Origin of the sequence: Chachezhania sediminis, from assembly GCF_009765275.1 — a bacterium.
Lineage (GTDB): Bacteria > Pseudomonadota > Alphaproteobacteria > Rhodobacterales > Rhodobacteraceae > Chachezhania > Chachezhania sediminis.
Genome location: NZ_VOPH01000003.1, coordinates 332,194 through 742,200, shown reverse-complemented (window position 1 = coordinate 742,200; position 410,007 = coordinate 332,194). Strand labels below are relative to the sequence as shown.

The following is a 410,007-nucleotide window of genomic DNA, read 5'->3' as shown; positions in this document are numbered from 1 at the left end:
CGGGCATGAAATCGGCCAAGATGCCGCCCAGCCCGACGCCCGACACGCCCTTCGAGGGGCTTTTCGCCCCCTCGGTGGTCGAAATGTACGGCATGGTCGCGGCGCGGCACATGTACGAATTCGGCACCACCTCCGAACAGTTGGCCTGGATCAAGGTCGCCGCCTCGCAGCACGCGCAACACAACGAGCGCGCCATGCTGCGCAAGGTGGTGACGGTCGATGACGTGGTGAACTCCCCCCTCGTTTCAGCACCGCTGCACCGACTCGATTGCTGCGTTGTCAGCGACGGCGGCGGCGCGCTGGTCGTGACCAGCGAGGCAGTCGCCAAGTCACTGAACCGGCCGCTGGTCAAGGTCCGGGGCAACGGCGAGGCGGTGAAGCATCCTTCGGCCGGGCGCGTGGATCTGACCACCTCGGCGGGCGCGATCTCGGGCCCACGGGCCTTTGCCGAGGCGGGCGTCACGCCTGCAGACATCAAATACGCCTCGATCTACGACAGCTTCACGATCACCGTGCTGGTCGCGCTCGAAGACCTCGGGTTCTGCGAAAAGGGCAAGGGCGGCGCCTTTGTCGCCGATGGCAATCTGATCTCGGGACAGGGAAAGCTGCCCTTCAACACCGATGGCGGCGGGCTGTGCAACAACCACCCCTCGAACCGGGGGGGCATGACCAAGGTCATCGAAGCCGTCCGCCAGCTGCGCGGCGAGGCGCATCCGGCGGTTCAGGTCCCCGGCTGCGACCTGGCGCTGGCCCATGGCACCGGCGGCTCGCTGGCCACGCGCCACGGAAGCGCGACGCTCATTCTCGAAAGGCTCTGACATGACCCTCGCTGACCTTGCCGCCGTGAATTTCGACGCCCTGCCCTTCTGGCAGGGCACCGAGGCTGGCGATTTCCTGATTGCGCGCTGTGAGAGCTGCGGCGAAGCGCATCACTACCCGCGCGCGATCTGCCCCTTCTGCCGGTCAGAGGCGATCCGCTTCGTCCCGGCCTCAGGCAAGGGCGTGATCTACAGCCTCGCCGTCACCCGGATCCCCGAGACCCCCCTGCGCGTCGTGGCCTATGTCACGCTCGAGGAGGGACCGACGATCATGACGCAGATCGTCGACGCCGACGATGCGGTCGCCATCGGCGACCCGGTCCGGGTGGATTTCCAGAAACATCCCGAGGGGTTGACCGCTGCGGTTTTCCGCCTCGCGCGCGACACAAACTGAGGAAACAACAGTGCAGAATCTCGGAACACTCGAAGGCAAGGTCATCGTCGTCACCGGTGCGGGACAGGGCATCGGGCGCGCGCTCGCCGGTATGATCGCCGATCTTGGCGGCACGCCCATCGGCATTGACCTGAACGGCGAGGCGCTCGAGGCGCTGAAGGCCGATATCCCGCAGGCCTTGGTCTATACCGGCGACGTCTCCGACGCCGATTTCGCCGCCGCCACGGTCGCGGATATCGGCAAAAAGGGTCTCACCATCACCGGCCTCGTCAACAATGCCGGGATCACCCGTCCCGCGATGATCAAGAAGATGACCCACAGCCAGTGGGACGACGTTATCCGGGTGCATCTGACCGGTGCCTATATCTGGACACAGGCCGTGGGCCGCGCGATCCTCGAACGCGCCGTGGACGGGGAAAGCCGCAACATCGGCGCGATGGTGCATGTGTCGTCCATCGCGGGTCGGGGCGGTTCCATCGGGCAGATCAACTATGCCGCCGCCAAGGCCGGCATCTTCGGCATCTCGATGACCGCGGCCAAGGAATGGGCGCGCTACGGCATCCGCTCCAATTCGGTCAGCTTCGGCGTGGTCGAGACCCCGATGACGGAAACCGTCCGGGGCGAGAAGTTCCGCGACAGCATCCTGTCCCGCATCCCCATGGGCTACTGGGCCGAAACAAGCGAAGTGGTGCGCCCGGTGGCCTTCCTGCTGTCCGACAGCGCGTCCTACATCACGGGCCAGAACCTCGGCATCGATGGCGGCATGAACATCAACCTCTGATCGACGACCGCCACCGGTTCGGCGCTGCTGCGCCGTACCGGTGGCGCACAAGGACCGGAAAACCATGGATATACTGCTGAGAGAAGACCGCGATGGCGTCGCCATCCTGACGTTGAACCGGCCCGAGGGGCTGAACGCGCTGTCGGGCAGCTTGGCCCGAGCTCTGCAGGCCGCCGTCGAGGATTGCATTGCCGGCGGAACGGTGCGCTGTATCCTGCTAACCGGTGCCGGGCGCGGCTTCTGCTCGGGCGCGGATCTTGGCGAGAAGCTGGAGCCCGAGGCGGGCAAGACCCTGCTTGAGACCTGGTATCACCCGATGGTTCTGGCGCTGCGCCATTGCCCGATTCCGATCGTAGCCGCCGTCAACGGCGTGGCCGCCGGTGCCGGGATGAGTCTGGCGCTGCTGGCTGACATCATCCTGTGTTCGGAAAACGCAAGTTTCCTGCAGGCCTTCGCGCGTATCGGGCTGGTGCCGGATTGCGGGTCGAGCTGGCTTATTGCCCGTCGCATCGGCGAAGCGCGCGCGCGGGAACTGACTTTGCTCGCCGAAAAGCTGGACGCCGAGAAAGCCCTCGACTGGGGCCTCGTGAATCGTCTGTGCCCGGCGGAAAAACTGATGGACGAAGCGCTCGTTGTCGCCCGTCGCCTGGCGAACGGGCCGGTCAATGCACTGAGCAGGATCCGCGCATTGCACGAAAGCGCCGCCGCGCTGAATTTTGAGGACCAACTGGCTGAGGAGGACCGTCTTCAACGCGAATGCAGCGGTGGCGCAGAAGTCCGCGAGGGGCGGGCCGCCTTTCTCGAAAAGCGCGCAGCCAAGTTCACAGGCATCCCGCGAACGACTTAGGCGAGTGAATACACTCGCCCCAAACGCTCCGATTGCGCACACCTGGAAGCTGCCCTTCGCCAGGTCGATCGCCAGCATACCGATCTTCGTCGTCATCGATGCGCCCTCCGTTTGGTTCCGATGGAACCATCAGGGCATATGAGATGCCGTTGGGTGGGGGCGTCCACCACATCGGTTCAGGTCGGCAACCCTTCGTATTCCCAACGTAAATCCTGGCAATGCTGTGTCGCGCAACATCGCCCCGTTCATTCAGGCTTTCCGCCTTCGCTCTGCATCGCCTCAAGGAGCCAGTCCAGAAAGACCTGCACCACGCCGAGTTGAACCGGTGAGCTGGCGCAGATGTAATAGCGGAATTCGTCGAGCATGGGGTGCGGGCCAGCTTTCACCAGTTGTCCGGCCGACAGGTAGCGCGACACGACCAGCCGACGCCCCAGCGCCAGGCCGGACCCGCCCAAGGCCGCGCGATAGGCCAACTGCGCCATGTTGAAGAACTGGTCCTGCCGCTGATCTCCGGAGGGCCACTTGCGACGGTCCAGCCAGATATCCCATTCCGATGTGTAGGACGGCGCGCCCTCCCACGGGGTCGCATCGTGCAGCAGCACCGTTGCCCCCTGTCCCGTACTCTCGATCCGGTGGGCAAGACGGGGCGAAGCAACGGGGAAGACCATTTCCGGGATCTCGGCAACCACCAGTGCGTCCTTCGGCGGTTCGGTCCCGTAGCGGATCGCGATGTCGATGTTGTCCGTGGTCATCCGGCGCTGGTCGACATTGTTCATCTCGCCGAAGATCGCGATCGGGATGTCGGGATGCAGCGCGTTGAAATCGTTCAGTGCCGGTGCCAGCCATTCCACTGCCAGCGAAGGGGCGCAGCTGACCTTGACGGCCGTGGACCTGTCCGTATCGGTCAAACCGGCGATGGCCCCCTGCATCTTGTCGAAACCGGAGGTGCAGGTTTCAGCCAGGCGCTGCCCTTCCGGTGTCAGCCGCAAGTTCCGCCCCTGTCGGGCGAACAATTTCAGGCCCAGACGCTGTTCCAGCCGATGGATGCGCTGGGTCACTGCGCTCTGCGTGACCGCAAGCCTGCTTGCAGCCGCATCGAGGTTTTCGCTGTTTGCGGCGTTGACGAAGAACCACAGGTCCGCCGCCAGACGAGCGTCAAATCGAGCCATGGAGAACCTTTCGCCAACTAAGCGCGGATAATTTAGCACAGCTAATATTTCAGTGCAGCATTGATCATTTGTCGTTCGCAAGGCTGCGCCATACGCTCGTGGAAATTCAGAAATTCGCAGAAAGCGGTTCCCGGTTGTGCAGTGCGCTGCGCGGCAGGATGCCCCTTGGCATGTCGGAGAGGTTCATGGGCCATACCCCTGGAAAATCGCAGGATGCAGCAACGGACCGGGGCGACACCATCCCTTCTGCCGTGCGTCGGGGCGAGCCCACTCTTTGGCTCAACCCTTCGGTTGCTCCTGCTGCGCAGGCGCTTGCCGACTTGTCGATCGGACAGGACGATCTCGGGTCCGCCATCACCGACTGGAAGAACTTCGCTCCGCTGCTGGCCGAACTGTTTCCCGAACTGGAACAGAGCGGCGGGCGGATCGCATCCAACCTGCTGGCCCTGTCACCCGAACAGTCCGCAGAGGTCACAGGGCCCGACGGGCAGGACGTACCTGTCGTGATCAAGTGCGATCACCTTCTTCCGGTGGCGGGCAGCATCAAGGCACGGGGCGGTTTCTACGAAGTGCTGGTGCTGGCCCGGGCCCTGGCCCGGAAGGCCGGGATGGATACCTCCGACAGCCGTGTCCTGGCTTCGCCCGAGGCGCGTGCGCTGTTTGCAAACCACAAGGTGATGACGGGCAGCACCGGCAATCTGGGCTACGCCGTAGGGCTGATCGGCCGCGCCATGGGGTTTGCAGCCGAGGTGCACATGTCGGTCGACGCCCGGCAGTGGAAGAAGGAACGGCTGGCCGCCATCGGCGCGACCGTCGTGGCCCACCCGGGGGATTATGCCCGTGCCGTGGACAATGCGCGGCGGATCGCGGCGGCGGACCCGCAATGCTACTTCGTCGATGACGAGGATTCGAAGGTCCTGTTTCTGGGCTATGCGGCAGCGGCTGCGGAATTCGCCGAACAATTGGCGGCCCTTCCCATTCACCCCACCCCCGAGGCCCCGCTGGTTGTCCACCTGCCCTGCGGGGTGGGCGGCGCGCCGGGCGGGATCGCGTTCGGTCTGAAGCATTTCCTGGGCGATGCAGTCCTGCCGGTTTTCGTCGAACCCGTCGCCGCGCCCTGCGTGCTGGTGCAACTGGCCAGCGGCCGGGACCAAAGCACCAGTGTCTACGACATAGGCCTGACCAACCGGACAGAGGCCGACGGGCTGGCTGTGCCGGCCGCCTCGCTTCTGGTCTGCGAACAGGTCGGCCAGCTGGTTCACGGCGTGGCGACGGTTCGCGACGCACAGATGTTCCATTGGGTCGCGCGCATGGCCGCGCAGCCTGGCCTGCGGCTCGAGGTATCGGCGGCGGCGGGGTTCGCGTCGGTTCGTCCCGTGGCTTCGTCCCTGACCGTCCGGCCCTGCGCACATGTCGTCTGGACCACCGGCGGCGGAATGATGGACGACGCCCAGTTCGAAGACGTGCTGGCCCGTGCCCGCGCTGCGGCCGGGTCGGAATGAAGACCCGCACGCAATTGACGATTGAAGGAGTACCGGCATGACCGAACAGTCCCCCCGACGCATCGCCCTTGGCGGCTTCATCCACGAAACAAATACCTTCTGCCCGACCGCGACGCGGATGGAGGATTTCACCGTTCCGGGCGAATTCCCCGGCCTGTTGCGGGGACCGGAGATCCTGACCGGTATTGCCGGCGGAAACTACCCGGCGACCGGATTTTTCGATGCCATGCACGAAATCGAACCGGGCTGGGACCTGATCCCCACTGTTTGGACGGCCGCGGCGCCGTCGGCGACGGTGCCGGCGGACGTGTTCGAGTCGATCTGTGCCGAATTGATTGCCGGGGTCGAAGCGGCGCTGCCGCTGGACGGTGTCTATCTGGACCTGCACGGCGCGATGGTCAGCCAAGACTACCCGGACGCAGAAGGCGAGATCCTGCGACGGGTGCGCGAGGTCGCGGGCCCCAAGGCGGCGATTGTCGTCGGGCTTGATCCGCATGGCAACACCTCGCCCCTCATGGTCGAGATGGCGGATGCGCTGGTGGCGTACCGGACCTATCCGCATGTCGACATGGCCGATACGGGCCGCCGCGGCTTCGATCTGATGCGGCGGATGGTCGATCAGGGCTGGCGTCCGGCCAAGGCCTTCCGGCAGCTCGATTTCCTGATCCCGACCGTCTTTCAGCCCTCCGTCATCGAACCCGGCGCCACGATCCTGTCCCGCATGAAGGACCTGGAACGGCCCATCGCCTCGATGAGCTTTTTCCCCTGTTTCCCCGCGGCGGATTTCGTGGATTGCAGGCCGTCAGTTCTGGCCTATGCCGATACCGCGGCCGATGCGGATGCCGCAGCGGATGCGCTGGCCGATATCGTCAACGGGTTCGAGGCAGATTTCGACGGCAAGCTCTATAGTCCGGCCGAAGCCGTGCGCGAAGCCCAGGCCATCGCAGGACAGACCGGCCGGCCCGTCGCCATATCCGACAGCCAGGACAATCCCGGCGGTGGCGGCAATTCCGACACGACCGGAATGCTGCGCGCGCTGGTCGATGCGGATGCGCAGGATGCGGCCATCGGGCTGATCTACGATCCCGAAGCCGCCCGTCTGGCCCATGACGCGGGCGTCGGTGCAACGGTGCGGCTCCGGCTTGGCGGCCGCTCGGGCATCGCCGGGGACGCACCGCTGGAAGCCGATTTCGTGGTCGAAACCGTCTCTGACGGCCGGGTCTTGGCAACCGGACCGGTCGCGGGCGGAGCCTGGGTCAATCTGGGCCCTTCGGCCTGCCTGCGCCTGGGCGGGGTACGGATCGCGGTGGCATCGCAGCGGGTGCAGATGCTGGATCTCAGCTTCTTCCGCGTCGTGGGCATCGAACCGAAAGACCAAGCGATCCTTGTCGTGAAAAGCACGGCCCATTTCCGGGCGGACTTCGAACCGATCTGCTCGGCGGTCCTCATGGCCATCGCTCCCGGCGCGATGCTGGCCGATCCCTCGGCGCTGGACTGGAAACACCTTGCCCCGGGGCTGCGGCTGAAACCGCGCGGCCCCCGTTTCGCCCCTGCCGTTCCGGCGTAACCCCGGCGCGGCGGACAAGACCAAAAATCATCTGACCAACAGGAAAGTGACCCATGAAACACCGCAAGACCAGACTTCTTGGCAGCACGATGTTTGCCTTGACGCTTTCGGTTCCCCTCGCGTTGCCGGCCCAGGCCGACGATACGCTTCGCATCGTGCTTGAAGCCGATCTGCCATCGCTTGATCCCAGCCAGTCGACCGCGACCGTGGTCACCGATTTCGGCCACATGGTTTTCGAAACGCTCTTTGCCATGGACAGCGAAGGCCGACCGCAGCCACAGCTTGTCGGGGACTACAGCCTGAGCGACGACGGGCTGACCTACAGCTTCACCCTGCGTGACGGCGTCACCTTCCATGACGGCGCCCCCGTCACCACCGCGGATGTCCTGGCCTCGCTGGACCGCTTCTTTGCCAAGGATGCGATCGGGAAGATCCTGCAGGACCGTATCGTCGCGCTGGAAGCGGTGGACGACACGACCTTCACAATGACCCTGGATCAGCCCTTTGGTCTGACATTGGACATCCTGGGCAAATACGCCCCGATCGTTCCCTATATCTACCCTGCCCGGATCATCGCGGACGGCCCGGCCTCGGTCATCACCGAACCCGTCGGCTCGGGGCCTTTTGTCTATGATGCCAAGGAAACCCGTCCGGGTTCCGTCGTGGTGCTGAAACGCTATGAGGACTACGTTCCGCGCAATGAACCGCAGGACGTCCTGGCAGGCTCGCACGAAGGCGCCGTGGACCGGGTCGAATTGCTGTCCATCCCCGACAGCCAGACATCGGTCAACGCGCTTCTGGCCGGTGAGGTCGATTTCATCAGCTTTATCAACCCCGATACGCTGGACCAGTTGGAAGGCGGCGACAACATCGAGGTGAAGACCCGGTATCCCAGCGGCGAAACGGTACTTCTGCGTTTCAACAGCCTAACGCCGCCCTTCGACGACGTGCGGGCACGCAAGGCCTTCGCCATGGTTGTCGACCAGGAGCAGTATCTGGCCGTGTCCGCGGCCCGGCCCGAATTCGGCAAGGTCTGCAAATCGATCTTCACCTGCGACAGCCCCTTCAGCACCGACGTCGGAAGCGAAGGCGTCGGCACCCTTGACGTCGAAGCGGCCAGGGCGCTGGTCGAGGAAAGCGGTTACGATGGAACGCCCATCGTCGTCCTGCAGCCGACCGACATTCCCAGCCTGCAGGCCTTCGCCCTGATCGCCGCGCAAGAACTGCGGTCGATCGGGTTCAATGTCGAAGTGGCGGCCTCGGACTGGGCGACGCTGGTGCAGCGCCGCGCCCTGAAGGTGCCGCAGACGGAAGGCGGCTGGAACCTGTTCGTCACCACGACCACGGCGGAAAACCTGGACAGCCCGTTTTCCAACCTGCCCGGCAATACCAATTGCGAAACCTCGTGGGCGGGCTGGCCCTGTGACGATGAAGCAGATGCCATCAAGACCGCCTTCATGAATGCCACCGACTTCGAAGAACGCAAGAAGCTGGCCGCCGACTTCCAGGAAAGGATCTACGAAGTCATGCCCTTCGTGCCCGCGGGCCAGTACGTCAGCCTTTCGGCCTGGAACAAGGACGTGGGCAATGTCGTGGTCGGTCTGGCATCGCCCTTCTACGGACTGACCAAGTCCAGCGCTGACTGACGGAAGAGGGTCAAGAGATGAAAGGTTTCGTGTTCAAGCGATTGATGTCGGCCCTGCCCGTCATTCCGATCGTCTCTGTCCTGATCTTCCTTCTGATCCATGCGGGCGGGAGCGATCCTGCCCGCATACTTGCCGGGGACACGGCAACCGATGCCGCGGTCGAGTCGCTGCGCCAGCACCTGGCGCTGGACCGGCCGCTTTCGGAACAGTTTCTCGCATGGGTCGGCGGATTGGTGCAGGGAGATTTCGGCACTTCTATCTTCTACCAGCGCCCGGTGTCGGACATCGTGATGGACCGGGCGGGGGCCACGATATCCCTGGCGCTTTCGGTGATCACCCTGTCGGTGCTGATCGGCGTGCCCGCCGGGGCCATCGCCGCGATGCGTCTGGGCGAACGCACGGACAAGGCCGTGACCTTCCTTGCCGCCATGGGCTTTTCCCTGCCGATCTTTCTTGTCGCGTATTCGCTGGTCTACGTGGTGTCGCTGAAGCTGGGCTGGTTGCCCGCACAGGGCTATTCCCCGCCGGGGAACGGCCTGTGGAGCTTTGCCCGCTCGCTGATGCTCCCGACGCTGACCCTGTCGATCTTCTATATCGCGCTGTTTGCCCGGGTCAGCCGGGCCACTGTTTCGGACATGCTGAAACAGGATTTCGTCCGCACGGCCGCGGCCAAGGGTGCATCGCCCCGACGGATCCTGTTCGTCCATGCGATGCGGACGTCTGCAGTTCCTGTCGTCACGCTGATCGGCACAACCTTTGCCGCGCTACTGGGCGGTGTCGTCGTGACCGAGAGCCTGTTCAACATACCCGGCCTTGGGCGACTGGTGACCGAAGCAATCCTGAAACGCGACTTTCCCATCATCCAGGGGCTCGTTCTGATGACATCCATTCTCTACGTTCTGATCAACCTCTGCATCGACCTGATCTGTGCGGCGCTTGACCCCAGGTTGTCGCGATGAGCGCCGCGTCCGGACAATGGTATCGTTCGATGCTCCGTGACCCTCTGACGGCGGCAGCGATCTCGGTCCTGACCTGCCTGGTGCTGCTGGCCATTTTCGCGCCCTGGCTCGCGCCGGTGGATCCCACCTTCGTCGATGCGACCGTGCGTCTGAAACCGCCTTCAGCCGAACACTGGCTGGGCACCGACCGCGTGGGGCGCGATATCTTCTCGCGTGCGCTCCACGGCGCGCGGGTGTCCCTGTCGATCGGGGCACTGGTCGCGATCGCCGCGCTGTCCATCGGAACCGCGCTGGGGCTTGTGGCCGGATACGTGCGGTTCCTCGACGGGGTGATCATGCGCGTGATGGACGGCCTGATGGCCATACCGGCCGTGCTTCTGGGCGTGGCGGCCTTGATGGCCTTCGGCAGCACGCCGCAGGCGCTGGTCTTTGCCATTGCGTTGCCGATGCTGCCGGAAATCGCGCGGCTCAGCCGCAGCCTGACCATGTCGATCCGCGGTGAGCCCTTTGTCGAGGCGTCGGTCATGGCCGGGACCCGCACGCCGGTGCTGCTGTTGCGGCATATCCTGCCCAACGCTGCCGCGTCGCTTATCGTGCTGGCCAGCTATGTCTGCGCGTCGGCCATCATTGCCGAAGCCGTGCTCAGCTTCCTTGGCATCGGCACGCCGCCGGAACTTGCAAGCTGGGGCAACATGATCGCGGAAGGCCGCAGTTCGTTCCAACGCGCGCCGTGGGTCGTTTTCGTACCAAGCGTGCTTCTGGGCCTGACCGTCCTGTCGATAAACCTGATCGGCGATCGCCTGCGCGACGTGACCGATCCCCTGAGCCTGGGAGGCCGGTGATGACCGCAGCTGACACACCCGTGCTGAGCGTGCGCGGGCTGACAATCGATCTGCCTTCGGGCGGCGACCGCAGGTCCGCGGTCGAAAGCGTCAGTTTCGATCTCGCCGCGGGAGAGATCCTGTGCGTTGTCGGCGAAAGCGGTTCGGGCAAGTCTGCCACCGCCTTTGCGGTGATGAACCTCCTGGCGCGCGAGCTGGATGTCAGCGCCGGCCAGATCCTGTTCAAGGGACAGGATCTTCTGACCCTGCCCGCAGAGGCCCGTCGCACCTTTTCCGGCCAGTCGATGTCGATGATCTTTCAGGAACCCATGACAGCCCTGAATCCGGTCTACAGCATCGGACATCAGGTCGAGGAAGTCCTTGTCATTCATCAGCCGGACATGTCCCGCGCTACGCGCCACGCCCGCATGCTGGAAACACTGAGGGCTGTGAACCTTCCCGATCCCGTGGCCATCGCGAAGGCCTATCCACACCAGATTTCGGGAGGGCAGCGTCAAAGGGTTATGATCGCCATGGCGCTGATCCTGAACCCTTCCGTCCTGATCGCGGATGAACCGACCACGGCGCTCGACGTGACGACGCAGGCGCAGATCCTGAAGCTGATCGACACGCTCCGGCACAAGCGGGGAGCAGGGGTTCTGTTCATCACACATGACATAGGCGTGGTTCGCGAGATCGCCGACAGGGTGATCGTGATGCGCGGTGGCCGCGTGATCGAAGCCGGACCCGCCGCGAAGGTGCTGGATTCACCGACGCAGGACTATACCCGCCAACTGATCGATGCGGTTCCCCCCCTTCAGGCGCCGCCCCCGCGCGCGCCGGTCCAGGGGCGACCCCTTCTGAACATCGCCGGGCTGGACAAGACCTATGGCAAGGGTCTGCTTGCCGGCCGCCGGATTGCGGCGGTCGCCGATGTCGACCTGACCGTGGCGCAGGGCGAAGTGCTCAGCATCGTTGGCGAAAGCGGTTCGGGCAAGAGCACGCTGGCCCGGATCGTCGCCGGCCTGGTCCCACCAAGTTCGGGCACAATCGATCTCCCGAAGGGCGGTGCGGCGGACGCACGCGGGACACGGGTGAACAAGGTTCAGATGGTGTTCCAGGATCCGAACCGGTCGCTCAATCCGCGGCTGCGGATCGGGGCGTCGTTGATCGAAGGGCCGATGAATGCAGGCCTGTCGCGCGCGGAAGCGATGGCGCGCGGCGCGGCACTGATCGCTCGGGTCGGGCTGGAACCTTCGGCCCTGCAACGCTATCCGCACCAGTTCAGCGGCGGTCAGCGCCAGCGCATCTGCATTGCGCGCGCACTGGCGATGGAACCCGACCTGCTGATCGCGGACGAGGCGGTCTCGGCCTTGGACATGACAGTGCAGAACCAGGTCCTGGATCTTCTGGAAGAGCTTCAGCGAGAGCTGGGCCTGGGCATGATTTTCATCACCCATGACCTGCGTGTCGCCGCCCGGATCAGCGATCGGATCTGCGTGATGCAGAAAGGCCGGATCGTCGAACAGGGCACGGCGGCCAAGGTCCTGGCCAACCCGAAGTCCGCCTATACACAACAACTTCTTGACGCGATGCCGGGCAGAGCGGCCGTGGCGAAGATCGCGGCGGGCATCTGACGGGTCAGGTGCCCGCCGCGTCGGTGGCCGGCGCCGCAAGGCGAAGGACACCGTACATCGCGGTGACCCAAGTGGTATTGCCGCAGTGGAAGGGCGCGAAGCGTCGGCGATGACAAGATCGCGCCCCCCACATCCCGTGCGACAGGCCGGCACTCCTTCGGCGGCCCGCCGAAACAGAGACATAATGCTGAACTTGTCGCCCTGAAACCGATCCCAACTGTTTGCCCGCATCAATGTGGATCCGCGCCCAGACTGAGGCCTGATGGCTAGAAGACGATGGGTAAGGCGAGAGCGATGGCAGACAGGAACGCCTTCGGGCATCGGTCCTGGCAAAAGTGGCAACCGTCATCTTGCGGCTTTAGGCCAGAACGGATCTCGAACCTGACGGCCAGAAGAGGAATGCCTTGCAGGGACAGGGGCTCCGGCCGTTCTAATTTGCCACAGACTTTCCGCCCTTCAATATCGGGCCGACCGCGCTCTGCGGTTTTTTCTGTTGGCCGCGGAGCGCTTTCGGTGACTGGCCGGTCCATCGCCGGACGGCCCGCGTGAATGCCGCCGGATGGGAAAAGCCCAGCTGGGATGCCAGCGACGCGATATCGCCCCCATCCGAACCGAGCGCCTCGATGGCGATCCTGTGGCGAACGTCGTCAAGCAGACCGGCGAAGCTGGTGCCCTCCTCGCCCAGACGGCGTTGCAGGGTCCGCACGCTCGTGCCCGCGGAAAAAGCCAGATGGTCGACCGTGGGCAAGCCGCCCCGCAGCATGACGGTCAGGGCGATACGGGCCGAAGTCGCCAACGTTCCGTCCTGGCGCAGCCGAAGCCAGTCTTCCCGCGTGGGCAATGCGTCGGGCAGGTCGGAATGGCAGGCCAGAAAGGGCGTGTCGGCGATTCTGCCGGGGATACTGACCTGCAGGCGTCTGTCCGGCGCCGGAAGTACCGGACACCCGAAATGCCGCACGGCGTGATCCAGACCCGCAACAGGGTGCGGCACCATCCTGATCTCTTTGAAAAGGGTCCCGTCCAGGCCCGTCATCTGACAGACGCAGCGGATGATCGATGCCACGTTCAACTGCACGGCATGCAGCGTTTCCGCGTCGAAATCCCACTGCCAGCCATCGCAGACCACGATACCGGTGCCGCTTTCGCTGACGGTCACAATTTCATGGGTGCAATGGCGCGGCAAGGCCGCGGCCGTGCGCAGAAAGGCCCCCCGGGGCGTTCCGCCATGCCGCATGACAAGGCCCAGATTGGCCAGTTGTTCGATCGTGGCGTTCGTGGCGACCCTGCAACCGATGTCCACGCCTTCCACCTGGGCCATCCTGCGGGCGAAGGCGAACGTGTTCAGCAACGGAACGGGACAGTTCGGATCGTCCACGGGAAGATAGGCAAGATCGACTTCGGCCAGCCGGTCGAGCGGCGCCTTTCCATGGTCCTCCATCCATCGGATCCAGGGAATGACCACAGCCGCACGGATCAATGGAATTATCGACGTCATCGGATCCCCCCAGACCGGACCGAAACCGTATTCATTCGGATTTTGGCGGTCAAAGTTAAGTCTGCATCAGTCAATTGATTCAGATCAACTCTGATCGCGTTAATCTGCCCAAGGTTTCCGCGCAATAGCGCCACCAAGGATTGTCATACGACTCCTTGGCACAATGACTTTTTTACGCTGGAAACGGGAATAAGGGGATGGGGAAAGAATTATGAAACAACGGAAGACCTTTCTGTCCGTGGCCGCGGGTCTTGCCTGCGCGACCGGGATGGCGGATGTCGCGGTCGCACAGAATGTGACCGGGGCGCCGAATGCCACGACGACGATCGACGGTCTGCAACTGCCGCCGCCTCAAATGCCCTTCGGGGGCGAGATCGGGCTGACCGCGGGCGATTCCACCCAGTGGTGGCCGCCGCGCGTCGTGCCCCCGGCCGAGGCGCCGAATGTCCTTCTGATCATCACCGACGATTCCGGCTGGGGCATTCCCAGCACCTTCGGCGGCATCATCCCGCATCCGACAATGGATGCGCTCGCCGCCGACGGCCTGCGCTTCACGCAGATCCATTCCACGTCGCTCTGTTCGCCGACACGGGCCGCGCTGATCACCGGCAGGAACCACCACAACGCGGGTTTCGGCGTGATCTCGGAACAGGCGACGGGTTTTCCGGGCTACAACTCGATCATCGGGCCAGAGAAGGCGACGGTGGGCCGGATCCTGCTGGACAACGGCTATAACACGTCCTGGTTCGGCAAGGACCACAACACCCCGGCATTCGAGGCCAGCCAGAGCGGACCCTTCGACCAGTGGCCCACGGGCATGGGGTTCGAATATTTCTACGGCTTCGTGGGGGGCGACGCCAACCAGTGGCAGCCGAACCTCTTCCGGAACACCACGCAGATCTATCCCTTCGAAGGCAAGCCGGGCTGGAACCTGATGACCGCGATGGCCGACGACGCCATCGACTGGATCACCAACATGCACCAGATCGACCCGTCGAAGCCCTTCTTCGTCAAGTTCGCCCCGGGCGCCACCCATGCGCCGCACCATCCCACCAAGGAATGGGTCGACAAGATCAGCGCGATGCACCTGTTCGACGACGGCTGGAACAAGCTGCAGGAACGGATCTTCGAAAAACAGAAGGAAATGGGCTATTTCCCTGATTACGCAGACCTGACGCCCTGGCCCACCGACTATATCAAGAACTGGGACAGCCTGACGGACGAAGAACGGAAACTGTTCATCCGTCAGGTCGACGTTTTTGCCGCCTATTCCGCCTATATGGACGATGAAATCGGACGCGTGGTCCAGACGCTGAAAGATATCGGCGAATACGACAACACGCTTATCATCTATATCAACGGCGACAACGGCACCTCGGCCGAGGGCGGAGAGCTGGGCACCCCGAACGAGGTCGCCTTCTTCAACGGCCTGAACCGGATCCCCGTCGAGACGCAGATGAAGTGGTACGATGTCTGGGGGACCGAGGCGACTTACAACCACATGGCCGTCGGCTGGACCTGGGCCTTCGACACCCCCTATCCCTGGATGAAGCAGATCGCGTCGCAGCTGGGTGGCATCCGGCAGAACATGACCGTCACCTGGCCCGCCAGGATCACCGACAAAGGTGGCCGGCGCGACCAGTTCCTGCACGTGATCGACGTGGTGCCCACAATCCTGGACGTGGCCGGCATCGCCGCCCCGCAGGAGGTCGACGGCATCTCGCAGGTGCCGATGGACGGCAAGAGCTTTGCCTATCTGTTCGACCCGGCCCAAAAGGATGCCCCACCGCCGCGCGACACTCAGTATTTCGAGATGTTCGGTCAGTGGGGCCTGTGGCACAACGACTGGTTCCTGGCCACCAAGGTCAACCGCGCGCCCTGGGACGCCTTCGGCCCCGGCAACCCGGATCCGCTGAACAATCAGGTCTTCGAACTCTACGATCTGAAGACCGATCCGACCCAGAGCCACAACGTGGCCGCGGAACACACCGACATGGTCGAGACCCTGAAGGAAACCTTCATCCGCGAAGCCACGAAGTACAACGTCTTCCCACTCGATGCCTCGGTCGGTCCGCGGGTCGCGGCACCCCGGCCCAACATCACCGCCGGGCGCACGGAATTCGTCTATACCAGGCCCATGACCGGACTGCCGCAGGGGGATTCCCCGAGCATCCTGAACGCCTCCTATACGATCACGGCCGAACTGGACGTGCCGGAAGGCGGGGCGGAGGGCATGATCCTGACCTCGGGCGGGCGGTTCGGCGGCTATGGCTTCTACCTGCTGAAGGGCAAGCCCGTGTTCCTGTGGAACATGGTCGACCTGGACCGGATCAAGTGGGAAGGCCCCGAGGCGCTGTCGCCCGGCAAGCACGTGGTCGAATTCGACTTCGTCTATGACGGGATCGGTGCCGGCACCCTGGCCTTCAACGACATGAGCGGCGTGGGCCAGCCCGGAACCGGGACGCTGAAGGTCGACGGCAAGGTGGTCGATACGAAGAAGATGGCCCACACGATCCCGATCATCCTGCAATGGGACGAAGCCTTCGACATCGGCTCGGACACGCTGACCGGCGTGAACGATGCCGATTACCTGCCGCCCTTCAAGTTGACGGCAGGGCTGGGCAAGCTGACGATCAAGGTCGACCGCCCGGAACTGTCCCAGGCCGACAAGACCCGGCTTGAAGCCGCCATGAAGCGCGCGGCGGACTGACAGAACTCCGCAGGGCCGCCGGATCCCCCATCCGGCCCTGCGCCCCCGGTCGGTCCGGCGATCCCCCCGGACGCCATGGATCGACCGGACCAACCATCCAGGAGTTGAACCCCATGTCAGGTGACATGAACCACCGATCCCCCGGACAACCGGGAATGTTCGACCGCCGCCGCATGCTGGCCATCGGCGCAGCCTGCGCAGGTGCTGTACAGACCGGCACGCCTCTTCTGGCCCAAACGCAGGACGGGGCGACAGCCGATTTCCTGTTCGTCCAGACGGCCAGCAGTGTCGCCTATGACGCCGCCGGCCGGCAGCTGACCCTGCGCGGCGTCAGCCCGGTCACGCTGTTCTTTTCCGACCGCCCCGACCGGATCGCCGGCAACATGACGACGGCAGACTTCGTGCCCTTCTGGGGCCAGGGCAGCGACAGTTTCCTGGTCGATCCGCCCAATGCCGACCTGTCCGTGCTGGAAGACGGCAGGCTGGTCCAGACTGTGGTCACGCTCAGCGCACCACGGCTCGACGGGCAGGATCTTCACTACACTGCCGACATCCTGTCCGGCCCCCCGCCCGATATGGGACAGAACGTATCGTTGTTCATCGACGTGATCGGCATGCCGCGGACCCCGCTGTCGGTGGCCGGGGTGGATCGGCGTTCGTTCAGGCGCGCGGTTCTTTATTGAAGCCCGCCCCGCCGGCGATCCACCAGGAAAGGAGAATGGACATGCGTGTCATGCATGCTGCAAAGGTCATCGTCCTCGGGGCCTGCATCGCGGTGCCGGTTCCGTCCCCTGCCCGCGCACAATCATCCGGCTGGACCTACGAGGGGACGCTGTATCTCTTCATGCCCCGCACCGAAACGACCCTGGCCACCCCGTCCCGGACATTCGACAGTTCCCTCAGCTTCAGCGACGCCCTGGCCAACCTGGACTTCGCGTTCATGGGGGCCTTTGCCGCCGAAAACGGGAAGTTCAGCATCCTTGCGGATTACCTCTACAACGACCTGTCCTTCGGGAACACGACCCCGGGCCCGGCCTTTTCGGGCCTCGATACCTCGGTCAAGACCCAGATCCTGAACGGGTACGTGGCCTACCGGGTACATGACAGCGCGAAAGTGGCAATCGATGTCGCAGGCGGGTTCCGCTGGTTCGATGCCCGGGCCTCGATGACCTTGCAACCGGGCGCGGCGCCGGGCCGGGCCGCCTCTGTCAGTTCCAGCTGGACAGATCCGGTCGTCGGAGCCCGCGCACGGTTCAAGCTGTCCGATACGTGGTCCAGCACCGCCTTTGCGGACTATGGCGGTTTCAGTTCCGACAGCGAGACATGGCAGGCTTTGCTGACCTTCGACTATGCCCTGACCGACAAATGGCTGCTTCGGGGAGGATATCGTCATATCTCGGTGGACCATACCGACAATGGAACCCGGTTCGAGTTCAGCCAGTCCGGCCCGGTCCTCGGAGCCGTCTACCGGTTCTGAGGTCCCAGGCGGCATATGGGAGGGGCCGAAAGAAACCTCTCCCGTACATAGAATGCTCGACCATTGAGCATTTTTCATGTGACTTCCAGTTTTCGCAGCCTGCCCCGAAAAGGCCCGCTTCGCTGAAATCCGGCAGCGCCCGGGTGTCACGTGCCCGGCGAACGACACGTTTGGGAAAGCCCCACAGCCGTGGGTGTCGACCCGGACCGAAACCCGGTCAGCTCCCGGCGCGGCCCGCATGGGTCGGCCTTGCTGCCAAACCTGCGCCGCTTCGGCGCGATGCTGCAGTTTCGCAGGCGAGAGGCGAGGTGGGCCGGGGCGGGCGTCGCGTGCGCCCCGGGACACCCCAAGACAGGGACGGGCGGACCGCGCAGGCCCCGGCCCCGCCTACCCCGACATCGGACGCGGCATTCTGCGCCGCCTGCAGGACTTTTATCGTTTGACAACGATCCCGCCTGAACGAAGGCTTTGGCAAGGGACAGCGTGGGCCGCCTGGCCACGTCCGCCGGTTCTGCAGGTCCCGGCCTGCGGATGCCGCCCTCATAACCAGAAAAAAGATTTCGACAGCGAGGATAATATGAAGAACCGCCTTTACCTTCCACGTCGCACATTCCTGAAAGGCACCGCAGCAGCAGCCGGCACGACGCTTTTCGCGCCCTCGGTCCTGCGCGCCCAGACCAAGCTGACGGTGGCGGGTCTGCATTCGTCGCCGGTGGAAAACGCGTGGAACTCGCGCCTGCATCAGGCCATGGTCGACGCGGCCGAGGCCGGCGCCATCGACTATGTCTTTTCCGAAGGCGTGTCGGCCACCGACTATGGCCGGGCCGCGCGGGAATATTGCGAACAGGGCGTTGACCTGATCGTGGGCGAAGCCTACGCGGTCGAGCAGGAAATCCGCGAGATTGCCGCCGATTACCCCGACGTGGCCTTCCTGATGGGATCCTCGGGCCAGCCGTCGGGCGACAATTTCGGCGTGTTCGGCACGTGGAACCACGAAGGCGCCTACCTGGCGGGGATGCTGGCGGCACCCATGTCGGAAAGCGGCGTCTTCGGGTCCGTAGGCGCGATCCCGATCCCCGAGGTCAACATGCTGATCAACGGCTTCCGCGAAGGCGTGAATTCGGTCCGGCCCGACAGCGAACACCTGATCGGCTTCATCGGCACCTTCTTCGATCCGCCCAAGGCACGCGAGGCGGGGCTGGCACAGATCGACGCGGGGGCCGACATCCTCTTCGGCGAACGGATCGGCACCGCCGACGCTGCCAAGGAACGCGGGATCAAGGCCATCGGGTCGCTGATCGATTATACTCCGCGCTATCCGGAAACGGTCTTTGCCAACGCGATGTGGTATTTCGATCCGCTGCTGGCCGCGGCGGTCGAGGACAAGCTGGCGGGCAACCCGACGGGCAAGAACTACACGCCGTTCTGCCTGATGATCCATGGCGGCAACGACATCCTGTTTTCGGCCGACATGGTCCCCGCGGATGCCATCGGCCCGATGGAGGAGGTTCGCGCCGCGATCAAGGCCGGCACCTTCGAAGTGCCGATCGACTTCAGCGAACCGACCTGACGGTGACAGGGGCGGTTCCAGCCGCCCCGGTTTCCCATGTCAGCACAATGACGGCGCCCCTTGCCCTTGAACTGACCGGCATCACCCGCCGCTTTGGCCCGGTGCTGGCAAATGACGACATCTCCATCTCTCTGGCGGTCGGAGAGGTGCTGGCCCTGCTTGGCGAAAACGGCGCCGGCAAGACCACGCTGATGAACATCCTGTTCGGGCATTACATGCCGGATCGGGGATCCGTCCGGATCCACGGGCAGGACATGGTGCTGGGACGTCCGCGCCATGCCATCGCAATGGGCGTGGGCATGGTGCATCAGCATTTCTCGCTGGCGCCGAACCTGACGGTTCTGGAAAATGTCATGACCGGGACAGAAGGGCTCTGGTCTCTGATCAGCCGCACCGCGAAGGCCCGGGCCAAGCTGGCGGACCTGGCGGAGCGGTTTTCCCTGAAGGTCGATCCGGACGCCTTTGTCGGCGACCTATCGGTCGGCGAACAACAGCGGGTCGAGATCCTGAAGGCCCTTTATAACGACTGCCGGATCCTGATCCTGGACGAACCGACAGCAGTCCTGACGCCGCAGGAGGCCCAGCACCTGTTCCGCGTGCTGCGCACCATGGCGGCAGAGGGGCTGTCGATCATCTTCATTTCGCACAAGCTGCACGAGGTCATGGCGGGGGCCGACCGGGTGGTCGTGCTGAAATCCGGCCGGGTGGTGGCGGAACGGTCGACCGCGGCCACAACCAAGGCCGAGCTGGCCGAACTGATGGTGGGCCGGCAGGTCCAGCGCCCGGCCCGCGTTGCAGCGACGCCCGGGGCGGTGGTGCTGAAGACCCACGGGCTGTCCCTGACCCGCGGCGGTCACACCCGGTTGAAGGAGGTCGACCTGTTCCTGCGCGAGGCCGAGGTGCTGGGCATCATCGGCGTTTCCGGCAACGGTCAACGGGAACTGGCACAGGTTCTGTCGGGGCTGGCCGTGCCCACGTCCGGCGCCATCGACCTGTTCGATGCACCCGCGGGCACGCTGACGCCCGCGCGGCTGCACTCGCTGGGCGTCGCGCGCATCCCCGAGGATCGGAACAGCGAAGGGGCCATCGGATCGATGACCCTGTGGCAGAACGCGGTGCTGGAACGGATCGGGGACGACCGCTTTTCGACCGGCGGCGTGGTCAGGGCCGGTGCCGCGAAACGCTATTGCCAGCAGATCATCGACGATTTCGATGTCCGCGGCGGAACACCGGCGACCGAGGCGCGGCTGTTGTCGGGCGGCAACCTGCAAAAGTTGATCCTGGGCCGGAACCTGGCCGAAAATCCGCGGATCCTGATCGCGGCGCAACCCACCCGGGGCCTGGACGAAGGCGCCATTGCCGAGGTTCACCGCCGTATCCTGGAAGCCCGCGCTGCGGGAACTGCGGTGCTACTGATTTCCGAGGAGCTGGAAGAGACGATGGCCCTGGCCGACCGGGTGCAGGCCATCGTCGGCGGCCGCCTGTCACGCCCGGTGTCGACCGAAGGGCTGGATGCGCAGGCCTTGGGGCTGATGATGGCGGGCGAATGGAAGGGGTTGGAAGATGCGCTTTGAACGGCGGGAACACCCCGTGGCCGCGATCACGCTGGGCGCACCGCTGGTGGCGGTGGCCCTGTCGCTGGCCATTGCCGGCATCCTGATCGCACTCGCCGGGGCGCCGGTCTTTGCCTCCTACGCCGCCATCGCGAAAAGCGCCTTCGGCAGCCGGCTGGCGATCACCGAAACCCTGACCCGCGCGATCCCGCTGATGCTCACGGGGCTGGCCGCCGCCGTGGCCTTTCGCGCCAAGGTCTGGAACATCGGGGCCGAAGGTCAGCTGTATGCCGGCGCGCTGGCCGTGGCGGCCGCCGGGCTGGCGCTGAACGCTCCGCCCGGCATCACCATCCCCATCCTGATCGCCGTGGGTGCCGTGGCAGGCATGGTGCTGCTGCTGATCCCCGTGGCGCTGCGCCTGCGCTTCGGCGTGGACGAGGTGGTGACGACGCTGCTTCTGAACTTCATCGTCCTTCTGTTCGTGTCGATGATGGTCGAAGGCGTGCTGAAGGACCCGATGGCCTTTGGCTGGCCGCAATCGGTACCCGTCCCGGGCGAGGCGCGGCTACCCCGGCTGGTCTCGCGGTCCAAGCTGCACCTGGGCCTGATCATCGCCGTTGCCGTCGCAATCGGCGTCTGGGCGCTGAACCGCTTCACCGTCTTCGGCCTGCGATCCAGGGCCGCCGGCGAAAATGCCGAAGGCGCGCAGTTCGCCGGTGTCTCGCTGCCGCGGACGCTGCTGATCGTGGCCTGCCTGTCCGGCGGGCTGGCCGGCATGGCCGGCGCGGTCGAGGTCATGGGGGTCAAGGGCTTCGTGTCGACCGCGCTGTCGCCCGGTTTCGGCTATTCCGGCATCGTCGTCGCCATGCTGGCGAACCTGCACCCCATCGGCGTGATCTTCGCCGCGCTTTTCGTCGCCGCGATCTTCGTCGGTGCCGACGGGATGAGCCGCACGATGGGCGTGCCGACCTTCATCGCCGACGTCACCGTCTCGCTGGCGCTGTTGACCATGCTGATCGCGCTCTTCTTCGCGGCCTACCGGGTGACGAAATGAGCGAATATCTGGATATCCTGCTGACCGTCGGCCTGTGGTCGTCCGCCCTGCGGATCGCGACGCCGCTGGTCTTCGGGACGCTGGGCGCTCTGATCTGCGAACGGGCCGGGGTGCTGAACCTCGGCATCGAGGGGATCATGACCTTCGGCGCCATGATCGGCTGGCTGACGGTCTTCTTCGGCGCCGACCTGTGGACCGGCGTCATGGTGGCGGCCCTTTGCGGCATGGCCTTCGGGCTCCTGCATTCCGGGCTGGCGGTGGTGCTGGGGCTCAGCCAGCACGTGGCGGGGCTGGGGATCACGCTATTTGCCTCGTCGATCAGCTATTACATTTTCCGGCTGGCCGTGCCGGTGCAGGGCACGCCGCCCACGGTCGAACCGTTCCAGCCCTGGCCCGTGCCGGGGCTGTCGGACATTCCGTTCCTTGGCCCGACGCTCTTCACTCAGACGCCGCTGACCTACCTGGCGATCGTCCTGGTGCTGGTCGTGGCCTGGACGATGAACCGCACGCCGCTGGGCCTGGCAATCCGGATGACGGGCGAAAACCCCCATGCAGCCGAGGCGCAGGGACTGGACCCGATCCTGATCCGGATCGGCGCCGTCTGTGCGGGCAGCGCGATGATGGCGGTGGGCGGCGCTTACCTGACGCTGGCCGCGTTCTCCAGCTTCTTTCCGACCATGGTGCAGGGTCGCGGCTGGGTCTGCATCGCACTGGTCGTCTTTTCCATGTGGCGGCCGATGCGGGCACTGCTGGGGGCAATGCTGTTCGCGCTGTTCGATGCCTACCAGCTGCGGCTTCAGACCGTGGCGGGCAAGGCCGTGCCCTATCAGCTGTTCCTGATGCTGCCCTACATCCTGTCCATCGTAGCGCTCGTGGCCATGTCCCGCCGCGCGCGCGTGCCGCGGGCGCTGATGAAGCCCTATCGGCGGGGCGAACGCTAGCGGGCCCCTGCCCACCCCGCCGAGTCCGGTCGCCCGGTCCCGTGATCACCGCGAATGACCGCCCCAATGATCGGATGAAACATCATTTTCACCATGTCCTTGCCCCGTCCCCTTCCTGTAGTGGAGGCGGGAAAGCCGCGTGTCGGCAGGGCGCCGGCCGGACCGGCCGCCGATGGCGCGCCAGACAGCGCCCATTTCGGGATCTGACACACCGGGAGATACGGGACATGGCGGACGGGATGCGGCTTCGCGGCCTGACCCACGTGGAGGGCGACTCCGACCTGCCGGAACGGACCTCTGTCGCAATCATCGGCGGCGGGATCGTCGGTGCGATGGCGGCGCTGGTCCTGGCGGAACAGGGCGTGCCGGTGTGCCTGTTCGAAAAGGGCAGGATCGCGGGCGAACAGTCGGGCCGGAACTGGGGCTGGGTCCGCAAGATGGGCCGGCAGGCCGCCGATATCCGGCTGGCGATCATGGCCGACGGGATCTGGCCCACGCTGGACGCCCGTACCGGGCACGCGATGGGCTATCGCGTCAACGGATCGATCTATCCCTGCGACACCCAGGCCGAGGTCGAACACCACCGCAAATGGCGGGACGAGATCGGCCGCCCCGCCGGCGTCGACAGCCGCATTCTGACGTCGGACGAGACGATGGCCTTGCTGCCCGGCTGCGTCCGCCCCTTTGCCGGCGCGCTTTATACGGCGTCGGACGGATGTGCCGAACCGTTCCACGCAGCGCCGGGCATTGCCCTGGGCGCGCGGACGCAGGGCGCGAAGATCTTCACCGGCTGCGCCGTGCGCGGGGTGGAACGGTCGGGCGGCAGGATTTCGGCCGTGGTGACGGAACGCGGCACGGTCGCCTGCGATGCGGTCATCCTGGCCACCGGCGCCTGGTCGTCCCTGTTCCTGCGCCACCTGGGCCTGCGCCTGCCGCAACTGCGTCTGCGGGCCTCGGTGGCCCAGGTCGAAGGCGTGGGCGATGCGCCCGACATCTGCTGCAGCGCCAGGGACGTGACCTTTCGCAAGCGGCTGGACGGGACATGGACCTATGCAAGGCGCAGCTTGAACACGACCGACATCTCGCCCGATCACATCCGCTATTTCTTCGATTTCCTGCCGATGCTGCGCCAGAACCGCGACATCATCCGCCTGCGCTGGTCGCTGGCGGGGTTCCGGGCCGCCTGGCGGGACGACCGGCGGTGGAAGGACACCGACCAGACCGTCTTTGAACGCATCCGCGTGCTGGATCCGCCGGGCGATCCCCAGATCCTGTCCATGGGGCGGCAGGGCCTTCTGGACGCCTTCCCGGCCTTCCGGGACATGACGGCGGTGCAGGACTGGTCGGGCTTTATCGAAGGCACGCCGGACGGAATGCCGGTGCTGGGTCCGGCAGCGAAGATCCCCGGGCTGGTGATCGCCACCGGTTTTTCCGGCCATGGCTTCGGCATCGGCCCCGCCGTGGGCCAGATCGCGGCGGAACTGGCAACCGGCGCCACCCCGTCCGAAGACATCCACCCCTTCCGTCCGGGCCGCTTCCGAAAAGCGTGAAATGAACACTACCCGCCCGGCTTGTTAGCAAAATGGGCCGAAAGGGGTGGTTCAGGCCCGCCACGGCAGATAAAAATGGCCCAACTTGCGTCGGAAATGGCCAGCAATCGGAACGAAGCGATTCTGGACGGTTCGGGCGGCAACCCTTAGCCTGGCCGCGCACAACGCTGCCCTGCACAACCGCGCGGAACCTCCGATGACCCTGCCCACCATTGCGTCCCTGTGGATCGGCGGCAATCTCAGCTACCTTGAACAGCTTTGCCTGCAATCCTTCGTGGATCACGGGCACCGGACGATCCTTTACACCTATGGGCGCGAGGTCGGGAATGCCCCGGCCGGGGTCGAGGTGATGGATGCCGAGGCGATCTTTCCCACCGACACGATCATCCGCCACCGCGCCACGGGATCGCCCGCATTCCATGCCGATGCCTTCCGCTACAAGATGCTGGAGCTGCAAAACGTGGTCTGGGTGGATGCGGACGTGCTGTGCATTAAGCCCTGGGATTTCGATGGCCAGTTCATCTTCGGCTGGGAAACGCCGGGCAAGCAGGTCTGCAACGCGGTGCTGGGCCTGCCCCGGTTCTCGCGCACGCTGAAGCGGCTGAACGATTTCTGCCGGAACGAATACCCGATCCCGCCCTGGGCCCAGAACCCTGAGCGCATCCGCCTGGAAGCGGCCCGCGCCGTCGGCGCACCCGTCCATGTCAGCGAGCTGAGATGGGGCGTCTGGGGGCCTTCTGCCCTGACCCACTTCCTGCGCGAAACGCTGGAAATCGAATACTGCAAGCCGCAGGAAACCTTCTATCCCGTGGACTTCAAGGACCGGCGCGACCTGCTGCGCCCCGACGACCGGATCGACCGGCGGCTGGGCGATGGCACCTATGGCGTCCACCTGTGGAACCGGCGTCTGCGGCAACGGTTGCTGGAATTCGAAAACGGTGTCCCGAAACCGGCCAGCTGGCTGGGGCGGATGCTGGACCGGCACGGCATCGACCCCCAGGACGCGCCGATCCCCGAAGAACCGCCCCATGCCGAGGAGGCAAAGCCCGTGGCACCCACCCCGCAAGTCGCCCCGAAACCCAAGGCAGCCCCCGCCGCCGAAGCCGCCCCGAAACCGCGTCCGCTGGATGCCGAGGGCGCCGCGCGCGGCCAGGTCTATGCCCAGGCCCTTCCCGGCGTGCTGGCCCGACAGGCGGCAAATCCGGTAGCGATCGACCCGACCCTGCCGACCGTCGCGTCGCTGTGGATCGGCGGGTCACTGTGTTTCCTGGAACAGCTCTGCCTGAAGAGCTTCCTCGATTTCGGCCACCGCACGGTGCTTTACACCTATGGCGAGGTGACCGGCGTGCCCGAGGGGATCGAGGTCCGCGACGCCAACGACGTCTTCCCGATCGAGAATTACATCAAGCACAAGGACAGCGGCTCTCCCGCGCTGCATTCGGACCTGTTCCGCTACAAGATGATCGAGCTCGAGGACGTGATCTGGATCGACGCGGACGTGCTGTGCATGAAGCCGTGGCGGTTCCCGTCCAAGCATGTCTATGGCTGGGAAAAGCCGGGCAAGCTGGTCTGCGGCGCCGTTCTGGGCTTTCCGAAGGGGTCCCGTGCGCTGGCCGAACTGTCCGATTTCTGCCGCGACGAATACCCGATCCCGCCCTGGCATTCGGCGGCAGAGATCGCCGAGCTGGAAGCGCTGAAGGCCGCCGGAAAGCCGGTGCATGTGACCGAGCTGAAATGGGGCGTCTGGGGCCCCTCGGCGATGACCTATTTCCTGGAAAAGACCGGCGAGATCGCGGAGGCGCTGCCGCAGATGGCCTTCTACCCGATCTCGTTCAAGAAGCGGCGGCAACTGCTGGAGCCGGGCGACATCATCGACCGGCAGCTGGATGACGGTTGCTATGCGGTGCACTTGTGGAACCGCCGCATCCGTCGCCGGATCATCACCGACGAACATGGCGTGCCGCATCCCGACAGCTTCCTGGGACGCGCCCTGCTGCGCCACGGGATCGACCCGGTGAAGGCGCTGATCCCAGACGTGCCGCCGCCTTCGATGCAGGCGGCGAAGGCCGAGGACACGCCCGAGCCGAAAGCGGACCCCAAGGCGGCCCCCAAGACTGCCGCCAAGGCTGTCCGGGCGGCCGGCACGGCGCAGGCCGAATTGCCGGCCGACCAGGCAGGCGGGACCGCGCATTCCACACAGATCGCCGGTGCCTCTGTCTCGGTGAACCTGCCGACGGCCGCGGGCGACATGCCGGTCATGCAGTTGCAGCAGACGGCTCCGTTCCAGCGGGCCATCGACAGCCTGGAAGGCCGCACCGGCACCCTGACCGACGGCCTGCCGCCGCTGGACCAGCCAATCAGCCACGACAACATCGTCGTCCTGACCTCGATGAAGAACGAAGGGCCGTTCATCCTGGAATGGATCGCCTATCACCGCGCCATCGGGGTGAAGCACTTCCTTGTCTACACCAACGACTGCACCGACAACACGAACGACATCCTGAACCGGCTGGACGAGATGGGCATCGTCACACGGGTGGACAATCCCTGGAACAAGGACAGCAAGAACAAGCCGCAGCACGTGGCGCTGAAGGACGCGATGACCCGGCCCGTGATCCAGAACGCCGACTGGGTGCTGACCATCGACGTGGACGAATTCGTGAACATCCACGTGGGTGACGGCACCTTTGCCGACCTGTTCCGCGCGACGAACGATCCCAACGTGATTTCCTTCACGTGGAAGTTTTTCGGCAACGGCGGCGTCCACGGCTACGAAGACCGCCCGGTGATCGAACAGTTCACCCGCTGCGCCCCGGAATTCATCCCGAAGCCGCGGCTGGGCTGGGGCTTCAAGTCGATGATCCACCGTTCGGCCCCCTATACCAGGATCGGCGTCCACCGCCCAATGCATATCGAGGACGAAGAGGCCGTCGACCGCGTGCGCTGGGTCAACGGATCGGGCCGCAAGATGCCCGAGATGCTGCTGACCAACAACGGCTGGCGGTCGACCAAGCGGTCGCTGGGATATCGGCTGGCGACGCTGAACCACTATGTCCTGCGGTCCGCCGAAAGCTTTCTGGTGAAGCGCGACCGCGGCCGGGTGAACCATACCGATCAGGACCAGGGCATCGATTACTGGGCGCGGCGGAACTATGCGACCGAGGCCGACGACCGGATGCATGCCCGCCTGCCGATGCTGAACGCCGCGCTGGATGCGCTGATGGCCGACCCGGCGCTGGCCGCCCTGCACCGGCAGGCAGTCGACTGGCACCGCGCCAAGATCGACAGCCTGCGCGCCGACGAAGGCTATGCCGAGCTCTACCGCCGGATCACCGATGTGCCCTACCCGGATGCAATCTATCTGACCAAGTCCGAAGGCGAGGACGACGAGGACCAGGCGCAGGACGACGGTCCCGGCGTCGCCATCCCCGAGCCCGAAGCCGAAGGCATGACAGAGGCGCAGCGCGAGGCACGCCTGGCTGACCTCGTCGCGATGATAGAGGCCGCGCAATCCGGCACACCCTATGTCCCGGTCATGCCGCCCGTGGCGGCCCCGACGCCGGTCGCGGCCCCGGTGGCAGATCCTGCGCCCGTGGCACTCGGGCAAACCGTGGTCGTCGCGGCGGATACGCCAATGGCGGTACCCGTCTCGCCGGCCGTTACCGGAGCCGGTTTCCAGCCCGGCATGCCGCAGCCCCCGATCTTCGGCGACGGCGCCGGCGCTCCTCGCTATTCCGAGGCGCGCCGCCACGTCGCCCAGAACGGCGGCTTCTTCTGGGAAGGGCCGGAGAATGCGCTGATGTTCATGCCCGGGTCGCGCAAGCTGGTGGTGACCTTCGACAACCTCCACGTTGTGCGCACCGAGGAACAGCGGTGGCCCTGGGGGCACGAGTTCCTGTCGGAGGGGCTTGGCGCTTCGGTGCTGGGGGTCATGGCCAGCCAGCGGAACTGGTTCCGGCACGGCTTTGTCCACGATGCCTTCGACGCCCTGCGCGACCAGCAGTTCTTTTCCCAGTTCGACGAAGTACTGTTCTATGGCGCCTCCATGGGCGGCTTCGCGGCGCTGACCTATTCCCGCTGCGCCCCGGGCGCACGGGTTCTGGCGATCGCACCGCAAAGCACGCTGGACCCGACCAGGATGCCCGACGACACCCGCTGGGGCTGGACCCAGAAGCTGGACTGGACCGACCGTTATGGCGACGCGGCGGATCCCGGGACGCTGGATCATGCGCGGGATGTGGTCGTGATCTCCGACCCCTATTTCGCACCGGACAGCGCCCAGACCGAACGGCTGGCCGGGCCGGCCCTGCGCCATCTGCGCATGCCGTTCTTCGGGCATCAGCTGCCCAATGCCTTCGTTCAGATGAACATCCTGAAACCGATCCTGAAGAACATGCTGGACGGCACGCTGGACGACGCCCACTTCTATCGCCTGATGCGGGCCCGGCGCGACCTGCCCCGCTATCAGCACGACCTGCTGATGGAAGCCGAACGCCGCGGCCACCTGCGGCTGGCGCTGAGGGTGTGCGACTACACCCTGGCCCGGCGCAACGCGCGCAACATCCGCGCCACACGCGAACGCATCCTGGCCGATCTTGGCATGACGGCAGAGGGCTGATCATGGCGCGGCGCATGATCGTCACCTGCATGAAGAACGAAGGGCCCTTCATCCTGGACTGGATTGCCCATCACCTGGGCACGGGTTTCGACCATTTCCTGGTCTTCACCAACGATTGCGACGACGGCACGGTGGAGCTTCTGGACCGCCTGGCCGATGCCGGCGTCGTCACCCGGATGGACAACCCCTATCTTCAGATGAAGAAGGCCCCCAACCCCCAGCTGGGCGCCCTGCGCTTTGCGGGCCAGCTGCCCCTGGTCCAGCAGGCGGAATGGCTGATGGTGGCCGATGTCGACGAATATGTCGATGTCCACGTCGGCGACGGCACGCTTGAGGCGCTGTTCGATGCGACCGGTCAGGCCGATGCCGTGTCGATGCAGTGGCGCCTGTTCGGCAACAATGACGTCGACATCTTCGCCGATGCGCCTCTGGCCGGACAATTCACCCGCTGCGCCCCGGAATTCTGTCCCGCGCCGATCCAGGCCTGGGCGATCAAGACCCTGTTCCGCGGCCTGACCGCCGGCGGTGGCCGTTTCGGCAAGATCGGGGTGCACCGCCCCTATGGGCCCGACATGGACCTGCCCCTGCGATGGGTCAACGGCTCGGGTACGCCCGTGCACGAGGAGTTCCTGGAAAGCGGCTGGCGCTTCGGCATCCGCGATCACGGCTATGCCATGGTGACGCTGAACCACTATGCCGTCCGGTCGGCCGAAAGCTTTCTGGTCAAGCGCGACCGGGGCCGGGTGAACCATGTCAGCCGCGACCAGGGTCTGGCCTACTGGCTGCGGATGAACTTCAACATGGAACGGTCGGACAGCATCCGCCGCCACGATGCACGGCGCGATGCGGCCCGCGCGGGTCTGGACGCGCTGCCCGGCGTCGCCGCCGCCCATGCCGAAGCGGTCGCGCGCCACCGGGCCAAGATCGCCGAGCTGCGATCGCGCGAGGACATGGCGGCCTTCTATGCCGACATCACGGATCCGGGCCGCAAGCTGCTGTCGCGGCACCTGAACATGCTGAGCCGCCAGGATTTCGACGAAGGGCTGAGCACGCTGCCCCGCGATCTGATCCAGCGGCTGTCCGCCGTGCCGGTGCTGGACTAGGCCGCCGTACAAGGCGGCGGCCCCGCAGCCCGTGGGCCCCGACCGATCCCGCTGTGACCGATCCGGCGGAGATCACGAACTGCGCCGGATTTCGGCACATCTCTTCTTCAGAGGCGCTCCATATAGACCGGGCGCAGCGGGGCGATGGCCGCGCGCGCCTCGGCCGAGGGGGCGCCGTAGACCGTCATCCTTTGCGGGCGGATCAAACCGAAGAGCCACCCCGCATAGCGGGCATTGAAACCCACCACATGGGTCAGCAGTGCAGCGTCGTCGGCATAGCTTTCCAGGATGTGGCAGGTCGTGCCGTCCGGGCTGATGAACCAGTCATATAGGACACAGCCCGGTTCGGTGGCACGGACATGGGCCACCATCTCCTGCATCAGGGCGGTCAGGTCGGCGCGGGTGCCCTCGGACACCGCGGCCTCCATCACCCAGGTGATCGTGTCGGACATGGGCAGACTCTTTCTAGCGTGGCAGGTGGAAGACGCCGACCAGGAACAGGGACAGCGCGGGGAAGGCGATCAGCAGGCCCAGCCGGATCAGGTCGGCGACGATGAAGGGCCCGACGCCGGCATAGATCGTCGACAGCTTCGTCTTGGGCAGCATCGCCTTCATGACGAAGACGTTCATGCCGATGGGCGGCGTGATCATCCCGATCTCGATCACCATGACGGTCAGCACACCCCACCAGATCGGGTCATAGCCATAGCCCAGCACCAGCGGGTAGACGAAGGGAATGGTGATCACCATCGAGGAGATCGTTTCGAAGATCGACCCCAACACCAGGTACATCAGCATCAGCAGCAGGATCACCGCATAGCCCGGCAGGCCGGTGTCGCGGATGCCGTTCACGATCAGCCCCGGCAGGCCCGAAATCGTGACCGCATAGGTGAAGATCGAGGCGCCGATGGTCATCAGGTAGATCATCGAGGTGGTGGCGGCGGTTTCCTGAAGTGCGCTCCAGAAGCCCGGCATGGTCAACCGGCCGCGCAGCAGCGCGATCAGGAAGGCCAGAAAGGCGCCGACGGCCGCGGATTCGTTGACCGAGAAGACGCCGGCATAAATTCCGCCGGTGACCGCGACCATCAGAAGGACCGCGGTCCAGCCGTCGCGCAGCGCATGCAGCGTTTCCGACCAGGGCTGCCGGTCGCCGGCCGAGGCCAGCTCGGGGTTGCGGCGGACCAGGATTAGGATCGTCAGCACATGCAGGCCTACGGCCAGCAGGCCGGGGATCAGGGCCGCCACGAACAGCGTCTTCACGAACTGTTCCGTCAGCACGCCGTAAAGGACCAGGATGATCGACGGCGGGATCAGCATGCCCAGCGTGCCGCCCGCGGCGATGGACCCGGTGGCCAGCCGTTCGGAATAGTTGCGCTTCATCATCTCCGGCAATGCGATCCGGGTCATGGTGGTGGCCGTGGCCACGGACGACCCGCAGATCGCCCCGAAGCCCGCGCAGCCGCCTATGGTGGCGACGGCCAGACCGCCGCGGATATGGCCCACCAGCGCATAGGCGATGCGGTAAAGGTCGGCGGACAGGCCCCCCGCCGTCGCGAAACTGCCCATCAGCAGAAACAGCGGGATCACCGCGAGTTCGGAACTGCCGACCTTGCTGACGGTTTCGGTCCCGAAAAGCGTCATGGCAGGTCCGAGGCTGCCACGGATCATGGCGAAAGTTGCCACGCCCGCCACGCCCATGGCGACGCCGATGGGCACGTGCAGCACGATCAGGACCAGCATCAGCCCCATGCCGATCAGTCCAAGCACATAGGGTTCCATCTCAGGCCTCGTGATCGCGGGATTGGTGGCCAAGCGCTTCGGCCACGATGACGAATAGCTGGGCGGGGACGCAGACCCAGAAACAGGCGCAGGCGACCCACCACCAGGGCGCGATGGGCAGGTTCAGCACCATCGAGTATTCCTGGCTGGCCGTCAGCCGCTGGGCATAGAGCGTGACGTAATACGCGATAGCCAGGAACATCAGCCCGGTCATCAGCGCGCCGAAGACCTCCAGCACGCGGCCTGACTGCCGGGGCATGATCGGGCCCAGGAAGGCCACCTTGATCTGACGGCGTTCCAGCAGGCCCGCCGGAAAGCACGAGGCGATGACGACCACGGTCAGAAGCCCCGCGATGTCGGTCGCGCCGCGGATCGGGCGACCGGTCAGTTCGCGGAAGACGATGTCGAGGACCGACAGCCCCGCGATCATCAGCAGGAACAGCACGCCCAGTATGGCGGCGGCGCGGGTCAACAGCAGCAATGGCCGTTCGATACGGTGCACGTTGGAAATCCTTGCTTTGGCATGTCGCGCGCCCGTCCTAAGGGGCGCGCGAGACGGCTGTCCCCGGGGTCAGCGGCTGCGGATATCTTCCAGCTTGGCGACATAGGCGTCGATCAACCCAGGCGAGGCCTTGGCCTTCACCATCTCGATAACCGGCTGGACGCGGTCGGCGATGACCGCCCGGTCGGCGTCCGACGGGATGACCAGCGTGTCGGTCTCGGATTCCTCCCACTGGGCCAGATTCTTCGCGATCGCCTCGCCATAGAACGTGGCCTGGCGATCGGCGATGTACTGGCCGCTTTCCGCCAGCACCTGCTTGGCATGGTCGTCCAGGCTGTCGTAGACACCGCGGTTCATGATGATCGTGAAGACCAGCACGCCCAGGTTGGCGTCATAGTGGTTGTGGGCCACGTCCGTCACCCGAAAGGTCCGCGCAACCGAGGCATCGGTCATCGCCCCGTCGATCAGACCGCGGTCGATGTTTTCCGCCATCTCGCCCGCGCCCATGCTTTGCGGCACACCGCCCAGGGCTTCGATCACCGCGGTCTGGATCTGGCCCGCGACGCGGATCCGCTTTCCGTCCAGGTCCGCCACCGTCGCCACCGGATCCTTGGTGTGGATCATGTAGGCGCCCGAGCTGTACATCGCGACGACGAAATAATCCTCGTATCCGCGCAGCAGGCCTTCCTGGTGCATCTCCAGCGCGGCCAGCGACCCTTCCCGGGTGTTCGACGCAAAGCCGGGCAGTTCGAAGATGTCGTAATCGGGGAAGACGCCCGGCGTATAGCTGGGCACCGTCAGCGCCAGGTCGGCGACGCCGTCCTTGACCATCTGTGCCTGCGCCATCGGGTTCCGCCCCAGCGTGCCGCCGGCATAAAGCGTGATCTGGACGTCGTCGTCCTTCGTCTGCTCGTTGAACCAGTCGACCCAGGGCTGATAGATCTTCTGCACCGTGGGCGAGGCCGCGGGCGGAAAGACCGCAAAGGCCAGGTCCCGCGCCTGCGCGGCGCTCGACAGGACGGCCAACGCCAGGCCGGCGGCCACTCCGGCTACACGGCCGGTGATCCTCATGTTCATTCTTCTCTCCTCCCTTATGGTTGCCTGCGTCGCCGGGCCCTCAGGCTCCCTGCCCGACGACGAAGGATGCGATGGTCGTGGTCGACCCGCCGATGTTCAGAAGGCCTACGCGCCGCGCGCCTTCGACCTGGCAGTCGCCCGCCTTACCCGTCACCTGCTTGAAACCGTCGAGCATCATCCGCACGCCGGTGGCCCCCACCGGGTGACCCAGCCCGATCAGCCCGCCCGACGGGTTGATCGGCAGCCTGCCGTCGGGGGCGATCACGCCCTCCTCGACCGCCTTCCAGCTTTCGCCGGGGGCCGTGATTTCAAAGCTGTCGATGGCCGCGTATTCGGTCATGGCAAAACAGTCGTGGGTTTCGATCGCGTCCAGCTGGAACGGGCTGTCGATGCCCGCACGGGCAAAGCTTTCGCGGATCGCCCTGTTCACATGGGGCAGCACGAAGCGGTCGTTGCGGCTTTCCTCCAGCTTGGCGGCCAGGGTCATCGGCGCCGTCCGGTGGCCCCAGCCGTCGATCCTGGCCAGATCCGACAGCTGCAACCCCCGGGCCTTCGCATATTCGGCGGCCCGTGCGGCCGAGGCTAAGAAGACAACCGCCGCGCCGTCCGTGACCTGCCCGCAATCGTTCCGGCGCACGCGGCCCTCGATCACCGGGTTGGCGTCGTCGTCCTCGGCGAAGCTGCGGTCGTTGAATTCCCAGGTTCGGGTCTGGGCATAGGGATTGCGGCGGCCGTTGGCATAGTTGATCCGCGCGATTTCCCCCAGGTGGTCATAGCTGACGGTGCCGTACTTCTCGGAATAGGCGTCAGTCAGATCGGCAAAGGCGGCGGGCCACAGATAGCGCGCATCGGTCCATTCCCGGCCCGCCCACGCGGCGGTGCCCAGATATTCCGTGGCACGCTGGCCCGGAACATTGCGCATGTATTCCACGCCCAGAACGGCGATCAGGTCATAGCGCCCTGCCTCGATCTCCGCCGCGGCCGACAGCACCGCCATGGAGCCCGAGGCGCAGGCGGCCTCGTGCCTTTGGGTGGGGATGCCGGACAGGTCGGGATGAATTTCCGCGATCAGACCGCCCAGTTGGCCCTGCCCGCAGAACAGTTCGGCCACGAAGTTGCCGACATGCAGCGCCTTCAGGTCGCGGGGTTCCAGCTGCGCGCTTTGCAGCCCCTCCAGCAGGACCTCGGCCATCATGGCGTCGATGCCCAGCCCCTCGCGGGCCCAGTTGCGTGCGAAATCGGTCTGGGCGCCGCCCAGGATATAGACGGGATCAGGCATGTATCACTCCTTCCTCGGCCAGCCAGCGGGCCAGCGCCTTGCGGTCCAGCTTTGCCAGCGGCGTGCGCGGCAAGGCGTCGATCAGTTCCAGCCGTTCGGGCCATTTGAAACGTGCCAGCCCGGCCCGGTCGCAAAAGCCCGTGACATCGGGCAGGGTCAGCGTCTTTCCGGGCGCCATGACAGCCACGACACAGACCTTCTCGCCCATCTGGGCGTCGGCATAGGCGGCCACTGCGACCTCTCGCACGCCGGGCAGGGCCGACAGCACATTGTCGAGCTCGACCGGGGAAATCTTCATGCCACCCCGCACGATCAGCTCGCGCGCGCGGGCATGAAAACGGATCAGCGCGCCGCAGTCCGAAATCTGGAACAGGTCGGCGCTGGGAAAGTACCCGTCCGGCGTGAACCTGGTCCGGTCGATCCGGCCGTTCAGGTAGTACCCGGGCATCAGGGCCGGCCCGCGCAGGTACATCTCGCCGATCTGGCCAGGTTCGGTGACCGGTTGCGCGGTGGCCGGGTCGACCAGCCGGAAACTGCCGCCATTGGCGGTGCGCCGTGCCGGGTCCCAGTTTTCGTCCCCGTCGCGGGGAAAGAAGCTGGCCCGTTTGCGGGGGTCGGCCACCGTCTGCGAAGACGAACACATCTGCGCCCCTTCGTTCGAGCCGAAGAAGTTCACCACCGGCACGTCGAACCGGTCCTGGAAGAAACCGAAGACCTCGGGATCCGGCGGGGCGGAGCCGGTGCCGATGGCCAGCAGCCGGTGCAGCGCCGGATGCAGGTCGGGATCGGCGGACCGGTCGCGCAGGTAGACCAGCAGCGTGGGCGCCACCATCGTATAGGCGATGTCCTCGGTCTTCAGTTGGTCCAGGAAGACGTCGACGTCGAAAGGGTGGTGCAGGAACATGGCGCCCGCGGTGCGCATCCAGCACATCATCAGCCCCCCCATCGCCGCCGCGTTCACGAAGGGGAACGGTGCAAGGATGCCCGCGCCATCGGGCAGATCCAGCAGCCGCCAGGCGCCCAGCGAACTGGCCATCATGTTGTTGTGGGTCTTGGGCACCGCCTTGGGCACACCTTCGGTGCCCGAGGTCCAGAAGATCGCCAGCAACGCGTCGGGATCCAGCGGCACCGGCTGTGCCGGTGCGCCCGCCGTGGCCGTCGACAGGTTCAGAACGCCCTCCGGCAGGTCGCTGCCGAACCCCATCCGCCGCACGGCCCCGGGCAGCGCGTCGATCCGTTCCGCATAGAAGGGCTTGCCCCGCAGCCGACCGACCGAGACATAGCCGTCGAACCGCGCCACCTGGCCCATGTCCCGCAGCTCGGCCGAGCGATAGGCGATCGACACCGGCGACAGGACCGCGCCAATCTTCCAGATGGCGAGATACAGAAGCACCAGTTCCGAAATGTTCGGCAGCTGCGTCGCGATGATCGACCCGGGGCCGAAGCCCTGGGCCTGCAGGACGGCGGCCAGCCGGTCGACCCCGGCCGCCATCTGCGCATAGGTCAACCTTTGCGGGGTGCCTTCGAAGATCTCGGCCCGGTTCGGCGGATCGACCAGCCCCAGCCGTTCCGGCGCGCGGGCGCAGGTTCCGGCGAAGAGGTCGGGCAGGGTCAGCTCTCCCCAGGCGCCCTCGGCACGGAAACGGGCGTGATCGGCGGGCGGGAACAGGGTCATGCGCACAGGCCCCGGGTGCGCAGGCGTGCGGCGTCGTATTCTGCCGCGAGCCTGTCGACGATTTCGGCCGCGGACTCGACCCGGTCGATCTTGCCCACGCCCTGCCCGGCCCCCCATATCCCGGACCAGGGCTTCACCGTTTCGTCCTGGCGGCCGGTGAAGTTCATGCGGGCGACCTTGAATTCCAGTTCCGCCGGATCCAGCCCCCTGGCCACCATCGACGGCTTCAGCATCGAGGCGCGCGCGCCGGTGAAGGCCCGCGTCACCATCAGGTCCCCGGCACTGCTGTCGACACACATCTGTTTATAGGCGTCGGAGGCCATGCTTTCCCGCGCGGGGATGAAGGCGGTGCCCAGATATCCGAAATCCGCCCCCAGCACCTGCGCGGCCAGGATCGCCTCGCCTGTCGTGATGGCGCCGGCCAGCGCGATGTAGCCGTCGAAGAACCGGCGCACCCGTTCGACGAAGACCAGCGGGCTGAGATCCCCGGTATGTCCGCCGGCACCGGTGCAGACCAGGACCAGCCCGTCGACACCTGCATCCGCGGCCTTCTTCGCCAGATCAACCGAAATCACGTCCGCAAAGACCAGCCCGCCATAGGCCTGCACCGTCGGCAGGACCGGTTTCGGGCTGCCAAGGGCGGTGATCACGATGGGGGGTTGATGTTCGGCCACCTGCTCCAGGTCTCTCGGCAGGCGGGGACTGGTCGAATGGGTGACAAGGTTCAGCGCCCACGGCGCGTCATCGGCTGTCAGCTGGCCCGCGATCCGGCCCATCCAGTCCCCCAATTCTGCGCTGGACCGCAGGTTCGGGGCGGGGAAGCTGCCGACGATTCCGGCCCGGCTGCAGGCCACGACCAGATCGGGACCGGATACCAGGAACATCGGGGCGGCAAAGGCCGGCAGGCGCAGCCGGGACAGGCGGTCTCGAACGGTCATGTGGCGGCGTTCTCCTTCACGCGGTTGGTCAGGAAATCGGCGATATGGGTGGCGACCACGTCGGGACATTCCAGCAGCGGCATGTGGCCAACGCCCGGGATCGGAACGAAGCGGCCGTCGGCCACGCCCTGGGCCACGGCCCGGCCGGCGGCGGGCGGGGTGACGGCGTCCTCGGTCCCTGTCAGGACCAGGACCGGGCAAGCGATCCGGCCCAGCCGGTCCGTCTGTTCGGGACGGCCCGCCAGCGCCACCTGGTGGGCGGCAAAGGTTTCAGCCCCGGTCGCCAGCGCCATGGAACGGAACGCATCCCGCAGGGCCGCGTCTGTCCGCCGGTCGGGCGCCAGCATCGCGTCGGCAATCCCGCCCAGCAGCCTGTCCAGCCCGTCGCGCCGCGCGATGGCAGCCATCTTGTGCCGCAGTCCCGCCGCGCGGTCGTCGTCGGCCGCGGCAGAGGTGCCGATCAGGATCAGTCCACGCACCTTGTCCGGCGCACGCAGCGCCAGGGCCAGCGCAAGGTAACTGCCCATGGACATGCCCGCCACAACGGTATCGTCTGTCAGAGAGGCCGCCATGGCATCGACCAGATCGTCGAACCGGTCCGCACGCGGCAGGTCCGGCACCTGCGCCGTGCGCCCCATGTGGTCCAGAGCAGGCGACCATACCGCGGGCGTGCACAGCAGCCCGGGCAGGCACAGCAGATCCTGCATGCGATGTCCTCCCTCTTTATGACTTTAGCTAGACCTAACCGAACCAACGGGTCAAGCAACAATCGATGAGTTTCAGAATAATGTTTTATTGATCGGAACCATAGGGGAATTTACGGGCCCATTCTCCGGCATCCTGTCCATTTCGCGCGGGATCCAGGGCGGATCGGCGCAAGTTTCGGTCTTATTGACGTAAGAGACTTGACTCGGCAGCCATCCTTCACTCTATCTGGTCTAGATAAATGTATGTTGGGAGGGTTCCATGCCCCTAGAAGTGCCCCACGACACGCCGCTGGTTGTCACCGCCGCGAATGTCCGCATGTTCGCCCCGGACGGCACGCCGCCCCCGGATGCGCCGGACTGGATCTGGCACTATGACCATCCCTACCTGCACGGCGCCTTTGCCCCGACGGACATCGAATACCAAGCCGACGACCTGGAGATCGAGGGCGAACTGCCGGCCGATCTCTGCGGTGCCTACGTGATGAACGGCCCGTCCCAGAGGTTCGAGCCGGTGAACGCGAAATACCACTATTATGACGGCGACGCGCTGTTGCGGGCGATCTTCTTCCGGGACGGCAAGGCCAGCTTCCGGCAGAAATACCTGCACAGCGGCGCCTTCATTGTGGAAGACAAGGCTGGCAAGGCGATCTGGCCGGGGCTGGCCGGACCATACGATTTCCGCCTGCCAGGATCACCCATCAAGGACGTTTCGAACACCGACGTGATCTTCTACAACGGCAAGATCCTGTCCTTGTGGTACATGGCCGGCGACCCCTATCAGGTGGATCCGCTGACGCTGGAAACGGTCGGCCGCGAGACGCTGGGCGGCGGCCTGCATCATTCCGTATCGGCCCATTCCAAGACCGATCCCTTCACCAAAGAACTGTTCTTCTTCAACTACCAGGACGAACCGCCCTACATGTCCTACGGCATGGCCAACCCGGACGGGACGCTAAAATTCGACATCGATATCGACCTGGCAGGGCCGCGGTCGCCGCACGACATGGGCCTGACGGAAAACTACGCCATCCTGCACGACCTGCCCTTCTATCACGACGTCGACCTGTTGCGAAAACACGGCCGCCGGGTCATGGGCTTTCACCGGGATCAGCCCGCGCGTTTCGGCCTGATCGACCGCTTCGGCCGGTCCGACAAGGTCCAGTGGTTCGAGGCGGAAGCCTGCTATATCCTTCACATCTCCAACAGCTGGGAAGAAGGCGACTGGGTCCACATGATCGGCTGCCGGCAGGACGACCCGATGCCGGTGAAGGACCAGGCGGACCGTCACCTGGCCTCGATGATGTCCTACCGGCGGCGGACCCATGTCCTGTACCGGTGGAGCTTCAACGTGAAGACCGGCGCAGTGTCGGAAGGACCGATCGACGACTACAATACCGAATTCCCGACGGTGAACACCAACTTCGTCGGCCGCAAGACACGCTATTCCTACAACCAGATCATCCCGGTGCCGCAGGAGGGATCCCTGGAAGGCCGATGCCAGACCTTCAACGGCATGATCCGCTATGATCTGGAAACCGGGGCGCAGCAAAGATACGACTACGGCGATGGCGTCTACGGGTCCGAGGCACCGGTCGCGGCTGCCATCGGGTCCTCACCCGGCAGCGCGGAAGGCAAGGCCTATCCGGTGACCTTCGTCACCGACAGCAACGACTGGTCGTCGGCCTGCCTGGTCTTCGACGCCGAGGATATCACCAGACCGATTGCCAGGGTAAAAATCCCGCGGCGGATTACCATCGGGTTTCATACGACGTGGATCGACGGTGCCGACATCTGGCCCGGGTAGGCCGCGATTGCCTTCACGGCGCGCCCGTGCTTGGGTGCGCCGCCATGGAACACGATGCGCCGGACCCCAAGCAGGACATGACCGACCTTTCGGGGCCGCCCGCAACCTCGCTTCGGCGGGCGCTGCAGATCCTTGGGGATCCGTGGACCATGCTGATCCTGAAGGAAAGCTTCAACGGCACCCGCCGCTTCAGCGGCTTCCAGCGGGCGCTGAACATCCCGAAACAGACGCTGTCCCTTCGGCTGGCCGCGCTTTGCCGGGACCAGATGATGTATCGCCGCTACACCGGCCCGGGCGCCAGCATGCTGGACTATGCCCCAACACCCAAGACGCTGGACCTGCAGGATGCGATGTACGCCATCTGGCTGTGGCACCGGGCCACGCCGGGAGGGGCCGAGGTGCTGCCCTTCGACATCGTCCACCGCAGCTGCGGCCAGGTGATCAGCGCCAGCTATCGCTGCACCGCCTGCGGCGCGCCCGCGACCAGCGACAGCGTCACCATCCAGCGCACCCAGCCCGAACAGGTCGATACCGCGCCCCGGCCTCGGCTTGCCCGGCGCAACGATGCCAGCTTTACCGCCGCCGTTCCGAACTTCCAGGCGATGATCGCGGCCTCGGTCGTAGGCGACCTGCCCTGCAACGAGATACTCTATCTGCTGTTCCAGGCACCCCTGCACCTTCTGGGCATCGCCCACGACCTGGGGCTGGGCGTATCCGTGGTGCGGGATCGGCTGGACAAGCTGATGGCGCTGGGGCTGGTCGCGGAAGAGGCGCAGGGCCGCAAGCTTCTCTATTCCGTGCTGCCCCGGGCCGAAGGCTTCTTTCCGCTGCTTCTGGCCATCGCCGACTGGGGCGACCGTTGGTGCAATGCGGGCGGTCCGCCCCCGGACCAGCGCATCCACAGCTGCGGCGCGCTGTTGCGGCCCCGCTATGCCTGCGACCATTGCGGCGACTGGCTGAGCCGCGACACGCTGACGATCCGGATGCACGGCGAAACCGGCGACTGATCCCTGCCCCGTTGCCTCGGTTTCTTCGGAACTCTATTCTGACTGACGGAACCACGGGCACAGAGCAGGAGAGACCGGCATGACCGACGATGACGAGGCCGTCGACGCCAGCGATCCGAAGTTCATCACCGCCCTGTCCCGGGGCCTGTCGATCCTGCGGGCCTTCCAGCCGGACGAGGTCTTCCTGTCGAACCAGGCGTTCGCCTCGCGCACGGGACTGCCCAAGGCGACCGTAACCCGGCTGACCTATACGCTGTGCAAACTGGGATACCTGACCCAGGCCGAACCGGGCGGCGCCTACCGGTTGGGGCCGGGGGTGATGACGCTGGGCTATGGCGTGCTGGCCAAGATGGGCCTGAAGAACCGCGCGGCGCTGGAACTGGCCGAGATCTGCCGGGGCGACAACCCGCATGTGGCCGCGGCGCTAGGGGAAAGGTTCGAGACGTCGGTCATCTACCTGATGACGCACCGGTCGCCGAAATCGGTATCGATGGTCTTTCACCTGGGCGCGCAGGTGCCGATGTTCCATTCCTCGATCGGACGCGCGATCCTGATGGCCCTGCCGGAAAACGAACAGGAGCGCCTGCTGGACGAGGCGCTGCGCGCCGCCGATCCGGACGATCACCCCCGCCTGAAACATGGCCTGAGCCGGGCAAGGGCCGATTTCGCACATTTCGGCTATTGCACGTCCTTTGGTGAATGGCGAAAGGAAATCAACGGGATAGCGGCCCCGGTGACATCCTTCGAAGGCGGATCGCCCTATGCGATAAATGTCGGCGGATTCGCCTTCCTGAACCCGGCCGACAGGCTGATCGAACACCACGCGCCGCGCCTGCTGCGCGCGGCACATGTACTGGGACTGGGACCAAGCGAGACATGACGAAAGCGGAACGCGATCCTGGCATAAGGCTCGGGACGGGGCTGATCAGCCTTCTGGGCATCACGCGGACGGGCTTTGCCGAAAACTACGCACGGTTCGAACTGGACCTGCAACCGCATCACCTGAACCACATGGGCATTCCCCATGGCGGCCTTTACGCCACCATCCTGGACACCGCGCTGGGAACCGCGGGCAACTGGGACGGCAGCCCGGACAGCATCCGGCCCTCGATCACGCTGAACCTGAATGTCAGCTATGTCGGCCAGCCCAAAGGCACGCATCTGGTGTGCGAGGCGCGCCGGGTCGATGGCGGCAAGTCGATCTATTTCGCCGAAGGCGAGGTCAGCGACGACACCGGCATCGTGCTGGCCCGCGCCACCGGCACCTTCAAGTCCGTCAAACCGCGCTGACCGGCGCCAGGTCGTCCCGGAACGCCTCGACCAGCGCGGGCTTGCGGATCTTCCCGGCCGAGGTCAGCGGCATCGCATCGACGATCCTGATGTGCTGCGGCCGCTTGTAGGGGGCCAGCCGCGCACGCAGGTGATCGGCGATATCCTCGATACCGACCGATCCGTCGGTCGTGACAAAGGCCAGCACTTCTTCGTTTCCCGGCACCTGGCGGCCGGCCACGGCGGCCTGCAGCACGCCGGGGCAGGACATCAGCGCCGCCTCGACCTCGGGCGGGTAGACGTTGAAACCGGACCGGATGATCAGTTCGCGCGCGCGGCCCGCCAGATGGATCGCACCGTCGGCGTCGATCCGGGCCAGATCGCCCGTGCGCAGGAAGCCGTCTTCGGTCATCGCCGCCGCCGTCGCATCGGCATCGCGGTAATATCCCAGCATCACGCCCGGCCCGCGGAACAACAACTCGCCCACGCCATCCGCGTCGGGGGCATCCACCTTCGCCGTGCAGCCCGGATAGACATAGCCCACCGATCCGTCCGGCCGGTACGGGCCGTAAGAGGTCGAGCCGACACCCGGCCCGGCCTCGGTCAGTCCGTAGCCGTTGGTCAGGGGCAGGCCAAAGCGGCGTTCGATCCGTTGTTTCAGGGCCGGGTCCAGCGGCGCGCCGCCACAGCCGATCTGGCGCAGGCGGGGGGCGTCCAGCGTTACCGCACCGTCATCCAGCGCGGTCAGGATCTGGGTATAGATCAGGGGCACCGCGGGCATGATCGTGGCGCCATCGGCCAACGCCCGAAGCTGCGTCGCGACCGAGAACCGCGGCAGCAACCGCACGGCGGCCCCGGCATGGAACGCCGCAAGCAGCGCCGTCGACAGGGCCATGATATGGGTGCAGGGCAGGACCAGCGCGATCAGGTCTTCCGGGGCCAGGTTCCGCGCCTCGGCCGCGCTGAGCGCGTTGAAATACAGGCTGGCATGGGACAGCATCACGCCCTTCGGCGCCCCCGTCGTGCCCGAGGTATAGACCATAGCCGCGACCTGCCGGTCGGGCTTGTCGTGCAGGGGTTCGGACAGCGCATCGGGATCCACAAGCCAAACCAGCGGACGGTTCAGAACCCGCGGCCCGCGGCCCGCGCCCAGCCGCAGCGCATGGTCCCCGGCATCGGACGAGACATCGGCGGTGAACAGCGTCACCTTCGGCCGGGCATGGGCGCGGATCGCGTCCAGTTCCGCCCCTGTCACGCGGGCATTCAGCGGCACGCACCAGGCCCGCAGCCGGACCGAGGCCAGGAAGGCAACCGCCATCAGCGCAGAGTTTTCCGCCACCACCAGCACCCGGTCCCCCGGCCCGACACCGGCCTGCCCCAGCGCCGCGGCGCAGGCGTCGATCTGTTGGTTCAGGTCGCCATAGCTGACCTGCGTGCCGTCCCCGTCGATCAGCGCAAGCCGCCCCTCCGGATGGCCGCGGGTCAAATCGTCAAGCCATTGCATCTGTGCTCCTCCCTCTGCCCTTCGGTGGTAGCGGAGGGCGACCCGCACATCAACATTTTCGAAACATCGTACTGATATACGAAACTCGGCCCTGTGGAATCGCCGTTACATGGGCCGGACCCGCGGGTCGGATGCCCGTCGGGTTCCGCGCCTTGATCGAATGGCAACCCCGGGCGGCGTGACCCATGTTCACCGTCGCCCACGCGCCCGGCAGGTCCAGGATCCGTTGCGTCAGGCCGGAAGCCACGGATCGTCCTTCAGCCACCGCAGGTTGGTCTTGAAGATCCGGTGACAGACGGCCTCGACACGGATCAGTGTGACGAAGGTCCGGATGTCCGTTTCCGTCAGCCGTTCGCCGAACAGGCAGTTACCGTTCAGACGCGTCAGCAGGGCGAAGACACCGCCACCGCCTCGTCATAGGCCGACTGGGTGCCGGCAAAGCCGGACCTGTAGGCGCCATTGTTCAGCCGGTCGAACATCCGGGCGTTCGGGACGTCGACCTCGGCCGCCAGATCGGCCTCGGGACGACGGACATGCTGTCGGTCAAGACCCGGCGGCTGGGCGCGTTCCGGCCCGTCACGGTGGCAAGCCCGGCCTGTCTTGCCGCCCCCTCCGGGACGGGCCGACCGCTACCCGACCTTGCGGCCGGGTGGGGCGCTTGATCAGCCGCGGTTCACGGTAACAGCCCGACCGCTGGTCAGCGCATCGACCTTCCGCACGATGCCCTGCGCGTCGACGCCAAAGTGACGATACAGATCGCCGATGGTCCCGGTCTGGCCAAAGTGTTCGACCCCCAGCGGCACCGTCCGGTGGCCCGCAACGCCGCCCAGCCAGGCCAGCGTCGCCGGATGGCCGTCGATCACCGTCACCAGCGTGCAGTCGCGAGGCAGCGCACCCAGCAGCGTCTCGACATGAGCCGTGGCGCCCCCATGCCCGCGTTCCCGCGCACGCTGCGCCGCGGTCCAGCCGGCATTCAGACGGTCGGCCGAGGTCACGGCCAGCACCCCCACGTCCCGGCGGTTCTGCCCGATCAGGCCGGCGGCGCGGATCGCCTCTGGCGCGACGGCGCCCTGATAGGCAATGACGACCTCGCAATTCGGCCCGGGCTTCCGCAGCCAGTAGCCGCCGTCGATGGCGCCCTGCCGGAAGGCGTCGTCCTGCCGCTTGCCCGGCTGTTCCACCGGGTTGGTCGACAGGCGCAGGTATACCGACCCGCCTGTCTGGTCCCGCAGCCATGTCCGTTCGTCCGGATCCCCGTCGCCGTCCCGCTGCAGGTAATCGAAGGCCCATTCCATGATCACCGCCAGTTCGTCGGCAAAGGCCGGTTCGAACGCGGCAAGACCGTCCTGGCTGAGGCCGACCAGCGGCGTGCCGATGGACTGGTGCGCGCCGCCTTCGGGCGCCAGCGTCACGCCCGATGGCGTGCCCGCGATGATGAACCGCGCATCCTGGTAGCAGGCATAGTTCAGCGCATCCAAGCCCCGGTTCACGAAGGGATCATAGACCGTTCCCACCGGGATCAGCCGCCTGCCGAACAGCGTATGGGACAGGCCCGCAGCCCCCAGGGCCAGGAACAGGTTCATCTCGGCGATGCCAAGCTCGATATGCTGGCCCTGCGGGGAAAACGCCCATTTCGCCGTCGACGGGATCTTGCGGTCGCGAAAGGTGTCCGCGACCTCGGTCCGGGCGAACAGGCCCCGGCGGTTCACGAAGGGGCCAAGGCCGGTGGTCCCGGTCACGTCTGGCGAGGTGGTGACGATCCTTTCGGCCAGGGCAGAAGTCCCCCGGGCCAGATCGTCCAAGATTTTGCCGAAGGCGGTCTGGGTCGACATCTCGCGATCCACCTTCAACGCGATCGTAGGCACATCCAGATAGTCGTCGGAATAGCGGCGCGGCCCGGCGGCAAAGAACGGGACCTGCCGCAGGAAGGCCTTCAGTCCCTCCGGATCTTCAACAGCCGCCAGCGGGTCCCATTCCCGGCCTTCGGGCACGCCCATGTGGCGCTGCCAGTCTGCCATCTGGGCCTTTGTCATCAACCCGCCGTGATTGTCCTTGTGCCCGGCAATCGGCGTGCCCCAGCCCTTGATGGTATAGGCCAGAAAACAGGTCGGGCGGTCGTGGTCCACGGCCGCGAAGGTGTCGGCCATCGTCTCGACACAATTGCCGCCCAAGTTTTCCATCAGCGCGGCCAATTCCGCATCGCTGCGGGCGTCCAGCAGGGCGGTGACGTCGCCCTGATCGCCCAGATCCTCCATCAGCCTGTCGCGCCAGACAGCGCCGCCTTCGAAGGTCAGCGCGGAATAAAGCTGGTTCGGGCAGGCATCGATCCAGTCGCGCAGTTTGTCACCGCCCGGTTCGTCAAAGGCCGCCCTTTGCAGGGCGCCGTATTTCACCCGCACGACATCCCAGCCGAAGGCGCCGAAGATCGCCTCGATCCGTTCCCACAGGCCCTCCTTCACCACGCCGTCCAGTGACTGGCGGTTGTAGTCGACGATCCACCAGGTGTTGCGCAGGTCGTGCTTCCAGCCTTCCTGCAGGCATTCATAGACGTTGCCCTCGTCCAGTTCCGCATCGCCCATCAGCGCGATCATCCGGCCCAGCGGCCGGTCCCCGCCCCAGTCCTTGGCCGCGACATAGTCCTGGATCAGCGAGGCGAAGGACGTGATCGCAACGCCCAGCCCGACGGACCCGGTGGAAAAGTCCACATCGTCGATATCCTTGGTCCGGCTGGGATAGGACTGGACCCCGCCGAAGCCGCGGAAGTTCTCCATCTTCTCGCGGGTCTGGTTGCCCATCAGGTATTGCATCGCGTGAAAGACAGGCGAGGCATGGGGTTTCACCGCCACCCGGTCTTCCGGTTTCAACGCCGAGAAATAGAGCGCGGTCATCATCGACACCATCGAGGCCGAGGACGCCTGGTGCCCGCCCACCTTGATCCCATCCGCTTTGGGCCGGATGTGGTTGGCATTGTGGATCATCCAGTGCGACAGCCACAGCAACCGCTGTTCGATGGTACGAAGATGGGTGTTGGTCATGGGGCCTCCGATCACGCGCTGAAAATACCATACCTTGCACACCGATTTCTTGCGAAGGATGGCCCGCTTCGGCTACTTGTTGGCGGAAACAACCAGGGCAGTCGGAAGTTTTGGCGAATACACTCGAACTGGACGGGATGGACAGGCAGATTCTCGACTTACTGGCAGCCGACGGACGGATGAGCGTGCAGGAGATCAGCGCCCGCGTGGGGTTAAGCCCCACGCCCGTCGCCCGGCGTATCCGCCAGCTGGAAGCCCGCGGCATCCTGCGCGGCTATGCTGCCCTGATCGACGAGGCGGCGCTGGGATACGGATTTTCCGTCTTCGTCTCGGTCCAGCTGGACCGGCAGGTCGATCAGGCGCTGGCGCAATTCGAAGCCGCGATCCGCGCCTTTCCCGAAGTGGCGGATTGCTGGCTGATGACCGGCAACCGCGATTACCTGCTGCGCGTCGTCACCCGCGGCCTGACGGATTTCGAAACCTTCCTGACCGGCCGCCTGACAAAGGTGCCGGGCGTGTCGAACATCGAAAGCTCCGTCTCTCTGCGCAGGGTCAAGGCCGCGCCGAGGCTGGGCAGCTAGTCGCCGTCGGGGATGTAGGCCTGCACATCCTTCAGCGTCCGCAGGACGAAACTGGACCGCGTATGCCGGATCCCCCGCACGCGATAGAGCTTTTCGCGCAAGAACGATTCGTAGCCCTTGGTCCCGTCCACGGCGACCTTGATCAGATAGTCGTATTCGCCGGTGGTCAGGTGGACCTCCAGCACTTCTGGCATCTGCTGCATTGTGCGCCCGAAGGCTTCCAGCACCTCGTCGTCGTGGCGGTCCAGCACCACCTCGATCATCACCGTCTCGGCCGCGCCCAGAAGGTCCTGGTCCAGGATCGATGCATAGCCACGGATAAAGCCGCCTTCCTCCAGCCGCCGCACGCGCTGCCAGCAGGGACTGGCCGACAGGCCCACCCGGTTGGCAAGGTCCGCATTCGACAGGCGGCCTTCGGTCAGAAGCGCCTTCAGGATACGGCGGTCGATTAGGTCAAGATCACTGACTCGATTTGGCAAAAGGATCTACCGCCGAATTGGAAAAGTGTGGAAGAATCGTCCAAAGATTATCGCGATGCCTTGGAATTCGAAAGAACTTTCCGACCTGTCCGGCATACCGTGAAGGGGAGAGGAGACCCCGGATGCGATATGTCTGTCAGGACCCGTTCAATGCCTTGGCCCGGGTCATCGACATCGCCCGCAGGCTGGACCTGTGCCTGGACCGACTGTCCTTCGACCGCCGCGACACGGGCGATTTCCTTTTATTCGTGCAGCTGGTCGATACGGCCAGCCCGGCCGCGCAGGTCTTCCGCCTGCGGGTCGAACAGTTGCTGGAACTGAGACCGGAGCCGGACCATGCCTGAAGAACGCCCGCCGCGACTACACGTCCCCGCCCCCGCGATCCGGCCCGGCGACGATCCCGACTTTTCCGATGTGCGCATCCCCCGCGCGGGCGAGGTCGACCGACCGGATCCCGGCACCGCGCCGGAAGACATGCGGGACATGGCCTTTTCCATCATCCGCGTCCTGAACCGGAAAGGCGAGGCCGTGGGCCCCTGGGCCACCGGCGCCGATCCGGAACTGCTGCTGCAGGGCCTGCGCGACATGCTGAAGCTGCGGATCTACGACGCGCGGATGCTGACGGCGCAGCGGCAGGGCAAGACGTCGTTCTACATGCAGCACCTGGGAGAGGAGGCGATTTCCTGCGCCTTCCAGCGCGCGCTGCGGCCGGGGGACATGAACTTTCCCACTTACCGGCAGGCCGGGCTTCTGATCGCCGCCGGTTACCCGCTGGTGAAGATGATGAACCAGGTCTATTCGAACGACGGCGACCCGGTCCGGGGCCGGCAGCTTCCGGTCTTCTACAGCTCCAAGGAACACGGGTTCTTTTCGATCTCGGGCAACCTTGCCACGCAGTATCCGCAGGCCGTGGGCTGGGCCATGGCGGCCGCGATCCGGGGCGACAAGCACCTGTCGGCGGCGTGGATCGGTGACGGGTCCACCGCGGAAAGCGATTTCCACGGCGCGCTGGTCTTTGCGTCCACCTACAAGCCGCCGGTGATCCTGAACATCGTCAACAACCAGTGGGCCATTTCCACCTTCCAGGGCATCGCCCGGGGTGGGGCCGGCACCTTCGCCGCGCGGGGCCACGGCTTTGGCCTGCCGGCGCTGCGGGTGGACGGGAACGACTATCTTGCCGTACTGGCTGCGGCCGAATGGGCGGTGGAGCGGGCACGCGCGGACCTTGGACCCACGGTCATCGAATTCGTGACCTACCGCGCGGGAGGACATTCGACGTCGGACGACCCGTCGGCCTATCGCCCGAAGGAGGAAGGCGCCGCCTGGCCCCTGGGCGATCCGATCCTGCGGCTGAAGGCGCACCTGATCCAGCTGGGCGTCTGGTCCGAGGACCGCCACATCCAGGCCGAGGCCGAGATCAAGGCAGAGGTCGTCGCCGCCCAGAAAGAGGCCGAGGCCATCGGCACGCTGCATTCCGGCCGGCGCCCCAGCCCGCGCGACATGTTCGAAGACGTCTTTGCCGAGATGCCGCCGCATCTTGTCCGCCAGCGCCACGAAGTGGGGTACTGACATGGCCCGCATGACCATGATCGAGGCCATCCGCGACGCCCATATGATCGCGATGGAGGAAGACGACACCGTCGTCGTGATGGGCGAGGACGTCGGCTATTTTGGCGGCGTCTTCCGCTGCACCGCCGGCCTGCAGAAGAAGTTCGGCGTCGAACGCTGCTTCGACACGCCGATCAGCGAACTGGGCATCGTCGGCACCGCAGTGGGCATGGCCGCCTATGGCCTGAAGCCGGTGGTCGAGATCCAGTTCGCCGACTACATGTATCCCGGTTATGACCAGATCGTCAGCGAAGCCGCGCGCCTGCGCTACCGGTCGGCCGGGGAATTCACCTGCCCGCTGGTGATCCGGATGCCCACCGGTGGGGGCATTTTCGGCGCCCAGACTCACAGCCAGAGCCCCGAGGCGCTCTTTACCCATGTCGCCGGTCTGAAGACGGTGGTTCCGTCGAACCCGGCCGACGCCAAGGGGCTGCTGCTGGCCGCCATCGCCGACCCGGACCCGGTGATCTTCCTGGAACCCAAGCGGCTTTATAACGGGCCTTACGACGGCTATCACGACCGCCCTTCGGTCCCCTGGTCCAAGCATCCGGATGGCGAGGTCGAGGCCGGCCGCTATGAAACCCCGCTGGGCAAGGCCCGCGTCGTGCGCGAAGGCGCGGACGCCACGCTGATCACCTATGGCACCATGGTCCACGTGGCGCTGGCGGCGGTCGAGGACAGCGGCGTCGATGTCGAGGTGATCGACCTACGCACCCTGCTGCCGCTGGACATGGACACCATCGCGGCCTCGGTCAACCGGACCGGCCGCTGCATCGTGCTGCACGAGGCGACTCTGACCTCGGGCTATGGCGCCGAGATCGCGGCGCTGGTGCAGCAGGACTGTTTCTACAGCCTGGAAGCGCCGGTACTGCGTGTGGCGGGCTGGGACACACCCTATCCGCACGCACAGGAATGGGATTACTTCCCCGGCCCCGCCCGCGTCCGCCGGGCCATCGACACCGTGATGAAGGAGTAGGGCCCATGGCGGAACAAACCTTCAAGCTGCCCGATATCGGCGAAGGCATCGCCGAGGCAGAGCTGGCCGACTGGCTGGTCAAGGTCGGCGACATCGTCCAGGAAGACGACCCGATCTGCGAGGTCACGACCGACAAGGCGACGGTGGAAATCCCGGCCTCTGTCAGCGGCCGGGTGACATGGCTGGGCGGCAAGCCCGGCGACGTCATGGCCGTGGGTGGCGACCTGATCAGGATCGAGACCGACAGCGCCGCCCCCGTGGCGGAAAAGCCCGCCGAAGACGCCCCGAAGGAAGACCCCAGGCCTGAATCGGAACCCGCCGCCAAGGCCGGCCCGAAGGCTGACCCGAAACCGGAACCGAAATCCGAGCCGTCCCGCCCCCGCCCTGCCCGGGCGGATGCGCCGGCGGCGATGGTCGCGAACGCGGCCGGGCGGCCGCTGGCGGCGCCCTCGGTCCGCGGCAAGGCGCGCGAGATGGGGATCGACCTCAGGCGTGTCCGTGGCACCGGCCCCGCCGGTCGGATCCTGCACGAGGATCTTGAGGATTTCCTGGCCCATGGCGCCATCCCCGCCGCCGGCCCCGGCCGCGTGCAGCGCACCGCGACCGAGGAGATTCCGGTCACCGGCGTCCGCCGCGCCATCAGCCAGAAGATGCAGGAGGCCAAGCGCCGCGTCCCCCATTTCTCGATCATCGAGGAAGTAGAGGTCGAGGCGCTGGAAGATCTGCGCGCCGCGCTGAACCGCCAGTACGGCGAGAAACGGGGCAAGCTGACGCTTCTGCCCTTCATCCTGCGCGCGCTTTCAGAAGCAGTGCAGGACCACCCCGAGGTCAACGCCCATTTCGACGACGACGCGGGCATCGTCACCCGCCATGCCGCGCTTCATGCCGGGATCGCGACCCAGACCGACCAAGGCCTTATGGTCCCCGTCGTCCGGCACGCCGAGGCGATGAGCCTGTGGGAGCAGGCGGCCGAGATCCGGCGCCTGTCGGAGGCCGCGCGCAGCCGGCGGGCTTCGCCCAAGGACCTGACGGGATCCACGATCACCATCACCTCGCTGGGGCCCCTTGGCGCCCTGGCCACCACGCCGATCATCAACCGGCCCGAGGTCGCGATCGTCGGCATCAACAAGATGGTCGTCCGCCCGGTCTGGAACGGCATGGCCTTCATGCCGAAACGGATGATGAACCTGTCCTGCAGCTTCGATCACCGGGTCGTCGACGGCTGGGTTGCCGCCGAATTCGTGGCCACGATGAAGCGCCTGATCGAGGTGCCCGCCATGCTGTTCCTGGAGGGACACGATGACTGAGCTTCGCACATCCCTTCTGGTCATCGGCGGCGGCCCCGGCGGCTATGTCTGCGCGTCCCGCGCCGCACGCCTGGGCGTCGATACGATGCTGGTCGAACTGGACCGGCTGGGCGGCACCTGCCTGAACGTGGGCTGCATCCCGTCGAAGGCCCTGATCCACGCGGCCGACCTATTCGCCACTGCGCAGGCACAGGCGGGGGATGGCGTCTGCGGCATCTCCGTCTCTGCTCCCGTGCTGGATTTCAACGCCACGCGGGCCTGGATGGACGGCGTCACCGCCAACCTGCGCGGCGGCGTCGCGAGCCTGCTGAAACGCAGCGGGGTCAAGACGCTGCAGGGCCGGGCGCGGTTCCTAGACGGCAAGACGGTCGAGATCGCGGCCGACACCGGCGATACCGTCGTGCGCGCCGACAACATCGTCATCGCAACCGGATCCCGCCCCGCCGACCTGCCCGGCCTGCCGACCGGCGGCAATATTCTAGACTCGACGGCGGCGCTGGCGCTGGAGGATGTACCGGAGCGGCTGGCCGTGATCGGCGCCGGCTATATCGGGCTGGAACTGGGCACGGCTTTTGCCAAGCTGGGCGCCAGGGTCACGCTGATCGAGGCCGCGGATGGCATCCTGCCCCAATACGACGACAAGCTGACACGGCCCGTCCGCCGCCGCTTGTCCGACCTTGGGCTGGATCTGAAGACCGGGACCAGGGTCACCGGATGGGACGATGCCACCGGCACCCTGTCCCTGACCGATGCCGAAGGCGACAGCACGCTGGCGGTCGACAAGGTGCTGGTCACCGTGGGCCGCGCGCCCAATACCTTCGGGCTGGGGCTGGAGGAACTGCAGCTGCGCATGGACGGCCCCTTCATCCAGGTCGACGACCGCTGCCAAAGCTCCATGCGCGGGGTCTTTGCCATCGGCGACGTGACGCCCGGGCCGATGCTGGCCCACCGCGCCATGGCCCAGGCCGAGATCGTGGCGGATATCGTGGCCGGCCATGCCGCCGCCTGGGACAAGACCGCGATCCCCGCCGTCTGCTTCACCGACCCGGAAATCGCAACCGTGGGCCTGTCCCCGCCCGAGGCCGAGGCGCAGGGCGCCGTCGAGACGCGCGAATTCTCGTTCAGGGCGAATGGCCGCGCGCTGACGCTGGACGACACCGAAGGTTTCGTGCGGATCGTTGCCCGCGCGTCGGACCATGTCGTACTTGGGATACAGGCGACGGGGCCGGGCGTGTCGGAACTGGTCGCGGGCTTCACCCAGGCCATCGAGGCCGGCCTGCGGGCCGAGGACATCGCTGCCACGATCCACCCCCACCCGACGCTGAGCGAGGCGGTGCAGGAGGCGGCACTGGGCCTGGCCTCGATGCCCAATCACGGCTGACAGGGGCCGGAAGACGTGTCGAGATGATGCAGCCGGTCTACACCGGCTGCTTTCGTCGCCTGACCGGATCTCAGGCCGGGGTGAACATCACCCAGGCCTCTCCGGCCTCGGTCTTCGGGAACACCGCGCGGACGGCCTGGCCGATGGCCAGGGCGTCGGGATCGCAATCCATGACATTGGTCAGAAGCGTCGGGCCGCCGGTCAGTTCGACATAGGCCGTGACGTAGGGCACGGGCGCGCGGCGCATGACGGAATAGGTCACGATGGTCCCGGTTCCGTCATGGTCGCGCCATTCCGTGTCAGGGCTGCCGCAGAACGGGCAGATCGTGCGCGGATACCAGTGCGGGCTGTCGCAGGACCGACAGGCACGCACCAGCAGCCGCCCGTCGCGTGTGGCGGCCCAGAAGTCGGCCAGTTCGGGGCTGATCTTGGGTTCGGGCAGGGTCCGGGTCATGCGATACGCTCCAGGATGGCGGTGGCGGCCGCATGGCGCACACCCAGAAGACCGCCGGTCCCGTGGACCAGCGCCAGGTCGCAGTTCGGCACCTGCACCTTGGGATGCGCCTCGCCGCGCAACTGGCGCACGGCTTCCAGCACCTTGGTCAGCCCGCCGCGATTGGTCGGGTGATTGTTGCACAGTCCGCCCCCGTCGGTGTTCCACGGCAGTTTGCCCACGCCCGAGATCAGGTTGCCATCCGCCACGAAGGCACCGCCCTTGCCCTTTTCGCAGAAGCCCAGGTCCTCCAGCTGCATCAGCACGGTGATGGTGAAGCTGTCGTAGATCGAGGCGTACTTGATATCGGCGACCGTCACCCCGGCCTCGGCAAAAGCCTTGGGCCCGGTGATCGCGGCGCCGGTATGGGTCAGGGGCACGTTCCGGCCATGATCCTGTCCCATGTTGGTTTCCGCCGCGCCCCGCAGCACGACCAGCGGCTTGCCCAGATCCCGCGCCATGTCGGCCGAGGTGACGACGAAGGCCCCGCCCCCTTCGGACACGACGCAACAGTCCATCCGGTGCAGGGGGTCGGCAATCATCGGGCTGTTCAGCACGTCGTCGACCGTCACCACATCCCGCAGCATCGCGTGTTCGTTCCACTGCGCGTGGTGGGACGCCGCGACCTTGATCCAGGCCAGCTGTTCCGACGTCGTGCCATAGTCGTGCATGTGCCGCATCGCGCACATGGCATAGGCGTTCTGGGTGGCGATGCCATAGGCGGCTTCGAATTCCGTCGCCGGGCCCGGGGGCGGCGGCTTCAGCGGATCGCTTTTCGGACGGCCCGCCAGTGTCACCAGCGCGACCTTGGCGCGGCCCGACAGGATCGCCTGCGCGGCATGCGCCAGGTGCAGGATATAGGAGGACCCGCCGACCTCGGTCCCGTCGATCTGGGACAGGTTCAGACCCATATGGTTCGCCATCATCGTGATGCCGCCCGGCGCATCGCCCGCACAATAATAGGCATCGACGTCGGCGAATGTCAGCCCGGCGTCCTGCAGCGCGCCCAGGGCGCATTCCGCGTGAAGTTGTGCCGTCGATATGTCCGGCGCCTTGCGCAGCGGGTGTTCGTAGATCCCCGCGATGCAGATCCTGCCCTGCGTCGTCACCTTGTATCCTCTCCCTTCGGCGGGGGTTCCGCCGGTCCCGGATCCTTCGTAGCACGGGTTTTGACCGTCGCTCCAGCCAAAACCTGACAAGCATCAGGATGGCCGGGCGCCGCTTGCGGTTCGTTCCGAGGCCCACACCTTCCAAGGAACCTGCCCGCGCCGGTCGAAAGGCCGATGGGCCGTCAGCATTATTGCCGATTACCGGTCCCGGTCCACCGCCCTAGACTGCCCGGCAACAGGTCCAATATGACAAGGAGCCGGTGCAGATGATCGTGACGCCCCTGACAGAACTGTTCGGCCTCGGTGCGCCGATCGTACAGGCCGGGATGGCCTTTGCCGGCATGACGCCCGACCTGGCCATTGCCGTGTCCGATGCCGGGGGGCTGGGATCGGTCGCCATCGGGCCGATGCCGGTTCCGGTCATGCAGATGCTGATGGGCGGCGTCCGGCAGGGCACGACGCGGCCCTTCCACGTCAATTTCATCACGATCTATACCGAGGAGGCCCATATCGACGCGCTCTGCGCCGATCCGGACCCCGTCGCCGCCGCCAGTTTTCACTGGGGCCATCCACCGAAGGGCTGGATCGACAGGCTGCATGCCGCGGGCATCAAGGTGATGGAGCAGCTGGGCTCGGTCGGCGCCGCGAAGATCGCCGCTGATGACGGCGTCGACGTGATCGTGGCCCAGGGGACCGAGGCGGGCGGACACAACTATGGCACCCTGCCGATCTTCGCGCTGGTGCCGGCCGTGGTCGACGCGGCTGGCGGCGTTCCGGTTCTGGCCTCGGGCGGGGTCAGCGACGGGCGCGGACTGGCCGCCGCGCTGTGTCTTGGCGCCGCGGGCGTCTGGGTCGGGTCGCGCTTCGTGGCCAGCGTGGAATCCAGCGCCCATGCCGACTACAAGGCGCGACTGTGCGCGGCCCAAGGGACCGATACGGTGCTAAGCCCCCTGTTCGGCCGGCACCACCCGCATTTCAACCCGATGCGCATCCTGAAGAACCGCGTCGTGGCCGAATTCGAAGGCCGCGAGGACGAGGTCCCCGCCGACAACAGCGGCGAACCCGTGGTCGGCCGCATGACCCTGGGCGGGATCGAGACCGAGCTGCGCCGCTTCGGCAACCTTGTCCCGATGACCGATGCCACTGGCGATTTCGAGGAGTTGCCGCTGCTCTGCGGTCAGGGCCTGGGCGGCATCGCCTCGGTCGAACCCGCGGCGAAGATCGTGGCCGAAATGGCCGCCGAGGCAGAGGCCATCCTGGGCCGGGACTGGACCGCCGCATGACACTGGACGACTTCCGCGCACTGGCCGCGACCGGCGGGCCCGCTGCCGTGGCACGCCACATTGCCGAAACGCTGGCCCGGATCGGCGGCTACAACACCACGACCCAGGCGGACGCGGCCCAGATCGCCGACCTGCTGGGGTCCGGGGGTCCCGGCCCGTTGTCGGGCCTGCCCATCGGCGTGAAGGACAATATCGACGCCCTGCCCTTTGCCACCACCGGCGGCAGCCCGGCCCTGCAGGGCCATGTACCCGCCGCCGACGCCCCGCCGGTCGCGCGCCTGCGCGACGCGGGCGCGGTCCCGGTGATGAAACTGAACCTGCACGAATTCGCCTTCGGCGTGACGTCGAACAACGCGCTTTACGGTCCCGTCCGGAACCCGGTCGATCCTGAACGCGTGGCCGGCGGATCCTCGGGCGGGAATGCCTCGGCCATTGCTCTTGGCCTGATCCCTGCGGCCCTGGGCACCGATACCGGCGGATCGGTCCGTATCCCCGCGGCCTTCTGCGGCATCTGCGGGTTCCGTCCATCGACCGGGCGCTATCCGGATGGTGGCGTGCTGACGATCTCGGCCACCCGTGACACGATCGGACCGATGGCCGCAACTGTCGCCGACTGCGCCACGCTGGACGGCATCGTCGCCGGTGACGAGACACTGCCCGCCCTGCCCGACCGGCCGCTGAGGCTGGGCATCGCCAGCGACATCCGGCCCGGCCTTTCCGCGCAGGTCGATGACGCGATGACAAAGGCGCTGGACCTGCTGGAGGCCGCGGACATCACGCTGATCCATGTCGACGCGGCCGACATCGACGCCGCCACGATCCTGCACGGCGACCCCGTTGCGTTCTGCGAGGGCCGTGCGTCGTTCAGCCGCCTGGCGCGGGATCTGGTGGGGCTGAGCTATGACGACGTCGCGGCCAAGGTCGCCAGCCCCGACGTGGCCGGGATCTTCGCCGCCCTGCCGATGCTGGCCGAACAGACCCGCAAGGCCTGGCAGACAGCCATCGCCACCGCCCTGCCCCGGCTGAAGGGCGACTGGTCCGCGTTACTGGACGCGGCGGGGGTCGATGCGATCCTGTCGGCCACCGTGCCGGTCCCCCCGCCCCTGATCGGCGAGGACGAGACCATGGCGGTCGAAGGTGCAGACCTGCCCACCTTCCCGACCATTGTCCGGAACACCACCCGCGCATCGATGCTGGGCACGCCGTCCTTGTCGCTGCCCGCAGGGCGCGATAGCCAGGGCCTGCCGGTTGGCCTTATGGTCGAAGGCCGGACGGGCGAGGATCGCCGCGTGCTGGCCATCGGGCTGGCGCTGGAAGCTGTGCTTGCCCCCTGTAACACAGTTCAGGAGACCCGGAAATGAAGGGCAAGATCGCCGCGCTGTATCACTATCCGGTCAAGGGCCTGTCGCCCCAGCAGCTGGATCGGGTCAGCCTGACCCCGGGCGAAGGGTTTCCCCACGACCGCGTCTTTGGCTTTGCCCGCCATAACAGCGGTCTGGACCCCGACAATTGGCGCCCGCTGCCCAAGAACCGGTTCCTGGTCCTGATGACCGACGCCGCGCTGGCGGGGCTGAAGACGCATTACGACCCCGCCACAGGCGCCTTCACCATCCGCGAAGGCGGCGTACTGAAGCTGGAAACCACGCTGGACACGGCCGAAGGCGCCGATGCGGCGGTCGACTACATGGCGACCTACCTGGACCTGCCGCCCGGAAACCGCCCGTCGCTGGCGCGGGGCGGGGACAACCGGTTCACCGATATCTCTGTCGTGTCGGCGCAGATGATGAACGCGGTGTCGCTGATCAACCTCGCCTCGGTCCGGGATTTCGAGAAGAAGACCGGCAACGCGGTCGATCCGCTGCGGTTCCGCGGCAACATCTATTTCGACGGCTGGCCGCCGTTGGCGGAACTGGGGCTGGTGGACAGGGAAATCTCTCTGGGCAACGTCCGCCTGCGGCTGTGCCTGCGCACCCGCCGCTGCCCCGCGACCGAGGTGAACCCGGTGACCGCCGAACGCGACATGGCCGTACCGAAACTGCTTCAGCAGAGCTACGACCATTCCGACATGGGCATCTATGGCGAGGTCATCCAGGGCGGCACCCTGACCGCCGGCACGGAAATCGCGTTCTAGTCGAACCGGGCCCCCTGTCCGCCGCCAGCCGCGCAATTTTCGCGCATTTCCCGCAAGCGAGGCTGCCGGGCGCACTGCAGGGGTACACAGACCGGCCCACCGGCGTAAGATTGTCCCGTTGATCCGGAAACAAAGGGCGGCGGCGGTGGACCAGGTGATCCGTGACATCACCCTTCAGGAAATGCAGCTGTTCGGCGACATCGTCACCCGGCTGAACCGGGCCGGCCCCTGGGACGATATCCGCGGACCGGTCCTTGGCGACCTGGCGCGGCTGCTGCGGGCCGATTACGGCGCCTCCTACATCTGGTCCGAGGCGTCGGGGCGGTTCGGCAATGCCACGATCCTGAACATGGATCCGGACAACATCGCCCGCTACGACGACTGGTTCCAGTACCGCGATCCGGTCACGCACCGTGTCCGCGCGCTGGCCCGCCCGGCGCTGGTGGACGAGGTGATGCCGCGCGAGGACCTGCGCCGGACGGAATTCTACACCGATTTCCTGGCCCGCGACGGACTTAGCCACGGGATCAACCTGTTCCTTAAGGACGGCGCCCGCGACCTGGGCGATTTCCGCCTGTGGCGCGCACACGGCACGCCGGATTTCGGCGACCGGGAGCTGGGCCTGCTGTCGGCCCTGGAACCCTTCCTGAAGGCGGCGCTCCGCAGCCAGCAGGACACCGCCCTGACCCCGCGCGAGGCGGAGGTGGTCCGCCTTGTCGCCCGCGGCTGCACCGACCGGGACATTTCCCGCATCCTTGGCATCCGTCACGGCACGGTCCGCACCCATCTGGGCCGGGCCATGGCCAAGGAAGGCTGTGCCAACCGTTCGGAACTGGCGGCACTCTATTCTTCCAGAAGCGGGCTGAACTAGGGTCAGGACCGGCGGGTCTGGCGTCCCGAGGTAGATGTGCGCAGGCGGCCTTAGCGGCGGCAGGGCTGCGCCTCGGGTTCCTGACCGGCCGCTAGTCCATCCGGAAAGGCCGGCCCGGCCAGTGCCGCCCTGCGCGGCGCAACCTTCGGCGCAATGACCCTCGTGCTGCAAGACCGGCGGTGGCCGCGATCCCGCGGAAAAGATGATGCGATCCGTGGGCGGAGGCCCGGGCCGGGACCGTTCCCGGACCGGACCAAATGCGGGCCGCCGGCGCGGATCCCCCCGTCCGACGCGGCGCTGACCGCCGTTGCGCGCGGGGGCCTTCCCCGCGCGCAACGCCCCTTAGCCGCGGCCCGAGAAGATGTCCTTTTTCACGATGGCATGGACGCCCCAGTTGCCGTCGACCACCTGGGTCACGCCGAAATCGACACCCACGGACATCAGCGAATGCGCCTCGTCCTCGGTCAGGCCCTTCGACGACATCAGGAAGGCCCGCATCTTGCGGAACGCATCCCGCATCGCATCGTCGATCGAAGACTTGCCATAGATATCCGCCTGCGCATTGGGGCCCAGGATTTCCAGGTAGTTCGGGACGGAAAAGCCGTGAACGACCCATTCCGACTGAGTTTCCAGCATCGGATAGTCCACGCTTTCCAGCGGCGTTCCGGCCAGGTCGGCCTTCTTGTGCACGATCAGCTGGAAGGTGCCGGTCAGCGAACATTCAATGGCCGTGCCGCACAGTTCGCTGTCGCCCTGGCTGGCATGGGGGTCGCCCACCGACAGCAGCGCACCGTCGACGGACACGGGATAGTACATCGTCGCCCCCTTGCCGATCCGCCAGTTGTCGACATTGCCGCCGGTATAGCTGGGCGGGACGGAATCGACGAAATCGGCCTCGGCCGGGGCCACGCCCAGGGTGCCGAAATGCGGCCGGATCGGGATCCGGATGCCCTTCAGCACGTCGAAGTTGCGGTTGGTCAGCGAATGGTCCACCGGCACGCCGGGATAGTCGATGGTCGGGTGGACCACGCCATAGGGGTCGGTTTGGGGCACCCACTTGAAGTTGTAGACCGCTTCGGCCCAGCTCTTGTCCCCGGTGGCGTCGACCTCGTAGATCGTGATGACCTCGCGTTTGTCGCCGTTCAGCATGTCGTTGTAGTGGTATCCCCACCACGCCGCCGCGTTCGACCCGAAGCTTTTCCCGGTGAACTGCGGATTGCCAGAAGGGCGCGGCGCACAGTCGAGGATACGTACCTCCAGCACGTCGCCCGGCCCGGCCCCGCGGACATAGACCGGGCCGGTCAGGATATGCACGCCCTGCCCGTCCCCGGACCCGATCTTGTAGACCGACGGATCGGTCGAACCCGCGCCGCGCCGATCGACGCCCTTCTTGTCCTTGGTCCAGAGGTACACGCTTTCCGCGCCCTCATCTCCCTGCACCATGCGCTCCATGTCGTCGGCCGCATGGTGGGTCAGCGTCTCGATCGTGACGATATCACCGCTGTCGACCTCGACCTGCGGTTTCAGGGTCTTGCTGAAATAGCCCCAGTGCACGGTATCCGAATTTGCGGGCAGGTAGTGATAGCTCGGCGTGCCGGGCCGTTTCTGCGCACTGGTCTGCGCCAGCGCCGGCGTCACCAGCGACAGGCCGCCCGCGGCCAGACCGCCAGCGCCCAGCAGACCCGCGCCCAGAAAGCCGCGGCGGCCGGGGTTGATCTCTTCCTTGAACTGGCTGAAATGAGCCTCGAAATCGGGGCAATTGACGTCGTCTCCACGACACATGGCGTCTCTCCTGTTGGGTGTTTCCGGTTGCTTGCCGTGCGACGTTGCGGGGCGCGAGGCCGCCCGGGCAAGCGTTCCGGCAGATGGGCCGACAAGCCCGCGGAACGGCCGAAAATCATTCCAGATCAGGATGTTGATGCACGCAGGGCGGTATCGCCCAAAAGGCGCTTTCACCTCTGGGCAACAGATTGTGCGGGTCCGGAATAGTGCAAGACGGTACAGGCGCGCAAAAAAGGTGCATACTCTGTGGAATTCCAGAATTCACACCCACCGCGCCGGGGATCCGCCCGGCCAAAAGCGGGGACTTGCCCGGATGTCCATGCACCAGGGACTGGACCACCTTGACCTGTCGACCCTGCCGGAAGCGGAACGCGCCGACGGCTGGCGCAGGCGGCTGGCCGTCCTTGGGCTGGCCCCGGCGGCCGAAGGCGAAAAGGTCCGCAGCGGCACGCTGGACCTGATGGAGGCGGCCAGCAGCCTGCGCATCGGCCGCTTCTGCGCTCCGGGCCAGGCGCTGCGCCCCGTGGCGGGCCAGCCGGCGACGGCGCCGCTGCTGCTGATCCTGACGCTCCGCAGCCGGGGCGTGCTGACCAGCGGCGCGCGGGTCCAGTACTTTGCCCAGAACGACCTGACGGTGGTGGACCAGGGCCAGGACTGGCAGATCGAATGGTCGGCCGATGCCAAGGCGGTGCTGCTGGAGCTGCCCCGCGCGCTGCTGTCCTCGCGCCTTGGCCGCTACAAGCCGCGGCTGCCGCTGGTCCTTGGCGCCTCGGTCGCGGCCGACATGGCTCGGTCAATGCTGGGGGTTCTGGGCGCGCAGCTGGATTCGCTGACGCAGGAGGATCTGACCACCGGCGAAGGCGCGCTGCTGGACCTGGTCTGCAGCGCCCTGATCCAGGAGGCGGACCTGGACGACGGATCTATGAGCACGGTGCAGGTCGCCCATTTCCGCCGTGTCGCCGCCGCCATCGACAGCCGCCTGACCGCCGCCGAACTGACCCTGGGAGAGATCGCCGAGGCCGCTGGCCTGTCGCAACGCTATGTCCAGCGGTTGTTCGAGCTGCACGGCAGCACCTTCCAGCGCCATGTCCGCCAGAAGCGGCTGGAACGCAGCCGTGCCGACCTGCTGGACATGAGCCAGAACGCCGTGTCGATCGCCCAGATCGCGCATCGCTGGGGCTTTGCCAGCGCGTCCCATTTCAGCCGGTCGTTCCGCGATGCCTTCGGGATCACGCCCCGCGACCTGCGCGACGGCAACAGCGCCGCGCCCCTGCCCTATGCCTTCCGCGGCCATCCCGGTGCGCCGATGACCGGCGCGGGCGGGGCCAGGCCCGCTTCCCCGGGCACGTCCGCTGCCCTGTCCGGCGGCGACCTGCCGACACCCGGCGCCGCCCCAGACAACACCGCCGACTTCGTGTTGCCCGCGCGGTCCGACACGGTGCACTGGGGCCATATCAGCCGCGCCATCCCGCCGGTCCTTTACGTCCCGTCGGGGGCCGTCATCCGCGTCGAAACCCTGACCCAGCATGGCGGCGACGACTATGCCCGTTTCATCGAAGGCGACCCGGGCGCGGAAAGCGTGTTTCGCTGGACCCGCGACGGCAAGACCATCGACCGCCGCGGGGCCGGGCCGCTGGATGCGTCGATCTTCGGGCGGGGGGCCGGCGAGGGCTTCGGCGTTCACATCTGCACTGGCCCGATCCACGTGAAGGGCGCCGGACCCGGCGACGTGCTGGAGGTCGAGATCCTGGAGATCGCGCCGCGCCCGTCGGCCAACCCGGCCTATCCTGGCAAGGCCTTTGGGTCGAACGCCTCGGCCTGGTGGGGATACCAGTACAGCGACCCCCTGCAGGGCACCCGCCGGCATGAAACCGTCACGATCTTCGAGGTCGACCTGGACCGGCCGGAAGAGGCCCGCGCGATCTACCAGTACGAATGGACACCCCAGACCGATCCGTTCGGCGTGGTCCATGACACGATGGACTACCCCGGCATCCCCGTCGATCACGACCGGGTGGACCACCGCCGCAGTCTGACCGGGATCACCGTGCCCGCCCGGCCGCATTTCGGGTTCGTAGGCGTCGCCCCGCGCGAGGCAGAGATCGTGGACAGCATCCCACCCGGATACTTCGGCGGGAACGTCGACAACTGGCGCATGGGGCCGGGCTCAAAGGTCTATCTGCCTGTCGCCGTGGACGGAGCGCTTCTGTCCATCGGCGACGGTCATTTCAGCCAGGGCGACGGAGAGATCAACGGCACCGGGCTGGAGATGTCGCTGACCGGCACCGTGCGCGTCCGCCTGCACAAGGTCGGGGCGGACACGGTGCCCCATGTCCGGGGCCTGGCCACGCCACTGATCGAAACCCCGGACGAATGGGTGATCCAAAGCTTCAGTTTCGAAAACCATCTGCGCGACCTGGGCCGCAGCGCGCAGACCGATGTCTATACGCGCTCATCCGTAGATCACGCGTTGCGCAACGCCTTCCGACAGGCGCGGCGGTTCCTGATGGACACCTATGGCCTGACCGAGGACGACAGCCACGCGCTGTTGTCCGTCGCCGCCGATTTCGCGGTGACACAGGTGGCCGACGGCAATTTCGGCGTCCATGCCAGCATCCGTAAATCCCTGTTCGACGGGCGCGGGCCCGCCTGAAACCGAACCTGAGACCTATTCCGTCAGGCGATAGATCCGCGCGGCATTGCCATGGGTGATCATGTCGATGATGCGGTCGGCCTCTTTCAGGGTGATGTCGCCGTCCGCCAGCCACTGGCCCATGACCTTGTCCATCATCCGTTCGAACTGGATCCGGCCCAGATAGTGCAGTTCCGCCAGCCCGAAGGCGTCGGAGCTGTAGAGCTGCTTGAAGAACGGCCCCATCTCCATCGCCTGCTCCATGGTCCGGATCGCCTGCGGCCCGGTGAAGTTCAGGGTAAAACCCACGTCGAAATAGACGTTCTGGAACACCTCGGCCAGCCAGGTGGCCTGCTGGACGAAGGGATAGCAGTGCAACAGCGTCAGCGGCACCTTCATCGCCTCGGCCTGCTTGATGAAGGGGACAAAGACCGTTGGATCGCATTTCGGCATGTCGATATCCAGGTCGCCCACGGCCGTATGCAGCTGCAGCGGAAAATCCCGTTCGACGCAGATGTCCAGTGCCATGAACAACGCGTGGCGGATCAGGACGGCATTGTCCAGCCGGCGGCTTTCGCCTGCCTCCAGCGCCGCCAGCCAGTCGCCGGCGGCTTTCACCACCGCGCCGGCGTCGGGCCGGGTCTGGTCGATGTCGAAAGTCACGCGATAGGCCACGATGGATTTCAGCGCGACGGCGTCCCTGGCGAAGGCCTCCATCATCTCGGCGAAGAGGCTGACCAGTTCCTCCGCGCTGCCCGCCTGTTTCGCGGCGGCTTCCATCACCGCCTCGATCCGGATGACCTCCTGCGTGGCGCAGCCGGTGATTTCGGCCATCTGCGGCACGTCCAGGATCGTGTCGGACCGGTGGCCGGTGTCGATCAGAAGTTCCGTCATGCCGGCGCCCTGCATCAGCCGCCGGCTGGCCTCGCGGCCGCCCAGTTCGGTGCGCCGCGCGACATAGTCCTCGGGCGAGGCAAAGGGATCCAGCCCCAGCACCGGCGCGCAATAGCGGCGGACCAGCAGGCCCAGCGGCTTGTCGAACTGGGTGCAGCCGTCGGGCGCGGGCAGGTGAGCCTCGGCCATCAGGGCCTCCAGCTGGGGGCGGGTCAGGTCGGCGTCGACGATGCCGTGGCAGTGATGGTCGATATAGCGGCGGGTCTGGGGCATGGGGTCAGGTCCGGTTCAATAGGCGGTGCGATAGGCGTGGAAGACCTGGTCGCCTTCCATCGCGGCGGCGGCTTCGATTTCCCAGCGCTTGATGCCCAGGTAGACGTCGCGCATGTCGTCGCTGAACATGGTGGCGGTCACGGGATCGTCCTGGAACGCCTGAAGTGCTGCCTCCAGCGAGGTCGGCAGTCGCGTCACCCCGGCCGCCTCGCGTTCCGCATCGGTCATGTCCAGCGGATCGCAGGTGATTTCGGTCAGCTTGCCGCCGCCCGACCGGATGCCCGCCAGCCCCGCCATGATCAGCGCGCCAAGGACAAGGTAGGGAGAGGCGGTGCCGTCGCAGGGGCGGAACTCCAGATTGTGGCCCTTGGCCTTCGCCGCGTCGTCGCCGATGCCCGGGGTCACGCGCAGCGCCGCCTCGCGGTTCTGCAGGCCGATGGCGCGATAGCCGCAGCTCCACGAATGGGGCGCCAGGCGATAGTAGCTGACGGGCGACGGCGCCGTGATCGCGACCAGACCGTCGACGCTGGCCAGGATGCCGTGGGCGAATTTCTGTGCCACCTCCGACAGTTCCATCGGGCCGGACGGATCCCAGGTGTGGTTCCGGCCGTCTTCGTCGACCAGCGACATGTGGACATGTGCACCGTTGCCCACCGCATCGGCCGCCGGTTTCGGCGTGAAGCTGGCGGTCAGGCCGTGGCGGCGGGCGACCTCGCGGATTGTTTCCCGCGCGATCAGGCAGGTATCGGCCGCGCGCAGGCCGATATCGGGCTTGCAGCTGACCTCGTACTGGCCATCGCCATATTCCGGCTCCAGCGTGGCGGGACGCACGCCCGCATGGGACAGCGCGGTGTTCAGGTCGTCCAGGAACTCCGACTTCTGCATCGCCGCGGCCAGGGTGAAGCCAGGTGACGGCACATAGCCTTCGCCGGTCAGCAAGAATTCGTGTTCGAAACTGGCCATCAGGGTCAGCCCGGTTTCGGCTTTCAGCGCGTCCAGCGCCTTGCGCAGGAAGCCCCGGCCGCAGCAGTCCCACAGCGCCCCGTCCGACGTGCTGGTGTCGCAGATCACGGCGCGAAAGGCGCCATGGCCCCGGGAAGGCGGCAGGGTGAACTGTGCCTCCATGTCCGGGACCTGACGCACTTCGTCCATCGGGCCCCAGGGATTGTCGACGATGCTGCCGAAGGCGGTCAGCGCCTGACCGGCACAGGCCCAGCCCAGCCCGGTGGCTGTCATCGAGGACAGGTTGGCCGTCGGCACGCCCCGCGTGCGGCTTGTCCCCGCCAGATCGTGCCAAACCAGGTAGGTGACGCCGTCGGTCATTCTGCTTGCTCCATCCATGTCGGTCCCGGCCTAGGGTACGAAGGGGGACGCGGTGTCGTTCAGTTTCTCGAATTCCGCCAGCCGTGCCTTGGCGGCGTCGGTCATGCTGCCATAGACGGCGGCGATCAGGGTTTCGGTCAGGGCGACCGCAGGCACCAGGCTGTCGAAGGGCGACGGCCCGTGGACGTCGCAGACCAGCACGGTTTCGGCCCAGTCGGCGATGGGCGACATCCACTGGTCGGTGACCAGCACGATCTTGGCCCGGCGCTTCTTGGCCTCGCGCGCCAACTGGACGCTGCCCAGTTCATAGCGGCGGAAGTCATAGATGATCAGGACATGGCTGCGGCCCACGTCCAGCATGTGGTTGACCCTCGCCCGCTGATCGAAACTGATCAGCCGGCAATTGCTGCGCAGCAGGTCCATGTGGGCGAACAGCATGTCGGCCAGCGTCTGGCTGAACCGCCCGCCCGCGAACATCAGGTGTCGCGTCGGATCGCACAGGACCTGGAGCGCGCGGTCGAATTCCCCTTCGCGCACCCGGTCGATGGTCGTGGCCACGGCGCGGGGCATCCAATCGGCCATGCCGGTGACCAGTGTTTCGGGATCGGCCTCTTCCGCCGCGGGCTGCATCTGTTCGAAGGCCGAAACCTCGCGTTCGCGGAAGTCGGCCAGCACCCGTTCCCGGAAGCTTTCGAAATTCGCAAATCCCAGCTTGGCCGCCGCGCGCAAGACCGTGGGTGCGCTGACCCCGGCCTGTTCGGCAAACTCGGCGACCGTTGTCAGGGGCGTCGTCGACTTCATCCCCAGAAGCGCCCGCAGCGTGCGCCGCTCCGACGGCGACAGGTCCGGCAACGCGTTGCGCATCAGCTCGAAGATCGATGTCTCGACGCGTCCGCTCATCCTGCCTGCCCGTGCCTCCGGTCCCGTGTTCCGTCGAATCTCCTGTTACAGCATTGCCGATTATGGTCTATCTTGTACACTTCTCTTTGTCCGTTCGACTCGGACCCAGACCCGTCCTGTTTCCCGACAAGGCAGACTCATGGCCCTGAAAACCGACCCGAAACGCCAGAACACAGGGAAAACCTGCGCATGATCTCGGATGCGAAGCGGCGCGCCCTGGCGGATTCGGCGATTCTGTCCGGTGTGCTTTTCGTTACATCTTTCGCGGCCTGGGCGTTTCTTGGTCGAAGCGATCAAGCCATGATCACCTATCTGCTGATCCTGATCGTGGCGAGCCTGGGGATGTCCAGCTTTTCGGCCATGACCGGGATCCTCAGCTTCGGTCACGCGGCCTTCATCGGGCTGGCTGCGCATCTGTCGGCGCTGCTGACGATCCCCGTGGCCGCGAAGGGAATGCTGCTGCCGGACCTGCCGGGCTGGCTGGCCGCGGTGCACATGCCGATCTGGGCGTCGCTGATCGTGACGGTGGCGGTCGTGACCCTGATCGGTGTCGTGCTGGGCCTGCCCATCGCAAGGCTGGGCGGGTCCGAGGCCGCGATTGCCACGCTGGGCCTGCTGCTGATCGTGCACGCGGTGGTCATCGCCTCGGCCGATTACACGCGGGGCAGCCAGGCGATCTATGGCGTGCCGCGGATCAAGTCGATCTGGGCCTATTTCGCCGCTGCCGCCGGGGCCATCTTCGTCACGCGCTATCTTGCCGCCGCGCGGCTGGGCTTGTTGGCCCAGTCGATCCGCGAAAACGAACCCGCCGCCATGTCGGTGGGCATCCGGCCCGTGCGGGTGAAATGGGCGGTCTTCGCCTTTTCCGCCGCCGTGTCCGCACTGGCCGGCGTCATGCTGGGGCATCACCTGACGGTGTTTTCGCCCAAGGAATTCCATTTCGACCTGACCTTCACCCTGCTGGTGATCCTGATCCTGGGCGGCTTTTCGTCGGTCAGCGGCACCGTCGTCGGCGCTGTGCTGGTCACCGCCCTGGTCGAGGGCCTGCGCCGGCTGGAACAGTCGGGCATCTTTGCCGACCTGATGGGGCAAAGCGTCTTCGGCCTGACCGATGTGGGCCTGTCCATCGCTGTCCTCTGGGTGCTCTACCGCCATAACGAAGGCCTGTTCGGCCACCGCGAGCTTTCCGACGTCATTGCCGGATGGCGCAACACGCCCCCGAAACTGCCCGAGGCCGCCGCGATCCCCGAGGAAACGCAGGCGCCGCGCGAATTGGTCGTGGAAGGCGTGTCCAAGGCCTATGGCGGCGTGGTCGCGGTGGACGATGTCAGCTTCACCCTGAAGACGGGAGAGATCGTGGGCCTGATCGGGCCGAACGGATCCGGCAAGACGACGCTGCTGGGCTGCATTGCCGGGACCCATACGGCCAGCACCGGGACCGTGAAACTGGGGGGCCATGACCTGACCCATGCCGCCCCCTACCAGATCGCCGAACAGGGGATCGGGCGCACCTTCCAGACCATCCGCCTGTTCGCCCGCAAATCAGCCATCGACAATGTCGTGGCCGCCGTCGCCGCCGCCCGGCCGCAGCTGTCGCAACAGGCCGCCTATGCCCAGGCGATGGGTTTCCTGGAGATGCTGTGGATCGGCGACCTGGCGAACCGGCAGGCGGGCACGCTGGCCTATGGCCAGCAGCGCCGGCTGGAAATCGCGCGGGCCATGGCGCTGCGCCCGGCCATCCTGCTGCTGGACGAACCGGCCGCCGGCATGAACGAACAGGAATCCGACGACCTGATGTCGATCCTGCTGTCGCTGCGCGAACGGTTCGGCGTCGGCATCCTGATCGTGGACCACGACCTGAAACTGATGATGCGCCTGTGCGAGCGTATCCTGGTGCTGAACAAGGGGCAGCTGATCGCCCATGGCAGCCCGGCCGAGATCCGCACGAACGAACATGTGCTGGAGGCCTACATGGGCCGAAAGGCCACGACGGAAACCAACAACAGGGAACTTTCGACATGACCAAGAACGGACTGTTCGGGGCGCTGGCCCTGACCACCGCGCTGACGTCGGCCGCCGGGATCGCCGCGGCCGAGGACACGCTGAAACTGGGCTATATCGGCGGGCTGACCGGCTATCTGGCGCCCTATGACCAGCCCAGCCTTGCGGGTGTCGAGGTCGCGGTGGACGAGATCAACAAGGCCGGCGGCATCGGGGGCACCATGCCGATCGAGCTGATCGTCCGCGACATGCGGTCGGAAACCGCGCAGGCCTTCGTGGTGGCGCAGGAACTGGTGGACGAAGGCATCGACGTGCTGATCACGCCCTGCGACGTCGACCCGTCCATCGCCGCGGGCCAGGTCGCGCAGGCCGCCGAAGTGCCGGCCGTGACCTCCTGCGCATCGACGCCGACGCTGCCGGGCGTGGTGGGGGACTACATGTTCTCGAACTACCCGGCAGATAACCTGCAGGCCGCTGTGCTGGCGCAATATGCCACCGAACAGGGCTACAAGACCGCCTATGTCCTGCTGTCGCCAGAAACGCCCTATACCGAACGCCTGCCCGAATATTTCATGGTCGCGTTCGAGGCGATGGGCGGCAAGATCCTGGGCGTCACCGAATACTCGATGGGGCAACAGGACTTTTCCGCCGAAGTGACGAAGATCAGCGGGCTGGACGCGCTGCCGGATGTCATCATGACCGCGGCCTATGAACCCGATTTCCCGGCCTTCCTGACCCAGCTGCGCAATGCCGGGATCGACACGCCAGTCCTGGGCAGCGACGGAATCGACAGTCCCACCACGCTGGGCCTGGGCCCGATTGCCGAAGGCGTTGTCTTCACCAATGCGGGCTATGCCGACGAAGGGTCGGACCTGGCTGCCTTCTATGACGCGTTCGAGACGTTTCACGGCAGCGCGGCCGAAAGCGCCTTTACCGCCACGGGCTATGACATCGTGAAGGTCATCGCGCAGGCGGTACAGGACGCCGGCAGCACCGACGGTCCCGCGATCCGTGATGCCTGGGACGCGGTCAAGGACGTGCCCGGCGCCACCGGAACGATCACCTTTGCCGGCGGCAACCGCGTGCCCCTGCGGGCCGTGGCCCTGAACAAGGTGACCGGCGGCGAACTGGACCATGTCGGCACCTTCGTGCCCGATGCGGCCTCTGTCCCCGGCCCGGACGAAGGCGACCACTGATGGCAAACGGCGCGCCCCTGCTGGAGGTCAGCGACCTGAACGTGGCTTACGGCGCCGTGCGCGCCGTACGCGGCGTCAGCCTGTCTGTCGCCGAGGGCGAGGTCGTCTCGCTTCTCGGCGCCAACGGCGCCGGCAAGAGCTCGCTTCTGAACGCCATCATGCGGCTGGCCCCCAAGACGGGCGGCCGCGTCACCTTTGACGGTCGGGACATCACCGACATGGATCCCGAACGGATCGCCGCCGCCGGCCTGACCATCGTGTTCGAAGGCCGGCGTGTGTTTCCGAAACTGTCAGTGTCTGAAAACCTGCTGCTGGGCGCGCTGGCCGGCCGGCGGCGCGGGGCCAATGGCCGCGACCAGGGCCGCATCTACGAGATGTTCCCGGCCCTGGCCGACCGCCAGTCGCAACTGGCGGGCACCCTTTCGGGCGGCGAACAGCAAATGCTGGCCATCGGCCGGGCGCTGATGTCCAAGCCCAAGATGGTGCTGATGGACGAACCTTCGCTGGGCCTTGCCCCCAAGATCGTGGACGAGGTCTTCGAACGGATCGAACGCCTGAAGGCCGAGGGCATGACGATGCTGATCGTCGAACAGAATGTGGCCATGGGCCTGTCGGTCGCCGACCGCGGGCTGGTCCTGTCCTCGGGCCAGGTGGTCCAGCAGGGAACGGCGGCGGAACTGGCCGCGTCCGACAGCCTGACGGACGCATATGTGGGTGGGAGCTGACCCGGAACCATGGACATCTTTCTGCAGCAGCTTGTGAACGGCCTATCCCTGGGCGGCACCTATGCGCTTCTGGCGATCGGGCTGGCGATCATCTATTCGATCATGGGCCTGATCAACTTCGCCCATGGCGACCTGATGACCCTGACCGGCTATGCGATGATCGGCGTCGTGGCACTGGGTCTGCCCTTCCCCGTTGCGATCCTGTGTGGGCTGGTCGCCGCGACCCTGGCCGCGATGGCGATGGAACGCATCGCCTTCCGCCCCCTGCGCGGGGCATCCGGTGCGTCGATGCTGCTGTCCTCGCTGGCCGTGTCGACGGTCTTGCACATCGCCTTCCAGGTCCTGATCTCTGCCCGGCCGCAGGCCCTGCCCTTTCCGCCCATGTTCAGCGGCGCGATGGATCTTGGTTTCGCCCGGATCGGCAATATCCAGGCGATTTCCATCGTCGTGGCCGTGCTGGCGCTGATCGTGGTGAACGCGATCCTCTACCGCCTGCCCCTTGGCATCGCGATCCGTGCCGCGGCACAGGATTTCGACGCGACGCGGGTCATGGGCGTGCAGGCCAATCGCCTGATCAGCCTAGCCTTCGGCCTGTCGGGCGTGCTGGCGGGCATTGCCGGGGTCCTCTGGATCGCGCAGCGCGGGTCTGTCGACCCGGCCCTTGGCTTCAACCCCGTGATCAAGGCCTTCATCGCTGTGACCCTGGGCGGCCTGGGCAGCCTTCAGGGCGCGGTTCTGGGCGGCCTTTTCCTGGGCCTGCTGGAGGTCTTCCTGCGCGCCTATCTGCCCGAAGACACCCTGCCCTATCGCGAGGCCGTGGCGCTGACCCTTGTCGTCTTCGTCCTGCTTTTCCGTCCGCAGGGCTTCATGGGCAAATCCGAGGCGGTGCGATGACCGCATCCCCCCTGCTGGCCCCGTCGCTTCTGGGGCCGACGGACCCGCCGGCCGTTCAGGTCCAGTCGCCCGGGGCGGACAGTCCGTTCCTGTTCGTCTGCGATCATGCAGGGCTGGCCGTGCCGCAGGCGCTGGGGACGCTGGGGCTGCCGCACAAGGATCTGGAACGGCATATCGGCTGGGACATCGGCGCGCGCACCATCGCGGAAGAGCTGGGCCAGATCTTCGGCGCCACCGTGATCGCCAGCACCTACAGCCGGCTGGTCTATGACCTGAACCGCTATCCCTGGGATCCCTTTGCCATGACCGCGCTGGCGGACGGCACCGCCATTCCCGGCAATGCCGCCCTGACGCAGGTTCATCGCGAACGCCGCTATCAGGAAATCGCGCGCCCCTATCACGACACCATCGCGGCCGAGATCGACGCGCGGCTGTCCCGCGGGCGCCCGCCGATCCTGATCTCGGTCCACACGATGACCGACCGGATGAAGGGCGGCGCATTCCGCGACCAGGCCTATGCCGTGCTGTCGACACAGGACCCGGTGTCGCAAAGCTTTCTGGCGGCCCTGCGGTCCCGGACGGATCTGTGCGTCGGCGACAACGTCCCCTACGCGCTGGATATCGACATCGACTATACCGTGCCGGAGCACGCCATCCGCCGCGGCCTACCCTCGATCATGTTCGAGGTGCGGCAGGATCTTGTCACCGATCTCGCCACCGCCGCCAAACATGCCGGGGTGATCGCCCGCGCCCTGCGCAAGACGGACTTTGCCGCCCGCGGCTGAGCCGTGCGATGACCCGGGGTTTGACCCAGGGTTTGATCCCGCCCGGCAGGATGTTTCAGGCCTGAGGTCGTCTGGCCGCCGGTCCGGCGGCGATCTTCACGCGTTCATCCAGGATGGCGGGCTGGCCAGCCTGAAAGGCGACGGTCGCCCCTTGTTCAAACGGCGTGGACGGATCGACCGCTGCCCGGCGCCCCCGGATGGGGCGCTGTTTCGGCGGTCAGGCTCTAACTGCATCCGATCCCGGTCAGTATTTCCGCCGTCCCCGGCATCAAGGCCAGCGATGCCGCAATCCTCTCCCTCCACCGCGGACCCTGCCCTTGCGCGTCCTCCCACGCCGCGACCAGATCGTCGGGCCGATCCTCTGCCAATACCCGGATCAGGAACGCCGCCTGTCCGCGATCCTTGCGGGCCTTGCCCCGGTCCGACCCGTCCCGGCGACGGTCCGCGACGATCAGCTTGTGCACCGCAAACCGTTCCGGCCGCGGGATCTGGACCAGCACGCCCGACCGGTACAGCGCCACGGCATGGATCGGTTCCGCGATCAGGTAGTTCAGGTAATTCAGCGCCTGCGCGCTGACCCCAAGCGCCGGCAAGGGCTTCACCGTCTCGTCCCCGAAGGCGGGGGTCAGGAATTCGACCAGCGCCGTGCCCCGGCTTTGCCGCCATTTCCAGACCTGCCGGTCATGCACCCCGGGTACAGCGTCGAATTTCAGCGCCTTCAGGATCTCGCCCGGGTCTTCCTCGACCCGATCCCCAAGCGCCACCGACAACCGTTCGAAACTGGCAAAGTCGATGTCGCCGGTCTGCGCCAGTTCGTCCATATCGAAGCGCACGCCCAGTTCGCCCTGATAAAGCGCATAGGCCCCCGTCCCCACAATGGTCCCGCCCAGCCGGAAGACCCCGGCGCGCGCAAAGGCCAGCAGCATCGACCCGGTATCGCGATCCGTGGCGATCAGCCCTTCGGCCCGCAGGACCCGCGCCAGCCGGCCCATCTCGGCCTGCCGCGCCTTCGCATCCGCCTTCAGCGCCACGGCCCGTGCCAGCCGGTCCCGCAGGGCTGGCGTATCCTCGCCCAGATAGCGGCTGCGCATCTCGGTCCCCAGCCGGAACTTGTCGTAAAGATAGGTGCGCCCGGCGCGGTGCCGTTCCTCGATGGACCCCAGAAGGCCCGAGGCCACTTCGTCCAGGTGCAGCCGCAGCAGGTCGTGATAGGCCACCTGCGCCGTGCGCGAGAGAGATTGGATGGTCATCGGCAGGGCCCCTCCGTGTGCATCAAGAATAAGTTTGATGCAGACAGATGGCAATTGTTATGTGCAGCAGTAAATATTTTGCTGCACACAAGGGTATCAGCCATCCACGTCAGCCGCCCGGATCAGCCTTTCCGCGCCGCGATCGCCTGTCCGGCCGCCACGGCGGACGACCACGCCCACTGGAAATTGTAGCCGCCCAGCCAGCCGGTCACGTCCACCGCCTCGCCAATGGTATAAAGGCCGGGGACCGATGTCGCCTCCATCGTGCGGGAGGACAGGCCCCGGGTGGAAATCCCGCCTGCCGTCACCTCGGCCTTGGCATAGCCCTCGGTGCCGGTGGGGTGGAAGATCAGGCTGGAGAGTTCACCCGCCGCGCGGTCCAGTTCGGCATCGGGGATGTTGCCCAGTTCGCGGTCGAAGGCGATACGGGTCGCCATCACCTCGGCCAGGCGGGCGGGCAGCAGTTCCGTCAGCGCGGCCTTCAGTTGCGACCGCGGCATCCGGCGGCGGGCGTCGCGCAGCCTGGCCCCCGCATCGGGCAGCAGGTTAAGCCGCACCGGATCGCCGGGGGACCAGTAGGACGACACCTGCAGGATCGCGGGACCGGACAGGCCCTTGTGGGTGAAAAGCGCCGCCTCCTGAAAGGACGCGGTGCCCACGGTCGCCGTGACGGGAAGCGACACGCCAGAGATGTCGCGGAAGGCCTGATCCCCCGCCCCCAGCGTGAAGGGCACCAGCGCGGGGCGCGGCGTCACCACCTCCAGCCCGAAGCGGCGGGCGATGTCGAAAGCGATGCCCGTGGCTCCCATCTTGGGGATCGACGGACCGCCGGTCGCGATCACCAATTGGGCCGCGCTGAAGCCTGCGACATGGAAGCGGCCGTCGGAATGCCCGATCTCTCCCAGCTGGGTGGACAGCCGCACCTCGACCCCGCCCTTGGCGCATTCGTCCAGCAGCATCGCCACGATCTGCCGGGCCGAGCCGTCACAGAAGAGCTGCCCCAGCGTCTTTTCGTGCCAGGCGATCCTGTACCGGTCGACCAGCTCCAGGAAATCCCACTGGGTATAGCGGCTGAGCGCGGATTTCGCGAAATGCGGGTTCCCGGACAGATAGCAGCCGGGTTCGACGCCCATGTTGGTGAAGTTGCAGCGCCCGCCGCCCGAGATCAGGATCTTCTTCCCGGCCTTGGGCGCATGGTCCAGCAGCAGCACCCGCGCGCCCGCCTGCCCGGCCGTGGCCGCCGCCAGAAGACCGGCCCCGCCGGCCCCAAGAATGATCGCGTCGTAAGTCATCGCCGACTGATAGGCCGGTGCGGGCCCGCGGAAAAGGGGCGGCATCGCGAATGGACTGCTTCACCCACCGCTGGTGTATCGGAAAGAAGTGCAGCAGCCGGCCCGCGGGACGGGCGCAAAGCGGCCGCCCCCTGTTCAAACGGCGGGGACAGATCGACCGCCGCCCGGCCAGCGGACGGGGGGACTTTCATCTTGAAGACCGGGTCTCGGACAGCCCGGCCCATGTCGGCCGTGCCCTTCATCACGTTACGCTTTACGCCCATTCCCCGGTCGAAGCCCGCAACCGGATCCGCGACGTTGACCCGGTGACCTGCCTCCTGCGCTTCAGGGCACCTCCTCCACGGCGGCCAGACCGGCCGACAACACCCGGCAAATGACCGCCGGCAACGCTTTGGACGCGCAGTTGCTATATACTTCCCGCGACTCTTCCTTTACGGGCCCTGATCTCGCCGCCCCCAACCGGCGCCTTCTTCCCCATCCGATGGAACTCCGTGCCATGATCACCCCCCTGTCCGAAGCCCTTGCCGAGCGTGGCTACGACACGCTGACCGCCGTGCAGGAGGCCGTGATCGATCCGGAGCTTGGAACGTCCGACCTTCTCGTTTCCGCCCAGACCGGGTCGGGCAAGACCGTGGGCTTCGGACTGGCCATCGCACCGACGCTTCTGGGCGACGACATACGTTTCGGCCCCGCCGCCGCACCGATGGCGCTGGTGGTAACGCCGACCCGCGAACTGGCCTTCCAGGTGATGCGGGAACTGGCCTGGCTTTACGGCAGGACCGGCGCGCAGGTCGCCAGCTGCGTCGGCGGCATGGATATGCGCCAGGAACGCCGGTCGCTGGAACGGGGCGCGCATATTGTCGTGGGCACGCCGGGGCGCCTTCGGGACCATATCGAACGCGGCTCGCTGGACCTGGCCGCGATCCGCGCCGTGGTGCTGGACGAAGCGGACGAGATGCTGGACCTGGGCTTCCGCGAGGACCTGGAGTTCATGTTGGGCGAAGCGCCCGAGGAACGGCGCACGCTGCTGTTTTCCGCCACCGTGTCGCCGATGATCGCGAAACTGGCCGAACAGTTCCAGCGGGACGCGCGTCGGATCAGCACGATCAGCAAGTCCGACCAGCATGCCGACATCGCCTATCAGGCGGTGCGGGTGGCGGCGCCGGATGCGGAACACGCGATCTTCAACCTGCTGCGCTTTCACCACGACGAAAGCGCCATCGTCTTCGCCAATACCCGCGCCGCGGTGAACCACATGGCCGCGCGGCTGGCCAACCGGGGCATCGCCACGGTGATCCTGTCGGGCGAACTGTCCCAGGCGGACCGGACCCAGGCGCTGCAATCCATGCGGGACGGACGGGCGCGGGTCTGCGTGGCGACGGATGTCGCGGCCCGCGGCATCGACCTGCCGAACCTGACGCTGGTGATCCATGCGGATCTGCCGACCAATACCGAAAGCCTGCTGCACCGTTCCGGCCGGACGGGCCGCGCGGGGCGCAAGGGCGTGTCCTGCCTGATCGTCACGCCCAAGGCCGTAAAAAAGGCCGAACGCCTGCTGAAATGGGCCAAGATCAACGCCGAATGGACCATGGCGCCGTCCGCAGCCGAGATCCTGGAGAAGGACGAGACGCGGATGCTGGCGGACCCCGCCTGGGACGATCCGCTGACCGAGGAACAGCAGGCCTTTGCCGCCAAGCTGCTGGCTCTGCGCAGCCCCGAAGTGATCGCCGCCGCCTACATGCGGCTCTACCAGTCGCGCAATGCCGCACCCGAGGAACTGCTGCCCCCCGACATGAAGACGCCCCCGCGCGAACGCGCCGATCGGGCGGAATTCGGGCCCAGCCGCTGGTTCTCGCTGTCCGTCGGTCAGAACGACCGGGCCGAGGCGCGCTGGCTTCTGCCGCTGCTGTGCCGGGCCGGGAACCTTGACCGGTCGGCGATCGGCGCGATCCGGGTGCAGGACAGCGAAACCTATGTCGAGATCGCCGAGGCCGGGGTCGAAACCCTGCTGGCCAGCCTGGAAGGCGACGGCAGCCTGGAGGAAGGCATCACCGCGCGGATCATGGATGCACCCCCGGTCCTGCCGGCCGGTCGTGGTCCGTCCACCGGCAAGCCCGGCCCCCGCGGCGACAGGCCGGGGCCGCGGGGCGACAAGCCCCGTCCCCGGGGCGACCGCCCCGAACGGTCCGACCGATCCGATCGTCCGCGGTCCCGTGACCGGGATCACTCCGATACCCCCATGGCGATGCGCACCCCGGCCCGGTTCGAGCAGTCGCCCGCGCCCAAGGCCGCGGCAAGCGATGCGCCCGCGCCGGCACGGGCCGAAGCCCCGGCGCCAAAGCGCGAATGGACGGAAAAGCGGCCCGACAGGCCCAAGCCGGCAGCCAAGTACGGCCGCGACGCTGGTCGCGGCGATGGCCCCGCATCGGGGGACCGGCCGCGCGGCAAGCCCGCGGGCCGTCCCGATGGCAAGCCGGGCGGAAAACCGGCGGGCAAGTTCGGCGGCAAGCCGGGTGGAAAGCCTGATGGCAAGGGCCCGGGCAAACCGGCCGGAAAACCCTTCGGCAAGGGCAAGCCGGGCGGGAAACCCGGTGGCAAGCCTGCAACGACTGCGGATGGGCGCGATACCTCGAAACGGTTCACGCCCCCGGGTGGGGCCAAGCCCGGCGCGCGGAAGCCGCGCACCCGGACCGGCGGCGATGCCCCGCCCCGTCGCGGCAAGTAAGTCCTGAGGACGCCTTCCGGGGACGGCGCGTCAGTCGCCTGACACGTCCTCTGGCATGCGGCCGTCATGGCGGGTCCAGACCGCGCGCTCCCCGGCGAAGCGGGGAATGGCGACCGGCGACACGCCCAGTTCGATCGCGAAGGAAATCAGGCCGGTCGCGGTACGGATGATCCGCGGCCGGATGTCCCTTCCGTGGACGAACAGCAACCGGTGCCGGACCCCGTCGATTTCCGCCAGGACATAGAACTTCCACGCCCCGCGATAGGAATTCGTCTGGCGGAAGGGCGTGTCGATGCATTCGACCTCGACCTCTCCGCCCTGCTCCAGCGCCTCGCGCAGGCCCGCCAGCGATATCACGGGGGAAATCTCTTTCATGTCGCGGCGATCCTCGGTTTCGGGCAGGCTGCCGCCAAGGCCTAACCCGGGACCACGGAGGCGTGGAACCATTCGGGGGCCAGGCGATATCTTTTCGCGGCGACCCATATCATCCGTGCAACGCTTCCTGTTCAGGTCCCACCCGGCCCCAGGCCGGGTAGCGGTTGGCCCGCCCCACATACCTTGAGTGCGGCGGCGGCTTCGCGCCCTTCCCGCGGATTGGCTGCGACCGTTCTTGCGGAATCGTCAGACATCCCGCTTTGGGGCCGGACTGCCGTTGCCCGGCGCCCAGTTCTCCCACGCTACATCAAAGCAGACCGACCTCGACCAGCCCCGCCAGCGCGCCCGAGAATCCGGCGTTGTAATCCGTCGCCACCTCATTCTGGACATAGTCCCAGCGGTCGTCGGAATAGTTGCCATAACGGTCCGGCCCGCCGACCAGCGCGCCCGTCAGTTCGTGAACGTTGTCGCCACTGGCATAAACGTCCGTCTTGCCCGACGCCGCACGGTGATGCGGGTTCAGCGGGAAGGTCTCACCGAAGCCCACGACATAGCTTTGCCCGTCCGGATTGTCGCCCAGCATGTAGTCGATCTGATCCGCCGCAAAGCCCCGCAACAGCGCGGCATAGGCATCGTCGCCCTGTTCTTCCGCAAGGTCGGCGCGTTCCACCGCCAGGAAGGCCATGTTGGCGGCATAGCGGTTCGACCCCCACTGATCCAGCCAGGCCAGGCCGTCATTGCTGTCGGTCCCCGGCGTCCGGGACAGGTTCATCATGGCCGTCAGATGCGCATCGATGTCGTTGACATAGCGCTGCTCTCCAGTGATCTCGGCCAGCAGCATCGCCGCGCCGTTCGACTTGTCGTCCCAACCCAGCGCCCAGCCGGTATTGGCACCCGGATAGTACTGTTTCGCCAAGGCTAGATACGACGCTTCCCCTGTCGCCTTGTTCAGCCATGCCGCGGCCCAGGACAGTTCGTCCTGATAGCCGCTGTAGCTGTTGTAATAGTTCCGCGCGTCCGGAATCGCGTCGACATAGGAGCCCTGGTAGGTCTCGGCAAAATCGAACAGCTGCTTTGCCGTGGTCAGCAGTTCGTCGGCTTGGGCCGTGTTGCCGGCATCGCGAAACACCATGGAGGCCGAGGCGAGCGCGGCCGCGGTTTCCGCCGTGACTTCCGTCCCCGGCCGGTCTGCCGTGATCGCATAGGCCGGGCGGTCCATGGTCATGTCCTCGGGTGCGCCCCAGAAGGAATGGTCCAGCCCGCCATTGCCGACCTGCCCCCAGAAGACGTCGTCCGACAGGTCCGCCGTGCCCTTGTCGTCATAGGCCCGCAGGAAATAGTCGGTCACCCAACCCAGGTGCGCCAGGATGTCGGCCTCCGCTCCGGCCGCTTCATAGCCGTCGGCATGGTCCACTGCGCCCCAGGCCAGCGTGGTCGCGGTAAAGGCCATGGGCAGACCGAACTTCACGTGGTCGCCCGCATCGTACCAGCCGCCGGTCAGGTCGCGGCCCACGTCGGCACCATCGTCCAGCGCGCTGTCGCCGCGCCAGTCCAGCGGGAAGTCGTCGGGCAGGTCCCCGGAATACTGGGCATAGTAAAACTGCATCGACATCGTCAGGGCGGACCCATAGTCGTCCGCATCGAAGGGCGATCCATCCGCGCCACCGGTCCCGCCGCCCGTATTCCCACCCGTGCCGCCGCCGGTCTCTCCCCCGGTTTCGCCCCCCGTCTCGCCTCCGGTCCCGCCGTCGACCGTATCGCTTTGCCCATTGGCGGACACGACCATCACGGGGTTGCCGCCCGGCACGGTCCCGTCGGCGGTGAAGCCGAAGGTCTGGCTTTCCCCGGGATCCAGATCCAGCGTCCAGCCGGAGGCCTCGATCAGCACGTCGCCATCGGCTTCGTTGTCGACGGTCGCGCCCCAGATGTTGCGGACGGCAAAGCCCGCGTCCTCGATCAGGATCGACCAGTCGTCGAGGGCGATGTCGGTGTCGTTCGTCACGGTGATGTCGGCGTTGAACCCGTTGCCCCAGTCCGAGGTGATGCGGAACGCCACCTCTGGCACCAGCGTGCCATCGTCCGGGTTCCCGCCCGTTTCGCCACCGGTTTCCCCACCCGGCTCACCGCCGGTTTCACCGCCGGTCTCGCCACCTGTTTCGCCGCCGGTCTCGACGGGTTCGCCATTGGCGGAAACGACCAGCATCGGCGCGTCGGCCGGGGCGGTGCCCTGCGCGGTGAAGCCCAGCGTCTTGCTTTCGCCCGGGGCGATGTCCAGCGTCCAGCCGGTGCCTTCCAGCAGCACGTCGCCATCGGCCTGGTTCTTGTGCGTGGCACCCCAGGCATTGCTCACGGTAAAGCCGGCATCGCCGATCAGGACTGACCAATCCGCAATCGCCTGATCCGAGGTATTGGTGACGGTCAGGCCCGCGTTGAACCCCGATCCCCAGTCCGACGTGACCTCGAAGGTAACCGCCAGCCCCGCGGCATCGACACCGGTATAGCCGGTGCCGCCTCCACCCTCCGGATCGGTGCCACCTGTCTCACCGCCGGTTTCACCGCCCGTCTCTCCCTCCGTGGGATCGGGGTCGACCGTAGTGCCCCCGTGCCCGGCGGTCAGCGGATCCTCGCCATCCACGCGCGCTGAATAGGTGATGCTGGACGCGGACGGCGCCGGGCCGCTACCGTTGAACCCAAGCGAAATGCTGGCCCCCGGCGCCAGGTTCTGGGTCCAGCTGACGCCGGTGATCAGGATGTCGCCATTGGCCAGGACCTCGACCTCGCCACCCCAGATGTTCGTGATCTCGAACCCCGGGTTCGCAATCCGGATCGAGAAGTCCTCGATCACGCTGTCCGTGTCGTTGACGATGTCGATGTAACCCGTGAAGCCGGTATTCCAGCTGGATCCCAACCGCCAGGACATGTCCGGCAGCAGCGCGTCGTCGGGCGCCGCGGCGCCGGGGGGCAGGATGGGGGCAAGAAGATCGGTCATGTCGTCACCTCGGATCGAAGGCCAAGTCGATGGGATTTTGGTTCCGGCTGGAATCGCCGGGGTGCTCGTCAATAGGCTGAACGGTACGAAAAATCTTTCATATGTTCAATAGATATCTTTTGAACATTTTAGATACGGATCATCGCGGCCGGATGGCGCAAGGATCGGCGAGGGCATGGTCAGCCGCGCCAAAGCCGCTAAGGTAACGCGACAGCCCGGAAGACCTGACGGGAAAGGACCATGCATGTCGCTGGACTGGGACGTGCCGCCCTTCTGGGCGCTGAACATCGCCAGGGTGCTGGAAGCGCGGACCGGATCCGCGGCCGCAGCCCTGGATCGGGCTGGCCTGCCCGCGACCTTCCTGACGTCTCCGCCGGACCGGATTGCCGTCGGGAAAGAGGTCGCCCTACTGGACGAGGCGACCGCAGCCCTGGGCGGAGAGAGAGAGGCGGCGCGGATCGGGCTGGCCTATGATCCGCGGCGGACTTCGCTTCTGTCCTACCTGCTGCTGAACGCGCAGACGCTGAAGGAAGGGGTGGCGCTGGCCGAACGTTTCGTGCGGGTGGAACGGCGGCGGGCGGTCTTTACCAGCCGGGTCGAGGGCGAAGAGGTCATGCTGATCATCGACGTCGGCGCCACCGGGATGCGGGACAACCCGCCCTATATCGAACACGCGCTGGGAACCGTCCTGTCGGTACTGCGGATCGCGGTGGATACCGACCTGACGCCACGGCGCCTGACGCTGGCCCACCAGCGGCCCACCGCGTTCGAGGCCGATCTGGCCGCGCTTTTCGGTGCGCCGGTCGCCAGCGGCCGGGGCGAGGCGGCGCTGGTCTTCGACCGGTCCGTCCTGTCGGCCCCTTTGGCGGATCCGGACACGGTATTGCTGCCGCACCTGACCGCCCATGCGCAAAGCCTGCTGGACGGGATGGCCGCCACCCCTGGCGCGCTGGGGGCGAAGGTGCGGGCAGAGATCGCCGGCCGCCTGTCCCATGGCACGCCGACCAAGGACCAGGTGGCCGCCGCCCTGGGGATGAGCGCGCGGACCCTCTCGCGCCATCTGGCGGACGAAGGCAGCAGTTTCGAAGCGCTTCTGAGCGGTCTCCGGCGCGAACTTGCGGAACGCTATCTTCAGGACCGCGGGCTGGGTCTGGCACAGATCGCGCATATGCTGGGCTATGCCGACCAGGCGGGCTTTACGTCCGCCTACAAGCGGTGGACGGGACGGACACCGGGGGCGGCACGGCCGCGCTGAAGCGGGCCCGACAGGCCCCCGGTCCGGTCCTCTGACAGGAACGCCCAAAGCTTTGTCCCGCTTGTCAAAAGCCGGGGCGCTGCCGGGGGCGGGACGAGCCCCTATGTCCGCGGGACACCGTATTCCGACCCAGGACAAACACCATGACCGACGACGACCGCAGGTTTGCCTTCCCCGTTTCCCTGCTGATGGAGCAGCGCGCGGACGGTACGCGACTGGTCCGCGGCATCCGCTATCGCTGGAACACCGGCGAGACGCAGATCAAGTGGTGGGACGACGCGCAGCACGACGCAGCGACGCTGGAGGAAGAGCCTTTGGCGTCGTCGTCCAGGCCGTCTTCGGGTTACCGGGCCTGAGGATCCCGGGGTGGCCCAAATAATACGTCCCGCCCGACCGCAAGGCCGGGCAGCGGTCGACGCTCCACGCCAATCGGATGGGGACGGCCGCTGCTCTTCTTGCGTAATGGCCAGCCCTCGCGCCCATTCGCGCAATGGATCGGCCAGAACCTTCCAGAGCCGGACAAAAGTTGGCCGCTGCCCGGCCTTGCGGCCGGGAGGGACATAATGTTCGGCGAGGTCGCGAGCCGCCAACAGCTTCGTTCGCGCTGCAGGTCCTACCCCTGCAACTGCCCCAGCAGTCCCCGCGCCGCCCCGGTCAGAAGGCCGGTGTCCACGCCGGCGGCAATGAACTTGTAGCCCCAGTCGCGATAGCGCAGCGCGTCCGCCGCATTGGTTGTCAGGATCCCCGGTGCCTTGCCCGCGGCCGTGATCCGTTCGGCCGCTGTCCTGATCGCCTGCTGCACCGGTTCCGCCCCAGGCGCGCCGAGATGACCCAGCGACGCCGACAGGTCCGATGGCCCGATGAACACGCCGTCGACGCCCTCGACCGACGCGATCTCCTCCAACCGGGACATGGCCTGGCCGGTCTCGATCTGGACCAGCACGCAGATCTGGTCATTCGCCGTCTTCAGATAGTCCGGTGCCATGCCGTATCGGCTGGCCCGCGTGCTGCCTGCCACGCCGCGGATTCCGTGCGGGGGATACCGGGTGGCGGCAACGGCGGCCGCCGCTTCCTCGGGTGTCTCGACGAAGGGGACCAATACCGTCTGCACGCCGATATCCAAGATCTTCTTGATCAGCACCTTGTCGTTCCACGCCGGCCTCGCCACGGCCGATGCCGTGCCCACGGCGCCCGCCTGCAACAGCGGTTGAAGGGATGCGATTTCCACCGGGCTGTGCTCGGTATCGTAGAGCATCCAGTCGTAGCCAGTCAGCGACAGCGCCTCGGCCGCGACGGGGCTGCACAGCGTACTCCACAGGCCCCATTGCAACTCACCCGCCAGCAGCTTCGCCTTGAAGGCGTTTTTCGGGGCGCCGGTCATGTGAACTGCACCGCGACAGAGCCGAGCGGTCCGAAATCGGCATGCAGCGTGTCGCCCTTCGCCGCCCAGACCGGCCGGGTGAAGGACCCCGACAGCACCATGTGACCGGGCTCCAGCGTCGTGCCCAAGGGCCCCAGTTTGTTGGCCAACCACGCGATGGCCATGGCCGGGTGGCCCAGCACGCCGGCGGCCAGCCCCGTCTCCTCGATTTCCGAGTTGCGATAGAAGATCGCGCCGACCCAGCGCAGGTCGACCTCGTCGGGCCGCACCGGGCGGCCGCCCAGGACCGTGCCCGCGGCGGCACCATTGTCGGCCACGGTGTCGAAGATCCGGCGGGGTTCGGTGACGCGGGCATCGATGATCTCGATCGAGGGCACGACCCATTCGGTCGCGCGCAGCACGTCGACCAGGCCGATGCCCGGCCCCTTCAGCGGTTCCTTCAGGATGAAGGTCAGTTCGGGTTCCACCCGCGGCACGCAGAAATTGTCGAACGGCACCTTGGCCCCGTCGTTCAGCACGAGGTCGGAAAACATGTAGCCGTAATCGGGTTCGTCGATCTTGGACGAGGCCTGCATCGCCTTCGACGTCAGGCCGACCTTGTGGCCCACGACCCGCACGCCCTGAGCCGCCTTGGCCTGGGCCACCATGGAGGAGATGGCATAGCTGTCCTCGATCTCGATTTCAGGGAACATCTCGGACGGGCGGGGGCCCTGCACCTTGGTACGGTGACTTTCCAGAAGGGAATCCACGGCCTGCTGCCGCTGTGCGTCTGATAGCATTGGGTCCTCGAAGGGGTCGTTGAAATCGAAGGGTCAGAGTTCCGGGTCGCCGGCGGTCAGGTGGGCCCACATCCGTTCGACGATGCCGCCCGCACGGGTGGCCCGGGACGCGGCCTGATCGGGCGGGATCGCGGGGGAATCGGCCAGACCGGCGGCGCGTGCCGCCAGTTCCACGCGGCACATGTCGTCCAGATACCAGGCCAGCATCACCGCTTCCTCCAACGAGGCACCGGTGGTCACGGCGCCGTTGCCGCGCATGATCAGGCCTGCGCCCTCCCCCATGGCCGCGATGGCGCCGTCAGCCTTTGCGTCGTCGCGGACCAGCTGGATATCGTCCCAGATGCCGACCGCGGGCGCGAAATAGGTGCCGAACCCGTGCCGCATGGCCGGGGCCACGCCAACCGCGGCCAGCGCCATGACGCTGGGTCCCATGAACCGTACGACGCCCCGAGCCCCGGGCCGCGAGGCATAGATGCGCTGGTGCAGACGGACCTCTCCCAGCACACCGTCCGGCAGAGGACCGGTGACCGGCACCTCGGTGCAGGCCGCCCCCGGTTCGACCAGGCCCATCGGAACCGACGGGCAGACAAGGAAGCGGTCGGCATCGATGCGGGCGGAACAATGGCCATAGGCATGGACCAGCCCGTGCCGCCCAAGGGCGCGGGCAGCGATCCGGACCGTGCGGGCGAGATCTGTCATTTGAACTCCGCGATGTCGGGTTTCGATCCCCAGCCGCAAAAGCCGGTCGGATCCGCCGGGAACTGGCGTTCGCGGTAAAGAAGTTCGTCCGCGATGCTTTCCACGCCGGACGAATATTCGAAGACCATCCCGTCGGGCCCTTCGAAATACAGGAACTTCGCCATCGAAGTCACGTGGCGGCCCGGCCCGAACACCATCTTCACGCCCTTTTCCGACAGGTAGTTGAAGGACCGCTGAACGTCGTCGGCCGACTTCACCTGGTGGTTCACGTGCTGAATCCCGGCGCGGTTGGTTGGGAACAGGGCAATGGTATGGTGCACCTCGTCGATCCGCAGAAGCGGCGCATCGCCGATCCGGTCGCTGACGCGGGCATTGCAGACGCGGGTCCAGAACCGTTCGTCCCGTGCGGCATCGGTCGTGCAGAGGCCCACATGGCTGAAGCCCGTGATCCCGGCATCGCGGGTCCCGTGATACCGCCGGCCCGAATTTTCCGGGCGCACCACAAGTTCGATGGTGTTGCCCGTGGGATCGCGGAACCGGATGAAGGCCTTCACCTTGCGGATCGCGGCCTCTTCCGCCGTACCGAGGTGGACCTGGTGGTTCATCTCTTCCAGCGACGCCGCGGCCTGTTCCAGTTCGGCTTCCGACCCGATCACGAAGGCCACGGCCTGATCGGCCGGATCGCCTTCGAAATAGCACAGCGTATGCGCCCTTTCGTCGGACTTGAAATACACCGCCCCTTTCGAGCGATCCGACACTTCCAGCCCCAGGTAATCGCGGGCGAAGAACTCGGCCCCTTCAAGGTCGCGCGTGCCAAGGCGGACATAGCTCACGTCTTGCAACTGGATCATCTCACCCTCCTCAGGCTGAATATTCCGGAACCGTGGAGGTGCTGCCCCATGCGCAGAGCCCTTCGGATGAATGCGGGAACTGCCGGGGCGGGCAGTCGGCGGTGAAATCGCGGCGGGCGCCTTCGGTGACATAGCCGAACAGCACCGCATCGGGGCCGCGGAAGGTCAGGAATGCCTCGTCCGATGTTGGCCGGCGGCCCGGCCCTGCACAGATCGGGACCTGCGCCGATTGCAGGAAATAGTTGTTCTGCATCAGCTGGTGCAGGCCTTCGACCTCGTACTGCACCTCAAGGATCGCGTCCCGGCCGGACGGGTGAATGGCGATCCGGTGATGGGCATCGTCGATGGCGATATAGACCGCGTCTCCCAGGTAATCGGCGACCTTGCCGCCGAAGACGTCGGTCCACAGCTTCGTGTCGGCGGCCACGTCGGTCGAGGCGAAGGCCACGCCGAAGAATTCCACGATCCCCGCATCCCGCGTCCCGTGATAGCGCCAGCCGCTGTCCAGCGGGCGCACTACGACCTCGATCCGGGGACCGTTGCGCAACCGGATCCACGCCATCTGCTTGCAGAGCCGCGCGGCACATTCCGCGGCGGTGCCCGCGGTCACGGTGTACCCGGCCGTTTCGAGCCGGACGCACATCGCCTCCAGGTCTTCGGGGTCGCGGACCTGGACGGCCAGTGCCTCGGTCGGGGCCTCTGCCGCTTCCACGATCAGGGACGCATGACGGTTGTCGGACCGGTACATGGCCACGCCTTCGGGCGAGGTCACTTCCTGCAGGCCCAGGATTCGGGTGGCGAAATCGCCGGTCTTCCTCGGATCGGCCACCCCCAGCCGGACATAACGGAGCTTTTCAACGACGGACATCGGCCCTCCCCTGCTGATGCTGGTCACAACTTCACACAGACGTTGCGGATCTCGGTATAGAATTCCAGCCCGTGAACGCCGCCCTCGCGACCGATGCCGCTGGACTTCATGCCGCCGAAGGCGGTGCGCAGGTCGCGCAGGAACCACGAATTCACCCAGGTGATCCCCGCTTCCAGCTGCGCCGCGACCCGGTGCGCCCGGCTGACATCCTGCGTCCACAGCATGGATGCCAGACCATAGGGCGAATCGTTGGCGCGCGCGATCACCTCGTCCTCGGCATCGAAGGGAGAGATGTGGACGCAGGGCCCAAAGATCTCTTCCGTCATCACGGCATGATCGTCGGCCAGCCCGGTCCAGATCGTGGGTTCCACCCAGTGCCCGCCGGACAGGTCGCCCTGCATTTCCATCGCACTGCCACCGGTCACGATCTGCGCACCGCCAGCGCGGGCCATGTCGTAATAGCCCAGCACCTTGGCGGAATGATCCCGCGGGATCAGCGGACCGATACTGGTGGCCTTGTCGAAGGGATCGCCCGGCGTCAGCGCGCGGGCCCTGGCGGCCAGACCTTCGACGAAGGTGTCGAAGATCGGCCGTTCGACATAGAGCCGTTCGGTCTGAAGACAGACCTGGCCCGCATTCATGAAGACGGCCCTTGTGCTTTGTTCCAGCGCCTTGTCCAGGTCGCAATCGGCAAAGACCACGCCCGCGTTCTTGCCGCCCAGTTCGAAGGACACCGGGCGCACACCCTTGGCGGCGGCGCGCATGATCGCCTCGCCTGTCCGCGTCTCGCCCGTGAAGGTGATGCCGTCGACCAGCGGATGCTCGGTCAGCCACTGGCCCGCCGCATCTGGCCCGTGGCCGTGGATGACGTTATAGACGCCTTCGGGGATGCCCGCGTCGCGCATGACCTCGGCCAGCAGGGTCGCGGTGGCGGGCGTTTCCTCGGACGGTTTCACAACCACCGCGTTGCCGCAGGCCAGCGCCGGCGCGACCTTCCAGGTCATCAGCAGGAACGGCAGGTTCCACGGACAGACGATCCCGATCACGCCGCGGGGTCCCCGCAGGGAATAGTTGATCGCGTCGCCGCCATCGGGGGCGATCATCGGAAAGAACTCGCCCGGGGTCTGTTTCAGGATATCGGCGAAGGCGCGGAAATTGGCAGCGCCCCGGGGAATGTCGAGATGCGAGGCCATGGCGACCGGCTTGCCGGTGTCCAGGATCTCGGCCCGCAGGAAATCCTCGAAGCGCGCTTCGATCCCGTCGGCGATGGCGTGGATGGCCTTCGACCGCTGGTCAGGCGTCATCTTCCCCCAGGGCCCTTTCAGCGCAGCCCTGGCGGCGCGGACGGCGCGGTCGACATCGTCCTTCGTCGCTTCCTCGACCAGCGAGACGACGCGCCCCGTCGCGGGGTCCACGTTCTCGAATGTCGCGCGGGCACCGCCGTCCACCGGCCGGTTGCCGATGAAGCCCGTGATCCTGCCGGGAAGGGTTCCGTCCATCATCTCGCCTCTCTGTCCGTTGGGCCGCGCAGGGCGGGGGGCTCCCCCGCCGCCACGCAAGGTTTCACTCAGTTGGAGGCTTCGGCTTCGAGCTTCTTCAGCATCGGTGCCTTTTCGCGCCATTCTTCGTACCAGCTGTCGATCGACGGCCCGAACCAGGCGCGGTCGACCCGGGTCACCGGCACGCCGGTGGTTTCCAGCTTCGCCAGGTAATCCGCGTCGATCTCGGCATAGCCGGTGACCAGCGCGGCCAGGTAGTCGTCCATCGCCTTCTCGACCACGGCGCGGTCGGCATCCGAAATCGTGGCCCATTTCCGGCCCGACGCCACCGCCGCCATCGGGAACATCATGTGATCGGAAATCACGATGCCCTTGGCGTGTTCGTAGTATTTCGAATTCCAGGTGCCCTCGACATCGATCTGCATCCCGTCGACCTGCCCGTTGGCGAAAGCGTCATAAAGCGCCGGCAGGGGCATCGGCGTGGGCGCGGCGCCCACCTGCTGCCAGAAGGCCAGTTCGGGCGCGAAGGGGATGGTGCGGATCTTCTTGCCGTTCAGGTCCGCAGCACTCTCCACCGGAAAGCCGGTGACGATCATCCGCATCCCCGCCATGCCCCAGCCCAGACCCACAAGCCCGAAATCGGCCATGCCGTCCAGAAGCTCCTGCGCGACGCCGCCCGTCAGAAGCTTCGACGCCCCGGCCACGTCGTCGACGATGTAGGGCGCCAGGAAGATGCCGTAATTCGGGTCGCGGTTGGCGAATTCGCCCAGCGTCAGGAAGGCAAAGTCCAGCGCGCCGGTCTGCATCTGCTGCAGCATCTGCGCCTCGTTCCCCAACTGGCCCGACGGGAAAATCAGGATATTCACCCGGCCGTCGGTCTGGGCCTTGATATCCTCGGCCATCCTGGTCGCCGTGACACTCCACATGTGCGAGGGCGGCGTGATCAGGCCCAGGCGATAGTCCTCGGCAGCAGCCGACACGGCTGCAAGGCCCGAGACGGCAAGCGCGATGGCGCCTGTCAGAAGTCGGTGCATGGAATTTCCTCCCTGAATTTCCGTTCTGTTGTCCCCCCGGCAGGCTCCAACCGGTCCGGGGTTTCGTCTTCTGCCGCCCGTGCCTCTGCCGCGCAGCGCAGGAGGTCGGGCATGGTGCGGTCGCGAAGGGCAGCGGCCCGGTCCAGCGGCGGCAGGTCGGACGCCGCATAGGCATCCGCCAGCGCCGCGCAGGTCGCCGCATCCAGCCTCGGGGTGCCCAGATCGTCGAAGATCCCCTGCATCGGACCGGCCAGGGCTTTCAGGAACTGGCCCATCCCGCCCTCGGCGCCCGAGAGGGCAAAGACGGTATGAGGGCCGACAAGGCTCCACCTTGGTCCCAGCGCATGGGTCACGGCACGTTCGGTATCGGGCAGGTCGGCGATACCTTCGACGACCATGTGCACCGCCTCGCGCCAAATCGCGGCCTGAAGGCGGTTCACCAGGTGGCCCGGGACCGGCTTTTTCAGCGTCAGCACGGTCTTGCCGATCCCTTCATAGATCGCGCGGGCGCGGGCCAGCGTGTCGGGCGTCGTGGCCGTGCCGCCCACGATCTCCACCACCGGCATCAGGTAGGGCGGGTTGCAGGGGTGACCGATCAACAGCCGTTCGGGATGTTGCAGCGCCGGCGCCATCCGGTCGGCGGTGAAGCTGGAGGAGGAGGACGCGATCGGCGCGTCCGGCGCCACGAAAGGCTCGGTCTCCGTCAGCACCCGGTGCTTCAGCTCCAGATCCTCGGGCAGGGCCTCCTGCAACAGGTCGACATCGCGGATCTGGTCCAGGTCCACCCGGCGCGGCAGCAAGGCCATGTCGGACAGGTTTCCCAGTTGCGCGACGATCCCCCGCGCGGCTTCGAAAGCGGCCGCGATACGGGCGTCGGCCGACGGGTCGGGATCGACCACCACCGCCTCGGCCCCGCCCACCGCGAAAGCCGCGGCCCAGCCGGCGCCGATCAGGCCGCCGCCAAGGATGGCAACACGTGTCATTGCAGGATCCTTCCAAGCCCGGTCGAGAGATCCGGGAAGATCGTCAGCGCCACCAGCACCAGCGCCACCGACAGGAAGAAGGGCATGATCAGGAGCGCCAGCCGTTCGGCGCGGACCTTGCCCATCAGGGCCGCCGTGAAGAGGCCGGTGCCCACCGGCGGGGTCAGCAGGCCCGCGGTCAGGTTCAGGCAGACGATGACGCCGAACTGGAACGGATCGATGCCATAGACCCCCGTCGCCACCGGCAGGAACACCGGCACCACAAGGATGATCGCCGGGATCGGGTCGGTGATCATGCCCAGGAACAAGAGCATCAGGTTGATCAGCAGCAGGAACAGGATGGGCGACGACGTCAGCCCCTGCACCCAGGCCGAGACCAGCGCCGGGATGTTGGCGAAGGTGATCACCCAGGAAAACAGTCCCGCCGCCGCGATCAGGAACAGCACGACGGCCGAGGATGCGGCGGCGCGCATGAAGGCCGGCCAGATGTCCGAAAGCTCCATCTCGCGATAGACGAACAGGCCGATGAAGGCGGCGATCAGGGTGGCGATGGCGGCGGCCTCGGTCGGGGTGGCGATGCCGCCCAGGATGGTGCCGATGATGACCACCGGGATCAGCGCGGCCGGCAGGGCGCGGCCTACGGCACGGATGCGGTCCGCCACAGCCACCTTTTCGCTTTTCGGAAAGCCATGCTTGCGCCCCAGCAGCCAGATTACCACCAGGAAGGCCGCGAACAGGATCACGCCCGGCACGATGCCCGCGATGAACAGGTCGCCGATGGGCAGCTGCGCGATGACCCCGAAGATGATGAAAAGCATGCTTGGCGGAATGATCGGTGCCAGCATGCCCCCCGCGGCCGTGATCGCCACGCTGACATCGCGGGGATAGCCGGTACGCTCCATCTCCGGCACCGCAATCCTGGACATGATCGTGATCTGCGCGACGGTCGACCCCAGGATCGACGCCATCATCATGTTGGCCACAAGATTCACATAGGCCAGCCCGCCCCGGACCGGCCCCAGCATCGCCAGCGCCAGCGCCATCAGGCGGCGGCCGATCCCTCCAGAGCTCATGAATTCGCCCAGCAGGATGAAGAGCGGCAGCGCCAGCAGACCGTAGTTTTCCAGCCCGCCAAAGAAGATTTGCGGGAAGGACAGGAACAGGACCGACTGGCCCGACACGAGGATCATCACGATGGCCAACGCGATCAGCGCAAAGGCGATCGGAACGCCCGCGGCCAGGAAGGCAAGGAAGGCGGCGCCGGCCATCAGATCGGCTCCTTCTCTTCGGCGAAAGTCGACAGGACATGGATCAGCCCGGTGATGCAGAAGACCGGCAGGATCAGCCAGAACCAGACCTTGCGGATGCCCAGCGTCGTCGTCGGTTCCTGATAGATGAAGTTGAAGCTGGCGCGCGAATAGGCCTTCAGGCTGTCCGCGGTGAAGGCGTTCACGGGATCGAACCAGGTCCACAGCATCCACGCCAGGAAGCCGAAGATCGCCAGCAAGACCACGTCGACCGCCACCGTCATCCGATAGCGTTGCGTATCCGGCAGGGCATCCTGCAACAGCGTCACCGCGATGTGCTGGCGGTTACGCAGGCCCAGCGAGGCACCGGCAAAAGCCGCCACCGCGATCAGGTAGATGGCCAGTTCGTCCGTCCAGATCAGCGGCACGCCCATCGCGCGCGACACGACATTCGTCAAAAGCAGGCACAGGATCACCAGGATCACCAGCCCCGCAAAACGCGCCTCGGCCCAGGCGATCGCGGCGCTTAGCCGTTTTAGCGCAGGTCGCACCCCTGTCGTGCCGGTCGTGTCGGACATGTCCACCATTCGCCTCTCCTCCGGCCGCAGATAAATATCGATATTTTTTCCATGTCAAATATAAAATCGATATTTTTGATCTTCGATCCACGGGGCCGGCCGTGTAGAACGAAGAAGAACAGGGAATTCGGGGAGCCTTGGCCAGTGACAGTGATTGCGGCGGACACGCCCGAGAAGACGATTTCCGAGCGCGCCTATCGCATGATCCGGGCCGAGATCGTGTCGGGGGACCTGGCCCCCGGCGCCAAGCTGAAGATCGAGATGCTGCGCCAGCGCTACGACATGGGCGCGGCCCCGCTGCGCGAGGCGCTCAGCCGACTGTCCGGCGACCGTCTGGTCCTGCTTTCCGGTCAGCGCGGCTTTGTCGTGGCACCGATATCCGCGAAAGAGGCGGCCGATATAGGCAACCTGCGCAAGATCCTGGAGATCGAGGCGATCCGCCAGTCAATTCCCCTGGGCGACACCGCGTGGGAGGAACGGTTGATCACCACCTTCCACCGGCTGTCCCGGCTGGAAGAGGGCGAGGATCAGGGCATCGACACGCTGGACGAATGGGAGAAACAGAACGCGGCCTTTCACGGCGCCATCGTGGCCGCCTGCCCGTCAGACGTGCTGCTTCAGATCCGCGCGCAGCTCTTCGCGCAACACGAACGCTATCGCCGGTTCAGCCGGATCAAGACGGTCCGCAACCGCGCGATCCACGATGAACACGACCGCCTGTTCGAAGCCGCGCTGGCCCGCGACGTCGATACGGCGGTCGAGGTGACGGGCCTGCACATCGAACGCACGACCGCCGCCGTGGTAGCGGCACTGGAAGGCGAAGCCCCGGCCGCCGGGCAAGGCGCACCGCAGCCGGCATGACCCCCCGCGCATAGCTGCCATGCCCCGAAACCGATACCCCAATCGGCTTTCCCAATGTTATCCTGCGCGGAACCGGAGTCGGCAAAGGCGCGACAGCCGCATCCAGCCGAGGCCAGATCCCGTATGTCCCGCACCGAAAAACTCCGGATGACCGAGTTCTTCCGGCCAGCCCGCCCGACGGCGCGGAACAGGCAGGTCGACGCCGGGGAAAGCGGCTATCTTCTGGGCCGGATTTCTGCCGCCGTCGCGATCTTTGCGGCGATCTTGGCCAGCACCACGCCCAGCCCGCTCTATCCCGTCTACATAGCCGAATGGGGCCTGGCGCCCAGTGCCGGGACGACGATCTTTGCCACCTATGCCATCGGTACGCTGGCGACGCTGTTGCTGTCGGGCCGGCTGAACAGCTTGGTCCGCGACCGGCGCGCGATCCTGCTGCCGGGGCTGGTGATGACCGCGCTTGGCGCGATCCTCTTCGCGATGGCCGACAATCTGGCCATGCTGCTGATCGGGCGGCTGATGTCCGGCGTCAGCACCGGGCTGATCACCGGCACCGCTTCGGCCCTGCTGCACGACCTGGATCGGCCGGACAAGCGCGGGCGAGCGGCCACCATCGCCACCGTCGCCTTCACCGGCGGCGCCTTTGCCGGGCCCTGCGTCTCCAGCCTTGCGCTGGGAATCGATCTTGCACCGCTGGTCACGCCCTTCCTGGTGATCGCCGGCACCGCCATGGCGGCCTTCATCGGGCTGAGCCTGGCGGCCTGGCCCCGATCCGGCGCCGCATGCATCCCTGCTAAGGAACCGGCAACAGAACCCGCGGCCGAACCTGCGCCGATGGATCTGTCCGATCTTCCCGGCCTTCTACCCGGGACCACGGCCCGGCAGATCTTCCGGCTGTCCTGCCTGGGCATCGGGGTCGCCTGGGGCGTCGGGTCGATGATGATGGCCGTGGGCGTCAGCGTCGCGTCGGATGTCTTTCATGTCGGCTGGGTCGTACTGGCCGGGCTGGTTCCGGCGCTGTTCCAGCTGTTGGCCGGCATCGGGCAAGTGCTGGGCGGGCGGATCCGCGGCCTGACAGCCCTGCTGATCGGCTTTTCCGGGCTGGCGGTGCTGCAGGCGCTGATCGGCTTCGGCGCGGTCTGGGGGCTGACAGGGCTGTTCCTGCTGTCTGTCCCGCTGGCGGGCCTGGCCTATGGCGCGACCTTCGTGGGCGGCGCGGCGCTGGTCAACCAGACGTCCGAACCGTCGCAGCTGGGCCGCCGCATCTCGGGCTTCTATGTCGTGGGCTATCTCAGCAACATGATCCCGACCTTCATCGCCGGGCTGCTGATCGACCGCTACGGGCTGCTGCCGGTCTTCACCGGCTTCAGCCTGACGGTCGCGCTGGTGGCCGCGACCGGCGTGGCGCTGGTGCTGCGTCAGAGGCGCGAGCCGCTCTGACCCCGCCGCCCGGCCTGTCAGCCGTCCAGATGGACCACCAGCCGGTCGCGGCTTTTTTCCCACAGCAGGGCCAGGTCCTTCAGCGCATTCTGGGATAACGTCCCGGTCTTGGCCGCGGTCTCGATCCCGGCCAGGGCGTGGTGCATCCCTGTCAGCCCGAAGGCCGCACAGGACCCCGCGCAGGCATGGGCGCGTGCCGCAAGATGCGGATCTTTGACCGCCGCCACCTTCAGGTCGGCCACCGCCAGGTCCGTTTCCGCCAGGAACTTCCGCGCCAGCCGGTCGACCTCTTCCGGCTTCAACAGGTCCCGCATCGATTCCAGGTAACCCTCATCGAACAACCTGGCGCCGGTCACGACCGGTCCCCCCTGCCCATCCGGCGTCCCGCCGGCGGCAATGGCGGCCAGCATCCCCACCAGTTCGGCCCGGTCCACAGGTTTCGAGATACAGTATTCCATTCCCGCCTCGCGGAAGCGCGCGACCTCCTCGGGCAGGGCATGGGCCGTAACGGCAATGATGGGCGCCCGGGCCGAAGCCCCGCCCCCCGACCGGATCGCCCGCGCGGCCGCCTGCCCGTCCATCACCGGCATCGAGATATCCATCAGGATTACGTCGAAGGCCCGCGCCGCCGCCAGGGCGACGCCCGCCTGCCCGTCGACGGCTTCGGTGACGTCATGGCCTTCGGCCTTCAGCATCTCGCGTGCGACGAAGCGGTTGATCTCGTTGTCCTCGACCAGAAGGGCCGACAGCGGCCGGACCGCCCTGCCCGCGCCATCCCGCAGGTGCCCGAAGGGTTCCTGCTGTGCGGGCAGGTCCGCCGCCGGCGGCAGGGCCACGCGCACCCAGAACAGGCTGCCTTCGCCTTCTTCGCTTTCCACCCCGATTTCGCCGCCCATCAGTTCCGTCAGGCGCCGTGCAATCCCCAGGCCCAGGCCCGTCCCCCCGGCCTGCCGAGAATAAGAGCTGTCCAGCGTCTCGAAATCGTTGAAGATGCGTTCCAGGTTCCTGGCCGATATGCCCACACCAGTGTCCATGACCCGGAATTCGGCCATGTGGCCGGGGCCGGTCAGCTTCTCGGCCTCAATCCAGATTTCGCCGTGGCGGGTAAACTTGATCGCGTTGCCGACCAGGTTCAGCAGCACCTGCCTGAGCCGCCGGCTGTCCCCCAGCACCACGCTGCCGGGTTCCAACGAACAGGACCAGTGCAGGGTATTGCCGTTGTTCGTCGCCAGGGTCGAGGTCGTTTCCACCACCCCTTCCAGCAGACGCGACACTTCGAACGGGCGCTGTTCGGGCACCAGCTTGCCGGCCTCGTACTTGGCCAGGTCCAGCACGTCGTTGACAAGCCCCAGCAACTGACGGCCGGAATTCTGCATCTGGTCCAAGAGATCCGACTGCTTTTCCGTCAGCTTGTGGTCCCGCAGCAACTGCATCGTGCCCAGAAGCCCGTTCAGGGGCGTCCGCATCTCGTGGCTCATCACCGCCAGGAATTCCGCCTTCGCCGTTTCGCCCGCCAGCGCCTTGTCGCGGGCATCCAGCAATTCCGCCTCGGCCGCCTTCCGGCCCGAGATGTCGCGGACGAAAACCACGAACACCCGCTCGCCCGCGTCATCCGCACGGTCGAGCGAGATTTCGGCCGCGAAGCGCCGTCCGGTGCGGGTGATCGCCTCGGACTCGAACCGGCGTTCGCTGCGCTCCGGGCGGCGATGCTCGCGAATATAGCGCAGCTGGTTTTCCAGCAGTTCGGCCCGGATGTCCGGCGGGTGCACCAGCTTGATTGCGTTCATGCCGACCGCCTCGGTCCGGTCATAGCCGAACAGCGCCTCGGCCGCGCCGTTCAGGTCGATCACCTTGCCCCGGTCGTCGCACACAAGGATCGCGTCGACCGTCGTTTCGACAATGGTCCGCATCCTGGATCCGGTCCGGGCCACGTCCCGCGCCTGCCGTTCGGACACGCGATAGAGCCGGTAGAACGACAAAGCCAGCAGCGTCAGACCGCCCAGCAGAAGCCCCAGCACTGTAGCCATCAGGATCAGCGTATCCGCAACCTCCTCCCGGCGGCTGTCCGAAACCTGGGCAAAGCTGGTCAGCCCTGCCAGCGACAGCTTGCGGATCGCGGCCTCCAGCACGACGGCCTGGTCCAGCAGGGCAGGCAATGCCGCCTCCAGCCGGTTGTCGCTGCCGTCGATCAGCGCGACGGTGTCGTCCAGGAAGCTGCGCACCACCGCCCGCGGGGCATCGAAATCCGCATCGTCGCGCAGGCGCCGGAAGGACACGCCGTTCTCCAGCGTGGACATGCGGCTGTAGAAGATATCGAACCGCCGGCGCACGGCAGCCAGCTTTTCCGGATCCCGCTGCGCTTCGAGCAGGGCCACCTTGAAGCGCAGGAATTCGACATCCGTCTGGGCCAGCACCCATTGCAGGTTGTCGGAATTGGCGGTGTTGAACGCATCGATCCCGCGCAGGACCAGCCAGCCCAGCCCCGCGACGGTGCCCATGCAGAAGACCAGCAAAACCACGGCAAGACGCGTCCGCACCGGCCTGAGGCCGGCCCGCTGACGTGGGTCCTTCGCTGTGGGCCCCCTGCCCTCCTCAGCCGGGTTCACCGTGCCTCCTCAGGCGCCCCGAGGGCGCATCGCCTAGTCTTCGACCGTCATCCGGTCCAGCTGCCAGATACTGCGGGAGTAGATGACCTCGGTCTGATAATCGGTTTTCGCATCGAAGGGGTAAATGACCCAAAGCGGGCCCTTGTCGCGCAGCGACATTTCCGCACCATTATGCTCGAACGCCACGATGGGGCCGTCGGCAACCCAATCCTCTCGCGGGATCTCGACAGCATAGTCGTTGACCGCAGTGGCGCTGATCGTGTCGCCCCGGGCGCCCACTGCCTCCATCAAGGCCGCCAGCGGCACGCCGCGGAAGGTCTGTTCGCCTTCGGTCCAGATCGTGGTCGTGGTGATGGTGACGGGGTTCATCGCCTCGAGCATCGCAAGGTCGAACCGGGCGGCATCGCCTGCGTTGGTGATGGAGATATCACCCCTGATCGTCAGAAGCACATCGCCGGTCGGCGCCGGCAGATCTTCGGCCATCGCCGTCGAGGCCAGGAGCGTGGCCGAAAGGGACAGGGCGGACAGGATGCGGGTCATCGGCAAGGTCTCCTCCGTTCGGACGATCCCGCGGGTATGCCACACCGCCCCCTGCCCCGTCATCCGCGCATCGGACCAACCGGCCTATCCCGAAGGATAGACACGACCCGTTCAGCGGATACCGCGGTTTTGGGGGCAATGGACACCGATGAAACGGTTTGCCGAACATTTCGGAACGAAATTCAGACATTTGTTCCGCAATGGAACAACCTGACCTGGCCCGCCCACACCTGCCCTGCAGGACCGCCGCAAAAGCGGGCCGTCCCGATGTGCCACCTTCCCATCCAATCCCGATTCCCTGGAATTCCGGGCTTCCCCTTCGGGCCCAACCCGGGATGAGACGACCGTTTTAAGGGGGACGCCTGAAACGGCTTCCCGCCAAGGCCGCCCTAGGGTGCGCACCATCCCACTGCCCAACTCTTGCCAACTGGCAAGATTGCCTAAAACGACGCTTTTCCAGACCCTTGCCGGGATCAGATCGGATTGGCCTCGGCATATCGGCGGAAGAAGGCCAGGAAGGCGCGGTCCGGATCGGCAGGCGGCTCTTTCCCCGCGGCCCAACCCCGCCATTCGCCTTCCACGAAATAGATGTCATAGCCGGGATGGCGCAGGCGTGCGGTCTCGTATGTCTGGGTTTTCAGCGCCGCCCCCTGCCGGTCCAGCCAACCGGGCCGCGGCCGCATTTCGACCTTGGGTTCCTCGACCGGCTCCTCCGCGCGGCCCTCGGCCCGCGCGCGCCGGCCCGTCGACGCGAATTGCAATGCACGTTCCACCTTGCCCGTCGCCTCGCCATCCTTGCGCCACCACCGCAATTCGACATGGGTCACTGACCGGCCGGTCTTGATCGGGTGGATCTCGACCATGTAATCCGACAGAGCCGACACTTCGGCCACCGCCGGGTCGATGGCCCGCAGGCGGAAGTTCGACCACGATGTCAGCTTGCCCTTCGGCACCCCCAGCACACCGCGCATCGCTTCCAGGCTGAAAGTCTCGGACGATTTCCAGCGAAGGTTCCCCCGCTTCTGCACCATCTCGTAGAGCGTCAGCGCGTATTTCGAACTCAGCGCGAACATCACCTCGCGCTGGAGCCGCGCAAAGACGGTCGAGTTCGAGATGATCTTGCGCAGCCGCGGCGGGATCTCGTATTCGAACAGGCCGTCGGACCGCGCCATTTCAAGGTTTCCCCCCAGAAGCTGCACGCGTTCGATGGCAGGCTTGCCGTCCCAGACGGCCTCGACCTTCACGATGGCGGCCATCAGCCGTTCGATGCTGTCGCCGATCCGGTCGTTGGAATTGTGCGAACCGCGCAGGTCCGCCTTGGCAATGACATGGACGACAGGCTTGTCGATCGCGTCCCAGGCGTTTTCCAGCAACTGGTTGTAGATCCGCCGGTCGGTCAGAGTCAGCGGCGTGACCTCGATCAGGTCCACCAGCTCTCCCGGCTTGACCAGCGATTCCCGGCTTGGTCGCGCGTCGACCGTCCGGTATTCTTTCGGTGCCTTTGCCATGGCTGCTCGATTCACTACTTTGTTTTCTTACTTTTGTATCCACAGGGACGTAAGCTGACAAGCATGGCCTTCACCCGAGAAGTAAGCTTTCAGGCCCCCTGCCCAGGGCCGTGCGAATCGGATCGCCCTGCTTTTCAAGGCTTTTTTCAGGGGTCCGATTCGCCCCGAACCGTCCCACCCGAAACGTAATTTAAGGCCATCCCAGGACGTATCGCCAACCCGCCCGATCCGTAAGCCCAGCCCACCCGGTCCGTAAGTGATACCGTCCCGAAACGTAACCGACAGGTCCAAAAATCTCATATTCCAAAGGGCCTGGACTGCCCTGAACAAATGAATCCTTGAATCCAGAACCTAAGGGGTTTTTTCGATTTGGGTTTTGGGTTTCAGTCCTGTTAGACCCCGCAAATCTGCCCGATCCGGGCCATTCGCTACTTTCTGGGTGATTGCGGCGCCTTGCACCCAGCCTTCTTCCGAACTTCACTGTCGGACCAGCCCAAGGTTCCATCCTGCAGGTCATGACCCCCAAGGTTCGGTTTTTTTCGTCCCGGCCCGCAATAATCGCACTTGAGCCGGAAAGCGCCGCGCTGCATGGTAGCCGAAAAACAAGAGGCGTCGATGACCGATATCGAGGATTATCCCGTCACCCTGGCCGAGATCGACGGGCTTGCAACCCGCGCGGACACAGTGATCAACCGGCTGCGCGAACGCGTCTTTGCCCCCGGCACACAAAAGGTCCTGAACCTTAGGTTCAACGTCCGGACCGCGTCCGAGATGGTCGGCCGCACCGAAAAGGCGATCCGCGACGCCGAAGGCGACGGCCGCCTGCCAGAGCCGGAAAAGGACCCCGATACCGGGCGTCGCACCGGGTATACGCTGGAAGACGTAAATCGCATGCGCGAGGTCTTCGGCACCTTGCCCTGGCGCGCACCGGAGGACCCGGCGACGGTGCTGGCGGTCCAGAACTTCAAGGGCGGCGTGGGCAAGTCGACGCTGGTCGTGCACTTGGCCCAATACCTGGCGCTGCGCGGCTACCGCGTCTGCGTGATCGACTGCGACAGCCAGGGCTCGACGACCTCGATCTTCGGGCTGAACCCGGATGTCGACGTCGACGAGGACGAGGACACGCTCTACCCGTTCTTCCGCCATGGCGGGCCCGCGTCGCTGCACTATGCGCTGCGGGCGACCTACTGGCCCGGTATCGCGATGATCCCGGCGAACCTGGGCCTGTACGATGCCGAATACGAATTCGCGGCGCGGATGCTGAACGAGCAGAGCTTCGTGCTGGACCGTCTGCGGCAGGGCATTGCCACGATTTCCGACCAGTTCGACGTGATCCTGCTGGACCCGCCGCCGGCCCTTGGGATGATCTCTCTCTCCGTGCTGCGGGCGGCGAATGCGCTTCTGATCCCGGCCCCGCCCAACAACATCGACTTCGGGTCGACCGCGCATTTCCTGAAGATGATGGGCGCGACGCTGAACGAACTGGCCGAACATGGCGGCGCACGGGGCTATCACTTCGTGAAGATCCTTGCGACCAAGATGAACGACCAGAAAAGCGCGCACCAAGCGATCAAGCGGGTGATGGAGGCGGTGTTTCCGCAGGACATCCTGCAATCGGTGCTGAAGGACAGCGCCGAGATCGACAACGCCACCGCCAATCTGATGAGCGTCTACGAGATCACGGGCCCCGCGACGCGGACCGAAACCCACAAGCGTTGCCGCGTCTACCTGGATGCGGTCGGCCGCGAGGTCGAGACGCTGATTCGCAAGACCTGGCCCAGCCACCACGCCGACCTGCGCAAGGAGGGGATCCTGTGAGCAAGCGACACGATGCCGTTTTCGACGACGTCCTGAAGGACCTGGGACCTGCGGCGCCCGCAAAGGACCGGTCTGGCGCGCGGTTCCTGAAACGGTCGAACACCATGGCGGAACAGGCCTCGGGCCAGCGGCAGGAGAAGGTGCTGCGGCTGGTGGATCCGGCGACCTGCGTGATGTGGGAGGGGCACAACCGCGCCTACGATCTGCTGACGCCGGAAAATTGCAAGGATCTGATCGATGGAATCCTAAGCCAGGGCCAGCAGGAGTTCCCGGCCATCGTGCGACGCCTGCCAGAGGGCGCCGCACGTGCGGGCCACGCGGCCGGAGGCGGCAAGGTCGAGTACGAAGTGATCTGCGGCGCGCGGCGGCATTTCGCGATCAGCTGGCTGCGGGCGAACAACTATCCGAAATTCCAATACCTGATCGAGGAACGCGTCCTGACCGACGAGGAAGCGTTCCGGCTGGCGGATATCGAGAACCGCGACCGCGAGGATATCTCGGACCTGGAGCGCGCGCGGGATTATGCGCGGGCGGTTGCGGCGTACTACGGCGGCAAGCAGAGCCTTATGGCGGAGCGGCTGCAGGTGTCCGAAGGCTGGCTGTCGCGCTACCTGCAACTGGCGAAGCTCGACGACCGGATCGTGGTGGCCTTCGGGTCGATCCGCGAGATCAGGGAGCTTCACGCGCGGCAGTTGAAGCCATTGCTGGCGGATCCCAGGACCCGCGACGCGATCCTGGCAGAGGCCGACGCGCTGGCTGCGGAACAGAAGGGCGAGGGGGTTCCGGTGGCCAGGGTGCTGGCCCGGCTGAAGGCCGTGGCGACCCCGCCAAAGGCCCGTGCCGTGGCCGACAAGGTCTATCGCGGCCGGACGGACGAGAACGGCATTCAGATGCGCCGCAGGGGGGCCAAGGTGACGCTGGAATTCCATCGGGACATGTCCGACAAGGCCCTGCGCGACGCGCTGGAGGCGTTCCTGAAGGACCGCGCGGCTGGAAAGTAGCCCTTGCCAATTGGCAAGAACGCGGAAATCCATTTTAATACATGCAGTTAGACGGTTTTCGCAGGAGCGCACGAGGGACGCAAGCCGGTTCGGCGACCATCGGCCTATCCGGAGCCGCGAACATTTGCCGACTTGACCTGCCGGGCAGTTTGGAATGGCCATGGCGGTGTTCGCCGACTCTCCCTGTTGCCTGTTCGAGGATGTGCCATGAACCAGCCGATCGCGCCGAAGATTGATGCCAAGCCCGCGAAGAAGCCCACGCTGGCCGATTGGCAGGAAACGACCCTGCAGGGCGAGGAAGCGGCAGAGGTCCTTGACCGTTCGCTTCGGGCGGCAATTGCGCAGGTGACGTTGGGCCTGTCGCCTGCGGCGCTGCTGGATGCCTGGGAAGACTGGGCGATCCATCTGGCCTCGGCTCCCGGCAAGCGGACAGAACTGATGGCCAAGGGCCTGCGCAAGACGCTGCGGCTGGCGAATTATGCCATGACCTGTGCACAAACCGCCGGACAGGCGGAACCCTGCATCGCGCCCCTGGCGCAGGACCGGCGGTTCCGCGACGAGGCCTGGCAGACGCCGCCCTTCAACATGATCCACCAGACCTTCCTGATGCAGCAGCAATGGTGGTGGAACGCCACGACCGGTATCCGCGGCATGACCCCCCAGCACGAACGGGTGGCCAGCTTTGTGGCGCGCCAGATGCTGGACACTGTGTCGCCCGCGAACTTCCCCCTGACCAATCCGGAGGTGCTGCGCGAGGCGGCGAAGACCGGGGGCATGAACTTCGTCAAGGGGGCCGTGAACTGGATGGAAGACGCGACCCGCATGGTCACCGGCCAGCCGCTGGTGCCCACGGGTGACTACAAGGTGGGCGAGACACTGGCCACCAGTCCCGGCAAGGTCGTCTTCCGCAACCGGCTGATGGAACTGATCCAGTACGCGCCGACGACGGAAACGGTGCGGCCGGAACCCATCCTGATCACGCCGGCCTGGATCATGAAATATTATATCCTGGACCTGAGCCCCGAGAATTCGCTGGTGAAATATCTGACGGGGCAGGGCTACACGGTCTTCATGATCTCGTGGCGGAATCCGGATCCCGAGGACCGGAATTCCGGGATGAACGACTATCTTGCGATGGGCCCGATGACGGCGCTGGACGTCGTCCAGACGATCACCGGATCGGCCAGGATTCACACTGTCGGGTACTGCCTGGGCGGTACGCTGCTGACCATTGCGGCGGCGGCCATGGCGCGGGACGGGGACGACCGGCTGGCCAGCGTGACGCTGCTGGCCGCGCAGTCGGACTTCACCGAGGCCGGCGAGTTGATGCTGTTCATCAACGAAAGCCAGGTGACCTTCCTGGAAGACATGATGTGGAAGGACGGTTACCTGACGTCCGACCGGATGGCTGGCGCGTTCCAGATGCTGCGCTCGGCCGATCTGGTCTGGTCGCGGATGACGCGGGAATACCTGATGGGCGAACGGGCGCTGCCGAACGACCTGATGGCCTGGAATGCGGATACGACGCGGATGCCCTACCGGATGCACTCCGAATACCTGCGCTGGCTGTTCCTGGAAAACCGGCTGTCGGCCGGTCACTACGAGGTCGACGGCCGCACCATCGCGCTGTCGGACATCCATGTGCCGGTCTTCGGCGTGGGGACGGAAACCGACCACGTGGCGCCGTGGAAGTCGGCCTACAAGATCCATCCGCTGTTCGAGGCGCCGGTGACCTTCGTTCTGACCAATGGCGGTCACAATGCCGGCATCGTGTCAGAGCCGGGGCACCCGCACCGGCACTTCCGGATCAGGACCTCGGCCGCCGATGCGCACCCGCTGGACCCCGACGAATGGGTCGCCGCGGCAGAGGAACGCCAGGGTTCGTGGTGGCCGACCTGGGTCGACTGGCTGAACGAACGGTCGGGCGCCCCGGTGGCGCCGCCGCCGATGGGGGCCGAAAACCTGGGATATCCCGCGCTGGAGGATGCGCCGGGGACCTATATCCTGCAGCGCTAGGGCAGGGGGCCCATACGGGCTGTGAAATGGACGCGGGTCCAGGGGCCTTGTTCCCACGTCGCGGTGGTGTTTTGATCCTTGCCGAGTGCATTGGGACAACGGGTGAATACGGATGAGCAAGAGCCCCTATCAGGATCTGCCCGCCCGGGCATTTTGGCGCAGCGCTGTGGCAGAGACCGGTCCCCTTGGCCTGTCGGGGTTGTGGACATCCCCATGGACCCTGCCGTCGGACGCGGTCTTTGTCACCTACGGATCCTGCTTTGCCCAGCACATCAGCCGCGCCCTTGTCGCACGACAGATGAACTGGCTGAATGCGGAACCGGCGCCGGGGCGAACCCCGGACGAGCTGGCACGAAAATACAACTATGGCGTGTTTTCGGCGCGGACCGGCAACATCTATACAGCCGCGCAGATGCTGACTTGGGCGCGGCTGGCCAGTGGGCTTGATCCCGTCAGTTCGGTCGAGCTGTGGACGGACGAAACCGGCAGGACGCACGACCTGCTGCGTCCCAATATCGAACCGCGGGGCTTTGTCGATGCGACCGCGGCCCGGGCTTCGGTGGAAACCACGCGGCGCGGATTCCTGCGGTCCGTGCAGGACGCGGACGTCTTTGTCTTCACGCTGGGCCTGACGGAAGGCTGGACGAACCTGGAGACAGGGGCGACCTACGCGATCTGTCCCGGGACTTCGGTCGGAACCTTCGACGCGGGTGTGCATGCCTTCCGGAACTATACCTATCCCGAGATCATCGCGGACCTTCGGGCGGCTTTCGACCTGCTGCGCGGGATCAATCCCGCGCTTCGGATCCTTCTGACCGTTTCGCCCGTGCCGCTGGTGGCGTCGGCCTCGGGGGATCATGTCCTGGTGGCGACGCAGTATTCAAAATCGGTGCTGCGGGCGGTGGCCGGCGATCTGGCGCAGGGTGCGGACCACATCGACTATTTCCCGTCGTACGAGATCATTGCGGCCCCGTCGGGGCGGGCGGTCTTCTTCGAACCCAACATGCGGTCGGTGTCGCCCCATGGGGTCGACCATGTCATGACGCACTTCTTCGGCGGGCTGGATCTGTCGGGGCAGGCCCGGTCGCGGGGTCCGGGCGAGGAGGCGATGGAGATCGAACGGTCCGAGGCCGAGATGGCCGCCGAGGACCTGGTCTGCGATGAGATCCTGCTGGAGCGGTTCAATGGCAATTGATCTTATCATCGTAGGCGACAGCCATGGGCGCGCGTTGTCCGAAGGAGCCAGGCGCCTGGGCCTGAATGTGCGCGAGGTGACGTTTTCCGGCAACTACTGGCACAATGGCCGGTTCCAGTACCGCCGCTACGGCTTTCGCGTCGTGCGGGTCGGGCAAGCGCAGCAGCAGCTGGCGGATCTTCAGCAGGAACTCGGGGTCGCCGACATCATGACTGCCGGCCTGCCGGTCCTGACGACCATGGGCTTTCACCTTGGCCGGTTGGTGCCGCCGATTGGCTGGTACGGTCATTCGAGCAATCCCGACGACCTGGAGACGGATCCGGGCGCGCGGTTCCTGTCGGCCGATTTCCTGTGCGACTATGTCGATTTCTACCGTGCCAAGCACCTGCAATGTGCCAGCCGGATGAGCCGTGCCGGCAAGCTGATCGTGGTTGCGCCGCCGGTGCTGTTCGAGCGCCCGAACTATGCAATCGTCCGCGACCACATCAAGCAGCGGCTGATCGAGGCGGGTGTGGAACTCTATGAACCGATGGAGAACCTGCCCTGTATCGACGGCGTGCTTGCGCCGGAGCTGGTCGCCCCGGACGGCACGCATGGCAACGGCGACTATGGCCGCTTGGTGGTCGAGGGGATGCAGACGCAGGGACTGTTGTAAAGGCCGTAGGCCGGCCGTGGCGCAGGGTCTTTCGCGCCGAGCTGCGAAACCGCCGCAGGATGCGTGCTGTGCACGCACCGCTACCCGGTCAGTACCCGCTGACCGCCGGGAGCCAGGTGGAAATTGCGGGCACGAAGGTGATCAGCATCAGCGCCACCAGGAGGGCCAGGAAAAAGGGCGGCATTTCCTTGACCAGCGTCATTGGCTTCAGGTTCACGGCCGACGAGACTACGAAGATCAGGCTGCCCACCGGTGGCGTAGTCAGACCCATGGTCAGGTTTACGATCACGATGATGGCGAACTGGTTCGGGTCGATCCCCAGCGCCAGGCTGATCGGCGCCAGGATCGGCACCAGGATGATGACCCCCGGCAAGGGGTCCATGAACAGGCCGAAGACCAGCAGCAGCACGTTCACCGCCAGCAGGAACGCGATCGGCGACAGGTCCCACGAGATGATGGTCTCGGCCAGGAACTGGGGGATGCCCTCGATGATCAGAACCCAGGCAAAGGCGCGGGCGGCGCCCAGGATCAGCAGCACGGCGCCCGATGTCAAAGCGGCGCTGAGCAGGATTGACGGCAGTTGGCTGATCTTCAGGGTGCGATAGACGAACATGCCCACCACCAGCGCGTAGAAGACCGCGATGACCGATGCCTCGGTGGGCGTGAAGATCCCGAAGCGGATCCCGCCCACGACAAGGCCGATTAGGAAGAGGGCGGGCAGGGCATAGACGAAGATCCGCGCAATTTCCGCCAGCGAGGGCATGGCATCGCCGGTGGCATAGCCGCGGCGGTGGCTCATGTACCCGTTCGCGGCCAGGACGCAGGCGGTGATCAGGACACCGGGCAGGACACCCGCCATGAACAGCGACCCGACCGAAACCTCCTGATCCTGCATCGCGTAGATGATCATGGTGATCGACGGCGGGATGATCGGCCCCACGACGGCCGACGCGATGGTCAGCGCCCCTGCATAGGGACGGTCGTAGCCGCCCTTTTCCATCATCCGGATCATGGTGGCGCCGGGCCCGGCGGCATCGGCCAGCGCACTGCCCGAGATGCCGGCGAACATGGCCGAACTGATGGCATTGGCATGCCCCAGCCCGCCCCGGAAGTGACCGACCAGCGACTGCGCCAGGCGTAAAAGCGCCTTGGTCACGTTGCCGCCGGTCATGATCTCGGCCGCGAGGATGAAGAAGGGGACCGCCAGCAGGGGGAAGCTGTCGATGCCGGTGAACATCTCCTTCGCGATGACCAGCGCGGGATAGCGGCTGGCGAACATCACGGCCAGCAGGACCGAGATGGCGATGGAAAAGGCGACCGGAACGCCCAGGATCAGAAGGCCGAACAGCGCTGGAAACAGGATCTCAGCCATGTGCGCCGTCCGTGTCGATGGTGCTGGCGGGATAAGTGCCGGCAGTGATGAATTCACGTGCCAGAAGCAGCGTGTGGACGATCAGCAAGCCGAACCCAAGGGGCATCGCCAGGTAGATGTAGTAGAACGAGATCCGCAGCGCCGGCGTCTTCTGGCGGCCCATGCGTTCGGCATAGGACAGGCCGACTTCGACCATCTTCAGGAAGAAGGCCAGCAGGATCAGCAGGATCAGCGCCCGCAGGATCTTCTGTCCCAGGCCGGGCAGGGCGTCCTGCAGATTGGTGATGGCGACATGGCCGCCGGCGCGCAGCGCAAGGCCTGCACCGATGAAGGTCATCCAGATCATCAGGTAGCGCGCCACCTCGTCCGCCCAGGGCAGCGAATAGGTGAAGAAATAGCGCAAGCCCACGTTGGACCCCACCACGATGGCCATTGTGGCCAGCATGGCGATGACCACCCACCCGTTCAGGGTGACGAAGATCTGTTCCAGCTTCTTCAATGCGACATATCCGAAAAAACTGGCCGGCCCCCGAAGGCGCCGGCCGACCCGGTTGCGGGCTTGTTACTTGGTCGCGATGATCGAGTCGATCAGCGACTGGTCGTAGGTCTGGTAGTAGGTCTCGTAGGCGGCCTTGATCGCCGCCTGGAATTCGGCCTTCTGCTCGGGGCTCAGTTCGTTCACGATCATGCCGCGTTCCTTCAGCGTCTCGACGCCCGTGGTCTCGACATTGTCGACATAGGCGCGCATCGCGGCGACGGCAGCCTTGCCGGCCTCTTCGAAGACGGCCTTGGTTTCGTCATCCAGGCTGTCCCAGAACGGGCCCGACACCAGGATCATCGCCGGCGAATAGACGTGGCCCGACAGCGTCAAGTACTTCTGCACTTCGTTCAGCTTGACCGACACGATGACCGACAGCGGGTTTTCCTGCCCGTCGATCACGCCCTGCTGAAGCGAGGTGATCACTTCCGGCCAGGCCATCGGGGTCGGTGCCGCACCCATCGCCTGGAAGGCTTCCAGGTGAACCGGGTTTTCCATCGTCCGGATCTTCAGGCCCGCGACGTCGGCCGGGGTCTCGATCGGGTTGCGGTTGTTGGTGATGTGACGGAAGCCCTGTTCGCCCCAGGCCAGGGCGTGCAGGCCCTCGTCATCGAATTCGGCCAGGATTTCCTGACCGATCGGGCCGTCCAGCACGGTGCGGGCATGGTTCAGGTCGCGGAACAGGAAGGGAATGTCGAAGACGCCGGTGTCGGGGACGAAATTCGCCAGCGTGCCGGACGACACGATGGTCACTTCCACGGTGCCCAGCTGCAGGGATTCGATCACTTCGCGCTCGCCACCCAGGGCCGAGGACGGGAACTGTTCGATGTTGAACTCGTCGCCCGTGCCGGCCGCGATCACGTCGGCAAAGGCGGCGGCACCGACGCCATAGTGGCTGTCGGTGGCAAGGGCATAGCCGATCTTCAGATCGGTCTGGGCGAAGGCGGGGGCGGCAAGGGCCATGGCGGCAGCCACGGCGAGACTTGTGTATTTCATGTCGGTCCTCCCAAAGAGACGTGGGTTTCTTAACCTTCGTCCCGCGGCCCGTCCACCCGCCCGAAACGCATTTCCAGCAATGGGATTGTCGTATTGTTGCGCCGGACGGGCCGGCGCAGCAATCAAAGCGTGGGCACGGCCAGGTCTGCGATCCGACCGTCCGTTTTCAGCTCTCCCCCGGTCACGGACTGGAGGTCGTCGAAGGACAACTGTGGCAGCTTTTCCCGCAGGACGAAGTGTCCGCCTTCGATATCCACGACCGCCAGCGAGGTATAGATCCGCGTCACGCAGGCCACGCCGGTCAGCGGCATGGAACAGCGGTCGACCAGCTTGGGCTCACCCTTCTTGGTCACGTGGTCGGTCACCACGGCCACCCGCTTGGCGCTTTGCACAAGGTCCATGGCACCGCCCACGGCCGGGATGGACCCTTTGCCGGTGGACCAGTTCGCCAGATCGCCGTTTTCGGCGACCTGGAAGGCGCCCAGGATCGCCACGTCCAGGTGGCCGCCGCGGACCATGGCAAAGCTGTCGGCATGGTGGAAGAATGCCGCGCCCGGCTTCAGCGTGATCGCCTTCTTGCCGGCATTGATCAGGTCCCAGTCCTCTTCCCCCGGGGCAGGGGCAGGGCCGAAGCCCAGGACGCCGTTTTCGGTATGGAAGACCGGGGTCCGGCCTTCGACGGTGTATTGTGCCACCATCTCCGGAAAGCCGATGCCAAGGTTCACATAGGCGCCGTCCTCGATATCCTGTGCCGCGCGCCAGGCGATCTGGGCGTTCGAAAGCTTGATGTCGTCGAAGCTGGTCATGGGTACACCGCTCCTTCGCGGAAAAGAACTTCTTCCTGGACCGGATTGGGGATCTCGACGACCGTGTCGACGAAAATGCCTGGGCTTATCACCTGTTCGGGATCGATCCCGCCGGCAGGGACGATGCGGCTGACCTGGGCGATGGTCTTCGTGGCCGCCATGGCCATGATCGGATTGAAGTTCCGCGCCGCCATCCGGTAGGTCAGGTTCCCCATCGGGTCGCCCAGCTCGCCCTTGATCAGCGCGAAATCCGCCTTCAGCCAGCGTTCGCGGACGTAATGCTTGCCGTCGAATTCCTCGACCGGCTTGCCCTCGGCCAGTTCGGTGCCATAGCTGGTGGCGGTGTAGAAGGCCGGGATCCCGGCGCCCGCGGCGCGGATCCGTTCGGCGAGGGTTCCTTGCGGCACCACTTCCAGTTCCAGCCTTCCGGACTTGTACGCCTCGGTGAACGCCACCGGGTCCGACGAGCGCGGGAAGGAACAGATCATCTTGGCGACCAGCCCGTTTTCGATCATCGAGGCGATGCCGACATGCCCGTTGCCGGCATTGTTATTGATGACGGTCAGCCCTTTGACGCGGCGGTCGATCAGGGCGTGGATCAGTTCGATCGGCGCGCCGGAGCCGCCGAAGCCTCCGATCATGACGGTCGCGCCGTCGGAAATGTCGGCGACGGCCTCGGCCAGCGTCGCAACGGTCTTGTCCATGCGGGGGTACCTTTCCTGTGGGACAGGTCGCGTGAAGCGAATGGGCCACTGTCTATGCGCCGGGCCGGTGCAGCGTCAATCGGCGACCGGCCGGATCGTGCGCGCAGGGCAGGGGGCGCGCGCCGGGGCTTCGGGCGGAAAGGTATTCTTCCGGGTTGCAGTTTGGGGGCGATCTGTTCGATCTTGCGGCGGACCTTACGGTCCGCGCCCAAGATGAAAGGTTTCGCCAATGATGCTGTCCCGCGCCCTGACCGCTCTTCCGATCTTCGTTGCCGTGGCAACGGCCGGCCAGGCCCAGGTCCTGGAAGTCGGACCAAGCCCGGCGGATGACGTGTTCTCGGTCCCTGAAGGGGCGCTGGACCAGGCGGTGGAGGCGCTGCCCGGCATCGTGGCCCGGGTGATGGAGCGCAGCGGTGTGCCCGGTCTGGCCGTGGCAGTGGTGCACGGGTCCGACGTGGTCTTCGCCGAAGGCTATGGCGTCCGCGATCTGGAAAGTGGCGCGCCGGTCACGCCGGACACGGTGTTCCAGATCGCGTCGATTTCCAAGTCGCTGTCGGCCACCGTGGCGAGCATCGCAAAGGCGAAGGGTCAGGTCGACTGGGACGACAAGGTGTCGGAGCTGCTGCCGGACTTCCGGCTGGGATCGGATTACGTGACCGCCGAAGCCACGGTCGGGGACTTCTTCGCCCATCGCAGCGGCCTGCCCGGCGGTGCCGGCGACGATCTGGAGGATCTGGGCTTCGACAGGGCCACGATCCTGTCGCGGCTGGACCAGATGCCGCTGAACCGGTTCCGGACCTCGTACGCCTACGCCAACTTTGGGACCACCACCGCCGGCGAGGCGGTGGCCGCCGCGGCCGGTGGCGCATGGGAGGACGTGGCACAGGAATACCTGTTCGGCCCGATGGGCATGGACCATACCAGCTATCGCCATGACGATTTCCTGACACGGGACAACCGCGCCACATTGCACGAGTTGGAAGATGGCCAATTCAAGGCGGTGGCGGAACGCGACCCGGATCCCCAGGCCCCGGCAGGCGGTGTCACCTCCACCGTGCTGGACCTTGCGCGCTGGATGTCGCTGCTGAATGCCGGAGGAACCTTCGACGGGCAGGAGCTGTTCGCCGAAACGGACATCCTGCCGGCGATGAAGCCGCAAAGCCAGAACTCGCTGGGTCATTCCATCGCCACGCGCGGGGCCGGCTATGGCTATGGTTTCAACTACAAGGTCCTGGCCAACGGCCGGGTCGGGGTCAGCCATTCCGGGGCCTTCATCATCGGCGCGGGCACCGCGTTCGAGATCATGCCAAGCCTGGATACCGGCATCGTCGTGCTGACCAATGGCGGCCCGGTGGGCGCGGCGGAATCGATCATCGCCGAATTTTTCGACATCGCCAATTTCGAAGAGGTCACGCGCGACTGGTACGCCGGTTATAACGCGATGCTGGTGAACTACTACGCCCCCGTGGGCGATCTGGTCGGGCAGACGGCGCCCGCCGACGCGGAACCGTCCCGCCCGCTGACCCAGCTGACCGGCACCTATGACAGCCCCTATTTCGGCCCGGCCCGGGTGGAAGACACCGATGGCGGCCTTGTCCTGTACCTGGGTCCCAAGGACATGGCCTTCCCGCTGGAACACTGGACCGGCGACACCTTCGCCGTGGCCCCCCGGAGCGAGAACGCACCTTACGGCTCGCTCTCTTCGGTCGTGTTCGGCGGGGACGGGGACCAGGCTACGTCGCTTTACGTCGACTACCTCGACACCTACGGGCTGGGGACCTGGGAACGGTAGGGTCTAGTCGGGCCTCCTCAGCTTTGCGAGGAGGCCGATCACCGTCGGCAGGACCAGGATCGCCAGCGACACGCTGACCAGCAAAAGCGAGACGGGGCGTTCGAAGAACACGCCCACGTCCTTGTGGATCAGCAGTGTCCGGCGCAGGTTTTCCTCCAGCAGCGGGCCAAGAACGGCGCCGAAGGCCAGCGGCAGGACCGGGATGTTCAGGCGGATGAAGGCAAAGCCCACCGCGCCGAAGAAGATCGCGACCCAGATGTCGATCACCGCGTTCCGCACCGAATAGGCGCCCAGGATGCACAGGATCAGCACGGCCGACATCAGCAGGCGCTGCGGGATGGCCAGGATCCGGCGATAGACCGGAATGCCGATGGCCCCGGCCACGATTGCGGTCAGAAGGATGGCCAGAAACAGCCCGCCATAGATGGTCAGGATCAGGTCCGGCTGGTTCTCGAACAGGCCCGGCCCGGGGCGCAGCCCGTGCAGCAGCAGGACTCCGATCAGGACGGCGGTGATGCTGTCGCCCGGGATGCCCAGCGTCATCATGGGGATCAACGCGCCGCCGACACAGGCATTGTTGGCAGCTTCCGGGGCCACAACGCCCCGCGGGATGCCGGTGCCGAAATCGTCCGGCGTCCGCGACAGGCGTTTTTCAAACGCATAGGCCAGCGCCACCGCCACGGCCGAACCCGCGGCGGGGATGGCGCCCACGAAGGTGCCGATGACCGACCCGCGCAGCGCGGTCGGAAACTCTCCCACAAGGTCGCGCAGCCGGGGCCAGGTCCGGCCGGCGCTTTCCGGCACGGGGTCGGCGGCATCCTTCGACCGGCAGAGCAGCGATAGCACCTCGGCAATGCCGAAAAGGCCGATGGCCAGCGGGATGATGTCGATGCCGCCCTGCAGGTCCGCTGTCCCGAAGGTAAAGCGCGGCACATCCGTAACCTGGTCGCGTCCTACCACGCCCACCAGCAGTCCCATGGCCCCGGCCGCCAGCCCGCGCAACGTGTCTCCGGACGAGGCATAGGCCACCAGTGCCAGTCCGAACAGGACGACTGCCGCGTATTCGGGCGACCCGAACTGCAGCGCGTAATGGGCAATGGTGGGGGCCAGCAGCACCAGAAGGATCCAGCCGACCACGCCGCCGAAGATCGACGCGATCAGGGCATAGGACATGGCTTCGGCAGCGCGGCCCTTCCGCGCCATGGCATGGCCGTCCAGCAGGGTGATCATGGCGCCGGGCGTGCCGGGGATGTTCAGCAGGATGGCGGAAACCGATCCGGCATAGACGCTGGAAAAGAACACGGCCAGCATCATGACCATCGCCGGTGCCGTTTCCATCCCGTAGGTGAACGGCAGCATCACCGCCAGCGCCATGGTGGAACTGACCCCGGGCAGGGCGCCGAAGACAAGGCCCAGTACGGTGCCCAACAGGGCCAGCCCCAGAAGGGTGGGGCTGACGAGATCCGACAGGATCGTCGCGAGAAGGTCAGAAGTCATAGGGGCACGGACAGTCCGAAGTGGAAGAGCGCATAAAGGGCAAGGCCCGCGGCGCCGCCCATCAGGGCGGTCACGGGCCAGCGGGCGGTGTCGGTCCGGCCCGCCAGCACGGCCAGCGCTGCACCGATCACGGCCAGGGCCGCCGCCGCACCGGTCAGGCCGCGCAAGGGGATGAAGGCCGCCATAAGCAGCACCGCGGCCAAGGCGGGCCAAAGCGACCGGACCGACCCCGGCGCCGCCATCGCAGCGGTCCGGCGCAGGCCCAGAAGACCGCGCGCCGACAGGCCAAGACCTGCCAGACCAAGGCACAGAAGCAGCACCTGCGGCAGCAGCGCAGGTCCCGGATCGCGGCCGAAGTTGTCATGCAGGCGCCCGGCCTGGGCGAAATGCACCCAGGCCAGGCCAAGCGATACGGCAAGGCAAAGACCGCCGGACACAAGGTCGTTCACGACCTCGCGCCGTGCGGCATCGTCACTTGGGGTTGGTGACAAGTCCTGCCCCTTCCAGCACCGGGTAGACCTGTTCGTCGAAGGCCGCGATGCGGGCGGCGGCCTCTTCCGGGCCCAGCGGTTCGATCATGTAGCCGGCGGCATTGGCCGCGGTCACGAATGCGTCCGAGGACAGGACCTCGACCAGTGCATCCGACAGCACCTTGGCCCTGTCCGCGGGAATGCCGGCCGGGCCCACCACGGCGCGGAAGTCGCCGGCGACCACGTCATAGCCCTGTTCGGCAAAGGTCGGAACGTCCGGCGCCAGGAAGTGGCGGCCCGCCGCCATGACCCCCAGGATCCGGACATCGCCGGCTTTCGCGTGCTCCAGCACCTGCGGGATCGGCACGGTCGCACTTTCGACCTCGCCTCCCAGAAGCGCTGTTACTGTCGGTGCATAGCCCGGATAGGGCACCTTGTTCAGCTCCAGTCCCAGAAGGGCTTCCATGAACGAGGCAGAGATATAGGACGCACCGCCCGGCGGGTCGTTGCCGTTGGGCACGTCGCCCGGCGCCTCCTTCACCGCGGTGACATAATCGTCCAGCGTCTGGTAGGGCGTGCCTGCGCCTACGGTCAGGGCGCCCGGATCGGGGCCGAAGAAGGACAGGACTTCCAGTTCGTCCATCTTCACCGGTTCGTCGGTGGTGTATTGCTGAATGATGCTGGAGGCGCCCAGCATGCCGATGGTGTATCCGTCGGGATCCGCCCCGGCCAGTTCGCGCATGCCGGTCAGGCCGCCCGCGCCGGCATAGTTTTCGACCACCACCGGCACGCCAAGGACGTCCGACAGGCGCTCGGCCACCAGCCGGCTGGTCGTGTCCTGTCCGCCGCCCGCGGGCCAGTTGACGACCCAGGTGATCGGCCCGGCGGGAAAGTCCTCCGCAAGGGCGCTGCCGGCAATCGCGCTGAACGCTGCGGCGGCCATCATGAACTTCAGCTTCAAGATCCTTCTCCTTCTACATCCCCGGTTGGCTGCGCGGCATTGCAAGGCCGCGCCTTTGTTGCATACTCATTTGACCGAGAGATGTACCTCTTGTATACAATGGACACATACAAATACGAAGTTCTTGCATACACAAATCGAAAACAGCAAGGTTCCGCACAGGAAATGAGCGAAGCGAAGACGGGAATAGCGAAAAGCGACGGCAAGATCCCGGCGGTGACGCTGGCAGAGCGGGTCGAAAGCCAGATCGAACACGATATTGTCGAAGGCGTCTTCCGCCCCGGCGACCGGCTGGACGAAGAGGAACTGGCGGCGCGGCTCGAAACCTCTCGCACGCCGATCCGAGAGGCGCTGCGCAAGCTGGCGGCGGCCGGGCTGGTGACAATCCGCCCGCGGGTCGGGGCCATGGTCAGCCGTCCGACCATCGCGCAGGTGGTGGAACTGTTCGAGGTGGTGGCGGAACTGGAAGCCTTTGCCGCGCGGCTGGCCGCCAAACGTGCCACCGACACGCAGCTCGACCTGATCGCTGCGGCCCATGCGCGGTGCGAGGCGCTGGCGACCACCGGTACCGCGGCGGAATATTTCGAGGCCAACCGCGTGTTTCACGCCGCCATCTGGGATGCGGCGAACAACCTGATGCTGGTCGATCAGCTGTATTCCGTCGACAAGCGCCTGTCGCCTTACCGGCGCCACATCACCTTTCACCCGGGCCGGCAGCAGAACAGCCAGTCCGAACACCGCCTGGTGGCAGAGGCGCTGGCCGCCCGCCAGCCGGAAGCGGCCGAGAACGCGATGCGGGATCACGTAATGATCCTGTCGGACGACGCGCTGCAACTGGCCCGGAACCTGCGGCTGTGACCGCCTGACCCCGTATACCTTACAAGGACTGACACGAATGGACCTGAACCTGAACGGCAAGACGGCCCTGATCACCGGCGCCTCGATGGGGATCGGCGAGCATCTGGCCGAAACCCTGGCGGCCGAAGGCGTGAACCTGCACCTGACCGCCCGCAGCACCGACAAGCTGGAGGCGCTGAAGGCCCGCATAGCGGAAACCAGCGACGTGACGGTGACGCTGCATCCCGGCGACCTGACCGATGACAGCGTGGTCGAGGCGCTGGCCCGGGATATCCCGCATGTCGACATCCTGATCAACAATGCCGGCGCCATTCCCAGCGGCGACCTGTGGGACGTCGACCAGAAAAGCTGGCGCGAGGGGTGGGACCTGAAGGTCTTCGGTTATGTCGCCATGTGCCGGCTGTTCTATACCAAGATGAAACAGGCAGGCGGCGGCGTCATCATCAACATCATCGGCAACGGCGGAGAGGTTCTGGACCCGAAATACATCGCCGGCGCGTCTGGCAATGCCAGCCTGATGGGCTTCACCCGCGCCTTGGGCGCGTTCAGCCTGGACGACGGTATCCGCGTCGTGGGCGTGAACCCCGGGCCGGTGAACACCGACCGCATCTACAACATGCTGAAAAAGCGCGCCGCCAAGGACCTGGGCGATGCCGATGCCTTCGACAGTCTGGCCGCGCGCTATCCGCTGGGCCGGCCCGCGCACCGGGCAGAGATTTCCGACCTCGTGGCCTTCCTGGTCTCTGACCGGTCGGCATATACCACCGGCACGGTCATCACGGTCGACGGCGGCATCGCCTCGCGCCGGTCCATCGTATGACCCGGCTGGGGCTTCTGGTCCCGTCTTCCAACGTGGTGCTGGAGCCGCTGGCGGCGAAGGTTGCGGGCCTCAGCGTCCATGTCACCCGCCTGGGGGTGCTGGACGTGGCCCTGGGCGATGTGTCCCGCGCGCAGTTCGCGCTGGACACGCAGGTCGCGGCGGCGAAGCTTCTGTGTGATGCAAAGGTCGACCGGATCGTCTGGGGCGGCACCTCGGCCAGCTGGCTGGGGCTGGATCACGACCTGGCCTTCGTCGCCCGGATGGAGGAAGAAACGGGCGTGCCCACGTCGACCACCGTCCTGCAGATCAACCGCCGTCTGCGCGATCTTGGCGCCCGTCGGATCGGCATGGTCACGCCCTATACCGCGGACGTGGCGCAGCAGATCAACCGCGTCTACGAAGGGTTGGGGTTCGAGATCGGCGCCTGGTCCGCCGATGGAGGCGATCTCAGCCTGGATTTCGCCAGTATTCCGCCCGACGTGGTCGAGGCCATGGTCAGGCAGGTGGCCGCCGCCGGGGTCGATGCCATCGTGATCATGTGCACTAACGTGGCCGGGGACCAGGTGGCGGACCGCCTGTCGGCTGTTCTGGGCGTTCCCGTCATCGACAGTGCAGCGGCGACGCTTGCCTGACCGCGCCGGGTCGGGCGGCCGCGGCGGGGCCTGCCCGGATCCGGCCCTGCAAAGATCGCTGTCGCGCGTTAACGACACGAATGCAATTTCGGTCTAACACTGGGCACATGTGTGTCCCGCCAGTCGCAAGCCTGAACAGAGAATCGAAACGATCGGCTGCGCAGGACCAGCGGGGGCCCGCTTCGCCGACGTAAAGACCCGCCGTGATCCGGATACGGCCCGGCCCCAGACGCGTTCCGGCCTGAAAAGGCTGCCTGACGAGGGGGACCAGAATGGCGCAATCCGCAGAGAAGAAAACGGTTGTCGACGACACCACGCTCGACCTGACGCTCAGCGGCAAGCTGCAGAAGACCCTGCACGGTACCGGCGTCTATGCCTACGCGGTCTATTTCGATGCCCACGATGCCGAAAAACCCGTCTGGACCACGCTGGTCGACAACGGCAAGGCAGCGGGCAAGGGGACCAGTTCCATTCCCCTGACCCAGACCGACAACGGCACGTTCGAAGACATGGTCAAGGGCAAGATTTATGTCCTGATCCAAAGCCGGCCGGACACCGGCGCCAAGGATCTGACGAAGCTCATCACCACGGAAAGCGACATCAACTGGAACGCTGCCAAGGCGAACCACTACCGGTACGACAGTTTCGAGGTCACGCTTCAGGACGCCTCGACCGACACGGGGAACCTGACCTCGGTCAACGGCTTCGGTCTTCCGATGAAGCTGAAGGTCGCCTATGACGACGGCGAGAAGGCCACGGCCGGCTATGCCAAGTCGGGCCACGACCTGTTCAGAACCTATCTGGAAGGCGCGTCGAAAGGGTCGGTTTCGACCTTCGGTGTCGGTCATCTGGCCGACTACTATCGCATGGCCCTCTCGCCGGCCGAGTCGGTCGGCAACGGGCTGGACAGTTACAAGGCGTCGGACTGGGATGCCTATCTGGACGCGGTCAGGAAGCCGGCATCGGACATCGTCATCGCCGGGCTCTTCAACGGCGCGCCGGACCATCAGAACATCTATCACAATGCCGGTTTCTATTCCTACAAGCTAAGCTGGGACGGCAAGAACGATGTCTTCTGGCTGGACCCGACCGCGTCCAGCCAGATCAGGGGCAGGGTGCAACTGACGCCCGAGGATCTGGCCAACAGCATCTATGCGACGCTTGGCAATGTCGGCATCTATGCCGACGGCTCCGATACGCTCTACCGGATCCTGGATCACCCGACCGTCCACAATGCCGACCACAAGCTGGCGACGATGGGGTCGGGCGACAACAACCAGTGGGGGGCGATGCTGGCGCAGTTCCTGACCGGGTTCAGCGCCGGCTACTACAATTCGGTCGGCAAGTCGGTCAATGCCGCGGTCACGGACCGGATCGACCTGAACCAGACCTGGAACTGGGATCCGACCTATGCTTTCGGCGAACACCTCTGGTCGAAGGCGCACGGGCATTACGACAAGTATGCCAAGGTGTTCTTCGACCTCTCCAATTCCTATGGGTCGGGCTATTCCGACGGGTTGATGCGTGCCTTGGCCAAGGGGTCGCCGCTGGTCTCGGTCTCGCAGCCGGGGGCGTCGGCCAATGTCTCGAAGATTTCGCTGACCATCTACGATGACGATGAAGCCCCCGAAGGCTATACCCCGAAAACGATCTACAACCACATCGGGCCGGAAAAGGGCGGCTACACCGCCGCCACCCCCGGTGCGGATGTCGGGAATATCAATGTCGGCCTGAACTTCGCCAATGTCGGCATGGTGTTGAAGGACAAGACCCCGATCAGGCTGGAGTTCTACCAGGGCAACGACACCTGGCAGGGCGTGACCCTTCCCGTTTCCGGTGGCGATACGCTTTGGCAGAACTGGACCATCACGGCACATCGGGACGGAAGCTATGCCGCGACGGCCGCCGGGGTGGCACAGCCGAAGGGTTACCTGGTCATCCAGGGCTTCCCGGGCATGGAAAAGGGCGTGCACTGGACCAAGATCACCGTCGGCACGGGACGCGACGCGAAGACCTTCAACCTTTATACCGAGACGGACGGGTCCGCATTCCTCAACCCCCTATATCACGGCCAGGAAGGCGTGCTGGCCATCGACGGGTTGGCCACGATCGCGCCGCAGGCGTCCAAGGCCGAAACCGTTTCGGCCATCACCGTCAATTTCCTGGGATCGGCGAACAACGCCATCTCGTCGGACCTGCTGCAAGTCGTCGACACGCCCTATGCGTCCATCATCCCTTCGGCGCCGGTCGCGCTGACGATGGATCATGGCAAGCTTGTCGGTCTTCCGGGGCAAGCCACGATGGTCGGCCCCAGCGCCACGACCCAAAGCGGCGAGGTGCAGTTCGGCTGGACCGGCCTGAACCCGTCACCAGACACGCCAAGCTGGATCGGGGGTTACACCAACAAGATCGGTGCCCTGAACTTCGCGCAGGTCACGCTGACCCCGGGCCACGGCGGTCCGGTCGTTCCGGTGGCGACGACGGCCGATCTTGACGGGCAATGGGCGACCCCTGCCGCAAGACTGGGCAATGGGGTCTATTCCGTCACGATGAAGGAATACCTGGGCACCGACACGCATCTGACCGATGCCATCGGCAACGAAAGCAGTGCGCTGACCCTGACGGTCAGGACGGCCGGGCTGGACCTTCGGGCCGCGCTGGCGGGGCGGGCGGTGAAACTGGACAGCGCCGGCGGCGCGGGCGACGGCATCGACGGCAACTGGGTCAGCATCACCGCGACCGGTGTCCCGCCAGCGGCGGGCAGCACGGTGGCGGTGGTGTTGATGGACAGGTCGGGCGCGCTGGTCGATGCCCAAACCGGCAAGACCGCCGGCGTCACGATGGCCGAGGCGACGCTGGCCACGCTGGGCGGCCTGTCGCCGATGGTGGGCGGTCCGGCGCTCTTGGGGGTGCAGAGCGTCTACCTGCCCACGAACCTGCGACTGGGCTTCGTCTCGCTCGATCCCGTGGATGGCGCGGCGGACGCGCATGTGCCCGCCGTCGCCCCGGATGGCAACGGCGGGGTCCGGGTGACGCTGGGCAATCACGTCCTGGACGTGAAGGCCGACAACACCCTTTCCGATGCCGCGCTTCTGGCCCATGCCCAGCGGATGACCGGTGAACCCTTCGTCTATGTCCGGCAGGGCGCGGAACTGAACGTGGACTTGGCCGGCCTGTCCGAAACCGCGAACCGGCTGGCATTCGTGCGGGCCGATGTGGACCTGGCGGACGGATCGTGGTCTGTCGGTGGCCTGACCCCGGGCGAGGCCGGTTTCGACGCGGCGGTTCGCGCGGGGCTGGACGGCGACTTCATGTTGCGCGGCCGCGGGTCCTTTCGGACGGACGGCCTCTGGACGGTCGAGGGCGGAACCGGCTTCTATGCCCCGGTCGTGCTGACCCGCGCGGGCGATGTGCTGTTCGCCCCCGCGGAAAACGGCGATCCCGGCGATGGCGGGGCCCTGCGAGTGCTGGGACAGAACTTCTTTGCCTTCGAGGACGGCGCCGGCAGCCGCGACTTCGACGACCTTACGGTGGAGGTGACGCCCGTCCCGGTTGTCGTCGACGGTCGGCTGGATGGGCGGAGCTTGGCCCCGCTGGTGCTGCAGGACCGGGCCGAGATCCGGGACGGCGACACCTTCCGGTCCGACCTGCCGAAGGCGGGCGGCGCCGAGCACGGGCTGACCCTGCTGGCCACCCCGGATCAGGACGCCCGCCTGGACGTGGGCGGACGGGCGGTCTTTCACGGCGCCGGCGGGGTGAAGATCGACGGCGGCGCCGGCCGTGTCGTGGTAGAGAGTTCAGGCCGGCTGATCCTGCGCGGAGATGGCGAGGTGCTGGACGTCGGGGGCGGCGGCGGTCCGGTCGTCCTGACGAATGACGGGTTGGTCCGGGGTGACATCCGGCTAAGCCAGGACGACGACATCGTCCGCGGCCCCGGCCTGTTCGCGGGAGAGGTTTCGCTGCGCGCCGGGCGCGACCTGTTTTCGGGCGGGGACGGTCACGATCTGGCCCGCGGCAACCGCGGGGCGGATCGGCTGACGGGCGGGGATGGCGACGACATGCTGTTCGGCGGCCGCGGCAACGACACCCTGCGGGGCGGCACGGGCGACGATGCGCTGTACGGTCGCCGCGGTCTGGACGACCTTCACGGCGGCGCCGGTCGGGACGAGATGCGCGGCGGCCGGGGCAATGACCGCCTTGACGGCGGACACAGCGCCGACGAGCTGACGGGCGGCCCGGGCAATGACCGGATGACCGGCGGTGCCGGGGCCGATCGCTTTGTCCTGCAGCGCCAGAACGGCCGGGATCGGATCGCCGATTTCGACGTCGACCGGGACAGTATCGACCTGACCGCCCTGCATCTTGACCCGGCAGACGCCGCGGCCCGGATCGCCGCGGCGGTCGGAACGGCAGCGAACGGCGATCTGACGCTTGACCTGTCCGCGATGGGTGCCACCGGCGCGGTTCGCTTCCACGGGTTGGACCCGGGCGAGGCGGCGGATATCGCCTTCCTGATCTGACCCGGCATCTGTCGAGATGGCGGCCCCGGTCCGTGGTCGGTAACGCCGGGCCAGCATCTCGCCGCGGCTATTCGACGGCGTGCGACAGACCTTCTGCCGGCGCCGTTGGGTGGGAGAGTTCTTGTTCGGCGACTTGATGTGCCGCGAACAGTGATAGGGGCTCTTGCACCCGCAGGAATATGCAATCCCGGAACTGGACAGCGATGTGTTCAGCAGCAGTTTCACCGCCCGCGCCGCGCGCTGTTTTCACAGGCAACGGATCGGCGTGGTGCCGAAATGGCGGCTGAAGGCGGTGACCAGGTGGTTCGGCGCCCACGGTAGACGCCGGACAGCATGCTGCCGCTGAGTTCGGTCTGGTGGCTTTCGAACCGGTAGGCGGCCAGCAGCGCCCGCCCCGGCGCGGTGCGCAATTTATCGCGCCCGGTCGATGACGGTATCCCCAAGTCGAACCCCATCTGGTGAAAGGTACGCAGGTTGTCGGAGACCGGCAGCTTCGCCGCCAGCTGGTGGGTGCCGCGCCCGGCGGGCGTGGCGATAGGAATCGGCTCTGCCTCGCACCAGGCGACATCGGTGTTCAGGTGTTTCTGGCAGAGAAAGTTCAGCCGGTGCCGGCCGGCACCGTACACTCCACGCCGACAGGGGGTAGCGTGTCATCGTCGTGTCGCAGTGTCAGCGCCCCGCGATAGACCGCTACGAAATAGACGAAGGATCCGAACAGCGGCCTGCAGGTCCCGCCGTTGCGATAGGTCGCTCGGCCAAAGCTGAAGCCGTGGCCGGTTTCGATGATGCCGTCGATCTGGGTGCTGATGTGGCTGTGCCGTAGGTTCAGACAACTCTTCCCGCGGTCAGGCATCGCCTTTCAGGCTGCTTGTGCCAAGTTAGGGACGGCAAGAGCCTAGGATCTTCAGGTCAATTCGTGCCGACCCGACCCGCCGGATGCATTCCGGCGGCACGGTCGGTCAATGCCTGCCGATTTTTAGACAGGGCCGCATGGACGCACCGCTGCTTTTTGCCGAGGTGATCTGTGCCACGGCCCTTGGCTTCAGCCTCTTCCTGCTGGGCACTCTGATCGGGCGCGCCCTTCTGGGCTACTGGCAGGAGTCCGCGCGATAAGGTTGTGCGTCCGGCGGCCCGCCTGTCCGAAGGTGGGATCTGTGGACCGCCGGGTCGCCGGCCGCATCAGTCGGCCATCCAGCCCTGATCGTACCAGCCGGATACGTCGCCGGGCCATTCCAGTGTGGAGCCTGCGGCGTCCTTCAGCACGCCGCTCTCGAACAGGAACTGCGCCATCGCGGCGAACCGCCCGGGGTCGATCTGACCGACCGGCAGGTCACCGTCCCGCAGATAGCCACCGTCGGCGATGGCCTGCATCGAACCGCGCACCAGGTCTGGGTTTGGGAAATCCCCCGCGGCGATCAGGATCTCGGCCGCTTCCTGCGGATGATCGGCGGCCCAGGCGTATCCGTCCTGTGTGGCGCGCATGAAGGCCGCGACGGTGTCGGGCTGGCCCGCCAGCATCGTCGCCTGCGTGCCGATGTACCCGTTCTGCTGGTCGGGGATGCCGTAATCGGCATAGCGGAAGGCGGATTGCCGGCGGCCCAGAAGTTCGCCATTCACGCCTTCCCAGGTCGCAACCTCCAGCGTGAAGTCTACCGCGCCGCTGGCCAGCGCCTCGTAGGCGCCGGTGCCCAGGGTGACGGTGTCCCAGGCGGGCTGGCCCCCGTCGTTCGCGATCATGGTGCCGATCAGTGCCGCCTCCCATGCCGACCCGAAGCCGGCATAGGTCTTGCCCGACAGGTCTGCGGGCCGGGCAATTGCGGCATTGTCGGTGTTGTAGACCAGCCGCCCCGTTTCATGCTGCATCGTGGCCCAGAGCGCGGTCAGGTCCGCACCGCCCGCCTTCGCCGACAGGAACCCCAGCGAAGTGAGATAGCCGAAATCGGCCCGGCCTGCGGCGACCAGCGCCGCGGAACTGGTGTCGGAATAGGGCAGGATCTCGACCTCCAGTCCCTCGTCCGCGTAAAGTCCGCGGTCGCGGGCCACGATCAGGCCGACATGGTTGGTGTTCAGCGTCCAGTCAAGCGCGATGGTGACGGGCGTTTCGGCCCAGGCCGGCAGCGGCAGGGCCAGCAGGGTGGCCATCAATGTGGTGCGGATCATGTCGGGGTCTCCTCCAGCAACAGGGATTTCAGGGTTTCGCGCAGAGGGGCCATCGCGGCCTCGTCGCGCCGGACTTGGGGGGTGGGGACGGGGATGTCGGCCACGATCCGGCCGGGGGCCGCGGCCATGACAAGGATGCGGTCGGCCAGGCCCGTCGCCTCGTGCAGGTCATGGGTGACCATCAGCACGGCCCGGGGCCGTTCGCGAAGCCGGTCTGTCAGCCAGCGCTGCATCCGGATCCGGGTGACAGCGTCGAGGGCCGAAAAGGGTTCGTCCAGCAGGACGAAACGGCTGTCCTGCACGATGGTGCGCAGAAAGGCCGCCCGCTGGCGCATTCCGCCAGAGAGTTCGGCCGGGAACAGGGCTTCGGTTCCCGCAAGGCCGAAGGGGTCGAACAGCGGCACGACCTTGGCCTGTGCCTCGCGCTTGCCCATGCCGGCCACGCGCAGGCCAAGGGTGGCGTTCTCGGCAATGGTCAGCCAGGGGAACAGCGCGTCGCTTTGGGGCTGATACGACAGCGCGGGGTGCGGCCGCGGGATCGGTCTGCCGTCGAGGTGCAGCGCACCTTCGGCCTGCAGTCCCACGGGCAGAATCCCGGCCAGCCATTTCAGGACCGACGTCTTGCCGCAGCCCGACGGGCCGATCAGCGCCGTGATGCCTTGATCGGGCAGCGAAAGCGACAGGTCCTGCACAAGGTCCCGTCCTGGGGCAGAGACGGTCAGGCCCCGAAGCTCAAGCATCGCTGCGATCCATCGGCCCGCGGGCGGTAGCGCGCGCGATCAGGTGCAGGATGCCCAGCAGCGTCAGCGTCAGCGCAGCAGACACCAGCACGGCCGCCAGCACCAGGTCGGCGCGGAAATTGTTCTTGGCAGACAGGATGTAGATCCCCAGACCCTGCCTGGCGCCGGCATATTCGGCGAAGATCGTGGCGACGATGGCATAGGTGGCCGAGATCCGGAGCCCCGCCAGGAACCCCGCCCGCGCCGCCGGCAGCCTTGCCCGGCGGAAGATGGTCCACCGGCCGGCGCCCATCGCGGCCAGGAGGTCGCAGAAAGCCTGCGGCGTCTGGCGATAGCCGGACAGAAGGCTGAGAAGCATGGGAAAGAAGGTGACCAGCACGACTAGCAGCACCTTGGGCAGCAGGCCGAAGCCGAACCACAGGATCATCAGCGGCGCCAGCGCCACCAGTGGCACCGTCTGGCTGACGACGAAGACCGGGACCAGCGCGCGTTCCGCCCATGGCGTGAAATGCAGCGCGACCGAGGTCAGGACGGCAAAGGCGACCGACAGCGAAAAGCCCAGGGCCGCGACCGACAGCGTCGACAGGGCATGGCCGCCGATCGCCGCGCGTTCCGTCCACAACGCCGTCAGCACGCGGGACGGCGGCGGCAGGATCAGCGGCGAGGCGCCCGTCCGGGCGCAATAGATCTCCCACCCGGCCAGAAGCAGGGCGAACGGCAGCAGCAGCGTCAGGACGCGCGACAGCATCGGCAGGGCCATCCGAATGGGCGCGGATCAGCGCGCGGAGGGGCTGTTGGCCGAGGCCGTCATGTCGATGGTCACATGCCCTTCGGCCGGCCCGAAACGCAGGAAGGCCTGCCGCAGCGTCTCGAACACCGGGCCTGCATCGCCGTGCAGGCGGGTGCAGAAATTCTTGGACCGCAGGAAGGTGCCGGAGGCCTTCAGGAAATCGATGCAGCCGTAGATCTCGTCCATGTGGCCGTCCTGGCCCAGAACGTAGAGCGAGAATTGCAGGTCGATTTCGACCCCCAGCACGGGGGCTGTCCGGACCGCCGCTTCGGCCTGTGCCTGCCGTTCGGCAAGGCTGGTCGTCTGCGCCACCGTCGCCAGCACGTCACAGCGGCAGGTCGGATCGTCCGGTTCCCCGGGACACCCGCGCGAGATCGTTGCGTGCATCGTCACATGGGCCGGATCCGCCGCCGAGCGCGCGAACAGATCGCGGATCGCGTCGAACAAGGGCGCCGGAGCGCCGACCATCAGGGTCGAGATGTCGTCGGTCTCGATCCGCAGATCGTCACGATAGGGGGCCAGGGCGTCCAGCCCCGACAGGATGATCCGGACAAAATCCGACGTCATGGGATAAAGCGACACCTGCGCGCCGATGAACATGATTTCCCTCGCTCCGCCGGTATTACCCGGATCAGCTGAAAAGGGTTCGCGCGGTCTTGCGCATCTCAGCCCCGGTCGGAGCACCCCTGGTTGCGGGGCTGAACATGCGGCCTGTCCCGGCCCGTGTCAAGCACGGCCCGAAGTCGGTTCGCGGCCTCGGGGGACAGGGCGCTTTGCCGTGCGTGGGGATCGCAGATGCCCGCCGCATCGGGGCCGCGGTGTCCCCCTGGCCGGGATCGCAGGCCGTCCGTGCCGTGGTCCCCGTGGCTTTCGGCCTGGCGGTCCCGAAGGCGGCAGACGCCATCGGGATCTGGCGGCTAAGGCCCGGATGCGGCTGGCCCGCACGTTTTGGCGCCTGCCGGACCGTTCCCCGCCCGGCATGGCGTTCCCGCCCGGCCTCCCGGATCAAAGCGCCTTCACCCGGGCCTTCGGGCCGGGTGAAAGGGTGCCCTGCAAGTCCCACCGGCAGAGCGTCCTGTTATCGGTCCTTGTCGGCCGACCCCGCATCGCGGGCCGCCAGCGCCCGTTCCAGTTCGGCGATCCGCGCATCGCGTTCGGCCAGAAGCGTTGCCACCCGGTCCAGCCCGATGCGGCGCGGGATATGCTGCGGGCAGTTGACGTCCCATGCCTCGATATCGAACAGGATCGCCCGTTCCGGCCGGCCGTCGCCGGCATGAAGACGGGCGACAAGGGCCGGGTCGTTCTCGACCGCCCTTGCGCGCCCCCAGATCTTGATCCGCTGCCGGGTCTCGTAGTCGATCAGGAACAGGAAGGCGCGGTCGTTCTCCGACAGGTTGCCCAGGGTAATGTACTGCCGGTTGCCTGCCAGATCGGCAATGCCAAGCTGCCGGTCGCCCATGACCTTCAGGAAACCGGCGGGCCCGCCGCGATGCTGGATATAGGGCCGGCCCGCGGCACTGGCGGTGCCCAGAAAGACGCTGGTCTGCCGGCCCAGGAAGTCCGCCAGGTCGGGCGTGATGCGGTCGGCCCAGGGGCGCCGGGCCTCCATCCTGGCATAACCCTCGCGGGACCCCCGCGCCGTCTGCGCGGCACGGACCGCGGGGGTGAAGGCGACATCCATGGTGGTGGGACGGTCCATGATCACAGCCCCAGTTCGGTCAGCGACGGATGATCGTCCGGCCGCCGGCTCTGCGGCCAGTGGAACAGGCGTTGGGCCCCGGCAATCTTCTGGTCGTTGATGCTGGCGTGCCGTTCGGCCATCAGCCCGGCGGTGTCGAAGCGCCAGTTCTCGTTCCCGTGGGACCGGAACCACTGCCCCGCCGCGTCGTGCCATTCATAGGCGAAGCGAACGGCGATCCGGTCGTCGCCGAAGGTCCACAACTCCTTGACCAGGCGATAGTCCAGCTCTCGCTCCCACTTCGCGGCCAGGAAGGAGACGATTGCGGCGCGACCGGTCATGAAGCTGTCGCGGTTTCTCCAGTGGCTGTCGGTCGTGTAGGCCAGCGAAACCGCCACGGGATCGCGGCTGTTCCAGGCATCCTCGGCCAGGCGCACCTTCTGGACGGCGGTTTCGGCGGTGAACGGGGGCAGGGGCGGACGGGTCATCTGGATCTCCGGCAAAGGCGCGGCGACGGCCGGGGCCGCCGCCGCAGGGGGCAGGTCAGGCGGCGACGCCGTCGGCCACGGGAAAGTCGATTTCGGTCCGGGCCAGTTCGTTCAGGTAGTTGGTCCAGACATTCAGCGCGACGTGCTGCACGATCTCGACGATCTGCGCGTCGTCGTAACCGGCGGCGCGGACAGTGGAGAGGTCGGCATCCGCCACCCGCCCGCGCAGTTCCGCCAGCTTGCGGGCGAAGACGACGGCGGCATCGGCCCGGGGATCGGTCGACCGGCCGGCGCGGTTGGCGGCGATCTCCTCGGGCGAAAGGCCGGCCAGGTTGGCCCCGACATAGCTGTGGGCCGACAAGCAATAGCCGCAGCCGTTGAACTGGGCGATGGCCAGCGCGATGCGTTCGCGGGTCGCGGCGTTCAGCGTGCCCTTGGCCAGGGCGCCGGACAGGCCCAGGTGGCCTTCCAGCGCGGCCGGGCTTTGCGCCATCAGGCGAAAGATGTTGGGCGCGCTGCCCAGCTGCTTCTTGACCTGTTCCAGAAGCGGGCGCGCGGCTTCGGGGGCGGCATCGATGGTGGCGGGGGTCGGGATACGGGACATCGGGATCTCCTTCGGGTTCCGGTTGCAACCCACAGATAGGGGGTTCCAGGTTGCGGAGGTATCGGGCAACATCGGGATCCATCCTCTCGGAATATGGAAGGACAGATGGACCGTCTCGACTCTATGTCGATCCTTGTCGTCGCGGTGGACGCCGGCAGCTTTTCCGCGGCCGCCCGGCGGCTTGGGATGCCGCTGGCCACCGTCAGCCGCCGCGTGTCGGAGCTTGAGGCGCGCCTTGGCACGCAGCTGGTCGAACGGTCGTCCCGCGGGTTGAAACCTACGGAAACGGGCGAGGCCTATCTGGCCGCCTGCCGCGCCATCCTGGACCAGGTGGGCGAGGCTGAACGGTTGGCCGCGGGAGAGTTCCGCGAACCGAAGGGCCTTCTGACCCTGACCGCGCCCATCGTCTTCGGCCGGCTGCACGTTCTGCCGGTCCTGGCGGACTTCCTGCGGACCTATCCGGATGTCGAGGTCCGGCTGGAACAGACCGACCGCTCGGTCAGCCTGTCGGAGGAACATGTCGATGCCGCCATCCGCATCGGAAACCTGTCCGACAGCGCCCTGCGCGCGCGCCGCGTGGGCCAGGTGCGCCGGGTGGCCTGTGCCAGCCCGTCCTATCTGACGGCGCGGGGCATCCCGGGGCGGCCCGAAGACCTGTCAGGCCACGACTGCATCACCTTCGAAAGGCTCATGCGGGCCGACCGCTGGCAGTTCGGGGACGGTCCGACCGGTCGGTTCGTGCCGGTGCGATCACGCATAACCGTGAACACGGCCGAAGCCGCGATCGAAGCGGCCGAGGCAGGGCTGGGGGTCACGCGGGTCCTGTCCTATCAGGTGGCCGCGGCGGTGCGCGCGGGCCGTCTGACCATCGTCCTGCAGAAGGATGAACCGCCGTCGTGGCCGGTCCATATCCTGTTCCGTCCCGGGCCGGTGCCGCAGAAGCTGCGCGCCTTCGTGGACTTCGCGGCAACCCGGCTGTCTGCGGCCCTGTCCGACGGGTGATGGCCCGGGACCGGGAGGTGCTGTTCGTACGGGTTGGCGACGTGTGGCAACGCGATATGACAGATGACCCAGGACCTTAGATCTCTGCCATAGCTCTCGCCGCAACCGTCATCTATTGGCCATGAGGCCTGAGCCTACGACTCAGCCACCCTGCGGTGCGCTGCGCCTTCCGGGGCCGCCGTCGTATTGTTCCGCCCTGCACCGATCCGATGGTCAAGGGGGCGGTCCAGACCCTGGCGCGGATCCTGCCCGTCGCCCACGTCACGGGGAAGCTGTCGCACCCGCGGGGCGGAAGCGGCCGGGCGGGAAGACCCGGGCAGATCTGGGGCGCCCCCTCTCAGACCAGCACCAGTTGCGAGCGCGCCGGCCGTTCGGCTGGCCGGACATGGTCGTGCCGCGGCACCGCCGAGAGCAGCTTTTGCGTATAGGGGTGCTTCGGGTCGTTCAGGATCCGGTCCGTGGGGCCGGTTTCTACGATCTGGCCCCTTAGCATCACCGCGATCCGGTGGCTGACCCGTTCGACGACGGCGATGTCGTGGCTGATGAACAGGAAGGACACGCCTTCGCGTTGCTGGATTTCGGCCATCAGGTCGGTCACCCGCCGCGCGTTCGACACGTCGAGCGCAGAGACCGCCTCGTCCGCGACGATGATCTGTGGCCGGACCGACAGCGCCCGGGCGATGCAGATCCGCTGCCGCTGACCGCCGGAAAACTGGTGCGGGTAACGCTCGGCCGCGTCTTCCTGCAGGCCCACGCGGGCCAGCAGGTCCGCCGCCATCTCCTGCCTGCCGCCATGGGTGATCATGCCGTGCAGCAGCGCGGGTTCGGTGACGATGTCCCTGACCGTCAGCCGCGGGTTCAATGATGCGTAGGGATCCTGGAACACCATCTGCATATGGGCGCGGTAGGGTTTCAGTTCGGCACGGCTCAGCCCGTCGATGCGGGCGCCCAGCAGTTCGACCTCGCCCGCCGCGGGCGTGACCAGCCGCATGATCGAGCGGGCCAGCGTCGATTTTCCGCAGCCGCTTTCGCCGACAAGGCCCAGCGTCTCGCCCCGGCCCAGTTCGATGGAAACGTCCGAGACCGCCGCGACAGCGGCCTTGCGAGAGAACAGGCCCCCGCCATAGGTCGTGGTCAGCCCGGTGACCTTCAGCACGGGGTCGGGATCGACCAACGACGCCGGTGCGCCTTCACCCAGACGGGGAGAGGCGGCCATCAGTTCCCTGGTGTAGGCTGCCTTCGGTCTCCGGAACAGATCGGCGGTCCAGCCTTCCTCGACCTTCTGGCCGTCCTTCATGACGACCACCCGGTCGGCAATTTCAGCCACCACGCCCAGATCGTGGGTGATGAAGAGAACCGCCATGCCCATGTCCTCCTGAAGCGCCGCGATCAGCTTCAGGATTTCCGCCTGGGTGGTGACGTCCAGCGCGGTGGTGGGTTCGTCCGCGATCAGCACTTCGGGTTCGCACAGCAGGGCCATGGCGATCATCACCCGCTGGCGCAACCCGCCCGACAGTTCGTGCGGGTACTGCGACAGGCGGCGTTCGGGTTCCGGCACCTTGACCCGGTCCAGCGCGTCGCGTGCCGCGTCGCGGGCGGCGGTGCCTTTCAGGCCGCGGTGTTGGGCCAGCGCCTCCTGCAGTTGCCTGCCGATGGTCATCACCGGATTCAGCGAGGTCATGGGTTCCTGGAACACCATCGCGATCCTGTTGCCCCGAAGGGCCCGAAGGGCGGCGGGGGCCAGCGACGTGACCTCGGCCGGGTCGCGGCCGCCCAGCCGGATAGACCCGCCGCAGATCCGCCCGCCTTCCCTTTCGATCAGGCGCAGGATCGACAGGGCCGTGGCACTTTTACCGGATCCGCTTTCGCCCACCAGCGCCAGCGTCTCGCCGCGATGGATGTCGAAGGACAGGCCCCGGACCGCGGCATGCGATCCGAAGGCGATGGACAGGTCGCGGACCGACAGGACGGGGGTTTCGGCGGGCAACGGGGTCATTCGGCGGCAAGCCTTTCCAGCAAGGGTGCCAGGGGCGGCGTCCAGCGCATGCGCGCAGGCGTCACCCGGGCCTCGAACGGGTCGTCGCCGAAAACCTCCCAGTGGACCTTGTTGCCAAGGGTCATCATGCCCCAGGCCTTCGCGGGCTCACCGCAGGTGGTGAAGCTTTCGGTCAGGCTTTGCTGGGTCATGTGGGGGATGCCGTCCACGGTGGTCACGGTGTTCCAGTGGACGTGCCCGGCGATGCAGGCGACCGGGACCTGCGCCTGGGCCAGCGCGGCACGGGCGCGTTCGGCCTGCGGGTAGGTCGAAAGCCCTTGGTTCCGCTGGAAGTAGTAGTTGCCGATCTGGCTGTGCCCGGAAAACGGCACGTGGCTGGCGACCAGCGTGGGCTTTTCCGCCCGCTGCGCCATCTGGGACAGCCACAGAAGGTCCGCCTCGGGCAGGTTGAAACCGATATTCGGGGCGACACGGTTGATCCTGGTATCCGCCCGCCACAGCGCCAGCTGCCACTGGCCAAGGTCGATCACCTCGGATTTCAGGTCCGCGCCCAGGATCTCGACATTGTCCTCGACGCTCAGGTGGTCGCGGTCATGGTTGCCGCAGATGCTGTAAAGCGGCGCGTCAAGGCCCGCGAACAGGTCCGCCACCTCGCGTTCCAGCCGCGCGTCGGTCTGGCTGTCGATGTCGGAAATGCGGTCGCCCAGGTCCAGCACAAGGTCAGGCTTCTGTGCGTTGGACCATGCGACGAATTGGGCGACCAGTTCCAGCGCGGTATCGCCACGCTTGGTGTGGGAAGGGGCGCCGTGGTGGATGTCGGTGACGATGGCGATCCGGGTCATGGGTTGGGGCTCCGCTCTGGGGGAAGGACCGGGCGACAGCCGCCCGGTCCCCGTTATCAATTCGGGGTCAGATCAGCTGTCGGCCAGCGAGATGCTGCCGGCGCGGAAGTCGAGCACATAGGGAATGTGGCCGGGCATCGGCGCCCAGTTCACGTTCTTCTGCATGCCCCAGCTTTCGAACGGACGATACAGCGGCAGCACGGCCGGATCTTCTTTCACCCGCTCCATCAGTTCCGCATAGGCGGCCTTGCGCGCCTCGACATCGGTCGAGAAGCGGAAGCGTTCCCACTTCTCGGCATAGTCCTCGTCCGTGTTGAAGCGGCCTTCGGACTGCGACGGGCCACCGGGTGCCCACATCACGCCGAAGGATCCGAACGGGTCGGCGAAATACATCGGGTTCGACCAGTTGCGGGCCATCATCTCGGGGTCGTTGCCGGACCACTTGTCCTTGACCTGGACCTTGCCGTTGATGCCGGCGGCGGCCCACATTTCCATGATCGCCTGCGCGGCCAGCAGACCGTTGGTGTAATAGGTCGGCGCGGTGTCGTAGGTGATCTCGAACCCGTCATAGCCGGCTTCGGCCAGCAGGGCCCTGGCCTGTTCGGGATCGTATTCGAAGGTCACCAGGTCCGGCTGGTGCAGGGCACCCATTTCCACCATGGTGTGGGTCGAGGGAACCACGGCCTTGCCGAACCACAGCGCTTCGTTCAGGGCGTCGCGGTCGATGGCCAGGCTCATCGCCTTGCGGATCCGGGGATCCTGCAGCTTGGGATGGTTCTGGTTCATGATCATGACGTGGAAGAGCGCGGTGGCGCTGCCTTCGGTCTTCAGGTTCGGGTCGTTGTCCACCAGCGCCAGTTGGTCGGGCGCCAGGTTGGTCACGATATCCGCTTCGCCCGTTTTCAGCGCGGTCACACGGCTGGCGGTTTCGGCGATCTGGACGACGTTGACCTTTTGCAACGGTGCCTGTTCGCCCCAGAAATCGTCGAAGCGGGTCCAGACCAGCCTTTCGCCCGGCTGGAAGCTTTCGATCTTGTAGGGGCCGGTGCCGACCGGGGCCATGGCAAAGGCTTCGAAATCGCTGTCCTCGGCCACGTCGGGATCGCCGGTCAGGGCCTTGGTGTAATCTTCCGGGATGATCATGATCTGCTGAAGCGAAATCAGCGTTTCCCACAGCGGCTCTTCGCGTTCCGCGATGATGCGGACGGTGTGGTCGTCGACCTTTTCCGCGTGGGTGAAATTGCCCAACCGGTCCTTGGCGCGCACCACATAGGGCGGGAAGGTCGCCTGCATCATCCGGTTCAGCGAGAAGACGACATCGTCGGCCGTCATGTCGTCGCCGTTATGGAACTTGACGCCGTCGCGCAGCTTCAGCTCCATAACGGTGGGTTCGACCAGTTCCCACGAGGTGGCCAGCGCAGGGACCCATTCCGGTTCCAGCTTGGTGTGGTCGCGGTCGATCAGGGTGTCGAAGCTGTTGTAGTAGAACTGCGAACCGACGTTGGAATGGTCGCGGCCGGGGTCGAGATAGGGCGCCATGTTGGCAGCGCCGACGGTGATTTCCTGCGCCACGGCGGCCATGGGCAGCGCGGCAAGGGCGGTGGTCAGCATCAGACGGATCATTGCGATCTCCGGTTCTGGTTGGGGTTCGTGTCTTGGCCGCACGGGGCGGCTCTTTTCGTTGATCAGCGTTCGCGCAGGCGGACATCGGCGCGGTCGCGCAGCCAGTCGCCCGTGATCTGCACGGAAAAGGTCAGAAGAACGATCAGCGCCGCCGGGGTCAGGACGATCCAGGGCGCGGTCGGCATGTAGTCGCGGCCCAGCCCCACCATGGATCCCAGCGAAGGCTGGGGCGGCTGAACGCCCAGGCCCAGGAAGGACAGCGTGCTTTCCAGGATGACGATGTTCGACAGGGCCAGCGTGAACTGCACCACCAGCGGGGACACGAGGTTCGGCAGCACGTGGCGGGTTGCGACGTAGACCGGACCGGCGCCGGCGGTCCATGCGGCCTCGATGAAGGGCAGGGCGGACAGGCGGCGGACCTCGGCCCGGACGATGCGGGCATATTGTTCCCACCCCGCGATGCCCAGGACCAGCACCAGCACGGTGATGTTCGATCCCAGCAGCGACAGGACCAGAAGGGCCACCAGCGTGAAGGGAATGGCGATCTGCATGTCGACCAGCGCCATGATCGTGTCCTCGACCCAGCCGCTGACAAGGCCTGCGATCAGGCCCAGCGTGCCGCCGATCAGCAGCCCGATCACCGCGCCGGCAAAGGCCAGGGTCAGGGTCAGGCGCAGACCGAAAAGCGCGCGGGACAGGACATCGCGGCCCAGCTCGTCCGTGCCCGCGAAATGCCAGGGGCTGTAGCGGTCGAAACCGATGGGGGGGCGTAGACGGCTGAGAAGGCTTTGCTGCAAGGGCTCGAAGGGCGCGATCAGGGGCGCGAAGAGCGCGGCGAAGATCAGAAGGGCGGCCACGGCAAGGGCGATCTTCTGGACGACATCGGGTGTGGCGTGGCCCTTGCGGCGGGGACGGGCGACGATATCTGCGAGGCTGGCCATGATGTGCTCCTCAAGCCTTGGCTAGCCGGATGCGCGGGTCGGCCAACGCATAGGCGATGTCGGTGACGGCGTTGATCGCGACGACGGCGATGGCGACGGCGATGACCCCGAACTGCAGCACCGGGTAGTCGCGGATGATCGCAGCGTTCACCAGAAGCTGTCCGATCCCGGGCCAGGAAAAGATGCTTTCCACGACCACGCTGCCCGCTGCTGCCAGCCCCGCGAACTGCAGGCCGATGACCGAGATCACGGTGACCCCGGCATTGCCCAGGCCATGGCGCAGGACGACGCGCAGTTCGGACAGGCCCTTGGCACGGGCGGTGCGGATGAAGTCCTGCCCCAGAACGTCCAGCATGGCGTTGCGGGTAAACCGTGTCAGTGCGGCGATCAGCACGCCCGACATGGCGATGGTGGGCATGATGAAGTGGGCGAAGGATCCGTTGCCCACCACCGGCAGCCAGTTCAGCCAGTAGGAAAATACCAGCATCATCACGATGGCGAGGATGAAGTTCGGCACCGCGTAGCCCGCGAAGGCCACGACCATCACGGCCGATCCGACCCAGCTTTTGCGATAGACCGCTGCCAGCACGCCCAGGGGCAGCGAAACGGCAAGGGTCAGCGCGATGGAGGACAAGAGCAGCTGTGCCGAAGGCCACAGCCGTTCGGCCACCACCTGCGTCACCGGCCGGCGGTCGACGAAACTCAGGCCGAATTCACCCGAAAGGACGCCGCGCAGGAAGGCTAGGTATTGCTCCCACAGCGACCGGTCGAGCTGGAAATAGCGGATCAGCTCCTCACGGCCTTCGGTGGTCAGGCCTTCGCCCAGGAAGGTCTCGATCGGGTTGCCGGACAGGCGCGTGGCGATGAAGGTCACGGTGACGATGGCGAAAAGCGTCACCGCCGACTTGGCCAGCACGCGGAGGACATAGGCGATCATGCCTCGGGGCTCCTCTGGATGTGCATGAAGCGGATGCCGGCGGCGGCGGCCGCGCGGCCGTCGGTGCGGGCATTGTCGCCGACGAAAACGGCGTCCCGTGGCCCCAGCCCCGCCTGTTCCAGCGCGAGCGTCAGCATCGCCGGATGGGGCTTGCCCAGGCTTTGCCACTCCAAGCCGGGCCTTATCGCCTGAAGCGCGGCCAGCAGTGCCCCGGTTTCGGCCACGGGCCGGCCGTCATGACCGGGATGCGACATGTCCTCGTTCGCGGCCCACAGGGCGGCGCCGTCCGCGACCTGTGCCAGGATGGTGCCCATCGTGTCGACGTTGACGCTGGCGTGGCGGCAGATCAGGACGGCGTCGGCCTGTGCCGGGGCCAGATCCACCCCGGCCACCTGCGCCATGCGGTGCAGGGGTTCGGCCGCGAAGAGTTTCAGCCGGCGGATGTTCTGGGTCCGGATCAGGTGGGTCAGCGTGACCTCGCCCGCCAGAAGGATGCGATTGGCCGGGACGGTCAGGCCGTGGTCCGCCAATCGCAGCGACAGGTCGGCGGCCGTGGAATCCGACTGGTTCGACACGATCCACAACCGGGCGCCGCAGGTGGCCACGAAATCGGCGGCATCGGCGAAGGCGCGGCCTTCGGACATCAGGCAGCCGTCGAGGTCGCACAGCACGATCCCGGCCCCGGCCACGCCTGTCGGGTCCAGGAAGGCATGGCGGCTGATCGCGGGCAGAAGGGTCGTGGCAGTGGTCAACGCGGCTCTCCGGTCGGGTGGGGGCGGGTGCCCCTTGTCTTGGGCTCGACCTTTGCGGGCGCGCTGTGACATGGCTGTAACGAAACCAAGTCAGACTATGGCCAACCCAAAGTCGACCTATGGAATCGAGCAGAATGAGTTTGAGCATTGCCCGCCTGGACGCCGTCCGTGCCGTGGCCGAAGCGGGGTCCTATGCCGGGGCCGCGCGCGCCCTTGGCGTCACGCAACCCGCTGTTTCCGGACAGGTTCGCGCGCTGGAGGCCGACTTTGGCGTCACCTTGTTCCTGCGTGAATCCGGGCGGCTGGTGCCGACGGGCCTGTGCCTGCGCCTGTGCGATTCGGCCGAACGCATGGCCGAGGCCCGGGGCGAGGCGGAACGCCTGCTGCAAAGCCGGTCGTCGCTGCGAGAGGGGCGGATTTCCATCGGTCTGGGCAATGCCATGCCCGGCACGGCCCTGATCGCGGCCTTCCATCGGGCCTATCCGGGCGTGACGCTGAAGGTCGAAACGGGATCGCACCAGAAAATCACCCGCGCCGTCCTGACCCATGAATGCGATATCGGCGTCCTGCCGGACGTGCCCAGCGACCCCCGCTTCCGGCGCGAGAACCTGACGGAATCGCAGGTCATCGCCATAGCGCCGCTGGATCATCCGTTGGCGGCTGCGTCAGAGGTGACGGCGGCCCAGTTGGCACAGGAACCATTGATCTTTCGTGCCACGGGATCGTCGACCCAGCGGGCCGTCGACCGGATGTTCGCGCGGGCCGGGCTGGTGCCGCAACCCTTCCTGACGCTCGACGCCCGCGACGGGCTTTACGAGGCGGTGGTCAACGGGCTGGGCATCGGCTTCCTGTGGCGCGCCAGCACCAGCCGCCTGGACGGCGTGGCGCGTCTGCCCATCGTGGAAATGCGCGGCCTGGCCACGCACGAGACCGTCTTCTGCCTGCAGGAGGCCGGGGGCCGGATCCTGGATGCCTTCTTCGGTATCGCCCGCGGCTTCAGCGCCGGCGATGCCGAAAGGCTGCCCTGACGGTCAGAGCGGGATGGCCAGCCGGAACAGAAGCTGTTTGCCGGGGTCGTCCTGTTCCTCGGGTATCTTCCAGGGGCGGGCGGCGATGATCTCGAACTGCATGGCGTCGTTCAGCATGCCCTTCACGCCCAGACCCCAGGACCCCAGGCTGTCGCGCGACAGGTTCGGGCTGCCGTCGTCGTTCCAGACGGATCCGTAGTCGGCGAAGAGACCCAGCGCCACGCCGGGCAGGAAGCCCCAGCCGGTCTCGAAACTGCGCGACAGTTCCACCGTGGTGGCCACGCCGCTTTCGCCGGAAAGCGTGCCGTTGTTGAAGGCCCAGCCATAGGGGTCCCCCCCAAGGGCGAACTGGACCGCCCCCGGCAGGGGCTTCGGCGAATACTGGCCCGTGCCGCGGATCCTCAGGTCGGCGACGCTGCCCAGCGACTGGGTATAATCCACCGACGCGTTCAGGAAACGGAAATTGCCCGGCACGTCGCCCATGTCGATGTCGGAGGCCACGCCGAAGTTCATCCCGCCCTCGGCCGTCAGGTTACCGGTCTCCAGGTCGTGGTCGTATTGCAGCGAGAAGGTCGCCCATCGTGTCTTGCCGCGGGACAGGGCATTGCCGGCCACGTCGACCGTATCGTTCCGGACCGTCAGTTCGGCCCGGCCGAACAGGCTGGTGTCGATGGTGCGCAGGAACGGGAAGGACAGGTAGGCCGTGCCGATATTCGAGGTGACGTCGATGTCCTGCGACCAGAGCGGCCCGCCCGGGTTCTGCCGCAGGTAGGTCAGGCTGTACCCCGCCGCCAGCCCGTTGTTGCCCACGGGATAGTCCTGCGCGAACTGGAACAGCATCATCTGCGACGTGTCGTTCGGCGTCAGGACGACCACCATACTGGTCGATTCGAACAGCCCGAAGACATCGTTCAGCTGCATCGACCCGGACAGTTCCAGCGGCCCAACCGAGTCGGAGCCGAGGTTGTCGAGCCCGATCATCCCCGATCTCTTGTCCTGGCTCACCTCCAGCCGCAGCAGCCCGCCGCCGGTGGGCGTGTCGGGACGCACGAAGGTGCCCTCGATCTCCAGCCCGCCCAGGTCGCTCATCAGAAGAAGGATGCGTTCCGCGTCCTTCACCCGGATCGGGTTCATCGCCAGGATCTTGTCGATATAGGGGCGCAGCCGCGCTTCGATCCCGGGGATGTCCGACGTGATCTCGACCCGCTGGACATAGCCTTCGTAGACCTGCAGCCGGACCTGCCCGTTGCGGAAGTCCTGCACCGGCACCACGGTGTTCGAGAAATAGCCGGCCGCCAGATAGGCGCCGTCCACCGCTTCGGCCAGGCGGTAGAGGTCGGCCAGCGTGACCTGCGTGCCGATCATGTCGGCCCAGAGCCGGTTCAGGTTGTCGACCGGGATCGTCCGCACCCCGTCCAAGGCGACCGACCGCAGGGTAAAGCTGACCTTTTCGGCCGCGGCCATGTCCAGCCGCTGGCGCTGGTCCTCGACCCCGATGCCGATCGAGCCCACCTGCGGCGGTGGGGTGAAGCGTTGCAGGATCACCGTTTGTCCCGCGACCGCCCGGTCGACGATGGGCGACGTCTGGGCAAGGGCGGGCGCCGTCAGGGCGCCGCAGCAGGCAAGACCCAGCCCAAGCCGGGCGATCGTATGGAAGAACCGGTCAAAACGCAGCACTGTCATGGGCCTTGTTCCTTATTGCACGGCAGGCATGGCGAACGGCTGGCCCAGGGCCTCTGCCAGTGCAGAGAAGATCCGCGAGGCGGGCGCGGAACAGACGACATCGGTCGGGTTGCCGGGCAACAGATCCTCGTCATCCCCGCAATCGCCCGACGGGATGTCGCTGTTGGCCTGCACGATCACCGTCGTGTCCGACGCGACGTTGTAGAAGACTGTCGTGTTATAGCCCGGCAGTTCGCCGGTATGGCCCATCCATCCGGCAGTGCAGCCAGCCGCAAGGCCATAGCCTGCCGGTTCGGGGAACGAGGTCAGCCGTTCGGTCTGGGTCGCCGCATCCAGCAGGCCATGGCCGGTGCCAAGCGCGCGGCCATAGATCAGCAGATCGCCGATGTCCGACACCATCTCGCCCGCGGTCCAGCCCCAGGACGGGTTCCAGTGCGTGGCGTTCGACGGGTTTTCCGGCGTGGCGGCATTGCCTTGCAGGGTGAAGCCCTGCGGGTACGGCTCCGGCATCTCGGTGCTGTCGCCGGGCCAATAGGTGTTTTCCAGCCCCAGTGGATCCAGGATCATGGTCTGCATCGCCTCGGCGATGGGCAGGCCGGCCACTTGCTCGACCACCATGCCCAGAAGGATCGTGTTGGTGTTGGAATAGTCATAGGCGGCCCCCGGTTCGAAGATCGGGGATTCCGAGACGCCAAAAGCCACCAGCTGTTCCGGGGTCCAGCTGCGCAACGGGTATTCGAAGAAGATATCCAGCCAGGCGTCGACCTTGGTATAGCTTTGCACGCCGCTGGTCATGCTGGCCAGCTGGCGCAGCGTGATCACGTCGCCGTTGGGGATGCCGTCGACATACTGGCCGATGGTGTCGTCCAGCGACAGCTTGCCGGCCTGCGCCAGTTGCAGGATCAGCGTGCCGGTAAAGGTCTTGGTGACCGACCCGATGCGGGTGTGCATGCCCGGTTCCATCGGCGCTCCGGTGGCCGGATCGGCGATGCCGAAGGCGTCCATCCACACGCCGTCCGGCGTCATCACCGCAGCGATGGCGCCCGGCGCCGCCGTATAGGGCATCGCCCCTTCGACTGCGGCTTCCAGCTTTGCCACCGTCTCGGCCGGCAGGGCGCCCAACACGGTCGGGGTCTGCCCGGCGGCGATCACGGCCGCGGGGTCCGGCACACAAGTCTGTGCGGCGGCGATCCCCGCCGTTGCCATCACCGTCGAAACGGCCAGCATCGACACCCGCGCTGCCATGCCTACCTGCTCGGATCCAATCATGAGATGCTGTCCTTCCAATTCCTGCCTGACCCCGGGTCTGGCGGAGTGAATGTCCTAAACAAAGTGGTGCAACGGTTCAAAAACGGTATAACTCGTTCCTGATTAAGTGAAACGGACCACGCGCGCTACCGGCATCATCGCCGAGGACGCAGGGCTCAACCTGGCCGGAGCCTCCTTGGCACAGATCGAACTGAATATCGCCAGCGCGACCCTGACACGGGATGGCGCGGCTGCGGCGCTGCGGCCCAAGACACTGGCGGTTCTGGTGGCGCTGATCGAGCGGCAGGGCGCCGTGGTCAGCCGCGACGATCTGCGCCGGCTGGTCTGGGGCAAGCTGCACGGAAGCGATGCCGGGCCCAAGCAATGTATCCGCGAACTGCGCCGCCTGCTGGAAGACAGCGCCCCCGACCTGATCGAGACGGTGGGCCGCCAGGGCTATCGCCTGACCGCACCGATCGCGGTCACGGGCGACGACGGGGCCCTGGCCCGGAACAGGACGCCGGTCTGCCCGGGCCGCGATCCGGAACTGGCGGCGCTGGCAAAGGCCGCAACCCGGGCCCGCCGCGGCGCCCGGTCCGTCGTCCTGATCGAGGGCGAGGCCGGGGCGGGCAAGACCCGGCTGGCCGATGCTTTCTTGGACGGGCTGGGGGACCAGTCGCTTCTGTGGATTGCACGGGGCCAGGCGATCCCGCACCCCGGCGCACGTGAACCCTATGGCCCGCTGCTGGAGGCCCTGTCCCAACTGGCGAACGGTGGCGCCGGCGCCACGCTGAGGCGCCTGTTGCGAGAGGTTGCGCCCAGCTGGGCTGAGCAGCTGCCCGGTCCCGACCGTCGCGATCCCGCGGCCATCGATCTGGACCAGGCACGGCCCGATCCGATGTTGCGGGAATTTTCGGACCTGATGGAGCGTCTGACCCAAAGCCTGCCGGGCATCCTCTTGCTGGAAGACCTGCACTGGGCCGATCCCAGTACCCTGGCCTGGTTGTCGGCCTGGGGCCTGCGGCGGGGGGCTGCGCGGCTCCTGGTGCTGGGCACGCTGCGGGATGACGAACCCGACCCCTCGGGGGCGCTGACGGAGACCCTTGGCCATCTGCAGCGGCAACCCGGCACGCAGGTTCTGACCCTGGGCGGGCTCGACTCCGCGGCGGTCACGGCGCTGCTGGCCGACCGCTTTCCCGGCAACGCCTTCCCGGCGGACCTGGCGCGCGACCTGACGTTGCGCACAGAAGGCCACGCGATCCTGGTCGATGCCGCCATCGGCCGCTGGACGGCGCGGGGCGACATTGCCCGCATCGACGGGGGCTGGACGCTGGCCGCCCCGGTCGCGGATCTTGTCGGGGCCATAGCCCCCGGCGTCGACAGTTTCATCGCGGGCGAGATCGGCCGGCTGGGCCCCTCCGAACGCGGGCTGCTGGAAGCGGCAAGCGTCGCGGGGCCGGTGTTCTCGGCCCTTGCGCTGGCCGATGACCGCGCCGATGTCGAACGGGCCGAACGGCAGCTGGACGACCTGGCGCGTCTGCGCCGCTTTGTCGAGCCCGCCGGCACCAGTCGCCAGCCCGACGGGGCCGTGGCCACGCGCTTTGCCTTCCGGCATGTCCTTTATCACGAGGCGCTTTATGCCGGGATCCCGGCGGCCAACCGACAGGGCCTGCACCGGCGCATCGGCACCCGGATGGAACGGGCCATGGGGCCCCATGCGGCCGGGATTGCGCCGGTACTGGCGGACCATTTCGAACGCGGGGCCGACTGGCCGTCGGCGGCGCGCTATCGCGGGCTGGCCGGCCTGCGCGCCCTTGGCAGGGGCGCCGCGCCCGAGGCCGCGGTCCAGCTCCGGCAGGCGATGGACCTGCACGCCCGCTGTCCCGACCCGTCCGAAGACCTGTTGAACGCCGAATTGCAGGCGCTGCTGGGGCTGGGCTCTGCCCTGATCGTGTCCGAAGGCTTTACCGGAGAGGAGCTGAAGGCGGTCTATCACCGCGCTCAGGGACTGGCGGCCCGGGGCGGCGATTCCGACACGGCGGTGCCGGTGCTGGCGGGTCTGTGGAACTATCATGTCACGCGGGCGGATCTGGCGCGGGCCGGTGACCTGGCGCGCAGCCTTTCGGACCTGTCCCGCGGCGCCTCGGACGCTGCGGCCATGGCGGCGCTGAACGCGGCCGGACAGACGGATTTCTTCACCGGCGATTTCAACGCCTGCCTGCCGCGGATCGAAACGGTGCTGACGATCCTGGACCGCGCCCCCCCCGACCAGGCGGCGGCGCTTTTCGGCGAGGATCCGGGCGTCGTCTGCCGCCAATATGCGGCCTGCGTCGCCCAAATCCTGGATCGCGGGGCCGAGGCTACGGCTCACCTGGATGCGGGACTGGCCCGGGCCGATGCACTGGCGCAGCCCTTCGCCCAGGCGCAGATGCACTGGGCGGGGGCCATCGTCGCCCGGGAACAGGGCGATCCGGACCGGACGCGGCGTCGGGCCGAGGCGCTGATCGCCATCTGCGATGCGGCCGATATCCCCTTTTGGCGGCCCGCAGGCCAGATGTTGGCCGGTTGGGCCCGCGCGATCCGGGGCGATGACGGCGGCGCGGACCTGCTGGCGCGGGGACTGGCGCGCTACGAGGCGATGAAGGCCCGCCTGACCCTGCCGCTTGGCCTGGCCCTGTCGGCCGAGGTCCTGTCCCGCAATGGCGATCAAGCGGCTGCCCTGACCACGCTGAACCGGGCGCTTGCCGTGATCGAGGAAACGGGCGAGCGGTGGTACGAGGCCGAAGTGCTGCGCCTTCAGGCCGGGGTCCTGTCGCAATCCGGCCGGGCCGAAGAGGCAGGCGAAGTGCTGGCCCGCGCCATCGACCTGGCCCGGCGGCAGGGGGCTTTGGCCTTCGAACGGCGAGCGGTGGCCCAGGGCCGTGGATTTCCACCTGTGCCAGGCCAGGCCGAAAGGTGACGGTGGGCCGCAAGACCACCACCCGGGTTTTTCCGCATTTAGGCCAACCGGCTGGATTGACCTAGCGTAAGATCTCTTCCTAGCTGAACCGCAAAGACGCCTCGCAGCCGGCGGCCGCCTGGCCGCGGTGCAGGGCCCTGTCGGGGTCCGGCCCCGCAGGAAGAACGAGACGCAAGGCGAGGGTCAGACAGTGGCGAAGATCAGGGACAGGGTCGCCCGCGGGCACGCACAGAGCGCAGCCACGGGGGCGCCGCCCGCGTTTCCGGTCCTGCCGGTGCTGCTGGCCGGCCTTTCGATCGGTGCGTTGCCGGGCCTGTCGCGGCCCGCTCATGCGGCGGATTGTTCGCTCTCCGGGCTGGTCGAGACCTGTACCGGCGAATACACGGGCTCGATCTGGCTGCCGTTTTCGGATGTCACGGGTAGCCCCGCGCTCGGCCTGACCGTCAAGGAGCTTACCAACACCGAACCCTTCGTGCCGGACAGCCCCACGGACGTCGTGGAGGTGGCGGAACTGACGGCCACGGGATCTGGCACTCCGGCCCTGACCTTCAGCTTCAATGACGACAAGGCCATCGATTTCTCGGTCACTTCCTATGGCCTGGCCTTCGTCGTCACGACCACCGGGGACGAGGGCAACAGCACCGGCGAGAAGACCAATGCCTTCGGCACCGCCACCGCGTCGGACGCCGGCACCGGGGCGGGCGGCGGTTCCGTCTTTTCGACCGTCGCGGCGACGTCGGTCGATGCCCAGAGCGGCTGGATCGTCAGTGCCACGGCCGGCGCCGGGGGCAGCGGCGGCGAAGGCGCCTCGACCGGGTTCGGTGACGGCAATGGCGGCGATGGCGGTGACGGCGGCGATGCGGGCGAGGCACAGCAGGACATCGACGACGTGACCCTGTCTGGCACGGGCGGCACGTTGACGGTGCTGTCGACCGGGGGCGACGGCGGCAAGGGCGGCGAAGGCCGCGCGGCCGACTATACCGGCACCGGCGGCGATGGCGGCACGGGCGGCGATGGCGGTGAAGCGGCGCTGGAACTGTCGGGCACCAACCTGTTCGATGCGGTGATCGCGGGCGTCACGGTCGAAAGTACCGGGGGCGACGGCGGCAAGGGGGGCGAAGGCAAGAACACCCTGACCGGCCACGGCAACGGGGGCCATGGCGGAACCGGCGGCGACGGCGGCACGGCGCTGGTCTATGGTTCGGACACGGGCAGCACGACCATCGTCTCGGACGAAGGCCAGAGCACGGGCCTTCTGGTCCAGAGCATCGCGGGCGATGGCGGCGACGGCGGCGACGGCACCAGCGGCGGATCTGCCAAGGGCGGCAATGGCGGCGTCGGCGGCAATGGCGGCCTGGCCGAGGTCTATACCACCACATCCCACCGGCTGGTCATCGCGACGACAACCGACAGCACGCCCGCGGTCACGGTCCGTAGCTATGGCGGCGCGGGTGGCGATGGCGGAAGCGCCAACGGGGTCTTCGGTTCGGCCTCCGGCGGCGCGGGGTCCGGCGCAGGCGACGGGGGCGACGCCACCGCCCAGTTTTCTGGCGAACTGACCACCTCGGGCGACGAGGCGACGGGTCTTCTGGTGCAAAGCGTCGGCGGCTTTTCCGGCGATGGCGGGTCCAGCAGTGCCATCGTGGCCTATGGCAGTTCGTCCGAGTCCGCCGGCTCCGGCAGTCAGGCGACGGTGTGGTTTCAGGCCTCCGACGACGCGGATGACGGTATCGCCACGTCGGGTGACGATTCCGATGGGATCTTCGTGCAAAGCGTGGGCGGCGGCGGCGGCAAGGGGTCTTCGTCCTCGGGGATCGTGTCGCTGTCGGGGACCGGATCCGCGGGCGGCGATGCCGGCAATGCCTTTGTCACCGCGGCCGGCGGCACCATCGCCACGACCGGCGAACGCAGTCGGGGCATCTTTGCGCAAAGCATCGGGGGCGGTGGCGGCGACGGAGGCAGTGCATCTGCCATCGTCTCGGTCGGCGGTTCTGGGTCGAACGGCGGCACAGGTGGCGAGGTCGATGTCTATGCGACCTCTGATATCTCGACCACGCAGGACGACAGCGCCGCCATTTTCGCGCAAAGCGTGGGCGGCGGCGGCGGGTCGGCCTCGTCGACTTCGGGGATCGCAAGCTTCGGCGGCCACGGCGGCTCGGGCGCCACGGCGGCTTCGGTGTCGGTCGATCTGTCGGGCGATATCCAGACCAAGGGCGACAGTTCCGACGGCATCTATGCCCAGTCGCTGGGCGGTGGCGGCGGCCACGGGTCCAACACGGTGGCCGTAGGGGCCTTCTTCTCGGTTGCGGTGGGTGGCAATGGTGGCACCGGCAACGATGGCGGCGCCGTATCGGTCCATGCCGAGGACGGCGCCACGATCTATGCCGGCGGCGACAATTCCAGCGGTATCGTTGCCACGTCGGGCGGCGGTGGCGGCGGCAATGCCGGCAACGCGATTTCCGTCTCGGCCGGGGGGGCTGCGTCACTGTCGCTGGCCTTCGGCGGCAATGGAGGTGCTGCGGGGAACGGCGAGGACGTTGCCGTCGTGAACCTGGCCCAGATCACCACCAAGGGCAGCAACGGCATGGGGATCTCGGCCACCTCGGTCGGCGGAGGGGGCGGCAATGCCGGCACCACGGTTGCGGCCTCGGCCGGGACGGCTGCGCTTAGCGTGGCGGTGGGCGGCGACGGGTCCGGCGGCGGCACCGGCGGCACGGTCACGGTCTGCAACGGCACCGCGACTGACCTGGCTGTCACCGGCTGCGATGCCGAAAGTTCCACGGCGGGCGAGATTTCGACGGCCGGTGCCAATGGTCACGGAATCCATGCCGCGTCGACCGGCGGGGGCGGCGGGCATTCCGGCGTGGTGATCGCGGGGAACCTGTCGGCCGCGGGCGTCGACGTGGGTGTCGGCGGCGATGGCGGATCGGGCGGTGCGGGCGGCGATGTCTACGTCTTCTCGAACGGGACCGTCGAGACGACCGGCGACGCGGCTCAGGGCATTCTGGCGAAATCCGTCGGCGGATCGGGTGGCGCGTCCTATGCCACGGGTGCGATCACGGCAGGTGGCAGCGCGGATATCAACGCCTCGATCGGTGGATCGGGCGGGACGGCCGGGGACAGCGGCGATGTCACCGTGATCTCTCGGGGGGCGGTCCAGACCGGCGGCAGCATGGCCGGCGGCATCACGGCCCTGTCGGTGGCGGGTAGCGGTGGCACCGGGGGCGTGGCCTTTACGGGCGACGGTGTTTCGGCCGGAAATGTCGGCGTGTCGGTCGGCGGCGAGGGCGGCGGCGGCGGATCGGCCGGCGCGGTCAGCGCCATGGTGGCCGGCATCACCACAACCGGCGATCACGCGACGGGGCTTGCGGCCATGTCGCTGGGCGGATCGGGCGGGATCGGCGGCTATGCGATTTCCGGCGCCGTGGCCAGCGCGGTATCGGTCGGCGTGTCGGTCGGCGGCGACGGCGGTGCAGGCGGCACCGCGGGCGCGGTCGATGTTACGCTGTCGGGCGACATCATGACCTCGGGCGACCTGTCCCACGGCATCGTCGCGATGAGCCTGGGCGGAAATGGTGGCCTGGGCGGGGCGGCCATCGCCTCGACCGCGGTCAGCCAGGGGGATGCCAGCGTCGCACTTGGCGGCGGGGGCGGCACCGGCGGCACCGCGTCGACCGTGACGGTCACGCTGGACGCCGACACCCTGATCGAGACGGATGGCGCGAATTCCATCGGCCTGCACGCGCTCAGCCAGGGCGGCAACGGCGGCAATGGCGGCTTTGCCCTGACGGGCGGCATCACCGTGGGCGGGGCGGACGGCTATCCGGCCGGATCGGTCACCGTGGGGGTCGGTGGCGAAGGGGGTACGGGCGGCAACGGCAAGGCCGTGACCGTCGCTTCGCAGGCCGACTTCTATACCACCGATTTCGGCGGCACCGCGATCCTGGCCCAGTCCATCGGCGGCGATGGCGGGTCGGGCGGGTCGGTCTATTCCGGGTCGGTCAGCGCGGGGACGTCGGAATCCGTGAATGTCGAGGTCGACGTGGGCGGCACCGGAGGCGACAGCGGGTCGTCGGCCGACGTCACCGTCACCAGCACCGGCAATATCGAAACCTATGGCGACAGCGCCGACGCGATCCTGGCCCAGTCGGTCGGCGGCAACGGCGGCGCGGGGGGCAATTCCTACAACGTACTGCTGAATGCCGGCGCCAATACCGACAACCAGATCAACGCGAGCGTTCTGGTCGGGGGTGCGGGCGGCGATGGGACCTCGACCGGTGACGTGTCGATCACCAATACCGGGGCAGTCACCACGGCCGGCACGTCGTCCGACGCGCTGAATGCGCAGTCCATCGGCGGGAATGGCGGGCAGGGCGGATCGGGCGGCAATGCCATCGTCACCCTGGGTGGCATGGAATCGGACGAGGAAAACCAGGTTTCCGCCAACCTGAACGTCAGCGTCGGCGGGTCCGGCGGGTCGGGCAGCGTCGGCGGCACGGCGACGATCACCAATTCGGGCGCGATCAGCACCTCCGGCACGGCCGCACGCGGGATCTTTGCCCAGTCGGTCGGCGGCGGTGGCGGCGACGGCGGTGCGGTTTCGACCTATTCCTTCAGCTTCACCGGCAAATGCGATCTGGCCATCGTCAACGCCACCAAGGAATGCCAGGACGACGACGAGGACAGCGGGACAAGCAACCTGTCGGGGTCCCTGCAGGTCGAAGTCGGCGGCGGTGGCGGCACTGGCAACGATGGCGGGCTGGCCCAGGTGACCAACAAGGCGTCGGTCACGACCGCGGGCGACAGCGCGCACGCAATCATGGCCCAGTCCATCGGCGGGGGTGGCGGCGCGGGTGGTGCGTCCAGCGACGACCTGTCGGCCTTCACCTCCTCGACCGTGGCGTCCAATATCGAGGACTATCTGGACGACGCCGAAACCGGCGCGCCCTCCGATGACCCGACCGAGCAATGGACCAAGGCCAGCGCCTGGACCAGCCTGGACATCTTCATCGGCGGCTCCGGCGGGGCTGGCGGTGACGGGGGCGCGGTCGACATCGTCAACACGGCCAATGTCACGACCGGCGGCAGCAACGCCTATGGCCTGTTCGCCCAGTCGGTCGGCGCCGGCGGCGGCTCTGGTGGCGAGGCTGCGGGTGAAGGATCGACCCACACGATCACCGTCGGCGGTTCTGGCGGCGGCGCGGGCGATGGCGGCACGGTCGGGGTCGACAACAGCGACCTGACGGTCGCCACTGCCGGCCTGGCCAGCCCCGCCATCTTTGCGCAAAGCGTCGGTGGGGGCGGCGGCAACTCGGGCAACCAGACCTCGGTCGACGTTCAGGACGTGTCCATCGTGATCGGCGGCAGCGACGGGCAGGCCGGGGACGGTGGCGCGGTGACGATCACCGACACCGAAACCACGGTCACCACGGCGGGTCTGTATTCCCCGGGCCTCATCGCCCAGTCGGTGGGCGGCGGCGGCGGTTCGGCCTTCGGCGCGTCCAGCGACGATGCGTCGGGCACCGTGACCGTGGCGGGCAACGACACCAGCGGCGATGGCGGAAAGATCACGGTCAGCCATCAGGGGTCTATCACGACGACCGGCGCCTCTTCCGGCGATGTCGCGAATGCCCACGGGATCCTGGCGCAGTCCGTCGGCGGGGGTGGCGGCTTCGGCGGCGCGGTGGTCTTCGGGTCCCTCGACACTTACGGCTCGGAACTGGATACCAGCGGCGGCACCGGCGACGGTGGCGCCGTAACCGTGACACAGGATGGCGACATCACCACCGCGGGCGACCATTCCGTGGGGATCCTGGCGCAAAGCGTCGGCGGCGGTGGCGGCCTTCAGGGCAATGTCACGGCCTCCTCGACGGGGACGCCGGGGCTGGTCGGCGCGCAAAGTGGCGGCGGCACCGGCGGCATGGTCAGCGTGACGCTGAAATCCGGCAGCACGATCACCACCTCGGGCGTGGGGTCCCACGGGATCTTCGCGCAGTCGGCGGGCGGCAGCGGCAGCACCACGTCCAGCGCAACCAGGGTGTCTGTGACGGTCAACGGCGACATCGCCGTGACCGGGGCCGGGGCGCATGGCGTGGTCGCCACCTCGACCGGCGACGGCGCCGGGCTGATGGCGGTCACGATCACCGGCAAGGTCACCGGCGGCAGCGCGGCCACGGTGCCGGGCGCGGAAGACGGGATCGGCGTCCTGATCAAGGGGCCGCAGACATCGACCTTGACCAATTCCGGCACCATCACCACCCAGCAGGGGGTCGACGGGATCGCTGTCTATGCCAAGGACACGACCCTGACGATAAACAACACCGGCACGATCACCGGCGAGATCCACAAGGCATCCGGCGTGATCCTGAAGAACAGGGGCAAAGGCACGATCCACGCGGGCGAGACGCTGGACGTCGACCGCATGGTCAACAACGGCACGATCACGATCCGCGATGCCGGCATCATCGGCACGACCCATGTCACCGGCAACTTCCGGAACGGCAGGAACGGGACGATCAAGATCGACGTCGATCCCAGTGCGTCGACCGATGTCAGCGATACGCTGGACGTGCAGGGCACATCCCGCATCCACGGCAAGGTCGCGCCGGTCCTGATCAGCCACAAGCCGGGTCCGGCTGGTGCGCAGTCGAACCTGATCATGCAAGGGGTCGGCGACATCGACCTGGACTCCGTGACGGTCGCGCCGTCGGCGGTGGGCCAGTACGACTTGGTCCAGCTGGCGCCGGACACGCTGCACCTGACCTATGACATCGACTTTGCCAGCGATTCCGTCACGCAGCTGGCCAATGACAACCAGACCCGTCTGGCGCAGTATTTCCACCGGCTCTATCGCGACGGAGACCTGGATCAGGAGCTGTTCGACGAGCTTCTGGCGTTGGAGGACGACGCGCAATACGTCGGATCGCTGAACACGCTTGGGACCGAAATCGTGGTCGACACCCAGATTGCGACCTACCTGTCGTCCCTGCGTTTTGCTCAGCGTCTGATCAACTGCGAACGTCAGTCGCCCGGGGCCATGGTGCAGGACGACGGGTCGGGCTGTACCTGGATCCGGCTGGGCGGGCGGCACTTCACCCAGAAATCCACCAACGACAACCTGGGCTTCAGCCAGGACAGCTATGAGCTGGCGGGCGGGATCTCGATGCCCGTCGCCGATGTCTGGACCTTCGGGGCGGCAGCCGCGTTCGAACAGCACAACATCGCCGGCGAAGACGGCAAGGGCACTGGCGACGGCTATCAGCTTCAGCTTGGCGGTGCGCTCAGCCGGGACCTGGGGGCGATGGAATGGGGCTTCTACGGTGCGCTCAGCACCGGGCAGTTCGACATCGACCGGATGTCGTCCTCGGGCGTCAATCTGGAAGGGACCTACCGTCCGATGACCGCGGGGGCCGGCGCAATGATGGCCTGGAGCATGACGCGGGGCCAAATGACCTGGCGCCCGCAGGTCGAACTGGGGGCCACCTACATGCACGGCAATTCCTTCACCGAAACCCCGGGTTCCGGCTACGCGCTGGAGGTCGACCCCCAGGACGACACGATCTATCACGTCCGCCCGTCGCTTGCCTTCTATGGCGATTACCAGGGGCGCGGCGGGACGCAGTCGCGGGTCTTTGGCCATGTCGGGCTGACCCAGCTTCTGGGCGATGCCTCGCCGTCCACAAAGGCGCATTTCGTGTCGATGGGGGCGAACGGCAACGATTTCACAGCCCAGACGGCACTGGACAAGACGCGGCTGGATGTGGGCCTTGGTGTCGACATCCTGACCCGCAAGGGGTCGACCGTCAGCCTGAACGCCAATGGCACCTGGTCGGAGTCGACCTATGACGTGGGTGCGGCGGTGCAGGTCCGGTTCGTGTTCTGACCGAACCGGTCAACGTCCCGCGGGCAAGGCGCCGCCCTTGGCACAGGGCGGTGGCAAACGTTGCCGGGTGGCTCTGGCCGTCATGGAACTGTAGCACGTCGTTGCTAGCCACCCGCCACATGCAACAGCGACAAGGACCGCATTTCCATGAAGCGACTGATTCTGACCGCCGCCCTTGCGGCCGGGCTGGCCACCGGTGCATCGGCCGAAGGCCCGTCGGGCAAGCTGGTGCTTTATACCTCGCAACCCAATGCCGACGCACAGCAGACCGTGGATGCGTTCAAGGCAAAGTACCCGGATGTCGAGGTGGACTGGTTCCGCGACGGCACCACCAAGGTGATGGCAAAGCTGGCCGCCGAGTTCGAGGCCGGCAATCCGCAACCCGACGTCCTGCTGATCGCTGACAACGTCACTATGGAAGGGCTGGAGGCCGAAGGCCGCCTGATGGCCTATCCCGAGGCGGACGTGTCCGCCTATGACCCGGCAGTGATGGATCCGCAGCACCACTATTTCTCGACCAAGCTGATCACCACGGGCATCATGTACAACACCAATGCTCCGATGGTGCCCACGTCCTACAAGGACCTGCTGAAGCCGGAAGCCAGGGGTATGATCGCCATGCCGTCGCCGCTGACCTCGGGTGCCGCGACGATCCACATGGCCGCGCTGACCTCGAACCCGGACCTGGGCTGGGCGCTTTACGAAGGCCTGGCCGAACAGGGCGCGAACCCGCAGGGTGGCAATGGCGGCGTCTACAAGGCCGTGGCCGGGGGCGAAAAGCTTTACGGTTTCGTCGTCGACTTCCTGCCGATCCGCGAGCAGGTGAAGGGTGCGCCCGTGGCCTTTGTTTTCCCGACCGAAGGCGTGTCCGTTGTGACCGAGCCGGTGGCGATCCTGTCGACCGCCAGGAACACCGATGCGGCAAAGGCCTTCGTCGATTTCCTGATCTCGGAAGACGGGCAGAAGCTGGCGGCCGACATGGGCTATCTGCCGGCGCATCCGGGCGTTCCGGCGCCCGATGGGTTCCCGTCGCGCGACCAGATCAAGCTGATCGCCTTCGACCCGGCCAGGGCCCTGGCCGAGGATCAGGAGAACAAGGAAAAGTTCCTGGACATCTTCGGTGGCTGACAGCCTTCGATCGAGGATGGGGCGCGGCGAGGGGATGACCCTTGCCGTGCTTGCGCTTTTCGCGGTGGTGCTGTTCGGCCTGCCGCTGGGGCTGCTGGCACGGGTCGGGTTGACCGACGGTGCCGTCCCGTCGCTGGCGCCGCTGATCGAGGCTTTGGGTAAGTCGTCCGTCCAGAAGGCCGCGTGGAACAGCCTGGAAAGCTCGGCCCTGTCGGGGCTGGCCGCGACCGTGATCGGATCGGTGCTGGCGCTGGTCGTGGGCCTGTCGGACGTGCGGGCCAAGGGGCCGCTGGTCTTTGCGCTGCTCTTGCCGATGATGATCCCGCCGCAGGTGACAGCTATCGCCTGGGTGCAGGCGCTGGGGCCGTCCAGCGTCGTCCTTGGCACGCTGGGCATCGCGCCGCCGCCCGGCTCGCCCCATCCGCTTTACACGCCGTTCGGGGTGATGCTGCTGCTGACCGTCCAGCACATGCCCCTGGTCTTGCTGGTTGTTCTGGCCGCGCTGCGATCCCTGCCGCGCGAAATCGTCGAGGCGGCGCGCATCGCCGGTGCCCGCCCCGCACGCATGATCCGCCGGGTGATCCTGCCGCTTCTGGCGCCGTCGCTGGTGGCGGGGTTCATGCTGGCCTTCGTGTCCGCCCTTGGGAATTTCGGCATCCTCGCGATCCTTGGCATCCCCGCGCGCTACACCACGCTGCCGGTCCTGATCTGGCGGCGGCTGTCCAGTTTCGGACCCTCGGTCCTGACCGATGTCGCCGTGATCTCGATCCTGCTGGCGGCGGTGGCGCTGGTCGCTGTGACCCTGTCGATCCGCCTGCAGAAACGCATGCGTGCCGCGGTTGTGGGCCCGCCGCAGCCGCCTTTGCGGATCGCGCTGGGACGTGCGCGGCCGGTGGTGGAGGCGGGGCTTCTGGCATATGTCGCCGCCACGCTGGTCCTGCCCCTGACGGCCCTGACCGCGACGGCGCTGGTCCGGACCTATGGCTTGCCGCTGAGCGCCGACACCGTGACGCTGGACAACTTTGCCGAGATCCTGTTCCGCCAGGCCTCGACCGTGCGGGCCTTTGCCAATTCGACCCTGGCCGCGGGGGCGGCGGCCTTTGTGCTGGCGGGGCTGTCGATCGCCACGGGGTACTTCCTGTCGGACCGCCGGTCGCGGCTGGGCCGGCAGGCTGGCGGCACGCTGCAGGCGCTGGCCGATGTCAGCTATGCGATCCCGGGGCTGGTGATTTCCATTGCCTTCATCCTGGCCTTCATCCGGCCGCTGCCCTTGCTGAACCTGTCGATCTACAACACGCTGACGATCATTTTCCTGGCCTATCTGACTGCCTTCCTGTCAGTGGCGCTGAAACCCGTCGCCGCCGCCTATGGCCAGCTGGACCCGTCCCTGGACGAGGCCGCGCGGGTATCGGGCGCGGGCTTTGCCCGCCGGATGTGGCGGATCTTTGCGCCGCTGACTGCGCCGGCAGCGGCATCCGGCGCGATCCTCGTGTTCCTGACAGCCTATAACGAGGTCACGGTCTCGGCCCTGCTCTGGTCGACCGGGAACGAGACCATCGGGACCTCGATCTTCAATTACGAGGACGGCGGATATACCACGCTGGCCGCGGCCCTGTCCTGCGTGACGGTGCTGGCCACGACGGTGCTGATGGTGGCGCTGGACCGGTTCGGCCGCCGCTTGCCGCCCGGCGTGGTGCCCTGGCGCACATGAACGGTTGCGGGCCTTTCCGGGCGTCTTCGCGCCCGGTGCAAGGCAGGCTGTTCAGTTTTCAGGTCCTGGTTGAAACTGCGGTGCGCCGGGAAAAATCTTGGAACAACAGGCGGGTGTCTGGTGTTGAACCAGCAACGAACCAAACAAGGAAAGGCTTCGACATGTTTTCGAAAACCAAAATCCTCGCCCTTGCTTCGGCCGCCATGCTGACCTCGACCATGGCTTTCGCGGAAGTGAACCCCGCGCCCGCCGATCTGTCGGATGTGACGGTTCTTGACGGCTACATGGGCTCGGTTGTCATGACCGAGGACGGCGTGGTTCTGGGCACCGTCGCCGATGCCGATATCGACGCCAACATCGCCGATGTCAGCATCGACCTGGCGGACGGTCTGGACATGAGCACGGCCGATGACAAGATCACCGTCCTGGCCGAACAGGGAACGCTTGCCGTGCAGGGTCGCGACATCATCCTGCTGGCCTCGGCCGAGGAAATTCGCTCGCAGGTGAATTCGACGGACCACGGCGACTCGTCCGAGGTGAAGGTCGACCTTTTCGCCAAGTAACCTTGGCGCGGGTTCCGGCGGCGCGTGACGCGCCTGCTGTCCCGACGTTTCCCGGCCTGGCCGGGTGCGGCCCGCAGGATCCTGTCCTGCGGGCCGTTGTCGTGCCGTGTGCAACTGAACTGATCTGCATTTGAAACCGACCTGCAGTGGCGGCCGGTTTCAGCCGCTCTTTCCCGGCAGGATCCAGCCACCGTTGATGGCCAAGGTCACCAGACCGCCGTCCGCCAGCCGCTGCCGGGCCGAAACGGGCAGGGGTTCCGAAAGCCCTTCGACCTCGGCCAGCGCTTCCCAGTGGCCCCCGCGATAGAAGACATGGGTCAGGCGGGCGGGCGTCACGCCGCCGAACGCGATGTCACCGGGGCGCAGGACCACCTGTCCGGGGCCGTTCCCGGTCAACCAGGGCAGGATGAACGGCCCCAGGTCTGCGCCGCCCCCTGTCAGCATCGCCGGCAGTACGGCGGCGCGACCGATGAAGCGGGCGACCTCTTCGGTCACGGGGCGGTCGTGCAACTCCTGCGGCGGGGCCACCTGCAGGAAGCGTCCGTTCCACATGACCGCGATCCGGTCGGCCAGGGCCATTGCCTCGCGCTGGTCGTGGGTGATGTAAAGTGTCGTTACCCCTGCCTGGCGATGAAAGCGGTGGATTTCGGCCTCCATCCGCGTGCGCAGGTGCGGGTCCAGGTTGGCCAGGGGTTCGTCCATCAGGATCGTCCGCGCGCCGCCCGCAAGGCAGCGAGCCAGCGCGACGCGCTGCCGCTGGCCGCCGGACAGCGCTGCGGGCATCCGGTCGGCGAAATCGGTCAGGGCCACGGTGTCCAGGCTGCGGTCCGCGATGCGGTCGACTTCGCGCCGGGGCAGGCCGGCGGATTCGGCGGGGAAGGCCACGTTCTGGCGGACCGTCATGTGGGGCCACAGCGCATAGGACTGGAACACGACCCCTACGGCGCGCTTTTCCGGGGGCATATGCAGGCCGGGCCGGGCAACGGATACGCCATCCAGCGTGATCGCCCCTTCATCCGCCGTTTCCAGGCCTGCGATCAGGCGTAGCAAGGTGGACTTGCCGCACCCCGAAGGGCCAAGAACCACGAAGAATTCGCCGTCCGCCAGTTGGGCCGATATGGCGTCGACCGCCACGGCCTTGCCGAACCGCTTGGTCACAGCTTCCAGTCCTGCCGACATGTCGTTCCGTTTCAATAGCCGGGGCCGATAACCCGCGCCGGGGTAGCGGCCCGGGGACGGCAGGGCAATCCCGCCCCGCTGCAGTCACGAAAACTTCACGAACTGCGCGGCAGACATTGTTCGGGGCGGCCGGGCGCGGGTGACGGGCGATCGGAGGGGTGCTTTTTGCGGCGGATCAGCTGTCCGGCGTCGGGACGGCCTCTGCGGCGATGTCGCTGCGTTTCTGTCCCACGACGGCCAGGGTCGTGTCCGACACCGGTGCTATGATCATGCCGGCCATGATGTCGGCCAGGTTCGGTTCCGCGGAAGCCTGGTTCCACAGCGACGACCAGTTGCGGTGCCCCTCCTTGCCGGATTCCATCGAGGCACCGGCCGACAGGGCGAACAGCAGCATCAACTGCAGACGCTGGTTGATGATTTCCTTCGGCATCTCGGGCGCCAGCCGCGCGATGTGGCGGAAACAGCGCCGTGTGGCGCGGTCAGCATCCGCCGTCGCCTCGAACAGCAGGTCGCGGCGGGTGATCAGGACAGAGGTGAAGAACTGAAGCTGGAACAGTTCGTCCTGTGCGTCGGCCGATCCGCGGTTCACCACGGGCAGCAGGATCTCGGCCACCTCGCGGACGCTGTTTGGCCCGCCGCGGGCTTCCAGTGCGTCCAGGCGGCGGTTGTTGTCATCGTCGAGCCTGGCCGCCACATCCGCCAGGATCTCGCGGATCAGGGCGTCGCGCGAGGTGAAGTAATAGGTGATCGAGCCGTTGTTCTTCTGTCCGGCGGCCGACTGGATGTCCCGGATCGACACGTTTTCGATTCCCTGCTGGGCGAACAACCGCAGCGCGGTCTTCTTCAGACGCATCCGCGTCCGTTCGCCCTTGCGCAGGGACTCTTTTGCCGTGGGCGCCATTCAACCTTCTCGGATTTCAAGTAAATTCTCTAGTTTTATAGGCAGGGACCCGTCCCAGATCAACTCGGACCGAAGCGGTCTCCGGGCCTCGGAAGCATTTTTTAATGCATCGCTTGAAAAAATGACGGGCCGCCGGTATGGTCCCGTCGAGCAGAAGCGGGGGCGGGGAGAGGCCACGCTTTGGGAGGGCTTTACATGGGCTTTGACTATCGTCGCGACGCGTCCGGAAAGCTGTCGTGACGATGGACATGGACGGGCAGTCGGCCAACATGACGGTCCCCGCCTGCCACGATCTCATGGGCGCCACGGTGGCCCGGCTGGAGGCCGAAGAGGGCCTGAAGGGCGTGATCTTCGCATCGGCCAAGAAGACCTTTTTCGCCGGGGGCTATCTGAACGGCCTGCCGGAGGCCGAGGCCGGCGATAACGCCAACAAGGCCCGGCTGAACGAGGACAAGGGCTTTCTGCGGCGGCTGGAAAAACTGCCGGTGCCGGACGTGACCGCGATCAACGGTGCGGCATGAGGAAAGACAGATGATCCGCAAGACGGCCGAAGACAAGGGCGATCACTGGCTGCTGAATGGGGCCAAGACCTTCATTTCCAACAGGATCCTGGCCGGGCTGATCGTCGAACGCCGCGCCTTCGGCCGGCCCATCGGCAAGTTCCAGAATTCGCGTTTCGCCATGGCTGCGATGAAGACCAGGCTGGATGGCGCCTGGACCTTCGTCGATCATTGCGCGCTGGAACACATGGACGGGCACCTGACGGCCGAGATGGCGGCGCGAGGCCAAGCTTCTGACCTCGGAGATCGAGGGCGAGGTGGGCGACGGTTGCGTGCAGCTGCATGGCGGCGCCGGGTTCATGGAAGAATACGAGATCGCCCGCATGTACTGCTCGGCCCGGGTCAGCCGGATCTATGCCGGGTCGTCGGAGATCATGAAGGAAATCATCGGCCGCAGCCTGGGCCTGGGAGAACGCAGCTGAGCGGCCGCCAACGGGACCTAAAGGGAGGGAATGACATGAAACATCCATCGGCATTCGCGAAGACGACGCCGGACAAGATCGCCTATCAGATGGCGGATGGCAGCGGGTCGCTGACCTTTGCGGAACTGGACGCCGTGTCGAACAGGGGTGCGCAGGCCTTTCGCGCGCTGGGTCTGGGGCAGGGCGACCATGTCGCCCTGCTGTTCGAGAACAACCTGGATTTTGTGGGCCTGACCTGGGCCGCGCAGCGCAGCGGCCTGTTCTATACCGCGATCAGCCGCCACCTGTCGGCGGACGAGATCGCCTATATCGTGGTTGACTGCGACGCCAAGGTGACCATCGTGTCCGCCAGGTATGCCGAGCTGCTGCCCGCGCTTCGGGCCGCCTGTCCCGAGGTGCGTTTCTTCCTGTGTGGCGCCGGTGTGCCCGCGGACCTGGACTGGAAGGCGTTCGAGGCCACCCAATCCGCCACGCCCGTCGCGGACGAGGCGGCAGGGGCCGACCTTCTCTATTCTTCCGGCACGACGGGGCGCCCCAAGGGCATCACCCGCACCTTCACGCCGCAGCCCGTCGACACGGTAATCCCGGGCCTGATGACCGTCCTGTGCGAGACGATGGCCGGCATGGGCCCCGACACGATCTACCTGTCGCCCGCACCGCTCTATCACGCGGCGCCGCTCCGGACGTCGATGATGGCGGTCATGCTGGGCGGCACGGCGGTCATCATGGAACGCTTCGACGCCGAAGAGATGCTGCGCCTGATCGAGGCGTACAGCGTCACGCATACCCAGGTCGTGCCGACCATGTTCGTGCGGATGCTGAAGCTGCCGGAAGACGTGCGGACGAAATACGACATGTCCTCGCTTCGGGTGGCCTACCATGCGGCAGCGCCCTGTCCCAAGGACGTGAAGGCGGCGATGATCGATTGGTGGGGTCCGATCCTGATCGAATACTATGCCGGATCGGAAGCCAACGGCGTGACCATCGCAATCTCCGAGGACTGGGTGAAGTACCCGGGCACTGTGGGCAAGTCGATGATCGGCGAGATCGTCGTGGTCGACGATGAGGGCAACGAACTGCCCGTGGGCGAGATCGGCAACATCTATTTCGACAGCGGCGTGGAATTCCAGTACCGCCACGACCCCGAAAAGACCGCCCGCGCCTATCTGCGGCCAGGCTGCGCCACCATCGGCGACGTGGGCTATGTGAACGAGGACGGTTTCCTGTTCCTGACCGACCGGGCGTCCTACACGATCATCTCCGGCGGCGTGAACATCTACCCGCAGGAGACCGAGGACATGATGATCGGTCACCCGGACGTCGCCGACGTGGCGGTCTTCGGCGTGCCCTGCGAGGAGATGGGCGAAGAGGTGAAAGCCGTCGTCCAGCTGGAACCGGGGGTCGAGCCGACCGAGGAAAAGGCGCAGGAGCTGATCGCCTGGACGCGCGCGCGGCTGTCGAAGCCGAAGGCGCCCAGGAGCGTCGATTTCCGCGACGAGCTGCCCCGCACGCCGACCGGCAAACTGATCAAGCGCAAGCTGAAGGACGAATACTGGACCGCGAAACCGACGGCGGCCTGACGGAGTTAGCAAGGAAGACCGACATGAAGATCGAAGGAACCGCAGCCATCGTCACCGGTGGCGCATCTGGCCTGGGCGGTGCACCCGCTGACCTGCTGGCAGCGGCCGGGGCGAAAGTCACGATTTTGGACCTGAACACCGAGCTGGGTGATCTCTGGGGACACGCTATGCTGGCGCGATTCCATCGTGGTGAACCCGATGCTGAACGACGGGACGATCCGCCCGGACGTCGCAATCCGGATGGCACCCAGATGACCTTTGCATTCGACACGTCCGGCATGTCGGACCGGGCGCTGGACATCGCGGACCGGGTCGAGGCCTTCGTCCCCGACGTGGTCGCGCCCTATGAACAGGATTCCCGCCGCGGCGCCCACGGTCCGCCCGAGGAGATGAGCCTGGACCTGAAGGACGCCGCCCGCAAGGTCGGTGTCCTGCGCCCCATATCCTGGAAGACGGGTCGCACCTGACCCACCGCGAAGCCGCCTGAGTGCTGATCCGTGCGCGCTTGGCGGTGCCGGAGATGCTGCGCTATCGCTTGCGTCATCCTTGGCCACGGCCGTCGTCGCGGCGTCCGGCACCATCGGGACGATGATCCCGCCCAGCATCCTTTTCGTCCTATACGGCATGTTCACGGGCCAATCGATCGGCATGCTGCTGCCGGCCGGCATCCTGCCGGGCTGGAGCGGGGCCAGCTGGACTGCGTCGCGGGCAACACGGCGTGGCTGATCCAGATGTCGCTCTATGACGTCGTCAAGGACGTGACCGACATGGGCATCGGCACCTTTGCCGGCGGCATCCCGGTCAACATGAACGCCGACAGCGGGGCCAGCCTGTCCCCGGAAACGCAGACCATGTTCTACAAGGAAGGCGCGCTGGCGGCTGTCGACGTGGCCATCGCGTTCGCGGCCGAAGATGATGCGGCCCTGGCCGATGCGGGCGAGCACGGCGTGAACGTGGTCGAACCGGGCGAAAGCCTGACCACGCAGTTCTCTGACTTTGCGGACACCGAATCCAAGCGCCTTCTGGACCTGGCCGAACAGCGCGGTTTCGAGAACGCCGAGGCGCTGCAGACCACCTACAAGGATCTGCTGACCAAGTGGGAAGGCATCGTGGACGAGCTGAACGGCGGCCGCGAGGCGATTACCGCCAAGATCTATGAAACGGCTGTGCCGAAGTGAACTGATCCATTCCGTTTCGACGACAACCACGACGCACGCGCCCCGGCATTGCCCGGGGCGGGCCTTTTTCTTTGGAGCATCCGGCCGGAATGCCGGCGCTGCACAGTTCGGCCCGGAAAGGCGGAACTGAAGGCTGAATGTGGGTCAGACTTGCACCGCGTTCCTATAAAAGCGCGATGTCGAGGGTGGGCGGCGGGGAGGACCGTCCGCCCGGACCGGGTCGCTGGTCCTTGGTCAGTCCTGGGTGACTTCGATCCGGGCCTCTTCGGCCGGGGGGATTGCAGGATCGGTCGGGGCGGCGGCCCGGTTCTGGTGCACCCGGATCCGCCACAAGTGATACGCGGTGCGGTGCAGCCATCGCAGCGCGTCCAGCTGGTCCAGTGCCAGCTGGTCGCTGACGGTGCCCGACACGGCGGCGGCCACGATCCGGTCGCGCGGGGCCCGGCGCTGGTCCTTCATCAGGGTCCGAAGGCGGTCCAGCATCGCCTCGGTCGCCTGGCGGTCGGCGGGCCGTGCCTGCCGGGCCGCGGCGCCCGCCATCAGCCCGCGCAGGCGGCGCAGACGATGCGTCTTGCCCAGCGTGATGATCCGGGTTGCCTGGTCGCAGCGATGCAGCAGGCGGAAAAGGTGGTCCAGCGCGTGGAAGGCACTGGCCAGGGCCTGTGTCTGGTCCTTGGTTCCCGGCGGCAGGATGATCCGGTCGAGATATGCGCGCAGCTCGGTCAGGGCGGCACGCAATTCCTCGCTGTCGTGGCGGACCGCATCGGGTGGCAGCTCTGCCCCCAGCCTGTGGCACAGATGATCGCAGGTCGCGATGTTCAGCCGTTCAAGGCAGTCCAGCGCCAGCCGCGTGGCCAGCGGCGGCTCTGGCAGGACGGCGGGGTCCAGCCCGGCGGTCAGGGCCGATCCGCGTTCCGGCACCAGCCATTCGATCAGCCGGGCGAAGGGCTGCGCCACCGGCAGGATCAGGACGACGCCCAGTCCGTTGAAGAGGCTGTGAAAGGCCACCAGCGCGATCTGGCCGTTGCCGCCGCCGATCAGTGGCATGACAAAGGCGGAAAAGGGCCCCAGCAGGGCAAAGGCCATGGCACCGGTCATCAGGTTGTAGACGACATGGGCCAGGCCCGTGCGCCGCGCCATGGTCCCGCCGCCCAGTGTGGCCAGAAGGGCGGTGAAGGTGGTGCCGACATCCATGCCGATCACCAGCGCCGCCGCTTGCGGAAAGTTGATCGCCCCGGCACCAAGGGCGGCCAGCGCTGTGGCGACCCCGGCGCTGGACGACTGGGTCACCACCGTGATCACCAACCCGATGCCCAGCAGTTGCAGGCGACCGGCCAGGGTGTCGGGCGGAAAGTCCTGGGGCGTCACGATCCCCTGAAACGCGTCCAGCCCGTCCTTCAGGAAATCGATGCCGATGAACAGCAGGCCGAACCCGGCCAGCGCCTGACCTGCCGCCACCAGCCTTGGCCGTCCGGTCAGGTGCAGAACGGCACCCAGGAAGACGACCGGCAGCACCGCCTGACCCAGGTCCAGCTTGAAGCCAAGCCCCGCCACCATCCAGCCGGTCAGCGTCGTGCCGATATTGGCACCGAAGATGATGCCCAGGGCCTGGGCGAATGTCATGACGCCCGCCGCGACGAAGCCTACCGCGGTGACAGTCGTGGCGCTGGACGACTGCACCACCGCGGTGGTCAGGGCGCCGGTGACGGCGCCACTGAGGGGGGTGCTGGTGAACCGGGCCAGGACCGACCGGATCTGATCGCCGGCCAGGCCCTTCAGGCCTTCGGTCAGCATCAGCATCCCGACAAGAAAAACGCCCACGCCACCCAGCGCGAAGAGAACATTCCAGATCATCCGCCAGCCATAGCACCGGGATCGGGGTTCGATAAGTTGTTGCTGTGTGCGGGTGGCCTGGATGGTTTCAGGACGGCGAATGGTGCGTGCAGAGCACGCACCCTACGGGGTCGGTCAGTTGCCGACGGTCGCGGCGCTGTTCAGCGCTTCGGGGGCCATGTAGGCCGCGATGGATTCGGCCGACAGCGGTTCGCCCCGGATCACGCCCTGGGCCAGGATCCAGTCGGCTTCGGCCGCGATCAGGTCGGCCAGGCCATCGTCCAGCTTCAGGCCGATATCGACGTCCTGCCACATGGTTTCAATCGCCGGGACCGGCATCGTCCCGTTCATGGACGCCGCGACCGCCTGCATCGCCATCGCCGGATCCGCCGCCACTTCGGCGTCCGCCCTGGCCAGCGCACCCATGAAGGATTTCAGCGTCTCCAGCCTCTCGCCCGTCATCCCGGGCGTGGCGGCCAGGATGTAATGGACCTGATAGTCGCCGCCGCGCAGTTCCACATAATTGTCGCCCAGGGTCTTCGCGGCCGCGCCATAGAAGGTGGGGAAGGGGACAATGGCGTCGACATCGCCGCGGGTCACGGCAGGGACCAGATCCGGCGGGGCGGCCGACACGATTTCCGCCTCGACGCCTGCGTCTTTCAGAAGGCCGTCCAGGAAGTAGTGGACATTGGTGCCGATGGTCGTGCCGATCCGCCGGCCGGCAAGGTCGGCGGGCGAGGTCAGCGGCCCGGCCGCGGTATTGCCGATCACGCGCGACCCGGTATAGCGCGCCAGATCGCCCACGATCCGGAAATTCTGCCCGGTCAGGGCGCCGGTGGCGGCGGGGAATTCGGCCATGAAGGCCACGTCCACCTGCCCGCCGATCAGCGCCTCGAACCCTTCGCGGCCCGTGGGGAAGGACACGATCTCCACATCCAGCCCGGCATCGGTGAAATACCCCTGGGCGATGGCGACATCGACCTGCGGGGTCTGCGGGTTCGGGCTCCACGCGAAAACCAGCGTTTCGGCATGGGCAAGGACCGGGGCAAGGACGGGGGAAAGGGCGATGGCCGTGGTGACGGCGAGGGTCTTGAACATGGTCATTTGGGTCTCTCCTGTCAGATCAGTTGTTGTTCAGGCATCGATCAGCGCGCGGGGGCGCAGCAGGTCGATGATCTCGTCCCGGATGGTCAGCAGGTCCGAGCCGGAGCGGCTGAAGGTCCGGGGGCGGGCTTGCGTCAGTTCGTAGTGCCGGATCAGGCGGCCGGGGGCCTGGCTCATGACCCGGACCTCGTCGGCCAGAAGCAGCGCCTCGTCCACGTCATGGGTGACGAAAAGGACCGTGGCGCGGTGCTTCTGCCAGACGCTCAGCAACAGATCGTGCATCACCAGCCGGGTCTGGGCATCCAGCGCGCCGAAGGGTTCGTCCATCAAGAGGACCTTCGGCCCGAAGGCGAAGGTGCGGGCGATGGCCACGCGCTGTTTCATGCCGCCCGACAACTGTTGGGGGTACTTGTCGGCATGGGCGCCAAGGCCCACCTCGTCCAGCGCGGCGCGGGCGCGGTCGATCTCTTCCGCCTTCGACAGGCCGAGCCGCTTCAGCCCGAAGCGCACGTTGCCAAGCGCCGTGAACCAGGGGAACAGGCCGTATTGCTGGAAGATCACGCCCACCTTGTCGGACGGGCCGGTGATCGGCACACCGTCCAGGGCGATCGTGCCGGAGGACGTCTTCACGAAGCCCCCGATCGCGTTCATCAGGGTGGACTTGCCGCAGCCCGACGGGCCGATCAGCGCGGTGAAGGTGCCGGGTTTCAGGTCGACATTGGTGGTGTCGAGCGCAATGACGGGGCCCTTCTTTCCGTTGAAGCGGATGGTGACATCCTGAACCCGGACATGACCTTCGTTGAGCATGGTGGTCATCACGACTGCTCCCAATGGACGAGTTTCTTGCCGATGTGGTGGACGATCAGGTCGACGGTGGCACCAAGCAGGCCAAGGATGATCAGCAGCGAGAACATCCGGTCCGTGCGGATGTACTGCCGCGCCTCCTGCAGCCGATAGCCGATGCCCGACGACGCGCCGGAGAGTTCCGCGGCGACAAGGCTGAGGAAGGCCAGCGCCACGCCCAGCCTTATGCCGGCAAAGATGTGGGGGGCGGCAGCCGGGATCACGACCGTCAGGAATTCCCGCAGTTTCGACGCTCCAAGGGAGCGCGAGGCCCGCAGGTAGGTTTCCGGCACGTATTCCATGCCGTGATGGGTGTTGAACCAGACCGTCAGGAACACGGTGTAGGATATGACGAAGTATTTCGACCCTTCGCCGATGCCGAACCAGACGATGGCCACGGGCACCAGCGCGATGGCCGGGATCGGACGCAGCAGCGTCAGGAACGGGTTCAGCAGCGTCCGGATCACCGCGACGCGCCCTGTCAGCAGCCCCAGCGCTACGCCAAGGCTTGCGCCCAGGACGAACCCGATGGCCGCGCGCGACAGCGACACGCGCAGGTCCTTGGCCAGGGTGCCGTTCTGCCACATCTCGACCGTGGCGGACCATACCGACCAGGGCGCGGGAAAAATCGCCTCTGGCAGGATCTGCAGGGCACCCACGGCGGACCAGATGCCCAGGATGAACAGGAACGAGATCACCGGGCCCCCTGTCAGCGTCGCGGCGGCGATGCCGCACAGGCGCTTGATTTGAGGCAGGAGCCCGTTCTCGGATGTGGGCGGGGTTTGCAGGTCAGTCACAGCCATGTCACCTGCTCCGCCTTGTAGCGGTGGGCGCGGAAGCATGAATTGTGCTGGCCTTGCGTGAACTGGTTCAGTGGCGCAGGGTATTCGGCGAAGTCGGGGATGACGTATTCCCAGACGGTTTCGCCCTCGGGCGTCACCTCGAACAGCCGCCCGAACGCGCTTTCGCAGATCAGCGTGTTGCCGTTCCACAGCCGCTGGCACGAGCCCATGTAGGGCGAAAAGAAGCTGGGCGGCATCGGGTCGGCATAGGACCACGTGACCTTGCCCTCGGGCGTGAATTCCAGCGCGCGGGAAAAGGGAGAGGTCGACCCCTGCCGGACGTTCCCGTTGTCGAAGACGAGGATGGAGCCGTCCTCCATCTCCATCGGTGTGTGCTGCTGGGCCACGACGTCGGGGCCGACGTGCCAGACCACGCGGCCGGTGGCACGGTCGACGGCGATCACGCCCGAGGTCGTGCGCAGGCTCATCAGGATCAGGCCGGTCTTCGTCAGCGACAGGCCGTTGATCATCGGCCAGTGACGCCGGTCGAAGATCGCATGGACGGGGAAGTCGGCCGGGTCGAGATGGTCCCAGATCCGCCATTCCCAGACGGTTTCGCCCTTGCGGTTCACCTCGCGCACGATGTCGGACTGGATGATGCCGTCGGCCCCGTCCTTGCGGGGATCGCCGCCGGTGACGCGGGCGGCCTTGTCGGCCGGAAGCGGCGCGGCGACGGTGTAAAGCAGGTTACCATTGGCCAGCCACTGGCCGTCATGGTGGTGAAAGATGTCCTCGTGCCGCCAGACGATCTCGCCCGAGGGTGTCGCTTCGTAGAAATCGCCGCCATGCCACAGGTCCCAGGCGGGATAGAGCGCGGCCGAGGTCTTGTGGCTGCCGTTGTAACCCAGATTGCCGTTGGGCAGGATCACTGCGTCGCGGCCGGCGCGGACCGGCATCTGCCACGTGTGGGCGGTGTTGCCTTCGATATCCACCAGGTCCACGCGACCTGCGGCCGTCTGTCCCGCGAACAGGGTATAGCCCCCGGCGGACCGGGCCGGATCGTAAGCCGTCAGCCCAAGGGCGCGGCGGCGCAGGGTCACCTGGTCGGGCAGGGCCTTCGTGGGTCGTTCCAGTGTCGATGCCGTCATGTCGTGTCCTTCCGGTTCGGGCGCGGCCTTTCGGATCTCGCGGCGTTGGATGTTGGGTGTTAAAACGTTTTAAAGATCTTATGCGCTTGCCGGCGGTGAATTAAAACGTTTTACTGAAGGGCGGGAGCCAAGATCCCAGAAGCGCCCGCGGATCGGGCAGAAATTCGGCGGACATGGCTGCAAGATGAGCGACAGTGAAACGGGCAAGCCGAAAAAGCCGGGCGGAAAGCGCCCGACGGTTGTCGATGTGGCGCGCCGGGCCGGGGTCTCTCCCGGCACGGTTTCGAACGCGCTGAGCGGAAAGCGCCGGGTCGACGCCGAAACACGGGCCCGGATCGACGACGCGATTCGGGATCTGGACTACACGCCCAACATGGCGGCGCGCGGGATGCGGACGGGGCGGGCGAACACGATTGCCCTGTTGTCCTCGATGCCTACGGCCGTGGCGGCGGGGGCGTCAAAGCTGGGCTTCATGATGGAAATCGCGGCCTCGGCTGCCCTGACCGCGCTCAGCCGCGATGTGGCGCTGATCCTGGTGCCCCCTATCGACGACCCGGTCGAAGCCTTGCGCAATGTGCCCTTCGACGGTGCGCTGCTGGTCGAACCCGCGGCCGACGACCGCTTTCTTGACCTACTGACCAGCCGGGCAGTGCCGACGGTGGCCGTGGGCCGCCCGGCCGACCCGCAGGGGCCCTTTGTCGATCTTCAATACGAAGAAACGGCGCGGTTGATGATCCGGCATCTTCTGGCGGCGGGCGCCCGGTCCTTCCCATTGATGATCGGGGTCAGCCAACGCCGCAGCTATGCCGATTTCGAACGGACCTATTGCGCGGAACTGTCACGCGCCGGCCTGGTGCCCCGCGTGATCCGGGTGGACGAGGCGCAGGGTGAAACGACTGCCGCCGCGGCGATCCTGCGCGATCTGGAACGAAACCCGGCCTGCGACGGCGTGCTGGTGCCGGTCGATGCGCTGGCCACGGGGGTGATGGTGGGCCTTCGCGCCGCGGGCCGAAGCGTGCCGCGGGATGTGAAGGTGATCACCCGCTACGACGGTATCCGGGCCCGGACGGAAACACCGCCGCTGACTGCCGTCGACCTGCATCTGGACCGCGTGGCCGAGATCGCGACGCTGGCCCTTCTGGACCTGATCGAGGGCGTGGCCGACAGCCCCGTCCCGCGCCCCCCGCGCCCCGAGATCGTCGCGCGTCTGTCGACAGGGCACGGTGGCGCCTAGCGGTCTTGCCGCACCGGTGGGGCTGCCGGCCCGCGTGACGCGGGCCCGTGGACCAGCCCCCGCACCAGATCCGCTGCGCGTTCGGCCAGCATGGTCACGGGCGCGTTGATGTTGCCCCCGATGGCCGTGGGAAAGACCGAGGCATCGACGACCCGCAGCCCTTCCGTCCCCAGCACGTTGAGACGGGCGTCGACTACGGTTTCGGGATCGCTCTCCTGGCCCATCCGGCAGGTGCCCAGCGGATGGTGGACGGTGATAGCAGTCGCGTGGATCAGCGCATCCAGCACGTCGTCCGAATACCCCTTCGGCGCGACCTCGGCGCCGACGAAAGGGGCCAGCGGTGCCTGCCGGCCGACGTCGCGGGCCATGCGCAGGCCCTGCCGCAGTAGCGCGCGGTCGGCGTCGGCGGTCAGGAAGTTCTGATCGATCCGAGGGGCCTGCGCCGGATCGTCCGAGATCAGCCGGATCCGCCCCCGGCTTTCGGGCCGCAGCACGATGGCGCGGATGGAAAAGCCGTCCTGATAGGGCGGCCGGATGCGTCCCATGTGCGGGCTGGCATGGATCGGGGCGGCGATGGTCTTGAACTGCAGATCGGGCATGGCCAGGCCGGGGTCGCTTTTCAGGAAGGCCATGCTGCCCACGGGCAGGTTCGTGGCGATGCCCCGTCCGGCGAAATAGGCGCGCCCCAGCTCCAGCGCCAGGCGGTCGGCCCGCATCCGGCGGTGCAGTGGCCCGGGGTCCTTGCGGGCATAGAAGACAGCGGCCGACAGATGGTCCTGCAGGTTCCGCCCCACGCCCGGCAGGGCCACGCGCGGGGCGATGCCCACGGCCGCCAGATCCTGCGGATCGCCGATGCCGGAGAGGTTCAGAAGCTGGGGAGAGTTCACAACACCGCCGCACAGCAGTACCTCGCGCGCCGCATGGACCCGATGCAGGGTGCCGTCCTGAAGATAGGCGATGCCCACGGCGCGCGGCCCGTCGAACAGGATCTGCGTCGCCAGCGCCTTCAGCTTCAGCGTCAGGTTCGCGCGTCGCAGCGCGGGTTTCAGATAGGCGTCGGCATTGGAACAGCGCCGCCCTTTCCGGATCGAGAACTGCCAGGCGCCGAAGCCTTCCTGCTGTGCCCCGTTGTAATCGTCGGTCCAGGGATGCCCGGCGGCCAGTCCGGCCCGGGTAAAGCCGTCGACCAAAGGATCGGGATAGGTGGAAAACCGCGTCGTCAGCGGCCCGTCGCCGCCGCGGTAATCGCTGGCCCCGCCTTCCCAGCTTTCCTGCCGCCGGAAATAGGGCAGCACGTCGTCATAGCCCCAGCCCGCCAGCCCGGCATCCGCCAGCGCGTCATAGTCGCCCCTGTGCCCCCGCACATAGGCCATCGCATTGATCGAGGATGAGCCGCCCAGCACCTTGCCGCGCGCAAACTCCATCGCGCGGCTGCCGATTTCGGACTGGGGTTCCGAGAAATACATCCAGTCGTCCATCCGGTTCGACAGGATGTGGGGCCAGCCCAGCGGGATGCGGATCCAGGGATTGCGGTCGGGGCCGCCGGCTTCCAGGACCATGACGGTCGTGTCTTTATCCTCGGACAGGCGGGCGGCCAGGGTGCATCCGGCGGATCCGGCCCCCACGATCACATAGTCGACTTCGGTTGTGGTCATGGCGGTCCGTCCGGTGGTGCGTTCCGGGCAGAGTATCACGGTCGGCAGCCGCCGCCACAGTCGTGTCGACGAACCGGCGCGTCTGTGCCCCGCCGACCGGACCTGTCGTGACAGGCCAGGGGATCAATCCGGGCGCAGCGTTCCGGCGCCCGGCGGGTCGCGGTCAGACCTCGACCGCGACCTTGCCGATGGGATGTGAACAGCAGGCGAGGATATAGCCGTCGGCGATGTCGTCCTCGGAAATCCCGCCGTTGTGGACCATGTGCACCTCGCCCGAGACCTTCTTGATCTTGCAGGTGCCGCAGACGCCGAAAGTACAGCCCGACGGGATGTTCAGCCCCGATGCGCGGGCGGCGGCCAGGATCGTGTCTGTCTCGGCCACTCTGGCGGTGACGCCCGACATGGCGAAGGTGAGTTCGACCTGGGAGCCTTCTTCGGGGACCACATCGTCCAGTTCTGGCACGTCGGCTTCGGTCGCGGCGGGCGCCTGGAAGCTTTCCTGATGATACCGGTCCATGTCATAGCCGAGGCCCTGCAGCGCGTCGCGCACGGCCTGCATGAACGGCTCCGGCCCGCAGCAGAACACCTCGCGCTCAAGATAATCGGGTGCCATCAGGCCCAGCATCAGCTGGTTGAACATGCCGCGATAGCCGGTCCAAGGGCTGAACGGATCGGGTTTCTCGATCACCCAGTGCAGGTCGATCCCGGGCACACGGCTGGCCATGTGCTCCAGCCGCTGGCGGAAGACGATTTCCGACGGGCTGCGGGCACAGTTGACGAAGACCACGTCCGGCACGGTGCCCAGGTCGAACATGTAGGTCGTCATCGACATGACCGGCGTGATCCCCGACCCGGCCGAGATGAAGAGGTACTTCGGCGCCTCGTGGTTCAGGTGGCTGAAGACCCCCGCGGGGCCGAAGGCCTTGATCCGCATTCCCGGCTTCAGGTGGTCCAGCATCCAGCGCGTGCCGATGCTGTCGGCCTGCGCCTTCACGGTGACGGAAATCGACCGCGGCCGCGACGGCGCGGACGAGATCGTGTAGGTCCGGTGCACCGTGCCCTGTGCGGTCGGCAGTTCCAGCGTCAGGAACTGCCCGGGCAGATAGTCGAAAAGCGCGCCCGAAGGCGCCTGAAAGGTGAAGGTGGCGGTATTCTGCACCTCGGGGATGACGGACACGCATTCCAGCGGCTCGGCATCGCTCCAGAAAGCGCGGTCGGGCAGGTTCGACATGTCCTTCATCGACATTACTCCGCGGCGATTCGGGCGGGGGTGCCCAGGCGTTCGGTCATGGTGTTGCAGTACCAGTCGACGAACTGGATCACGCCGGATTCCTGGATCGCCGAATAGGGTCCCGGTTCGTAGGCGGGCGAGTTGATGCCTTGCTGGTTGTCCTCGACCACACGGCGGTCCTCGTCATTGGTGGCGATCCAGACCTCGGTCAGGCGTTTCAGGTCGTAGTCGCGGCCTTCGACCGCATCCTTGTGAACCAGCCATTTCGTCGTCACCTCGGTTTCCGTCGGCGAGATGGGAGTGACGCGGAACAGGATGGAATGATCCGGCAGGAAGTGGTTCCAGGTCGTGGGATAGTGGAACTTCAACAGCGATCCGGCGTCGTCGAAGGGCACCCGGCCCAGCCATTTCTGCACCGCGATGCCGCCGTCCATGGTATAGCTTTTCGCCCCGGGCAGCAGCGGCATCCGCGCAACGCGGTACTGGCCGCTGTCGGCGATGTGGAAGTTCGCGGGAATGCCCGCGGCCTCGCACCGGTCGAAATGGGCCTGCAGATGCGGGGGTGCATTGCCGTCCTCGCCGATGCCGGACACGGTCGGATCTTCCGGGAACGTCCGGCACAGGGCGGGGTGGTTGCCGCCGCAGTGATAGCATTCGCGGTTGTTTTCCCAGACCAGTTTCCAGTTGCCGTTTTCCACGATGGACGAGGAATAGGCGATCCTGGCATTGGCCAGGTCGTGCACGTCCAGATAGGGGCGCGCCAGGTCGGCGAAGGCGTCGAAATCGGGCGCGTCGTCCGCCAGGCAGATATAGACCAGCCCGGCCAGTTCCCGGCAGTGGACGGTCTTCAGCCCGTGCTTCGACGGGTCGAAGGCCGGGCCCATGTCGCGGGCCCACAGCAGGCGGCCGTCCAGTTCGTAGGTCCACTGGTGATAGGGGCAGACCAGCTTTGGCACGTTGCCCTTTTCGCCCTTGCAGATGATCGACCCGCGGTGACGGCAGGAATTGTGGAACGCGCGGATCACGTTGTCGCCGCCGCGGACAATGATCACGCGGTATTCGCCGACCTTGTGGGTGACATAGGATCCGGCCTTCTCCAGCTCGCAGGCCGGGATCGCGAACAGCCAGTCGCGGTACCAGATCGTATCGAGATCCGCCTGATAGATGCCCGCGTCGGTATAGAAGGGCCGCTCCAGCGCGTATCCGGGACGGCGCGCGGCCAGGAGCCGCAGGGGATCGTATTCCATGGTCTCTCCGTCCGCGCTGACCGGCGGCATGATCGAGGGCGGAGGGACAGCGCAGGCCTGACAGCGCGCGGCAGGACCAAGCGCCATCGGGCGTCTGCACCGCCGCCCGCGGTTGACGTCACATGCAAGGCTGGTTTCCGGACTTGGGAAGGCCTTCCGACCGGCCGCGACACCTTCCCGGGGCTCTCCTTCCCCAGTGGTTCGTCGCCGCGCCCTTGCTTCCCTTACCGTTGCGGGGGCAGTGCCGGATCTGCACCGGCTTCCCAATTCTCCGCCCTTGCGGACGGCACCTTGCAGATCCCGATTAGCACCATCCGGTTAACCGTCATTGCACGAAAGCGACGTCGCCGATGCTGTTTCCGCTCAACCCCGACCCCCGTGGCCAGGGGGGTCGGAACCGGCCTTTCGCAGGAGGCCGGGACCCGCCCGTTCCGCCGGCCCGAACAGTCCGGCCTGCAGTCACCCGGGGCAGAGCGACAGGTCGGCCTTCCAAGAGGCAAGGTTCAGCACTGCACCCGGCACAGTCTGGCCGAGACATGTTATGTCTGGAAAAGGAGAGGCTGACGCTCTGTCCCACCAGCCTGAACGATCACGACGAGGTCGGGGACGTTGCGGCGCTGGAACAGGCCGAACGCGCACGGGCCGGCCTGTCGCCGTTCGGAAACGAGGAGGAACGGCGGTTTCCCCCGGGGGTCTTCCCGGTGCTGGCGCAGCAGGAGGCGCAGTGAATGGTTGGCCCCCCTTGGGCCATTGCCTGCTGGCTGAACGTACGGCCCGCTGTTGCGGGAGGGCTGCCGATGCAGCGAAAGAAGGGCGGCCGCACCCGGGGGGCGACCGCTACCCGGTCTCGCCGTCACTTTGGGCAGTGATTTCAGCATGCTTCCTGGAAATCGCAGGGTTATCCTTGGCCATTGCCACGCAGCCGCAACCGCACGATCTGCCCTTCGCCGTCGCTGTCGTCAAAAATCACCTCGCCCCCTAATCGCTCCATCGCGCTGGCGACGATAGAGAGGCCCAGGCCGCTGCCGTTCGGGCCGCCTGCCTGTCCGCGGGTGAAACGCTCGCTGGCGCGGTCGCGCAGGTCCGGCGGGATGCCTTGCCCATGGTCCCGGACCACCAGCTCGATATCCGTGCCCTGCCGCTGCAGCGCCACCGTCACGCGCCCGCCAACGGGCGAGGCGTGGATCGCGTTCTCGACCACGTTGCGAAGCGCGGCGCGCAGGAGGAAGGGGTTGGTGCCCAGCGGCCCGCCGATGTCGGGGGCTAGGATCTGGACCGTCACGCCCCTTGCCTCGGCCAGCACCGCAAGGTCATCGACCGTCTCGGCCATCAGCCGGCCGGGGTCGGTCGGTTCGGTCGCCACGTCCGACCGGTCGACGGCCGCCAGTTCCAGCAATTGCCGCACCATGCGGTCGGTCCGGTCGACCGATTTCTCGATGGCGGCCAGGGCACGGGCCTGGACCTTCGGGTCATCCGACAGGCGGATCACCTGCGCCTGCGTCCGCAGCCCCGCCAGCGGTGTCTTCAGCTCGTGTGCGGCATAAGTCGTGAAATCCCGCTCGACGTCCCGTGCTGCTGCAAGGCGCGCGAACAGCGTGTCCAGTGCACGGCGTACCGGCCGGATTTCCTGCGGTTCGGGGCCGGCAGGCAAGGGGCTGAGGTCGGATGGAGACCGCGCCCGCAGGGTTGCGGCCAACCGGTCCAGCGGGGCCAGCCCGCGGGCGACGCTGACCCAGATCAGCAGGGCCAGGATCGGCAGGATCATCGCCACCGGCAGCAGCAGGCCCGCCAGCACGTCCCGGACCAGCCGGTCCCGCACCGCCAGGCTGTCGCCCACCATCACCCGAACGCCCAGGTCGCGGTTGATGACCGAATAGACGTGCCAGGGTTCGCCATCGACGGTGGAGCGGGAATAGCCTTCGGCCGCCGCATCGGTCAGCACGGCGTCGGGGGCGCCGTTCGACCGGCCGACCATTACGCCGTCCAGGGACCAGATCTGGCAGGAAAGCTGCCGGTTGTACCCTTCGACCGCGGGCATCGGCACGCTGATCGGGGCGCCGCCGGCCTGCGCCACCGCGATCCGCTGGCCGGACATCAGCGACGACACCATGCGCGCGGCTTCGGCCAGGCGGGCGTCCAGCACGTGTTCGACCTCTGCCCGGGTCGAGGTCTGGATCCACAGTGCCGCCGACAGCCAGACCGCGCCGGTGGCCAGGACCAGGATCAGGAACAGTCTCAGCCGGATCGAGATGGCGCGTCCCCCTCTGCTGCCAGCCGATAGCCCAGGCCGCGAAGCGTTTCGATGAAGTCCCGGCCGATCTTTGCCCGCAAGCGGTGGATATGGACCTCGACCGTGTTGCTCTCGATCTCTTCCTGCCAGCCATACAGGCGCTCTTCCAGCGTGTCCTTGGACAGGACCCGGCCGGGATGTTCCATCAGCGCATGAAGGATCGCGAATTCGCGGCGGGAAAAGGACAGATCCTGCCCATGCAGCCGGCCAGAGAACGTCGCCGGATCGATGACCAGCCCGTTGTGGCGCAGGGCCCCGTTCGCCCGCCCTTCGCCGCGCCGCAGGATGGCCCGCAGACGGGCGGCCAGTTCCTGAAGGTCGAAGGGCTTGCCCAGATAGTCATCGGCCCCGGCGTCCAGACCGCGCACCCGATCCTTGACCTGGTCCCGCGCGGTCAGCAGCAGCACGGGCAGGGCGGATCCCTTCGCACGCAGTTCGGACAGAAGGTCCAGTCCCAGCCCGTCGGGCAGCATGATGTCCAGCACCATGCCTTCGAATTCCGACACGTCCAGCGCCGCGCGGGCATCGGCCAGCGTGCCGACAAGGTCGGCGGTGAAACCCGACAGGCGCAGGCCCACGGTCAGGCCGTCGGCCAGGACCTCGTCGTCCTCGACGATCAAAATGCGCATGGGCTCTCCATCCCGGCTCTCTCGGCTCCCAAGCTTAAGGCCCGCTTAAGCTTCGAAGTCCACCCGGTCGGTCCGACATTGCCGCGTCCGTCCCAGGGCCGGCCCTGCCAGAAGGAGACCCCGATGAGAAATCCCGTCACCCGCCGCGATGCCCTGATCCTTGGCCTGTCCACCGGCACCGTGCTGGCCGCGCCCACCGTCCTGAGGGCCCAGACGGTCCCCGAGACGCAACCGGAAACGACGCCGCGCAATATCTCCAGCTTCCAGATGCAGGACTGGAGGGACCATTTCGACAGCCTGGGCAAGGCGACGGTTGTGGCCGACACGGGGTCGAAGGCCCTGCATTACTGGAACGAGGACGGAACCGATTACCGGATCTACCCCACCTCGGTCCCGCGCACGGACGAACTGACCAAGCGCGGCTATACCCAGATCGTGCGCAAGAAGGTCGGGCCGTCCTGGACGCCGACCGCCTCGCAGATGGAACGGTTCCCGGACTGGAAGCCGATCCCGCCGGGGCCGGAAAACCCGCTGGGCACCCATGCGATGTATCTCAGCTGGCCGGCCTACATCATCCACGGCACCCATGACACGCGGAAGATCGGGCGCGCGTCGTCGGACGGGTGCATCGGGCTTTACAATGTCATGATCGAGGAACTGTTCGCCCTCTGCCCCGTCGGCACCCAGGTCCGCGTAATCTGAGCCGGTGGGCCGCAGGACCCTTCTGACCGGGGGGGCGGCGCTGGCGGCCTTCCCGGCTGCGGCCCAGACGACGCAGCAGGCAACACCCCAGCCGGTCGTGCTGCATCCCAGGGTCTGATCACGGGAAAGCCCCCCGGCCGGTGGACCGGGGGGCAAGGTCGTCCAGGCCCCTGACGGGGCGGCAGGTGCGGCGATCAGCCGATGGTGGCGTCGTCGTTGCGCCACACGGCGATGACCGACGACCGCGGCTTGCCCGCGCCATCCGGCCAGGACCCGCCCGGGTGCTGGATGCCGACAAAGGCCACCTTGCGGTCGGCGGACCAGCACAGGCCCGTCACCTCGGCCCCGTTGGGCGCGGTCAGGAAGCGCGCGATCTCGCCCGTGTCGGGCAGGCCCACCAGCATCTGGTTGTTGCCCATCCCGGCAAAGTCGCCTTCGTTGCTGTCGTCGCCGTCGGTCTGGATCCACAGCAGGCCGGTCGTGTCGAAGGCCATCCCGTCGGGCGAGTTGAACATGTTCCCGGCCGTCACGTTGTCGGATCCGGCATAGGCGTCCTGATGGACGTCCGGATTGCCGGCCATGACGTACAGGTCCCAGCCGAAGGTATCGGCGCCATGGTCGCCGGATTCGGGCCGCCAGCGCACGATCTGGCCATAGTTGTTGGCCTCGCGCGGGTTCGGGCCGCCGACCGGGGTCGCGTCACCGCCGGCATTGGGTTTCAACCCGCGGCGCGAGTTGTTGGTCAGCGCGCAATAGGCTTCGGCCTTCAGCGGGTTGGCGGCGATCCATTCCGGGCGGTCCATGGTGGTGGCGCCGACCTTGGACCCGGCCATGCGGGTGAAGACCAGGATTTCCGGCATCGACATGCCGGTGGTTTCCGGCGTCAGCGCCAGCCATTCGCCGGTCTGGTCGTCGTTGAACTTGGCCACGTACAGCGTACCGTCCGACAGCAGCCCGTCGGTCGGCCCGCCCTCGGTCCAGGTGCCGTTCGAGACGTACTTGTAGATGAACTCGCCCCGTTCGTCGTCGCCCATGTAGACCACGATGCGGCCGTCGGCGGCCTGCACCATCTCGGCGTTCTCGTGCTTGATGCGACCCAGGGCCGTGTGCTTGACCGGCACGGTGTCAGGGCTGGACGGATCGATTTCCGTCACGAAGCCGTGGCGGTGGGGTTCGTTTGGTTCCTGCGACAAGTCATAGCGCGGGTCGAACTTTTCATAGGCATAGCGCCCTTGGGTCCCGATGCCGTACCGCTTGTAGCCCTGGCCTTCCGGCATCTCTCCGGTCGCGCCGAAGTAGCCGTTGAAGTTTTCCTCGCAGGTCAGATAGGTGCCCCACAGCGTCTTGCCCGACCCGCAGTTGTTCATGGTGCCCCTGGGATTTTTGCCTTCGGGGTCGGCATTGGTCTTCACCAGATCCGATCCCGCCGCGGGGCCGTCCATGGTCATCTGGGTGTCATGGGTGATGCGGCGGTTGAAGGGGCTGTCGACGACGACCTCGTAGCCTTGGCCGTTGTCCGCGATTTCCATCACGGTCACGCCCTGCATGTTCTTCAGAAGCTGCACCTCGTCCGCGTTCTGCGGCATGCCTTCGGACGCGGCGGGCAGGTTGATCTTCGGATTGACGTATTCCGAATTTACCGCGATCACCTCTTTCCCGTCGATCACGAACAGCTCCATCCCGTCGGTATTTTCACCGAAGACCTTGTCGGACATCGCGACCGGCACACCGGTTTCCGGCGAATAGGCGCCGTCCGCTTCGGAAAACAGCGGCTGGCCCCATTTGACCAGCGGCTTCCATGCATAGCCTTCGGGCACGTGGATGTCGAAATCGGTGGCGATGCCGATGGGCTGGAACGGGAAGGTGGCGGATTGTGCACGCGCCATGCCCGGCAGCGTCATGCCGGCGCCCATGGCCATCGCGCCCGAGCCGAAGGCCAGCACGCCGCCCAGGAAGCCGCGGCGCGAGATCGCCCGTTCGACCACGGTGTCGAAGTCGCTGGAGGCCGGGCGCGGATCGCGCAGTTCGTCGAAATCGTCAAAGGAGAGGTCGACGGTTTTCTTGATGTCCATGAATCTGAATCCCTGGCGGTAAAAGGCTGAGAATCCGACTCCCCGAACGGGGTGCCGCATGGCGGCCTAGATCCCGGCAAACCTTCACAAGGATATGACGAAAGCCCGAAAAAATCGCTTATGTTCCCGTCGTGCCGCAAGGTCATGCGGGGACGGACCGTCGCGACGGCAGGGGCAGGGGCGGCGGGGTGAACCCCGCGCGGCGTGGACCGGGGACCGGTCAGTCCACGAAGGCGCGTTCGACGACGAAGGTGCCGGGGTTGCTGTTGGATCCTTCGGTCAGGCCAAAGCCTTCCAGCGCGGCCTTGGTGTCGCGCAGCATCGCCATCGATCCGCAGATCATGCCCCGGTCGGCTACCGGACAGATGCCCCGCAGGCTCAGGTCACGGAACAGCTTGCCCGACTTCATCAGGTCGGTGATCCGGCCCATCCGCGGCGACGGTTCGCGCGTCGTGGTGGAATAGAGGCGCAGCCCCCCGGCGAAATCGGCACAGAGCGGATCTTTGCGCACAGCCGCCACCAGTTCGCTGCCATAGATCAGTTCGGACGGTTCGCGGCAGGTATGGGTCAGGATGATCTCGTCGAACTTCTCATAGGTTTCGGGGTCGCGGATCAGGCTGGCAAAGGGCGCGATGCCGGTGCCGGTGGAAAACATCCAAAGCCGCTTGCCCGGCAGCAGCGCATCGTTGACCAGCGTACCGGTCGCCTTGCGCCGCATCAGCACCGTGTCGCCTTCGCGGATCTTCTGCAGGTGTTCGGTCAGCGGGCCGCCGGGGACCTTGATCGAATAGAACTCGATTTCCTCGTCCCAGCTGGGCGAGGCGATGGAATAGGCCCGGAAGACCGGCTTTTCCGCGTTCGGCAGGCCGATCATCACAAATTCGCCCGACCGGAACCGGAACGAGGCCGGCCGCGTGATCCGGAAGCGGAACAGCCGGTCGGTGTAGTGCACGACCGAGGTCACGGTTTCCGCGAAGACGCCCGCCGGAATCGGAAAGGCGGCGGCCGATTCCTGTAGTTTCTGGTCAGGCAACATCTGGCAGTCCTTTCCGGGCCGGCGGTCCGACCGGCCGGGGGTATCAATTTATCATTTGTATACAAACGACATATTGGCGCACAACGAGCCTGTCAAGGCCATGCCTTCCCCTACGGCAGCCTGTAGACGACGCCAGGGCGGACCGGTCAATAATTGTGCGTATACGAATGAAATGCGCGGTCCCGCAGCGGATCGCAAAAGGCGGGGATTCGTGGCCCCGGGGCCGGCCGGGGATCGCCTATGTCAGGCGCTTCAGCAGGGCCAGAAAGGTTTTCTGTTCGGTCGGTTTCAGGGGCGCAAGCGTATCGGCGGTGATCACCGAGCCGTCGCGTTTCAACCGGTCTATGGTCGCCTCGCCTTCCGCGGTCAGTGTGATGCTGGCGCGGCGCTTGTCGTTCGGATCGGGTAGCGACCGGACCAGCCCCTTGGCCTTCAGTCGGTCGACGACGCCCTTGATCGTGGCCACGTCCATCGCCGCCAGCCGGCCCAGGTGGTTTTGCGACAGCTGTCCGTGTTCGGAAATCCGCAGCAGCGTCGAAAACTGCGTCGGCGTCAGGTCCGGGATATGACTTTGGAATATGACAGCATGGCGTTGCGAGGCCAGCCGCAACAGATATCCGACCTGTTCGTCGAGTACATATCCAACGTCGCCTTGCCCGGGGTCACGAAAATCGTCCATGCGATTAATTAACCTTTCGGGCGGCGGGCAGACAAGGCCGGCTTCCCAGCGCAGGTCCACGATATGAAAGGCGCCCGCGTCAGCGTAGGCCGTCCTTGCCCAGGGCCTCGTCATGGGTCAGCCCGCCGACCCGGGGCAGGGGGCGGCCGCTGTCGGTAACAGCAACGGCCACCAGGATCTCGTTCGCGCGGGGGGCATCGTTCAGTCGCACCTCGATCGCGTCGAAATGGCTGCGAACGTAAGCGGCATCCTTATGGCCCAGCGGCACGTCCAGGACCTGGCCGGGGCTGCCCATCTTCTTCGACGACGGCACCAGCGCCGCGCCCTTTTCCACCGCCTGCCGCAGCGGCGCGCCCAGCTTCGGGTGCAGGATCGCCGCGGCATGTTCCAGCTCGCCGTTCTCGCCCACCATCGCGGCCTTGCCATAGCTTTCAGCCTGGGCCGGCGTGATCCCCAGCGCCTCGACACAGCGCCGGCCCAGCAGGGCGCCCAGTTCGGCGCCGATCTCCGTCAACTCGGTCAGGTCTTCTACATAGGCCCCGGCAAAGGGGTTCGCGATCACCGCGACGGCAACCGCCTTGCGGGTGGCGGGGGCGATGGTCTGGCCGGCTTCGCGGTGGGTTTCTTCGACATTGACGGCAATCTTGCGGATCTGCGCAGGCATTGCGGGCGGTCCTTTCCGGCATGAGTCCCGGTCGGGCTATCGTCCCGACGTCGTTTGCACACGAATGCTATTGGAGGTCCGCGGCAAGTCAACCGCCTTGTCGGCCGCCCGGATCGCTCTGGCCGTCCGGGTGACCGACAGTCGGTGGCAAAAGGGTGTCCCGCGCCTTTGTTTCAAGACGAATTTGATATTGGTTCCTGGAGGTTGAACCTTCTTCAATTCGGTTGATCGCTGCGATCCGTGCTACCGAGTGAACGGAGGCCGCCTTGGATTTCGACCTGCCCGAAGATATATCCGCCCTGATCGAAACGACGAAGCGGATGGTCAACGACCTGCTGTCCCACGAGCCCGAGTTCCAGAGGACGAACAAGGTTCCTGACGTCGTCCGGCAGAGCGCGGTGAAGGTGGCAAGGTCGCCTTCCGTATCCAGCGTCACGCTTTTCTCCCAGTGGCTGAAAGCCAGCCACGCCCTGCTTTCCGCGCTTGTCCCGGTCAGCACCAGCGGCACCGCGCGCCGGAAGGGTTCGCCTCTTCCGGTTCGATCTTGATCACCTCGGCACCGAGATCCGCAAGGACCCGGCCCGCGATGGCGCCCGAAAGTGCGGAAGGCTCCAGCACACGGATTTGCCAGTCGTCCGCACCCGGTGCAGCGCCATACCACAAGCCTCCCGTCGCCCGCCGTATCCCAGAGCCTTGGGTTCAAAGAAACGGTCATTGGGGGATTTGCGCCCCCGGTCGTACGTCGGCGCGGGCTGATCGTGTTTCTGACCAGGCGGAATGGCGTGCCTTTCCCCATGGTGACACAAGGCCAGCCTATGGGCCTCAAGTTAGCCACATTACCATAATCATCAATATTGGCTTTTCGCCTGTGACCGGGGCGCATTCTAAACTAGGTTGCGACAGATCCGCTATCTTGCTGGACAGCAAGGAGAACGGACTATGACCCACACAGAGCTGGATTTGCGTGAACGGCGCCGGATCGAGGATATGCTGGTCGCGAAAGTGCGGGTCAGCAAGATCGCTGCGGAAATCGGCGAGCACCGCTCGACGATCTACCGCGAGATCAAGCGCAATTCCTACGTCGACGAAGAGTTGCCGTGCTTGAACGACGACTACGGCGTAACCGCTAAACGTTTTGCAGTGGCCAGCCGTGCAATCTGCTGGAGGTAGATCGTCCCCATCTTTCGGATAGCGTCTGGCAGGGCGCTGGTTTCGTCGGCCAGCGCGGTCTTGAGCACTTTCAGTGCTCGACGGCCCTTTCTGTGCCACCAGCCCGAACTCCGCCAGATGCCGCCGGAGAGCGGTGATGAGTTGTGGGCGCTGCCTGACCAGGCATTGATGCGTTCGGAAGGGCTTCCATCTTGCTGGGGCGGAACCCTTCAATCAAAACATCTGCATCGGCGATCAGGGCCAGCGCGACCCGACGCCCGGCCTCGGCTTTCGGGTCGAGCGAGTGATGCTCTCGGTTGCGGTCCAGCCAGTATCCGGGCGCGTCGGGGGTCTTCCGGCAGATTCTGACGACGTGCGCGCCCATGTCGTCCAAGCACACCGCGGCGAGTGGCCAAGCCCATAGAATTAAACGACTTTGATCCCGTTTGGCGGCGTCTCCGGAATTCATCTTCCGGGATTGCTCTAATGGTCAGTCCATTATATACATTGATTCAATGAAACAGTCTATGTCCGATACTTCCCAGCGGCCGCAGCCCGTTGCAACCGCCGAAACCCGGCCCTTTTGGGACGGTGCGGCCGAAGGCGTGCTGTGCCTTCGTCGGTGTGCGGATTGCGGACGGCTGGCGGCCCCGCTTGCGCCGCGCTGCGTCAACTGCCTGGGCGATGTGTTCAAGGTCGAAACCCTGTCAGGCCGCGCGCAGCTTAAGGGGCGCTGCGTTGTGCATCTGCAGCCGCTGCCGGGGCGCGACGGTCCGCTGGTGATCGTCGAGGCGGCGTTGCACGAGGACCCGAGGATCGTGCTGATCGCTCTGGACGAAACCGGCATCACCGAAACGGCCTTGCCGGGTGCGGCGCTGAGACTGGGCTTCGGTCCGGTCGAGGGCTCGCATCGTTTCGCCATGGTGCTTCCGCCGGAGGACCAGGGATGAGTATTGTCATCGCAGGATTCGGTTCATCCGGGATCGAGAAACGCAGCGAGCGCGGCATCGCCGCCTTCGCGCTGGACGCGGCGCTGGCCGCGCTGGCCGATGCGGGCGTCACGCGCGACGATATCGACGGCTATGTCGGCGCACCTTTCGCGACCAACGCGGGATCGCCCCATGCCGAGGGCGGCGACGAGATTTCGCTGAAGACGGTGTCCTCACTGATGGGGTTGCGGCTGGGCTGGGGGGCAGACCTGTTCCGGCGCTACCCGACGGACATGGTGGCCACGGCCGCGCATGCGTTGCGGGCCGGGACCTGCCGCTTCGTGCTGGGGCTGCGGGCTCTGTATGTGGCGCCGGGGCTGGATTACGCGACCGCCGCAAGCGAGCGTGTGTTCGGCGCCGATCAATTCACCAAGCCCTATGGCTACACCACCGCCGGGGCCCGCTTTGCGGCCCGCGCTTGGGCCTATATGGCCCAGCATGGGGCCACCCGTGATGATCTCTTTGCCATCGTCGATCTGTCGCGCCGCAATGCCGCGCTGAACCCAGAGGCAATCTGGCGCGACAAGCCGTTGAGCTTCGCAGACTACGACCGAGGCCGGATGATCGCCGAGCCGCATGGCCTGTTCGATTGCGACCTGCCGGTCTGCGGCGCACAGGCTTTCGTGATGTGCCGGGAAGAGGACCTGCCGCAGGGGGGGCATCCCGCGCGCGTCACCGGCTTCAGCGGCTTTGCGCGACCCGAGGCGCTGTGGTCGATGAGCGGGCGCAGCGTGGCGGATCTGAAGACCGCGCAGCTTTATGACGGCTTCTCGTCGATGGTCTGGGAATGGCTGGACGGGCTGGGCATCACGCCCCCCGGCGGCGCCCCCGCTTTCCTGCGCGACGGTCACGCCGAGCCGGGTGCGCGCCTGCCGCTCAACACTTTCGGGGGCGCTCTGGGCGAGGGCCGCCTGCACGGGATGGGCCACCTGCGCGAGGCCTATCTGCAAGCCAGTGGCCGCGCCGGCCCACGCCAGCAGGCCACTGGACCCGCGCTGGTTCAGGTGGGGCCTTACGACGATTCTTCGTTCGTGCTGCTCGAGCCGGCAACTGTCTGACATCACTGAGGGAATGCCATGAAAGTTCGCGAGTACCTGTCTATCCCCTACCTGCTGGAGGCGCAGGCGGTCGAGCGTGATGGCCGCTGGACCCGGCGCCTGCGTTATCCCGAGTTGCCGCCGGTCGAAGCTACGCACGAGGATGTCGAGATTGCGCTTCTGGACCTCGAACGCGCCCGCATCACCGAAATCATGCGCCGCCTGCGCGCCGGCGATCCGCCGCCGGTGCCGCGCCGGCCTCTCGATACCACCGATCAGGGCTGGTGGGCACGACATCTGGGGCTGGGCGCGTTGGTCGAGGATCAGCTCGACCGCGAGGGCGCGGAGCTGGCCGGACAGTAACCGAACAGGCGCCGGCCCGGAACGGAGCGCGGCGCGACGACACAGGAGGAAATCCCATGCTTTCGCACGAAGACAACGAAACCCTCGTCCGGGTCGGTCCGGGCACCACGATGGGCGGAATGATGCGGCTTTACTGGCTGCCGTTCATGGCGTCCAAGGATCTGGAAAAGGACGGTCAGCCGCAGACCGTGAAGCTGCTGGGCGAGACGCTGGTGGCGTTCCGCGACAGCGCCGGCAATGTGGGTCTGGTGGACCATATCTGCCCGCACCGCGGCGCACCCATGGCCTTTGCCCGCAACGAGGATTGCGGCCTGCGCTGCGTCTATCACGGCTGGAAATTCGGCGTTGACGGTAAAGTCGCGGACATGCCCGCCGAACCCGTCCGCTCGCGCCTGAAAGAGCGGGTGCGCATCAAGTCCTATCCCTGCGTCGAGCGCGGTGGCGTGGTCTGGACCTATATGGGCGCCGAGCCCGAGGAAAGCCGCCCGCCGCTGCCCAATCTCGAATGGAACATGGTCCCCGAGGAAAACGTGGTCGTCAGCTTCCGGGTGCAGGAATGCAACTGGCTACAGGCGCTGGAAGGCGAGATCGACAGCGCGCATGCGCCGATCCTGCACGGCCGCATCGATGAGGGGGGCTCGATCAACCAATGGGTCGCCAAACGCGATCTGCGCCCGACCTTCGAATGCATGCGGCAGGACTTCGGCATGTCCATCGCCTCGCGCCGGGTGCTGGACGACGAAACGCTCTACTGGCGCGTGAACCAGTTCATCATGCCGTTCTATTCGCTGGTGCCGCCGCAATCGAACTACCCCGAATTGTCGGGCCATGCCTGGGTGCCGATCGACGACGAGAACACGCTGTGCCTGATGTTCAGCTATCACCCGACGCAGCCGATGTACGACAAGAGCCGCGACATTTTCGTCAACGGTCACAAAGGCCGCGAGACCGGGCATGCCAGCGTCAACGCGTTCGAGGATCAGGGGGCGCTGGTGCCCTACGGGCGCTATATCTCGAAGTATCGTCGCGAAAGCGGCTATCTGTTCGATCCGGAAGCGCAGCGCACGACCTGGTTCTCCGGCCTGCCGGGCCTCTGGGTGCAAGATGCCGCCTGCCAGTCCGGTGTGCTCAGGATCTATGACCGCACGCTCGAGCATCTGTGCACCTCGGATACCGGGATCGCGATGACGCGGCGGATGCTGCTGGAGACCGCGCATGCCTTCGCCGAAAGCGGCAAACGGCCCGAACGTTTTGCCGATCCCGATCTTTACATGGTGCGGGCCGTGTCGATGAAGCTGCCCAAGGATCAGCCCTGGGACGAGGCAGGACGCGAACCGATGACGGCGCGTCTGGGCGAAGGCTTCGGATACGAGCTATGAGCGGAACGCAATCAGCCCTTGCGGGCATGAAGGTGCTGGAAATCTCGGCGCTGGCCGGTTCGGTCTGCGGGCGCGTGCTGGCCGATCTGGGCGCCGAGGTCATCAAGCTGGAACCTGAGGGAGGCGAGCCGTTCCGCCGGGCACTTCCGCTCGTTCCCACCGCCAATGGCGAGGAAAGCGCCGCGTGGCTGGCCTATAACCACGGCAAGCGCAGCGTGACCCTCGACCCGGCTGCGGATGAGGCGGGCTTTGCCGCGCTCTGCGCCTCGGCCGATATCGTGGTGACCGATTGGGAGCGCCTCGACCTCGACACGATGGACCGGCTGGCGGGTATCGCCCGCCGCGCCAATCCGGCGCTGGTCTGGTGCGAGGTCCTGCCCTTCGGCCGCGGCGGACCCTATGAGCGTTACGCCGCAACCGATACGGTGTTGCAGGCGCTGGGGGGGCATCTCTACCTCAACGGCGACGTGGACCGCCCGCCGGTGCGCATAAGCCTGCCCGTGGGCCTGATCCAGGGCGGGGTCGAGGCGGCCTCGGCCGCTCTGATGGCTTATTGGCACGCGCTGAAGACCGGCGAGGGCCAGCGCGTCGACGTCTCGGTGCAGGCTTGCATCGTCTGGACGCTGCTCAACTCGACCATGGCCTGGCAGATCCTGGGCCTGAACGAGATGCGCGGCGGGGCGATCCGCAAGGAACGCGCTAACCGTTTCTTCACGCGGCTGGTTTGGGAAACGAAGGACGGATACGTCTTTTTTGGCCCCGTGGGCGGCGGCGGCGGTTCGGCGCGGATCAAGTCCTACGAGGCGCTGGTTGCATGGATGGCGGAAGACGGCATCGACGACCCAATTCTAAAACGGCATGACTGGAATGGCGACGGGCAGTTTTTCATACCTCAAGCGGATTACGACGCCGTTACCGAAGTGATCTTCGGCTTCATCCGTACGAAGACGACCGAAGAACTCATCGCGCGCGCGGTGCGCGACCGTATTCTGCTCGCACCGATTTCCTCCGTGGCAGGCGTCTTCGACAACCCGCAGTTCCGCGCGCGCGGCTATTTCCAGCCAATGGAAGATCCCGGTCGCGGGCTGGATGTCGAGCTGCCTGCCCGCTGGGCCAACCTGTCGGCAACGCCGCTTGCTGCATTGCGTCCCGCTCCGTCGCCGGGCGCCGATACCGCCACGATCCTGTCGTCGCTGAAGCAAGGAGCGACCCCATGAACGACGCCCTCACCCTGGTGACCACCGAGGCCAGCGGCATCTTTGCTGGCCTGAAGGTCGCCGATTTCACCTGGGCGGCCGCCGGTCCCATCGTGACCAAGCAGCTGGCCGACAACGGCGCCACCGTCATCAAGGTGGAGAGCTTCAAGCACCCGGATTCGATCCGGCTGGGCGGGCCCTTCATCGACGACAAGCCGGGCATCAACCGCTCGGGCTTTTTCGCGGATTTCCATTCCTCGAAGCTCGGGATCTCGGTGGACATGAGCAATCCGGCGGCGATCGAGATCATCCGCCCGCTGATCGAATGGGCCGATGTGGTGGCCGAGAGCTTCCGCCCCGGCGTGATGAAGAAATGGGGCCTCGACTACGCCAGTCTCAAGGCGATCAATCCCCGGATCGTCATGCTGTCCTCGTCGCTCTACGGCGCGGACGGCCCTTGGGCGCGCCATCCGGGTTACGGCGCGCAGGGTCAGGCGCTGGCCGGGGTGCACGGCATGACGGGTTGGCCAGACCGCCCGCCCGCGATGCCAAAGGGCGCCTATTCCGACAGCGTCTCGCCGCGCTATGCGCTGTCCGCGCTGGTCGCGGCGCTTATCCACCGCGAGAAGACGGGCGAGGGTCAGCATGTGGAGCTGAGCCAGATCGAAGCCACCGCGCAACTGCTGGCCCCTGAGCTGCTGGTCTATCAGGTCACAGGCGAAGAGATGACCCGCGCGGGCGACGCCAAGCCCGGTTCGGTGTTGCACGGCGTCTTTCCCTGCCAGGGCGAGGAACGTTGGATCGCCATCGAGGCCGTGACCGAGGCGCAGTTCACCGCCTTCGCCCGCCTGCTGGAGGCCGAGCCCGCGATGACCGAGGCCCGCAGCAAAGGCCCCGAGGCGCTGAATGCGGCTGTCGCAGCGCTCACGGCGCCCCACGACGCCTTCGCCCTGATGGCTGAATGCCGCGCGGCGGGGGTTCCGGCGGGGGTGGCGAACAAGGCCTCGGACCTGCTGGAGGACGAAGTGCTGAACGCCCATCACCATTTCTGGCCGCTCGATCATGCCGAGATGGGCCGGCTGAACTACAACGGCCCCGCCTATCGCTTCGAGAAGACGCCGAGCGCCCTGCGCTTTGCCTCGCCCCGGCTGGGCGAGCATACCGAGGCGGTGATGACCCGCGTTCTGGGCTTCGGCCAGGACGACATCGCCCGCTTCAAGGCGGAAGGATTGCTGCAATGACCGAGGCCGAGATCCCCGTCCGGGTGAAGCAGATGCGCCACGAGGCCGATACCGTGCTCTCGGTAGGGTTCGAGACGCTGGACGGCTCGCCCCTGCCCCGCGCCGAGCCCGGCGCGCATGTCGACCTGATCCTGTCGGACGATCTGCGCCGCAGCTACAGCCTGACGCAGGCGCTGGATGGCACGACGCCCGGCTGCACCGTCGCGGTGCATCGCGATCCGGCCAGCCGGGGCGGGTCGGCCCATGTGCATGAGCGGTTGCGGGTCGGCGACAAGCTGCGGCTGTCGCGGCCGAAGAACAACTTCCCACTGGACGAAAGCGCGGCACAATCGGTGCTGATCGCTGGCGGAATCGGGATTACGCCGATGCTGGCGATGATCCGGCACCTGACCGAGACCGGGCGTGCGTGGCATCTGCACTATGCCGCCCGCAAACGCAGTGCGGCCGCGTTCCTGGCCGAGCTCGACGTCTGCGTCGAGGTCAGCGGCGGAAAGGGCCAAGTTACGACCCATTTTGACGATGAGGCCAAGGGCGCCTTTCTCGACATCGCGGCGATTTTCGCCGGGGCCGCTCCGGGAACGCATTTCTACTGCTGCGGCCCCGAACCAATGCTGGCGGCTTATGAGGCCGCTGCGCGCGGTACCGCCAAGGCGCAGGTCCATGCCGAGTACTTCTCCGCCCGCGAAGAAGCCGCGCGGGAGGGCGGGTTTGATGTGGTGCTGAACCGCTCGGGCAAGGTTCTGCACGTGGAAGCAGGCGAGACCATTCTTGATGTGCTGATCGCGAACCGCGTTAGCGTGCCCTTCGCGTGCACCGAGGGCACCTGCGGCACCTGCGAGACGCGGGTCATAGAGGGTCGGCCGGATCACCGCGACACGATCCTTACCGACGAGGAGCGGGCGGAGAACGAGACGATGATGGTCTGCTGCTCGGGCTCGAAAAGCGCGCGGCTGGTGCTGGACCTCTAAGCGGACCGGCCCCGTCCGTGCGGCGGGGCCCGTCCCGGGTCAGTTCACCAGCGGCGGATTCAGCCTCAGCGCCGCGCCCTCGGGCAGCCGGGGCGAGGCGCAGACCGTGGCGCTATCGGGCATCCGTCCGAAACCCAGCAGCACGATCACCAACTGGCTGTCGTCGAGCCCGATTTCGGCCCTCAGCGCGCGATCCGTGGCGGGCGTCACAGACCAGTTGAGGAAACAGGTCCCCAGCCCCTCGGCATGAAGCCCGTGGCAGAGCGACATGGCGAAGAGCCCGCCGTCGATCCAAGGCTGATACCGCTCGCCCGCATGTTCCCAATGCCGCAGGTCCGAGGTGATGACGGCGATCCCGCCCAGTTCGTGCCCGAAGGTGCGGTTGCCGGCCTGATGGCGCCGCACCCGGTCGATCAGCGCGCGGTCGGTCCAGATATGAGCGGTACAGGTCTGGCGGTTGCAGCTTGAGGGCGCGGCTTGCGCGGCGGCGACGGCGCGGCGTATGGCGTCCTCGCGCACCGGGCCGGGGGCGAATTGCCGGACCGAGCGGCGGGATTGCGCGAAGGCGAGGAAATCGGTCGCAGGCGGCGCGCCGCCTGCCTGCCCCACCCCGGCAGCGATCCCCTCGCCCCCGGTCAGCGCCAGAGCCGGGGCGATGCCCGGCGGCAGCGCGGTGTCGCGGTTGAAGTCGGCCCAGCCGCGCAATGTTGCCAGACCCACCTGCCCCGCCTCCGTGCCGAGGCCACCGTCCCGCAGATCGCCCGCCAGCCGGGCGGCCCGCGCCAGACCAAAGCCCGGCCGCGCCTCGCGCAGGGCCATGCCATATTCCAGGAAATGCGCATCCGCCAGAATCCGCGCCGCCCGGCTTTCCGGGCTGTGGACCCGGTGCAACCAGGCGTGACGACGAAAGCGTAGGGCGTCATAGACGACGCCCTGCCAGAAGCCCGCTTCCGCCCTTACCCGGGACCAAAGGCCCGACAGCCCACCCCCGGTGGTCAGCCGGCGCCCGGCCTCCGGGCGGGCCTCAGCCACCGTCCCGCGCCCGCAGCGGTCCGAGGATTTCATCCGTGCCCTCGCCAAGCGCCGGGATCCGGCGGCGGACACGGGCCTCGGTCAGGGACATGCGAAACGGCGGGTTCGGCACATCGAAGGTGCCGGCGCCGTCTTCGACCTCGCCGGTGATCCCGCGCTCGACCGAAACGGGATCAGCCAGTGCCTCGGCCACCGTGCGGTAGCGCGAGCAGGGTACGCCAGCCGCCATGAAAAGCCGCTCGCACTCGTCCGAGCTGCAAGCCTCGGTCCAGCGCTCGACCTGCGCCATGATCTCGGCCCAGTTCGCCTCGCGGCCCGCCGGGGTGGCGAACCGGGGGTCCTGACCCCAGTCGGGACTGCCCAGAACCTCCAGCATCGCCGCGAAATTCTTGCCCGAGAGCGGCACGACGATCACGAAGCCGTCCGCCGTTCGCACCGGGATATAGACGTGGCGCTTGCGAGGTTGCGGGAATTGCGCCTCCTGGCATTCGTAGATCATCATCGAGATTAGGCTGTCCATCAGCGCGACATCGACCATCTGCCCTTTGCCCGAGCGTTCCCGCTCCAAAAGCGCGGTCTGCACCGCGCCCCAAGCATAGATCGCTGCCAGCACATCGGCATAGAACATGCCCGTGGGCGCCGGACGTTCGGCCCCCGGCACGAAATCCATCTGCGCCAGATCGAGGCCCGAGGCGGCGTGGATCATCGGCGCATAGGCGGGCCGTTTGGCCCCCTCGCCCTGCTGGCCGAAGCCCGAGATTGCGCAATAGATTAGCCCTGGATTGACGGCCGAGAGCGCCTCGTACCCCAGACCCAGCCTTGCCATGACGCCGGGGCGGAAATTCTCCAGCACCACATCGGCGGTGCTGGCCAGCGCGAAGGCATCGCGCCGCCCGTCTTCAGTCTTCAGGTCCAGCACCACACTGCGTTTGCCGGCGTTGAGAGTGCCGAAATAGGTGGAATGCCCGTCGCGCAACGGAGGGCGGCCCCGCATCGAGTCGCCTTCTGGCGTTTCGATCTTGATGACCTCGGCGCCAACATCGGCCATCAGGCGGCCCGCGAGCGGGCCAGCCATCACCTGTCCGAAATCAAGCACCCGAATGGGGCGCGCATTCATGCCTTCAGCATTGCCCGCGCGATGATCAGCCGCTGGATCTGGTTCGTGCCCTCGTAGATCTGGCAGACCTTGGCGTCGCGCATGTAGCGCTCGACCGGGTTGTCCTGAAGATAGCCTGCCCCGCCAAAAACCTGAACCGCGTCGGTCGTGACCTTCATCGCCATGTCCGAAGCGAAGGTCTTGATCATCGAGACCTGCATCGGCACCTGGGGGTGGGTCGGATCGCGGTCGATCAGGGCCGTGACCTGATAGAGCGTCGCGCGAGCGGCCTGGATCTGGATCGCCATGTCGGCCAGCATCGCCTGCACCAGCTGGAACTCGGCAATCGGACGGCCGAATTGCACGCGCTCCTTGGCATAGGCGAGCGAGGCATCGAGCGCGGCCTGCGCGAGGCCAATGGCGGCGGCGGCGACGGTCGGGCGGTTGAAGTTCAGCACGCCCATGGCGTTCTTGAAGCCCTGCCCCTCGGCGCCGATCATCGTGTCGGCGGGGACGCGGACGTTTTCGAAGAACAGGTCGCAATTCCTGATGCCGCGCAGGCCCATTTTCTTGGGGCTGCCGCCAATGGTGATACCGGGCGTGTCCATGGGGACCAGGAAGGACGAGATACCGTCATGCCCCTTGCCTTCGGCCGTGCGGGCGAAGAGCAGGATGTATGTCGCCTGATCGGCCTTGGTGATGAATACCTTCTGGCCGTTGATGACGTAATCGTCGCCGTCTTTACGGGCCGTGGTCTTGATCCCCGAGACGTCCGAACCGGTGTGCGGTTCGGTCAGGCCAATACAGGACAGGGTGCGCCCCTTGGCGATTTCCGGCAGGTAGCGCTGGCGCTGTTCCTCGGTGCCGAAATGCACCAGCGGCAGGGCCATGGCGATGGTGGTGGCGCCGACCAGGTGCGAGACCGCGAACGAGGCGCGGGCGACTTCTTCCTTGGCGATGCAGGCCATGGTCGTGGTGCCGCCGGGGCCGCCATAGGCTTCGGGCACCATGATCTGGATCAGCCCCAGGTCACCGAAGATCGGCACCAGCGAATGCGGCATGTCGTCTTCCTGATCGATCTTTGCGGCGATCGGAGCGACTTCCTTTTCCGCCATGCGTCGCACGGTGTCGCGGAACATCAGCAGATCGTCGTCGGTTTGGGTGCTGTCCAACATGGCCTGTCCTCCTTTGGCTGGTCAAAGGTGTATTGGACCTACCATTAAGAGTCAACGACTGAATCAGGGCGTCGGCGGCGCGTTCCACAGCCGCCTGTGGACGCGCTCCAGATGCTCGGACAACTCGACCTTGGCGGCGTCGAACCGGCCCGCGCGCAGATGGGCAAGGAAGGCGCTGCGCGATTGCAGCAACTTGTCGCCGTCCATGTCCGAGACCCGCAGCCGCAGGTAGGTCTGGATCATCTCGGTCTGAGCATCGATGGTAAATTCCAGTGCCCGGTTGTCGGTCAAAGCGGCGATCTCGTGATAGAAGGCCCGCGCCAGCGGTACGCGGCGGGCGGACTCACCCGTGGTCACGGCCTCGGCCGTTGCAGCGACATTCGCCTCCAAAGCCGAGAGGTCTGGCGCCTTGCCCGATTGCGCGACGTGATCCAGCACCATGCCCAACATCATCACCCGCGCTTCGAATAGGTCGTCAAGGCTGATGGCGTTCAGGATGACCAGGTCGTTAAGCGCGGTGCTGATTTGCGCGGCGCTGCCTTCCTCGATGAAAGCGCCGCCATGCGCGCCCTTGCGGGTCTTCAGCATTCCCGCGTTTTCCAGGGCGCGCAGCGCTTCGCGCACAACATTGCGGCTGACATCGAGCTGCTTGGCCAACTCGCGCTCGGCGGGCAACTTGTCCCCCGGCCGCAGTTCTCCGGCTGCCAGTTTCTCGCGGATGCGCTGCACGACCAGCTCGAAGGTTCGGTCGCTGCGCACCGGGTCGAACAGGGCTTCGCCCGCTGCCTTGGCCATGGGGATCTCCGTCTGTTTGCCGGTCCTGCACAGGCCGAACAGTGGCATGACCGGCCCGGAAGGGCCAGTGCAATCGGTCTTTCACGGCGTCCTTGCTATTGGTAGGTCCAATAAAGAATCGAGCTGTCGCGAGCGAGATCCCCATGCCGATGCGCCCGACGCTGCCCCTCTGGCCCGGCCCCGACACCCGTGCGCGGCTGGCCGCTGTGGCGATCGGCATAGCGGCGCTGTTCACGCTGGCCGACATGCTCAGCCATCGCCATGTCATCGCGGTGATGGCCGCAATCACCAGATTCAATATGATGAGACCGTCGATCGCCCGACGCAAGCGTCCCCGCTGCTTGCCTCGCTCCTCCCCGCTGAGTAACAGGCAGGCATTTGAATGGCGAACCATTCAAATGCCGCAAGAATAGACCTTCAGCGAGCATGCATCTTCTGCACCGCCGGTGCAAAGAGCGCCCGGTCGGCTGCCGCGTGGCCCAGGAGTACGAGTCAGTTCTGGTTTGTCGGGGTGCGCGAGAGCATGTAGGCGTGAAGCCGCTCCATATGAGAGATCATCTCGTCAATCGCGCTTTGGGTGTCGCGCTGGCGCAGATGTTGCACCACCTTTGTTCGCGAGGCTGCTACGTCCCAGCTGCGATCCACACCGATCTGCTTGATGTAATAAGCTAACGGCTCGGTGACCGCTGACATAAGGATCTCCATAGCCTTATTCTTGGTGGCTTGGGCCAGCAAGGCGTAGAACTGCAAAGTCAGGGCTGTGCGGTCCTCGATCTGCGATTCCGAGGTCATGCCGCGTGTCTGCGCGATATTGGCTTCGAGTGCCGCAAAATCCTCCTCGGTCGCTCGTTCGCAGGCAAGCCTGATGATTTCTTTCTGCAGGCATTTGCGCGCTTCAGTGTAATCCGCAAGCGAAAGCCCCCCCAGCGACAGCAAATCGGAAATCGTCTGGTTGATCGGGCGCACATCGCCCTGCATCACCACCGCGCCGCCCTTCACGCCTTTCTGTAGCGTCAATACGCCGCCGATTTCCAACGTTCGGAAGGCTTCGCGAACCGTGGCGCGGCTGACCTGAAGCTGTTCGGCCAAGTCCCGTTCGGACGGCAGTTTGTCTCCGGCGGCGATTCGGCCAGCCTGGATTTCGGACCGGATCTGATCACAGACCTCTTCGAAGGCGCGTTTCGTCTTCACGGGGCGAAAGCCCACCGATGAAGGCATGATTTTCTCCTTATAAGCCAGACCGATTATCGGACTATTAGATCACGCATGGCAAGGGTCAGTTGACTTATTGGTTCTACCATTTGGTGTCCAGAGCATTCCAGCCGGTGACGGAGGAGACAGCGTGACAGCGTGACAGCGGAACCGGCAGGGCGCCTTGCGTCCATTGTTACCCCCGATGCGACCATGGACCAGGAACTGCCGCAACGGCGCGCCAGTTCGGCGGCAACGGGATTTCGGGCCCTCGGACTGCGCGAGGGATCAACCGTCGCCATTCTGATGCGCAACGCATTGCCATAGGCCGGGGTCGCCTCGAAGGCGGGGCGCAAGCGCCTTCATCGGCGCAGGGGACCGTCGTCAGCCAAGAGCTATCGATCCTGTTTTCGGCGGGCCGGGCGGATGCATCCGTGTGCCAACTTGCTCGAGCCTTCTTGTCACGGGCTATGGTCAAATTGTCTAACCGGCTAATCCGGAGGGTGCCCGTCGAGATGGGTGCGCTCGTTGATTCCAGTTCCCCTTGCTTCGCAATGGCAGTACCATACAAAAAATAACTAGAGGACGTGTGATTACGGTGTTCAAACCCGTCAAAAATATTCGCACTTTCGAAGCCATCTCCGATCAGATCAGACGGCAGATTGAGACTGGCAAACTGCAGCCGGGTGACAAGCTACCCGCTGAACGCGAGCTGGCGCTTCAATTCGGCGTATCTCGCAACGCCGTGCGCGAGGCATTGCGCATTCTGGAAAGTGCCGGGGTTCTTGAGCTTCAGAAAGGGGCCAGCGGTGGAGCCTTTATTCTGGAGGGTGACGGCTCGAATATCAGCCAGTCGATCAGCGACATGATGGCGCTGAAACGCATCAGCCTGCAGCATTTGACTGAAGCGCGCGTCGAGCTGATGAAGGTCATCCTGAAACTTGCCTGCGCCAATGCCGACGACACCGATTTCGCGCTACTGGAGCAAAATATCGAGAAAAGCCGCGTCGCCATCGAGAACAAAGATCGCGACACACAGATGGAACTGAACGCAGAGTTCTATTCGATCATTGCTCAGGCCACCAAAAATCCGATGTACACCCTACTGGTCGCGCCGATTTCCGAGGTGGTTCGGCGCTTCGTCAAGGATGCCGGGATCCGCGCCACGATTGAGGTCATCGACACCCGCGAGGAGCTGCTGCGCCTGATGCGCGCCAAGGATGCAGAGCGAGCCATCACTCTTCTGAGCGAATACCTCGAGGCGACGCACAAGGCTATTCTGCGTCGTTCGCCGACCGGCGCCGGACCCGTGCAGGATTGAGGGATTGGGCCCGGCCCGGCGGGAGCAGCCGGACCGGGCAGGCCGTCACGCGGCCCGCGCACGGCCAGCCGCGAGGACAACGGCCTCGCGCGCTGGAACCCTGGCCTCGAATTGCAGGTCGGGGCCATTGTCCCAGACCTCGAACTGCAGCGTTTCGCCCGGGTAGACGGGTTTCGCCATCCGCACCGACAGTGCTTTCAGCGAAGCGCCGGGCTTTGCGGCCAGGATCGCCCGCCCGGCGATGCCGAAGGTGCAGAGCCCGTGCAGGATCGGTCGGTCGAAGCCGACGCTCCGGGCGCGCTCGGGGTCGATATGCAGCGGGTTCATGTCGCCGTTCAGCCGGTAGATAAGCGCCTGCTGCGGCAAGGTCGCGATCTCGATGGTGGCATCGGGCGCGCGGTCGGGTTTCTGCCAGTCGTTCCTCGGCTGCTGCTGGCTGCTGCCGAAGCCCCCGTCCCCGCGGCAAAGGTATTGCGAGACACTGGTTGCGACCCGCTCGCCGCCCTCGGTCGCCAGGCGGCGCTCAACCTCGATGATGGCGCCCTTGTCCGCGCCCTTGTCGTAGACCGCGGTGATCTGGTTGGTGGCAATCATCGGCACGTCGACCGGGATCGGTCGCGCCACCTCAAGCGTCTGACCAGCATGGACCAGCTTGCGGAAATCGAGCTTGGCGCGGTCGAACCACATTCCCGGGCTACCCAATACCACGGGCATGGTCGGAAAGACCGAGAGGTCTTTTTCGTAGACATAGGCGAGAGCGCGCGGGTCCAGCGGATCGTCCCCAATACCAAGGCCCAGGGCATAAAGGATGGCGTCCCGGGGGTTCAGGCGGACCGGCGTGGGGTCGAAGCCGATCCCCATCAGCTCATCTTCGCGGGTGGAGGTTGCTTGCGTGGTCATCGGGAGAAGTCCTTCAAATCGCGGTCAAACAAAGGTTTCGTTTCGCGCCGCCATGTCACGCAGCAGCGCCGGCGGACGGAAGCGTTCGCCATGCGCATCGGCCAGAGCATCGGCGCGGGCGGCAAAGGCCGCGGTGCCGATCATGTTGACGAATTGCAGCACGCCGCCGGTCCAGCGCGGATAGCCGATGCCCAGGATCGAGCCGACATTGGCGTCGCGCACGGTTTCGACCACGCCTTCCTCGAAGATGCGGATCGCCTCGATCGCCTGGATATAGAGCAGGCGATCCTCGACCTCGGCCGCGTCGATGCCGGCCGAGCCCGCCTTGAAATGGGTGACCAGCCCGGGCCAGAGCGTCTTGCTGCCGTCTTCACCGTAATCGTAGAACCCGGCACCCCCTGCCCGACCCGGACGCCCCAGTTCGACCAGTTTTGCGATGATCCCGTAGCCCGCCGCCGGGGCAAGGGTGGTGCCTTCGGCCTCGGCATCGCGCAGGGCCTGCTGGCGCGCCGAATTGGTCAGGCTCAGCGAGACCTGGTCCAGCACGGTCAGCGGGCCCACGGGCAGCCCCGCATCCGCCGCGACATTCTCCACGAGCGCAGCCGAGATGCCGTCTTCCACCATCTGCGCGCCTTCGCGGATATAGGTGCCGAAGACGCGGCTGGTGAAGAAACCGCGGCTGTCGTTCACGACGATGGGCGTCTTGCCGATCTGTTGTACGAAATCGAGCGCGCCGGCCAGTGTCTCGGCGCTGGTCTCGCGGCCCTTGATGATCTCGACCAGCGGCATCCGGTCCACGGGCGAGAAAAAATGCAGCCCGATAAAATTCGCAGGCTTCACCGAGGCTTCTGCCAGCCCGGTGATCGGCAAGGTCGAGGTGTTCGAGGCGAAGATCCCGCCCGGGGCCAGCATCGGCTCGGCCTCGCGCGTGACGCTTGCCTTCAGCGCGCGGTCCTCGAACACCGCCTCGATGATCAGGTCGCAGCCGTCCAGATCCTTCGTCTCACCGCTCGGCTGGATGCGCGACAGCAGCGCATCGGCCTTGTCGCGGCTCATCCGACCGCGGGTGATCTGGCCCTCGACCATGCCACGCAGCCGGCCCATGCCCTTTTCGGCATTCTCATGCGTCGCATCCTTCATCACGCAATCGATCCCGCGCGAGGCCGCGGCATAGGCGATCCCGCCACCCATCATCCCGGCGCCTAGCACCCCAAGCCGCGACACGCGGCGGGGAGCGATGCCCTCGGGACGAGCCTTGCCGGAATTCGCGTCCTGCATGTGGAAGAAGAGCGTGGTGATCATGTTCTTGGCCACCGGCCCGGTGCTGACCTCGGCGAAGCGCCGGCTCTCGATCCGCGAGGCCGCGTCGAAATCGACGCTCGCCCCCTCGAATGCCGCGCGCATCGCCGCTTCCTGCGCCGGATAGCGGCCGCGGGATTTCTTGATCAGCAGGATTGGCGCGGTCCGCAGATACATCGGATCGGCGATATAGGCCTCGGTGCTGCCCGGCAGGGTGTAGCCCTTGCGGTCCCAGGGCTTGGACAGCTCAGGCTCCGAGGCGATCCAGTCGCGGGCGTGTTGCAGCGCCGTCTCGATATCGGGCACCACCTCGGTCACGAGGCCCAGCTCCAGCGCCTTGGTGGGTGAGATGCTCTTGCCGTCCACGATCATCGGCACCGCAGCTTGCAGTCCGATCATCCGTACCAGCCGGACGACGCCCCCCGCCGCCGGGATGAGGCCAAGGTTCGTCTCCGGCAGGCCCAGTTTCAGGCCTTTGGCATCGACGCAGAACCGCGCATGGCAGGCGAGGCACAGCTCCATCCCGCCGCCCAGGGCCGTGCCGTTGATCGCTGCCGCGACCGGGCGGCCCAAGAGTTCCAGCCGGCGCAGCAGCGACTTTGTGTGCTCGGCCCTATGGAAGGCATCAGCGCAATCGCCCGGGTTCAGCGCCAGGATCGCCGACAGGTCGCCCCCGGCCAGAAAGGTCTTCTTGGCAGAAGTGACGATTACGCCGCGGATCTCCTCTCGCTCTGCCTCCAGCCGGTCCACTGCCTTTTCCAGCGACGCCCGGAAGGCGGGGTTCATCACGTTCGCCGACTTTCCGGGATTATCCAGCGTAAGGGTCACGATGCCATCGGCGCCGCGGTCATAGCGAATGCTGTTCATAGTCAATTCCTTGCTCACGCCTCAGACCCTTTCGATGACCAGGGCCGATCCCATGCCGCCCATCACACAGGCGGTGACAACGCCGACCTGCTTGTCCGCGCGCTCCAACTCGTCCAGCAGCGTGCCGATCAGCATCCCTCCTGTAGCGCCCAGCGGGTGCCCCATGGCGATGGCGCCGCCGTTGACGTTGATGCGGTCCATGTCGACGCTGGTGGCGGCGGCAAAGCGCAGGACGACCGAGGAAAACGCCTCGTTCACCTCGAAGAGGTCGACATCCGACAGCGCCATCCCGGCCCGGTTCAGCGCCAGTTCCGTGGCCGGCGCGGGGGCGGACAGCATGATCGTCGGCTCGTCCCCGATCGCCGCAGCCGATCGCACGCGGGCGCGGGGTTTCAGCCCCAGCCGCTCGCCCAGCTCGCGCGAGCCCACCATGACCAGCGACGCGCCATCGACCACACCCGAGGAATTGCCGCTGGTGTGGATGTGCTCGATCGCCGCGACCTGCGGATAACGCGATAGCGCCACCGCATCGAAGCCCATCTTGCCCATCTGGTCGAAGGCGGGTTTCAGCGCCGAGAGTTTCTCGAGCGTGGTATCGGCACGCACGGTTTCGTCGTGGTCGAGGATCAGCAGGCCGTTCTCATCCGTTACCGGCACGATGGACCGCTGGAAACGACCCTCTTTCTGCGCGGCGGCGGCGCGCTGGTGCGAGCGCAACGCATAGGCATCAACCTCTGCGCGGGTGACGCCATCGAGGCTGGCAATAAGGTCGGCGGCAACGCCGGTCGGCAATTGCCGCAGCTTGAAAGACAGGTCCGGCAGCGTGTCGCTCGCCCCGGGCGCCCCGCCCATCCTGACGCGCGACATGCTTTCCACGCCGCCCGCCAGCACCAGGTTTTCCCAACCCGACATGACCTTCTGCGCAGCCAAGGCCACGGATTCGATGGCCGAGCCGCAGTAGCGGTTGATCTGCGTGCCAGGAACCTGACTGTCCCAGCCGGCCATCAGCACAGCGGTCCGGGCGATGTCGCCGCCCTGTTCCTGCCGGGGCTGCACGCAACCGAGGACCACATCATCGACCAGCCGCGTGTCCAGATCGTGGCGCGCCTGCAACGCATTCAACAGACCTGCGACCAGAGTGATCGGGTCGACCTCGTGCAACGCGCCGCCTGCCTTTCCGCGACCGCGCGGGGTGCGAATTGCGTCATAGATAAATGCCTCGGTCATCGGGCCTCCATGGGTTGAGAGCACGCGTCTAGGCGCCGCCCCGCTTGTCTGGGTGGGATGTGCCGTCAAATACGGCGACCGGCAGCTTCCCAATAGGGCGCGCGCAGATGGAACTTCTTGACCTTGCCGGAATCCTCGCGCGGCAGCGCGTCTTCGAAGACGATCTTGCGCGGCACTTTGTAGCCGGCGAGCTTATCGCGCAGGCGGTCTTGAATGGCTTTTGGATCCCGGCTCGCGCCTTCCTGCATTTGCACATGCGCGCAGATCGACTCGCCATATTCTTCGTCGGGAATGCCGAAGACCGCGCAGTCCGCGATATCGTCCATTGCGTGAAGCACGGCTTCGATCTCGGCAGGATAGATATTCACCCCACCGGAAATGATCATGTCCTTGTTGCGGTCGCAGATAAACAGATAGCCGTCCTCGTCGACGTAACCGGCGTCTCCGGGCACGATCAAGCCGTTCATGAAACAGCCCGTGGTTTCATCTTCGCGGTTACGATAGACGAAGTCGGTCAGACCCGGCCCGCGACCGAGTATCGTGCCGATGGTGTTGGGCGGAACTTCGTTCCCCGCATCATCGACGACCAGCAGCCCGGCGCCTTTCAGCTTCCGGCCGACAGTACCGGGACGCTCAAGCCATTCCTGCGATGAGCAGAGCGTGATGTTACCCATCTCGGTCGAGCCATAGAATTCGCTGATGATCGGACCCAGCCACTCGATCATTGCCCTTTTCACATCGGGCGGACAGGGCGCGGCGGCGTGTGAGATATAGCGCAGCGAAGAAAGGTCATAGGCGCTGCGCACCTCTGGTGGCAGTTTCAGCATCCGCGAAAACATGATCGGCACCATGTTCAGATGGGTGATCCGCTCCTTTTCGATCAGCGCGAGCAGGGCCTCCGCGTCGAAGCGGGGAACAACGACAATATCCGCACCGCGGCTATAGCAGAAATTCGCGTGGGTCGTGGGCGCGGCATGATAGTGCGGCCCGATAATCGCCGTGCGCACCGTGGCACCTTCGATGCCGGCCAGCCCGTATATCTCGATCAGCGCATTGCGTGACGCCATCGCCTGTTCCGCCGTGCGGGGATTGCGCACGACACCTTTGGGATGGCCGGTAGTGCCCGAAGTGTAGATCACGCTGCTGGGCATCGGCGGGTTGTCTTGGAAGGTCGGCTCACAGGCATCGCGCCACGCAGTATACTCGACCGCCGCGTCTGGCAGGTCGGCGGTCGAAGGCGCAAGGCCGAACGCTTCGCGCACGGACGGGGGCGTAGAGAGTATGACGACCTTTACACCATCGGGAAACGCCGCGCTGCCCGCCGCATTGTAGAGATCGGAATGCGCCACGACCAGCTTCGCGCCACAATCCTCAAGAACGTAGCGGGTTTCTTCGGGCGCATTGTGCCAGTTCAGCGGCACGGGCAGAATCCCTGTGATCGCCGCAGCCTGTTCGACCTCCAGAAAGGTCAGGTCGTTGCGGAGAAGCAGCGCGACAGAATCTCCTTCGCGCAAGCCTTCGTTCTTCAGCGCGGTGGCGACTCTGCCGATCTTTTGCTTGAACGCGTCCCGCGAGATGGGGTCGCCGCCGGCCATCTTCAAAGTCATTTGAAACCTCCCGTTTCAAGCCGAGCCGGAGCCCCGCTCAGGTATGCGCTGTCTCGAGGGTCAGCCCCTCGAGCACGTCGCGGAATTTCTCATCGGCGGCAGCTTGCTTGTTCAGCATGCTGTAAGCCGGAAACAGATCGGGACTCGGAGTATAGGTCCGCAGAGTTTGGCGGGCGACGGTGACCTTGTGGATCTCCGTCGGGCCGTCCGCGAGTCCCATGACAAAGGAATTGGCGATCATGCTCAGGAACGGCATTTCGTCCGAGATCCCGTAAGCACCGTGAAGATGCAGCGCCCGCGCGACCACGTCGTGCAGCAGCTTCGGCATTTGCGCCTTGATCGCAGCGATGTCGCGGCGGACCTTCATGTAATCGTTGTAGTGATCAATCCGCCAGGCCGTGCGCATCAGCAGCAAACGGAACTGTTCGATCTCGATCCAGCTGTCGGCGATCTTTTCCTGTACCATCTGCCGGTCGCCGAGCCGCCCGCCCTGCGCCTGACGCGAGATGACGCGCTCGCAGACCATGTCGAAGGCCTTCTGCGCCTCGCCCAGGGTCCGCATCGCATGGTGAACGCGCCCGCCGCCCAGACGAGTCTGGGCGACCGCAAATCCCTGCCCCGGCTCGCCCAGCATGTAGTCCTTGGGTACGCGAACGTTGTTGTAGCGGAAATAGGAATGCGACGGTGTGCGGTGTCCCGCGATGGATGCAACGCGCACGGTTTCAATCCCGGGCGTATCCGCGGGCACGAGAAGCATTGACAGCCGGTTGACCGGCTTTGCTTCGGGGTCAGTGATGGCCATCACGATATGAAATGCCGCGAAGGGACCGCTGGAGATGAACCATTTCTCGCCATTGATGACCCAATCGTCACCATCGGCGACGGCGGTTGTCTGGAACTGGGTTGGATCGGATCCACCCTGCGGCTCGGTCATCGAAAAGGCCGAGACGATTTCGTTAGCCAGCAGTGGCTTGAGGAACCGCTCTTTCTGCTCGTGTGTGCCGAACCGGGCGAGGATCTCGGCATTGCCGCTGTCGGGGGCCTGCGCGCCGAAAACCACGGGTGCAAAGCGCGCGCGGCCCAGGATCTCATTTAACAGCGCCAGTTTGACTTGCCCGTAACCCTCGCCGCCCAGTTCGGGTTCAAGGTGGCACGCCCACAGCTTTTGACGCCGAACTTCGGCCTGAAGCGGGCGCACCAAACGCTGGAAAAGCGGGTTCTTCACATCGTAGGCGCTGTCGAGAACGAATTGAAGCGGCTCAACCTCTTGGCGGACGAAGGCGTCAGCCCAGTCAAGCTTTTGCTGAAAATCAGGATCGGTTTCAAAATCCCAGGTCATCGCCTCACCCGTGCCTTATCCAATTCAAGAGTATCTCTATGGTAGGACCATTAAATAATCAACCAGAAATTTCACCTGTTCAGGTCATACCGCCGTCGCAACGCAACAGCGCACCTGTGGTGAAACTGGACGCGGGACTGGCGAGGTAAAGAGCGGTCGAAACGATCTCTTCAGGCCTGCCGGGACGGCCGACGGCGTTCCGCGCACGGCTGCGCATCTCATCCGTCCAAGCCTTTGCGATATCAGTCAAAAATGGCCCTGGCAGGATCGCATTGACGCGCACCTTGGGCGCGTATTCGTGCGCCAAAGAGACCGTCATCGCGTTCAGCGCGGCCTTTGCAGCTGAATAGACGGTCGTGTTGCGGACGGGCAGCAGCGAGGCCGAGGAAGAGACGTTGATTATGCTGCCGCCGTCGCCCTGCGCCATCCGGTGCGCGGCCAGCGAGGCCAGCCGAAACGGCCCCTTGAAGTTGACCGCCGTCACCTTCTCGAACAGCTCTTCCGACATCTCGTGCGAGGGGCTCGCGGGACCCATGCCGGCGTTGTTCACCAGAATGTCGAGGCGCCCGAAGGTGTCATAGGTCGCGGCGACCAGGCGGTCCATGTCGGACCAGTGGCTGGCATTGACCGACAGTGCCATAGCCCGGCGGCCGAGCGTGCGGACCTCGTGCGCCACCTCCTCGCAGGCGGCGATCTTGCGACTGGCGACGACGATATCGGCACCCCGCGCGGCGAAGGCACGGACCATCTCCAGCCCCAGCCCGCGCGAGCCGCCGGTGACGACGGCAACCTTGCCGCTCAGATCGAAAAGAGAATCCATTTCGCCCCCCCCGGGTCAGTCACGAATGCCTTCGCGCGTCAGGTCGAGCGCGCGGGCGAGGTATCGGCAAGCGGCGGCATGGAGCCGCTCGCCGGTGTCTTGGGGCGCGCGCCCGGCGCAGGCCCTTGCATGAGTACCTTCCAGCAGGATGCCCAGCTTGTAACAGGCGAAGACCGCGTACCATTCGACGCGCGACAGGTCGCGGGCGGTTGCGGCAGCATAATGCGCGACCAGTTCCGAGCGGCGCGGCAGTCCGTCCCAGCGGATCATCGACCGTTCAGGCGGGCGGGTGGGGCCCTGATCAGGCCAGGTGGCCAAGAGCCAGCCGAGGTCGATCAGCGGATCGCCGATCGTCGCCAGTTCCCAATCGACAATCGCGGCCAGCTCCGGGCCATCGGGACGGTACATGACATTCGACAGATGAAAATCGCCATGCATGATGCCGGGAACGAAATTTACCGGGCGATTGGCTTCGAGCCATTCGGCAACCTCGGTGACCGGGCCAATCGCGTCGGGTCCCGGCCAGCCGACATAGTCGCGATAGCCATGCAGCTGGTCGGACCAGCGGGCCACCTGCCGCTCCAGAAACCCGGCGGGCCGCCCGAATTCCTCCAACCCGACTGACCTGTAATCGATGGACGCCAGCGACAGGGCCCCGTCGACAATCGCAAGCCCCATACGATACCGAATCTCATCGTCCGCGGCGTGCAGAGCCGGCAGTGTTTCGGTGGCATTGAAGCCATCGACCTCCTCCATCAGGTAGAACATCCGCCCGATGACGGCATCGTCGCTGCAGGCTCGAATAAGCGCGGCGTGCGGCACGCCGGTCTCGCTCAAGGCGTTCAGCAACTGGATCTCGCGCCCGACGGTGCGATTTGGATCAATCCGTGCCGAGGCTGCCGGCGCGCGCAGGACATAGGCGCGGCCCCCCCTGGTGAAGCGTAGCATCACGTTTTGCGTGCCGCCGGGGATCGGCCGGATTGCTTCAATCGGGCCATCCCCCAAGTCAGCGCTGTCCATCCATTGTTCGACAGCGGCAAGATCAACATCGTTGTCTTTGGTCGCGTTCTGCATCCGCTCTCCTTCGCGGTGTCGGCCGAGTCCTATCAGCCGTTGCGGCTTGACTATTTTAATGGTACTTCCATTGACATGTAAAGAGCGGGCTGCGAATTTCGGCGGCTTCCTCGGCAGCGAACCTAATAGACTTAACAATGGTCGGAGGTGCTATGCGCGCCATTCACGTCACCGAGTTCCGGGACATCGACGACATCAGTATGTCGGACGTCCCGGAACCGTCCATTTCCGCCGATCAGGCGCTGGTGCGTATCCACGCGGCAGGGGTTGGTTTTGTCGACGGTCTCAAAGTCAGAGGCCTGTATCAGACGCGCGACAAACTGCCTTTCATTCCAGGCAGCGAATTCTCAGGCGTGATCGAAAAGCTCGGCGACAACGTACAGGGGTTTGCCCCCGGCGATCGGGTGATGGGGTTGGTGTGGAATGGCGCGATGGCAGAAAAAGCCGCGATCTCGGCCACTGCGCTGGAAAAGATCCCTGACGGGATTAGTTTCTCGGCCGCCGCTGCGGCCAGCGCGAACTACGTCACGGTGACCTATGGCCTGACCGAACAGGGCAAGGTGCAGCCGGGCGAAACGGTTCTGGTACTGGGTGCATCGGGGGGGATCGGCTGCGCCGCCGTCCAATTGGCGGCGCTATTGGGCGCGAAGGTTATCGGTGCGGCGTCGAATGACGAGAAATGCGCCTTCGCCCGTGAAGCCGGTGCCCATGAAACGCTGAATTACGGCGACCCGGATTGGCGGGACAAACTGAAAGATCTGACCGGCAAACGCGGAGTCGATGTCATCGTCGATCCGATCGGGGGCGAGATCGGGCTGCTTGCCTTCCGGCACATGGCGTGGGGGGGGCGGTTTCTGGTGGTCGGGTTCGCATCGGGCGACATTCCGGCCCTGCCCTACAACCTGCCACTTCTGAAAGGCGCATCGCTGATCGGAGTCGATGCCGCTCAACTTCGCCTTCACGCACCTGACTTGCGCGCAAAAGCGGTCGCGCAGATGATGGACTGGCTGAAGACCGGCGCGCTCAAGCCCATCGTCGGCGGTGAGTATCCCTTCGCCCAATACAAGGAGGCGTTCCGCGCGCTTCGCGGGCGTGAGGCACGTGGAAAAGTCATCTTGCGCCTCGATGACGCCGGGGACCGTTCCTGACGAAAACTAGTCAACCGTATCGCCGGAAAAGTCAGAGCCTCTGATCCGGTCCTGCGCAATGGAAACGGCCCCCGCACGTGCGGGGGCCGTTTTGGGTTCTGCAGTCCGCGATCACCCCCAAAGGCTGTTTGGCAGCCAGAGCGTGATGATCGGGAAACTCAACAACAGCAGCAGTGTGACCAAGTCGATCAGCAGGAAACCTGCAACGCCGCGGAAGATTGTCTCAAGCTTCACCTCGTTTCCGACAACGCCCTTCAGGATGAAGACGTTCAATCCAAGAGGGGGGGTGATCATTCCGATCTCCAAGAGCTTGATCAGGATGATCCCGAACCAGATCAGATCATATCCCAGCCCGTCGATGACCGGGATCACCACGGGCAGGGTCAACAGCATGATGCCAAGTGGCTCCATGAACGTGCCCAGGATAATGTACATGAGCGAGATCATCAGCAGGACGGCGAAGGGTGGGATATCCAGATGCAGGAAGAAGTCCGACATGACTGTGGTGACGCCGGTCAGCGTTATGAAGCCGATGAAAACCTTCGCGCCGACGACGATTGCAAAGATGCTGCTGGTCTGAACCACGGTTTCGACCATCGAGCTTTTCAGAGCCTTCCCGTTGAGCCTTCGGCTCAGGAATGAGATGGCATAGGCGCCGATGGCCCCGACGGCGGCCGCTTCGGTCGCTGTAGCGATCCCCGAATACAGTCCCCCCATCACCAGTATGAACAGCACGAGCACCGACCAGACACCGCGGAGTGAGCCCATTTTCTCGCTCCAGCTGGACCGGCCCGGCCGGGGGGCCCATTCGGGCTGAATGGTGGCGCGAACGCCGATATAGAGCATGAACATCGCCGCGCTGAGAAGACCTGGCACGATGCCTGCCTGCAACAGGCGCCCCACGGATTGCTCCGTAAAGATCGCATAGAGGATCATCAGGATAGAGGGCGGAATCAGCGCTCCAAGCGTCCCGCCGAGAGCGACCACCCCGGTGGCAAGACCCTTGTCGTACTTGTTCCGGATCATCTCGGGGACGGCAAGCTTGCCCATCGCGGCCGCTGTGGCAAGGCTCGACCCGCTGACAGCGGCGAACATGGCGCAACCGACGACGGTTGCCATGGCCAGTCCGCCGGGCAGGCCCGACATCCAAGCGCGCCCGGTCTCGTACATGTCCTTCGTGAAGCCGGAGTAAAATGCGACAAACCCCATCAGAAGAAAAAGAGGAATGGCGATCAGTGTGTAGCTTGCGACGGCCTCGTAGGGTTCGTTCGTCAGATAGGTCCAGGCAATGTTGAAGCCGCGCTCGAGGTTCATAGGCCGGTTGGCGGGCGCGCCGAAGAAAAGCATCATGCCGCCGACCCCGACAATACCAAGCGCCACTGCCAGAGGCACGCGCAGGGCGACGAGGACGAGCATCACGACGATCCCGCCAATTCCGAGAAGCAGGGGGTCCATGTTCTGTTTCCTTATTGAAGCGCGTCAGACGCCTTCCGTCTGTTCGGTGGATTCGGGCTCGGTCGTCTTACCGACGAGAGCCATGCCGAACTCGAACAACAGGCGCAGGACAAAACCGACCAGCCCGACGGCCATAATGGCGTGAGCCGGCCATGTCGGAAGGTCCAGCTCACCGCGCGTGGACTCACCGATATGGTAGGTTTTCAGGGTTGCCGCGATTGCGGTTAATGCGATGAGCCCGAAAAAAATCAGGCTGAGAAACAACCCGAAACCTTGCAGCCGACGCATGCCGCGCGACGGCAGCCAGTCCGTAAAAAGCGTGACGGAAACATGATGGCGCAGCTTCTGCACGTAAGCGAGCGGCAAAAAGACGATCAGGACCATCATCATCTGGCTGATGGTCACGTTGTCCGGCACTGGTCGGTTGAAAAAGTAGCGGCCCAAGGCCGACAGCGTGGTCATCGTCATCAAGATGGTCAGTGTGATCGCGGCCAGGATAACCATCGTCCGGTCATAGATTTCGATAAGCCTGTTCAAGGCTCTGCTCCCCGCATGGTTTTATTTAGCAAGAACCCGGGCGCATCGCGCCCGAGTCAGAGACAAGAAAGTTCGAGGAGCTCATCGGGCCCAAGGATAACCCTCGGTCGCAACGATTTCGCGGTAATGTTCGAGATTGGCCTGATAGGTATCCCAGATCGCCTGGCCGTCGGCGCCGCCTTCGTTGGTCTCTTCGATATACGCCGGAATCTGGAACGCCGCGTGTTCTTTCCAGCGCGCCATCTCGTCGTCGGACAGGTCGTGGAACTGGACCTGGAAACCATCGACCCCTTCCGTCAGCCGCGCCCTGATCACGTCGGTCTCTTCCATCACGGCTTGTCCGTAATGGTCCATCAGATCGACGCTTGCCTCCGAGAGGATCGCCTGCAGGTCTTCCGGCATGCTGTCGAAGAGTTCTTCGTTGATCACGATGCCAAACGAGCTCGTCTGACCCGCATTGGCCATCGTGACATGCGGCACGACCTCGTAAAGCTTGTAGGCCATCATCGGGCTCAGGAAACCCGACATTGCATCGACGATACCGCGCTCGATCGCCTGATAGCTTTCGTGCATCGGCAAGGCGACCGGAACGGCGCCCATATTTTCGCCCCAGGTGAGCCAGGCACCAGTGGAACGGTAGCGAATGCCCTTGAAGTCCTCGACCGTCAAAATCGGCTCGCGGCTCAGGATCTGGATCGGACCGGGCGCAAAGTTCATCAGGAAATGGATGCCGTTTTCTGTCGCCTGCTCGCGCACAGCGTCGGACTGCGTCAGCGTGTCATAGGTCGCCCGCATCGCGATCCAGGGATCGTTTTCAATGTAGGCGACATTGGCGTACAGCAAACGGGGCAGGTGGGCGCTGTATTCTGCGACGACCAGGCCCATATCGGCGAGACCTGAGCCAACCGCGTCGACCATAGACGAGGGGCTGGCAAGCGCGCTTCCCCAGAAGAACTCGATCTCGACCTGTCCGTCCGACCTGCTGTTAATTTCGCTTGCCCATTGCTCCATCGCTTCTGCGCGCGCACCACGGGGCGGCCCGATATCGGCAAAACGCAGGTGATACGTTGTCTGTGCGGTAAGGGTCGTGGGCAAAAGGGCTGCCATGACGGCTGTCGCCAATGCCTTGCGCAAAGCGAATTGCTTCATAATCCTGGTTCCTCCCTGTTCTGAATATCGCGCCGCGTCGCCCCAGGCTGTCGCAGGCAGGCATGCGCGAAGTTCCTTCTGTCGCAACGCTAGCTTGGTTCTACCATTGAATCAATGAATATTTAGATCCCCTGGCGCCCTTCCCGGACTCGAACGACGACTTTTCAGGTGACCGAGCGTTGCAACAGGTCTGCAAAATCCCGGGGCGCATCCCTTAGTCCACGACCCGCGATATCACTGGCTTGATGCCCGTCGTTCCACCAATCCAGCAGTCTCCTGGCCTCTTCTGGCAAAGCGCCGGGGGTCCGCTCGATCCACGCCCCCCCAATAGACGCCCAAAGCGTCTGCAGATTTCAGAAGGAGACGATTGGCTGCCAGCGCAGGGATGCCCGCGGAATCCAACCGCAAGGTACCTCCCGCCCCATGCAAGCGCGCGCAACGACAAGTTGGCATAGACATCGCCCACCTGATCGAAAGCCACATCAGTGCCGGGCGCACAGATCTCCGCTATCGCGCGTCCCAGCGTTTTCTGCGCAGGCAGATCCAAAGGTAGGCGCGGATAGACCAACGTCTGGGATGCGCCCGATTGCGCGGCGAGATCAGCCATGCCCTGCGGAGATGCGGCCGCCACGACATAAGCGCCCATTGCAATGCCGATCTGAACGGCCGCCAGTCCGACACTACCCGAGGCGCCGAAAACGAAAAGCCGCTCGCCCGGTCTCGACCGACCTCGGTCCGCCAGGGCATGCGGCGCGGTTCCGTAGGTGACGTGCAAAGCTGCCGCGTCATAGCAGGGCATGTCAGGTGGAATCGCAAAACAACTGTCCGCCCCGGTCACCGCGAATTCAGCAAGGGCGCCACGGCCGGTCGCCATGACACGCTCGCCGATCTCGGGATGCGTGACGCCCGCGACCACCGCGACCACCCGGCCCGCGAGTTCCATTGCTGGCACGAAGAGCCGCTGGCGTCGCACTTGATAGCGATCAGCGACGATCAGAGCGTCGGGGTAATTCAGCGCCACCGCATGGACTTCGATCAGAACCTCGTCGGGGTCGGGCGCGGGGATGCCTATTTCAGCCAATTCAAGGCTCTCAGGACCGCCCGGCAAACGAGACAGAATGACAGGCATGAACTGTCCTCTGGATTGCAGCGACAATAGGGGAGCGGCCGTTGACGACCGCTGCTTATTGGTCCTACCTTAATAAGTATTCTACAAAAGGCGAGACCTATGCGACACTACTCCATGCAAGCCGATCCAGCTTCGGTTACGGGGGCCTCGGTCCTGATCACCGGCGCCGGAAGCGGCATCGGCGCCGCGACGGCTCGGCTTTTCTGTCGTGGCGGAGCGCAGGTTGCGGTGACGGACCGGGACGGCGCGGCAGCGGAACGCGTCGCCGAAGAGATATGTGACGCTGGCGGAACCGCCCGCGCCTGGGTGCTGGACGTCACCGATCGCACGGCCATCGCCCGCGTCGTGGATGAGGTGGCCACCGCGTTCGACGGGCTGGACTGTATCGTGAACAATGCGGGCTATGGCCCCTGGGCGCCTATCCTGTCCGAAGACTACGACGAGAAATGGGCCGCTGCGCTGAACGTAATGCTGACCGCTGTGCCGCGCATGGTGCGCGCCGCCCTGCCCCATTTGCGTCGTTCGCCACATCCGCGGATCGTGAATATCGCCTCGACCGAAGCTATTCTGGCAACCGCGCAGCTCAGCCCCTATGCGGCGGCAAAAGCTGGCCTTACAGGTCTTACGCGCAGCCTTGCAGTCGAGTTGGGCAAAGACGGGATCACGGTGAACGCCATTGCTCCGGGCCCGGTCGATACTGCGCTGACCGCCCGGATTTCGGCCAAGGACCGCGAAACCTATGCCCGTCGCCGAACAGCCCTGCGGCGTTACGCCAAGCCCGAGGAAATCGCCCATGCGATCCTGTTCCTGAGCCAGCCGGGCGCAAGTTACATCACCGGCGCCGTTATTCCCGTCGACGGGGGGCTGCTGATCCGCCATATCTGAGCGCCTTTGCCCGGACATGGCGGATCAGCGGAATGCTCAGCGACCGGATCCGCCAAGTGGGTCCAGCGACCGGGCGATCAGCTCACGCATGATCTCGTTGGACCCGGCGAGAATCCGATGGATGCGAACGTTCTGATAGAGCTTGGCAATCGGGTACTCTGCCATGTAGCCCGCCCCCCCATGCAACTGAAGACAGGCATCCACGATCTGTCCGCAGCTGTCGGTGGCAAAATACTTGAGCTTGGCTGCCTCGGCCGGGTCCAGATGCCCGTCCAGCAATTGCTGCGAGCATTGTGCGAAGAAGGCTTGGGCCATCGACAGCTTGGTTGCGCAATCGGCGAGAACGAAGCGGGTATTCTGCATCTTTATCAAAGGCTTGCCGAAGACCTTCCGATTGGCCGTAAAGGTCACCGTTTCTTCGATGGCTCTTTCGGCGCAGGCAATGGCGACCAGCCCTGCGATGACCCGCTCGCGCGCGAGTTCCGCCATCAGCTGATAGAACCCCCTGCCTTCGACCCCGCCCAGAAGCGCCGAGGCCGGGACACGCATGTCGTCGAAGAACAGCTCTGACGTGTCCTGCGAGTGCAGCCCGATTTTCTGCAGAGGCTGGCCGCGACGCAGGCCAACGACCTTGTCAGCCTCGACCGCGAAAATCGAAATCCCCCCGGCGCCCGCGTCAGGGTCAGTCTTGGCCACGACGCAGATCAGGCCGGCCTGCGTCCCGTTGGAAATATAGGTCTTGCTGCCTGTAATGACGAATTCGTCACCGGACTTCACGGCGCGGGTGCGGATACCCTGCACATCCGACCCCGCATCGGGTTCCGTCATTGCCAGCGCGCCAACCAGTTCGCCGCTGGCCATTTTGGGAAGCCATGCCTGCTTTTGCTCTTCGCTGGCGAAACTATGGATGTAATGCGCGACGATACCCGAATGGACGGCGTTCCCCAGGCCGGGTGCCAGCGCCCGCGCCTGTTCGGAGAACGCGATGGCTTCGTGCATGAAATTTCCGCCGCCGCCACCGTATTCCTCTGGGATTCCGCAACACAGCAACCCCGCTTGACCTGCCTTGATCCACGTTTCGGGATCGACGCATTGCTGCGCCTCCCAATGGGGTTCGTTCGGCAACAGCTCGCGTTCGCAGAACTTGCGAACCGAGTCCCTGAAATAAGACATCTCTGGGGTCATCCAGACAGGATCGGGCATTTCAACTTCCTTGCATGGGCTTGATCAGCGGCGCCGCAAGCGGCATTTTTCCTTCGTCAGTTTCGCCAAAGAACGGCGCCATCTGCGGATGCTCCTTGGCCTCGCCGAGTGTCAGAACAGGGCTGACGCAGGCATCGACGCCGTCGAAGGCGGCCACCCATTCGGCGAGTGTCTTGTCGGCGATCCGGCTGGCAAGCTGCTGGCTTTGCGCGGGCCATTGCGTGCGGTCCATCTGCATCTCGAAAAGCTCTGGCAACCCGAAAACCGCCAGCGCATTTCGCCAGAACTGCGGCTCGATGGACCCGACAGCGAGGTAACGACCGTCCGCCGTCTCGTAAGTGCGATAGAACGGAGCGCCGCCGTCGAGCAGGTTCGCCTGCCGTTCAGGGCGCCAGCGGCCCCCATTCGCCATCCCATGGAACAGCGTGGCGAGGTGGCTTGCACCATGGATCATCGTCGCGTCGACCACTGCGCCTTCACCGTGAATCCGGGCCGAAAACAGCGCGCTGACAAGCCCGAGCGCCAGATACATTCCGCCGCCGCCATAATCGGCCACCAGATTCAGAGGCGGCATTGGCGGACGTCCCGGCTCACCCATCATCGACAACAACCCGGTCAAGCCGAGATAATTGAGGTCGTGCCCCGCCAAGTGCGCCATCGGACCCGTCTGCCCCCACCCGGTCATCCGCCCGTATACGAGGCGCGGATTGATCGCGTGGGCGGCCTGCGGACCCAGACCCAGTTGCTCCATCTTCCCGGGGCGGAACCCTTCGATGAGGATGTCGGCCTGGGCGATCAGGGCGCGCGCATCCTCGACCCCTGCATCGGTCTTGAGGTCGAGCGCCACGTCATCGCGGCTTCGGTCAATGGGGGACTTCGATGCGGATCCGGGCCGGGTGACCCTGCGCACGCTGGCGCCAAGATCGGCCAGACACATCGCAGCAAAGGGCGCTGGCCCAAGTCCTTCGAACTCCAGAACGGCAATACCTGACAATGGGGCGGACATGTTTCCTCCTATAACGTTTCAATGGTACTTCCATTGGCGCATTATGCGCAATAGGGTGTCGCCATCTTCTTTGCGACCAATAGGAACAGCGCAGCCAATGACCCAATCCCCTTCAAGCACCATGCTCGGCGACTTGCGCGTTCCGGTTGTCGGCGCCCCTATGTTTCTGGTGTCAGGCCCCGAACTGGTCATCGCTCAGGGCCGCGCCGGGATTCTGGGCACGTTTCCCTCTCTGAACGCGCGCACGACCGAAGAATTCGCCGAATGGTGCGACCGCATTTCCCAAAGCCTGCCCGAGGGAACGCCCTGGGGCGTCAACCTGATCGCCGCACCAACCAACGCTCGGCTGGGTGCAGATCTCGAGATCTGCATGGCGAAGAAGGTTCCTGTGGTCATCACAAGTTTTCACGCGCCGCCCGAGATTGCGCAAAAGGTCATCGGCTACGGCGGGATTCATCTTCATGACGTCGCCACGCTGCGTCATGCAAAAAAGGCGCTGGCGTCAGGCTGCAGCGGGCTGATTCTGGTCTGTGCCGGAGCGGGCGGCCATGGCGGGACCCTGTCGCCCATGGCCTTTGCAGATGAGGTTCGGCGGATTCATGACGGACCGATGCTGATCGGGGGCGGGATCTCCACCGGGGCGGGCGTTCTTGCGGCGCGCGCGGCCGGAGCCGATGCGGCGTATATAGGGACGGGCTTTATCGCTGCGGAAGAATCCATGGCCTCCCCCGATTACCGGCAAATGTTGATCGAGGCCGGTTCGGCCGACATCACCTACACACCACTCTTTTCTGGTGTGGCAGCGAATTATCTCAGCCAGAGCATCATCCGCAGCGGCCTCGATCTGGCCACGATGCCGACTGGACCGAAGCGTGCACAGGACCAAGCGAAACCCGAAGGGGTACGGACCTGGGTAGATGTGCTGGGCGCAGGCCAGGGCGCGGGAGCGGTCGAGCGCATCGAGACAACCGAGACGATCGTCGCAAGGCTGGCGGCAGAATATCAGGCGGCGCTGACCCGGCTGGTCTCTTGATCACCTGACGTATCCATATTCGCGACAGTGTAGCGCATCGAAGCGCCGCCGCTTGGTTATGTCCGGGTTGTCCTCCCGCATCACAAGGCGACCGGGGCCAGCGACACAAGGCCAGAACGGGGCTTTCGGGGAAATCTCAATTTTCGCCCATTGACGGACAAAGTTTTTGTCAATACCCCTACTTATTGATTGGTAGTACCAAATAGGTTCCGATACCAACCGATAGACGACGACACCTGGAGACGACCATGAAGGGAAAACTTGGCGACGGCTGGGGGGGCTTTCACCCGTGACGGACCACCCGAAGCGCGGGTCGCAATCGCCCGCCGATCACATTGATCTCTTGCTCGACGACGACTTGCGCGTCTTTCGTCACGGCGTGCGGGCGTTCCTGTCCGAGGCAGTGCCGACCGAAACGCGAACACGGGTCGACAATGGTTATGTCCCCGCCAAGCCCGAGATCGTGGCTTTCCTCAGAAAACTGGCAAGCCGTGGATGGGTCGCCCCCGGTTGGCCGCGCGAGCATGGCGGGCCCGGCTGGACCCAGCTTCAGCGCTTCGTCTTCAACCTCGAACTCGCCCGCAGCGGCGCACCGGCGGTCCCGCCTTTCGGCACCTCGATGGTCGGGCCGGTGATCTACACCTTCGGCACAGACGATCAGAAAGCCCGCTATCTGCCCGGCATCCTGAGTGGTGAAGAATTCTGGTGCCAAGGGTTCTCGGAACCCGGTGCCGGGTCCGATCTGGCCAACCTGCGCACGCGAGCCGAGGACAGGGGTGACCACTACCTGCTGAACGGGCAGAAGATCTGGACCTCGAAGGCGCAATACGCCGACCGCATCTTCCTGCTCGCCCGCACGGATGACGGCGAGCGCAAGCAGCACGGCATCTCGTTCTTCGTCCTCGACATGGACACGCCCGGGATCGAGGTGAAGCCGATCATCTCCATCGACATGAATCATTCCCTGAACGAGGTCTTCTTCACCGATGTGAAGATCCCGCGGGACGGGCTGGTGGGCGAGCGGGGCAAAGGCTGGAATTATGCCAAGTTTCTGCTGGGCAACGAGCGGACCGGCATCACCAATGTCGGCCGCTGCCGCAACCAAATCGAGCGGCTGAAGCGGCTGGCGCGGGCGCGGGGGCTGGCCTCGGACGGGGCGTTCCTGACCGAGCTCGCCCGGGTCGAGGCCGATCTGACGGCGATGGAAATCACCGAGATCCGGCTTCTGTCGGCCGGTCCCGGCGCGCCCTCGGCGCTGACCGGCCCCTCGATCTTGAAACTGCAAAGCGCGCAGATCCAGCAGACCTTGCAGGCGATGATCGTCTCTGCGCTGGGGCCGATGGCCGCCGCGCGGGGGAAGGAGTTCGAGTCCGCGTTTGAGGATCTGGACGGCCTTTCACCCGGCTTCTTCGACGGGGCGGTGGGCGAATACCTCTTCGGTCGCGCCGCCTCGATCTATGGCGGCACCAACCAGATCCAGCGGGACATCCTGGCAAAGATGGCATTGGACGGACGGGCATGACCTTTCTCGAACACCTGAACCAAAGTGACGAAGCCCGGATGATCCACGACACCGCCGCCCGCTGGGCCGGGGGGATCGCGGATGAGGCGGTGCGCGCATCCAATGGCTTTTCGCCCGACCGCTGGGCCGAGATGGCTCAGATGGGCTGGCTGGGCATTCTGGCGGGCGAGGATCAGGGCGGCCTGGGCATGGGCGCGGCGGAAGCGGCGACCCTGGCCGGGGCGATGGGCGGGGCGAAACTGCCCGAGCCCTTCATCGCCAGCGCCGTGGTCGCAGCCGGGGCACTGACCCGCCTTCCCGGCGCGGCGACCAATACGCTTCTGGCCGACATCGCGGCGGGTCAGGTCATCGCCGCCCCCGCAGGCTTCGGCCTGCCCTGCGACAGCGACGCCCCCTGCCCCACGGCAACCGCAGACGGCGACGCGCTGGTGGTGACGGGCGAGGTCGCGCTTTGCGAGGCGGGCCCGGCGACCGGCGTTTTCCTGCTGCGCACCGGCGGGGCCGAGACCTGCCTCGTCCTGCTCGACCGTGACGCTCCGGGGCTGGAGGTTACCCCCTACCGCGCCGTCGACGGCCGCCACCTGGCGCGGTTGGTGCTGACGCAGGTCCGTGTCCCGGCCGGGGCGATCCTGGGTCGCGGCGCTGGGGCCGTGGCCGCGCTGACCCATGCCGAGGCGCTGGCCGTGGCCGCGCTCTGCGCCGATACGGTGGGCACGATGGACCGGGCGCTCGCCCTGACCGCCGCCTATCTCAACGAACGCGAACAATTCGGGCGCAAGCTCGCCAGCTTCCAGGCCCTGCGCCACCTGACCGCCGACATGATGGTCGAGGTCGAGTTCGCCCGCAGCATGGCCGACCTTGCCGCCTTCGGTGCCGACGGGATCGAGGCGCCGGGCGAATTGCTCGACAGGGCACGGGCCCGGGTCTGCCGCGCGGCGAAGCTCGTGGGCGAGACGTCCATTCAATTGCACGGAGGCATGGGCATGACCGACGAAATGGCCATCGGCCATTATTTCCGGCGGCTGATCTTCCTTCAGGCGATGATGGGACAGGAAGCGGGCGCCCTGCGCCGTCGCGCCGCCACGCTGGCCGAAGAGATCGAACTGCAACGCGAGGTGGCACAATGAGCGCGGCCTATATCATGGGGGCCTACGAGCACCCGACCCGCAAGGCCGAGGGCATCTCGGTGGCGCAGCTGCACATGCAGAGCGCGGCCGGGGCGCTGGCCGACGCAGGGCTGAGTTTCGACGATGTCGACGGCTATTTCTGCGCCGGCGATGCGCCGGGCCTCGGCGCGATGTCGATGCTCGAATACATGAACCTCGACGTGCATCATGTCGACAGCACCGAAACGGGCGGCTCGTCCTATCTGATCCACGTGGCCCATGCCGCACAGGCCATTGCCGCAGGAAAATGCAATGTCGCACTGATCACCCTGGCGGGGCGGCCCCGCGCTGCAGGCATGAAATCGGCCAAGATGCCGCCCAGCCCGACGCCCGACACGCCCTTCGAGGGGCTTTTCGCCCCCTCGGTGGTCGAAATGTACGGCATGGTCGCGGCGCGGCACATGTACGAATTCGGCACCACCTCCGAACAGTTGGCCTGGATCAAGGTCGCCGCCTCGCAGCACGCGCAACACAACGAGCGCGCCATGCTGCGCAAGGTGGTGACGGTCGATGACGTGGTGAACTCCCCCCTCGTTTCAGCACCGCTGCACCGACTCGATTGCTGCGTTGTCAGCGACGGCGGCGGCGCGCTGGTCGTGACCAGCGAGGCAGTCGCCAAGTCACTGAACCGGCCGCTGGTCAAGGTCCGGGGCAACGGCGAGGCGGTGAAGCATCCTTCGGCCGGGCGCGTGGATCTGACCACCTCGGCGGGCGCGATCTCGGGCCCACGGGCCTTTGCCGAGGCGGGCGTCACGCCTGCAGACATCAAATACGCCTCGATCTACGACAGCTTCACCATCACGGTTCTGGTCGCGCTCGAAGACCTCGGGTTCTGCGAAAAGGGCAAGGGCGGCGCCTTTGTCGCCGATGGCAATCTGATCTCGGGACAGGGAAAGCTGCCGTTCAACACCGATGGCGGCGGGCTGTGCAACAACCACCCCTCGAACCGGGGGGGCATGACCAAGGTCATCGAAGCCGTCCGCCAGCTGCGCGGCGAGGCGCATCCGGCGGTTCAGGTCCCCGGCTGCGACCTGGCGCTGGCGCATGGCACCGGCGGCTCGCTGGCCACGCGCCACGGAAGCGCGACGCTCATTCTCGAAAGGCTCTGACATGACCCTCGCTGACCTTGCCGCCGTGAATTTCGACGCCCTGCCCTTCTGGCAGGGCACCGAGGCTGGCGATTTCCTGATTGCGCGCTGTGAGAGCTGCGGCGAAGCGCATCACTACCCGCGCGCGATCTGCCCCTTCTGCCGGTCAGAGGCGATCCGCTTCGTCCCGGCCTCAGGCAAGGGCGTGATCTACAGCCTCGCCGTCACCCGGATCCCCGAGAAGCCTCTGCGCGTCGTGGCCTATGTCACGCTCGAGGAGGGGCCGACGATCATGACGCAGATCGTCGACGCCGACGATGCGGTCGCCATCGGCGATCCGGTCCGGGTGGATTTCCAGAAACATCCCGAGGGGTTGACCGCTGCGGTTTTCCGCCTCGCGCGCGACACAAACTGAGGAAACAACAGTGCAGAATCTCGGAACACTCGAAGGCAAGGTCATCGTCGTCACCGGTGCGGGACAGGGCATCGGGCGCGCGCTCGCCGGTATGATCGCCGATCTTGGCGGCACGCCCATCGGCATTGACCTGAACGGCGAGGCGCTCGAGGCGCTGAAGGCCGATATCCCGCAGGCCCTGGTCTATACCGGCGACGTCTCCGACGCCGATTTCGCCGCCGCCACGGTCGCGGATATCGGCAAAAAGGGTCTCACCCTCACCGGCCTCGTCAACAATGCCGGGATCACCCGTCCCGCGATGATCAAGAAGATGACCCACAGCCAGTGGGACGACGTTATCCGGGTGCATCTGACCGGTGCCTATATCTGGACGCAGGCCGTGGGCCGCGCGATCCTCGAACGCGCCGTGGACGGGGAAAGCCGCAACATCGGCGCGATGGTGCATGTGTCGTCCATCGCGGGCCGGGGCGGTTCCATCGGGCAGATCAACTATGCCGCCGCCAAGGCCGGCATCTTCGGCATCTCGATGACCGCGGCCAAGGAATGGGCGCGCTACGGCATCCGTTCCAACTCGGTCAGCTTCGGCGTGGTCGAGACCCCGATGACGGAAACCGTCCGGGGCGAGAAGTTCCGCGACAGCATCCTGTCCCGCATCCCAATGGGCTACTGGGCCGAAACAAGCGAAGTGGTGCGCCCGGTGGCCTTCCTGCTGTCCGACAGCGCGTCCTACATCACCGGGCAGAACCTCGGCATCGATGGCGGCATGAACATCAACGTGTGATCGATACCAAACGCGCGGACAGGGGAGTGTCCGCGCAAAAAAACAGGGAGGACTACCATGTTAACAACCAAACTTCGCACCCTTGCGGGCGCCGCGCTGGCGACGTCGCTGACCATGGGGGCACCGGCCGTCTTTGCGCAGGACGACGCCCTGCCCCGCACGGTCGTCTGGACGACCTATGACACCGGCGGCGCAATGCATTCCGCCGCCGTGGCGATCAGCAGCGCGCTCAAGCAGAACGACGGCGTGAACCTGCGGGTCATCAGCGCCGGAAACGGCGTCGCCCAGCAATCCACGCTCAAGGCCGGTCGCGCGGACTTTGTCCTGGCCGGCTTCGACGTCTATTTCGCACAGGAAGGCGCGTACCAGTTCGGCGCCAAGGACTGGGGTCCGCAGCCCGTCCGTCTGGTCATGACCAGCATGACCGACCAGGGCTTCGGTCTGGCCATCGCGCCGGACCTGGCCGAGAACGTCGCAGGCCCCGGTGACCTGCGCGGGCTGCGCATCGCCTATGTCCAGGGCTCGCCCTCGATCCAGGGGGCGCTTCAGGCGCTGGTGATCGCGTGCGGTGACATGACCTGGGACGATGTCGAAAAGGTCGAGGTGCCGGGTTTTGGCGCGTCGGTCGATGCCTATATCAACGATCAGGCCGACGTCTATTTCACCTCGACGAACTCCGGCACGTCGGTCAAGGCCGACGCCTCGTCGCGCGGGCTGGCATGGGTGCCGGTGCCCTTCGACAATGACGCCTGCTGGGAGAGAATCCGCGCCACCGATCCGCGCTGGATTCAGAAGGTCGTGACCGAAGGCGTGAACATCCCCGAGGGCGGGATCGAAATGGCCAGCTATCCCGACATGCTTCTGAACACCACCGCAGACCGTGACGCGGGCTATGTCCAGGCGATGCTGTCGGCGATCTACGACAATTTCGACGATATCAATGGCGCGACCCCGACCACCTACGGGCTGGCGCTGGATCGCCAGATCCTGGAATACACCGTCCCGTTCCACGACGGCGCCATTGCCTATTTCAAGGATGCGGGCGTCTGGACAGACGAAATGCAGGCGCACAACGACAGGCTCGTGGCCCGTCAGGACGCGCTGAAGGCGGCCTGGGACGCGGTGGTCGCGATGAACATCTCGGACGACGACGAATTCGCGGCGGCCTGGAAGGCCACGCGCATCAAGATGCTCGAAGCCGGCGGCTTCGACGTGCCTGTCCGCGACTGGTGATCCCCCTCACGTGCCCGGCCCAGGCGGTCGGGCACGTGTCGTTGCCGGCTTGTCCGGTTCATTCCATCAAACGCCCCGGGGTCGATATGTCGCTCACTCTCAAGAGATGGATCATCCTGCTGTTTTCCCTGGCGGGACTATTGCTGACCGTCAACCAGACCTTCCTCTTCAGCCGAGCCATCGGCGTGGTGATGAACGGCCAGACGTTCCTGTATGTCCTGACCCTTGTCTTCTTTCCGCTGATCTTCCTGATCGTGCCCTTCAAACGCACCACGACGGCGGTGCCGGGCTGGATCGACTGGCTGCTCTTTGCCCTGTCCCTCGGCGGGTCGGCCTTTCTGGTCGCCCACGCGGAAGACATCGTCTTTTCGAGCTGGCAGTTCATCGCGCCGCTCGACGCGCAGATCGTCGCCGCGATGCTCTGGGTTCTCATCCTCGAGGCAGCGCGGCGCACCAATGGCTGGCCGCTGACACTGGTCGTTTTCTTCGTGTCGCTCTACCCGACGTTCGCCGACAAGATGCCCGGCCCGCTCAACAGCATGTCGCTGCCTCTGCCCGAGGTCGCGGCCTATCACCTTTACAGCTTCGAAAGCGTCTTCGGCATCCCGATGCGGGCCTTTGCCGACCTCGTGGTGGGCTTCATCGTCTTCGGCCTCGCGCTTCAGTTCACCGGTGCGGCCAAGTTCTTCAACGATGTGGCCTTTGCGCTCATGGGCACGGTGCGCGGCGGGGCGGCCCATGTGGCGGTCGTCTCCAGCGCGCTGCAAGCCTCGATCAGCGGCAGCGTGATTTCCAACGTCATGACCTCGGGCTCGGTGTCGATCCCGGCGATGAAAAAGACCGGCTTCTCTGCCTCTTACGCAGGCGGGATCGAGGCCGTCGCCTCCACCGGGGGCGTGTTGACCCCGCCCGTCATGGGCACCACCGCCTTCATCATGGCGACCTTCCTCGCGGTGCCTTACGTCGAGGTCGCCATGGCCGCGGCCATTCCGGCGGCTCTGTTCTACTTCGGCCTCATGCTTCAGGTCGACGCCTATGCCGCCCGCAGGGGGCTGCGCGGCGTGCCGCGATCGGAACTGCCGACGCTTTTGGCGGCGCTCAAGGGCGGATGGCACTACCTGATCGTCTTCGTGGTGCTGATCACGATGCTGGCGCAAGGCATGAACGAAAGCCGCGCGGCCTTTTACGCGACCGGGCTTCTGCTGGTCGTGAACCAAATTCGCGCCGAAAACCGCCTGTCCCTTGCCGGTATCCGCGACATGATCGCGGGCATCGGGCGCGGGTTGTCGGAGATCATTGCCGTGATCCTCGCCATCGGCATGATCGCCGGCGGGCTGGCGGCCACCGGCATTCTCAGCACGCTCTCGACAGAGCTTGTGTTCCTGGCCGGGGACACACCGATCATGCTGCTCATCATGGGGGCGCTCACATCCTTTGTGCTGGGCATGGGGATGACAGTATCGGCCTGCTACATCTTCCTCGCGATCGTCATGGTCCCGGCGCTGGTCAAGGTGGGGTTCGAACCCATCGCGGTGCACCTCTTCGTCATGTACTGGGGCATGCTGTCCTTCATCACCCCGCCGGTGGCCATCGCCACCTATGCCGCCGCCGCCATCGCCAAGGTCTCGGCGATCAAGATCGGTTTCCACGCCATGCGGCTGGCCAGCGTGATGTACTTCGTGCCCTTCTTCTTCGTGCTCAACCCGGCGCTGGTGTTGCAGGGCACGCCATTGCAAATCGCGATCGCGGTGGCGACGGCGATCTGCGGAGTCGCGGCGATCTCATGGTCGCTCCAGGGCTACATGCTGGGCTTCGGCGGGATCTCTGACAAGGTCTGGGGACTTCTGCTGCGCGGCGCCCTGCTGATCGCGGGCCTGTCGCTGGCCTCTCCGGGGATCGCCATGCTGGGCATCACCCAACTGGAATGCGCGGCCTTCGGCATCGTCCTTTTGATCCTGTCGGGTCTGGCGATCCGTTTTGTACCGGTGTTCCGCCTGCCCGAACCAACCGTCGCGCGAGCCTGACATGCCTGACCTCTTGATAGACAATGTCGACGGCGTTGCCGTCCTGGCGCTGAACCGGCCAGAGGCAATGAATGCGTTTTCGGGGTCGCTTGCCCGCGACCTGGACACCGCGGTGCTGGACCGCGGGTCGGGCTGGCTTCTCGCCCGTCGTGTGGGCCAGGCCCGGGCGCGCGAAATGACGCTGCTGTCCGACCGGCTGTCAGCCAAGCAGGCGTTGGACTGGGTCCTCGTAAACCGGGTCGTCGCAGCAGAGTCCTTCTTAGAAGAAAGCCTGACTTTGGCGAAACGTCTGGCCAACGGCCCTGTCAATGCCCTGGCGCGTATTCGGCGGCTTCACGAGACCGCCGCGATGTTGGATTTCGACAGTCCGCTGATGGAAGACGACCGCCTGCAAAGCGCCTGTTCCACCGGACCGAGGCGAAACAGGGCCGCGAAGCCTTCCGCAACAAATGCCCGCCCGACTTCACGGCGTTCCCCCTGGCGACAAAGACACCATTATTACTGCACTCAAGGAGATGCCCATGCGCGACACTGATAGCGAAACCCGCAGCCCCGCAGGCATCATCACCGGCGACCGCTCGGTCGGTCGCGAGGAGATGGAGGCCCGCATCGACAAGGTCGCCGGCGCGCTCAAGGCGAAGGGTCTGGGCGAAGGCCAGATCGTCGCCCAGCTCATGCGCAACGACACCCCGATCATCGAGGTGAACGTGGGCGCGCGGCGCGTCGGCTGCTACTCGGTGCCGCTCAACTGGCACCTGGCCGCCCCGGAAATCCAATTCCTGCTGGAAGACAGCGGAGCCGAGGTCCTTGTCGCCCATGCCGATCTTCTGCGGCCGGTCCGCGATCTCGTGCCCGAGGGCTGCGAAGTGATCGTGGTGGAAACGCCGCCCTCGATCCAAAAGGCCTTCCGCCTGGACCCGGCCGACTGCAGCGTGCACGAGGGCGAACAGAACTATGAGGACTGGATCGCCGAAGCCGAACCCCATGCGGGGGCCAATCCGGCGGATCGCGGCGTGATCATCTATACCTCCGGCACCACCGGCAAACCCAAGGGCGTTATGCGTGACCCCATGACGCCGGAGGAAACCCGCCGCAACGCCGAAGTCTTTCGCGACACCATCGGCATCGCACCGGACATGCGCGGCCTGATCGCGACGCCGCTCTACCATGCCTCGCCCAACGGCTTTGCCCGCTATGCCGCGACCCAGGGCGAGCTGCTGGTCATCACGCCGCGCTTTGACGCCGAAGAATTCCTTGCGCTGATCGAAAAGCACCGGATCAACGTGATCTGCGCCGTGCCCACGATTTTTATCAAGCTGCTGAAGCTGCCTAAGGAGGTGCGCGAGAAATACGATGTCTCGTCGCTGCGCTTCATCAGCCACACCGCCAGCGCCTGCCCGGTCGAGGTGAAACGCGAGCTGATGGACTGGCTCGGCCCTATCGTGCACGAGGTCTACGGCGGCACCGAGGTCGGCATCGCGCTTCACGCGTCGCCCGAGGAGTGGCTGGCGAAACCCGGCACCGTGGGCCGCTGCGTCGATCATGCCGAGATCCGCATCCTTGGCGAGAACGACGAGATCCTCGGCCCGAATGAGCCGGGCGAAATCTACGTGAAGAACGGCACCTATTCGAACTTTACCTATATCAACAACCCCGAAGCGCGGGCGGACTGTGAAAAGGACGGCTTCATCTCGATCGGTGACGTGGGCTATCTCGACGAGGACGGGTTCCTGTTCATCAGCGACCGCAAGCGTGACATGATCATCTTTGCCGGGACCAACATCTACCCTGCCGAGATCGAAAGCGAACTGGTGCTGTGCCCCGAGGTCGCCGATTGCGCCGTCTTCGGCCTGCCGGACCCGGAGTTCGGCGAAATCGTCGCCGCCTACATCCAGCCCGCGCCGGGCACCACGCCCGATGCGGACAGCCTCCGCGCCTTCCTCGAACCCCGGATCGCGAAATACAAGATTCCGCGCCGGATCGAGTTCGTCGAGACGCTGCCGCGCGAGGAAAGCGGCAAGCTCATGAAGCGCAAGCTGCGCGACGCGGTGATCGCGGGCGCGGCGTAAGACACGCACAAAAACGAAAAAGGCCCGGCTCAGCGCCGGGCCTTTTTGTTTTCCTCCTCGACCTCGGGATCAACCTAAGGTCGCGCGCCCGCCGGCAAACACGACCGTGTCCGCCCCGGTCCGGGTCTCGAACATGATCCCCGGTCCTTCCTGCCACAGGTTTCATGAACCACGGCCCCGGCTGCCCGAGGATCACAGGCATCGTCGGAAGAACCGAAAGCTCCGCTTCTTGGACGTGGCGCAACTGATCGGGGTCCAGAGGATCGGACCCGAAGCCCAGCCCGAGAGCATAGAGCATCGCGTCCTTCTCCGTGACCTAGAAACGCACCTTGGGGAAATCGAAATTCCTGACCCGGTCTTCGTTCAATGGCACGACACCCTCCTCACAGCTTCTCGATCAGGTCCGGCACGACCGTGAAGAGGTCGCCGACGAGGCCGAAGTCGGCGACCTGAAAGATCGGGGCTTCTTCGTCCTTGTTGATCGCGACGATGATCTTGCTGTCCTTCATCCCCGCCAGGTGCTGGATCGCGCCAGAGATGCCGACGGCCACGTAAAGCTCAGGCGCCACGACCTTGCCGGTCTGCCCCACCTGCCAGTCGTTCGGCGCATAGCCCGAATCGACCGCCGCGCGCGAGGCGCCGACGGCGGCGCCCAGCTTGTCCGCCAGTTGCTCGATCAGCGCAAAGTCCTCTTGCGAGCCGACACCGCGCCCGCCCGAGACGACGATACCCGCCGAGGTGAGTTCCGGGCGGTCGCTTTCGGCGACCTTGTCTTCGACCCACTCGGACAAACCGCTCGCCGCCGGGACGTCGATGGTGTCGACGCGCGCGGACCCGCCATCGCCCGCCGCGTCGAAGGTTGAGGTTCGGAAGGTAATGACCTTCTTTTCATCCTTGGACTTTACGGTCTGGATGGCATTGCCGGCATAAACCGGGCGCTCGAACGTTTCGGCATCCAGAACCGCGGAGGCATCGGAAATCACCATCACATCCAGGAGCGCGGCGACCCGCGGCATGATGTTCTTTGCGTCCGTCGTTGCCGGCGCGCAGATGTGCGAGTAATCCCCTGCGAGCGAGACGATGAGGTCCGCGGTCACCTCGGCCAGACGATGGCCCAGGCTGTCGCCCTCGGCGACCAGCACCTTGGCCACACCGTCGATCTTCGACGCGGCTTCACCTGCGGCAGCGGCAGAGGCCCCGGCGCAGAGCACGGTAACGTCTCCCAGCGGTTTGGCGGCAGAGACCGCTTTTGCAGTGGCGTCCAGCGCCAATTCGCCCGAATTGACTTCGGCAAGAAGCAGAACAGCCATTATACGACCCCCTTCTCTTTGAGTTTCGACACGAGCTCATCGACGCTCTCGACCATGATGCCCGCGCTGCGCACCGGCGGCTCGGTGGTCTTGACCACTTCGAGGCGGGGCGACACGTCGACGCCGTAATCGGCGGCGGTCTTCTCGTCCAAGGGCTTCTTTTTGGCCTTCATGATGTTGGGCAGCGACGCATAGCGCGGCTCGTTCAGGCGCAGGTCGGCGGTGACGATGGCAGGCAGGCCTACGGTGATCGTCTGCAGACCGCCGTCGACTTCGCGCGTCACGGTGGCTGCGTCGCCGTCCAGGGTCAGCTCCGAGGCAAAGGTCGCCTGGCCCCAGCCCAGAAGGGCAGCCAGCATCTGGCCGGCCGCGTTCATGTCGTTGTCGATCGCCTGCTTGCCGGCAATCACCAGCTTGGGCTGCTCTTCGTCCACGATCGCCTTGAGGATCTTGGCGACCGCCAGCGGTTCGATGTCGTTGTGAACGTCATCCGCCGCGACCACGAGAATGGCCCGGTCTGCCCCCATCGCCAGCGCCGTGCGCAGCGTTTCCTGAGCCTGCTTCACGCCGACCGACACAACGATCACTTCTTCCGCCGTGCCGGCCTCTTTCAGGCGGATCGCCTCTTCCACGGCAATTTCGTCGAACGGGTTCATCGACATCTTAACGTTCGCGAGATCGACACCCGAGCCGTCGGCCTTAACCTTGGCCTTAACGTTGTAGTCGATCACGCGCTTCACAGGCACCAAGACCTTCATCGCAGACTTCCTTTCCTGCACTTGGACTCGGCGCCTGTGATAATATCAATGGTCATACCTTTCAACCAATAAAGCGACCTGACCCTGATCAAAGCGCCAAGGTGCGCGCCACGGCGACCAGTGCCGGGGCCTCGGACCCCGCCAGTTCCATCAGGAACGTGCGGCGGATCATCAGCCCGCCGCGTTCCTCATTCACCTCGTCCACGGTCATGTGCAGGCGCAGCCGCGACCCCACAGGCACAGGCGCGGGATAGCGCACCTTGTCGTAGCCATAGTTGAACGCGCGCCCATGGGCCGACATGCGAAAAATCTGCTTTGACAGGCCGGGCACCAGCGCCAACGTATAAAGCCCGTGTGCGATGGTCTTGCCGTCCGGCAATTCGCGGGAGGCGCGTTCGATGTCGACGTGATACCAGTTGTCGTCGAGTGTCAGTTCGGCAAACCTGTCGATCGTGTCCTGCGTCACCTCGACCCAATCGCTGGGCGTGAGCGTCGCGCCGACATGGTCGCGCAGGTCGTGAAGGGTTCGTATCTCAAGCATCCCGGGCCCCGGTGTCAGTCGCGCAACATTTCGCGCGCGATGGTGTTCTTCTGAATTTCGCTCGCGCCTTCGTAGATCCGTGTCACCCGCACGTCCCGATAGAGCCGTTCGACCCGCTGGCCGCGCACATATCCCGCGCCGCCGAAAACCTGGAGCGCCGTGTCCACCGTCCTGCCGGCTGCCTCGCTACAGAACAGTTTGGCCATGGCACAGAGCGACCGGCTTACATCGCCCTGGTCATAGCGCCAGGCGGCATCGAGCATCAGAAGCCGCGCGGCGCGCATCTCGGTCGCCATGTCGGCCAGCATGTGCTGCACGGCCTGGAAATCCGATAGGGTGCCGCCAAAGGCGGGCCGCTCACGCGCATAGTTCCGCGCCTCCTCCAGCGCCATTTCTCCCATGCCAAGCGACGTGCCCGCGATGGCCAGCCGCCCGGCGTTCAGCCCATGCATGACATAGGACAGCCCCTTGCCCTCTTCCCCGATCAGCGCATCTGCCGGAAGCTCGACATCGTCAAAGGCCAGCTCCGCGACCCCCGGCGTATGGTGCCCCATCAGTTCCAGGATCCCCGCCAACTTGTAGCCCGGCGCATCGGCGGGCACGAGAAACAGCGAAATTCCGTCCTTGGCGCCCTTGCTCCGGTCGGTATAGGCCGCGACGACCGCCTGCCCCGCCTTGATCCCGTTCGAAACATAGGTCTTGTAGCCGTTCAGACGCCAGCCGTCGCCCGAGCGCTCGGCGTGCGTGCGGATCGCCGAAACGTCCGATCCGCAATGCGGCTCCGACAGGCAGAACGCCATGACCAGATCGCCCGCGATGACCTTTGGCAAGGTCGCCTGCCGTTGCGCCTGGGTGCCGAAATCCTCGATGATCTTGGTCTGCGGACCTTGCGAGGATTTCACATCCGCCCAGAATTGTACCGGCAGATGGGCAAGCTCGGCCTGGATGCAACAGATTTCAAGCATCCCAAGGCCCATGCCGCCGTTCTCTTCGCGAAAGGCCAGCGAAAAGAACCCGTTGTCGCGGAAAACCTTCCCGACCGCTTCGGGCACCTTTCCGGTCTTCTGAAATTCGGGTTCGTGCGGCATCAGGTCCCTGACCATCTTCCGCGTGGTTTCGATCAATGCCGATGCATGTTCAGGGAGTTCAAAATCCAAGGTCTGTTCCGTCTCAATTTCGCGTTTCCGTGTGTCACCACAAGAAACCAAATCAGATGAGGGCGAACCAATACCAATATCGTCTCATTCGTTTCGACGATCCGTGCCGGATTGAGCATGCCCGGGCATGAAGCAGAGGCGGCAGATTGTCTAAGTGGCGGCTTCAATCTGGATTCAGCGGTGCTGGGCGGGCTGACCCATACCGAGAGCAAACTCTATCGCGGTCAGCACAGTGTCGAGTGTTTCATCGCAAAAAAGCAGTAACCTTGCGGATTCCCGAACTGAATCCCTATCACCGATATGGACAACAAGTCCGAGCGACACTGTCGTCGGCTCAAGATCGGTTGACCTGACCTGTCCCGCACCGGGGCTGGAAAAGCAACATCGTCTAAGCCAAGCTCGGCGCCATCCGTTGCTCCGTGTCGAAAGGGCAGCGCCCGGCCTGACAGGGTGCCTGGCCGGCCTGCGGCGTACACGCGACCTGCCACCGCGCCGCACCCCCTGCCCTGCCGATTGACGCCCGGCCAACCGTTAGCTTTATATCTATTAGCTAAATACCTAAGGCATTTGCCTTGACCGGAGCATCAAGAGGTGGGGTCAGACGTGGGTTCAGAAACGGGCGATGCCGTATTCCTTGGATATTCCCAGGCAGAACTGGATCGCCAGTACGACCAGAGCCAATGGTCGAAATGTCCCCCGGCGGCATATTCCGAACAGTATCTGGAAATGTCCGCTGCGGCCCGCACGGCCGTGGGCGAACCCGTGCTGGGTAGCTATGGCCAGGGAGAGGTCGAGAAGATCGACATTTTTCCCGCCGCCAAGGCCGGGTCGCCCGTCCTGCTGTTCATCCATGGCGGCGCATGGCGCGGGCTGGACCGGAGGCACGGCGGATACGCTGCAGAGTATATGGTTCGAAATGGTATTACATACGGCGCGGTGGACTTTTCCGTCATGCCGGGCGTGGACATGCCCACGATGATCGGCCAGCTGCGCCGGGCGGTGGCCTGGGTCCATGCCAATGCGCACCGGTTTTGCGGCGATCCGGACCGGATCTACATTGCCGGCCATTCCTCGGGCGCGCATATGGCGGGCTGTGCCGTGACGACGGACTGGGCATGCGCCCATGGCCTGCCCACCGACGTGATCAAGGGCGCGCTTCTGTGCAGTGGCGGCTATGATCTGGAGCCGGTCCGGCTGAGCGCTCGCAACAGCTATATGCACCTGACGCCCGAGATGGTTCGGGACTACAGCCCAACCCGCAACCTGGACCGGCTGGGCTGCCCGGTCGTGCTGGCGGCAGGCGAAAGGGAAAGCCCCGACTTCTTTCGCCAGTCCCGGGACCTGGCGGCAGCGCTAGACCAGCCCCTGCACGTGGCGACGGACCTCGATCATTTCGAGGTCAGCCTGACCCTGGCCCGTCCCGGCGGCCTTCTGGCCGATCTGGCGCTGGACATGATCCACGGCCCGAAGGCCTGAAGCGCCCCCACCATCCAGCAGAGAACTCCCTCGAAAATCCGTCAATCTGCGCCGCTGTATTCAGCAACCTTAAAGAGAGCTTCCAGGGCGACTGCCGCATTTCTTTGCATTTTCATTGACCAATGCATCCCGCTTGCGCAAAGTTTCTCGGTCATGACGTCAAGTTTTGCGCAATTTGCATGCAGATACATGCATAATTTGTACCGGGTCGTCGATTTCCTTTACGTTTAAAATAAGTCGTGCAAGGCTTCGAGTCATGTCCCACTAACCCCTGCGATGGAAGGACTGACATGACCCGCTCCAAAACTGCCCTCTTTGCCCTTGCGGCCCTGGCCACCACTGCCCTGGCCCCAGTCGAGGCCCTGGCCGAGCGCACGCTGCGCGCGGCGTCGTTCCTGCCACTTCAGTCCGTTTTCGCCGAACCGATGGTCATGTTCTCTGACCATGTGAACGAGATCGGCAAGGGTGTCCTGCAGATCAACCTGGTCGGCCCCGACGCGATCCCGGCCGTGGAACAGGCCAACGCGCTGCGCAGCGGTCTGCTGGACATGGGTGCCATTCCGCCGGGCCTCTACAAGCAGATGGTCCCGCTGGGCAACGCCCAGGACATCTCGGACATGACCGTGGCCGAACAGAAGGCCTCGGGCGGCTATCAGATGATGGCCGACATGGTGAAGGAACAGATGGGCACCGTCATGCTGGCCACCTATGGCGACGGCATCCCCTTCCACCTCTACACCGCCAACACGATCACCAGCATGGACGATCTGAAGGGCAAGCGCGTGCGCTCCTCGCCGATCTTCCACGAGTTCTTCAGCTCGCTCGGCCTGACCAATGCCGACATCTCGGTTCCCGAAGCCTATACCGCGCTAGAGCGCGGGGTGGTCTTCGGCTACGGTTGGCCAGCATGGGGGATCGAGGATCTGGGCTGGGACAAGTTCACCAAGCAGCGGATCGACCCCGGCTTTTACAACGTGACGATCAACATCCTGATGAACGGCAAGACCTATGACAGCCTGACCCCGGAAGAGAAGAAGGTGATCGACGACACCATCGCGTGGTTCGATGTCGCCGCCCCGGAATTCCAGGCCGCAAAGGGCGATTATTATCGCGAGCAGCAGGACAAGGCAGGCGTTCAGTCGTTCGACGGCGGTGCAGACCTGTCCAAGCGCGCGGCCGACATCTACTGGGAAGAGCTGGCGAAGATCGACGCCGATAAGACCGCCAAACTGCGCGCCGTGTTCCAGAAATAATCCGGACCGGACGCACAGAATGACATATGTGACACGGGTGCTGGGAGCCGTCTATGACGGGCTCTCGGCAGTGCTGGCGGGGATCGCGGTCATTCTGCTCGCGATGATCACGCTGTGGATCGGGCTCGAGGCGATCGCGCGATCGCTGGGCATGGGCACCATGCGCGGCCTGATCGAATTCACCGAATACTCCATCTATGGCATCGCGCTTCTGGCCGCGCCCTGGGTGCTCAAGCACAACGGACATGTCCGGGTGCTTATCGTGATCGAATCGGTCCCCGCCGCGTGGCGCCCGGTGATGATCGTCATCGCCGACGCCATCAGCGCCGTCGTCGCCGGGATCCTGGCCTATTACGCCTGGCAGAACTTCATGACCGCCTATGGACGGCAGGAACTGATCTATGGCGACCTGATCATCCCCGAATGGTGGGTGCAGTGGCAGGCCCCCGTCGTCCTGACGATGCTGGTCGTGGGCTTCATCCGCGACGCCGTCGATGTGGCCCATAACGGCCTTCCCACAGCGCCGATCGAAGGAATCTGATCATGGAGCCTTGGGTTCTCGTGCTCCTCGTCATGTTCGGCGGCGTGCTGTTCATGATCTTGCTGGGCCTGCCGGTGGTGATGGCCTTCATGACCGCCAACCTGCTGGGGGCAATATTCTATCTGGGCGGTGAAATCGGCATCCTGCAGATGATCCGCAACCTGCGCCCATCGGTGGGCAACTATGCCCTGGCGCCGGTGCCGCTTTTCGTCCTGATGGGCGAGATCATGTTGCAGACCGGCATGGCTGGCCGGTCGATCGAGGCCATCGACAAGCTGATCGCCAAGGTTCCGGGCCGGCTGTCCATCGTGGCCGTGCTGGGCGGTACGTCCTTTGCGGCCCTGTCAGGCTCGTCGGTCGCAAATGCCGCCGTCGTCGGCCGGACGCTGCTGCCGAAGATGCAGGATCTGGGCTATTCCAACCGCCTGTCGGTGGGCCCGGCCGTGGCCGTGGGCGGCATCGCCGTCCTGATCCCGCCATCGGCCCTGGCCGTGATCCTGGGCAGCCTAGCCAAGATTTCCATCAACGAGCTGCTGCTGTCGGGCATCATTCCCGGCGTCATGATGATGGCCGCCTTCCTGGGCTACATTGCGCTGCGCTGCTGGATGAACCCGGCCCTGGCCCCCAGCGGCGACGTGGTCGATCTGAGCTGGAGCGAACGCCTGACCCCCGTCCTTCGCGATGTGGTTCCGCTGCTTCTGATCTTCGCCGCCGTGGTGGGGTCGATCCTGGGCGGGGTCGCCACCCCGACCGAAGCCGCGGCCATCGGCGTTCTGGCGTCCATCGTCGCGGCCCTGGCCTATCGGTGCCTGTCGCTGAAGACGCTGTTCGACTCCTTCACGGAATCGACCAAGTTCTCGGCCATGATCCTGTTCATCATCTGCAGCTCGGGCACGTTCTCGCAGATCATGTCGTTCTCGGGCGCTACACAGGCCCTGACCCGGGCAGTGGTCGACGGCACCGCGCTGACGCCATTCTGGATCGTGGTGATGATGATGCTGATCCTGATCCTGCTGGGCTGCTTCATGGAATCGGCCTCGATCATCATGCTGACCGTTCCGATCTTCTTCCCGATCCTGAACGCGCTGCAGGTCGACCTGCTGTGGTTCGGCCTCATGATGCTGGTGTCGCTGGAAATCGGCCTGTGCACGCCGCCCTTCGGGATCCTGCTCTTCGTGATACAGGGGGTTCTGGGCGGACGGATTTCCATCCGCGAGATCTATCTGTCGGTTCTCCCCTTCATCGGGTTGCAGCTGGTGGTGCTGGGTCTGATCCTGGTCTTCCCGGGGCTGATCACCTGGCTGCCGCGCATGCTGCAATAGCGCGGCAAGTCCGGACGGAGATTGCCCACGGACCACGAAACCTGCCTTGCGAAAGGCAGGTTTTTTCATGCCGGCATCCGGGTTCCGCCCAATAAAGCTGAAAAACAGAATCACATTCAGTATTGAAAACCGAATCTGGTTCGGGAATGATTTCCACAAGGCGGGCGTGCCGGAATCGGCCCCGCACCGGGCCGGTCAACGGGCCCGGGAAATTTCAGACACGGGGAAATGCGTCATGGGCAAACTTCGACATGTGGCCATCCAGGTGCCCGACCTGGAAAAGGCGGCGGCCTTCTATGAAAACGTATTCGAGCTGAAGCGTGTGGGCTCGGCCGAAAGCCCCATCGGCAACGCGATCTCGCTGTCGGACGGGGTGGTGAACCTGACGCTGCTGCACTTCCCCGAAGGCACCGTGGGCGGCAAGGGCGGCCCGGACTGGGCAGGCCTGCACCACATCGGCTTTGTCGTCGACGACGAGGAAGCAGCCGATGCGAGGATCAAGGAAAACGGCGGCGCGTTCTTCATGCAGCTGACCCCCTATCCCGGCGTCGATGCCGAGAAGAAGTACAAGGACGTGAACGGCATCGTCTTCGACATGGCCGCGCATAACTGGATCCAGGCCGACGCCGCAGAATGAGGATCGTCGACGTCCGGGAGCGTACCGTCGCCCTGGGCGGGGCGGAGCGCAGCGCCAACATCAACTTTGACGCCATGACCGCCAGTGCGCTGGCGGTCGTCACAGACCAGGTCAAGGACGGCAAGCCGCTGATCGGCTATGCCTTCGACACCATCGGGCGCTATGGCCACGGCGGCCTTCTGCGCGAACGGTTCATCCCACGGCTGCTTGCAGCCTCGCCCGACAGCTATGCGCTCTCGGACGGGATCGACCCGGCCGCCGTCTGGAACATTGTCATGGCGAACGAGAAATTCGGCGGCCATGGCGAACGGTCCGGCGCGGTGGGCCTGATCGACGCCGCGATCTGGGACCTGAAGGCCAAGGCCGCGGGCCAGCCGCTGTGGCAATTTCTGGGCGGTGAAACCCCCGCGATCCCGGTCTATGCCAGTGGCGGTCACTATCGGCACAACGACGATGTGCGCCTGCTGAAGGACGACATCGCCCGCGCTATCGATGCGGGCAACACCCGCTTCAAGATCAAGATCGGTGGCCAGTCCCTGCCCGACGACATGGCCCGGATCGAAGGCGTGCTGTCGGCGCTGTCCGCCGGCATGTCCCTTGCACTCGACGCCAACGGGATCTTCGACGCGGCCGCCGCCCGCGCCTATCTGGACGTGCTGGACGGCCACGCCATTGCCTGGCTGGAGGAACCCGTCACGGCGCTGGACTTTGCCCTGCTGGCCGAAGTCGTGGCGATGACCGACATCCCGATTGCCACGGGCGAGAACCTGTTTTCCTTCGACGACGCGCGTAACCTGCGCCGCTATGGCGGACTGCGCCCTGATCGCGACCTGCTGCAATTCGACGTCCTGGCCGCCTATGGCATCGTCGAATACGACCGGATCCTGGCGGACCACGCCACCCATGGCTGGAAACGCGCGCAGTTCGCCCCCCATGCCGGGCACCTTTTCGGCATGCAGCTGGTCGCCGGTCGCGGCCTGGGCGGCGCCGAACAGGGCATGGCGGCCGAATCGCTCTTCGGACGCATCACCGCCCATCTGCCGGTGACGCAAGGCACGGTCAGCCTGCCCGACATCCCGGGCGTGGGGTTCGAGGCCTCGCCCGCCTTCGACGACATATTCAAAGACCTGACATGACACGCCACCACCCAAATGACGGAGGCAGCCCAATGCACACCGATCCCAGCCTGACCCCCGAAGAGATCCGCGCCATGGTCCGCCCCGACAGCGTCCATCGCCGCGCCTATGCCGATCCGCAGATCTTCGACCTGGAGATGCAACGGATCTATGGCCGCCAGTGGATCTACCTGGCCCATGAAAGCCAGTTGAAAAAACCGGGCGCCTTTTTCCGCACAAGGCTGGCGCAGTACGAGGTCATCGTGACCCGCCACACCGACGATAAGGTCTATGTGCTGCACAACCGCTGCCCCCACCGCGGCGCGCGGATCTGCATGACAGACAGCGGGACATCCCGCCTGCTGAACTGCCCCTATCACGCGTGGTCCTTCAACCCGGACGGCACGCTGTCAACCGTGCCCCACCGCGAGAGTTATCCCGCGTCCTTCGACATGACCGACCCGAAATACCACATGGAACGGGTGCCCCATGTCGAGACATACCGCGGCTTCATCTTCGCCACGCTGAACCCCGATCCCCGGCCCCTGCTCGATCAGATCGGCCCGATGACCGATATCATCGACAACCTGATCGACCGCGCCCCGGACGGAGAGGTGGAGATCGCGGATTCCAGCTTCTCGCTTGTCTACAAGGGCAACTGGAAGCTGCATCTCGAGAACGCGGCCGACATCTTTCACCCGACCTTCGTCCATGCCTCGTCCGTGGGGGCGGCACGGCGGACACCGGCCGGCAAGTCGAAGATGGATCAGGACCAGGTCCGCACGATGCTGGAGGCGAACGGCTTCGGCAAGGACCAGTGGGAAGGGATCCAGCTGAAGGGCCTGGCCAACGGCCACACCTACATGACCAACTTCTACCGCAAGGGCGTGGTGGCACATCAGGCCGCCGACCCGGTCTTTGACCGCTACAAGGCCGCGCTGGTCGCGGCCCACGGGCCGGACAAGGCCGATGCCGTGCTGGCGGTCGACCGGTTCAACAACATCATCTACCCGAACCTTGTCTTCAACGCGCAGCACCAGCAGATGCGGGTGACGGTCCCGCTCAGCCACGACACCACGATCATCCGCGTCCATTGCTTCCGTCTGAAAGGCGCCCCGGACGAGATGTTTCACCGCGCGATCCGCTTCCTGTCGACGCTGGCCTCGCCCGCCTCGATGATCTTTTCCGACGATGTCGAGATGCTGGAAAGGACCCAGGCCGGTCTGGATCTGGACCCGTCGCCCTGGGTCGACTTTTCGCGCGGGCTGGACACGGAAACCGCCGGCGAAGGCGGGCAGATTTCCGGCGTGGCGTCGGAAATGCCGATGCGCAACCAGTTCAAGGCCTGGGCCGCGCTCATGGCGGGAGAGGCCGCATGATCGATCTGGAAACCCGCGCCCGGGTTCAGGACTTCCTGTTCGAAGAGGCCCGCCGTCTGGATGCCGGCGAATTCGAGGCCTGGCTGGACCTTTACGAGGAGGACGGCATCTACTGGATGCCCAGCCAGCGGGGGCAGACCGATCCGCTGAACGTCGCCTCGATCATCTATGAAGACCACGCGATCCTGTCGATCCGGGTGCAGCGCCTGCTGGAAGCGCGCGCGCTGGTCCTGACGCCCATGCCCTACACCACCCACCTGGTGACAAACGTTGTCGTCTCGATGGACGAGGACGGGCTGGTAAAGGCGGCCTCTGCCTTCCTCTGCATTTCGATGCAGGGGGGCGAACAAAAGATCTTTGCCGGCCGCCAGACCCACACGCTGGCGCCGGCGGGCGACAGCTATCTGATCCGGCACAAGCGGGTCGATCTGGTCAACGCGGGCAGCGCGCTGCCCCTGATGACCATTCCGATCTGAAGGAACAGGCCCATGGTCCAGGTCAAGAAGGAAGCCGTGCGACAGGCGCTGTTGGACAGCGCCTGCGATCTCTTCAGCGAACGCGGCTATCACGCCACGACGCTGGCGCAGATCGCCAAGGGCGCGGGCGTGGGCGTCGGCAGCTTCTATTCCTACTTCGACTCGAAGATCCGCATCCTGTACGAGATCTTCGAACCCTGGCAGGCGGCGGCCTATGACGACCTGGAAGACCGGATCGCGCGTCTGTCGTCCCCCCGGCCGCGCCTTCGGGCGCTGCTGCTGGGCGTCTGGCGGGACATTCCCGAACGCAATATCGGTCTGGCCAACAGCCTGATGGAGGCACTGTCCGCGGCCGATCCGGATGCCGGCAAGCCCACCGACCTTCTGGCCCGGACGGAACAGCGGCTGGCCGGTCTTCTGGCCCGCGCCCTGCCCGGAACGCCCCCTGACCAGTTGTCCGTGCTGCCGAAGGTCATCATCATGGCCTACGACGGTTTCGTGATCAACCGGCGGCTGGGCGACGACCCCGATTTCGAAAAGCTGGCGGACGGGATGTGCGACCTGATCCTGTCCCACAGCCCCCTGCCGGTTTCCGGCGCCTGATTTCCCCCCGCAAAGGACAAGCCCCCCATGCGTTTCGCCTTCTTCGCCACCTTCTTCGACCGGTCCGCCTCCGGAAAGGATATCGACCCTGCGGACCATGCCCGCGTGCTCGACCTGATCGCCGATATCCCCGGCCTGAAGCGCGGGCTCGTCTACCGGGCCGAACGGACGGTGGGCAAGAACTACCCCAACGACGACGAGCCGCCGCAACTGGGGCTGGAGCTCTATTTCGACGACGTGCTGGCGATGGAAGCCGCGCTGTCCCGTACCGGCCCGATGCAGGCACTGGCGGCCCCGGACGCCCTGCCCAGCATCGCGGGCGCCGAGGTGCAGCAGCAATGCATGGTCATCCGCCAGTACGACGTGCCGGAACCGACGGCATGGGGCGACAGGGAATTCTGCACCTTCCTGGTCCACTACCCGGGCACGGCCGCGGACCTGAACCTGTGGCTGGACCATTACGTCGAACACCACACCGCGGTGATGAAGACCTTCCCCGGCATCCGCGAGATCGAGGTCGCCACGCGCATGGACTGGATCGGCTTCCTGCCCTGGGCCCGGGTCGACTACATGCAAAGGAACAAGGTCGTCTTCGACAGCGGCCCGGCCCTGACGGCGGCGCTGGAAAGCCCGGTCCGTGCCGAGATGACGAAGGATTTCAACTCCTTCCCCGCCTTCGAGGGCGGCAATGTCCACTATCCTCTGCTGACCCGCGAAATCCTGAGGTAGCACGGCCCCGGCCGTCGGCGGGTTCCGACCGCGGCGCGCCCGCGTCGCATCGCGCCCCTGACGGCGCGGCGGGTCCCGCAAGGGTCCGCCGGGGTCGGGCGCGCGGGCCGCCGAGGGCGCGATCCCCCCCCCCGCGCCCGCCCAAACTCAGCCGGTGATCTTCAGCCCGGCGTTCAGGCGGCGCAGGGATCCCAGCGCCTCGGCCAGGTCCGGCTCCGTCAGCGGATCCAGGCAGTGCGATAACACCCGGTCGTGGACTGCCAGCGCCCTTTCGAACCGCTCCCGGCCTTCCGGCGTCAGGCGCGCGGTAAAGGACCGCCGGTCCTGCTCCGACATGGTGCGTTCCGCCAGGCCGTCCTTTTCCAGCCGCGCGACAAGGCCCGAGACATTGCCGTTCGTGACACGCAGGGCCTCGGACAGGGCCGACATGGTCAGCCCGTCAGGATAGCGGTAAAGCTGCGCCAGCGCATCGAACTTGGTCACGCTGATATCGGTTTCGGCCTTCATGGCCCGGTTCAGACGGCCATAGATCTCGGCATGCACGTCCAGCACATAAAGCCAGAAGCGCCGCTCGTCCTGCCTGCGGCTGTCGCCCGCGTCCGACATGGCGCGCCCCTCCGATACATCCGTCCCCGGCCGACGACGGCCCTGCCCGCCCCGGGAAAAAAGCTGTGACGAAATTAATTTTATATGTAAAATAAGTCAATGGGAAGATGTGTGCGCCGATGCCCGCAGCGGCGGATCGTGAAAACCGGGCGGCCTTTCAAGGACTTGGGACCAACGACCCGCAGGACCGGCACCGAATCGCACACCGAACCGCCCCACTTGGGGCCGGGAGAACAGAGAGGACCCGGATGACCGATACAAGCACCGACCCCCGCGACGATATCCTGGGCCGCGCCCGCGTGCGCGACAACGATGAACTGGCCGCCTACTACGAGGATCTGGCCAGCCACGAGACCGGCGCGCTCTGGACCGTGGCGAACGACATCGAACCGTGGGAGCCCACGCCCAAATCCGCCGTCGTGATCTGGCGCCACAAGAAGCTGCGCGAACAGATCTTCCGGTCGCTGGAACTGGTGAAGCCCGAAGATGCCGGCCGCCGCGTCGTCTTCCTGCGGAACCCCAAGCGCAAGGATGTCTCGGCCGCCTGCGGCTGGCTCTTTTCCGGCATCCAGATCATGCGGCCGGGTGAAATGGCATCCGCCCACAACCACGCGGCGTCGGCCCAGCGCTTCATCATGGAAGGCAAGAACGCCTTCACAGTCGTCGAAGGCCATCGCCTGACGCTGGACGCACGCGATTTCGTCATCACCCCCAACGGCACTTGGCACGAACACGGCGTGCGCGAGGATGGCGAGGTGTCCTTCTGGCAGGACGCGCTGGACATCCCGCTGACCAACGCGCTGGAGGCCAATTTCTACGAAGTCCATCCCGAGAATTTCCAGGGCTCGAACCTGCCCTGGAACGCCTCGCCCGCGACCTACGGCACGCCGGGCATGCTGCCTGCGCGGGAAAAGTGGGGCGCGTTCTATTCGCCGCTGATGAAATATCCGTGGGACAAGACCTATGAAGGGCTGCAGAACTTCGCGTCCGTTTCGGACGGCGATCCGTTCGACGGGATCATCCTGAAATACGTCAACCCGAACACCGGCGGCGACCCGATGGCGACCATGGGCAATGCCATGCAGATGCTGCGCCCCGCAGAACATACCAAGGCCCACCGCCACACCGGCAACGTCATCTATCAGGTGGCCCGGGGCAAAGGATACTCGGTCATCGGGGGCGTGCGCTACGACTGGGAGGAGAAGGACATCTTCTGCGTCCCGGCCTGGACCTGGCACGAACACTGCAACCTGGCCGACAACGACGATGCCTGCCTGTGGCAGGTCAACGACTTCCCCGTGATGGAAAAGCTGAAGTTCTACCGCGAACAGGCCTATCCCGAAAACGGTGGAAACCAGGAAATCACGGCCACGGCCTGAGACGAAGACAAGGAACGACTATGAGACTGGTAACCTATCGGACAGGCGCGGACGGCGAAGGCCGGCTGGGCGCCGTGGAGAATGGCCAGGTGATCGACGTGGCCCGCTTGGGCACCGTCGTGGGCGAACCCCTGCCCGCCACCATGCTGGAGCTGATCGACATGGGTCCCGACGCGCTGGCCGCCCTGTCCCGCGCGCTGGAAACCACAGGCCGCGACCGCCCCGCGGGTCTGGCCATGCCAGAGGAAAACGTACGTCTACTGGCGCCGATCCCCCGGCCGCGCAAGAACATCTTCGGCATCGGCCTGAACTATGTCGAACACGTGGCCGAAAGCGCGAAGTCGCTCGACACCTCGGCTGACCTGCCGAAGCAGCCGGTCGTCTTCTCGAAACCGCCCACGGCGGTGATCGCCACCGGCGAAGGCATCCAGCACAACGCAGCGATGACGCAGCAGCTGGATTGGGAGGTCGAGCTGGCGGTGATCATCGGCAAGCGCGCGACCCGGATCGCCAAGGAAGACGCCATGGGCCATGTCTTCGGCTATTCGGTGATCAATGACGTGTCCGCCCGCGACAACCGCCGCGCCGGACAGTGGATCTTTTCGAAAGGCCAGGACACGTTCTGCCCCTTCGGCCCTGCCATCGTGACCGCCGACGAGGTGCCGGACCCACACGACCTGACGCTCTGGCTGACCAAGAACGGGGTGGAAAAACAGCGGTCGAACACCAGATTCCTGCTCTTCGACATCCCGACGCTGATTTCGGACATCTCGACGGGCATCACACTGGAACCGGGTGACATCATCGCCACCGGCACGCCGTCCGGCGTGGGCGCGGGACGCGATCCGCAGGAATGGATGTGGCCCGGCGACGTGATCGAATGCGGCGTCGACGGGATCGGGGTATTGCGCAACCCGGTCGTCAAGATCGGCAACTAGATCAGAGCCCCGGCCCCAACGGCCGGGGCTTTTCTTTCGGGGCCGTAGCTGGACCGCCGAACCGTTCGACCTCTGCCAGCGGGACGTTCCCTTTGACGCGGGAAGGGCAGCGGCCGGCCCGCGGGGTGGTCGCAAGGCGACCGCCCCTCTTTTGGGGGCGGCGGGGGCGCGTCGGCCGCTACCCGGCCTGCGGCCGGGTCGGGCATCGTTCGAACGACCTCCCCTCCTCAGCCCACCGCCTTCAGCGATGACACCTGGCTGAAATGACCGAAGTTCTGCCGCAGCATTTCGGCCATGTCGGTCTCCGGACGGGTTCTGACCGTCTCTCCCCCGTACATGTTGATCATCTGCACCGGCAGGTCCGGCAGGGCCGTTCCTTCCAGCTGGGTCAGATGAGGCGGCTGCGTGCCCGCGATCATCGCCGTCACCGCCAGGTCGGCGCTGACCGTCGCCTCGACCGCCCGGTCGAATTCGGTATCGACCGCCATCTGCCACGGGATGTCCGCCTGCTCCAGCGCCGCGATCGCCTGCGGACGGAAGGCACAGTGGCGGCTGAAGGCCATCCGCAGCGGCCGCTGCCGGGCGGCCTGGCCATCATGGGCCACCATCCAGCACAGCGGCCGGCGGGCCAGTGTCTCGGCCTCGGGCGGGGCATCCATCTCTGTCGTCAGGATGATCTTGCACTCGCCGCGCTGGAAGGCCTGCTTCAGCCCTGCCGAATAGGATGACAAAAGCTGGACCCGCATCCGCGGATAGGCGGCGTTGAACTGCTGCAACACCCGCGGAATTGCCGGGTAGAAGATGTCGTGCGGCACGCCGATCACAATCTCTCCCTCATAGATCTCGTCCGTCAGGCGCCCCACCGCCTCGTCGTTCAGGGCCACCATGCGGCGGGCATAGCCCAAGAGCTGGTCCCCGGCCGAGGTCAGCTGGATCTGCCGACCCGTCCGGTCCAGCAGGTCGACCCCCAGCAATTCCTCCAGCCGTTTCAACTGCATCGATACGGCCGACTGAGTCAGGTTCAGATAGCCCGCCGCCCGGGTCACACCGCCGGTATCGGCCACGGCGACAAAGGATCGTAGCGTCGTCAGATCGAGGTTGCGCATACATCACGCTCCTTGATGGAAAGACTCACAAACATTCGTTTCAAAAATAGAGCACGATCCCCCAGATACATCAACAGAATTGAAGACCAAGCCTGAATACATCACGATCAGACGTAAGGACAATGATCATGACACACCTGACCATGACCCGGCGCATGCCCCGGTTCGAGATGCTGAACCCCTTCAGCCACCTGATGTACCTGTCGACCGTCCGCCGCGAACGGGACGCGCTGTCGAAACTCGACGCCCGCGCGCTGGAAGATGTCGGCCTGAATGCCGACGAAGCCCATGCCGAGGCCAGCCGCAGCTTCTGGGACGCACCTGCTCATTGGACCCGCTGATGCCGGGCAGCGGCCCCGACGGCTGCACTCCCGACGCGGGACCGGCCCAGGACGACCAGACTGAAAAGGACGGAAACGTCCGAAACTGACGCCGGTGCAAGGTCCAGAAGACCGCGCCGGCGTTTTCATATGCCGCCGCACCTGTCGCGGCGGGCAGCGCCTGCAAATGCGGTCCTCACGAATTCGTAGGTCTACGCCACTAAACCTGCTTGTAACGCTTGAAAATCGGGGCGCTCTTCCCGATATTTGCGAACGAGGGCTGTCGGGAAACCGGCAGGGCAAACAGGGTTTATGGAGACCAGCTCACATGGCTGAATACAACACAATCCGTACGGGCGCCGGTGTACGGTCCGCGCAGATTGACCAGGGCCTCCGCGCCCACATGAACAAGGTCTACGGCACGATGTCCGTGGGCATGCTGATCACGGCGCTGGCCTCTTGGGCCATTGCCGGCCTGGCGGTGACGTCGGACCCGAACGTCACCGGCATCATGATCCGCCAGGGCGAATATCTGTCGTCGCTGGGTCAGGCGATCTACATGTCGCCGCTGAAATACGTCATCATGTTCGCACCGCTGGCGATCCTGTTCTTCGGCATGGGCCCGGTGATGCGCAAGGCGTCCGCCGCAGGCGCGCAGCTGGCGTTCTTCGTCTTCGCGGTGCTGATCGGCCTGTCGCTCAGCTCGATCTTCCTGATCTACACGCCGTATTCGATCGTCCAGACCTTCCTGGTCACCGCGGTCGCCTTCGCGGGCCTGTCGCTTTACGGCTATACCACGAAGCGCGACCTGTCGGGCATGCAGACCTTCCTGGTCATGGGCGTGATCGGCCTGGTCATCGCGATGGTCGTCAACATCTTCCTGCAATCGCCGGCAATGATGTTCGCGATCTCGATCATCGGCGTTCTGCTGTTCGCGGGCCTGACCGCCTTCGACACGCAGAGTATCAAGAACGAATACATCGCGCATGCCCACATGGGCGACCAGGAATGGCTGGACAAGTCGGCAACCTTCGGCGCGCTGAGCCTGTACCTGGACTTCCTGAACATGTTCCAGTTCCTGCTGTTCTTCATGGGCCAGCAAGACTGATCTGCGGATCTTTGGAAATTGGCGAAGGCCGGTCCTGCGGGGCCGGCCTTTTCGTTTGCGCACATGGCGGGGTGAACCCCGCCCTAAAGGCGTTGTGCCTGGGTATGTGCGTCAAGGGGGCCTGCCCCCCATCGCCCTTCGGGCGACCCCCGAGATATTTGAAGACCAAAGAAGTCAGAAGGTCGTGTTTGCGCCTCGCGCTGGATGGATGCGCCTTCCCGCCTTCTTCTTTTCAAAAATACTCCCGCCGGAGGCAGTTCGCGGCAACCGCCACACACGGCATCGGAAACCGGGCCGTAGGGTGCGCGGTCCCCACGCACCACTTGCGATCGGCAAATGAAACCCAAAAGACGAAAAGGGCCCGCGCCTCTCGGCGGAGCCCCAATACGTTCAGGCTGCGCGGGACATTTGCCCCCGCGCGTCAGATCACTTGATCTTGCCTTCCTTGTACTCGACATGCTTGCGCACAACCGGATCGTACTTCTTGACCGAGAATTTTTCGGTCATGGTCCGTGCGTTCTTCTTGGTCACATAGAAGTGGCCCGTGCCTGCGGTCGAGTTCAGGCGGATCTTGATGGTGGTCGGCTTCGCCATGGCTGCTCTCCTGCAACGGGCTGCAAGGGCGCCCGTGGAATTCCGTGAAGCCGCCTTTTACCCAGTCCCGGGGCAGAGTCAACAGGGCGGGCCCGGGAATCTCGGGGCCCGGGGAAGGAACTTGCGCGGAGAGCCTGTAAGCCGGATTCTGTCCAGGGGTCGCCCCCTTGGATGACCATTCCTCTGGACCGTGCGTTGCCGCGCGGCCTCAAGCTGCCAACCCGACCTCTCGGGGCTGAAGCGGCCCTGCCGACCCGAAGGCCGGCGCGGAGGTCCTATTCGGCATTGCTCCCGGTGGGGCTTGCCATGCCAGCCCCGTTGCCGGGGCCGCGGTGGGCTCTTACCCCACCGTTTCACCTTTTCCCGCGCGGACGCGGGTAGTCTCATCTCTGTGGCGCTTTCCGTCGGGTTGCCCCGCCCGGGCGTTACCCGGCACCGCTGCTTCATGGAGTCCGGACTTTCCTCGGGATTGCTCCCGCGGCCATCCAGCCCTCCGCGCCCGCGGGATCTAGGCGGTGGCGGCCGTCCGGTCAACACCGAACCGTTGCGCCAGGTCGCGGGCCAGAGCCGCGTCACGGGGTGAGACGGGGCCGGTAACACCGGGGCGAAAGTGGTCGCGGAAGGCCTGCAAGGTGGCCGTGCGGTCGTCCGTCGGGTAGCCGAAGCGATGAAGGTCGTCCCAGAAGCCCGCCGGATCGGCGCGGTTGTCCGCGTCAGGCCAGACCGCCAGCCCCGACTGCGCCAGCCGACGCCAGTCGAAACGGCCGCCCGGATCCTGCTTGCGGGTGGGCGCGATGTCGGAATGGGCCACGACACCCTGCGGCGGGATATGCCAGCGGGACAGGATGCCCGGCAGCACGTCCTCCAGTGCATTCATCAGGGGGGCCGAAAACGGGTGCGTGCCGCGGTTGTCCAGTTCGATCCCGATGGAGCGATGGTTCACGTGGTCCCGCCCCTGCCAGTTGCTGACGCCCGCGTGCCAGGCACGCTTGTCCTCGTCCACGAGATGCCAGACCGTGCCTTCCGCGCCGATCAGGTAATGGGCCGAGACCTCGAACTGCGGATCGCACAGCCGATCCCGGGCGGCCTCGCAACTGTCCATGGCGGTATAGTGGAGGACCACCAGTTCAGGCCGCTCGCCGTCAGGACGGGCATTGAAGTTCGGGGACGGGAAGCGGCGCAGGTCCATCAGGACCACCGCCTGCCGGAAAGGCACGCGGGGGCGCGGGCCGGACGAGCGCTGGCCGGACGGGGGCGTGCGGGCGGAACGGCCGGACCGCGCCGCTGCGCCGCCCGGGACGGGCGCCCTGCCCGCGTCCCTGCCGTCATCCCTGGTCGACCACCTGGCGGAACCTGGCCGGGGTCCAGCTGCAGGCATAACCGTCGCCGTCGGGATCCAGGCCCAGCCGGTCGCGCTGCGGGCCTCCGGCCTCCAGAAAGGCCATCTGGGCACGGTCCGCGGATGGATAGCGGGCACATGACTTTTCGGCCCGGCCCGGGATCACGATGGCGAAGCGGGAATAGGCCTTGTTGCCCACCGGGTTCGAACTGGCCAGCGCATAGGTCACGATATTGGGCCCCGTGTCGCCGGTACGCTGCGGCACGGCGGTGGGCTGGATGACCTCGTATTGCTGACGGTTGCGGGCCAGGCGTTCCTTGTCGCTGGCAATGCTTTCCCGCGCCGAGACAGCCCGGAAGTCGTTCTCGTCCGAGATCGAAGTTGCATCGGCCTCGTCATCCGTTGCCGGCTCTGCCGGGGGGGACGGCGACACCGGCGGGGCGGTGGTCGCCGCCGGGGCGGTCGTGTTGGCTGGGGCGGTCGGGACGGTCGCAGCCTGGGCCGCCGGGGTCGCAGTACCCAGGGCGGCGGCCGTGGCGGCCGCGATGTCGTCGGATCCGTCGACCGGGACCGACGGTATCCCCGCGGGCTGGGCCTCGACCGATGGCAGCGCCTGGGACGACACCGCCTGCGGCGCCTCGATAGCGGTGGCCGCGGCGGTTGTCACCGTGGCCCCCTCGGTCTCGAACTGGACCGGGGCATTGGCCATGGTCAGTGGCGTTCCCAGCGGGGTCATGTCACCGGTTTCACGCAGCCCGGGGGCCGTAGAACAGGCCGACAGCGCGGCGGTCATCACCGCGCCGGCCACGAGCGTCGAAAGACCGCTCCGCTTCATCTCAAATCTGCCTCGCATGCCAAATCAGACCGTACCGGCCAAATCCGGCAAGCGGTCTACCACCATTTCGACGGCTTGGCCACGAAGCCCGCAGCGTTTTCCAGCGCATAGGCGGTGTTCAGCAGCGCGCCTTCCTCCCACGGACGGCCGATCAGCTGAAGCCCCATCGGCAGGCCCCTGGAATCGAGGCCCGTAGGAACAGCGATCCCCGGCAGGCCCGCCAGGTTCACCGTCACCGTGAAGACGTCGTTCAGGTACATCTGCACCGGATCGGCCGAGGCCATCTCTCCGATGCCGAAGGCCGACGACGGCGTGGCCGGCGTCAGGATCGCATCGACACCAGCAGCGAATGCATCCTCGAAGTCCTTCTTGATCAGGGTCCGGACCCGCCGCGCACGGTTGTAATAGGCGTCGTAAAAACCCGCGGACAGCACATAAGTGCCGATCATCACGCGGCGCTGCACCTCGGCCCCGAAACCTTCGGCGCGGGTCTTGTCGTACATGTCGGTGATGCTGTCGCCCTGCCCCAACTTGGCCCGGCGCCCGTAGCGCACGCCGTCATAGCGCGCGAGGTTGGAAGAGGCTTCGGCCGGCGCGATCACGTAATAAGTCGGCAGCGCGTATTTCGTATGGGGCAGCGAGATGTCGACGATCTTGGCACCTGCATCCTGCAGCATTTCCTTGCCGCGGGACCACAGCACCTCGATCTCTTCGGGCATCCCGTCCATGTGGTACTCCCTCGGGATACCGATGGTCTGGCCCTTGATGTCGCCCGTCAGCATCGCTTCGAAATCCGGGACGGCCAGATCGGCCGAGGTCGAATCCTTCGGATCGTGCCCGGCCATGGCCGTCAGCATGATCGCCGCGTCACGCACCGATTTCGTCATCGGGCCCGCCTGGTCCAGCGAGGACGCGAAGGCCACGATCCCCCAGCGCGAACAGCGCCCGTAGGTGGGCTTCAGCCCCACGATGCCGGTAAAGGCCGCGGGCTGGCGGATGGACCCGCCGGTATCGGTGCCCGTCGCCGCAAGGCACAGGTCGGCCGCAACCGCGGCCGAGGACCCGCCGGACGAACCGCCCGGGGTCAACGCCGCGTCCGATCCTTCGGCCTTCCACGGGTTCACCGCGGGGCCGTAAACGGACGTCTCGTTGGACGAGCCCATGGCGAATTCGTCCATGTTCAGCTTGCCCAGCATGACCGCGCCCGCGTCCCACAGCTTGGACGTGACGGTGGATTCGTATTCGGGCTTGAAGCCTTCCAGGATCCTGCTGCCGGCTTGGCTGTCGACGCCCTGGGTGCAGAACAGGTCCTTGATGCCGATGGGCAGGCCGTTCAGCGTGCCCGCCTCGCCCCTGGCGCGGGCTTCGTCTGCCGCCTTGGCCCGGGTCATCGCCAGGTCGGGCGTCTTGTGGACATAGGCGTTCAGCGCGCCCGAGGCTTCGATCGCCTCCAGGAACGCACCGGTCAGCTCGACAGAGGTGGTTTCGCCCTTGGCCAGCGCGTCGCGCGCATCCGCCAGGCCCATCTTGGTCAGTTCGGACATCATTCAACCACCTTCGGAACCGCGAAAAAGCCTTCGCGCGCATCGGGCGCGTTCGCCAGGATCTTGTCCTGCATGCCGCCGTCAGTCACCACGTCCTCGCGCCGCTTCAGGCGCATCGGCGTGACCGAGACCATGGGTTCGACCCCTTCGATATCGACCTCGCCCAGCTGCTCGATGAAGCCCAGGATGCGGTTGAAATCGGCCGCCAGCGCGGGCAGGTCCGCTTCATCGACCCGGATCCGGGCCAGGCTGGCAACTTTCGCGGCGGTGCTTTCGTCGATCGACATGGGCGTCCTCTGGAAATGTCGTATGGAACGTCGTGGCTGGACAGGCCGCGTTTACCGCCCGGGACGCCCGCCGGCAAGAGCGCCCTGCCCCGCAGGCCCCGCCATGTGACGCCGGTAGACCTCGATCATCCAGCCCAGCAGCAGACCGTTCAGGCAATGCCACAGAAAATGAGTGCCCAGGGGGATGGTCGTGCACAGGGGTTCGTCCGCCGACCGGAAGGCGATGGACAGGCACAAAAGCCCCGCGCCGATGGCCAGACCGCGGGCGGTTTCAGGGGCGCGTTGGCGCAGGCCGAACGCATAGGCCGCGATCAGGACGGGCACCGGGGCATAGCCGGCAGAGCTGCCGATGCCGGGAATCATCGCAAAGAGCGGCACCGTCAGCGCCGCATAGGGGATGAAGGCCGCGGTGCCGGCCAGCGCGGTCCAGGTCCGCAGCCCCCAGAAGTCGCGGTTGGCGGCGAAGATGTAGAGCAGGATGAACAGCAGAATCGGCGCCGTATCCGCCAGCGCGGCCCAGCGCTGCCCGAAGGTGTGGAACAGGAAACTGCCGACGCCGATGGTCGCCAGGACCCAGACCATGGCCATCGCCAGCGGCAATCCGCGCCCCCGGACGCGCAGGTACATGACCAGCGCCGCCACAAGAAAGGCCCCGTTCGTGACCGCGTTCACCGGCTCTGCCCAGAAGGATGGATCCAGTCTTTCGCAGTAGCCGTCGATACTTTGCGTCCAGTTCATAGACATTTCCCCAACCGGTGATAGGTTCCGCCAGCAATCAAGAACTAAATGGCCTTTGGAGGGTGTTCATGAAACTCATCTGGCTCGGACATGGCAGTTTCCGGCTCGAAACCGGTGACAAGGTGCTTCTGATCGACCCCTGGCTGACGGGTAACCCGGTGCTTCCGGCCGACCGTCATGACGAGGCGACGGACGGCGTCACACATATCCTGCTGACCCATGCCCATTTCGACCACTCCGCCGATATCCTGGAGCTGGCAAAGAAATACGGCGTCCCGGTGATCGGCCAGTACGACGTGATGTCCCACTGGGGCGAAACCGAAGGGATCGAGGCCATGGGCATGAACAAGGGCGGCACCGTCGCCCTGGGCGATGTCACCGTGTCCATGGTCAAGGCGGAACATTCGTCGACCTTCGGTACTCCCGAAGGGCCCAGGGCCGGCGGGTCCGAGGTGGGCTTCATGATCGGGGCCGAGGGGCGGATGCTCTACTTCTCGGGCGATACCGACATCATGGCCGACATGGACTGGTTCGGCGACTACTACAAACCGGACGTGGGGATCCTGTCGGCCGGCGGACATTTCACGATGGACATGAAGGCCGCGGCCTATGCCGCCCGGCGCTACTTCAAGTTCCAGGTCGTGATCCCGGCACATTACAAGACTTTCCCGCTGCTGGAGCAGTCGGCAGACGTGCTGGTCGAGGGCCTGCCCGACGTCCAGGTGATCGAACCCGTCGTGCTCGAAGCCATCGACCTCTGAGACGTTCGAAGGGACGCGGGCAAAGTCCCGCCCCCGGTCGGGCCGCCCCCTGGCGGCCCGAAACCTTTCAGGACCCGGCACTGCCTGCTCCGTCCCCCGCACTGGCACGGCGCCCGTCCTTCTTCTTTTCCCAAATACTCCCGCCGGAGGCGGCCCCACGCCCGTCGCATTGCCCGCCCTGAACCTTTACGCAAGGCGGTCGAACCATCCGTAGGGTGCGTGGTCCCCACGCACCATCCCCCGTCAGGAACCGCTCAACGAATAACACGCGCCTTCGGGCCGCAAGGGCCACTGCCATGGGCGATGGCCCGGAGCGGGCGGCTGGGCGGTCCGAAGGTGCGGCTCAGTCCCGCCGACCGGCAAAGAAGTCCTTCAGCAGGACCTCCGCCGCCCGCGCGCCGATCCCGTCATAGACCTCGGGAACGTGATGGCTTTGCGGATGGGAAAACACCCGCGCCCCATGCGCCACGCCCCCCGATTTCGGATCCGACGCGCCGTAATAGACCCGTCGCACCCGCGCCGCCGCGATGGCCGCCGCGCACATGGCACAGGGTTCCAGCGTCACCCAAAGGTCGAACCCCGGGAGCCGTTCCGTGCCCAGCGCCCCACAGGCCGCGCGCAGGACCAGGATTTCGGCATGGGCCGTCGGGTCCGAAAGCTCCCGCGTGCGGTTGCCGGCGCGGGCCGCGACCGCCCCCGACGGATCCACCAGCACGGCGCCCACCGGCACCTCGCCCCGTGCCGCCGCTGCAAGCGCCTCCTCCAGCGCCGTGTCCATGTGGGAAATGTAGACCATGGCGCACCCTGCCGCGGCCCACCGCGGTCTGCAATGCCCCTTCGCAATGCCCCCTTCCGCAATGCCCGCCTTGCGCGTAGGAAGCCTGCATGACCCAGCGCCCGCCCAGATCCGAAAAGACCCCGAAACCGGCCCGCAAGGCCGCGCCAAAAGCGGACGCCCCATCCAAGGCCGCGTCCAAGGCCCCATCAGAGCCCCTATCGGACACCGGCAAGCCCGGCGGCGACCGCATCGCCAAGGTGCTGGCCCGCGCGGGCGTCGCCTCGCGCCGGGATGCAGAGGTCATGATCGCCGAAGGTCGCGTGGCCGTGAACGGCAAGGTGATCGAAAGCCCCGCCCTGAACGTCACCGACAAGGACAAGATCACCGTCGACGACAAGCCGCTGGCTGCAGCGGAACCCGCGCGGATCTGGCTTTACCACAAGCCCCAGGGCCTGGTGACCACGAACCGCGACGAACAGGGGCGCGAGACGATCTTTGACAAGCTGCCCGAGGACATGCCCCGGGTGATGACAATCGGCCGGCTGGACCTGAATTCCGAAGGCCTGCTGCTCTTGACCAATGACGGCGACGTCAAGCGCCGGCTGGAACTGCCCTCCACTGGCTGGCTGCGGCGCTACCGCGTACGGATCAAGGGCTCCCCCGACGACAGCGCGTTCGAACCCTTGCGCAAGGGTCTGACCGTGGCCGACACGACCTATCAGCCGATGATCGTGACGCTGGACCGACAGCAGGGCGCCAATGCCTGGCTGACAATCGGCCTGCGCGAAGGCAAGAACCGGGAAATCCGCCGCGCCATGGAATCGCTGGGCTTTGCCGTCAACCGGCTGATCCGCATCTCCTACGGTCCGTTCCAGCTGGGCCAGTTGGCCGCCGGCGCGGTCGAGGAAGTGCGCGCCAGGACCGTGCGCGACCAGCTGGGCATGGGCCCCGCCGCGCCGACCGAAGGCACCGCAGCGCCGGCACGCAAGAAACCCGTCCGCAGCAGTTCTGCCGGGCGGCCCGGTGCGGGCAAACCCCGGCCTCCCGAACGCGAGGAACGCACCGATGCCAGCCCCAGGACCTTCAAGGCCCGGGTCCGCAAGGCCTATGACCCGGCCATGGACGAGGCGCCGGGCGCCCGGACGCGCCCCGGTAAGCCCTCAGGTAAGCCCTCAGGCAAACCCTCTGGCACGGGCGGCGGAAAGCCGGGCGCAAAGCCCTCCCGCACGGGCACCGGCCCGCGGCGTGACGGGCCTGGAAAGCCCGCCGGCGACAGCCCCCGCGGACCCCGCGGCGACGGGCGGAAACCGGCTGACTATCGGCATGGAACCGCTTCGGACGGAACCGGACGGCGTGGTCCGAAACCGGAGGGAAACCGCCGATCGGGCGGTCCCAAGTCCCGGGGAAAACCCCGCAAGCCCTAGCAACAGCGCCCCTCGTGACATAGTTAGATCCTGACCGTCGATGCGCGGGAAGACGCCGGAACGGCGTCGCCGCAGACGGGAAGAACCCGGGTGTCGAACGCCCGGAACGATGACACGACCCGCCACGGGGCCATGAACGGGGGATGACATGTCCGGACCGGCAATTCGGATGATTGCCTACGCCCTTCTGACAGTGCTGATGCTGGGCATCTGCACCGGCCTTGTCGGGGGGCTTTGACCCATGGCGCAACGCTACGGCAGTAAATACAGCCCCCGGGACGGACAGGATCCCATTCCGCATGATGCGGGCGACGGCCCGCGCAATGCTTTTGTCGGCGCACAGGTCGATCCGGTGGGCTTCAAGGCCAACCTGATGTTCCTGCCGGGCATCCTGCTGCTTCTCTTCTCGCTGGGCGCGGGCGCGCTGTCGCTGGTCGTGGCGGTCGCCGGTGCGGCCAGCCTGACGCTGTCCGCTTGGTTGCTGCGCGAAGGCCTGCGGGCCGAAGCCGCCTACAAGGCCCGCCGCGTTGCCAAGCGCCCCGCCCTGCCCCGCAAGATGGTGGCCAGCGTCCTGACCGGCGTGGGCATCGCCCTGGCGGCCTATCGCTTCGACAGCGGGATCGCCGCCTCTGGTATCTATGGCCTGGTGACCATGGCACTGCATTCCGTGGCCTTCGGCATCGATCCCCTGACCGACAAGGGGATGGACGGCATCGACACCTTCCAGCAGTCCCGCGTAGCCCATGCCGTGGGCGAGGCCGAGGCCTATCTGAAGGACCTGCGCGCCGCGATCGACCGCACCAACGACCGGGCGCTGGAAGCCCGCGTCGAACGGTTTCAGTCCACCGCCCGCGAACTCTTCCGCACGGTCGAGGACGACCCCCGCGACCTGGCTTCGGCCCGGAAGTACCTGACCGTCTACCTGATGGGTGCGCGCGATGCGTCGGTGAAGTTCGTCGATCTCTACATGCGCAACAAGGATACCCAGGCCCGCGTCGACTACCTGTCCCTTCTCGACGACCTCGAAAGGAACTTTGCCGCGCGGACCAAGGCATTGCTGCTGGACGACCGCAGCGACCTGACCGTTGAAATCGACGTGCTGCGGGAACGGCTGCAGCGCGAAGGCGTTGCAACGCAGTAAGCCCGCACGCCGTCAGCCCCGAGGAGACAGCCCCATGTCCGAGACCATCCAGAAGAAGGCGGCCGAAGCCGTGGCCGAGGTGGAACAGGTCGCAGCCAGCCAGCTGCCGGTCCCCGCCGCCGCAGACGAGATCGTGACCAAACAGACCGCCGATGCCCCGGTCAGTGCCGAGATAGAACGCCGAATGGCGGAAATCGACATGGGCAACACCGGGTCCATCATCTCGTTCGGGTCGCGCAGCCAGGCGGAACTGCAGCAGATCAGCCAGGACATGCTGAACGGCGTCCGCAACAAGGATATAGGTCCGGCGGGCGACAGCTTGCGGGAAATCGTCTCGACCATCCGCGGCTTCTCGGTCGAGGAACTAGACCCGAACCGCAAGCCCAGCTTCTGGGAACGCCTGATGGGCAAGGCCGGCGGCATGGCCCAGTTCGCCGCCAAGTTCGAGACCGTGCAAACCCAGATCGACAAGATCACGGACGAGCTTCTGGGCCACGAACATGCCCTGCTGAAGGACATCAAGTCGCTGGACCTGCTCTATGAAAAGACGCTGGTGTTCTATGACGAACTGGCGCTTTACATCGCGGCCGGGCACGAAAAGCTGGACGAACTGGACTCGGTCGACATCCCCGCGCTGGCCGCGGCAGTCGATGCCGCGCCCGAGGACGAACAGGTGATCAAGGCGCAGGAATTGCGCGACCTGCGCGCGGCGCGGGACGACCTGGAACGGCGGGTGCATGACCTGAAGCTGACGCGACAGGTGACGATGCAGTCGCTGCCGTCGATCCGGCTGGTCCAGGAAAACGACAAGTCGCTGGTCACCAAGATCAATTCGACCCTCGTGAACACGGTGCCGCTGTGGGAAACCCAGCTGGCGCAAGCGGTGACGATCCAGCGGTCGGCCCAGGCGACCAAGGCCGTCAAGGACGCGACCGACCTGACCAACGACCTTCTGAAGGCCAATGCGGCCAACCTGCGCGAGACCAACAAGAAGATCCGCACCGAGATGGAGCGCGGCGTCTTCGACATCGAAGCGGTAAAGCAGGCCAATGCCGACCTGATCGGAACGATCCAGGAAAGCCTGCAGATCGCAGACGAAGGCAAGGCCAAGCGCGCCGCAGCCGAGGTCGAGCTGCAGAAGATGGAACGCGACCTGCGCGACACGCTGGCCGCCGCCAAGGCGCGCGGCGATGGTGTGGGCGACAATTCCGGAACCTCGGTTCCGGGCTGACGGGCAGCTTGTTGGGCGGCGGAGTGGACGGCGTGACGGTGCATCGGTTCGGCCTTGTGACGGCCCTGCTGGCCATGGCGGTGGGATGCGATCTGGTGCAACAGGCACCCGCGCCTTCGCCCCATGCCTCACCGCAGTCCACCGCCCGCCCGGCCCCTTCCGCGGAACGGACCGAACCGTCGCCGGAAAGCCGCAAGCTGGCCGCCTATTACGCCGGCCTGCAACAGGACCGGCTGACCCGCGGCCTGCTGCGGGTCGATGGCGGCGGGCCCGACACGGCCTTTACCGCCCGCGACCTGGCCACGAATTTCGAGGCGATCGCCTTCTACAACGAATATTCCCGCGGGGGCGTCAGCCGCAGCCGGCAGGACGCCGGCTGGCTGACCCGCTGGGTCATGCCGGTCCGGATCGAGATGGATTTCGGCCCCTCGGTCCCCGACACCGTGCGCAGGACCGACCGCGACAGGCTGAACGCCTATGTCCGAAGGCTGGCGCGGCTGACGGGCCAGCCGGTCACGACCACCGGAAAGGGCGGTAACTTCGTCGTCTTCGTGGCCGGGATCGACGACACCGATTTCGTGGTGGCCCAGCTGCGCCGGCTGGTGCCCGGCATCACCGATACGGAACTGGACCTGTTCCGCGACCTGCCCCGCGACCGGTACTGCCAGGTGCTGACCTACCCGGTGCCCGACAGGCCCTATCTGACGGTCAAGGGCGTGGCCCTGATCCGTGCCGAACAGCCGGACCTGCTGCGCCGCGCCTGCCTGCACGAGGAACTGGCGCAAGGTTTGGGCCTGCGCAACGACAGCCCTTCTGCCCGGCCGTCGATCTTCAACGACGACGACGAATTCGCCCTGCTGACGACGCATGACGAATTCCTTCTGGAAATGCTTTATGATCCGCGCCTGACGCCCGGCATGACCGCGGCCGAGGCCCGGCCCTCGGTCGAGGCCATCGCGCTGGAAAAGGTGCCGCCCCGCGCGTTCTGACGCGTGCATTCAAAGGGCAATTGCAGACGCCGTCGGTATGCGGCGAGGGAAAGGACCACGATATGAGCCTCTTCGGTTTCCTCAGCGGCGAGTTCATCGACGTCATCGGCTGGACCGACAGCACCCGCGACACCATGGTCTGGCGCTTCGAACGCGAAGGCCACGCGATCAAGTACGGGGCCAAGCTGACGGTCCGCGAAGGCCAGGTCGCCGTCTTCGTCCACGAAGGCCAGCTGGCCGATGTCTTCAAGCCCGGTCTCTACATGCTGGAGACCAACAACATGCCGATCCTGACGACGCTTCAGCACTGGGACCACGGCTTCAAAAGCCCGTTCCAGTCGGAAATCTACTTCGTCGCCACGACCCGGTTCAACGACCTGAAATGGGGCACCAAGAACCCGATCATCTGCCGCGATCCGGAATTCGGCCCTGTGCGCCTGCGGGCCTATGGCACCTATTCGGTCCGGGTCACCGACGCCGCACGCTTCCTGACGGAAATCGTGGGCACCGACGGCGAATTCACGATGAACGAGATCAGCTTCCAGATCCGCAACATCATCGTGCAGGAATTCAGCCGGGTGATCGCAGGTTCCGGCATCCCGGTCCTGGACATGGCCGCCAACACGGCCGACCTGGGCAAGCTTGTGTCGACCCAGATCGCACCCACGCTGGAGGCCTATGGCCTGACCATCCCGGAACTTTACATCGAGAACATCTCGCTTCCGCCCGAGGTCGAGGCGACGCTGGACAAGCGCACATCAATCGGGATCGCGGGCGATCTGGGCAAATACACGCAGTTCGCGGCGGCGGAGGCGATGTCGGCCGCGGCCAGGAACCCGGCCGGGGGCGGCATGGCCGCGGGCATCGGTGCAGGCATGGGGCTGGGCATGGCACAGCAGATGAGCGGCATGGTCGGTCCCTGGGGCGCGGCCCCGGCAGCCGCACAGCACCCCGCAGCCCCGCAGCAGCCGGTCGTCGCGGCCCCGCCCCCACCTCCCCCGCCGCCAGCGGATCAGGTCTGGCACATCGCCGAGAACGGCGCGACCAAGGGCCCGTTTTCCCGGGCAGACCTGGGGCGGATGGTGACCGAAGGCGGTCTGACGCGCGACACCCATGTCTGGACCGCCGGTCAGGACGGCTGGCTGAAGGCCGATGAAGTGCCCGCGCTGGCGCAGCTTTTCACCGTGATGCCGCCCCCGCCGCCCCCGGGCGTGTGACATGGTAATGGACGGAGCCCTGCGGCCCGCGCCCCTAGTCCCGCGGTTTCGTGGGCGCACCGGGCCGGATGGCGGCCGACTTCCGGGCCGAGCTGGGGCGGATCGTGTAAAGCCACCACTTGGTCATTTCCGCCAGCAGCGCGTCCGAACTGCGCTGCATCGCGCTGCCCTCCTCGAACCCTTCCAGCGCGTCCTCGACATCGCCGGTCCGGGCCAGTTGGGCGATCTTCGCGGCTTCGATCAGGAAATCCCGGTGCAGCAGGCGGACCTTGTCGAAATGCGGGCCATGGGACCGGGCCGGGTCCTGGCCGACCTCGGCCAGCCATTTGCCCATCGGGCCCGTGTCTTCGCGCCGGACCAGCTCGACCGAGATCGCCTCGGGCATCCTGGCGACAGCCAGGCGCAGCTGCTGCTTCCAATGCCCGTGCCCGCGCACCATGTCCTGGATTTCGACGTTAAGCTGGTTCATTGGCATGGCCGGTTCCTCCCCCCTGGCAATGGCTGACCGCCCGTCGTCCAGAAGCGGATACCGGCGCCGGAAGGACCTGCCCCAGCCTCTGCGCGCCCCGACCCGAACGAAGAAAGTGTGTCAGTATGACGGAAAGCCTACCGCCTCTGCCAGAACCGGTCAAACCGGAGGTTGAGCACCATTTCCCCTGCGACCAGTGCGGTGCCGATTACCGCTTCGATCCCAAAAGCGGTCAGCTGGTCTGCGACCATTGCGGACATACCGAACATGTGGGCGCGGGTCCCTGGGGCCATGCGGCCCTGCAGGAACTGGATTTCGACGCTGCCGTGGCGCATCGGCTGCCCGAGGTCGAGATGGCTGTGGCCCGGGTCGTGTCCTGCCCCAATTGCGGGGCGACCTTCGAATTCGACCCCGCCACCCATGCCGCGGAATGCCCGTTCTGCGCGACGCCGGTGGTGACCGATACCGGCACGACAAGGGTGATCAAGCCCAAGGGCGTGCTGCCCTTCGCGCTGGACGAACCCGCCGCCCACAAGGCGATGACCGACTGGCTGGGCCGGCTGTGGTTCGCGCCCTCCGGCCTGAAGGACTATGCCCGCAAGGGGCGCAGGATGCAGGGGATCTATGTCCCCTACTGGACCTTCGATGCCGATACGACGTCCGACTATCGCGGCGAGCGCGGGGTGATCTATTATGAGACGCGGACGGTGATGCGGGACGGCAAGGCAGTGCAGGAACAAGTGGCCCGCATCCGCTGGTTCCCGGCAGCGGGACGGGTGCGGCGGTTCTTCGACGACGTGCTGGTGCTGGCCGCGACCAGCCTGCCGAAGAAGTTCACCGATGCGCTGGAACCCTGGGACCTGCCGGCGCTGGTGCCCTACCAGCCGCAGTTCCTGGCAGGGTTTCGGGCCGAAGGCTATACGGTCGAGCTGGTGGCGGGCTACCAGGAAGCGCGCGCGCACATGGCGCGCGTGATCGAGCGCGACGTGCGCTTCGACATCGGCGGCGACCAGCAGCGGATCCATTCGATCCAGACCGACGTGCGGGACGTGACCTTCAAGCACATCCTGCTGCCGGTGTGGCTGGCGGCCTACAAGTACCGGGGCGAGACCTATCGTTTCGTCGTCAACGGCCGCACCGGCCGGGTCCAGGGCGAACGGCCCTGGTCGGCCTGGAAGATCGCAGTGGCGGTGGTACTGGGCGCGATCGTGGCGGGCGCCGCGGGATACATCATCGCACACAGCCAGTAGGGTGCGTGGTTTCCACGCACCTTTCATGGACGGCGGTGCCTGCGGAGCACGCACCCTACGGCGGTTTTGCGGGCACCGCTTCATGGCGCGAATGTCGGACCCGCTTGCCTGTCTCGGTTGGGGGCTCTGCCCCCGCCGCCCGTTCCGGGCGACTCCCCCGAGGTATTTGGAGACCGAAGAAGTGGGGATATGGGGCCCGGGTTCGGGGTGGCGTGCGGTCGTTTCGGGTTGAAGCGGGCTTGGGGCGCGGTCAGTCTGGCCACCGGATTTTGCGGGAGGAATCGATGAGCATGGATCCTGTGGCGCTGGATGCGCTGTTTGCAGCGCGTTTTTCCTGTCGGGGGTTCAAGTCCGACCCGGTGCCCAGGGCCGAGATCGAGGCGATCGTCGATACAGCTCGCAAGGTGCCGTCATGGTGCAATGCGCAACCCTGGCAGTTGGTGGTCACCTCGGGACCCGAAACGGATGCATTCCGCTCGGCGCTGATCGCCGAAGCGACCTCGGGCACGCCGGGGACGGACCTGGACTTTCCCTCGGGCTATTCGGGCATCTACCAGGAGCGGCGGCGGACCTGCGGCTGGCAGCTTTACGATGCCGTTGGGGTGACCAAGGGGGACCGCGAGGGATCGGCCCGGCAGGCGATGGAGAACTTTGCCCTGTTCGGCGCGCCCCATTGCGCCATCGTGACAAGCCCCGCCGAGCTGGGCCCCTATGGCGGCGTCGATTGCGGCGGCTTCGTCACCGGCTTCACGCTTGCGGCCCAGGCGCGGGGCGTGGCGACCATCGCGCAGGCGGCCGTCGCAGGCTATGCCCCTTTCCTGCACCGCTATTTCGGCATTCCGGACGACCGTCTGGCGGTCTGTGCGATTTCCTTCGGCTATGCCGATCCGGACCATCCGGCGAACCGGTTCCGTACCGGGCGGGCCGAGGTCGCCGAGATCGTCGACTGGCGGGGCTGATCCCATGCGCGTGCTGCTGCAAAGGGTCGCCGAAGCCTCGGTCACCGTCGACGGAGAGGTGATCGGCGCCACGGAACGCGGGCTTCTGGTACTGATCTGCGCCATGCAGGGCGACGGACCGAACGAGGCCGAGAGGTTGGCCGCGAAGATCGCGAAGCTGCGGATCTTCCAGGACGAGAACGGGCGGATGAACCGCTCGGTGCTGGATATCGGGGGCGGTGCACTGGTGGTCAGCCAGTTCACCCTGGCCGCCGACACGAAGCGGGGCAACCGGCCGGGCTTTTCCTCTGCCGCGGCGCCGGAAGAGGGCGAAAAGCTCTACGAGCATTTTGCCCAGGCGCTGACAGATCAGGGGATCGACGTGGCAAAAGGACGCTTTGGCGCCGACATGAAGGTCGCCCTGATCAATGACGGGCCGGTGACAATCTGGATGGATACGGACGCCTGAGGTCGTATTTCCACTTTAATGCCAATGCTTTAACTTGAGGCATAGCGCGCGGAACCTGTCGCATTCCCCGGCGTCGGAGGCCTTGCCCCTTGCGACCCGGGGCGAAATCGGCATGCTCTGGCGCATTCGTCATCAAGAACCATGACGGTCCGGAACGGCCGCAGGAGGAATTCATGACCGATCAGCTTCACTATCTGGCCGCGCGGGTCGCCGTGGGCCGGATGTCGCGCCGCGCCTTCTTTGGCCGCGCCGCAGCCCTTGGCCTGACCGCCGCCGGCGCCAACCTTCTTCTGTCCAGCGCCGTCCAGGCCGCCGGCCCCCAGATGGGCGGAACCATCCGCATGGGGATCCAGGGTGGATCGACCTCGGACTCGCTGGACCCGGCACTGGGCACCAACACCGTCTCGCTGGCGCTTCTGCGCATGTGGGGCGAACCGCTGCTGGGCCTGGCGCCCCATGGCGGGCTGGAGCCCACGCTGGCGACGGAATACTGGTCCTCGCCCGATGCGAAGGTCTGGACCTTCAAGATCCGCACCGATGCCCAGTTCTCGAACGGCAAGAACGTGACCGCCGATGACGTGCTGCAGACGATGCTGCGCCATTCCGACGAGAACACGAAGTCCGGCGCCCTGGGCGTGATGCGCGGCATCACCAACATGCGGACCGAAGGCGACGACACCTTCATCGTCGAACTTGACGACGCGAATGCCGACCTGCCCTATCTGATGACGGACTGGCACCTGATCATCCAGCCGAACGGCGGGCGCGACGCCCCCGACGCGGCCATCGGCACCGGCCCCTACATCCTGAAGAGCGTCGACATGGGCGTGCGCTTCGTGGCCGAAAAGAACCCCAACTACTGGGGCGACATGGGCTATGCCGACACGATCGAGCTGGTGGTGATCAACGACAACACCGCCCGCGTGGCCGCCCTGCAATCGGGTCAGGTCGACATGATCGACCGCGTGCCGCCACAGACCGCGGGCCTGATCGGGCGCGCACCGGGGATCACGGTCCATTCGACCACCGGTCCGGGCCACTATGTGTTCATCGCCCATTGCGATGCCGCACCTTTCGACAACAACGACCTGCGTCTGGCGCTGAAGTACGGCATCGACCGGCAGGAGATGGTCGACAAGATCCTGGCCGGCTATGGCTCTATCGGGAACGACACGCCCATCAACGCGTATTATCCGCTTTATACCGAGCTGCCCCAGCGCGAATACGATCCCGACAAGGCCGCCTTTCACTACAAGAAGTCGGGCTTTGACGGGCCGATCCTGCTGCGCACCTCGGAAAACTCGTTCCCCGGCGCGCCGGATGCCTCCGCGCTGTTCCAGCAGTCGCTGGCCAAGGCCAACATCCCGCTGGAAATCAAGCGCGAGCCCAATGACGGCTACTGGTCGGAAGTCTGGAACGTCAAGCCGTTCTGCACGTCCTACTGGGGCGGCCGGTCGACCCAGGACCAGATGTATTCGACGGCCTACCTGTCGACCGCGGACTGGAACGACACCCGCTTCAACGATCCGAAGTTCGACCAGATGCTGATCGCGGCCCGGGCGGAACTGGACGAAGAGAAGCGCAAGGTCATGTATGCCGACATGGGCATGATCCTGAACGAAACAGGCGGCCTGGTCTGCCCGATGTTCAACGACTTCCTGGGCGCCACATCCGACCGCGTGGCCGGCTGGGTCGATGGGGTCCGGGGCTATGACCTCATGAACATGTACGGGCCCATGAAGATGTGGGTTGCCGCATAGGATGGGGCTTCTCGCAAGACTGCTGGCCCAGCGCATCGCGCTGGGCCTCGTCCTGCTCTTCGCGGCGTCGATCCTGATCTTTGTCGGGACATCGCTGATGCCGGGCGACGTGGCGCAGGAAATCCTGGGCCAGTCCGCCACGCCCGAAGCACTGGCGAACCTGCGCGCCGAGCTGGGACTGAACGAACCGCCGCTGACCCGATACATCAGCTGGCTGACCGGCGTGCTGCATGGCGATTTCGGCACCGCGCTGACCAACAACATGGACATCGCAACCTCCATCGGGAAACGGCTGTCGAACACGCTGTTCCTGGCAGGCTGCGCCGCGATCATCGCCGTACCGCTGGCGGTTCTGCTGGGCCTGATCGCCGTCCGCTTTCGCGACCGCTGGCCCGACCGGCTGATTTCCACGATCACGCTGGCCTCGATCTCGCTTCCGGAATTCCTGATCGGGTATCTGGTGATCTACTTCGTCGCGGTGAAGCTGCGCTGGTTCCCTTCGATGGCCATGGTCTATGACGGCATGACGCTGGCCCAAAAGCTGAATGCGGTCGCCCTGCCCGTGCTGGTCCTGGTGCTGGTGGTGCTGGCGCATATGATGCGGATGACCCGCGCCGCGATCCTGAACGTGATGCAGTCGGCCTATATCGAAACGGCAGAGCTGAAGGGCCTGAAGCGTTTCACCATCATCTGGCGGCACGCCTTCCCGAACGCGGTGGCCCCGGTGGTCAACGTCGTCATGCTGAACCTGGCCTACCTCGTCGTGGGCGTCGTGGTGGTCGAGGTCGTCTTCGTCTACCCGGGCATGGGCCAGTACATGGTGGACCACGTTTCCAAGCGCGACGTCCCCGTGGTGCAGGCCTGCGGAATGGTCTTTGCCTTCGTCTACATCAGCCTGAACATGATCGCCGACATCGTCGCGATCCTGGCCAACCCAAGGCTGAGGCATCCGAAATGACCGCGAACACCATCTACCCGACCCCGAACCAGCGGGGGGGCCGGACATGAGACGCATCCCCCTTGGTGCAGCCCTGGGCCTGATCATAACGGTCCTGTTCTTCCTGGCCGCAATCTTCGCGCCGCTGCTCGCGCCCTACGGCATGGCCGAGGTCGTGGGCGGCGTGTGGGAACCCGCATCCGACAAGTTCTGGCTGGGCACCGACAATATCGGGCGCGACCTGCTGACCCGGCTGATCTACGGCGGGCGGACGACGATCTTCATCGCCACGGCTGCGACGCTGGTGGCCTTCGGTGTCGGCACCGCGCTTGGCCTTCTGGCCGCGGTGCTGGGCGGCTGGGCCGATCAGGCGCTGTCGCGCTTTGTCGACCTTGTCATGTCGATCCCGGCCCTGATCTTCGCACTGGTCGTCCTGTCGGTCACGCCGACGACGGTGCTGGTGCTTGTTCTGGTGATGGGCCTGCTGGAATCCACGCGCGTCTTCCGGCTGTCCCGCGCCGTTGCCGTCGACATCACCGTCATGGATTATGTCGAGGCCGCGCGTCTGCGCGGCGAGCGCCGGACCTGGATCATCTTCCGGGAAATCCTGCCCAACGCCCTGTCGCCGCTGGTGTCCGAACTGGGCCTGCGCTTCATCTTCGGGGTGCTATTCATCTCCACCCTGTCGTTCCTGGGCCTTGGCGTGCAACCGCCGCAGGCCGACTGGGGCGGGATCGTGAAGGAGAACAAGGAAGGCATCGTCTATGGCATCCCGGCGGCGCTTTATCCCGCCGTCGCCATCGCGGCGCTGTCGATTTCGGTCAACCTCGTGGCCGACTGGGTGCTGAACCGCACCTCTTCGCTGAAAGGGGGCCGCGGATGACCCAGCTTCTGAAGATCAGGGACCTGAAGATCGGGGCCACCGTCTATCCCCCCGGAGAGCCGACCCGGTGGATGGAGATCGTCAAGGGCGTGTCGCTGGACCTGGAAAAGGGCAAGGTGGTGGGCCTGATCGGCGAAAGCGGCGCCGGCAAGTCGACCATCGGCCTCTCTGCCCTGGCCTATGGCCGCGGCGGGGTCGAGATCACGGGCGGCTCGGTCGACGTGAACGGCAGGGACATCCTGAAGATCCGTCCCGGTGCCCTGCGCAAGCTGCGCGGGGCCGAGGTCACCTATGTCGCCCAGTCCGCCGCCGCTGCCTTCAACCCGGCGCGGAAGCTCATGGACCAGGTGATCGAAACCTCGCTGGAACATGGGCGCCTGTCGAAATCCGAGGCCGAGGCGCGGGCGGTGGAACTGTTCCGCACCCTTGGCCTGCCGGATCCCGAAACCTTCGGCAAACGCTATCCGCACCAGGTGTCCGGCGGGCAGCTGCAGCGGGCAATGACGGCCATGGCACTGTGCCCCGGTCCCGACCTGGTGATCTTTGACGAGCCCACGACGGCCTTGGACGTGACCACCCAGATCGACGTGCTGGCCGCGATCAAGACCGCGATCCGGGAAACCGGCGTGGCCGCGATCTATATCACCCACGACCTGGCAGTCGTGGCGCAGGTCAGCGACCACATCATGGTCCTGCGCCATGGCGAGACGGTCGAATATGGCGAGACCGACCAGATCATCAACGCCCCGCGCGAGGAATATACCCGCGCGCTGGTGTCGGTCCGGCAGATCGAACATGTCGAAAAGGGCCCGGGCACAGAGCCTGTGCTGAAGGTCGAACACATCACCGCCCGCTATCGCGGCCTGCCCCGGGACGTGCTGCACGACATCAATGTCGAGGTCTATCCGGGCCAGACACTGGCCGTGGTGGGCGAAAGCGGATCGGGCAAGTCGACGCTGGCGCGGGTGATCACCGGGCTTCTGCCGCCGTCCGAAGGCAGCGTGACCTTCGACGGCCGCACCCTGTCGTCCGCGATGGAAGGCCGGACGCGCGAAGACCTTCGGCAGGTCCAGATGATCTACCAGATGGCGGACACAGCGATGAACCCGCGCCAGACCGTGGGCACGATCATCGGCCGCCCGCTGGAGTTCTATTTCGGCCTGCGCGGGGCCGAGAAGAAGCGGCGGGTCAAGGACCTGCTGGAAAAGATCGAGATGGGCGACGGCTTCCTGGACCGCTATCCGGCGGAACTGTCGGGCGGGCAGAAGCAGCGCGTCTGCATCGCCCGCGCGCTGGCGGCCGAACCTCAACTGATCCTGTGCGACGAGGTCACATCGGCCCTGGACCCGCTGGTTGCCGACGGCATCCTGAAGCTGCTTCTGGACCTGCAGAAGACCGAGAACGTGGCCTACATGTTCATCACCCACGACCTGGCAACGGTGCGGGCCATCGCCGATTCCATCGCGGTGATGTACCAGGGGCAGGTGGTCCGTTACGGCCCGAAAACGCAGGTCCTGTCGCCGCCCTTCGACGACTATACCGACCTGCTGCTGTCGTCGGTCCCGGAGATGGAGCTGGGCTGGCTAGAACAGGTCCTGAACACCCGCAAGATGCAAAGCGCGGGGAACTAGGCGCCCCCGCCCTGACCACCGCCCTGCCCCGCCCCTTCGGGCCCGGCGGGGCGGTCTATGACCGAGATCAGCCAGTCCAGGAAGACCTTCGCCTGCGGGCGCACCGGGCCCTTCGGCGTGGCCGCATAGTAACGGACCGAAAAGGGCGACGGTACGGGCAGACGCACCAGCGTCCCGGCCTCCAGGTCCGAGCGGACGATGATATCGGTCGCCGCGCACAGCCCCAGCCCCTGCCGCGCCGACGCCAGCTGGAAGATCGGCGTACCCAGGTCGACATTGCGCAGCTTCGCCGGGTCGAAGCCGAAGGCGCGGATCGTGCCTTCGTCATAGTCGGACCCTCGGGACCAGATCCACGGCAGCTCGTCCAGCGGCTTCATCCCCGGCCTCACCAGCGTTGGCGCCCCCACCAGGATCACCTCGCTTTCCAGCAGGAGGTGGGCATCGAAACCCGGCCAGTCGGGGTCGCCGAAGCTGGTCCGGATGCCGATGTCGAACCCCAGCGCCACAAGGTCGACAAGGTCCTGGGACGGCAGGACCGAAACGGCGATGTCGGGATGTCGCTCCCAGAACTCGTGCAGCCGCGGCAGGATCACCGATTGCGAGATGAAGACCGTTGCGGCGATCTGCACCGGCTGCGCCTGCTGCTGCCGGCGCACGTCGGCGATGCCCTGCGCCATGACGCCGAAACCTTCGGTCAGGCTGGCCGCCAGCCGGGCCCCGGCATCGGTCAGCTGGACACTGCGCCCGGACCGGCGGGCCAGGGCCACGCCCAGCTCTGCCTCCAGCCCGCGGACCTGCTGGGCCACGGCCGCATGGGTGACGTTCAGCGCCCGCGCCGCGGCCGCAAAGCTGCCCATCCGCGCTGTCAGTTCGAAGGCCCTGAGCGATGACAGGGACGGCAGGTGGCGCCAGTCGATATCCGACATGATAGTCCAACTATTGTTTTGGCAGTATTGCTGCTTCGCATCTTTCCATCACAGCGACTATGTCGGGGTTCGAGAGTCATGGAAAGGACCTCGATCATGCAAGCTGAGATTTACTCCGACCTGCTGCGCGCCACGGCCCGGTTCACCCCCGACGGACGCCCGGTCGACCGCAACCGCGACCATCTGATGGCCTTCCGCCAGGCCCGGAAGGGCCCAGCCGCCGCGACGGCGGCAAAGGGCCCGGGCCGGCTGCGGACCCTTCTGGGCGCTCTGTGGCAGCGCCCGCACGCGGCCAGCGCCGCACCCCGGAAGCCCGCGCCAGCCGCATAGGCCCGCCCGGGCAGCCCTCCCTACGAAACCGGAGGCGGCCAGAAGGCCTCCATCACAGGGGAAAAGGCCCCAAGATCCGGCGTCCACCCGCCCCGCTTGGCAGATACGCGCCCGAGGCCCAATCCCGGCGCGGTCGCTCGTGTCACGCTCTCTCGGGTGCGGGCTCAGGGCCGCACTGCCCATGCCGCCCCGCCTGTCACCCGTGAACGCAATACGCCGTCCGAATGTCGAAGAGCGCGCACCGCCCACAACAAGGGCCCGCTTTCAGGCATCCGTCAGCGGCAGGACGCGCTTGATTTCCGCGGGGCCGACCGGACCTGGAGACCTGACCCTAGATCGCGGCCAGAAGCGACTTGATCACCAGGCTTTTGAAGCCGTCCATCAGGTGCTTCAGCCGCGCCCGCGCAATACCTTTCGCCGACACGGCCAACATCTGGGCCTGTTCGGCCTTCATCTTCACGAGGAATTCGAATTCGTCCCGCTTGAGCTTCTTGTCGGCAAGCTCTTGGGCGTAACGCTTCAGGTCGTCCTGGGCATCGGCAAGAAACGCCAAAAGATCGGCCCTTGCATCGTCCGCAAAGGATTTCGCCACGTTTTCGACCAGGTCGGGAAGTCCTTCCTTGATGGCGTCGACTGCTTCATCCAAAGACATCTGGCACCTCGATCATATCAGTTCGGCTGCGGCACGGGGCATTTCGCGGGCTTGCCCTTGTTCGCCTCCAGACAGATCAGCCGGTCGAAGGCATCGGCGATATTGTCCCGGTATTCCCGGAGAAAGGCGGAATCCTTCGCCATTCCCCCGGGCCTTTCCCGGCGCCAGAATTCGACGAAGCCACCGACCATGTATCCACTTCTGCTGCGCAGGCGATCCCACATATAGGTGGCTTCCTCGTTGTCCCGAACGCCCGCGGAAAACTCGTATCCCTGGTCAAGTTTCAGCAGGACCGCATCCGCGGCATCCCGGTTGGCGCTGTAGGATCCGGTCGCTTTTTCGATCAGGGCCAACGACTGGGCTTTGGCTTCGGTGGCATTCGTGTAGGCCGCCAGCGAATAGTCGGCATAATTCAGGCAGGCGGCCAGGGCGAATGGCAGCAACACGGCGGCAAATCGACGAACCGATGAAGCCACAAGGCACCCTCCAATTCCCTGAACCCGCCGGTCAGCCTATCAGCCCCGCCCCTTCATTCAAGAAAAAGTAAAAGAAACCCACCTGAAATTGTGACTGATGTCCTTGCACCAGCACAGGTTGTACACCATCTTGCTGTAAAAAATCGAGCGGCCCCATGTTCCGCATCGAAGACGCAACCGGACTTTCCATTTCTTTCAGGTCCATTTTCAGGACGGCATCCGAAGCCGGCGGGCGCTTTCAAGAAAGCCCATTTTCCGTGACATGACCCGAACCATGTCCCTCCGCCAGGTGGAGATTCGACGCTATTCTTCCTCGTCGTAGGGCCAGATGCGCTGGCCCAGCGCCTCGATTGCCAGGACGATCCGTTCAAAGGCGCCATGGGCGCGTTCGGAATATGTGCGGGCGCGCAGGAAGGAATGGACCAGGCCCGGCTCGTTCTCCCAGTAGACGCGAACACCGGCGGCGCGCAGCTTGTCGCGATAGGCCATGCCGTCATCCCGCAGCGGATCGCAGTCGGCGGTAAAGATCGCCGTGGGGGGCAGGTCCTCGAAATCGGTGTCGTAAAGCGGCGCATAGGTCGCGTCGCCCTCGACCGACTGGCCGTCTTCCAGGCGGACGAACTGGTAGAATTCCATCTCGTCCCGGGTCAGCAGCGGAGCATTGGCGTTTTCCGTATAGGACGGCAGGCTGTCGTTGCCGCCCAACCCCGGATAGATCAGCACCTGCCCCACGACGCGCACATCGGTTCCGCGCATCGCATGGGCCACCACGGCGGCCAGGTTGCCACCGGCGCTGTCGCCGGCCAACACGATGTCATCCTCGGGGAACTTGCGCGACGCCCACAGCACCGCGGTCTTGCAGTCGTCGAAGGCCGCCGGGTGCTTGTGTTCCGGCGCAAGGCGATAATCGACCGAGATCACGCGATAGCCGGTCTGGGCGCAAATTTCGGCACAGACATCGTCATGACTGTCCAGACTGCCCACCACGAAACCGCCGCCGTGAAAGAACATGACCGTCGCCGTGGGGGTGCCCGCGGTGTAGATCCGGATCTTCACGCCGTCGGCGGACCGGTCCTCGGTCTCTACCCCCGGCGGATGCGGCTGATGGAAGAATGCGGCCATCTCGTCATAGACTTGGCGCTGCTGTTCTATGGTCCGTTCGACCGCATCTTCGGGATAGCGACCGATCACGTCACGGATGTATCGCCAGGTATCCGCGTCGATCTCTGTCTCGTAGTCCATGTTCAGACGACCTCGGGTTCCGCTGCCGCGGCCTTGTCCGCCGCATCGGCCCATTCCCATGGACGGGTGAATTCGCCAAGAACATGGGACACTTTGTCCGCATCCGCGCCGTTCCGGGCCACCTGGGCGACCAGTCCCAGTTTCTTGTTTTCCACCACCGACACAACGCGGGCCTTCAGGCCTGCCTCTTCCAGCGCCCCGTTATAGACGCGGGTGATCGCGCTTTTCCGCAGGTCCGGCTTGAAGACCTTGCCCACGGCCGTCTTAGGCAGTTCCGGCAGGATCTCGATATATTTGGGCTGGGCCGCGCGCTCGTGAACCCGCAGCTTGCAATAGTCGATCAGTTCCTGGGACGTGACCGTAGCGCCCTGGACCAGTTCCACATAGGCGCAGGGCAGTTCGCCCGCCCGCGCGTCGGGCTGGCCGATGGCGCCGGCCATCGCGACAGCCTTGTGGCCCACCAGCGCCTCCTCGATCTCGGCCGGGTCGATGTTGTGACCGCCGCGGATGATCAGGTCTTTTGCGCGCCCGGTGATCCAGACATAGCTGTCGGTATCGATCCGGCCCAGATCGCCGGTCCGCAGGTATTCGCCGTAGTAATAGAGGTCCTTGTTCTTATCGAGTTCGGTATAGGTCCCGCCCGGCCGCACACCGGGGTTCGACACGCAGATCTCTCCCACCTCGTCGGTGCCGCATTCGACCGGGCCTGCGGGCGTGTTCTTGATGATCTTGACCGACGTGTAGGGATAGGGAATGCCGATGGAGCCGACCTTCTTTTCCCCTTCCGGCGGGTTGCCGCAGACAAGGCAGGTGGCTTCGGTCAGGCCATAGCCTTCGATGATGGTGACGCCCGTCGCCTCTTCGAACCGCTTGAAGAGTTCCAACGGCAGGGGCGCAGAGCCCGAAAAGGCCGTCTTGACGGTCGAGATGTCGGCGTCGACCGGGCGCTGCATGCAGGCGGAAATCGCCGTGGGGACCGTGATGATGAAGGTCGTCTTCCAGCGTTCGTTCAGCTTCCAGAAGTTGTCGAACACGCCTTCGCCCCGATAGCCGGCGGGCGTGGGAAAGATCACGTGCGCCCCGGAATAGACCGCGGCCATCAGGATCACGTGGCAGGCAAAGACATGGAACAGCGGCAGCGGGCACATCACGTTGTCGCCCACCTTGAACAGCAGGTCGCCCCCCAGCCAGCCGTTGTAGACGATGCCGGAATAGGAATGCTGTGCCACCTTGGGCATGCCGGTCGTGCCGCCGGTGTGGAAATAGCAGGCGATCCGGTCTTCCGTCGCATCCGCGAAGGTCAGGGTCTTCGGCTGCCTGGCCAGTTCCGCGTTGAAGTTCAGATAGGTGGCATGGGTCGCCTTCGTCTCGATCTTGGGACGGATCAGCGGCACGATCCAGCTTTTGGGCGCCGTCAGGTAGCGGTTCAGGTCGATTTCCAGCACGGTCGAGACATTGGGCGCATGGCGCACCGCTTCGGCCACCTTCTGGGCCACGTCGCTTTGCGGGAAGGGTTTCAGCGTGACGACGACCTTCGCCTTCGTCTCCCGCAGGATCGAGGCGATGTGTTCCGGTTCCAGAAGCGGGTTCACCGGGTTGGCGATGCCGGCAATGGCGCCGCCCAGAAGCGTCACCACAGTCTCGTTGCAGTTGGGCAGGACATAGGCCACCGTGTCGCTTTCACCCACACCAAGGGAACGGAACAGGTTCGCCGCCTGCACCGTCTTGTCATAAAGCTGCTGCCAGGTCAGGGTTTCGGCCTTGTCGGTCGGGCCGGACTGAAGCTGGAAGGTGATGGCCTTCTCTTTCGGGTGCTTGTCCGTCGTGCGCTTCAGCATCTCGTACAGCGTCTTCGGCACCGGGCGTTCGCTCCAGGGCATTTCCGCCTCGATGGCCTTGCAATCCGCCAGATTGGTGATGGTGCGCATGACGTTCCTCCCTTGTGCGCCTGAAGGCGCAATCCCTCGTTCGGAAAGATGCGGTCAAAGGTGATATTGCGCAAGACTTGCAAGGGCATGTCCACGGGGAAAGCGGCCGCCTGCGCATTGTCGCGGTCCGCGTCGGGCCCGCGGATCCCGACCCGCGCCCGGGTCAGACCGGCCCGTCGGGGAAATCGTGCCAGCGGTCGATCTTCCAGACCCCGTCCTGCTTCACCAGCCAGCCTTCGTAGTTCAGGCTGCCGACGGCGGTGAAGGCGGTGCCCTCCGTCGTGTTGGTCAACAGGCCTTGCACGGTGATGTGGGCGGTTGTCGGCGTCTGTTCCAGCACCAGGATGTTCGGCATCAGATGTCGCCGCTTCTGGCCAGAGGTCGCGAAATCCTTCATCCGCGCCCGCCAGAAGGTGCGGAACCCCTCACCCGTGAAGGACAAAGCCCCCTCGCCCGGGACACCAGCGACAAAGGTGCAGTCGTCGGTGAAAAGGGCGAACCACGGGTCGGCCTGGGCATTGTCGTAGAAGAAGGAATAAGCATAAAGCACGTTGGCAATCGCCAGCCGGTCGGCGGCGTCGAAATCCGTGGCGCCGGCGGGCCCTGTGAGCGTGTAGCCCAGCAACGGTTTGGACGTTCTATCGACCGTGGCCCCCGGCGGAACCGCGGGCGTATCTTCAGCCAGCGCCGGCAGGGCCAGCAGGATGGCCGTCACCACGGCCGGAAGAAACGTCGTTTTCACCATCGTACACACTCCGGAACACGTGCCGCCCGGTTCCGGCCGGCACCTACACCGGTACCATTGCACCATGACCCCCGGCGCGCCAACATCCCATCGCTCCCGAAGGGGGCGGCGAGGGCCGGACGGATCGGCCGCGGCAGGCCCGCTGGGCCCGCCACAAGGACGAGATCCCGGCCGGACTGCCCGACCGGTCAGGCCGCGACGCTGCCGTCGGTGAATTGCAGCCGCGCCAGACGCGCGTAAAGCCCGCCCTCGGCCACCAGTTGGTCGTGGGTGCCCTGCGCGACGATTTTCCCGGCTTCCATGACCACGATCCGGTCGGCCTTCTTCACCGTCGCCAGGCGGTGGGCCACGATCAGCATCGTCCGCCCCTGCCGCAGCCCATCGACCGCCTGCTGCACGGCCCGTTCGCTTTCGGCGTCCAGCGCGCTTGTCGCCTCGTCCAGAAGCAGGACCGGCGCATCCCGCAGGATCGCCCGGGCCAGCGCGATCCGTTGCTTCTGCCCGCCCGACAGCATCACGCCGCGTTCGCCCACATAGGTATCGAACCCCTCCGGCAGCGCCGCGATGAAGTCATGGGCCGCAGCTGCACGCGCCGCATCCTCGACCTCGGCATCCGTGGCCTCTGGGCGGCCGAAGCGGATGTTCTCGCGGGCGGAGGACGCGAAAATCACCGGGTCCTGCGGCACCAGCGCCAGCAGGCGGCGGAAGTCGGTCCGGGCCAGGTCCTTCAGGTCCACGCCATCCAGCCGCACGGCGCCGGTATCGGGGTCGTAGAAGCGCAGCAGCAATTGCAGGATTGTCGACTTGCCCGCCCCGCTGGGGCCGACGAAGGCCACCGTCTCGCCCGGATTGATCGTCAGCGAGACATGGTCGAGCGCCGCAGGTTCCGGCCGCGAGGGATAGCGGAAGACCACGTCGTCCAGCACGATCTCGCCCCGCACGGGCGTTGGCAGCGCCACCGGTGCGGCGGGGTCGTTCACGCTGTCCTGAACGCCCAGCAGTTCCACGATCCGCTCGGTCGCGCCAGCGGCGCGCTGCAGTTCGCCCATGATCTCGGACAGGGCCGCGACCGATCCGGCGACCATCACGGAATAGATCACGAACTGGATCAGCATCCCGTCGGTCATCGTGCCCGCCCGCACGTCTCGCGCACCGATCCACAGGACGCCGATGATTCCCGTGAAGACCAGGAAGATGATGATCACCGTCATCAGGGCCCGGGTCCGGATCCGGACCAGAGACACATCATAGGATGTTTCGGTCATCTTCGCGAAATCGGCCTGGTTCAGCGATTCATGCGTGAAGGCCTGCACCGTCTGGACGGACGACAGCGCCTCGGAGGCGTTGCCGGACGACGCCGCGATCCAGTCCTGGTTCTCGCGGCTGATCTTGCGAAGCTTCCGGCCCAGGACCAGGATCGGCACGATCACCGCCGGCACGATCAGCAGGACCAGACCCGAAAGCTTGGCCGAAGTCAGCAGCATCAGCACCATACCGCCCAGCAGGATCAGCAGGTTCCGAAGCGCGATGGACGCGGAAGACCCCAGCACCGACTGCACCAGCGTGGTATCGGTGGTGATACGGCTCAGCACCTCGCCCGTCATGATCTTCTCGAAGAAGGTCGGGCTCATGGAAATCACGCGGTTGAAGACCGCCATCCGGATATCCGCCACCACCCGTTCGCCCAACCGGGTGACCAGCGCATAACGCAGCCCCGTCCCGAGCGCCAGAAGCCCGGCAATGCCCAGCGCGGCCAGCACGTATTTGTCCAGCATCTCTGCATTGGTGCCGCGGAAATTGTCGACCACGCGGCGCACGGCCAGAGGCAGGGTCAGCGAGACCGAGGCCGTCAGCACCAGCGCGCCCAGCGCCCCCAGGATCAGCGCCTTGTAGGGCTTCAGGAAAGGCCACAGCGCCCGAAGGCTGGACACCTTCTTGGACCGTTCCCGTTCCTCGGTCGCTCCGGGGGCATTGCCACCTCCGGCCTGACTGGGCCTGCGCGCCATGTTCCGTCCCCCGCGTTGCCTGTGGCACCTGCGTCCGGACGCTCCCGGCGCTGTGCTGGGCGTCTACTTGACCCTACAGGGCAAGGGGGTCAAGCCGGGAACAGGCGTCACGCGGTTGCGTCGCAGGGGCGTATGGTCCGAAAGGCCCGCGCCGAACGCCAAGATCGAAAACCGTATCGGGCCGGGAAACTGGAGCGGGTAGACGGAATCGAACCGACATAGCCTGCTTGGAAGGCAGGGGCTTTACCATTAAGCTATACCCGCTTGGGTGTGACGGAATTAGTCGATCCGCAAGGCGTGGTCAACCGGGCTCGACGTACGGATACCGGGCGCGGTTCGGTCCCGCGCCTGCCGTCGTGCCGGCATCGTCTTGCCATCCCGCCTGCGGGCGATAGGGTGCGCCCGTCCACCATCCAAGGGAGCCCATACGATGATCCGGACCGAGGAAATCGTCTACGACTGTTCTGGCCTGTCCTTTACCGGCACCATCGTCTTCGACGATGCGGCAGGCCCCCGTCCCGGCGTACTGGTGGCCCATGCCTTCGGCGGCAAGGGTCCGGTGGAAATCGCCGCGGCCGAGAAACTGGCCGCGATGGGCTATGTCGGATTTGCGGCCGATGTCTATGGTGGCGGCGTTCGCGCGACCGACCGCGAGCAGGCCTCGGCCATGATGCGCCCGCTGAATGCCGACCGTGCGGAACTGCTGCGCCGGCTGAAGGCGTCGCAGGCGGCGATGGCCGCACATCCGGCAGTGGACGCTGACCGGCTGGCCGCCATCGGCTTCTGCTTCGGCGGAAAGTCCGTTCTGGACATGGCCCGCGGCAATACCGGCGTTCAGGCGGTGGCCAGTTTCCACGGCATCTTCGACCAGCCGCAGGACCCCGGGACGGACGACATCGCGGCCTCGGTCCTTGTGCTCCACGGCTGGGACGATCCGCTGGCGACGCCGGAACAGACCGTGGCCCTGGGGCAGGAACTGACCGCGCGCAAGGCCGACTGGCAGATCCTGGCGATGGGCCATACCGGCCATGCCTTCACGAACCCCGCCGCTGCCGACCGCGACGGCGGCAGCTTCTACGAACCCCGCTCCACCGACCGTGGCTGGGCCGCGGTGACCGGCCTTCTGGCCGAAACCTTCGGCTGACGCCCATGCGCCTGCTGCCGGTCCTTGCCGCCCTTCTGTGCCTTGTGGCCGCGCCCCTGGCCGCCCAGAACCGGGGGGCCGTCGAAGCGCAGTACCGGCAGTGGCTGCAGACCACGATCTGGCCCCTGGCCCGGGCCAGGGGCGTGTCCCGCGGCACCTTCGACGCGGCCTTCGAGGGGGCGATGCTGGACTGGGATCTGCCGGATCTCGTGCCGCCCGGGGCCAAGGCAAAGACCCCGACCAAACAAAGGCAGGCAGAGTTCGGGTCCCCCGGCAAGTACTTCAACTCGGGTTCGGTCAACGGCGCGACTTCGGTCGGTCGGCAGATGGCCCAGCGCCATGCCGCGGCATTGCAAAGGACCGAACAAAAGACCGGCGTGCCCGGGCGGATCGTCCTTGGGATCTGGGGACGCGAAAGCGGCTATGGCAGGGTCGCCATCCCGCACGATGCCTTCGAGGTGCTGGGCACCAAGGCCTTCATGAGCACGCGCAAGGACTACTTCACGGACGAACTGATCGCGGCGCTTCAGATCGCCCAAGCCGGCCATGTCCCTGCGACGGCCATGAAAAGCAGCTGGGCCGGCGCGCTGGGGCAGCCCCAGTTCATGCCGTCGAGCTTCCTGAAATACGCGGCCGACGGGAACGGCGACGGCCATGCCGACATCTGGACGTCCGAGACGGATACCATCGCCTCCATCGGCAACTACCTGGCTCGGCACGGCTGGGTCGCGGGCCGCGACTGGGGGTTCGAGGTAACGGTGCCCGACAGTGTGTCCTGCACGCTGGAAGGCCCCGACCAGGGCCGCAGGATCGCGGAGTGGGAGTCGCTGGGGATTCGCCGCGTCAATGGCCGCCCCTTCCCTGCCAGCGAACGGTCCGGCCAGGGCTTCCTTATGATGCCCGCGGGCCGCAACGGGCCGGCCTTCATCGTGACGCCAAACTTCTATGTCCTGAAGGACTATAACAAGAGCGACCTCTACGCCCTGTTCGTGGGCCACGTGGGGGACCGGATCCAGTACGGGGTCGGCGACTTTTCCGGCCGCTGGGGCAATGTCGGCGGACTGGACCGGTCCGATGTCGCCTCGATGCAGCGGGCGCTGGAAAAGCAGGGCCACGATGTCGGGGGCGCGGACGGCCTGGCGGGGTTCAAGACGCGGCGGTCCATCGGGCGCTGGCAGGAAAGGCAGGGGCAGGCCGCGACCTGTTTCCCCGAGGCGCCGATGAAACGGCAGCTGCGCGGCTGATACGCCCCTTTGATGACGGCCGCCCGGGCGCTAAGCTGATCGGGCAACGGCAGACCCGCGGCAACGCCCGCGGCCCCAGGCGAAAGGCCTCATGACATCCGATCATTCCCCCGCGCCGCGCGTCCTGGCCCTGTCCAGCTGGGTGGGCTTCGGCCATGTGGGCCTGTCGGCGGCGGCCCCTGCCCTTCAGGCGCTTGGGGCGCAGGTGACACAGCTTCCGACCGTCATCCTCAGCAACCATCCCGGCTGGCCCCATGTCGCAGGCCGCCAGGTGCCGGTAGACCAGCTGGACGCGATGGTCGAAGCGCTGGCCGCCAATGGCTGGCTGACCCGGCAGGACACGGTGCTGACCGGCTATCTGCCCAGCCCCGACCATGTCGACCTGGCCGTCCGCCTTGTCAGCCGCCTGAAAGCGGAGGGCGTGCGCGTGGTCGTGGACCCGGTGCTGGGGGACGATCCCAAGGGGCTCTATCTGCCGCTGCCCGTGGCGGACGCCCTGCGGGACCGGCTGCTGCCGCTGGCCGACGTGATCACGCCCAACCGGTTCGAACTGGAATGGCTGTCCGGCCGGCCCGCCGGAACGGTCGATCAGGCCGTCGGCGCGGCTCGCGGGCTGGCCGACACGGTGATCGTGACCTCCCCGCCCGCGCCCGAGGGCAAGACCGGCGTGATCGCGGTGACGGCCGACGGCGCGGAACGCTGGCTGGTCGACCGGCGGGACGGTGTGCCGAACGGCGTGGGCGACGTCTTCGCCGGGCTGATCGCCGGCGGCCTGCCGGTGGCACGGGCCATGGGGCACCTGACCGCTCTGATCGACGCCAGCTTGAACGCGCCCCATCTGAAAGTCGCCGAAAGCGCGGTAGACTGGACCGCGGCACCGCCCCTTCAACCCGAAGCTCCTCAGGAGTTCTGAGCCATGGCCTTCGACTTCATCCTGATGCTGACCGCCGACGACCGGACGATCCCCGATGCCCGCGCCCGTCTGGACGAGGCGCTGGAAGGCGGCGTGCGCCATATCGGGTTCAAGGACGTGGGCCTGCCCTTTTCCGAACTTCGCGGGCTGGCCGACGCGATCCGCGCGGCGGGCGGGCGGTCGTACCTGGAAGTCGTGAGCCTTGACGAACGCAGCGAATTGGCCTCGGCCCGGGCGGCGATCGATCTGGATGTCGACGTGCTTCTTGGCGGCACCCGCGCGGCCGAGGTCACGCGGCTGACCCGCTATCATCCCGTCCGCTACTACCCGTTCCCCGGCCGCATCGTGGGCCATCCCAGCGTGCTGGAAGGCGGGGTCGAGGACATCGTGGCCTCGGCCCGGTCGCTGGCAGAGCTGGAGCACGTGCACGGGCTGGACCTGCTGGCCTATCGCTTCCAGGGCGATGTGCCGGCGCTGATGGCCGGCGTCTGCGCAGCCGTGGACAAGCCCGTCGTCATGGCGGGCAGCATCGACAGCGAGGCGCGGGTGTGCGCCGCCGCCGCCGCGGGCGCCGAAGGCTTCACCGTGGGGACTGCGGCCCTGCACGGCGCCTTCCCGGCGGACCGGTCGGGCTTTGCCGCGCAGGTCCGGTCGATCCTGTCGATCACGGCGCGGGCGCGGGCGCAGTCGACCGCGCCGCGGCGGATCGCACTGGCGGCCCATGACATGCGCAAGTCCCATCTGAAGGCCTGGGTCCACCGCCACGCCCGCGCGCTGGAAGGGCACCGGCTGATCTGCACCGGCGGCACCGGGAAGATGCTGGTGAATGCCGAACCCGTCCTGACCATCCAGCGTCTGCAACGGGGCGCGCGGGGCGGCGACCAGCAACTGGGCGCCCTGATCGCGACAGGGGAACTGGACGCCGTGATCTTCTTCATCGACCCGACCCAGCCCCATGGCGGCGACGCCGACCTGCAGGCGCTGACCCGGCTGGCGGCCCTTCACGACACGCCCGTGGCGCTAAGCCCTGCCGCCGCCGACATGATCGCCGCCGCCCTTCTGCCGCCGCCAGAGGGCCCCCTGCCCGCCTGACCCCTTGCCCTGTGCAGCCATCGGCGCAAGGATCGCGCCAGACGCCAGAAGCAGGAGGACGCCCATGCAGGAACATCCCATCACCGGCACCATCGGTGCCGAGATCGCCGGGCTGGACCTGAAGGCGCCCATTTCCGACGACCTTGGCCGGGATCTGCGCGATGCCCTGTCCCGCCGGTTGGTGCTGGTCTTCCGCGACCAGCACCTGGACATCGCGGCCCAGAAGCGCCTGACCGCCGCTTTCGGGGCGCCGGTCGAACTGCCCTATATCGTGCCCATGGCCGACGACGCGCAGGTGGTGCGCGTCCTGAAGGAGGCCGACGATCATTCCGGCACCTTCGGCGGCGACTGGCATTCCGACATGAGCTTCGTGGCCGAGCCGCCCGCCGGGTCCGTCCTGAACGCGGTCCAGCTGCCGCCTTTCGGCGGCGACACGCTGTTCGCCAACCAGGTCCTGGCGTGGGACCATCTGTCCCCCGGCCTGAAAGACCTGCTGGACGGCCGCGACGCGATCCATGTGGGCAAGCCCTATGGCGTGAAATGGGCGCCCCCCGCGGACACCCAGTCACGCGGGGCGATCAGGATGACCCGTCTGGACCCGGAAGCCGACCGGGAACGGTTCCACCCGGCCGTGCTGACCGATCCGGTCACGGGACGCCGCTCGCTCTATCTTAACCCAATCTACGTGACGCGGTTCGACGGCATGACCGAAGCCGAAAGCCGACCCTTGCTGGACGTGCTGCGCAACCACGCCACCCGGCCCGAATTCTGCATGCGCCTGCGGTGGACCCCCGGCACCGTTGTGGTCTGGGACAACTATGCCACCCTGCACTATGCGGTGAACGACTATGCCGGACACCGGCGCGAGTTGCTGCGCACGACCTTCGCCGGCCGCCCCATCGCCGACTGGCGCGCCGCGGCCTGAGCACAGGCGACGGGCACTGACCGAAGGAAAGGCCCGTGGCGAAGGGGAAGGCTGGCCCCAGGACCCCTGCGGCACAGCAGACCGGCCGTCGTGCGGTCGGCCTACCCGGCCGTACCGGCCTTCTTGCGGCGGGACAGGCTGCGCATCAGCAGGCGAACGATGGCGAAGCCCACCTGGAACACCGCACCGAAGGCAAAGACGCCCACGGCAAAGACCACCATCTGTTCGCCCAGCGTCGACTGGCGTTCCGCCTCGCGCAGGACGACGGCCACGCCTTCGTTCACGCCGATGGCCACGCCCGCGCTGGAGGACATGACCAGCACGACATAGGCGCGGATCAGGTTCGGCAGGAACAGCAGCGCCTCGGCCTGGCTGCCGGCCCGCAGGCCCAGGATCGCGGCGCGGCCGTTATCGGCGATATAGGCCGCCGCGTAAGGCACAAGCGACAGAGCCACGATCATCGATGGGGGAAGGGTCAGGTCGACCCCGAACAGCGTCCAGGGCTTCGGGATGATGTTCAGCAGGAAGAACATGACCACGAAGGTCGGGGCCGCGCGCATCAGCCCGACCATAGGTGCCACGATCCGGCGGGCGACCCGCCCGCCCAGGTACATCAGCGTGAAGGGCACGCCCAGCGCCAACCCGAAGGCCAGCGCGACGCCCGCAATGCGGAAGTTGACGACCATGCCGGTGGCCAGATCCGCAGGATAGTCCGATGCCAGAAGGGCGCCCAGTCCGGTCATGCGCGTGCCTCCCGCTGTTCCAGTTTGGCCCTGACCCGTTCGCAGGCCCAGACGACCAAGAAGACGACGGCGATATAGAAGACCAGCACCATGGTGTAGGTCGTCACCCGCCCTGCCGCAAAGGAGGTGATGTCGGTCAGCGCGCTGAGGAGTTCCGGAGCGCCGGTGAAGCTGGCGATGGGCGTGCCCTTGGCCGCGTTCACGAGGAAGGACAGAAGCTGCGTCAGCGACCGCCGGACCGCCGCCCAGTAAAGTGCCGCGCTGAAGCCCGTACCGTATCTTCCTTCGGCGCGCAGGCTGTCCGCGGCCTCGCCGATGGCCTGGCCCGCGTTGCAGCCGTTCATCAGGCCCAGCGCCACGATGGCAGAGCCCAGCGCCACGGCGGGCGAATAGGTGAAGATCGTGTTGGCCACCGCCGCCGCGACCACCAGCGTCAGGATCACGGGCGAGGATTGCAGCGTCGTGATGATCCCCCAGGCCACGACGCGCGAGGCCCGGAAGGGCAGCGCCGCGAAGAAGCCGAAGATCAGCGAAAAGGCCAGCGTCGCGGCCAGTGCGCCCACAACGAGGATCAGCGAATTGACGATACCGTCCATGAACAGCTCGAACGCGGGGACGCTGGTCAGCATCGGAAGTTCGGGCGCGAAGCCGATGTTGTCCTTCATCCACGCGACGGAGTTTTCCACCTCGGGGGCGAAGCGGGTCGCGGGCGGGGTCGCATCCAGTGCCGGCAGGACGCAGGCCGGATCGGTCAGCGCAGCGACGGTGGCGCAGGCGGGCGACTGCCACAGGACCTGCTGGTTTTCCAGGAAGCTGGTGAAGATCCCGTTTTCACGCGCCAGCGCCAGGAATTCGCCGTCGCGATGCATGATCTCGCTGATCAGTTCCAGCGCCAGGGCGAAATCGTCGGTGCCGGTCTGGGCCACGGCCATGCCCCAGGGCACCTGGTCGAAACCGAACTTGCGTTCGAAGCGGTCGCCGAATGCGGGCTCGCCCAGGTAATAGGCCATGAAACTGTCGTCATGGGCGGCCAGAACGCAGACATTTTCGTTCAACGCTTCCGGCAGGCGGGCGGCATCCTCGAACAGCATCAGCCGGACGCCTTGTGTCACCAGGTGAGAGTTTGCGTAATTGCCGATCGTGCTGCAGACCCGGCGTTCGCGGACATCGTCCCAATTGGCAATCTCCAGATCCCGCGGGCCGACGATGATGGTCTCGGAGCTGTAATAGTGCGGCCGGATGAACCGTGCCTCGCCGTCGCGCCGGGTATTGTGCCCCATGGTCGCGATCACGACATCCGCGCCGCCCTCGGCCAGGGTCGAGATCCGGGTCGCCGCACGGACATAGATCCATTCCGGTTCGACCCCCAGCTTCGCGGCGATCGCCCGGCCAACATCGGTATCATAGCCGATCCGCTCCTCGGTCTCGGCCACGCGGGTCGAGAACAGGGGATAGTTGCCTCGGACGCCGACACGCAGCGTGCCGGAGCAGAGGACCTGGACCAGTGTCCCCGCGTCGGGGCTGTCGCATTGCGTGGGGATCTTCGCGCGGGCGCCGGCCAGAAGGTCGGCCAGCGCGCGGTCGGGACTGTCGGTGTCGTCGGCGGCCGCCGCGGACAGGACACCCAGACAAAGGACCGCAAGCGCCGTCAGCGCCGCCCGAAGCACCTGTTTCAAGATCGCCCTCCCCCGTCGGCTGCATGCCGGATGGCCAGAACAGATACCGCACCAAAGGCATAATCGCCGAAGCGGTGGATGGATTGGCCGGTTTCGCGGGCCAGAACCTCGGGCGTCATGACCGCCAGCTTGGCCTTTGGCAGGGGCACCATGATGGTCTGCAGCACCTCGACCTTCAGCCCGTGCCGCGCCGCGACGTCGCGGGTCCGGTCCAGGCGGATGAAGACGTTGTGCATCAGCATCGCGCGGCCGTCCGGCGCCAGATGCGCCGCCAGACCGTCGATGAACCGGTCGACCAGGCGCCGCCCGTCGGGCCCGCCGGCGCTCCAGGATGCCAGCCGGCCATCCACCGCGGCCTCGTCCATCGGGAAATGCGGCAGGTTCGCCAGAACCAGGTCGAAGCGCTGCCCTTCGACCGGATCGTACATCGCCCCCTGACGGATGTCGCACGCGCCGGCAAAGCCCTGCGCATCCAGCAGCGCCCCCGCGGTGACGACCGCGTCGGCCTCGATATCCACGCCGGTCAGATGCACGGCGCCCATGGATCCCGCGGCGGCAAGCAATACGCCGCTGCCGCAGCCCACGTCCAGGACGCGTGCGCCCCGGGCCCACGCCCCATTTTCAAGGACACAATTCAACAATGCCGCGGTGTAGTCGCTGGGGCGAAAACGATCGGCGGCAAGCACAGCTTCGGAACTACCCATCGCCGTTCCCTAGCATCCGCACGGCCCCGCCCGGAAGATCCTTGCCGGCTTCCAGACGCTCGACGTGCAGCTTTGCCACAGGATCGTCAGGCCGGATCGCCAGCACCGCGCGATAGGCCGACACCGCCGCCACCTTGTCGCCGGCCACCAGCGCATCGAAGGCCTGCCGGGTGATGCGCGCGACCTCGACCGTTTCGGGATCTGGCACGAAGAGCTCTCCCGCGCCATAGGCCCCCATCAGTTCGTAGATGATGACCGAGGCGCGGCGTCCCTTGACATAGACCTCGTCGATGGGCCGTACGCAGACCCGGTCGCCGGCCTCGCGGAAGGTGTCGTGGCTGATGCAGACCAGCGTGCCGTAGATCTTGTTGCAGCCTTCCAGACGCGAGGCGATGTTCACCCCGTCGCCCAGGACGGTATAGCTCATCCGTTCCTTGGATCCGACGTTCCCCACCAGCACGACATCGGAATGGATGCCGATCCGCAGCCGCATTTCCGGGGCATCGTCGCTGCGCCATTCTGCGTTCAGCCGGTCCAGGTCGCGCTGGATCGCCAGCGCCGCGACACAGCCGTGCCAGGCATGATCGTCCAGCGCCGCGGGCGCGCCCCAGAAGGCCATGACCCCGTCGCCGATGAACTTGTCGATGGTGCCCCGTTCCTCGTGAACGCGCTTGTTCACGACGCTCAGCAGGGTCGAGATCCGCGCCAGAAGGTCCCGCGCGGCGATCCGTTCGGCCAGGGTGGAAAACGCCTCGACATCGCAGAACAGGATGGTCAGGAACCGGCTTTGCCCGCCCAGTTCCAGCTTGCGGTCCGATTTCAGCAATTCGCGGACCAGCCCGATGGGCACGAAGCGGGCAAAGGACTGGACCGCCGTGTCCAGCGTGTCGATGGCATGGGACAACATGTCGACCTCGCGCACGCGGGACCGCGGCAGCGGCAGGTCGGCACTGCTTTCCAGCGACTGGATCCGTGTCACCTTCATGGCCAGCCGCTGCAACGGCGACGCGACCAGGCTGGCAATGATGTAGATGATCGTCAGCTGCACCGCGATGGCCGCCAGGCCGATGATCAGCATCTGCCGGCTGTTCCTGGCGAACTCCGCCGTGAAGTCCGACAACGGCGTCAGCACCATCAGGCGCCACGGCTTGCCCAGATCTTCTTCGAAGGACGACAGGCCCACGATGTAGTCGGCGCCGTTGTAGGTGAAGCCATAGACCTCGCCGTCATCGCCCTCGACCTCGGGCCGCTGGCTGTAGGCCAGCGAGACCAGCCGGTTTTCCACATCCGCCACATGCGGCAGCGCAACGCGCTGATTGTCGGCGCCGTAATTCGCCGATCCGTCGGATGCCGCCAGTACCAGCCCGCGGTCGTCCAGCAGAAGGCTGACCGAATTCGGGCTGACCGGCTTTTGCGCCAGGTAGTCGGAAAAGCTGTCCAGCGTCACATCCGCGGCCACGACACCCGCCAGCGCCCCGTCGACGCTGTAGGGCGCGGCCACGGTGAAGCCCAGAAGACCGAAGGCCCAGAACAGTTCCGGGTCGGTGATCGTGGTCGTGCCAGCACTGACCCCGAAATTGTACCAGGGCCGACGCCGCGGATCGTACCCGGTTTCCGCGGCGACCTCGCCCAGTTCGTTCCGGTCGACATCCAGGAAGATGTAGCGGTCCATCGTCGGCGCGTCCTGCGACGGTTCCACCAGGCGATAGGCATATTCCGATCCCGGTGGCGGCAGGACGCCGTGGATCTCCGCCGTCGGATCCTGGATCCGCCGCGCCTGACGGAACGATCCGTCTTCCAGGCCGACATAGACGTTCAGCATCGTCTCGCTTTGCTGCAACAGGCTGAACAGGTAGCGCAGCGCACGGTTGTCGGTGAAGATGTCCGGCGCCTCGCGGCCCAGTTCGGCCGCGGTGGTGATCACCGAAATCAGCGCATCGAACTCGGTCACGATTTCGCGGATCGTCTCGGTCCGGAAACGTTCGACCATCTCTGCCGCGTGGGCGCGCGCGACCTTGTCGCTGGAACGGCGGTTGATCTCGACGATGGCGCCCAGCACCGGCACGGTGGTCAGGACGAAGACGACCAGGATCGTGGCCTTCAGCGGCACGGAGAAGCGCCGCCGGCCGGACCGCACCGGCCCGTCAGAAGCGTCTTCGATCAAGGTGGTCGGCTTTTCGGGCATATCGCGCTGCATCATAAGGGAACAAAGCCAGTGTGTCGCAAATCTGACGCAGGAATGCCAATACGATATAGTTCCATGCCGCAGATTCCGACCGCAACCGCGGGAAACGATGCGTCCGCGCCATGAACGTCGCGAATACGGTGCCACGGACACGGGGCGGACCATGGCATCGACCGGGCTTCGGGGGCTTTGGCATGGATACCCCCAAATCCAGCCACTAGGCTCGACACGCCACGCACACGACACATTCGGCGGAGACCGGTGCCATGACCCAGACCTCTCACATCGCGCAGCGCCTGTTGTCGACCTATGACGAGATGCCCCGCGGAGAGCGCAAGCTGGCCGACCTGCTGCTGGAAGACGTGGGCGTGCTGGGCTACCTGACCGCCAGCGACCTGGCCGCGCAGGCGGGCGTGTCGAAGGCGACCGCGGCGCGGCTGTTCCGTCGGCTGGGCTATCGCGGCTATCGCGATGCGCAGCGCGAGGTGCGGGACAACAAGACCGCCAGGCCCGTGGCCTCCGAGGTTCCGGCCCTGTCCGGGGGGGTCCTATCGCCTGGCGAATACCTGGATGCCGAGGTGAAACACCTGGTCCGCACGTTCGAGACGCTGCCGGCCGAACAGATGACCGAAGCCGTGGAAATCCTGTGTTCGGCCGCGAAACTGTGGGTCGTGGGATTCGGCGAAGGATATCCGCTGGCGCTTTTCGCCCGTGCGCTGCTGATCAAGGTCTTTCCGGATATCCGCATGATCCCGCTTTCCGGCTTTCCGGTGCCCGAGGAATTCGCCTCGATCAATCCCGAGGACGCGGTGCTGGCCTTCGGCGTGGGCCGTCGCACGGACGAGCTCCGCAATGTCATGGGATCGTCCCGCCGGGCGGGCGCGAAAGTCATCCTGGTCACCAATGCAATCGCCGCCGGCGACAAGCACGCCGCAGACATGATCCTGCGGGGCCGGTCCGAAGGGCCCACGGTCTTCGGGTCGATGACCGCGCCGCTGAGCCTTGTCACCTATCTCTGTGCCCGGGTCGCGGCGCGATCCGGCGATTCGGCGCAGAGGCGTCTGGACCACATCGCGTCGATCCATTCGCAATGGGCCCAAGAAAGCGGCAATTGAGACGGTTCGGATTTCAGAACTGAAAACTTGACCTCATGACGCAGCGCAGAAAGATTCATTTCTGAAAATCGACATCTCTTTTATGATCCTTTTCTTGCAACCAAAGGTGTCCTGACCGGAGCCTTTTCGTCAGGTCGTTCCTCCCTGCGAGGCGACGCAACCCGATCTGACGGAGATGAGGAACATGGACGACACACGCAGAAGAGGACGCGGATTGCGGGTCCTGGCGGGGGTTCCGCTGACCGCCGTGCTGGCCCTGGCCACGACCGCCGTTTCGGCGCAGGAACTGGTCTGGGCCCGCTACGGCGACATCGACAGCCTGGACCCGCACCGGGCGACAAGCACCCTGTCGATGCAGGTCTGGGACCAGATCTACGACACGCTGCTGGCCTTCGACATGGACGGCAAGCCCGGCCCGAACATGGCGAAAAGCTGGACAGTCAGCGATGACGGGCTGGAATACACCTTCACGCTGAACGAAGGCATCAAATGTCATGACGGCACGGATTTCGATGCCAACGACGTGAAGTTCACCATCGACCGCGCCTTCGGCGACACGCCCAGCCTGACCCGCACCAGCTGGGGCCCGATCACGGATGTGACTGTCGTGGACCCGCTGAGCTTCAAGGTCACGTTGGGCAGCAAGTTCGGCGCCTTTCTGCCCTTCCTGGCCGACAGCTTTTCCTCCATGATCTGCGACACGAACACGGTCGACACCTTCGGTTCGGCCACCGCCATCGGCACCGGGCCTTTCGTCCTGGACGAATGGGTCAAGGGCAGCGAGGTCGCGCTGTCGAAGAACCCCGATTACGTCAACTTCGGCGAACCCTATGACAACAAGGGCGCGCCCCATATCGACAAGCTGCTGATCCGCACGGTGCCCGAGGCGCAGACCCGCCTGGCCGCGCTGCGCACCGGCGAGGTCGACATCGCCGAACCGCCCTTCGACGACATCGAATCGATCAAGTCGGCCGGCGAGCTGGAGATCATGGTGGCCGAAAATACCGGCCAGGACGTGTTCTGGGAATTCACCACCTCGCGCCCGCCCTTCGACGACATCCGCGCGCGGCAGGCCGTGGCCTATGCCACCGATCCGCAGATGGCCATCGACATCATCTATGGCGGGCTGACGAACCGCGAATGGTGCCCCGTGGCCCGCGGAGTCTTTGGCAACGATCAGGAATTCTGCAAGCAGTTCGGGTATGAATACGACCCGGAAAAGGCCAAGGCATTGCTGGCGGAAATGGGTTTCGGCCCGGACAACCCGATGAAGACGACGATGTTCGTCTGGACCGGCGGCAACCGGCACAAGCTGGCGGAAATCTTTCAGTCGCAGCTGGCGCAGGTCGGCATCGAGGCGGGCATCGAGATCATGGACATCGGCACCATGAACGCCCGCGTGAAGGCCCAGAACGAAGACGCGACCTCGGACGAGCCCGGCACTTTCGACATGATGACCTGGTCCTGGTACGATCCGGACATCCTTTATCAGCTGTGGCATTCGCCCGGCGCCTATTCCGGCTTCTCGACGCCCGAGCTTGACGCGATGCTGGAGGAAACCCGCACCACGATCGAGCCCGAGGCCCGGCTGGAAAAGGTGCAGGCGGTCATCCAGTACCTGATGGAAAACGCGGTCCATATCGGCCTTTACAGCCCCGGTTGGGAATGGGTCTTCGCCGTCCGCCCCGAGGTCGAAGGCTTCAAGGTCGGCCCCTTCCTGCACCCCAGCTTCCTTGACGTGAAGATGTCCAGCGACGGCTGATACCCGGGGGGCGGCAGTCCGCTGCCCCCGACGCCGCCCCTTCGGCGCGCGGAGGCGTCCCCTGCCCCGCGCGCCGGTCCGTTCCCGCGGAGACCCCCGACGAGGAGACCCCAATGGGCAAGTTCATCCTCCAGCGCCTGCTGGCCGCGCTGGTGACCATCTGCATCGCGACCATCGCGGTGACGATCCTGATCCACCTGGTGCCGGGAGATCCGGTGCGGATCATGTACGGCAGCTTTCAGACCACGCCGGAAGAGCTGGAGGCGATCCGGGTCCGCCTGGGGCTGGATCAGCCGATCTGGACACAATACCTGATGTACCTGGAACGGCTGCTGCACGGCGATCTGGGCCGGTCCATCGTGGGCGACCAGCCGGTGCTGGACGTGCTGCTGGCGCGGTTCCCTGCGACCCTGGCCCTGACTGTTTCCAGCCTTTTCATCGCCGTCGTCGTGGGGATGAGCCTTGGCTTCCTGGCCGCCTACAAGCGCGGCACCTGGGTCGATGTGGGGTCCATGGTCCTGGCCATCGTCGGCGTGTCGATGCCGCATTTCTGGCTGGGCCTGCTGCTTCTCTTCCTGTTTGCGCTGCAGCTTCAGTGGCTGCCCGTCGCGGGCGGCGACTGGCGCAGCCTGATCCTGCCGGCGATGACGCTGGGGCTGGCCAATGCCGCCGTTCTGGCGCGTCTGACACGTTCGGCGATGATCGACATCTTCGATCAGGACTTCATCCGCACCGCCCGCGCCAAGGGCCTGCCCCGGTCCATCGTGCTTTACCGTCACGCGCTGCGGTCGGGCCTTGTTCCGGTCGTGTCCATGCTGGGCCTGCAATTCGCCTACCTCATGGGCGGCGCCATCGTGATCGAGAACGTCTTTGCCTGGAACGGCGTCGGCCGCCTGGCCATCGAGGCGGTGCTGTCCCGCGACTATCCCCTGATCCAGGGCTTCATCCTGTTCTTTGCGACCGTGGTCGCGATGGCCTCGGTCGTTATCGATGTCGCCTACGCCTTCCTTGACCCAAGGATCCGGTATTCCTGATGATACATTCGTCCTCTACCGCAGACCTGGCCGACGATCTGGCCCTGGCCTCGGCTCCGCAAAGGCGCAGCTTCTGGCGCGCGCTGCTAGGCAGTCCTTCGGGCCTGATCGGGCTGGCCATCGTCGCGGTGCTGATCTTCGCTGCGTTGACGGCGCCGATCATCGCGCCTTTCGATCCCCTGCGCATGGCCGCAGGCCCGCGGCTGCAGCCGCCTTCTCTGGCCCACCCGATGGGGACCGACGATTTCGGCCGCGACGTCTTCAGCCGGATCATCTTCGGCGCCCGCCTCACATTGCAGATCGGGGTGATCGCCGTCGGCATTTCACTGACCTGCGGCCTGCTTCTGGGGCTGGTCGCCGGGTACAGTTCGGGATGGACCGAACGGGTACTGATGAGGCTGGTGGACGTGTTGTTTTCGTTTACCGAGATCGTGATCGCCCTGGCCTGTCTGGCCATCTTCGGCGTGGGCCTGACCAACGCGATGATCGCTATCGGCATCGCCTCGATCCCCTTCTATGCCCGCGTGACGCATTCGGTCGTTCTGGTCGAAAAGGGCAAACCATATTTCGAGGCCGCGGTCGCCGCAGGCGCCGGGCACATCCGGCTGATCTTCATGCACCTTCTGCCCAACGTGGTGCCCACCCTGATCGTGATCGGCACGCTGGGTGTGTCCACCGCGATCCTGGCCGCCGCGGGCCTGTCGTTCCTGGGCCTGGGCGCGCAGCCGCCACAGCCCGAATGGGGCTTCATGCTGTCCTCGTCGCGCGACCTGATCTCCCGCGCGCCGTGGATGATGATCTTTCCCGGCCTCGCCATCGCCATCACCGTCCTGGGCTTCAACCTGCTGGGCGACGGCATCCGCGAGGCGCTCGACCCGAGGCAGACCGAACGATGACAGCACGGACCCCCCTTCTGTCGGTCAAGGGACTGACGATCTCCTTCGGCCGGGGCCGTCACCGCAATGTCGCGGTGAAGGGCCTGAGCTATGACCTGATGCCCGGCGAGACGCTGGCCATCGTCGGCGAAAGCGGATCCGGCAAGAGCGTGTCGTCGATGGCCCTGCTGGGCCTTCTGCCCCCCGGCAGCGCCAATATCGAAACCGGCACGGCCAGTTTCGACGGCCGGGACCTGCTGAAACTGTCGGACGAGGAGCTTCGCGGCATCCGGGGCGACCGGGTGACGATGATCTTCCAGGAACCCATGACCTCTCTTACCCCGGTCCTCAGGATCGGCCAGCAGTTGACCGAGGCCCTGATCGAACACAAGGGCATGTCCCGGGCCGAGGCGGCGACGCGCGGGCGCGAGATGCTGAACCTTGTGGGCCTCGACGATCCGCCCCGCCGGATGCGGCAGTTCCCGCACGAATTGTCGGGGGGCATGCGCCAGCGGGTGATGATCGCCATGGCCATGGCCTCCGACCCGGCGATCCTGCTGGCGGACGAACCGACCACGGCGCTGGATGTCACGGTGCAGGCCCAGATCCTGGACCTGATGCGGGACCTGAAGACGCGTTTCGGCACGTCCATCATCCTGATCACGCATGACATGGGCGTGGTGGCGGAAATGGCCGACCGGGTCGTCGTCATGCGCAAGGGCCGGAAGATCGAGGAAGGCCCCGTCCGCCAGATCTTCGAGACCCCGCAAGAGGACTATACCAAGGCCCTGCTGGCCGCGGTGCCCCGCCTTGGCGCCCACGCCGCAGCCGCCGAACCAAGGCAGGTGGTCGACAGCCCCGCCCGTCCCGGCGCGCGGCTGCTGCATACCGAGGGCATGTCCAAGACCTTCCGCCAGCGCGGGCTTTTCGCCGCGAAATCCGGCGGCACGGCGGCGATGCAGGACGTGGGCTTCGACCTTGCAGCGGGCGAGACGCTGGCGCTGGTCGGCGAAAGCGGATCGGGCAAGTCGACCACGGGCCGGGCGGTGCTGCGGCTTCTGGACCTTGACGCGGGTGTGATCGAAATCGACGGCATCGACATGCGCAAGCTGTCGGGCGCCAATGTCCGCAAGGCCCGACGAGAGATGCAGATGATCTTCCAGGATCCCTTCGCCTCGCTCAATCCGCGTCTCTCTGCCGGGCGGCTGGTGGCGGAACCAATGGTGATCCACGGGCTGGCCAAGGGCCGCGAATTGCAGGACCGCACCGAACAGCTGTTCCTGCGGGTGGGGCTGGAGGCGGATCACATGCGCCGCTTTCCTCACGAATTCTCCGGCGGGCAGCGGCAGCGCCTGTCCATCGCCCGGGCGCTGTCGGTGAACCCGAAGCTGATCGTGGCGGACGAACCGACCTCGGCGCTGGATGTCAGCGTGCAGGCCCAAGTGCTGGAGTTGATGCTGGAACTGAAGCAAAGCCTTGGCCTGGCCTACCTCTTTATCAGCCACGACATGGCGGTGGTGGAAGAGGTCGCGCATCGCGTGGCCGTCATGCGCCGCGGCCGGATCGTGGAAATCGGGCCCAGGCAGGCCGTCCTGAACGATCCGCGCCACCCCTATACAAGTGCGCTTTTGGCGGCGGTGCCGGTGCCGGATCCAACCCGTAGGCGGGGCACCCTGCCCACGCTTGACGCCGGCCGGCTGCCCATGGGGCCGCTGACTGAAATCGCCCCTCAACACATGGTGGCCACTTGACGATTGGAATAGCAGTAGGGGCCAGGGGTGCTGCACGCGCCGCACTGGCCGGATTGAAAGCGGTCGAGGCCGTGGGACGCGGCGCCATCGGCGGCTTCGTCAGCCTAACGGCGATCACGCCCGATGGCACGGTCCACGATCTGGGCGTCCAGCGCGGCGGCGCGCAGGCAATGCTGGCGCACCCCCTGTTCCCCACGGTCGCGGAGGCAGAACTTGCCGTGCTGATGTCTTCGGGCCCCGACCGGCCCGAACCCCTGTCACAGTTTACGCCGGCCACGGCCGATGCGGGCCTGATGACCGGGCATCGCCTGCCCAACATGCCGGAGCCGGACGGGACGCCCCCGAACCTGGTCGCACTTCGGGCCATGCGCGACGGGATGCCCCCGGACAGGGCCATCGCCCATGCGCTGGACGCCGCACCCCAGCTGGACGCAGGCCTGATCGCCATGACCCTGACGGGACAGATCGCGCTGGCCAATTCCACCTCGGTCGGCGCGCGGGACGATATCGGCGAGGCGCTGGTGGTCGAACCGGGCCTGTCGGTCGGCGTCCTGCACAACTCGATCCTGCCGCACCAGGCGCTGGCCGGGCTTGCCGTCTCGGCCATCCGCGACCGGCTGGCGCCCCGGGACGCCTGGACCGGATCGGCGCTGGCCGAAGGCCTGACCGTCCACCCCGGCACACGGGACCGCGCGTTGCTGATCGAGCCGTACACCGGCAAGGCGCTCGCCTTCGAAGCCGCGGGCGATGAATGGCGCCGCCCCGAATGGGAAGGCTGCCCGGTGCGGCGGGGTGATCCGGTACTGGCCGCGGGCCGCATCGTCGGCTCCGTCGTGACAGAGGTCTACTGCGTCCTGCGCGACGGCACCGTCACCCGCGCACGGGGCGACGGGACGATCACATGGGCACCGGTGGAACCGGCGGAGGCGACATGAGCTGGCGATTTCGAATGCGATCTGCTGTTCCGCCAGGCACTGGTCTTCGACGGCGCCGGGACCCCGCCCGTCCGGTCCGACGTGGCGGTGGCCGGGGACCCTATCGTCGCCGTGGGCCCGGGCCTGACGCTGTCCGCGCGCGAGGTGCAGGAGGCCGACGGGCTGGCGCTGGCCCCGGGCTTCATTGGCGTCCACACGCATGACGACATGGCGGTGATGTCCGTCCGGACGAGCCTGCCGAAGCCCAGCCAGGGCGTGACCACCGTGGTGACCGGCAATTGTGGCACCAGCCTTGGGCCAATACCGCTGACCGTCCGCGACGCACCGGTCCCGCCGCTGGACCTGATCGCCACGGCCGCAGAATACCGATACGCCACCTTCGGCGATTTGCTGGACGCCCGGCGCGCCAGCGGCCCCGCCCTGAACGTCGTGCCGTTCGTCGGCCACACCGTCCTCCGCGCCCGCGCCGTGGACGACCTGACCGGCCCCGCCTCTGCCGAAGAAATCTAGGCGATGCGCCGCGACATCGTCGCGGCCCTCGACCAGAGGGCCGCAAGCCTGTCGACCGGGCTTGCCTACCCGCCTGCCAAGGCCTCTACCACCGATGAAATCCTGACGCTGGTGAAGGAGGTCGCGGCGGCCGATGCGCTCTGGACCACCCATATGCTCCGGAAGGGCCCGGGTGCAATGCCGCGGGCCGGCTCCTGTCCCGCGTGTCCCTCTCCTGACCCCCGGACCCTTCGTCCCCGGCCGGTGCGCCGCACAGCACCGGCCGGGACATGAAAGCGACCTTGCCGGCGAACTGGCGATCCGGCGCGGCAGGCTCCGGACCTTTCGACCGGCAGAGCCGGAAGATGACGGGTGCAACAAGACCGGCAGCGGACAGGGAGGCGTTGGGATACGCATCCGGCCTCTGCACGCGCACCCGACCTTTGCGAAAACGAAATGGACGTCTGACTGTGCGATCCGTGCCGGCCCGGGATGCCTGGGCCCAAACACGCCGCTCGATCACGCACCTTGCGCGAAACACCCGGCGTCTTCCGGGCCATAGGGCTCCGTCCTGCTTCGAAGCCGCAGCCTTTGGCGCACCGGCCGCGTGTCACGTCCGCACTAGCCTCGCCTGCCGGATTCCATTAAATGAATAGGACGTCTTCTGTTTCAGAAAGACTCTCTTGTTGTTTGAAAGGACTTTTGCGCATGACGGTCGAGGTGACAATCCAGGATCTCAACGGCTTGACAGATTACACGCTCGCCGATGTGGATTTGAAATTCTTCGCTGGCGGCGGGGCGAAATTCGATTTCGACTATGTCGACGACAATTACCTGACAGGCCTGGCTGCAATGACCCAACCGGGTGTCTTGCCAGAGGACACGTTTCGCCTGACCTATTACAGCGACGCCACCGGTTCAGTCACCGCAGATCTGACCGGGGACTGGCCCGATCCCCTGACCCTCTCGCAGATCGGCCAGAACGACGCCTGGCTCGAAAGCACCGCGAATATCGAGATCGAAGAGATCAGCGTCATCGCGGCCTTCGCCTATCGCATTACCATCGATTTCAACGGACAGGGCCCGACGGTCAAGGACTTCGTCGAGAACTGGACGGAAAAGGACCTTGTTGCCCTGAACCCCTTGGTGAACGGCGAATTCGCAACCGAGGAAGGATGGTCCGGGACCAGCGGACGCGACAAGTACTACGGCACAAAGCAGGCTGACGTCATCGAGGGGCTGGGCGGCCACGATGTCCTGAAAGGCGACGCCGGAGATGACGAGATCTTTGGCGGAAGCGGCAATGACAAGGTTTTCGGTCAAGCCGGAAACGATACGCTTGAAGGCGGCGCAGGCAAGGACAAGCTCTGGGGCGGTGGCGGAAAGGATGTCTTGGACGGCGATGGCGGGAAGGACCGGCTGACCGGCGGGGGCGACGACGACAAGCTCTCCGGCGGAGGAGGCAAGGACTTCTTGTCCGGTGGCGGCGGTTCCGACGTTCTTCAGGGCGGCAACGGCAAGGACCGCCTGATCGGCGGCGCGGGTGACGACAGATTGTTTGGCGGCGCCGGCAAAGACACGTTCGTCGACGGAGGTGGCGACGACTTCATGCAGGGTGGCAGCGGAGCCGACCTGTTCATCTTCAAAAAGGGCGTTGCGCGCGGCGACGATCTGATAATCATGCAACGTTTCGGCGGCGACATGCTGCGGCTGGAAGGTTTCGGGATCGATGTAGATACCGCCACCGCAAGCGCCAGGGAAATCAAGTCCGCAATGGCCGCAAAGGGCATTCACGTCGATCAGACCTCTACTGGCGGGAATTTCGAGGTCGACTTCGACAGCAGCAGGGATTCGATCACCCTCAAGTTCGACCAGACGGTCCTGCCCTCGCAGATCTGGGGTTACTTCGAATTCGCCTGACACACCGGTGACACGCACCGGCCTGTGAATGGCCTTCCGGCGGGGCAGCATGGGGATCCATGCCTATAGGATTTGCCACTGCCCCGCCGGGTTCTATCTTCCCTCATTGAAATGCCCCGCCGGCTTGTCCGGGAAGAACAGGGATTGCACCGGTCCCCGACGCCGGGCCACCGAAAGCCGGTTGTCCCGGCCATCCCACAACAACCGGCAGTTGGCGCCACAGAGAGAATGCACGGCAATAGCGACATTGACCCGATCGCGCCGTGGTGTCGATTTTCGTTGCGGTTCCAAAGACGCGTCAGCCCATCGCACAGGGCTACGTGGCCATCGGCTAGAACGATGTAGGCGACCTGACCAGAATCCCGGCTGACCGGGAGACCTGCAAGGAAGCCGTGGCGCGGGCGTATCCGGACAAGAAACCCGGCGCCATTCCCGTCGATGCCGGCACGATCTACAAATTTGTCCATGTCATCAAGGCAGACGACATCGTCATCTATCCGTCGATGTCAGATCGAATGGTCAATATCGGACGCTTTACTGGGGCGATCACCTATCACGAAGATGACGGCTATCGGGGACGTCCGAATGCGGTTTCGGGGAGAGGTGTTCGTCTCGCGGGCCCTGCGCAATCCCGTCATTCGCGGCTGTCCTCATTGCCTGCGCGCGCAAGCGAACGGCCAGCCCCATCCATTGCGGCACGTTGCGTTGCCGGGGGACTGGCTGTGTCGAGGCGTCGATATCTGCCTGCAACATTGCCATCCCCTGGCCCCCTTGTGGACGCGGTCGCGCCCCATCGAACGCGACGACACCGGGGCCAGGCTGGCCGAGATCCTGTCCGATCTTTCGGCAGGTTCATATGACACGGAACACGTCGCACCATCCGATTATGATCTGTGGATCGATCGTCGTTTGTCGCAAGGCGCGGATGACACCTGGCTGTCATCCCAGCCGCTGTTTGCGGCCATGACGTTCTGCGATCTGGTCGGCGCAGCCCTTCTGCGCAAACGGGGAGAGGAAGCGGACGGCCGGAGGGCAAAGGCTGCGGGTTTCGCCCACGCATCCCTTGGCCCCGACGACATCCGAAACGCACTGGACAGTCTGACGCGCTCCGCTGATGGAGGGCACATGGTGACGAAGGGCGAACTGGGGCCGCTCTTCGAGATCCCCGGTCATTCCTATCGCGATGATGTTGCCTTCGGCGGCCTTCGCGACATCCTCAGAAGCCACCTGCTGGACGTCTGGCCCCTGTCACCAGGCGAAGACCTGCTTGGCGAGACCGTAACAGAACGTCGGCTCCGTTCCCTCCTGTCCGCCAGCAGGGAAACAGGCATCGGCACGGCGGTTCTCAACGACTTCCTGACGGAAGCCGGAGCACTCTCACCTGATGACCGGCGCGCCGATGCACGCAAGACCTTTCAAGCCCCACCCTGCCAGGCGCTTCTGGATGAAATTCCGACATTGGTCGGGCCAATTGCGATGCGCCGGGCGATCGGCGCCACCCTGGCCGAACTGAAGGCGCTGGAGGCGGACGGAATCCTTGTCCCCAAGACCAGGGTCGCCACGATCAAATCGCCTTGGCGGATTGCAGATGGGCTGTCTCTTGTTGAGGAGCTGGAGGCTTGCGCGGTGCTTCTGGACGGGGATGCGCCCGGCTGGGAAACGATCCAGCTCGCTCACAAGCGGCTGGGGATACCTGTCGGACGCATCATGGCGGCCGTCAGGGCCGGCGCCCTGCGCCTTGGCAAACGTGCCGATGTGTTCGGATACCATGGCTTCGTCGTGGACATTGCCGAGATGGCTGCCCTGAAGGAGCCGAAGCTTCCAAGGGGCGAACCGCCGCCCGTGGTGGACGGGGTGAGCGCGACGGCCTTTGCCAGATCCGTCGGCATCCGGGGCAAGGGCAATTTCCTGGCCCTGGTCGAAGGTGGCTACACGCCCGCTGTCGAGGTCTTGCACCCGACCACCAAACGCCCGCAGTGGCGGATGGATCGCGATGATATCGCTGCGTTCCATGCACGTTTCGCCACGCCAACGGTCCTGGTGGCGGAAACCGGCGCGCATCGGAACACGATACTGGCGGCCCTGAACGCGTTGGGTATCGAGGCATTCCAGCCAAGCGGGCTGAATATCGGTCCCATCTATCTTCGAAGCGACCTGGAGCCAGCCTTGCGCCTCTTGAAGGCATAAGGACTGCGAGGCGCGTTCGCGCGCTGGCATGACATGGAAGACGTGTTCAATATCAGCGCGCTGAGATGAAGCTCATCCAACAGCGCACGTCCCACTTGACAGGGGGTGTGCATGAAAACCGCCAAATCGTGCAAGCTTATGGTGCATTAGCACTTAGTCGGCACTGGCGGGCCGTGAAGGATTCGAACCCTCGACCCCAGGATTAGAAGTCCCGTGCTCTATCCAACTGAGCTAACGGCCCGCAGTGGCGACGTTGCAGTCCATGCCCCAAATCCGGGGGCAGGTCAAATGCGGCAGGTCAGCCCTCCAGATCCAGGGTCATGAACACGCTTTCGGGATCCGGGACGTAGTCCGCGAAGGGTTTGCAGAAGGTGAAACCGGCCCGGATGTAGAGGCCACGGGCGCTCACGAAGTTCCCATCGGACCCGGTTTCCAGGCTGACCCGACGCAGGCCCGTGGCGCGGGCATGGGCCAGCAGATGGTCCAGCATCGCCGCCCCTGCCCCGCGGCCGCGGGCCTCGGCCACGACATGCATGGATTTAAGCTCGCCCTCGCGGTCGCCAAAGCGTTTCAGAGCCCCCATCGCCAGGGGCCTATCGCCATCCCAGAGCAGGAAGAAGTCGACATCCGGCCCCGCTAGATCGGCCCCGCTCAGTGCATGGACGCTGCCCTCGGGCGACTGGGAGTACATCATCTGAAGGTGACGCGCGACAATCGCTCCGGCGACCTCTGACATCGGGTCGGCCGGGCGCACCTTGAACACCGGCATGGAAGGGGTTGTAGATCGGGAACGATTCAGGGCCAAGTTTCGGATTTTTGTTTTTGTATCAGATGCTTGAAGTAAGACCCAAAGTGCCTGGATGTCAAGATGCGGCCAAATCGGCAGTAAGATCCGGCCGGATCGTCCCATGAAACGTGAAAAGCCCTCCGAAGCGGGCTTTTTAAGCAAAAGTGCGGAAGGTCGTTTGATCCAGGCGAGCTCTACCTATCAGGTCGTCCAACTGGGCACGAAGGCTGGCGACGACATGGTGGCCGGGAGGGTGCGTGCTCCGCACGGACCTTGCCCCGGCTCACTCGTAACCCGTCCGCCGTGCGTCCCAAAGCGTTACCGCGAACAGGACGAACCCCGCCGCGCTCAGGGCCGCCCCGACATAGCCCGACACCTCGAACCCGTGCCCCGCGGCGACGGCCCGCGCCGCCAGGAACGGCCCCAGGGCATTGGCCACGTTAAAGGCCGCATGGTGTAGCGATGCCGCCAGCTGCTGCGCGTCGCCCGCCACGTTCATCAGGCGCGTCTGCATGACGGTCGAGACGCCGCCCAGAACGCTCATGCACAGGACCGCCAACGCCATGGGCCAGAGGCCCAGGCCCACCGCCGTCGGGAACAGCACCAGCACCAGCGCCCCGCCGCCGAAGGCGATAAAAGCCGTCAGGTTCAGGTTCCGGTCGGCCATGGCCCCCATGACCAGGTTGAAGATCGTCATGCCGATGCCCGCCACCATCAGCACCAGCGCGACCTCGGTCTGGGACCGGCCCAGCGTCGTGATCACGGTGGACGCGATGTAGGTATAGACCGCGAAGAACCCGCCGAAACCGATGGCGCCCGTGGCCAGCGTCAGCCAGACCTGCCGGTTCTTCAGCGCGCCCAGTTCGCGCAAGGGGTTCGCATCCGGATCGGCCGGTGTCCGCGGCGCCTTCAGCCAGACCGCGACGGCGGTGGCCAGCGCCAGGAAACCCACGATCACGAAACCCGCGCGCCAGCCGATGAACTGACTGATCCAGCTGGCCGCCGGCACACCGACAGTGGTGGCGATGGTCAGCCCCAGGAAGATCCGCGCCACGGCCGAGGCACGCCTGTTCCGCGGCACGATGGATGCCGCGACCAGCGCCGCCACCCCGAAATAGGCGCCATGCGGCAGCCCCGACAGAAAGCGCGAGGCGGTGAACAGACCGAAAGTCGGCGCCAGCGCCGACAGCGAGTTGAAGACGGCGAAGGCCAGCATGAGCCAGATCAGCAGCAGCCGCTTGCGCATCCTGGCGCCCGCCACCGCCAGCACCGGCGCGCCCACGACGACGCCCAGCGCATAGGCGCTGATCGCGTCGGCGGCCCTGGCCTCGCTGACGCCCAGGTCAGCGGCAAAGTTCGGCAGCAAGGCCATCGACGCGAATTCCGTCGTGCCGATGGCGAAGCCGCCCATGGCCAGCGCAAACAGCACCGCCCCCACCGGAGCGCTGCCCGGCCGGTCTGCCGCCGCCTGACCCGCGATTTCTGCCGTCTGGTCTGTCATGAAGGGTCTGCTTCCTGTCTCGGGCCCATGTCGCGGTCCCCCGGTCATCAAGCCTCCCCTGGCCGACCTCTAGCCGCAGTGCAGCATTCCGGCAACCGAAGGATGCCGCTCAGCCCCCTGCGCCGGATTGCACATCGGCGTCCGCCCGCCAGGGTTGGCCGGATGACCAGATCCGGCCTCCCTGCCGGTCCTGCCTGCCGCCGATTGCGCGAAGCCCTGGCGCCAGGTAGGCTGTCCATCAGACGGACCAAAGCGGAAACGCCAGATGCGCCCTTTCCCGATCCGCGGGACCGGCCCGGGCGGTGCGGTCCCGATGCTCTGTCGCCTGGCCCGCGTCGCGCTGACCGTGGCACTGCTGCCTGCGGGTGCCGTCGCGGCCGGGGACCCACCCTTCGACTCCACTGCTGACACCGTCTTCGACATCATCGCGACAGACGATCCGTCGACCTATCTGTGCCTTGCGGATGCGGGCCGCGGCCTCCGGCAGATGTGGGACAAGCGGCGGGGTGCCGAATTCGATCTGGACGCATTCCTGTTCGCCGCGCCTTTCATCGAAGGCCCGCCCGTCGAGATCGTGGTGAACCCCGAATTTGGCACCGCCACAGCCGCCCGGGCCGAGGCCCTGCGCTATGCCCATCCGCTGGGGCAGCTGCCGCTGGTCTTGCGCGAAGGCATCCGCCAGTTCGGCATACACAGGGGCAATCCGACCTATTCGGCAGGACCCGGCAAGGTCTTCGTCTATGCCGGCCGGACCGATCTCCGGATCGGGGAAAACCATCTGGAGGAAAGCCTGCTGCACGAGGCTGTCCATGCCTCCTTCGATGCGCGCTTCGAGCAGACGGCGGTCTGGGCGGCGGCGCAGAAGGCCGATCCGGGCTCCGTCACCCCATACGCGCAATCCCGGCCGGTTGCCGAGGATCTGGCCGAAACGACGCTCTTTGCCTATGGGTTCGCCACACACCCGAACCGCATTCCACCGGTCGACACCGCGGACACAAGGGCTGTGGCCCCAGCCCGGCTGGCGCTGATCGCGACCTCCCTCGAAGCACCGCCCCTGACGGATCCGGTGGGGCCGGACCCGCCGGGCGGATGCGCCCCCTGACCTGCCGCACCGGAAATACACGTTTTCCATACGGGACTTTCGTTCCAGAATATGGTCGGTAGTTGTCAATATTCTTTAGAATTGTCTGAAAGTCCTTTTCGAAGGAGTTTTTGCCGTATCCGCCTCGACCATGTCTGTCAGTACCGATGCCGGTCAGGATTCCATGCGTCGCGACGATTATTTCCCGACGCTGGTATATTCGACCAAGTTGCAGGATACGGATGCGATGAACCGCGATATCCTGGCCGCGATCCAGGACGAACGGGACCGCGACAACCAGGGGATCGAACGGTCGAACTTTCGGTCGCTGGGGGGCTGGCACAGCCACAACAATCTGCACAAGGATCCGAAGTTCCAGCGCCTGACCCGGCGGGCGGAACAGATGTGCGCCGGAATCTCGTCCGACCTGGGCTATGACAGGAACCGCTTCCTGGAAGTGACGACGATGTGGTCCATCGCCAATCCGCCGGGCAGTTCCAACCGGGCGCATATCCACCCCGGCGCGCTGTGGAGCGGCGTCTTTTATGTCCAGGCCCCCGAAGGCGCGGGCCAGATCGAATTCATCGATCCCCGCACTGTGCACCTGATGAATTCCGCCACCTTCATTCCGAAGCAGCGCCGCAAGATGGAATGCTGGACCAAGGTCAAGCCGGTGGCGGGCAAGATGCTGTTCTTCCCCTCGTGGCTCTATCACTCGGTCGAACCGAACCTGCCGCCGGGCACCGGCAACGTCGTGCCCGTCCGCGCCTCGCGCGCGATCATCAGATATTCGAAATCGGCCTGCGTCGCGTCCTGTCCCGGCCCGAAGATCCGCACCGGCCCGAGGCGGGGCCGATAGTCCTCCGGCAGACCGTCCAGCGCCCGGCGGACGATATCCGCCAGGATCAGCCGCTGTTCCCGCACCGTCAGGTCCGGTTGTTGCAGCGTCATGGTCAGCCGTTCGATCCCGTCGATCCGGAGGTCCCTGCCTTCGCGGCTGGGCACCAGTTCCGGCTCTGCCAGCAGACGCTGGCAGAGCAGCAGCCCGATTTCCGCCAGCCGCGAGGTCACGCCCATAAGGAACAACGCCCGCGGTTCCCACCGGTCGCGTCCGTTGCCGCCGACGAGGCCGCCCGCAGCACCGCATGCGATGCCGCCGCGTGCTGCCGGCAGGGTCGAACTACGGCCAGCACGTCGCGGCACCTGCAGCTTGTGCCCGGAATAAAGCGCCGCGAAATCGGCCTGCGCATAGAACACCGGCCCCATCCCGGGATCGAAGACCAGCACACTATGATCCGTCGCCGCCAGCCGCATGACATCGTGCTTCTGCGACATGTGCAGGATCGCCTCGCCTTTCACCCCTGCCACCTTGTCGGCGGGCACGGCCAGCGCGTGGGCCTCCACACCCGCGTTTTCCACGGTATAGACCCGCAGCGTTTCCAGGTCCGATCCGATCCGGTCGGGGTCCAGCGCCTCGACCGCCGCCACCGGGTCCGCGGGGCGGCCTAGCAGGCGCAGGACGGTCAGGGCGCAGGATCAGCGCCGGCAGGGCCTTGGTCCAGAAGCGGCTAGATCGCAGCATCTCGGTTCAGCAGGAAATTGAACAGCGACTGGCGCGCCAGCGGGAAGGTCAGCTGCACCACCGCGCCGGGCAGATCCCGGATTTGCGCCGCCGCCTCCGGATCCACGCCGACGACCACCTGGCTGAGACCCCCCAGCCGCAGCATCTTGCCCGCCAGCGACTGGTTGCCCAGCCGGATCCCCAGTTCCGCCGTGTCGACGGTCGAAAAGTCGCGCTGCAGCAGGTGCCCCTGGAACACGATCTGCGCGCCCGTCCTCGCGTCGCTGATCGACCCGCGCACCGGCTGGCCGGGCCGCAGCACCACGGCGTGCCGGTTTTCCAGAAAACCGACGATCTCGTCCTGCGGCGCGTCCTCGTCTGCCGCGTCAGCCTCTGGATCGGCGATGTTGCCCACGACCAAAACGGGATCGTCCTGCACGTCGCGGGCGCCGGTTTCCAGGATGGTCAGGCGGCTTTCCATCGGCGGCAACGGCACGAAGACCGAGGTCACGTCGACTGCCCCAACCGGGCGCGTGTCGATATAGACCCTGTCCACCGCGATCCCCGCCGCCCGGAACGACGCCGTCACCGCCTAGGGATCGGCGGGCAGCGCAAAGGCGACCCTGTCGGTGCCATGGCCCAGAACGACCCGACCCGAAAGCGGCGCGCCGTAGATCAGCAGGGTCAGCGCGGCCACGGCTTCGCGTTCTGCCAGCAGCCGCACCGTATCGCCCTTGCCAACGTTGGCGCGGCTGGCCTGCATGGCGCGCATGTCCACCGCCTCTCCGGCCGCGATTGCCACCTGGGGCACGACCAGCTAGGCTAGGTATCCGGCCTCGGCCCGCTGGCTGGCACGCAGGACCTTCAGTTCCGCCAGCTGCGCGTCGCTGCCTGCGATCTTGTCGGTCAGGATGTCGATTTCCGCCTGGCCGATGGCGTTCGAATAGCCCAGCGTCTGCAGTTCCTTCATCAGGTCGCGGATCGTCTTTTCCGATGAAAACCGGGTGCCCTGGCTGGTGATCACCGACAGGCGGCTGGACTGGATGCTGTCCAGCATCGATGCGATCTGCTGGGCCGGCATCGAAGCATTCTCGCCCGAACGGTTCAGCAGGTCCTCCAACAGGGCCAGTTGGTCGGCGGTGGCGTCACGTTTGGCGATGTCGCGGTCCCGGTCGACGGTGATCTTCGACGCTTTTTCCAGATAATCCGTTTCCACCTTATGGACGAAGCCCGGCAGAAGCTCGTCGATCAGCAGGTCGCATTTTTCGGGGGTCGAGAGGCTGTCGAAATCAAGCCGCGCGTGGATCGACCGGTCGAAGGCCGCGGCCACTTCCGCCTCCGGGCGGATGCAGGCCAATAGCGCGTCACTGCCCGGGGGGCGCGACCAGTTGCGCCCGCCCCGTCGCGACCGCGCGGCAGGGAAACGGCCTTGCCCATATAGCTCTGGCTCTGATCGATGAACTCCATTGCGGCCCTTCCGGTGCGATGCAAGCGAACTGTCGTAAGAGCCCTAGCCGCTGGGGCCCCCGGGGCCAAAGGCCGGAATCGCGGCAATCACCGCGGGACCGGGGACCGCCCCAGCGCCTGCGCCGATCAGTTCGCCGTGTCCCCGTCGCCGTTGGGCATCACCCAGCAGGGCCGTTCATATTCGCCGTTCAGCATGTAGCGCGGGCGGAATGGCAGTACCTTGACCTGGCTTGGCTGGGTCACGCCTTCCGAGGTCCAGACCTCCACCCTGCGAATTTCGAAATATCGCTCGGGCTTGTTCAACTCGGACAGAACCGCGCTGTCGGGCTGCGGCGGCGGGCGTCCTCCGCTGCCGCCATAACCCGCCTGCCGCGCCGCCCCGGCGTCCTTCCGGGACGTCATGTCCCGTGTCTGGTCCCGGGGCACATCCCCCGCGCGCTGGTCCTGCTCCGACCTGCCGCCCTCCGTCTCCGCATTCCCGGTCTGCGACAGCCGCGCCGGGGCATTGTCATCCCCGGTCCCGAAGTTGAGGAGCTTGTCCATCCCCAATTCTGTCAGGGCCTTGTCCTTCTGGACGGCCGGTGCGATGCATTTGAACTTGGCCACGATGCCGCCCATGTTGGGAAGCACCTCGATCTCGTCCTGCCATTGTTCGCCCAGCATAACCATCGGGTTCTTCCACAGCCTGTTGCCGGCCAGCCGGATCGCTGCCGGGCGCCCGGTTTCCACCTGGTCGACCGCGTCCTGATCGGCATCCAGATAGGGCGCGCGGATGATGAAAAAGCCCATCCGCTGCAGGACATCGTGCGCCCGCGACGGAAGCGGCAGCAGCAGCGAACGTATCCGCGGCTCTTCATCGGGGTCCGTAGGACCGGCTGCGGGACCGTTGTCGTCCGGGTCCTGATCGCAAATGTCGCCGATATGCAGCGACGTCCGCATCCGCGACGGGCGCACCCAGCAGGTGTTCACCTCAAGTTCCAGATGCCCCCACCAGCTGGGCAGAGAGATCATCGCCGACAGGGGAACGTTCATCGGCACATGCGCCTTCACGCCGCTCCACGACACGGCCCGGGGCGAGACGATCCAGGCAAAGCTGGTCGTCTGCGACCGGCTTCGGATCGCCGCCCAGGCCAGATCCTCCAGCGTCAGGTTTTCCAGCGTGCTGCAGGCTGGCCCGCCAGTGTCGCTGTCTACCGCTGCGGTCCCGTCCGCCCCATCCGGTTCCGGGCCGGGGCCGCATTCGGGATGACGCTCGGCCGCAAGGGCCCGGATCTGATTCAGCCAGTTCCGGGCGCGCGTGTCTGCCGGGCCGCTTCCGATTTCCGAGAATTCGGCCCTGGCCTGGCTGACCAGATCGACGAAGGCCCTGCCCCATCCCGTCGCACGGTTCACGCCTGGCCCGCCCGCCGACAGGTCAAGCCGCAGGTCGTCCAGCAATTCGCTGATGAACCGGCTGCAATAGTAGGTCTCGTTCTGCCTGGGCAGCGCCGGCGGACCGCCCTGACCGAACTGGGATTGCAGGAAGGTCCCGGACCGCCCCCAGTCCGTCATGCCGTAGATGTGATCGGTTTCCTGCAGGCCGGCCTCTTCGTAGTCCCGTCCGGCATCGATGGTCATCGCATTCCCCGTCAGCTTCGCCAGAACGGACGACAGGCTGCTTTGCACCCCTTCGGATTTGAAGGTCGACAACCTCTCGCCACTGCGGGGCCAGACCGCGTAACTGCGGACATGCGAAAAGCAGCTGAGCTCCAGGTACAGCCGCAGGGCTTCCTGACGCCCGAAATCGCTGACGTCCGGCATCGATGCCGGACCCGCGGCACCAACCGGACCCGCGACATATTCGGTATAGCTTGTCACCCGCGGCTGACAGCTGCCCAGACTGCAGGACCGGGGGATGCTGAACTTGAAGTAATCGCCCAGCGTACGGTTCCGGACGATGGAATCCATATGCGTCGTTTTCAGCAGATCGCGGACCACGAAGGCCAGCCCGATCTCTCCGACCTCAGACTGGAAATTCGCCATCTGTGTGCCAAGGCTCTGGATCTGAAGCAGGCTGTCGCCGCATTTCTGGCGGTCGTCCAGATCTTGCCAGTCGATCGCCGACGACCGCCCGGCCGCCATGCGTGCCAACATCCGGCCCACCTGATAGCCATGAAGATCCAGGCAGGGACCATTGATCGTCGCGGCGATCTCGACTGACAGGGCGTCAGGTTCCTCGAACCTTTCGGGTCCGGCCAGCAGCGCCAGCGTTCCAAGAAGACGCAGCCGGGCGATTGTCGGCAGCTTGTTCCTGAACACGCAGGGCGGCTGAAACAGCCGATGCAGGATCTGGTCCAAATTGTGCCGTGCCAGCATCGCGTGGTCGGACGGGCGGCCGGAAGAAGCGCCGGCAACGTTCGGCTGGCTTTGTGCGATCTGTTCCTCGAGAGCCTTTTGCGCATCCAGATAGACCGTCGCACGCTTGTTCAGGATCTCCGGGGCAAGCGTCATCAGATCGGAAAGCTGCCCGCAGCGCGACACCAGGTTTGCCGCCGCTACCTCAAGGAATGCACCTTGCGACGCGTGGCTTGCGGGGGCCGGGACATCGCCGGCCGCAGCTGCGGCGTCACCGGTGCGCCCCCGGCGGCCCCCCGCCCCATCCCCGGCCAGTCCACCATCCCCGGCCAGACCCAGGGGCGGAAGCAGACCGTCGATCAGAGGCTGCAGTCCGGTATTTTCGATCACCGAGCTGATGTATTGCTCGGCCCGCTTGCGGGCCTCCTCGTCGGCGATGGCCGCCGTCTCGACTTCCATGGCCCACAGGATCTGATCCATCCGGTCGCCATTCAGCCCGAAAAGCCCGGCGTAATAGGCCAGCAGATCGTCAAGGATCTCCAGTTCCCGGTCCCGCAGATCCGAATACCGCTGGTCCAGACGCAGGACCAGACTGCGGTCGCTCATCAGGTTGTTGACGATGCTTTCCAGCTCGCGCCGGGTGTCTATCATCAACTGGCCATAGTGGTTGAACAACAGCCGCACGTCCTGGGGTTCGCGCACCGTCATCGTCACAACCGCCAGGCTGTCGCTGCGGGATCGCGCCGGGCTGATGTGAAGGTTGAAGTTCATCCGGTGCAGCGTGTTCTCGCCAAGGTCGTGGGTATCGTCCAGGATATTCTCGTACCGGCGGACCGACAGCGCGTCGCGATAGGCTTGCGCGGCCTCCACCTGCTTCAGGGGGGAACGGTTGAACAGGCCCTGCTTCTCGGCCATTTCCAGGAAGGCCTTGCTGTCGGCGGTCTGTGCGTCGGCCTGCGTGCCGTCGGCCGCGACGGCGGCGCTGAACTCGGCCAGTGTCCGGCTCATCTGGATGCGGTCGGGGCGCGCGAACTTGCCACTTTCCAGGTACTTGTCCACATCCTTCAGACGGGCGTCGATCCAGTTGTTTTCCTTCAGCCGTTCGTTGATCAGCCTTTCGCGGGTGAACAGCTGCGGCGTGTCGACCACGATCACGCCTTCGGAATCCGGGTCGTGCGGGGACCAGCCGAAGATCCGCGTGTCCATGACCCGGCTTTCGACCTGTTGCAGAAGCCAGGGGATCGGCAGGACGTAGATCACAAAGAAAAAGGCCACCAGCCGCCACATCCACCAGCTGATCGACAGCCCGGAAATCCAGCCCGCCGTCCTGCTGACGCCCGCCCCCGTCGCGGTGGCCGCACGCGACAGGCGGGACGGCCGTTTGTCCGCCGCCGGCCGTGTGCCGGCATTCGATTCCGGCCGCCGGGTCCGGTCGTCGGGGTCGGAGGTTTCGCCGTCCGGCCCTGTGCTGTGCTCCGTGTCGTCCGCCATGGCCGATCCTCTTCGCCGCCGTCAGGACACCAGGGTCCGGTCCAGCAATGTCTCGTACAGCGCCCGGATCGCGTGGTCGCAGTGCTGGGTCCGGCCCACGCGGAAGGTGCCGTATTCGCCCAGCTTGTTGGACGGAGAGCCGCCGCCGCAGACGCTGAAATAGGCGCAGGTCCGACGGCAGATCGCATTGCCGATCTCGATGTCCCGCTGCGCCTTCAGGAAGGCCTTGTGCAGGAACATGTCCGAAAGATCGCTCATCGCGCCGATTTCGCCAAAGTCGAAGCTGCCGTATCGCGTCGACGTGGTGCCCAGCAGTTCCGGTGAAAAGGTCGACACGGCGCCGCCCACCCCGACCGAGACGATGGCCCCGGCCGTGTTCTCCTGGTTGCGCGACGGCCCGGGCCGGCCGGTCATCCGGGCCGAAGCCAGGAAGCGTTCCCGCTCGCGCACCAGCGGCGGTTCGGGCGCGCGGTCGACCTCGTCCAGGAAGGCGTCCAGGAAACGGCGATAGCGGTCCAGGCTATCCGGAGCATGGAGGGTGGACGTCGTGTTCTCTCCCTCGGCTTCCTCGACATTCAGGCCGATCCAGCGGGCGCCGGTGTCGACCAGCGCGCGGGCCATGTCGCGCGGATACTCCATCCCCGCGGCCGAAACGACGGCGATCACGTGAAACGGGATGCCGGCGCGGTTCAGGCGATCGATGCCGGCCATGGTCCGGGCATGGGTGCCCCCGCCCGACCGGGTGCGGCGGAACCGGTCGTGGATCGCGGCCGGCCCGTCCAGCGACACGCCCACGCCGATGCCCGGGCGCCTGAAATGGTCAATCCAGCCGTCGTCGATCAGCGTGGCGTTGGTCTGGAAGGATTGCCGAAGGATTCGCCGCTGGCCCGCACGCTCCAGCCTGTCCGTCGCGGCAACATACCAGTCGGGCGGCAGCACGCAGGGTTCGCCCGCATGCCAGACCACGGTGGTTTCGTCATCGAAAAGCCGGCCGCCCAGGATGGTGCGGCCGATGGCCTCCAGCACGCGGTCGGACATCACCGCCTTTCTCGATCTCCCGGGTAGGTAGCAATATGAACAATCCAGATTGCAGAACGGCGTCGGCTGCAGCACAAGCAATTGAATTGCGGGAATGATCGACACGGTGCCTCAGGAATTCAGCCAGTTGAACCAATTGCGCCAATTGTTCCAATTGGGCCAGTTCCCCCAATTGTACCACTGGGCCAGTTTCGGGGTCTCGCCTTCGGATTTACCTTCTTTCGACAGCGCGGCGCGGGCCTTTTCCATCCGGTTTTCGAAATCTGCCCGGGCCGTTAAATCCTGCGTACCCCTTTGGTGCGCCGATCCTTCGGCGGCCCCAATAAGGCAAACGACAAGAACTCCAAACTGCGCCAGAAACCAGCGGACCCTGTGCATTTCGATAAAATCCAATTCTGCAAAACCAGATAAATTTAGCATAAATTCGCCAATCCCGCAATTGAGGGTTGTCTTTACTTGACTTGGGAAAATCCTGGGCCACCGGCCCGCCCGCCCTTGCTTTCCGTCCCTTCCACGGTCAGATCGGCACGGCATAGGGCCCAGGCCCCGCACAATTCCCAGAGGAGTCCGGATGTTCCCGTTCAAACCTTTCGCGGCCCTTGTCGCCACCGGCCTTGCGATGACCGCCCTGCCCACCGGTCCCGCGGTCGCCCAGCACATGGACCACACGGCCCACATGTCGGGCACCGGGTCCGCCTTGCCCGTCGAACCGGGCCAGGGTGCCTTTGCCGCGCTGTCGGAGATCGTGGCGATGCTGTCCGCCGATCCTGATACGGACTGGAGCCGCGTCGACATCGACGCGCTGCGCGCCCATCTGGTCGACATGAACCGGCTGGTGATGGACACCTATGTCCGGTCAGAACCCGTGGACGGCGGCTTGCGGATGTGGATCGCGACCGACGGCCCCGGGGGCGAGGCCGCGACCCGCATGGTCCCCGCCCACGGCGCCATTCTTGCGGCCGAAACCGGCTGGGTCTCGGACATGGGAAGCGACGGCACCGATATCGTCTGGACCGTGACCGGAGGTGCCGGGGATGATGTCAGGATCCGGGCGCTGGGATTCTATGGCCTGATGGCCACGGGCGACCATCACCGGATGCATCACATGGGCTTGGCCCGGGGGATGCCGGTTCACTAGACTGCAGACCCCGACTGAAAGGTCCCGTCCGACAGCCGGCCAGCAGGCGATGCCGGCCTTCGGCAGATCCGGGCCACGCGACACCTCCTATCGCCAGCGGCCTGGGGTCAGGGTCCATTCGTCTGGTTTCGTGCGACCTTGGAACCGGACCTGACACCGGGTAGCCTGATCCGGGGCCGGTTGCGCGGGCAGACGCTGCCGGTCGCCTGGGGCCAGTTCACGATGCAGCCGGCAGTGGCGCCGGTCGCCCCCGGACCGGTGAAAGGCCGCGAAGTTCACCCTGCCGACACAAGACCGTATCCGAACCGTCATGAAGCGCCCCCACCAAGCGTCGAGTTGTGACCGCCTGATCAGGGAGTGGGATGAATGTCCTTCAGATTTGCCTGCCTTGCCTCTGTCATTGCGCTGTCCCCTGGGTCGGCTGCAGTGGCCGAACAAAGCTTCAACCGCATCGCCAGCTTTGCCACGCCCGCCAACATGGCTGCGGGTCAGGATACCGCGCACGAGACATCGGCCGAGATCGTCGACGCGACCGCGGATGGCATGACACTAGTCTATACCGACAGCCCGCTGGGCGTGATCGGACGGATCGACATCACCGATCCCGCCAATCCGAAACCGCTGGGCAACGTGAAGCTGGGCGGAGAGCCCACATCCGTCGCCATAATCGGCAACACGGCCTTCGTGGGCGTGAACACGTCCGAAAGCTACGCTAACCCGTCGGGCTATCTGGGCGTGTTCGACGCCAAATCGGGTGCCGAAAAGGCCCGCTGCGATCTGGGCGGTCAACCCGATAGCGTGGCGGCCGCCCCTGACGGCAGATTCGTCGCCATAGCCATCGAGAACGAGCGCGACGAGGATCTGGGCGATGGCCGTACCGGCCAGATGCCCGCCGGTTTCGTCGTGCTGATAGATGTCGCCGATGAAACCTTGGCCTGCGACAGCCTGCGCAAGGTGGACCTGACGGGCCTGGCCGAGATCTCTCCGGAAGATCCGGAACCGGAATATGTCGACATCAACGCCGATAACGAGGTTGTCGTCACCCTGCAGGAAAACAACCACCTCGTCCTCATCTCGAAGGCGGGCGAGGTCCTGGCGGACTTCCCCGCCGGCCGGGTGACGCTGGCGGAGATCGACACCCAGGAAGAAGGCGCGCTGGTATTCAGCGACACGCAAGAGGACCTCCCGCGCGAACCCGATGCGGTGACCTGGATCGGCACCGATCACTTCGCCATTGCCAACGAAGGCGACATGGACGGCGGCACCCGCGGCTGGTCGATCTTCGACCGGGCCGGCAATGTGGTCTATGACAGCGGCAATGCCTTCGAACGCGCCCTGGTCGAGATCGGCCACTACCCGGAGAAACGGTCGGGCAACAAGGGGGTAGAGCCCGAGTCCATCGCCTTTGCGCAATATGGCGACGTGCCGATGGTCTTCGTCGGCTCCGAACGCGGGTCCATCGTGGGCGTCTATGATGTCAGCAATCCCGCTGCCCCGGTGCTGAAACAACTGCTGCCCTCGGGCATCGCGCCGGAAGGTATCCTGCCGATCCCGCGGCGGAACCTGCTGATCACGGCCAATGAAAAGGACGAAGGCGGGCCGCGCGCGCATGTCATGATCTACCAGCTTGGCGAAGGCCCGGCGAAGTATCCACAGCTGACGTCCAAGGGCACCGACGACCTGATCGGCTGGGGCGCGATTTCCGGCATGGCCGCGGGCGAGGACGGGACCGTCTATGCCGTCAACGACAGCTTTTATGCCATGCAGCCCACGATCTTCGTCATCGACACGAAGACCACGCCCGCCCGCATCACCGACGCCATCCGGGTGACCCCCGGGGGCCGGCCCGCGCAGAAGCTGGACCTGGACCTGGACCTGGAAGGCATCGCCCTGGACGGCAGGGGCGGCTTCTGGCTGGCGTCCGAAGGCAACAGCGCGAAACAGGTGCCCCACGCACTGTACCATGCCGCCGCCGATGGCGCGGTAGACAAGGCGGTCCCCTTCCCCGCCAAGCTTCTGAAACACGACGTCCGGTTCGGCGCCGAAGGCATGACCCGCACAGGCGACACGCTGTGGATCGCGATGCAGCGGGAATGGAAGGACGATCCCAAGAACACGACGAAGCTTGTGGCCTACAACACCGAAACCGGCGACTGGGGCGCGGTCCTTTATCCCAAGGACAAGGTCAAACGGGGCTGGATCGGCCTGTCGGATATCGAGGCCCATGGCGACCACGTCTACCTGGTGCAACGGGACAACAGGTTCTCGGACGCAAAGGTGAAACAGATCGCCCGCGTGTCTATGGACCAGATGGTGCCCGCGGCCCTTGGCACCGACCTGCCGGTCGTGACCAAGGAAGTCGTCCATGACCTGATCCCCGATCTGAAAGCGAACGGCGGCTATGTCGTCGACAAGATCGAAGGCCTGGCGATCTTCCCGGACGGCACGGCCTGGGTGTCGACCGACAATGACGGCGTCGACGACAGCTCGGGCGAGACGTTCTTCTGGACCATCGGCAAGCTGAACTGATCCCGGGACCCGGCCGCCGTTTCATCCGCGGCCGGGGTTTTCGGGCTTACAGCAGCTCGAACGCGCCCTTTTCCTGGGCGCGTTGGTAAGCGGGACGCGCCTCGATCCGCTTCACGAATTCGGCCAGTGCGGGGCGGCCCTGCGCCGCGTTGGTACGGGCGACGGCGGCCTGGACCGGGAAGCTCATCATGACGTCGGCCGCCGAAAAGTCGCCCGCGAACCAGCCCGTCTGTGACAGCGCCCTGGCCCAGAGGTCGAAAAGCCCCGGCAGCGCCGGTGCGACCAGCCGGTCGTCCATCTGCTTGCCGATGGCCCTGGCGATGGGCCGGATCAGCGCCGGCGCCAGCTGACCCATCCGGGAATAGACCAGACGGTTGGTCAGCAGCGGCATGACCGACCCCTCGCTGGAATGCATGAAATAAAGGTAGCTGACCCAGACCGCCGTGCCCGGTTCAGGCCTCAGCCCCTTGGGCCCGTACCGTTCCAGCAGGTATTCGACGATAGCCCCGGTTTCCGCCAGCACCAGATCGCCGTCCTGGATCACCGGCGACTTGCCCAGCGGGTGGATCTTGCGCAGCTCTGCCGGGGCCAGCATGTCGGGACCCCGCTTGTAGACCTTTAGGTCATACTCGACCCCAAGCTCCTCCAGCAGCCATGCGACGCGATGGGCGCGGGATTTTTCGAGGTAGTGAACGGTGATCATCGACGGGGCCTCCGGACCGGTTGTCTGAACCATACGGTTCAGGTGTAGCACCGGATGCGCCTGGGCCAAGGTGCCGTTGCGTCAGAGCGCGCCTGTCCGCCGATTGACGCGGCCGTCGCCGGCGATATGCCGCCCGCATTCGAAACAGGTTAGGCACGGGACGGTTGGCCCTGCCCCCGCAATGCTGGTCCTTTCCGATGCACCGGCATCGGCCCTGAACTGTCACAGCGCAAGGAATGCCTTGCGACCCCAGAAAGAGTAGGACCGCATGCAGCCGCAAATCTATGCCATCACGCGTGGCGTTTCCGAGCTGTCCCGGGCCGCCGCTATTTTGGCAACGGATCCAGCTGAACCCCGCTTTTCGACAATGCCGAGAGCGCCTTCTGCCAGATGAACGGACTGGTCTTTGGGACCTTCGTGAAACCGGCGTTGGAGGTGGAGATGAACCGCCCGGCCGGACCCACGCCCGGCGCCTTTACGCTGGCCCACAACGTCGCCTTGGCCAAGGACGCCGATGCAGTCATCGAGCGGTTGCCCCTTCATGGGCGCCAAGCCCTGCGCCGGGCCGATGCGCCGCTGTGTGGAGGGTATCGCGGTTACGTGCCCGACCCGGACGGGCATGCCTGGGAAATCGCGGGGAACCCGGCCTGAAGCTTCGACACCGAAGGTCACATGACCTTCGGCGCCTGGATTCAGGCGGCGCTTTTCAGCTCGGGGATCGGCGGTTCCAGTTCGCCGGCAAAGTGGCAGGCCACGCGGTGACCGCCGCCGAAATCGCGCAGGGCGGGCGGCTCGGCCTTGCACTTCTCGGTCGCGAAGGGGCAGCGCGCGGCAAAGCGGCATCCCTTGGGCGGGTTCGTCGGGCTGGGCGGTTCGCCCCCCAGCAGCGGACGTTTCGCCAGCGCGCCGCGTTCGGCCTCGGGCGACAGCGCTGCGGCCATCAGCGACCAGGTATAGGGATGTTTCGCCTCGGCAAAGAGCTTGCCCACCGGGGCGCGTTCGACGAACTGACCCAGATACATCACCCCGACCTCGTCGCAGATGTACTGCACCACCGCCAGGTCGTGGCTGATGAAGACATAGGACAGCCCCATATCCTGCTGCAGCTTGCGCAGCAGGTTCAGGATCTGCGCCTGGATCGCCACGTCCAGCGCCGAGACCGGTTCGTCGCAGACGATCAGGTCGGGGCGCGAGGCCAGCGCGCGGGCGATGCACAGGCGCTGCCGCTGGCCGCCGGAAAACTGGTGCGGGAATAGCCTGCCCGCATCGCGGTGCAGGCCCACGGCGGTCAGCATTTCCTCGGCCACCTCGTCCCGGCCCTTGGCGTCGCCGATGCCCAAGAGATCCAGCGGTTCACGGATCGCGGCGCGGGCCTTCTTGCGGGGGTTCAGGGACGAAAACGGGTCCTGGAACACCATCTGGAACCTGGCCCGCGCGTCCCGCAGGCTTTCGCCCTGCAGGCCGGAAATCTGGAGGTTCTTCAGGAAGACCGACCCTTCGGTGATCGGCACCAGCCGCATGATCGCCTGCGCGATGGTCGACTTGCCCGACCCGCTTTCGCCGACGATGCCGAAACAAGTGCCCTTCTTGACGCTGAAGTTCACGCCATCGACGGCGTGAACGATCCGCCGCCCGCCGCCGGGCGCACGCCCCGTGTCGAAATGGACCTTCAGCCCGTTGACGCGCAGGATGTTGTTTCCGTCGCTCATGCCAGCACCTCTGCCTTGGTCTTCCAGCACATGGCCGCGTGGCCCGGCTCTACCTCGGTATCGACCGGGACGGTTGACCGGCAATGCGCATCCGCCAGCGTGCAGCGCGGCGCGAAACGGCAGCCCGACGGCATCTTGCCCAGCTGGGGCACCATGCCCTCGATCTCCAGCAGCGCAGGCCCCTGCCCGCTCGCAGCCGCGCCCAGACGCAGGCGCGGCGTGCAGGACATCAGGCCCGACGTATAGGGATGCGCCGGATGGCGCAGGATCGCGGACGCGGGCCCGTGTTCGATCCGCCAGCCGGCATAGAAGACGGCCACGTCATCGGCCAGTTCCGCCACCGCGCCCAGGTCGTGGGTGATCAGCATGATCGCGGTTCCCGTTTCCTCCTGAAGTTCGCGCATCAGGGCAAAGATCTGGGCCTGCACGGTCACGTCCAGCGCCGTGGTCGGTTCGTCGGCGACGATCAGGCGCGGCTGGCAGGCCAGCGCCATGGCGATCATCACCCGCTGGCGCATGCCGCCGGAAAATTCGTGGGGATAGGACCCCAGCCGCGCCTCCGCTCCCGGAATCTGCACCGCCTTCAGCATCTCGATTGCGCGCTGTTCGGCCTTTGCGGTATCCAGCCCCTGGTGCTGGCGCACGGCCTCGGCGATTTGTTCGCCGACCGTGTAGACGGGGTTAAGCGACGTCATCGGCTCTTGAAAGATCATCGAGATGTCGTTGCCGCGCAGCTGGCGCATGCGGGCCTCGGACGCCTTGGTGATATCCTCGCCGTCCAGCAGGATCTGGCCGGAGGTGATCTGGAACCCCGGCGGCAGCAGGCGCATGATCGCAAGCGCGGTCATCGACTTGCCGCAGCCGCTTTCGCCCACGATGCCCATGGTGGTGCCGCGCCGGATCGAAAGGGACACGTCGTCCAGCACGCGGATCATGCCCGCGTCGCCCTTCATCTCGACCGTCAGGTTGCGGATTTCCAGGAAAGGGGTGTCGTCGGTCATCCGCGTTTCCTCGCCCTTGGGTTCAGTGCATCGTTGATGCCGTCGCCGATCAGGCTGATGGCCAGCACGGTGACGAAGATGGCCATGCCCGGGCAGGTCACGGTCCACCAGGCGTCCAGAAGGTAGTTCTGGTTCTGCCCGATGATCAGGCCCCAGCTAAGCGTGTTGGGATCGCCCAGTCCCAGGAAGGACAAGCCCGCCTCGAAGAGGATCGAGGCGCCGGTGACAAGGGCCGAGGACACGATGATCGGCGGCAGCGATCCCGGCAGGATCACCCGGAACATCAGGTAGCTGTCCCGCGCCCCCGCGGCGCGGGCCGCCTTGACGTAGTCCAGGTTGCCGATCCGCATGAATTCGGCGCGCGTCAGGCGGGCGATCTGAGCCCAGCCGACGACGCCGATGGCAAAGATGATCGTGGTCAGCGACGGCGCGAAGATCGTCACCAGCACCATGGCCAGCAGCAGCGACGGCAGCACCTGGAAGAATTCGGTGAACTTCATCAGCGCGGCATCGACCCGGCCGCCGAAGAAGCCCGCGAATGCGCCGACGACGACGCCGATGACGATGGTCATCACGGCCGACACGGCGCCCACGATCAACGTCACGCGGCCGCCGACCAGGATACCCGCCAGGATGTCCCGGCCCAGGTAGTCTGTGCCCAGCGGCGTGCCGTCGCCCGGGGGCGACAGCGGTATCCACACCATTTCGTTCGCGTCGACGCCGTAAAGCGCAGGCCCGAAGATGGTGCCGACCAGCACGATCAGCAGCAGGATCATCCCCGCCGCCGCGGCCTTGTTCTTCAGGAAGATGACCAGCGTCTCGCGCAGCGGGTGGTCCGGCTTGGCCGCCGGCGGGGGCACCAGGTTGCTGTCAGGGGCAAGGGTATCGGTGTTCATGCCTTGACCTTCCTCATGCGGGGATCGATCCAGCGATAGGCGATATCGGTCAGCGCATTGGCGATCATGACCAGAATGGCGGAAAACAGCAGGATCCCCAGCAGCGTGGTATAGTCCCGCCGCAGGATGGAATCGTAGGCCAGCCGGCCCAGACCCGGCCAGTTGAAGACCGCCTCGACCAGCACCGCACCGGCAAAAAGCTGGCCGAACTGCAGGCCCACCATGGTGACGATGGGGATCAGGCCGTTCCTCAGCCCGTGTTTCCAGACGACCTTGCCTTCGGGCAGGCCCTTGGCGCGGGCGGTACGAATATAGTCCTGGCCCAGCACCTCGATCATCGAGGTGCGCGCCAGCCGGCTGTAAAAGGCGATGTAGATCGTGGCCAGCGTCACCGCCGGCAGCACCAGGTGGTGCAGGATGTCCAGATAGTAGCCGATACCGTCGGGTCGGCGCATGGAATACATGCCCGACACCGGGAAGATCGGCCAGATCGAGGCGAACAGGATCAGCAGCATCATCCCGATCCAGAACACCGGCGCCGAATAGCCCACCAGCGACAACACGGTCACGACGTGAGAGCCCATGCCGTCCGGCTTCCTGGCGGAAAAAGTCCCGGCAAGGGTGCCCACGACGACGGCCACGACCAGCGCGCTCATCACCAGAAGGACGGTTGCGGGCAGCCGTTGCAACAGAAGCTGCGTCACCGGCGTGTTGAAATAGTAGGAATAGCCCAGGTCGCCCGTCAGCACCTTGCCGACATAGACCCCCAGTTGTTCCAGCACGGGCCGGTCCAGCCCGTACTGCGCCCGCATCTGGGCGATCAATTCCTCGGATGCGCCGCCCATCTCGCCCACGATGACCTCGACAGGATCGCCGGGGGCCATCTGGATCAGGAAGAAATTGAAGACCACCACCGCCATCACGAGGAGGAAGGCCTCGATCAGCCGTTTAACTGTGGCCGTTACCTTCTGGTATGTGTCCATCGGTGGTGGTCCCTTTCCGCCCGTCTAGGTGCCGGTCACTCTTTCCAGCGCAGGTCGTCCATCGGTGCCACGGCCCCCCAGATCCCGTCCGGCACGCCGACCAGGTCCTTGTTGTAGACGGTGCTGTAGGGGATGACGTTCAGGAAGTAGATCGGGCTGTCGTCCACCACGATTTCCTGGAATTCGTCATAGAGCGCCTTGCGCTTGGCCGGATCCACCTCGGTTGCCGCGGCTTCCAGCAGTTCGTCGACCTTCGGGTTCGAATATTGCTGCGTGTTCGACCAGATGACGTTCGGACGGATGTTCGACGTCATGTAGGTCCGGTTCACACCGATGACCGGATCGCCCCAGTTGAACACCTGGTCCATGGTCAGGTCGAAATCATAGCTGGAAATCCGCCCGGCCCAGGTCGGGAAGTCCGGCGCCAGCCGCAGTTCCAGGCCGATGCCGACCTTCTTCAACTGGGTCTTCATGTATTCCAGGACGATGCGGCCCATTTCCTCGTTCGCGGCGGTGGTGTCGCCGGTGATCGTGAAGCGGATGCCGTCGGCACCGGGTGCCAGCCCGGCTTCGTCCAGCAGCGCATTGGCCTTGTCGAGGTCCAGATCGTAGCCTTCGACGTTTGCGTTCGCCAGCGGCGAGCCCGGCACGATCGGGCCCGGCGCCACGGGCGCCTGCCCCTGCAGCAGAACGTTGGCGATGAAGTTCCGGTCGATCGCATAGTTGATCGCCTGACGGACGCGCACGTCGTCCAGCGGCGGCTTCTTGGTGTTGTAGGCGATCCAGTTGATCGGGCCGATGGCGGCGCCCAGGTCGCTTTCGACGACCAGGTCGTCATTGCCGCTGAGGCGCTTCAGGTCGCGGGGCGAGGCCAGGAACGGCACCATGTCCACGTCGCCGCGTTCCAGCGCCAGCAGCATGGACTTGGGATCCGGGAACATCTGGACATAGATCTCGTCCAGATAGGGCTTGCCCTCGATGAAGAAGTCTTCGTTCTTGGCCAGCTTGTAATATTCGCCCTGCTTGTATTCGACGAACTTGAACGGGCCCGCACCGATTGGCGCCAAGTTGGCCGGGTTCTGCTGGATCTCGCCGTGGTCCGGGCCGTAGATGTGTTCCGGGATGATCGGCATCAGCGTCGGCGACATCGCCAGAAGCAGCGCGGGATGGGGATGTTCCAGGTGGATGACCACTGTCAGCGGGTCGGGCGTGTCGACCGACGCCACCGGCGCCAGCATGGTCTTGAACGGGTGGTTGGCCTTGATCGTCTCTATCGAGAACTTGACGTCTTCCGAGGTCAGCGGCTCTCCATCGTGGAACTTCACGCCGTCCTTCAGGTGCAGCGTCACGGTCAGCCCGTCGTCCGAGGTTTCCCAGCTTTCGGCCAGATAGGGCTCGGGCTCCCAGCTTTCGGAATAGCGCAGGGGCGAGGCAAAGATGCTGGACGCCGGCATGAAGGTGAAGATGCCGGACTGGATCGCGGCGTTGAAGTGGCGCGGCACGCCGACCGAGCCGATGACGACGGAACCGTCGGCCCAGGCGCTGCCCGCGGTCACGGCCGCCATGCAGGTGGCCGCCAGGAAGGATTTCCACTGTTTCATCTGTTTCGTCTCCTGTTGGTGTTTTGGTTGTTGTTGTTCGTAGGTCTGGTCATCCGGTAAAGGCCGCCAGCCCCCGCGCGCCCGAGGCAAGGGCCGTGGCCAGCAGGACCAGCATGGCCAGCCGGCGAAAGCCGGTTTCGCTGGTGCGTTCGAAAAGCCGCCCCCCGAACCAGGTGCCGAACAGCATCAGCGGCAGCGCCACGGCGGTCATGGCCAGCGTGTGAACGGTGATCAACCCGCCCCAGATCAGGCCGGGAATGGTCATCAGCGAGGTGGCGAAGAAGAAGATGATCATCGACGCCCGCGCCCGTGCCGCCGGCAGGTCGGTGGTCAGGAAATAGGCTACCGCCGGCGGCCCCGGCATGGCGGCAAAGCCCCCGCACAGGCCCGCAACCGCCCCCGTCAACGTGGCCAGCCCCAGCGACGGCGGTTTGCGCGGCCCCTTGGGTTTCCGCAGCAGCACCGCCAGCCCGATCAGGATCAGAAGGGCGATGGCGATCCGCAACATCGTAGGGTCCAGCCACAGCAGCAGCGTGACCCCGAAGGGCGTGCCGATCACGGCGCCCGCGATCAGCCTTTTCAGGACCGGGGTGTCCCAGGTCCCTCGCATGGTGAAGGTGTCGCGGCAGCCCACGGCGCATTGCAGCAGCACCGCGATGGTCACCGCCTCGGCCGGCGGCAGGAAGAACGAGATCGCAGGCACCGCCGCCAGGGCAAAGCCGAAACCTGTCAGTCCCCGCACCACGGCCGCTGCCAGCGTCGCCAGGCAGACAAGCCCGGTGTCGGGCCAGATGAACAGGTTTTCCATCTGCGATCCGCTCCGCCATCGGCCCCCTTACATCGCCAGCACGATGGTCTTCTTGCGGGTGAAATGTTCCAGCATCGCTTCCAGCGACGCCTCTTTCCCCAGGCCCGAATTGCCGAAGCCGCCATAGGACAGGTTGGGCTGGATGGTCAGGTTCTGGTTCACCTGCACATAGCCCGCGTTCAGCCGTTTCGTGGCATCCAGCGCAGTGGCCAGGCTGTCGGTCCAGACCGTCGCCGCCAGGCCATAGTCGGAGTTGTTCGCGGCGGCGATCACCGCTTCGTAGTCTGACCATTTCTGGATCATGCAGACCGGGCCAAAGATCTCTTCCCGCGCGGCGGGGCTGTCTTCCGGCAGGTCCAGAAGCAGCGTCGGCTGCATGAAGAGGTCGGTTTTGACCGCACCCGCCTCGGGCATCGCACCGCAGCGGACGACACGTGCGCCGGGCGTGTCCTCGGCGATGCCGACATAGCGGTCGATCGTGGCCTTCTGGCGGGCGTTGATGATGGTCCCGATCTGGGTCTTCTCGTCCAGCGGGTCGCCGATCACCATGGCGTCCAGCTTGGCGGTCAGCTGCTCCAGGAACGCGTCGTACAGGTCTTCATGCACATAGATCCGCGAGGCGGCGGTGCAGCTTTGACCCTGGCGGGTGAAGCGCATGCCGTTGATAGCCCCGGTCACGACCTTGTCGAGGTTGGCATCCGCGCAGACGATCATGGGGGACTTGCCGCCCAGTTCCAGCGACACCGGCACGATCCGCTTGGCACCCGCCTGATAGACGATGCGGCCAGCGTTTTCGGACCCGGTGAAGGTAATCTTGGCCACGTCCCTGTGCGCAGTCAGGGCCGATCCGCAGACAGGACCGTCGCCCACGACGACGTTGACGGTGCCCGCGGGCAGGTGGCGCGCCATGATCACCGCACAGGCCAGTGTGGCAAATGGTGCCTCTTCCGAGGCCTTGATGACCACAGTATTGCCCGCGACCAGGGCCGGTGCGATCTTCAGCATGGTCAGGACCAGCGGCACGTTCCACGCCACGATGGCACCGACGACGCCCAGCGGCTCGCGGGTGGTGGTGGCGAAGACGGACGGGTCGAAGGGGATCGTCTCGCCCTTCAGCTCGGACCCCAGTCCGCCGTAGAATTCCAGAAGGTCGGCCGACACGGCCAGTTCACCCCGGCATTCGGTGGCCAGCGCCTTGCCGGTCTCGCGCGCCAGAAGACGGGCGATGGTCTCGGCCTCGGCGGTGATCGCGCGGCCGGCTGCGGCGACCATCTTGCCCCGCTTGCGGGCGTTGGTTTCGGCCCAGGCGGGGCCGGCGGCCTTGGCCGCGGCGACGGCGGCGTCGACCTCGGCCTCGCCCGAAGCGGCAGCGGTGGCCAGCAGCGTCATCTGCGCCGGCTCCGTCACGTTCAGCGAAGCACCGGCGGCAACCAGTTCACCGCCGATGAAGTTGCGGTCGGCCAGGACGGCAAGCCAGTCCTCGGCAGTGGTCGCGTCCTCGGGACGCATCGGGGTGGGATGCAGGTTTTCCATGGTCAGCACTTTGCCCCGTCGTGGCGATAGCCATAGGACCAGCCGCCGGGAATGAAGGGTTCCAGAGGGGACCAGACAGGCCCAACCCCGGCGATGACAGCTCAGTGGCGGCGCACGTCGCGCGCCGCGGCGGCGATTTCGGCGATGCCGGGCGCGATCAGATGCACGTCGATGGCCGACAGGCCCAGCCGGAAGAATCGGCCCGCAAGATCCGGGGCGACGAAGGGATCGCCCCTTTCCACCAGCACGCCGCGCTTGCCTGCGGCCTCGATCAGGTCGTCGGCATGAATGTCCGCCGGGCATTCCAGCCACAGGCTGGACCCGCCGATGGACGGGCTGAGCCGGAAGTCCGGCAGATCGCGCCGGGCGGCGGCCACCGCTTCCTGCCAGCGTTGCGACAGCGCCTCGCGCAGGCCGCGGACCATGCCTTCGTAATGACCGTTGGCCAGAAGGATCGCCGCGGTGCGCTGGTTGTTCAGGGGCGCGGAGCGGTGCATCAGCCGCCGCAGGGCGCGCAGTTCGGCCACCAGCGGCGCGGGCGCCACCACGTATCCGATGCGGACACCGGGGGCGAGCACCTTGGACATCGTGCCGATGTAGACAACGCGCCCCGCCTGATCGATGGACTTCAGCGCGGGCGGCGTCTTGTCGTTGCGGATCTCGCCTTCATAATCGTCTTCCAGGATCAGGAAATCGTCGCGGTCCGCCAGGTCCAGCAGCCGCGCCCGGCGGTCGTCGGACAGGGTGACCATGGTCGGGCAGTGATGGGCGGGCGTGACAAAAACCAGCCCTGCCCCTTTCAGCATCGCCTCTGTCTGCTCGTTCAGGATCATGCCGTCATCGTCGACCGGCATGTGCCGCACGTCCGCGCGATGGGCGGCAAAAATGTTCTGGGCGTCCGGATATCCCGGATCCTCGACCGCGACGCCGTCGCCTGGGTGCAACAGCAGCCGCGCCAGCAGGTAGATCCCGTGCTGCGAGCCCAGCGTCACCATCACTTCGTCCCGGCGGGCATAGATGCCGCGCTGTGGCAGGACGTGACGGCACAGCTGTTCGACCAGCAGCGGATCGTCGTCCAGCGCCCGGTCCGACGCCCACCAGTCGATGGCCGACCGGCCCAGCGCATCCCGCGAACAGGCGCGCCACTGGTCGATCGGGAACAGGTTGCGGTCCACCTGGCCATAGACGAAGGGATACCGGTACTGCTGCCAGTCCCAGGGCTTTTCGATGTGCCGCATTTCCGAGGGCATGAATTTCAGGTGCTTGCGCCAGGCGATCCCCTGCCCGCTGGCCGCGTTCGGTTCTGCCTCGACCCCCCGGGCCTGGTCCACCGCGCCGACGAAGAACCCCATCCGTTCCCGCGATTCCAGGAAGCCCTGCGAGACCAGTTCCTCGTAGGCTGCCGTCACCGTGTTCCGCCCCACGCCCAGGCTTTTTGCCAGGTGGCGCGTCGCCGGCATCCGCTGGCCGTGGTGCAGCTTGCCATCGACGATGGCGTTGACCAGCGACTGCCGTATCCAGGCCTGCAGCGGAGTCCCCGGTGACCGGGGATGGAACAACGTATTGTCGAGCATGCCCGACTCTTCGGCCTGCACACCCGGAATCACAACATGCGGCAGACCGCCCAATGCGCCCTGCAGCATGTTTCGCAACGTCTTGCCATTCGGGCCGCCCAAATAATAGGCGGGCAGCCCGGGCATTCCCCATTTGGGTTATGCGGTCGCCATGACCTCGGTCAGGGCCTCGTCGATGGTGGCGACGATGCGGTCGATCTCGGCCGCCGTCACGATCAGGGCGGGCGACAGGCACAGCGTGTTGTTGAATCCCGGGATCGACCGGTTGGTCATCCCGATCAGCACGCCGCGGCGGTCGCAGGCGGCGACGACCTGCGCCACGATACCTTCGGCCAGGGGTTCCTTCGTTTCGCGGTCGGCCACCAGCTCGGCACCGGCGAAAAGTCCCAGCCCCCGCACATCGCCGACACAGGCGTGCTTGTCCTTCAGCGCTTCCAGGCCCGCCATCAGCCGCGCGCCCATCGCCTTGGTATTGGCCAGCAGGCCCTCGTCCTCGATGATCCGCATGTTCTCGATCGCCGCCGCCGGACCGGCGGTGCAGCCGCCGAAGGTCGAGATATCGCGGAAGTGGTCCAGCGGATCGCCCGCATCGGACTTGAACTGGTCGAACACCGCTTCCGTGGTGACAAGGCAGGCGATGGCCGCATAGCCGGAGGCCACGCCCTTGGCCATGGTCACCATGTCGGGCTTCACGCCATAGTTCTGATAGCCGAACCATTCGCCGGTCCGGCCGACACCGCACACGACCTCGTCGATGTGGAGCAGCACGTCGTATTGCTTGCAGATCTCCTGCACCCGATCCCAATACCCTTTCGGCGGCACGATCACGCCGCCACCGGCGGTCACGGGTTCCAGGCAGATGGCGCCGACGGTATCGGGGCCTTCGCGCAGGATGACCTCTTCAATAGCGTCCGCCGCCCGGCGGCCGTAATCCTCCACGTCCCACTGGGCACGGTATTCCAAACAATGCGGCACCGACACGAAACCCGGGGCGAACGGGCCGTATTGCGCCGCGCGCTGTTCCTGGCCGCAGGCCGAGAGCGCCCCGATGGTGGTGCCGTGATAGTCGCGTTCGCGGAACAGGATCTTGTGCTTCTTGCCGCCGTATCGCTTGGCCGCGATCTGGCGGACCATCTTGAACGCCTTCTCGTTCGCTTCCGAGCCGGAGTTCGTATAGTAGACCCGGCTCATCCCGGGCATCTTCTCGATCAGCATCTCGGCAAAACGTGCGCCCGGGACCGACCCGGCGCTGCCTGCAAAATAGTTCATCTTCACGACCTGGTCGCGGATCGCGTCGCCGATACTTTCCCGGCCATAGCCCACGTTCACCGTCCAGACCCCGCCCGAGACGGCATCCAGGAACTCGCCCCCATGCTGGTCCCAGACCTTCATACCGCGGCCTTCGACAATGATCCGGGGATCCTTCGTCTCCAGCGCCTTGTGCTGGAAGAGGTGGTGCCAGACATGAGCGCGGTCGGCGTCGACGATATCTCTCAGGTCGTTGTCGTACATGGCGGAGTTCCTGTGCGTATGCGGCGTTTGGCCTGACAGAACGCCCGAACGCGGCCACGCGACAGCACCAGACCGCGCCAATCGGGGGGACCAGAGGCGCCGGCAATGGGACCAGAGCGCAGATAGGATGCGGGCCCGCATCGCCTGCCGCCCCCGTGATGCGGCAATGCGCGGACGGAGTGCGCCTCTGGGGCCACGGCCCGCCCCTCCGGACATGTCTCCTCGGCGGGCTGTGCAACGACAGCCTGTTGGCGGACGCGGAGGCGACATGCTGAGCGGCGGACGCGGCGACGACGTGATGGTGGGCGGCCAGGGCCGGGACGTGGTGCCCTATATCGACGACCTTCAGGCCTGCACGATCCGCAGTAGCGACGCCGGCCGGGTGATCGTCCACCGCGGCGACTCCGCCCTCGACATCCTGACCCAGATCGGGGAGATCCGCACCAGCGAAGGCGACGACATCCTGAAAATCGGGGGCAACGACGTCTTCTACGACCTGAACGCGGGCAACGACCGGGCTGTGGTCCGGGGCGACGGCAACCGGCTTCAGGGCAGCTTCGGCGACGAAGTCTTCAAGGTCAGGGGCAACGACAACACGATCCACGGCGAGGCCTGCGATGACAGGATCGACGTCTGGGACAACAGGAACTCCGTTCTGGACGGATCCGGCAACGACACGGTGATCATCAAGGGCAACCACAAGTGCATCGAGATGGACTGCGAGTCCGACGTGGCCCGGATCGAAGGCGACCACAACCGGGTGAAGCTTCATTCTGTGGCCTACGGCATCCGCGGCGTGCCGGACGAGGTGACGATTACCGGCGACAACACGCGGGTCTCCTCGGTCGGGCAGGACGACCACCTGATCCTGAGCGATTCAGCCGGCACCCTGATCGTGCGCCATTACATGTACTATCACCCGAATCCGCTGGACCGGATGATCGTCGACTGTTCGACCGCCGAAGGCCGCGTGGAAATGGCGAAGGGCGGCCTGACCTGGACCACTGCAGGGGGCGGCAGCGGAGAGATGACGACCGCCAAGACCAGGATCATGGGAACGGATTTCGACGACCGGCTGGTTTCGGCCCCGCTGGATTTCGATCCCGACTTTCCCAACCAGCGCGAGCTTCAGATCACGCTGGACGGCGGCAAGGGTGCTGACCGCATGATCGGCGGCGAAGGGTCCAACCTCTTCATCGTCGACGATTTGGGCGACGTGGTGATCGAAAGGACCGCGGGCGGACAGGCCATCGACCAGTTGGAAAGCAGTGTCGACGTCACCCTCGGGGCAACCTGGACATGCTGAACCTCAAGGACCGGGCCATCGAAAGGGTCGGCAATGCCGGCCAGAACTCCCTGTTCGGCAACGCCCAGGACAACGTGCCGAAGGGCGGCGCCGGGCGCGATACGCCGTTCGGCAACCGCGGCAATGACAGGCTTGTCGGCGGCAAGGGGCAGGACACCTATGCCTTCGAAATGCAGCCGGACGCCGAGACCAATGTCGACGCGCTGGTCTTCAGGTCGAACGACCGGGTCGCGCTGTCGGACCGCTTCTTCGACCTGGAACAGACGAACGACGGGATCGGCAAGGCCTTCACAAACATCACGACCGGGACGATCGGTGAGGACAGCCGCATCCTCTACGACCAGGACACGGGCGAGGTCTTCTATGACACCGACGGGTCCGGCGGAGACGATGCGGTGCTCTGCGCCCGGGTGGCCGGATCGAGCGACATCCTGACGGCGGACGGCTTCTTCGTCTTCTGAGGAGCGTCTTCGGATGGCCCAATGAAAAACGGCAGCCCCCGGTCCGGGGGCTGCCGCTTGCTTTTCGAAACAGGCAGTCGCGTCAGGCCGCGACACGGCGACGGCGCGGACGTTTGGCCTGGCCCGAGGGCTGGCCGTGGCCCTGCGCGCCATGGCCTTTTTGGCCGCCGCCAAAGCTCTTGCCGCCATGACCGCCCCGGCGCTGACCGCCGCCATTGGCGCGGCGCTGGCCCATCGACCGGCCGCCGCCGGTGCCCTGCGGACGGGTGCCGCTGGCCACGGGGACCTCGATCTTCATGACCTTCTCGATCTGGGTCAGCAGATCGACCTCGTCCTCGGCACAGAAGGCGATGGCTTCGCCTTCGCGCCCCGCGCGGGCCGTCCGGCCGATGCGGTGGACATAGTTGTCGGCCACTTCCGGCAGGTCATAGTTGATCACATAGCTCACGCCCGGAATGTCGATCCCGCGGGCGGCCACGTCGGTGGCCACCAGCGTCCTGACTTCGCCGTCGCGGAAGGCCTTGATGGCGCGGTCGCGCTGGCCCTGGCTCTTGTTGCCGTGGATCGATGCGGCCTTGTAACCGTCGGCCACCAGCCCCTTCATCAGCTTTTCCGCGCCATGCTTGGTGCGGGCGAAGACGATGGTCAGAGCATCCAGATCGTTCGACAGGATCTCGCGCAGCTTGCGGGGCTTGTCGCCCTTGTCCAGGAAATGGACGCATTGCGTGACCTTGTCGGCAGCCTTGCCCGGAGGCGCGACCTGAACCTTGCGAGGATCGGTCAGATAGGCGCGGCTGAGTTCCTCCATCTGTTTCGGCATTGTGGCCGAGAACAGCATGGTCTGGCGCGGCGTGCCCAGTTGCGGCGCAATCTTGCGCAGCGCGTGGATGAAGCCCAGGTCCAGCATCTGGTCAGCCTCGTCCAGCACCAGCTGACGCGTCTGGCTGAGATCCACCGAACGTCGGTCCATCAGGTCGATCAGGCGGCCTGGGGTCGCCACCAGGATATCGACGCCGCGGGCCAGCGTCGCGATCTGACGGCCGATGGACTGGCCGCCCACCACGGTCGTGATCCTCAGCTTGGTGCCCAGGGTCAACGGCCGCAGGCTTTCGGCGATCTGGTTCACCAGTTCGCGCGTCGGCGCCAGGATCAGGGCCTTGACGGTCTTCGGTTCGGGCTTGCCGGGCTGGTTCAGCAGCCCGTCGACCAGCGGCAGGCCAAAGGCCAGCGTCTTGCCGGTGCCGGTCTGGGCCAGGCCCAGGATGTCGTGCCCTTCCAGCGCCAGCGGGATCGCCTTGGCCTGGATCGGGGTGGGTTCCTTGAAGCCGCTTTTCTGCAGGGCTTCGTGAAGGCTGGGCGCGATGCCCAGCATGTCAAAATCGAACAAATCTTATCCTTCGTACCCACACGGGCCAGCGGCCGTCGCACGGGCGGGTCGGGGCTGCGCCACCGCAGCCGGGAGGGTTGGCGAGACCTCGAAGGACAGGGGCGGATCCCCAGCCATCCGGCCGTCGCGTCAAGAACCCTGCGTGATGGGGAACCGGGATTGGTGTGCGCTGAGGGCCCCGACACGGGACACGGGCTGCTCACGCGGCAGCGCAGCGACTGGGGCTCATGTACGCCTTTTGTACGAAAGGTCAAGGGCCTGATCGGATCTCAGGCCGGAAGACCCCGCCGGTCGCGGGCCACGCGCACCGTCAGCACCACAGCCGCCACAACCGGGATCAGCGCCAGCACCGCCAGCGCGGTCATGGTCCGGTCGGGGCCCAGCCGTTCGATCATCAGGCCGCCGACCGACGGTGCCGCGGCGCCCGCGAACAGCATCGGCCGTGCCAGCCGGCCCATGGTCGCGGCATATCCGTCCTCACCGAACAGCGCCAGCGGCAGCGCGCCGCGTGCAATGGACCATAGTCCATTGCCCCCGCCATAGGCGATCAGCGCCAGCGCCGCCGGCAGCCCGAACTGCAACCCGCCGAAGCCCACCAGCACCAGCGCGGTCGATATGCCCAGCGTCCAGATCGGGTGATGGCGGCCGCGGCCCAGCATCTCCAGCACGCGGGCGCCGACCTGGGACGGGCCGATCAGCGCGCCCAGCCCGATGGCAGCGGCCAGCGACAGTCCACCCGCGGTCAGGATGGTGACCATGTGAACCGACCAGATCGTCGACAGCATCGAAAGCGTGATGCCCGCCGCCACGATGCACAGGAATCGCAGGTCCAGCGTGCCGACCGGAGCCGCCGTGACCTGCGCGGTCACCCGTGCCGTACCCCGCGACGGCACCGGCGCCCTGGCACGGCTCCGCGGCAGGAAGACCAGGCACAGGGGCAGCGTCAGGCCCAGGTGGATGCCCGCATACATCAGGCAGGTCGCGCGCCAGCCCAGGCTTTCCATCGCCCAAGCGGTCAGGGGCCAGCAGACCGTGCTGGCAAACCCGCCCCACAGCGTCAGCTGGGTGATCGCGGCCCGCGCTTCGCGTCCATACAGGGTGCCCAGCGTGGAAAAGGCCGCGTCGTAAAGGCAGCAGGACATGCCCAGCCCCATGATCGCCCAGGCCGCAAGGTACGTGACAGGCCCCTGCGACAGGCCCAGCATCGCCAGGCCCAGGGCCACCAGCACCACGCCCGCAGCCAGGGTCTGCCGCCCGCCGGTCCGGCCGATCCAGCGGCCGATATAAGGCGCGGCGATCCCCGAGACGAGAAGCGCCAGCGACACCCCTGCCGACAGGAACCCCATCGACCACCCCGTCGCGGCCGAGATCGGGCCGGACAAGGGCGCCATCAGGTAGAAGGTGCTGCCCCAAGTCAGGATCTGGACCGCGCCCAACGCGGATATCACCTTGGTCTTCGCCGAAATCATGTCGCGCCATTCCCTACTTCCGACGGCGTTTCCGATGGCGGCGCGTCGGCACAGCATTCGTCCGCCAGGAACCCCAGCAGAGCGTTCATTGCATCGTATTCCGCATGGCAGTTCAGGGTGGTCCCGTCCCGCTCCTGCCTGATCAGCCCGCACCGGACCAGCCGCTTGACGTGATGCGACAGGCTCGAGGCCGGCATTGCCAGCCGATCCTGCAACTGGCCCACCGGCAGACCGGAAGGACCGGCCCGCACAAGGATGCGGTAGATCTGTAGCCGGACCGGATGGCCCAGCGCCTCCAGCTGCTGCGCGGCAAGGTCAGTATCCATGACCCATGGCTTCTGCCGATCCACGAGCCGCGTCAATCCATATTTCGACTACTATCGAATTATAAACGCCCGACAGCACCGGACCGGGTTTGTGTTGCCAAAATCACATGTCGATTCCGGTATCATGTTCAACCGCTGACAGATTGCGGGGACGCTGGCCGACACCACGGCCCTTTCGGGACGCCGCCGACAGGGCCGTCGCCCGGCGCATGGCACAGTGCCAGGCGCAGGTGCCCGGACTGGACGCCTTCTTCGAGAGCGAGGAACTGAAGATCTTTCTCCCCCGATGTCGGCGCGTTCCGCGGCCATGCACGGCAGATGTCCCTGGGGTCAGACCTCTCGAAGGACTGGCCGGCGGGGATGCTCGACAAGATCAATGCAATTTGACGCCCCTGCCCTTCCGCGACCATCGCGGCAGGATCCACTGAAATGGGGCAAAGACCCCGGAACAGCATCGTCCCGTGATCCCTCCTGCAGTCGCAAAGCAGTGGATTGCCCGGCGGCATCCAGGTTCAGGTCGGTCATCTGGGGGGAATGGTAGCGGAGGAGGGACTTGAACCCCCGACACGCGGATTATGATTCCGCTGCTCTAACCAACTGAGCTACTCCGCCAAAGGCCCGCGCGATTTAGGCCAGCGCACGGGAGGGGTCAAGCAGGAAATTTCACTTCCCTGCCCGAACCGTGTCGATCATCAGCTGGACATTGTCCGGATCGGCGTCCGGCGTGATCCCGTGGCCCAGGTTGAAGATGTGCGGACCCTTGGAAAAGGCCTTCACCACGGCGTGCGTGGCGTCCACCAGGGCCTGCCCGCCGGTCACCATGTGTTCGGGCGCAAGGTTGCCCTGCACGCAGCCGTCGACCTGCACATGGGCCGCCGCCCAGTCGGGATCCACGCCCTGGTCCAGCGCCACGCAGTCGACGCCGGTGGTCTTCGCGAATCCCACATAGGCCTCCCCCGCCCCGCGCGGGAAGCCGATGACCGGGATATGCGGATAGCGCGCTTTCAGCGCCGCGGTGATCCTGCGGGCGGGTTCCACGGCGTACTTGTCGAAATCGGCCCCAGTCAGGGACCCGGCCCAGCTGTCGAAGATCTTTACCACCTCGGCGCCTGCATCGATCTGGGCGGAAAGATAGACGATGGTCGCCTCGGTCACGCGGTCCAGCAACGCCTCGAACGTCGCGCGGTCTTCCTGCATCAGCGCGTGGGCCGGCGCCTGGTCGGGCGTACCGCGTCCGGCGATCATGTAGGTGGCAACGGTCCAGGGCGCACCGGCAAAGCCGATCAGCGTCGTTTCAGACGGCAGCGCACCCGACAGGATGCGGACGGTTTCATAGACGGGGGACAGCGTTTCGTGGATGTCCTCCACGGATTTCAGGGCGGCAACCTCGGCCGCTGTGGTGGCGGTCGACAGGCGCGGGCCTTCGCCCGTCACGAACCACAGGTCCAGACCCAGCGCCTGCGGCACCAGCAGGATGTCGGCAAACAGGATCGCCGCGTCGAAGCCATAGCGGCGGATCGGCTGCAGCGTGACCTCGGCCGCCAGTTCGGGATTGTAGCAGAGCGACAGGAAGTCCCCCGCCTTTTCCCGCGTGGCGCGGTATTCGGGCAGGTAACGGCCCGCCTGCCGCATCATCCAGATCGGCGGCACGGGCAGCGTTTCGCCGTTCAGGGCGCGCAGGATGGTCTTCTGTTCGGTCATGTCTGGCCCCCTCTGGTGATCGGCCCCCTGCCTCGGGCCTGTCCCCCCGCTTGTCAAGCCCGGCCCCGTGACGCTGCGACGTCGTTGACCGGTGGACGGGGCGCGCCGATCCTGACCGCTCAGCAGGTCATCGTTCGAGGGAGGAGCGGCCATGACCCCGGGAAAGGCCTATCTGACAAGCGACGAGATCCGTCCGATTGCCGAACGGTCCGATGCGATGGGAGCGCTTCTGGTGCTGCATTGCTGGGCCGTCATTGCCGGGTCGGTGGCGCTTTATGGGCTGTGGCCCAATCCGCTGACCTTCGTGGTGGCGGTCATGCTGATCGGTTCGCGGCAGCTGGGGCTGGCGATCCTGATGCACGACGCAGCCCATAACGCACTGTTCCGAAGCCGTGGCCCGAACGAATTCGTGGGCGACTGGATCTGCGGCCGGCCGGTGCTGGCGGAGCTGAAGGCCTATCGCCATTACCATCTGACACATCACCGCTTCACCCAGTCGGAAAAGGACCCGGACCTTGTCCTGTCCAGCAAGTTCCCGACGACGCGGCAGTCCCTGCAGCGCAAGTTCGTGCGGGACCTGACCGGGCAGACCGGGGTGAAGAAGCTGAAGGCGCAGATCGAGGCCTCGGTCCGGCTGGCAGGCGACGCGGATGCGGCCGGCGCCGCGGCGATGGATTTCGGCAAGTCCTTCCAGGCGCGGGAGTTCCGGCGAAGCATGGCCGTCTTCCTGGGCGTGATCTTGGTCATGGGGCTGCTGGGGCAATGGTGGTACGGGCTGGCCTTCTGGCTGCTGCCCTTCCTGACCTGGTTCCAGCTGGTCCAGCGGATCCGCAACATCGCCGAACATGGCGCGACCGAACAGTCGGACGACCCTTTCGCCAATGTGCGCACCACCCATGCCGGGCCCCTGATGCGCGCGCTGATCGCGCCCTACTGGGTGAACTATCACCTGGAACATCACATGGTCATGCACGTCCCCTGCTGGCAATTGCCGCGCCTGCACCGGCTGATGGTCGCCAAGGGGCTGGAGGGCCGGATGAACACCGAACCCAGCTATTGGTCGGCCCTGGCGCTGGCAGGCTGGCGGTCTGCCTGAATCGGGCAACCGCCAGTTTGACGTCCCGCCCGGTCACAGGCCGGGTCACGGTCGACCCGCCCCCACCGATCCGAAAGAATGGCGGCCACTTGGCACCCGTCCCGCCGGTCGACCGCTTCCCTTCCCCCTGCAATGTCGGCCCTGCCGCCTTCGACAGGCCATTCAGGGCGAACCCTCCGGGCGCCGGATCCGGTGACAGACCCGGAATCAGGTGAAGGTCGCCAAGATGTCGATCGCCGTCAGCGCCATGTTCAGCGCTGACGCCTGGGACAACGCCAGGTCATCCGGCACGCACCACCGAGGACAGTTCCCGGCCGAGTGCCTGGAACATGCGCGCCGAGGCCGGGCGGGCGCTGGCCGCACGGCCCGTACGGCGTCGTTCGATACGATCCCAGAGCGCCTTGTGCATGGGCGACAAGGCGACGGAGATCCCCGACGCCACCGCTATCACCACCAGGCTCTGTGCTGCGCCCTGCCCGGTGACCGGACCATGGACCGGCGCCACCGGCACGGCGCACGGCCTTGCGGCAATACCGCCAGAACCGGGCGTTCGTGCAGCGATTACCCGTCCGTGTCCGGTCGTCCTCGACACGCTTGGTCAAGGTTAGGGCGGATCGCGGGACGGATATGTGAACTGGATCACACTCACCCGCTGGAAATACGGGCCAGGCCGGTTCAGCCCCCGATCCGGCCTATTTCGATCCCGGATCAGACCAAGTGCATGCCTGCGTCGACCAGCAAGGTTTCCCCGGTCACGTGGCGGCTGGCATCCGTGGCCAGGAACAGGGCCGCGTCGGCGATGTCGTCGGGGCCAGACGCCACGCCCAGCGGCGTCTTCGCGCGGATCGAGGCCTCAAGCCCTTCATAAGCCGCCTCGTCCATCGCGTCGCGGAACCAGCGGGTGCCGATAAAGCCCGGGCAAACCGCGTTGACCCGGATCGCCGGTGCCAGCGCGCGGGCCAGCGACAGCGTCATCGTGTTCAGCGCGCCCTTGGACGCCGCATAGGCGACAGACGAACCCAGGCCCTTCACCCCGGCAATAGACGAAGTGTTGACGACAGCCGACGCCCGCCCGGTCTGGTCATGGGTGGCCACCAGCAACGGCTTCGTCGCCTGCAGCATCAGGTAGGGACCGACGACGTTCACGGCATAGAGGTTCAGGAAATCGTCGCCCGTCAGCGCGTCCAGATCGGAATGGTCCCGCGCCATCTTGGTGGTGCCTGCATTGTTCATCAGGATGTCCAGCCGCCCGCGGGCCGCCGCGGCCTGCGCCAGCGCCGCACAGCCTTCGGCCTGCGAGACATCGGCCTGCACCACCTGCACCTGCCCGCCCACGGCGCGGATACGGTCCGCCGTCTCCTCTGCCCCACTGGCAGAGCGGACATAGTTCACGATCAGCTCGGCCCCCAGTTCGGCCAGCTTCACGGCCATCGACTGGCCAAGACCGGAACTGGATCCCGTAACGATGGCCACGCGGCCCGACAGATCGGTCATTGTCTTCTCCCCCCTCATTTTCCGGCCCTGATCGGCCGTCAGATCCACTTCGCCATCGGCGGCAGGCTCATCAGCACGGCATTGGCGTCGTGCCCCGTGGCCAGGCCGAACTTGGTCCCGCGGTCATAGACCAGGTTGTATTCGGCATAGAGTCCCCGATGGACCAGCTGCGTGTCCTTGTCGGCCGCGTCGAAACCCTGAAGCCGACGCTTTTCGACCAGCGGCAGATAGGCCGGCAGGAAGGCGCGGCCGATGTCCTGGGTCAGGGCGAAATCCGCCTCCCAGTCGCCGGTATCGCGGTCATCCATGAAGATTCCGCCCACGCCCCGCGCCCGCTTGCGGTGGGGGATGAAGAAGTACTCGTCGGCCCATTCCTTCAGGTGCGGATAATGCTCGTCCCCGTGGGGGTCGAGATGGGCCTTCAGCGTGTCGTGGAAATGGGCCGTGTCCTCGGCATATTCGATGCAGGGGTTCAGATCCTCGCCACCGCCGAACCACCAGGCATGGGGCGTCCAGAACATCCGGGTGTTCATGTGGACGGCCGGGACATGCGGGTTCTGCATATGGGCGACCAGGCTGATGCCGGAGGCCCAGAACCGCGGGTCGTCCTTCATTTCCGGGATGCCCTTGCGCGCGGCCATTGCCGCCTGCGCCTCTGGCCCCAGGGTGCCGTAGACGGTCGAGACATTTACCCCCACCTTCTCGAACACCCGGCCACCGCGCATGACGCTCATCAATCCGCCGCCGGCATCGGTTCCATCGGCGCTGGCGCGCGTGGTCTGCGTCACCTCGAACCGACCCGGAGCGGCGTCGGACAGGGGGCCGGTCGCGTGGCTGTCTTCCAGCCCTTCGAAGGCCGCGACGATTTCATCGCGAAGGGTGCGGAACCAGTCCGCGGCGCGTGCCTTTTCGGTGTCCATGGTGGCGTGCATGTGTCGTCCTCCCGAACGTGCGCTTGCTGCGGACGGTCCCCCAAGGTTCCAGGGATTGCGCCCGGCACAGGGGCTGGGCGCAATCGCGCCTGCCCTGGGGGGCGGGTCGGGCGCGATCCGACGCCGGCGCGTCGGGGTGCATGAATTCACAAACGGTTCCGGTGCGTCAGTGGGCCGGCGCTGCGACGGGATCGACCAGCGTGCGGCCGCCGTCAAGGGTCAGGATCTGGCCGGTCATGAAACCCGACGCCTCGGAGGCGAGGAACTGCGCCGCCTCGGCCAGTTCCGTCGGCGCCGCGATCCGGGACAGGGGCGTGTGATCCTCGATGTCCTGGCGGTATTCGCGGTTTTCCTTCAGGGTCGACTTCAGCGAGGCGCTCATGACCGATCCGATGGCCAGCGCGTTGACGCGGATCCGGTACGGCGCCATGGCGACAGCCAGCGACCGGGTCATCTGGTCCAGCGCCGCGGTCGAGACCGAGTAGCCCAGCAGGTCCGGATGGGTTCGCCGCGCGGCAATGGAGCTGATGTTGATGATCGAGCCGGACACCCCGGCGCCCGCCCCTTCGGCCTGCTTGATCATGCGCCGCGCGACCAGCTGGCTGAGTCGCAAGGACGGCAACAGGTTCTGCCCCAGAAGCTGCATCACCGTGTCATCCTCGGGGTCCAGCGGGTCCGAGATTTCCACCTGGCGGGACCCGTTGACCAGCACGTCGACCTGATCGAAGGCATCCAGCGTCGCCGACAGCAGATTGGCAATGGTCAGACGTTCCCGCAGGTCGCCTGCAAAATAACGGATATTCTCGCTGTCGGCCTTGTCGCCCAGCTCGGCCGAAAGCTTGGCCTCGTCGACATCGGCGAACATCACGTTCGCCCCCTTGTCAGCGAAATGCCTGCCGATGGCCAGACCGACCCCGTTGGCCGCGCCGGTCACGATCGCGGTCTTGCCAGCTATTGAAAAGGACATCCCCGTACCTCTTTTTCGAGCGGCTCTGCGAATGGCATACACCCGGAGCGGCTGACCTTGCAGCAATAAAGCCAATCAGCCGGTCGCGCGACCCTTGCCCCGACGACGCTCTGCCCCGGTGCGGGGGGTGTGGCGATTGTGCCCCGCAGTGCCCGTGGCCGGCACGGGACGTACCGCACGAATGATCTTGAACCGGTTGTCGCCGCCGATTTCCGTGACATCGCCGAAACGGGTGGCCAGCGTTTCCTCGTACGGCAGGTGCCGGTTGGCCACCAGGATCAGCTGCCCGCCCGGCCGCAGGATACGGCTGGCGGCCACGACGAAGGCCTGCCCGATGGACGGGTCGCCCGCCCGCGCCGTGTGGAAGGGAGGATTCATGACGACGCTGTCCACCTTGGCTTCGGCCGCCCATACCGTCGCATCGGCCCAGTGGAACCGCGCCCGCGGGTCGGTGACGTTCCGACGCGCGCAATCCAGCGCGACATGATCGGCCTCGACCAGGTCCAGCGTTTCGATGTGATCGTCCTGCAGCAGATGGGCCGAAAGGTATCCCCACCCAGCGCCCAGATCGACGACGTGGCGGCCCAGCTTCGCCCCCTTCACGGCGTCGGCCAGCGCGGCGGACCCGTCATCGACTGCGTCGGCAGAAAAGACGCCCGGCATGGTGGTAAAGCCTTCGGCCGGCGTGCGGGGCGTGGTGGCCCAGTCGGCGAACAGGTCCGGCTGCGCGTCGAACCAGAACAGCTTGCCATGGGCCTTGGATACGGTGCCCTGCACCTCGACCCGCGCGCGGACCTCCTTCAGGGCACTTTCCACGCCGTCGGTCTTGGCGCCGTCGACCAGCACCGGGCCGGTGCCGACACGAGTCACGGCCGTGCGCAGCAGCGCCCTGGCCGCATCGCGGGCGCGTGGCAGGAAGACGACGGCCGAGGCCGCGGGCGACGAATCCTCCGGCGTCACGGCATAGCCGATGGCCCGGAAATGATCGTGCCAGGGTTTGAAGGGCTGTTCGATGGCGACCTGCGCCTGCGGCAGCGCCGACAGGTCATGGTCCGGCACCGGCCGCAAAACGGCAACCGGGCCATCCGGCAGCGACAGGCCGGAGGACAGCACCTGGGTCAGTCTGACGGACACGACCTCCGCCTCCCCGGGCCTATTCTTCCTTCTCCATCGTACATTGCAACGGATGCTGGTGCCTGCGCGCGAAATCCATGACTTGTCCCACCTTGGTTTCCGCAATCTCGTGGCTGAAGACGCCGACGACGGCCAGCCCCTTCTTGTGAACGGTCAGCATGATTTCCACCGCCTGGGCGTGGTTCATGCCAAAGAACCGTTCCAGCACGTGAACCACGAATTCCATCGGCGTATAGTCGTCGTTCAACAGAAGAACCTTGTAGAGCGGCGGCCGCTGGGTGCGCGGACGCGTTTCAACGAGGATCGACGGATCGCCGGGTTCATCGTTCTTCTTCGGCGACATCATCTTGGGCTCTTGCAGCATTGCGCAGGATCACTCGGGCTAACGACAGGGGGCTGGATTTAACATGTAATATAGTGATCTTGAGAAATTGGAAAAGGGAAAGCGCGCAGACGGGGGAACACATGTCGTCCAGACTGACCACGGTGGGCTTCGATGCCGACGACACGCTGTGGCATCACGAGCGTTTTTTCCGCATCACCCAGTCGCGATTTACCGATCTTCTGGCCGACTATACCGACACGGCCAACCTGTCCGAGCGTCTTGGCGCCGCCGAACGCCGCAATCTTGGGCATTACGGCTATGGCGTTAAGGGCTTCGTGCTGTCGATGATCGAAACGGCAATCGAGGTGACGGATGCACAGGTTCCGGCCTCGGTCATCTCGGAACTGCTGGACGCGGGGCGCGAGATGCTGGCCCATCCCATCGAATTGTTGCCCCATGCCCGACACGCGGTCGAAGCGGTGGCCGAAACCCACAAGGTGATTCTGATCACCAAGGGAGAGTTGCTGGACCAGGAACGCAAACTGGCGCAGTCCGGACTGGGGGACCTGTTCGACGGGGTCGAGATCGTGTCGGAAAAAGGACCCGACACCTACCGCAAGATCTTCGAACGCCATGGCGACGGGCCGGACCGTTCGATGATGGTTGGAAATTCGATCCGGTCGGACGTGATCCCGCCTATCGAGGCCGGCGGCTGGGGCGTGCTGGTGCCCTATGGTCTGGTCTGGGAACACGAGGTGGCCGAACTGCCCCAGGGCCGCGTCCGGTTCCACAAGCTTGCCAGCCTGGGCGCCCTGCCCGGTCTGGTCGCGGCTATCGGCTGATATCCTGACGCCCGTCAGGAAAGATTGACTTTCGCGCGGCACTTGGGCCTGTTGCCTGGGACGGGGTCCGCAGGAACCCCGCCTGTTGAGAGGGAGGGCGCTTGATGAGCAAGAACATGTTCGATCTGACCGGAAAGGTGGTGCTGATCACCGGGGGCAACGGCGGCATCGGCTTCGGCATGGCCGAAGCGATTGCCAGGGCCGGCGCCGACGTGGCAATCTGGGGGACCAACCAGGCCAAGACCGACGCGGCGGTGGAAAAGCTGGCGGCCCATGGCGGGAAGGTCGCGGGCTTTGCCTGCAACGTGGCCGACCAGGGCGATGTCGACGACAAGATGGTGGCGACGCTGGGCCATTTCGGCCGGCTGGACGGCTGTATCGCCAATGCCGGTGTTTCGGGCCGGGGCGCGCGGTCGTTCCTGGACATTGACTATGCCGAATGGCGCCGGGTGCTGGATGTGAATCTGGACGGCGTCTATTTCACCTATCAGGCTGCGCTGCGCCACATGGTGGCCCGCGCCGAAGGCGGCGATCCCGGCGGGCGGCTGGCCTGCGTGTCCAGCCTGGCCTCCGTCTCCGGGGCGGCACGCTCGGAGCATTACGCGGCCTCGAAGGGCGCGCTGAACGCGATGACCTTCGCCCTGGCGGTGGAATTCGCCCGATACGGCATCACCGCGAATGCGATTCTGCCGGGCTGGATCGCCACCGACATGACCGAAAACGCCATCGGGAACGAAAAGTTCGCCCAGAATGTCGCCCCCCGGATCCCGACCCGCCGCTGGGGCGAGCCGGCGGATTTCGGCGGTATCGCCACCTATCTGATGAGCGACGCATCCGCCTATCACACCGGCCAGCTTCTGCAGGTCGACGGCGGCTACCTGCGTTACTGATTTGCAAACGGACGGCGGCAGGAACCTGCCGCCCCCACAGCCCCTAGGGGTTGGGCGCGCCTTGTCCCCAAAATGTGGAAATCTGCTGCCGAAAATTTGATCCCGCAACCGATATACCCGCGGGTTTCCTTTTTCTTTTCCGTATGTTATGCTCTGCTTTAAAAGCAACAATGGCCAGTCGGCAAACCGGCGGTCCGAGGCAGACATAGGCAGGTTCAACCGTGCGACAGTGGCAAGGGCGTCGTCATCCGACGTCACCATCTCCGCGTGCTTTTCTCTCGATTCTGACGGCGTATGTCGCGCTGTTGGCCGTTGCGTGTGCCCTGCTCTGGGCCGGCCGCGCCGAAGCTGCACCCTATGCAGCGATGGTGATGGACGCACGCACCGGCAAGGTGCTTTATTCCAAGAACGCCGAGGCGCGGCTTCATCCCGCCTCGCTGACCAAGATGATGACGCTCTACATCGCCTTCGACGCGGTGCAGCGGGGCGAAATCTCTCTCGATACCAAGGTCACCATCTCGAAACATGCCGCGGCGGAACCGCCGTCAAAGCTGGGGATGGTGCCGGGACAGAAGATCGCGCTGCGCTACCTGATCCGCGCCGCGGCGGTGAAGTCCGCCAATGACGCGGCCACCGCCATCGGCGAGGCCATCGCCGGGAACGAGGCCGCCTTTGCCGCCCGCATGAACCGGACCGCCAAGGCGCTGGGGATGAAGAACACCACCTTCAAGAACGCCAACGGGCTGACCCAGTCGGGCCATCTGTCCACGGCCGAGGACATGACCATACTGGGGCGCCGGATGGTTTACGACTTCCCCCAGTATTACAACATCTTCTCGCGCGAATCGACCTATGCCGGGATCAAGACGGTGAACAACACCAACCGTCGCTTCCTGAAGGCCTATCGCGGCGCAGACGGCATCAAGACCGGCTATACCAATGCCGCCGGCTTCAACCTTGTGGGTTCGGCCAAGCGGGGCAACGAACGGATCATCGCGACCGTGTTCGGCGGCACCTCGACCGCGAACCGCAATGCCAAGGTGATGGAACTGCTCGACCTCGGCTTCCGCAAGGCACCGTCCAACGTGCGCGAGCGTCCGCCCGAACCGGTGGCCCTGGCCGCCGTCGCCAAAGCCAAGCCTGCCGCCTCCGCCTCCAAGGTCAGCGGCGCCGTGGGCAAGAGCCTGCGGCCCAAGGCCCGCGCCGTGCTGGTCGCAGCCGCGGACCCTGCCCCGGCCGCCCCCCCGCCCGTCGTGACCGTTCCAAAGGCGGCCCTGGCCGAGGCGCTGAAGGCCCCGCCCGCCGTCGACAGCGGTGCGGTCGCCGATGCCGTGGCGGTGGCGCAGGCCGCTGCAACAACACCGATCGCCACGCCGGCCGGGACCGGCACGGGACCCGCAAGTGCCGTGGCCGATGCCGGCATGACGGCCAGCCTGCGCCCCGTGATGCGTCCCGCCACGCAAAAGGCCCAGGTCACCACGGTCGCCGCGGCGGCGGCAGCAGCCTCCACACCCGACACCTCGCCCGACGTCGTCACGCGGATGCAGGCCGATGCCGGCCGCCATTGGGGCATCAATGTCGGCCGCTACACCAGCCGGGCCCAGGCGGAAAAGGTACTGCTGCGCACCGCATTGACCGAAACGGGGACGCTCGACGGCAGTCTGCGGCAGGTGGTGCAGGGTCCACGCGGCTATGACGCGACCTTCACCCGGCTGACCCGCGACAGCGCCGACCTGGCCTGCCGCCGCCTGCAGGCACGCAACGTCACCTGCTTCATGATGGGCCCGATCTGATCGGGCCACGCCCTCTGCGCGCAACATATTGAAGCGACGCAATAATGTAGCTGTGCAGCGCATTCCGAATCGCGCTAGGCTTCGGGTTGGAGCCGCCGCTGGGGCGGACCTCCTGCCCGTCCTGCCAGCCAGGGCCTGTCCCGTGAGGAGTGCATCGATGGTAACCCGTCCCGACCCGCTGAAGGCTCTCGCCATGCCGATGTCGAGCCCGTCCTACCCGCCCGGGCCCTATCGCTTCGTGGATCGCGAATTCCTGATCATCACCTATCGGACCGACCCGGACGCCCTGGCCGCCGTGGTCCCGGAACCGCTGGAGATCGTGGAACCTGTGGTAAAATACGAATTCATCCGCATGCCGGATTCGACCGGCTTCGGCGACTACACGGAATCGGGCCAGGTCATCCCGGTGCGTCTGAACGGCAAGGTCGGCGGCTATGTCCATTCCATGTACCTGAACGACGACGCCCCCATTGCCGGCGGGCGCGAGATCTGGGGCTTTCCCAAGAAGTTTGCGGAACCGGTACTGCAGGTGAACAAGGACACGCTGATCGGCACGCTGGACTATTCCGGCCTGCGGGTGGCACGGGGCACCATGGGCTACAAGCACAAGGCGTTGGACACCAAGCCGATCCTGGAATCCTTGCTGGGCCCGAACTACCTTCTGAAGATCATCCCCCATGTCGACGGTACGCCGCGCATCTGCGAGATCGTGGAATACCGGCTGGAAGACGTGATCGTGAAAGGGGCCTGGACGGGGCCGGCCCGGCTGGACCTGCAACCCCACGCCCTGGCCCCCGTCGCGGACCTGCCGGTGCTGGAAGTCCTGGGCGCCACCCACATCCTTTCCGACCTGACGCTGGGCCTAGGCAAGGTCGTCCACGACTACCTGGCCTGAGCCCCCCTTCCGGGACCGGTCGTCCCCCTCAGGGACGCCCGGGGTCGCCGCGCAAGCCCCCGGCGCGGACACGCACCGGACCTGGCCCGTGCCGCGAACGCCCAAGCGCTTGGGCGTTCGCCGAAGATCGGGCAGATCGAGGGGCGATTGCGCCCCGTCAACCCCTACCCTTTCGGATTGTCGTCGAAGTCGTCGCTCAGGATCCGGCGGCTGTCGCCTTCCGGATCGTCGTATTGTCCCGACCGTACCGTGAAGATGAAGGCGACCAGCCCCAGCCCCCCAAGGAACAGCGAGATCGGTATCAGATAAGCCAGGATCTGCATCTCTACCTCAGCCGCAACGCGTTCAGGGACACCGTGATCGATGAGGTCGACATCGCCAGCGCCGCGATCAGCGGCGTGGCCAGCCCCGCGACCGCCAGCGGCACCGCCACGATGTTGTAGACCGTCGCGATCCGGAAGTTCTCGCGGATCCGCCTGGTGGCCTTGACCGCCGTCTCGCAGGCGCTCGCCACCGGCGACAGATCCTGCCCCAGCAGAACGATGTCGGATGCGACCCGCGCCGCATCCAGCGCGGACGCGGGCGAGATCGAAACATGGGCCGAGGCCAGCGCCGCCGTGTCGTTCAGGCCGTCGCCCACCATCAGCACCTTGTGCCCCCGGTCGGTCAGTGCCGCCACCCGTGCCGCCTTCTCTTCCGGCCGTGCGCCAGAGGTCCAGTGATCGATCCCCAGCGCCTGCGCCAGGGCTGCCACCGGCGCCTCGGCATCACCTGACAGAAGCTCCACGACCTTGCCCTGGGCCTTCAGACCCGCCACCGCCTCGGCCGCGCCTAGCCGCGCCTTGTCGGCAAAGAGGATCGGCCGCGGCGTCGCATTGCCCAGGACCAGCCAGGTGGCCGTCCGGTCGACGGTCCCGCCCCCGACCCAGTCGGCGCGGCCCAGTCGCACCGTTTCCGCCCCCAGCCGGCCTTCGGTGCCGCAGCCGGGCACCTCGCGGATATCCTGCACCGGCGCGGCCGAAACGCCCAGGGCGCGAACTGCGCGGGCCAGCGCCAGCGACAGCGGATGTGCCGAACCGGCCGCCAGCGCCAGCGCGACCTCCAGGTCGCGTCGGGACAGGACTTCCAGGCCGACAGGCTCTGGCCGTCCTTCCGTCAGGGTGCCGGTCTTGTCGAAGATCACGTGGTCAACCTCGGCCAGACGCTCCAGCGCGGTGGAATGCTTGATCAGCAGCCCCTTGCGGAACAGCCGGCCAGAGGCCGCCGTCGTCACCGCCGGAACTGCGAGCCCCAGCGCACAGGGACAGGTGATGATCAGCACCGCCGCGGCGATGTTCAGCGCCGTGCGCAGGTCGCCCGACCACAGGAACCAGCCGACAAAGCTCAGTCCCGACAGGATATGCACCCCCGGCGCGTAGAGCTTGGCCGCCTTGTCGGCCAGCGAGGTGTAGCGGGACCGCCCGCTTTCGGCGATCGCCACAAGGTCCGCCATCCGATGCAGCGACGTATCCTCGCCCACTGCCGTGGCCCGCATCACCAGCGGGCCGGTCAGGTTCACCTCGCCCGCGCTGACATGCTGGCCGGGGGCGGCCACGACCGGCACCGTCTCTCCCGTCAGCAGGGACCGGTCGAGTTCGGAGCGGCCTTCGACGATCTCTCCGTCCACGGGCATCCGTGCACCAGGGTGAACGCGGATCAGGTCGCCCACGCACAGATCAGCCGCAGGCACCTCTTCCTCGGCTCCGTTCAAAAGGCGCCAGGCACGCGGGACTTCCAGCGCTGCCAGTTCCTCGGCCGCGGATCGCGCGATGGCGCGGGTGCGGTGGTCCAGGTAGCGGCCCGCCAGCAGGAAGAAGGTCAGCGTCAGCGCCGCGTCGAAATAGGCGTGTTCGCCCGACAGCGAGGTTTCCCAAAGGGACGTGACCAGCGCCAGCAGGATCGCCAAGGTGATCGGCACGTCCATGTTCAGCCGTCCGACCCGCAGCGCCGCCCAAGCATTGCGGAAGAAGGGCTGGGCCGAAAAGGCGATGGTGGGCAGCGTGATTGCCGCGGAAATCCAGTGGAACAGGTCCCGCGTCGCGTCTGACGCGCCGGACCAGACCGACACCGACAGCAGCATCACATTCATCGACGCGAAGCCCGCCACCGCCAGCCGCATCAGAAGGTCGCGCCCCGCCTTGTCCGTATCGGTGGCGGACAGCATCCCCAGGTCCAGCTCGTGCGCCTCGTATCCCAGATCGCCCAGCACTTGGACCAGATCGCCCGCCGAAATCCCGGGCGCGGCGTCGATCGTCACGCGCTTCTGGGTCAGGTTCACCCGGGCCGACCGCACGCCATCGACCTTGGCCAGCCCGCCTTCGACATTCGAAATGCAGGCCTGGCAGTGGATCGTCGGCAGCGACAGGGCGATCTTGCCCGGCTGGGCCGCAACGGGGGGTGCGGTCAGGTTGTCGTCCGGAACGGCGATGCAGCCGGCGCAGACCGCCGGTCGGGGGCGGATCGCTGCTGTCACGATGTCCCATCCCGAAGCGGCAGGGAAATGCGCTTGGTATAAAGCGTGCCGTCCTTCGCGGTGGCGGTCATGTGGATGTCCCAGTTGCCCGGGCCCAGGTCGACATTGGCCACATAGGCCCGGCCGTCGAAGTTGAACTCGGGCGTGATGTCCTCGCGGCTATGGGTGGCCATGCCGATGATCGCCTCAAGCGAGCCGACCTGGACCGGAACGCCCAGATGGTCCGTGATCCGGATGCGGACAAAGCCCTTGCCCGTGTCCGTCTCCACCTGCCAGCCCAGTGCCTCCTGCGCGGCCTTGCGTACGTTGAAAGACTGGCTGGCCACGTAGGAGTTCTTGACCTCCAGCCCCGGGAAGGTGCGGACCGCATTCACCGCCATCGCGATGTTCACGCTGACGATGATGGCGAAAGCCCCCACGAAGACCATCAGCGCGTGCTTGCCCGTGAATTCGCGCTTCTTGTCTGCCATGGCTCAGTTCCCCTTCCCGGTCCCGTTGAAGGTCGAGTCGAAATGCGCCCGTTCGCCGTTGCCCAGATCCTCGACCCAAAAGCGGACCTTGGTCAACTCTCCGTCGGCCGGTTCCGACCCTGCGGGCGCCACGACATAGACGCGCTGCTGCAGCATGTCGTTGGCCGGCACCATGACCGAGTCATAGGGTGTGCCTTCCAGCTGTATCCGCAGCGACGGATCGCCGGTGATCGACAGCTTGAAGCGCCGTTGTTCGCCATGCTTGTTGCGCAGCCTGACGTCGTAGGTGTTCCGGATCGCGCCGTCCGACAGCATCACGTAGGTCGGGTTGCGGACCGGGGCCACCGACATGTCGATATCGGGCCGGATGAACAGCGCAAAGACCAGCCCCAGCCCCACGGCCGACCACAGCGCGGTGTAAAGGATCGTCCGCGGCCGGAAGATGTGCTTCCAGACGCTGCGCGGCTCCTTGCCGGCACGTTCCGCGGTTTCGTCGGTCAGCGCCATATAGTCGATCAGGCCGCGCGGCTTGCCGACCTTGTCCATCATCTCGTCGCAGGCATCGATGCACAGCGCGCAGGTAATGCATTCCAGCTGTTGGCCGTTGCGGATGTCGATCCCCATCGGACAGACGTTCACACAGGCGTTGCAGTCGATGCAGTCGCCCAGAGCTTCTGCGCCCGCGGCCTTGCGGTGCTTGCCCCGGGGTTCGCCCCGCCAGTCGCGGTAGGCGACGGTGATCGTGTCCTCGTCCATCATCGCGGCCTGGATCCGCGGCCACGGGCAGGCATAGATGCAGATCTGTTCGCGGGCGAAGCCGCCGAAGAAGAAGGTCGTGAAGGTCAGGATGCCCATGGTCGTATAGGCCACCGGGTGCGCCTGAAGCGTGACCAGATCATGCAGCAGCGTCGGCGCATCGGCGAAATAGAAGACCCAAGCCCCGCCGGTGGCCAGACCGATCAGCGCCCAGATGACCCATTTCGTCACCCGCAGCCGCAGCTTGCGGAAATCCAGCTTCTTCTGGTGAAAAAGCCGCAGGCGCGCGTTCCGGTCGCCTTCGACCCAGCGTTCGACAAGGATGAAAAGGTCCGTCCACACGGTCTGGGGGCAGGTGTAGCCGCACCACACCCGGCCAAGGGCCGAGGTGAACAGGAACAGCCCCAGCCCCGCCATGATCAGAAGACCGGCGACGAAGTAGAATTCGTAGGGCCAGATCTCGATCCAGAAGAAGTAGAAGCGCCGCCCGCCCAGGTCCAGCAGCACGGCCTGGTCCGGCAGGTCGGGACCGCGGTCCCAGCGGATCCAGGGCATGACATAGTAGATGCCCAGCGTGACGGCCATGATCACCCATTTCAGAGTGCGGAACTTGCCCTTCACCCGTTTGGGGAAGATCGGTTCGCGCGCAGCATAGAGGCTGGAGGCTGGAGTCGTCTCGGTCACTTTCTGTGCTCCGATATCGGTAGGGTTGCCGCCCTTCTGGCAGAGCCAAAGTATTCCAACTTTGACATGGGTCAAAATGCGTATCTCAGTCGCACGTTCTGACGCGACGGCCATTTGGCGCCGATCGCCCGGCCCTTCGGCACCAGATCGGACAAAACCTTAACAGATCAGCATATTGCGCGGGATATGCCCATGATGACGGTATGTCTCCTGCCCATCCAAGGGCGCAGGCGACGACGTCCTGTCCGGCGACGCAGAAAAGGATGTGTTCGTCTTTGCCGGTCAGGATGGCCGGGACCGGATCAAGGACTTCAACACCACCGGCAGGAAAGGACCTGTCGGACGCCTCGGCCAGCGCGTCCCACAAGGCCCTGAGGGCCTGTCACGTGGAACGATCCGGCAGCGGTGTCGTCATCGACGCTTCCGCTGTCGGATCGCGAGCGACGTGCGGCACACCCAATTGGCGGATCCGGACAAGGGCGACTTTGTTTTCTGAAGGCGCGTCCCGACAAACGCGAAAGGCCGCGAAGCTTGCGCTTCGCGGCCTTTTTTCTTGTCAGGAACGGGCCTGTTACTGGCCGCCGCCCAGTTGGTGGACATAGATCGCGACCGCACGCACCTGCGTGTCGTCCAGGCGCAGGCCCCAGGCCGGCATGACGCCGCCGCGGCCATGCTGGATCGTGGTCATGATCGTGTCGTAGCTGCCGCCGTAAAGCCAGATTTTGTCGGTCAGGTTCGGGGCGCCAAGCGCCTGTTCGCCCTTGCCGTCCTCGCCATGGCAGACCGCGCAGTTGTCGGCAAAGACAGTCTTGCCGTCCGCGACCATGCCTTCGTCTTCGGGCGTTTCGCCCGATAGCGTCATGACAAAGTTCGCGACCTGTTCGATCTGCAGCGGCTCCAGCATCTGGTTGTCGCCGAATGCCGGCATCTCGGAGGTTCGGGCGTCGCCGTCATCCTCGTTGCGGATGCCGTGCTTGATCGTCGTGTAGATGTCGTCGATCGTGCCGCCCCACAGCCAGTCGTCGTCCAGCAGGTTGGGATAGCCCGCCGCCTTGACGCCGGCCGCACCGGCACCGTGGCACTGGGCACACCAGGTCTTGAAGACCGAGGCCCCCAGCTGCACGGCATAGCGGTCAAGGTCCTGGTCGTTGCCGATTTTGGCCAGATCGGCACCTTCCAGCTGCTTGTTCACGCCCGCGTTTTTCTCGTCGACGACCTTGATCTCTTCCTCGAACTCTGCCCGGGACGACCACCCCAGCACCCCGGCCGATGCGCCGGTCAGGCCCGGCCAGGCCGGATAGGCAATGGAGTAGCCCACGCCCCAGATGATGCAGATGTAGAAGACCCAGAGCCACCAGCGCGGCAGCGGGTTGTTGAATTCGCTGATTCCGTCCCACTCGTGACCGGTGGTTTCGGGGTCTGCCCCGTGGCCGGGGCGCTTTGGATCATGCGTGCTCATTAGACGCCTCCTCCGAGCTCAGGGGTTTGTCCGCGTTCCGCAAGGGGATCGCGGCGGTGTCGCGATAGGTGGCAGACGAGCCGGGCCGGAGAACCCAGAGCACGACCCCCACGAAGAAGAGGAAGAGCGCCAGAAGCATCCAGCTGTCGGCGAACTGCCGCAGAAACGTGTACTTTTCCATCGCGACCCCCTACCGGCTTGCGTCAGCTGTGAAGGTCGAGAAGTCGACCAGCGTGCCCAGCATCTGCAGATAGGCCACAAGGGCGTCCATTTCGGTAATGCCCGGCTGACCATCGAAATTGCGCACCTGCGCATTCGGATAGCGCGCCAGCAGACCTTCATAGTCGCTGTCGGGATCGGCCTGCGCCGCAAAGTCGGCATAGGCGTTGTCGATCTGTTCGTCCGTGTAGGGCACGCCCACGAAACGGTGCGTTTCCATCAGGTCCTTGACGTGGATCTCCTTGCCGCGCAGCACCCGGTCTTCCAGGAACGCGTATTTGGGCATCACCGATTCAGGCACCACCGCTTCGGGATTGCGAAGGTGCTGCACGTGCCAGTCATCCGAGTAGCGGCCGCCAACCCGGGCCAGGTCCGGCCCGGTCCGCTTCGACCCCCACTGGAACGGGTGGTCGTACTGCGATTCCGCCGCCAGCGAGTAGTGGCCGTAACGCTCGTATTCGTCGCGCATCGGCCGGATCATCTGGCTGTGGCAGACATAGCAGCCCTCGCGGATATAGATCGAGCGACCCTGCAGTTCGAGCGGCGTGTAGGGGCGCATGCCCTCCACGTCCTCGATCGTGTTCTCAAGCCAGAACAGCGGCGCGATCTGCACCAGGCCACCGATGGTGACCACCAGGAACGAGAAGATCAGCAGGAGCGTTGCGTTCCGCTCAATGAACCCGTGCTTGTCTAGAATGGACATCTCTCCGGCCCTCCTTATTCAGCCGGGACCGCTGCGACAAGGCTGGCTTCCTTAGCCGGCGCTGCCTTAACGGTCATCCAGAGGTTGTAGCACATGATCAGAGCACCGGTGAGGTACATGACCCCGCCCAGACCGCGAACGATGTACATCGGGTGCTTGGCGGCGACGGTGTCGGCAAAGCTGTTGACCAGGAAGCCGTACTGGTCGACTTCGCGCCACATCAGGCCTTCCATGATGCCCGTGACCCACATCGACGCCGCGTAAAGCACGATGCCGATGGTGGCGAGCCAGAAGTGCCAGCTGACCATCTGCAGCGAATACAGACGTTCACGCTTCCACAGGACCGGCACCAGGAAGTAGAGCGCGCCGAAAGTGATCATGCCGTTCCAGCCCAGTGCGCCGGAGTGGACGTGACCGATGGTCCAGTCGGTGTAGTGGCTCAGGGAGTTGACGGCGCGGATCGACATCATCGGACCTTCGAAGGTCGACATGCCGTAGAAGCCGACAGAGATCACCATCATCCGGATGACGGGGTCGGTGCGCAGCTTGTCCCAGGCACCCGACAGGGTCATCAGGCCGTTGATCATGCCGCCCCAGCTGGGCATCCATAGAATGATCGAGAACACCATGCCAAGGGTCGAGGCCCAGTCAGGCAGCGCGGTGTAATGCAGGTGGTGCGGACCGGCCCAGATGTAGATGAAGATCAGCGCCCAGAAGTGGACGATGGACAGCTTGTAGCTGTAGACCGGCCGTTCCGCCTGTTTCGGGATGAAGTAGTACATCATGCCCAGGAAGCCTGCGGTCAGGAAGAAGCCCACGGCGTTGTGGCCGTACCACCATTGCGTCATCGCATCCTGCACGCCCGAGAACACCTGCACGGAATGGGAGCCCCAGACCGAGACCGGGATCGACAGGTTGTTGACCACATGCAGCATCGCGACGGTCACGATGAAGGACAGGTAGAACCAGTTGGCCACGTAGATGTGGGGTTCCTTCCGCTTGATGATCGTGCCCAGGAAGCAGGCCAGGAAAGCAAGCCAGACGACGGTCAGCCACAGGTCGACGTACCATTCGGGTTCCGCGTATTCCTTCGACTGGGTCGCGCCCATCAGGTAGCCGGTGGCGGCCAGCACGATGAACAGCTGGTAGCCCCAGAAGACGAACCAGCCCAGGCCCTTGCCCCAAAGCCGCGCGGCCGAGGTCCGCTGCACGACATAGAATGCGGTGCAGATCAGGGCGTTGCCGCCGAAGGCGAAGATCACGGCCGAGGTGTGCAGCGGACGCAGGCGACCGAAGTTGCCATAGCCCTGCAGGAACTCGAAGTTCAGGGCCGGGAAGGCCAGCTGGAAGGCGATGACAACGCCCACCAGAAAGCCCACCACGCCCCAGAATGCCGTCGCGATCACGCCATAGCGGACGACGCTGTCGAAATATTCGGTTTCCGGATGCGGATCGAGCGCCGGCTGGGTGGCCGATTGCGCTGCCGTGTAAAGAAACAGACCGATGGCGATCACCATGACGATCCCGGCGTGAATCATGTACGCCACATCCCGCGCATAGTTCATCGCCATCATCGAGATGAGGACGATGACACCAAGCACGATTAGCTTGATAATCCTAGACATTTTGCCCCTTTTGCCCCTCGGAACTGTCGCACGGGCCTAAGACGGCGGCCGGCGCGACGGGTTGAGCCTGGATGGTAAATGAAGAACGCCACCCGCTATCGCCTTGATCTGCATCAACACATTTTACCAAATGGCGTGCAACTGTTGCATCGCGGTCGGGGCACCGGGCCGCACCTCCGGCGAAGTTCGGGGGTCTTTCATCCGATCCGTTTCGTTGGGCTTTTCCATGGCATACAAGACTCTCCTGACCGTTCTGACCGATCTGAAGAACGCAGATACCCCGTTGACGCATCTCACCGCCCTGGCTTCCACTTGGGACGCCCATGCCGAAGCACTGTGCCTGGGCGTCGACAGGTCGCAGATCGGCTACTACTACGCTGGCGCCAACGCGATGGTGGTGCAGGAATCCCTGACCCGCTCTCATGCCGAGGCCGAAGAGATCCAGGCGCACGCCGAAGACATGCTCAGCCGCTCGGGCACACGCTGGTCCGCCGAAAGCGGCGTGTGCCAGTTGGCCGATGTCGGCCGCCACGTGGCCTTCCGGGCGCGCTTTGCCGATCTGGTGATCCTGCCGAAGCCTTATGCCCCCGGCGCCGGCGCGGAACTGGAACCCGTGGTCGAGGCCGCTTTGTTCGACAGCCGCGCGCCCGTGATCGTCGTGCCGCATGACGCACAGCCGGTGACCGCGCCCAAGACCGTGGTCGTGGCCTGGAACGAAAGCGACGAAGCGCTGACCGCCGCGCGGAAAGCGATGCCGATCCTGCAATCCGCCGACACGGTGCGCATCGTCGTGGTCGATCCCGCGGCCCACGGCCCCGAACGGTCCGATCCCGGCGGCATGCTCAGCCAGATGCTGTCGCGCCACGGCGTGAACTGCGAAATCGACGTGCTGTCGAAGACCATGCCGCGGATCTCGGACGTGCTGAACCGCCACACCATCGACACCGATGCCGACATGCTGGTGATGGGCGCCTATGGCCATTCCCGTCTGCGCGAGGCGATCCTGGGCGGGCCGACCCGTAACATGCTGGAAATGGCGACCGTCCCGGTCTTCATGGCCCACTGAACCGACACCGGCGCGCGGACCGGCAGGACACCCTGCGCGGACCGGGCGCCGGATCGCCCCCGCGATCCGGGCGGGGATGGATCAACAGGTCCTGACCCTAGCCTTCGGCCAGACGGCCCAGGCCCTGCCTCAGCCCTGCGACATCGCCCCCCGACAGGCCCGCATCCACTTCATCGTGGGTGCGCTGCCACACCGGAAGCGCCCGCTTCAGCGCCCCCTGCCCTGCCTTGGTCAGCGCCAGCCGCCGGATCCTGCCATCTTCCGGGTCCGCGACCGACTGCACCCAGCCGCGTTTTTCCAGCACCCTGACCGCCGCCGTCACCGTCGTGCGATCCATCGCCAGGAACGGCGCCAGATCCGTCAGCCGCGGCGGATCGGGCCGGTTCAGCGCCATCATCAACGAGAACTGTCCGTTGGTCATCCCCACGGGCTTCAACGCCAGATCGAAACGCCGCGCCAAAGCCCGCGCCGCCCGCTGCACCTGAAGACACAGGCAACGGTCACGCACATGAAGCGTGACCGCCAGCGGCAGGTCGGGATCCATTTCTTGACTCATGTTGATATCAACATATCCTGAGGCAAGACCAAATACAAGAATCGGGAGTGAGCAAGATGAGCCATGTATGGGGTTTTCTGACACCGGTGCCGGAAGCCAATCGCGACGCCTATGTCGCGTCGGCCCAAAAGGCCTGGCCGCTGTTTCAGGAATACGGGGCGCTGGCGATGTACGAATGCTGGGAAGCCGGCGTGCCGGACGGCGAGGTCACCTCCTTCCCCATGGCCGTGAAGCGCGAACCGGGCGAGGCGGTGGTCTTTTCCTGGATCATCTGGCGAGATCAGGCCGCGGCGGATGCCTGCCAGGCCTCGATGGAAACGGACAAGCGATGGGCCGAGATGATGGACATGCCCTTCGACGGCAAGCGCATGATCTATGGCGGCTTCGAACCGGTCTTCGTCGCCGAAGCGTGATACGAAAACGCCCGGTCAATGACCGGGCGTCATATCATGAAGCGAAAGAGGCCAGTGTCGCGAAGGGCATGCCCACAAGAGCCACCGCTGCCGGACGCCGCGGCGCCGCTGACGATCAGCCCAGAAAACCGCCGTCGCTGTCGTCGCCGGCTTCTTCCATCAGGCGGCCCATGTCGGGCACCATGACCTTGCGCTTGCCGTCCAGCTGGATCACGCCGTCCCTGCGCAGGGCCGACACCTGCCGCGACACGGTTTCCAGCGTCAGGCCCAGGTAATCGGCCATCGCCTCGCGCGTCAGGGGCAGGTCGAAAACGACGCCGTCCTTCAGGCTGGCCTGGTCGGCCAGGACGCTGCGGCGGGCGACGATGGACAGAAGGCTGGCGATCTTTTCCCGCGCAGTCTTGCGGCCCAGGACCAGCATCCATTCCCGCGCGGCATCCAATTCGTCCAGCGTCATCTCCAGCAGTCGCTGCGCGATATGCGGCGTGGTCGCAACCAGTTCCTCGAACGGCTTCTTGCGGAAGCAGCACATGACAATTTCCGTCGTCGCAGTCACGTCATAGGCAGCCCCCGACCGGCCCGGCCGGCCGACGAAATCCGACGGCAGCAACAGGCCCACCATCTGGCGGCGTCCGTCCTCCATCGTCTGGGTCAGCGTCGCCACGCCCGACACGATCGATCCCACGAAATCCATTCGGTCGCCCGACCAGATCACCGTCTGGCCAGCCTCGAAGCTTCTGTAATACTTGACCTCTTCCAGCTGTGCGAGTTCGTCCGCCTCACATTTCGCGCACACGGCACGGTGGCGGATCGGGCACCCGGCACAATCCGGGGTAGCCACCGCCATCGACGATTTCAAGGCAGGAATGGGGTTGATCTGGGTCAAGGCGATACCTCTTGGATAGGGGCTACATTACGCTCATGACACGAGATTCACAATTGGCGCAGATGGGACTCTTTGAGTCAAATGCGCCTCGGTACACAAGTTACCCAACGGCACCGCACTTCAGCGATGCCATCGGCGCGGCGGATCACGCCGACTGGATCGGGCAGATTCCGGAAGGATCCGCCATATCCCTCTACCTGCATGTGCCCTTCTGTCGCCGGCTGTGCTGGTTCTGCGCGTGCAGGACGCAAGGCACCCAAAGCGACGAGCCGGTTCGTGCCTATCTGAAAGTCCTGAAGGCAGAGTTGCGACTGCTGGCGGACCGGCTGCCCCACGGCGTGGAACTGGCCCGCCTGCACTGGGGCGGCGGCACGCCGACGTTGCTGAATCCCGACCAGATTGCCGATCTCAGCGCCGCAATCGCGGCCGTGGCACCGCTGACGGCCACCGCCGAATTCTCGGTCGAGATCGACCCGACCGAAATCGACGCGGCACGTGCCGATGCGCTGGTGGCCGCAGGCATGAACCGTGCCTCGGTCGGGGTGCAGGATTTCGATCCGGTCATCCAGGAAACCATCGGTCGACGCCAAAGCTATGAAACCACGCGCGACGCCGTCCTTATGCTGCGCGACCGGGGCATCGCCAGCCTGAATGCCGATATCCTCTATGGCCTGCCGCACCAGACGCCGGCCCGGCTGACCGACAGCGTGCAGAAGCTTCTGTCGCTGACGCCCGATCGGGTGGCGCTTTACGGCTATGCCCACGTGCCGTGGATGTCGCGCCGTCAGGGCGTGATTCCGACCGCGGCGCTGCCGACACCCGCCGAACGGCTGCAGCTGTTCCAGACCGCGCGCAAGCTTTTCTCGTGGGACGGCTATGCCGAGATAGGCATCGACCACTTTGCCCGGCCCGAAGACGGCCTTGCCCGCGCCCAGAAGGAAGGCCGCCTGCGCCGCAACTTCCAGGGCTATACCGACGACACCGCCGAGGTGCTGATCGGTCTGGGTGCCTCGTCCATCTCGCGCTTCCCGCAAGGCTACAGCCAGAACGCGCCGGCGACCTCGGCCTATGTCGGCGCCGTGCGCGAGGGGCATTTCTCCACCGCCCGCGGCCACCGTTTCACGGGCGAGGATCTGATGCGAGCGCGCATGATCGAAAGCCTGATGTGTGACTTCCGCATCGACGCAGAGGAGATCATGGACCGTTTCGGCATCACGCGCCGGCATCTGGATGCGATGTTCGACAACGTCGAACGCCAGTTTCCCGATGTGGCGATCCGCAACAGCCACGGCCTGTTCCTGCCACAGGATGCCCGGCCGCTGACCCGCATGGTGGCGCGGTGCTTCGACGCCTACGGGATGAGCGCGTCCGGTCACTCGTCCGCGATCTGACCTGCCGTTTGCCCTGTCTGTCCGGTAGGATGGTCCGGACGGACAGGGGGCGATCGTCGATGGCGGCGGAAAGACAATGGGGACGGATCGCGGGACCGGTGGGCGTGGGCCTTCTGATCCTCCTGCCTCTGCCCTTCGTGCTGAAGGCCGCAGGATGGGGCTGGGCCGGCCTGGGTGCCACATTAGGCGCCGCGCCCCTGGCCGAGCCGACGCACCTGTTCCGGACCGGGCCCGGCCCGTCCAACCTAGCGTCGAATCTGGCAATGTTCCTGCACATGGGGCTGGGTGCCGCACTGACGCTGCTGGTGCCGCTGCAGACGCTGGGGGCGATCCGTCGCCGCTGGCCCGCCGTGCATCGCACCATCGGCTGGATCGTGGCGCCGCTGGCGCTGGTCACCAGCGTGGCAGGCCTTTCCTACATCCTCGTGCGCGGCACCGTCGGCGGCCCGCTGATGAACCTGGGCTTCGGCCTCTACGGCGTGCTGCTGGCGTTCTGCGCAGTCCAGACGCTGCGTTTCGCCCGTGCCCGGGACCTTCAGGCGCACCGCGCCTGGGCGATCCGGCTGATCCTGCTGGCGCTGGGCTCCTGGCTCTACCGTCTGCACTACACGCTCTGGTACATCTTCACCGGAGGATTGTGGAGCGCGCCGGACTTCTCTGGCGCCTTCGACAAGATCCAGCTTTTCGCGTTCTACCTGCCCTACCTGCTTTTGGCGCAGATCCTGATCCGCCGCCGTCCCCGGAGCATCTGACCTCCCCCCACGACAAGGCGAGGATCGCGCCCGGCGCGGTCCGGCGCTGGACCGGGAAACGCCGCATTAGGGGCATTCAGGCGCTATCTTGCACCAAGGATCGGTTCTCGCGCCCGACAGCCGCGCCCGGCGAAACCGATGCCGCGGCTCTGCGAAACGCCTATCCGGCCGCCGCGATCAGCTGGCGGGTATAGTCGGTCTGCGGCCGTTCGAACACATCTTCGGCCAGCCCGTATTCCACGACGTCGCCCTGCTTCATCACCAGCACCCGGTGCGACATCGCCCGGACCACCTTAAGGTCGTGGCTGATGAAAAGGTAGGCCAGCCCGTATTTACGTTGCAGCCCGCGCAGAAGCTCTACGATCTGGACCTGCACCGTCATGTCGAGCGCGCTGGTCGGCTCGTCCAGCACCAGAAGCCGCGGCCGCAGCACCATGGCCCGGGCAATCGCGATCCGCTGGCGCTGCCCCCCGGAAAATTCGTGCGGGTAACGGTCCATCGCGGCAGGGTCCAGCCCCGTCTCCTGCATGGCTTCCGCCACCAGTTCCCTGGGCTTGCGGTGCGGGTCCACCTTGTGGATCGCCAGCCCCTCGGCAATGATCTGGGCACAGGTCATCCGGGGCGACAGCGACCCGAACGGATCCTGGAACACGATCTGCATATCCGCTCGCTTCTGCCGCAATCGCCGCGTCGACCAGCGCCGTACGTCCTCGCCGCAGAAGGCGATCCCGCCTTCGGACGAAATCAGCCGCATGATCGCCAACGCCACGGTGGTCTTGCCCGATCCGCTTTCGCCGACGATGCCCACCGTCTCGCCCGCACGGACGGCGATGGAGGCATCGTTGACCGCCTTCACATGGCCCACGGTCTTTTTCAGCAGGCCGCGCTTGATCGGGAACCAGACCTTCAGGTGCTCGGTCCGGGCGATCTCTTCCGCGTCCGGCGACACGGGGTCCGGCTCTCCCGAGGGCTCTGCCGCCAGCAGCATCTTTGTATAGGGGTGCTGGGGGTTGTCGAAGATCTCGGCCGCCGGCCCCGTCTCGACGATCTCGCCGCCCTTCATCACGCAGACCCGGTCGGCGATGCGCCGCACGATCCCCAGGTCGTGGGTGATGAACAGCATCCCCATGTCCTCGGACGCCTTCAGATCCGCCAGAAGCTCTAGGATCTGGGCCTGGATGGTCACGTCCAGCGCGGTCGTCGGTTCGTCCGCGATCAGGATGTCGGGCTTGTTGGCCAGCGCCATGGCGATCATCACCCGCTGCCGCTGCCCGCCGGAGAGTTCATGCGGATAGGCCGTCAGCCGGTCTTCGGGGTCGCGAATACCCACCTTGTTCAACAGCTCCACGATCCGGCCGCGGGCCTGGTCCCCCGCCACACCCTGGTGCAGCGTCAGGCTTTCGCCCAGCTGCTTTTCAATAGTGTGGAGCGGGTTCAGCGAGGTCATCGGCTCCTGAAAGATGAAGCTGATATCGTTGCCACGGACCCGGCGCAGTTCGGCCGGCGAGGCGCCGACCATCTCGGCTCCGTTGAAGCGGACGTTGCCGCCCACTTCGGCCGTCTCGCCCAGAAGGGACACGGTCGACAAGGCCGTCACCGACTTGCCCGACCCGCTTTCGCCCACCAGCGCCACGGTCTCGCCCCGGTCGACGGTGAAGGACACGCCCTTCACCGCCATGATCCGCTTGCCGTCCTGACGGAAGGTGACCGTCAGGTTCTCGACTTCCAGAAGCGCGCTCATGCAAAGACTTTCCGCGGGTCGAAGGCATCGCGGACCCCTTCGAAGACAAAGACCAGAAGCGACAGCATCACGGCGAAGGTGGTGAAGGCGGTAAAGGCCAGCCAGGGCGCCTGCAGGTTCTGCTTGGCCTGAAGGGTCAGCTCCCCCAGGGACGGGGCCGAGGACGGCAGCCCGAAGCCCAGGAAGTCCAGCGTCGCCAAGGATCCGATGGTCGAGGTGATGATGAAAGGCAGCATGGTCAGCGTCGCCACCATCGCATTGGGCAACATGTGGCGGAACATGATTGTGCCGTTACCGACCCCCAGCGCCCGCGCCGCGCGCACATATTCGAAGTTCCGCGCCCGCAGGAACTCGGCCCGGACCACGCCGACAAGGCTGACCCACGAAAACAGCACCATCAACACGACCAGAAGCCAGAAACTGCGCCCCAGGATCGCGAACATGATGATGATCACGTAAAGCGATGGCGTCGCGCCCCAGATCTCGATGAAGCGCTGCATCAGAAGGTCCAGCCAGCCGCCGAAGAAGCCCTGGATGGCGCCGGCGAAGATGCCGATCAGGCTGGCCGCCCCGGTCACGATGAAGGTGAACAGGATCGACAGCCGGAAGCCGTAGATCACCCGCGCCAGCACGTCGCGCTTGGTGTCATCGGTCCCAAGCCAGTTCTGGCTGTTGGGCGGCAGCGGCGCCGCACCGGGACGGTCGACCGAGGTGTTGAAGCTGTAGGGGATCAACGGCCAGATTTCCCAGCCCTTCTCGAACCCCTCGGCCTGGTAGGTGCCGGCCTTGATCTCCTCCAGGATTTGCTCTGGCTCGTCGAAACAGTCCTCGATCCCGCCGCTCTTGATCAGGCACTGGACCTCCGGGTCGCGATAGGCGGCCTCGGTCTGGAAGTCGCCGCCAAAGGCCGTTTCCGGATAGAACTTCATGATCGGGAAGAAATATTCGCCCCGATAGTTCACCAAGATGGGCTTGTCGTTCGCCACGAACTCCGCCGGAAGCGAGATCGCGAAGAGGATCGAGAACGCGATCAGCGCCCAGAAGGCCCGGCGGTTCTTCTTGAAGTTCCTCCAGCGGCGCTGGTTGATCGGTGAAAGCGCCATGGCTCAGCCCTCTCGCCGTTCGAAGTCGATCCTTGGATCGACGATCACGTACATCATGTCGGAAATGATCCCGACCACCAGCCCGATCAGCCCGAACATGAACAGGGTCCCGAAGACGATCGGATAGTCCCGCGCCACCGCGGCCTCGTATCCCAGCCGCCCCAGACCGTCGAGCGAGAAGATCGTCTCGATGATCAGCGAGCCGCCGAAGAAGACGCCGATGAAGACTGCAGGGAAGCCCGCGATGACGATCAGCATGGCGTTGCGGAAGACGTGCCCGTAAAGCACCCGATGTTCCGACAGGCCCTTGGCGCGCGCGGTGATCACGTATTGCTTGCGGATCTCATCCAGGAAACTGTTCTTGGTCAGAAGCGTCAGCGTGGCAAAGGCGGAAATGGTGGACGCCAGAACTGGCAGCGTGATGTGCCAGAAATAGTCGCCGATCTTCGCCGGCCAGCTGAGGCTTTCCCAATCGTCCGAGACAAGTCCCCGAAGCGGGAAGATCTGCCAATAGGATCCGCCGGCGAAAAGCACGAGCAAGAGGATCGCGAACAGGAACCCGGGGATCGCATAGGCCACGATGATCAGACCCGATGTCCATGTGTCGAAGTGGGACCCGTCCCTGACCGCCTTGCGTATCCCCAGCGGGATCGACACCAGATAGGCGATCAGCGTCGACCACAGGCCAAGCGAGATCGAAACCGGCATCTTTTCCAGCACCAGATCCACCACGGAAATCTTGCGGAAATAGCTCTCGCCAAAGTCCAGGCGCACATAGTTCCCCAGCATCAGCAGGAAGCGCTGAACGGGCGGCTTGTCCAGTCCGTATTCCTTTTCCAGCTGCTTGATGAATTCCGGGGGCAGGCCGCGGGCACCGATATAGCGGCTGTTGACGTCGGCGGCCGCCCCGCTCATGTCCCCACCGGGAAGCTGGGTCGTGTCGCCCGAGGCAAAGCTGCCGAAGACGTCGCCCTGCCCCTGGGCGCGGGCTATGGCCTGTTCGACAGGCCCGCCCGGCATGAATTGCACCAGCGCGAAGTTGATGATCATCACCCCCAGCAGCGTGGGGATCACCAGCAGCAGCCGACGAAGGATATAGGCACCCATTGTCCCGTTACCTGATCGCGCCTTCGGATTTCAGCTTGGCGGCCTTGTCGGCGTCCACCCACCAGAAATCCAGGAACCCGATGTCGAAGGGCGGCAGGACCTCGGGATGTTCGAATTCGTCGTAATAGGCGACCCAGATCTTGTCCTTGTACCAGACCGGGACCATCACGAATTCATAGCGCAGCGACCGGTCCAGTGCCATCAGGGCCGCCTGTTCTTCTTCCAGCGTCGTCGACCGCAACGCGGCCTCGATCGTGGCGTCGACCAGCGGACTGGCCAGCCCGGCCGGATTGAACAGCGAGAAGGATGCCTGTTCCGAGCCGTATTGCTGCGGCAGGCCGGTCCCGGCGCCCAGGAATTCCCGATAACTGTCGAAGATCATGTCGTAATCGCGGTCACGTTCCCGAAGCGTGTACTGCGCCGGGTCCACCTTTTCGAGGTTCACGTCGATCCCCATGCTGCGAAGATTGGCGACATAGCTTTCAACGATGGGGCCCAGTTCGGTTTCGTTCGCGGTGTTGAACAGAAATGTCACGCGCAAGGGTTCGCCGGCAGCGTTATGGCGCTTGCCGTCCTTGCCCACGGGCCAGCCCGCCTCGTCCAGGTATTTCATGGCCGCGCGCAGGTTGCGGCGGTCGGTCAGCCGTTCGCCGTTCGACGTATGCGGCATACGGGCCGGCTCTGTCAGCATCTCGGGCGGGACCAGATCTCCCAGCGATTTCAGAAGCTCCAGCTCGGCGCCTTCCGGCGGCCCCTTGGCCTCTAGCGCCGAATTCTGCGTGAAGGACGACCGCTGGCTGAACAGCCCGTACTGCAGCGATTCGTTGGTCCACTCGAAATTGTAGCCCAGGGCCAGCGCCTCGCGGACGCGTTTGTCCTGCATGATCGGCCGGCCCATGTTGAAGACGAAACCGGTGGGCGTCGGCGGCGTGCCGTCGTCCAGTTCTTCCTTCTTCACGATGCCTTTCTGGATTTTCGGAAAATCATAGGACGTAGCCCACAGCTTGGCATCCCCTTCCGGGCGGAAGGTCACGATACCCGCCTTGAACGCCTCCATCGCCGCCGTGTCGTCGCCGAAGTATTCTACCCGGATACGGTCAAAGTTGGACCGGCCCTGGGTGATCGGAAGGTCCTTGCCCCAGTAATCGGGGTTCCGCTTGAAGATCACACGCCGGTTCACATCGACGGTGTCGACGACATAGGGCCCCGACCCGGGAGAGGTTTCAAGCCGCGGCTCGTCCAGGCGGGCGCCGGTTTCCTCGTACCACTTCTTTGACCAGACCGGCACGCCGCCGACCTGCTCGATCAGGCTGCGGCGCGACACTCCGTCGGCAAAGTAGAACTTGATCGTGTGGTCGTCGATCACCTCGGCTTCGGGGATCAGCCGCTTCACCGCCTCGGCATAGGACTTCAGCCCCTGCTCCAGCAACAGGTTGTGCGAGAACAGCACGTCATGGGCCGTCACCGGCGTCCCGTCCGAGAACCGGGCCTCGGGCCGCATGTGGAAGATGACCCAGCTCTTGTCTGCCGGGTATTCGACGCTTTCTGCCAGAAGACCGTAATTTTCGTTGTATTCATCCAGCGTGCCGTCAAGCAGCGTCTCGTACATGATGGTACTCAGCGCGGCGCCGCGGCCCTTGCGGGAATAGGGGTTCATGGAATCGAACGTACCGACCCTGGACAGGACGATCTCTCCGCCTTTCGGCGCGTCCGGGTTCACATAGTCCAGGTGCGTGTAATCTGCCGGATATTTCAGATCGCCAAAGAAGGAATAGCCGTGGGATACGATCAGCTCGCCGTCCACCGGCGTGCCGTCCGACGCGGTGGTCTGGGCCGACAGCGGTGCAGGCAGGGGAGCTGCCAGCATCACCGTGGCCAGCAGGGCCGCACCAAGCCGCATCGCCCGTCCCGTCCCCCTCTCGCGGCGCCATCGGGACACGGCCGCTCCAACGGTCACGGGCCCGGTCAGAGCTTCGGTGGTCAGGCGCAGGTCTCTGCGGGGACGGTGCATCGGCTCTTCCTCTCTGCGTGTTGCGGCTTCGCGCCGCATTCGTTGTCTGTCCTAGCTAAATCCCCGGACCCGGGATGATCAAGGCGAGAGACACTGAGAAAATCGTGAAATCGCGGGATGGTTCCAGCGGCCGGGCGTCGCGGGCCCAATCACGTCAAGCTCTTGGCATTCGGCGATTTTTTCAGGTCTCCCCTTGTCGCATACGGACCGAAATCACCGCCGGACCATTGTAACAAAGCCGGCATGACACCCCGAAACAAAAAAGGGCCGCCCGCGGGGCGACCCTTTGAATGCTCTCTGACCTGACGGCCCGTTCAGTGCGCTTCCCCGCCCAGGCTTTCCAGGTAGGCGACCACGGCAGCGCGGTCTTCTTCCTTCGGCAGGCCCGGGAAACCCATCTTGGTGCCCTTCACGTAGGTCTGCGGCTTGGTCAGGAATTCGTTCAGGCGGTCCGGCGTCCAGTCGCCGCCGATGGCCTTCATCGCATCCGAGAACGCATAGCCTGCGACGTCCGCCACCGGCTCGTTCACGATGCCGTAGAGTGACGGGCCGACGCCGTTCTTGCCCTGCTCGGGCGAGTGGCAGGCCGCGCACTTCTTGAAGACACGCTCGCCCTTGGCCGGATCGGACGCCTTGACCATGGCAGCAAAGTCTTCGCCCGCCGGAGCCGCGGCAGCGTCGCCACCGGCAGCTGCGGCGTGATCGTCGGCGGCCGGTGCAGCAGCGGCGGCCGCCTCGACCTTGGCCTTTGCGGCCTCCTGGATCTTCTGCGCCGCGTCAGCTTCGGGCGACAGGCTGGCCAGGTACAGGATCACGTTTGCGCGGTCTTCCTCGCTCGGCAGGCCCGGGAAGCCCATGGCGGTGCCCGGAACATAGGTCTGCGGCTTGGTCAGGAAGTCGTTCAGGCGCTCGGGCGTCCATTCGCCGCCGATGCCCTTCATCGCGTCCGAGAAGTTGTAGCCTGCAACGTCTGCCACCGGCTCGTCCACGATGTGGTAGAGCGACGGGCCGACGCCGTTTTGGCCTTCGGCCGGCTTGTGGCAGGCCGAGCATTTCTTGAACACCCGCTCGCCCTTGTCGACGCTGGCCTCGGCCAGGTAGTCGTCGAAGGTCTTTGCCGGAGCGGCATCCTTGGATCCGTGGCCGTCGCCCGATTCTTCAACCGCGATGACATAGGACGGTTCGCCCTCGATCTCGACATGGTAGATGCCGGCCGAAACCCATTTGGCCAGCAGGAAGATCAGCAGCGCCCCGCAGAACCCGGCCACCACCTTGGTTGATGTCATCGTATCCATATTGGTCGCGTATCCAGTTGTTCGCTTTGCAAACCGTCTAAGGCTTCCCCTCGCGCGAGGCAAGGTATAGACACCGCGACCAATCGACCGTCAGGCAGGTCCGACAGCGTATTGTCCCGCGGCAGGCGCATGTTACCGGGTTTGCCGGCCCGTCGGGATCACAAGAAGGACAGTTCGACCATGACCGCCCGCATCGCCTTCCAGGGGGAACCCGGCGCCTACAGCCACGAAGCCTGCCGCCGCGCGCGCCCCGAGATGGAGGCCCTGCCCTGCCGCACCTTCGAGGACACGATCGACGCGGTGCGCGAGGGCAAGGCCGACCTGGCGATGCTGCCGGTCGAAAACTCGACCTATGGCCGCGTGGCCGACATCCACACGCTGCTGCCGCAATCGGGCCTGCACATCATCGAGGAACATTTCGTCCGGGTGCACATCAACCTGCTGGCCCTTCCGGGCGTCAAGCTGGAACAGATCACCCACGCGATGAGCCACACGGTCCTTCTGGGCCAGTGCCGCACGTTCCTGACCCAGCACAAGCTGCGCCGGATCGTCGGCGCCGACACCGCGGGCTCTGCCATGGTCGTCGCCAGGGAAGGCAAGCCGACGACTGCGGCGCTGGCCAGCGAACTGGCGGGCGAGATCTACGGGCTGGAGGTGGTGGCGCGCCATATCGAGGACAACTCGACCAACACCACCCGATTCCTGCTGATGTCGCCCGAGGCCGATCACAGCCGCCGCGGCGACCACGGCATGATCACCAGTTTCATCTTCGATGTCAGGAACATCCCGGCCGCGCTTTACAAGGCGATGGGCGGCTTCGCGACAAATGGCGTAAACATGACCAAGCTGGAAAGCTACATGCTGAACGGGTCCTTCACGGCGACCCAGTTCTATGCCGATGTCGAAGGCCATCCCGATGACCCGAACCTGCGCCGCGCGCTGGAAGAACTGGATTACTTCACCAACAACCTAGAAATCCTGGGTGTCTACCCGGCCGATCCCGGCCGCAAATGACCCTTCGGGCGGAGGGCGCGGTCGAAACGGACGATCCAGCGCTTCGCCGCCTGAGATAGATCGGCTGGGCCTGCTGGGACCCCATCGGGATAATCCGGCCCGGCCGCCGCGATTGGGTGGATGCCCCGTTCGCGGATGAATACGAAAGGGACATGCTGCATGCTGCCGGCAGGTTGGCTGCAGGCGTCCCGCGGTCCGAGGTGGAGAGTTTCCTGTTCTGGGTGGTCACCGACCGGATGGAACTGGACCTGACGGATTTTCAGAAGGCGGCAATCGGGCGGGCCGTTCCGGCCCTGTCCTGAGCGGTCAGGCCCGTTCTTCCAGCGCCCGGGCGAAGTCCTGGATCCGGCGGTTGAAGCGACGCATGGCCTTGCGCTGACCCAGCCGAAGCGGCTGAAGCATCAGGCGGCCCGAAAAGGTCCTGGCTTCGATGCCCAGCTTGACCGTCATGCGCGTCCGCGACGACGACAGGGCGATCAGTTCGATGTCCATGGTGGCCTTCATGCCCTGACTGACCGCGGCGAAGCCCAGCAGCGACGGCGGATCCACGCGAACCAGGTCCAGCCGCACCTTCCGCGCCCGTCCCCGCAACGAAAACCGGGATTCCCAGGCCAGCCCCTGAAGGCCGTCCCCGGCCGCGCCGATCCGGTTGACGTCGACGCCGCGGCGGATCGCCTGGCGTTCGAAATGTTCGAAATCAGTTAACAACTCGTAGACCCGGGCCAGGGGGGCCGCGATGTCGTCCGCACCGGTAAACTCCATACGCCCGGATCCGCCTTCTGTAGCTGCACGATCAAGTCACTGGAATGTATGACGCTTTCACGCGTCTCAGTCCAGCGTGTCCGCCACCCAGTTTTCCAGCAGGAACTGCGCGATGGCGCCGGGGCGCGGGGGGCGGATGTCAGGATGTTCGCCGGCAAAAACCTGGACCATCTCGCTGCGGCTGACCCAGCGGGCGGTCTCGATCTCGTTTCTGTCCACGCTGATCTCGCGGCTGGTGGCATGGCCGATGCAGCCGAACATCAGCGAGGCCGGGAAGGGCCAGGGCTGGGATGCAAGATAGCCGACCTGCCCCACCTTCACGCCCGCTTCCTCGAACACCTCGCGGCGGACGGCGGCTTCCAGCGTCTCGCCCGGTTCGACGAATCCCGCCAGCAGCGAATACATCCCCACCGGCCATTGCGGCGACCGGCCCAGCAGCACGTCCTCGCCATCGACGATCAGCATGATCACCACGGGATCGGTCCGCGGAAAGTGCGACCCGCCGCAGGACGTGCAATCCCGCTGCCAGCCGGCATGGGTGATCACCGTCGCATCGCCGCAGCGCGCGCAGAACGGGTGGATCTCGTGCCAGCCGACCAGAGCCTTGGCCATGGCCATCAGTTCCGCGTCGCGCGGCGACAGGCGAACCATGGCGCGGCGGATCTCGACGAAAACACAGTCGTCGGGGAAGGCCGGGTGGTGCTGCAGCGAAGGATCTACGAACTGCCCGATGGTCGAGATGTCCTGCCCCTCCGGCTCCCACCGCGAGATGTCGCAGGCAAAGAGGGGCGAGCCGTCTTCCTCGCGACCCAGGTAGATCGGGTCGGGCACATGGTGACCCAGCCCCCTGGACAGCAGCGGATGCTTCAGCGGCACCAGCGCCAGGTTGCTTTGCCCCGGCCCCTGGACCATGGGCTTGCCCCGCCACAGCAGCATGGCGGCGGCGCGGGGATGGTCCATTTCGGCCTGCAGGGCCGACGCATCGGTACGGATATGGGCGGCACGGTCGAAACCCGATCCGCCGAAGGTCACCGTCTCGGCATGTTTCATGGGGTCCTCCTGTCCGTGCCAGCGCCCGACGAGTGCTAGCGCAGTCCGGGAGGTTGCGCCAACGGGAAGTGACCGATCCCCGCGCCGGAGTGTCGCGCGATGATGCAATGCTGCCGCAAGCCGCTTGGAACGGCCGCCCCTTCCCGGTTACGCTCCCGCATCGCGGCATCGCCGGAACGGCGGGCGAAAAAAGAAGCCGAAGACCGGGCCCGAAGACAGGGACAGACTGTGACCGCCACGACGAACCATTCGCCGGCCTCCCGCGACGCGAATACGCGTGTCGGTGGTCCTGCAACCGCGCGGCTGCGCATCCTGGCGACAACCGACCTCCACATGAACCTGACTGGCCACGACTATTTCGCCGACCGCCCGGATCCCGCGGCGGGGCTGACCCGGCTGGCGCCCCTGATCGCAAAAGCCCGGGCCGAGGCCGGCGATGCCGCCGTCCTGCTGGTCGACAATGGCGATGCCCTGCAGGGTACGCCCATGGGGGACGTCGCGGCCCTGCCCTGGTCGGATCTGGACCCGGAGGGTGACACCCACGGGGACAAGAGCGGCGACAAGGACGCCCCCCACCCGGCCATGCTGGCCTTTGGCCATCTGGGTTATGACGTGCTGGGCCTGGGCAATCACGATTTCGACTTCGGCCTGCCGGCACTGGCGCGGGCGCTGACCGCCGCCCCCTGCCCCGTCCTGTCGTCGAATCTGGTGCTGAACACCGGCCCCGACGGCCCCGCCTTCCCGGACCTGTCCGATCACACCGTGCTGGACGTGGTCGCCGGACCTGCCGGGCCGCTGCGGGTGGGTGTCCTGTCGCTGCTGCCGCCCCAGACCCGCACCTGGGTGGCCCATGCCACAAATGGCCAGATCGAGGTCGGCGACATGGTCAACGCCGCCCGTGCCACCGTGGCGCGTCTGCGGAACAAGGACTGCGACGTGATCCTGGCGCTGGCCCATACCGGCTTTGGCGCGGCCGAGGCGAAGCCGGGCATGGAAAACGCCGTCCTGCCGGTGGCGGCGCTGGACGGCATCGACGCCGTGGTCGCGGGCCACACCCATCGCCGCTTTCCCGGGCCGGACCACGAAGGCCTTGCCCACGTCGATGCAAAGGCCGGGCTGGTCCATGGCAAGCCCACCGTCATGCCCGGCGCAGGCGGGCGGCTGCTGGGGGTGATCGACCTGGACCTGATCCGCGGCGAGGATGGCAAATGGCAGGCCGCCGGTGGCACCTCGCAGCTGCGCAGTGTTTCCGGCGATGCGCCGGAGGATGCAGGGCTGGCCAGGGTTCTGCAGCCGGGCCACGCCCGGACACGCGCCTGCATGTCGCGCCCCCTTGGCGCGACCGGCGCCCCGCTTCACAGCTATTTCAGCCTCTTCGCCGCGGACCGCAGCCTGTCACTTCTGGCCGCGGCCCAGAAAGAGGCCGTCCGCCCTCACCTGTCCGGAACCGGGGCCGGGGACCTGCCGCTTCTTGTGGCGCTGTCGCCTGCGCGGACCGGAGGGCTGGCCGGGCCCGGTTTCTATACCGACGTCCCGGCCGGGCCGCTGCTGGAACGCCACGTGGCCGACCTTTGCCCCTTTGCCGACGGGCTGGCCGTGGTGATCCTGACCCGCGAGCGGGCTAAACTGTGGCTGGAACAGTCCGCCTCCGGCTTCCTGCAGGTCGCGGCCGGGGCGCAGGACGCACCGTTGCTGGACCCGCTCTGGGCCGGGCACCAGTTCGACATGCTCTTCGGCCTCGACTACGCCATCGACGTCGGCCGCCCCGCGGGCTTCGCCGCCAATGGCATGGCGCTAGGCCCGGCAGCACGTATCCGGCTGTCCGGCAAGGGCAGGCCCGACGACCGCTTCGCCGTGATCACCAGCGGCTACCGCGCCGCGGGCGGGGGGCACATCCGGGCGCTGGACGGCGTCACGCAGCTGTCGCTGCCCCCGGTCGGCGCCCGCGGCGCCCTGCGCCGCTATCTGGCGCGCGCCAGGGACGCCGAAGCTGTCGTGCCGGACGCTGACGGCCCATGGCGCTTCGCCCCGCTGCCCGGCACCACCGTCCGCGTCCCCACTGGCCCGGGCGCCCGTGCGCACCTGTCCGATCTGGGCGCACGGCTGCTGGACACCAGCGACAATGGCAGCGGCGGATTCCTGTCCCTGCGGCTCGACCTGTCGCGTTAGGCAACGTGGCAGCCCTGTCTTGCACCTCGCGCGCCCATCTCCTATATCGGGCCTTGAGAGGTTGGCGCGGGTAAGCGCCTCGCCAACCCGGTCAGATCCGGAAGGAAGCAGCCGTAACGAGCCCCGCTTGGGTCGTTGTCCAGCCTCTCACCTTCAGCCCCGGGCCCGCCGGTTCATCCCCGGGCCCTCCACGCGAAGCACGAAAGGAACGTCATGATTGTCCGTGTTTCCCATCGGGGCACCGCTGCCGCCTGAACGCGGCCGACATTCAGCCTGACACCCGGTCGCCGGAAAACCGGCAGGGATTGCCCCGTCTGACACGCGCGCCGCGACATCCGCAGCGCGCCCTTATGCATGTTCAGATGACAGGGCAGACCATTGACCCACCCTTCCTACACGCTGCCGGACCTCGGCTGGTCCGCGCAGTTCCAGAGCCAGTTGAGCCTGGCAGATTTCGAAACCCTTCGCCCGGCGCGCATCGCCGCCGTCCACCGGTCGCGACTCGAAGGCCTGTCGGCCGACGGTCCCGTCGACCTGACCCTGCCGCCCGACCTTCCGGCCGGTGATACGGCCGTGGGCGACTGGGTGCTTTATGCCCCGGACACGGGCCGGATGTCCCGCGTACTGGACCGCACCAGCCTGCTGAAACGGCGCGCGGCCGGGACCGGGGCTGTGGACCAGCTGATAGCGGCCAATGTCGATACGCTGCTGATCGTCACCTCGGCCAATGCCGACTTCAACCCGGCGCGGCTGGAACGCTATCTGGCGCTGGCCCATGCGGCCGGAGCCCAGCCGCTGATCGTGGTGACGAAGTCCGACCTCTGCGCCGATCCCGATCTGGTGCAGGACGCCCTGCGAAAGGTCGCCCGGACGGTGCCCCACGTGGCGCTGGACGCTCGCGATCCCGCGGCGGCCGGGGCGCTGGCCGACTGGTGCGGCAAGGGTCAGACGCTGGCCTGTGTCGGATCGTCCGGCGTCGGCAAGTCGACGCTGGTCGGCACGCTGACCGGTCAGGCGCTGGCAACCCAGGGCATCCGCGAGGACGACGCCAAGGGCCGGCACACCACGACATCCCGCGCGCTCTACCGCCTGCCGGCGGGCGGCTGGCTGATCGACACACCCGGCATGCGTGCCCTGCGCCTGACGGGGGTGGAGGACGGCATCGACCAGGTTTTCGACGACATCGCGGACCTCGCGGCGCAGTGCCGCTTCGGCGACTGCACGCACGAAACCGAGCCGGGCTGCGCGGTCCAGGCGGCCATAGCCGATGGCAACCTGTCACCGGACCGGCTGGCCCGCTGGCAGAAACTGCGGCGCGAGGACCGGCACAATTCGGAAACCATCGCCCAGGCCCGCGCCCGGGGCCGGGCCTTCGGCAAGATGGTCCGCCAGGTCACGCGCGAGAAGAAGGACCGCCGCTGACCGCCGAAGACGCGGACGGGGCGGTTCCGCAAGGCAGCCCTGCGCAAGCAGGGCTGCCGGGGCAAGCGGGCGGTGCAAACGGTCGGGGCCGTCATGCCGGACCGCGCGCCGCCCGCCACCGCCGCCTTCGCCGGCCCCGCGCCATCCGAAAGATGCATCCCCGCTGGCCGATATTCACAACCTTCTGAAAGGTGAATACCCACCCGCCTTTGCATGATAACACCACAGAGACCGGCCACCGTTCTGGCCGGACCGACGAGTACCGCTTCGATTTCCGGAGGTCCCGATGAAGCTATTGTCCCTTGCGGCCGGCGCCGCGCTTTCCCTCGTCACGGCCCTGGGCCAGCCGGCCCTTGCGGCCGACCTGACCCGCGACGAGGCCGATGCCATCGCCGTCGATGCTTATCTCTATTTCTACCCGCTGGTCACGATGGACCTGACCCGCCGCCAGCTGGTCAGCCTTCCCGAAGGGGCCGGTGCCTTCGGCGGCGGAGCGATGAACCTGATCGACAACATCCCGACCTACCCCACCGCGGCGGACAGGACCGTCGTCCGGCCCAATTTCGACACGCTCTATTCATCGGCCTTCATCGATCTGACCGGCGGTCCTATGGTCCTGTCGGTGCCCGACACCGGTGGCCGCTACTACCTGATGCCGTTTCTGGACATGTGGACCGACACCTTCGCCGCCCCCGGCTGGCGCACCACCGGGACCGACGCGCAGAACTTCATCCTCGTCCCGCCGGACTGGCGCCCCGATCTGAAGGGCAAACTTGTCGAAACCTACGGGCTGCCCGAGAATTCGACCGTCATTGGCGCGCCGACGCGCCACCTGTGGCTGATCGGCCGAACCAAGACGGACGGTCCTCAGGACTATGACGCCGTCCACAAGATCCAGGCTGGTTACAAGCTGATGCCGCTGGAAAAATGGGGACAGCCCTACGAGGCGCCCAAGCACGATCCGATCCCGGGCACCGACATCGCGACACCGCCCAAGATCCAGATCAAGAAGATGGACGGCGAAACCTTCTTTACCGCTGCGGCCGAGCTGATGAAGACCGAACCGCCCCACATCACCGACGTGTCGATGCTGGAACGGATGAAGCGCCTGGGCATCGTCGAAGGCGACAGCTTCGACTTCGACAAGGCCGATCCGGTGGTGCAGGCCGCGCTGAACGCCGCCCCCGAAACCGCGCTGAAGCTGATCGCGTGGAAAGCTCCGCGGGTGTCGACGGTGGTCAACGGCTGGTCGATGGACACCGAATCCGTGGGCGTCTTCGGCAACAACTATCTGAAGCGCGCCGTCGTGGCCGATATCGGCCTGGGCATCAACCAGCCCCAGGACGCGGTCTATCCGATTTCGGTCTCGGATGCCGATGGCGATGCGCTGGATGCGGGAAAGCACGACTATGTCCTGCATTTCGAGAAGGACCAGATCCCGCCGGTCGATGCCTTCTGGTCGGTCACGGTCTATGACAACGACGGCTTTCAGGTCGCCAACGACCTGAACCGTTTCGCACTGTCGAGCTGGATGGACCTGAAGACCAATGCCGACGGGTCTCTCGACCTTTATTTCCAGAACGAAAGCCCCGGGCCCGACAGGCAAGACAACTGGCTGCCCACGCCCAAGGGCCCGTTCAACGTGACCATGCGCCTGTACGCGCCGCACCGCACCGTCACTACCGGCCAGTGGGCGCCCCCGGCCATCGCCAAGGCGGCGAACTGACCCGGCCGCGGTGACCCGACGCGCGGCGGCCCCGTGCCGCGCGTCTTTCCTCTTCGGGGGCGGTTGCGCTCGGGTCCGGCGGGGCCGTACTCTGCCACGGACCTCAAGACCGGAGTCGTCATGACCGATCAGCCCGCCTACAAGGTGCTTGCCCGGAAATACCGCCCCGAGACCTTCGCGGATCTCGTGGGTCAGGATGCCATGGTGCGCACCCTGAAGAACGCCTTCCAGGCGGGGCGGATCGCGCAGGCCTTCATCATGACCGGCATCCGCGGGACGGGGAAGACGACGACCGCGCGGATCATCGCCAAGGGCATCAACTGTACTGGTCCGGACGGCAACGGCCAGCCCACGACCGAACCCTGCGGGGTCTGCGAGAACTGCCGCGAGATCATGGAAGGCCGCCATGTCGACGTGCTGGAGATGGACGCGGCGTCCCGCACCGGCGTGAACGACATCCGCGAGATCATCGAAAGCGTCCACTATGCCGCCGCCAAGGCGCGCTACAAGATCTACATCATCGACGAAGTTCACATGCTGTCGACCAGCGCGTTCAACGCGCTCTTGAAGACGCTGGAAGAACCCCCCGCCCACGTGAAGTTCATCTTTGCCACGACCGAGATCCGCAAGGTCCCGGTCACGGTCCTGTCCCGTTGCCAGCGCTTCGACCTGCGCCGGATCGAGCCCGAGGACATGATCGGCCTGATGCGCCGCATCGCCGTGGCCGAAGGCGCGCAGATCGCCGATGACGCGCTGGCGCTGATCACGCGCGCCGCCGAAGGATCCGCGCGCGACGCGACCTCGCTTCTGGACCAGGCGATCAGCCATGGTGCGGGCGAAACGACGGCCGAACAGGTGCGCGCCATGCTGGGCCTGGCGGATCGCGGCCGGGTGCTGGACCTGATGGACATGATCCTGAAGGGCGACGCGGCGGGTGCGCTGCAGGAGCTGGGGTCGCAATATGCCGAAGGCGCCGACCCGATGGCGGTGCTGCGCGATCTGGCAGAGATCACGCACTGGGTGTCGGTCGTGAAGATCACGCCGGATGCGGCCGAGGATCCGACCGTATCGCCGGACGAACGCGACCGCGGCGTCGCCATGGCCGCGGGCCTGCCGATGCGGGCGCTGTCGCGGATGTGGCAGATGCTGCTGAAGGCGCTGGAAGAGGTCGCCGCCGCCCCGAATTCCATGATGGCAGCCGAGATGGCGATCATCCGCCTGACCCATGTGGCCGACCTGCCCTCGCCCGAGGAACTGGTCCGCACGATCCATAACGCGCCCACGATGCCGACCCGTGGCCCCGCGCCGGGACCGCGCGGTGGCAACGGCGGGCCGTCGGCCAGTGCTTCGGCGCACGTGTCGGGCAGCGCACCGGCGCCTGCGATGCGCACACGGTCGGTGTCCTCGGGCGCGGGCGCGCCCACGGCACAGGCGGTCCGGGCCGATGCGGCCCATGCGCTGGCCCATTTTCCGACCTTCCACCATGTCGTCGAACTCATCCGGTCGCACCGCGACGTGAAACTTCTGATCGACGTGGAAAACGATGTCCGCCTGGTCAGCTATCAGCCCGGCCGGATCGAGTTCGAACCCGCCGAGACTGCGCCGGCCGACCTGTCCCAGCGTCTGGGCGCGCGGCTGCAGGCCTGGACCGGGAACCGCTGGGCGATCTCGGTCGTGTCCAGCGGCGGCGCGCCGTCGATTTCCGAGGTGAACGACGCCGCCAAGACCGCGCTGCGGAACGAGGCGCTGGCCCACCCCATGGTGCAGTCGGTGCTGGAGCATTTTCCCAAGGCCAAGCTGCTGGAGGTCCATACCCAGGCCGAACTGGCCGCCCAGGCCGAGGCGGAAGCCCTGCCCGAGGTGCCCGATGAATGGGACCCGTTCGACGACGACTGACGTCCGCTCCACGCGGAATGCCTTGTGGAACAGGCATGCTTTGCCTATCTCCGGACAGATTTTCAGGGCCCCCGGCGGCCCCATGCAGAAAAAGGATATCGAGATGCTGAAGGGACTGGGCGGACTTGGCGGTCTGGGCGACATGGCCAAGATGATGAGCGCGGCCAAGGAAATGCAGACCAAGATGGTCGAGCTTCAGGAAGAGATGGCCCGCATGAACGTGGTGGGCGAGGCCGGTGCCGGCCTGGTGACCGCGACCTGCACCGCCAAGGGCGAACTGAAGGCGCTGGACATCGACCCGTCGATCCTGGTGGCGACCGAGAAGGAGATGGTCGAGGACCTGATCCTGGCCGCGATCAAAGACGCCCAGCAGAAGGCACAGGTCCGTCACCAGCAGGAGATGGAAAAGCTGACCGAAAGCCTGGGCCTGCCCAAGGACATGAAGCTGCCTTTCTGACCGGTTCGGGTCCGTTTGACCGAGGTATTCCATGGCTGTAGCGGACCCGATCGAGGAACTGATCGCGCTGATGGCGAAGCTGCCGGGACTGGGCCCACGTTCGGCCCGGCGGGCGGTGCTGCACCTGATCCGCAAGCGGTCGCTGCTTCTGCATCCCTTGGCGGATGCCATGCAGGTGGTGGCCGAAACCGCGCGGGAATGCCTGAACTGCGGCAATGTCGGCACCGCCGACATCTGCGACATCTGCGCGAACGAGGCGCGGGAAAACGGCGAGTTGTGCGTGGTCGAGGACGTGGCCGACCTTTGGGCCATGGAACGGTCCGGCGTGTTCAAGGGGCGCTACCACGTGCTGGGCGGCACCCTGTCGGCACTGGATTCGGTGGGGCCCGAGGATCTGGGCATCCCCCGCCTGATGGACCGGGTGACCACCGAAGCGATATCCGAGGTCATCCTGGCCCTGAACGCCACCGTCGATGGCCAGACCACGGCGCATTACATCGCCGACCAGCTGGAAGGCCGGGTGCGGCTGACCTCGCTGGCGCAGGGCGTGCCCATAGGCGGCGAACTGGATTATCTGGATGACGGCACGATCAGTGCCGCGATGCGGGCGCGCAAGGATCTTTGAGATCCGGTCCGCCGCGGCCGGGGACGGGGGCCCTGCCCCCGGCCGCGCCTGACGGCGCGACTCCCCCGAGGTATTTGAAGACCAAAGAAGTGGCGGGCCTGAACCCGGTTCTGGCCGGTCGCGGCCGCGCAGGGCGGGGTCTACCCCGCCGCCACCGGCCGCCACGTCCTAGCGACGGTCGTCTTCGTCCTCGTCGTCGTCTTCATCACCGCCCTTGGGCAGGTTGAAGAAGCTTTCGGCGTCGTAGACGGGTTCATCCCCGCTGTCGTCATCATCGTCGGACTTGTCGTCGCGGTTGCTGTCGCCGAGCGTGAAGGTTTCAAGGCCCTCGATCGCCGTCGGGATGCGCGGTTCGGTCGACATGCCCAGCGACTGTTCGGTGCTGACCAGGCGGCGGCGTTCGTCATCGGTCATAAGGGCACCTTCGGCGGCGCGCTTGGCGGCGGCCTTCTGGACCGCGGCGTCCAGTTCCGACTGCTTGCACAGCCCCAGGGCCACCGGGTCGATGGGCTGGATATTGGCAATGTTCCAGTGGGTGCGTTCGCGGATCGACTGGATCGTGGGCTTGGTGGTGCCCACCAGCTTGGCGACCTGCGAATCCGCCAGTTCCGGGTGGAACTTCACCAGCCAGAGGATCGCGGCCGGGCGGTCCTGGCGCTTGGACAGCGGCGTATAGCGGGGGCCGCGACGCTTTTCCTCGCCCACGGCGGCCGGATTGAACTTCAGCGCCAGCTTGTGCAGCGGGTTCTTTTCGGCCTTGTCGATCTCTTCCTGGGTCAGCTGGTTGTTCGCGACCGGGTCGAACCCTTTCACGCCAACCGCGACATCACCGTCGGCAATGCCCTGCACTTCAAGCTCGTGAATCCCCACGAAATCGGCGATCTGCTTGAAGCTGATCGTGGTATTATCCACCAGCCACACGGCGGTGGCCTTGGCCATCAACGGTTTTGCCATGTCCCTCGTCGTCTCCTTCGCATAAAGTTCACCCGTCGCCCGGATCGGACGGTCCCGGCGGATCCGGAACGAGTTACCTTGTGGGGGAACATTGGCGGTATATAGAGAAGGCAAATGCCAAAGGAAAGGGGCAATCCGGGCCCTTGGCATGGGTCTGCTGGCCTGCCTTGGCGCCTTTTCTCCCCTGCCCGGCCGGGCGGACGAGCGGGCCGGCGTCTTCGACTATTACGTGCTCAGCCTCTCGTGGTCGCCCAACTGGTGCCTGCGCGAAGGAGATGCGAAAGGCTCCGACCAGTGCGGTCCCCGGCACGATCACGGCTGGATCCTACACGGGCTGTGGCCGCAGTTCGAACGGGGCTGGCCGTCCCATTGCAGGACCACGGAGCGCGCGCCCGGCAAGGCGATGACCGCCGCAATGGCGGACATCATGGGGACCGCCGGGCTGGCCTGGCATGAATGGAAGAAGCACGGCACATGTTCGGGTCTGTCCGCCGCCGATTACTTCGCGCTGTCACGGCAGGCTTATGCCTCCGTGGAGCGGCCCGAGGTGCTGCGCCGACTGACGGGGCCGGTGCGACTGCCGGCTTCGGTCGTGGAAGAGGCGTTCCTGGAGGTCAATCCGGGCTGGGAGCCTGACATGCTGACCATCACCTGCACCGACGGCGCCATTGCCGAGGCACGGCTGTGCCTGACGAAGGACCTGGAACCCCGGGCCTGCGCGCCGGACGCGCAGCGCGACTGTACGCTGAAGGACGCGCTGCTGACGCCGGTCAGGTAGCGGACATCCCGGTTTCGCGCCGGAAGCGGGCGATCCATTCGGCATTGGTGGGATCGGTCAGCTTGGCCACGCCCGGGGTCACCGTTTCGGGCGCGGGCACGCCCAGCGCCGTGCAGATCCGTTGAAGCGACGAACCCGGGTCGTCGGCCAGATCCTCGTAGACTACGCGCAGCGGCTCGATCCCCTGGTCGGCGAACCACGGATCCCACGCGCCAGCCAGACGTTCCAGATGCGCCAGTTCCGCGGCGATACGGTCGTGGTCGTAAAGGTCGGGTTCCTGGGGCGCCAGACGCTCGATTTCGGTCCCGTCGGGAGCGACGTGCCAGAGGCCGGTCTGGCGCGCCCGGACATAGGACACCGCCTGCGCCAGCCGGTCCCGGCGCGACAGATGGACGTAGAGGAGGCGGCCGAAGGCCGCTTCCAGCCGGGCGCGGTCGGTCGGGGCATCGGGAAAAAGCGGGGCCAGGAAGCCCGACAGGCCTTCGACATCCGCCCGCATCAGGCGCAGCGCGAAGACGTCCGTCCCCGCCCGGCCGGTTTCGATGACTTTGTCGAGATAGCGGCGGTTCCACTCGGCCTCCGCCGCCTCGCCGCGGGCGGGAAAGGACCATTCGGTCAGCCAGTAGGGGCTGACCGTGTCCATGAAATAGCTGTCGGGGCTGCCGGCGACACCGGTCCGGACCAGAAGGTCGCACAGCATCGTGCTGCCGGTCCGCGGCGTACCGCACAGGATGTATCCGTCATAGTCCGGCATGATGCTCTCCAACCAACTGACCCGCTTGGCTCAGGCGTTCCCGGGCCCGGCCGGGCCCTCGGGCTTGTAGATCGCAACCGAGGTCGGGAAGGGAATGGTGATCCCGGAATTGTCGAAGGCTTCCTTTACCTGCTTGGTCAGCTGGAACTTCAGGTCCCAGTAGTCCGAAGCATCGCACCACAGCCGCGCCGTCAGGTCGACGCTGCTGTCGCCAAGGTTCGTCACCTTGATCCAAGGCGCCGGGTCGCTGTGCACGCGACTGTCGGCCCGGGCCAGGCTGTCGATCAGGCTGATGGCATTGTCGATATTGTCGCCATAGTCGATGCCGAAAACCAGGTCCAAGCGGCGGGTCTTGTGGAAGGAATAGTTGGTGATCACCGACCCCCAGATCTTGCCGTTGGGCACGATGATCTGGACGTTGTCGGGCGTCGCCATTTCCGTGAAGAACAGGTTGATCTCCTTCACCGTACCGGAAACGCCCCCGGCCTGGACATACTGGCCCACGACGAAGGGGCGGAAAAGGATCAGCATGAAGCCCGCGGCCATGTCGCCCAGCGTGCCCTGCAATGCCAGCCCGACCGCCAGCGAGGCGGCACCGATGGCGGCGACAAGGCTGGTGGTCTGGATGCCGAAGATGCCCAGCACGGCCATGAAGACCATCAGCAGAAGGAACCACTTGACCAGGCTCGACAGGAAAGTGCCGATGGTCGGGTCCACGCGTTTCATCCGCCGCATTCGGCTGGCGACCACGGCCGACACCCACTGGGCGATGATCCAGCCGAAGACTAGGACCGCCAGCGCCTTGCACGCCTCGATCACATAGGGCCACCAGACGCCAACATATTTCAGCACTTCCTGGATTTCTTCTTCCATCTCGTTCTCCTTGGACTTCCGCCCCGTCGTTTCGACCTGTCGCAGCTTCGGACCGGCCGCCTGTGCGAGGCTCTTGCCACTGTTGTAGAGCGACTGGCGCGCGGTGACCACTTTTCCGCAAAGTGAACTCGACGCAAAGGGTCTGCGCGATTGTTGACAGGATGGCCCGGCGTTAGGGTATCGCGCCATCTGCCAACGAAAGGACCTTTGCAATGACCCGACCGATCCGGGGCAGCTGCCAGTGCGGCGCCATCACGTTCGAGGCCACCGGCCCCTTCGACGGCTTCTTCCTGTGCCATTGCGCGCGCTGCCGGAAAGACACCGGGTCCGCCCATGCAGCGAACCTGTTCTCTGCCACGGGCAGGCTGACCTGGCTCTCCGGAGAAGCGGACGTGCGCATGTACCGCGTGCCGGAAACGCGTCATGTCAAAAGCTTTTGCCCGGCCTGCGGGTCCGCGGTGCCGACGGCTATTGAGGACGGCGCGGGCCTTCTGATCCCCGCGGGCGCGCTGGACGACATGCCGGACATCCGCCCCACGGCGCATCTGTGCTGGGCCGATCGGGCGGCATGGGACGCGGATCTGGAAACCGTGCCCCGGCTGGACGGCCTGCCGGGCTGATCCACGGCCCCGAAAAAGGCCGCCCCGAAGCGGCCGAAGCGCCGGGCCGGCGGGGCTGGTCCGGGCCGGATTGCGGACGCCGTCCCGGCGCCCAGCCCGGCCTGCAGCTGCACCTACGGCCGGCCGCAGCCCCGGCCCGTCGGGAAAGCTCTAGAATTCGTACTTGGCGAACAGGCCGAAGATCGGTGCCGGGTCATAGTCCGACCTGGCCACCTCGTTGCCATAGCCGTCCTCGTATAGGAATTCGCCGTCCGACGCGACGCCGGCAAAGCCGTTGATCGTCAGGGCCGGGCTGGGCGACCATTTGGTGGTCACAACGATGGGCACCGACCGGTCCACGCCGGTTCCGCCGCCATTGGCGTCGGAAATGCGAAACTCGAATTCCTCGTAGCGGGCTTCGATACCGACCTCCCAGGTGTCCGTGACGTCGTACTTGACCCGCAGGCCCGGCCCCCGTGTCGCGGCAAAGCCGGACCCGGTCGACAGGCTCCACCCGTCGGCAAATTCCCAGTCGACCAGCAGGAAGGGAAAGAACACGGTCTTGTCCAGAAGACTGGACTGGATGCCCAGGCCCGGGCCGATCAGCAAGGTCGGCGACAGGCGCCACATCATCCCGCCGATCGCCCCGTAGGTCATGCCGTCCGACAGGCCGGCGCCGCTTTCCGCGGCGAACGACACCTGGGGCACGAAGATCAGGGCGCTGCGTTCACCGACCCGGAAGCGCATCGGCATCGACAGGCTGAGTTCGTTCACGTCGATCCGGGTGCGGCCCCTGTAGCCGCTGCCGAACGAGTAGCGGGTCTGACCGCCCCCCACCACCAGCGCTATGGAGCTTGCAGGCCCGCGGCGCAGCTCTCCCTCTGCCTGCACGTAGCTGCGGGCATAGCTGAACGTGTCGCCGCTGCTCATGTCGACGGTCGCCGACCCCATGACAGCGCCGGCAAGGCCAAAGGAAAACCCCGGCCCGGGCATCTGCTGGGCCGAGGCCACGGTGCCCGTCAGCAGGGGAATTCCCAGCAGGCAAAGAGACTTGGACAATCGGTTCACGGCATGGCTCCGGTAACATGGACTGCGATAGATGCCCCGGGAACCGGGACGGCGGTCATGTCGAACGCAGCACCTCATCCAGGTCCGTCCAGGCCGGGCACAGGTTTGACCCGAGTGATGTAGCGCATCGGGCGCTGCACTCCAGCGGGGACTGGGCCATGACCTAACGGCAAATTGGACGCCCTCAAGGATCCGGGCCGGATCCCTGAATCGCCTGCGACGGCGGGTCAGGCCGCGGCAAGGGCCTGCGTCAGGTCGGGGGCCTTCGCACGAATCTCTGCCATGCCCCGCGACGTGAAGCCCTCGATCGTGGCCAGCCGCCCCGGATCGAGCCGCAAATAGATCTGCCCCTACCCCACCTTCTCCAGCTTTTCCGCCTCTTCCTTCTTCAGCGCCTTTCGGTCGGGCTTGCCGACCGGGGTGTGCGGAAGCTCGGTCCGGAATTCCAGGTAGCGGGGGATCTCGTGGCGGCCCAGCTTGTCTTCCAGGAAGGTCTGCAGGTCCTGCAGCGAGAACGGTTTCGCCCCCTTGTTCAGCACCACGAAGACCTTGGCGCTTTCGCCGCGATAGTCGTCCGGGACGCCGATGGCCATCGCCTCGGACACGGACGGGTGCAGGTGGACGGCCTGTTCGATCACCAGCGGATAGACGTTGAATCCACCCGACAGGATCATGTCCTTCTTGCGGTCGACCAGGAAGAAATACCCGTCGTCGTCCATGTAGCCAATGTCGCCTGTCAGGAACCAGCCGTCGCAGAAGGCGGCTTCGGTCTCCTCGGGCTTGTTCCAGTAGTGGGACATGACGTTCGGGCCCATGATCGCCATCTCGCCGGGTTCGTTCGGACCCAGCACCTTGTGCGGGTCCTCGACATCGACGATCTTCATGTCCAGTCCCGGCAGCGGCACGCCAATGGTGCCCAGTTTGTCGTCCGGCATGGTCTTGGGCACGTTGGTCCCGGCGGGTGAGGTTTCGGTCATCCCCCAGCCGCCCCGCAGCTTCAGCCCGGTCAGCTGGCGCACGCGGTTATAGACCTCGACCGGCAGGGGCGCGCCGCCGGAACCGATATAGTCCAGGGACGACAGGTCCCGCTTTTCGATATCCGGCAGTTGCAGGAAGGCAATCCAGGTCGTGGGAACGCCACCGACCGCGTTAACCTTCTTCTCCTCGATCTCGTCCACCGCCGTCGCGGCGTCATAGCGCAACCGCAGGTACATCGTGCGGCCTTCATGGGTGGCCTTCAACAGACCCGCCGTCAGCCCCATGATGTGGAACAAGGGCGAATAAAGCAGCGCCGACTTGCCCGGCGCGGAACCGGGATCGTCCTTTGAATTCTCGGCATAGATGAGCACGGCCGAGGCCAGGTTGCGATGGGTCAGGACCGCGGCCTTGGGCACGCCGGTCGTACCGCCGGTGAACTGCAGAAGCGCCATGTCGTCGGGCGTGACCGGCACCGGATCGAAGGCCGCGCCTTCATGGGGCGACAGGAAGGCGTCGACCGGGATCGCGCCGTCCAGCACCGGGCAGTCACGCCCCTGCGCCGTGACCGGGTCCGGGCACTGGATCAGCGGCGGCGTCTCGCCCGAGGCCAGCAGCGGTGCGAAGTGTTTCGCGAATTCCGGCGTGGTCAGGCTGACCACCAGCTTGGCACCGCTTTCGTGCAACTTGTGGGCGATCTCGCGATCCGCATCCAGGGTGCTCAGATGCGTGACGGCGGCGCCGGCCATCATGGTGCCGAAGAAGAAGATCGGATGCCAGGGACAGTTCGGCAGGTGCAGCGCGACCCGGTCGCCCTTTTCCACGCCATTGGCCTTCAGCGCCGCCGCGACCTGGGCCGCCAGACGCTTCATATCGGCATTGGTGAATCGCTTGCCGTAGTATTCGATCAGCAGCTGGTCGGCATAGGTGTCGAAGGCTGTGGCCATCAGCGCTGTCAGGGTCGTGTCCTGAGGCACGAAATCCGCACGCACGCCGTCGATGTAATGCTTGTGCCAGGGCCTGGAGCCCCGCTCGATCCTCAATTCCATAAATTCCTCCCGCAGTGCGGAATTTCATTCCGCATATTGAGGCCAAGGCTAATACCTTCCGGCCGCCCCTGCAACAGGTGCGACACCGGGATCGCTCGCCTTTTGCGAGATTCTTGTGACGCCATGGTAGACATACTGAACCCGCCGTCAAACCGAAGAGGGGAAGCGGCCGGTGCCGGATCGGCGATGGCAGGCAGCCCCCCCCGGGCTGGACCGGGATATGGCTCATGTGCTCCGTCGTCGACAAGGCCGGGGGGGATCCCTGCCGACGTAGCGGCGACTGACGGGACCGGCGGTGGCGTCACGGTGGCGTCACGGTGTCGGGGCGGGGCGCAGGGGCATGCGCGGCCCATGAGTGCCGAGGGCACAGGGAGGGATACGGTGTCGGGAAGGGCCAAAGCACCCTGCCGGTCACGCGTGGCATGCGGCGGCGTGGGGACGCTGTCCCCACACCCCTGAGAGTATTTGAAGACCAAAGAAGTGAGGGCCGGGCGCCCGGTCTTTTGCGCTTGAGCACTCGTCGGGGGGACCAGCCGCGCGGCGGGCAAATCGGGGACGCTTTCCCCCTGCCCCCGAGGTTGCCCGGAGACCCAGGACGCGGGAGGCAGGGCGTTTTTGTTTCGCGCCCCTGGCGGGTGGGCGCGCGGCCGGCGCGGGACATGGCCGGGCATGGCGGGACGCGCCGGCCGCTGTCACTGCGCGGCGTTCAGCGCCTCCCAGACGCGGCCGGGCGTGGCGGGCATCGTGAAATGGGAAACGCCCAGTTGCGCCATGGCATCGGCAACCGCGCTCATGCCCGCGGCGAGCGCGCCGACAGTGCCGGCTTCGCCCACGCCTTTCACGCCCAGCGGGTTCACCCGGGTGGGCACCGGTTCGAAACCGCAGTCGAGCGGCGGCATGTCCGCGGCGCGGGGCATCGCGTAGTCCATAAAACTGCCCGAGAGCAACTGGCCATCGGCCGGATCATAGACCAGTTCCTCGCACAGGACCTGGCCCAGGCCCTGCACCACGCCGCCGTGGACCTGGCCTTCGGCCAGCTGCGGGTTGATCACGGTGCCGATGTCCTCGACCCCCGTATAGGACAGGATCTGCGTGAGCCCGGTCTGGGGATCGATTTCCGCCTCGCAGATATGGCAGCCGTTGGGAAAGGTCGGGGCATCGGGCGCAAAGACGCCTTCGCCCACCAGCCGGATCTCGCGCTCGGCCGCACCGGCCGCGACCTGCGCCATGGTCAGGACCCGGTCGGTGCCGGCAATGCGGAAGGCGCCGGCCTCGTATTCGATATCGGCCGCATCGGCCTCCAGCATGTCGCCGGCCACGTTTTTCGCGATCTCGACCACCTTGGCGATACCGTCCTGCAGCGCGCCCGCGCCCTGGGGCAGCGCGGCAGAGCCGCCCATGCCCTTGCCCACTGCCATCACGTCGGTATCACCCTGCCGGTATGTCACCTGACAGGGCGCGATCTGCAGCGCCTCGGCCGCCAGATCGGTCATCACCGTCTCGATCCCGGACCCGGCCGAGAATGTGCCCATAGCCAAGGTCACGGTCCCATCGGCGTGAAGCTCCACGTTCGAGAAGTCGCGCCCCGGATTGCCGTAAAGCCCGCCCGCCGTCTCGATACACATGGCAAGCCCCAGGCCGCGGACCTTGCCGGCCCGGGCCGATGCCGCCTTGCGGTCATCGTAATGCGCAAGATCCGCGCGGGCGATGGCCGCGTCCATGACGCGTTCGAAATCGCCGCAATCGTAGTCGAAGACGAAATTGCCCTTCCATGGCATCGCCGCGACCGGGATCAGGTTCTTGCGCCGAAGCTCGATCCGGTCGAAGCCGCATTGCCGGGCGGCGGTGTCGATCAGCGCCTCGACGGCCAGGGTCGCCTCGGGCCTTCCGGCCCCGCGATAGGGGGCGGGCGGCACGGTGTTGGTCAGGTAGCAGGCCATCTTCCCCGCGATCAGCGGCGTCCTGTAGACGCCCGCCGCCCCGCCGTAATTCGCCAGCATGATCGCCGAGCGGGTGGAGACATAGGCCCCCACGTTCAGATCGACCGAGAAGCGCATGGCGGTGAAGGTGCCGTCGGCCTCCATCCCCAGTTCGCAGGTGAAATCCATGTCCCGCGCAGCCTCGTCCGTCTGGAAACTGTCGGAACGGGTCGCCTTCCAGCGGACATGGGTGTTCAGTTCGCGCGCGGCCCAGAAGGTCACCAGTTCCTCGCGCATCGGTCCCGATTTCATGCCGAAGGCGCCGCCCACGTCGCCTGTGTGGCAGCGGATCGCGTCGGGTTCCATCCCGAAGGCACCGGCCAGCACCGGGCGCAGCGCCATCGGATTCTGGTGGGAACAGATCATCTCCATCCGCCCGCCGCCCAGGGGGCCAGCCAGCGCCGCCCGCGGCTCCATCGCGACGGCGGTCACGCGGGACACGGGCACCTTCGTCTTCACCTTGTGAGGCGAGCGGTCGATGGCGGCGCCCGCGGCATCCCAGTCGCCCTTCGCCCAGGTCATGCAGAGGTTGCCGGGCCGGTCCTCGTGAAGCAGAGGCGCGCCCTCGGCCCTGGCCGCTTCGATGGTGATGACAGCGGGCAGTTCGTCCAGTTCGACCATGACGGCCTCGGCCGCGTCCAGCGCCTGGGCCAGGGTTTCCGCCACGACCACGGCCAGGGGCTCGCCCAGGAAGCGGACGCGGGCTGACGGCATCAGTTCGCGCGGGGTGGCCAGCCATTCGGTGCCTTCGGGCCCCATGACCTTCATCGCCACCTGCACCGGCCCTACGCCGGCCGCCGCCAGGTCGGCGCCGGTCCAGATGCCGTGGACGCCGGGCATGTCCAGCGCATTGCCCTTGTCGATGGACACGATCCTGGCCGAGGCCATGTCCGAGCGCACGAAGGCGGCCACCAGCGGCGTGCCCCCTTCCTGCCGGTCGTCGGTATAGGTGCCATGGCCCGTCAGCAGCCGCAGATCTTCCTGCCGCCCCTTGCGCGGTTTCGTCATGCCAAGTTCTCCTGTCGATCCCTGCCTACGTCACGTTAGGCGCACTGTCCCGAAAGTAAATACTGCGACTTGCGCCATAAATTTCCGCGGTCTAACACGAACCGCATCCCGGACCGGTTGCCGACGGATCACGGCCTTGCCCCTGTGCCGGACTTCCGTCCGGTCCCGGCAGGCGGCCCCACATTGGCCCCCTGCCCGACGACGCGCCACGCGCCAGAGATACATCGAAGAAAGCCCGGCTGCCACATGAGAAGTTTCAGAATAGCCGGCGAAGAGATCCACCCCCTGATGCTGGTCACCGTCTTCGGGGCCGGCATCGCCGGGGGCTTCGCGGCGAAGTGGCTGGGCCTGCCGATCCCGATGCTTCTGGGCTCCGTCGTGGCGGTGGGTGCGATTTCCATCTTCGGGTTCCGACTGGAAGGCCATCCGCCCAAGGTGCCGTTCTGGCTGCGGATGTTCTTCATCCCGATCATCGGGCTGTCGATCGGATCGGCCTTCACGCCGAAGATCCTGGACGAGCTCAGGACCTGGTGGCCGTCGTTGCTGGCGATCTTCGTCTATATCCCGGTGGCGCATTACGTGGGCTATCGCGGCTTCCGGCTGGTGGGGCGGCTGTCGAAGGTCACGGCCTATTATTCGGCCGTGCCCGGCGGGCTGATCGAGTGCATCCAGATGGGAGAGGAGAACGGCGCAGACGTGCCGATGCTGACGGCGCTTCAGTTCCTGCGGCTGATCCTGACCATCGTGCTGGTGCCGCTGGCCTTTTCACTGGCACAAGGCGGCGCCGTGGGATCGGCCGCAGGCGCCGCGATGCCGCTGCCGGGGGCGCCCTTCACGCCGACTGAGGCCTTCTGGCAGCTGGTCGTGGGGGTTGCGGGCTTCTTCCTGGGCAGGAAGCTGAAGCTGCCGGCCTACCTGATTACCGGACCGATCCTGGCCTCGGGCGCGGCGCATCTGACGGGGCTGCTGGAGTCGGCCCCGCCGCGTTACCTGATTTCCGTCACCCAGCTGATCATCGGGGTGGCACTGGGGACGCGGTTCGTGGGGATGCGGCCGTCGATGTTCTTCACGGCCCTGACGCTGGCCTTCATGAACGTGATCTTCACCATGGTGCTGGCGATAGGTGCCGGGCTGCTGCTGCACCAGCTGGTGGACGAGCGCGTCGAGGCAGTGGTTCTTGCCTTCGCACCGGGCGGGCTGGCCGAGATGTCGCTGGTGGCGCTGTCGCTGCATATTTCGGTCATTTACGTGACTTCGCACCATGTCGTGCGGATCGTCTTGTCTGTGGCGGTGGCGAAGCTTTTCGCACGGACCATCCCGCCGGGGGACATGCGGCCGCCGGCGTAAGGGGGCTCTGCCCCCGCCGCGCGCTTTGCGCGCGCCTCCCCCGAGATATTTGGAGATCAAAGAAGTCAGGGGCGGTGGGCGAGATTGGCCAGCGCGCGGGCGGCTTCGTCCGTTTCCCGCATGAGTTGGTAGAGGATGTCGCCCGCGGGCGCGATGCGGTCGGCATGGGCCACGGCCGAAGAGCAGGACATCATGCCCCGGTCCATGTCGCCGCCGGCATAGGCGTGTTCGCGGGCATAGGCGCCTTTCAGGACCTCGCCGAAGGCGGCGTGGGTGGCCGTGTCTCCCAGTTCCTTTTCCCGTGCGGCGACCCATTCGGAGGTGGCATTGCGCAGGACGCGCCAGGTGTCCTTGATGCTGCCCAGGACCACGATGGAATCGTCGATGCCGGCTTGCACCATGCGGGTTCGGTAGTTGTCGTGGACCCGAATCTCGGTCGCGGTCAGCAGGCGCGAGACGACGACGGCGGCATCCGCGCCTTGCGCCAGCGCGCCCAGGATCTGGCGGCCGGTACCGATTCCACCGCCGATGGCCACCGGGACATCGGTGTGCTTCAGCAGTTCCGCCAGAATGACGTGGGACGGGTGCGGATTGGTGCCGGGGTGCCCCCCGGCTTCGGCTCCCACGACGATCAGCGCGTCAGCGCCGCCTTCGGCCGCCTTGATCGCGTGGCGAAGCTGCGTCGCCTTGTGGATCACCACGCCACCCATGTCGTGGATACGGCGAAGCACGTCGCCGGGAAAGCTGCCAGAGGTTTCGAACCGCGTGATCCCGAGTTCGGCGGCAAGATCCAGGGCCGCATCGACGATGTCGTTCGGGCGGAAGCGCGAGATCGAGAGGTTCAGGCCCCACGGGGCGCCTTCGGCGAGGTCGGTGCAACGGGTGAGGTTCGCGCGCAGTTCGCGGGCGTCGCGACAGGACTTGGCGGTCAGGAAGGCCATGGTGCCGGCCCGGGCGCAGGCGGCAACGAAGTCGGCCCTGGAATGGAACATCATGCCGCCGACCATCACCGGATGGCGCATGCCGAACAGCCTTGTCAGCCGCGTTTCGAAAAGCGGCTTGTAGGCGTCGTGCAAGGGGTCGGAGCGGGTTTCGGCCGTCACCGTCCTACCGCCCCCTGAAGACCGGCGGGCGCTTTTCCAGGAAGGCGGCGAAGCCTTCCCTGCGGTCCTCGCTGTCCATCAGCATGGCGGCGGCATAGCGTTCGTAATCCAGCCCGGCCTCGATCCCCACCTGCAGGCCGGCATGGACCGCCTGCTTGATGAAGGAAACGGACAGGGGCGGTTTCGCGGCGATGTCCCGGGCCAGCGTCAGGGCCGTGTCCATCAGGTCGGCCGGGGGCACGACATGGCTGACCAGGCCCAGCTGCAGCGCCTCGGCGGCAGAGAGCATGCGGCCGGTAAACATCAACTCCTTCGCGCGGGCCTCGCCGATCAGGCGCGGCAGGCGCTGGGTGCCGCCGGCGGCGGGCAGGACGCCCAGCTTCACCTCGGTCAGACCGATACGCGCGGTGTCGGCGGCGATGCGGATATCGGCGCAAAGGGCCAGTTCGCAGCCGCCGCCCAAGGCTACGCCGTTGATGGCGGCGATGACCGGGCGTTCGAACTCCTCGATGCCGGAGAAGAGGTCGTGGGTGTATTTCTGTTTCGCAAAATATTCCGCCGGGACGGGGCGATTGGCGGCGCGTTCCTTGATGTCGGCGCCGGCGCAGAAGGCCCGATCCCCCTGCCCTGTCAGGACCACGCAGCGGACGTTCCGGTCGTTCAGCATGACATTCATAAACAGGTCATGCAGGTCCGGCTTCATCGAACCGCCCAGCGTGTTCATCCGGTCGGGCCGGTTCAGCGTGACGACGGCCACGCCATCGTCGTGCAGGTCATAGAGGAGGGTGTCCCAGGTCATGTCTCTTTCCTCAACACATGCGCGATGGAGATCGAACCGAGGCCGATCATGTGGGCCATGCCCGTGGTGGCGCCCCTGTGCTGGCGCGGTCCCGCGGTGCCGCGCAGCTGGTGGACGATTTCATGCACCTGGCCGATGCCGGTCGGGCCCAGGGGGTGGCCCTGCGCCAGCAACCCGCCCGAAGGGTTCACCGCAACCTCGCCATTGATTTCGGCCGCGCCCGAACGGATCCAGAAATGTCCCTCTCCCGTCGGGCAAAGGCCGAAGGTTTCGACATAGAGCAGTTCCTCGATCGCGAAGGCATCGTGCAGTTCGACGATGTCGAGGTCCTGCGCCGTGATCCCCGCCTCTTCATAGGTTTTTTCCGCCACGGCGCGGGCGACGGCGACGCTGCCCATTTCGCGGCCCACCTGCGGGCGTTCGGATTGCAGGGTCGAGGACAGGACGCGGATCGGTTCCCCCGTCAGCCCCAGATCCTTAAGCGCGGCCGCGGAACAGACGATGGCGGCGGCTGCGCCTTCGCCGCGGGGAGTGCACATCGGCGACGTGAAATCGCCCATGACCGGCTTGGCGGCCAGGATATCCTGGACCGAGCGGGCCTTCTGGAACTGGGCAAAGGGGTTTTTCGACCCGTTCGTGTGGTTCTTGGCGGCGACCATGGCCAGGTCTTCTGGCTGCAGTCCCTTTTCCTTTTTCAGGTATTCCGCCAGCAGCGCATAGCGGACCAGCGGGATCGCCGCCGTGTCGGACAGGCGGCCCACCCCTTCCTTGTTGATGGCCCGGACCTGGTCGCCGTACTTGTCGACGCCCAGCGCCAGCGAGACCTCTCGCCGGCCCGCCGCGACTTCGAGGCAGGCCAGCTGGAAGGCGGAGGAGCCCGAGGCCGAGGCGTTTTCGCACTGCGTCACGGCCAGTCCGGTCGAGCCGATGTGGTTGAACATGATCCGGCCCGCGGCCATGCCGATGCCGGTACACCCGACGAAAGCGCTTTCGATCTGCGGGAATTCCAGCCCAGCGTCGGCCAGCGCGGCGCGAAGCGCCGTCAACCCCATGTGGATGTAGTTCGTGTCGGAGGCGAACTGATAGCGATGCATGCCGACGCCCACGACATAGACCGGGCGCAGATCCTTCAGGACGGTCATGCCGCGTCCTCCGCCGGTTCGAAACGGATGGCCATCAACTGGCGGTCGCCGCGGGCGACGGGGATGCCGACAGCGCGCAGCGCCATCCCGTCGGCATAGAGCATCTCGTCGCCCACCAGCATAACTTCTTCGACGATGCCGGGGGCGACTTCGGCCTCACCCACCACGCAGGGAGGCGTGATCAGCGGGCTGAGCCGGGTGTGAATGGTGGCAAAGGCCAAAAGCCGCGCCGCACCGTCCAGCGCATGAAGCGCAACCCGGTCCGGGGCCGCCCCGCAGCGCGGGCAGCCGAATTCGGTCTTTGGGAAATGAACCTGGCCGCAGGCGGCGCAGAGGCCCGCCTTCAGCACCAGGCGCGGCCCGTGCGTGCCATGTCCCGCACCCGGCGCACAAAGGTCGGGTTTCTCAAGCTTCATTGCATCCTCCCATTAACTTACCTTATAGTAAAATATTTATATTTTTAAAATCAATTGATAATATTGATCTTTACTGACATCGATGAGATATTTCTACCCAAGAGTAAATTAGAGTACCGAATATCCTGGGGAGGATGTCATGGATCTTGGTCTGACGGGACGCGTTGCCGTGGTGACGGGGGGTGGCGGTGCCATCGGGCGGGAAACGGCCCGGCTGATGGCGGCCGAAGGGGCCAGCGTGGCGCTTCTGGACCGGAATCCGGACGCGGCGGCAGAGGCCAAGGCAGCACTGGAGGAGGCGGTGCCCGGCGCCACCGTCCATGCAGCGGCCTGCGACATCACCGACAAGGACGCAGTGGCGGCAGGCTTTGCCGACGTTGCCGCGGCGCTGGGGGGTATCGACATCCTGGTGAACAACGCCGGCTTCAGCCGCGACATGTACATGCTGAAGATGCAGGACGAGGATTGGGACATTGTCCACAACACGGTGCTGAAGGGGACATTCCATTGCTGCCGCGCGGTCCTGCCCGGGATGATGGAACGGAACTGGGGCCGGATCGTCAACATCTCGTCGATGGCGGCGCAGGGAACCAAGGGGCAGACGAACTATTCCTCGGCCAAGGCCGGGCTTCTGGGCCTGACCAATGCACTGGCGCGCGAGGCGGGGGCATTCAACATCACCGTGAACGCGGTGGCCCCGGGCCTGATCGCCACGCCGCGGCTGAGGGCGCGCAAGGATTTCGACAAGCTGGAAGCGAAGTCGAAAGGCCTGACGCCCCTGCCCCGGCTGGGCGAGACGACGGACGTGGCCAAGGTGGTGCTGTTCTATGCCTCGACCATGGCGGATTTCATTTCCGCCCAGTGCATCGAGGTGACTGGCGGGCGTTAGGGCCGGTGCAGGCGATCGCGCCCTCGACTGCGCCGGACCGGAAGCGTACCGCATCCGGCCGGGCGGCCTCGGACGCGATGCGGCGCTGACGCACCGCGGGTCTGCAGGGGTTGGGGCCATGAGCATAGGTTTCCCGGCTGCAAAAGGACAGGGCCCGCCAATCCGGCGGGCCCTTCCCTGCTTCAGCGCTTCTCGATCCCCGCCGCCTCGATGATCCGGGTCCAGCGGTCGCGTTCGGCGGCGACATAAGCGTCCATTTCCGCCCCGTCCATGTCCATGAAGATACTTTGCACCTTGGCCATTGCGTCCTGCACCTTGTCGGTCTTCATCGCCGTATCGAAGGCGTCGGTCAGGATCGCCACCCGGTCCGGGGGCGTTCCCGCAGGCACGAAGATGCCGGACCACGACCCAGTCGTGGCTTCCGGAAAGCCCGATTCCGCCATCGTCATGGCGTCGGGGAACAGGTCCAGCCGGTCCTCTCCGGTCACGCCCAGCACCTTTATCGCGCCCGACTGCTGGTGACCCAGCGTTGACACGGCATAGTCGAAGGCCACGTCCAGCCGCCCGGCGATCAGGTCATTCAGCATGGGCGCGGATCCCTTGTAGGGAACCTGCAGCATCTCGATCCCGGTGGCGTTCATGAACAGTTCGGACGCCAGGTGCGTGCCGGTGCCGATGCCCGCCAGTCCCACCGTCACCTCGCCCGGATGGTCCCTGGCATAGGCCACAAGTTCCTGAACGTTGTTGTAGGGCGTGTCCTTCCAGGCGATCAGCGTGTTGGGGGACGACGCCATCATGTGGACGGATTCGAAGTCCGCCAGCGGGTCATAGCGCAGCGTCTTGTAAAGCGACGGCGCCGCAGCCAGCGTGCCCAGCGTGCCGTAGATGATCGTATAGCCGTCGGGATCGGCGCGGGCGACATATTCCAGCCCCAGCGTGCCACCGGCGCCGGGCTTGTTTTCGACCACCACCGTCTCTCCCAGGGCCTTCGCGAATTCGTCGGCGATCAGGCGCGAGCGGGTGTCGGTGATGCCTCCTGCAGTATAGGGCACGATCCAGGTGATCGGCTTCGACGGAAAATCGTCGGCCAGCGCCGGGGTGGCCAGGGCAAGCCCGATGGCCAGACCCACCATCTTGGATTTCAGGGACATTTTCTTTTCCTCCCGTTCTGGCCCTTTGCGGGCCTGTTGATTGGCGCCTCCCTCCTCCGGGGCACCGGGTCCTAGGCCGCGTGTTGCAGCCGCTTGCGTTTCACCGAGGTCCAGACGGTCGAAGCCACGACAAGCGCCGCGACGGCCAGAAGGCCCCCGCTGATCGGCTGGGTGATGAAGACGGTCGGATCGCCCCGTGACAGCAGCAGCGAGCGGCGGAAGTGCTCCTCTGCCATCGGGCCAAGGACGAGGCCCAGCAGAAGGGGCGCCGCCGGCAGTTGCAGAAGCTTCATCCCATAGCCCATCAGGCCGAAAAGGATGACCAGCAGGATGTCGACCGGGTTGTTGCGGGCCGAAAAGGCGCCCAGGCAGATGAAGAACAGGATGCAGGGATACAGGATGTGATAGGGGATCATCAGCATCCTGACCCAGATCCCGATCATCGGCAGGTTCAGCACCAGCAGCATCAGGTTGCCGATCCAGAAGCTGGCGATCAGGCCCCAGAACAGGTCCGGGTTGGTCTGGATCACCAGCGGCCCGGGTTGCACCCCGTGAATCAGAAGCGCACCCAGAAGCAGCGCCATGGTGGCGGACCCGGGGATGCCCAGGCTCATTGTCGGGATGAAGGCCGCCTGCGCGGCCGAGTTGTTGGCGGTTTCCGCTGCGGCCAGCCCCTCGATCGCGCCATTCCCGAACCGTTCGGGGGTCCTGGACAGCTTCTTTTCGACCGAATAGGCGATGAAGGCGGCGATGGCCGCGCCTGCGCCGGGCAGGATGCCGATGACGGCGCCGATGACGGACCCGCGCCCCAGCGCACCGGTGCTGTCCTTCCATTCCTGTTTCGACGGCATCATCGCGCCCCAGCTGGTGTCGACGTCCTGCCGCGACCGGGCCCGGTGCATGTCGGTGAAGTTCACCAGGATCTCGGAAACGCCGAAAAGACCCATGGCCAGCACGACCAGAGAGATCCCGTCCAGCAACTCGCGCGAGCCGAAGGTAAAGCGGGCGACGCCGGACTGGATGTCGGTGCCCACCAGCCCGACGATCAGGCCCACGACCACCATGGCGATGCCCTTGACGGGCGAGCCCTGCGACAGGGTCGAGGCCGCGAGAAGCCCCAGGATGGTCATCGCGAAGTATTCCGGGCTGCCAAAGCTTTGCGCCACCGCCACCAGGGGCGCGGCAAAGCCCATCATCAGCACGATGGAAAAGCAGCCGCCGATGAAGCTGGCCAGCGTGGTCATGGCCAGCGCCTTGCCGGCGCGGCCCTGCTGCGCCATCGGGTAGCCGTCGAAGCAGGTAACGGCGGACGTGACCGATCCGGGCAGGTTCAGCAGGATCGCTGCGGTGGACCCGCCGTAGATCGAGCCATAGTAGATACCGGCCAGCATCACGATGGCATCCGTGGGCGTCTGGTTGAATGTCAGCGGCATCAGAAGAGAGATCCCGGCCAGCGCCCCCACCCCCGGCAGGACGCCGATGAAGGTGCCCAAGCTGACGCCGATGAAACAGGCCAGAAGGCTCGACCACGACACGGCGACTGAAAAGCCCAGGATCATGTTGTCGAAAAGGTCCATGGGATTACGGCCTCCGTGCCTGGCTGTTGAAGGGCAGTTCCCCGCCCCCGGAATGCGCAGCGATCCGGTTCGCGCCCGACCCGCCCCAGTCGTGCCGCAGGTGTGCCCCCGGGATGGCGGCGGGCGCGAATTGGATGGGCGTTCGACGGGATTGCCCGGCCGTTCGCCTGTCCGAAGGCATTCCCGGCGCGACCGCGTCCAACCCCGGGTCGGGCGCGAACCTTACGTTGGTTCGGGATCTGGAAGGGCGTTCCATGCCTTAGAACGCCGGAAGAAGCGTCATGTTGACGACGCCGCGGAAGCCCAGGACCAGGGCGGCCACGAAGGCACAGAGACCGAGGGCGGTGAAAAGCAAGGGCAGCGGGCGATAGCGGCGTTCCGCAAACCCGGACAGGAAGATCAGCGCGAAGATCGCGACGAAGGCACCGGCGCGGTCGATCAGGTACGCGAAAGCACCAAGGCCCGCGCAGATCGCCAGCATCGCGCGCCAGGGCACGACCGGGGCCACCGCGTCGGACAGGCGGCCTTCGAAGATCACGGCGATGCCCAGACCCGCCAGCACGATCCCCAGCAGGAAGGGAAAGATCCCGGGCCCGACGTTCCGCAAAGACCCCCACGGATAATTCAGGCTCTCGAACACCACCAGCAGCCCCAGCGCCACGATCACCAGCCCTGCCGCCAGCTCCAGCGTGTTGAAACCGGCGATGCGGTGGGGCCTTCGGGCCCGGGCCGTTTGGGGCACATCCGTCATGTCGGTCATCGGCTCATCTCGTTCAACTTTGGGGCCGGGGCGAGGTCGCGTTCCATGCCAGCAAGGCGCACAGGAAAGGGCGTGGCAGGCCCGGCCAGCGTGTCCACGATCAGACCGCGGGCGGCGAAGTGGGCAGAGGCCGCAGCCTCGTCCACCGTCAGGACCGGCGCGGCGGGGATGTCTTGATCCTCCATCAGCGCCATGGCCGCATCCCGCGTCATGGGGGCAACGGCGGCGGCAACGGCGGCGTTGATCTCTGCCGTCTTCGCGCGGCGGGAGTCGAGGCTGTCGAACTCCGGCGAGGCGAAGCAGCCAAGGTCCAGCGCGGTACAAAGCGCCTTCCAGAAATGCCCCTCCAGCGCCGCGATGGTGATGGCACCGTCAGCCACGGCGAAGACGCCATAGGCCGGGCGGCTCAGCGCCACCTTCCGCTGTGTCTCAAGCTCCTTCAGGCCGTTGTGGTTGAAGACCCCGCGCCGCGGATTGACCCAGTGCGCCAGGCAATCGGTGATCGACAGGTCGATATGCTGCCCCTTCCCCGTCGTGACCCGCTGGAACAGCGCCGCACAGACGGAGGACAGCCCGTAGATCGCGCCTCCCAGATCCGCGACCGGCAGGCCGAACGTGTGGTCGGGCGCTTTGCCGATCTCGCCACACAGCGACGTCACCCCGGCCAGCGCCAGGTAGTTCAGGTCATGACCCGGCGCCTTCACCATCGGCCCCGTCTGCCCATAGCCGGACATGGAGAGGTAGATGACGCCCGGGTTTACGGCGTTCACGTCGTCATAACCCAGCCCCAGCCGCGCCATCACGCCGGGGCGAAAACCTTCGACCACGACATCCGCCTTGCCCGCGATCCGAAGCGCGCGGGCACGGTCGTCGTCGTCCTTCAGGTTCAGCGCGATGGAGCGTTTGCCGCGGTTCACGATCTCGAATGTGCCGGGCGAACTCGTGCGCACGCCATCGCCATGGGGCGGGCGTTCGATCTTGATCACGCTCGCCCCCATTTCCGCCATGCAGCCGGTCAGGAAGGGCCCGGGCAGCAGTTCCGAGAAATCGGCGACCGTGACGCCGGTCAGCGGGCCGCTCATGCCTCGACCACGATGACGGCATCCAGCGCCATCGCCCCCTCTCCCGCCTGCCCGACCCAGACCGGGTTCAGATCCATCTCGACCACGTCCGGGTTGTCGGCCACGAAATCCGAAACCTTGGCGATCAGGTCCGCCAGTGCATCCAGGTCCCGCGCAGGCTGACCGCGATAGCCGGCCAGCAGCGGAGCGGACGCCAAGTCCGCCACCATGTCCCGCGCCATCTCCGGCGTGACGGGCAGCATCCGGCGGGTGACGTCCCTGAACATCTCGACATAGATGCCGCCCAGGCCAAAGGTCATCATGTGCCCGAAGACCGGGTCGCGGGCGACGCCGACAAAGGCCTCGACACCGTCGGGCCCGGCCATCGGCTCCAGCAGCACGCCATCGATCCGCGACCCGGGCCTGGCCGCGGTCACCTTGGCGACGATCATATCGAACCCGGCCGCGGCATCGGCGGGGGCCACGTCCAGCATAACGCCGCCGATGTCGGACTTGTGGGCGATGTCGGCGCTGACGATCTTCATCGCCAGCCGCCCGCCCATCTTCGCGGCCAGGCCTGCCGCCCCGGCCGATGTGCCCGCGATATGGGGCACGGCCGTTGGCACCCCGGCCCCGGCCAGAGCGCGCTTGCCGTCGACCTCGTTCAGGGTTCTGGTGGCATCGGGGGCCGGGACGGACCCGGTGTGGGCCAGCAGGGGCGACCAGTCGGCATCCCACCCCGCGCGCCAGCCGCCCCAGTCGATCCAGCGGCGGACGGCCTTGCCCATGTTGCGCAACGACCGGAACGGGACCAGCCCGGCCTTCGCCAGAAGGTGATAGCCGTCGCCCTGCCGTTCCGACATCCAGATCGGCACGATCGGCACGTCGGTCTTGGTCTGGGCGTCGATCAGCGTCTTGCCGTTGACGACGGAATACTGCCCGTAATCCATCGGCAGCGGCGCCAGCACCAGATCCACGTTCGCGTCCGTCGCCGCGGCCAGCAGCGCATCGGCATAGGCCTGCGGGTGGCTGATGGAAATAGATGTCGTGTCGATGGGATTGTCGATGGCGGCATAGTCGGGCAGCACCTCGTCCAGCCTTGCCTGCGTCTTGTCCGCGAAGGTCGCCAGCGTCAGCCCGTAGGACCCGACCGTATCGGCACACAGCGACGCCGCCCCGCCGGACGAGGCGAAGATCGCGATCTCCTCGTCGCCCTTTGGCAACTTCCGCGCCAGCAGCTGGGCCACGTCGACCAGTTCGTCCAGGTCGTCGACCTCGATCACGCCCAGCTGCCGGAACACCGCCGAATTGACCTCGGCCGAGCCGGTGATCGATGCCGTGTGCGACTGCGCGGCCTTGGCGCCGTATTCCGACCGGCCGACCTTCAGCCCCACCACCGGCTTGCCCATACAGGCGGCATGCCTGCAGGCGGCGGCGAAGCGGGCACCGTCCTTGAAGCCCTCGATCAGGCAACCGATCACCTTCACGTCAGGGTCGTTGGCCATGTGATGGATGAAGTCTGCCACCTGCAGATCGCATTCGTTGCCCGACGACGACCAGTTCGCATAGCCCACGCCCCGCACGTTGTGCTGGATCATGTTGCGCCCCAACCCGCCGCCCTGCGTCGCCAGCCCGATGGGCCCCGGGCAGATGTCGTCCTTGAAGGCGGGCGAGAACGTCATGCCCAGCGGCATCGTCAGGTTCACCAGCCCCGGGCAATTCGGCCCGTAAAGCCGGATGCCGGTCCGGTGCGAGATCTCGACCAGCGCCGCCTCCTCCGCGCGGCCCCAGTCGTCGGCTTCGGAAAAGCCGGAGGTCAGGATGACCGCAAACTTCACGCCCAGTTGGCCAGCCTCCTCGATGGCCTGGCGCACGCCCTTGGCGGGGATCACCACGACCAGCACGTCCACCGGCTCTGGCAGGGCGGCGACATTGGGGTAGCATTGCAGCCCCATCACGCGCTCCTGCTTCGGGTTGATGGGATACAACCTGCCTTCGAACCTGGAATGTTCGACGATGTTCTTCATCGCGTGGTTGCCGATGGAATGTTCCTTGTCGGACGCACCGATGACGGCCAGGCTGTTCGGCGCGAAAAGCCTGGTCAGGTCCGGAAACTGGTAGGAAACCATGTCTTTCATCGGTTCGAATCCTTCAGGAAATGGCCGACAGCCCAAGGATCTCTCGCCCCGCGATCAGGGTCTGGATCTCGGACGTGCCTTCGGGAATGGTGCCGCCGCGGGTATCGCGAAAGATGCGTTCGATGGGATAGCCCACCGCATAGCCAAGCCCGCCATGGACCTGCAGCGCCATGTCCGCGACCTCGAACGCGGCCTGGCTGGCATAGAGCTTGGCGATGGAACAGTCCTCGCGCGCCTCTTCCCCGGCATCGAGCCGCTGCGCCGCAGTGTAACCCAGCGCGCGTGCGGCCTTCACCCGGACGGTCATGTCGACGATGTGTTTCTGGACCAGTTGAAAGGACCCGATGGGCTTGCCGAACTGGTGCCGAGTCTTGGCATGGTCGATGGAAAGATCAAGCGCCGCCTGTGCCTGTCCCACCGCGCCCATGGCGATGTTCACCCGCGCCGTGTTCAGGCCGGCCAGCGTTCCGGAAAGCGCCTTGCCCTCCTGCCCCACCAGGTTCTCGGCGGGGACCTTCACGTCGACGAATTCCAGTTCCGACGTCGCGGTGGGCCGCAGCACCATCTTTTCGACACGCTTGGCCGAAAAGCCTTCGAACCCCTTCTCCACCACGAAGGTCGACAGCGCGCCGTCGCAGGTCGGCGAATAGGTCCGCGCCACCACAAGGCAGATATCCGCGTTCACGCCGTTGGTGATCCACAGCTTGCGCCCGTTGATGACGTAACAGCCGTCCCTGAAATCCGCCCGCGTCTCGATGGCCGCGACGTTCGACCCGACATTAGGCTCGGACAGGCCGGTACAGGTGCGGATCCGGTTCTTCAGCAGCGGCTGAAGGTACTTTTCCTTCAGCAGAGGGGACCCCTGCGCCGACAGTTTCTGGATCGACCCGTTGGTGATGTTCACGATGGTCCGCAGGCTGCCCCAGCAATAGCCCGCGCTTTCCATCAGCATGGCCCAGGTCACGTATGGCAGGTCGAAACCGCCATCCGCTTCCGGAATCCGGCCGCCCAGATAGCCAAACTGACTGATGTCCGTCAGGATCTCGAACGGAAAAATGCAGGTCTTTTCTGCCTCGTTGATCAGCGGCGTGACATTGGCGGCCAGGAAACGGTCGACATTGTCCTTCAGCATCCGCTGTTCGTCGGTCAGGATCACCATCAGATCATCGCCTCGTAAAGTTCGCTGACATCACTGGCCGGCATCGGCCGCCCGTTGCGCTGGGTTGCCTGGGACAGCAGCGCCATTTCGGTCAGCCGCGGAATGTCGTCCGTGGACAGACCGAAGGCGCCCAGCCGCTCGGGACAGTCCGTCAAGGTGGCAAGCCCGACGGCGGCATCGAAGATCGCGTCCAGCGGATCGCCCTTCAGGCCCAGCCGGGTGGCGATCAGGGCATAACGGTCGGCCAGCGTTTCGAAGTTGTAGCGCAGGACATGGGGCAGCAGCGTGCCCAGCACCTGGCCATGGACGGCGGTCACGATGCTCTCGACGGGCGTGCAGAGACCATGGATCCCGTCCACACCCTTCTGCCCGATGCAGAAGCCCCCAAGGTAGGAGGACATCATCACCCCCGCCCGCGCTTCCAGGTTCGATCCGTCCTCGACGGCGGTCGGCAGATGCTCCAGCGCCAGCCGCATCGAGGCCAGTGCCAGTTCATCGGCGACAGGATTGACCTGGTTGTTGGTGAAGGCGCCGATGGCATGACAGAACGCATCGAACCCGGTGGAGGCGGTCATGCCCCGGGGCAGCGACAGCGTCAGTTCCGGGTCCATGATCACCGTCGTGGGCTGCAGCAGCCGGCCGCGGATCACGAATTTCCGTTCCGGGCTTTTCAGGACGCACCCCAGCGAACATTCCGACCCCGTGCCCGAGGTGGTGGGGATCGCGTAGAAGGGCGGCACCGGCCGGTCCGACGTGTTCACGTCGTTCCCCAGCGCGGCAAAGGCATCGCAGCCGGTCAGGATTTCCGCCATCGCGCCCTTGGCGGTGTCGATGGACGACCCGCCGCCCAGCGCGATCAGGGCGTCATAGGACCCCTGTTCCCACATCTGGCGGGCCTCTGCGACGTTGGCGGTGGTCGGGTTGGGGTTGACGCGGTCATAGACGTCGACAGCGACAGCCCCTTTTCCAAGCGCATCCGTGACACGGCCCAGGACCCCCACCTCGCGAAGCCCCGGATCGGTGACGATCAGCGCGCACATCTGCCCGCGGGCAGCCAGAAGCGTGCCCAGGTCATCCACGCGGCCCGCGCCGAAAAGCGCGTTCCCGGGCCAGTTCAGGGTGAAGGGGTCCGAAAGGGTCATGTCTTACCTGCCGTAGAACAGTTGCGGAAGATAGAGCGCGATGGCGGGCACAAGGATGATCAGCAGAAGCCCGACCAACGTGACCGCGACGTAGGGAATGACCGAGGCATAGATGTCGCCCATGGTCACGCCCGGTGGTGCCACGCCCTTGAGGTAGAACAGGTTGAACCCGAAGGGCGGCGTCATGTATCCGACCTCCATCATGATGATGAACAGGATGCCGAACCACACAGGGTCGAAACCCGACGCCTGAACCACCGGCAGGAAGACCGGCAGCGTGATCAGCATGATGCCCACCGGGTCCAGCACCATCCCGAAGACGAAAAGTATGAACAGCATGAAGGCCAGCGCCCCCCACTTGCCGCCGGGGATGAAGGTCATCAGGTGCTGGATCAGGCTTTGCGCGCCCAGCGCCGTGTAGGCGGTGGAAAAGGCGTGCGCCGCGAACAGGATCCACATCACCAGCGCCGTCAGCTTCAGCGTCGAAATCGCCGCGTCGTGGATCACATGCCACGACAGCTGACGGTTCACCGCCGTCGCGAAGAGCGCCCCGAAGACACCGATGGCCGCGGCCTCGGTGGGCGTGGCGAAGCCGCCGAAGATCGCGCCCAGCACGATCACCACGATGGCAATCGGCAGGATCACGGCTTTCAGCGAGGCGATCTTCTTGCCCCAGTCGGCGCGTTCCTCGGGCGGCAGCGCCGGCCCCATCTCGGGCTGGATCCAGCAGCGCACCCCGATGTAGATCGAAACAAGGACAAACAGCAGAACCCCCGGCCCAACGCCGGCCGCGAACAGGCGACCGACCGACACCTCGGTCAGCAGCGAATAGAGCACCATCAGGATCGACGGCGGGATCAGGATGCCCCAGCCACCGCCCGCGTTGATCGCGCCCAGCGCCAGTTTCTTGTCGTATCCACGCTCCAGCATCTTGGGCAGCGCGATGGTGCCCATGGTGACGACAGCGGCACCGGAAATCCCGGACATGGCGGCGAAGATCACGCAGATCAGCACCGTGCCGATGGCCAGGCCGCCGCGCAGGCCGCCCCACCACTGGTGCATCATGTCGTAAAGATCGTTCGCGACCCCGGACTTTTCCAGAAGGATCGCCATGAAGACGAACAGGGGCACCGCCATCAGCGTCGGCGATTGCATCGTCTCCCACATCTTCGAGGCAAGCAGGTAGAAGCCCAGCGGTCCCATCTCGAAGTAGAGGAAGACGACCGACACCCCGCCCAGCACGAAGGCCAGGGGCGTGCCCAGCAGCACGAAGAACAGAAGCGAGCCGAAGAACAGAAGGGTCAGAATCTCGACGCTCATTCCTGGATCTCCCCTGCGTCGGCGGGATGCGGGTCAGCCGCGGCCTGGACGCCGAAGACGTCGGGATCGTTGTCCAGCCCCATCAGAACACGGATATCGGACCAGAGCCGGACCAGCCCCTGCAGCAACAGCAGCCCGGCCGCGACCGGGATCAGCGACTTGGTGGGCCACAGTGGCGCCTTCCACGTGGAATTCGACCGCTCCATGTCCTCGATCGCCTCGATCGCGATGTCATAGCCCTGCCACAGCAGGACGCCCACGAAGAGCAGGAACAGGGGGAAGGTGAAGATGTCGACCATGGCCTTCCGCCGGGTGGAAAACGACCCGTACAGGATATCGACGCTGACATGACCGCGTTCGGCCATCAGGTATCCGCCGCCGATGATGGCGTAGACGCCGAAGATCAGCGTCGCCAGTTCCGCGGTCCAGATGGTCGGCCGACCGACCAGATACCGCATGATCACGTCCGCCAGCAGCAGGCCGAAGATCGCCAGCACGCCCAGCGAGGCCCATTTGCCGATTTCCCGGTTCAGGCGGGTTATGCCCCGCGCAATGTTCTGCATGATCCGTTCACTCCTCCCCTTCATGGGCGCGGGGATGCGTCCGCCGACCGGACGTGCTGCCGTCGCAGCCGCCGCAATCGACCCCTCCCCGGTCCCTGCGGCCCGTGCACAGGCCGCAACAGATCGTCCGCCGCGGTGCCCCGCGGCAGCGCCGGTTGCCCGGCGTTTGATGTGGCCGGGGCGCAGGAAGCGCCCCGGCGATCCGAGTGGAATTCAGACCGTCAGACGTAGCCCAGATCGGTCATCAGGTTGACATAGATGTCGCGCGCTTTTTCGGCCAGGGGCCCCTTGGCCGCCTCGGATGCCATGATTTCCTGCGAGGCGACGGTCAGCAGCTCGATCACCTCGGGCGGCAGGTCCATGACCTGGACGCCCTGGCTGTCGATTCCTTCGGCCAGCGCGATGGCTTCCTTGTGCATGTACTCGGCCGACCGCTGGAAGAAGCGGATTTCCATCAGGTCGACCAGCGCCTGGGAGTATTCCGGCGGCAGCCCTTCCAGCGCGTCGACATTCACGATGAAGGCATCGATGGTGAAACCCAGCGCCGGCTTCATGTGGTACTTGCAGACTTCCCACAGCGACATGGACTGCGCCCCGATGGCCGCCCCCCAATGCGCGCCGTCGACCACGCCCGAAGACAGCGACTGGTACAGCTCCGACCCCGGAATGTACTGCGGTGCCGCACCCGCGGCCTGCAGGTAATCCAGCATCGTCCCCGACGACCGGATCTTCAGCCCCTTGAAGTCGTCCGCCGTGTTGATCGGCTTCGAAACCACCATTTCCGTCGGATAGGATTTTTCCGACATCAGCAGCACGCCGTCCGGCACCAGCTGTTCGTTGACCAGGTCTTCCAGTCCAAGGTTCTTGGCCGCGTGCTGGACCTCCCAGCTTTCGCGGAAGGTGCCCGGAATGCCATAGAGGAAGCCTGCCGCCTCGGCCTTGTCCTGGATATAGGACGGGCTCAGCGTGCCCATCGGCACCACGCCCTTGCGGATCAGGTTGTAGATGTCGGGCCCCTTGGCGAATTCGCCCGCGCCCAGAAGCTCCAGCTTGAAGCCGCCGTCGGTGCGTTCTTCCAGTTCGCTCGCCAATACGCCCAGGCTGTCGGTGAAGGAACTGGATGCCTTGGGCCAGTGCGACTGCACCCGCCAGACGATGTCCCCCGCGGCCAGACCCTTGCCGACCAGCGCCGGCGCGGCCAGCACGCCCAGGCCCGCCCCGCGCAGCATGGCACGGCGATTCACGCGATTCGAATTGTTGGTCACATCTTCCTCCCAATAGTCTTGCGTCGTCCGATGCGGCGCATCGGTCAGACGACTGATAGCACGGGATGCATTTCTGGTGCGCACTTCCGTGTTCTTACCGACAAGACCACCATTCTACTTGTGCGTCAATAAACTGAATGCACTTAATGGTCACATGGACGGAACGGGGACATCGGGTTAGGAACCCATGTTGCCTGTCCGGCAGGAAGGCCCGGTCGGACGGATCGGTCTCGAACTGCATCGCCGGCCCGCCGACCCGATCCGGGCATCGACGAGGCCCGATCTGATCGCGTCCGGTTCCACGCACGGCACTTGCCCGGCGGGCCAGGGTAACGATGGAGATCGGGTGCTCCACGATAGCGCGAAAAGGGCAGTTTTCATATGGCGAAGTGGGATGGCGCAGTGGCGTCGCGGGAAGAGGTCCGGGAACTGAAGCGCCGCGCGGCCCTGCGCGTGGCCGCCCGCATCTTCAACGAGAAGGGCTATCACGCGACCTCGCTGGACGAGGTGGCCGACGTGATCGGCGTGACCAAGACCGCGCTGTACTATTATTTCAAGAACAAGGAACAGTTGCTCTACGAGTGCATCAAGCTCAGCTACGGCTGCGGCCAGCGCGCCCGGCTGGAGAGCGAGGCGATGGACGGCACCGCACTGGACAAGCTGAGCTTCCTCTACCGGCGTTTCATCGAGCTTCTGATCATCGAGCGTGGCGCCTACACGACAATGGCCAATATCCGCGCCCTGCCCGAGGACGCGCAGGCCGAACTACTGGACCGCCGCCGCCAGCTGGACCGCTACAGCCGGATGCTGATCGAAAAGGCGATCTCGGAAGGATCGATCCGGCCGGTGGATGTGCGGCTGACCTCGAACTTCTTCCTGGGCGCGGTGAACTGGATCCTGCGCTGGCACACAGAAGACGACGCGATGAGCCCGGAAGAGGTATCGGAGCATTTCCTGGACCTGTTCCTGAACGGGATCGTCAAACGGTAAATGTCATGCGGCCCGTCACATTCGGAACCTGAAGCCGCGGCGGCAAGGCCCGGACCGACGGGATCGGGACAAGCTGCAAGCTCCCAACGCACCGGGCAGAACCGGGCCGGGCACATCGAAGGCTCCGGCTGACGGCTTTGTGACACGACAGGTCCACAGACCGCCGCAGACCGGTGACAACCAGGCCAACCATCGGGGTCCGCCACGGCGGGAACGCGGCGCCTGCGCCAACACGGAGCAAGCCTTCCCTGGCCGGGCGATGACGGGACCCGAAAGCCGGAACGGTCCGGCAGACCGCCGCATGACGGCCCGCGCGGCAGACCTCAGCCCGCTTTCGCCCCGATCTGGCGGATCAAACCTTCCTGCATAGTCTGGGCCACCAGCCGGCCGTCGCGCGTATAGATCCGGCCGCGGGACAGGCCCCTTGCCCCACCCGACCAGGTGCTGTCGTTTACGTAAAGCAGCCAGTCGTCCAGGCGCGCGTCCTCGTGCAGCCAGACGGAATGGTCCAGGCTGGCACAGCGCATGTCGGGGTCAGAAAACCCCTTGCCGTGCGGCATCAGCGACGATGACAAAAGCCCCATGTCGGAACAGAAGGCGATCCCCGCGCGGTGCAGCAGCGGGTCGTCCGGCATCGGCCCCTTGGACTTGATCCACACGGCATAGAACGGGTCCTGCGGATCGGTGACATAGGGCGCGCGCAGGATGCAGGGCCGCAGCTCGACCGGGCGATTGGCCGACAGGTGGGCCCGCACCTTCACGGACATGAGGTCGGGATGCGCCTCGGCCAGTTCGGTCTCGGTCCGCAGGTCTTCGGGGCCCGGGACGTCGGGCATGCTTTCGGCATGGGACAGGCCCTTTTCCCGGATCTGGAAGGACAGCGACATGGTCAGGATCGGCTGGCCTTCCTGCACCGCCTCCACCCGGCGGGTGGAAAAGCTGCCGCCGTCGCGGTCGCGCCAGACGCGGTAGACGACCGGCTTTTCCGCCGATCCGGCCCGGACGAAATAGGCGTGCAGCGAATGGACCACCCGGTCCGGAACCACGGTCTGCGCCGCGGCCATCAGCCCCTGCCCGATGATCTGCCCACCGAAGACCCGGCCTCTGCCCCCCGGCGTGGCGATGCCGCGGAAGAAGTCGTCTTCCAGGCGCTCGACGGTCAGAAGGCGGATGAAACGGTCTATCATGCTGTAGTTCGGGGTCAGTTCGCTCATGTCAGCTCATCGGATAGTGGGACGCCACTGTGTGCCCCGTGAGAGGCTGTCGTGCAACGGGTGTTTCTTCGGCGCACAGATCCGGGGCCGGAAGGCAACGGGTGCGGAACCGGCAGTGCGACGGTGCATCGATGGGCAACGGCCGCCCTTCCGGCGCCTGATCCCAGCCGGTCGGGGGCTGTGCGCGGGTCGGGTTCTGGCACCGCGGCAGGCAGGGTACGGGGATGGCCGGGCCGCAACCGCACGCGGGATCACGGGCCTGGGCAGGGCGGCGCATGACGGGACAGGCCGGTCCCGAACCGATTTCGATCCGGTACAGGGGGCTGCCGATCTTGTCAGGTTTCCGGGGGCCTCAATCCCCCTGACCAGTCGCCAGCCTGAACTTGCGGAAAGGCTGGCCCGCGTGGTCGACCGTACCTTCGAACCGCGCGCCCAGCCGGTCCAGCGCTTTCAGGTGACGGCGCGAGGGCGGGAGCAGGAAGGTCACCGACGGGATTCGCGGATCGGCCCGGGCGATGGCCAGCGCCTGCGCGGTGATCCTTGTCCCCAGGCCAAAGCGGTCGGGGCACAGGACCAGCCCGTAATCCCAGTCGTCCCCTTCCTTCTGGAACCCGCCCCAGCCGGCAAAGCGCCCGTCCGCCAGAAAGGCCCAGTGCCCCAGCCCGTCCCGCTGCCAGGTTGCCTCTTTCGCGGCGACGAAGGCGGCGCTGGCCGCATCGTCCCAGGACCCCGTGGCCAGCGGCATATGGGCCACGACCCGCGGGTCGGACATCTGCGCGGTCAGATCCGCCAGCGCGATCTGCGGCAGGCGGACAAAGTCGATGCGTTGGGTCTTGGTGGCAGAGGGCATGGCGGACGGACACAATTGGAAGACGTGCTTTCCCCGCGCCATACATCCGGGCGGACGCAGGCGAAAGCCACGTCGGTTCGCATTCGCGTGTTCAGCCCGGCTCTCAGCCCGACAGGGCTACGACCGACGGCCACAGCGCCGCCCCGCCCCGTCCGATCAGGTCACGGCCCAGCCGTTCGGCCCAGTGCGTTTCGCTGCCAGCCTCGTCCCGCCATTGCCACAGGCGGCGGGTCAGGTGATGCAGGAAAAAGTCGCGCGTGACGCCGATGGCACCGTGCACCTCGTGCCCGGCGAAGGTGCCCCGCGACACGGCGCGCGAGGCGCGGATCTTGGCCACGGCTGCACTTTGCCAGCCGGCCCCGGCGTCGATGCCCGCGCAGCCCAGCTCGGCGGCGGCCTTGGCCACCGCAGCCTCGCCCGCCAGTTCGGCGATCAGGTGCTGGATCGCCTGGAACTTGCCGATGGGCCGGCCGAACTGCGTGCGGGTGTTGCCATGTTCGATCGACATCTCCAGCACCCGCGACAGCGCGCCCGCGATCTGGCCGGCGCGCAGCACCGCCAGCATTTCGGCCGGACCGGTGGGCGGCAGGGCGGTCGTGGCCAGGACCGGTGCGTCGGCCAGCGACACCGCCAGCGCGGGCACCCGGCCAACGCCGGTCACCGGGGCCGTGGCCGCATGCGTCGTGTCGATCAGGCACAGCCGGCCACCGGCCAGCGCCACAAGCGGCCGCCCGGGCACGCCCGAAGGCACGACGGCGCCGCCGCTGGCCCGCCCACTCGTGACCACCAGCGGCTCGGCAGCAATGCCTGCCGGTTCCGGCGCACGGCCCAGCAGGGCCAGCGCGGCATTGGCCAGGATCCGTTCGCCCAGATCGACGGGCGCTGCGTGATAGCCCAGCGCCTGGAACACGCCCGACAGGTCGCGCCAGTCCAGCCCGGCACCGCCCATGTCCTCGGGCACCAGGGCCAGGTCCAGGCCCAGAGCGGCCACCGCATCGTCCAGGTCTTTGGCGGGCTCGCCCGTCTCGGCCGCCTCGATCGCCGCCGGCGTCGCATGGCGCGCCAGCACGCGGTCCAGTTGGTCGGCCAGCATTTCTCCGGTCTCGGTCATCTCAGGCCCAGCCCCCGTGCCATGATGCCCCGGACGATTTCCCGGGTGCCGCCCCGCAACGAAAATGTCGGCTGCAATTGCAGGACCGACGCGTAAAGCGCCGACAGGTCCCCGGCCGTGCCCGTGGCCAGGCCCGATCCCAGAAGGGCCCGCGCCAGATCCGGCGTGGACTGTTCGAAGGCCACCCCGGCCTCCTTCACCACGGCGGCCTCGGTATTCGGCACCTCGCCTCGGTCGAGCATTCCGGCGATGGAAACCGACATCTGCCGCAGCACCGCGATTTCCGCCGCGGCGTTGCCGATGGCAGCGGCACTCGCCTTTTCGCAGGCCGGGTCCAGCGCGCCGGTCACCGCCTCCAACAAGGGAAACGCCGACAGGAACCGGTCCGGGCCACTGCGTTCGAAGGCCAGTTCCGCCGTGGCCTGCGCCCAGCCCTGCCCTTCGACGCCGATCAGCGCATCGGGGCCCAGTTCGACGTCGTCAAAGGTCACCTCGTTGAAATGCGCGTCGCCCGCCATGTCCTCGATCTCGCGGATATGAACGCCGGGCGCCTTCATCGGGACGATCACCTGGCTGAGACCGGCATGACGATCCTCGGGCCCGCCCGAGGACCGCACCAGCGCAATCATGTAGTCGGACCGGTGCGCATTCGTCGTCCAGATCTTGCGCCCGTTCAGCCGCCAGCCATCGCCGTCCGGCACGATCCGCGTACGCACGGCCGCCAGGTCGGACCCGGCCTGCGGTTCGGAAAGGCCGATGCAGAAACACGCGTCGCCCCGGACAATTTCCGGAATCAGTCTGGCCTTCTGCGCCTCGGTCCCCAGCTTCAGGATCAGGGGGCCGCTTTGCCGGTCGGCGATCCAGTGGGCGCCCACCGGGGCGCCCGCGGCCAGCATCTCCTCGATCACGACATAGCGGTCGAGCATGGACCGTGCGCCCCCGCCATATTCGGCAGGCCAGGTCATCCCGATCCAGCCCTGCGCCGCCACGGCGCGGCTGAAGTCGCGGTCGAAGCCCATCCAGGACAGGCCCCTTACCCTGGGATCGAAGCGATGCACCCAGCCCGACAGGAACGCACGCACCTCGGCCCTGAGCGCCCGGGCACTTTCCGGCAGTTCGACCGGATCGAAACGGAACGGCGCGTACATGGGTCAGCGACCGGTGAAGGACGGCGGGCGCTTTTCCAGGAAGGCGTCGACCGCCTCGGTATGGTCATCGGTCCCGTGGGCCAGCGCCTGGAAGGCGGCGGACATTTCCAGCAACGTCGACAGCGTCGAATGCTCGCCCTCGCGCATCAGGCGCTTGGACATGCGGACGGCGTGGATCGGGTTGGCGGTGATCTTCCTGGCCAGTTCCAGCGCCGTGTCCATCAGCGCATCGCCCGGCACCACGCGCGAGACGAGGCCCCAGTTCAGCGCCGTTTCCGCGTCGATCATCTCGCCCGTGAAACACATCTCGGCGGCGCGGGACCGGCCCACGACCCGCGGCAGCAGCCACGCGCCGCCATCGCCGGGAATGATCCCCAGCTTCACGAAGCTTTCGGCGAAACGCGCGTTGTCGGACGCGATCCGGATATCGCACATGCAGGCCAGGTCCAGACCCGCACCCACGGCCGCCCCGTTCACGGCGGCAATCGTCGGCACTTCCAGTTGCCAGAGCGCCAGCGGGATGCGCTGGATCGCGTTCTTGTAGCTGAGCCGCGTTTCAATGGCCGTCGGCGCCGGTGCGAAACCGGACCGGTCCTTCATCTTCTTGACGTTGCCGCCCGCCGAAAAGCCCGCGCCCTCGCCTGTCAGGATCATCGCCCCGATGGTGGTATCGGCACCGACCTCCTGCAACACGCTCACGAATTCGTCGCAGGCAGCCTGGTCGGAAATCGCGTTCCGCGTCTCGGGGTGGGACATGGTCAGGATGGCAACCGCGCCGTCGCGGGTCACCTTCAGAAACGGCTTCATGAAAATCGTCCTCTCTCGCTCCGCGACCAGAGCTAGCGCAGAGGACAGGCCCCGTCCATCCCACGGGCCATCTCGCGCGCCATCCGGCGGGGCAGGCGCATCAGCGCATCCAGAACTTGGCCTGCTTGATCCTGTTGCGGATCACCTGTTCGCGGGTCGGCAGGGCGCTGCGGTCGAACATCGCCCGCACCTTGTGGCCGCGCTCCTGATAGACGGTCCGCTTGATCGGCTCGTAGGACTTCAGGACCTTCTTGATCCAGTTGGGCTGCACCACCTCCTCCAGCACCTTCACCACACGGTCGCTTTCCTGCGCATAAAGCAGGGGGAAATGCCGGTAATGGCAGCTGACCGATCCGTCCAGATAGCCTTCGGGCAGCGCATCGCGACCGCCGCCGAAACTGTGGATCACCAGGGGCAGCGCCACCTGGTCCAGCCAGGGGTTCAGGCTCTGGCAGATCAGTTCGTGCGGCGGATCGGCCCTGATCGCCGTTGCATAGTCCAGGAACCGCTGACCGAAGGCCCTGGGGTCCTTGTAATAGAAGTAGCCGGCATTGAAGTAGAGATACCGCCGCCAGTGCTCGTCCGGCTGCGACAGGTCGAGGCTCGACTCGAAATCCAGCCCGAACTTGTCATAGAGCGACTTCCAGATCGCCGCGTAGCCGGGACCGTAGAGCGTGGGGTCCGGCCACGTCCCCTCGCGCCGGAGCGAGGCCGAGGGCCTATCGAAATCGAAGGGCACATCGGCCAATTCGCCGGTGATCAGCGTATCGGTATCGAAAAAGACGAAGGGCTCGCCCTCGGGCAGGGCCGCCAGCGCCTCGATCTTGTTGCCATAGGGATAGGCCTGGCCGAAGACCCTATTCTCGAACGGCAGGATCTCCGCATCCAGACGCTTCAACGCCGACAGGGTGTCGGCATCGGTGATCGTGGGGTCCTGGTCCCAGGCAGGCCCGGCCTTCGGCACCGCCACGAAAAGCTTGCCATCGAAGCCGGGACTCATCTGCCGAAGCGAGGCCGCGAACAGCACCGCCTCGTATTGAAGCCGGCCCGCCTGACCGATCACGACGACATTGAAGGCAGCACGCGGGGCCTGATCGGGCATGGCTTGTCCATTCCTTCGGCCCGGCAACACGACAGGCCTGTCCTGCGATCCGATCATAGATGGGCCGTTCTCGAAGCTGAAGAGCAGATCATCGGCAAAACGATGACCATGAACCGATTTCTACGGCGGGTTGCAACATTTTCGGGCAGTCTGACACTCCGTGCAGGCTATCAGAATTTTACCATTTGATAAAAAAAACCAATGTGGCAGTCTGAACGGGCAGAGTTGTACCTGAGCGGGAGAATGCAATGAACGTCGATGGCGGAACCGATCGTGCCGACGGAATTGCCGCAAGCCGGCTGAGCGCGGCAGACCTGGCACGGAACTTCACCGACCTTCACCCACCCTACGCCCCGCACGAAGCCGCGGTGGCCGCCGACCGGTGCTATTTCTGCCATGACGCGCCCTGCGTGACCGCCTGCCCCACCGAAATCGACATACCGATGTTCATCCGCCAGATCCAGACGGGGAACCCGCTGGGCGCGGCGCAGACGATCTTCGACCAGAACATCCTGGGCGGCATGTGCGCACGGGTCTGCCCGACCGAAACCCTGTGCGAACAGTCCTGCGTGCGGGAAACCGCGGAACAGCGCCCGGTCGAGATCGGGCGCCTGCAACGTTTTGCCACCGATGCCGCGATGAAGACCGGCACGCATCCCTATCGGCGCGCCGCTGCGACCGGCAAGACGGTGGCGATCGTGGGCGCGGGCCCCGCGGGCCTGGCCTGCGCGCACCGTTTGGCGATGCTGGGCCACGACGTCGTGATCCACGAGGCAAGGGAAAAGGCCGGCGGCCTGAACGAATACGGGATCGCCGCCTACAAGGCGCCGCACGACTTCGCCCAGGCCGAGGTCGACTGGCTGCTGTCCATCGGCGGCATCGCCATCGAGACGGATTCGGTCCTGGGCCGGACGATCACGCTGGAGGGTCTTCAGCAGGCTTACGACGCCGTGTTCCTGGGGATGGGACTGGGCGGCGTGAACGGGCTGCCGGTCGACGGTTCCGACCTGCCCGGAGTGGAGGACGCGGTCGACTTCATCGCAGCCCTGCGCCAGGCAAAAGACCTGAGCGCCCTCGCCGTCGGACGCAATGTCGTGGTGATCGGCGGCGGCATGACCGCCATCGACGCCGCGGTACAATCCAAGCTGCTGGGGGCCGAGACGGTGACGCTCGCCTATCGCCGCAGCCGGGCGGACATGGGCGCCTCGCCCTTCGAACAGGACCTTGCGGCGTCGAAGGGCGTCCACCTGATGTTCAACGTCCAACCGCTGGCGATCCGCGGCAACGGCCGCGCGCAGGAAATCGTCCTGGCGCGGACCGAAACCCGTGACGGCCGCCTGGCCGCCACCGGCGAAACGGTGACGCTGGCCGCCGATCAGGTGTTCCGGGCCATCGGCCAGACACTTGCGGGCTTGCCCGACGGGCTGAAAGTGGAGGCCGGCAAGATCGCCGTTACCGGGCCCGGGCGCACCGGTATCGCCGGCATCTGGGCCGGGGGCGACTGCACGGCTGGGGGCGAGGACCTTACAGTGACATCCGTTGCCCAGGGCCGCGACGCCGCGATGGACATCCATGCGACGCTGACGGGCCGCTAGGGCCACCTGGAGAGGAACCCCCGCCATGACCTCGACCGACGATCCGCAGAAATGGCCGAAAGGACGGGGCCCGGGGGCGACGCGATGAGCGTCTTCAGCCATGTCCATTTCCAGATCCTGCCCGCCACCGACGTGGCCCGTGCCCGCGACTTCTATCGCGACGTGCTGGGCTTCGCGGTGAAACGCGACGCGCCCTATGGCGACTCGCGCTGGGTCTTCATGGCGCTGCCGGGCGCCGCGACCATGGTCCATTTCGACAAGGTGGACGAGCTGCCGTTCCACCACCAGCCGAAGCTGGTACTCGCGGCCAGCGATGTCGACGTGGCAATTGCCGGGCTGGAGGCCAAGGGCGTGTCCCTGGTGGCCGGCCCCGACGACGCCCCGTGGGAACCCGGCCTCCGCTGGGCCATGTTCCGCGACTGCGAGGGCAACCTGATCCTGATCCAGACCGTGAAGGAAGAATACGATGGCTGACCTGACGACCGACTTCCTGGGGATCAGAAGCCCCAACCCGTTCTGGCTGGCCTCGGCCCCGCCCACCGACAAGGAATACAATGTCCGCCGCGCCTTCGAGGCCGGCTGGGGCGGCGTGGTCTGGAAGACCCTGGGCGAGGCCGGCCCGCCCGTGGTCAACGTGAACGGACCCCGCTATGGCGTCATCCACGGCGCCGACCGCCGGGTGCTGGGGATCAACAATATCGAGCTGATCACCGACCGCCCGCTGGAAACGAACCTGGAAGAGATCGCCCGGGTCAAGGCCGACTATCCCGACCGCGCCATCGTCGTTTCGCTGATGGTCCCGTGCGAGGAAGAGGCCTGGAAGGCGATCCTGCCCCGGGTCGCGGAAACCGGCGCCGATGGGATCGAGCTGAACTTCGGCTGCCCCCACGGGATGAGCGAACGCGGTATGGGCGCGGCCGTGGGCCAGGTGCCGGAATACATCGAAATGGTCACCCGCTGGTGCAAACAGTACTATGACAAGCCGGTGATCGTGAAGCTGACCCCCAACATCACCGATATCCGCCATCCCGCGCGCGCGGCCCATGCCGGCGGTGCCGACGCGGTGTCGCTGATCAACACCGTGTCATCGATCACCTCGGTCAATCTCGACACTTTCAGCCCCGAACCGTCCATCGACGGCAAGGGCAGCCACGGCGGCTATTGCGGCCCGGCGGTCAAGCCCATCGCGTTGAACATGGTGGCGGAAATCGCCCGCGACCCGCGGACGGCGGGCCTGCCGATTTCCGGCATCGGCGGGGTCACCACATGGCGCGACGCGGCCGAATTCATGGCCTTGGGCTGCGGCAATGTCCAGATCTGCACGGCTGCCATGACCTATGGTTTCCGCATCGTGCAGGAAATGATCGACGGACTGTCGCGCTGGATGGACAGCAAGGGCTTCGAGAAGACCACGGATTTCATCGGCCGTGCGGTCTCCAACGTGACCGACTGGCAGTATCTCAACCTGAACTACATCGCCAAGGCCCGCATCGACCAGGAGGCCTGCATCAAGTGCGGCCGCTGCTATGCCGCCTGCGAGGACACCTCGCACCAGGCGATCTCGATGAGCGCGGACCGGGTGTTCGAGGTGAAGGACGACGAATGCGTCGCCTGCAACCTCTGCATCGACGTCTGCCCGGTGGAAAACTGCATCACGATGGAACGCCTGGCCCCAGGCACGGTCGATCCCCGCACCGGCACGGTGGTCGAGTCGGACTATGCCAACTGGACCACCCATCCGAACAATCCCGCAGCGACCGCCGCCGAATAGGCGTCGGCAAGGGCGCCTGACGGCGCCTGCCTCCGGCGGGAGGATGTTTTGGAAAGAAGACGCCCAGGGGGCAGTGGCCGGGCGCGGCCCCCGGATTTGCCTGCGCTGCAGGCACGTTGCATGCCGGTGCCGCGAAACGACAGGCCGGATCGAAACGCGCGACGGCACCGGCCAACAGAATCGGCCCGGCAGCGACCTGGCCGTCCCTCGGCCGGCCGGGTCCGTGGCCCTGCTTCTTTGGTCTTCAAATATCTCGGGGGAGTCCTCCCGGAACGGGAGGGCGGGGGCAGAGCCCCCTGCCCCCGCCAGCGGGAAGGCGCTACCGCTCCAGAGTCCGGCGATACACCGTTTCGAAGAAATCGGGCGCACCGTCGAACGGATCCTCGCTGCCCATGACCGCGCGGATCTGGACCTCGAAATCGGCATAGTGCTGGGTCAGCGACCAGATCGAGAAGATCAGGTGATGGGGATGGGTCTGCGCCAGGCGGCCGGCATCCATCCAGGACTGGATCAGCGCCGCCTTCTCGTCGACCAGCGCCTTCAGGTCGGTCGACAGGATATCGGCGATATGCGGTGCGCCCTGCAGGATTTCGTTCGCGAACAGGCGGCTTTCCCGCGGCAGGGTGCGGCTCATGTCCAGCTTGCGGCGGACATATGACAACAGTTCCTCCAGCGGTTCGCCCTCCGGGTCGACGGACCGCAACGGGTCGATCCAGATGTCGAGCAGACCGGTCAGAAGCGCCGTGTACATCGCGTCCTTGGACGGGAAGTAATAGAGCAGGTTCGGCTTCGACAACCCGGCGCGGGTGGCGATCTCGTCCACGGTGGATCCGCGGAAGCCGCGTTCCGAAAAGACCTCCAGCGCCGCGTCCAGGATGGTGGCGCGCTTTTCCGTCTGGATCCGGGTCGCCCGGCGCCCGCCCCTGGCCGGTTGTGCAGACGCGCCGGTTCCGGGCGCGGCAAGGGCGCCCGGCCGCTTCGGGTCCTCCTTCGGA

At 65.9% G+C, this 410,007-nt stretch carries 363 protein-coding genes, 3 tRNA genes, 2 other RNA genes, 4 pseudogenes and 2 riboswitches (1 of these 374 only partly in view); of the genes and pseudogenes, 171 read left to right on the top strand and 201 right to left on the bottom strand.

The genetic code is table 11. The annotated features are described in order from the left end of the window. The 4 genes from FQK05_RS12850 to FQK05_RS12835 form a co-directional block, all read left to right on the top strand. The coding region (locus tag FQK05_RS12850; RefSeq protein WP_158967315.1) for a thiolase domain-containing protein at positions 1–818 on the top strand (818 nt) is incomplete at its 5' end. 1 nt (position 819) lies between these two features. Beyond that, complete coding sequence (locus tag FQK05_RS12845) at positions 820–1,212, top strand: Zn-ribbon domain-containing OB-fold protein (RefSeq protein ID WP_158967313.1); 393 nt, start codon at positions 820–822, stop codon at positions 1,210–1,212. 10 nt (positions 1,213–1,222) lie between these two features. Next, entirely contained in the window at positions 1,223–1,993 is a 771-nt protein-coding gene (locus tag FQK05_RS12840) for an SDR family NAD(P)-dependent oxidoreductase (RefSeq protein WP_158967312.1), read from the top strand. A gap of 64 nt (positions 1,994–2,057) precedes the next feature. Next, entirely contained in the window at positions 2,058–2,840 is a 783-nt protein-coding gene (locus tag FQK05_RS12835; protein WP_158967310.1) for an enoyl-CoA hydratase-related protein, read from the top strand. 245 nt (positions 2,841–3,085) lie between these two features. Here FQK05_RS12835 and FQK05_RS12830 read toward each other — a convergent pair whose 3' ends face one another. Further along, entirely contained in the window at positions 3,086–4,009 is a 924-nt protein-coding gene (locus FQK05_RS12830) for a LysR family transcriptional regulator (protein ID WP_158967308.1), read from the bottom strand. 158 nt (positions 4,010–4,167) lie between these two features. Between FQK05_RS12830 and FQK05_RS12825 the strand changes: the two genes are divergently transcribed. From FQK05_RS12825 to FQK05_RS12800, 6 genes are read left to right on the top strand one after another with little or no spacing between them, the layout of a single operon-like run. After that, complete coding sequence (locus FQK05_RS12825) at positions 4,168–5,511, top strand: D-serine ammonia-lyase (RefSeq protein ID WP_325063879.1); 1,344 nt, start codon at positions 4,168–4,170, stop codon at positions 5,509–5,511. Positions 5,512–5,548: 37 nt separating this feature from the next. Further along, complete coding sequence (locus tag FQK05_RS12820) at positions 5,549–7,078, top strand: M81 family metallopeptidase (RefSeq protein ID WP_158967306.1); 1,530 nt, start codon at positions 5,549–5,551, stop codon at positions 7,076–7,078. A gap of 53 nt (positions 7,079–7,131) precedes the next feature. Then, positions 7,132–8,724: an ABC transporter substrate-binding protein gene (locus tag FQK05_RS12815; protein WP_158967304.1), complete on the top strand. Its 1,593-nt coding sequence runs from the start codon at positions 7,132–7,134 to the stop codon at positions 8,722–8,724. Between the two features lie 17 nt (positions 8,725–8,741). Then, the gene (locus FQK05_RS12810) at positions 8,742–9,683 is read left to right on the top strand and encodes an ABC transporter permease (protein WP_158967302.1); all 942 of its coding nucleotides are present in this window, start codon (positions 8,742–8,744) and stop codon (positions 9,681–9,683) included. Between the two features lie 29 nt (positions 9,684–9,712). Next, on the top strand, positions 9,713–10,525 hold the full coding sequence (locus FQK05_RS12805; protein WP_233270486.1) for an ABC transporter permease: 813 nt from the start codon (positions 9,713–9,715) through the stop codon (positions 10,523–10,525). Next, entirely contained in the window at positions 10,525–12,141 is a 1,617-nt protein-coding gene (locus FQK05_RS12800) for a dipeptide ABC transporter ATP-binding protein (protein ID WP_158967298.1), read from the top strand. Before FQK05_RS12805 ends, FQK05_RS12800 begins: the two co-directional genes overlap by 1 nt. A gap of 430 nt (positions 12,142–12,571) precedes the next feature. Here FQK05_RS12800 and FQK05_RS12795 read toward each other — a convergent pair whose 3' ends face one another. Then, the gene (locus tag FQK05_RS12795; protein WP_158967296.1) at positions 12,572–13,579 is read right to left on the bottom strand and encodes a helix-turn-helix domain-containing protein; all 1,008 of its coding nucleotides are present in this window, start codon (positions 13,577–13,579) and stop codon (positions 12,572–12,574) included. A gap of 268 nt (positions 13,580–13,847) precedes the next feature. Between FQK05_RS12795 and FQK05_RS12790 the strand changes: the two genes are divergently transcribed. From FQK05_RS12790 to FQK05_RS12745, 10 genes are all read left to right on the top strand, one after another. Continuing rightward, complete coding sequence (locus FQK05_RS12790; protein ID WP_158967294.1) at positions 13,848–16,346, top strand: sulfatase-like hydrolase/transferase; 2,499 nt, start codon at positions 13,848–13,850, stop codon at positions 16,344–16,346. A gap of 155 nt (positions 16,347–16,501) precedes the next feature. Beyond that, positions 16,502–17,029, top strand: a complete 528-nt coding sequence (locus FQK05_RS12785) for a hypothetical protein (protein WP_199252651.1) — start codon at positions 16,502–16,504, stop codon at positions 17,027–17,029. Positions 17,030–17,070: 41 nt separating this feature from the next. After that, the gene (locus tag FQK05_RS12780; RefSeq protein ID WP_233270485.1) at positions 17,071–17,823 is read left to right on the top strand and encodes a porin family protein; all 753 of its coding nucleotides are present in this window, start codon (positions 17,071–17,073) and stop codon (positions 17,821–17,823) included. Positions 17,824–18,400: 577 nt separating this feature from the next. Next, positions 18,401–19,393, top strand: coding sequence for a BMP family protein (locus FQK05_RS12775; RefSeq protein WP_158967292.1), 993 nt, complete (start codon positions 18,401–18,403; stop codon positions 19,391–19,393). Positions 19,394–19,440: 47 nt separating this feature from the next. Continuing rightward, positions 19,441–20,967, top strand: a complete 1,527-nt coding sequence (locus FQK05_RS12770; protein ID WP_158967290.1) for an ABC transporter ATP-binding protein — start codon at positions 19,441–19,443, stop codon at positions 20,965–20,967. Further along, positions 20,957–22,000 (top strand): ABC transporter permease, encoded by a 1,044-nt coding sequence (locus FQK05_RS12765; protein WP_158967288.1) that lies wholly within the window; start codon positions 20,957–20,959, stop codon positions 21,998–22,000. Before FQK05_RS12770 ends, FQK05_RS12765 begins: the two co-directional genes overlap by 11 nt. Beyond that, positions 21,997–22,941 (top strand): ABC transporter permease, encoded by a 945-nt coding sequence (locus FQK05_RS12760; RefSeq protein WP_158967286.1) that lies wholly within the window; start codon positions 21,997–21,999, stop codon positions 22,939–22,941. Before FQK05_RS12765 ends, FQK05_RS12760 begins: the two co-directional genes overlap by 4 nt. Positions 22,942–23,168: 227 nt before the next feature. Further along, positions 23,169–24,491 carry an NAD(P)/FAD-dependent oxidoreductase gene (locus FQK05_RS12755; RefSeq protein WP_158967284.1) on the top strand — a complete coding sequence of 441 codons (1,323 nt, stop codon included), beginning with the start codon at positions 23,169–23,171 and terminating at the stop codon, positions 24,489–24,491. A 196-nt stretch (positions 24,492–24,687) separates the two neighbouring features. Next, positions 24,688–29,109: a glycosyltransferase family 2 protein gene (locus FQK05_RS12750; protein WP_233270484.1), complete on the top strand. Its 4,422-nt coding sequence runs from the start codon at positions 24,688–24,690 to the stop codon at positions 29,107–29,109. A 2-nt stretch (positions 29,110–29,111) separates the two neighbouring features. Then, the gene (locus FQK05_RS12745; RefSeq protein ID WP_158967282.1) at positions 29,112–30,212 is read left to right on the top strand and encodes a glycosyltransferase family 2 protein; all 1,101 of its coding nucleotides are present in this window, start codon (positions 29,112–29,114) and stop codon (positions 30,210–30,212) included. A gap of 107 nt (positions 30,213–30,319) precedes the next feature. On the opposite strand, the gene FQK05_RS12740 is transcribed toward FQK05_RS12745, so the two are convergent. From FQK05_RS12740 to FQK05_RS12705, 8 genes are all read right to left on the bottom strand, one after another. Beyond that, positions 30,320–30,664 carry a putative quinol monooxygenase gene (locus FQK05_RS12740; protein WP_158967280.1) on the bottom strand — a complete coding sequence of 115 codons (345 nt, stop codon included), beginning with the start codon at positions 30,662–30,664 and terminating at the stop codon, positions 30,320–30,322. A gap of 13 nt (positions 30,665–30,677) precedes the next feature. Beyond that, complete coding sequence (locus FQK05_RS12735) at positions 30,678–31,991, bottom strand: TRAP transporter large permease (RefSeq protein ID WP_158967278.1); 1,314 nt, start codon at positions 31,989–31,991, stop codon at positions 30,678–30,680. Position 31,992: 1 nt separating this feature from the next. Next, entirely contained in the window at positions 31,993–32,493 is a 501-nt protein-coding gene (locus tag FQK05_RS12730; RefSeq protein ID WP_158967276.1) for a TRAP transporter small permease, read from the bottom strand. A 69-nt stretch (positions 32,494–32,562) separates the two neighbouring features. Further along, a complete protein-coding gene (locus FQK05_RS12725; RefSeq protein ID WP_158967274.1) occupies positions 32,563–33,570 on the bottom strand; it encodes a TRAP transporter substrate-binding protein in 1,008 nt (335 codons plus the stop codon). A gap of 40 nt (positions 33,571–33,610) precedes the next feature. Beyond that, on the bottom strand, positions 33,611–34,849 hold the full coding sequence (locus tag FQK05_RS12720) for an acetyl-CoA acetyltransferase (RefSeq protein WP_158967272.1): 1,239 nt from the start codon (positions 34,847–34,849) through the stop codon (positions 33,611–33,613). Beyond that, positions 34,842–36,524 (bottom strand): class I adenylate-forming enzyme family protein, encoded by a 1,683-nt coding sequence (locus FQK05_RS12715; protein ID WP_158967270.1) that lies wholly within the window; start codon positions 36,522–36,524, stop codon positions 34,842–34,844. Before FQK05_RS12715 ends, FQK05_RS12720 begins: the two co-directional genes overlap by 8 nt. After that, the gene (locus tag FQK05_RS12710; protein WP_158967268.1) at positions 36,521–37,462 is read right to left on the bottom strand and encodes an NAD(P)H-dependent flavin oxidoreductase; all 942 of its coding nucleotides are present in this window, start codon (positions 37,460–37,462) and stop codon (positions 36,521–36,523) included. Before FQK05_RS12710 ends, FQK05_RS12715 begins: the two co-directional genes overlap by 4 nt. Beyond that, positions 37,459–38,169 carry an alpha/beta fold hydrolase gene (locus tag FQK05_RS12705; protein ID WP_158967266.1) on the bottom strand — a complete coding sequence of 237 codons (711 nt, stop codon included), beginning with the start codon at positions 38,167–38,169 and terminating at the stop codon, positions 37,459–37,461. Before FQK05_RS12705 ends, FQK05_RS12710 begins: the two co-directional genes overlap by 4 nt. A 259-nt stretch (positions 38,170–38,428) precedes the next feature. On the opposite strand from FQK05_RS12705, the gene FQK05_RS12700 reads away from it, so the two are divergent. From FQK05_RS12700 to FQK05_RS12685, 4 genes are all read left to right on the top strand, one after another. Further along, positions 38,429–39,973 carry a carotenoid oxygenase family protein gene (locus FQK05_RS12700; RefSeq protein ID WP_158967264.1) on the top strand — a complete coding sequence of 515 codons (1,545 nt, stop codon included), beginning with the start codon at positions 38,429–38,431 and terminating at the stop codon, positions 39,971–39,973. A gap of 44 nt (positions 39,974–40,017) precedes the next feature. Further along, a complete protein-coding gene (locus FQK05_RS12695) occupies positions 40,018–40,980 on the top strand; it encodes a winged helix-turn-helix transcriptional regulator (RefSeq protein WP_158967262.1) in 963 nt (320 codons plus the stop codon). Positions 40,981–41,059: 79 nt separating this feature from the next. Further along, positions 41,060–41,860, top strand: a complete 801-nt coding sequence (locus FQK05_RS12690) for an IclR family transcriptional regulator (protein WP_158967259.1) — start codon at positions 41,060–41,062, stop codon at positions 41,858–41,860. Further along, complete coding sequence (locus tag FQK05_RS12685) at positions 41,857–42,270, top strand: PaaI family thioesterase (protein ID WP_158967257.1); 414 nt, start codon at positions 41,857–41,859, stop codon at positions 42,268–42,270. The genes FQK05_RS12690 and FQK05_RS12685 overlap by 4 nt, the downstream gene beginning before the upstream one ends. Here the strand turns inward: FQK05_RS12685 and FQK05_RS12680 are convergent. Beyond that, complete coding sequence (locus tag FQK05_RS12680; protein ID WP_158967255.1) at positions 42,257–43,753, bottom strand: class I adenylate-forming enzyme family protein; 1,497 nt, start codon at positions 43,751–43,753, stop codon at positions 42,257–42,259. The two genes, FQK05_RS12685 and FQK05_RS12680, sit on opposite strands and share 14 nt — an antisense overlap. Before the next feature lie 662 nt (positions 43,754–44,415). Next, positions 44,416–46,788 carry a transketolase gene (locus FQK05_RS12675; RefSeq protein ID WP_158967253.1) on the bottom strand — a complete coding sequence of 791 codons (2,373 nt, stop codon included), beginning with the start codon at positions 46,786–46,788 and terminating at the stop codon, positions 44,416–44,418. A 137-nt stretch (positions 46,789–46,925) separates the two neighbouring features. On the opposite strand from FQK05_RS12675, the gene FQK05_RS12670 reads away from it, so the two are divergent. Then, a complete protein-coding gene (locus tag FQK05_RS12670; RefSeq protein WP_158967251.1) occupies positions 46,926–47,369 on the top strand; it encodes an Lrp/AsnC family transcriptional regulator in 444 nt (147 codons plus the stop codon). Here FQK05_RS12670 and FQK05_RS12665 read toward each other — a convergent pair. Continuing rightward, a complete protein-coding gene (locus FQK05_RS12665; protein WP_158967249.1) occupies positions 47,366–47,848 on the bottom strand; it encodes an Lrp/AsnC family transcriptional regulator in 483 nt (160 codons plus the stop codon). The genes FQK05_RS12670 and FQK05_RS12665 overlap by 4 nt on opposite strands. Positions 47,849–47,970: 122 nt before the next feature. On the opposite strand from FQK05_RS12665, the gene FQK05_RS12660 reads away from it, so the two are divergent. The 5 genes from FQK05_RS12660 to lpdA are packed head-to-tail and all read left to right on the top strand — an operon-like array spanning position 47,971 to position 53,120. After that, a complete protein-coding gene (locus FQK05_RS12660; RefSeq protein ID WP_158967247.1) occupies positions 47,971–48,192 on the top strand; it encodes a hypothetical protein in 222 nt (73 codons plus the stop codon). Continuing rightward, a complete protein-coding gene (locus tag FQK05_RS12655; protein ID WP_158967245.1) occupies positions 48,185–49,417 on the top strand; it encodes a thiamine pyrophosphate-dependent enzyme in 1,233 nt (410 codons plus the stop codon). The genes FQK05_RS12660 and FQK05_RS12655 overlap by 8 nt, the downstream gene beginning before the upstream one ends. Before the next feature lies 1 nt (position 49,418). Then, positions 49,419–50,432: an alpha-ketoacid dehydrogenase subunit beta gene (locus FQK05_RS12650; protein WP_158967243.1), complete on the top strand. Its 1,014-nt coding sequence runs from the start codon at positions 49,419–49,421 to the stop codon at positions 50,430–50,432. Between the two features lie 5 nt (positions 50,433–50,437). Next, on the top strand, positions 50,438–51,739 hold the full coding sequence (locus tag FQK05_RS12645) for a dihydrolipoamide acetyltransferase family protein (RefSeq protein WP_158967241.1): 1,302 nt from the start codon (positions 50,438–50,440) through the stop codon (positions 51,737–51,739). Then, on the top strand, positions 51,732–53,120 hold the full coding sequence (lpdA, locus tag FQK05_RS12640) for a dihydrolipoyl dehydrogenase (RefSeq protein WP_158967239.1): 1,389 nt from the start codon (positions 51,732–51,734) through the stop codon (positions 53,118–53,120). Before FQK05_RS12645 ends, lpdA begins: the two co-directional genes overlap by 8 nt. Positions 53,121–53,190: 70 nt before the next feature. Here the strand turns inward: lpdA and FQK05_RS12635 are convergent, their stop codons facing one another. Continuing rightward, complete coding sequence (locus tag FQK05_RS12635; protein ID WP_158967237.1) at positions 53,191–53,574, bottom strand: Zn-ribbon domain-containing OB-fold protein; 384 nt, start codon at positions 53,572–53,574, stop codon at positions 53,191–53,193. Next, positions 53,571–54,722 carry a thiolase domain-containing protein gene (locus FQK05_RS12630; RefSeq protein WP_158967235.1) on the bottom strand — a complete coding sequence of 384 codons (1,152 nt, stop codon included), beginning with the start codon at positions 54,720–54,722 and terminating at the stop codon, positions 53,571–53,573. The genes FQK05_RS12635 and FQK05_RS12630 overlap by 4 nt, the downstream gene beginning before the upstream one ends. 266 nt (positions 54,723–54,988) lie before the next feature. Between FQK05_RS12630 and FQK05_RS12625 the strand changes: the two genes are divergently transcribed. From FQK05_RS12625 to FQK05_RS12610, 4 genes are all read left to right on the top strand, one after another. Beyond that, positions 54,989–56,005: an NAD(P)H-dependent flavin oxidoreductase gene (locus FQK05_RS12625; protein WP_158967233.1), complete on the top strand. Its 1,017-nt coding sequence runs from the start codon at positions 54,989–54,991 to the stop codon at positions 56,003–56,005. Next, positions 56,002–57,366, top strand: coding sequence for an amidase family protein (locus FQK05_RS12620; protein WP_158967231.1), 1,365 nt, complete (start codon positions 56,002–56,004; stop codon positions 57,364–57,366). Before FQK05_RS12625 ends, FQK05_RS12620 begins: the two co-directional genes overlap by 4 nt. After that, positions 57,363–58,136, top strand: coding sequence for an MOSC domain-containing protein (locus tag FQK05_RS12615; protein ID WP_158967229.1), 774 nt, complete (start codon positions 57,363–57,365; stop codon positions 58,134–58,136). The genes FQK05_RS12620 and FQK05_RS12615 overlap by 4 nt, the downstream gene beginning before the upstream one ends. Before the next feature lie 118 nt (positions 58,137–58,254). Then, positions 58,255–59,007, top strand: coding sequence for a helix-turn-helix transcriptional regulator (locus FQK05_RS12610; RefSeq protein WP_233270483.1), 753 nt, complete (start codon positions 58,255–58,257; stop codon positions 59,005–59,007). 342 nt (positions 59,008–59,349) lie between these two features. Here FQK05_RS12610 and FQK05_RS12605 read toward each other — a convergent pair whose 3' ends face one another. Continuing rightward, entirely contained in the window at positions 59,350–60,789 is a 1,440-nt protein-coding gene (locus FQK05_RS12605; protein WP_158967227.1) for an acetamidase/formamidase family protein, read from the bottom strand. Between the two features lie 313 nt (positions 60,790–61,102). On the opposite strand from FQK05_RS12605, the gene FQK05_RS12600 reads away from it, so the two are divergent. Beyond that, positions 61,103–63,442, top strand: a complete 2,340-nt coding sequence (locus FQK05_RS12600; RefSeq protein WP_199252649.1) for an acetamidase/formamidase family protein — start codon at positions 61,103–61,105, stop codon at positions 63,440–63,442. A gap of 15 nt (positions 63,443–63,457) precedes the next feature. Here the strand turns inward: FQK05_RS12600 and FQK05_RS12595 are convergent, their stop codons facing one another. Genes FQK05_RS12595 through FQK05_RS12585 form a run of 3 tightly spaced genes read right to left on the bottom strand, consistent with a single transcriptional unit; the run spans position 63,458 to position 66,811 of the window. Beyond that, positions 63,458–64,588, bottom strand: coding sequence for an amidohydrolase family protein (locus FQK05_RS12595; RefSeq protein WP_158967225.1), 1,131 nt, complete (start codon positions 64,586–64,588; stop codon positions 63,458–63,460). A gap of 15 nt (positions 64,589–64,603) precedes the next feature. Further along, the gene (locus FQK05_RS12590; RefSeq protein ID WP_158967223.1) at positions 64,604–65,911 is read right to left on the bottom strand and encodes a type I glutamate--ammonia ligase; all 1,308 of its coding nucleotides are present in this window, start codon (positions 65,909–65,911) and stop codon (positions 64,604–64,606) included. A 30-nt stretch (positions 65,912–65,941) separates the two neighbouring features. Next, complete coding sequence (locus tag FQK05_RS12585) at positions 65,942–66,811, bottom strand: MurR/RpiR family transcriptional regulator (RefSeq protein WP_158967221.1); 870 nt, start codon at positions 66,809–66,811, stop codon at positions 65,942–65,944. 300 nt (positions 66,812–67,111) lie between these two features. Here FQK05_RS12585 and FQK05_RS12580 point away from each other — a divergent pair, with 300 nt between their 5' ends. The 5 genes from FQK05_RS12580 to FQK05_RS12560 are packed head-to-tail and all read left to right on the top strand — an operon-like array spanning position 67,112 to position 72,412. Then, positions 67,112–68,833 carry a branched-chain amino acid ABC transporter ATP-binding protein/permease gene (locus tag FQK05_RS12580; RefSeq protein ID WP_158967219.1) on the top strand — a complete coding sequence of 574 codons (1,722 nt, stop codon included), beginning with the start codon at positions 67,112–67,114 and terminating at the stop codon, positions 68,831–68,833. Then, positions 68,830–70,008 (top strand): ABC transporter substrate-binding protein, encoded by a 1,179-nt coding sequence (locus tag FQK05_RS12575; RefSeq protein WP_158967217.1) that lies wholly within the window; start codon positions 68,830–68,832, stop codon positions 70,006–70,008. Before FQK05_RS12580 ends, FQK05_RS12575 begins: the two co-directional genes overlap by 4 nt. Beyond that, positions 70,008–70,733 carry an ABC transporter ATP-binding protein gene (locus FQK05_RS12570; RefSeq protein ID WP_199252648.1) on the top strand — a complete coding sequence of 242 codons (726 nt, stop codon included), beginning with the start codon at positions 70,008–70,010 and terminating at the stop codon, positions 70,731–70,733. The genes FQK05_RS12575 and FQK05_RS12570 overlap by 1 nt, the downstream gene beginning before the upstream one ends. Positions 70,734–70,742: 9 nt before the next feature. Further along, the gene (locus tag FQK05_RS12565) at positions 70,743–71,627 is read left to right on the top strand and encodes a branched-chain amino acid ABC transporter permease (RefSeq protein WP_199252647.1); all 885 of its coding nucleotides are present in this window, start codon (positions 70,743–70,745) and stop codon (positions 71,625–71,627) included. Continuing rightward, positions 71,624–72,412, top strand: coding sequence for an N-formylglutamate amidohydrolase (locus FQK05_RS12560; RefSeq protein WP_158967215.1), 789 nt, complete (start codon positions 71,624–71,626; stop codon positions 72,410–72,412). The genes FQK05_RS12565 and FQK05_RS12560 overlap by 4 nt, the downstream gene beginning before the upstream one ends. Before the next feature lie 224 nt (positions 72,413–72,636). Here FQK05_RS12560 and FQK05_RS12555 read toward each other — a convergent pair whose 3' ends face one another. Then, the gene (locus tag FQK05_RS12555; RefSeq protein ID WP_158967213.1) at positions 72,637–73,662 is read right to left on the bottom strand and encodes a nucleotidyltransferase family protein; all 1,026 of its coding nucleotides are present in this window, start codon (positions 73,660–73,662) and stop codon (positions 72,637–72,639) included. A gap of 122 nt (positions 73,663–73,784) precedes the next feature. Next, on the bottom strand, positions 73,785–74,954 hold the full coding sequence (locus tag FQK05_RS12550; protein ID WP_158967664.1) for a BaiN/RdsA family NAD(P)/FAD-dependent oxidoreductase: 1,170 nt from the start codon (positions 74,952–74,954) through the stop codon (positions 73,785–73,787). Between the two features lie 496 nt (positions 74,955–75,450). Here FQK05_RS12550 and FQK05_RS12545 point away from each other — a divergent pair, with 496 nt between their 5' ends. Beyond that, positions 75,451–77,679 (top strand): DEAD/DEAH box helicase, encoded by a 2,229-nt coding sequence (locus FQK05_RS12545; RefSeq protein WP_158967211.1) that lies wholly within the window; start codon positions 75,451–75,453, stop codon positions 77,677–77,679. 30 nt (positions 77,680–77,709) lie between these two features. Here FQK05_RS12545 and FQK05_RS12540 read toward each other — a convergent pair whose 3' ends face one another. Continuing rightward, positions 77,710–78,054 carry a hypothetical protein gene (locus tag FQK05_RS12540; RefSeq protein WP_158967209.1) on the bottom strand — a complete coding sequence of 115 codons (345 nt, stop codon included), beginning with the start codon at positions 78,052–78,054 and terminating at the stop codon, positions 77,710–77,712. A 307-nt stretch (positions 78,055–78,361) separates the two neighbouring features. Next, positions 78,362–81,043 carry a glycoside hydrolase family 9 protein gene (locus FQK05_RS12535; RefSeq protein WP_158967207.1) on the bottom strand — a complete coding sequence of 894 codons (2,682 nt, stop codon included), beginning with the start codon at positions 81,041–81,043 and terminating at the stop codon, positions 78,362–78,364. A gap of 244 nt (positions 81,044–81,287) precedes the next feature. Between FQK05_RS12535 and FQK05_RS12530 the strand changes: the two genes are divergently transcribed. Next, positions 81,288–82,298: a helix-turn-helix transcriptional regulator gene (locus tag FQK05_RS12530; protein WP_158967205.1), complete on the top strand. Its 1,011-nt coding sequence runs from the start codon at positions 81,288–81,290 to the stop codon at positions 82,296–82,298. 143 nt (positions 82,299–82,441) lie between these two features. Continuing rightward, entirely contained in the window at positions 82,442–82,654 is a 213-nt protein-coding gene (locus FQK05_RS12525) for a hypothetical protein (protein WP_158967203.1), read from the top strand. A 257-nt stretch (positions 82,655–82,911) separates the two neighbouring features. On the opposite strand, the gene FQK05_RS12520 is transcribed toward FQK05_RS12525, so the two are convergent. From FQK05_RS12520 to FQK05_RS12475, 10 genes are all read right to left on the bottom strand, one after another. Continuing rightward, on the bottom strand, positions 82,912–83,679 hold the full coding sequence (locus FQK05_RS12520) for an HpcH/HpaI aldolase family protein (RefSeq protein ID WP_158967201.1): 768 nt from the start codon (positions 83,677–83,679) through the stop codon (positions 82,912–82,914). Next, a complete protein-coding gene (locus FQK05_RS12515; protein WP_158967199.1) occupies positions 83,676–84,458 on the bottom strand; it encodes an FAA hydrolase family protein in 783 nt (260 codons plus the stop codon). Before FQK05_RS12515 ends, FQK05_RS12520 begins: the two co-directional genes overlap by 4 nt. Before the next feature lie 33 nt (positions 84,459–84,491). Then, positions 84,492–85,157, bottom strand: coding sequence for a class II aldolase/adducin family protein (locus FQK05_RS12510; RefSeq protein ID WP_158967197.1), 666 nt, complete (start codon positions 85,155–85,157; stop codon positions 84,492–84,494). Beyond that, entirely contained in the window at positions 85,154–86,008 is an 855-nt protein-coding gene (locus FQK05_RS12505; RefSeq protein WP_158967195.1) for a VOC family protein, read from the bottom strand. The genes FQK05_RS12510 and FQK05_RS12505 overlap by 4 nt, the downstream gene beginning before the upstream one ends. A gap of 10 nt (positions 86,009–86,018) precedes the next feature. Then, positions 86,019–86,876, bottom strand: a complete 858-nt coding sequence (locus FQK05_RS12500) for a VOC family protein (protein ID WP_158967193.1) — start codon at positions 86,874–86,876, stop codon at positions 86,019–86,021. 23 nt (positions 86,877–86,899) lie between these two features. Further along, positions 86,900–88,378 (bottom strand): 2-hydroxymuconic semialdehyde dehydrogenase, encoded by a 1,479-nt coding sequence (locus FQK05_RS12495; protein ID WP_158967191.1) that lies wholly within the window; start codon positions 88,376–88,378, stop codon positions 86,900–86,902. A 65-nt stretch (positions 88,379–88,443) separates the two neighbouring features. Continuing rightward, entirely contained in the window at positions 88,444–89,409 is a 966-nt protein-coding gene (locus FQK05_RS12490) for a TRAP transporter substrate-binding protein (RefSeq protein ID WP_158967189.1), read from the bottom strand. Continuing rightward, positions 89,394–90,392 carry a 3-hydroxyacyl-CoA dehydrogenase family protein gene (locus FQK05_RS12485; RefSeq protein WP_199252646.1) on the bottom strand — a complete coding sequence of 333 codons (999 nt, stop codon included), beginning with the start codon at positions 90,390–90,392 and terminating at the stop codon, positions 89,394–89,396. Before FQK05_RS12485 ends, FQK05_RS12490 begins: the two co-directional genes overlap by 16 nt. Further along, positions 90,389–91,660 carry a TRAP transporter large permease gene (locus tag FQK05_RS12480; protein WP_199252645.1) on the bottom strand — a complete coding sequence of 424 codons (1,272 nt, stop codon included), beginning with the start codon at positions 91,658–91,660 and terminating at the stop codon, positions 90,389–90,391. Before FQK05_RS12480 ends, FQK05_RS12485 begins: the two co-directional genes overlap by 4 nt. After that, positions 91,660–92,226: a TRAP transporter small permease gene (locus tag FQK05_RS12475; RefSeq protein WP_233270482.1), complete on the bottom strand. Its 567-nt coding sequence runs from the start codon at positions 92,224–92,226 to the stop codon at positions 91,660–91,662. The genes FQK05_RS12480 and FQK05_RS12475 overlap by 1 nt, the downstream gene beginning before the upstream one ends. A gap of 135 nt (positions 92,227–92,361) precedes the next feature. Between FQK05_RS12475 and FQK05_RS12470 the strand changes: the two genes are divergently transcribed. Then, a complete protein-coding gene (locus FQK05_RS12470; protein WP_233270481.1) occupies positions 92,362–93,078 on the top strand; it encodes a GntR family transcriptional regulator in 717 nt (238 codons plus the stop codon). A 147-nt stretch (positions 93,079–93,225) separates the two neighbouring features. Continuing rightward, entirely contained in the window at positions 93,226–94,515 is a 1,290-nt protein-coding gene (locus FQK05_RS12465; protein ID WP_158967185.1) for an MFS transporter, read from the top strand. Positions 94,516–94,532: 17 nt separating this feature from the next. Here FQK05_RS12465 and FQK05_RS12460 read toward each other — a convergent pair whose 3' ends face one another. The 3 genes from FQK05_RS12460 to FQK05_RS12450 all read right to left on the bottom strand — a co-directional run bounded on the left by FQK05_RS12460 (position 94,533) and on the right by FQK05_RS12450 (position 99,169). Then, positions 94,533–97,034 (bottom strand): hybrid sensor histidine kinase/response regulator, encoded by a 2,502-nt coding sequence (locus tag FQK05_RS12460; RefSeq protein WP_158967183.1) that lies wholly within the window; start codon positions 97,032–97,034, stop codon positions 94,533–94,535. 120 nt (positions 97,035–97,154) lie between these two features. Then, positions 97,155–97,661, bottom strand: a complete 507-nt coding sequence (locus tag FQK05_RS12455) for a molybdopterin-dependent oxidoreductase (protein ID WP_158967181.1) — start codon at positions 97,659–97,661, stop codon at positions 97,155–97,157. A 473-nt stretch (positions 97,662–98,134) separates the two neighbouring features. Then, entirely contained in the window at positions 98,135–99,169 is a 1,035-nt protein-coding gene (locus tag FQK05_RS12450) for a replication initiation protein (protein ID WP_158967179.1), read from the bottom strand. Positions 99,170–99,784: 615 nt separating this feature from the next. Here FQK05_RS12450 and FQK05_RS12445 point away from each other — a divergent pair. From FQK05_RS12445 to FQK05_RS12425, 5 genes are all read left to right on the top strand, one after another. Further along, positions 99,785–100,987, top strand: a complete 1,203-nt coding sequence (locus tag FQK05_RS12445) for an AAA family ATPase (protein WP_158967177.1) — start codon at positions 99,785–99,787, stop codon at positions 100,985–100,987. After that, a complete protein-coding gene (locus tag FQK05_RS12440; RefSeq protein ID WP_199252644.1) occupies positions 100,984–101,988 on the top strand; it encodes a ParB/RepB/Spo0J family partition protein in 1,005 nt (334 codons plus the stop codon). Before FQK05_RS12445 ends, FQK05_RS12440 begins: the two co-directional genes overlap by 4 nt. A 207-nt stretch (positions 101,989–102,195) precedes the next feature. Beyond that, positions 102,196–104,004, top strand: a complete 1,809-nt coding sequence (locus FQK05_RS12435; protein ID WP_158967175.1) for a PHA/PHB synthase family protein — start codon at positions 102,196–102,198, stop codon at positions 104,002–104,004. Positions 104,005–104,116: 112 nt separating this feature from the next. After that, the gene (locus FQK05_RS12430) at positions 104,117–105,199 is read left to right on the top strand and encodes a GSCFA domain-containing protein (protein ID WP_158967173.1); all 1,083 of its coding nucleotides are present in this window, start codon (positions 104,117–104,119) and stop codon (positions 105,197–105,199) included. After that, complete coding sequence (locus tag FQK05_RS12425) at positions 105,189–105,854, top strand: hypothetical protein (protein WP_158967171.1); 666 nt, start codon at positions 105,189–105,191, stop codon at positions 105,852–105,854. The genes FQK05_RS12430 and FQK05_RS12425 overlap by 11 nt, the downstream gene beginning before the upstream one ends. Positions 105,855–105,942: 88 nt before the next feature. On the opposite strand, the gene FQK05_RS12420 is transcribed toward FQK05_RS12425, so the two are convergent. The 5 genes from FQK05_RS12420 to FQK05_RS12400 all read right to left on the bottom strand — a co-directional run bounded on the left by FQK05_RS12420 (position 105,943) and on the right by FQK05_RS12400 (position 110,270). After that, a complete protein-coding gene (locus tag FQK05_RS12420; RefSeq protein WP_158967169.1) occupies positions 105,943–107,226 on the bottom strand; it encodes a TRAP transporter large permease in 1,284 nt (427 codons plus the stop codon). Further along, a complete protein-coding gene (locus FQK05_RS12415) occupies positions 107,219–107,725 on the bottom strand; it encodes a TRAP transporter small permease (RefSeq protein ID WP_158967167.1) in 507 nt (168 codons plus the stop codon). Before FQK05_RS12415 ends, FQK05_RS12420 begins: the two co-directional genes overlap by 8 nt. Before the next feature lie 63 nt (positions 107,726–107,788). After that, positions 107,789–108,760, bottom strand: a complete 972-nt coding sequence (locus FQK05_RS12410) for a TRAP transporter substrate-binding protein (RefSeq protein WP_158967165.1) — start codon at positions 108,758–108,760, stop codon at positions 107,789–107,791. A 122-nt stretch (positions 108,761–108,882) separates the two neighbouring features. Then, on the bottom strand, positions 108,883–109,566 hold the full coding sequence (locus tag FQK05_RS12405) for a 3-oxoacid CoA-transferase subunit B (RefSeq protein WP_158967163.1): 684 nt from the start codon (positions 109,564–109,566) through the stop codon (positions 108,883–108,885). Then, positions 109,563–110,270 (bottom strand): 3-oxoacid CoA-transferase subunit A, encoded by a 708-nt coding sequence (locus FQK05_RS12400; RefSeq protein ID WP_158967161.1) that lies wholly within the window; start codon positions 110,268–110,270, stop codon positions 109,563–109,565. Before FQK05_RS12400 ends, FQK05_RS12405 begins: the two co-directional genes overlap by 4 nt. Before the next feature lie 229 nt (positions 110,271–110,499). Between FQK05_RS12400 and FQK05_RS12395 the strand changes: the two genes are divergently transcribed. Further along, positions 110,500–112,062: a serine hydrolase gene (locus tag FQK05_RS12395; RefSeq protein WP_199252643.1), complete on the top strand. Its 1,563-nt coding sequence runs from the start codon at positions 110,500–110,502 to the stop codon at positions 112,060–112,062. A gap of 3 nt (positions 112,063–112,065) precedes the next feature. Here FQK05_RS12395 and FQK05_RS12390 read toward each other — a convergent pair whose 3' ends face one another. Genes FQK05_RS12390 through FQK05_RS12380 form a run of 3 tightly spaced genes read right to left on the bottom strand, consistent with a single transcriptional unit; the run spans position 112,066 to position 114,990 of the window. Next, positions 112,066–113,559, bottom strand: a complete 1,494-nt coding sequence (locus tag FQK05_RS12390; RefSeq protein ID WP_158967159.1) for a tripartite tricarboxylate transporter permease — start codon at positions 113,557–113,559, stop codon at positions 112,066–112,068. After that, positions 113,556–114,050, bottom strand: coding sequence for a tripartite tricarboxylate transporter TctB family protein (locus tag FQK05_RS12385; protein WP_158967157.1), 495 nt, complete (start codon positions 114,048–114,050; stop codon positions 113,556–113,558). The genes FQK05_RS12390 and FQK05_RS12385 overlap by 4 nt, the downstream gene beginning before the upstream one ends. Next, positions 114,031–114,990 carry a tripartite tricarboxylate transporter substrate binding protein gene (locus FQK05_RS12380; RefSeq protein WP_158967155.1) on the bottom strand — a complete coding sequence of 320 codons (960 nt, stop codon included), beginning with the start codon at positions 114,988–114,990 and terminating at the stop codon, positions 114,031–114,033. The genes FQK05_RS12385 and FQK05_RS12380 overlap by 20 nt, the downstream gene beginning before the upstream one ends. Positions 114,991–115,155: 165 nt before the next feature. Between FQK05_RS12380 and FQK05_RS12375 the strand changes: the two genes are divergently transcribed. The 4 genes from FQK05_RS12375 to FQK05_RS12360 all read left to right on the top strand — a co-directional run bounded on the left by FQK05_RS12375 (position 115,156) and on the right by FQK05_RS12360 (position 121,820). Next, positions 115,156–115,848 (top strand): GntR family transcriptional regulator, encoded by a 693-nt coding sequence (locus tag FQK05_RS12375; RefSeq protein WP_158967153.1) that lies wholly within the window; start codon positions 115,156–115,158, stop codon positions 115,846–115,848. Between the two features lie 37 nt (positions 115,849–115,885). Further along, complete coding sequence (locus FQK05_RS12370) at positions 115,886–116,668, top strand: short-chain dehydrogenase/reductase (RefSeq protein WP_158967151.1); 783 nt, start codon at positions 115,886–115,888, stop codon at positions 116,666–116,668. Continuing rightward, complete coding sequence (locus FQK05_RS12365; protein ID WP_158967149.1) at positions 116,665–117,300, top strand: maleate cis-trans isomerase family protein; 636 nt, start codon at positions 116,665–116,667, stop codon at positions 117,298–117,300. The genes FQK05_RS12370 and FQK05_RS12365 overlap by 4 nt, the downstream gene beginning before the upstream one ends. A gap of 272 nt (positions 117,301–117,572) precedes the next feature. Continuing rightward, entirely contained in the window at positions 117,573–121,820 is a 4,248-nt protein-coding gene (locus tag FQK05_RS12360; RefSeq protein ID WP_158967147.1) for a hypothetical protein, read from the top strand. Positions 121,821–122,041: 221 nt separating this feature from the next. On the opposite strand, the gene FQK05_RS12355 is transcribed toward FQK05_RS12360, so the two are convergent. Together FQK05_RS12355 and FQK05_RS12350 are read right to left on the bottom strand one after the other, a co-directional pair. Then, positions 122,042–122,446, bottom strand: a complete 405-nt coding sequence (locus tag FQK05_RS12355; protein ID WP_158967145.1) for a hypothetical protein — start codon at positions 122,444–122,446, stop codon at positions 122,042–122,044. Next, complete coding sequence (locus FQK05_RS12350) at positions 122,419–122,673, bottom strand: hypothetical protein (protein ID WP_158967143.1); 255 nt, start codon at positions 122,671–122,673, stop codon at positions 122,419–122,421. The genes FQK05_RS12355 and FQK05_RS12350 overlap by 28 nt, the downstream gene beginning before the upstream one ends. 137 nt (positions 122,674–122,810) lie before the next feature. Between FQK05_RS12350 and FQK05_RS26365 the strand changes: the two genes are divergently transcribed. Next, the gene (locus FQK05_RS26365; protein ID WP_267902365.1) at positions 122,811–122,933 is read left to right on the top strand and encodes a hypothetical protein; all 123 of its coding nucleotides are present in this window, start codon (positions 122,811–122,813) and stop codon (positions 122,931–122,933) included. 66 nt (positions 122,934–122,999) lie between these two features. On the opposite strand, the gene FQK05_RS12345 is transcribed toward FQK05_RS26365, so the two are convergent. The 7 genes from FQK05_RS12345 to FQK05_RS12315 form a co-directional block, all read right to left on the bottom strand. Next, the gene (locus tag FQK05_RS12345) at positions 123,000–123,980 is read right to left on the bottom strand and encodes an ABC transporter substrate-binding protein (protein ID WP_158967141.1); all 981 of its coding nucleotides are present in this window, start codon (positions 123,978–123,980) and stop codon (positions 123,000–123,002) included. Continuing rightward, positions 123,977–124,720 (bottom strand): ABC transporter ATP-binding protein, encoded by a 744-nt coding sequence (locus tag FQK05_RS12340; protein ID WP_158967139.1) that lies wholly within the window; start codon positions 124,718–124,720, stop codon positions 123,977–123,979. The genes FQK05_RS12345 and FQK05_RS12340 overlap by 4 nt, the downstream gene beginning before the upstream one ends. Next, the gene (locus FQK05_RS12335) at positions 124,713–125,468 is read right to left on the bottom strand and encodes an ABC transporter permease (protein WP_158967137.1); all 756 of its coding nucleotides are present in this window, start codon (positions 125,466–125,468) and stop codon (positions 124,713–124,715) included. The genes FQK05_RS12340 and FQK05_RS12335 overlap by 8 nt, the downstream gene beginning before the upstream one ends. Before the next feature lie 27 nt (positions 125,469–125,495). Continuing rightward, positions 125,496–126,110 (bottom strand): YkoF family thiamine/hydroxymethylpyrimidine-binding protein, encoded by a 615-nt coding sequence (locus tag FQK05_RS12330; protein ID WP_158967135.1) that lies wholly within the window; start codon positions 126,108–126,110, stop codon positions 125,496–125,498. Continuing rightward, positions 126,102–126,208, bottom strand: a riboswitch (TPP riboswitch). It overlaps the preceding gene by 9 nt. A gap of 380 nt (positions 126,209–126,588) precedes the next feature. Next, entirely contained in the window at positions 126,589–127,209 is a 621-nt protein-coding gene (locus tag FQK05_RS12325; RefSeq protein ID WP_158967133.1) for a pyridoxamine 5'-phosphate oxidase family protein, read from the bottom strand. A 2-nt stretch (positions 127,210–127,211) separates the two neighbouring features. Next, a complete protein-coding gene (locus FQK05_RS12320; protein WP_158967131.1) occupies positions 127,212–127,676 on the bottom strand; it encodes a nuclear transport factor 2 family protein in 465 nt (154 codons plus the stop codon). 55 nt (positions 127,677–127,731) lie between these two features. Then, positions 127,732–128,280 (bottom strand): carboxymuconolactone decarboxylase family protein, encoded by a 549-nt coding sequence (locus tag FQK05_RS12315; RefSeq protein ID WP_158967129.1) that lies wholly within the window; start codon positions 128,278–128,280, stop codon positions 127,732–127,734. Positions 128,281–128,385: 105 nt separating this feature from the next. Between FQK05_RS12315 and FQK05_RS12310 the strand changes: the two genes are divergently transcribed. Further along, positions 128,386–129,282, top strand: a complete 897-nt coding sequence (locus FQK05_RS12310) for a LysR family transcriptional regulator (protein WP_158967127.1) — start codon at positions 128,386–128,388, stop codon at positions 129,280–129,282. A 337-nt stretch (positions 129,283–129,619) separates the two neighbouring features. On the opposite strand, the gene FQK05_RS12305 is transcribed toward FQK05_RS12310, so the two are convergent. From FQK05_RS12305 to FQK05_RS12280, 6 genes are all read right to left on the bottom strand, one after another. Beyond that, positions 129,620–131,278 carry an ABC transporter ATP-binding protein gene (locus tag FQK05_RS12305; RefSeq protein WP_158967125.1) on the bottom strand — a complete coding sequence of 553 codons (1,659 nt, stop codon included), beginning with the start codon at positions 131,276–131,278 and terminating at the stop codon, positions 129,620–129,622. After that, entirely contained in the window at positions 131,275–132,120 is an 846-nt protein-coding gene (locus FQK05_RS12300; protein WP_158967123.1) for a metallophosphoesterase family protein, read from the bottom strand. Before FQK05_RS12300 ends, FQK05_RS12305 begins: the two co-directional genes overlap by 4 nt. A gap of 72 nt (positions 132,121–132,192) precedes the next feature. Further along, positions 132,193–133,743 (bottom strand): ABC transporter substrate-binding protein, encoded by a 1,551-nt coding sequence (locus FQK05_RS12295; RefSeq protein WP_158967121.1) that lies wholly within the window; start codon positions 133,741–133,743, stop codon positions 132,193–132,195. A gap of 62 nt (positions 133,744–133,805) precedes the next feature. Beyond that, positions 133,806–134,684, bottom strand: coding sequence for an ABC transporter permease (locus tag FQK05_RS12290; RefSeq protein ID WP_158967119.1), 879 nt, complete (start codon positions 134,682–134,684; stop codon positions 133,806–133,808). Positions 134,685–134,694: 10 nt separating this feature from the next. Further along, the gene (locus FQK05_RS12285) at positions 134,695–135,621 is read right to left on the bottom strand and encodes an ABC transporter permease (protein ID WP_158967103.1); all 927 of its coding nucleotides are present in this window, start codon (positions 135,619–135,621) and stop codon (positions 134,695–134,697) included. Further along, the gene (locus FQK05_RS12280) at positions 135,618–136,373 is read right to left on the bottom strand and encodes an HAD hydrolase-like protein (RefSeq protein WP_158967101.1); all 756 of its coding nucleotides are present in this window, start codon (positions 136,371–136,373) and stop codon (positions 135,618–135,620) included. Before FQK05_RS12280 ends, FQK05_RS12285 begins: the two co-directional genes overlap by 4 nt. Positions 136,374–136,507: 134 nt before the next feature. On the opposite strand from FQK05_RS12280, the gene FQK05_RS12275 reads away from it, so the two are divergent. After that, positions 136,508–137,401 carry a LysR family transcriptional regulator gene (locus FQK05_RS12275; protein WP_158967099.1) on the top strand — a complete coding sequence of 298 codons (894 nt, stop codon included), beginning with the start codon at positions 136,508–136,510 and terminating at the stop codon, positions 137,399–137,401. A gap of 3 nt (positions 137,402–137,404) precedes the next feature. Here the strand turns inward: FQK05_RS12275 and FQK05_RS12270 are convergent, their stop codons facing one another. Continuing rightward, on the bottom strand, positions 137,405–139,084 hold the full coding sequence (locus tag FQK05_RS12270) for a ShlB/FhaC/HecB family hemolysin secretion/activation protein (protein ID WP_158967097.1): 1,680 nt from the start codon (positions 139,082–139,084) through the stop codon (positions 137,405–137,407). A gap of 12 nt (positions 139,085–139,096) precedes the next feature. Beyond that, positions 139,097–140,353, bottom strand: coding sequence for a serine hydrolase domain-containing protein (locus FQK05_RS12265; protein WP_233270480.1), 1,257 nt, complete (start codon positions 140,351–140,353; stop codon positions 139,097–139,099). 175 nt (positions 140,354–140,528) lie between these two features. On the opposite strand from FQK05_RS12265, the gene FQK05_RS12260 reads away from it, so the two are divergent. From FQK05_RS12260 to FQK05_RS12240, 5 genes are all read left to right on the top strand, one after another. Beyond that, entirely contained in the window at positions 140,529–143,291 is a 2,763-nt protein-coding gene (locus FQK05_RS12260) for an ATP-binding protein (RefSeq protein WP_233270479.1), read from the top strand. 190 nt (positions 143,292–143,481) lie between these two features. Then, positions 143,482–151,173 carry an autotransporter outer membrane beta-barrel domain-containing protein gene (locus FQK05_RS12255; protein WP_158967093.1) on the top strand — a complete coding sequence of 2,564 codons (7,692 nt, stop codon included), beginning with the start codon at positions 143,482–143,484 and terminating at the stop codon, positions 151,171–151,173. Between the two features lie 147 nt (positions 151,174–151,320). After that, positions 151,321–152,301 carry an ABC transporter substrate-binding protein gene (locus FQK05_RS12250; RefSeq protein ID WP_158967091.1) on the top strand — a complete coding sequence of 327 codons (981 nt, stop codon included), beginning with the start codon at positions 151,321–151,323 and terminating at the stop codon, positions 152,299–152,301. A 34-nt stretch (positions 152,302–152,335) separates the two neighbouring features. After that, positions 152,336–154,012 carry an ABC transporter permease gene (locus tag FQK05_RS12245; protein ID WP_233270477.1) on the top strand — a complete coding sequence of 559 codons (1,677 nt, stop codon included), beginning with the start codon at positions 152,336–152,338 and terminating at the stop codon, positions 154,010–154,012. A gap of 161 nt (positions 154,013–154,173) precedes the next feature. Continuing rightward, a complete protein-coding gene (locus FQK05_RS12240; protein ID WP_158967089.1) occupies positions 154,174–154,575 on the top strand; it encodes a hypothetical protein in 402 nt (133 codons plus the stop codon). Positions 154,576–154,734: 159 nt separating this feature from the next. Here the strand turns inward: FQK05_RS12240 and FQK05_RS12235 are convergent, their stop codons facing one another. Next, positions 154,735–155,754, bottom strand: coding sequence for an ABC transporter ATP-binding protein (locus tag FQK05_RS12235; RefSeq protein ID WP_158967087.1), 1,020 nt, complete (start codon positions 155,752–155,754; stop codon positions 154,735–154,737). 175 nt (positions 155,755–155,929) lie between these two features. Then, entirely contained in the window at positions 155,930–156,655 is a 726-nt protein-coding gene (locus FQK05_RS12230; RefSeq protein ID WP_158967085.1) for a TetR/AcrR family transcriptional regulator, read from the bottom strand. A gap of 236 nt (positions 156,656–156,891) precedes the next feature. On the opposite strand from FQK05_RS12230, the gene FQK05_RS12225 reads away from it, so the two are divergent. Further along, positions 156,892–157,176 carry a Clp protease/crotonase-like domain-containing protein gene (locus FQK05_RS12225; protein WP_158967083.1) on the top strand — a complete coding sequence of 95 codons (285 nt, stop codon included), beginning with the start codon at positions 156,892–156,894 and terminating at the stop codon, positions 157,174–157,176. Here FQK05_RS12225 and FQK05_RS26090 read toward each other — a convergent pair. After that, positions 157,160–157,444, bottom strand: coding sequence for a hypothetical protein (locus FQK05_RS26090; RefSeq protein WP_233270476.1), 285 nt, complete (start codon positions 157,442–157,444; stop codon positions 157,160–157,162). The two genes, FQK05_RS12225 and FQK05_RS26090, sit on opposite strands and share 17 nt — an antisense overlap. Before the next feature lie 28 nt (positions 157,445–157,472). On the opposite strand from FQK05_RS26090, the gene FQK05_RS26085 reads away from it, so the two are divergent. From FQK05_RS26085 to FQK05_RS12200, 5 genes and pseudogenes are all read left to right on the top strand, one after another. Beyond that, positions 157,473–157,637 (top strand): acyl-CoA dehydrogenase family protein, encoded by a 165-nt coding sequence (locus FQK05_RS26085; RefSeq protein ID WP_233270475.1) that lies wholly within the window; start codon positions 157,473–157,475, stop codon positions 157,635–157,637. Between the two features lie 35 nt (positions 157,638–157,672). Further along, positions 157,673–159,217, top strand: coding sequence for an acyl-CoA synthetase (locus FQK05_RS12215; protein WP_158967081.1), 1,545 nt, complete (start codon positions 157,673–157,675; stop codon positions 159,215–159,217). A 23-nt stretch (positions 159,218–159,240) separates the two neighbouring features. Continuing rightward, a pseudogene (locus FQK05_RS12210) lies at positions 159,241–159,366 on the top strand (3-hydroxyacyl-CoA dehydrogenase); the annotation flags it as partial. Between the two features lie 439 nt (positions 159,367–159,805). Then, positions 159,806–159,943, top strand: coding sequence for a TRAP transporter large permease subunit (locus FQK05_RS26080; protein ID WP_158967648.1), 138 nt, complete (start codon positions 159,806–159,808; stop codon positions 159,941–159,943). A gap of 5 nt (positions 159,944–159,948) precedes the next feature. Next, complete coding sequence (locus FQK05_RS12200; RefSeq protein WP_158967079.1) at positions 159,949–160,395, top strand: type 2 periplasmic-binding domain-containing protein; 447 nt, start codon at positions 159,949–159,951, stop codon at positions 160,393–160,395. Between the two features lie 234 nt (positions 160,396–160,629). Here the strand turns inward: FQK05_RS12200 and FQK05_RS12195 are convergent, their stop codons facing one another. The 5 genes from FQK05_RS12195 to FQK05_RS12175 all read right to left on the bottom strand — a co-directional run bounded on the left by FQK05_RS12195 (position 160,630) and on the right by FQK05_RS12175 (position 166,105). Next, a complete protein-coding gene (locus FQK05_RS12195) occupies positions 160,630–162,249 on the bottom strand; it encodes a Na/Pi cotransporter family protein (RefSeq protein WP_158967077.1) in 1,620 nt (539 codons plus the stop codon). Between the two features lie 114 nt (positions 162,250–162,363). After that, a complete protein-coding gene (locus tag FQK05_RS12190) occupies positions 162,364–163,332 on the bottom strand; it encodes an ABC transporter substrate-binding protein (RefSeq protein WP_158967075.1) in 969 nt (322 codons plus the stop codon). Positions 163,333–163,362: 30 nt separating this feature from the next. Further along, on the bottom strand, positions 163,363–164,148 hold the full coding sequence (locus FQK05_RS12185; RefSeq protein WP_158967073.1) for an ABC transporter ATP-binding protein: 786 nt from the start codon (positions 164,146–164,148) through the stop codon (positions 163,363–163,365). Then, entirely contained in the window at positions 164,148–164,978 is an 831-nt protein-coding gene (locus tag FQK05_RS12180; protein WP_158967071.1) for an ABC transporter permease, read from the bottom strand. Before FQK05_RS12180 ends, FQK05_RS12185 begins: the two co-directional genes overlap by 1 nt. Further along, a complete protein-coding gene (locus tag FQK05_RS12175) occupies positions 164,969–166,105 on the bottom strand; it encodes an aryl-sulfate sulfotransferase (protein WP_158967069.1) in 1,137 nt (378 codons plus the stop codon). The genes FQK05_RS12180 and FQK05_RS12175 overlap by 10 nt, the downstream gene beginning before the upstream one ends. Before the next feature lie 184 nt (positions 166,106–166,289). Here FQK05_RS12175 and FQK05_RS26535 point away from each other — a divergent pair. After that, positions 166,290–166,466, top strand: a pseudogene (locus FQK05_RS26535) (LacI family DNA-binding transcriptional regulator); the annotation flags it as partial. Positions 166,467–166,535: 69 nt separating this feature from the next. Continuing rightward, positions 166,536–167,339 (top strand): substrate-binding domain-containing protein, encoded by an 804-nt coding sequence (locus tag FQK05_RS12170; protein ID WP_407644507.1) that lies wholly within the window; start codon positions 166,536–166,538, stop codon positions 167,337–167,339. Here FQK05_RS12170 and FQK05_RS12165 read toward each other — a convergent pair. The 3 genes from FQK05_RS12165 to FQK05_RS12155 form a co-directional block, all read right to left on the bottom strand. Beyond that, positions 167,336–168,994, bottom strand: coding sequence for a GMC family oxidoreductase (locus FQK05_RS12165; RefSeq protein ID WP_158967065.1), 1,659 nt, complete (start codon positions 168,992–168,994; stop codon positions 167,336–167,338). The two genes, FQK05_RS12170 and FQK05_RS12165, sit on opposite strands and share 4 nt — an antisense overlap. Before the next feature lie 163 nt (positions 168,995–169,157). After that, the gene (locus FQK05_RS12160) at positions 169,158–170,234 is read right to left on the bottom strand and encodes a 2Fe-2S iron-sulfur cluster-binding protein (protein WP_407644503.1); all 1,077 of its coding nucleotides are present in this window, start codon (positions 170,232–170,234) and stop codon (positions 169,158–169,160) included. A gap of 5 nt (positions 170,235–170,239) precedes the next feature. Then, positions 170,240–171,472, bottom strand: coding sequence for an aromatic ring-hydroxylating oxygenase subunit alpha (locus tag FQK05_RS12155; protein WP_158967063.1), 1,233 nt, complete (start codon positions 171,470–171,472; stop codon positions 170,240–170,242). Positions 171,473–171,583: 111 nt separating this feature from the next. Next, positions 171,584–171,781: riboswitch (cobalamin riboswitch) on the bottom strand. A 227-nt stretch (positions 171,782–172,008) separates the two neighbouring features. Between FQK05_RS12155 and FQK05_RS12150 the strand changes: the two genes are divergently transcribed. Next, positions 172,009–172,200, top strand: a complete 192-nt coding sequence (locus FQK05_RS12150) for a hypothetical protein (RefSeq protein ID WP_158967061.1) — start codon at positions 172,009–172,011, stop codon at positions 172,198–172,200. Positions 172,201–172,370: 170 nt separating this feature from the next. On the opposite strand, the gene FQK05_RS12145 is transcribed toward FQK05_RS12150, so the two are convergent. Both FQK05_RS12145 and FQK05_RS12140 read right to left on the bottom strand, forming a co-directional pair. Continuing rightward, positions 172,371–173,666, bottom strand: coding sequence for an ATP-binding protein (locus FQK05_RS12145; RefSeq protein ID WP_267902368.1), 1,296 nt, complete (start codon positions 173,664–173,666; stop codon positions 172,371–172,373). A gap of 41 nt (positions 173,667–173,707) precedes the next feature. Beyond that, the gene (locus FQK05_RS12140) at positions 173,708–174,391 is read right to left on the bottom strand and encodes a winged helix-turn-helix domain-containing protein (RefSeq protein ID WP_158967059.1); all 684 of its coding nucleotides are present in this window, start codon (positions 174,389–174,391) and stop codon (positions 173,708–173,710) included. 123 nt (positions 174,392–174,514) lie between these two features. On the opposite strand from FQK05_RS12140, the gene FQK05_RS12135 reads away from it, so the two are divergent. Beyond that, positions 174,515–175,093 (top strand): L,D-transpeptidase, encoded by a 579-nt coding sequence (locus tag FQK05_RS12135; protein ID WP_158967057.1) that lies wholly within the window; start codon positions 174,515–174,517, stop codon positions 175,091–175,093. 194 nt (positions 175,094–175,287) lie between these two features. On the opposite strand, the gene FQK05_RS12130 is transcribed toward FQK05_RS12135, so the two are convergent. The 6 genes from FQK05_RS12130 to FQK05_RS26525 form a co-directional block, all read right to left on the bottom strand. Further along, positions 175,288–177,165: a PhoX family protein gene (locus FQK05_RS12130; protein WP_158967055.1), complete on the bottom strand. Its 1,878-nt coding sequence runs from the start codon at positions 177,163–177,165 to the stop codon at positions 175,288–175,290. 220 nt (positions 177,166–177,385) lie between these two features. Next, positions 177,386–178,201, bottom strand: coding sequence for a ferredoxin--NADP reductase (locus tag FQK05_RS12125; RefSeq protein WP_158967053.1), 816 nt, complete (start codon positions 178,199–178,201; stop codon positions 177,386–177,388). A 238-nt stretch (positions 178,202–178,439) separates the two neighbouring features. Further along, positions 178,440–178,880, bottom strand: a complete 441-nt coding sequence (locus FQK05_RS12120; RefSeq protein WP_158967051.1) for a MarR family winged helix-turn-helix transcriptional regulator — start codon at positions 178,878–178,880, stop codon at positions 178,440–178,442. Positions 178,881–178,959: 79 nt separating this feature from the next. Next, positions 178,960–179,544 carry an amino acid synthesis family protein gene (locus FQK05_RS12115; RefSeq protein ID WP_158967049.1) on the bottom strand — a complete coding sequence of 195 codons (585 nt, stop codon included), beginning with the start codon at positions 179,542–179,544 and terminating at the stop codon, positions 178,960–178,962. An 88-nt stretch (positions 179,545–179,632) separates the two neighbouring features. After that, the gene (locus FQK05_RS26530; protein WP_158967047.1) at positions 179,633–179,980 is read right to left on the bottom strand and encodes a hypothetical protein; all 348 of its coding nucleotides are present in this window, start codon (positions 179,978–179,980) and stop codon (positions 179,633–179,635) included. Positions 179,981–180,036: 56 nt separating this feature from the next. Then, positions 180,037–180,162, bottom strand: coding sequence for a CoA transferase (locus tag FQK05_RS26525; protein WP_407644502.1), 126 nt, complete (start codon positions 180,160–180,162; stop codon positions 180,037–180,039). A gap of 321 nt (positions 180,163–180,483) precedes the next feature. On the opposite strand from FQK05_RS26525, the pseudogene FQK05_RS26520 reads away from it, so the two are divergent. After that, positions 180,484–180,699, top strand: a pseudogene (locus FQK05_RS26520) (helix-turn-helix domain-containing protein); the annotation flags it as partial. Positions 180,700–180,784: 85 nt separating this feature from the next. Here FQK05_RS26520 and FQK05_RS26515 read toward each other — a convergent pair. Continuing rightward, positions 180,785–181,078 carry a CoA transferase gene (locus tag FQK05_RS26515; RefSeq protein WP_407644506.1) on the bottom strand — a complete coding sequence of 98 codons (294 nt, stop codon included), beginning with the start codon at positions 181,076–181,078 and terminating at the stop codon, positions 180,785–180,787. A 142-nt stretch (positions 181,079–181,220) separates the two neighbouring features. Between FQK05_RS26515 and FQK05_RS25855 the strand changes: the two genes are divergently transcribed. The 7 genes from FQK05_RS25855 to FQK05_RS12060 are packed head-to-tail and all read left to right on the top strand — an operon-like array spanning position 181,221 to position 187,866. Then, on the top strand, positions 181,221–181,643 hold the full coding sequence (locus FQK05_RS25855; protein WP_199252640.1) for a Zn-ribbon domain-containing OB-fold protein: 423 nt from the start codon (positions 181,221–181,223) through the stop codon (positions 181,641–181,643). Beyond that, the gene (locus FQK05_RS12085; RefSeq protein WP_158967043.1) at positions 181,640–182,740 is read left to right on the top strand and encodes a thiolase C-terminal domain-containing protein; all 1,101 of its coding nucleotides are present in this window, start codon (positions 181,640–181,642) and stop codon (positions 182,738–182,740) included. The genes FQK05_RS25855 and FQK05_RS12085 overlap by 4 nt, the downstream gene beginning before the upstream one ends. A gap of 18 nt (positions 182,741–182,758) precedes the next feature. Then, positions 182,759–183,082 carry a hypothetical protein gene (locus FQK05_RS12080; RefSeq protein ID WP_158967041.1) on the top strand — a complete coding sequence of 108 codons (324 nt, stop codon included), beginning with the start codon at positions 182,759–182,761 and terminating at the stop codon, positions 183,080–183,082. A 56-nt stretch (positions 183,083–183,138) separates the two neighbouring features. Next, complete coding sequence (locus tag FQK05_RS12075; RefSeq protein ID WP_158967039.1) at positions 183,139–184,461, top strand: Rieske 2Fe-2S domain-containing protein; 1,323 nt, start codon at positions 183,139–183,141, stop codon at positions 184,459–184,461. 26 nt (positions 184,462–184,487) lie between these two features. Then, positions 184,488–185,678, top strand: a complete 1,191-nt coding sequence (locus FQK05_RS12070) for a CaiB/BaiF CoA transferase family protein (protein WP_158967037.1) — start codon at positions 184,488–184,490, stop codon at positions 185,676–185,678. Continuing rightward, positions 185,675–186,898, top strand: coding sequence for a CaiB/BaiF CoA transferase family protein (locus FQK05_RS12065; RefSeq protein ID WP_158967035.1), 1,224 nt, complete (start codon positions 185,675–185,677; stop codon positions 186,896–186,898). The genes FQK05_RS12070 and FQK05_RS12065 overlap by 4 nt, the downstream gene beginning before the upstream one ends. After that, complete coding sequence (locus tag FQK05_RS12060) at positions 186,895–187,866, top strand: PDR/VanB family oxidoreductase (RefSeq protein WP_158967033.1); 972 nt, start codon at positions 186,895–186,897, stop codon at positions 187,864–187,866. The genes FQK05_RS12065 and FQK05_RS12060 overlap by 4 nt, the downstream gene beginning before the upstream one ends. Positions 187,867–187,905: 39 nt before the next feature. On the opposite strand, the gene FQK05_RS12055 is transcribed toward FQK05_RS12060, so the two are convergent. The 4 genes from FQK05_RS12055 to FQK05_RS12040 form a co-directional block, all read right to left on the bottom strand. After that, positions 187,906–188,898 carry a nitroreductase family protein gene (locus FQK05_RS12055; RefSeq protein ID WP_158967031.1) on the bottom strand — a complete coding sequence of 331 codons (993 nt, stop codon included), beginning with the start codon at positions 188,896–188,898 and terminating at the stop codon, positions 187,906–187,908. Then, positions 188,891–190,015 (bottom strand): CaiB/BaiF CoA transferase family protein, encoded by a 1,125-nt coding sequence (locus FQK05_RS12050; protein WP_158967029.1) that lies wholly within the window; start codon positions 190,013–190,015, stop codon positions 188,891–188,893. The genes FQK05_RS12055 and FQK05_RS12050 overlap by 8 nt, the downstream gene beginning before the upstream one ends. Then, positions 190,012–191,169, bottom strand: coding sequence for an acyl-CoA dehydrogenase family protein (locus FQK05_RS12045; RefSeq protein WP_158967027.1), 1,158 nt, complete (start codon positions 191,167–191,169; stop codon positions 190,012–190,014). The genes FQK05_RS12050 and FQK05_RS12045 overlap by 4 nt, the downstream gene beginning before the upstream one ends. Before the next feature lie 63 nt (positions 191,170–191,232). Then, entirely contained in the window at positions 191,233–191,964 is a 732-nt protein-coding gene (locus tag FQK05_RS12040) for a FadR/GntR family transcriptional regulator (protein WP_158967025.1), read from the bottom strand. Positions 191,965–192,107: 143 nt separating this feature from the next. On the opposite strand from FQK05_RS12040, the gene FQK05_RS12035 reads away from it, so the two are divergent. Further along, positions 192,108–192,377 (top strand): hypothetical protein, encoded by a 270-nt coding sequence (locus FQK05_RS12035; protein WP_158967023.1) that lies wholly within the window; start codon positions 192,108–192,110, stop codon positions 192,375–192,377. A gap of 79 nt (positions 192,378–192,456) precedes the next feature. Here the strand turns inward: FQK05_RS12035 and FQK05_RS12030 are convergent, their stop codons facing one another. Next, positions 192,457–193,182 carry a FadR/GntR family transcriptional regulator gene (locus tag FQK05_RS12030; RefSeq protein WP_158967021.1) on the bottom strand — a complete coding sequence of 242 codons (726 nt, stop codon included), beginning with the start codon at positions 193,180–193,182 and terminating at the stop codon, positions 192,457–192,459. 571 nt (positions 193,183–193,753) lie between these two features. Between FQK05_RS12030 and FQK05_RS12025 the strand changes: the two genes are divergently transcribed. Continuing rightward, a complete protein-coding gene (locus tag FQK05_RS12025) occupies positions 193,754–194,476 on the top strand; it encodes a FadR/GntR family transcriptional regulator (RefSeq protein WP_158967019.1) in 723 nt (240 codons plus the stop codon). A gap of 45 nt (positions 194,477–194,521) precedes the next feature. Here the strand turns inward: FQK05_RS12025 and FQK05_RS12020 are convergent, their stop codons facing one another. The 7 genes from FQK05_RS12020 to FQK05_RS11990 all read right to left on the bottom strand — a co-directional run bounded on the left by FQK05_RS12020 (position 194,522) and on the right by FQK05_RS11990 (position 203,609). Further along, positions 194,522–195,376 carry a MaoC/PaaZ C-terminal domain-containing protein gene (locus tag FQK05_RS12020; protein WP_199252639.1) on the bottom strand — a complete coding sequence of 285 codons (855 nt, stop codon included), beginning with the start codon at positions 195,374–195,376 and terminating at the stop codon, positions 194,522–194,524. Between the two features lie 24 nt (positions 195,377–195,400). Next, the gene (locus FQK05_RS12015) at positions 195,401–197,542 is read right to left on the bottom strand and encodes a 3-hydroxyacyl-CoA dehydrogenase NAD-binding domain-containing protein (protein WP_158967017.1); all 2,142 of its coding nucleotides are present in this window, start codon (positions 197,540–197,542) and stop codon (positions 195,401–195,403) included. Positions 197,543–197,563: 21 nt separating this feature from the next. Continuing rightward, positions 197,564–198,769 (bottom strand): acetyl-CoA C-acetyltransferase, encoded by a 1,206-nt coding sequence (locus FQK05_RS12010; RefSeq protein ID WP_158967015.1) that lies wholly within the window; start codon positions 198,767–198,769, stop codon positions 197,564–197,566. A 65-nt stretch (positions 198,770–198,834) separates the two neighbouring features. After that, a complete protein-coding gene (locus FQK05_RS12005) occupies positions 198,835–200,376 on the bottom strand; it encodes an AMP-binding protein (protein WP_158967013.1) in 1,542 nt (513 codons plus the stop codon). A 37-nt stretch (positions 200,377–200,413) separates the two neighbouring features. After that, positions 200,414–201,715, bottom strand: a complete 1,302-nt coding sequence (locus tag FQK05_RS12000; RefSeq protein WP_158967011.1) for an acyl-CoA dehydrogenase family protein — start codon at positions 201,713–201,715, stop codon at positions 200,414–200,416. A 79-nt stretch (positions 201,716–201,794) separates the two neighbouring features. Then, positions 201,795–202,535 (bottom strand): SDR family NAD(P)-dependent oxidoreductase, encoded by a 741-nt coding sequence (locus FQK05_RS11995; protein WP_158967009.1) that lies wholly within the window; start codon positions 202,533–202,535, stop codon positions 201,795–201,797. Between the two features lie 15 nt (positions 202,536–202,550). After that, positions 202,551–203,609, bottom strand: a complete 1,059-nt coding sequence (locus FQK05_RS11990; protein WP_158967007.1) for a phosphotransferase family protein — start codon at positions 203,607–203,609, stop codon at positions 202,551–202,553. Between the two features lie 152 nt (positions 203,610–203,761). Here FQK05_RS11990 and FQK05_RS11985 point away from each other — a divergent pair, with 152 nt between their 5' ends. Then, the gene (locus tag FQK05_RS11985) at positions 203,762–204,757 is read left to right on the top strand and encodes an NADPH:quinone oxidoreductase family protein (RefSeq protein WP_158967005.1); all 996 of its coding nucleotides are present in this window, start codon (positions 203,762–203,764) and stop codon (positions 204,755–204,757) included. Between the two features lie 111 nt (positions 204,758–204,868). On the opposite strand, the gene FQK05_RS11980 is transcribed toward FQK05_RS11985, so the two are convergent. From FQK05_RS11980 to FQK05_RS11965, 4 genes are all read right to left on the bottom strand, one after another. Then, positions 204,869–206,212, bottom strand: a complete 1,344-nt coding sequence (locus tag FQK05_RS11980; protein ID WP_158967003.1) for a TRAP transporter large permease — start codon at positions 206,210–206,212, stop codon at positions 204,869–204,871. Between the two features lie 24 nt (positions 206,213–206,236). Next, entirely contained in the window at positions 206,237–206,749 is a 513-nt protein-coding gene (locus tag FQK05_RS11975) for a TRAP transporter small permease (protein ID WP_158967001.1), read from the bottom strand. A gap of 81 nt (positions 206,750–206,830) precedes the next feature. Beyond that, positions 206,831–207,898, bottom strand: coding sequence for a C4-dicarboxylate TRAP transporter substrate-binding protein (locus tag FQK05_RS11970; protein WP_158966999.1), 1,068 nt, complete (start codon positions 207,896–207,898; stop codon positions 206,831–206,833). Positions 207,899–208,112: 214 nt separating this feature from the next. After that, complete coding sequence (locus FQK05_RS11965) at positions 208,113–209,027, bottom strand: alcohol dehydrogenase catalytic domain-containing protein (protein WP_158966997.1); 915 nt, start codon at positions 209,025–209,027, stop codon at positions 208,113–208,115. A gap of 114 nt (positions 209,028–209,141) precedes the next feature. Between FQK05_RS11965 and FQK05_RS11960 the strand changes: the two genes are divergently transcribed. Next, positions 209,142–209,912 carry an SDR family NAD(P)-dependent oxidoreductase gene (locus FQK05_RS11960; protein ID WP_158967638.1) on the top strand — a complete coding sequence of 257 codons (771 nt, stop codon included), beginning with the start codon at positions 209,142–209,144 and terminating at the stop codon, positions 209,910–209,912. 36 nt (positions 209,913–209,948) lie between these two features. Here the strand turns inward: FQK05_RS11960 and FQK05_RS11955 are convergent, their stop codons facing one another. Next, complete coding sequence (locus FQK05_RS11955; RefSeq protein ID WP_158966995.1) at positions 209,949–211,115, bottom strand: acyl-CoA dehydrogenase family protein; 1,167 nt, start codon at positions 211,113–211,115, stop codon at positions 209,949–209,951. Between the two features lies 1 nt (position 211,116). After that, positions 211,117–212,121 (bottom strand): CaiB/BaiF CoA transferase family protein, encoded by a 1,005-nt coding sequence (locus tag FQK05_RS11950; protein ID WP_158966993.1) that lies wholly within the window; start codon positions 212,119–212,121, stop codon positions 211,117–211,119. 97 nt (positions 212,122–212,218) lie between these two features. On the opposite strand from FQK05_RS11950, the gene FQK05_RS11945 reads away from it, so the two are divergent. The 10 genes from FQK05_RS11945 (at position 212,219) to FQK05_RS11900 (ending at position 223,452) form a co-directional block, all read left to right on the top strand. Beyond that, a complete protein-coding gene (locus FQK05_RS11945; protein ID WP_158966991.1) occupies positions 212,219–213,154 on the top strand; it encodes an NAD(P)H-dependent flavin oxidoreductase in 936 nt (311 codons plus the stop codon). A gap of 289 nt (positions 213,155–213,443) precedes the next feature. Next, positions 213,444–214,676, top strand: coding sequence for an acyl-CoA dehydrogenase family protein (locus FQK05_RS11940; RefSeq protein ID WP_158966989.1), 1,233 nt, complete (start codon positions 213,444–213,446; stop codon positions 214,674–214,676). Further along, complete coding sequence (locus FQK05_RS11935; RefSeq protein ID WP_158966987.1) at positions 214,673–215,803, top strand: acyl-CoA dehydrogenase family protein; 1,131 nt, start codon at positions 214,673–214,675, stop codon at positions 215,801–215,803. Before FQK05_RS11940 ends, FQK05_RS11935 begins: the two co-directional genes overlap by 4 nt. After that, the gene (locus FQK05_RS11930) at positions 215,800–216,951 is read left to right on the top strand and encodes a thiolase domain-containing protein (protein ID WP_158966985.1); all 1,152 of its coding nucleotides are present in this window, start codon (positions 215,800–215,802) and stop codon (positions 216,949–216,951) included. The genes FQK05_RS11935 and FQK05_RS11930 overlap by 4 nt, the downstream gene beginning before the upstream one ends. Position 216,952: 1 nt before the next feature. Continuing rightward, positions 216,953–217,345 carry a Zn-ribbon domain-containing OB-fold protein gene (locus FQK05_RS11925; protein ID WP_158966983.1) on the top strand — a complete coding sequence of 131 codons (393 nt, stop codon included), beginning with the start codon at positions 216,953–216,955 and terminating at the stop codon, positions 217,343–217,345. A 10-nt stretch (positions 217,346–217,355) separates the two neighbouring features. Next, complete coding sequence (locus FQK05_RS11920) at positions 217,356–218,126, top strand: SDR family NAD(P)-dependent oxidoreductase (RefSeq protein ID WP_158966981.1); 771 nt, start codon at positions 217,356–217,358, stop codon at positions 218,124–218,126. A gap of 57 nt (positions 218,127–218,183) precedes the next feature. Beyond that, positions 218,184–219,359 carry a TAXI family TRAP transporter solute-binding subunit gene (locus FQK05_RS11915; protein ID WP_158966979.1) on the top strand — a complete coding sequence of 392 codons (1,176 nt, stop codon included), beginning with the start codon at positions 218,184–218,186 and terminating at the stop codon, positions 219,357–219,359. Between the two features lie 86 nt (positions 219,360–219,445). Next, entirely contained in the window at positions 219,446–221,383 is a 1,938-nt protein-coding gene (locus tag FQK05_RS11910) for a TRAP transporter permease (RefSeq protein ID WP_158966977.1), read from the top strand. A 1-nt stretch (position 221,384) separates the two neighbouring features. Further along, positions 221,385–221,918 carry an enoyl-CoA hydratase-related protein gene (locus tag FQK05_RS11905; RefSeq protein WP_158966975.1) on the top strand — a complete coding sequence of 178 codons (534 nt, stop codon included), beginning with the start codon at positions 221,385–221,387 and terminating at the stop codon, positions 221,916–221,918. After that, positions 221,905–223,452: an AMP-binding protein gene (locus FQK05_RS11900; protein WP_158966973.1), complete on the top strand. Its 1,548-nt coding sequence runs from the start codon at positions 221,905–221,907 to the stop codon at positions 223,450–223,452. Before FQK05_RS11905 ends, FQK05_RS11900 begins: the two co-directional genes overlap by 14 nt. Positions 223,453–223,835: 383 nt before the next feature. Here FQK05_RS11900 and FQK05_RS11895 read toward each other — a convergent pair whose 3' ends face one another. The 4 genes from FQK05_RS11895 to FQK05_RS11880 form a co-directional block, all read right to left on the bottom strand. Beyond that, positions 223,836–224,762, bottom strand: coding sequence for an electron transfer flavoprotein subunit alpha/FixB family protein (locus FQK05_RS11895; RefSeq protein ID WP_158966971.1), 927 nt, complete (start codon positions 224,760–224,762; stop codon positions 223,836–223,838). After that, positions 224,762–225,520, bottom strand: a complete 759-nt coding sequence (locus FQK05_RS11890; RefSeq protein WP_158966969.1) for an electron transfer flavoprotein subunit beta/FixA family protein — start codon at positions 225,518–225,520, stop codon at positions 224,762–224,764. Before FQK05_RS11890 ends, FQK05_RS11895 begins: the two co-directional genes overlap by 1 nt. Before the next feature lie 88 nt (positions 225,521–225,608). Then, the gene (locus FQK05_RS11885) at positions 225,609–226,061 is read right to left on the bottom strand and encodes a MaoC family dehydratase (RefSeq protein WP_158966967.1); all 453 of its coding nucleotides are present in this window, start codon (positions 226,059–226,061) and stop codon (positions 225,609–225,611) included. 14 nt (positions 226,062–226,075) lie between these two features. Next, positions 226,076–227,218: an acyl-CoA dehydrogenase family protein gene (locus FQK05_RS11880; RefSeq protein ID WP_158966965.1), complete on the bottom strand. Its 1,143-nt coding sequence runs from the start codon at positions 227,216–227,218 to the stop codon at positions 226,076–226,078. 117 nt (positions 227,219–227,335) lie between these two features. On the opposite strand from FQK05_RS11880, the gene FQK05_RS26510 reads away from it, so the two are divergent. The 11 genes from FQK05_RS26510 (at position 227,336) to FQK05_RS11825 (ending at position 236,749) form a co-directional block, all read left to right on the top strand. Continuing rightward, a complete protein-coding gene (locus FQK05_RS26510; RefSeq protein WP_158966963.1) occupies positions 227,336–227,482 on the top strand; it encodes a nucleotide-binding domain-containing protein in 147 nt (48 codons plus the stop codon). A 339-nt stretch (positions 227,483–227,821) separates the two neighbouring features. After that, a complete protein-coding gene (locus FQK05_RS11870) occupies positions 227,822–228,694 on the top strand; it encodes an alpha/beta hydrolase (RefSeq protein WP_158966961.1) in 873 nt (290 codons plus the stop codon). A 290-nt stretch (positions 228,695–228,984) separates the two neighbouring features. After that, the gene (gene dctP, locus FQK05_RS11865) at positions 228,985–229,947 is read left to right on the top strand and encodes a TRAP transporter substrate-binding protein DctP (RefSeq protein WP_158966959.1); all 963 of its coding nucleotides are present in this window, start codon (positions 228,985–228,987) and stop codon (positions 229,945–229,947) included. 19 nt (positions 229,948–229,966) lie between these two features. Continuing rightward, positions 229,967–230,488 carry a TRAP transporter small permease gene (locus FQK05_RS11860; protein WP_158966958.1) on the top strand — a complete coding sequence of 174 codons (522 nt, stop codon included), beginning with the start codon at positions 229,967–229,969 and terminating at the stop codon, positions 230,486–230,488. A gap of 2 nt (positions 230,489–230,490) precedes the next feature. Then, a complete protein-coding gene (locus tag FQK05_RS11855; protein ID WP_158966956.1) occupies positions 230,491–231,810 on the top strand; it encodes a TRAP transporter large permease in 1,320 nt (439 codons plus the stop codon). A 235-nt stretch (positions 231,811–232,045) separates the two neighbouring features. Continuing rightward, the gene (locus FQK05_RS11850) at positions 232,046–232,447 is read left to right on the top strand and encodes a VOC family protein (protein ID WP_158966954.1); all 402 of its coding nucleotides are present in this window, start codon (positions 232,046–232,048) and stop codon (positions 232,445–232,447) included. Further along, on the top strand, positions 232,444–233,583 hold the full coding sequence (locus tag FQK05_RS11845) for an enolase C-terminal domain-like protein (RefSeq protein ID WP_158966952.1): 1,140 nt from the start codon (positions 232,444–232,446) through the stop codon (positions 233,581–233,583). The genes FQK05_RS11850 and FQK05_RS11845 overlap by 4 nt, the downstream gene beginning before the upstream one ends. 32 nt (positions 233,584–233,615) lie before the next feature. Continuing rightward, a complete protein-coding gene (locus tag FQK05_RS11840) occupies positions 233,616–234,941 on the top strand; it encodes an aromatic ring-hydroxylating oxygenase subunit alpha (RefSeq protein ID WP_158966950.1) in 1,326 nt (441 codons plus the stop codon). Then, positions 234,938–235,417, top strand: a complete 480-nt coding sequence (locus FQK05_RS11835) for an aromatic-ring-hydroxylating dioxygenase subunit beta (RefSeq protein ID WP_158966948.1) — start codon at positions 234,938–234,940, stop codon at positions 235,415–235,417. The genes FQK05_RS11840 and FQK05_RS11835 overlap by 4 nt, the downstream gene beginning before the upstream one ends. Before the next feature lie 12 nt (positions 235,418–235,429). After that, positions 235,430–236,020 (top strand): TetR/AcrR family transcriptional regulator, encoded by a 591-nt coding sequence (locus tag FQK05_RS11830; RefSeq protein ID WP_158966946.1) that lies wholly within the window; start codon positions 235,430–235,432, stop codon positions 236,018–236,020. Between the two features lie 27 nt (positions 236,021–236,047). Continuing rightward, the gene (locus tag FQK05_RS11825; RefSeq protein ID WP_158966944.1) at positions 236,048–236,749 is read left to right on the top strand and encodes a hypothetical protein; all 702 of its coding nucleotides are present in this window, start codon (positions 236,048–236,050) and stop codon (positions 236,747–236,749) included. Between the two features lie 147 nt (positions 236,750–236,896). On the opposite strand, the gene FQK05_RS11820 is transcribed toward FQK05_RS11825, so the two are convergent. Continuing rightward, a complete protein-coding gene (locus FQK05_RS11820) occupies positions 236,897–237,355 on the bottom strand; it encodes a MarR family winged helix-turn-helix transcriptional regulator (protein WP_158966942.1) in 459 nt (152 codons plus the stop codon). 248 nt (positions 237,356–237,603) lie between these two features. Here FQK05_RS11820 and FQK05_RS11815 point away from each other — a divergent pair, with 248 nt between their 5' ends. Further along, on the top strand, positions 237,604–238,734 hold the full coding sequence (locus FQK05_RS11815; protein WP_158966940.1) for a cupin domain-containing protein: 1,131 nt from the start codon (positions 237,604–237,606) through the stop codon (positions 238,732–238,734). A 20-nt stretch (positions 238,735–238,754) separates the two neighbouring features. After that, positions 238,755–239,672, top strand: coding sequence for a fumarylacetoacetate hydrolase family protein (locus tag FQK05_RS11810; RefSeq protein WP_158966938.1), 918 nt, complete (start codon positions 238,755–238,757; stop codon positions 239,670–239,672). Positions 239,673–239,899: 227 nt separating this feature from the next. Here FQK05_RS11810 and FQK05_RS11805 read toward each other — a convergent pair whose 3' ends face one another. Continuing rightward, entirely contained in the window at positions 239,900–240,778 is an 879-nt protein-coding gene (locus FQK05_RS11805; protein WP_158966936.1) for a LysR family transcriptional regulator, read from the bottom strand. Between the two features lie 128 nt (positions 240,779–240,906). Between FQK05_RS11805 and FQK05_RS11800 the strand changes: the two genes are divergently transcribed. Continuing rightward, positions 240,907–241,119 carry a DUF1127 domain-containing protein gene (locus FQK05_RS11800; protein WP_158966935.1) on the top strand — a complete coding sequence of 71 codons (213 nt, stop codon included), beginning with the start codon at positions 240,907–240,909 and terminating at the stop codon, positions 241,117–241,119. Positions 241,120–241,426: 307 nt separating this feature from the next. Beyond that, positions 241,427–242,206, top strand: coding sequence for a Bax inhibitor-1/YccA family protein (locus FQK05_RS11795; protein WP_158966934.1), 780 nt, complete (start codon positions 241,427–241,429; stop codon positions 242,204–242,206). Between the two features lie 426 nt (positions 242,207–242,632). On the opposite strand, the gene rpmG is transcribed toward FQK05_RS11795, so the two are convergent. From rpmG to FQK05_RS11760, 7 genes are all read right to left on the bottom strand, one after another. After that, on the bottom strand, positions 242,633–242,800 hold the full coding sequence (gene rpmG, locus FQK05_RS11790) for a 50S ribosomal protein L33 (RefSeq protein ID WP_158966933.1): 168 nt from the start codon (positions 242,798–242,800) through the stop codon (positions 242,633–242,635). Between the two features lie 121 nt (positions 242,801–242,921). Next, positions 242,922–243,297: RNase P RNA component class A (rnpB, locus tag FQK05_RS11785), an RNA gene on the bottom strand. A gap of 11 nt (positions 243,298–243,308) precedes the next feature. Further along, positions 243,309–243,989, bottom strand: a complete 681-nt coding sequence (locus FQK05_RS11780; RefSeq protein ID WP_199252638.1) for an N-acetylmuramoyl-L-alanine amidase — start codon at positions 243,987–243,989, stop codon at positions 243,309–243,311. A 136-nt stretch (positions 243,990–244,125) separates the two neighbouring features. Beyond that, positions 244,126–244,974 carry a hypothetical protein gene (locus FQK05_RS11775; RefSeq protein WP_158966932.1) on the bottom strand — a complete coding sequence of 283 codons (849 nt, stop codon included), beginning with the start codon at positions 244,972–244,974 and terminating at the stop codon, positions 244,126–244,128. 56 nt (positions 244,975–245,030) lie between these two features. After that, positions 245,031–246,518, bottom strand: a complete 1,488-nt coding sequence (gatA, locus tag FQK05_RS11770; protein WP_158967634.1) for an Asp-tRNA(Asn)/Glu-tRNA(Gln) amidotransferase subunit GatA — start codon at positions 246,516–246,518, stop codon at positions 245,031–245,033. Next, positions 246,518–246,805 carry an Asp-tRNA(Asn)/Glu-tRNA(Gln) amidotransferase subunit GatC gene (gene gatC, locus FQK05_RS11765; RefSeq protein ID WP_158966931.1) on the bottom strand — a complete coding sequence of 96 codons (288 nt, stop codon included), beginning with the start codon at positions 246,803–246,805 and terminating at the stop codon, positions 246,518–246,520. The genes gatA and gatC overlap by 1 nt, the downstream gene beginning before the upstream one ends. A 51-nt stretch (positions 246,806–246,856) precedes the next feature. Continuing rightward, entirely contained in the window at positions 246,857–247,543 is a 687-nt protein-coding gene (locus FQK05_RS11760; protein ID WP_158966929.1) for a ceramidase domain-containing protein, read from the bottom strand. Between the two features lie 68 nt (positions 247,544–247,611). Here FQK05_RS11760 and FQK05_RS11755 point away from each other — a divergent pair, with 68 nt between their 5' ends. Beyond that, the gene (locus tag FQK05_RS11755) at positions 247,612–248,304 is read left to right on the top strand and encodes a metal-dependent hydrolase (RefSeq protein WP_158966927.1); all 693 of its coding nucleotides are present in this window, start codon (positions 247,612–247,614) and stop codon (positions 248,302–248,304) included. 343 nt (positions 248,305–248,647) lie between these two features. Here FQK05_RS11755 and FQK05_RS11750 read toward each other — a convergent pair whose 3' ends face one another. Continuing rightward, positions 248,648–249,100 (bottom strand): nucleoside deaminase, encoded by a 453-nt coding sequence (locus FQK05_RS11750; RefSeq protein WP_158966925.1) that lies wholly within the window; start codon positions 249,098–249,100, stop codon positions 248,648–248,650. A gap of 89 nt (positions 249,101–249,189) precedes the next feature. On the opposite strand from FQK05_RS11750, the gene FQK05_RS11745 reads away from it, so the two are divergent. From FQK05_RS11745 to FQK05_RS11725, 5 genes are all read left to right on the top strand, one after another. Continuing rightward, positions 249,190–250,506, top strand: a complete 1,317-nt coding sequence (locus FQK05_RS11745; protein WP_158966923.1) for a pseudouridine synthase — start codon at positions 249,190–249,192, stop codon at positions 250,504–250,506. A gap of 241 nt (positions 250,507–250,747) precedes the next feature. Then, positions 250,748–251,647, top strand: a complete 900-nt coding sequence (locus FQK05_RS11740; protein WP_158966921.1) for a 5-bromo-4-chloroindolyl phosphate hydrolysis family protein — start codon at positions 250,748–250,750, stop codon at positions 251,645–251,647. 34 nt (positions 251,648–251,681) lie between these two features. Next, entirely contained in the window at positions 251,682–252,878 is a 1,197-nt protein-coding gene (locus FQK05_RS11735) for a toxic anion resistance protein (protein WP_158966919.1), read from the top strand. A gap of 32 nt (positions 252,879–252,910) precedes the next feature. After that, positions 252,911–253,867: a DUF2927 domain-containing protein gene (locus FQK05_RS11730; protein ID WP_233270471.1), complete on the top strand. Its 957-nt coding sequence runs from the start codon at positions 252,911–252,913 to the stop codon at positions 253,865–253,867. A 62-nt stretch (positions 253,868–253,929) separates the two neighbouring features. Continuing rightward, entirely contained in the window at positions 253,930–255,084 is a 1,155-nt protein-coding gene (locus FQK05_RS11725; RefSeq protein WP_158966917.1) for an SPFH domain-containing protein, read from the top strand. Positions 255,085–255,118: 34 nt separating this feature from the next. Here FQK05_RS11725 and FQK05_RS11720 read toward each other — a convergent pair whose 3' ends face one another. Continuing rightward, positions 255,119–255,553 carry a hypothetical protein gene (locus tag FQK05_RS11720; protein ID WP_158966915.1) on the bottom strand — a complete coding sequence of 145 codons (435 nt, stop codon included), beginning with the start codon at positions 255,551–255,553 and terminating at the stop codon, positions 255,119–255,121. A 125-nt stretch (positions 255,554–255,678) separates the two neighbouring features. Here FQK05_RS11720 and FQK05_RS11715 point away from each other — a divergent pair, with 125 nt between their 5' ends. The 7 genes from FQK05_RS11715 (at position 255,679) to FQK05_RS11685 (ending at position 263,421) form a co-directional block, all read left to right on the top strand. Beyond that, entirely contained in the window at positions 255,679–256,803 is a 1,125-nt protein-coding gene (locus FQK05_RS11715; protein ID WP_158966913.1) for a TFIIB-type zinc finger domain-containing protein, read from the top strand. A 284-nt stretch (positions 256,804–257,087) separates the two neighbouring features. After that, the gene (locus tag FQK05_RS11710) at positions 257,088–257,762 is read left to right on the top strand and encodes a nitroreductase (protein WP_158966911.1); all 675 of its coding nucleotides are present in this window, start codon (positions 257,088–257,090) and stop codon (positions 257,760–257,762) included. 4 nt (positions 257,763–257,766) lie between these two features. Further along, on the top strand, positions 257,767–258,210 hold the full coding sequence (dtd, locus tag FQK05_RS11705; protein WP_158966909.1) for a D-aminoacyl-tRNA deacylase: 444 nt from the start codon (positions 257,767–257,769) through the stop codon (positions 258,208–258,210). 173 nt (positions 258,211–258,383) lie between these two features. After that, positions 258,384–259,970, top strand: coding sequence for an ABC transporter substrate-binding protein (locus FQK05_RS11700; protein ID WP_158966907.1), 1,587 nt, complete (start codon positions 258,384–258,386; stop codon positions 259,968–259,970). 1 nt (position 259,971) lies between these two features. Continuing rightward, entirely contained in the window at positions 259,972–260,928 is a 957-nt protein-coding gene (locus FQK05_RS11695; RefSeq protein ID WP_158966905.1) for an ABC transporter permease, read from the top strand. Between the two features lie 46 nt (positions 260,929–260,974). Further along, positions 260,975–261,790, top strand: coding sequence for an ABC transporter permease (locus FQK05_RS11690; RefSeq protein WP_158966903.1), 816 nt, complete (start codon positions 260,975–260,977; stop codon positions 261,788–261,790). Beyond that, complete coding sequence (locus FQK05_RS11685; RefSeq protein WP_158966901.1) at positions 261,787–263,421, top strand: ABC transporter ATP-binding protein; 1,635 nt, start codon at positions 261,787–261,789, stop codon at positions 263,419–263,421. The genes FQK05_RS11690 and FQK05_RS11685 overlap by 4 nt, the downstream gene beginning before the upstream one ends. On the opposite strand, the gene FQK05_RS11680 is transcribed toward FQK05_RS11685, so the two are convergent. Then, positions 263,418–264,347, bottom strand: a complete 930-nt coding sequence (locus FQK05_RS11680) for a LysR substrate-binding domain-containing protein (protein ID WP_158966899.1) — start codon at positions 264,345–264,347, stop codon at positions 263,418–263,420. The genes FQK05_RS11685 and FQK05_RS11680 overlap by 4 nt on opposite strands. A 96-nt stretch (positions 264,348–264,443) precedes the next feature. Between FQK05_RS11680 and FQK05_RS11675 the strand changes: the two genes are divergently transcribed. Then, positions 264,444–264,677: a hypothetical protein gene (locus tag FQK05_RS11675; RefSeq protein ID WP_158966897.1), complete on the top strand. Its 234-nt coding sequence runs from the start codon at positions 264,444–264,446 to the stop codon at positions 264,675–264,677. A 331-nt stretch (positions 264,678–265,008) separates the two neighbouring features. Here FQK05_RS11675 and FQK05_RS11670 read toward each other — a convergent pair whose 3' ends face one another. The 8 genes from FQK05_RS11670 to FQK05_RS11635 all read right to left on the bottom strand — a co-directional run bounded on the left by FQK05_RS11670 (position 265,009) and on the right by FQK05_RS11635 (position 271,990). Continuing rightward, complete coding sequence (locus FQK05_RS11670; RefSeq protein WP_158966895.1) at positions 265,009–265,329, bottom strand: hypothetical protein; 321 nt, start codon at positions 265,327–265,329, stop codon at positions 265,009–265,011. Between the two features lie 17 nt (positions 265,330–265,346). After that, a complete protein-coding gene (locus tag FQK05_RS11665) occupies positions 265,347–265,775 on the bottom strand; it encodes a hypothetical protein (protein ID WP_158966893.1) in 429 nt (142 codons plus the stop codon). 61 nt (positions 265,776–265,836) lie between these two features. Then, entirely contained in the window at positions 265,837–266,010 is a 174-nt protein-coding gene (locus FQK05_RS11660; RefSeq protein ID WP_158966891.1) for a hypothetical protein, read from the bottom strand. Positions 266,011–266,108: 98 nt separating this feature from the next. Next, positions 266,109–267,047 carry an alpha/beta hydrolase gene (locus tag FQK05_RS11655; RefSeq protein WP_158966889.1) on the bottom strand — a complete coding sequence of 313 codons (939 nt, stop codon included), beginning with the start codon at positions 267,045–267,047 and terminating at the stop codon, positions 266,109–266,111. A 2-nt stretch (positions 267,048–267,049) separates the two neighbouring features. Then, a complete protein-coding gene (locus tag FQK05_RS11650) occupies positions 267,050–268,975 on the bottom strand; it encodes an acyl-CoA synthetase (RefSeq protein WP_158966887.1) in 1,926 nt (641 codons plus the stop codon). A gap of 163 nt (positions 268,976–269,138) precedes the next feature. After that, complete coding sequence (locus FQK05_RS11645) at positions 269,139–269,720, bottom strand: nuclear transport factor 2 family protein (protein WP_158966885.1); 582 nt, start codon at positions 269,718–269,720, stop codon at positions 269,139–269,141. Positions 269,721–269,908: 188 nt separating this feature from the next. After that, on the bottom strand, positions 269,909–271,726 hold the full coding sequence (locus FQK05_RS11640; RefSeq protein WP_158966883.1) for an ABC transporter transmembrane domain-containing protein: 1,818 nt from the start codon (positions 271,724–271,726) through the stop codon (positions 269,909–269,911). A 190-nt stretch (positions 271,727–271,916) separates the two neighbouring features. Further along, positions 271,917–271,990: transfer RNA gene (locus tag FQK05_RS11635), tRNA-Gly, on the bottom strand. A 166-nt stretch (positions 271,991–272,156) separates the two neighbouring features. On the opposite strand from FQK05_RS11635, the gene FQK05_RS11630 reads away from it, so the two are divergent. From FQK05_RS11630 to FQK05_RS11610, 5 genes are all read left to right on the top strand, one after another. Then, positions 272,157–272,870 (top strand): dienelactone hydrolase family protein, encoded by a 714-nt coding sequence (locus FQK05_RS11630; protein WP_158966881.1) that lies wholly within the window; start codon positions 272,157–272,159, stop codon positions 272,868–272,870. A 5-nt stretch (positions 272,871–272,875) separates the two neighbouring features. Continuing rightward, the gene (locus tag FQK05_RS11625; protein ID WP_158966879.1) at positions 272,876–274,114 is read left to right on the top strand and encodes a lytic murein transglycosylase; all 1,239 of its coding nucleotides are present in this window, start codon (positions 272,876–272,878) and stop codon (positions 274,112–274,114) included. Between the two features lie 91 nt (positions 274,115–274,205). Beyond that, on the top strand, positions 274,206–275,027 hold the full coding sequence (locus tag FQK05_RS11620) for a PfkB family carbohydrate kinase (RefSeq protein WP_158966877.1): 822 nt from the start codon (positions 274,206–274,208) through the stop codon (positions 275,025–275,027). A gap of 3 nt (positions 275,028–275,030) precedes the next feature. Next, a complete protein-coding gene (locus tag FQK05_RS11615; RefSeq protein WP_158966875.1) occupies positions 275,031–276,119 on the top strand; it encodes a methylglyoxal synthase in 1,089 nt (362 codons plus the stop codon). 64 nt (positions 276,120–276,183) lie between these two features. After that, complete coding sequence (locus FQK05_RS11610; RefSeq protein ID WP_158966873.1) at positions 276,184–277,044, top strand: TauD/TfdA dioxygenase family protein; 861 nt, start codon at positions 276,184–276,186, stop codon at positions 277,042–277,044. Between the two features lie 101 nt (positions 277,045–277,145). On the opposite strand, the gene FQK05_RS11605 is transcribed toward FQK05_RS11610, so the two are convergent. From FQK05_RS11605 to FQK05_RS11590, 4 genes are read right to left on the bottom strand one after another with little or no spacing between them, the layout of a single operon-like run. Then, on the bottom strand, positions 277,146–277,787 hold the full coding sequence (locus FQK05_RS11605) for a hypothetical protein (RefSeq protein ID WP_158966871.1): 642 nt from the start codon (positions 277,785–277,787) through the stop codon (positions 277,146–277,148). Then, positions 277,784–279,454: a transporter substrate-binding domain-containing protein gene (locus FQK05_RS11600; protein WP_233270503.1), complete on the bottom strand. Its 1,671-nt coding sequence runs from the start codon at positions 279,452–279,454 to the stop codon at positions 277,784–277,786. The genes FQK05_RS11605 and FQK05_RS11600 overlap by 4 nt, the downstream gene beginning before the upstream one ends. 5 nt (positions 279,455–279,459) lie before the next feature. Next, positions 279,460–280,167 carry a methyltransferase gene (locus FQK05_RS11595; protein ID WP_158966867.1) on the bottom strand — a complete coding sequence of 236 codons (708 nt, stop codon included), beginning with the start codon at positions 280,165–280,167 and terminating at the stop codon, positions 279,460–279,462. Continuing rightward, positions 280,160–282,352 carry an adenylate/guanylate cyclase domain-containing protein gene (locus FQK05_RS11590; protein WP_233270470.1) on the bottom strand — a complete coding sequence of 731 codons (2,193 nt, stop codon included), beginning with the start codon at positions 282,350–282,352 and terminating at the stop codon, positions 280,160–280,162. Before FQK05_RS11590 ends, FQK05_RS11595 begins: the two co-directional genes overlap by 8 nt. 266 nt (positions 282,353–282,618) lie before the next feature. Between FQK05_RS11590 and FQK05_RS11585 the strand changes: the two genes are divergently transcribed. From FQK05_RS11585 to FQK05_RS11545, 9 genes are all read left to right on the top strand, one after another. Continuing rightward, positions 282,619–283,467 carry a MurR/RpiR family transcriptional regulator gene (locus tag FQK05_RS11585; RefSeq protein WP_158966863.1) on the top strand — a complete coding sequence of 283 codons (849 nt, stop codon included), beginning with the start codon at positions 282,619–282,621 and terminating at the stop codon, positions 283,465–283,467. A 184-nt stretch (positions 283,468–283,651) separates the two neighbouring features. Then, a complete protein-coding gene (locus tag FQK05_RS11580; RefSeq protein WP_233270469.1) occupies positions 283,652–285,229 on the top strand; it encodes an ABC transporter substrate-binding protein in 1,578 nt (525 codons plus the stop codon). Between the two features lie 113 nt (positions 285,230–285,342). Beyond that, on the top strand, positions 285,343–286,263 hold the full coding sequence (locus FQK05_RS11575; RefSeq protein ID WP_158966861.1) for an ABC transporter permease: 921 nt from the start codon (positions 285,343–285,345) through the stop codon (positions 286,261–286,263). Continuing rightward, a complete protein-coding gene (gene nikC, locus FQK05_RS11570) occupies positions 286,263–287,159 on the top strand; it encodes a nickel transporter permease (RefSeq protein ID WP_158966859.1) in 897 nt (298 codons plus the stop codon). Before FQK05_RS11575 ends, nikC begins: the two co-directional genes overlap by 1 nt. Next, positions 287,156–288,889, top strand: a complete 1,734-nt coding sequence (locus FQK05_RS11565) for an ABC transporter ATP-binding protein (RefSeq protein WP_158966857.1) — start codon at positions 287,156–287,158, stop codon at positions 288,887–288,889. The genes nikC and FQK05_RS11565 overlap by 4 nt, the downstream gene beginning before the upstream one ends. Further along, positions 288,886–289,824 carry a DUF6963 family protein gene (locus tag FQK05_RS11560; RefSeq protein ID WP_158966855.1) on the top strand — a complete coding sequence of 313 codons (939 nt, stop codon included), beginning with the start codon at positions 288,886–288,888 and terminating at the stop codon, positions 289,822–289,824. The genes FQK05_RS11565 and FQK05_RS11560 overlap by 4 nt, the downstream gene beginning before the upstream one ends. A gap of 87 nt (positions 289,825–289,911) precedes the next feature. Continuing rightward, entirely contained in the window at positions 289,912–290,334 is a 423-nt protein-coding gene (locus FQK05_RS11555) for an amidohydrolase family protein (protein ID WP_233270467.1), read from the top strand. A gap of 627 nt (positions 290,335–290,961) precedes the next feature. Then, positions 290,962–292,233: a calcium-binding protein gene (locus tag FQK05_RS11550; protein WP_158966853.1), complete on the top strand. Its 1,272-nt coding sequence runs from the start codon at positions 290,962–290,964 to the stop codon at positions 292,231–292,233. Positions 292,234–292,818: 585 nt separating this feature from the next. After that, complete coding sequence (locus tag FQK05_RS11545) at positions 292,819–294,420, top strand: TniQ family protein (protein WP_158966851.1); 1,602 nt, start codon at positions 292,819–292,821, stop codon at positions 294,418–294,420. A 164-nt stretch (positions 294,421–294,584) separates the two neighbouring features. On the opposite strand, the gene FQK05_RS11540 is transcribed toward FQK05_RS11545, so the two are convergent. The 3 genes from FQK05_RS11540 to FQK05_RS11530 form a co-directional block, all read right to left on the bottom strand. Then, positions 294,585–294,661 (bottom strand) — tRNA-Arg (locus FQK05_RS11540). A gap of 57 nt (positions 294,662–294,718) precedes the next feature. Further along, positions 294,719–295,189: a GNAT family N-acetyltransferase gene (locus FQK05_RS11535; protein WP_158966849.1), complete on the bottom strand. Its 471-nt coding sequence runs from the start codon at positions 295,187–295,189 to the stop codon at positions 294,719–294,721. A gap of 301 nt (positions 295,190–295,490) precedes the next feature. Continuing rightward, positions 295,491–296,708 (bottom strand): MFS transporter, encoded by a 1,218-nt coding sequence (locus tag FQK05_RS11530; RefSeq protein WP_158966847.1) that lies wholly within the window; start codon positions 296,706–296,708, stop codon positions 295,491–295,493. A 265-nt stretch (positions 296,709–296,973) separates the two neighbouring features. On the opposite strand from FQK05_RS11530, the gene FQK05_RS11525 reads away from it, so the two are divergent. Together FQK05_RS11525 and FQK05_RS26065 are read left to right on the top strand one after the other, a co-directional pair. After that, positions 296,974–297,810: a hypothetical protein gene (locus tag FQK05_RS11525; RefSeq protein WP_158966845.1), complete on the top strand. Its 837-nt coding sequence runs from the start codon at positions 296,974–296,976 to the stop codon at positions 297,808–297,810. A gap of 163 nt (positions 297,811–297,973) precedes the next feature. Continuing rightward, positions 297,974–298,648 (top strand): TIGR02466 family protein, encoded by a 675-nt coding sequence (locus tag FQK05_RS26065; RefSeq protein ID WP_158966844.1) that lies wholly within the window; start codon positions 297,974–297,976, stop codon positions 298,646–298,648. 353 nt (positions 298,649–299,001) lie between these two features. Here the strand turns inward: FQK05_RS26065 and FQK05_RS26060 are convergent. From FQK05_RS26060 to FQK05_RS11485, 7 genes and pseudogenes are all read right to left on the bottom strand, one after another. Next, positions 299,002–299,301, bottom strand: a pseudogene (locus FQK05_RS26060) (cysteine peptidase family C39 domain-containing protein); the annotation flags it as partial. A 56-nt stretch (positions 299,302–299,357) separates the two neighbouring features. After that, positions 299,358–299,939, bottom strand: coding sequence for a hypothetical protein (locus tag FQK05_RS11510; protein ID WP_158966840.1), 582 nt, complete (start codon positions 299,937–299,939; stop codon positions 299,358–299,360). 3 nt (positions 299,940–299,942) lie between these two features. Then, complete coding sequence (locus FQK05_RS11505; protein ID WP_158966838.1) at positions 299,943–300,161, bottom strand: hypothetical protein; 219 nt, start codon at positions 300,159–300,161, stop codon at positions 299,943–299,945. Between the two features lie 6 nt (positions 300,162–300,167). After that, positions 300,168–300,680: a hypothetical protein gene (locus FQK05_RS11500; RefSeq protein ID WP_233270466.1), complete on the bottom strand. Its 513-nt coding sequence runs from the start codon at positions 300,678–300,680 to the stop codon at positions 300,168–300,170. Between the two features lie 263 nt (positions 300,681–300,943). Beyond that, the gene (locus FQK05_RS11495) at positions 300,944–304,642 is read right to left on the bottom strand and encodes a hypothetical protein (protein WP_158966834.1); all 3,699 of its coding nucleotides are present in this window, start codon (positions 304,640–304,642) and stop codon (positions 300,944–300,946) included. 21 nt (positions 304,643–304,663) lie between these two features. Then, positions 304,664–305,755 (bottom strand): cyclophane-forming radical SAM/SPASM peptide maturase GrrM/OscB, encoded by a 1,092-nt coding sequence (gene grrM, locus FQK05_RS11490; protein WP_233270502.1) that lies wholly within the window; start codon positions 305,753–305,755, stop codon positions 304,664–304,666. 36 nt (positions 305,756–305,791) lie between these two features. Then, complete coding sequence (locus FQK05_RS11485) at positions 305,792–306,100, bottom strand: hypothetical protein (RefSeq protein ID WP_158966830.1); 309 nt, start codon at positions 306,098–306,100, stop codon at positions 305,792–305,794. Positions 306,101–306,251: 151 nt separating this feature from the next. On the opposite strand from FQK05_RS11485, the gene FQK05_RS11480 reads away from it, so the two are divergent. Beyond that, complete coding sequence (locus tag FQK05_RS11480; RefSeq protein ID WP_233270465.1) at positions 306,252–306,818, top strand: hypothetical protein; 567 nt, start codon at positions 306,252–306,254, stop codon at positions 306,816–306,818. 366 nt (positions 306,819–307,184) lie between these two features. Further along, positions 307,185–309,347, top strand: a complete 2,163-nt coding sequence (locus FQK05_RS11475; protein ID WP_158966828.1) for an esterase-like activity of phytase family protein — start codon at positions 307,185–307,187, stop codon at positions 309,345–309,347. 46 nt (positions 309,348–309,393) lie between these two features. On the opposite strand, the gene FQK05_RS11470 is transcribed toward FQK05_RS11475, so the two are convergent. After that, the gene (locus FQK05_RS11470) at positions 309,394–310,050 is read right to left on the bottom strand and encodes a glutathione S-transferase family protein (protein WP_158966826.1); all 657 of its coding nucleotides are present in this window, start codon (positions 310,048–310,050) and stop codon (positions 309,394–309,396) included. A gap of 390 nt (positions 310,051–310,440) precedes the next feature. Here FQK05_RS11470 and FQK05_RS11465 point away from each other — a divergent pair, with 390 nt between their 5' ends. Beyond that, positions 310,441–310,701 (top strand): VOC family protein, encoded by a 261-nt coding sequence (locus FQK05_RS11465; protein WP_199252637.1) that lies wholly within the window; start codon positions 310,441–310,443, stop codon positions 310,699–310,701. A gap of 41 nt (positions 310,702–310,742) precedes the next feature. Here the strand turns inward: FQK05_RS11465 and FQK05_RS11460 are convergent, their stop codons facing one another. From FQK05_RS11460 to FQK05_RS11420, 9 genes are all read right to left on the bottom strand, one after another. Beyond that, positions 310,743–311,759 carry an ABC transporter ATP-binding protein gene (locus FQK05_RS11460; protein WP_158966824.1) on the bottom strand — a complete coding sequence of 339 codons (1,017 nt, stop codon included), beginning with the start codon at positions 311,757–311,759 and terminating at the stop codon, positions 310,743–310,745. Beyond that, positions 311,756–312,760: an ABC transporter ATP-binding protein gene (locus FQK05_RS11455; RefSeq protein ID WP_158966822.1), complete on the bottom strand. Its 1,005-nt coding sequence runs from the start codon at positions 312,758–312,760 to the stop codon at positions 311,756–311,758. The genes FQK05_RS11460 and FQK05_RS11455 overlap by 4 nt, the downstream gene beginning before the upstream one ends. Next, positions 312,757–313,656 carry an ABC transporter permease gene (locus FQK05_RS11450; protein WP_158966820.1) on the bottom strand — a complete coding sequence of 300 codons (900 nt, stop codon included), beginning with the start codon at positions 313,654–313,656 and terminating at the stop codon, positions 312,757–312,759. The genes FQK05_RS11455 and FQK05_RS11450 overlap by 4 nt, the downstream gene beginning before the upstream one ends. After that, positions 313,653–314,639: an ABC transporter permease gene (locus tag FQK05_RS11445; RefSeq protein WP_158966818.1), complete on the bottom strand. Its 987-nt coding sequence runs from the start codon at positions 314,637–314,639 to the stop codon at positions 313,653–313,655. The genes FQK05_RS11450 and FQK05_RS11445 overlap by 4 nt, the downstream gene beginning before the upstream one ends. Before the next feature lie 35 nt (positions 314,640–314,674). After that, complete coding sequence (locus FQK05_RS11440) at positions 314,675–316,240, bottom strand: ABC transporter substrate-binding protein (protein WP_158966816.1); 1,566 nt, start codon at positions 316,238–316,240, stop codon at positions 314,675–314,677. A 49-nt stretch (positions 316,241–316,289) separates the two neighbouring features. Further along, positions 316,290–317,048 carry a sulfite exporter TauE/SafE family protein gene (locus FQK05_RS11435; RefSeq protein ID WP_158966814.1) on the bottom strand — a complete coding sequence of 253 codons (759 nt, stop codon included), beginning with the start codon at positions 317,046–317,048 and terminating at the stop codon, positions 316,290–316,292. A 27-nt stretch (positions 317,049–317,075) separates the two neighbouring features. Further along, positions 317,076–318,581, bottom strand: coding sequence for an aldehyde dehydrogenase family protein (locus FQK05_RS11430; protein ID WP_233270501.1), 1,506 nt, complete (start codon positions 318,579–318,581; stop codon positions 317,076–317,078). A 101-nt stretch (positions 318,582–318,682) separates the two neighbouring features. Further along, on the bottom strand, positions 318,683–320,155 hold the full coding sequence (gene pdxR, locus FQK05_RS11425) for a MocR-like pyridoxine biosynthesis transcription factor PdxR (RefSeq protein ID WP_158966812.1): 1,473 nt from the start codon (positions 320,153–320,155) through the stop codon (positions 318,683–318,685). 138 nt (positions 320,156–320,293) lie between these two features. Beyond that, positions 320,294–321,667, bottom strand: coding sequence for an aminotransferase family protein (locus FQK05_RS11420; protein ID WP_158966810.1), 1,374 nt, complete (start codon positions 321,665–321,667; stop codon positions 320,294–320,296). Here FQK05_RS11420 and FQK05_RS11415 point away from each other — a divergent pair. After that, entirely contained in the window at positions 321,666–322,973 is a 1,308-nt protein-coding gene (locus tag FQK05_RS11415; protein ID WP_325063868.1) for a hypothetical protein, read from the top strand. The two genes, FQK05_RS11420 and FQK05_RS11415, sit on opposite strands and share 2 nt — an antisense overlap. Next, a complete protein-coding gene (locus FQK05_RS11410; protein WP_158966806.1) occupies positions 322,967–323,434 on the top strand; it encodes a calcium-binding protein in 468 nt (155 codons plus the stop codon). Before FQK05_RS11415 ends, FQK05_RS11410 begins: the two co-directional genes overlap by 7 nt. Positions 323,435–323,516: 82 nt before the next feature. On the opposite strand, the gene FQK05_RS11405 is transcribed toward FQK05_RS11410, so the two are convergent. The 5 genes from FQK05_RS11405 to hemE all read right to left on the bottom strand — a co-directional run bounded on the left by FQK05_RS11405 (position 323,517) and on the right by hemE (position 328,317). Beyond that, positions 323,517–324,821 (bottom strand): DEAD/DEAH box helicase, encoded by a 1,305-nt coding sequence (locus tag FQK05_RS11405; protein ID WP_158966804.1) that lies wholly within the window; start codon positions 324,819–324,821, stop codon positions 323,517–323,519. 269 nt (positions 324,822–325,090) lie between these two features. Continuing rightward, complete coding sequence (locus FQK05_RS11400) at positions 325,091–326,290, bottom strand: MFS transporter (RefSeq protein WP_158966802.1); 1,200 nt, start codon at positions 326,288–326,290, stop codon at positions 325,091–325,093. Beyond that, on the bottom strand, positions 326,287–326,616 hold the full coding sequence (locus FQK05_RS11395; protein ID WP_158966800.1) for an ArsR/SmtB family transcription factor: 330 nt from the start codon (positions 326,614–326,616) through the stop codon (positions 326,287–326,289). Before FQK05_RS11395 ends, FQK05_RS11400 begins: the two co-directional genes overlap by 4 nt. Positions 326,617–327,151: 535 nt before the next feature. Next, positions 327,152–327,228, bottom strand: a tRNA-Met gene (locus tag FQK05_RS11390). 51 nt (positions 327,229–327,279) lie between these two features. Then, positions 327,280–328,317 (bottom strand): uroporphyrinogen decarboxylase, encoded by a 1,038-nt coding sequence (gene hemE / locus FQK05_RS11385; protein WP_158966798.1) that lies wholly within the window; start codon positions 328,315–328,317, stop codon positions 327,280–327,282. A gap of 151 nt (positions 328,318–328,468) precedes the next feature. Between hemE and FQK05_RS11380 the strand changes: the two genes are divergently transcribed. Further along, the gene (locus FQK05_RS11380; RefSeq protein WP_158966796.1) at positions 328,469–329,413 is read left to right on the top strand and encodes a fatty acid desaturase family protein; all 945 of its coding nucleotides are present in this window, start codon (positions 328,469–328,471) and stop codon (positions 329,411–329,413) included. A gap of 708 nt (positions 329,414–330,121) precedes the next feature. On the opposite strand, the gene FQK05_RS11375 is transcribed toward FQK05_RS11380, so the two are convergent. The 5 genes from FQK05_RS11375 to clpS form a co-directional block, all read right to left on the bottom strand. Further along, on the bottom strand, positions 330,122–330,907 hold the full coding sequence (locus FQK05_RS11375; protein ID WP_158966794.1) for an SDR family NAD(P)-dependent oxidoreductase: 786 nt from the start codon (positions 330,905–330,907) through the stop codon (positions 330,122–330,124). A 38-nt stretch (positions 330,908–330,945) separates the two neighbouring features. Next, positions 330,946–331,839, bottom strand: a complete 894-nt coding sequence (gene hemF, locus FQK05_RS11370) for an oxygen-dependent coproporphyrinogen oxidase (protein ID WP_158966792.1) — start codon at positions 331,837–331,839, stop codon at positions 330,946–330,948. Positions 331,840–332,005: 166 nt separating this feature from the next. Continuing rightward, on the bottom strand, positions 332,006–332,806 hold the full coding sequence (locus FQK05_RS11365) for an SDR family NAD(P)-dependent oxidoreductase (RefSeq protein ID WP_158966790.1): 801 nt from the start codon (positions 332,804–332,806) through the stop codon (positions 332,006–332,008). A 75-nt stretch (positions 332,807–332,881) separates the two neighbouring features. Next, entirely contained in the window at positions 332,882–333,940 is a 1,059-nt protein-coding gene (locus FQK05_RS11360; protein ID WP_158966788.1) for a class I SAM-dependent methyltransferase, read from the bottom strand. Positions 333,941–333,959: 19 nt separating this feature from the next. Next, positions 333,960–334,304 carry an ATP-dependent Clp protease adapter ClpS gene (gene clpS / locus FQK05_RS11355; RefSeq protein WP_158966786.1) on the bottom strand — a complete coding sequence of 115 codons (345 nt, stop codon included), beginning with the start codon at positions 334,302–334,304 and terminating at the stop codon, positions 333,960–333,962. Between the two features lie 101 nt (positions 334,305–334,405). Here clpS and FQK05_RS11350 point away from each other — a divergent pair, with 101 nt between their 5' ends. From FQK05_RS11350 to FQK05_RS11335, 4 genes are all read left to right on the top strand, one after another. Next, a complete protein-coding gene (locus FQK05_RS11350) occupies positions 334,406–335,107 on the top strand; it encodes an HAD family hydrolase (RefSeq protein WP_158966784.1) in 702 nt (233 codons plus the stop codon). 104 nt (positions 335,108–335,211) lie between these two features. Next, the gene (locus FQK05_RS11345) at positions 335,212–335,997 is read left to right on the top strand and encodes an SDR family NAD(P)-dependent oxidoreductase (protein ID WP_199252636.1); all 786 of its coding nucleotides are present in this window, start codon (positions 335,212–335,214) and stop codon (positions 335,995–335,997) included. Between the two features lie 365 nt (positions 335,998–336,362). Further along, positions 336,363–337,790: a D-alanyl-D-alanine carboxypeptidase family protein gene (locus FQK05_RS11340; protein WP_158967622.1), complete on the top strand. Its 1,428-nt coding sequence runs from the start codon at positions 336,363–336,365 to the stop codon at positions 337,788–337,790. A gap of 157 nt (positions 337,791–337,947) precedes the next feature. Then, positions 337,948–338,685: an acetoacetate decarboxylase gene (locus FQK05_RS11335; RefSeq protein WP_158966782.1), complete on the top strand. Its 738-nt coding sequence runs from the start codon at positions 337,948–337,950 to the stop codon at positions 338,683–338,685. 164 nt (positions 338,686–338,849) lie between these two features. Here FQK05_RS11335 and ccoS read toward each other — a convergent pair whose 3' ends face one another. The 8 genes from ccoS to ccoN form a co-directional block, all read right to left on the bottom strand. Then, a complete protein-coding gene (ccoS, locus tag FQK05_RS11330; protein WP_158966780.1) occupies positions 338,850–339,008 on the bottom strand; it encodes a cbb3-type cytochrome oxidase assembly protein CcoS in 159 nt (52 codons plus the stop codon). Between the two features lie 2 nt (positions 339,009–339,010). Further along, positions 339,011–341,197 (bottom strand): heavy metal translocating P-type ATPase, encoded by a 2,187-nt coding sequence (locus FQK05_RS11325; RefSeq protein WP_158966778.1) that lies wholly within the window; start codon positions 341,195–341,197, stop codon positions 339,011–339,013. Next, a complete protein-coding gene (locus FQK05_RS11320) occupies positions 341,194–341,667 on the bottom strand; it encodes a FixH family protein (RefSeq protein ID WP_158966776.1) in 474 nt (157 codons plus the stop codon). The genes FQK05_RS11325 and FQK05_RS11320 overlap by 4 nt, the downstream gene beginning before the upstream one ends. A 3-nt stretch (positions 341,668–341,670) precedes the next feature. Continuing rightward, positions 341,671–343,107, bottom strand: a complete 1,437-nt coding sequence (ccoG, locus tag FQK05_RS11315) for a cytochrome c oxidase accessory protein CcoG (protein ID WP_158966774.1) — start codon at positions 343,105–343,107, stop codon at positions 341,671–341,673. Between the two features lie 571 nt (positions 343,108–343,678). Further along, complete coding sequence (gene ccoP / locus FQK05_RS11310; protein ID WP_158966772.1) at positions 343,679–344,566, bottom strand: cytochrome-c oxidase, cbb3-type subunit III; 888 nt, start codon at positions 344,564–344,566, stop codon at positions 343,679–343,681. Next, the gene (locus FQK05_RS11305; RefSeq protein WP_158966770.1) at positions 344,553–344,747 is read right to left on the bottom strand and encodes a cbb3-type cytochrome c oxidase subunit 3; all 195 of its coding nucleotides are present in this window, start codon (positions 344,745–344,747) and stop codon (positions 344,553–344,555) included. The genes ccoP and FQK05_RS11305 overlap by 14 nt, the downstream gene beginning before the upstream one ends. Positions 344,748–344,756: 9 nt before the next feature. Then, on the bottom strand, positions 344,757–345,488 hold the full coding sequence (ccoO, locus tag FQK05_RS11300; protein ID WP_158966768.1) for a cytochrome-c oxidase, cbb3-type subunit II: 732 nt from the start codon (positions 345,486–345,488) through the stop codon (positions 344,757–344,759). Positions 345,489–345,502: 14 nt separating this feature from the next. Next, the gene (gene ccoN, locus FQK05_RS11295) at positions 345,503–347,113 is read right to left on the bottom strand and encodes a cytochrome-c oxidase, cbb3-type subunit I (RefSeq protein ID WP_158966766.1); all 1,611 of its coding nucleotides are present in this window, start codon (positions 347,111–347,113) and stop codon (positions 345,503–345,505) included. Between the two features lie 226 nt (positions 347,114–347,339). Between ccoN and FQK05_RS11290 the strand changes: the two genes are divergently transcribed. Further along, positions 347,340–348,179 carry a universal stress protein gene (locus FQK05_RS11290; protein ID WP_158966764.1) on the top strand — a complete coding sequence of 280 codons (840 nt, stop codon included), beginning with the start codon at positions 347,340–347,342 and terminating at the stop codon, positions 348,177–348,179. Positions 348,180–348,276: 97 nt separating this feature from the next. Here FQK05_RS11290 and FQK05_RS11285 read toward each other — a convergent pair whose 3' ends face one another. After that, positions 348,277–348,735 (bottom strand): MarR family winged helix-turn-helix transcriptional regulator, encoded by a 459-nt coding sequence (locus tag FQK05_RS11285; RefSeq protein ID WP_233270464.1) that lies wholly within the window; start codon positions 348,733–348,735, stop codon positions 348,277–348,279. Positions 348,736–348,791: 56 nt separating this feature from the next. Here FQK05_RS11285 and FQK05_RS11280 point away from each other — a divergent pair, with 56 nt between their 5' ends. Further along, complete coding sequence (locus tag FQK05_RS11280) at positions 348,792–349,148, top strand: DUF1428 domain-containing protein (RefSeq protein WP_158966760.1); 357 nt, start codon at positions 348,792–348,794, stop codon at positions 349,146–349,148. A 115-nt stretch (positions 349,149–349,263) separates the two neighbouring features. Here FQK05_RS11280 and fnrL read toward each other — a convergent pair whose 3' ends face one another. Continuing rightward, on the bottom strand, positions 349,264–349,995 hold the full coding sequence (fnrL, locus tag FQK05_RS11275; protein WP_158967620.1) for a transcriptional regulator FnrL: 732 nt from the start codon (positions 349,993–349,995) through the stop codon (positions 349,264–349,266). A 74-nt stretch (positions 349,996–350,069) separates the two neighbouring features. On the opposite strand from fnrL, the gene hemN reads away from it, so the two are divergent. Both hemN and FQK05_RS11265 read left to right on the top strand, forming a co-directional pair. Continuing rightward, a complete protein-coding gene (gene hemN / locus FQK05_RS11270) occupies positions 350,070–351,425 on the top strand; it encodes an oxygen-independent coproporphyrinogen III oxidase (RefSeq protein ID WP_158966758.1) in 1,356 nt (451 codons plus the stop codon). A gap of 59 nt (positions 351,426–351,484) precedes the next feature. Further along, complete coding sequence (locus FQK05_RS11265) at positions 351,485–352,177, top strand: DUF2306 domain-containing protein (protein WP_158966756.1); 693 nt, start codon at positions 351,485–351,487, stop codon at positions 352,175–352,177. Positions 352,178–352,337: 160 nt separating this feature from the next. Here FQK05_RS11265 and FQK05_RS11260 read toward each other — a convergent pair whose 3' ends face one another. The 5 genes from FQK05_RS11260 to FQK05_RS26055 form a co-directional block, all read right to left on the bottom strand. Further along, positions 352,338–353,918 carry an ABC transporter ATP-binding protein gene (locus FQK05_RS11260; protein ID WP_158966754.1) on the bottom strand — a complete coding sequence of 527 codons (1,581 nt, stop codon included), beginning with the start codon at positions 353,916–353,918 and terminating at the stop codon, positions 352,338–352,340. After that, complete coding sequence (locus FQK05_RS11255; protein WP_158966752.1) at positions 353,915–355,021, bottom strand: ABC transporter permease; 1,107 nt, start codon at positions 355,019–355,021, stop codon at positions 353,915–353,917. The genes FQK05_RS11260 and FQK05_RS11255 overlap by 4 nt, the downstream gene beginning before the upstream one ends. A gap of 3 nt (positions 355,022–355,024) precedes the next feature. Continuing rightward, positions 355,025–356,128, bottom strand: coding sequence for a microcin C ABC transporter permease YejB (locus FQK05_RS11250; RefSeq protein WP_158966750.1), 1,104 nt, complete (start codon positions 356,126–356,128; stop codon positions 355,025–355,027). Between the two features lie 7 nt (positions 356,129–356,135). Continuing rightward, positions 356,136–358,028, bottom strand: a complete 1,893-nt coding sequence (locus FQK05_RS11245; protein ID WP_158967618.1) for an extracellular solute-binding protein — start codon at positions 358,026–358,028, stop codon at positions 356,136–356,138. 425 nt (positions 358,029–358,453) lie between these two features. Then, positions 358,454–359,425 (bottom strand): c-type cytochrome, encoded by a 972-nt coding sequence (locus tag FQK05_RS26055; RefSeq protein WP_233270462.1) that lies wholly within the window; start codon positions 359,423–359,425, stop codon positions 358,454–358,456. A gap of 189 nt (positions 359,426–359,614) precedes the next feature. On the opposite strand from FQK05_RS26055, the gene FQK05_RS11235 reads away from it, so the two are divergent. After that, positions 359,615–360,448 carry a prephenate dehydratase gene (locus FQK05_RS11235; protein ID WP_158966748.1) on the top strand — a complete coding sequence of 278 codons (834 nt, stop codon included), beginning with the start codon at positions 359,615–359,617 and terminating at the stop codon, positions 360,446–360,448. Between the two features lie 152 nt (positions 360,449–360,600). Next, positions 360,601–360,750, top strand: a complete 150-nt coding sequence (locus FQK05_RS11230; protein WP_158966746.1) for a hypothetical protein — start codon at positions 360,601–360,603, stop codon at positions 360,748–360,750. A 4-nt stretch (positions 360,751–360,754) separates the two neighbouring features. Here the strand turns inward: FQK05_RS11230 and FQK05_RS11225 are convergent, their stop codons facing one another. Together FQK05_RS11225 and nudC are read right to left on the bottom strand one after the other, a co-directional pair. Continuing rightward, positions 360,755–361,210, bottom strand: coding sequence for an SRPBCC family protein (locus tag FQK05_RS11225; RefSeq protein WP_158966744.1), 456 nt, complete (start codon positions 361,208–361,210; stop codon positions 360,755–360,757). Positions 361,211–361,276: 66 nt separating this feature from the next. Then, positions 361,277–362,260, bottom strand: a complete 984-nt coding sequence (gene nudC / locus FQK05_RS11220; protein WP_158966742.1) for an NAD(+) diphosphatase — start codon at positions 362,258–362,260, stop codon at positions 361,277–361,279. Positions 362,261–362,488: 228 nt separating this feature from the next. Between nudC and FQK05_RS11215 the strand changes: the two genes are divergently transcribed. The 7 genes from FQK05_RS11215 to recR all read left to right on the top strand — a co-directional run bounded on the left by FQK05_RS11215 (position 362,489) and on the right by recR (position 370,555). After that, entirely contained in the window at positions 362,489–364,429 is a 1,941-nt protein-coding gene (locus tag FQK05_RS11215) for a metallophosphoesterase (RefSeq protein ID WP_158966740.1), read from the top strand. Positions 364,430–364,483: 54 nt separating this feature from the next. Continuing rightward, positions 364,484–364,582, top strand: an RNA gene (gene ffs, locus FQK05_RS11210) — signal recognition particle sRNA small type. A gap of 225 nt (positions 364,583–364,807) precedes the next feature. After that, positions 364,808–365,851 (top strand): ribosome small subunit-dependent GTPase A, encoded by a 1,044-nt coding sequence (rsgA, locus tag FQK05_RS11205; RefSeq protein WP_158966738.1) that lies wholly within the window; start codon positions 364,808–364,810, stop codon positions 365,849–365,851. Positions 365,852–366,137: 286 nt separating this feature from the next. Continuing rightward, on the top strand, positions 366,138–367,577 hold the full coding sequence (locus FQK05_RS11200) for a DUF1254 domain-containing protein (RefSeq protein ID WP_158966736.1): 1,440 nt from the start codon (positions 366,138–366,140) through the stop codon (positions 367,575–367,577). 120 nt (positions 367,578–367,697) lie between these two features. After that, positions 367,698–369,473, top strand: a complete 1,776-nt coding sequence (locus FQK05_RS11195; RefSeq protein WP_158966734.1) for a DNA polymerase III subunit gamma/tau — start codon at positions 367,698–367,700, stop codon at positions 369,471–369,473. A gap of 82 nt (positions 369,474–369,555) precedes the next feature. Continuing rightward, positions 369,556–369,930, top strand: coding sequence for a YbaB/EbfC family nucleoid-associated protein (locus FQK05_RS11190; protein WP_407644501.1), 375 nt, complete (start codon positions 369,556–369,558; stop codon positions 369,928–369,930). Between the two features lie 31 nt (positions 369,931–369,961). Next, positions 369,962–370,555: a recombination mediator RecR gene (recR, locus tag FQK05_RS11185; RefSeq protein ID WP_158966730.1), complete on the top strand. Its 594-nt coding sequence runs from the start codon at positions 369,962–369,964 to the stop codon at positions 370,553–370,555. A gap of 168 nt (positions 370,556–370,723) precedes the next feature. Here the strand turns inward: recR and FQK05_RS11180 are convergent, their stop codons facing one another. Further along, the gene (locus FQK05_RS11180; RefSeq protein ID WP_158966728.1) at positions 370,724–371,509 is read right to left on the bottom strand and encodes a DUF1013 domain-containing protein; all 786 of its coding nucleotides are present in this window, start codon (positions 371,507–371,509) and stop codon (positions 370,724–370,726) included. Between the two features lie 148 nt (positions 371,510–371,657). Here FQK05_RS11180 and FQK05_RS11175 point away from each other — a divergent pair, with 148 nt between their 5' ends. Beyond that, positions 371,658–372,287, top strand: coding sequence for a ribonuclease T2 family protein (locus FQK05_RS11175; protein WP_158966726.1), 630 nt, complete (start codon positions 371,658–371,660; stop codon positions 372,285–372,287). On the opposite strand, the gene FQK05_RS11170 is transcribed toward FQK05_RS11175, so the two are convergent. Together FQK05_RS11170 and FQK05_RS11165 are read right to left on the bottom strand one after the other, a co-directional pair. After that, positions 372,280–373,041, bottom strand: a complete 762-nt coding sequence (locus FQK05_RS11170) for a Stf0 family sulfotransferase (RefSeq protein ID WP_158966724.1) — start codon at positions 373,039–373,041, stop codon at positions 372,280–372,282. The two genes, FQK05_RS11175 and FQK05_RS11170, sit on opposite strands and share 8 nt — an antisense overlap. A 30-nt stretch (positions 373,042–373,071) precedes the next feature. Beyond that, positions 373,072–373,902, bottom strand: coding sequence for a mechanosensitive ion channel family protein (locus tag FQK05_RS11165; protein WP_158967614.1), 831 nt, complete (start codon positions 373,900–373,902; stop codon positions 373,072–373,074). 224 nt (positions 373,903–374,126) lie between these two features. On the opposite strand from FQK05_RS11165, the gene FQK05_RS11160 reads away from it, so the two are divergent. Next, complete coding sequence (locus tag FQK05_RS11160; RefSeq protein ID WP_158966722.1) at positions 374,127–374,534, top strand: GFA family protein; 408 nt, start codon at positions 374,127–374,129, stop codon at positions 374,532–374,534. Positions 374,535–374,684: 150 nt separating this feature from the next. Here the strand turns inward: FQK05_RS11160 and FQK05_RS11155 are convergent, their stop codons facing one another. From FQK05_RS11155 to FQK05_RS11145, 3 genes are all read right to left on the bottom strand, one after another. After that, positions 374,685–375,581 (bottom strand): hypothetical protein, encoded by an 897-nt coding sequence (locus FQK05_RS11155; protein WP_158966720.1) that lies wholly within the window; start codon positions 375,579–375,581, stop codon positions 374,685–374,687. A gap of 350 nt (positions 375,582–375,931) precedes the next feature. After that, positions 375,932–377,605: an AMP-binding protein gene (locus FQK05_RS11150; RefSeq protein WP_158966718.1), complete on the bottom strand. Its 1,674-nt coding sequence runs from the start codon at positions 377,603–377,605 to the stop codon at positions 375,932–375,934. Between the two features lie 692 nt (positions 377,606–378,297). Further along, on the bottom strand, positions 378,298–380,592 hold the full coding sequence (locus FQK05_RS11145) for a xanthine dehydrogenase family protein molybdopterin-binding subunit (RefSeq protein WP_158966716.1): 2,295 nt from the start codon (positions 380,590–380,592) through the stop codon (positions 378,298–378,300). A 246-nt stretch (positions 380,593–380,838) separates the two neighbouring features. On the opposite strand from FQK05_RS11145, the gene FQK05_RS11140 reads away from it, so the two are divergent. Next, positions 380,839–381,939 carry an AbrB family transcriptional regulator gene (locus FQK05_RS11140; protein WP_158966714.1) on the top strand — a complete coding sequence of 367 codons (1,101 nt, stop codon included), beginning with the start codon at positions 380,839–380,841 and terminating at the stop codon, positions 381,937–381,939. 65 nt (positions 381,940–382,004) lie between these two features. Here the strand turns inward: FQK05_RS11140 and FQK05_RS11135 are convergent, their stop codons facing one another. From FQK05_RS11135 to FQK05_RS11120, 4 genes are read right to left on the bottom strand one after another with little or no spacing between them, the layout of a single operon-like run. Further along, positions 382,005–383,042 carry an NAD(P)H-dependent flavin oxidoreductase gene (locus FQK05_RS11135; protein WP_158966712.1) on the bottom strand — a complete coding sequence of 346 codons (1,038 nt, stop codon included), beginning with the start codon at positions 383,040–383,042 and terminating at the stop codon, positions 382,005–382,007. Positions 383,043–383,046: 4 nt separating this feature from the next. Beyond that, positions 383,047–383,841 carry an enoyl-CoA hydratase/isomerase family protein gene (locus FQK05_RS11130; RefSeq protein ID WP_158966710.1) on the bottom strand — a complete coding sequence of 265 codons (795 nt, stop codon included), beginning with the start codon at positions 383,839–383,841 and terminating at the stop codon, positions 383,047–383,049. Beyond that, a complete protein-coding gene (locus tag FQK05_RS11125) occupies positions 383,838–384,983 on the bottom strand; it encodes a thiolase family protein (protein ID WP_158966708.1) in 1,146 nt (381 codons plus the stop codon). The genes FQK05_RS11130 and FQK05_RS11125 overlap by 4 nt, the downstream gene beginning before the upstream one ends. Then, a complete protein-coding gene (locus tag FQK05_RS11120; RefSeq protein WP_158966706.1) occupies positions 384,980–385,399 on the bottom strand; it encodes a Zn-ribbon domain-containing OB-fold protein in 420 nt (139 codons plus the stop codon). The genes FQK05_RS11125 and FQK05_RS11120 overlap by 4 nt, the downstream gene beginning before the upstream one ends. 139 nt (positions 385,400–385,538) lie before the next feature. Here FQK05_RS11120 and FQK05_RS11115 point away from each other — a divergent pair, with 139 nt between their 5' ends. Then, positions 385,539–386,288, top strand: coding sequence for an SDR family oxidoreductase (locus FQK05_RS11115; RefSeq protein ID WP_158966704.1), 750 nt, complete (start codon positions 385,539–385,541; stop codon positions 386,286–386,288). 182 nt (positions 386,289–386,470) lie between these two features. Here FQK05_RS11115 and FQK05_RS11110 read toward each other — a convergent pair whose 3' ends face one another. From FQK05_RS11110 to dctP (FQK05_RS11065), 10 genes are all read right to left on the bottom strand, one after another. Next, positions 386,471–387,439 carry a Bug family tripartite tricarboxylate transporter substrate binding protein gene (locus FQK05_RS11110; protein WP_158966702.1) on the bottom strand — a complete coding sequence of 323 codons (969 nt, stop codon included), beginning with the start codon at positions 387,437–387,439 and terminating at the stop codon, positions 386,471–386,473. A 71-nt stretch (positions 387,440–387,510) separates the two neighbouring features. Then, on the bottom strand, positions 387,511–389,016 hold the full coding sequence (locus tag FQK05_RS11105) for a tripartite tricarboxylate transporter permease (protein ID WP_158966700.1): 1,506 nt from the start codon (positions 389,014–389,016) through the stop codon (positions 387,511–387,513). 259 nt (positions 389,017–389,275) lie between these two features. Beyond that, positions 389,276–389,776, bottom strand: coding sequence for a tripartite tricarboxylate transporter TctB family protein (locus FQK05_RS11100; RefSeq protein WP_158966698.1), 501 nt, complete (start codon positions 389,774–389,776; stop codon positions 389,276–389,278). Continuing rightward, positions 389,773–390,858: a CaiB/BaiF CoA transferase family protein gene (locus tag FQK05_RS11095; RefSeq protein ID WP_158966696.1), complete on the bottom strand. Its 1,086-nt coding sequence runs from the start codon at positions 390,856–390,858 to the stop codon at positions 389,773–389,775. The genes FQK05_RS11100 and FQK05_RS11095 overlap by 4 nt, the downstream gene beginning before the upstream one ends. Next, positions 390,855–392,975, bottom strand: coding sequence for an acetate--CoA ligase family protein (locus FQK05_RS11090; protein WP_199252635.1), 2,121 nt, complete (start codon positions 392,973–392,975; stop codon positions 390,855–390,857). The genes FQK05_RS11095 and FQK05_RS11090 overlap by 4 nt, the downstream gene beginning before the upstream one ends. A 13-nt stretch (positions 392,976–392,988) precedes the next feature. Continuing rightward, positions 392,989–394,134, bottom strand: coding sequence for an acyl-CoA dehydrogenase family protein (locus FQK05_RS11085; RefSeq protein WP_199252634.1), 1,146 nt, complete (start codon positions 394,132–394,134; stop codon positions 392,989–392,991). Continuing rightward, positions 394,134–395,276 (bottom strand): iron-containing alcohol dehydrogenase family protein, encoded by a 1,143-nt coding sequence (locus FQK05_RS11080; RefSeq protein WP_158966694.1) that lies wholly within the window; start codon positions 395,274–395,276, stop codon positions 394,134–394,136. The genes FQK05_RS11085 and FQK05_RS11080 overlap by 1 nt, the downstream gene beginning before the upstream one ends. A gap of 3 nt (positions 395,277–395,279) precedes the next feature. Then, positions 395,280–396,596, bottom strand: a complete 1,317-nt coding sequence (locus FQK05_RS11075; protein WP_158966692.1) for a TRAP transporter large permease — start codon at positions 396,594–396,596, stop codon at positions 395,280–395,282. After that, a complete protein-coding gene (locus FQK05_RS11070; protein ID WP_158966690.1) occupies positions 396,593–397,159 on the bottom strand; it encodes a TRAP transporter small permease subunit in 567 nt (188 codons plus the stop codon). The genes FQK05_RS11075 and FQK05_RS11070 overlap by 4 nt, the downstream gene beginning before the upstream one ends. A 221-nt stretch (positions 397,160–397,380) precedes the next feature. Then, a complete protein-coding gene (gene dctP, locus FQK05_RS11065) occupies positions 397,381–398,424 on the bottom strand; it encodes a TRAP transporter substrate-binding protein DctP (RefSeq protein WP_233270461.1) in 1,044 nt (347 codons plus the stop codon). A 381-nt stretch (positions 398,425–398,805) separates the two neighbouring features. Here dctP (FQK05_RS11065) and FQK05_RS11060 point away from each other — a divergent pair, with 381 nt between their 5' ends. Then, the gene (locus tag FQK05_RS11060) at positions 398,806–399,414 is read left to right on the top strand and encodes a TetR/AcrR family transcriptional regulator (protein WP_158966688.1); all 609 of its coding nucleotides are present in this window, start codon (positions 398,806–398,808) and stop codon (positions 399,412–399,414) included. 323 nt (positions 399,415–399,737) lie between these two features. Here the strand turns inward: FQK05_RS11060 and FQK05_RS11055 are convergent, their stop codons facing one another. The 6 genes from FQK05_RS11055 to FQK05_RS11030 form a co-directional block, all read right to left on the bottom strand. Then, positions 399,738–400,628 (bottom strand): acyl-CoA thioesterase, encoded by an 891-nt coding sequence (locus FQK05_RS11055; protein ID WP_158966686.1) that lies wholly within the window; start codon positions 400,626–400,628, stop codon positions 399,738–399,740. Between the two features lie 352 nt (positions 400,629–400,980). Beyond that, on the bottom strand, positions 400,981–401,478 hold the full coding sequence (locus FQK05_RS11050; RefSeq protein WP_158966684.1) for a GNAT family N-acetyltransferase: 498 nt from the start codon (positions 401,476–401,478) through the stop codon (positions 400,981–400,983). Between the two features lie 103 nt (positions 401,479–401,581). Then, positions 401,582–402,589, bottom strand: coding sequence for an acyl-CoA dehydrogenase (locus tag FQK05_RS11045; protein ID WP_158966682.1), 1,008 nt, complete (start codon positions 402,587–402,589; stop codon positions 401,582–401,584). Further along, the gene (locus FQK05_RS11040; RefSeq protein WP_158966680.1) at positions 402,586–403,737 is read right to left on the bottom strand and encodes an acyl-CoA dehydrogenase family protein; all 1,152 of its coding nucleotides are present in this window, start codon (positions 403,735–403,737) and stop codon (positions 402,586–402,588) included. The genes FQK05_RS11045 and FQK05_RS11040 overlap by 4 nt, the downstream gene beginning before the upstream one ends. A 3-nt stretch (positions 403,738–403,740) precedes the next feature. Next, positions 403,741–404,544, bottom strand: coding sequence for a crotonase/enoyl-CoA hydratase family protein (locus FQK05_RS11035; protein ID WP_158966678.1), 804 nt, complete (start codon positions 404,542–404,544; stop codon positions 403,741–403,743). Between the two features lie 100 nt (positions 404,545–404,644). After that, entirely contained in the window at positions 404,645–405,646 is a 1,002-nt protein-coding gene (locus tag FQK05_RS11030; RefSeq protein WP_158966676.1) for a hypothetical protein, read from the bottom strand. 248 nt (positions 405,647–405,894) lie between these two features. Between FQK05_RS11030 and FQK05_RS11025 the strand changes: the two genes are divergently transcribed. From FQK05_RS11025 to preA, 3 genes are read left to right on the top strand one after another with little or no spacing between them, the layout of a single operon-like run. Continuing rightward, positions 405,895–407,241, top strand: a complete 1,347-nt coding sequence (locus tag FQK05_RS11025; RefSeq protein WP_158966674.1) for an NAD(P)-dependent oxidoreductase — start codon at positions 405,895–405,897, stop codon at positions 407,239–407,241. Positions 407,242–407,292: 51 nt separating this feature from the next. Continuing rightward, positions 407,293–407,715, top strand: coding sequence for a VOC family protein (locus FQK05_RS11020; protein ID WP_158966672.1), 423 nt, complete (start codon positions 407,293–407,295; stop codon positions 407,713–407,715). After that, positions 407,708–409,012, top strand: a complete 1,305-nt coding sequence (gene preA, locus FQK05_RS11015; RefSeq protein ID WP_158966670.1) for an NAD-dependent dihydropyrimidine dehydrogenase subunit PreA — start codon at positions 407,708–407,710, stop codon at positions 409,010–409,012. Before FQK05_RS11020 ends, preA begins: the two co-directional genes overlap by 8 nt. Positions 409,013–409,331: 319 nt before the next feature. On the opposite strand, the gene FQK05_RS11010 is transcribed toward preA, so the two are convergent. Beyond that, positions 409,332–410,007, bottom strand: partial view of a TetR family transcriptional regulator C-terminal domain-containing protein gene (locus tag FQK05_RS11010; RefSeq protein WP_158966668.1) — the 3' portion only. Its footprint extends 23 nt past the window's final position; 676 of the gene's 699 nt are visible here — the last part of the coding sequence; its start codon lies beyond the right edge, outside the window; it ends in the stop codon at positions 409,332–409,334.

What these genes read in the sequence shown, in the direction of transcription:
- FQK05_RS11455 (WP_158966822.1), bottom strand. Translation starts at nt 312,760, where the DNA reads ATGACCGACGACACCCCTTTCCTGGAAATCCGCAACCTGACGGTCGAG.
- FQK05_RS12475 (WP_233270482.1), bottom strand. Translation starts at nt 92,226, where the DNA reads ATGGTGGACATGTCCGACACGACCGGCACGACAGGGGTGCGACCTGCG.
- FQK05_RS11180 (WP_158966728.1), bottom strand. Translation starts at nt 371,509, where the DNA reads ATGGCAAAACCGTTGATGGCCAAGGCCACCGCCGTGTGGCTGGTGGAT.
- ccoS (WP_158966780.1), bottom strand. Translation starts at nt 339,008, where the DNA reads ATGCAGATCCTGGCTTATCTGATACCGATCTCGCTGTTCCTTGGGGGG.
- FQK05_RS12185 (WP_158967073.1), bottom strand. Translation starts at nt 164,148, where the DNA reads ATGACCACCATGCTCAACGAAGGTCATGTCCGGGTTCAGGATGTCACC.
- FQK05_RS12200 (WP_158967079.1), top strand. Translation starts at nt 159,949, where the DNA reads ATGTCGCTCTATGACGTCGTCAAGGACGTGACCGACATGGGCATCGGC.
- FQK05_RS11495 (WP_158966834.1), bottom strand. Translation starts at nt 304,642, where the DNA reads ATGGCGGACGACACGGAGCACAGCACAGGGCCGGACGGCGAAACCTCC.
- FQK05_RS11265 (WP_158966756.1), top strand. Translation starts at nt 351,485, where the DNA reads ATGGCGGCGGAAAGACAATGGGGACGGATCGCGGGACCGGTGGGCGTG.
- FQK05_RS11670 (WP_158966895.1), bottom strand. Translation starts at nt 265,329, where the DNA reads ATGTCTTTGGATGAAGCAGTCGACGCCATCAAGGAAGGACTTCCCGAC.
- FQK05_RS11895 (WP_158966971.1), bottom strand. Translation starts at nt 224,762, where the DNA reads ATGGCTGTTCTGCTTCTTGCCGAAGTCAATTCGGGCGAATTGGCGCTG.
- hemF (WP_158966792.1), bottom strand. Translation starts at nt 331,839, where the DNA reads ATGCACGCCACCATGGACACCGAAAAGGCACGCGCCGCGGACTGGTTC.
- FQK05_RS12760 (WP_158967286.1), top strand. Translation starts at nt 21,997, where the DNA reads ATGAGCGAATATCTGGATATCCTGCTGACCGTCGGCCTGTGGTCGTCC.
- FQK05_RS11995 (WP_158967009.1), bottom strand. Translation starts at nt 202,535, where the DNA reads ATGGATTCTCTTTTCGATCTGAGCGGCAAGGTTGCCGTCGTCACCGGC.
- FQK05_RS11320 (WP_158966776.1), bottom strand. Translation starts at nt 341,667, where the DNA reads ATGGCAGACAAGAAGCGCGAATTCACGGGCAAGCACGCGCTGATGGTC.
- FQK05_RS11985 (WP_158967005.1), top strand. Translation starts at nt 203,762, where the DNA reads ATGCGCGCCATTCACGTCACCGAGTTCCGGGACATCGACGACATCAGT.
- FQK05_RS12815 (WP_158967304.1), top strand. Translation starts at nt 7,132, where the DNA reads ATGAAACACCGCAAGACCAGACTTCTTGGCAGCACGATGTTTGCCTTG.
- FQK05_RS11750 (WP_158966925.1), bottom strand. Translation starts at nt 249,100, where the DNA reads ATGGTCTACATTTCCCACATGGACACGGCGCTGGAGGAGGCGCTTGCA.
- FQK05_RS11820 (WP_158966942.1), bottom strand. Translation starts at nt 237,355, where the DNA reads ATGTCGGACGCGGGCGACAGCCGCAGGCAGGACGAGCGGCGCTTCTGG.
- FQK05_RS11615 (WP_158966875.1), top strand. Translation starts at nt 275,031, where the DNA reads ATGGCCTTCGACTTCATCCTGATGCTGACCGCCGACGACCGGACGATC.
- FQK05_RS11160 (WP_158966722.1), top strand. Translation starts at nt 374,127, where the DNA reads ATGACCCGACCGATCCGGGGCAGCTGCCAGTGCGGCGCCATCACGTTC.
- FQK05_RS11120 (WP_158966706.1), bottom strand. Translation starts at nt 385,399, where the DNA reads ATGAAGCTTGAGAAACCCGACCTTTGTGCGCCGGGTGCGGGACATGGC.
- FQK05_RS11485 (WP_158966830.1), bottom strand. Translation starts at nt 306,100, where the DNA reads ATGCTAAATTTATCTGGTTTTGCAGAATTGGATTTTATCGAAATGCAC.
- FQK05_RS12495 (WP_158967191.1), bottom strand. Translation starts at nt 88,378, where the DNA reads ATGATGGACGGAACCCTTCCCGGCAGGATCACGGGCTTCATCGGCAAC.
- FQK05_RS11365 (WP_158966790.1), bottom strand. Translation starts at nt 332,806, where the DNA reads ATGTCCTTTTCAATAGCTGGCAAGACCGCGATCGTGACCGGCGCGGCC.
- FQK05_RS11345 (WP_199252636.1), top strand. Translation starts at nt 335,212, where the DNA reads ATGAGCAAGAACATGTTCGATCTGACCGGAAAGGTGGTGCTGATCACC.
- FQK05_RS12715 (WP_158967270.1), bottom strand. Translation starts at nt 36,524, where the DNA reads ATGACCCTGTTCCCGCCCGCCGATCACGCCCGTTTCCGTGCCGAGGGC.
- FQK05_RS12680 (WP_158967255.1), bottom strand. Translation starts at nt 43,753, where the DNA reads ATGCAATGGCTTGACGATTTGACCCGCGGCCATCCGGAGGGGCGGCTT.
- FQK05_RS11850 (WP_158966954.1), top strand. Translation starts at nt 232,046, where the DNA reads ATGGGCAAACTTCGACATGTGGCCATCCAGGTGCCCGACCTGGAAAAG.
- FQK05_RS12165 (WP_158967065.1), bottom strand. Translation starts at nt 168,994, where the DNA reads ATGACCACAACCGAAGTCGACTATGTGATCGTGGGGGCCGGATCCGCC.
- nikC (WP_158966859.1), top strand. Translation starts at nt 286,263, where the DNA reads ATGATACATTCGTCCTCTACCGCAGACCTGGCCGACGATCTGGCCCTG.
- FQK05_RS12215 (WP_158967081.1), top strand. Translation starts at nt 157,673, where the DNA reads ATGAAACATCCATCGGCATTCGCGAAGACGACGCCGGACAAGATCGCC.
- FQK05_RS12595 (WP_158967225.1), bottom strand. Translation starts at nt 64,588, where the DNA reads ATGCCCCAGACCCGCCGCTATATCGACCATCACTGCCACGGCATCGTC.
- FQK05_RS11590 (WP_233270470.1), bottom strand. Translation starts at nt 282,352, where the DNA reads ATGCCCGAAAAGCCGACCACCTTGATCGAAGACGCTTCTGACGGGCCG.
- FQK05_RS11420 (WP_158966810.1), bottom strand. Translation starts at nt 321,667, where the DNA reads ATGTACGACAACGACCTGAGAGATATCGTCGACGCCGACCGCGCTCAT.
- FQK05_RS12720 (WP_158967272.1), bottom strand. Translation starts at nt 34,849, where the DNA reads ATGCCTGATCCCGTCTATATCCTGGGCGGCGCCCAGACCGATTTCGCA.
- FQK05_RS12045 (WP_158967027.1), bottom strand. Translation starts at nt 191,169, where the DNA reads ATGTTGGACAGCACCCAAACCGACGACGATCTGCTGATGTTCCGCGAC.
- FQK05_RS12420 (WP_158967169.1), bottom strand. Translation starts at nt 107,226, where the DNA reads ATGGCTGAGATCCTGTTTCCAGCGCTGTTCGGCCTTCTGATCCTGGGC.
- gatC (WP_158966931.1), bottom strand. Translation starts at nt 246,805, where the DNA reads ATGTCGATCGACGAAAGCACCGCCGCGAAAGTTGCCAGCCTGGCCCGG.
- FQK05_RS12275 (WP_158967099.1), top strand. Translation starts at nt 136,508, where the DNA reads ATGAGTTTGAGCATTGCCCGCCTGGACGCCGTCCGTGCCGTGGCCGAA.
- hemE (WP_158966798.1), bottom strand. Translation starts at nt 328,317, where the DNA reads ATGACCGAACAGAAGACCATCCTGCGCGCCCTGAACGGCGAAACGCTG.
- FQK05_RS12345 (WP_158967141.1), bottom strand. Translation starts at nt 123,980, where the DNA reads ATGATCCGCACCACATTGATGGCCACCCTGCTGGCCCTGCCGCTGCCG.
- FQK05_RS12565 (WP_199252647.1), top strand. Translation starts at nt 70,743, where the DNA reads ATGGACATCTTTCTGCAGCAGCTTGTGAACGGCCTATCCCTGGGCGGC.
- FQK05_RS11465 (WP_199252637.1), top strand. Translation starts at nt 310,441, where the DNA reads ATGAACGGACTGGTCTTTGGGACCTTCGTGAAACCGGCGTTGGAGGTG.
- FQK05_RS11150 (WP_158966718.1), bottom strand. Translation starts at nt 377,605, where the DNA reads ATGGAATTGAGGATCGAGCGGGGCTCCAGGCCCTGGCACAAGCATTAC.
- FQK05_RS11235 (WP_158966748.1), top strand. Translation starts at nt 359,615, where the DNA reads ATGACCGCCCGCATCGCCTTCCAGGGGGAACCCGGCGCCTACAGCCAC.
- FQK05_RS11475 (WP_158966828.1), top strand. Translation starts at nt 307,185, where the DNA reads ATGTCCTTCAGATTTGCCTGCCTTGCCTCTGTCATTGCGCTGTCCCCT.
- FQK05_RS12560 (WP_158967215.1), top strand. Translation starts at nt 71,624, where the DNA reads ATGACCGCATCCCCCCTGCTGGCCCCGTCGCTTCTGGGGCCGACGGAC.
- FQK05_RS12795 (WP_158967296.1), bottom strand. Translation starts at nt 13,579, where the DNA reads ATGGAGGACCATGGAAAGGCGCCGCTCGACCGGCTGGCCGAAGTCGAT.
- FQK05_RS12335 (WP_158967137.1), bottom strand. Translation starts at nt 125,468, where the DNA reads ATGCTGTCGCGCGTCCTGACGCTGCTGCTGCCGTTCGCCCTGCTTCTG.
- FQK05_RS12020 (WP_199252639.1), bottom strand. Translation starts at nt 195,376, where the DNA reads ATGACCACGCAAGCAACCTCCACCCGCGAAGATGAGCTGATGGGGATC.
- FQK05_RS12515 (WP_158967199.1), bottom strand. Translation starts at nt 84,458, where the DNA reads ATGCTATCAGACGCACAGCGGCAGCAGGCCGTGGATTCCCTTCTGGAA.
- FQK05_RS12600 (WP_199252649.1), top strand. Translation starts at nt 61,103, where the DNA reads ATGTCCATGCACCAGGGACTGGACCACCTTGACCTGTCGACCCTGCCG.
- FQK05_RS11230 (WP_158966746.1), top strand. Translation starts at nt 360,601, where the DNA reads ATGCTGCATGCTGCCGGCAGGTTGGCTGCAGGCGTCCCGCGGTCCGAG.
- FQK05_RS11525 (WP_158966845.1), top strand. Translation starts at nt 296,974, where the DNA reads ATGCGCCCTTTCCCGATCCGCGGGACCGGCCCGGGCGGTGCGGTCCCG.
- FQK05_RS12750 (WP_233270484.1), top strand. Translation starts at nt 24,688, where the DNA reads ATGACCCTGCCCACCATTGCGTCCCTGTGGATCGGCGGCAATCTCAGC.
- FQK05_RS11810 (WP_158966938.1), top strand. Translation starts at nt 238,755, where the DNA reads ATGAGACTGGTAACCTATCGGACAGGCGCGGACGGCGAAGGCCGGCTG.
- lpdA (WP_158967239.1), top strand. Translation starts at nt 51,732, where the DNA reads ATGACTGAGCTTCGCACATCCCTTCTGGTCATCGGCGGCGGCCCCGGC.
- FQK05_RS11835 (WP_158966948.1), top strand. Translation starts at nt 234,938, where the DNA reads ATGATCGATCTGGAAACCCGCGCCCGGGTTCAGGACTTCCTGTTCGAA.
- FQK05_RS11035 (WP_158966678.1), bottom strand. Translation starts at nt 404,544, where the DNA reads ATGAAGCCGTTTCTGAAGGTGACCCGCGACGGCGCGGTTGCCATCCTG.
- FQK05_RS12580 (WP_158967219.1), top strand. Translation starts at nt 67,112, where the DNA reads ATGATCACCTATCTGCTGATCCTGATCGTGGCGAGCCTGGGGATGTCC.
- FQK05_RS12800 (WP_158967298.1), top strand. Translation starts at nt 10,525, where the DNA reads ATGACCGCAGCTGACACACCCGTGCTGAGCGTGCGCGGGCTGACAATC.
- FQK05_RS12320 (WP_158967131.1), bottom strand. Translation starts at nt 127,676, where the DNA reads ATGACCCGTCCGCCCCTGCCCCCGTTCACCGCCGAAACCGCCGTCCAG.
- FQK05_RS11725 (WP_158966917.1), top strand. Translation starts at nt 253,930, where the DNA reads ATGAGCCTCTTCGGTTTCCTCAGCGGCGAGTTCATCGACGTCATCGGC.
- FQK05_RS12810 (WP_158967302.1), top strand. Translation starts at nt 8,742, where the DNA reads ATGAAAGGTTTCGTGTTCAAGCGATTGATGTCGGCCCTGCCCGTCATT.
- FQK05_RS12315 (WP_158967129.1), bottom strand. Translation starts at nt 128,280, where the DNA reads ATGTCCCGTATCCCGACCCCCGCCACCATCGATGCCGCCCCCGAAGCC.
- FQK05_RS12040 (WP_158967025.1), bottom strand. Translation starts at nt 191,964, where the DNA reads ATGGCCAAGGCAGCGGGCGAAGCCCTGTTCGACCCGGTGCGCAGCGAC.
- FQK05_RS12135 (WP_158967057.1), top strand. Translation starts at nt 174,515, where the DNA reads ATGAGAAATCCCGTCACCCGCCGCGATGCCCTGATCCTTGGCCTGTCC.
- FQK05_RS11890 (WP_158966969.1), bottom strand. Translation starts at nt 225,520, where the DNA reads ATGAAGGTCTTGGTGCCTGTGAAGCGCGTGATCGACTACAACGTTAAG.
- FQK05_RS11375 (WP_158966794.1), bottom strand. Translation starts at nt 330,907, where the DNA reads ATGACCGATCTGTCGGGCCGCGTGGCCATCGTTACGGGATCCAGTTCC.
- FQK05_RS11755 (WP_158966927.1), top strand. Translation starts at nt 247,612, where the DNA reads ATGAAACTCATCTGGCTCGGACATGGCAGTTTCCGGCTCGAAACCGGT.
- FQK05_RS11170 (WP_158966724.1), bottom strand. Translation starts at nt 373,041, where the DNA reads ATGCCGGACTATGACGGATACATCCTGTGCGGTACGCCGCGGACCGGC.
- FQK05_RS12675 (WP_158967253.1), bottom strand. Translation starts at nt 46,788, where the DNA reads ATGACCAACACCCATCTTCGTACCATCGAACAGCGGTTGCTGTGGCTG.
- FQK05_RS11050 (WP_158966684.1), bottom strand. Translation starts at nt 401,478, where the DNA reads ATGCCCTCTGCCACCAAGACCCAACGCATCGACTTTGTCCGCCTGCCG.
- FQK05_RS12075 (WP_158967039.1), top strand. Translation starts at nt 183,139, where the DNA reads ATGCTTTCGCACGAAGACAACGAAACCCTCGTCCGGGTCGGTCCGGGC.
- FQK05_RS11140 (WP_158966714.1), top strand. Translation starts at nt 380,839, where the DNA reads ATGAGAAGTTTCAGAATAGCCGGCGAAGAGATCCACCCCCTGATGCTG.
- FQK05_RS12180 (WP_158967071.1), bottom strand. Translation starts at nt 164,978, where the DNA reads ATGGCTGTGACTGACCTGCAAACCCCGCCCACATCCGAGAACGGGCTC.
- FQK05_RS11080 (WP_158966694.1), bottom strand. Translation starts at nt 395,276, where the DNA reads ATGACCCTTTCGGACCCCTTCACCCTGAACTGGCCCGGGAACGCGCTT.
- FQK05_RS12585 (WP_158967221.1), bottom strand. Translation starts at nt 66,811, where the DNA reads ATGAGCGGACGCGTCGAGACATCGATCTTCGAGCTGATGCGCAACGCG.
- FQK05_RS11710 (WP_158966911.1), top strand. Translation starts at nt 257,088, where the DNA reads ATGAGCATGGATCCTGTGGCGCTGGATGCGCTGTTTGCAGCGCGTTTT.
- FQK05_RS12710 (WP_158967268.1), bottom strand. Translation starts at nt 37,462, where the DNA reads ATGACCGTTCGAGACCGCCTGTCCCGGCTGCGCCTGCCGGCCTTTGCC.
- FQK05_RS11685 (WP_158966901.1), top strand. Translation starts at nt 261,787, where the DNA reads ATGACCCAGCTTCTGAAGATCAGGGACCTGAAGATCGGGGCCACCGTC.
- FQK05_RS11815 (WP_158966940.1), top strand. Translation starts at nt 237,604, where the DNA reads ATGACCGATACAAGCACCGACCCCCGCGACGATATCCTGGGCCGCGCC.
- FQK05_RS12425 (WP_158967171.1), top strand. Translation starts at nt 105,189, where the DNA reads ATGGCAATTGATCTTATCATCGTAGGCGACAGCCATGGGCGCGCGTTG.
- FQK05_RS12400 (WP_158967161.1), bottom strand. Translation starts at nt 110,270, where the DNA reads ATGGACAAGACCGTTGCGACGCTGGCCGAGGCCGTCGCCGACATTTCC.
- FQK05_RS11800 (WP_158966935.1), top strand. Translation starts at nt 240,907, where the DNA reads ATGACACACCTGACCATGACCCGGCGCATGCCCCGGTTCGAGATGCTG.
- FQK05_RS11025 (WP_158966674.1), top strand. Translation starts at nt 405,895, where the DNA reads ATGAACGTCGATGGCGGAACCGATCGTGCCGACGGAATTGCCGCAAGC.
- FQK05_RS26510 (WP_158966963.1), top strand. Translation starts at nt 227,336, where the DNA reads ATGCCCGGGCATGAAGCAGAGGCGGCAGATTGTCTAAGTGGCGGCTTC.
- FQK05_RS11950 (WP_158966993.1), bottom strand. Translation starts at nt 212,121, where the DNA reads ATGTCCGCCCCATTGTCAGGTATTGCCGTTCTGGAGTTCGAAGGACTT.
- fnrL (WP_158967620.1), bottom strand. Translation starts at nt 349,995, where the DNA reads ATGGCGGTGGCTACCCCGGATTGTGCCGGGTGCCCGATCCGCCACCGT.
- FQK05_RS12250 (WP_158967091.1), top strand. Translation starts at nt 151,321, where the DNA reads ATGAAGCGACTGATTCTGACCGCCGCCCTTGCGGCCGGGCTGGCCACC.
- FQK05_RS12450 (WP_158967179.1), bottom strand. Translation starts at nt 99,169, where the DNA reads ATGGCAAAGGCACCGAAAGAATACCGGACGGTCGACGCGCGACCAAGC.
- FQK05_RS11090 (WP_199252635.1), bottom strand. Translation starts at nt 392,975, where the DNA reads ATGAAAGACATGGTTTCCTACCAGTTTCCGGACCTGACCAGGCTTTTC.
- FQK05_RS12555 (WP_158967213.1), bottom strand. Translation starts at nt 73,662, where the DNA reads ATGACCATCCAATCTCTCTCGCGCACGGCGCAGGTGGCCTATCACGAC.
- FQK05_RS12240 (WP_158967089.1), top strand. Translation starts at nt 154,174, where the DNA reads ATGTTTTCGAAAACCAAAATCCTCGCCCTTGCTTCGGCCGCCATGCTG.
- FQK05_RS12510 (WP_158967197.1), bottom strand. Translation starts at nt 85,157, where the DNA reads ATGACAGATCTCGCCCGCACGGTCCGGATCGCTGCCCGCGCCCTTGGG.
- FQK05_RS11060 (WP_158966688.1), top strand. Translation starts at nt 398,806, where the DNA reads ATGGCGAAGTGGGATGGCGCAGTGGCGTCGCGGGAAGAGGTCCGGGAA.
- FQK05_RS12035 (WP_158967023.1), top strand. Translation starts at nt 192,108, where the DNA reads ATGCCGATGCGCCCGACGCTGCCCCTCTGGCCCGGCCCCGACACCCGT.
- FQK05_RS11395 (WP_158966800.1), bottom strand. Translation starts at nt 326,616, where the DNA reads ATGGATACTGACCTTGCCGCGCAGCAGCTGGAGGCGCTGGGCCATCCG.
- FQK05_RS12645 (WP_158967241.1), top strand. Translation starts at nt 50,438, where the DNA reads ATGGCGGAACAAACCTTCAAGCTGCCCGATATCGGCGAAGGCATCGCC.
- FQK05_RS11575 (WP_158966861.1), top strand. Translation starts at nt 285,343, where the DNA reads ATGGGCAAGTTCATCCTCCAGCGCCTGCTGGCCGCGCTGGTGACCATC.
- pdxR (WP_158966812.1), bottom strand. Translation starts at nt 320,155, where the DNA reads ATGCTCGACAATACGTTGTTCCATCCCCGGTCACCGGGGACTCCGCTG.
- FQK05_RS12300 (WP_158967123.1), bottom strand. Translation starts at nt 132,120, where the DNA reads ATGACCCGGATCGCCATCGTCACCGACATCCACCACGGCGCCCCTTCC.
- FQK05_RS11650 (WP_158966887.1), bottom strand. Translation starts at nt 268,975, where the DNA reads ATGCGCACCATCACCAATCTGGCGGATTGCAAGGCCATCGAGGCGGAA.
- FQK05_RS12010 (WP_158967015.1), bottom strand. Translation starts at nt 198,769, where the DNA reads ATGACCGAGGCATTTATCTATGACGCAATTCGCACCCCGCGCGGTCGC.
- FQK05_RS12350 (WP_158967143.1), bottom strand. Translation starts at nt 122,673, where the DNA reads ATGCCTGACCGCGGGAAGAGTTGTCTGAACCTACGGCACAGCCACATC.
- FQK05_RS12195 (WP_158967077.1), bottom strand. Translation starts at nt 162,249, where the DNA reads ATGATCTGGAATGTTCTCTTCGCGCTGGGTGGCGTGGGCGTTTTTCTT.
- FQK05_RS12525 (WP_158967203.1), top strand. Translation starts at nt 82,442, where the DNA reads ATGACCGACGACGACCGCAGGTTTGCCTTCCCCGTTTCCCTGCTGATG.
- FQK05_RS12465 (WP_158967185.1), top strand. Translation starts at nt 93,226, where the DNA reads ATGACCGAGTTCTTCCGGCCAGCCCGCCCGACGGCGCGGAACAGGCAG.
- FQK05_RS12570 (WP_199252648.1), top strand. Translation starts at nt 70,008, where the DNA reads ATGGCAAACGGCGCGCCCCTGCTGGAGGTCAGCGACCTGAACGTGGCT.
- FQK05_RS12375 (WP_158967153.1), top strand. Translation starts at nt 115,156, where the DNA reads ATGAGCGAAGCGAAGACGGGAATAGCGAAAAGCGACGGCAAGATCCCG.
- FQK05_RS11910 (WP_158966977.1), top strand. Translation starts at nt 219,446, where the DNA reads ATGTCGCTCACTCTCAAGAGATGGATCATCCTGCTGTTTTCCCTGGCG.
- FQK05_RS12065 (WP_158967035.1), top strand. Translation starts at nt 185,675, where the DNA reads ATGAACGACGCCCTCACCCTGGTGACCACCGAGGCCAGCGGCATCTTT.
- FQK05_RS12175 (WP_158967069.1), bottom strand. Translation starts at nt 166,105, where the DNA reads ATGACGGCATCGACACTGGAACGACCCACGAAGGCCCTGCCCGACCAG.
- FQK05_RS11445 (WP_158966818.1), bottom strand. Translation starts at nt 314,639, where the DNA reads ATGGACACATACCAGAAGGTAACGGCCACAGTTAAACGGCTGATCGAG.
- FQK05_RS11565 (WP_158966857.1), top strand. Translation starts at nt 287,156, where the DNA reads ATGACAGCACGGACCCCCCTTCTGTCGGTCAAGGGACTGACGATCTCC.
- FQK05_RS12170 (WP_407644507.1), top strand. Translation starts at nt 166,536, where the DNA reads ATGCCTACGGCCGTGGCGGCGGGGGCGTCAAAGCTGGGCTTCATGATG.
- dctP (WP_158966959.1), top strand. Translation starts at nt 228,985, where the DNA reads ATGACCCGCTCCAAAACTGCCCTCTTTGCCCTTGCGGCCCTGGCCACC.
- FQK05_RS11720 (WP_158966915.1), bottom strand. Translation starts at nt 255,553, where the DNA reads ATGAACCAGCTTAACGTCGAAATCCAGGACATGGTGCGCGGGCACGGG.
- FQK05_RS12770 (WP_158967290.1), top strand. Translation starts at nt 19,441, where the DNA reads ATGACGGCGCCCCTTGCCCTTGAACTGACCGGCATCACCCGCCGCTTT.
- FQK05_RS12235 (WP_158967087.1), bottom strand. Translation starts at nt 155,754, where the DNA reads ATGTCGGCAGGACTGGAAGCTGTGACCAAGCGGTTCGGCAAGGCCGTG.
- FQK05_RS11225 (WP_158966744.1), bottom strand. Translation starts at nt 361,210, where the DNA reads ATGGAGTTTACCGGTGCGGACGACATCGCGGCCCCCCTGGCCCGGGTC.
- FQK05_RS12605 (WP_158967227.1), bottom strand. Translation starts at nt 60,789, where the DNA reads ATGTGTCGTGGAGACGACGTCAATTGCCCCGATTTCGAGGCTCATTTC.
- FQK05_RS12505 (WP_158967195.1), bottom strand. Translation starts at nt 86,008, where the DNA reads ATGATCCAGTTGCAAGACGTGAGCTATGTCCGCCTTGGCACGCGCGAC.
- FQK05_RS11535 (WP_158966849.1), bottom strand. Translation starts at nt 295,189, where the DNA reads ATGCCGGTGTTCAAGGTGCGCCCGGCCGACCCGATGTCAGAGGTCGCC.
- FQK05_RS11430 (WP_233270501.1), bottom strand. Translation starts at nt 318,581, where the DNA reads ATGGAAAACCTGCATCCCACCCCGATGCGTCCCGAGGACGCGACCACT.
- ccoP (WP_158966772.1), bottom strand. Translation starts at nt 344,566, where the DNA reads ATGAGCACGCATGATCCAAAGCGCCCCGGCCACGGGGCAGACCCCGAA.
- FQK05_RS12550 (WP_158967664.1), bottom strand. Translation starts at nt 74,954, where the DNA reads ATGACTTACGACGCGATCATTCTTGGGGCCGGCGGGGCCGGTCTTCTG.
- FQK05_RS11550 (WP_158966853.1), top strand. Translation starts at nt 290,962, where the DNA reads ATGAATAGGACGTCTTCTGTTTCAGAAAGACTCTCTTGTTGTTTGAAA.
- FQK05_RS11660 (WP_158966891.1), bottom strand. Translation starts at nt 266,010, where the DNA reads ATGGACCTGAAAGAAATGGAAAGTCCGGTTGCGTCTTCGATGCGGAAC.
- FQK05_RS12245 (WP_233270477.1), top strand. Translation starts at nt 152,336, where the DNA reads ATGACCCTTGCCGTGCTTGCGCTTTTCGCGGTGGTGCTGTTCGGCCTG.
- FQK05_RS12740 (WP_158967280.1), bottom strand. Translation starts at nt 30,664, where the DNA reads ATGTCCGACACGATCACCTGGGTGATGGAGGCCGCGGTGTCCGAGGGC.
- FQK05_RS12125 (WP_158967053.1), bottom strand. Translation starts at nt 178,201, where the DNA reads ATGTTGCCTGACCAGAAACTACAGGAATCGGCCGCCGCCTTTCCGATT.
- FQK05_RS11105 (WP_158966700.1), bottom strand. Translation starts at nt 389,016, where the DNA reads ATGGACCTTTTCGACAACATGATCCTGGGCTTTTCAGTCGCCGTGTCG.
- FQK05_RS12395 (WP_199252643.1), top strand. Translation starts at nt 110,500, where the DNA reads ATGATGCTGTCCCGCGCCCTGACCGCTCTTCCGATCTTCGTTGCCGTG.
- FQK05_RS11115 (WP_158966704.1), top strand. Translation starts at nt 385,539, where the DNA reads ATGGATCTTGGTCTGACGGGACGCGTTGCCGTGGTGACGGGGGGTGGC.
- FQK05_RS12790 (WP_158967294.1), top strand. Translation starts at nt 13,848, where the DNA reads ATGAAACAACGGAAGACCTTTCTGTCCGTGGCCGCGGGTCTTGCCTGC.
- FQK05_RS12655 (WP_158967245.1), top strand. Translation starts at nt 48,185, where the DNA reads ATGCCTGAAGAACGCCCGCCGCGACTACACGTCCCCGCCCCCGCGATC.
- FQK05_RS12700 (WP_158967264.1), top strand. Translation starts at nt 38,429, where the DNA reads ATGCCCCTAGAAGTGCCCCACGACACGCCGCTGGTTGTCACCGCCGCG.
- preA (WP_158966670.1), top strand. Translation starts at nt 407,708, where the DNA reads ATGGCTGACCTGACGACCGACTTCCTGGGGATCAGAAGCCCCAACCCG.
- FQK05_RS11960 (WP_158967638.1), top strand. Translation starts at nt 209,142, where the DNA reads ATGCAAGCCGATCCAGCTTCGGTTACGGGGGCCTCGGTCCTGATCACC.
- FQK05_RS12575 (WP_158967217.1), top strand. Translation starts at nt 68,830, where the DNA reads ATGACCAAGAACGGACTGTTCGGGGCGCTGGCCCTGACCACCGCGCTG.
- FQK05_RS11675 (WP_158966897.1), top strand. Translation starts at nt 264,444, where the DNA reads ATGCAAGCTGAGATTTACTCCGACCTGCTGCGCGCCACGGCCCGGTTC.
- FQK05_RS26065 (WP_158966844.1), top strand. Translation starts at nt 297,974, where the DNA reads ATGCGTCGCGACGATTATTTCCCGACGCTGGTATATTCGACCAAGTTG.
- FQK05_RS12755 (WP_158967284.1), top strand. Translation starts at nt 23,169, where the DNA reads ATGGCGGACGGGATGCGGCTTCGCGGCCTGACCCACGTGGAGGGCGAC.
- FQK05_RS12115 (WP_158967049.1), bottom strand. Translation starts at nt 179,544, where the DNA reads ATGCCTGCGCAGATCCGCAAGATTGCCGTCAATGTCGAAGAAACCCAC.
- FQK05_RS12650 (WP_158967243.1), top strand. Translation starts at nt 49,419, where the DNA reads ATGGCCCGCATGACCATGATCGAGGCCATCCGCGACGCCCATATGATC.
- FQK05_RS12015 (WP_158967017.1), bottom strand. Translation starts at nt 197,542, where the DNA reads ATGAACAGCATTCGCTATGACCGCGGCGCCGATGGCATCGTGACCCTT.
- FQK05_RS12120 (WP_158967051.1), bottom strand. Translation starts at nt 178,880, where the DNA reads ATGGACGATTTTCGTGACCCCGGGCAAGGCGACGTTGGATATGTACTC.
- FQK05_RS11795 (WP_158966934.1), top strand. Translation starts at nt 241,427, where the DNA reads ATGGCTGAATACAACACAATCCGTACGGGCGCCGGTGTACGGTCCGCG.
- FQK05_RS12160 (WP_407644503.1), bottom strand. Translation starts at nt 170,234, where the DNA reads ATGAAGGACATGTCGAACCTGCCCGACCGCGCTTTCTGGAGCGATGCC.
- FQK05_RS12830 (WP_158967308.1), bottom strand. Translation starts at nt 4,009, where the DNA reads ATGGCTCGATTTGACGCTCGTCTGGCGGCGGACCTGTGGTTCTTCGTC.
- FQK05_RS12390 (WP_158967159.1), bottom strand. Translation starts at nt 113,559, where the DNA reads ATGACTTCTGACCTTCTCGCGACGATCCTGTCGGATCTCGTCAGCCCC.
- FQK05_RS12480 (WP_199252645.1), bottom strand. Translation starts at nt 91,660, where the DNA reads ATGGCCGGCGCCGCCTTCCTTGCCTTCCTGGCCGCGGGCGTTCCGATC.
- FQK05_RS12295 (WP_158967121.1), bottom strand. Translation starts at nt 133,743, where the DNA reads ATGATCCGTCTGATGCTGACCACCGCCCTTGCCGCGCTGCCCATGGCC.
- FQK05_RS11020 (WP_158966672.1), top strand. Translation starts at nt 407,293, where the DNA reads ATGGCCGAAAGGACGGGGCCCGGGGGCGACGCGATGAGCGTCTTCAGC.
- FQK05_RS12845 (WP_158967313.1), top strand. Translation starts at nt 820, where the DNA reads ATGACCCTCGCTGACCTTGCCGCCGTGAATTTCGACGCCCTGCCCTTC.
- FQK05_RS12545 (WP_158967211.1), top strand. Translation starts at nt 75,451, where the DNA reads ATGATCACCCCCCTGTCCGAAGCCCTTGCCGAGCGTGGCTACGACACG.
- FQK05_RS11990 (WP_158967007.1), bottom strand. Translation starts at nt 203,609, where the DNA reads ATGCAGAACGCGACCAAAGACAACGATGTTGATCTTGCCGCTGTCGAA.
- FQK05_RS11860 (WP_158966958.1), top strand. Translation starts at nt 229,967, where the DNA reads ATGACATATGTGACACGGGTGCTGGGAGCCGTCTATGACGGGCTCTCG.
- FQK05_RS11030 (WP_158966676.1), bottom strand. Translation starts at nt 405,646, where the DNA reads ATGCCCGATCAGGCCCCGCGTGCTGCCTTCAATGTCGTCGTGATCGGT.
- FQK05_RS12000 (WP_158967011.1), bottom strand. Translation starts at nt 201,715, where the DNA reads ATGACCTGGGATTTTGAAACCGATCCTGATTTTCAGCAAAAGCTTGAC.
- FQK05_RS11380 (WP_158966796.1), top strand. Translation starts at nt 328,469, where the DNA reads ATGACCCCGGGAAAGGCCTATCTGACAAGCGACGAGATCCGTCCGATT.
- FQK05_RS11130 (WP_158966710.1), bottom strand. Translation starts at nt 383,841, where the DNA reads ATGACCTGGGACACCCTCCTCTATGACCTGCACGACGATGGCGTGGCC.
- FQK05_RS12060 (WP_158967033.1), top strand. Translation starts at nt 186,895, where the DNA reads ATGACCGAGGCCGAGATCCCCGTCCGGGTGAAGCAGATGCGCCACGAG.
- FQK05_RS11085 (WP_199252634.1), bottom strand. Translation starts at nt 394,134, where the DNA reads ATGGTGATCCTGACCGACGAACAGCGGATGCTGAAGGACAATGTCGAC.
- FQK05_RS12305 (WP_158967125.1), bottom strand. Translation starts at nt 131,278, where the DNA reads ATGACCCCGTTGCCCGCCGAAACCCCCGTCCTGTCGGTCCGCGACCTG.
- FQK05_RS11580 (WP_233270469.1), top strand. Translation starts at nt 283,652, where the DNA reads ATGGACGACACACGCAGAAGAGGACGCGGATTGCGGGTCCTGGCGGGG.
- gatA (WP_158967634.1), bottom strand. Translation starts at nt 246,518, where the DNA reads ATGTCCGAACTGACCAAGATGGGCCTGGCGGATGCGCGCGACGCGCTG.
- FQK05_RS11775 (WP_158966932.1), bottom strand. Translation starts at nt 244,974, where the DNA reads ATGAAGCGGAGCGGTCTTTCGACGCTCGTGGCCGGCGCGGTGATGACC.
- FQK05_RS12835 (WP_158967310.1), top strand. Translation starts at nt 2,058, where the DNA reads ATGGATATACTGCTGAGAGAAGACCGCGATGGCGTCGCCATCCTGACG.
- FQK05_RS11260 (WP_158966754.1), bottom strand. Translation starts at nt 353,918, where the DNA reads ATGAGCGCGCTTCTGGAAGTCGAGAACCTGACGGTCACCTTCCGTCAG.
- FQK05_RS11285 (WP_233270464.1), bottom strand. Translation starts at nt 348,735, where the DNA reads ATGAGTCAAGAAATGGATCCCGACCTGCCGCTGGCGGTCACGCTTCAT.
- FQK05_RS12765 (WP_158967288.1), top strand. Translation starts at nt 20,957, where the DNA reads ATGCGCTTTGAACGGCGGGAACACCCCGTGGCCGCGATCACGCTGGGC.
- FQK05_RS12265 (WP_233270480.1), bottom strand. Translation starts at nt 140,353, where the DNA reads ATGATTGGATCCGAGCAGGTAGGCATGGCAGCGCGGGTGTCGATGCTG.
- nudC (WP_158966742.1), bottom strand. Translation starts at nt 362,260, where the DNA reads ATGAAACATGCCGAGACGGTGACCTTCGGCGGATCGGGTTTCGACCGT.
- FQK05_RS12360 (WP_158967147.1), top strand. Translation starts at nt 117,573, where the DNA reads ATGGCGCAATCCGCAGAGAAGAAAACGGTTGTCGACGACACCACGCTC.
- FQK05_RS11305 (WP_158966770.1), bottom strand. Translation starts at nt 344,747, where the DNA reads ATGGAAAAGTACACGTTTCTGCGGCAGTTCGCCGACAGCTGGATGCTT.
- hemN (WP_158966758.1), top strand. Translation starts at nt 350,070, where the DNA reads ATGACACGAGATTCACAATTGGCGCAGATGGGACTCTTTGAGTCAAAT.
- FQK05_RS11195 (WP_158966734.1), top strand. Translation starts at nt 367,698, where the DNA reads ATGACCGATCAGCCCGCCTACAAGGTGCTTGCCCGGAAATACCGCCCC.
- FQK05_RS12445 (WP_158967177.1), top strand. Translation starts at nt 99,785, where the DNA reads ATGACCGATATCGAGGATTATCCCGTCACCCTGGCCGAGATCGACGGG.
- FQK05_RS12325 (WP_158967133.1), bottom strand. Translation starts at nt 127,209, where the DNA reads ATGGACCGTCCCACCACCATGGATGTCGCCTTCACCCCCGCGGTCCGT.
- FQK05_RS11245 (WP_158967618.1), bottom strand. Translation starts at nt 358,028, where the DNA reads ATGCGGCTTGGTGCGGCCCTGCTGGCCACGGTGATGCTGGCAGCTCCC.
- ccoO (WP_158966768.1), bottom strand. Translation starts at nt 345,488, where the DNA reads ATGTCCATTCTAGACAAGCACGGGTTCATTGAGCGGAACGCAACGCTC.
- FQK05_RS11055 (WP_158966686.1), bottom strand. Translation starts at nt 400,628, where the DNA reads ATGAGCGAACTGACCCCGAACTACAGCATGATAGACCGTTTCATCCGC.
- FQK05_RS11945 (WP_158966991.1), top strand. Translation starts at nt 212,219, where the DNA reads ATGACCCAATCCCCTTCAAGCACCATGCTCGGCGACTTGCGCGTTCCG.
- FQK05_RS11145 (WP_158966716.1), bottom strand. Translation starts at nt 380,592, where the DNA reads ATGACGAAACCGCGCAAGGGGCGGCAGGAAGATCTGCGGCTGCTGACG.
- FQK05_RS12805 (WP_233270486.1), top strand. Translation starts at nt 9,713, where the DNA reads ATGCTCCGTGACCCTCTGACGGCGGCAGCGATCTCGGTCCTGACCTGC.
- FQK05_RS11255 (WP_158966752.1), bottom strand. Translation starts at nt 355,021, where the DNA reads ATGGCGCTTTCACCGATCAACCAGCGCCGCTGGAGGAACTTCAAGAAG.
- FQK05_RS12085 (WP_158967043.1), top strand. Translation starts at nt 181,640, where the DNA reads ATGAGTATTGTCATCGCAGGATTCGGTTCATCCGGGATCGAGAAACGC.
- FQK05_RS11620 (WP_158966877.1), top strand. Translation starts at nt 274,206, where the DNA reads ATGACATCCGATCATTCCCCCGCGCCGCGCGTCCTGGCCCTGTCCAGC.
- FQK05_RS12690 (WP_158967259.1), top strand. Translation starts at nt 41,060, where the DNA reads ATGACCGACGATGACGAGGCCGTCGACGCCAGCGATCCGAAGTTCATC.
- FQK05_RS11980 (WP_158967003.1), bottom strand. Translation starts at nt 206,212, where the DNA reads ATGGACCCCCTGCTTCTCGGAATTGGCGGGATCGTCGTGATGCTCGTC.
- FQK05_RS11070 (WP_158966690.1), bottom strand. Translation starts at nt 397,159, where the DNA reads ATGCAGAACATTGCGCGGGGCATAACCCGCCTGAACCGGGAAATCGGC.
- FQK05_RS12150 (WP_158967061.1), top strand. Translation starts at nt 172,009, where the DNA reads ATGTTATGTCTGGAAAAGGAGAGGCTGACGCTCTGTCCCACCAGCCTG.
- FQK05_RS11630 (WP_158966881.1), top strand. Translation starts at nt 272,157, where the DNA reads ATGATCCGGACCGAGGAAATCGTCTACGACTGTTCTGGCCTGTCCTTT.
- FQK05_RS11480 (WP_233270465.1), top strand. Translation starts at nt 306,252, where the DNA reads ATGTTCCCGTTCAAACCTTTCGCGGCCCTTGTCGCCACCGGCCTTGCG.
- recR (WP_158966730.1), top strand. Translation starts at nt 369,962, where the DNA reads ATGGCTGTAGCGGACCCGATCGAGGAACTGATCGCGCTGATGGCGAAG.
- FQK05_RS11965 (WP_158966997.1), bottom strand. Translation starts at nt 209,027, where the DNA reads ATGCCTGTCATTCTGTCTCGTTTGCCGGGCGGTCCTGAGAGCCTTGAA.
- FQK05_RS12535 (WP_158967207.1), bottom strand. Translation starts at nt 81,043, where the DNA reads ATGACCGATCTTCTTGCCCCCATCCTGCCCCCCGGCGCCGCGGCGCCC.
- FQK05_RS12625 (WP_158967233.1), top strand. Translation starts at nt 54,989, where the DNA reads ATGATCGTGACGCCCCTGACAGAACTGTTCGGCCTCGGTGCGCCGATC.
- FQK05_RS11100 (WP_158966698.1), bottom strand. Translation starts at nt 389,776, where the DNA reads ATGACCGACATGACGGATGTGCCCCAAACGGCCCGGGCCCGAAGGCCC.
- FQK05_RS12785 (WP_199252651.1), top strand. Translation starts at nt 16,502, where the DNA reads ATGTTCGACCGCCGCCGCATGCTGGCCATCGGCGCAGCCTGCGCAGGT.
- FQK05_RS11640 (WP_158966883.1), bottom strand. Translation starts at nt 271,726, where the DNA reads ATGGCGCGCAGGCCCAGTCAGGCCGGAGGTGGCAATGCCCCCGGAGCG.
- FQK05_RS12685 (WP_158967257.1), top strand. Translation starts at nt 41,857, where the DNA reads ATGACGAAAGCGGAACGCGATCCTGGCATAAGGCTCGGGACGGGGCTG.
- FQK05_RS11350 (WP_158966784.1), top strand. Translation starts at nt 334,406, where the DNA reads ATGTCGTCCAGACTGACCACGGTGGGCTTCGATGCCGACGACACGCTG.
- FQK05_RS11545 (WP_158966851.1), top strand. Translation starts at nt 292,819, where the DNA reads ATGCGGTTTCGGGGAGAGGTGTTCGTCTCGCGGGCCCTGCGCAATCCC.
- FQK05_RS11735 (WP_158966919.1), top strand. Translation starts at nt 251,682, where the DNA reads ATGTCCGAGACCATCCAGAAGAAGGCGGCCGAAGCCGTGGCCGAGGTG.
- FQK05_RS11075 (WP_158966692.1), bottom strand. Translation starts at nt 396,596, where the DNA reads ATGAGCGTCGAGATTCTGACCCTTCTGTTCTTCGGCTCGCTTCTGTTC.
- FQK05_RS11915 (WP_158966979.1), top strand. Translation starts at nt 218,184, where the DNA reads ATGTTAACAACCAAACTTCGCACCCTTGCGGGCGCCGCGCTGGCGACG.
- FQK05_RS11045 (WP_158966682.1), bottom strand. Translation starts at nt 402,589, where the DNA reads ATGACCGAGACCGGAGAAATGCTGGCCGACCAACTGGACCGCGTGCTG.
- FQK05_RS12540 (WP_158967209.1), bottom strand. Translation starts at nt 78,054, where the DNA reads ATGAAAGAGATTTCCCCCGTGATATCGCTGGCGGGCCTGCGCGAGGCG.
- FQK05_RS11625 (WP_158966879.1), top strand. Translation starts at nt 272,876, where the DNA reads ATGCGCCTGCTGCCGGTCCTTGCCGCCCTTCTGTGCCTTGTGGCCGCG.
- FQK05_RS11460 (WP_158966824.1), bottom strand. Translation starts at nt 311,759, where the DNA reads ATGAGCGACGGAAACAACATCCTGCGCGTCAACGGGCTGAAGGTCCAT.
- FQK05_RS12590 (WP_158967223.1), bottom strand. Translation starts at nt 65,911, where the DNA reads ATGACCGACGGCGTCACCTACCTGGTTTGGCACGATCTGGCGGGGACA.
- FQK05_RS11440 (WP_158966816.1), bottom strand. Translation starts at nt 316,240, where the DNA reads ATGAAACAGTGGAAATCCTTCCTGGCGGCCACCTGCATGGCGGCCGTG.
- FQK05_RS11335 (WP_158966782.1), top strand. Translation starts at nt 337,948, where the DNA reads ATGGTAACCCGTCCCGACCCGCTGAAGGCTCTCGCCATGCCGATGTCG.
- FQK05_RS12825 (WP_325063879.1), top strand. Translation starts at nt 4,168, where the DNA reads ATGCCCCTTGGCATGTCGGAGAGGTTCATGGGCCATACCCCTGGAAAA.
- FQK05_RS11470 (WP_158966826.1), bottom strand. Translation starts at nt 310,050, where the DNA reads ATGATCACCGTTCACTACCTCGAAAAATCCCGCGCCCATCGCGTCGCA.
- FQK05_RS11655 (WP_158966889.1), bottom strand. Translation starts at nt 267,047, where the DNA reads ATGGACTACGAGACAGAGATCGACGCGGATACCTGGCGATACATCCGT.
- FQK05_RS12140 (WP_158967059.1), bottom strand. Translation starts at nt 174,391, where the DNA reads ATGCGCATTTTGATCGTCGAGGACGACGAGGTCCTGGCCGACGGCCTG.
- FQK05_RS11450 (WP_158966820.1), bottom strand. Translation starts at nt 313,656, where the DNA reads ATGAACACCGATACCCTTGCCCCTGACAGCAACCTGGTGCCCCCGCCG.
- FQK05_RS11745 (WP_158966923.1), top strand. Translation starts at nt 249,190, where the DNA reads ATGACCCAGCGCCCGCCCAGATCCGAAAAGACCCCGAAACCGGCCCGC.
- FQK05_RS12290 (WP_158967119.1), bottom strand. Translation starts at nt 134,684, where the DNA reads ATGGCCAGCCTCGCAGATATCGTCGCCCGTCCCCGCCGCAAGGGCCAC.
- FQK05_RS12725 (WP_158967274.1), bottom strand. Translation starts at nt 33,570, where the DNA reads ATGAACATGAGGATCACCGGCCGTGTAGCCGGAGTGGCCGCCGGCCTG.
- FQK05_RS11900 (WP_158966973.1), top strand. Translation starts at nt 221,905, where the DNA reads ATGCGCGACACTGATAGCGAAACCCGCAGCCCCGCAGGCATCATCACC.
- FQK05_RS11290 (WP_158966764.1), top strand. Translation starts at nt 347,340, where the DNA reads ATGGCATACAAGACTCTCCTGACCGTTCTGACCGATCTGAAGAACGCA.
- FQK05_RS11585 (WP_158966863.1), top strand. Translation starts at nt 282,619, where the DNA reads ATGACCCAGACCTCTCACATCGCGCAGCGCCTGTTGTCGACCTATGAC.
- FQK05_RS12050 (WP_158967029.1), bottom strand. Translation starts at nt 190,015, where the DNA reads ATGAATGCGCGCCCCATTCGGGTGCTTGATTTCGGACAGGTGATGGCT.
- FQK05_RS12070 (WP_158967037.1), top strand. Translation starts at nt 184,488, where the DNA reads ATGAAGGTGCTGGAAATCTCGGCGCTGGCCGGTTCGGTCTGCGGGCGC.
- FQK05_RS12490 (WP_158967189.1), bottom strand. Translation starts at nt 89,409, where the DNA reads ATGCACCGACTTCTGACAGGCGCCATCGCGCTTGCCGTCTCGGGCCTT.
- FQK05_RS12340 (WP_158967139.1), bottom strand. Translation starts at nt 124,720, where the DNA reads ATGCTTGAGCTTCGGGGCCTGACCGTCTCTGCCCCAGGACGGGACCTT.
- FQK05_RS12820 (WP_158967306.1), top strand. Translation starts at nt 5,549, where the DNA reads ATGACCGAACAGTCCCCCCGACGCATCGCCCTTGGCGGCTTCATCCAC.
- FQK05_RS11530 (WP_158966847.1), bottom strand. Translation starts at nt 296,708, where the DNA reads ATGACAGACCAGACGGCAGAAATCGCGGGTCAGGCGGCGGCAGACCGG.
- FQK05_RS11690 (WP_158966903.1), top strand. Translation starts at nt 260,975, where the DNA reads ATGAGACGCATCCCCCTTGGTGCAGCCCTGGGCCTGATCATAACGGTC.
- FQK05_RS12330 (WP_158967135.1), bottom strand. Translation starts at nt 126,110, where the DNA reads ATGTTCATCGGCGCGCAGGTGTCGCTTTATCCCATGACGTCGGATTTT.
- FQK05_RS12615 (WP_158967229.1), top strand. Translation starts at nt 57,363, where the DNA reads ATGAAGGGCAAGATCGCCGCGCTGTATCACTATCCGGTCAAGGGCCTG.
- FQK05_RS12365 (WP_158967149.1), top strand. Translation starts at nt 116,665, where the DNA reads ATGACCCGGCTGGGGCTTCTGGTCCCGTCTTCCAACGTGGTGCTGGAG.
- FQK05_RS11845 (WP_158966952.1), top strand. Translation starts at nt 232,444, where the DNA reads ATGAGGATCGTCGACGTCCGGGAGCGTACCGTCGCCCTGGGCGGGGCG.
- FQK05_RS12270 (WP_158967097.1), bottom strand. Translation starts at nt 139,084, where the DNA reads ATGACAGTGCTGCGTTTTGACCGGTTCTTCCATACGATCGCCCGGCTT.
- dtd (WP_158966909.1), top strand. Translation starts at nt 257,767, where the DNA reads ATGCGCGTGCTGCTGCAAAGGGTCGCCGAAGCCTCGGTCACCGTCGAC.
- FQK05_RS11340 (WP_158967622.1), top strand. Translation starts at nt 336,363, where the DNA reads ATGGTGATGGACGCACGCACCGGCAAGGTGCTTTATTCCAAGAACGCC.
- FQK05_RS11415 (WP_325063868.1), top strand. Translation starts at nt 321,666, where the DNA reads ATGGCGGAGTTCCTGTGCGTATGCGGCGTTTGGCCTGACAGAACGCCC.
- FQK05_RS11715 (WP_158966913.1), top strand. Translation starts at nt 255,679, where the DNA reads ATGACGGAAAGCCTACCGCCTCTGCCAGAACCGGTCAAACCGGAGGTT.
- FQK05_RS12775 (WP_158967292.1), top strand. Translation starts at nt 18,401, where the DNA reads ATGAAGAACCGCCTTTACCTTCCACGTCGCACATTCCTGAAAGGCACC.
- FQK05_RS11400 (WP_158966802.1), bottom strand. Translation starts at nt 326,290, where the DNA reads ATGATTTCGGCGAAGACCAAGGTGATATCCGCGTTGGGCGCGGTCCAG.
- FQK05_RS12005 (WP_158967013.1), bottom strand. Translation starts at nt 200,376, where the DNA reads ATGACTTTGAAGATGGCCGGCGGCGACCCCATCTCGCGGGACGCGTTC.
- FQK05_RS11780 (WP_199252638.1), bottom strand. Translation starts at nt 243,989, where the DNA reads ATGGACCTGCGCCGCTTCCCGTCCCCGAACTTCAATGCCCGTCCTGAC.
- FQK05_RS11435 (WP_158966814.1), bottom strand. Translation starts at nt 317,048, where the DNA reads ATGGAAAACCTGTTCATCTGGCCCGACACCGGGCTTGTCTGCCTGGCG.
- FQK05_RS12530 (WP_158967205.1), top strand. Translation starts at nt 81,288, where the DNA reads ATGTCGCTGGACTGGGACGTGCCGCCCTTCTGGGCGCTGAACATCGCC.
- FQK05_RS12030 (WP_158967021.1), bottom strand. Translation starts at nt 193,182, where the DNA reads ATGCCTTCATCGGTGGGCTTTCGCCCCGTGAAGACGAAACGCGCCTTC.
- FQK05_RS12455 (WP_158967181.1), bottom strand. Translation starts at nt 97,661, where the DNA reads ATGACCCGCATCCTGTCCGCCCTGTCCCTTTCGGCCACGCTCCTGGCC.
- FQK05_RS12635 (WP_158967237.1), bottom strand. Translation starts at nt 53,574, where the DNA reads ATGACCCGGACCCTGCCCGAACCCAAGATCAGCCCCGAACTGGCCGAC.
- FQK05_RS12230 (WP_158967085.1), bottom strand. Translation starts at nt 156,655, where the DNA reads ATGGCGCCCACGGCAAAAGAGTCCCTGCGCAAGGGCGAACGGACGCGG.
- FQK05_RS11175 (WP_158966726.1), top strand. Translation starts at nt 371,658, where the DNA reads ATGGGTCTGCTGGCCTGCCTTGGCGCCTTTTCTCCCCTGCCCGGCCGG.
- FQK05_RS11955 (WP_158966995.1), bottom strand. Translation starts at nt 211,115, where the DNA reads ATGCCCGATCCTGTCTGGATGACCCCAGAGATGTCTTATTTCAGGGAC.
- FQK05_RS12155 (WP_158967063.1), bottom strand. Translation starts at nt 171,472, where the DNA reads ATGGAATACGATCCCCTGCGGCTCCTGGCCGCGCGCCGTCCCGGATAC.
- FQK05_RS26365 (WP_267902365.1), top strand. Translation starts at nt 122,811, where the DNA reads ATGGACGCACCGCTGCTTTTTGCCGAGGTGATCTGTGCCACGGCCCTT.
- FQK05_RS11645 (WP_158966885.1), bottom strand. Translation starts at nt 269,720, where the DNA reads ATGGTGAAAACGACGTTTCTTCCGGCCGTGGTGACGGCCATCCTGCTG.
- FQK05_RS11040 (WP_158966680.1), bottom strand. Translation starts at nt 403,737, where the DNA reads ATGTACGCGCCGTTCCGTTTCGATCCGGTCGAACTGCCGGAAAGTGCC.
- clpS (WP_158966786.1), bottom strand. Translation starts at nt 334,304, where the DNA reads ATGCTGCAAGAGCCCAAGATGATGTCGCCGAAGAAGAACGATGAACCC.
- FQK05_RS12670 (WP_158967251.1), top strand. Translation starts at nt 46,926, where the DNA reads ATGGACAGGCAGATTCTCGACTTACTGGCAGCCGACGGACGGATGAGC.
- FQK05_RS12430 (WP_158967173.1), top strand. Translation starts at nt 104,117, where the DNA reads ATGAGCAAGAGCCCCTATCAGGATCTGCCCGCCCGGGCATTTTGGCGC.
- FQK05_RS12370 (WP_158967151.1), top strand. Translation starts at nt 115,886, where the DNA reads ATGGACCTGAACCTGAACGGCAAGACGGCCCTGATCACCGGCGCCTCG.
- FQK05_RS12485 (WP_199252646.1), bottom strand. Translation starts at nt 90,392, where the DNA reads ATGACACGTGTTGCCATCCTTGGCGGCGGCCTGATCGGCGCCGGCTGG.
- FQK05_RS11595 (WP_158966867.1), bottom strand. Translation starts at nt 280,167, where the DNA reads ATGGGTAGTTCCGAAGCTGTGCTTGCCGCCGATCGTTTTCGCCCCAGC.
- FQK05_RS11610 (WP_158966873.1), top strand. Translation starts at nt 276,184, where the DNA reads ATGCAGGAACATCCCATCACCGGCACCATCGGTGCCGAGATCGCCGGG.
- FQK05_RS12620 (WP_158967231.1), top strand. Translation starts at nt 56,002, where the DNA reads ATGACACTGGACGACTTCCGCGCACTGGCCGCGACCGGCGGGCCCGCT.
- FQK05_RS26080 (WP_158967648.1), top strand. Translation starts at nt 159,806, where the DNA reads ATGATCCCGCCCAGCATCCTTTTCGTCCTATACGGCATGTTCACGGGC.
- FQK05_RS12780 (WP_233270485.1), top strand. Translation starts at nt 17,071, where the DNA reads ATGCGTGTCATGCATGCTGCAAAGGTCATCGTCCTCGGGGCCTGCATC.
- ccoN (WP_158966766.1), bottom strand. Translation starts at nt 347,113, where the DNA reads ATGTCTAGGATTATCAAGCTAATCGTGCTTGGTGTCATCGTCCTCATC.
- FQK05_RS11925 (WP_158966983.1), top strand. Translation starts at nt 216,953, where the DNA reads ATGACCCTCGCTGACCTTGCCGCCGTGAATTTCGACGCCCTGCCCTTC.
- FQK05_RS12190 (WP_158967075.1), bottom strand. Translation starts at nt 163,332, where the DNA reads ATGACCATGTTCAAGACCCTCGCCGTCACCACGGCCATCGCCCTTTCC.
- FQK05_RS11885 (WP_158966967.1), bottom strand. Translation starts at nt 226,061, where the DNA reads ATGCTTGAGATACGAACCCTTCACGACCTGCGCGACCATGTCGGCGCG.
- FQK05_RS12285 (WP_158967103.1), bottom strand. Translation starts at nt 135,621, where the DNA reads ATGATCGCCTATGTCCTCCGCGTGCTGGCCAAGTCGGCGGTGACGCTT.
- FQK05_RS11280 (WP_158966760.1), top strand. Translation starts at nt 348,792, where the DNA reads ATGAGCCATGTATGGGGTTTTCTGACACCGGTGCCGGAAGCCAATCGC.
- FQK05_RS12405 (WP_158967163.1), bottom strand. Translation starts at nt 109,566, where the DNA reads ATGACCAGCTTCGACGACATCAAGCTTTCGAACGCCCAGATCGCCTGG.
- rpmG (WP_158966933.1), bottom strand. Translation starts at nt 242,800, where the DNA reads ATGGCGAAGCCGACCACCATCAAGATCCGCCTGAACTCGACCGCAGGC.
- FQK05_RS12310 (WP_158967127.1), top strand. Translation starts at nt 128,386, where the DNA reads ATGGACCGTCTCGACTCTATGTCGATCCTTGTCGTCGCGGTGGACGCC.
- FQK05_RS12520 (WP_158967201.1), bottom strand. Translation starts at nt 83,679, where the DNA reads ATGACCGGCGCCCCGAAAAACGCCTTCAAGGCGAAGCTGCTGGCGGGT.
- FQK05_RS11905 (WP_158966975.1), top strand. Translation starts at nt 221,385, where the DNA reads ATGCCTGACCTCTTGATAGACAATGTCGACGGCGTTGCCGTCCTGGCG.
- FQK05_RS11110 (WP_158966702.1), bottom strand. Translation starts at nt 387,439, where the DNA reads ATGTCCCTGAAATCCAAGATGGTGGGTCTGGCCATCGGGCTTGCCCTG.
- FQK05_RS11840 (WP_158966950.1), top strand. Translation starts at nt 233,616, where the DNA reads ATGCACACCGATCCCAGCCTGACCCCCGAAGAGATCCGCGCCATGGTC.
- FQK05_RS11695 (WP_158966905.1), top strand. Translation starts at nt 259,972, where the DNA reads ATGGGGCTTCTCGCAAGACTGCTGGCCCAGCGCATCGCGCTGGGCCTC.
- FQK05_RS11825 (WP_158966944.1), top strand. Translation starts at nt 236,048, where the DNA reads ATGCGTTTCGCCTTCTTCGCCACCTTCTTCGACCGGTCCGCCTCCGGA.
- FQK05_RS12410 (WP_158967165.1), bottom strand. Translation starts at nt 108,760, where the DNA reads ATGAAATACACAAGTCTCGCCGTGGCTGCCGCCATGGCCCTTGCCGCC.
- FQK05_RS26515 (WP_407644506.1), bottom strand. Translation starts at nt 181,078, where the DNA reads ATGGGCGCGCACGTCGTCAGAATCTGCCGGAAGACCCCCGACGCGCCC.
- FQK05_RS11830 (WP_158966946.1), top strand. Translation starts at nt 235,430, where the DNA reads ATGGTCCAGGTCAAGAAGGAAGCCGTGCGACAGGCGCTGTTGGACAGC.
- FQK05_RS11190 (WP_407644501.1), top strand. Translation starts at nt 369,556, where the DNA reads ATGCAGAAAAAGGATATCGAGATGCTGAAGGGACTGGGCGGACTTGGC.
- FQK05_RS12130 (WP_158967055.1), bottom strand. Translation starts at nt 177,165, where the DNA reads ATGGACATCAAGAAAACCGTCGACCTCTCCTTTGACGATTTCGACGAA.
- FQK05_RS11200 (WP_158966736.1), top strand. Translation starts at nt 366,138, where the DNA reads ATGAAGCTATTGTCCCTTGCGGCCGGCGCCGCGCTTTCCCTCGTCACG.
- FQK05_RS11930 (WP_158966985.1), top strand. Translation starts at nt 215,800, where the DNA reads ATGAGCGCGGCCTATATCATGGGGGCCTACGAGCACCCGACCCGCAAG.
- FQK05_RS11760 (WP_158966929.1), bottom strand. Translation starts at nt 247,543, where the DNA reads ATGAACTGGACGCAAAGTATCGACGGCTACTGCGAAAGACTGGATCCA.
- FQK05_RS11410 (WP_158966806.1), top strand. Translation starts at nt 322,967, where the DNA reads ATGCTGAACCTCAAGGACCGGGCCATCGAAAGGGTCGGCAATGCCGGC.
- FQK05_RS12435 (WP_158967175.1), top strand. Translation starts at nt 102,196, where the DNA reads ATGAACCAGCCGATCGCGCCGAAGATTGATGCCAAGCCCGCGAAGAAG.
- FQK05_RS12500 (WP_158967193.1), bottom strand. Translation starts at nt 86,876, where the DNA reads ATGTCCGTCGTTGAAAAGCTCCGTTATGTCCGGCTGGGGGTGGCCGAT.
- FQK05_RS11680 (WP_158966899.1), bottom strand. Translation starts at nt 264,347, where the DNA reads ATGTCGGATATCGACTGGCGCCACCTGCCGTCCCTGTCATCGCTCAGG.
- FQK05_RS12080 (WP_158967041.1), top strand. Translation starts at nt 182,759, where the DNA reads ATGAAAGTTCGCGAGTACCTGTCTATCCCCTACCTGCTGGAGGCGCAG.
- FQK05_RS11740 (WP_158966921.1), top strand. Translation starts at nt 250,748, where the DNA reads ATGGCGCAACGCTACGGCAGTAAATACAGCCCCCGGGACGGACAGGAT.
- FQK05_RS12705 (WP_158967266.1), bottom strand. Translation starts at nt 38,169, where the DNA reads ATGCAGGATCTGCTGTGCCTGCCCGGGCTGCTGTGCACGCCCGCGGTA.
- FQK05_RS11700 (WP_158966907.1), top strand. Translation starts at nt 258,384, where the DNA reads ATGACCGATCAGCTTCACTATCTGGCCGCGCGGGTCGCCGTGGGCCGG.
- FQK05_RS12695 (WP_158967262.1), top strand. Translation starts at nt 40,018, where the DNA reads ATGGAACACGATGCGCCGGACCCCAAGCAGGACATGACCGACCTTTCG.
- FQK05_RS11855 (WP_158966956.1), top strand. Translation starts at nt 230,491, where the DNA reads ATGGAGCCTTGGGTTCTCGTGCTCCTCGTCATGTTCGGCGGCGTGCTG.
- FQK05_RS11935 (WP_158966987.1), top strand. Translation starts at nt 214,673, where the DNA reads ATGACCTTTCTCGAACACCTGAACCAAAGTGACGAAGCCCGGATGATC.
- FQK05_RS12660 (WP_158967247.1), top strand. Translation starts at nt 47,971, where the DNA reads ATGCGATATGTCTGTCAGGACCCGTTCAATGCCTTGGCCCGGGTCATC.
- FQK05_RS11970 (WP_158966999.1), bottom strand. Translation starts at nt 207,898, where the DNA reads ATGAAGCAATTCGCTTTGCGCAAGGCATTGGCGACAGCCGTCATGGCA.
- FQK05_RS11605 (WP_158966871.1), bottom strand. Translation starts at nt 277,787, where the DNA reads ATGACCGGACTGGGCGCCCTTCTGGCATCGGACTATCCTGCGGATCTG.
- FQK05_RS12745 (WP_158967282.1), top strand. Translation starts at nt 29,112, where the DNA reads ATGGCGCGGCGCATGATCGTCACCTGCATGAAGAACGAAGGGCCCTTC.
- FQK05_RS11805 (WP_158966936.1), bottom strand. Translation starts at nt 240,778, where the DNA reads ATGCGCAACCTCGATCTGACGACGCTACGATCCTTTGTCGCCGTGGCC.
- FQK05_RS12735 (WP_158967278.1), bottom strand. Translation starts at nt 31,991, where the DNA reads ATGGAACCCTATGTGCTTGGACTGATCGGCATGGGGCTGATGCTGGTC.
- FQK05_RS11095 (WP_158966696.1), bottom strand. Translation starts at nt 390,858, where the DNA reads ATGAGCGGCCCGCTGACCGGCGTCACGGTCGCCGATTTCTCGGAACTG.
- FQK05_RS26055 (WP_233270462.1), bottom strand. Translation starts at nt 359,425, where the DNA reads ATGACATCAACCAAGGTGGTGGCCGGGTTCTGCGGGGCGCTGCTGATC.
- FQK05_RS25855 (WP_199252640.1), top strand. Translation starts at nt 181,221, where the DNA reads ATGTCCGATACTTCCCAGCGGCCGCAGCCCGTTGCAACCGCCGAAACC.
- FQK05_RS11250 (WP_158966750.1), bottom strand. Translation starts at nt 356,128, where the DNA reads ATGGGTGCCTATATCCTTCGTCGGCTGCTGCTGGTGATCCCCACGCTG.
- FQK05_RS11125 (WP_158966708.1), bottom strand. Translation starts at nt 384,983, where the DNA reads ATGACCGTCCTGAAGGATCTGCGCCCGGTCTATGTCGTGGGCGTCGGC.